Source organism: Nocardia harenae NBRC 108248, from assembly GCF_001612885.1.
Taxonomy (GTDB): domain Bacteria; phylum Actinomycetota; class Actinomycetes; order Mycobacteriales; family Mycobacteriaceae; genus Nocardia; species Nocardia harenae.
Genome location: NZ_BDBH01000011.1, coordinates 1 through 391,298, shown reverse-complemented (window position 1 = coordinate 391,298; position 391,298 = coordinate 1). Strand labels below are relative to the sequence as shown.

The 391,298-nt window shown below is 71.6% G+C and carries 369 protein-coding genes, 2 tRNA genes and 6 pseudogenes; 216 read left to right on the top strand and 161 right to left on the bottom strand.

Annotated elements, in window-relative coordinates:
* Positions 1 to 342 precede the first annotated feature (342 nt).
* The 4 genes from NH2_RS23080 to NH2_RS23065 are packed head-to-tail and all read left to right on the top strand — an operon-like array spanning position 343 to position 5,360.
* On the top strand, positions 343 to 1,014 hold the full coding sequence (locus NH2_RS23080) for a vWA domain-containing protein (protein WP_067658147.1): 672 nt from the start codon (positions 343 to 345) through the stop codon (positions 1,012 to 1,014).
* Positions 1,011 to 2,012 carry a protein phosphatase 2C domain-containing protein gene (locus NH2_RS23075; RefSeq protein WP_084505795.1) on the top strand — a complete coding sequence of 334 codons (1,002 nt, stop codon included), beginning with the start codon at positions 1,011 to 1,013 and terminating at the stop codon, positions 2,010 to 2,012. The genes NH2_RS23080 and NH2_RS23075 overlap by 4 nt, the downstream gene beginning before the upstream one ends.
* A 4-nt stretch (positions 2,013 to 2,016) precedes the next feature.
* Complete coding sequence (locus tag NH2_RS23070) at positions 2,017 to 4,125, top strand: YVTN family beta-propeller repeat protein (protein ID WP_157103926.1); 2,109 nt, start codon at positions 2,017 to 2,019, stop codon at positions 4,123 to 4,125.
* Between the two features lie 50 nt (positions 4,126 to 4,175).
* Complete coding sequence (locus tag NH2_RS23065) at positions 4,176 to 5,360, top strand: serine hydrolase domain-containing protein (RefSeq protein WP_169811524.1); 1,185 nt, start codon at positions 4,176 to 4,178, stop codon at positions 5,358 to 5,360.
* On the opposite strand, the gene NH2_RS23060 is transcribed toward NH2_RS23065, so the two are convergent.
* Both NH2_RS23060 and NH2_RS23055 read right to left on the bottom strand, forming a co-directional pair.
* Positions 5,327 to 6,583: an acyltransferase family protein gene (locus tag NH2_RS23060; RefSeq protein ID WP_157103925.1), complete on the bottom strand. Its 1,257-nt coding sequence runs from the start codon at positions 6,581 to 6,583 to the stop codon at positions 5,327 to 5,329. The genes NH2_RS23065 and NH2_RS23060 overlap by 34 nt on opposite strands.
* Positions 6,584 to 6,591: 8 nt before the next feature.
* Complete coding sequence (locus tag NH2_RS23055; protein ID WP_169811523.1) at positions 6,592 to 7,497, bottom strand: SGNH/GDSL hydrolase family protein; 906 nt, start codon at positions 7,495 to 7,497, stop codon at positions 6,592 to 6,594.
* A 552-nt stretch (positions 7,498 to 8,049) separates the two neighbouring features.
* On the opposite strand from NH2_RS23055, the gene NH2_RS23050 reads away from it, so the two are divergent.
* Positions 8,050 to 8,475: a ChaB family protein gene (locus NH2_RS23050; protein ID WP_067658132.1), complete on the top strand. Its 426-nt coding sequence runs from the start codon at positions 8,050 to 8,052 to the stop codon at positions 8,473 to 8,475.
* 51 nt (positions 8,476 to 8,526) lie between these two features.
* On the opposite strand, the gene NH2_RS23045 is transcribed toward NH2_RS23050, so the two are convergent.
* On the bottom strand, positions 8,527 to 8,757 hold the full coding sequence (locus NH2_RS23045; protein WP_067658129.1) for a DUF6480 family protein: 231 nt from the start codon (positions 8,755 to 8,757) through the stop codon (positions 8,527 to 8,529).
* A gap of 321 nt (positions 8,758 to 9,078) precedes the next feature.
* Between NH2_RS23045 and NH2_RS23040 the strand changes: the two genes are divergently transcribed.
* The 10 genes from NH2_RS23040 (at position 9,079) to thpD (ending at position 17,142) form a co-directional block, all read left to right on the top strand.
* Complete coding sequence (locus NH2_RS23040; protein WP_169811522.1) at positions 9,079 to 9,387, top strand: STAS domain-containing protein; 309 nt, start codon at positions 9,079 to 9,081, stop codon at positions 9,385 to 9,387.
* A 38-nt stretch (positions 9,388 to 9,425) separates the two neighbouring features.
* Complete coding sequence (locus NH2_RS23035) at positions 9,426 to 10,109, top strand: PAS and ANTAR domain-containing protein (protein ID WP_084505790.1); 684 nt, start codon at positions 9,426 to 9,428, stop codon at positions 10,107 to 10,109.
* A gap of 195 nt (positions 10,110 to 10,304) precedes the next feature.
* The gene (locus NH2_RS23030) at positions 10,305 to 10,733 is read left to right on the top strand and encodes an ATP-binding protein (protein WP_067658120.1); all 429 of its coding nucleotides are present in this window, start codon (positions 10,305 to 10,307) and stop codon (positions 10,731 to 10,733) included.
* The gene (locus tag NH2_RS23025) at positions 10,723 to 11,523 is read left to right on the top strand and encodes an RNA polymerase sigma factor SigF (protein ID WP_067658117.1); all 801 of its coding nucleotides are present in this window, start codon (positions 10,723 to 10,725) and stop codon (positions 11,521 to 11,523) included. The genes NH2_RS23030 and NH2_RS23025 overlap by 11 nt, the downstream gene beginning before the upstream one ends.
* A gap of 578 nt (positions 11,524 to 12,101) precedes the next feature.
* Positions 12,102 to 12,491 (top strand): hypothetical protein, encoded by a 390-nt coding sequence (locus NH2_RS23020; RefSeq protein ID WP_067658114.1) that lies wholly within the window; start codon positions 12,102 to 12,104, stop codon positions 12,489 to 12,491.
* 683 nt (positions 12,492 to 13,174) lie between these two features.
* Positions 13,175 to 13,885, top strand: a complete 711-nt coding sequence (locus tag NH2_RS23015) for a response regulator transcription factor (RefSeq protein WP_067658111.1) — start codon at positions 13,175 to 13,177, stop codon at positions 13,883 to 13,885.
* Between the two features lie 146 nt (positions 13,886 to 14,031).
* Positions 14,032 to 14,574: a diaminobutyrate acetyltransferase gene (gene ectA, locus NH2_RS23010; protein WP_067658108.1), complete on the top strand. Its 543-nt coding sequence runs from the start codon at positions 14,032 to 14,034 to the stop codon at positions 14,572 to 14,574.
* Positions 14,571 to 15,839, top strand: coding sequence for a diaminobutyrate--2-oxoglutarate transaminase (ectB, locus tag NH2_RS23005; protein WP_067658105.1), 1,269 nt, complete (start codon positions 14,571 to 14,573; stop codon positions 15,837 to 15,839). The genes ectA and ectB overlap by 4 nt, the downstream gene beginning before the upstream one ends.
* Positions 15,836 to 16,228: an ectoine synthase gene (locus tag NH2_RS23000; RefSeq protein ID WP_067658102.1), complete on the top strand. Its 393-nt coding sequence runs from the start codon at positions 15,836 to 15,838 to the stop codon at positions 16,226 to 16,228. The genes ectB and NH2_RS23000 overlap by 4 nt, the downstream gene beginning before the upstream one ends.
* Before the next feature lie 14 nt (positions 16,229 to 16,242).
* The gene (gene thpD, locus NH2_RS22995; RefSeq protein ID WP_218021737.1) at positions 16,243 to 17,142 is read left to right on the top strand and encodes an ectoine hydroxylase; all 900 of its coding nucleotides are present in this window, start codon (positions 16,243 to 16,245) and stop codon (positions 17,140 to 17,142) included.
* On the opposite strand, the gene erm is transcribed toward thpD, so the two are convergent.
* Positions 17,129 to 17,914 carry a 23S ribosomal RNA methyltransferase Erm gene (gene erm / locus NH2_RS22990; protein WP_067658099.1) on the bottom strand — a complete coding sequence of 262 codons (786 nt, stop codon included), beginning with the start codon at positions 17,912 to 17,914 and terminating at the stop codon, positions 17,129 to 17,131. The genes thpD and erm overlap by 14 nt on opposite strands.
* A gap of 225 nt (positions 17,915 to 18,139) precedes the next feature.
* The gene (locus NH2_RS22985; RefSeq protein ID WP_067658097.1) at positions 18,140 to 21,664 is read right to left on the bottom strand and encodes a hypothetical protein; all 3,525 of its coding nucleotides are present in this window, start codon (positions 21,662 to 21,664) and stop codon (positions 18,140 to 18,142) included.
* A 122-nt stretch (positions 21,665 to 21,786) separates the two neighbouring features.
* Between NH2_RS22985 and NH2_RS22980 the strand changes: the two genes are divergently transcribed.
* A complete protein-coding gene (locus NH2_RS22980; protein ID WP_067658094.1) occupies positions 21,787 to 23,160 on the top strand; it encodes an FAD-dependent oxidoreductase in 1,374 nt (457 codons plus the stop codon).
* Between the two features lie 44 nt (positions 23,161 to 23,204).
* On the opposite strand, the gene NH2_RS22975 is transcribed toward NH2_RS22980, so the two are convergent.
* Entirely contained in the window at positions 23,205 to 23,591 is a 387-nt protein-coding gene (locus NH2_RS22975; protein ID WP_067658091.1) for an ankyrin repeat domain-containing protein, read from the bottom strand.
* 110 nt (positions 23,592 to 23,701) lie between these two features.
* Between NH2_RS22975 and NH2_RS22970 the strand changes: the two genes are divergently transcribed.
* On the top strand, positions 23,702 to 24,727 hold the full coding sequence (locus NH2_RS22970) for a DNA topoisomerase IB (RefSeq protein WP_067658089.1): 1,026 nt from the start codon (positions 23,702 to 23,704) through the stop codon (positions 24,725 to 24,727).
* Positions 24,728 to 24,751: 24 nt separating this feature from the next.
* Here the strand turns inward: NH2_RS22970 and NH2_RS22965 are convergent, their stop codons facing one another.
* Positions 24,752 to 27,304: a winged helix-turn-helix domain-containing protein gene (locus NH2_RS22965; protein ID WP_067658086.1), complete on the bottom strand. Its 2,553-nt coding sequence runs from the start codon at positions 27,302 to 27,304 to the stop codon at positions 24,752 to 24,754.
* A gap of 174 nt (positions 27,305 to 27,478) precedes the next feature.
* Here NH2_RS22965 and NH2_RS22960 point away from each other — a divergent pair, with 174 nt between their 5' ends.
* From NH2_RS22960 to NH2_RS22945, 5 genes and pseudogenes are all read left to right on the top strand, one after another.
* Positions 27,479 to 27,889 carry a DUF7144 family membrane protein gene (locus NH2_RS22960; RefSeq protein ID WP_067658083.1) on the top strand — a complete coding sequence of 137 codons (411 nt, stop codon included), beginning with the start codon at positions 27,479 to 27,481 and terminating at the stop codon, positions 27,887 to 27,889.
* A gap of 141 nt (positions 27,890 to 28,030) precedes the next feature.
* Positions 28,031 to 28,564 (top strand): annotated as a pseudogene (locus tag NH2_RS22955) (DUF6328 family protein); the annotation flags it as partial.
* A gap of 248 nt (positions 28,565 to 28,812) precedes the next feature.
* Positions 28,813 to 29,304, top strand: coding sequence for an ATP-binding protein (locus tag NH2_RS22950; RefSeq protein WP_067658080.1), 492 nt, complete (start codon positions 28,813 to 28,815; stop codon positions 29,302 to 29,304).
* Positions 29,305 to 29,390: 86 nt separating this feature from the next.
* Positions 29,391 to 29,552 carry a hypothetical protein gene (locus NH2_RS29005; protein ID WP_157103924.1) on the top strand — a complete coding sequence of 54 codons (162 nt, stop codon included), beginning with the start codon at positions 29,391 to 29,393 and terminating at the stop codon, positions 29,550 to 29,552.
* Positions 29,552 to 29,782, top strand: coding sequence for a cold-shock protein (locus NH2_RS22945; protein WP_067658078.1), 231 nt, complete (start codon positions 29,552 to 29,554; stop codon positions 29,780 to 29,782). Before NH2_RS29005 ends, NH2_RS22945 begins: the two co-directional genes overlap by 1 nt.
* Before the next feature lie 4 nt (positions 29,783 to 29,786).
* Here NH2_RS22945 and NH2_RS22940 read toward each other — a convergent pair whose 3' ends face one another.
* Complete coding sequence (locus tag NH2_RS22940; RefSeq protein ID WP_067658075.1) at positions 29,787 to 30,803, bottom strand: alpha/beta hydrolase; 1,017 nt, start codon at positions 30,801 to 30,803, stop codon at positions 29,787 to 29,789.
* A 179-nt stretch (positions 30,804 to 30,982) separates the two neighbouring features.
* Here NH2_RS22940 and NH2_RS22935 point away from each other — a divergent pair, with 179 nt between their 5' ends.
* Positions 30,983 to 31,960 carry an NAD(P)H-dependent flavin oxidoreductase gene (locus NH2_RS22935; RefSeq protein WP_439951777.1) on the top strand — a complete coding sequence of 326 codons (978 nt, stop codon included), beginning with the start codon at positions 30,983 to 30,985 and terminating at the stop codon, positions 31,958 to 31,960.
* On the opposite strand, the gene NH2_RS30240 is transcribed toward NH2_RS22935, so the two are convergent.
* Positions 31,926 to 33,152 carry a TMEM143 family protein gene (locus NH2_RS30240; RefSeq protein ID WP_067658067.1) on the bottom strand — a complete coding sequence of 409 codons (1,227 nt, stop codon included), beginning with the start codon at positions 33,150 to 33,152 and terminating at the stop codon, positions 31,926 to 31,928. The genes NH2_RS22935 and NH2_RS30240 overlap by 35 nt on opposite strands.
* 121 nt (positions 33,153 to 33,273) lie before the next feature.
* On the opposite strand from NH2_RS30240, the gene NH2_RS22925 reads away from it, so the two are divergent.
* From NH2_RS22925 to NH2_RS22895, 7 genes are all read left to right on the top strand, one after another.
* Positions 33,274 to 34,563 (top strand): purine-cytosine permease family protein, encoded by a 1,290-nt coding sequence (locus NH2_RS22925; RefSeq protein WP_084505789.1) that lies wholly within the window; start codon positions 33,274 to 33,276, stop codon positions 34,561 to 34,563.
* Entirely contained in the window at positions 34,560 to 35,243 is a 684-nt protein-coding gene (biuH, locus tag NH2_RS22920; RefSeq protein WP_067658062.1) for a biuret amidohydrolase, read from the top strand. The genes NH2_RS22925 and biuH overlap by 4 nt, the downstream gene beginning before the upstream one ends.
* A 148-nt stretch (positions 35,244 to 35,391) precedes the next feature.
* Positions 35,392 to 35,922, top strand: coding sequence for a TetR family transcriptional regulator (locus NH2_RS22915; RefSeq protein WP_067658054.1), 531 nt, complete (start codon positions 35,392 to 35,394; stop codon positions 35,920 to 35,922).
* Entirely contained in the window at positions 35,919 to 36,584 is a 666-nt protein-coding gene (locus NH2_RS22910; protein ID WP_067658051.1) for a GAP family protein, read from the top strand. The genes NH2_RS22915 and NH2_RS22910 overlap by 4 nt, the downstream gene beginning before the upstream one ends.
* Positions 36,585 to 37,084: 500 nt before the next feature.
* Positions 37,085 to 37,954, top strand: a complete 870-nt coding sequence (locus tag NH2_RS22905; protein WP_157103922.1) for a hypothetical protein — start codon at positions 37,085 to 37,087, stop codon at positions 37,952 to 37,954.
* 474 nt (positions 37,955 to 38,428) lie between these two features.
* On the top strand, positions 38,429 to 39,289 hold the full coding sequence (locus NH2_RS22900; protein WP_067658046.1) for a hypothetical protein: 861 nt from the start codon (positions 38,429 to 38,431) through the stop codon (positions 39,287 to 39,289).
* Positions 39,289 to 39,639, top strand: a complete 351-nt coding sequence (locus NH2_RS22895; protein ID WP_084505787.1) for a DoxX family protein — start codon at positions 39,289 to 39,291, stop codon at positions 39,637 to 39,639. The genes NH2_RS22900 and NH2_RS22895 overlap by 1 nt, the downstream gene beginning before the upstream one ends.
* Positions 39,640 to 40,062: 423 nt before the next feature.
* Here NH2_RS22895 and NH2_RS22890 read toward each other — a convergent pair whose 3' ends face one another.
* Complete coding sequence (locus tag NH2_RS22890) at positions 40,063 to 40,635, bottom strand: TetR/AcrR family transcriptional regulator (RefSeq protein WP_067658040.1); 573 nt, start codon at positions 40,633 to 40,635, stop codon at positions 40,063 to 40,065.
* A 73-nt stretch (positions 40,636 to 40,708) separates the two neighbouring features.
* Between NH2_RS22890 and NH2_RS22885 the strand changes: the two genes are divergently transcribed.
* Both NH2_RS22885 and nhaA read left to right on the top strand, forming a co-directional pair.
* Complete coding sequence (locus NH2_RS22885; RefSeq protein WP_067658038.1) at positions 40,709 to 41,761, top strand: alcohol dehydrogenase catalytic domain-containing protein; 1,053 nt, start codon at positions 40,709 to 40,711, stop codon at positions 41,759 to 41,761.
* A gap of 164 nt (positions 41,762 to 41,925) precedes the next feature.
* Positions 41,926 to 43,230: a Na+/H+ antiporter NhaA gene (gene nhaA / locus NH2_RS22880; RefSeq protein WP_084505786.1), complete on the top strand. Its 1,305-nt coding sequence runs from the start codon at positions 41,926 to 41,928 to the stop codon at positions 43,228 to 43,230.
* A gap of 33 nt (positions 43,231 to 43,263) precedes the next feature.
* Here nhaA and NH2_RS22875 read toward each other — a convergent pair whose 3' ends face one another.
* Positions 43,264 to 44,871, bottom strand: coding sequence for an efflux permease Rv1217c-related protein (locus NH2_RS22875; protein WP_067658034.1), 1,608 nt, complete (start codon positions 44,869 to 44,871; stop codon positions 43,264 to 43,266).
* On the bottom strand, positions 44,868 to 45,776 hold the full coding sequence (locus NH2_RS22870) for an ABC transporter ATP-binding protein (protein WP_067658031.1): 909 nt from the start codon (positions 45,774 to 45,776) through the stop codon (positions 44,868 to 44,870). Before NH2_RS22870 ends, NH2_RS22875 begins: the two co-directional genes overlap by 4 nt.
* A gap of 192 nt (positions 45,777 to 45,968) precedes the next feature.
* On the opposite strand from NH2_RS22870, the gene NH2_RS22865 reads away from it, so the two are divergent.
* Both NH2_RS22865 and NH2_RS22860 read left to right on the top strand, forming a co-directional pair.
* On the top strand, positions 45,969 to 46,511 hold the full coding sequence (locus tag NH2_RS22865; protein ID WP_067658029.1) for a TerD family protein: 543 nt from the start codon (positions 45,969 to 45,971) through the stop codon (positions 46,509 to 46,511).
* 379 nt (positions 46,512 to 46,890) lie between these two features.
* On the top strand, positions 46,891 to 48,864 hold the full coding sequence (locus tag NH2_RS22860; RefSeq protein ID WP_067658027.1) for a hypothetical protein: 1,974 nt from the start codon (positions 46,891 to 46,893) through the stop codon (positions 48,862 to 48,864).
* 396 nt (positions 48,865 to 49,260) lie between these two features.
* Here NH2_RS22860 and NH2_RS22855 read toward each other — a convergent pair.
* Both NH2_RS22855 and NH2_RS22850 read right to left on the bottom strand, forming a co-directional pair.
* Positions 49,261 to 49,344, bottom strand: a tRNA-Leu gene (locus NH2_RS22855).
* A gap of 188 nt (positions 49,345 to 49,532) precedes the next feature.
* Positions 49,533 to 50,099: a helix-turn-helix domain-containing protein gene (locus NH2_RS22850; protein WP_067658025.1), complete on the bottom strand. Its 567-nt coding sequence runs from the start codon at positions 50,097 to 50,099 to the stop codon at positions 49,533 to 49,535.
* Positions 50,100 to 50,202: 103 nt separating this feature from the next.
* Here NH2_RS22850 and NH2_RS22845 point away from each other — a divergent pair, with 103 nt between their 5' ends.
* Positions 50,203 to 51,630: an MFS transporter gene (locus tag NH2_RS22845; RefSeq protein WP_067658023.1), complete on the top strand. Its 1,428-nt coding sequence runs from the start codon at positions 50,203 to 50,205 to the stop codon at positions 51,628 to 51,630.
* A gap of 99 nt (positions 51,631 to 51,729) precedes the next feature.
* On the top strand, positions 51,730 to 52,305 hold the full coding sequence (locus NH2_RS22840; RefSeq protein WP_067658020.1) for a TerD family protein: 576 nt from the start codon (positions 51,730 to 51,732) through the stop codon (positions 52,303 to 52,305).
* On the opposite strand, the pseudogene NH2_RS29000 reads toward NH2_RS22840, so the two are convergent.
* Positions 52,295 to 52,417, bottom strand: a pseudogene (locus tag NH2_RS29000) (SAM-dependent methyltransferase); the annotation flags it as partial. The gene NH2_RS22840 and the pseudogene NH2_RS29000 sit on opposite strands and share 11 nt — an antisense overlap.
* 94 nt (positions 52,418 to 52,511) lie before the next feature.
* Between NH2_RS29000 and NH2_RS22835 the strand changes: the two are divergent.
* Positions 52,512 to 53,147 (top strand): hemerythrin domain-containing protein, encoded by a 636-nt coding sequence (locus NH2_RS22835; protein ID WP_067658241.1) that lies wholly within the window; start codon positions 52,512 to 52,514, stop codon positions 53,145 to 53,147.
* Here NH2_RS22835 and NH2_RS22830 read toward each other — a convergent pair.
* Entirely contained in the window at positions 53,086 to 56,280 is a 3,195-nt protein-coding gene (locus NH2_RS22830) for an ATP-binding protein (RefSeq protein ID WP_245650719.1), read from the bottom strand. The two genes, NH2_RS22835 and NH2_RS22830, sit on opposite strands and share 62 nt — an antisense overlap.
* A 56-nt stretch (positions 56,281 to 56,336) precedes the next feature.
* On the opposite strand from NH2_RS22830, the gene NH2_RS22825 reads away from it, so the two are divergent.
* Positions 56,337 to 56,660 (top strand): hypothetical protein, encoded by a 324-nt coding sequence (locus NH2_RS22825; RefSeq protein WP_067658014.1) that lies wholly within the window; start codon positions 56,337 to 56,339, stop codon positions 56,658 to 56,660.
* Between the two features lie 102 nt (positions 56,661 to 56,762).
* Here the strand turns inward: NH2_RS22825 and NH2_RS22820 are convergent, their stop codons facing one another.
* On the bottom strand, positions 56,763 to 57,905 hold the full coding sequence (locus NH2_RS22820; RefSeq protein WP_067658238.1) for a Glu/Leu/Phe/Val dehydrogenase dimerization domain-containing protein: 1,143 nt from the start codon (positions 57,903 to 57,905) through the stop codon (positions 56,763 to 56,765).
* A 312-nt stretch (positions 57,906 to 58,217) separates the two neighbouring features.
* Between NH2_RS22820 and NH2_RS22815 the strand changes: the two genes are divergently transcribed.
* Positions 58,218 to 59,189: a LysR family transcriptional regulator gene (locus NH2_RS22815; RefSeq protein WP_067658012.1), complete on the top strand. Its 972-nt coding sequence runs from the start codon at positions 58,218 to 58,220 to the stop codon at positions 59,187 to 59,189.
* Positions 59,190 to 59,209: 20 nt separating this feature from the next.
* On the opposite strand, the gene NH2_RS22810 is transcribed toward NH2_RS22815, so the two are convergent.
* The 3 genes from NH2_RS22810 to NH2_RS22800 all read right to left on the bottom strand — a co-directional run bounded on the left by NH2_RS22810 (position 59,210) and on the right by NH2_RS22800 (position 64,818).
* Positions 59,210 to 61,804: a LuxR C-terminal-related transcriptional regulator gene (locus NH2_RS22810; RefSeq protein ID WP_067658010.1), complete on the bottom strand. Its 2,595-nt coding sequence runs from the start codon at positions 61,802 to 61,804 to the stop codon at positions 59,210 to 59,212.
* A gap of 102 nt (positions 61,805 to 61,906) precedes the next feature.
* Positions 61,907 to 63,019, bottom strand: a complete 1,113-nt coding sequence (locus tag NH2_RS22805) for a catalase family protein (protein WP_067658008.1) — start codon at positions 63,017 to 63,019, stop codon at positions 61,907 to 61,909.
* A complete protein-coding gene (locus tag NH2_RS22800) occupies positions 63,016 to 64,818 on the bottom strand; it encodes a peroxidase family protein (protein ID WP_084505783.1) in 1,803 nt (600 codons plus the stop codon). Before NH2_RS22800 ends, NH2_RS22805 begins: the two co-directional genes overlap by 4 nt.
* A gap of 256 nt (positions 64,819 to 65,074) precedes the next feature.
* Between NH2_RS22800 and NH2_RS22795 the strand changes: the two genes are divergently transcribed.
* Positions 65,075 to 65,824 (top strand): hypothetical protein, encoded by a 750-nt coding sequence (locus NH2_RS22795; RefSeq protein WP_157103921.1) that lies wholly within the window; start codon positions 65,075 to 65,077, stop codon positions 65,822 to 65,824.
* 42 nt (positions 65,825 to 65,866) lie between these two features.
* Here the strand turns inward: NH2_RS22795 and NH2_RS22790 are convergent, their stop codons facing one another.
* From NH2_RS22790 to modA, 4 genes are all read right to left on the bottom strand, one after another.
* On the bottom strand, positions 65,867 to 66,466 hold the full coding sequence (locus NH2_RS22790; protein WP_067658004.1) for a helix-turn-helix domain-containing protein: 600 nt from the start codon (positions 66,464 to 66,466) through the stop codon (positions 65,867 to 65,869).
* Entirely contained in the window at positions 66,463 to 66,804 is a 342-nt protein-coding gene (locus tag NH2_RS22785) for a PEP-utilizing enzyme (protein ID WP_067658002.1), read from the bottom strand. Before NH2_RS22785 ends, NH2_RS22790 begins: the two co-directional genes overlap by 4 nt.
* A gap of 26 nt (positions 66,805 to 66,830) precedes the next feature.
* Positions 66,831 to 67,415 (bottom strand): TerD family protein, encoded by a 585-nt coding sequence (locus tag NH2_RS22780; RefSeq protein WP_067658000.1) that lies wholly within the window; start codon positions 67,413 to 67,415, stop codon positions 66,831 to 66,833.
* 238 nt (positions 67,416 to 67,653) lie between these two features.
* Complete coding sequence (gene modA, locus NH2_RS22775) at positions 67,654 to 68,421, bottom strand: molybdate ABC transporter substrate-binding protein (RefSeq protein WP_084505782.1); 768 nt, start codon at positions 68,419 to 68,421, stop codon at positions 67,654 to 67,656.
* 163 nt (positions 68,422 to 68,584) lie between these two features.
* On the opposite strand from modA, the gene NH2_RS22770 reads away from it, so the two are divergent.
* Complete coding sequence (locus NH2_RS22770; RefSeq protein ID WP_067657998.1) at positions 68,585 to 69,781, top strand: GNAT family N-acetyltransferase; 1,197 nt, start codon at positions 68,585 to 68,587, stop codon at positions 69,779 to 69,781.
* 94 nt (positions 69,782 to 69,875) lie between these two features.
* Complete coding sequence (locus NH2_RS22765; protein ID WP_245650718.1) at positions 69,876 to 70,526, top strand: chloramphenicol phosphotransferase CPT family protein; 651 nt, start codon at positions 69,876 to 69,878, stop codon at positions 70,524 to 70,526.
* 106 nt (positions 70,527 to 70,632) lie between these two features.
* Here NH2_RS22765 and NH2_RS22760 read toward each other — a convergent pair whose 3' ends face one another.
* A complete protein-coding gene (locus NH2_RS22760; RefSeq protein WP_067657991.1) occupies positions 70,633 to 71,298 on the bottom strand; it encodes a hypothetical protein in 666 nt (221 codons plus the stop codon).
* 18 nt (positions 71,299 to 71,316) lie between these two features.
* Between NH2_RS22760 and NH2_RS22755 the strand changes: the two genes are divergently transcribed.
* From NH2_RS22755 to NH2_RS29290, 3 genes are all read left to right on the top strand, one after another.
* Positions 71,317 to 71,547, top strand: coding sequence for a hypothetical protein (locus NH2_RS22755; RefSeq protein ID WP_067657989.1), 231 nt, complete (start codon positions 71,317 to 71,319; stop codon positions 71,545 to 71,547).
* Positions 71,548 to 71,639: 92 nt separating this feature from the next.
* Positions 71,640 to 72,944: an AAA family ATPase gene (locus tag NH2_RS22750; RefSeq protein WP_157103920.1), complete on the top strand. Its 1,305-nt coding sequence runs from the start codon at positions 71,640 to 71,642 to the stop codon at positions 72,942 to 72,944.
* A 475-nt stretch (positions 72,945 to 73,419) separates the two neighbouring features.
* Positions 73,420 to 73,653 carry a hypothetical protein gene (locus NH2_RS29290; RefSeq protein WP_169811521.1) on the top strand — a complete coding sequence of 78 codons (234 nt, stop codon included), beginning with the start codon at positions 73,420 to 73,422 and terminating at the stop codon, positions 73,651 to 73,653.
* A gap of 25 nt (positions 73,654 to 73,678) precedes the next feature.
* On the opposite strand, the gene NH2_RS30235 is transcribed toward NH2_RS29290, so the two are convergent.
* A complete protein-coding gene (locus NH2_RS30235; RefSeq protein ID WP_281202053.1) occupies positions 73,679 to 75,349 on the bottom strand; it encodes a hypothetical protein in 1,671 nt (556 codons plus the stop codon).
* A gap of 170 nt (positions 75,350 to 75,519) precedes the next feature.
* On the opposite strand from NH2_RS30235, the gene NH2_RS22740 reads away from it, so the two are divergent.
* Together NH2_RS22740 and NH2_RS22735 are read left to right on the top strand one after the other, a co-directional pair.
* On the top strand, positions 75,520 to 76,155 hold the full coding sequence (locus tag NH2_RS22740; RefSeq protein ID WP_157103918.1) for a hypothetical protein: 636 nt from the start codon (positions 75,520 to 75,522) through the stop codon (positions 76,153 to 76,155).
* Between the two features lie 56 nt (positions 76,156 to 76,211).
* The gene (locus tag NH2_RS22735) at positions 76,212 to 77,078 is read left to right on the top strand and encodes an alpha/beta fold hydrolase (protein WP_067657979.1); all 867 of its coding nucleotides are present in this window, start codon (positions 76,212 to 76,214) and stop codon (positions 77,076 to 77,078) included.
* Between the two features lie 120 nt (positions 77,079 to 77,198).
* Here the strand turns inward: NH2_RS22735 and NH2_RS22730 are convergent, their stop codons facing one another.
* The 4 genes from NH2_RS22730 to NH2_RS22715 are packed head-to-tail and all read right to left on the bottom strand — an operon-like array spanning position 77,199 to position 82,370.
* Positions 77,199 to 78,458 (bottom strand): cytochrome P450, encoded by a 1,260-nt coding sequence (locus NH2_RS22730; protein ID WP_067657978.1) that lies wholly within the window; start codon positions 78,456 to 78,458, stop codon positions 77,199 to 77,201.
* Between the two features lie 53 nt (positions 78,459 to 78,511).
* Positions 78,512 to 79,945, bottom strand: a complete 1,434-nt coding sequence (locus NH2_RS22725; protein WP_067657977.1) for an FAD-dependent oxidoreductase — start codon at positions 79,943 to 79,945, stop codon at positions 78,512 to 78,514.
* Entirely contained in the window at positions 79,942 to 81,156 is a 1,215-nt protein-coding gene (locus NH2_RS22720) for a cytochrome P450 (protein WP_067657976.1), read from the bottom strand. Before NH2_RS22720 ends, NH2_RS22725 begins: the two co-directional genes overlap by 4 nt.
* Complete coding sequence (locus tag NH2_RS22715) at positions 81,153 to 82,370, bottom strand: cytochrome P450 (protein WP_245650717.1); 1,218 nt, start codon at positions 82,368 to 82,370, stop codon at positions 81,153 to 81,155. The genes NH2_RS22720 and NH2_RS22715 overlap by 4 nt, the downstream gene beginning before the upstream one ends.
* Positions 82,371 to 82,663: 293 nt before the next feature.
* Here NH2_RS22715 and NH2_RS22710 point away from each other — a divergent pair, with 293 nt between their 5' ends.
* The 6 genes from NH2_RS22710 to NH2_RS22685 are packed head-to-tail and all read left to right on the top strand — an operon-like array spanning position 82,664 to position 87,617.
* Positions 82,664 to 84,310 (top strand): AMP-binding protein, encoded by a 1,647-nt coding sequence (locus NH2_RS22710; protein WP_067657972.1) that lies wholly within the window; start codon positions 82,664 to 82,666, stop codon positions 84,308 to 84,310.
* 23 nt (positions 84,311 to 84,333) lie between these two features.
* A complete protein-coding gene (locus NH2_RS22705) occupies positions 84,334 to 85,122 on the top strand; it encodes a ferritin-like domain-containing protein (RefSeq protein ID WP_067657969.1) in 789 nt (262 codons plus the stop codon).
* Positions 85,123 to 85,124: 2 nt separating this feature from the next.
* Positions 85,125 to 85,628, top strand: coding sequence for a PaaI family thioesterase (locus tag NH2_RS22700; RefSeq protein WP_067657968.1), 504 nt, complete (start codon positions 85,125 to 85,127; stop codon positions 85,626 to 85,628).
* Positions 85,625 to 85,882, top strand: coding sequence for an acyl carrier protein (locus tag NH2_RS22695; protein ID WP_067657966.1), 258 nt, complete (start codon positions 85,625 to 85,627; stop codon positions 85,880 to 85,882). Before NH2_RS22700 ends, NH2_RS22695 begins: the two co-directional genes overlap by 4 nt.
* On the top strand, positions 85,879 to 86,787 hold the full coding sequence (locus tag NH2_RS22690) for an SAM-dependent methyltransferase (protein WP_245650715.1): 909 nt from the start codon (positions 85,879 to 85,881) through the stop codon (positions 86,785 to 86,787). Before NH2_RS22695 ends, NH2_RS22690 begins: the two co-directional genes overlap by 4 nt.
* On the top strand, positions 86,784 to 87,617 hold the full coding sequence (locus NH2_RS22685; RefSeq protein WP_067657964.1) for an acyl-ACP desaturase: 834 nt from the start codon (positions 86,784 to 86,786) through the stop codon (positions 87,615 to 87,617). The genes NH2_RS22690 and NH2_RS22685 overlap by 4 nt, the downstream gene beginning before the upstream one ends.
* A gap of 43 nt (positions 87,618 to 87,660) precedes the next feature.
* On the opposite strand, the gene NH2_RS22680 is transcribed toward NH2_RS22685, so the two are convergent.
* Positions 87,661 to 88,122, bottom strand: a complete 462-nt coding sequence (locus NH2_RS22680) for a PaaI family thioesterase (protein WP_067657962.1) — start codon at positions 88,120 to 88,122, stop codon at positions 87,661 to 87,663.
* Between the two features lie 109 nt (positions 88,123 to 88,231).
* The gene (locus NH2_RS22675; RefSeq protein WP_067657959.1) at positions 88,232 to 88,759 is read right to left on the bottom strand and encodes a TetR/AcrR family transcriptional regulator; all 528 of its coding nucleotides are present in this window, start codon (positions 88,757 to 88,759) and stop codon (positions 88,232 to 88,234) included.
* Positions 88,760 to 88,827: 68 nt separating this feature from the next.
* Between NH2_RS22675 and NH2_RS22670 the strand changes: the two genes are divergently transcribed.
* The 3 genes from NH2_RS22670 (at position 88,828) to NH2_RS22660 (ending at position 92,835) form a co-directional block, all read left to right on the top strand.
* Positions 88,828 to 90,048 (top strand): cytochrome P450, encoded by a 1,221-nt coding sequence (locus tag NH2_RS22670; RefSeq protein WP_067657956.1) that lies wholly within the window; start codon positions 88,828 to 88,830, stop codon positions 90,046 to 90,048.
* 61 nt (positions 90,049 to 90,109) lie between these two features.
* Positions 90,110 to 90,496: a hypothetical protein gene (locus tag NH2_RS22665; RefSeq protein WP_157103917.1), complete on the top strand. Its 387-nt coding sequence runs from the start codon at positions 90,110 to 90,112 to the stop codon at positions 90,494 to 90,496.
* A 44-nt stretch (positions 90,497 to 90,540) separates the two neighbouring features.
* Positions 90,541 to 92,835, top strand: a complete 2,295-nt coding sequence (locus tag NH2_RS22660) for a molybdopterin-dependent oxidoreductase (RefSeq protein ID WP_084505779.1) — start codon at positions 90,541 to 90,543, stop codon at positions 92,833 to 92,835.
* 5 nt (positions 92,836 to 92,840) lie between these two features.
* On the opposite strand, the gene NH2_RS22655 is transcribed toward NH2_RS22660, so the two are convergent.
* Positions 92,841 to 93,296 (bottom strand): sigma factor, encoded by a 456-nt coding sequence (locus tag NH2_RS22655; protein ID WP_067657952.1) that lies wholly within the window; start codon positions 93,294 to 93,296, stop codon positions 92,841 to 92,843.
* Between the two features lie 188 nt (positions 93,297 to 93,484).
* On the opposite strand from NH2_RS22655, the gene NH2_RS22650 reads away from it, so the two are divergent.
* The 3 genes from NH2_RS22650 to NH2_RS22640 all read left to right on the top strand — a co-directional run bounded on the left by NH2_RS22650 (position 93,485) and on the right by NH2_RS22640 (position 95,149).
* Positions 93,485 to 93,898 (top strand): hypothetical protein, encoded by a 414-nt coding sequence (locus tag NH2_RS22650; RefSeq protein WP_067657950.1) that lies wholly within the window; start codon positions 93,485 to 93,487, stop codon positions 93,896 to 93,898.
* 466 nt (positions 93,899 to 94,364) lie between these two features.
* A complete protein-coding gene (locus NH2_RS22645) occupies positions 94,365 to 94,733 on the top strand; it encodes a hypothetical protein (protein ID WP_067657947.1) in 369 nt (122 codons plus the stop codon).
* The gene (locus tag NH2_RS22640; protein ID WP_067657944.1) at positions 94,730 to 95,149 is read left to right on the top strand and encodes a roadblock/LC7 domain-containing protein; all 420 of its coding nucleotides are present in this window, start codon (positions 94,730 to 94,732) and stop codon (positions 95,147 to 95,149) included. Before NH2_RS22645 ends, NH2_RS22640 begins: the two co-directional genes overlap by 4 nt.
* 67 nt (positions 95,150 to 95,216) lie before the next feature.
* Here the strand turns inward: NH2_RS22640 and NH2_RS22635 are convergent, their stop codons facing one another.
* Positions 95,217 to 95,873 (bottom strand): GntR family transcriptional regulator, encoded by a 657-nt coding sequence (locus NH2_RS22635; protein ID WP_067657941.1) that lies wholly within the window; start codon positions 95,871 to 95,873, stop codon positions 95,217 to 95,219.
* Positions 95,874 to 95,941: 68 nt separating this feature from the next.
* On the opposite strand from NH2_RS22635, the gene NH2_RS22630 reads away from it, so the two are divergent.
* From NH2_RS22630 to NH2_RS22610, 5 genes are all read left to right on the top strand, one after another.
* Entirely contained in the window at positions 95,942 to 97,309 is a 1,368-nt protein-coding gene (locus tag NH2_RS22630; protein ID WP_067657938.1) for an LLM class flavin-dependent oxidoreductase, read from the top strand.
* Positions 97,310 to 97,330: 21 nt separating this feature from the next.
* Positions 97,331 to 98,515: a CaiB/BaiF CoA transferase family protein gene (locus NH2_RS22625; RefSeq protein WP_067658221.1), complete on the top strand. Its 1,185-nt coding sequence runs from the start codon at positions 97,331 to 97,333 to the stop codon at positions 98,513 to 98,515.
* 24 nt (positions 98,516 to 98,539) lie between these two features.
* The gene (locus NH2_RS22620) at positions 98,540 to 99,460 is read left to right on the top strand and encodes an HpcH/HpaI aldolase/citrate lyase family protein (protein WP_067657935.1); all 921 of its coding nucleotides are present in this window, start codon (positions 98,540 to 98,542) and stop codon (positions 99,458 to 99,460) included.
* A 128-nt stretch (positions 99,461 to 99,588) separates the two neighbouring features.
* Complete coding sequence (locus NH2_RS22615) at positions 99,589 to 100,623, top strand: fatty acid desaturase family protein (protein WP_067657932.1); 1,035 nt, start codon at positions 99,589 to 99,591, stop codon at positions 100,621 to 100,623.
* 30 nt (positions 100,624 to 100,653) lie between these two features.
* On the top strand, positions 100,654 to 101,886 hold the full coding sequence (locus NH2_RS22610; RefSeq protein WP_067657930.1) for a cation:proton antiporter domain-containing protein: 1,233 nt from the start codon (positions 100,654 to 100,656) through the stop codon (positions 101,884 to 101,886).
* 200 nt (positions 101,887 to 102,086) lie between these two features.
* On the opposite strand, the gene NH2_RS22605 is transcribed toward NH2_RS22610, so the two are convergent.
* On the bottom strand, positions 102,087 to 102,557 hold the full coding sequence (locus tag NH2_RS22605; RefSeq protein ID WP_067657928.1) for a hypothetical protein: 471 nt from the start codon (positions 102,555 to 102,557) through the stop codon (positions 102,087 to 102,089).
* 185 nt (positions 102,558 to 102,742) lie between these two features.
* Here NH2_RS22605 and NH2_RS22600 point away from each other — a divergent pair, with 185 nt between their 5' ends.
* The 3 genes from NH2_RS22600 (at position 102,743) to NH2_RS22590 (ending at position 106,073) form a co-directional block, all read left to right on the top strand.
* Positions 102,743 to 103,189: a helix-turn-helix transcriptional regulator gene (locus NH2_RS22600; RefSeq protein WP_067657926.1), complete on the top strand. Its 447-nt coding sequence runs from the start codon at positions 102,743 to 102,745 to the stop codon at positions 103,187 to 103,189.
* A 5-nt stretch (positions 103,190 to 103,194) separates the two neighbouring features.
* Positions 103,195 to 103,605 carry a VOC family protein gene (locus tag NH2_RS22595; RefSeq protein ID WP_067658218.1) on the top strand — a complete coding sequence of 137 codons (411 nt, stop codon included), beginning with the start codon at positions 103,195 to 103,197 and terminating at the stop codon, positions 103,603 to 103,605.
* Positions 103,606 to 103,685: 80 nt separating this feature from the next.
* Positions 103,686 to 106,073, top strand: coding sequence for an ATP-binding cassette domain-containing protein (locus NH2_RS22590; protein WP_067657923.1), 2,388 nt, complete (start codon positions 103,686 to 103,688; stop codon positions 106,071 to 106,073).
* 223 nt (positions 106,074 to 106,296) lie between these two features.
* On the opposite strand, the gene NH2_RS22585 is transcribed toward NH2_RS22590, so the two are convergent.
* From NH2_RS22585 to NH2_RS22575, 3 genes are all read right to left on the bottom strand, one after another.
* Positions 106,297 to 107,124 carry a hypothetical protein gene (locus tag NH2_RS22585; protein WP_067657920.1) on the bottom strand — a complete coding sequence of 276 codons (828 nt, stop codon included), beginning with the start codon at positions 107,122 to 107,124 and terminating at the stop codon, positions 106,297 to 106,299.
* Positions 107,121 to 108,410: a hypothetical protein gene (locus NH2_RS22580; protein ID WP_157103916.1), complete on the bottom strand. Its 1,290-nt coding sequence runs from the start codon at positions 108,408 to 108,410 to the stop codon at positions 107,121 to 107,123. Before NH2_RS22580 ends, NH2_RS22585 begins: the two co-directional genes overlap by 4 nt.
* An 88-nt stretch (positions 108,411 to 108,498) precedes the next feature.
* Entirely contained in the window at positions 108,499 to 109,425 is a 927-nt protein-coding gene (locus NH2_RS22575) for an NADP-dependent oxidoreductase (protein ID WP_067657909.1), read from the bottom strand.
* A gap of 119 nt (positions 109,426 to 109,544) precedes the next feature.
* Here NH2_RS22575 and NH2_RS22570 point away from each other — a divergent pair, with 119 nt between their 5' ends.
* A complete protein-coding gene (locus tag NH2_RS22570) occupies positions 109,545 to 110,033 on the top strand; it encodes a MarR family winged helix-turn-helix transcriptional regulator (protein ID WP_067657908.1) in 489 nt (162 codons plus the stop codon).
* 77 nt (positions 110,034 to 110,110) lie between these two features.
* Here NH2_RS22570 and NH2_RS22565 read toward each other — a convergent pair whose 3' ends face one another.
* Complete coding sequence (locus NH2_RS22565) at positions 110,111 to 110,782, bottom strand: 2OG-Fe dioxygenase family protein (protein WP_067657906.1); 672 nt, start codon at positions 110,780 to 110,782, stop codon at positions 110,111 to 110,113.
* A 119-nt stretch (positions 110,783 to 110,901) separates the two neighbouring features.
* Between NH2_RS22565 and NH2_RS22560 the strand changes: the two genes are divergently transcribed.
* On the top strand, positions 110,902 to 111,270 hold the full coding sequence (locus tag NH2_RS22560) for a TetR family C-terminal domain-containing protein (RefSeq protein WP_174552864.1): 369 nt from the start codon (positions 110,902 to 110,904) through the stop codon (positions 111,268 to 111,270).
* On the opposite strand, the gene NH2_RS22555 is transcribed toward NH2_RS22560, so the two are convergent.
* The 3 genes from NH2_RS22555 to NH2_RS22545 form a co-directional block, all read right to left on the bottom strand.
* The gene (locus tag NH2_RS22555) at positions 111,267 to 113,105 is read right to left on the bottom strand and encodes an acyl-CoA dehydrogenase (RefSeq protein WP_067657903.1); all 1,839 of its coding nucleotides are present in this window, start codon (positions 113,103 to 113,105) and stop codon (positions 111,267 to 111,269) included. The genes NH2_RS22560 and NH2_RS22555 overlap by 4 nt on opposite strands.
* A 137-nt stretch (positions 113,106 to 113,242) precedes the next feature.
* A complete protein-coding gene (locus NH2_RS22550; RefSeq protein ID WP_067657901.1) occupies positions 113,243 to 114,493 on the bottom strand; it encodes a diguanylate cyclase domain-containing protein in 1,251 nt (416 codons plus the stop codon).
* Positions 114,494 to 114,613: 120 nt separating this feature from the next.
* Positions 114,614 to 115,717, bottom strand: a complete 1,104-nt coding sequence (locus tag NH2_RS22545; protein WP_245650714.1) for a terpene synthase family protein — start codon at positions 115,715 to 115,717, stop codon at positions 114,614 to 114,616.
* A 333-nt stretch (positions 115,718 to 116,050) separates the two neighbouring features.
* Here NH2_RS22545 and NH2_RS22540 point away from each other — a divergent pair, with 333 nt between their 5' ends.
* The 12 genes from NH2_RS22540 to NH2_RS22485 all read left to right on the top strand — a co-directional run bounded on the left by NH2_RS22540 (position 116,051) and on the right by NH2_RS22485 (position 136,272).
* Entirely contained in the window at positions 116,051 to 117,016 is a 966-nt protein-coding gene (locus NH2_RS22540) for an acyl-CoA desaturase (RefSeq protein ID WP_067657893.1), read from the top strand.
* A 16-nt stretch (positions 117,017 to 117,032) separates the two neighbouring features.
* Complete coding sequence (locus NH2_RS22535; protein ID WP_067657890.1) at positions 117,033 to 117,281, top strand: acyl carrier protein; 249 nt, start codon at positions 117,033 to 117,035, stop codon at positions 117,279 to 117,281.
* 70 nt (positions 117,282 to 117,351) lie between these two features.
* Complete coding sequence (locus NH2_RS22530; RefSeq protein WP_067657888.1) at positions 117,352 to 118,245, top strand: SAM-dependent methyltransferase; 894 nt, start codon at positions 117,352 to 117,354, stop codon at positions 118,243 to 118,245.
* On the top strand, positions 118,242 to 119,465 hold the full coding sequence (locus tag NH2_RS22525; protein WP_067657885.1) for a cytochrome P450: 1,224 nt from the start codon (positions 118,242 to 118,244) through the stop codon (positions 119,463 to 119,465). The genes NH2_RS22530 and NH2_RS22525 overlap by 4 nt, the downstream gene beginning before the upstream one ends.
* Positions 119,466 to 119,475: 10 nt before the next feature.
* Positions 119,476 to 121,173 (top strand): fatty acyl-AMP ligase, encoded by a 1,698-nt coding sequence (locus tag NH2_RS22520; RefSeq protein ID WP_067657882.1) that lies wholly within the window; start codon positions 119,476 to 119,478, stop codon positions 121,171 to 121,173.
* Between the two features lie 151 nt (positions 121,174 to 121,324).
* Positions 121,325 to 122,269: a LysR family transcriptional regulator gene (locus NH2_RS22515; RefSeq protein ID WP_067657879.1), complete on the top strand. Its 945-nt coding sequence runs from the start codon at positions 121,325 to 121,327 to the stop codon at positions 122,267 to 122,269.
* A 75-nt stretch (positions 122,270 to 122,344) separates the two neighbouring features.
* Positions 122,345 to 124,021, top strand: coding sequence for an AMP-dependent synthetase/ligase (locus NH2_RS22510; protein ID WP_067657876.1), 1,677 nt, complete (start codon positions 122,345 to 122,347; stop codon positions 124,019 to 124,021).
* Positions 124,022 to 124,058: 37 nt separating this feature from the next.
* Positions 124,059 to 125,309: an NAD(P)/FAD-dependent oxidoreductase gene (locus NH2_RS22505; protein ID WP_067657873.1), complete on the top strand. Its 1,251-nt coding sequence runs from the start codon at positions 124,059 to 124,061 to the stop codon at positions 125,307 to 125,309.
* Complete coding sequence (locus tag NH2_RS22500) at positions 125,306 to 125,908, top strand: SGNH/GDSL hydrolase family protein (protein WP_067657869.1); 603 nt, start codon at positions 125,306 to 125,308, stop codon at positions 125,906 to 125,908. Before NH2_RS22505 ends, NH2_RS22500 begins: the two co-directional genes overlap by 4 nt.
* Before the next feature lie 25 nt (positions 125,909 to 125,933).
* The gene (locus NH2_RS29960) at positions 125,934 to 132,722 is read left to right on the top strand and encodes a type I polyketide synthase (protein WP_067657866.1); all 6,789 of its coding nucleotides are present in this window, start codon (positions 125,934 to 125,936) and stop codon (positions 132,720 to 132,722) included.
* Complete coding sequence (locus tag NH2_RS22490) at positions 132,719 to 134,713, top strand: hotdog family protein (RefSeq protein ID WP_067657863.1); 1,995 nt, start codon at positions 132,719 to 132,721, stop codon at positions 134,711 to 134,713. The genes NH2_RS29960 and NH2_RS22490 overlap by 4 nt, the downstream gene beginning before the upstream one ends.
* Positions 134,710 to 136,272 carry a PfaD family polyunsaturated fatty acid/polyketide biosynthesis protein gene (locus NH2_RS22485; protein ID WP_067657860.1) on the top strand — a complete coding sequence of 521 codons (1,563 nt, stop codon included), beginning with the start codon at positions 134,710 to 134,712 and terminating at the stop codon, positions 136,270 to 136,272. The genes NH2_RS22490 and NH2_RS22485 overlap by 4 nt, the downstream gene beginning before the upstream one ends.
* A gap of 3 nt (positions 136,273 to 136,275) precedes the next feature.
* On the opposite strand, the gene NH2_RS22480 is transcribed toward NH2_RS22485, so the two are convergent.
* Both NH2_RS22480 and NH2_RS22475 read right to left on the bottom strand, forming a co-directional pair.
* Complete coding sequence (locus NH2_RS22480; RefSeq protein ID WP_067657857.1) at positions 136,276 to 136,737, bottom strand: VOC family protein; 462 nt, start codon at positions 136,735 to 136,737, stop codon at positions 136,276 to 136,278.
* On the bottom strand, positions 136,734 to 137,306 hold the full coding sequence (locus NH2_RS22475; protein ID WP_067657854.1) for a DinB family protein: 573 nt from the start codon (positions 137,304 to 137,306) through the stop codon (positions 136,734 to 136,736). Before NH2_RS22475 ends, NH2_RS22480 begins: the two co-directional genes overlap by 4 nt.
* Before the next feature lie 61 nt (positions 137,307 to 137,367).
* On the opposite strand from NH2_RS22475, the gene NH2_RS22470 reads away from it, so the two are divergent.
* Positions 137,368 to 138,333: a helix-turn-helix transcriptional regulator gene (locus NH2_RS22470; RefSeq protein WP_439951776.1), complete on the top strand. Its 966-nt coding sequence runs from the start codon at positions 137,368 to 137,370 to the stop codon at positions 138,331 to 138,333.
* Here the strand turns inward: NH2_RS22470 and NH2_RS22465 are convergent.
* The 6 genes from NH2_RS22465 to NH2_RS22440 all read right to left on the bottom strand — a co-directional run bounded on the left by NH2_RS22465 (position 138,330) and on the right by NH2_RS22440 (position 143,968).
* Complete coding sequence (locus NH2_RS22465; RefSeq protein ID WP_067657848.1) at positions 138,330 to 138,749, bottom strand: pyridoxamine 5'-phosphate oxidase family protein; 420 nt, start codon at positions 138,747 to 138,749, stop codon at positions 138,330 to 138,332. The two genes, NH2_RS22470 and NH2_RS22465, sit on opposite strands and share 4 nt — an antisense overlap.
* 20 nt (positions 138,750 to 138,769) lie before the next feature.
* A complete protein-coding gene (locus NH2_RS22460; RefSeq protein WP_067657845.1) occupies positions 138,770 to 139,582 on the bottom strand; it encodes a carbohydrate ABC transporter permease in 813 nt (270 codons plus the stop codon).
* Positions 139,572 to 140,522, bottom strand: a complete 951-nt coding sequence (locus NH2_RS22455; protein WP_067657842.1) for a carbohydrate ABC transporter permease — start codon at positions 140,520 to 140,522, stop codon at positions 139,572 to 139,574. The genes NH2_RS22460 and NH2_RS22455 overlap by 11 nt, the downstream gene beginning before the upstream one ends.
* Positions 140,523 to 140,524: 2 nt before the next feature.
* Positions 140,525 to 141,364, bottom strand: a complete 840-nt coding sequence (locus NH2_RS22450) for a metallophosphoesterase (protein ID WP_067657840.1) — start codon at positions 141,362 to 141,364, stop codon at positions 140,525 to 140,527.
* A gap of 74 nt (positions 141,365 to 141,438) precedes the next feature.
* Positions 141,439 to 142,809, bottom strand: coding sequence for an ABC transporter substrate-binding protein (locus tag NH2_RS22445; protein ID WP_067657830.1), 1,371 nt, complete (start codon positions 142,807 to 142,809; stop codon positions 141,439 to 141,441).
* A gap of 31 nt (positions 142,810 to 142,840) precedes the next feature.
* Positions 142,841 to 143,968: an ABC transporter ATP-binding protein gene (locus NH2_RS22440; RefSeq protein WP_067657827.1), complete on the bottom strand. Its 1,128-nt coding sequence runs from the start codon at positions 143,966 to 143,968 to the stop codon at positions 142,841 to 142,843.
* Between the two features lie 130 nt (positions 143,969 to 144,098).
* On the opposite strand from NH2_RS22440, the gene NH2_RS22435 reads away from it, so the two are divergent.
* From NH2_RS22435 to NH2_RS22415, 4 genes are all read left to right on the top strand, one after another.
* Positions 144,099 to 144,749 carry a DUF8017 domain-containing protein gene (locus tag NH2_RS22435; protein ID WP_157103915.1) on the top strand — a complete coding sequence of 217 codons (651 nt, stop codon included), beginning with the start codon at positions 144,099 to 144,101 and terminating at the stop codon, positions 144,747 to 144,749.
* A 232-nt stretch (positions 144,750 to 144,981) separates the two neighbouring features.
* Entirely contained in the window at positions 144,982 to 146,187 is a 1,206-nt protein-coding gene (locus NH2_RS22425; protein ID WP_157103914.1) for a hypothetical protein, read from the top strand.
* Complete coding sequence (locus NH2_RS22420) at positions 146,184 to 146,642, top strand: hypothetical protein (protein ID WP_157103913.1); 459 nt, start codon at positions 146,184 to 146,186, stop codon at positions 146,640 to 146,642. Before NH2_RS22425 ends, NH2_RS22420 begins: the two co-directional genes overlap by 4 nt.
* Complete coding sequence (locus NH2_RS22415) at positions 146,639 to 147,178, top strand: DUF3558 family protein (RefSeq protein ID WP_067657809.1); 540 nt, start codon at positions 146,639 to 146,641, stop codon at positions 147,176 to 147,178. The genes NH2_RS22420 and NH2_RS22415 overlap by 4 nt, the downstream gene beginning before the upstream one ends.
* A gap of 4 nt (positions 147,179 to 147,182) precedes the next feature.
* Here NH2_RS22415 and NH2_RS22410 read toward each other — a convergent pair whose 3' ends face one another.
* From NH2_RS22410 to NH2_RS22400, 3 genes are read right to left on the bottom strand one after another with little or no spacing between them, the layout of a single operon-like run.
* Entirely contained in the window at positions 147,183 to 148,055 is an 873-nt protein-coding gene (locus NH2_RS22410; RefSeq protein ID WP_067657806.1) for an alpha/beta hydrolase family protein, read from the bottom strand.
* A complete protein-coding gene (locus tag NH2_RS22405) occupies positions 148,052 to 148,576 on the bottom strand; it encodes a YiiD C-terminal domain-containing protein (protein ID WP_067657803.1) in 525 nt (174 codons plus the stop codon). Before NH2_RS22405 ends, NH2_RS22410 begins: the two co-directional genes overlap by 4 nt.
* A gap of 12 nt (positions 148,577 to 148,588) precedes the next feature.
* Positions 148,589 to 149,749, bottom strand: a complete 1,161-nt coding sequence (locus NH2_RS22400; RefSeq protein ID WP_067657801.1) for an acyl-CoA dehydrogenase family protein — start codon at positions 149,747 to 149,749, stop codon at positions 148,589 to 148,591.
* 144 nt (positions 149,750 to 149,893) lie between these two features.
* Here NH2_RS22400 and NH2_RS22395 point away from each other — a divergent pair, with 144 nt between their 5' ends.
* The 3 genes from NH2_RS22395 to NH2_RS22385 all read left to right on the top strand — a co-directional run bounded on the left by NH2_RS22395 (position 149,894) and on the right by NH2_RS22385 (position 152,013).
* Entirely contained in the window at positions 149,894 to 150,820 is a 927-nt protein-coding gene (locus NH2_RS22395) for a PDR/VanB family oxidoreductase (protein ID WP_067657799.1), read from the top strand.
* A 57-nt stretch (positions 150,821 to 150,877) separates the two neighbouring features.
* Complete coding sequence (locus NH2_RS22390) at positions 150,878 to 151,582, top strand: DUF8020 domain-containing protein (RefSeq protein ID WP_439951775.1); 705 nt, start codon at positions 150,878 to 150,880, stop codon at positions 151,580 to 151,582.
* Positions 151,583 to 151,746: 164 nt separating this feature from the next.
* Entirely contained in the window at positions 151,747 to 152,013 is a 267-nt protein-coding gene (locus NH2_RS22385) for a hypothetical protein (protein ID WP_067657797.1), read from the top strand.
* Between the two features lie 60 nt (positions 152,014 to 152,073).
* Here NH2_RS22385 and NH2_RS22380 read toward each other — a convergent pair whose 3' ends face one another.
* Positions 152,074 to 152,940 carry an SDR family NAD(P)-dependent oxidoreductase gene (locus NH2_RS22380; protein WP_157103912.1) on the bottom strand — a complete coding sequence of 289 codons (867 nt, stop codon included), beginning with the start codon at positions 152,938 to 152,940 and terminating at the stop codon, positions 152,074 to 152,076.
* 395 nt (positions 152,941 to 153,335) lie between these two features.
* Between NH2_RS22380 and NH2_RS28990 the strand changes: the two genes are divergently transcribed.
* Together NH2_RS28990 and NH2_RS22375 are read left to right on the top strand one after the other, a co-directional pair.
* The gene (locus NH2_RS28990) at positions 153,336 to 153,620 is read left to right on the top strand and encodes a hypothetical protein (RefSeq protein ID WP_157103911.1); all 285 of its coding nucleotides are present in this window, start codon (positions 153,336 to 153,338) and stop codon (positions 153,618 to 153,620) included.
* Positions 153,621 to 153,717: 97 nt separating this feature from the next.
* On the top strand, positions 153,718 to 154,599 hold the full coding sequence (locus NH2_RS22375; protein WP_067657792.1) for an alpha/beta fold hydrolase: 882 nt from the start codon (positions 153,718 to 153,720) through the stop codon (positions 154,597 to 154,599).
* A gap of 7 nt (positions 154,600 to 154,606) precedes the next feature.
* Here the strand turns inward: NH2_RS22375 and NH2_RS22370 are convergent, their stop codons facing one another.
* From NH2_RS22370 to NH2_RS28985, 3 genes and pseudogenes are all read right to left on the bottom strand, one after another.
* Positions 154,607 to 155,824 (bottom strand): MFS transporter, encoded by a 1,218-nt coding sequence (locus tag NH2_RS22370; RefSeq protein ID WP_067657789.1) that lies wholly within the window; start codon positions 155,822 to 155,824, stop codon positions 154,607 to 154,609.
* A pseudogene (locus tag NH2_RS22365) lies at positions 155,821 to 156,009 on the bottom strand (LLM class flavin-dependent oxidoreductase); the annotation flags it as partial. The gene NH2_RS22370 and the pseudogene NH2_RS22365, both read right to left, overlap by 4 nt.
* A gap of 50 nt (positions 156,010 to 156,059) precedes the next feature.
* Complete coding sequence (locus NH2_RS28985) at positions 156,060 to 156,227, bottom strand: hypothetical protein (protein WP_174552863.1); 168 nt, start codon at positions 156,225 to 156,227, stop codon at positions 156,060 to 156,062.
* Between the two features lie 346 nt (positions 156,228 to 156,573).
* On the opposite strand from NH2_RS28985, the gene NH2_RS22360 reads away from it, so the two are divergent.
* The gene (locus tag NH2_RS22360) at positions 156,574 to 156,789 is read left to right on the top strand and encodes a helix-hairpin-helix domain-containing protein (protein ID WP_067657777.1); all 216 of its coding nucleotides are present in this window, start codon (positions 156,574 to 156,576) and stop codon (positions 156,787 to 156,789) included.
* 258 nt (positions 156,790 to 157,047) lie between these two features.
* Here NH2_RS22360 and NH2_RS22355 read toward each other — a convergent pair whose 3' ends face one another.
* Both NH2_RS22355 and NH2_RS22350 read right to left on the bottom strand, forming a co-directional pair.
* Entirely contained in the window at positions 157,048 to 157,506 is a 459-nt protein-coding gene (locus NH2_RS22355; RefSeq protein WP_067657768.1) for a PPOX class F420-dependent oxidoreductase, read from the bottom strand.
* A gap of 19 nt (positions 157,507 to 157,525) precedes the next feature.
* Positions 157,526 to 157,723, bottom strand: coding sequence for a hypothetical protein (locus tag NH2_RS22350; RefSeq protein ID WP_067657765.1), 198 nt, complete (start codon positions 157,721 to 157,723; stop codon positions 157,526 to 157,528).
* A gap of 180 nt (positions 157,724 to 157,903) precedes the next feature.
* On the opposite strand from NH2_RS22350, the gene NH2_RS22345 reads away from it, so the two are divergent.
* Positions 157,904 to 158,221 (top strand): helix-turn-helix domain-containing protein, encoded by a 318-nt coding sequence (locus tag NH2_RS22345; protein WP_067657762.1) that lies wholly within the window; start codon positions 157,904 to 157,906, stop codon positions 158,219 to 158,221.
* Here NH2_RS22345 and NH2_RS22340 read toward each other — a convergent pair.
* The 3 genes from NH2_RS22340 to NH2_RS22330 form a co-directional block, all read right to left on the bottom strand.
* The gene (locus NH2_RS22340) at positions 158,218 to 158,814 is read right to left on the bottom strand and encodes a ClpP family protease (RefSeq protein ID WP_067657759.1); all 597 of its coding nucleotides are present in this window, start codon (positions 158,812 to 158,814) and stop codon (positions 158,218 to 158,220) included. The two genes, NH2_RS22345 and NH2_RS22340, sit on opposite strands and share 4 nt — an antisense overlap.
* Before the next feature lie 223 nt (positions 158,815 to 159,037).
* Positions 159,038 to 159,643, bottom strand: coding sequence for a ClpP family protease (locus NH2_RS22335; RefSeq protein ID WP_067657756.1), 606 nt, complete (start codon positions 159,641 to 159,643; stop codon positions 159,038 to 159,040).
* Between the two features lie 87 nt (positions 159,644 to 159,730).
* Positions 159,731 to 160,894 carry a phosphotransferase family protein gene (locus NH2_RS22330; protein ID WP_245650713.1) on the bottom strand — a complete coding sequence of 388 codons (1,164 nt, stop codon included), beginning with the start codon at positions 160,892 to 160,894 and terminating at the stop codon, positions 159,731 to 159,733.
* A 257-nt stretch (positions 160,895 to 161,151) separates the two neighbouring features.
* On the opposite strand from NH2_RS22330, the pseudogene NH2_RS22325 reads away from it, so the two are divergent.
* Positions 161,152 to 161,657: pseudogene (locus NH2_RS22325) on the top strand (amidohydrolase family protein).
* A gap of 256 nt (positions 161,658 to 161,913) precedes the next feature.
* Here the strand turns inward: NH2_RS22325 and NH2_RS22320 are convergent.
* The gene (locus NH2_RS22320; protein ID WP_067657753.1) at positions 161,914 to 162,576 is read right to left on the bottom strand and encodes a lysophospholipid acyltransferase family protein; all 663 of its coding nucleotides are present in this window, start codon (positions 162,574 to 162,576) and stop codon (positions 161,914 to 161,916) included.
* A gap of 39 nt (positions 162,577 to 162,615) precedes the next feature.
* Between NH2_RS22320 and NH2_RS22315 the strand changes: the two genes are divergently transcribed.
* Both NH2_RS22315 and NH2_RS22310 read left to right on the top strand, forming a co-directional pair.
* The gene (locus NH2_RS22315; RefSeq protein ID WP_067657750.1) at positions 162,616 to 163,062 is read left to right on the top strand and encodes a hypothetical protein; all 447 of its coding nucleotides are present in this window, start codon (positions 162,616 to 162,618) and stop codon (positions 163,060 to 163,062) included.
* Positions 163,059 to 163,835, top strand: coding sequence for a 2-phosphosulfolactate phosphatase (locus NH2_RS22310; protein WP_067657747.1), 777 nt, complete (start codon positions 163,059 to 163,061; stop codon positions 163,833 to 163,835). The genes NH2_RS22315 and NH2_RS22310 overlap by 4 nt, the downstream gene beginning before the upstream one ends.
* Here the strand turns inward: NH2_RS22310 and NH2_RS22305 are convergent.
* The 11 genes from NH2_RS22305 to fabG form a co-directional block, all read right to left on the bottom strand.
* A complete protein-coding gene (locus tag NH2_RS22305) occupies positions 163,777 to 167,046 on the bottom strand; it encodes a WD40 repeat domain-containing protein (protein WP_067657744.1) in 3,270 nt (1,089 codons plus the stop codon). The genes NH2_RS22310 and NH2_RS22305 overlap by 59 nt on opposite strands.
* On the bottom strand, positions 167,043 to 167,855 hold the full coding sequence (locus tag NH2_RS22300; RefSeq protein ID WP_067657741.1) for a hypothetical protein: 813 nt from the start codon (positions 167,853 to 167,855) through the stop codon (positions 167,043 to 167,045). Before NH2_RS22300 ends, NH2_RS22305 begins: the two co-directional genes overlap by 4 nt.
* Positions 167,856 to 167,861: 6 nt before the next feature.
* Positions 167,862 to 168,995, bottom strand: coding sequence for a hypothetical protein (locus tag NH2_RS22295; RefSeq protein ID WP_067657738.1), 1,134 nt, complete (start codon positions 168,993 to 168,995; stop codon positions 167,862 to 167,864).
* Between the two features lie 422 nt (positions 168,996 to 169,417).
* Positions 169,418 to 170,764, bottom strand: a complete 1,347-nt coding sequence (locus NH2_RS22290) for a permease prefix domain 1-containing protein (RefSeq protein ID WP_067657735.1) — start codon at positions 170,762 to 170,764, stop codon at positions 169,418 to 169,420.
* Positions 170,761 to 171,117 carry a PadR family transcriptional regulator gene (locus NH2_RS22285; RefSeq protein ID WP_067657731.1) on the bottom strand — a complete coding sequence of 119 codons (357 nt, stop codon included), beginning with the start codon at positions 171,115 to 171,117 and terminating at the stop codon, positions 170,761 to 170,763. Before NH2_RS22285 ends, NH2_RS22290 begins: the two co-directional genes overlap by 4 nt.
* 128 nt (positions 171,118 to 171,245) lie before the next feature.
* Complete coding sequence (locus NH2_RS22280) at positions 171,246 to 172,223, bottom strand: NAD-dependent epimerase/dehydratase family protein (RefSeq protein ID WP_067657728.1); 978 nt, start codon at positions 172,221 to 172,223, stop codon at positions 171,246 to 171,248.
* A gap of 36 nt (positions 172,224 to 172,259) precedes the next feature.
* Positions 172,260 to 172,406 carry a hypothetical protein gene (locus tag NH2_RS28980; protein ID WP_157103910.1) on the bottom strand — a complete coding sequence of 49 codons (147 nt, stop codon included), beginning with the start codon at positions 172,404 to 172,406 and terminating at the stop codon, positions 172,260 to 172,262.
* Between the two features lie 41 nt (positions 172,407 to 172,447).
* Positions 172,448 to 173,197 (bottom strand): SDR family oxidoreductase, encoded by a 750-nt coding sequence (locus tag NH2_RS22275; RefSeq protein ID WP_067657724.1) that lies wholly within the window; start codon positions 173,195 to 173,197, stop codon positions 172,448 to 172,450.
* Entirely contained in the window at positions 173,194 to 174,453 is a 1,260-nt protein-coding gene (locus NH2_RS22270) for an acyl-CoA dehydrogenase family protein (RefSeq protein ID WP_067657720.1), read from the bottom strand. The genes NH2_RS22275 and NH2_RS22270 overlap by 4 nt, the downstream gene beginning before the upstream one ends.
* A gap of 136 nt (positions 174,454 to 174,589) precedes the next feature.
* Positions 174,590 to 175,738 carry a DUF3089 domain-containing protein gene (locus NH2_RS22265; protein ID WP_067657717.1) on the bottom strand — a complete coding sequence of 383 codons (1,149 nt, stop codon included), beginning with the start codon at positions 175,736 to 175,738 and terminating at the stop codon, positions 174,590 to 174,592.
* A 60-nt stretch (positions 175,739 to 175,798) separates the two neighbouring features.
* Positions 175,799 to 176,560, bottom strand: a complete 762-nt coding sequence (gene fabG / locus NH2_RS22260) for a 3-oxoacyl-ACP reductase FabG (RefSeq protein ID WP_067657713.1) — start codon at positions 176,558 to 176,560, stop codon at positions 175,799 to 175,801.
* Positions 176,561 to 176,577: 17 nt separating this feature from the next.
* Between fabG and NH2_RS22255 the strand changes: the two genes are divergently transcribed.
* The 4 genes from NH2_RS22255 to NH2_RS22240 all read left to right on the top strand — a co-directional run bounded on the left by NH2_RS22255 (position 176,578) and on the right by NH2_RS22240 (position 179,971).
* On the top strand, positions 176,578 to 176,787 hold the full coding sequence (locus tag NH2_RS22255; protein WP_245650712.1) for a hypothetical protein: 210 nt from the start codon (positions 176,578 to 176,580) through the stop codon (positions 176,785 to 176,787).
* Positions 176,788 to 176,904: 117 nt separating this feature from the next.
* The gene (locus NH2_RS22250) at positions 176,905 to 178,239 is read left to right on the top strand and encodes a flavin-containing monooxygenase (protein WP_067657710.1); all 1,335 of its coding nucleotides are present in this window, start codon (positions 176,905 to 176,907) and stop codon (positions 178,237 to 178,239) included.
* Entirely contained in the window at positions 178,236 to 178,874 is a 639-nt protein-coding gene (locus NH2_RS22245; protein WP_067657707.1) for a TetR/AcrR family transcriptional regulator, read from the top strand. The genes NH2_RS22250 and NH2_RS22245 overlap by 4 nt, the downstream gene beginning before the upstream one ends.
* The gene (locus tag NH2_RS22240; RefSeq protein WP_067657704.1) at positions 178,871 to 179,971 is read left to right on the top strand and encodes an alpha/beta hydrolase; all 1,101 of its coding nucleotides are present in this window, start codon (positions 178,871 to 178,873) and stop codon (positions 179,969 to 179,971) included. Before NH2_RS22245 ends, NH2_RS22240 begins: the two co-directional genes overlap by 4 nt.
* Before the next feature lie 3 nt (positions 179,972 to 179,974).
* Here NH2_RS22240 and NH2_RS22235 read toward each other — a convergent pair whose 3' ends face one another.
* Together NH2_RS22235 and NH2_RS22230 are read right to left on the bottom strand one after the other, a co-directional pair.
* The gene (locus NH2_RS22235) at positions 179,975 to 180,565 is read right to left on the bottom strand and encodes a helix-turn-helix domain-containing protein (RefSeq protein WP_067657701.1); all 591 of its coding nucleotides are present in this window, start codon (positions 180,563 to 180,565) and stop codon (positions 179,975 to 179,977) included.
* Between the two features lie 15 nt (positions 180,566 to 180,580).
* The gene (locus tag NH2_RS22230; RefSeq protein WP_067657698.1) at positions 180,581 to 181,015 is read right to left on the bottom strand and encodes a VOC family protein; all 435 of its coding nucleotides are present in this window, start codon (positions 181,013 to 181,015) and stop codon (positions 180,581 to 180,583) included.
* A gap of 105 nt (positions 181,016 to 181,120) precedes the next feature.
* Here NH2_RS22230 and NH2_RS22225 point away from each other — a divergent pair, with 105 nt between their 5' ends.
* Positions 181,121 to 182,089, top strand: a complete 969-nt coding sequence (locus NH2_RS22225) for an NAD(P)/FAD-dependent oxidoreductase (RefSeq protein WP_067657695.1) — start codon at positions 181,121 to 181,123, stop codon at positions 182,087 to 182,089.
* A gap of 64 nt (positions 182,090 to 182,153) precedes the next feature.
* Here NH2_RS22225 and NH2_RS22220 read toward each other — a convergent pair whose 3' ends face one another.
* The gene (locus tag NH2_RS22220) at positions 182,154 to 182,987 is read right to left on the bottom strand and encodes an SDR family oxidoreductase (RefSeq protein WP_084505776.1); all 834 of its coding nucleotides are present in this window, start codon (positions 182,985 to 182,987) and stop codon (positions 182,154 to 182,156) included.
* A gap of 104 nt (positions 182,988 to 183,091) precedes the next feature.
* Between NH2_RS22220 and NH2_RS22215 the strand changes: the two genes are divergently transcribed.
* Positions 183,092 to 184,048 carry an LLM class F420-dependent oxidoreductase gene (locus NH2_RS22215; protein ID WP_067658209.1) on the top strand — a complete coding sequence of 319 codons (957 nt, stop codon included), beginning with the start codon at positions 183,092 to 183,094 and terminating at the stop codon, positions 184,046 to 184,048.
* Positions 184,049 to 184,102: 54 nt separating this feature from the next.
* Here NH2_RS22215 and NH2_RS22210 read toward each other — a convergent pair whose 3' ends face one another.
* A complete protein-coding gene (locus NH2_RS22210) occupies positions 184,103 to 184,405 on the bottom strand; it encodes a 2Fe-2S iron-sulfur cluster-binding protein (RefSeq protein ID WP_067657689.1) in 303 nt (100 codons plus the stop codon).
* Positions 184,406 to 184,481: 76 nt separating this feature from the next.
* On the opposite strand from NH2_RS22210, the gene NH2_RS22205 reads away from it, so the two are divergent.
* The 4 genes from NH2_RS22205 to NH2_RS22190 are packed head-to-tail and all read left to right on the top strand — an operon-like array spanning position 184,482 to position 188,742.
* Positions 184,482 to 185,882: a class I adenylate-forming enzyme family protein gene (locus NH2_RS22205; RefSeq protein ID WP_067657686.1), complete on the top strand. Its 1,401-nt coding sequence runs from the start codon at positions 184,482 to 184,484 to the stop codon at positions 185,880 to 185,882.
* Positions 185,860 to 186,900, top strand: a complete 1,041-nt coding sequence (locus NH2_RS22200; RefSeq protein WP_067657683.1) for an acyl-CoA dehydrogenase family protein — start codon at positions 185,860 to 185,862, stop codon at positions 186,898 to 186,900. The genes NH2_RS22205 and NH2_RS22200 overlap by 23 nt, the downstream gene beginning before the upstream one ends.
* Positions 186,887 to 187,975, top strand: a complete 1,089-nt coding sequence (locus NH2_RS22195; RefSeq protein ID WP_067657680.1) for an acyl-CoA dehydrogenase family protein — start codon at positions 186,887 to 186,889, stop codon at positions 187,973 to 187,975. Before NH2_RS22200 ends, NH2_RS22195 begins: the two co-directional genes overlap by 14 nt.
* Before the next feature lie 2 nt (positions 187,976 to 187,977).
* Complete coding sequence (locus tag NH2_RS22190; RefSeq protein ID WP_067657677.1) at positions 187,978 to 188,742, top strand: enoyl-CoA hydratase/isomerase family protein; 765 nt, start codon at positions 187,978 to 187,980, stop codon at positions 188,740 to 188,742.
* 4 nt (positions 188,743 to 188,746) lie between these two features.
* On the opposite strand, the gene argS is transcribed toward NH2_RS22190, so the two are convergent.
* The 6 genes from argS to NH2_RS22160 all read right to left on the bottom strand — a co-directional run bounded on the left by argS (position 188,747) and on the right by NH2_RS22160 (position 196,286).
* Complete coding sequence (argS, locus tag NH2_RS22185) at positions 188,747 to 190,501, bottom strand: arginine--tRNA ligase (RefSeq protein WP_067657674.1); 1,755 nt, start codon at positions 190,499 to 190,501, stop codon at positions 188,747 to 188,749.
* A 3-nt stretch (positions 190,502 to 190,504) separates the two neighbouring features.
* Positions 190,505 to 191,197, bottom strand: a complete 693-nt coding sequence (locus NH2_RS22180; protein WP_067657672.1) for a hypothetical protein — start codon at positions 191,195 to 191,197, stop codon at positions 190,505 to 190,507.
* Positions 191,194 to 192,111 (bottom strand): methyltransferase domain-containing protein, encoded by a 918-nt coding sequence (locus NH2_RS22175; RefSeq protein ID WP_067657669.1) that lies wholly within the window; start codon positions 192,109 to 192,111, stop codon positions 191,194 to 191,196. Before NH2_RS22175 ends, NH2_RS22180 begins: the two co-directional genes overlap by 4 nt.
* Positions 192,108 to 193,595 (bottom strand): pyridoxal phosphate-dependent decarboxylase family protein, encoded by a 1,488-nt coding sequence (locus NH2_RS22170; RefSeq protein ID WP_218021736.1) that lies wholly within the window; start codon positions 193,593 to 193,595, stop codon positions 192,108 to 192,110. The genes NH2_RS22175 and NH2_RS22170 overlap by 4 nt, the downstream gene beginning before the upstream one ends.
* 74 nt (positions 193,596 to 193,669) lie before the next feature.
* The gene (locus NH2_RS28390; RefSeq protein WP_084505775.1) at positions 193,670 to 194,776 is read right to left on the bottom strand and encodes a hypothetical protein; all 1,107 of its coding nucleotides are present in this window, start codon (positions 194,774 to 194,776) and stop codon (positions 193,670 to 193,672) included.
* A 19-nt stretch (positions 194,777 to 194,795) separates the two neighbouring features.
* Positions 194,796 to 196,286 carry a helix-turn-helix domain-containing protein gene (locus tag NH2_RS22160; protein WP_067657662.1) on the bottom strand — a complete coding sequence of 497 codons (1,491 nt, stop codon included), beginning with the start codon at positions 196,284 to 196,286 and terminating at the stop codon, positions 194,796 to 194,798.
* Between the two features lie 90 nt (positions 196,287 to 196,376).
* Between NH2_RS22160 and NH2_RS22155 the strand changes: the two genes are divergently transcribed.
* A complete protein-coding gene (locus NH2_RS22155) occupies positions 196,377 to 196,577 on the top strand; it encodes a hypothetical protein (RefSeq protein ID WP_067657660.1) in 201 nt (66 codons plus the stop codon).
* A gap of 218 nt (positions 196,578 to 196,795) precedes the next feature.
* Here the strand turns inward: NH2_RS22155 and NH2_RS22150 are convergent, their stop codons facing one another.
* Entirely contained in the window at positions 196,796 to 197,560 is a 765-nt protein-coding gene (locus tag NH2_RS22150) for an SDR family NAD(P)-dependent oxidoreductase (protein WP_067657657.1), read from the bottom strand.
* A gap of 76 nt (positions 197,561 to 197,636) precedes the next feature.
* Here NH2_RS22150 and NH2_RS22145 point away from each other — a divergent pair, with 76 nt between their 5' ends.
* Positions 197,637 to 198,782: a thiolase family protein gene (locus tag NH2_RS22145; RefSeq protein ID WP_067657654.1), complete on the top strand. Its 1,146-nt coding sequence runs from the start codon at positions 197,637 to 197,639 to the stop codon at positions 198,780 to 198,782.
* Positions 198,783 to 198,892: 110 nt separating this feature from the next.
* Here the strand turns inward: NH2_RS22145 and NH2_RS22140 are convergent, their stop codons facing one another.
* On the bottom strand, positions 198,893 to 199,546 hold the full coding sequence (locus tag NH2_RS22140; RefSeq protein WP_084505774.1) for a TetR/AcrR family transcriptional regulator: 654 nt from the start codon (positions 199,544 to 199,546) through the stop codon (positions 198,893 to 198,895).
* 169 nt (positions 199,547 to 199,715) lie between these two features.
* Here NH2_RS22140 and NH2_RS22135 point away from each other — a divergent pair, with 169 nt between their 5' ends.
* Together NH2_RS22135 and NH2_RS22130 are read left to right on the top strand one after the other, a co-directional pair.
* Positions 199,716 to 200,498, top strand: coding sequence for an enoyl-CoA hydratase (locus NH2_RS22135; protein ID WP_067657648.1), 783 nt, complete (start codon positions 199,716 to 199,718; stop codon positions 200,496 to 200,498).
* Between the two features lie 46 nt (positions 200,499 to 200,544).
* On the top strand, positions 200,545 to 201,048 hold the full coding sequence (locus NH2_RS22130; RefSeq protein ID WP_067657645.1) for an MTB12 C-terminal domain-containing protein: 504 nt from the start codon (positions 200,545 to 200,547) through the stop codon (positions 201,046 to 201,048).
* 62 nt (positions 201,049 to 201,110) lie between these two features.
* Here the strand turns inward: NH2_RS22130 and NH2_RS22125 are convergent, their stop codons facing one another.
* From NH2_RS22125 to NH2_RS22110, 4 genes are read right to left on the bottom strand one after another with little or no spacing between them, the layout of a single operon-like run.
* Positions 201,111 to 202,118: an acyl-CoA dehydrogenase family protein gene (locus NH2_RS22125; protein WP_067657642.1), complete on the bottom strand. Its 1,008-nt coding sequence runs from the start codon at positions 202,116 to 202,118 to the stop codon at positions 201,111 to 201,113.
* The gene (locus NH2_RS22120) at positions 202,115 to 203,269 is read right to left on the bottom strand and encodes an acyl-CoA dehydrogenase family protein (RefSeq protein ID WP_084505773.1); all 1,155 of its coding nucleotides are present in this window, start codon (positions 203,267 to 203,269) and stop codon (positions 202,115 to 202,117) included. Before NH2_RS22120 ends, NH2_RS22125 begins: the two co-directional genes overlap by 4 nt.
* A complete protein-coding gene (locus NH2_RS22115; protein ID WP_067657639.1) occupies positions 203,266 to 203,682 on the bottom strand; it encodes a nuclear transport factor 2 family protein in 417 nt (138 codons plus the stop codon). Before NH2_RS22115 ends, NH2_RS22120 begins: the two co-directional genes overlap by 4 nt.
* Complete coding sequence (locus NH2_RS22110) at positions 203,669 to 204,886, bottom strand: metal-dependent hydrolase family protein (RefSeq protein WP_067657637.1); 1,218 nt, start codon at positions 204,884 to 204,886, stop codon at positions 203,669 to 203,671. The genes NH2_RS22115 and NH2_RS22110 overlap by 14 nt, the downstream gene beginning before the upstream one ends.
* 215 nt (positions 204,887 to 205,101) lie before the next feature.
* On the opposite strand from NH2_RS22110, the gene NH2_RS22105 reads away from it, so the two are divergent.
* The 13 genes from NH2_RS22105 (at position 205,102) to NH2_RS22045 (ending at position 218,884) form a co-directional block, all read left to right on the top strand.
* Positions 205,102 to 206,487, top strand: coding sequence for an ABC transporter substrate-binding protein (locus NH2_RS22105; RefSeq protein ID WP_369690058.1), 1,386 nt, complete (start codon positions 205,102 to 205,104; stop codon positions 206,485 to 206,487).
* 7 nt (positions 206,488 to 206,494) lie between these two features.
* Complete coding sequence (locus NH2_RS22100) at positions 206,495 to 208,618, top strand: branched-chain amino acid ABC transporter permease (protein WP_067657631.1); 2,124 nt, start codon at positions 206,495 to 206,497, stop codon at positions 208,616 to 208,618.
* A complete protein-coding gene (locus NH2_RS22095; protein ID WP_067657628.1) occupies positions 208,596 to 209,309 on the top strand; it encodes an ABC transporter ATP-binding protein in 714 nt (237 codons plus the stop codon). The genes NH2_RS22100 and NH2_RS22095 overlap by 23 nt, the downstream gene beginning before the upstream one ends.
* On the top strand, positions 209,306 to 210,064 hold the full coding sequence (locus NH2_RS22090) for an ABC transporter ATP-binding protein (RefSeq protein ID WP_067657625.1): 759 nt from the start codon (positions 209,306 to 209,308) through the stop codon (positions 210,062 to 210,064). Before NH2_RS22095 ends, NH2_RS22090 begins: the two co-directional genes overlap by 4 nt.
* The gene (locus NH2_RS22085) at positions 210,061 to 210,444 is read left to right on the top strand and encodes a hypothetical protein (RefSeq protein ID WP_067657621.1); all 384 of its coding nucleotides are present in this window, start codon (positions 210,061 to 210,063) and stop codon (positions 210,442 to 210,444) included. Before NH2_RS22090 ends, NH2_RS22085 begins: the two co-directional genes overlap by 4 nt.
* A gap of 220 nt (positions 210,445 to 210,664) precedes the next feature.
* Positions 210,665 to 211,831, top strand: coding sequence for an acyl-CoA dehydrogenase family protein (locus tag NH2_RS22080; protein ID WP_067657617.1), 1,167 nt, complete (start codon positions 210,665 to 210,667; stop codon positions 211,829 to 211,831).
* Positions 211,831 to 212,595 carry an SDR family NAD(P)-dependent oxidoreductase gene (locus NH2_RS22075; RefSeq protein ID WP_067657614.1) on the top strand — a complete coding sequence of 255 codons (765 nt, stop codon included), beginning with the start codon at positions 211,831 to 211,833 and terminating at the stop codon, positions 212,593 to 212,595. Before NH2_RS22080 ends, NH2_RS22075 begins: the two co-directional genes overlap by 1 nt.
* Positions 212,595 to 213,809, top strand: a complete 1,215-nt coding sequence (locus NH2_RS22070) for a CaiB/BaiF CoA transferase family protein (protein WP_067657611.1) — start codon at positions 212,595 to 212,597, stop codon at positions 213,807 to 213,809. The genes NH2_RS22075 and NH2_RS22070 overlap by 1 nt, the downstream gene beginning before the upstream one ends.
* 170 nt (positions 213,810 to 213,979) lie before the next feature.
* A complete protein-coding gene (locus NH2_RS22065) occupies positions 213,980 to 214,753 on the top strand; it encodes an enoyl-CoA hydratase/isomerase family protein (RefSeq protein ID WP_245650711.1) in 774 nt (257 codons plus the stop codon).
* A 2-nt stretch (positions 214,754 to 214,755) separates the two neighbouring features.
* Positions 214,756 to 215,889, top strand: coding sequence for a thiolase family protein (locus tag NH2_RS22060; RefSeq protein WP_067657608.1), 1,134 nt, complete (start codon positions 214,756 to 214,758; stop codon positions 215,887 to 215,889).
* Positions 215,890 to 215,892: 3 nt separating this feature from the next.
* On the top strand, positions 215,893 to 217,044 hold the full coding sequence (locus NH2_RS22055) for an acyl-CoA dehydrogenase family protein (RefSeq protein WP_067657605.1): 1,152 nt from the start codon (positions 215,893 to 215,895) through the stop codon (positions 217,042 to 217,044).
* A 195-nt stretch (positions 217,045 to 217,239) separates the two neighbouring features.
* The gene (locus tag NH2_RS22050) at positions 217,240 to 218,562 is read left to right on the top strand and encodes an aromatic ring-hydroxylating oxygenase subunit alpha (protein WP_067657602.1); all 1,323 of its coding nucleotides are present in this window, start codon (positions 217,240 to 217,242) and stop codon (positions 218,560 to 218,562) included.
* On the top strand, positions 218,555 to 218,884 hold the full coding sequence (locus NH2_RS22045; protein WP_067657599.1) for a hypothetical protein: 330 nt from the start codon (positions 218,555 to 218,557) through the stop codon (positions 218,882 to 218,884). The genes NH2_RS22050 and NH2_RS22045 overlap by 8 nt, the downstream gene beginning before the upstream one ends.
* 130 nt (positions 218,885 to 219,014) lie before the next feature.
* Here NH2_RS22045 and NH2_RS22040 read toward each other — a convergent pair whose 3' ends face one another.
* From NH2_RS22040 to NH2_RS29285, 3 genes are all read right to left on the bottom strand, one after another.
* Complete coding sequence (locus tag NH2_RS22040) at positions 219,015 to 220,493, bottom strand: aldehyde dehydrogenase (RefSeq protein WP_067657596.1); 1,479 nt, start codon at positions 220,491 to 220,493, stop codon at positions 219,015 to 219,017.
* A 409-nt stretch (positions 220,494 to 220,902) separates the two neighbouring features.
* A complete protein-coding gene (locus tag NH2_RS22035) occupies positions 220,903 to 222,111 on the bottom strand; it encodes a hypothetical protein (protein ID WP_067657593.1) in 1,209 nt (402 codons plus the stop codon).
* Positions 222,078 to 222,539: a DUF4365 domain-containing protein gene (locus NH2_RS29285; protein ID WP_169811520.1), complete on the bottom strand. Its 462-nt coding sequence runs from the start codon at positions 222,537 to 222,539 to the stop codon at positions 222,078 to 222,080. Before NH2_RS29285 ends, NH2_RS22035 begins: the two co-directional genes overlap by 34 nt.
* A gap of 347 nt (positions 222,540 to 222,886) precedes the next feature.
* Between NH2_RS29285 and NH2_RS22025 the strand changes: the two genes are divergently transcribed.
* From NH2_RS22025 to NH2_RS21995, 7 genes are read left to right on the top strand one after another with little or no spacing between them, the layout of a single operon-like run.
* Positions 222,887 to 225,562, top strand: coding sequence for a phosphoenolpyruvate synthase (locus NH2_RS22025; protein ID WP_084505801.1), 2,676 nt, complete (start codon positions 222,887 to 222,889; stop codon positions 225,560 to 225,562).
* Positions 225,552 to 228,902 carry an AMP-binding protein gene (locus NH2_RS22020; protein WP_067657584.1) on the top strand — a complete coding sequence of 1,117 codons (3,351 nt, stop codon included), beginning with the start codon at positions 225,552 to 225,554 and terminating at the stop codon, positions 228,900 to 228,902. The genes NH2_RS22025 and NH2_RS22020 overlap by 11 nt, the downstream gene beginning before the upstream one ends.
* Positions 228,899 to 229,156: an acyl carrier protein gene (locus tag NH2_RS22015; RefSeq protein WP_067657581.1), complete on the top strand. Its 258-nt coding sequence runs from the start codon at positions 228,899 to 228,901 to the stop codon at positions 229,154 to 229,156. The genes NH2_RS22020 and NH2_RS22015 overlap by 4 nt, the downstream gene beginning before the upstream one ends.
* The gene (locus tag NH2_RS22010) at positions 229,153 to 230,199 is read left to right on the top strand and encodes an SDR family oxidoreductase (protein ID WP_067657577.1); all 1,047 of its coding nucleotides are present in this window, start codon (positions 229,153 to 229,155) and stop codon (positions 230,197 to 230,199) included. Before NH2_RS22015 ends, NH2_RS22010 begins: the two co-directional genes overlap by 4 nt.
* Positions 230,196 to 231,113, top strand: coding sequence for a nucleoside-diphosphate kinase (locus NH2_RS30230; protein ID WP_067657574.1), 918 nt, complete (start codon positions 230,196 to 230,198; stop codon positions 231,111 to 231,113). Before NH2_RS22010 ends, NH2_RS30230 begins: the two co-directional genes overlap by 4 nt.
* Positions 231,110 to 232,057: a ScbA/BarX family gamma-butyrolactone biosynthesis protein gene (locus NH2_RS22000; RefSeq protein WP_067657571.1), complete on the top strand. Its 948-nt coding sequence runs from the start codon at positions 231,110 to 231,112 to the stop codon at positions 232,055 to 232,057. The genes NH2_RS30230 and NH2_RS22000 overlap by 4 nt, the downstream gene beginning before the upstream one ends.
* Complete coding sequence (locus NH2_RS21995) at positions 232,054 to 232,944, top strand: UbiA prenyltransferase family protein (RefSeq protein WP_067657568.1); 891 nt, start codon at positions 232,054 to 232,056, stop codon at positions 232,942 to 232,944. The genes NH2_RS22000 and NH2_RS21995 overlap by 4 nt, the downstream gene beginning before the upstream one ends.
* On the opposite strand, the gene NH2_RS21990 is transcribed toward NH2_RS21995, so the two are convergent.
* On the bottom strand, positions 232,916 to 235,459 hold the full coding sequence (locus tag NH2_RS21990; protein ID WP_067657565.1) for a cytochrome P450: 2,544 nt from the start codon (positions 235,457 to 235,459) through the stop codon (positions 232,916 to 232,918). The genes NH2_RS21995 and NH2_RS21990 overlap by 29 nt on opposite strands.
* Before the next feature lie 26 nt (positions 235,460 to 235,485).
* On the opposite strand from NH2_RS21990, the gene NH2_RS21985 reads away from it, so the two are divergent.
* Together NH2_RS21985 and NH2_RS21980 are read left to right on the top strand one after the other, a co-directional pair.
* Positions 235,486 to 236,766 carry a glycosyltransferase gene (locus tag NH2_RS21985; protein WP_067657562.1) on the top strand — a complete coding sequence of 427 codons (1,281 nt, stop codon included), beginning with the start codon at positions 235,486 to 235,488 and terminating at the stop codon, positions 236,764 to 236,766.
* Positions 236,763 to 237,524 carry an ABC transporter permease gene (locus tag NH2_RS21980; RefSeq protein ID WP_245650710.1) on the top strand — a complete coding sequence of 254 codons (762 nt, stop codon included), beginning with the start codon at positions 236,763 to 236,765 and terminating at the stop codon, positions 237,522 to 237,524. Before NH2_RS21985 ends, NH2_RS21980 begins: the two co-directional genes overlap by 4 nt.
* A 78-nt stretch (positions 237,525 to 237,602) precedes the next feature.
* Here the strand turns inward: NH2_RS21980 and NH2_RS21975 are convergent, their stop codons facing one another.
* From NH2_RS21975 to NH2_RS21945, 7 genes are all read right to left on the bottom strand, one after another.
* On the bottom strand, positions 237,603 to 239,309 hold the full coding sequence (locus NH2_RS21975) for a thiamine pyrophosphate-binding protein (protein ID WP_067657559.1): 1,707 nt from the start codon (positions 239,307 to 239,309) through the stop codon (positions 237,603 to 237,605).
* Positions 239,299 to 240,222: an SDR family NAD(P)-dependent oxidoreductase gene (locus NH2_RS21970; RefSeq protein WP_067657556.1), complete on the bottom strand. Its 924-nt coding sequence runs from the start codon at positions 240,220 to 240,222 to the stop codon at positions 239,299 to 239,301. Before NH2_RS21970 ends, NH2_RS21975 begins: the two co-directional genes overlap by 11 nt.
* A gap of 43 nt (positions 240,223 to 240,265) precedes the next feature.
* The gene (locus tag NH2_RS21965; RefSeq protein WP_067657553.1) at positions 240,266 to 242,086 is read right to left on the bottom strand and encodes a flavin-containing monooxygenase; all 1,821 of its coding nucleotides are present in this window, start codon (positions 242,084 to 242,086) and stop codon (positions 240,266 to 240,268) included.
* 27 nt (positions 242,087 to 242,113) lie between these two features.
* Positions 242,114 to 243,475: an aromatic ring-hydroxylating oxygenase subunit alpha gene (locus NH2_RS21960; protein ID WP_067657550.1), complete on the bottom strand. Its 1,362-nt coding sequence runs from the start codon at positions 243,473 to 243,475 to the stop codon at positions 242,114 to 242,116.
* Between the two features lie 19 nt (positions 243,476 to 243,494).
* Entirely contained in the window at positions 243,495 to 244,340 is an 846-nt protein-coding gene (locus NH2_RS21955; RefSeq protein WP_067657547.1) for an SDR family NAD(P)-dependent oxidoreductase, read from the bottom strand.
* Entirely contained in the window at positions 244,337 to 245,947 is a 1,611-nt protein-coding gene (locus NH2_RS21950) for an SMP-30/gluconolactonase/LRE family protein (protein ID WP_067657544.1), read from the bottom strand. Before NH2_RS21950 ends, NH2_RS21955 begins: the two co-directional genes overlap by 4 nt.
* A gap of 242 nt (positions 245,948 to 246,189) precedes the next feature.
* Positions 246,190 to 246,996, bottom strand: a complete 807-nt coding sequence (locus NH2_RS21945; protein WP_067657541.1) for a FadR/GntR family transcriptional regulator — start codon at positions 246,994 to 246,996, stop codon at positions 246,190 to 246,192.
* 122 nt (positions 246,997 to 247,118) lie between these two features.
* Between NH2_RS21945 and NH2_RS21940 the strand changes: the two genes are divergently transcribed.
* The 5 genes from NH2_RS21940 (at position 247,119) to NH2_RS28970 (ending at position 252,555) form a co-directional block, all read left to right on the top strand.
* Entirely contained in the window at positions 247,119 to 248,288 is a 1,170-nt protein-coding gene (locus NH2_RS21940; RefSeq protein ID WP_067657538.1) for an acyl-CoA dehydrogenase family protein, read from the top strand.
* 236 nt (positions 248,289 to 248,524) lie between these two features.
* On the top strand, positions 248,525 to 249,463 hold the full coding sequence (locus NH2_RS21935; RefSeq protein WP_067657535.1) for an acyl-CoA dehydrogenase family protein: 939 nt from the start codon (positions 248,525 to 248,527) through the stop codon (positions 249,461 to 249,463).
* 4 nt (positions 249,464 to 249,467) lie between these two features.
* Positions 249,468 to 250,238: an enoyl-CoA hydratase/isomerase family protein gene (locus NH2_RS21930; RefSeq protein ID WP_067657532.1), complete on the top strand. Its 771-nt coding sequence runs from the start codon at positions 249,468 to 249,470 to the stop codon at positions 250,236 to 250,238.
* On the top strand, positions 250,235 to 251,419 hold the full coding sequence (locus tag NH2_RS28975; protein WP_067657529.1) for an acyl-CoA dehydrogenase family protein: 1,185 nt from the start codon (positions 250,235 to 250,237) through the stop codon (positions 251,417 to 251,419). Before NH2_RS21930 ends, NH2_RS28975 begins: the two co-directional genes overlap by 4 nt.
* A complete protein-coding gene (locus NH2_RS28970; RefSeq protein WP_067657526.1) occupies positions 251,416 to 252,555 on the top strand; it encodes an acyl-CoA dehydrogenase family protein in 1,140 nt (379 codons plus the stop codon). Before NH2_RS28975 ends, NH2_RS28970 begins: the two co-directional genes overlap by 4 nt.
* A 138-nt stretch (positions 252,556 to 252,693) precedes the next feature.
* On the opposite strand, the gene NH2_RS21915 is transcribed toward NH2_RS28970, so the two are convergent.
* From NH2_RS21915 to NH2_RS21895, 5 genes are all read right to left on the bottom strand, one after another.
* Positions 252,694 to 254,367: a class I adenylate-forming enzyme family protein gene (locus tag NH2_RS21915; RefSeq protein WP_067657523.1), complete on the bottom strand. Its 1,674-nt coding sequence runs from the start codon at positions 254,365 to 254,367 to the stop codon at positions 252,694 to 252,696.
* A 14-nt stretch (positions 254,368 to 254,381) separates the two neighbouring features.
* Complete coding sequence (locus NH2_RS21910) at positions 254,382 to 255,863, bottom strand: FAS1-like dehydratase domain-containing protein (RefSeq protein WP_245650709.1); 1,482 nt, start codon at positions 255,861 to 255,863, stop codon at positions 254,382 to 254,384.
* A gap of 9 nt (positions 255,864 to 255,872) precedes the next feature.
* A complete protein-coding gene (gene acuI / locus NH2_RS21905; RefSeq protein WP_067657520.1) occupies positions 255,873 to 256,856 on the bottom strand; it encodes an acrylyl-CoA reductase (NADPH) in 984 nt (327 codons plus the stop codon).
* A gap of 123 nt (positions 256,857 to 256,979) precedes the next feature.
* A complete protein-coding gene (locus NH2_RS21900; protein WP_067657517.1) occupies positions 256,980 to 257,744 on the bottom strand; it encodes an SDR family NAD(P)-dependent oxidoreductase in 765 nt (254 codons plus the stop codon).
* Positions 257,741 to 259,246, bottom strand: a complete 1,506-nt coding sequence (locus tag NH2_RS21895) for a class I adenylate-forming enzyme family protein (protein WP_067657513.1) — start codon at positions 259,244 to 259,246, stop codon at positions 257,741 to 257,743. Before NH2_RS21895 ends, NH2_RS21900 begins: the two co-directional genes overlap by 4 nt.
* A 59-nt stretch (positions 259,247 to 259,305) precedes the next feature.
* On the opposite strand from NH2_RS21895, the gene NH2_RS21890 reads away from it, so the two are divergent.
* The 4 genes from NH2_RS21890 to NH2_RS21875 all read left to right on the top strand — a co-directional run bounded on the left by NH2_RS21890 (position 259,306) and on the right by NH2_RS21875 (position 262,913).
* Positions 259,306 to 260,472, top strand: coding sequence for a CaiB/BaiF CoA transferase family protein (locus tag NH2_RS21890; RefSeq protein ID WP_067657510.1), 1,167 nt, complete (start codon positions 259,306 to 259,308; stop codon positions 260,470 to 260,472).
* Positions 260,469 to 261,740: an acetyl-CoA hydrolase/transferase family protein gene (locus tag NH2_RS21885; RefSeq protein WP_084505769.1), complete on the top strand. Its 1,272-nt coding sequence runs from the start codon at positions 260,469 to 260,471 to the stop codon at positions 261,738 to 261,740. Before NH2_RS21890 ends, NH2_RS21885 begins: the two co-directional genes overlap by 4 nt.
* Positions 261,740 to 262,507 carry an enoyl-CoA hydratase/isomerase family protein gene (locus NH2_RS21880; protein ID WP_067657507.1) on the top strand — a complete coding sequence of 256 codons (768 nt, stop codon included), beginning with the start codon at positions 261,740 to 261,742 and terminating at the stop codon, positions 262,505 to 262,507. Before NH2_RS21885 ends, NH2_RS21880 begins: the two co-directional genes overlap by 1 nt.
* 97 nt (positions 262,508 to 262,604) lie before the next feature.
* Positions 262,605 to 262,913 carry a 2Fe-2S iron-sulfur cluster-binding protein gene (locus NH2_RS21875; protein WP_067657504.1) on the top strand — a complete coding sequence of 103 codons (309 nt, stop codon included), beginning with the start codon at positions 262,605 to 262,607 and terminating at the stop codon, positions 262,911 to 262,913.
* A 1-nt stretch (position 262,914) separates the two neighbouring features.
* Here NH2_RS21875 and NH2_RS21870 read toward each other — a convergent pair whose 3' ends face one another.
* The 3 genes from NH2_RS21870 to NH2_RS21860 are packed head-to-tail and all read right to left on the bottom strand — an operon-like array spanning position 262,915 to position 265,641.
* Positions 262,915 to 263,844 (bottom strand): NADPH:quinone oxidoreductase family protein, encoded by a 930-nt coding sequence (locus NH2_RS21870; RefSeq protein WP_067657501.1) that lies wholly within the window; start codon positions 263,842 to 263,844, stop codon positions 262,915 to 262,917.
* 1 nt (position 263,845) lies between these two features.
* Positions 263,846 to 264,616 carry an enoyl-CoA hydratase-related protein gene (locus NH2_RS21865; RefSeq protein ID WP_067657498.1) on the bottom strand — a complete coding sequence of 257 codons (771 nt, stop codon included), beginning with the start codon at positions 264,614 to 264,616 and terminating at the stop codon, positions 263,846 to 263,848.
* Positions 264,613 to 265,641 (bottom strand): phosphotransferase family protein, encoded by a 1,029-nt coding sequence (locus tag NH2_RS21860; protein ID WP_067657495.1) that lies wholly within the window; start codon positions 265,639 to 265,641, stop codon positions 264,613 to 264,615. Before NH2_RS21860 ends, NH2_RS21865 begins: the two co-directional genes overlap by 4 nt.
* 70 nt (positions 265,642 to 265,711) lie before the next feature.
* On the opposite strand from NH2_RS21860, the gene NH2_RS21855 reads away from it, so the two are divergent.
* Positions 265,712 to 266,332, top strand: a complete 621-nt coding sequence (locus NH2_RS21855) for a TetR/AcrR family transcriptional regulator (RefSeq protein ID WP_245650708.1) — start codon at positions 265,712 to 265,714, stop codon at positions 266,330 to 266,332.
* A gap of 37 nt (positions 266,333 to 266,369) precedes the next feature.
* Positions 266,370 to 270,032: a tetratricopeptide repeat protein gene (locus NH2_RS21850; protein WP_169811519.1), complete on the top strand. Its 3,663-nt coding sequence runs from the start codon at positions 266,370 to 266,372 to the stop codon at positions 270,030 to 270,032.
* A gap of 98 nt (positions 270,033 to 270,130) precedes the next feature.
* Here NH2_RS21850 and NH2_RS21845 read toward each other — a convergent pair whose 3' ends face one another.
* The 4 genes from NH2_RS21845 to NH2_RS21830 are packed head-to-tail and all read right to left on the bottom strand — an operon-like array spanning position 270,131 to position 274,242.
* On the bottom strand, positions 270,131 to 270,976 hold the full coding sequence (locus tag NH2_RS21845) for an SDR family NAD(P)-dependent oxidoreductase (RefSeq protein ID WP_067657486.1): 846 nt from the start codon (positions 270,974 to 270,976) through the stop codon (positions 270,131 to 270,133).
* Positions 270,973 to 271,869: an LLM class F420-dependent oxidoreductase gene (locus tag NH2_RS21840; protein WP_067657483.1), complete on the bottom strand. Its 897-nt coding sequence runs from the start codon at positions 271,867 to 271,869 to the stop codon at positions 270,973 to 270,975. The genes NH2_RS21845 and NH2_RS21840 overlap by 4 nt, the downstream gene beginning before the upstream one ends.
* Before the next feature lie 4 nt (positions 271,870 to 271,873).
* Positions 271,874 to 273,100, bottom strand: a complete 1,227-nt coding sequence (locus tag NH2_RS21835) for an acyl-CoA dehydrogenase family protein (protein ID WP_067657480.1) — start codon at positions 273,098 to 273,100, stop codon at positions 271,874 to 271,876.
* 17 nt (positions 273,101 to 273,117) lie between these two features.
* A complete protein-coding gene (locus tag NH2_RS21830) occupies positions 273,118 to 274,242 on the bottom strand; it encodes an acyl-CoA dehydrogenase family protein (protein WP_067657477.1) in 1,125 nt (374 codons plus the stop codon).
* Between the two features lie 144 nt (positions 274,243 to 274,386).
* On the opposite strand from NH2_RS21830, the gene NH2_RS21825 reads away from it, so the two are divergent.
* Together NH2_RS21825 and NH2_RS21820 are read left to right on the top strand one after the other, a co-directional pair.
* Positions 274,387 to 275,682, top strand: a complete 1,296-nt coding sequence (locus NH2_RS21825) for a cytochrome P450 (protein WP_067657474.1) — start codon at positions 274,387 to 274,389, stop codon at positions 275,680 to 275,682.
* Positions 275,679 to 275,867 carry a ferredoxin gene (locus NH2_RS21820; RefSeq protein ID WP_067657471.1) on the top strand — a complete coding sequence of 63 codons (189 nt, stop codon included), beginning with the start codon at positions 275,679 to 275,681 and terminating at the stop codon, positions 275,865 to 275,867. The genes NH2_RS21825 and NH2_RS21820 overlap by 4 nt, the downstream gene beginning before the upstream one ends.
* A gap of 276 nt (positions 275,868 to 276,143) precedes the next feature.
* Here NH2_RS21820 and NH2_RS21815 read toward each other — a convergent pair whose 3' ends face one another.
* From NH2_RS21815 to NH2_RS21775, 9 genes are all read right to left on the bottom strand, one after another.
* Positions 276,144 to 276,917, bottom strand: coding sequence for an NAD(P)-dependent oxidoreductase (locus tag NH2_RS21815; protein ID WP_067657468.1), 774 nt, complete (start codon positions 276,915 to 276,917; stop codon positions 276,144 to 276,146).
* A 60-nt stretch (positions 276,918 to 276,977) separates the two neighbouring features.
* Positions 276,978 to 277,796, bottom strand: a complete 819-nt coding sequence (locus tag NH2_RS21810; RefSeq protein ID WP_067657464.1) for an NAD(P)-dependent oxidoreductase — start codon at positions 277,794 to 277,796, stop codon at positions 276,978 to 276,980.
* Positions 277,796 to 278,305 (bottom strand): DoxX family protein, encoded by a 510-nt coding sequence (locus tag NH2_RS21805; RefSeq protein ID WP_067657461.1) that lies wholly within the window; start codon positions 278,303 to 278,305, stop codon positions 277,796 to 277,798. Before NH2_RS21805 ends, NH2_RS21810 begins: the two co-directional genes overlap by 1 nt.
* A 5-nt stretch (positions 278,306 to 278,310) precedes the next feature.
* Positions 278,311 to 279,252, bottom strand: a complete 942-nt coding sequence (locus NH2_RS21800) for an alpha/beta fold hydrolase (protein ID WP_067657458.1) — start codon at positions 279,250 to 279,252, stop codon at positions 278,311 to 278,313.
* Complete coding sequence (locus NH2_RS21795) at positions 279,249 to 280,883, bottom strand: thiolase C-terminal domain-containing protein (RefSeq protein ID WP_067657455.1); 1,635 nt, start codon at positions 280,881 to 280,883, stop codon at positions 279,249 to 279,251. Before NH2_RS21795 ends, NH2_RS21800 begins: the two co-directional genes overlap by 4 nt.
* A 225-nt stretch (positions 280,884 to 281,108) precedes the next feature.
* Positions 281,109 to 282,461: a cytochrome P450 gene (locus tag NH2_RS21790; protein WP_067657451.1), complete on the bottom strand. Its 1,353-nt coding sequence runs from the start codon at positions 282,459 to 282,461 to the stop codon at positions 281,109 to 281,111.
* 10 nt (positions 282,462 to 282,471) lie between these two features.
* Complete coding sequence (locus tag NH2_RS21785; RefSeq protein WP_067657448.1) at positions 282,472 to 282,666, bottom strand: ferredoxin; 195 nt, start codon at positions 282,664 to 282,666, stop codon at positions 282,472 to 282,474.
* Positions 282,667 to 282,677: 11 nt separating this feature from the next.
* Positions 282,678 to 283,538, bottom strand: coding sequence for a mycofactocin-coupled SDR family oxidoreductase (locus NH2_RS21780; RefSeq protein WP_067657445.1), 861 nt, complete (start codon positions 283,536 to 283,538; stop codon positions 282,678 to 282,680).
* Between the two features lie 25 nt (positions 283,539 to 283,563).
* Positions 283,564 to 284,271 carry an SDR family NAD(P)-dependent oxidoreductase gene (locus NH2_RS21775; RefSeq protein ID WP_067657441.1) on the bottom strand — a complete coding sequence of 236 codons (708 nt, stop codon included), beginning with the start codon at positions 284,269 to 284,271 and terminating at the stop codon, positions 283,564 to 283,566.
* 186 nt (positions 284,272 to 284,457) lie between these two features.
* Here NH2_RS21775 and NH2_RS21770 point away from each other — a divergent pair, with 186 nt between their 5' ends.
* Genes NH2_RS21770 through NH2_RS21755 form a run of 4 tightly spaced genes read left to right on the top strand, consistent with a single transcriptional unit; the run spans position 284,458 to position 289,481 of the window.
* Positions 284,458 to 285,924 carry an aldehyde dehydrogenase family protein gene (locus NH2_RS21770; RefSeq protein WP_067657438.1) on the top strand — a complete coding sequence of 489 codons (1,467 nt, stop codon included), beginning with the start codon at positions 284,458 to 284,460 and terminating at the stop codon, positions 285,922 to 285,924.
* Positions 285,921 to 287,129, top strand: a complete 1,209-nt coding sequence (locus tag NH2_RS21765) for a CaiB/BaiF CoA transferase family protein (RefSeq protein ID WP_084505767.1) — start codon at positions 285,921 to 285,923, stop codon at positions 287,127 to 287,129. Before NH2_RS21770 ends, NH2_RS21765 begins: the two co-directional genes overlap by 4 nt.
* 19 nt (positions 287,130 to 287,148) lie before the next feature.
* Complete coding sequence (locus NH2_RS21760; protein WP_067657435.1) at positions 287,149 to 288,324, top strand: OB-fold domain-containing protein; 1,176 nt, start codon at positions 287,149 to 287,151, stop codon at positions 288,322 to 288,324.
* Positions 288,321 to 289,481 carry a thiolase C-terminal domain-containing protein gene (locus NH2_RS21755; RefSeq protein WP_067657432.1) on the top strand — a complete coding sequence of 387 codons (1,161 nt, stop codon included), beginning with the start codon at positions 288,321 to 288,323 and terminating at the stop codon, positions 289,479 to 289,481. The genes NH2_RS21760 and NH2_RS21755 overlap by 4 nt, the downstream gene beginning before the upstream one ends.
* An 83-nt stretch (positions 289,482 to 289,564) precedes the next feature.
* Here the strand turns inward: NH2_RS21755 and NH2_RS21750 are convergent, their stop codons facing one another.
* From NH2_RS21750 to NH2_RS21725, 6 genes are all read right to left on the bottom strand, one after another.
* Entirely contained in the window at positions 289,565 to 289,867 is a 303-nt protein-coding gene (locus NH2_RS21750) for a DUF4286 family protein (protein WP_067657429.1), read from the bottom strand.
* Between the two features lie 5 nt (positions 289,868 to 289,872).
* Complete coding sequence (locus tag NH2_RS21745) at positions 289,873 to 291,129, bottom strand: amidohydrolase family protein (RefSeq protein ID WP_157103909.1); 1,257 nt, start codon at positions 291,127 to 291,129, stop codon at positions 289,873 to 289,875.
* A gap of 290 nt (positions 291,130 to 291,419) precedes the next feature.
* Positions 291,420 to 291,872 (bottom strand): MaoC family dehydratase, encoded by a 453-nt coding sequence (locus NH2_RS21740; protein ID WP_067657426.1) that lies wholly within the window; start codon positions 291,870 to 291,872, stop codon positions 291,420 to 291,422.
* A 149-nt stretch (positions 291,873 to 292,021) separates the two neighbouring features.
* Entirely contained in the window at positions 292,022 to 293,443 is a 1,422-nt protein-coding gene (locus NH2_RS21735) for a FadD3 family acyl-CoA ligase (RefSeq protein WP_067657423.1), read from the bottom strand.
* Positions 293,440 to 294,636, bottom strand: coding sequence for an amidohydrolase family protein (locus tag NH2_RS21730; protein WP_067657420.1), 1,197 nt, complete (start codon positions 294,634 to 294,636; stop codon positions 293,440 to 293,442). The genes NH2_RS21735 and NH2_RS21730 overlap by 4 nt, the downstream gene beginning before the upstream one ends.
* Before the next feature lie 38 nt (positions 294,637 to 294,674).
* A complete protein-coding gene (locus NH2_RS21725) occupies positions 294,675 to 296,228 on the bottom strand; it encodes an AMP-binding protein (RefSeq protein WP_067657417.1) in 1,554 nt (517 codons plus the stop codon).
* Between the two features lie 197 nt (positions 296,229 to 296,425).
* Between NH2_RS21725 and NH2_RS21720 the strand changes: the two genes are divergently transcribed.
* Complete coding sequence (locus NH2_RS21720; protein ID WP_245650707.1) at positions 296,426 to 297,010, top strand: hypothetical protein; 585 nt, start codon at positions 296,426 to 296,428, stop codon at positions 297,008 to 297,010.
* Here the strand turns inward: NH2_RS21720 and NH2_RS21715 are convergent.
* A complete protein-coding gene (locus tag NH2_RS21715) occupies positions 297,007 to 297,624 on the bottom strand; it encodes a TetR/AcrR family transcriptional regulator (RefSeq protein ID WP_067657414.1) in 618 nt (205 codons plus the stop codon). The genes NH2_RS21720 and NH2_RS21715 overlap by 4 nt on opposite strands.
* A gap of 356 nt (positions 297,625 to 297,980) precedes the next feature.
* On the opposite strand from NH2_RS21715, the gene NH2_RS21710 reads away from it, so the two are divergent.
* The 14 genes from NH2_RS21710 to NH2_RS21645 all read left to right on the top strand — a co-directional run bounded on the left by NH2_RS21710 (position 297,981) and on the right by NH2_RS21645 (position 312,384).
* Complete coding sequence (locus tag NH2_RS21710; RefSeq protein WP_067657411.1) at positions 297,981 to 298,853, top strand: MlaE family ABC transporter permease; 873 nt, start codon at positions 297,981 to 297,983, stop codon at positions 298,851 to 298,853.
* The gene (locus NH2_RS21705) at positions 298,853 to 299,707 is read left to right on the top strand and encodes an ABC transporter permease (RefSeq protein ID WP_067657408.1); all 855 of its coding nucleotides are present in this window, start codon (positions 298,853 to 298,855) and stop codon (positions 299,705 to 299,707) included. Before NH2_RS21710 ends, NH2_RS21705 begins: the two co-directional genes overlap by 1 nt.
* A 6-nt stretch (positions 299,708 to 299,713) precedes the next feature.
* The gene (locus NH2_RS21700; protein ID WP_067657405.1) at positions 299,714 to 300,994 is read left to right on the top strand and encodes an MlaD family protein; all 1,281 of its coding nucleotides are present in this window, start codon (positions 299,714 to 299,716) and stop codon (positions 300,992 to 300,994) included.
* Entirely contained in the window at positions 300,991 to 302,028 is a 1,038-nt protein-coding gene (locus NH2_RS21695; RefSeq protein ID WP_067657403.1) for an MlaD family protein, read from the top strand. Before NH2_RS21700 ends, NH2_RS21695 begins: the two co-directional genes overlap by 4 nt.
* Positions 302,029 to 302,038: 10 nt before the next feature.
* Entirely contained in the window at positions 302,039 to 303,088 is a 1,050-nt protein-coding gene (locus NH2_RS21690; RefSeq protein WP_067657401.1) for an MCE family protein, read from the top strand.
* Positions 303,085 to 304,188 carry an MCE family protein gene (locus NH2_RS21685; protein WP_067657398.1) on the top strand — a complete coding sequence of 368 codons (1,104 nt, stop codon included), beginning with the start codon at positions 303,085 to 303,087 and terminating at the stop codon, positions 304,186 to 304,188. The genes NH2_RS21690 and NH2_RS21685 overlap by 4 nt, the downstream gene beginning before the upstream one ends.
* Positions 304,185 to 305,291, top strand: coding sequence for an MlaD family protein (locus NH2_RS21680; RefSeq protein WP_067657397.1), 1,107 nt, complete (start codon positions 304,185 to 304,187; stop codon positions 305,289 to 305,291). The genes NH2_RS21685 and NH2_RS21680 overlap by 4 nt, the downstream gene beginning before the upstream one ends.
* Positions 305,288 to 306,562, top strand: a complete 1,275-nt coding sequence (locus NH2_RS21675) for an MlaD family protein (RefSeq protein ID WP_067657394.1) — start codon at positions 305,288 to 305,290, stop codon at positions 306,560 to 306,562. Before NH2_RS21680 ends, NH2_RS21675 begins: the two co-directional genes overlap by 4 nt.
* Before the next feature lie 11 nt (positions 306,563 to 306,573).
* Complete coding sequence (locus NH2_RS21670; RefSeq protein WP_157103908.1) at positions 306,574 to 307,299, top strand: Rv1363c family protein; 726 nt, start codon at positions 306,574 to 306,576, stop codon at positions 307,297 to 307,299.
* A gap of 90 nt (positions 307,300 to 307,389) precedes the next feature.
* Positions 307,390 to 308,670 (top strand): cytochrome P450, encoded by a 1,281-nt coding sequence (locus tag NH2_RS21665; RefSeq protein WP_067657391.1) that lies wholly within the window; start codon positions 307,390 to 307,392, stop codon positions 308,668 to 308,670.
* A gap of 25 nt (positions 308,671 to 308,695) precedes the next feature.
* Positions 308,696 to 309,529, top strand: a complete 834-nt coding sequence (locus NH2_RS21660) for a mycofactocin-coupled SDR family oxidoreductase (RefSeq protein ID WP_067657388.1) — start codon at positions 308,696 to 308,698, stop codon at positions 309,527 to 309,529.
* 109 nt (positions 309,530 to 309,638) lie between these two features.
* Complete coding sequence (locus tag NH2_RS21655; protein WP_084505765.1) at positions 309,639 to 310,127, top strand: MarR family transcriptional regulator; 489 nt, start codon at positions 309,639 to 309,641, stop codon at positions 310,125 to 310,127.
* Between the two features lie 99 nt (positions 310,128 to 310,226).
* Positions 310,227 to 311,225, top strand: coding sequence for an acyl-CoA dehydrogenase family protein (locus tag NH2_RS21650; protein WP_067657385.1), 999 nt, complete (start codon positions 310,227 to 310,229; stop codon positions 311,223 to 311,225).
* A complete protein-coding gene (locus tag NH2_RS21645) occupies positions 311,209 to 312,384 on the top strand; it encodes an acyl-CoA dehydrogenase family protein (protein ID WP_067657383.1) in 1,176 nt (391 codons plus the stop codon). Before NH2_RS21650 ends, NH2_RS21645 begins: the two co-directional genes overlap by 17 nt.
* 49 nt (positions 312,385 to 312,433) lie before the next feature.
* Here the strand turns inward: NH2_RS21645 and NH2_RS21640 are convergent, their stop codons facing one another.
* Positions 312,434 to 312,985 (bottom strand): carboxymuconolactone decarboxylase family protein, encoded by a 552-nt coding sequence (locus NH2_RS21640; RefSeq protein WP_067657381.1) that lies wholly within the window; start codon positions 312,983 to 312,985, stop codon positions 312,434 to 312,436.
* A 178-nt stretch (positions 312,986 to 313,163) separates the two neighbouring features.
* Between NH2_RS21640 and NH2_RS21635 the strand changes: the two genes are divergently transcribed.
* The gene (locus NH2_RS21635) at positions 313,164 to 313,676 is read left to right on the top strand and encodes a hypothetical protein (RefSeq protein WP_067658180.1); all 513 of its coding nucleotides are present in this window, start codon (positions 313,164 to 313,166) and stop codon (positions 313,674 to 313,676) included.
* Positions 313,677 to 313,703: 27 nt separating this feature from the next.
* Here NH2_RS21635 and NH2_RS21630 read toward each other — a convergent pair whose 3' ends face one another.
* Positions 313,704 to 314,582 carry an acyl-CoA thioesterase gene (locus NH2_RS21630; RefSeq protein ID WP_067657378.1) on the bottom strand — a complete coding sequence of 293 codons (879 nt, stop codon included), beginning with the start codon at positions 314,580 to 314,582 and terminating at the stop codon, positions 313,704 to 313,706.
* A gap of 146 nt (positions 314,583 to 314,728) precedes the next feature.
* Here NH2_RS21630 and NH2_RS21625 point away from each other — a divergent pair, with 146 nt between their 5' ends.
* The 3 genes from NH2_RS21625 to NH2_RS21615 are packed head-to-tail and all read left to right on the top strand — an operon-like array spanning position 314,729 to position 316,926.
* The gene (locus tag NH2_RS21625) at positions 314,729 to 316,249 is read left to right on the top strand and encodes a class I adenylate-forming enzyme family protein (protein ID WP_067657375.1); all 1,521 of its coding nucleotides are present in this window, start codon (positions 314,729 to 314,731) and stop codon (positions 316,247 to 316,249) included.
* 11 nt (positions 316,250 to 316,260) lie between these two features.
* Positions 316,261 to 316,563, top strand: coding sequence for a hypothetical protein (locus NH2_RS21620; RefSeq protein ID WP_067657372.1), 303 nt, complete (start codon positions 316,261 to 316,263; stop codon positions 316,561 to 316,563).
* An 18-nt stretch (positions 316,564 to 316,581) separates the two neighbouring features.
* Positions 316,582 to 316,926: a DUF4286 family protein gene (locus NH2_RS21615; protein ID WP_067657369.1), complete on the top strand. Its 345-nt coding sequence runs from the start codon at positions 316,582 to 316,584 to the stop codon at positions 316,924 to 316,926.
* Positions 316,927 to 316,993: 67 nt separating this feature from the next.
* Here NH2_RS21615 and NH2_RS21610 read toward each other — a convergent pair whose 3' ends face one another.
* The 5 genes from NH2_RS21610 to NH2_RS21590 all read right to left on the bottom strand — a co-directional run bounded on the left by NH2_RS21610 (position 316,994) and on the right by NH2_RS21590 (position 323,408).
* Positions 316,994 to 317,791, bottom strand: coding sequence for an acyl-CoA thioesterase (locus NH2_RS21610; protein ID WP_067657366.1), 798 nt, complete (start codon positions 317,789 to 317,791; stop codon positions 316,994 to 316,996).
* A 48-nt stretch (positions 317,792 to 317,839) separates the two neighbouring features.
* Entirely contained in the window at positions 317,840 to 318,484 is a 645-nt protein-coding gene (locus NH2_RS21605) for a TetR/AcrR family transcriptional regulator (RefSeq protein ID WP_067657363.1), read from the bottom strand.
* Between the two features lie 150 nt (positions 318,485 to 318,634).
* Positions 318,635 to 320,197, bottom strand: a complete 1,563-nt coding sequence (locus NH2_RS21600) for a hypothetical protein (protein WP_067657360.1) — start codon at positions 320,195 to 320,197, stop codon at positions 318,635 to 318,637.
* Positions 320,198 to 320,328: 131 nt separating this feature from the next.
* The gene (locus NH2_RS21595) at positions 320,329 to 322,131 is read right to left on the bottom strand and encodes an ABC transporter permease family protein (protein WP_067657357.1); all 1,803 of its coding nucleotides are present in this window, start codon (positions 322,129 to 322,131) and stop codon (positions 320,329 to 320,331) included.
* Entirely contained in the window at positions 322,131 to 323,408 is a 1,278-nt protein-coding gene (locus NH2_RS21590) for an ABC transporter substrate-binding protein (protein ID WP_067657354.1), read from the bottom strand. Before NH2_RS21590 ends, NH2_RS21595 begins: the two co-directional genes overlap by 1 nt.
* Positions 323,409 to 323,650: 242 nt before the next feature.
* On the opposite strand from NH2_RS21590, the gene NH2_RS21585 reads away from it, so the two are divergent.
* Complete coding sequence (locus tag NH2_RS21585; protein WP_067657351.1) at positions 323,651 to 324,301, top strand: TetR/AcrR family transcriptional regulator; 651 nt, start codon at positions 323,651 to 323,653, stop codon at positions 324,299 to 324,301.
* A gap of 163 nt (positions 324,302 to 324,464) precedes the next feature.
* A complete protein-coding gene (locus NH2_RS21580) occupies positions 324,465 to 325,643 on the top strand; it encodes a hypothetical protein (RefSeq protein WP_067657348.1) in 1,179 nt (392 codons plus the stop codon).
* On the opposite strand, the gene NH2_RS21575 is transcribed toward NH2_RS21580, so the two are convergent.
* From NH2_RS21575 to NH2_RS28965, 3 genes are all read right to left on the bottom strand, one after another.
* Positions 325,638 to 327,164: an alpha/beta hydrolase gene (locus NH2_RS21575; protein WP_067657345.1), complete on the bottom strand. Its 1,527-nt coding sequence runs from the start codon at positions 327,162 to 327,164 to the stop codon at positions 325,638 to 325,640. The two genes, NH2_RS21580 and NH2_RS21575, sit on opposite strands and share 6 nt — an antisense overlap.
* A gap of 19 nt (positions 327,165 to 327,183) precedes the next feature.
* Positions 327,184 to 327,897, bottom strand: coding sequence for a helix-turn-helix domain-containing protein (locus NH2_RS21570; RefSeq protein ID WP_067657342.1), 714 nt, complete (start codon positions 327,895 to 327,897; stop codon positions 327,184 to 327,186).
* A 73-nt stretch (positions 327,898 to 327,970) separates the two neighbouring features.
* Positions 327,971 to 328,207: a hypothetical protein gene (locus NH2_RS28965; protein WP_157103907.1), complete on the bottom strand. Its 237-nt coding sequence runs from the start codon at positions 328,205 to 328,207 to the stop codon at positions 327,971 to 327,973.
* A 153-nt stretch (positions 328,208 to 328,360) separates the two neighbouring features.
* Between NH2_RS28965 and NH2_RS30225 the strand changes: the two genes are divergently transcribed.
* From NH2_RS30225 to NH2_RS28365, 4 genes are all read left to right on the top strand, one after another.
* Positions 328,361 to 328,483 carry a hypothetical protein gene (locus NH2_RS30225; RefSeq protein WP_281202051.1) on the top strand — a complete coding sequence of 41 codons (123 nt, stop codon included), beginning with the start codon at positions 328,361 to 328,363 and terminating at the stop codon, positions 328,481 to 328,483.
* A 121-nt stretch (positions 328,484 to 328,604) separates the two neighbouring features.
* Positions 328,605 to 329,693 (top strand): DUF4913 domain-containing protein, encoded by a 1,089-nt coding sequence (locus NH2_RS29950; RefSeq protein ID WP_245650706.1) that lies wholly within the window; start codon positions 328,605 to 328,607, stop codon positions 329,691 to 329,693.
* 14 nt (positions 329,694 to 329,707) lie between these two features.
* Complete coding sequence (locus NH2_RS30345) at positions 329,708 to 330,067, top strand: effector-associated constant component EACC1 (RefSeq protein ID WP_369690057.1); 360 nt, start codon at positions 329,708 to 329,710, stop codon at positions 330,065 to 330,067.
* A complete protein-coding gene (locus NH2_RS28365; protein ID WP_084505764.1) occupies positions 330,051 to 332,312 on the top strand; it encodes a caspase, EACC1-associated type in 2,262 nt (753 codons plus the stop codon). The genes NH2_RS30345 and NH2_RS28365 overlap by 17 nt, the downstream gene beginning before the upstream one ends.
* Positions 332,313 to 332,347: 35 nt before the next feature.
* Here the strand turns inward: NH2_RS28365 and mftC are convergent, their stop codons facing one another.
* The 3 genes from mftC to mftA are packed head-to-tail and all read right to left on the bottom strand — an operon-like array spanning position 332,348 to position 333,889.
* Positions 332,348 to 333,529, bottom strand: coding sequence for a mycofactocin radical SAM maturase (mftC, locus tag NH2_RS21560; protein WP_067657336.1), 1,182 nt, complete (start codon positions 333,527 to 333,529; stop codon positions 332,348 to 332,350).
* Positions 333,526 to 333,822 (bottom strand): mycofactocin biosynthesis chaperone MftB, encoded by a 297-nt coding sequence (gene mftB / locus NH2_RS21555; protein ID WP_067657333.1) that lies wholly within the window; start codon positions 333,820 to 333,822, stop codon positions 333,526 to 333,528. Before mftB ends, mftC begins: the two co-directional genes overlap by 4 nt.
* Positions 333,800 to 333,889: a mycofactocin precursor MftA gene (mftA, locus tag NH2_RS28960; RefSeq protein ID WP_067657330.1), complete on the bottom strand. Its 90-nt coding sequence runs from the start codon at positions 333,887 to 333,889 to the stop codon at positions 333,800 to 333,802. Before mftA ends, mftB begins: the two co-directional genes overlap by 23 nt.
* 142 nt (positions 333,890 to 334,031) lie before the next feature.
* On the opposite strand from mftA, the gene NH2_RS21545 reads away from it, so the two are divergent.
* The gene (locus tag NH2_RS21545) at positions 334,032 to 334,862 is read left to right on the top strand and encodes an acyl-CoA thioesterase (RefSeq protein WP_067658177.1); all 831 of its coding nucleotides are present in this window, start codon (positions 334,032 to 334,034) and stop codon (positions 334,860 to 334,862) included.
* A 13-nt stretch (positions 334,863 to 334,875) separates the two neighbouring features.
* Positions 334,876 to 335,271: a DUF427 domain-containing protein gene (locus tag NH2_RS21540; protein WP_067657327.1), complete on the top strand. Its 396-nt coding sequence runs from the start codon at positions 334,876 to 334,878 to the stop codon at positions 335,269 to 335,271.
* A gap of 40 nt (positions 335,272 to 335,311) precedes the next feature.
* On the opposite strand, the gene NH2_RS21535 is transcribed toward NH2_RS21540, so the two are convergent.
* Both NH2_RS21535 and NH2_RS21530 read right to left on the bottom strand, forming a co-directional pair.
* Entirely contained in the window at positions 335,312 to 337,267 is a 1,956-nt protein-coding gene (locus tag NH2_RS21535; RefSeq protein ID WP_067657324.1) for an FAD-dependent oxidoreductase, read from the bottom strand.
* Positions 337,268 to 337,385: 118 nt separating this feature from the next.
* Positions 337,386 to 338,114: a DUF1889 family protein gene (locus tag NH2_RS21530; RefSeq protein WP_067657321.1), complete on the bottom strand. Its 729-nt coding sequence runs from the start codon at positions 338,112 to 338,114 to the stop codon at positions 337,386 to 337,388.
* A gap of 114 nt (positions 338,115 to 338,228) precedes the next feature.
* Here NH2_RS21530 and NH2_RS21525 point away from each other — a divergent pair, with 114 nt between their 5' ends.
* A complete protein-coding gene (locus NH2_RS21525) occupies positions 338,229 to 338,945 on the top strand; it encodes a FadR/GntR family transcriptional regulator (RefSeq protein WP_067657318.1) in 717 nt (238 codons plus the stop codon).
* A gap of 2 nt (positions 338,946 to 338,947) precedes the next feature.
* On the top strand, positions 338,948 to 339,184 hold the full coding sequence (locus tag NH2_RS21520; protein ID WP_067657315.1) for a hypothetical protein: 237 nt from the start codon (positions 338,948 to 338,950) through the stop codon (positions 339,182 to 339,184).
* On the opposite strand, the gene NH2_RS21515 is transcribed toward NH2_RS21520, so the two are convergent.
* Positions 339,103 to 340,728, bottom strand: a complete 1,626-nt coding sequence (locus NH2_RS21515; RefSeq protein WP_067657312.1) for a S8 family peptidase — start codon at positions 340,726 to 340,728, stop codon at positions 339,103 to 339,105. The genes NH2_RS21520 and NH2_RS21515 overlap by 82 nt on opposite strands.
* 223 nt (positions 340,729 to 340,951) lie before the next feature.
* Between NH2_RS21515 and NH2_RS21510 the strand changes: the two genes are divergently transcribed.
* The 8 genes from NH2_RS21510 to NH2_RS21480 all read left to right on the top strand — a co-directional run bounded on the left by NH2_RS21510 (position 340,952) and on the right by NH2_RS21480 (position 347,811).
* Positions 340,952 to 341,536, top strand: coding sequence for a biotin transporter BioY (locus NH2_RS21510; RefSeq protein WP_174552862.1), 585 nt, complete (start codon positions 340,952 to 340,954; stop codon positions 341,534 to 341,536).
* Positions 341,537 to 341,657: 121 nt separating this feature from the next.
* The gene (locus NH2_RS21505) at positions 341,658 to 342,854 is read left to right on the top strand and encodes an AMP-binding protein (RefSeq protein WP_067658171.1); all 1,197 of its coding nucleotides are present in this window, start codon (positions 341,658 to 341,660) and stop codon (positions 342,852 to 342,854) included.
* Positions 342,851 to 343,963 (top strand): thiolase family protein, encoded by a 1,113-nt coding sequence (locus NH2_RS21500; RefSeq protein WP_067657309.1) that lies wholly within the window; start codon positions 342,851 to 342,853, stop codon positions 343,961 to 343,963. The genes NH2_RS21505 and NH2_RS21500 overlap by 4 nt, the downstream gene beginning before the upstream one ends.
* A 220-nt stretch (positions 343,964 to 344,183) precedes the next feature.
* Positions 344,184 to 344,864: an energy-coupling factor ABC transporter ATP-binding protein gene (locus NH2_RS21495; RefSeq protein WP_067657306.1), complete on the top strand. Its 681-nt coding sequence runs from the start codon at positions 344,184 to 344,186 to the stop codon at positions 344,862 to 344,864.
* Positions 344,861 to 345,463, top strand: a complete 603-nt coding sequence (locus NH2_RS21490; RefSeq protein ID WP_067657303.1) for an energy-coupling factor transporter transmembrane component T family protein — start codon at positions 344,861 to 344,863, stop codon at positions 345,461 to 345,463. The genes NH2_RS21495 and NH2_RS21490 overlap by 4 nt, the downstream gene beginning before the upstream one ends.
* Positions 345,456 to 346,931, top strand: a complete 1,476-nt coding sequence (locus NH2_RS21485) for an AMP-binding protein (RefSeq protein ID WP_067657300.1) — start codon at positions 345,456 to 345,458, stop codon at positions 346,929 to 346,931. The genes NH2_RS21490 and NH2_RS21485 overlap by 8 nt, the downstream gene beginning before the upstream one ends.
* A gap of 106 nt (positions 346,932 to 347,037) precedes the next feature.
* A complete protein-coding gene (locus tag NH2_RS28355) occupies positions 347,038 to 347,184 on the top strand; it encodes a DUF1059 domain-containing protein (protein ID WP_084505762.1) in 147 nt (48 codons plus the stop codon).
* 120 nt (positions 347,185 to 347,304) lie between these two features.
* A complete protein-coding gene (locus NH2_RS21480; protein WP_157103906.1) occupies positions 347,305 to 347,811 on the top strand; it encodes a hypothetical protein in 507 nt (168 codons plus the stop codon).
* 6 nt (positions 347,812 to 347,817) lie between these two features.
* Here NH2_RS21480 and NH2_RS21475 read toward each other — a convergent pair whose 3' ends face one another.
* The 4 genes from NH2_RS21475 to NH2_RS21460 all read right to left on the bottom strand — a co-directional run bounded on the left by NH2_RS21475 (position 347,818) and on the right by NH2_RS21460 (position 351,779).
* Positions 347,818 to 349,407 (bottom strand): GMC oxidoreductase, encoded by a 1,590-nt coding sequence (locus NH2_RS21475; RefSeq protein WP_067657295.1) that lies wholly within the window; start codon positions 349,405 to 349,407, stop codon positions 347,818 to 347,820.
* 243 nt (positions 349,408 to 349,650) lie between these two features.
* Positions 349,651 to 350,838, bottom strand: coding sequence for a phospholipase D-like domain-containing protein (locus NH2_RS21470; protein WP_067657292.1), 1,188 nt, complete (start codon positions 350,836 to 350,838; stop codon positions 349,651 to 349,653).
* A gap of 91 nt (positions 350,839 to 350,929) precedes the next feature.
* A complete protein-coding gene (locus NH2_RS21465; RefSeq protein ID WP_067657289.1) occupies positions 350,930 to 351,394 on the bottom strand; it encodes a roadblock/LC7 domain-containing protein in 465 nt (154 codons plus the stop codon).
* A 16-nt stretch (positions 351,395 to 351,410) separates the two neighbouring features.
* Positions 351,411 to 351,779, bottom strand: coding sequence for a roadblock/LC7 domain-containing protein (locus tag NH2_RS21460; RefSeq protein ID WP_067657285.1), 369 nt, complete (start codon positions 351,777 to 351,779; stop codon positions 351,411 to 351,413).
* A gap of 470 nt (positions 351,780 to 352,249) precedes the next feature.
* On the opposite strand from NH2_RS21460, the gene NH2_RS21455 reads away from it, so the two are divergent.
* Entirely contained in the window at positions 352,250 to 353,350 is a 1,101-nt protein-coding gene (locus tag NH2_RS21455) for a hypothetical protein (RefSeq protein ID WP_245650703.1), read from the top strand.
* On the opposite strand, the gene NH2_RS21450 is transcribed toward NH2_RS21455, so the two are convergent.
* The 3 genes from NH2_RS21450 to NH2_RS21440 all read right to left on the bottom strand — a co-directional run bounded on the left by NH2_RS21450 (position 353,310) and on the right by NH2_RS21440 (position 356,736).
* Positions 353,310 to 354,320, bottom strand: coding sequence for a CE1 family esterase (locus NH2_RS21450; protein WP_067657282.1), 1,011 nt, complete (start codon positions 354,318 to 354,320; stop codon positions 353,310 to 353,312). The genes NH2_RS21455 and NH2_RS21450 overlap by 41 nt on opposite strands.
* Positions 354,321 to 354,657: 337 nt before the next feature.
* On the bottom strand, positions 354,658 to 355,425 hold the full coding sequence (locus tag NH2_RS21445) for an alpha/beta fold hydrolase (RefSeq protein ID WP_067657279.1): 768 nt from the start codon (positions 355,423 to 355,425) through the stop codon (positions 354,658 to 354,660).
* A gap of 90 nt (positions 355,426 to 355,515) precedes the next feature.
* Positions 355,516 to 356,736 carry an oxygenase MpaB family protein gene (locus NH2_RS21440; RefSeq protein ID WP_067657276.1) on the bottom strand — a complete coding sequence of 407 codons (1,221 nt, stop codon included), beginning with the start codon at positions 356,734 to 356,736 and terminating at the stop codon, positions 355,516 to 355,518.
* Positions 356,737 to 357,168: 432 nt separating this feature from the next.
* Here NH2_RS21440 and NH2_RS21435 point away from each other — a divergent pair, with 432 nt between their 5' ends.
* The 8 genes and pseudogenes from NH2_RS21435 to NH2_RS21410 all read left to right on the top strand — a co-directional run bounded on the left by NH2_RS21435 (position 357,169) and on the right by NH2_RS21410 (position 365,364).
* Entirely contained in the window at positions 357,169 to 358,410 is a 1,242-nt protein-coding gene (locus NH2_RS21435; RefSeq protein ID WP_067657273.1) for an oxygenase MpaB family protein, read from the top strand.
* Between the two features lie 41 nt (positions 358,411 to 358,451).
* On the top strand, positions 358,452 to 359,375 hold the full coding sequence (locus tag NH2_RS21430) for a cutinase family protein (RefSeq protein WP_245650702.1): 924 nt from the start codon (positions 358,452 to 358,454) through the stop codon (positions 359,373 to 359,375).
* Positions 359,376 to 359,784: 409 nt separating this feature from the next.
* The gene (locus NH2_RS21425; RefSeq protein ID WP_067657270.1) at positions 359,785 to 361,254 is read left to right on the top strand and encodes an MDR family MFS transporter; all 1,470 of its coding nucleotides are present in this window, start codon (positions 359,785 to 359,787) and stop codon (positions 361,252 to 361,254) included.
* Positions 361,255 to 361,318: 64 nt separating this feature from the next.
* Positions 361,319 to 361,423: pseudogene (locus tag NH2_RS28955) on the top strand (polysaccharide deacetylase family protein); the annotation flags it as partial.
* Between the two features lie 99 nt (positions 361,424 to 361,522).
* Positions 361,523 to 361,954, top strand: coding sequence for a cupin domain-containing protein (locus tag NH2_RS21420; RefSeq protein ID WP_067657267.1), 432 nt, complete (start codon positions 361,523 to 361,525; stop codon positions 361,952 to 361,954).
* Between the two features lie 107 nt (positions 361,955 to 362,061).
* Complete coding sequence (locus NH2_RS21415) at positions 362,062 to 362,565, top strand: DUF4232 domain-containing protein (protein ID WP_157103905.1); 504 nt, start codon at positions 362,062 to 362,064, stop codon at positions 362,563 to 362,565.
* Between the two features lie 654 nt (positions 362,566 to 363,219).
* Positions 363,220 to 364,131: a hypothetical protein gene (locus tag NH2_RS28950; RefSeq protein ID WP_157103904.1), complete on the top strand. Its 912-nt coding sequence runs from the start codon at positions 363,220 to 363,222 to the stop codon at positions 364,129 to 364,131.
* Positions 364,132 to 364,821: 690 nt separating this feature from the next.
* Positions 364,822 to 365,364 carry an HD domain-containing protein gene (locus NH2_RS21410; protein ID WP_067657261.1) on the top strand — a complete coding sequence of 181 codons (543 nt, stop codon included), beginning with the start codon at positions 364,822 to 364,824 and terminating at the stop codon, positions 365,362 to 365,364.
* Here NH2_RS21410 and NH2_RS21405 read toward each other — a convergent pair.
* Complete coding sequence (locus NH2_RS21405) at positions 365,352 to 365,819, bottom strand: NUDIX hydrolase (RefSeq protein ID WP_067657258.1); 468 nt, start codon at positions 365,817 to 365,819, stop codon at positions 365,352 to 365,354. The two genes, NH2_RS21410 and NH2_RS21405, sit on opposite strands and share 13 nt — an antisense overlap.
* Complete coding sequence (locus NH2_RS21400) at positions 365,816 to 366,574, bottom strand: DUF5919 domain-containing protein (RefSeq protein ID WP_067658165.1); 759 nt, start codon at positions 366,572 to 366,574, stop codon at positions 365,816 to 365,818. Before NH2_RS21400 ends, NH2_RS21405 begins: the two co-directional genes overlap by 4 nt.
* Positions 366,575 to 366,714: 140 nt before the next feature.
* Between NH2_RS21400 and NH2_RS21395 the strand changes: the two genes are divergently transcribed.
* The 10 genes from NH2_RS21395 (at position 366,715) to NH2_RS28940 (ending at position 375,097) form a co-directional block, all read left to right on the top strand.
* Complete coding sequence (locus tag NH2_RS21395; protein WP_067657255.1) at positions 366,715 to 367,167, top strand: hypothetical protein; 453 nt, start codon at positions 366,715 to 366,717, stop codon at positions 367,165 to 367,167.
* Positions 367,167 to 367,451, top strand: a complete 285-nt coding sequence (locus NH2_RS21390; RefSeq protein ID WP_067657252.1) for a hypothetical protein — start codon at positions 367,167 to 367,169, stop codon at positions 367,449 to 367,451. The genes NH2_RS21395 and NH2_RS21390 overlap by 1 nt, the downstream gene beginning before the upstream one ends.
* A gap of 53 nt (positions 367,452 to 367,504) precedes the next feature.
* Positions 367,505 to 368,266: a DUF2637 domain-containing protein gene (locus NH2_RS21385; protein WP_245650701.1), complete on the top strand. Its 762-nt coding sequence runs from the start codon at positions 367,505 to 367,507 to the stop codon at positions 368,264 to 368,266.
* 2 nt (positions 368,267 to 368,268) lie between these two features.
* Positions 368,269 to 369,645 carry an FtsK/SpoIIIE domain-containing protein gene (locus NH2_RS21380; protein ID WP_067657245.1) on the top strand — a complete coding sequence of 459 codons (1,377 nt, stop codon included), beginning with the start codon at positions 368,269 to 368,271 and terminating at the stop codon, positions 369,643 to 369,645.
* Between the two features lie 11 nt (positions 369,646 to 369,656).
* Positions 369,657 to 369,965, top strand: a complete 309-nt coding sequence (locus NH2_RS21375) for a hypothetical protein (protein ID WP_157103903.1) — start codon at positions 369,657 to 369,659, stop codon at positions 369,963 to 369,965.
* Positions 369,965 to 370,195 (top strand): hypothetical protein, encoded by a 231-nt coding sequence (locus NH2_RS21370; protein ID WP_067657239.1) that lies wholly within the window; start codon positions 369,965 to 369,967, stop codon positions 370,193 to 370,195. The genes NH2_RS21375 and NH2_RS21370 overlap by 1 nt, the downstream gene beginning before the upstream one ends.
* Entirely contained in the window at positions 370,192 to 370,365 is a 174-nt protein-coding gene (locus NH2_RS28945) for a hypothetical protein (protein WP_157103902.1), read from the top strand. The genes NH2_RS21370 and NH2_RS28945 overlap by 4 nt, the downstream gene beginning before the upstream one ends.
* On the top strand, positions 370,362 to 371,012 hold the full coding sequence (locus NH2_RS21365) for a hypothetical protein (RefSeq protein WP_067657236.1): 651 nt from the start codon (positions 370,362 to 370,364) through the stop codon (positions 371,010 to 371,012). Before NH2_RS28945 ends, NH2_RS21365 begins: the two co-directional genes overlap by 4 nt.
* Positions 371,009 to 371,419: a deazapurine DNA modification protein DpdA family protein gene (locus tag NH2_RS21360; protein WP_067657233.1), complete on the top strand. Its 411-nt coding sequence runs from the start codon at positions 371,009 to 371,011 to the stop codon at positions 371,417 to 371,419. The genes NH2_RS21365 and NH2_RS21360 overlap by 4 nt, the downstream gene beginning before the upstream one ends.
* Positions 371,420 to 371,503: 84 nt before the next feature.
* Complete coding sequence (locus NH2_RS28940) at positions 371,504 to 375,097, top strand: hypothetical protein (protein WP_157103901.1); 3,594 nt, start codon at positions 371,504 to 371,506, stop codon at positions 375,095 to 375,097.
* Positions 375,098 to 375,219: 122 nt separating this feature from the next.
* Here the strand turns inward: NH2_RS28940 and NH2_RS21355 are convergent, their stop codons facing one another.
* The 4 genes from NH2_RS21355 to NH2_RS21340 all read right to left on the bottom strand — a co-directional run bounded on the left by NH2_RS21355 (position 375,220) and on the right by NH2_RS21340 (position 380,022).
* Positions 375,220 to 375,999: a TIR domain-containing protein gene (locus NH2_RS21355; RefSeq protein WP_067657230.1), complete on the bottom strand. Its 780-nt coding sequence runs from the start codon at positions 375,997 to 375,999 to the stop codon at positions 375,220 to 375,222.
* A gap of 267 nt (positions 376,000 to 376,266) precedes the next feature.
* Positions 376,267 to 378,558 (bottom strand): site-specific integrase, encoded by a 2,292-nt coding sequence (locus NH2_RS28935; protein ID WP_157103900.1) that lies wholly within the window; start codon positions 378,556 to 378,558, stop codon positions 376,267 to 376,269.
* Complete coding sequence (locus NH2_RS21345; RefSeq protein WP_067657224.1) at positions 378,555 to 378,899, bottom strand: helix-turn-helix domain-containing protein; 345 nt, start codon at positions 378,897 to 378,899, stop codon at positions 378,555 to 378,557. Before NH2_RS21345 ends, NH2_RS28935 begins: the two co-directional genes overlap by 4 nt.
* Before the next feature lie 10 nt (positions 378,900 to 378,909).
* A complete protein-coding gene (locus tag NH2_RS21340) occupies positions 378,910 to 380,022 on the bottom strand; it encodes a tyrosine-type recombinase/integrase (RefSeq protein WP_245650699.1) in 1,113 nt (370 codons plus the stop codon).
* Positions 380,023 to 380,220: 198 nt separating this feature from the next.
* Here NH2_RS21340 and NH2_RS21335 point away from each other — a divergent pair, with 198 nt between their 5' ends.
* The 4 genes from NH2_RS21335 to NH2_RS21320 are packed head-to-tail and all read left to right on the top strand — an operon-like array spanning position 380,221 to position 383,871.
* Positions 380,221 to 380,724: a deazapurine DNA modification protein DpdA family protein gene (locus NH2_RS21335; protein WP_067657221.1), complete on the top strand. Its 504-nt coding sequence runs from the start codon at positions 380,221 to 380,223 to the stop codon at positions 380,722 to 380,724.
* The gene (locus tag NH2_RS21330; protein WP_067657218.1) at positions 380,721 to 382,430 is read left to right on the top strand and encodes a replication initiator; all 1,710 of its coding nucleotides are present in this window, start codon (positions 380,721 to 380,723) and stop codon (positions 382,428 to 382,430) included. Before NH2_RS21335 ends, NH2_RS21330 begins: the two co-directional genes overlap by 4 nt.
* An 8-nt stretch (positions 382,431 to 382,438) precedes the next feature.
* The gene (locus NH2_RS21325) at positions 382,439 to 382,660 is read left to right on the top strand and encodes a helix-turn-helix transcriptional regulator (protein ID WP_067658159.1); all 222 of its coding nucleotides are present in this window, start codon (positions 382,439 to 382,441) and stop codon (positions 382,658 to 382,660) included.
* On the top strand, positions 382,660 to 383,871 hold the full coding sequence (locus NH2_RS21320) for a site-specific integrase (protein ID WP_067657215.1): 1,212 nt from the start codon (positions 382,660 to 382,662) through the stop codon (positions 383,869 to 383,871). The genes NH2_RS21325 and NH2_RS21320 overlap by 1 nt, the downstream gene beginning before the upstream one ends.
* A 42-nt stretch (positions 383,872 to 383,913) precedes the next feature.
* Here NH2_RS21320 and NH2_RS21315 read toward each other — a convergent pair.
* Together NH2_RS21315 and NH2_RS21310 are read right to left on the bottom strand one after the other, a co-directional pair.
* A tRNA-Pro gene (locus NH2_RS21315) sits at positions 383,914 to 383,987 on the bottom strand.
* 248 nt (positions 383,988 to 384,235) lie between these two features.
* Entirely contained in the window at positions 384,236 to 384,832 is a 597-nt protein-coding gene (locus tag NH2_RS21310; protein ID WP_084505760.1) for an MspA family porin, read from the bottom strand.
* A 239-nt stretch (positions 384,833 to 385,071) separates the two neighbouring features.
* On the opposite strand from NH2_RS21310, the gene NH2_RS21305 reads away from it, so the two are divergent.
* From NH2_RS21305 to NH2_RS21295, 3 genes are all read left to right on the top strand, one after another.
* Positions 385,072 to 385,545: a hypothetical protein gene (locus tag NH2_RS21305; RefSeq protein ID WP_245650698.1), complete on the top strand. Its 474-nt coding sequence runs from the start codon at positions 385,072 to 385,074 to the stop codon at positions 385,543 to 385,545.
* 169 nt (positions 385,546 to 385,714) lie between these two features.
* Complete coding sequence (locus tag NH2_RS21300) at positions 385,715 to 387,052, top strand: lipase family protein (protein ID WP_245650697.1); 1,338 nt, start codon at positions 385,715 to 385,717, stop codon at positions 387,050 to 387,052.
* Positions 387,053 to 387,193: 141 nt separating this feature from the next.
* Entirely contained in the window at positions 387,194 to 388,729 is a 1,536-nt protein-coding gene (locus tag NH2_RS21295) for a DHA2 family efflux MFS transporter permease subunit (RefSeq protein WP_245650696.1), read from the top strand.
* 75 nt (positions 388,730 to 388,804) lie between these two features.
* On the opposite strand, the gene NH2_RS21290 is transcribed toward NH2_RS21295, so the two are convergent.
* Positions 388,805 to 389,236, bottom strand: a complete 432-nt coding sequence (locus tag NH2_RS21290; RefSeq protein ID WP_067657209.1) for a type II toxin-antitoxin system Rv0910 family toxin — start codon at positions 389,234 to 389,236, stop codon at positions 388,805 to 388,807.
* A gap of 95 nt (positions 389,237 to 389,331) precedes the next feature.
* Here NH2_RS21290 and NH2_RS21285 point away from each other — a divergent pair, with 95 nt between their 5' ends.
* The 4 genes and pseudogenes from NH2_RS21285 to NH2_RS21275 form a co-directional block, all read left to right on the top strand.
* Complete coding sequence (locus tag NH2_RS21285; RefSeq protein WP_067657206.1) at positions 389,332 to 389,706, top strand: VOC family protein; 375 nt, start codon at positions 389,332 to 389,334, stop codon at positions 389,704 to 389,706.
* Between the two features lie 83 nt (positions 389,707 to 389,789).
* On the top strand, positions 389,790 to 389,924 hold the full coding sequence (locus NH2_RS30220; RefSeq protein ID WP_281202050.1) for a hypothetical protein: 135 nt from the start codon (positions 389,790 to 389,792) through the stop codon (positions 389,922 to 389,924).
* Between the two features lie 32 nt (positions 389,925 to 389,956).
* Positions 389,957 to 390,508 carry a YceI family protein gene (locus NH2_RS21280; protein WP_067657203.1) on the top strand — a complete coding sequence of 184 codons (552 nt, stop codon included), beginning with the start codon at positions 389,957 to 389,959 and terminating at the stop codon, positions 390,506 to 390,508.
* 429 nt (positions 390,509 to 390,937) lie between these two features.
* Positions 390,938 to 391,298 (top strand): annotated as a pseudogene (locus NH2_RS21275) (ATP-binding protein); the annotation flags it as partial.

Sequence of the window (391,298 nt, the reverse complement as noted above, 5' to 3'; positions counted from 1 at the left end):
CTTCGATCCCCCGACGCCAATTCCCGGAGTTCGCCGAGTTCGTTGCGCTTCAGTCTCTTGGTAACGGTCATGATGTTCCAGCCATCTCGCACTCTGTAGTCGGCGAATATTCGATGCAAGGAAATGGCAACGTTCCGCGCCCGGGGAATCGCTTCGTCCCGATGCCGGTCTGCCCGGCTTCATGCAACACGCGAGGGTCGAGTGGCAGCAATCGTTCGGTCGATCGACAGCTGCCACGGCCTCGAGCCGCACCGCCGCCTGTCGGTCGAACGACCTACGGCCGGGCAAACGGCGGAACCGTAGGGTTCGAGGCGGTCGGACCAGCGCGAAGGGAGTGCATCGATGAGTGAGCCGAAGGCCACGGTTCTGCCGGTCTATTTCGTTGCCGACGAATCATATTCCATGGCAGACGATGTCGCGGATTTGAATATGGGGCTGACGAGCCTGCTCGACACACTGCAGGGCGAATCAATGGCCGCGGCCAAGGTTCGTTTCTGCGTGCTCGGATTCTCCGACAGCGCCGTCTGCTACATGGAGCCGAGCGATCTGCGGCACGTCGAGATCATGCCCGAGCTGCGGGCACGGGGGTCGACCTCGTTCGCCGCCGCCTTCTCCGGGCTGGCCGATCGGATCCCGAGCGATATCCAGGCGCTCAAGGCGGACGGCTATCTCGTCAATCGCCCCGCGGTGTTTTTTCTGACCGATGGCGCCCCGAATCCGGGCGACGGCTGGGAGGCGCAGCACGCCCGGTTGAACGGGTTCCCCGCGCGGCCGAATATCCTGGCCTTCGGAATCGGCGATGCCGACGCCACGGTGATCCGCAGGGTGGCGACCCGCCCGGAGTACGCCTTCATCACCGCCGCGGGCACCGACACCGGGGTCGCTATCTCGAAGTTCATTACCGCGCTGACGCAGTCCGTGATCAATTCGGGGCAGGCGCTCGCCACCGGCCAGGCATCGCTCCAGGTGGAGAAGCCGGAGAGCTTCGTCTCGCTCGATGTGGACACGGTATGACGTGGCTTAGACGGGGGAGGCCCGGTTCCGACGGCTCCGGCTCGGGGCCGGAGGCGGCACCGCCGCCGGAAGCGGACACCTGGACCGCGGAGATGCCCGGGGCGGCGGAGTCACCATGGTGGCCGTCGAGCGAGCCCATCGTCGTCGGTGCCCCGACGCCACTCTTCGAGCCACGAGCCGTCGACGCCGAGCATCGCACGCCGTACCGCGCCGATACCTTGATCGATGGCTGGTCGTGCGGCCCGTTCACGATCCGCGCCGCGTCGCTGCGGGGCCACCTGCACCGCTACAACGGGGCGCCGCGGCAGGACGATCTGGCCGTCGCGGTGACCGAGGACCGGCAGCGTCTGGTCGTCGCGGTCGCGGACGGGGTATCGGGTGCGCCGCATTCGCACGTCGGCTCGTCCAGCGCGGTGCGGTACGCGGTGCAGTGGCTGGCTGATCCGGCGGCAGGCCGCGCGGACGAGACGAACTGGGACGCCCTGTTCAAGAACACCGCGTGGATGCTCACCGAGCGCGCCGCCGCCGTGCTCTCGCTCGAGCAGGTGGACGCCGAGGAGGCCGAGCGGGCGCTGGCCACCACGTTGACCTGTGTGGTCTGCGAGCAGGACCAGCACGGTGGCCTTCGAGCCGTGGTGTCGGGTGTCGGTGACTCGGGGGCGTGGGTGCTCGATGAGGACGGCTTCCTGCCCGTCCTCGGCGGCAAGGAGGCGTCGGCATCCGGCCTCGCATCCTCCGCGGTGAGCGGCCTGCCCCGGGTGCCGAACGAGGCGGTGAGCACCTCCGTGGTGATCCGCCCCGGCCAGGTCCTGCTCGTCGGCACCGACGGCTTCGGCGATCCGCTCGGCAGCGGAGACGGCGAGGTCGGCGGGCTGTTCACGGCGGTGCTGTCCGGGCGGGTGCCGTCGCAGATCGAGTTCGCGCACGCCCTCGACTTCTCCCGCGAGACGTTCGACGACGATCGGACCCTGGTGGCGATCTGGCCGAGGGGAAACTGACGAGGTGGCGGTGGTCCTGTCTCGGCTGAAGCGCGCGCATCTCGGATCGCTGACGAGATTGGCGGCGGGTGGGCAAGGCGTCGTGCACCGGGCGCCGGGCGTTTCGATGCAGTACGCGAAGGCAATGGTCTACAAGGAGTACAAGTCCGCCGTCCTCCCCCAGGTCGCGGTGGATGTGCTCGAGGAGATGCCCCGGTATTTGGAGTCGCTGCCGTTCGCGGAGGGGATCGACCTGCTGTCGCGGGTGGCGTGGCCGTGCAGGCTGGTCGAGGAGGACAACTCGCACCGGGTGACGGGCTTCGTGATGCCGGCGATCCCCGACGACTTCTTCGTCGACCTGATCGTGTCGTCCGGGGTGCAGCGCAGGACCGCGGAGTTCCAGCACCTACTGAATACCGACGATTTTCTGGCACGCCGGGGTATCCCGCTCTCGGACCGACAGCGCTATGAGCTGCTGTCCGATGCCGCCGAGGCACTGGCGCTGCTGCACCGCCACAACATCGCGGTCGGTGACCTGTCACCGAAGAACATGCTGTTCTCGCTGCTGCCCTCCTGCACGGTCTATTTCATCGATTGCGACGCGATGCGGCTGGCGGGCCGGTCGGTCACCGTGCAGGTCGAGACACCCGACTGGGAGGTGCGGACCGTCAACGCGGGCGAGGAGTTGGCGACGCCGCGGTCCGACGCGTACAAGTTCGGGCTCTTGGCCCTGCGGCTGCTGGCGGGCGACCAGTGCACGCGTGACCCGGCCCGGCTTCCGGCCGGCGTGCCGATGCCGGTGCGACAGCTCGTCGGCGCCGCACTGTCGAGCACGCCGGGCATGCGGCCCCTTCCCGCCGCATGGTCGCCCGCGCTGCGGGCGGCGGCGCACAGTGCCGCGACCACGGCGGCGGCGCGCCCGGCCGCGACGCGACCCGTGACGGCCGCGGCGCGAAGGCCGCCCTTCGCGGTGCCCGCGTCACCGCCCGCCGGGTGGCTGCCGGTCAGCCCGCAGCAGCCCGCATCGCCGCCACCGGTGCCGCGGGGGGCTGTCCCCCGTCACCCGCCCACGCGGCCTTTCCAGCGGGCTCGGCCCGCGGTGCTCCTTGGTGCGCTCGCAATAGCCCTGGTCGTGCTCTGTGGTGTGCTGATCGGGGTTTCGAACGGCGACGATGACAGCGCGAGTACCGTCGGCGCGACCGCGGTTCGACCCATACCAGCCTCGGTCACCGCGACGCTCGGCGCGGGCGCGGAGCCATGGGGGGTCGCCTTCGATGCCAGAACCAGCACGGTGTTCACGACCAACAGCAGGAGCAACAGCATTTCGGTCTACGACAACCGGACGCGGTCGACCGGCACCATCACCGCACCGGAACTCGCCAAGCCCGCGGCGATCGCGGTCGACTCGGCGGCCGGGGTCGCCTACATCACGAATGCGGACGGCGGCTCGGTGTCGGTGCTCAGAACAAGCGACCGGGCATTCGTCGGCAGGATCACGGTCGGCGCGGCGCCGTACGGCATCGCCCTCGATCCGAACGCCAAGCGGGCCTACGTGACGAACTTCCTGGCCGACACCGTGTCGGTGATCGACACCGGGAGCAATACCGTGGTGACAACGGTGGCGGTGGGCAGCCATCCGTACGGCATCGCCGTCGACCCGGCCACGAAGAGTGTCTTCGTGGCGAACGCGGGCACACCCCAGCTACCCGACCGCCGGGTCTCGGTGCTCAGCACCTCGTCGCTAACCATTGTGGGGACGATCGATGTCGGCAACCGGCCGTACGGCATCGCCGTCGATGCCGGGGCAGCCACCGCCTACGTCACCAACAATCAGGACAGCACGGTGTCGGTCATCGATACGCGCAGCCGCGTGGTGCGCGCGACCGTCCGGGTCGGCACCGGGCCGGTCGGGGTTGCGGTGGACGAGCCGGGGCGAGCCGTCTACGTCACCAACCACGGAACGGATGCGAACCCCGTCGGCAATACCGTCTCGGTCCTCGCGAGCCGAAGTTCGACGGTGGACACCACCGTGCAGGTCGGGCTCCGGCCGCACGGGGTAACGGTCGATCCGGCCGGACGACGGTTGTACGTCACGAATTTCGACGACGGCACCGTGTCCGTCCTCGGGAACTGATGCTCATGCGTGCACCCCCGCGCCCCGGACGCTCACCCATTCGCCTGCTCATGGTCGCCGGAATCCTGTGTACAACGGTTGCTGTCGGGGGCTCGGCCTCGCTTTCTCCCGCGCCGATCCCGCTGGCCGAGAACAATGCCCCGCGTGTAGAGAGCGCGTTCGAACCGATCGTTCGTGGGGTGCTCGAGTCGATGCAGGTTCCCGGTGCCGTTGTCTTCGTTCGCACTCCGAATATTCTCTGGCAGAGAGCTTTTGGAACACGCGTGCTCGGGCGCGACGACGCCGTCTCGGTACGGGATTCCTTCCGGGTCGGCTCCACCACCAAGACCATGGTCGGTACCGTCGCACTGCAGCTGGTCCAGGAGGGAAAGCTGAAACTCGACGATCCCGTGTCCCGATATCGGCGTGACGTCCCCAACGGCCACCGGATCACGATCGCCGACCTGTTGAGTATGCGCAGCGGGCTGTTCAGCTATAACGAGGCCCGCTCCATGGCGATCGCAATGGACGACGAGCCCGATCGTGTGTGGGAACCCGAGGAACTCCTGGAACTGGGATTCTCGTCGCCGCCGTACTCCCCGCCTGGCACCGAGTTCCGCTACTCGAACACCAATACGATCCTGCTGGCTCAGCTCCTGGAACAGATAACAGGCGAGGACATCGGAAGCCTGCTGGCGACTCGGGTCTTCCGCCCGCTGAATCTTGTCGGCACATTCTTTCCCTCGGCGGGCGATGCGCAGGTGCCATCGCCCTCCCCGCGTGGCTATCTGTACGGCACGAACGTGGCGGCGTTGTCCTCCGCGCGGCTGCCGGACGAGCAGATTCGCGCCGCTCGGAACGGGGTCCTGCAACCGGCCGATGTCACGGACCTGAACCCGTCGTGGATCGGCGCCGCGGGGGCCGCGATCTCGACGGCGGAGGACCTCGCCGCGTACGTTCGGACACTGGTCTCCGGCACCACGTTGCTCGACGTGGAGTTGCAGCGCCTCAGGTTGGACAGCGTGGCGGCGGACCGCCGCGACCCATCGGTCATCCGGTACGGCCTCGGACTGGAATCCTTCGGCCCGCTGATCGGCCACGACGGTGCCATTCCCGGGTTTCAGACGTTCATGGGTCATGATCCGGAGACTGATACCACGATCATCGTGCTGTGCACACTCCGCGATGGACCCGCGGGCGGCCGCCCTGCCAACGAGATCGCCTACGGTCTGGCGCGCAGCTTGGCCGAGGGCTGACCGGCGACCGGAGCCTCGCCGAGGTGGTGCGGCCGCCGTGCGAGCCGTGCCATGAGAGGTTGGTCCACGCCGTAGTAGATGGCGGCCGCCGCGAGAATCGAGACCACGAGGGAGAGGGCCGTCCACACCAGCCAGCCGCCGAGCGAATAGCGATGTCCACCGATGAATGTCCTGGTGACGGCCACCATCACCGGGAACTGAATCATGTAGAACGCAAACGAGATCTCACCGAGCCGGACCATCGGCCTGGTTGCGCAAATCCCGGGGAGGCCGCGCAGATCACGGACGGCCATGGTCGCGATCACGGCCGCCATGGGAGCGACCATCAGCACGGACAGCTTGTAGTTGACCGGCACGATCCAGGTTGCGCCGTAACTCACCGCGAGCGCGGTCAACGGTGCGGTGAGACGGGTCGTCCGCCACATGCCCTCGGCAACGAGGCGGGCCGCGAGCACTCCGACGTAGAACTCCGGGAGACGCGACGCGGGGAACGAGTAACTCAGCCAGTACGACATCGAGACCGGAATATCCGTTTGCTCGAACCATCGCGGAGAGACGTGAATTTCGAACTCTGGAGAGACATCCCCGGGCAGGAGCCGCGGAACGAAGAGATTGTCGGTGCCCTTCGGGCCGTCCGCCCACAGGTAGAAGCCCGTGTGCAGGCCGATGATGACGATGAACAGCACTCCCATGGCCCACCAGAGCCGTACCGACGGAATCCTGCTCACCACCGGCAGGGCGAGCGGGAAGGTGAGATAGAAGAGCAGTTCCGCGCACAGCGACCAGGACGGCACATTGAGTCCGCCGACCGTGGACCACTTCGGAATCCAGGTGTGGAGGAGCAGGAGATTGGGTGCCCAGACCACAGGGCGAACCAGGGGGACGCCCGCGATGAGCACGAGCACGACTCCGGTGACGATGTGGGTGGGGAAGATCTTGAGCAGCCGGCGCTGGTAGTAGCGCCCCACCGACCCGCGTCTCCGGTATGACCAGAAGATCACGAATCCGGAGAGGACGAAGAAGAAGGTGACTCCTCCGGCGCCCAGCTGCATCGGCACGAAGGCGTGAATGGTGCGGAACGTCTCCGACTTCTGAAAGGGATAGACCGGCAGGAAGACCAGCGCGTGCAGGACGAAGACGGCCAAGGCCGCCCACCACCGTGCGCCGGTCAGGGAAGGAAGCTTGCCGTCGTCCATCCCCTGCTGTGACAACCATGTGGTCATGGGTTACTTCAGATCGCGAAGTGCTGCCGCAGGTGCGTGGCGACCACGCTGTTGCCTGTGGCGTTGGGGTGCACCGGTGCGCCGTCGAAGGGTGAATCCGCGCCCGCCAGCCCGCTGATCCAGGGCTCAGCAGAGCAACTGCCGTGCCCGGCGGTGAGTGAACGGATGTCGATGAACTCGATTCCCAGCAGCACCGCCGCACCGCGCTGCGCGTCCTGCAGCCGAGCGAGATAGGTGATGTAGCCCTCGGCGTTCGGCTGCACGACGCGGCCGACGGCGGCGAGGTCCATGCAGGCCTCTGGCTGACCGGGTTCGAAGATCTCCGGGTAGCCGACGAGCGAGACGCGGGCGTTCGGCGCGTAGTAGCGGACGAAGGTGATGACGTCGCGCACCCGATCCGCGTAGGCGGTGTCGGTCACGGCGGCATAGTCCGGCAGGCGGTTCTGGGCGGCGGCGTCGAGCCCGCAGCCCGCTACGACATTGAGCAGGCAATCGGTCGAGGGGAAAGCGGTCCCGCTCGAGGCGCCCCACACGTCGTTCATTCCGGCTTGCAGCAGGACGACGCGGGTGTCGGTGCCGAGGGCACCACGAGCAAACGCCTTTCGTGCCTGATGCACGAGGGTCCACCCGGCACCGGTGTCGATGGTGCCGCCATTGCACGACACATCGGTGAAGTTGGCGGCTGCGAGCCCCGCCGCCGCCGCGAGCTGGTTCGGCCAGGACGATGCCGATCGGGCGCAACCGTCGTCGGCATGCGCGAGCACCGGCGCGGTCGCGGTAAACGAGTCACCGAGGACGACCAGCGGCACTCCGCCCACTGGGTCGGCTCCCGAAGTGGCGACGGAAGGAAACGCCGCCAGCCACAGCGCGCCGAGCACGGCGGTAGCGATGGACCTTGCCCGGTGAACCTTCATCGCATACCCAATCGTCAGACGACACGGAGGACAGCAGTATCCGGGCAGCTCCGAGCTTTGCGCAGTCGTTCGATCGACCGACTGCCCGATATTTGCGGACACCCCTACGCTGACGCCGTGGCACCCAGTCGACATCGTCCCCGCCGAGCCGCTGCCATGGCCGGTCTCGCCGTCATCGCGCTCGCCGGTTGTGGATCCCCTGATAGCGCGCCGCCGCAGCCCGGCAGTTCGTCGGTGGTCACGCCGTCTCCGTCGCCTTCGGTGGCCGAGCCCGCACCTGGTCCGGCCGCCGCACCGCAACCTGCCGAACTCTCGCCGGCGCCGGAGGCGCCCGTTGTTGCGGAGCCGTTCAGCCCGCCGAATCCGCCCGCCCCCGTCGTGCCGCCATTTGCCCAACCGGCACCGGTTCAGGCCCCACCGGAACCGCAGGCCGAGCCGCCCTTGCTGCCCGATCCCGGATTCGAGCCGCGGGCGGGTTACTGACACGGCGGTCGTCGGTTCGAATCAAACGCAGTCGTCCGGGTACCCGGACGGCAGCGGAAGGAGGCCACCGTGCCGAAGACGAATGCCAAGGGCGAGGTGCGCAAGTCCGAGCTGCCGAGCACCGTGCGGCGCTCCCCGGCGAAGGCGCAGCGCACCTTCGCCGAGGCGCACGACGCCGCCCTGGAGACCTACGACGGCGAGGAGTCGCGCGCGTACCGGGTCGGGTACAGCGCGCTGAAACGCGGCTACGAGAAGATCGGCGACCGCTGGGAGGCCAAGGAGCAGCGCGGGCCATCGGACGAGCGCGCGGAGCGGGGCGGGCTGAACGCCGGTGGCGAGAGCGCCGAGGGCGTGAACGCCAAGGCCACCAAGAAGCACCTGCTGGCGGTCGCGGGGCGGCTGCAGATCACCGGCCGGTGGCGGATGCGCAAGGACGAACTGGTCGCGGCGATCCAGCGGGCGAACCGCCGGGCCACCGCCGCGGCGCGGGAGTAGCCCACCGCCGCGCCGCGGGGCCGGACTGCCCGGGCTGCCGGAGTGAAACCGCTAGAACTGCAGCACCACCGTGGTCACCGCGGCGATCAGGAAGATCACGACGAGCACCACCCCGGCGACGATGGCGACGACGCCGGTGACCGGGAAGTGGTGCCTGGTCGCCGGCTCGGGGGCGGAGAGCCCGGAGGTCTGCGGAGTGTCCGGCGGGGTGTCGCCCGGGGGCACCCCGCCGCCCGGCTCCAGGTCGGGCACGCGGGCCGGGTCGGGATCCATGGAAGCCATGACCGCTCCTATTCCGGGTTGCCGGTATTGCTCGGGGTGCCGGGGCGCCTGCCGCGGCCCCTGCGGAGCAGCAGCACCGCACCGACGACCAGCGCGATCGCGAGTATCACCAGAAGTTCCATGCCACGCGGCTACCCGCGACCCGGCCCGCGAATCCGCCGGGTAACGAGCGGCTACGTTCCCCGGACAGGGCGCGGGGCACGTGCCAGACTGGCCGGAGGTTGAGATTCCCAGCCATGACCACCGCTCCCCACCGGGAGGTCGCTCATGTCCGCAGTACGTGTTCCGCCCCGGCGTCGCTGGGAACCTCGGGTGCACCGGATGGCCGACTGCGTGGTGGTGCGGGTCGAGGGCGAGCTGGACGCCGCCGGCTACCCCGAGTTCAGCTCGGTACTGGAGCGCGCGGTGCGCACCGGCGGGCGCTGCGTCGTGGTCGACCTGCGGCCCACGCTATTCCTCAGCATCCGCGCCGCGACCATGCTCGGCTCGGTCCAGCGGCGCACCTCGGGCGGCGGTTCGGAGCTGCGGCTGGTGGTGGGCCGGGCGGACGTGGAGCGGGCGCTGGAGGTCACCGGGGTGCGGCCGCTCTTCCGCTGCTACCGCTCCATGCGGGACGCGCTGGCGGGCTGAACCGCACCGGTCCGCGCCGCATTGCCGATAATCGTCGGGTGACGGATTGCAGTCCGGTACCGCCCGAGGAGGCGGCGGCGGTGGATCGGGTGATCGGCGGCGGGGCGCGGCAGCACGTCGGCAGCTTCCGGTTCTGGTTCGAGACCCAGACCTGGGAGTGGTCCGACGAGGTCGCGGTGATGCACGGCTACCCGCCAGGCACCCCGGCGCCGGACACCGAGCGGCTGCTCGCGCACAAGCACCCCGACGACCGCGACCAGGTGGCCGACCGGCTGGCGCGGTCCATCGCGCACGGCGAGCCCTTCTGCAGCAGCCACCGCATCGTCGACACCGGGGGTGAGGTGCACCACGTCATCGTGGTGGCCGACCGGGTCACCGGGGCGGACGGCGCGGTGCTCGGCACCGCCGGGTACTACGTCGACGTCACCGGCACGCTCGCCGTGCACCGCCGCGAGACGCTGGACGAGCAACTGCCCGAGCTGTACGCCGCCCGCGCGGTGATCGAGCAGGCCAAGGGCGCGCTCATGCTGGTCTACGGGGTGGGCCCGGAGCAGGCGTTCCGGGTGCTGAGCTGGCGCTCCCAGGAGACCAACGTCAAGCTGCGCGCGCTGGCGACCAGGCTGATCGCCGATTTCGGCACGCTCTCCCCGTTCACCGCGGGCGCGCGCAGCCGCTTCGACCACCTGCTGCTCACCGCGCACGAGCGCGTCGAGGAGGAGTGACGGCCGGTTTCGCCGGTTCGGCACCGGGTAAGCGGTCGATGATCACCGGGTGGCAGGGAACGGGCGGTGTGCGGGCCCGAACTGCCACCCGATTTCCCTCAGACGTGTACGCGGACCGAGGCCGGAGCGGGATGCCGGGGGCGGTCGGGTAGCGTGGCCGCTCGGTCGGCCTCGAGAACAAGGTGGTGGTGGGCAATGGGGGAAAAGACTCCCCGATCCTCGACGGACACGACGACGATCGGGGTGCGGGTCCCGGCATCGCTGGAGCAGCTGACCATGCTGCGCGCGCTCGCCGAGACCGTGGCCCTCATCGCCGATTTCGCCATCGATGAGGTCACCGACATCCGGCTCGCGCTGGACGAGGTGGCCACCTCGTTGATCATGGACGCCGTTCCCGGCTCCGACCTGGACTGCGAGTTCAGTTACGAGGCCGGGCGGATGTTCGTCCGGGTGCGGGCCACCGCGGCCGCCGAGGGCGGCATCGGCGAGTCCGGCTTCGGCTGGCACATCGTGCGCACCCTCACCGAATCCATCTCCTCCGCGCAGGCGCCGTTCGACGGCGCGCTCTCCGGCTACCCGACCGAGGTCGACTTCACCTGGGTCCGGAGCGCCGATGGCGGGTGAGCCGGGCTCCGGCCGGGGCTCCGGCGACGGCTACGAGAACACCGAGCCGCTCTTCGAACAGCTCGCGGCGCTCGGCCCGGAGGAGGAGCAGCGGCGCCAGGCGCTGCGCGCGCGGCTGATCGCCACCTGCCTGCCGCTGGCCGAGCACATCGCGAGGAAGTTCTCCGGCCGCGGCGAGAACTTCGACGACCTGCTGCAGGTGGCGCGGCTCGGGCTGGTGCAGGCGGTGGACCGGTACGACGTGAGCCGCGGCTCCTCGTTCCTCTCCTTCGCCGTGCCGACCGTCATGGGCGAGGTGCGCAGGCACTTCCGGGACAACACCTGGTCGGTGCGGGTGCCGCGGCGCACCAAGGAGATCCAGCTGACCATCGGCGGCACCGTCGAGCGGCTCTCGCACAAGCTCGGACGGATGCCGCGGGCGCGCGAGATCGCCGACGAGCTCGGGGTCGACGTGGTCGAGGTGACGCAGGCGCTGATCGCCGGCAATGCCTACCAGTCGTCGTCGCTGGATGCCGTTGCGGCCGAAGGCGATTCGGACAATGCGCCGCTGCCGCTGCTGGCCAAGCTCGGGGCCGAGGAGGCCTCGTACCACCTGATCGAGGACTTCATGGCGGTGCGGCCGCTGATCGAGAAGCTGCCGGACCGGGAGCGCAGGGTGCTGGTCATGCGGTTCTTCGAGAACCGGACGCAGTCGCAGATCGCGGCGGAGCTCGGGGTCTCGCAGATGCACGTCTCGCGGATTCTCGCCAAGACGCTGGCCGGGCTGCGGGACGAGGCGCTGAAGGACTGAGCCCAGGGCTCGAGCGGGGCGGGTCCGCCCCGCGGGTTTCGCGACGCCCCGCGCCCCGACCGCAGCTGGACGGTGCCGGTCAGATCGGGTTCGGTGGGGCCGGGGACGGCGCGGGGCCGGGGACCGGTGGGAGCGGACTCGGGCTCGGTGCGGGGCCAGGGGGCGCGGGGGACGGGATCGGGTCGGGTGCCGGGACGGGGTCCGGTGCGGGAATCGGCGGGACCGGGGCGGGGTCCGGCTCGGGGGGCGCGGGGACCGGTGCGGGGTCGGGGACCGGATCGGGGGCGGGAACGGGCGGAACGGGGTCCCGCCCGGGGCCGGGCGGCGCCGGATCGGGTGCGGGGGCCGGGGGAACCGGATCGGTATCGGTGGAGCCTTGCGGGAACGAACTCACGGCGACGTCCTCCTCACTGCCCGGGCGCGGCCCGGACTCGATGCACCCGATTGGGCTACCCGGTCCGGATCCGCCGAATCCGCCCGCGGCGGCGCAGCGCCGGTTTGCCCCGCGAGCGGCTCGGGTACCGGGAGGGGAGGGAGTTCGGTTCCGCCCGCCGGGCGCGCACAGCGAGGAGGTCGCCATGGACGATCGACGACTGCCGGGAATCCGCACCGCGGCCCCGGTCCGCAGCCAGGCCGACCGCCCGCAGCAGATCACCTCCCCCGAGCAGCGCCCGGAACGCCCCGGCCGCACCATGATCACCACCGACCATCGGGTGATCCGCTCCTGGGCCGAGCGGCGCGGCGCCCGCCCCGCCACCATGCCGGGCAGCGTCCTGAACGGCGCGCTCGGCGTGCTGCGCTTCGACTTCCCCGGCTACGGCGGCGCCGTGCTGCAATGCGTCGGCTGGGAGGAGTGGTTCGCCACCTTCGACGCCCGCAGGCTGAACTTCCTGTTCCAGGAGCAGCGCCCGGACGGCAGCATGAGCAACTTCAACCGGCTCGAGCACCCGGTCCCCGGCCTGCGGTGACGCCGCTCCGCGGGTGATCGCGCGGCGAATCACGCCGCGACCGGGATGAGCCGGTGCTCGCCGCGGCCCAGCCCGCGCACCTCCACCGTGGCGCGATCCCCGGTGACCGCGACCCGGCGCCGGCGCCGGTGCCGGTGCCGGTCCGGGCGGGGTCCACCAGCGGCGCGGTCCGCGCGCAGGGCGTGCTCCGACTGCCGTCGAGCAACTTCCCTGCCCGCCGCTCTACCCGAGGTTCCAGTCCGAAACGGAGCGGAATCGGCCCCGGACCGGGTGGCCTCCGTCACGAATTTGCTGTGGCGCCGGTCACACTTTTGCGTTCGGCTCGCCCCCCGCGCCACCCGCCACGGGCGCACGGTCGACGGGCCGCGCGCGTCGCCTGCGGGCTCGGCGTTACCCCAGTGCGCCGGGGGTTTTCGAGGGTCGGGGCGGGGCCTCGGTAATGGTCTGGCAGCCCCCTGAACGTTGATGCCCGAACCGCACATCTACTACTGCGCTCAGTAGATGTGCGCCCGTCCCAGTGTTACGAACTGTTTACTGTCGAAGGCGGCCGGGTAACCGCAATACAGCCGGGCGGGCCGATGCCCCAGCCCCGGCGGCAATGCTCGGAGCGCGGCGATGCGCCGGGGCGAGGGTGCGATTCTCCTCGTCGCGGCAGCTCCGCGCCTGTCGGCAGAGGAATGGTAGTGAGCGCGAATCTGATGATCGTCGAGGACGATACCCGGGTGCGAGGCGCACTGCGCCTGGCCATGGAGGACGAGGGCTATGCTGTCGCCGAGGCCGGTGAAGTGGGGCACGCGCTGGACCAACTGCGTACCAACGGCGTACCAGATGTCATGATCGTCGACCTCGTGATGGGCGAGGCCGATGGCTTCGACTGCATCCGCGAGATCCGCAGGGACCACGACGTCCCGATCATCGTGGTCAGCGCCCGCGACGACACCCACGACGTGGTGGCCGCGCTGGAGGCAGGCGCGGACGACTTCCTGGCGAAGCCGTTCGAGATCAAGGAGATGACGGCCCGCATGCGGGCACTGCGCCGCAGGGCGGGCTTCGCCGCCGAGCGCGCGGGCGATCGCGAACTGGTGCTCGAGGCCGACCCCGAGCGGCCGCTGGTGCTCGCGCCCGCCGCGGGCGCGGTACGCAGGGGCGACGAGGAGCTGCACCTCACGCTCACCGAGTTCCGGCTGCTCTGCGAACTCGCCGAGACTCCTGGCCGGGTGCTCAGCAGGCAGACGCTGCTGGACAACGTCTGGGAGCGCGGGTTCTTCGGCGACGAGCGGATCGTCGACGTCCACATGCGGAGACTGCGGACCAAGATCGAACGCGACCCCTCCGAGCCCAGAATCGTGGTGACCGTGCGCGGTCTCGGCTACCGCCTCGACCTCCAGCAGTGAAAAACGAAGTGTTCCATTTTCCACCGAGAAGAGACGCATGTCACGCCTTCACTGGCAATGTCACGCGACCGTAACCAACTCGACCGGTTCAGCTCAACGTTCCTTCGCAAGCCTGGACGAGTACACGAACCCGACGAGGGAGATGTATGTCAACGCCAACCCTGTCCCTGCCCGCCGAGCGCGCGACCGGCCGCGGCAGAACCGTGCTGCGCGCGCCCCGGGTGGGCGACGCCGCGCAGATCTGGCGGATCGCCAAGGACTCGCAGGTGCTCGACGCCAACTCGAGCTACGCCTACCTGCTCTGGTGCCGTGATTTCCCGGCCACCTCGGTGGTCGCCGAGGTGGACGGCGAGGTCGTCGGGTTCGTGATCGGCTTCGTCCGCCCCAAGGCGCCGGACACCGTCTTCGTCTGGCAGGTGGCGGTCGACCCCTCGCAGCGCGGCAAGGGCACCGGCACCGCGCTGCTGCACAAACTGCTGGACGACACCGCCGCCGCCGGCGTCTCGATCCTGGAGACCACGGTCTCCCCGGACAACGAGGCATCGATCGCGATGTTCGGCTCGGTCGCCCGCAAGCGCGGCGCCGACATGACCAAGCGCCCCCTTTTCGATCCCTCGGCCTTCCCGGACAACCATGAAGCCGAGGACCTCTACACCATCGCCCCGATCACCCCCGAGGAGCACCGATGATCACCGCCGAGACCACCATCTTCGAGAGCCTCGAGTCCAATGTCCGGGGCTACTGCCGCTCCTGGCCGACCGTCTTCACCACCGCCAAGGGCGCCTGGCTGAAGGACGAGGAGGGCAGGGATTTCCTCGATTTCTTCGCAGGCGCAGGCGCGCTGAACTACGGCCACAACAACGACCTGCTCAAGAAGCCGCTGCTCGATTACATCGCGAGCGACGGAATCACCCACGGCCTCGACATGTCCACCGTGGCCAAGCGGGAACTGCTGACCACCGTCCGCGACACCCTGCTCGCCCCGCGCGGGCTGGACTACAAGGTGCAGTTCCCCGGCCCGACCGGCGCCAACGCGGTCGAGGCCGCGCTCAAGCTGGCCCGCAAGATCACCGGCCGCAAGACCATCCTGAGCTTCACCAACGCCTTCCACGGCATGACGCTCGGCGCGCTCTCGGTCACCGGCAACGCCGCCAAGCGCGCGGGCGCGGGCGTGCCCCTGGTGCACGCCACCCCGATGCCCTACGACGGCTACTTCGACAACACCGTCGCCGACTTCCAGTGGATGGAGCGGGTGCTGGACGACACCTCGTCCGGCTTCGACCGCCCGGCCGCGGTGATCGTCGAGACCGTGCAGGGCGAGGGCGGCGTGAACCTGGCCCGCCCGGAGTGGCTGCGGCACCTGGCCGAGCTCTGCTCCGCGCGCGGCATCCTGCTGATCGTCGACGACGTGCAGATGGGCTGCGGCCGCACCGGCCCGTTCTTCTCCTTCGAGACCGCGGGCATCACCCCGGACATCGTGACGCTCTCCAAGTCGATCGGCGGGTACGGCCTGCCGATGGCGCTGGTGCTCTTCAAGCCGGAGCACGACCAGTGGAATCCGGGCGAGCACAACGGCACCTTCCGCGGCAACAACCCGGCCTTCGTCACCGCGACGGCCGCGCTGAAGCACTACTGGAGCGACGACAAGCTGGAGCGGGCCACGCTCGCGAACGGCGAGCAGGTCGCCGCCGAGCTGGGCAGGCTCGCGGAGAACTTCCCTGGTCTCTCCACCCGCGGCCGCGGTATGGTGCACGGCCTGGTCTTCGATGATCCGGGCCAGGCAGGCAAGGTCGGTCAGGCGGCGTTCGAGCGCGGCCTGCTGGTGGAGACCTCGGGCTCCATGGACGAGGTCGTCAAGCTGCTGCCGCCGCTGACCCTGACCGGCGACGAGCTCACCGAGGGCCTCGCCCGGCTCGGCGCGGCCGTCGACAACGTGATGGGAGGACGAGCGTGATCGTCAGAACCACTCAGGAGATCACCGGTACCGAGCGCGATGTGGCCGGCGAGGGCTGGCGCAGCAAGCGCATCGTGCTCGGCGGTGACGGCGTCGGCTTCAGTTTCCACGAGACCACCATCGAGGCAGGCTCGACCCACGTCTTCCACTACCTGAACCACGTCGAGGCGGTGTGGCTGGTGCAGGGCGAGGGCACGCTGCACGACCTCGACAACGACGTCACCTACGACCTCGGCCCCGGCTCGATGTACCTGTTGAACGGGCACGAGAAGCACCGGCTCGAGGCGCGCACCCAGCTGCGCATGCTGTGCGTGTTCAACCCGCCCGTCACCGGACAGGAGGTCCACGACGAGAACGGTGTCTACCCGCTCGTCGAGGTGACCAGCTGAAAGGACGTCACACCGTGACCCTCGTGCACGAAGGAATCGAAACCGGCACCGACCGCACCGACCGCTACCCCACCCGGCTGCCCACCAGGGCGGCGCACGTGGAGCGCCCGGATCCGACGGTTTGGGGGAAGGTCGAGACCGGGGAGCTGCGGCGCTTCGAGGACGACGGCTTCGCCGTCTTCGACGCGCTGCTCTCGCCCACGGAGGTCGCCGAGTTCGCCGGCGAGATCGAGCGTCTCGCCGCGGACCCGGCCCTCGCCGACGACGACCGCCTCATCGTGGAGAAATCGTCGCGCGAGGTGCGCTCCATCTTCGAGGTGCACCGGCTCAGCGCCGCCATCGCCGAGCTGGTGCGGCAGCCCCGGATCGTCGACCTGGCCCGCCAGGTCCTCGGCTCCGAGGTCTACCTGCACCAGACCCGGGTCAACCTGATGCCCGGATTCCGCGGCAACGGCTTCTACTGGCACTCGGACTTCGAGACCTGGCACGCCGAGGACGGCATGCCCGCGCCGCGTGCCGTGAGCCTCTCCATCGCGCTCACCGACAACTACCCGATCAACGGCAGCCTCATGGTGCTGCCCGGCTCGCACCGCACCTTCGTCCCCTGCCTCGGCAGCACCCCCGCCGAGCACTACCGGGAGTCGCTGCGCGAGCAGGAGATCGGGGTGCCGACGCGGGAGGACATCACCGCCCTGGCCGCGCGGCACGGGATCACCCAGTTCACCGGGGAGGCGGGGTCGGCGCTGCTCTTCGACTCGAACCTCATGCACGGGTCGGGGAACAACATCACGCCGTTCCCGCGGTCGAATATCTTCCTGGTGTTCAACAGTGTGGAGAACGCGCTGCGGGAGCCGTATGCGGCGCCCGCGGCGCGGCCGGACTATATCGCTGCCCGGGATTTCACCCCGGTGTGAGGGTTCGGTGGACGGTCAGCCATTGCCGGGGGTGCACCAGCCCCACCGGCGTTTCCGGTGCCAGTTGCGCTGCGCAACAGGCCTTTCGGACTGTGCTGCGCGGATATTCGCGGGCGAGTGAGGCGGCGAACGAGCCGCCTCTGCCCGTGAAACCGAGGTCGACCAGGCGGCGGTAGCCGGTGATGGCTCCGGCCGGAAGCAGCGGTTCGGTCCGGCGGCGCACGAGCAGGACCGCTGCCTCCACCGCGGGGACCGGGTGGAAGCTGTGCCTGCCCACCCGCGGGCCGAGCGCGAATTCCAGCTGCGGCCAATGCGTTACCGTCAGCCGGGACCAGCGGCCGTAGTCGCCGCTGTGTTTGCGCGCGAACTCGCGCTGGGTGAGCAGGGTGGCCGCGGTCAGCCTCGGTGCTTCGAGGCACCAGCGCAGGATGTCGGTGCTCGCCGCGAACGGGATGTTCGCGACCACCGCGAACGGTTCCGCCGGAGGTCGTACCGTGCGGAAGTCGCGGTGCTCGATGGAGATTCGCGGATTCTCCCGGTAGCGGACGCTGAGCCGCCTGGCGTGCCGCTGATCGAGTTCGTAGGCGCGTACGCGGCCCGCTTCGCGCAGGAGTGCGCGGGTGAGCGCGCCAGCCCCCGGCCCGGGTTCGAGTACGAGGTCGGAGGGGTGCAGCTGGGCGGCGCGCACGATCGTGCGCACGGCCGCCGGGTCGACGAGGAAATTCTGGGACAGCCGGGCGCGCACGCGCGCCTGGCCTCGGTGGCGAGGCATGGGGGTCCTTCGGCAGAAGGCGAATCGGGAACCGGTGAAGGCGCCTGACCCATGCCGGGCACGGCTGTGTACGGCCTGCACCGCAGGCCGGGGGAGTTCGGTGCGCCGGCGGGCCTAGGCGGCGGCGCGGCGCAAGCGGGCGGACGGCATCGAACGCGCGCTCACGACCGCGCGGAACTCACCGGGGCTACCTCCCATGCCGGGGACGCTAGCGCATCCGGCACTTCACTCGCGAGTTGTTTTTCCGCCCTCGCGCAGTTCCTTCAGGCTCGCCGCCGCCCGCGGCTCACCGTGCGCCGCCGCGGCGCGCCACCACGCCTCCGCGCCGGTGGTGTCGCCCTCGTCGCGCAGCAGGGAGCCGAGGTCGTAGGCGGCGGCCACGTGCCCCGCCTCCGCGGCCTGGGTCAGCAGGCCGCGGGCGGACCCGGTATCGCCGCGGCGGTACATGGCGAGGCCGAGGTCGTACAGGGCGCCGCGGTAGCCGGGGTCGCCGATTATGCCGCCCTGGCCGCGGGGGACCGGTGGGGGGCCGTAGACGCTGCGGCGCGGGGGGAGGGTGTCGGGGTTGTGCTGGAGGGTTGCGGCGCTCCAGCCGCCGAAGCCGGGTGGTTGCTCTCCCGGTGTGTTCGGGTCGGTGGTCCGGTCAGCCTGCGGTTGCGTGTTCCGGTCCGCGCTCGGCGGCACGTCGCGGTCCGCTTGCGGAGGTGCCTCGCGGTCCACTCGCTGTGGTGCGTCCTGATCAGCCGGGCGCGGCGTGCTCCGGTTCGCTCCTTGCTGTGCCCCGGCCTGGTCGGCTGGGCGCGGCGCGTTCCGGTCGAGTTGCTGTGGTCCGGCACGGTCAGCCGGGTCCGGGGCGCTCCGGTCGGTTGCGCGGGTCGCGCTCCGGTCGGCTGTGCGGGTCTCGATCGGAGCGGCCTGTCCCGGTGCCGGGTTCGCATCGGCCGTCTGCGGCGTCGGGCGGTCGGTCGCCTCCTGCGCGCCCGCCCCCGGCCCGGCCGCCCCGGGGCGGGGCGCGACTTTTCGTGGGGGCCGTACGGCCTGCGGGGGAGCCGCTCCGCCGTCGGCCACCTCCTGAACGGGCCGTGTGTCGACGCGCGGTGTCGGCGTGCCCGCATCGGGCGCCGCCGGGTTCGGGCGCATCCCGGCACCTCGCGCGGCGGCACCGGCGTCGGTGACGCCCGGGTTCGGCGACCCGGCCTGCGGCGCGATCGAACCCGCCTCGGATCGCACACCGCCCGGCACTGCGACCGCACTCCCCCCGGATGCGATGCCTCCCCGCCGCTCCTCGGGCCGCGCGCCAGCCGCCTCGCCCCCGCGCGCGGCCTGCTCCGGCTGCCTGTAGGCGTCCGTCCCGGCCGCAGCCCGGTCGGGAGCCGCTCCGCTCTGCGATACGGTGCTGCTCCCTGCCGTCGTCGTGTCGGGAGCCGCTCTGCCCTGCGATGCGGTATTGCTGCCTGCCGCAGCCCGGTCGGGCGTCGCTCCGCTCTGCGATGCGGTGCTACCGCCTGCCGCAGCCCGGTCGGGAGTCGCTCCGCCCTGCGATGCGGTGCTACCGCCTGCCGCCGTCGTGTCGGGAGTCGCTCCGCTCTGCGATGCGGTGCTGCTTCTTGCCGTCGTCGACTGTCGCCCCTCGGCGCGAGGCGCGGAAGTACCCGCAGGCACGCTTGTCTGCTGCCCGTCAGCGGAACGGGGTCCAGGGGTGCTTTCCCTACCCTCGCTCGGCCGCTGCCGACCCTGGGCAACCGGCGCACTCGTGCCGACGCCGGACGGGGTCTGCCCCGGCTGTCGGGCGGTCGAGCCGGAGCCGGGTGCGGCTCGGGTCGGGCGCTCACCGCCGCGCGGTGCGGGTGCGGCGGCGCCGGTCGCGGCGGCTTGCGGGCGACCGCCGACGCCCGGCGGCGCTGCGTCGGCCACCTGTCCGCTCCCGGTCTGCGGTGCGGTTGCGCCGAGCTCTTCCTTGTGCCCGCCGCGAGCTGCGGCCGTGCCCGCGGCCCGATCCCCGCGCAACGCTTGCAGGCGCGCGGCGAAACTCTCCCGGCGCTGGTCCGACTCGTCACCGCGCATGCCGTGCAGCCCGGCCGCCAGATTCGCTCCCGGCGCGCTCGGCCGGGCGCCGGTGGCGGGCGGCCGTCCCTGCCCGTGCCTGCCGGTCAGCTTCTCGCCCGCGGCGGTCGGCCGCTGGCCGTACCGCGACTCGCGGATGTCCGGGCGACGCCCGGCACGGGTCGGCAGTGCGTGCTGGCCGCCGGCCCGCTTCCGGTCATTCCGGCTCGGCTCGTCGCCCTGCCGACCGGACTTCGCCACGGCCTCCGAATCGGACTCGACCCGCCGACCGGACTCCGCCGCCGCCACCGGACCGGACTCCACTCGCCGACCGGACTCCGCCGCCGCCTCCGAACCGAACTCCGCCCGCCTACCGGATGGCGCCACGGCCTCCGTACCGGACTCCGCCCGCCGCTCACCACGGCCGCCGGGCACCGGCTCACCGGCCGCGGGCCGAGACGGCTCCCCGAGCTCGAACCCGCCGGCACCCGCTCGCCGCTGCTCCGCCTGTCTCTCGGCCTCCGGCCTCCGCTCCGCCGGCCCACGGCCGAACCCGGCCACCGGGGAATCCGCCCGCCCACCGACCGGCACCGAGGCCGCCCGCTCATCGGTTCCCGCCCCGGCCGCCGGTGCTGTCGCGGCCGCCTGTCGACCCGAGCCGGCGCCGCCCGAATCACTCTCCGGTGACCGCCGACCGAACTGAGGGGCCTCGCCCCCCGACGGCACCTGCCCGGCGCCCGCCGCATCGCCCCGCCGCACCGGCACCCGCCCGAGCCCCTGCTCAACAGACTGCCCCGCATCCCGGCCCGACCCCGCGCCCTGCGCGCCGAACCCCGGCCCACCCTTCGCGGGCGCGACGACATCCGCCCCGACCCCGGGCCCGAACGGCGACTCCTCCCCGAGCCCCTCCGGCACCGGCGGCAACTCCCCGCTCGGCCGCCGAACGGCGGACTCCGCCGGCGCCTGCCGATCCCACCGCCCCGCCGACCCGTCCGCGGGCGGCGCGTAATCCCGCCTGCTCACCCACCCGCCACCCCGCCGCGCGGCCTTCGCCTCGGGAGCATCGGGCACCTCGGCCGTGTCGACGAGCACGACCCGCCCCCCGTCCGGCCGCTCCGCCCGGTACCGGACCGGCAGCGTGACGTACTGGTCGTCGAGCAGCTGCGCCTCGTTCTCCTGCGGTGCGGCGGGCTCGGCGTCGAGCGCGCGGGTACTGATCTCGACCACGAGATTGGCGAAGTTCGGCGGCCCCTCGCCGACGCTGCACCAGAGCGTGACCCGCCCGTCGGGCAGGTGCTCGACGAGAATGCCGTAATTCCCCTCCCACGACTTCTGCACGCCGCGGTCGTCCACCCAGACGGGGGTGAGGGTGAAGAGCGCCTCGGCGGAGTTGCCGGCCAGCTCGATGCTGAGGCCGGTGGCGAGCGCGTCCCCCCAGACGTCGATGCCGCCGAGCCGCCTGCCGTCGAAGCGCAGGTGGCCGTCGAGCACCGAGAGCCCGATGCCCCAGCCGCGCAGCCCGGCGGGCGGAGCGGCGGAAAGTGCCGTCATCGCGAGCCGCGCGCCGGGGGTCCCGAACTCCTCGGAGTACATGGGGTAGACCAGGCTGCCGTTGTAGCGGATCGGATCGGCGCTGGTGTACTGCGTGGCCAGGATCTTCCCGGGCGGCGAATGGCGTTCGTACCACTGTGCATACGACTCGGTCATCTCGCCACCCTTTCCTGCTCTCGCGCCGGGCCCCGATCACGCGCGGTGGCCCGCTCCACCGTACTAGGCGCGGGGCCGGTGGTCGCGGCGTCGCGGCGCGGTCCGGCGGTAGCGTGACGCCCATGAGCGAGCGACTGGTGGTGATCGGCGGGGACGCGACCGGAATGGCCGCCGCATCGCAGGCACGGCGGCTGCGGGACGCGGGCGAGCTGGAGATCGTGGTCTTCGAGCGCGGGCGTTTCGCCTCGTACTCGGCTTGCGGCATCCCGTACTGGGTGGGCGGTGCGGTGCGCGACCGGGACGACCTGATCGCCAGGACGCCGGAGGAGCACCGGGAGCGCGGCATCGACCTGCGCCTCGGCCACGAGGCGCAGCAGCTGGACCTCGAGGGCCGCCGGGTACTGGTCCGCGACGACACCGGCACGCGATCCTGGACCGGATACGACAAACTCGTCCTCGCCACCGGCGCCGAGCCGATCCGCCCGCCGCTGCCCGGCATCGACGCCCCCGGCGTGCACGGCGTGCAGACCCTGGACGACGGACAGGCGCTCATCGACACCCTGACCGGCCAGGAGTCCGGCGACGCGGTGGTGATCGGCGCCGGGTACATCGGCGTCGAGATGGCGGAGGCGCTGATCCAGCGCGGCTACCGGGTGACCATGCTGCACCGCGGCGCCGAGCCGATGTCCACCCTCGACCCGGACATGGGCGCGCTGGTGCGCGAGGCCATGGACGGGATGGGGATCACCGTGATCAACGAGGCCAGGGTGACCGCCATCCGCACCGGTCCGGACGGCCGGGTGCGTGCGGTCGAGACCGCCGACGGCGAGTACCCGGCCGGCGTGGTGGTGCTCGGCCTCGGCGTGCGCCCGGCGACCGACCTGGCGGCAGCGGCCGGGCTGCCGCTGGGGGAGTCGGGCGGGCTCCGCACCGACCTGGCCATGCGGGTGCGCGGCCACGCCGACATCTGGGCCGGCGGCGACTGCGTCGAGGTGCTCGACCTGGTGTCGGGGCGGGAGCGGCACATCGCGCTCGGCACGCACGCCAACAAGCACGGGCAGATCATCGGCACCGGGGTGGGTGGCGGGTACGCGACCTTCCCCGGGGTGGTCGGCACCGCGGTGAGCAAGGTGTGCGCGCTGGAGGTGGCGCGGACCGGGCTGCGCGAGGCGGACGCCACCGCTGCCGGGTTGCAGTTCGTGAGCGTCACCATCGAGGCCACCAGCAGGGCCGGGTACTACCCGGACGCCGACCCGATGACGGTGAAGATGCTGGCCGAGCGGCGCACCGGCCGGTTGCTCGGCACCCAGATCGTCGGTCGGGAGGGGGCGGGCAAGCGGGTCGACATCGCCGCGGTCGCGCTCACCGCCCGGATGACGGTCGAGCAGATGACCACGCTCGACCTCGGCTATGCCCCGCCGTACTCACCGGTCTGGGATCCGGTGCTGGTCGCCGCCCGCAAGGCGGTGGCGGCGGTGCGCGCCGCGGGGTGGTGAGGTGCGCCGTCCCGGCGGTGGCCGAGACGTCCCGGCGCGGCGCCTCAGCCGAAGAGCGCGAGCAGCTCGGCCTTCCCGAACATGGCCGCGGCATCGCGCGCCGACGGGCTTCCGGCATCCGGATCCGCCCCGCCCGCGACCAGCGCCCGCACCACCTCGGCCTCGCCCTTGAACACGGCGCCCGCCAGCGGCGTCTGCCCGCGATCATTGGCCCGATCCGGATCGGCGCCGCGCTCCAGCAGCACCCGGACCGCGTCCGCGTGCCCGTGGTAGGCGGCCAGCATGACCAGCGTGTCTCCGCGCGAATTGGTGAGATCCACCGGCACCCCGGCGTCCAGGTACCCGGCGAGCGCCTCCGCCGCACCGCTCCGGGCCAGGTCGAAGAGGTGACCGGCCAGCTCCAGCACCTCGGGGTCGGGTGTCTCGCTCACCGGCTCATGGTGGCAGAGCCCGCCGGCTACCCGGCGCGGCGGGCCGGAAACCCGGGCGCTCACCACCCGGAAAGCAGGAATGAGCGGGCGCGGCGAAGGTATCCGCAGGTATGCGGTTACGGCGGAGCGACCCCGGCGGGCCCGGGCTGCGACGGGTGCGTCGCGGCAAGGGCTTCTCGTATCACACCGCCGACGGCGGCCCGGCGAGCCGGGAGGACATCGAGCGCATCCGCGCCCTGGTGATCCCGCCCGCCTGGCGGGACGTGTGGATCAGCGCGCACCCGAACGGCCACATCCAGGCCGTCGGCACCGACGCGGCCGGGCGCAAGCAGTACCTCTACCACGAGCGGTGGCGCTCGGCCAGGGACGAGGAGAAATTCGACCGGGTGCTCACGCTCGCCGCCGAGCTGCCCGCGGTGCGCGCGCAGGTGCACGCCGACCTCGGGCTGCGCGGGCTGCCGCGCCGCCGGGTCGAGGCGGTCGCGGTCGACCTGCTCGACCGCGGTGTCTTCCGAGTCGGCGGCGAGGAGTACGCGGAGGAGAACGGCACCCGCGGCGTCGCCACCCTGCTGCGCGAGCAGGTCACCGTGAGCGGTGACGCCATGCTGTTCGACTACACCGCGAAGAGCGGGCTGCGCCGCCGGGTCCGGGTCACCGACGCCGAGCTGGCGCGGGCGGTGCGCTCGCTGCGCCGCAGCCGCGCGGACTCCGACCGCCTGCTCGTCTACCGGCAGGGCGCGGCCTACCGCGAGCTGCGCTCCGACGACATCAACGCCCGCTTCAAGGAGCTCGCCTGCTGCGAGTGCAGCGCCAAGGACCTGCGCACCTGGCAGGGCACGGTGCTGGCCGCGGTCACCTTCGCCGCGCTCGGCCGCCCCGAGTCCGAGCGCGGCCGTAAGCGGGTGCGCAGGGAGGTCATGGAGACCGTCGCCGAAGCGCTCGGCAACACCCCGACCGTCGCCCGCGAGTCCTACGTCGACCCGCGGGTGGTGCGCGCCTGGGAGCACGGCGACACCATCGCCAACGCGCTGCCCCGCGCGGAGAGACAGCAGGACGAGGATGCCCGCCGCGACATCCTCGAGCGCGCCGTCATCCGCCTGCTGCGCGACCGCAACCGGGCCCGCCGCGCCGCCTGACGCCCCCGGTGCCGTGCCCTGCTGTCACAGCAGCCCGAGGTGCCGCGCCCGGTCCAGCGCCCCGGTGCGCGAGTGCGCGTGCAACTTGGCGTAGATCCCGCGCAGGTGCGTCTTCACCGTGTTGACCGAGATGCCGAGGTCGGCGGCGATCTCACCCGCCGTCCGCCCCGACGGCAGCCGCGCGAGCACCTGCATCTCGGTCTCGGTCAGCCCGTGCCCCGCCCGCCCGCGCCCGGCCGCCGCGTGCCCGCGCACCGCGGCCACGAAGGCGTCGCGGTGCCCGAACGACCCCGCCGTCTCGTCCAGCATGCCGATCACCCCCGGCACCTCCAGGAACGGCCGCACCAGGTGCTCCGGCTCGGCCAGCTCGACCGCCGCCTCCAGGCTCCCGCGGGCGCGGGCGGGCACGCCGGTGGCCCGGTGCGCGGCGGCGAGCAGCAGCAGCGCCGTCACCCCGGTCGTCCGCGGCACGGCCGACCCGGCGATCGGCTCCAGCAGCGACCGCACCGCCTTGGGCCGCCCGGCCGCGTGCGCCAGCGCGGCCGCGGCGACCACCACGTCCGGCAGCTCGCCGAGCCGCTCGCGGGCGCGGTCGAGCAGGCTGCGCGCGGCCACCGGCTCGTGCACCGCGAGCAACTCCCACACGGTGTGCCGGACCAGCCCGCTCACCACCGCGGGCCGCGGGTGCCGGTCCAGCAGTGCGAGCAGCTGCCCGCGCAGCGCGGTCACCGCCGCGTACCGGTCGGCGGCCGGCCCGCAGCGCACCAGCAACCCGACGACCAGCGCGTGCCTGCCCGCCACCGGGTCCGCCACCCCCGCCGCGTCCGGCCGCACCGCGACGACGCCGTCCAGCGCCGCCCCGCCCTGCTCCTCCGCGCGCAGGTAGCCGGAGAACATCAGCATGGCGCGGGCCTGCGCGACATCGGTGACCTCGGGGACGTCGTGCCGGGCCGCGCAGTCCAGCGCGTACCCGGCGCGCCGCCGCATGCCGCCCAGATCGTCGGCGAGCCCGGCGGCCATGGCCAGCCGGGTGGCCGCGCGCACCACCAGCCGCGGCTGCCCGGTGCTCTCGGCCAGGGTGAGCGCGCGGCGCAGCAGCTCCTCGCCGCGCACCCGGCCGCCGTCGAGCACCGCGAGCGTGGCCCACTGCACCGCCGCGTAGCCGTCGATATCCGGGTGCGCGGTGCTCGGCGGCTCGGTGCCGGGCACCCGGGCGCCCGCGGTGACCAGCGCCGCCTCCAGCCCGGCGGCGGCCGCCAGCGCGGCCACCCAGCCGGGCGGCGCGAACGACGGGGTCCCGCTCCTGGTGGCGAGGACGTCGAGGTAGGCGACGGCGTTCTCGTTCTCCCCGCGCACCAGCGCGTCCACCGCGCGCAGCGCCCAGACGAAGGGGTCGTCGGCGAGCAGCGGCCGCTCCCGGGTGAGCGCGGTCAGCAGGCCGGGGCCGTCCCCGGCGAGCACCACCGCGGGCCCGCTGGTGCGCAGGTAGCCGCGGATCGGCTCGTCGTCCGGCTGGGCGAGCAGGTGCGGCAGCGCCGCCGGGCGCAGCCCGGCCGCCTGCAGCCACTGCGCGGTCGCCAGGTGCAGCTGGGCCGCGCGCTCCGGGCCGAGCCGGTTCACCTCGGCCAGCAGGAAGGCGCGGAGCAGCGGGTGGTAGCGGTACCAGAGCGTGCCCGCCGCGCCGGTGCGGGTGAGCGGGAAGCCGAGCCGCTCCAGCCGGTCGAGCAGCTCGCCGGTCTCCGGCCCGGCCAGCAGCGCGGCCAGCGGCTCGGTGAACTGCTCCGGCACGCTGGTCAGCACCAGGAAGTCGCGCAGCCCGGCGGGCAGCGAGTCGAGCAGCTCGCCGATCAGGAAGTCGGAGACCGCCGCCGCGGGCCTGGCCAGCACCGCGAGCGCGGCGCTGCGGTCGCCGGGGTAGGCGTCCAGGTAGAGCGCGGCGATCCGGACCAGCGCGGGCCAGCCGCGGGTGAGCCGCATGATCGCCTCCAGCTCGGCGGGCTCCGGCGGGCAGCCCTGCGCCGCGCAGACCAGCGCCGCCTCGGCCTCGGTGAAGGCGAGCCGGTCGGCCCCGAAGCGCAGCATGCGCTGGTCCGGCATGGTGTGCCAGTGCAGCGGCGGGTCGAACCGCCCGGAGAGCACGGTGACCAGGGTGGGCGGCGCCAGCCGGAGGAACTGCTCGAGCCCGGCCAGCACCAGCGGGTCGTCGATCAGGTGCACGTCGTCGAGGACAAGCACGGTGTGCGGCGCGTCCGGGGGGCGGGCGGTGAGCAGCGCGGTGAGCGCGCTCGCCGGGGTGCGATGTCCGGCGGAGGGGTCGGGCAGCCCGAGCCGGGCGGCGAGCTCCCCGGCGAAGGCGGTCACCGCCGCGCGCTCCGGGGTGACGGTGAGCAGCGCGGTCGCGAACCGGCTCTGCTCGGCCCACGCGGTCAGCACCGAGGTACGGCCGCTGCCCGCCGGTGCGCTGAGCACGAGCACCCGCGCCGCGCCCGGCCGCACCGCCTCCTCGATCGCCGCCACCAGCGCCGGCCGCGCGATGGTGCGGGAGCCCGCCGTGCCGATCCGGGTCGATAGCGCCATGCCGCCTCCTCGGACGGTCGACCGAGCTACTTCAGGGCAATCTATCCTGGAAATGTGAAGATACTCCGTTTCCGCTGGTAGGAGTAGAACTCATCCGAATCGGGTGATGCGGGCGGCGATTCGGGGGAGGAGATTCGGCGACACCGAACACCCACCCGACGAGAGGGGTCTCCCATGACACACGCAGGCGAAACCGGACACCCCGTGCGCCAGGGCTTCGCGGCGGCCACGTCGATCGCGGCCGCGGTACTGCTGTTCGCGGTCGCGCTGCTCTCGGTGCTGCAGGGCATCTCGGCGGTGGCGGACGATTCGCTGTTCGTCGTCGGCCCGGATTACGTGTACTCGCTCGACACCACCACCTGGGGCTGGATCCACATCGTGCTCGGCGTGCTGCTCGGCATCGCCGCGGTCGGGCTGATGACCGGCGCGACCTGGGCCAGGGTCACCGCCATCGGGCTGGCGGCGCTCTCGATCGTCAGCAACTTCCTCTGGCTGCCCTACTACCCGGCATGGTCGCTGCTGGTCATCGCGCTGGACGTGGTGGTCATCTGGGCGGTCGCGACCTGGCGGCCCGAAGCGGGCTGACCCCGGCGGCACGGCATCGGCGGGTATCGGAGCCTCGGCTCCGGTACCCGCCGCCCGTGTGTTCCGGCGGTGCTGCCCGAATGAACACCGGGGAACCGGGTAGCACCGAGTACGAGAACACGGGCAGGAGCACTGACCATCATGGCCGGAAACCAGGATGACTCGCCACGGCCGCGCAGCGACCGGGAGGCAGCTCCGCGGGACGACGCCTGGAACTGGCAAGCCCGCGGCGAGACCGCCACCGAGCGGCTCGACCGCAACTTCGGCCAGCTGCTGCAGGAGCTGCGGGTACTGCAGACCGGCGTGCAGTTGCTCACCGGCCTGCTGCTGATCCTGCCCTTCCAGGACGGCTTCGAGGATCTCGGCGGCGCCGAGCGCGGCATCTACCTGGCCGCGGTCGCGTTCGCCATGGCGGCTACCGTCGTGTTGGTCGCGCCGGTCTCCTGGCACCGCGTGCTGTTCCGGCGCAGGCGCCTGGAGGAGATCGTGACCGCGGCGCACCACTGCGCGCTGGCCGGGCTGCTACTGCTCGGGCTCGCGCTCACCGCGGTGGTGGTGCTGATCGTCGCGGCCGTGATCGGCATGGCGGCCGCGGTGCTCACCGGCATCGTCACCGGGCTGCTGTTCCTCACCGTGTGGCTGCTGGTGCCGCTGCGCTACCGGCGCAGGCCGCTCGACCTGGACCGGCCGGAGCCGGACCCCGCCCGCACCGACCCGCGCACCGGCGACGACGCCGCGCACCGGGCCACCACCGTCGGCATCGCCGACACCGCATCGAGAAGGATCTCCCGCGCAAGGCGACGTTCGGGGCTGCTGTCCCGGCCCACCCGGCGGCCGGGCGGCCGAGCCGGCCGCACCGCCGACGGAAACGGCGGCGCCCCGGACCCGGCCTAACCCCGCGCGAGGTCCGGAACAGGCAAACCATGTCCATGCGTCCGCACTTCCCTCGCGGCCACCGGGGCACCCGCCCCGCCGCCCGGCCGCGCCCGCGCTCCCGGCCGACCGCCGCCCCGGCCCGGGTCGAACTCCGGGTGGCACCCGACCTCTCCCAGCTCATGACGCTGCGCGCGCTCGCGGAGGCGACCGGGCTGCAGGCCGGGCTGAACACCGCCGAGATCGTCGATCTCGGCCTCGCCATCGACGAGGCCGCCACCGCCCTCATGGCCGACCCGGCGCCCGGCTCGACGGTGCGCTGCGAGCTCGCCGTCGACGCCAGGCGGGTCACGGTGCGGATCAGCGGCGTCACCCGCGCGGAGTCGCCGCTGCACCCCGACCACTTCGGCTGGCACATCCTGTGCTCGCTCACCGACCGGGCGGCCACGGACCAGGAGCCCTACGATCCGTGGCGCGGCGGCTACCCCACGGTTGTCGACTTCAGCCATCCGCGGCAGCGGCTGCTCCGCGCGGTGCGGTAGCGCAGGTTTCATTTCGGGACCCCCGGGAATATCGCGAACACCACCGGGCGCCCCGGTGGCGGATCGCAGCAGAGGAGAACGCCGTCATGACACGTCAGTCCGGCACGAATCGAATCGGCTCGGAGCGCATCGACACCCCCGAGGATCCGGCTCCCGCGGTCGAATGGCCGGACCCCAGCCCGCTCTCCTCCTGGTGGCAGCAGGTGATGCGCGGGGCGGGTGCCGACGCCGCGGCGGCGGGTGCCTGATGGAGTGGCGCAGCGGCACCGTCGCCTGGTTCGACGCCGCCAAGGGCTTCGGCTTCCTGCTCGCCGACGACGGTGCCGAGGTGTTCGTCGAGTTCGGCAGTATCGACCTGCCCGGCTACCGCACCCTCACCGAGGGCCAGCAGGTCAGCTTCACCAGCGCGCGGGGCCGCACCGGCGACGAGGCCGTGCTGGTCCGCCCGCGCGCCGCCGTGCACGAGTTCGCCGCTTAGTTCCTCAGTACAACCCCGCCGAGAGCGCGGGCCAGGACCGTTTCAGATCGTCCTGCCAGTATCCCCAGGAGTGCGAGCCCTCCGGCGCGATCGCCACCGTCGCCGGGATGCCCAGCTCCGCGAGCCGGTTCGCCAGGTTGCGGGTGCAGTAGGCGGTGCCCGCCTCGATGACGCCACCGATCACGATCTGATTCGCCAGCTGCGCCGGATTGTCCGGGTCGCCCATCATGAACGGATCGCCGAGCCGGTCGTAGCGGCCGGGCAGCCCGCCGCCGCTGGAGAGGTAGAGCGTGGTGCCGCGCAGCTTCTCGGCCTGCACCAGCGGGTCGTTGGCCGCCCAGCCCGGGGCATTCGGCGGGCCCCACAGGTTCTCCACGGTGCCGCCGCCCCAGGTCTCCACCGACATCTGCACCAGCCGGTGCCCCACCGGGTCACTGGTCTGCGCGCAGCCGCTGTAGGCCCCGACGCTCTTGTACAGCCCCGGCTTGGTGATCGCGAGCAGCAGCACCGAGGTGCCCGCCATGGAGATCCCCGCGATCGCATTGCTGCCGTTGGTATTCAGCGCCGCGTCGATGATCGGCGGCAGCTCCTCGGTGAAGAAGGTCTGCCACTTGTTCACGCCGAGCACCGGATCCGGCCGCTCCCAGTCCGCGTAGTAGCTCCAGCGGCCGCCGATGGCGGTGACCACATTCACGTTCTTGTCGGCGAGGAAGCCGAGCGCGTCGGTCTTCCCGGCCCAGGTGGCGACGCCGTCCTCGCCGCCGCCGCCCCCGTTCAGCAGGTAGAGCACCGGGCGCGGCACCGAGGTGTCGGCCGGGCGCTGCACCTCCACCGGCACCGTCTTGTCCATGGCCGCGGAGTGGATGTGCAGCACGATGTTTCGCGCGTCCACCGTCTCCACCCGCTCGATCCGCGACCCGTCCGGCGCCGTCGCCGCGGTGGGCTCCGCCGACGCCGGCGGCCCGGCCCCGGCCGCCGCGATCAGCACCAGCGCCATCGCCGCCACAACCCTGCCCCGCATGTGTCCCGCTCCTCCCGGCCCGTTCGGCGACGAGCCCCGCGCACATTCGACGCCGCGCGCCCCGCCGGGGCCAGCCCCGAAAGCCTGGTCCGAAGGAAATGGGGGCACTGATGGTGACCGCGCTCTCATTGACTGAGAACGCCATCTCTCTCGATGCCGCGATGTGGTCTGATCGAACGGTGTTGAAGACCAGGTTCACCGAGGAATTCGGGATCGAGCACCCCGTCGTCTGCGGCGGCATGACCGCCATCGGCACCGCCGAGCTCATCGCCGCGGTGGCCGAGGCCGGTGCGCTCGGCTTCCTCACCGCGCTCACCCAGCCGACGCCGGAGGCGCTGGTCGCCGAGATCGCGCGGGTGCGGGAGCGCACCGACAAGCCCTTCGGCGTCAACCTGACCATCCTGCCCACCCGCAACCCGGTGCCCTACGACGAGTACCGGGACGCCATTGTGGCCGGTGGCGTGAAGATCGTGGAGACCGCGGGCGCCAACCCCGAGCCGCACCTGCCGACCTTCAAGGCCAACGGCGTGAAGGTGGTGCACAAGGCGGTCGCGGTGCGGCACGCGCTCAAGGCCGAGAAGCTCGGCGTCGACGCCATCAGCATCGACGGCTTCGAGTGCGCGGGCCACCCCGGCGAGGACGACGTCCCCGGCCTGGTGCTCATCAATGCCGCGGCCCGCAAGCTGTGCATTCCGATCATCGCCTCCGGCGGCATCGCCGACGGCGCCGGGCTGGTCGCCGCGCTCGCGCTCGGCGCCGACGCGGTGAACATGGGCACCCGCTTCGTCGCCACCACCGAGGCCCCGATCCACGAGAACGTCAAGCGGCAGATCGTCGCCAACGACGAGCGCGCCACCCAGGTGATCTTCCGCGAGTTCCGCAATACCGCGCGGGTCGCGCGCAATGCCGTCTCCGAGGAGATCGCCGAGCTCTCCCGGCGCCCCGGCGCCACCTTCGCCGACATCGCGCACCTGGCCTCCGGCGAGCGCGGCAGGCGCGAGGTGCTCGGCGCGGGCGATATGGACGGCGGGCTGTGGTGGGCCGGTCAGGCGCAGGGGCTGATCGACGAGGTGCTGTCGTGCAAGGAGGTCGTGGCGGGGATCGTCGGCGACGCCGAGCGCATCATTGCCGGGCGGCTGGCGGGAATGCGGGGGTAGTCCGCCGGAAGAGTGCGTCCCAGCGCCGGTCCAGCCGGGTCCGCGCCGCCGCCGGCGGCAGCACCCCGAGCCCGCCCCGCTCGTCCTCGGTGAGCAGCTCGAGCGCGCGCAGCCGCCGCAGCCCGTCCCGGATGCGGAAGTCGAAGGTCGCGGCCCACTGCTCCCGGAACCACGCCTCGACCCGCGCGTCCAGCTCCGCCACGGTGAGCGGCGCCGCCGCCGTGAGCAGGACGTAGTAGGCCAGCACCGCCTCCTTCACCTCGGACTCCTCCGCCGCCCCGAGCAGGTGCTGGAACACGCCCTGGTCATTGTCGAGGTTCCGGAAGTAGAGGTGCTCGGAGAGCGTCTTCATGAGCTGCAGCTTGCGGTTCTTGAACTTCGAGAACTGCCGCACCAGGTACCCGCCGAACGCCGCGAGCCCCGCCCCGAGCGTGATCAGCGCCGCCTGGTCCAGCCGCACCGGGTCGTCGCGCAGCCCCGCCCAGAACGCGAGCAGCAGCACCACCGGCCCCAGCGAGGCGATCAGCTTGGTGGCGACGACCACGATCCCCGAGACCGCCGCGGGCACCCCGATGAGCAGCTTGTCCAGCGGCCGCATCCGCACCCGGACCGTCGGGTAGAGCATCTCCAGATCGTTCTTCGGCACGTTCTGGAAGAGCTTGAGCAGCACCCCGCCCTTCGGCTCCGCGAACGCGATATACACGAGAACCTTGGCGTAGCTGGTGAATTCGAGGTCGCGGCGACGCAGCCCGAAGAGCCACGGCACCCGCTCGGTGCGCTGCGATACCCCGCGCCGGAAGAACAGCGCCGTCTCGAACTCGCTCTCGTCCACCTCCAGCCGCACCTTCACCAGCGCGTGCTCGGTGAAGGCCAGGCGCATCTCGTCGGCCGAGATGCGCGTGTAGTCGGCCGCCTCGGCCAGCGCCACCAGCTCCCGCTCCACCGTCGCCCGCGCGGCGGCCCGCTGCTCCGCCGTCGCCGGCGTGAGCACCCGCTCGTCCTCCGAGGGGTCGACCACCTGGTAGGCGTCGAGCGCGGCCTCCCCGCGCTCGTGGAACTCGTGGTGCACCAGCGCGGCCAGCAGCCGCGCGAAGTCGGTGAACGGCCCGCGCTCGGCGTCGGGCAGCGCCGCCGCGCAGAGCGCGATCACGGTGTTCTTACGGAAGGGCAGGAAGTGTTCGGCGAGCTCCACGGCCGAAAGCCTAGGGCCGAGAGGATTCGGCCACATCTCCGTAACCGGGGCCGGATCCGGACACAGACCCTTAACAGCCAGCCTCCTCCGGGGAAACATGAGGTCGCGAACGTATACAGCCATGAGTACAGAGCTGAATACGGCACCGGCCGCAGCGGTCGCCCCGAGCGACGAGTACGAAAGCGTTCCGGTGCCCGCCTCGGCGCGGCGCAGCCTCGCGTCCGTGTCGGCCGTCTGGCTCGGGTTCCCGATGATCCTCACGTGCGCCGTCTTCGGCGGGCTCATCGTGTACTCGCTCGGCTTCTGGCGCGGGATGCTCGCGATCCTGCTCGGCAACCTCGTGCTCATGGGCTATGTCGGCGCGCTGAGCTACCTGGCGGGCAAGACCGGGAAGAGCTTCGCGCTCATCGCCATCGACACCTTCGGGCGCAGCGGCTACCGCTTGGTCTCCGGCTTCCTCGCCACCGTGGTGATCGGCTGGTTCGCCTTCCAGACCGGGCTCACCGGCTCGATCCTCGCCACCAGCCTCGGCTGGGACGAGCGGCTGACCTCGCTCGGCGCCGGAATCGGCTACGTGCTGGTCACCCTGCTCGGTATTCGCGCCCTCTCCGCCATCGGCGTCGTCGCCGCCCCGCTGTACCTGGCGCTCGGCATCACCGCCGTGGTGCTCGCGCTCGGCGAGGGGAGCTGGGATTCGGCGCTCGGCTACACCGGGGCGGGCTCCGCGCTGAGCCTCGGCGCCGCCGTCACGCTGGTGATCGCCTGCTTCATCGACTCCGGGACCATGACCGCCGATTTCACCCGCTGGTCGAAGAACGGCCGCGAAGGTTTCCTCGCCGCCTTCTCGGCGTTCCCCCTCGGCAATACCGTCGCCCTGGTGATCGGCGGCCTCATCGTCGCGCTCGGCGCCGCCGCGAACCCCGCCGCCGACGGCGGCAACTTCCTCTCGATCCTGATCGACCAGGGCGGCTGGCTGGTACCGGTGGCGGTGATCTTCGTCTTCGTGAATCTCGGCTCCGTCTGCGCGCACTGCCTCTACAACGGCGCCGTCGGCTGGAGCCAGCTCACCGGCAGGCGCATGCGCGCCCTGAGCGTCGTCCTCGGCGCGATCGGCGTCCTGCTCGCGGTGGCGGGGGTGTGGTCACACTTCGAGACCTGGCTCAACCTGCTCGGCGTCATCGTTCCGCCCATCGGCATCGTGCTCATCCTGGACCAGCTGGTCCTGCGCCGCGCTGCCCGCGAAACCGCCTGGCGCCGAGAGGCATTCGCCGCCTGGGCGATCGGCGCCGCCGCCGCGCTCGCCGCCCACGAGTGGGCACCCGGCCTCTCCGACGCCATCGTCGGCATGGTCGTCGGCGCCGCCGTCTTCTCCGCCCTGTCCGTACGCAATCGAGAGGCTGTCAGCGCATGACCAAGCAAGTGGAGGCCCGTCCCTACGCCTGGCCCTACGACGGGCCCATCGACCCCGCCGTCACCGCCGTGATCTGCATCGACTGGCAGGTCGACTTCTGCGGGCCCGGTGGCTACGTCGACGCCATGGGGTACGACCTCGCCCTCACCCGCGCCGGTCTCGCCCCCACCGCCGGGCTGCTCTCCGTCGCCCGCGCCGCCGGGCTCACGGTGATCCACACCCGCGAGGGTCACCGGCCCGATCTGGCCGATCTGCCCGCCAACAAGCGGTGGCGTTCGGCGCAGATCGGGGCGGAGATCGGCAGCGCGGGGCCGCAGGGGCGGATTCTGGTGCAGGGGGAGCCGGGGTGGGAGATCGTTCCCGAGGTCGCGCCGCTGCCGGGGGAGCCGATCATCGACAAGCCGGGGAAGGGCGCCTTCTACGCCACCGACCTGGATCTGGTGTTGCGGACCAACGGGATTCGGAACATCGTGCTCACCGGGATCACCACCGATGTGTGCGTGCACACGACCATGCGGGAGGCGAACGACCGGGGATACGAGTGCTTGATCCTGTCCGACTGCACCGGTGCCACCGATCCCGGGAATCACGAGGCGGCGTTGCACATGGTGACCATGCAGGGCGGGGTGTTCGGTGCGGTGGCGGATTCGGCGGCGGTGATCGCGGCGCTGGAGGCGTGAGTTCGGCGCCTTCACCGTTCACCGAGACTCCGCTTCCACCCCGCCGTCTCGGCGAGCTTCTTGACCCGCCCGGCCAGCGTCACCATTTGTACGCTCCCCTGCCCCGGCAAAACCTCTTACTGTACCGTCTGGACGGTACAGTAGAGGCATGGGCAGTGCACGAGAGCGCATTCTGGATGCAGCCGAGGAACTGATCAACGCCGGGCAGGTACCGCCCGCGTTGGAGGCGGTAGCGGCGGCGGCGGGGGTGAGCAAGGGCGGCCTGCTCTATCACTTCGGCAAGCAGTCGCTGCTGCAGGCGTTGGTGACCCGGGCGGTGGGCCGGTTCGACGAGCGGCTGGCGGAGGCCGCGGCGCGGGGGACGATGGCCGCGGCCTGGCTGCGGTTGTCGGTGCCGACGCCGCGCGAGAGCGCGGTGTACCGGGCGATGATGTCGATGGTGCGGTTGACCGCCGCCGGGGAGTTCGACCTGCCGGGCGAGGTGGGCGAGGCCGAACAGCGCTGGCAGCAGATGCTGAGCGCCGAGCTCGGCGACCCGGTCCGGGCTCGCCTGGTGCGGCTGGTCGGCGACGGGCTGCTTCTGGCCGCCCTCACCGGTCCGCCCCCGACCGCCGAGGAGGTGGAGCTGCTGCTGCACCATCTCGGCCTGCGCACGACAGCCGCGCACACCCGGCCGTGACCGCCGCGTTGCTGGCCGGGGTCGCCGGCCTGGCCCTGCTCGACGCACTGAACCCCGCCACGATCGCCGGTGTGGCACTGCTGCTCCTCGCCCCGATGGCACACCCGGTCCGGGCGGCCGCCGGTTTCGTCGCCGGTGCCTACCTCACGGTCCTCGCCCTCGGCGCCGTGGTCTACGTCGGCGCCGATACCGCCGCCGACGCAGCCGGGAACGGCTTGATCTGGGTGCGGCGGATCGCGTTCACGGTGGCGGCGATCGCTCTGGCGGTGGCCGGGCTGCGCCGGCTGCGAGCCCGGATCCGCCCGGCGGTCACCGTGCCACGCTGGGTCAACCCACTCAGCGCCGCCGTGCTCGGACTGGTCATGACCGGCGCGGACCTGCCGAATGCCGTCCCCTACTTCATCGCCATCGAACGGATCGTCGCTGCCGACCTCGGCGCCACCCGCTCGCTGCTGATCATCGCCGGCTACGCGCTGGTCTACTGCCTGCCGTGCCTGCTGCTGCTGATGGCCGGCGCCGCCCGCGGTGATCGAGTCCGCCGTCGGCTCGGCACCCTCTACGAGCGGCTCGGTGCGGAGAGGAAACAGCCCCGCAGCGTGCCCATCGCGGCCGGATACCTGCTCGCGGCGGCCGGCGTCCTCACCGTCGCCGTCCTGGCCTGAACCGGCACTGACCACGGTGCGCACCCAGAGTCGCCGACAGACGGCTCGAGCGGCAGCGGTGGAGAGGGAATCCCGCGCCGGTCGGAACAGCGCGTGACGGACCGCGCACGGTGAAATGCATTGCTTCAGCGAGCCCTGACCGAACTTCGGCGCCGGCGCACGCTCATCGACACCGAACGGGAAGGCCAGCACGCAGCGTGCCCCGAGCTCGGCGTGCCCGAACGACCCAGCAGCCGCCACGCCACGCCGACGGGCCGCTGCGGAGTGTGACCCCGGCTACTATCGCCGGTGGCCTGCCCGCAGACCGGACCGGACGCCGGGTAAGGGCTGTAGCGATACCCTGCGATTGCTTCTCAGCTGAGCATCGGAGGAGGTCACACGGCGTCGAGGTCGAGAAGGCTGTCGTGCAGCGCGCAGGCGACAAGAGCGAGAACCCACAGCGGAGAGACCAGACAGCCCGTGTGATAGCGCATGTGGCTGTCCCGACGGAGGAGTGGACTATGACGGAGCACTCGGACGTGGCCGGCGAAGCCAAGCCCGCCGCGTCAACACTGGCCCGCGATCAGCTGCTGTACGCCATCGGCAGGGAGGCGGTATCCGCCGCCGAGGAAGAGCCGGGCGATGCCTCTACGGCCCTGGTCGAACTCGCTCGTGCTTACGCCTTCACGACCCAGGCCCGCATCGGTAACCCGCTCCGTTCCGAAGTGCGTGAGTCGTCATCCGACTTCGACAGGGAGAGGTTGGCAGAACGCACACACACCCTGACCCTCGAGTACATCGACGGACGCCCTGTGCTCCGGGCGAGCGAGGGAGGCGATGTCCCCGCGACCCTCGAGGTCCTCGACGCGGCAGGTCAGCCGCTGTCCCGCTTCGTAGCAGGCACCGACATCGGCTTCTCGGAGGACGGCAGCGATGAGCCGCCTGTCCTGTGGCAGCTGCCCGCGCCGCTGGCTTCGGGCGGCTACCCGCAAGACGACGGAAGCATGGTCTTTCCACTGCTGGTCAATCGCTTCGAGGCCCTCGATTTCGACATCCTGCCGAAGGATGACCCGATGGATTACCTCGATGTCGACGTCGACAGCTTCATGCTGGGCAAGGCGGCCGAGATCGAGCCTTCCCCCGCGACCGTAGCCCGCGATCAGTTGCTGTCGGCCATCGCGGAAGAAGCAACGCGTGTTGCCGAGTCTCAGCCGGGCAATGCGGCAGCGGCGCTGGCAGAGCTTTCCCGCGCGTACGCCTTGACCGGCAAGGTTGTCTTGGTGGGTGGCTCCTCACGCATCCCGACCTCATATGAACCCCGCCTGGCTGCCCGATCCGCGTCCAACGCAGGAGCCCAGAAGGTCGGACTGTGTCTGGAACTGGAACCCTAGAGCGAGGGCACTAGCCCTGGATACCGCACTGAGGGGCCGAAATTCTCCCGGCCCCTCAGTGCTCACCGATACCTTGGACCCGTTGCGCCGGAAGCGGTGTCGATGCTCGGGCTGCCGCATCTACTGGACAATCACCACCACGCCCTCGAGTCCTGGACACCCTGATGGGCGCTCGCGCCGAGATCTCCACTTGTCGTGACCCCGTCACCGGCGCTTTCGACTGCAGCGGCAGCGGTCTACCGCGAACACGGGCTTCGAGGGCCAGGGCCACGTACACCTTCCTCGCCTCAAATTCTTACTGAAAGTGCTTGAGAACGGCGCGTCATCAACGTCCACGCCCTCTCGCTGCCGGAGCCACCGCTGAGGGCTGCCGCAACCCTGGCCACCCCACATTCGTCGTATTTACTTGACAGCTTGTCCGCTGGAATTCACACTTTCGTCGAACACATTGTCTGATGAAAGTGAGGTGCGCTGATGAGCCACCCGACCTCCCGGCGGGCCCGCCACGCCCTGCTCGCCCTGTGGCCTGCCGGGCTCCTGCTCGCTCTGGCCAGCGCAGGCCTCGACCTGCCGCTTCCGGTGTTCGCGCTGCTCGCCGCCTGCTACGTGGTCGCGGCGGTGGCCGCGGTCCGCGCACTCGCCGCGGCAGGCGACGGCGCCGCCGCGCTGCTGGTGGCCGCCGCCATCGGGCTGTTCGCGGTGGCCGGCGGCACCGGGGCGCCGACCGCGGCCGCGCCGGCGGCCATGGCGCTGAACACCGCGGTGCTGTTCGCCGTCGCGCTGGTGCTCTTCGGCGCGGTGTGCGGGGTGGCGGTGCGGCTGCGGCGGGTCGCCGAGCTGCCGGTGCTCGCGGTCTTCGCGCTCGGCACCGGCGGTTTTCTGCTGAATTTGCTCGCCAGGGCGGCGATCCTGCTGACCGGCGCCGCCGGCGAGCAGCGCGCGGTGGAGGCGACGCACTGGTCGGCGGAGAGCTATCTGCGCGGCCTTCCCGGTCCGCCCGGCTTCTTCGGCTACACGCTGGTCTGGCTGGATCTGGTGCAGCTGGCCTACGTCTGCTCCGCCTTCGCGGCGGCGGCCGCGCTGGCCCGCGCGGCACGCCGGGCCGGGCTGCTGCCGCACCGCACCGGCCGCGCGCTGACCGCGCTCCCCGCGGCGCTCGCGCTCGGCCTGATCGCGTCGACCACCGCGGCCCTTGCCCTGCCGCGCTCCGCCGACGCCGTCCCCGCCGCGCTCGCCTTCGCCCTGAGCATTCCGTTCATGGCGACGCTCGCCCCCTTCCTCCTCGGCGCCGCCCTGCTCGGCGCGGAGCGATCCCGAAACCTTCAGGAGCAGTGATGAATACAGTGACCATCGTGGTGGCGGGGCTGCTGGCGCTCGCGGTGACCGGGTCCGGTGCGGCCATGCTGGCCCGGCAGCCGATGATCGTCGAGACCGTGGCCGCCGTCGGGTTCCCGATCGACCGCCTCCGGCTGCTCGCCGCGGTGAAAATCGGCGCTGCCGCCGGGCTGTGCCTCGGGCTGCTGTGGCCGCCGGTCGCGGTGGCGGCCGCGGGCGGGCTCGTCGCCTACTTCGCCGCCGCGCTCGCCGCGCACCTGCGGGTACGGCGGTACGACATCGCTCCGGCCGCGGTCTTCCTCGCCCTGTCCGGCGCTGCCCTGACCCTGCTGCTCGGCGAGGTGGCATGACCCGCGCGTCCCCATGCCGTGGCATGCCTACGGCTTGCGCTCGATCGCGGCCGAGAGCGAGACGGCCCGGCCCGGTGAAGACGAACAGCAGGAATATGACGCTATCGGGCGAAGAACTCCGCGATGGTGGCGGTGGCGTCCAGCGCGGCGCTGGGCGGGTCGGTGCCCAGGAGGCGTTCGCGCAGCGGGGTGCGCCGGGCGCCGGGCCACTGGTGTCCGGCGCCGTCGACGGTGACGAGGGTGATCTCGCGGCCACCGCAGCACCCGCCGCCCTCGGTGTTCCACGCCGGGCCTCAACCCCGCCGACCGGGAGACGGCGGCGAGAGCGCACGTGACCTTTCCGATCTCGGCTGACGGTTCCCGTGAGCACAGCGGAAGCCCGGTGCGGCGGTGTCGGCCGCTCTCGGTGCCTGCCGCAGGACATCATCGCCCGGTCTCCAGGAGTGAGCGGGCCGCGGTTTTCGCGTGCTGCAGCGCGCCGGGTTCGCCGGTGACCCGGGACAGCAGCAGCGCTCCCTCGATCAGCGAGATGATCGCCGAGGCGGTCTGTTGCGCCTGATCGCCGGGGCGGCCGTCGGTGCGCAACCGGTCGGCGACCGCGCCGATCCAGTCGTTGAACACTCCCGCCGCCGCCGTTCGGACGAGCGGGCTCGCGGTCACCGACTCGGTAGCGATGGGTTCGATCGGGCACCCGTCGCGCTCGTCGGCGGCCAGGCCGGCGATCAGGATGTCCACCCAGCGGTCCATGAGGTCGGCGACCGGGTCCGGGTGGGCCAGCAGGGCGCGCAGCAGTGCGCCGATCCCGGTGCCGACGGTGTCCACGACGGCTGCCGCCAATCCGGCCTTGCCGTCGGGGAAGTGGTGATACAGCGAACCGGGCCGGACGCCTGCGCCGTCGAGGATCTGGTTGATCCCGGTCGCCGCATATCCCTGGCGGCGGAACAGCAGCGCCGCGGTGTCGAGCAGGGCGGCGCGGCTGCGATCCGGGCGGGGCATGTGTCGGAGTGTACTTGCGATTCTGGAGAGATCACTCAACAATGCTCGGGAGATCGCTGAAGAAGGGCTTCCCATGCGGCACCTGGTCTACGAAGAGGTCGGACGGTACGGCTGGCAGCACACCGCCGAACCAGTGCTCGGCGATCCGCGCCAGGCGCTGGTGCGGCCGCTGGCGGTGGCCTGTTGCGACTTGGACGTCGGAGTCGTGCAGGGGCTGCTTCCGGTGCCGCCGGGGCACGCCGTCGGCCACGAGGGGGTGGCCGAGGTGGTCGCCATCGGCGAACGGGTCTCCGGGGTGCGGGTCGGGGATCGCGTGGTGGTGCCGTTCCAGATCAACTGCGGGGAATGCGCGCCGTGCAGGCGCGGCGTCACCGGCTCGTGCGCCGCGCTGCCGCTGATGGCGACCTACGGAATGGCGCCGGTGTCGGGGCTCGACGGCGGCGGCTTCCTGGCCGACCTGGTGCTCGTCCCGTTCGCCGATGCCATGCTGATCCCGCTACCGGACTCCGTCGATCCGGTGTCGGTGGCGTCGCTGTCGGACAACATCCCCGACGGGTGGCGCTGCGTGGGGCCCTACCGCGGCGAACTGGCCGCACTGGACGCGGCCGACCGGCGGGTGCTGGTGGTGGGCAGGCTCTCGATCGGGCTCTATGTCGCCGCGCTCGCCGTCGCCCTCGGTGCCCGGGTCGACTACGTCGACACCGACCCGGCCCGGCTGGCCCGCGCGGAACGGCTCGGCGCCCAGGTGCACGACCGCGCCGAGCTCGACCGCGGCTGGACGCCGTTCCCGGTCACCGTCAACACCTCGATGAACCCGGAACTGCTGGCGCAAACGCTCCGAGCGACCTGGCCCGACGGTGTGTGCACCGACACCGGCATCTACTTCCAGGGCTCGGTCGAGATGCCCCTGCTACCGATGTACACCCGCGGCGTCCGCTTCGTCACCGGACGGGTCAACGCACGCGCGGTCATCCCCGAGATCCTCGAACTGCTCGCCGGTGGCTTCGATCCCGGGATCGTGACCGAGCGTGTCGTCGCGTGGGACGACGCACCCGAAGCCTGGCCCGCCATGACCGGCAAAACCGTCTTCACCCGGCCTCCGCGGGCATCGCGGCCACCCCGATGAGCGGCGTTCCGTGCGCCGCCCGCCCCGGGCGACGCCAGGATGGCTCGGTTTGCCTTCGGTCGCTCTTTACGGCATCTTGACAGGGAGGAGTGCCGGGAAGCCTGGTCGGCGTGCCCGGTCCGGATGCGGGCCGGGGCCGTTGCCGACGAAAGGTTCCCGTGCCGATGAGTTCGCCCCCGCCGCGCCGATCGCTGTTCTCCCGCGGCTCCTGGCCGGAAGCCAGGCGGATCGCCACCATTCTGCGCACCGAGACCGCCGGTGGCGTGCTGTTGATCATCGCGGCGATGATCGGTCTGGTCTGGGCCAATACCCCCTGGGCCCACGGCTACGAGTCGCTGCGCGATTTCCGGCTCGGCCCGGCCGCGCTGCATCTGGATCTGTCGCTGCACACCTGGGCCGCCGACGGGCTGCTCGCGGTGTTCTTCTTCGTCGTCGGGCTCGAGCTCAAACGCGAGTTCATCGTCGGTGACCTGCGTGATCCGCGCCGGGCGGCGTTACCGGTGGTGGCCGCGGTCGGCGGGATGGCGGGACCGGCGCTGATCTTCCTGGCGTTCAATGCCGGGAACGGCGACGCGGTGCAGGGCTGGGCGATTCCGACCGCGACCGATATCGCTTTCGCCCTGGCGATCCTCGCGGTGGTCGGCACCCACCTGCCCACCGCGCTGCGGACGTTTCTGCTGACGCTGGCCGTGGTGGACGACCTGCTCGCGGTCACGGTGATCGCTGTCTTCTACACCGACGAGCTGCACCTGCCCTACCTGGCGCTGGCGTTGCTCCCGTTCGCCGCGTTCACCCTGGCCGTGCAGCGCCGGATCTGCTCGCCGCTGGTGCTGCTGCCGCTCGCGGCGCTGACCTGGTGGCTGGTGCACGAATCCGGGGTGCATGCGACCGTGGCCGGGGTACTGCTCGGTTTCGCCGTGCCGGTACTCGCCCGCCGATCCGCTGATGCCACGGTCGATGACCACGCGCCCGCCGAGGTGCTCGAGCATCGAGTCCGGCCGTTCTCGGCGGGGGTCGCGGTGCCGGTGTTCGCGTTCTTCGCCGCGGGCGTGCCGGTCGGCGGATTGGCCGGTGCGCTGGATTCGGTGACGGACCGGGTGACGCTCGGGATCGTGGTCGGGCTGGTGGCGGGTAAGGCGGCGGGGATCCTGCTCACCACCTTCCTGACCGCGAAGCTCACCCGCGCCGAGCTCGATTCCGACCTGAGCTGGGTCGATGTGGCCGGGGTCGCGCTGCTGGGCGGGATCGGTTTCACCGTGTCGCTGCTGATCGCGGAGCTGGCCTTCGACGAACATCCGGTGTGGACCGACCACGCCCGGGTCGGCATCCTGGTCGGCACCCTGACGGCCGCGCTGCTCGCCGCGATCGTGCTGCGGCTGCGCAACCGGGTCTATCGGCGCATCGCCGAGCTGGAGACCAGGGACGACGACCACGACGGCATCCCCGACGTCTACCAGCGGGAGCGCTGACCTGCGCTGCGCAGAGCGCACCCTCGATCAGCGTCATCCGAGGAGGTCGCGGTGCCGGTAGCCGCGCAGTCCGAGCACGGTCAGCGCGGCGGCGATGCCGGTGCAGACGAGGGTCGCTGTCCAGTTCGGCGGGGCATCGGGGACGGGGGCGAGGTGGGCGAAGGGCGATAGCTGGGCCACCCAGGCGGGGGCGCCGACGCTGCGGGCGGTGATGTCGAGCAGAAATCCGCCCGCGACGGGGACTGCGCCGATGGCGGTGACTGCGCGGGGGTACCAGCCGAGCGCGAGGACGGCGCCGCCGAGGGCGAGCAGGGCGACGGGTGCGATGTTGGCGGCGCCGGCGAGGGTGTCGGTCGGGGTCAGGGGTGCGCCGGTGAGCCGGGCGCCGACCCACATGCCGACCGCGGCGACGCCGAGCAGGGTGATCAGTCCGGCGACGGTGGCGGCGATCTCGGCGCAGGCGAGCCGGGTGCGGGTGCTCGGTCCGGCGTGCAGGGAGGTGAACCGCCGGGCTCGTTCGTGCTCGGCCATGGCCGCGATGCGGCCGGCGGCGTAGAGCCCGGCGGGCACCGCGAGGATGGCGAGCAGGGCCGCGGCGAACCCGGTCGCGGTGGAGAGCCCGCCGAAGCCTGCGGTGGCGGCCAGGTCGGCGAAGCGGGTGTTGGTGTCGAAGAACTCCAGGATGGAGGTGGTGATGGCGCCGACCAGCAGGAAGTAGGCGCCGATTCCGAGGGCCCACCCGAAGGTCGGCGCGAGGGCGCGGCGCAGCGCGAACCCACCGGGGGAGCCCAGCAGGCGGGTGCGGGGCGCCCGGCTGCGGGTGCGGGCGATCGGTGCGGCGCCGAGATCGCGGCGCGCGGCCACGGCCACCGCCGCCGCGGCGGGCGCGAGGGCGAGCGCGGCGAGCACGAGCAGCGGGGCCGGGTTGTTCTCGGCGAAGGGGGCGACCCGCCCAGCCAGCCCGAACGGTGTCAGCCACGCCGCCGACGCCAGCGCGGGCACGCCGTCGGCGACCATGCGCAGCAGCAGGCTCACCGCGAGCACCCCGGCCGCGAGCCCGCTCGCACCGGCCCGGGTCGGCGCCAGCTGCGCGGCCAGCAACCCGACCGCGGCGAAGGTGGCGATGGCGCCGAGCACGCACCCCGCGTGCAGCACCGCGCCCGCGGCACCCGTGCCCGCCGCGAGCAGCCCCGCGCCGACGCTCGCGGCGATCAGCACACCGAGTACCGCGAGGACGGCCATGGTGCGGGTGAGCAGGTCGATCGGGCGCAGCCGCCCGGCGAGCAGCAGTTCGGTCCGGCCGGTCTCCTCCTCGCCGCGGGTCAGCCGGGTCGCGGCCAGCAGCGCCCATATCCCGCACAGCACCAGCACCGGAGTGCCGGTGCGCCAGACGGTGAACCCGCCGGGGTCGTCGAGCGCCCGCGCGGGCCCGAACAGCACGCGCACGGCGGGGTTCTCGGCCAGGGCCCGGATGCTCTCGGCGCCGAGCTGATCGGCGAAGGTGGCCTGGAACTGCACGGCGACCAGTGCCGAGAGCCCGGTGGCAGCGCAGGCGATCACCAGTGCGCCGCGCCGGGTGGTGAGCGCGGTCAGCCGGGTCACCGCGCGCCCCGGGGCCGCGGGCAGGGTGGTGGCGGTCATCGCGCGGCCTGCCCGTAGTAGTCGAGGAAGATCTCCTCGAGGCTCGGCTCGCGCGCGGAGAGACCGGTGACCCCGGCCGCGGCGAGGGCAGCGAGGGCGGGCGCCGCGGTGCCGGTCAGGGTGAATCGCAGCCTGCGGCCGTCGAGGGGCTCGACCGAGGCGACACCGGTGACGCCGTCGAGGTCGGGCGGCAGATCGGGGTAGGTGATCTCGATGACGGTGCGGTGCAGCCCGCGCAGCTCCGCCAGCGTGGCGATCTGCACCAAACGCCCCGCGCGCAGGATCGCGACCCGGTCGCACAGGGCCTCCACCTCGCCGAGCTGGTGCGAGCTCAGGAAGACCGTCTGCCCGCGCTCGCGGGCCTGTGCGACGCAGACCCGAAACTGGTTCTCCATCAACGGATCCAGACCGCTGGTCGGCTCGTCGAGCACCAGCAGCGGCGCCCGGGAGGCGAAGGCGGCGATCAGCGCGACCTTCTGCCGGTTGCCGGTGGAGTAGGTCGTGGCCGGTTTGCCGGGGTCGAGGGCGAAGCGTTCGACCAGCTCGGCGCGGTAGCCGGGGTCGGCGCCGGGCCCGGTGGCCGCGATCAGGTGCAGGATCTCGGCTCCGGTCAGCGACGGCCACAGCGCGACATCGGCCGGGACGTAGGCCAGGTGGCGGTGCGCCCGGCGCACGTCGGCGGCATCGTCGTCGAAGACCCGCACCCGTCCGGTGCTCGGCCGGATCAAGCCGAGCAGGCACCGGATCGTGGTCGACTTCCCGGCGCCGTTCGGGCCGAGGAATCCGAAGACCTCGCCCCGCCGCACCTCGAGGGTGAGATCGTCGAGTGCGAGGGTGGCGCCGAAGCGCTTGGACAGGTGCTCGATCGTGACGGCGGGAGCATGCGGAGGTGGCGCGGAGGTCATGGCGAAGGCCCTTCCGGGATCAGCGGATACGACATTGCCGACCAGACTTCCCGGCGCACCTGATGAGAAAGATACTCCTCGGCGGCGCGCGCGTTCGCGGAATCGCCGTCGGCCGTGACCGGCTAGGGTGAGGGCCGGGATGTGACGGCGCGCCGCGGATTCGGGCGCGGACAGCGGGAGGGGTGAGTCCGCATGACGGTGTTGTCCGACGGCGGCGGCGCGATGCAGTACCTGAAGATGGCGGTCGGCTGGGATCCGGCGCGCCGCGCCCGCTTCGGCTCCAGAGCCCGCGATATCGACCTCAACGCCGCCGCCCTGCTCTACGCGGACGGGACACTGGTGGATGCGGTCTACCACGAGCAACTCAGCTCCGCCGACGGCGCGCTGCGCCACCACGGCGACAGCACCACCGGCGAGGGCAAGGGCGACAACGAGGTCATCACCATCGACCTGACCCGCCTCGGCGCGCACATCGACGCGATCGCCCTGCTGGTCACCTGCTACACGGGCCAGACCTTCGCCGACATCGACAATGCCTTCTGCCGACTGCTCGACGGTACCGTCGACCGCGAACTCGCCCGCTCCGACCTCGCCATCGCCGGGTCGGCCTCCGGCCTGCTCATGGGGGTGCTGCACCGGCGCCACCCCGCCTGGGAGTATCACGAGTCCGGGCTGGCGCTGCAGGCCAGGCACCCGGTCGAGGCCGTTCCGGCCATCGCGGCACACGTGCGCTGAGCCCGGGCCGCCTTCGCTCCTTCGGGGCGTGGCCTGTCGCCGTCGGCCGACGACGGTGCCGGAACCTGTTCAGCGCGTGGATCACCGGCGCCGGCGCCGGGACCGGCTCGGCCGGTTGACCCCGATCGAACACGAAGCGACCATGACGCAGGCAGCCCTGCAAACTGCCTGACCGCTGTCACCTCATCGTGCACAGCCCCGAACGCACCCCGCCAGGTTGGCAACCCCGTGTGCGTCGGAGTTGCGTCAGGTTCGGAATCCAGGTAGTCCGCTACGCATGTGTCTGGGGTCACAGTTACCTACGGTGAGGGTGCCCCGGCCGTCGATGCTGACCGAGGCTCCCACCACAGGAGACTGCACAGGCAAGAGGGAGAATCCGATGGCTGACGACTATGGCGAGGCCACTGCGGCACAGCAGGTAGGGCCGGTAGAGATCCGGGTTCACGGTATCGGCGACCACGATCCCTACAGCGCGCTGGGCTCACCGGTCTTCCAGGAACTGACCCCCGACCAAGTGACCGTCGCCGATCAGCCCAGGCCTATGCCCCACAGGCTCCGGTTGGTCAACTGGTCGCGATCGAACCGCAAGAAGACACGGACACTTCTGTGGTATCTGGCGTTTCCTTTCACTCTGATGAACGTCGCCGCCTACATGCGCCCCTACGTCGGAGGTACCGCCGCCGGCAAAGTCGGCGATCGATTGTTCCGGGGGCTGATGGTTGTGCCCGCGCTGTGTCTGACCGCGGCCACCGCAGCCTGGCTGATCGTCATATTTGAAACGATGCTGCGCTCCTCGACTCTGATGAGCAGCGACGCCGGCCTCCGAGGTGCGGTCGCCTGGGTACCGCCGTCTATTTTGGGGATGTTCATCATTGTCCGAGTCGGACGATCCAAACTGCGCGATCGTTCTGACCACCCTGCCTGGCTGATCGTGGTCTCGGTGCTGCATCTGTCGGTCCTCGCCGCCACGGCGCTGTGGGCCGCGACTCGCATGGCCGAACCGAGCACCGCAGCGGGCCCGGTTGATCTGGTGGCCGAGCCGGAGGCGATCACCCCCATGATCGCCTTGGTGGGACTAACCACCCTTGCCGTGGGGTGTTGCGCGCTCGTCCTTGCCCTGATCTCGGCGGTCTGTCGGTGGCGCACCGCGTCGAACGAGCGCGCCGGCACCCACCTCGCCGGCGCCGCGCTGCTGATCCTGCTGGCTATCACGGTGTTGCACGCCGCCGGATCGATGCTGCGAGTAACAGTCGAGGAGGTCCTGACCTTTTTGGTGAACTGGGCGAGCAGCAGAATCGGCACCGTCGCCTCGACCGTCGAACAACGGCGCGCCGCGCTCGAGGCAGCTGGTCGGGACGGTTATGTCTTGTTGCCGAGCCCTGCCGAAGACGGGCTCGAGGACGCGATCCGGCTGGACATCATTCCGGTCTTCTTCATCGCTTTCGTCCTGATCTGCGCCCTCGCGCTCGGGATCGCTCTCTATATAAGCCGACGGTTCATGTCCGCGCGAGCAGCCAAGACCCCGCCGCGGACGCCGCCCCGCAAGCCCGAAACCGCGCTCCACAGCATTCTCGGCGACCTCAACTCCTACCTGGGACCGGCGACACTGATCATCGTCGTGTGTACCGGCGCCGTGTGGTGGTGGGCGGGCGACGTCGTACTCGGCACCGGAGCCGCGACGATGAACGACGTGCTGAGATTCATCCAAGCCGGCAGCTTCGTGATCGTGGTGCTGCTGATCGTGCGCCGTCCCGAACGCCTCGGCAGCGCGCTGCGCGCGGGCTTCAGCAGCCTTGCCGACATCGCCGGGTTCTGGCTTCCCGATGCCGTCCCCCTGGCCGGGGCCTCCTACCGACCCAGCCTGATGGCGGGCCTTGGAAAAGAACTGAAGCGACCGGATTACGCCGGGCACCGAATCGCGCTGGTTGGGCACAGCCAGGGATCCATCGCGTGCGCCTGGTTCGTTAGCAAAGAACTCACCGGCACTCCGCTGTCCGACCAGTTGATGCTGGTGACCTGTGGCTCCCCGCTGGCCACCCTGTATCGCACGTTCTTCCCCCGGTACTTCGACGGCCCGTTCTTCGACAGAGCGAAGGACAACTGCTGCGGCGGGTGGCACAACTACTATCGAGTCACCGACCCGATCTCGAGCCCGGTGTGCAACGAGTCCGAGCGCTACTGCCTGGACCACGACGCCACCGAAGAAGCCGATGGCCCCCTCTACGGGCATTCGAATTACTGGATCGATCCAGCCATGACCACCCGGATCCACACGTACCTGACAGAACCCGGGCAACCAGGTCGTGAAGCGTCCCGGGGGAACACCGTGCCCGAGACGGTGGGCGCGGCGTAGCGGGTTTCCTGTCGCGGTCGGAGTGGAGCAGTCGAGCGTCTGGCGAGTGTTCCTGTGCGTCGGGTTACGGGTCGGGGCCGAGGTCGGTACCGCGTTGAGCCGGCAGCTGATCAGGCCCGGTTTCTTGACTTGTTCCACCGGCCTGAATCCGCAGGGTGTATTCGATGCGTTAATGTTCCCCGGGTTTCCTGGAGGCGATACTGGTCCCTTGATCCGAAACCCTGGTCATCGGACGTGAGCGTAGATATGCGACTGGACGGTCGTTGCGGATTCCAGGCTGCCGAGCGGCGTTTCTCAGCTGAACCCTAGTGAACACCCACGGGTATTTGCCAGGGATCACAAGTCGTATCGGTTAATGCGTAGAGCTAATAACCGCAGGTCTGAGTGTTTGCGTTGTGTCCGGAGGGGGACTTGAACCCCCACGCCCTATACGGGCACTAGCACCTCAAGCTAGCGCGTCTGCCATTCCGCCACCCGGACCGGTGTGCTCCGCAAGGTTATCGGATGTGCGGGCGCGGACCAAATCGCCCTTCGACCTGGAATGATCGCCCTGTGGCCGGAGTGACGATCAGCGATCGGGTGCGGGGATCTCTGCTGGGCACGGCGATCGGCGCCTCGATCGCGTTCTGGGATCTGGCGAAGATTCGCCATCGGTTGGGTGGGCGACCTTACGGTGTGACCCGGGGGACCGCTCGGTCGCCGTGCGGGCCGAAGAGGTGCAGGACCTCGACCGGGGTTGCGCCCGCGGGTCCGAACCAGTGCGGGGACATGGGGTCGAACTCGGCGGTCTCGCCGGGACCGAGCAGGTGTTCGTCCGGGCCGAGGAGCAGCCGCAGCGTGCCCGCGAGGACATAGAGCCAGGCGTGGCCGTCGTGCGTGACCAGGCGCGGTTCGCGCGGGCCGAGCACATGTTTGAAGACCTGGACGCGGCCGGGGTAGCCGGTGAGCGGCACGATGACGCCGCCGCTCGCGTGCCGGTGCGGTTGCAGGTGCACGCGCGGGTCGCCGGTGGCGGGGGCGGCGACCACGGCGTCCAGCGCGACCCGGTACTCCCGTGCCAGCGGGATGAGCAGGTCGAGGGTGGGCGCGCGGCGACCGGTCTCCAGCCGGGAGAGGGTGCTCACCGAGAGCCCGGTGCGGGCGGCGACGGTGGCGAGGGCGAGGCCGCGCTCCCGGCGCAGCGCGCGCAGCCGCGGGCCGATGCCGTCCAGGATCGCCGCCGTCTCCGCATCCATGCGTCCATGTTTGCAGATTCCGCAAAAGCGCTGGGGTTCGCGCCTGCGCGGCGGGCAGCATCGGCGGCGCGCGGCGCGGTGCCGGGCGGGAGGTGGTGTCGAAATGGTGGTGACGGAGGTGCCGACGGCGCGCAGGCGCTGGACGGTGCTGGCGATCTGTGCGCTGGCGCTGTTCCTGGTGGGGCTGGATACGACGATCGTGACCGTCGGGCTCGGTGCGATCGGGCGCGGGCTCGGAGTCGAGGCGGGGCGGCTGGCGTGGGTGGTGGACGCCTATACGGTGACCTTCGCGAGCCTGCTCATCACCGCCGGTGCGCTGGCGGATCGGTTCGGCAGGCGCCGGGTTTTCCAGATCGGGCTGGTGGTGTTCGCGGTGGCGTCGCTGGCCTGCGCGGTGGCGCCCGGGGTGGAGTTGCTCGTGGTGGCGCGGGTGCTGCAGGGGGTGGGGGCGTCGATGCTCCCGCCGGTGGCGCTGGCCATCGTGGTGGCGGCCATGCCGGACCCGCGGGAGCGGGCGCGGGCCATCGGGGTGTGGGGGGCCATGTTCGGGCTGAGTATGGCGGCGGGGCCGGTGACCGGGGGTGCGCTCATCGCGCTGTTCGGCTGGCGGTCGGTGTTCTGGGTGAACGTGCCGGTGGTGCTGGTGGCGATCGTGCTGGTGCGGGCGCTGGTGCCGGAGTCGCGGGGGGTTCGGGTGCGGCGGCTCGATCCGGTCGGGCAGGTGCTGTTGATCGCGGTGCTGTGGGTGGGGGTCGGGGTGCTGATCGAAGGGCCGCGGGTCGGGTGGGGTTCGCCGGCGGTGCTCGCGGGGTGCGGGGTGGTGGGGGTGCTGCTGGTGGTGTTCGTGTGGGTGGAATCGCGGCGGGGGGAGCCGTTGATCGAGCCGGGGTTGTTCCGGGTGCCGAGTTTCGCGGCGGCCGTGGTGGGGGCGGTCGCGGTGTTCGTCGCGTTCAGCATGGTGTTGCTCATGGCGACGCTCTATCTGCAGGGGCGGGGGTGGTCGCCGCTGGCCGCCGGGGTGGCGACGCTGCCGATGGCGCTGGGGGCGACGGTGTGCGCGCCGGTCTCCGGGTATCTGGTGGGGCGGGTCGGGGCGCGGGTTCCGCTGCTGATGGCGGGGGCCTGTCTGGCGCTCGGAGGCGGGGTGTTGGTCGTGTCCGGGGTGGGGCCTGCGGCGTTCGTGCTGGTCGGGGTCGGTGTGGGGTTCGCCAATGCGCCGATCACGAATACCGCGGTGAGCGGGTTGCCCGCGGATCGGGCCGGGGTGGCGGGCGGGACCGCGTCCACGGCGCGACAGATCGGGACCGCGGGCGGGGTCGCGGTGGCGGGGAGCCTGGTTGCCGGGGTCGCGGCGGAGGGCTTCGCGGAGGCCGCGCTGCCGGGGTGGTGGGTGGTCGCCGGGTGCGGGGTGCTGCTGCTCGCGGTCGCGGCGGTGAGTCCGCGCCACCCCGATCGGCCGGCCGCCTCGGCTGCTGGGGAGGCACCCCGCGAACCGTCGCCGCCGGTCGGGCGGCGCGAGCTGACCGGATGATCCGGGCAAGCCGGACCGGTTCGCGCCGGAACCGGTGCGCCCGCCGCCGCCCCGCTACTGTCGATGGAGACATTTCCGGCGATGCGAGAGGGTTCACGAATGAGTGTCAGCTTGGCCAAGGGCGGCAATGTGTCGTTGTCGAAGCAGGCGCCGAATCTGACCGCGGTCGCGGTCGGGCTCGGCTGGGACGTCCGGTCCACCACCGGCGTCGACTTCGACCTCGACGCCAGCGCACTCGCGACCGGCTCCGACCAGAAGGTGCTCTCCGACCAGCACTTCATCTTCTACAACAACCTGCGGTCGCCGGACGGGAGCATCGAGCACACCGGCGACAACCTCACCGGTGAGGGCGAGGGCGACGACGAGACCATCAATGTCGACCTGGCCGGCGCCCCGCCCACCATCACCAATATCTTCTTCCCGGTCTCCATTCACGACGCCGACGCCAGGCAGCAGTCCTTCGGCCAGGTGCGCAATGCCTTCATCCGCGTCGTCGACCGCGCCACCGGCGCCGAACTGGCCCGCTACGACCTCTCCGAAGACGCCTCCACCGAGACCGCCATGGTCTTCGGTGAGCTCTACCGGAGCGGGGCCGAGTGGAAGTTCCGGGCCATCGGGCAGGGGTATGCCTCCGGGCTGGCCGGGATCGCCAGGGACTACGGGGTCAATATCTGACCCGGATGGCGTAGCTCAGCGCCCCGAGTGGCTCGGTGGGGATGCCGGTGCCGATGTCGAGGTACTGCCGGATTCCCCGCCCGGGGAGGTACCGCGTGAATTCGCGGTCGGTGCGGGCGGTGAGCCGGACCGCCCGGACTTTCCGGCCGGGAACTCGTTAAGTACGGGTTAGGTGGCCCGCAGGTGGCCGGGCGCACGGTGTGGTCATGCACAACGAACCGAACGGCCTCCTGCTCGCCCACCGCGCCATGCTGCGCGATCTCGACCGCTGCGCCGCGCTCGCGGCGCGGCTCGCGGGGACCCCGCTGGAGCGCAGGCGCGCGGCCGCGGTCGCCGCCTACCTCACCGATTTCTGCGACAGCATCCACCACCACCACAGCGCCGAGGACGAGGTGCTCTGGCCGGTGCTGGAGCGCGCCGCCGGGGCGCACGTCGACCTCACCGAGCTCAGCGACGACCACGCCGAGCTCGACCCCAAGCTGGATCGGGTCCGGGCGGGCGCGGCGGCGCTGCGCGGCACGCGCACGGTGGCGCCCGAGCTCGCCGCCGACCTGGCCGATCTGCGCGCCACCGTGCGCGAGCACGTCGCCGACGAGGAGCGCACCATCGTCCCGCTGCTCGCGCGGTACGTCTCCGACGAGGAGTGGAACCGGGTAGAGGCGACCATCCGCAAGCGCGGCGGCAAGATGAGCTTCGAGGTGCCGCGGATCCTCGCGGTGAGCACCGGCGCCGAGCTGGACCAGGCGCGCCGCGAGGGCGGCATCCCGGTCGCGCTCATGATCAAGCTGCTCCCGGTGCCGTTCCGCCGCCGGGAGGCGCTGGTGTTCGGAGCCGCGCGGTGAGCTCGGCCGCCGAGCGGGCGTAGGCGGGGTCGCCGGAGAGCGCGTGCAGCGCCGCGTCGACCGGCCCGGCGTAGAGGGTGCCGGAGTCGAGCCCGGCGATCCGGCCCGCGAAGGGGAGCAGCTCGGCGAAGATCTCGGCGCCGGTCGCGGTGTCGCCGAGCCGGGCGGCGGCGTGGCCACGCAGCGTGGTGAAGCCGAGCCAGTAGTAGTTGCGGTCGATCGGGCCGCGCCGCGCCCAGACCCGGCGGGCCTCGGCCTCGTCCCCGGCGTCCAGCAGCGCGAGCACCAGCGCGTCGGTGATCATTCCGGGCAGCGCGGCGTCCACCGCGGTGAGTTCGGTACGCAGGTGCGCGAGGTCGCCGCGGGCCATGGCGGCGCCGACCCGGCCGACGGTGGCCATGGCGGCGCCGTTCAGCGCGCCGTGCTCGGCCAATTGCCTGCTGACCTCGGCGTAGCTGGCCAGGGCGGCCTCGATGTGCCCGGCGAGCAGCTCCAGCAGCGCGGAGAAGATGGCGACCACGGCGAGCAGGATGCCGAGCTGGCCGGTGGTCGACCTGGCCACCGCTAGCTCCATCTCGGCGCGCGCCCCGGCCAGGTCGGTGTGCGCGGCGGAGTCGAGGAAGAGCAGCCAGTGCGCCACCGCCTCGTGGTCGATCTGGCCCGCCTCGACGGCCGCCGCCAGGTACTCCTCGGCCACCGCGCGGCGCTCGGCGCGCAGGTCGGGGCCGAGCGCCGCGTAGGCCCTGACGTTCAGCGCGGCGCAGCGCAGCCTGGCGTCCGGCACGGTGCGGGCCAGTGCGAGCGCCTCGGCGCTCACCCGCTGGCTCTCGGCCTCCGCGTATCCCTCCAGCTCGCGGAAGAGCGCGAGCAGCAGCCGGACCCTGGTCGCGTCGGGGAGCTCGCCGGCGAGGTGCGCGCGGAGCGCGGCGACGGCGGTGTGCGAGGGGTCGCGGCCGTCCCGCGTGGTCCAGATGAGCGGGGCGTCCCAGGCCGCGAGCACCGCGATGTCCGGGTGGGTGGCGATGGCATCCAGGTAGATGGCCCTCGCCCGCATGGCGTCGCCCGCGCGGGCGTGCGCCCGGACCGCCGCCGCCAGCAGCTCGGTGGCCGAGCCCGTCGCCCGGCTGCCCGCGAGCTCGCGCAGCCGCAGCGCGTCCCGCCACTGGCCGGCGGCCTCGCGCCAGGACCCCGCTCGCTCGGCGGCACGGGCGGCCGCCACGGGGTAGCGGATGGCGTCCTGCGCCGTGGCCGGGCCGGCGGCGGCGGAGGCGTGCCTGGCGAGCACGGCGGCGTCGGCGTCGGCGCCGAGCACCTCCAGTGCCCTGGTGTGCAGCCGGGAGCGGCGCAGCAGCGGGGTGTCGTCGTAGAGGGTGTCGCGGACGAGGGCGTGCGTGAACCGGACCCGGCCGGGGGCGGGCTCGTCCAGCAACCCGGCGAGCACCGCCGCCTCCAGGGCGTCGAGCAGGTCGTCCGGATCGCGCCCGGCGACCTCGGCGAGCACCTCCAGGTCGGCCTCGCGGCCGAGCACCGCAACCTGGCGCAGCGTGGTCGCGACCGGGTCGGGGAGCCGGGCCACCCGGCGGCGCAGCACGTCCCTGACCCCCGCGGGCACCGCGGTGCCCGCCGCCCGCTCGCCCTCGGCGGCGATCAGCCGGGCCAGCTCCCGGACGAAGAGCGGGTTGCCGCCGGTGCGCTCGGCGACCATGGCCAGCAGCTCCGGCCCGGCCTCGGTGAGGCCGTGCTGCGCGGCCAGCGCCGCGACCGCGGCCGGGTCGAGGCCGCGCAGCACCAGGTGCGCGGCGGTGCGGCCGAGCAGCGCGCCGATGGTGGCGTCGAGCTCGTCACCGCGCTCGCCGGGGCGGTAGGTGACCAGCACCAGGACCGGCTGCTCGGCGAGCAGCGCGACGACCTGGCGGAGTAGCTGGAGCGTCAGGTCGTCGGCGCGGTGCACGTCGTCGAGCAGGACGACGGTGCGGCCGGTGCCGAGCGCCGCCGCGATGGTGCGGCCGAGCTCGAACGGGTTGGGCGCGGTGTCGCCGGTCAGGGAGTCCGCGCCGAGCGCCTCGGCCCAGGCCCAGCCGGGCGGTGCCCCCGCCACCTCGGGGCAGCGGCCGCGCCTGCCCCGCCAGCCGTCGGCGGTGAGTGCGCGCACCGCGGCCTCGGCCAGTGCGGTCTTGCCCGCCCCGGCATCGCCGCCGATCAGCACGATCCGGGCGCCGTGCGCGGCGGCGTCGCGCGCCGCCGCGGCAATGACGCCGAGCTCGGCATCGCGGCCGAGGGGAGCCGGTGTGGTAAGCCCGGTCGTCGGTTGCGCGGCGGCGGAGGGGAGCAGCGGCTCTGCGACCGCGGGGGCGGGCAGTGGTCGCGCAGGGGAGGGCGGGTCGAGCGCGGGGGCCTGCGCGAGGATGTCGGCCTCCATGCCGCGCAGCACCGGGCCCGGGTCGACGCCGAGCTCGTCGGCGAGGTGATCGCGGGCGCGGCGCAGCGCGGCGAGCGCGTCGCCCTGACGGCCGCAGCGGTAGAGCGCGAGGGCGAGCAGCCGCACGGCGCCCTCCCGGCCCGGGTAGTCGTGCAGGTGCCGCTCCAGCTCCGCCACCACGACGGCCGGCCGGCCGAGCGCCAGCTGCGCCTCGGCCCGCAGCTCGACCGCCTGCAACCGCAGCTCGGTCAGTCTGGCCACCTCGGGCACCGCCCACGGCTCGTCGGCGACCTCGGCATAGGCGCCGCCCTGCCAGCGGGCCAGCGCCTCGTCCAGCAACCACAGCTGCCCGGCCGGCTCGGCCCCGGCCGCGCGGTGCACGAGATCGTCGAAGTGCCAGGCGTCGACGGCCTCCCGCGGCAGCCGCAGCGCGTACCCGGGCGCGGCGCTGACCAGGATCGCGGCCGGGGTGCGGCGCGCCCGGCCCGGCTCCAGCGCCCGGCGCAGGTGCGAGATGTGCACCTGCAGCGTGGCCAGCGCCCTGGCGGGCACGTCGGCGCCGCCCCAGACGTCGTCGATGATCCGGTCGGTGGAGACCACCTCGCCGCCCGCGATCGCGAGGCGGGCCAGGACCGCCCGCTGGCGCGGTCCGCCGAGATCGGCGCGGGTGCCCGCGACGGTGGCGCGCAGTGGCCCGAGAACGGAGAGCAACACGATCGCTATTGTGCCGCCGACGGTGCGTCAGGGCTGCCCTGGCGACGCCGCCGGGGGTGCCGGAGCTGCGCGGGGTGCCGGGGGAGTGGGTGGGGTCGTACACCTGCGCGCAGGGCGAGACGGGGCTGACGCTCACCGTGGAGCCGGACGGGCGCACGGAGTTCGCGTTCTACCCGCTGGTGACCAATGGCGCCGCCCGGCCGGGCCGGTTCGAGATGCGCGCCACCGCGAACGGGGCGAACGTCACCTTCACCCGGGTCCGCTGGCTGGACCGGCCGCCCGGCTACGAGATGGTCGACCTGGTCGCCACCGAGCGGACGCAACGGCTCATGCGCGGCAGCGGGTGCGGCACCTTCCGGGTGGACCGCCTCCTGAGCTGAGCCCGCGGCGCGTGGACCGCGGGCCCGGCGATCAGGGTGACGGCGACCGCCCCCGGGCCGGTGCGAGCCGAGTTCGCCGACCGCCCGGCGGGATGGCCGCGATCAGGGGATGACGACCGCGGTGACCCCGGTGCCGGGCTCGTCGGCCCAGCGATGCCCGGTGTCGCGCGGCGTGACCCCCTGGTCCGCCCAGGCGGCGAGCAGCAGCGCGACCTTGCTGTGCATGATCGTGCGCAACCGGTCGAACGAGTACTCCGGGTTGTCGTCGACCAGCCCGAGCAGCAGCCACCAGGCCCAGGCCACGGCGCCTGCGTTGGCCACGAAGTCCGGCAGTACCGGGATGCCGCGGGCGGCGAGCATGGCCTCGGCCTCGGGGGTGGTGGCGGCGTTCGCGGCCTCGACCACGACCTTGGCGCGCACGTCGAAGGAGTTGTCCGGGGTGATGGCGTACGAGATGGCGGCCGGGACCAGGATGTCCACCTCGGCGGCGAGCACCGCGCCGCGGGGGAGCTGCTCGACGCCCGCGGGGAGCCGGGAGCGGTCGATCTCGCCGTAGCCGTCGCGCAGGGCGAGCAGCGCGGGCACGTCGAGGCCGTCGGCGCAGTGCAGGGTGCCCGCGGCGTCGGCGAGGGCGGTCACCCGCATGCCCGCCTCGTGCAGGTAGTGCGCGGCGGCGCCGCCCATGGTGCCGATGCCCTGGATGGCGACGGTGGTGTCGGCGGGGGAGCGGCCCCAGGAGACGGCGGCGGCGAGACAGGCGTGCGCGACGCCGTAGCCGCCGATCACGTCACCGAGCAGGAAGCCGCCGTCGACCGCGGCGTTGAGCCCGGCGCGGACCCGGGCCAGGGTGGCGGCCGGATCGGCGGCGCGCCGGATGGCGGCGTGGTAGCTCTGGCCGAGCCCGAGCTTCTCGAAGACCTGGTCGATCAGGTGCTGCGGCACGCCGAGATCCTCGGCGGTGACCCAGTGCGCGTCGATCCACGGCCGCATGGCCTCGCAGAACCGCTCCAGCACGCCGAGCGCGCGCGGATCCTTGGGGTCGAAGTCGATGCCGCCCTTGGCGCCGCCGATCGGCAGGTCGAAGGTGGCGGTCTTGTTCGCCATGCCGCGGGCCAGATCCTCGACCTCGGTGAGCGTGCAGCCCGCGCGCATGCGGGTGCCGCCGGTGGCGAGCCCCGCGCGCAGCGTGTGGACGACCAGGTAGCCGACGGCACCGGTGACCGAATCGGTCCAGTGCAGCCGCATGTACGGCTGGGGGCGCAGCGCCTTGGGGGCGACCGGCAGCGCCGTCGTCGCCGTGGCTGTTCCGGTCAGCTCCGGGGTGCCCCCGGCCGGATTCCGCATCGTGGTCACGAAGAACCACCTCCTCATCGCGCGTTTAACTCGGTCGCCACGGGGAAATCCCAGCCTGTCGTCAGTACCCCGCCCGGACGTCGTCGTCGCTGTCGATGGCGCGTGCCCGGTCCGTCCAGCGTGCGGCCGAAACGGGTCGCGCGTCTATTAACGGTTCATTCACGGCAGTGTTCACGGTTCCTGCACAAGAATTAGGCTCGGTTCATGGACCTGTCGCTGGCGCGCCTGCGCATGCTGCGCGAGCTGCATCGGCGCGGCACCATCACCGCCGCCGCGAGCGCGCTGCACTACACCGCCTCGGCGGTATCGCAGCAGCTCGCGCAGCTGGAACGGGATGTGGGGGCGCGGCTGCTGGAGCGGCGCGGGCGGCGGGTGCAGCTCACCGATCTCGGGCTGCTGCTCGCCGAGCACGCGGAGGAGATCCTGGCCTCGGTGGAGCGGGCCACCCAGGCGCTGGAGGATGCCGGCGAGTCGGTGACGGCCAAGCTCACCGCCGGGGTGTGGGCATCGGTCGCCTCCGGGCTGCTCCCGGACGCGCTGGAGTCGCTGGCCCGCACGCACCCCGGCATCCTGGTGCGCACCAGGGAGCTGCCGCCCGAGGCCACGGCGGCCGCCGTCCGGGACGGGGCGCTCGACCTCTCCTTCGTGCTCGACTACTCGAATTCGCCGGTCACCTGGGATCGCGGGCTGGAGCGGGCGGTGATCGCGGTCGAGCGGCTCTACGGCTGCGTGCCCGCGGGCATGGTCGGCGCGGCCACCGTGACGCTGCCCGAGCTCGCCGAGCACCCGTGGATCCTGGCGCCCGCGCGGTCGCACTTCGGGCACGCGGTGCGGCTGGCGTTCCAGTCGGCGGGGGTGGAGCCGCGGATCGACCACGAGGTGGAGGAGCAGGCGACCGCCATGGCGATGGTCGCGGCGGGGCTCGGGGTCACGCTCGTCTCCGACCTCGGGTTGGCGCTGCGGCCGCCGGGGGTCGATATCGTGGCGCTGGCCGATGTCTTCACCCGGACGGTGTCGCTGGCCTACCGCACCAATACCGCTCGCCGCGCCGCGCTACTCATCGTGGTCGATGCGATTCGCGCCGCGGCGGTGGAGAAGGGGCTCGGGGGCGATATGTCCCCGCAGGACGCCGTGCCTGCGGGCAATGGGGCCGAGGGGCGCGGGTCCTGGCACTGAGGTCGCGGCCGGGGCCCTGATCAGCGCCGCACGCCGGGCCAGACCACGTCGGCGAGCCGCTCCCGGTCGGCCACGTCGAGCTTGATCGAGGCACGGTAGATGTGCCCCTCCACGGTGCGCACCGAGACCACCAGCCGCTCGGCGATCTCCTTGTTGGAGAGCCCCTGCGCGATGTGCGCGGCGATCTCGCGCTCGCGCGGGGTGATCGGCAGCGGGCGGCTGGCGGCGGTGATGGCGGGGGTGGTGGCGCCGTCGCAGCGGGAGGAGAGCTCGGCGGCCCGTGCGGTGCAGCGGGCGCTCGGGCCGCGCTGCCCGGCCCGGTCGTGGATCGGCACCGCCTGGGCGGCGGCGTCGGCGGCCGAGAGCAGCAGCCCGGCCGCCTCGAATTCGGCGCTCACGGCGTCGAGTTCGGCGGCCCGGTTGGCATGGACGGCCTCGGCGTGGCGGGCGTAGAGCGCCACCACCCCGCCCTGCACCTTCGGCGCCAGCTCGGCGAGACGGGCCGCGCCGGTGCCGTCGCCGAAGCGGGCGGCGTGGTGCAGCGCCTCGGCCTCCAGCGCGAACTGCCCGGCGGAGCGGGCGATGCGGGCGGCCCGGCGGGCGAGTTCGGCGGCGGTGGCGCTGTTCTGCGGGGCGGCGGCCCAGGCGCGGGCGAGCATGCGCTGCGGTTCGTGCAGGGCCAGGTGCGCGCCGGCGTGCTCGGCGGCCTCGTCCAGGGTCTTGCCGACCTTCTCGATGTCGCCGAGCGCGGCGTAGGCGCGGACCAGCAGCAGCCGGGCGGGGAGCTGCCAGGGCAGCGAGGTCTCGGCATTGAGCGCGGCCAGCGCCTGCTCGAAGGCGGTGATGGCCTCCCGGAAGCGGCCGCGCGCGGTGGCGACCACGCCGACCGCGATCTTGGCGATGGCCCAGCCGAGGAACTGGCCGGAGGAGAAGAACTCGTTGTACTCCGCGGCCCGCTGCTCGGCCGCGTCCAGCTCGCCGACGGTGGTCAGCGCGAGTACGTCGCAGTAGCGGACCATGACCCGGATCATGCCGTCGGTCGGCTGCTGCTCGGCCCGGCTGCGCGCCGCGATCGGCCCGAAGTCGAGGCCGCGCCCGGCCACCGGCATGGCGAGCCCGGCGGCGAAGGCGGCGAAATCCACCGCCTGGCGCGGGGCCTCGGGGGACTCCAGCACCGCCTCGGCGGCGGCGATCCCCTCGGCGATCCGGTTCTCGTGCACCGCCATCGCCGCCCGCACGGCATCCACGATGAGCCGCAGCGCGGGGTGCTCGGCCTTGGCGCCCACGACATCGATGAGCGTGCGGCCGCCCGCCACGTCACCGAGCGACCAGAAGCGCAGGCTGGCCCGCGGCACCCCCCACTGCACGATCTGCAGCTGGTCGAGCTGCTCGGGGTCGTAGCCGGCCAGGATCTCGTCGGCGGCCTGTGGACGGCCCTGCCAGAGCAGCGCGCGGGAGAGCAGCTCGGCGGCGCGCAGCTCGCCGCCGCGCTGGTGCGCGGCGCGGGCCAGCCGCTCGCCGAGCGGCAGGTTGGCCAGCGCCACCGCGTCCTTGGCGGCGGTGATGAGCAGGTCGGGGTCGATGGGGCGGTCGCTGTCGACGCAGAGCCGGGCCAGCCGGATGCGGCTGGCGGCGGTGTCGAGCGGGCGGTCGCGCAGCGCGTCCACGATCCGGCCACAGCGGGCCCGTGCGGTGGCGGTGCCGATCTGCCTGCGCACCACCTCGCCGAGCAGCGGGTGGCTGAAGCGCGCGGTGGGCGGGGTGTCGGTGCTGATCCGGATGAGCCCGGCCAGCTCGGCGGCGTCCACCGCGGCCGGGTCGGCGAGCGCGGTGAGGATGTCCAGGTCCAGCGGTTCGTAGAGCGCCAGCGTCCGCAGCGCGTCGAGCACCGCGTCCCCGGCCCGCTGGAGTCGCTCGTGCAGCAGCTCCACCAGCCCCGACGGCACCGCGGTCGGGCCGCGCAGCTGCCAGACCCCCTCGACCTCGGTGAGGTTGCCCGCCTCCACCGCGCCCTCGACCATGTTCCGCAGGAACAGCGGATTGCCGCCGGAGGACTCCCAGATGACGTCGGCGCTGAGCCCCTCCAGCGTGCCCGCCAGCACCGACTCCACCAGCTGCACGCACTGGCCCTTGATCATCGGCTGCAACTCCAGCCGCTCCAGGTAGTCGTCCTTCCACAGCGAGAGCACCGCGCCCGGCACCTGCTCGCCATTGCGCACGGTGGCGACGATCCGGGCGCTGCGCTCCGCGGCGATCTGGTGCAGCAGCGTGGCCGAGAGCTGGTCGAGCAGGTGCGCGTCGTCCACGCCGATCACCGGGTCGTCGCCGGCGATCAGGTTCTTGCGCGCCTCGGTGAGCAGCGCGAGCGGGTCACGGGTTGCGGAGCCGTCGATCCACGGCGCGAAGGCTCCCAGCGGAATCGCCTGCGACGACTCGGTGCACACCGCCCAGCGAACCGGGACATCCAGCTCCGCGGTGACCATCCGGGCCAGCGTGGTCTTGCCGACCCCGGCATTGCCGACGAGGACGATGCCACCGGCATCGTCGCCCGTCAGCGCCGCGCGGACGGTACGGGATTCTTCGGGGCGATCGAGCAGTTGCCAGCGCTCCAGCATGGTGCTCGAGTGTAGATCCTGTTCTGCTGCACCGCGATGCGGTCGTCGCTGTGAAACCGCGGTGTGCACGTTCCACTCCGCCGCTATCCGCGGGCTATCCACTCAATCCGGCAGCTCGGAGACATCGCCCGGCTCCACCCGCGGCGCGTTGTTCACCTGGTGCCGGAAATTGCTCGACGCCTCGTAGACCCGCTGCTTGAGCCGGTTGATCGAGCCGAGCGGGCGGTGCGCCTCGAGCCCGCGCCAGGAGTTGAAGGAGAGCACGTCGTCGCCGTAGGCGCGGCGCTCCGGGGTGTACGGGTCCTGCGGCTCGAAGCGGACGGTGGCCACGGTGCGGTGCGGTGACTCCTCTTCCTGCCACGGAATCGTGGCGTCTTCGATCGGCATCCGGGCGGGGTCGGTGCAGAGCTGGGCGCGGAGTTCGTAGGTGGCGCCGTGCTGGGCGAAGAAATCGACGATCGAGTCCTGGTGCGCGTTCACCCCCGCCTTCGGGTCGATCGTGGTGCCCCGCAGCGCGGCGGCCTCCGGCGAGACCGCGACGTACTCCAGCTTCGCCACGTAGTCACCCCAGCGCAGCGGGGCCGAGGAGTAGAAGGGCTCGCCGAGGATGTGGGTGTTCGGCGCGACGAAGACGGCCAGGTTCTCCGGCAGCCGCTTCTTGATCCGCCCGAGCACGTGCTGGTTCACCGCGGCGAGCAGGGTGCTGCCGCGGCGCAGCAGCGGGTCGGGGATGCGGGCCAGTGCCACCGCGGTCGGCATGCCGATGGTGAGGTAGGCGTGCGCGTCGGCGAAGAGGAACTCCCGGTGCGTCACCATGATGAAGTCCTGGGTGGTGGCGGTGTCGCCGGGCAGCGCGCGCGGGCCGTGCACGCCGAGCACCTTGATGCCGAGCCCGCGCACACCGCGCAGCTGGTCGCTGCGGATCACCCCGGAGGTGCTGGAGAGCCGGGCGATCACCGGGTAGGTGCCGGGGGTGGCGAACATACCCTGCGCGAGCTCCGGCGCCAGGTCGGCGGGGACGGTCAGCTCGCCGCGCAGGATGCCGTGGCTCTTGGCGTGCGCGTCGCGCAGCCCGCGCTTGTAGATGCGGTAGGCGCGCTCGTTGTTGCCGCGTAGCGCGGCGATGATCCGGTCGATGATCTGCTCCTCGTCGGCGCGGGGGGTCTCCAGCTCCGGGGCGTAGCGGACGTAGGTGCGCTCGGCGACGTCGGTCATCGGTCGGTGTTCCTCTCCTGGCTGTCCGCGGTGCTGCGCCACGGGGCGAAGGGGTTGGCGACACCGTCGAGAGCCGGTGCCAGCGTGGGGAAGTGGCGCAGCAGCACGCTGCGCATGTCGTTCTCGCGCACCCAGGCCATGCCGGCCTCGGTGTAGACCTCGGGGCGGAAGTCGGTGGTGAAGAAGCGGTCCGCGGCGAGCCGCCGGGAGGCCATCAGCACGAAGATCCGGAATGCGGTGTCGCTGAAGCCGAAGCCGTCGGGCTTGGTCTCGGCGTAGAGCCCGACCATGAGGTCGACGTTCTCCACCTCGCCGTACACCTCGCGCAGCTCCCGCGCCCAGGCCGGGTCGTCGGTGAGTTCCTCGAAGGTCGCGGCCGGGGCGAGCCGCAGCTGCCTGCGGAATTCGTTGTAGCGCGGGACGCCGCGCTCCCGGACACGCAGGATGTCGACGGTCGCCAGGTCGAGCGCGGGGTAGCCGGGGCGCTCCAGGTTCTGCAGGTGCTTCGGGTAGTTGTGCAGGGTGAGCGCGCCGGGGTTGGCGCGGCCGAAGGAGTAGAGCAGGTCCGCCATCGGGGTCTCGGTCAGCCGCTCCCGCACGTGCGCCACGCCGAGGTCGGGGAAGTCCAGCTCGCGGCCGGGCTTGTCGTCGGCCAGGGCGCGCAGGGTGAGGGTGTCCGGGATGAGCGGGTGCATGCGGTAGACCGCGACGAATTCCTCGGTGAGCGAGTACGGCACGCCGCTGTCGTCGATCGGCGCGCCGGGGATGCCGCTCAGGATCTCGCTGTCGGCGACCCGGCCGAACCGGTTTCTGATGCCCTCGCCGAGGATGCCGAACCAGTTGGCGCGCATGGCCGCGACGGTGGTCGGGTGCGCGATCAGCGCCGGTGTCCAGTCGACGGTGTGGATCTTGGCGATCAGCGCGGCGTTCACCAGCCGCGCGGTGTCGTAGAGCTGCTGGTCGGTGAGCTCCGGGTAGCGCCGGGAGAGCCGCAGGCAGATGGCATTGTGCTCGCGGGTGAAGAGCGAGTGCAGCAGCGCGAGCCCGACCCAGAAATTGGCCGCGGTGTCGTCGCGCAGCGCCAGCGCCTCGATGTCGACCGGGGGCAGCCCGTGCTCGTCCACCGCGATCATGCCGCGGTCCTTGCTGCGGATGGAGTCGGCGAACTCCGCTGTGCTGCCGTAGATCTGGGAGGCGTCCCACCAGTGCGACTGCTCGGTGGTGTAGGTGGGCGGCTCGCCGGGGAGGGCGCTGGTGCGCGGGATCGTCATGGGGTGCTGCGGCCACGGGTCGCCCGGGTCCAGCGGGACCTCGTGCGGCCGGTCGTCGTCGGCGGCGTGGCTGAGCCAGTCGTGCACCTCGAACTGGATCCAGGCCGCGGCCAGCAGGTTCAGCGTGCTCGCCGGGCGGAAGGTGTCCCTGGTCAGCAGGGTGCGGCTGACGGTACGCGGGTTGGGGTCGAGCAGCCGCTCCGCGCTCTCCGGAAAGGTGTGCGCGGGCGGGAAGTTCCGGCCGAAGCGGCAGCCGACGGCGCCCGCGCCCGGATCGGCGAGGTCGTTCCAGGAGCCGTCGATCGTGCGGACGTGCGGGTTCGCCGGCTCGGGCGGTAGCTCGCCCGGGTGCGGGCCCGCGCTGTACAGATTCTCCGCGCGGAGCCGCTCCCGCGACCCGGCCAGCACGGCGAGGCCGAGCAGCGTCGGCCGAAGCCGGGGCCAGCCGACCCGGTGATCGATCTTCTCCGCGAAACGACCGAGCGCGCGGGCTACCGCTCGCGCTCCCGTCGGCTGTGCATCGACCATCAACGAACCTCCACACGCGGGCGCGAGCCACGGCGCGCCGATCTCGGATTGGAAGCACAGTTTCCGAGGGAAGAGCATCCCCGGTCATGAGTAGTGGACTACTCGAAGCCTAACGGCCGGTATCGCGGCCGTCGCGGGAATTACCCCGGTCGAGTAGTGCGGTACTCGTGCCCGCCCCGTGTCCGCCGGGTGACGCTTGGCCGCGATGGCGCCGCCCTCCCGCGGCGCCCCGAGTGCGGCAGTGAGAGGCGGCGCGGTGATCCCCCCGATCGAGATCAAGATAAACCTCGGTACGGATGTCGACGGTGCGCTGAGCGTGCTCGGGTGCGCGGAGAGCCCGGCGGCGCGGCGCCGGATCTGGTTCGCCGAGTCCCGCGCCGACGGCCCGGACGGCGCGCTCGCGCTGCTCGGCAGCGGCCTCGTGATCCGGCTGCGCAGCGGCGATCTCGACGATCTGACGGTCAAACTGCGGCCCTGCCGCCGCTCCCAGCTCATGGGGCGCTGGGGGAAGCCGTTCACCGACACCGAGGTCGAGTACCGGGTCGAGGACGACTGGTGCGGGCAGCGCCGCGCGCTCACCGCCTCGGTGCTCGGCGTGCGCCCGCCCGGATCGCTGGCCGAGGTGGCCCGCTCCGGCGTCGACGTGACCGGCGCGCTGAACTCCGCCCAGCGGCAGTTCCTGGTCACCTGCACCCGCCCCGGCGTCGCGCTCGACCACCTCGAGCCGGTCGGCCCGATCGCCGCCACCCGCTGGACCGGCGTCCGCCTCGGCCGCCTCGACCTCGATGTGGAGCGCTGGACCGCGGGCGGGCTCGACCTGCTCGAGCTGGCCATGCGCATCGCCCCGATCGAGGGCGAGACGCCGCTGGAGCTGATCACCCGCGCCGCGCACGCCCAGCGCGGCTTCGAGGCCGAGGTGCGGCGGGCCGGGTTCCCGGTGCTGCGCGGGCGAACCAAGACTCAGCGCATGCTCGCCGCTCTGGTGCGGCGGCCGATCGAGCGCTGAGGCGCCGCCGGCGAGCTTCGGAGGGGGTTGCTCGCCGGCGGGTCAGCGCTCGATGCCGAGGGTGGCGATGAGATCCTCGTGCAGCTCGAACCAGACCCGGTGCGCGGAGTCGCGGTCGGTGCCGGTGATCCAGGCCGGATTGGTGGCCGCGGCGGCGAGCGCGGTGCCGAAGCGGCGGTGGTAGCCGGAGAAGCGGGGGAGGTGGGCGGTGAGGCGCTGCTCCAGCTCGCCGAGCAGCCGGGCCGGTTCGTGCAGGGCGGCGACGATGGCGCCGGCGTCGGCGGGCGCCTCGCCGATGCCGAGCTCGGTGAGCTGCCAGGCGGTGCAGGTGGCGCCGACGATCTCGTTGGCGGGCAGGAAGTCCCGGTAGATCCGCTGGAAATCGGCGCGCGCGCCGACGGCGTCCAGCTCGGCGGCGAGCCGCTGTTCGCCGTGCGCCTTGCCCGCCTCGGTGAGGGTCCAGCCGCGGTCGCCCGCGAAGGCGGCCTCGGTGACCCAGCCGCGGGCGCGGCCATCCTCCAGGTGCTCCTCGACCACCGGCGCCGGCAAGCCGAGCAGGTCGGCGATGCGCACCGTGCTCGCGTAGCCGGTGGTCCGCACTGCGTGCAGGACCAGCAGGTCGGGTGGGGTCTCGTGGGTCAAGGGGCGTCCTGAGCGTTGCTGACGGTTCCGGTTCCGCCGTCCACTACTACCCGATGCCCGTCGGCGAGCCGCACGGTGGCCTCCCGCGCGGCGGTGACGGCCGGGATGCCGAACTCGCGCGCCACGATCGCGGCGTGCGCCAGGATGCCGCCGGTCTCGGTGACCACCGCCGCGGCGCGGGCCAGCAAAGGGGTCCAGGCGGGCGAGGTGGCGCGGCAGACCAGGACGTCGCCGGGGCGGAAGCGGGCGAAGTCGTCGAGGTCGCGGATCACCCGCACCGGGCCGGTGGCGATACCGGGACCGGCCGCGGTGCCGGTGAGCAGGATCGCGTCGGTCACGCCGCGATCCCAGCGCCGCCGGATGCTCAGCCCTGCATGGCGAAGCGGAGCAGCGCCTGCCGGTCACCCTGCTTGATCTTGCCCTTGCGATCGAGCACCTCGAGCTGCCAGATCGGGCCGTTCCGGAAGGCGCGGGCGATGGCATTGGCATTGTCGGCGCCGAGCAGCGAGGGCCAGATCTCGGCGACCTGCTGGCTGCTGCCGCCGGTGGCGTCGTAGATCTTGAAGGCGACATTGTTGGCCTTCTCGAACGAGCTGCCCTTCTTGAAGGCGGCGGCGACGAAGATGATGGCGTCGATGGCCGGGGGCACCTGGCCGAGCGCGACGTTCACCGTCTCGTCGTCGCCGGCGGCGGCGCCGGTCTGCTCGTCGCCGGTGTGCACGATGGAGCCGTTGCCGAGCGGGTCGAGCGAGTCCAGCCCCGCGAAGCGGACCGGCTCGGGGCCCTGCATGAGGATCGCGATGAGGTCGAGATCGACACCCTTCTTGCGGCGCGCGATCCCGAGCAGGCCGCCGCTGGCGCCCGCGCTCGGATCCCACGACACCGCGACCCGGAGATCGGTGATTCCTGCCAGATCGGCTGCGCCGTCCTCTTTGCGAAGGGTGATCATGGGACCCACCTTAGAGGGGTTCCGGCCGGAGCGTATGTCCGATTTCCCGGACCGCGGGTTCGCTCGCATTCGCCGCGTCGAGGCGGGTTTCCTCGGTCGCGACTTCGACGCGGGGCGGCCTGCGGTTTTGCCCACGGTAGCGAGCTTTTCCCAGCCCGGGCGGGCCGGCGGGATTCACCGGCCCCCGTCGTGCCCAGGCGGAGACGACGCACCCGGGGCCGGGTTCATGGCGTTCCCTTCAGGGTTGGTCGAACCCGGCCGCGGCGAAGACCGGATCGGCCTGCTCGGAGGTGACGAACTGGACGAACGCCGTGGCGGCGGCGGCGTTCGGGGCCTCGGAGAGCGGCGCGATGGGGTAATCGTTGACGGCGCTCGCGGCCTCCGGGAAGTCGATTCCCTGCACTTTGTCGCCCGCCGCCCGCACATCGGTGCGGTAGACCAGCGCGGCGTCGACCTCGCCCAGCGTCACCTTGGTGAGCGCCGCCTTGACGTCGGCCTCGCGGGTATCCGGCTGCGGGGTGATGCTCGCGGTCCGGAAGACGGTGGCCGCGGCGGCCCCGCAGGGCACCTGCTCCGCGCAGAGCGCGATCGTGAGCTCGGCCCTGCCGAAGTCGGCCAGCCCGGTGATCCTGCCTGGGTTGCCCGCCGGGACCGCGATCTCGAGGCGATTGCGGACGAAGGTCACCGGCGCGACTGTCACGTCTCCGCCGTCCTGCACCTGCTGCATGTTCCGCGGCGCCGCGGCGGCGAAGACATCGGCGGGGGCGCCCTGGCCGATCTGCTGCGCGAGCGCGGAGCTGGCGCCGAAGTTGAAGACCACCTTCGCCCCCGGGTACGCGGCCTCGAACTGCTCGCCGAGCTCGGTGAAGGTCTCGGTGAGCGAGGCGGCGGCGAAGACGGTGACGGTGCCGGAGACGGCATCCCCCGTCGCGGGCTCGGCATCGTCGGTGCCGCACCCGGCGACCATGGCAACCGCGGCGACGACGGCCCCCAGCTTGCGCATCATGTCTGACCTCATCCTGTCCGGCGGCCGAGCCGCAAATACGAAACAGATGCCATTCTATTGGCGCATTCGCCGAAGTGGATGTCCAACCGCTCCGCTGCTGCGTTCCGGCCCGCGCTCCGACGGATCGGCGGCGAACCCGGGCGGCGGTCGTAGAGTCGATGCGGTGACGATCGAGATCGAGGTGGCGTCGAGCGCGGCCGAGGTGGAGGCGGCGGCCGAGGTGTTCCGGGTCGCCATGGTCGGCATCCCGCCGCAGCGGGTCCCGGCGACCGAGGTGAACGAGCCCGGCCGCACCCTGCTGGCCAGGGTGGACGGCGTCCCGGCCGGCACCGCCACCGCCTACAGCGGCGGGCTGGTGGTGCCCGGCGGCGCGCGGGTGCCGCACGCCGGGGTCACCCGGGTCGGGGTGCTGCCGACGTACGCCAGGCGCGGCATCGTGAGCGCGCTGCTGCGGCGGCAGCTCGCCGATATCGCCGAGCGCGGCGAGGTGGTGGCCGGGCTGCGCGCCACCCAGGGCGGCATCTACGAGCGGTTCGGCTACGGCGTCGCCAGCCGCTCGGCCGCGGTGCGGGTCGAGACCGCCGCGGCCCGGCTGCGCCCGACCCTGCCGCCGTCCGGGCCGGTGCGCTACGCCGAACGCGCCACCTCCTTCGATACGCTCGCAAAAATTTACGCGCGGCTCGATCTCTCGCGGCCCGGCGAGATCGACCGTTCGCCGTACTGGTGGCGCACCCGCGAGCTCTTCGACAGCGGGGATTCGCACGTCGTGCTGCACGGGGAGCCCGGCGCCGAGGACGGCTTCGTCCGGTACCGCGCGCTCGACACCACCGACTGGCCGCGCAGCACCGGCCGCGCGGTGCGCGTCGGCGATCTGGTGGCGGGCTCACCGGCCGCGCTGCTCGGGTTGCTCCGCCACCTCTTCGCGCTCGATATCGCGCACCGCGTCGAATTCCCCATGGTGGCCGTCGATTTCCCGCTCGCGGAGCTGGTCACCGACGAGCGCGCGGTCACCGTCACCGGCATCGGGGACGAGACCTGGCTGCGCCTGGTGGACGTGCCCGCGGCTTTGTCGAGCCGCGCCTACGGCGATGGCGAGCCGGTGCTGCTCGGCGTCACCGACCCGATCCTGCCCGAGAACTCCGGCACCTACCGGGTGAGCGCAGGCGAGACCACCCGCACCGACGCGGAACCCGAGCTCACCGCCGACGTCGCGGCGCTGGCCGCCGCCTACCTCGGCGGCACCCCGTGGCGGCACCTGGTCCTCGCCGGACGCGCCGCCGAGCACCGACCCGGCACCGCGGCCGCCGCCGACGCGCTCTTCCGCACGCCCGCACCGCCGTTCAGCGGCACCTTCTTCTAGGTTCTGTCCCTCGGTCGGTGCATGGGTCCCGCTGGGCCGGGGGAAGTGCGCCATCCTCTGCTGTAGCGAGAATGGCGGTCGGTCGAGGTCGGGCGTGATCAATTGCCTGCGTCTGCGGTTCGTGTCGTGGCGCTATCATCCGGGAATGCCGGGACCGCGCGTGATCCTGCTCAATGGAACCTCCAGTGCCGGCAAGACGACCCTCGCTCGTGCTGTCCAGGACGAGGCCGATACCCCGTTCGTCTACTGGGGTATCGACACCCTGTTCGCTCTGGTCCCGCAGAAATGGGGTGGCGGGCTCGACGGACCGCTCGCGCAGGAGGGGTTCCGATACGAGCGCGGGCAGGACCCCGACGGGCATCTGCGCACCGTCATTCGGGTTGGGCCGACCGGCCTGCGCATACTGCACGCCGGGTGTGCTGCCGCCGCCGCGATACCGCGCTCCGGGCTCGATCTCGTGATCGACGAGATGCTGCTCACTCCTGATCTCCTGCGCGTGTGGTTGACCGCGCTCGCTGGATTCACTGTGCAGTTCGTCGCCGTCACCTGCCCGCCGGAGGTCGCCGAGCAGCGCGAAGCCGCGCGCGGCCAAGTGCCCGGCCTCAGTCGCGGTCACCGGCCGCTCGTCCACGCACACGAGCACACCTACGATGCCGTTGTCGACACCGCCGCCGCGAGCCCGGCCGACCTGGCCGTGGCGATTCTCCGCGGCGAACCGGGCAACGGGCGCCTCGACCCGCACTAGGTTGTTCTCCTGATTCCTTCAGTCGTTCGATGATCAGGGCTGTCGAACCGGGCTGCCACCGCTCGCGGGTGCTCGACCTTGTCGAAGGCCGATGGGGAGACCGAACCTAGGCCCCGCCTCGGTGCTGACCCGGCGGCGTCCGCACCGCGATCTCACCGCTGAGCGCGTGCCCGCCGAGCAGCTTCAACCGGTCACCGCTCCAGAACTTGCCCGGGTCGTACCAGTCCGGGCTGCGCTTCGCGCTGAGCAGCCCCATGGCCTGGTAAGTCGCCGCCACGATCTCCGCGCAGTACGCGTTCTCCACCTCGCTGGCCTTCGGCGGCCGGGAGGACCGGCGCGGCAGCCGGACCCGGCCGCGGAACCAGCGCGCGGTGAGCGTCGCGGTGGAGGGGAACGGGGTGCCGTTCAGCCGGGCGATGGCGCGCAGCGCGCCGTCCTCGCGCTCCCGGTCGGCGGGCGGCTCCAGCTGCCGCAGCCACGCCTGCTGCCCGTAGCGATTCGCCCAGACCAGCACCGCGTCGCGCAGATTGTGCAGCTGGGCGCCGCGGTGCGCGCTGCCCGACCACATGTCCGGGAGCGAGCGGCCCAGCTCGGCATGCCAGATCAGCGCGGGGAGATCGTCGATCACCACCGCCATCCCGACGTGGTTGACCGGAGCGTTGGTCAGCGTCCGGATCATCCGATCGGCCGTGGAATGACCACGGAACAGCCAGATGTCACCTGTCCTGGTGATCTCGACAGCCCGATCGAGATCGATGTCCACACCCGCCATACCCGTAGCCTAGGCGGTATGAGGTGGTGGAAGGTGTTGGGTTTGGCGGGCGCAGCGGGCGTTGTGGCCACCGGCGCGGTCGTGGTGCGCGGCGAGCGGCGCCGCCGCGCCTACACCCCGGACCAGGTCAGGGAACAGTTGCACAGCCGGTTCGCGCAGGCGGCGGCGGTGGAGGCGGCTGCGCCGCCCGCTGTCGAGTCGCGCTGGGCCAGGACGCGGGCCGCCGTGCGCAGCCGCTTCCGGCGCTGAGCGGGGTTCAGCGGGCGCCGGAGCGATAGTCCGGCCGTGCGGCGCGGCTCGTGACGGCGGAAATCGGTCTTGCGGTGAGTAGCCTGAGCGGCATGCCCGAACCCGGCGACTGGCACATCAGCAGGCTCGAAGTCGAGAATTTCCGCTGTTTCGAGCGTCTCGACATGACGTTCGATCCGCGGCTGACCGTGCTGATCGGTCCGAACGGGACCGGTAAGACGGCGGTGTTGGACGCACTTGCCGTCATGCTCTCGACCGTCCTCCAGGCATTCGAGGCGGGCAGCCGCGGCTTCGCGACGGACGATGCTCGCGAAGTTCCCCGCGATCTCGATTTTCAGGATGCCGTCGCGAGGATGGAGACGGTCTACCCGGTTCGAGCCGGGGTCGACGCGACACTCGCCGGCTGGCAGTTCGAGTGGCACCGGGAGCGGAGAAGTGCGAAGGGCCGTACCTCGTGGGGTGACAAGTTGGTCGTCAGGGATACGGTTGCCCAGCTGCTGAAGCAGGAGAGAGCGCTACTGCCGGTATTGGCGCTGTACGGCGTCGAGCGATTGATCGGAGTGCGAAAGGCCACCGGCGCGATCGCCCGCTCGCGCATCGGAGCCTACGATGCTGCGCTCGACGGCAAGTCGGACCTCACGCGGCTCTCGGGATTCATCGAGGCACTGACGCTGGCGGATTTCGTTGCGGATTCCCGCGGCGATGAGGCACGCGCCGCCCGCAATCAGCTGACCGCGATATCGCTCGCGTGCAATAGGATGCTCGGAGTCACGGGCTGGCGCGACCCCGTGTGGAATCCGATTGTGCGGGGGCTGACCCTGCGGCACTCGGCCCACGGCGAACTTCCCCTGTCCTCACTGTCGAGCGGCATAAAGATCGCCGCTGGGCTCGTGATCGACCTGGTGAGCCGAATGGCGCGGGCGAATCCGGCGCGCGGTGCGGAGGACTTGCTGGAGTCGGTGCCGGGCATCGTGCTCATCGACGAAATCGATCTGCATCTGCACCCGACGTGGCAGCAGCAGATCCTTCCGGCATTGACAGCGACCTTTCCGCGCGTGCAGTTCATCGTCACAACGCACAGCCCGCAGGTATTGTCCACCGTCGAGGGGCACAGGATCAGGGTGCTCGGCGAGACGGACGCGCGGGAAGTTCCGTTCGCCGCCGGTTTGCGCAGCGACATTGTGCTCGCCGAGGTCATGGACACGTCTCCGGCACCGCGGCTCGACATCAACAAAGAGCTGGACCGGTACCTCGACCTCGTCGATCAGGGGGCCGGGCGATCGGCGGAGGCGGTGCGGCTGCGCCTGAAGCTCGACGAGGAGCTTGGCGGTATCGCCAATGTCCCGCAATTGGCGGATGCGGACGCCAAGATCGCCTTCTTCGATATGGATGAATGATGCGTCGCATCGCGGCTGCACCTCAGCCATCCAGCTTCCACTTCGGCCGATCGAGCGGAGCCGCATTCGGTGACCTGTCGTCGGATCCGGCGATCCGGCGCGCGTTGTGGCTGGAACAGGGACGCCGGTGCGCCTACTGCGAGCGGATTCTCCAGGACCCGGTCAACTCCCTTCATCGGACGAAGATCGAGCATTTCCACCCGCAGTCGGCACGGGCCTGGACCGCGGACTGCGCGCTGTGCAGCGGAGCCGCCGACAATGCCGCTGCGTCGACGACGTGGTCCAACCTACTGCTCTGTTGCGATGGAAACGAGGCGCAGGGGCGAAGAGTCAGACCTGCGACACGTCGAAGAAAGACACCGATATCTGTGCCACGTTCCGGAATCCGAAACGCTGGGCCCAAGAGCAGGTTGCGAAAGTTGATCGCGCGGGCCGCGTGGTGCCGGGTGGCGGACTTCCCGGCGGTGCGGATGATGTGATCGACACCGTCCTGCGGCTCAACGCCGGACGCTTGGTAGCAGCGCGGAATTCGATCATCGCGGCTGAGGCTCGCAGACTCGCGAAAACCAAAGCCAAAGAGCGCGGTTTGACCCCTCGGCGCCGCGCACAGCTCGCGGCCGAGCTGCGAGCGCGCGCCGAGACGGCCGAGTACGGCTCAGCATTGCTGACCATGGCGGACCACCTGCTGGCAGGCGGCGCGGGCCGGTAGCGGGGTACGCGGCCGAATTACGAACTCAGCGGGTTGCGAATTCGACGAGCCGGGCGGAGACCGGCTCGGGAGAGCCATCCCGGCGCGAATCCGGATCGGCGGTGACCAGGTCGAGGTGGTTGTAACCGGCCAGCTCGATCCTGGTGTCCAGCGGGCTGCCCGAGTCCGGCAGCGGGATGCCGCCGCTGCCCTGCAGGGTGAGCATGGGCAGCGCGTTCACGCCCTCGGGGTGCAGGTGGTGCGCGGTGATCGAGGGGGCGGTGGTCTGCTGCAGGTCGAAGGCGATGCGGGAGGGGAAGTACCACTCGGTGAAGTCGAGCGGCGGTTCGCAGAGGGTGCGGGCCAGCTGGGCGATGGAGGTGACCTCGCTGCCGGGGTTGGTATAGGGGGAGGTGCCGGGGGTGACCTCGTCCCAGTCCAGCCAGCGGTAGACGGTGTCGGGGGCGTGGCGGGTCGGCGAGACCTTGGGGGCGTCGCCGAAGCCGCCGAAGCCGAGCGGGCCGCGGGCGACGGTGTCCGGCAGCGGGAAGTCCTTGGGGCCGATCGGGCCGCCGGTGACGAAGCCGGTGCTGGCCTGGAGGAAGCCGAGCGGCTGCGAGTTGTCGTCGAGCAGCGCGCCGAGCACCGCCTCGTTGCCCGCGGTGAGGGTGCGGGCGTCGGGGGAGCCGGTGAGGAAGGCGGCGGCGTTCTGCGAGAGCAGGGTGCGCAGGGTGAGGGTGATATTCGGGTTGTCGGGGAGGCGGCTGACCAGGTCGTTCACGCCGTCGGGGGCGAGGCGGGCGGCCAGCCCGGCGAGCGCGAGCAGGTTGGTGGTCTCCGGGTTGATCACGGCGGGGAGCCGGAGCACGGGCAGCGCGGTGTCCAGCTGCAGGGAGAGGTTCTCCACGCCGCCGGCGAGGGCGGGCGGGATCGCGGGGAGGTCGATGCCGCGCAGCCCGAGCCCGACCCGGATCACGGTGTCCAGCGCGAACCAGCCGCCGCACTGGTGGTAGCCCGCGTCGTCGGTGGTCGCCGGGTTGCCGTCGAAATCCCAGCCGGCGAAGTAGCCGGTGACGAAGCCGCCGAGGGAGTGCCCGCCGCACAGCAGTTTCCGCTGCCGCAGCCGCTGGTCGGGGAGCTCGAGGCGGAGCAGGTCGTACTGGTCGCGCAGGGTTTGCGCCAGGCCCTGGTCGCGCAGCCAGTCGGTGGCGGCGCCGTCGGCGTAGCCGGCGAAGCGGCGGCCCTCCACCTCGGCGCCGCGGAAGTAGTAGTTCGTGGCGGTGTCCAGGTCGCCTGCGGCGAGCGCGGCCCTGGTGCCGGTGTGGTCCTCCAGGCAGTTGGAGCGCCGGTCGAGGGCCCAGAACTCCAGGTGGATGCCGAAGCGCGCGGCCAGCGCGACGGTATTGCGGGCGACGCTGTCGAAAGCGCCCGCGCCCTCGAAGATCCCGGGCTGGGCGACCAGAATGCGGTCCGCGGCGGCGGACTCGCTCGGCCCGGAGGCCGAGCGCCAGCGCAGGTAGGAGAGCTGGTCGCAGGCGGGCGGGTGCGGGAGCGCGGTGGGCGGCAGCGGGATGTCGCGGGTGACCACCGTCGAGATCACCGACGTCACCGGCGAACTGGACGGATACCCGGCCTCGGTGCGCCCCGGCTCCGCCGCCGCGGGCGCCGCGCTCGCGGCCGAAACCGCCGCCAGCAGCGCGCACACCGCGCTTGCCACTCGACCCCGCATCGTCGCTGTCCCTTCGGCCGTGATCCGCACATGCAACCCCGGAAGGCGGTGGCACCGGACGGTACCGCGCAGGAATGTCCCGGATTCACAAAGGCGCCCGGCCGAGTGCTGTGAGGCGGCACAGGGGTTCGTGCGTGAAACGGCTGGGAGTCGGCCGAGTGAATCGCGAAGCGGCATGGCCGTACCGGTCGGCGCCCTTCCGGCCGGTGCGCGGGCGCGATCTGCTCACCCCGGCCTGCTTCGCACTGCTGAACCCGGTGGTGAGCGCCGTATTCGGGCTCGTGGTCGGGCGGGGCGGGTCAACCCTCGATCTCGGCGGCGAGCGGATCAGGGCGAAGAGCCACCGCCCGGACCGGGACCTGGATTTCGCGCTGCCCACCGGCGCGCGCGCCCGCGCCGCCGAGGACGACCCGGGCGCGGCCGCCGCGTTTCTCGGCACCTGGCGGTACGACCCGCCCGACCCCGCCACCCAGCGCAATATCCGCCTGGCGCGGGCGGATTCGGGGGTGGTGCCGAGCCCGGAGCAGGGCACGGTCACCTTCTCCGCCGACTACGGCGGCCGGATCAGCGCCCGCACCGAGGACGGCTGCGCGTGGACGCTGCTGGCCCGCGGCAATACCGCCAAGCTCGACCCGCCGGTGCAGACCTGCCCGCGGCCCGGGGGCACCAGCATTACCATGCGGTCCTGGACCACCGCCTCGGACGGCATGCACCAGACCGCCATCCTGCACGGCGAGACCGAGCAGAAGACCCCGTTCACCGTGTCCTTCGCCACGCTGACCGCGGACCGATGAATCCGGGACCGCAGCACCGTCGAATCCAGCGCAGCCCCCGACCCCGAGGAGTCACCGTGCCCGACACTGCCACCGTCGCCACCTCCGGCGCCACCATCACCTACGACGTGCACCACGTAACCGGTTCCGCACCCGCCCTTTTCGTGCTCGGCTCGCCCATGGAGGCGGCCGCCTTCGGCACCCTCGCCGGGTACTTCACCGATCGGACCGTGCTCACCTACGATCCGCGCGGCACCGGCCGCAGCCCGCTCGCCGAGCCCGGCGGCGAGGCCGACCCGGCCGAGCACGCCGATGACCTGCGGGCGGTGCTGGAGGCGGCGGCGCTCGGCCCGATCGACGTCTTCGCCACCAGCGGCGGTGCGGTGAACGCGCTGGCCTGGATCGGCAGGCACCGGCCCGAGTCGGTGCGCACCCTGGTCGCGCACGAACCGCCGGTCGCGCAGTTCCTGCCGGACCGGGAGACGGTGCTCGCCGTCTGCGCCGACATCTACGACACCTACCAGGCCAAGGGCGAGGGGGCGGCGATGGCGAAGTTCATCGCGCTGGTCTCGCAGCAGGGGCCGCTGCCGGCCGGGTACGCGGACGCGCCCGGCCCGGACCCGGCCGCCTTCGGGCTGCCGGACACCGACGACGGCTCCCGGACCAACCCGTTGCTCGGGCTGAACATGCGCACCTGCATGCGGTACGACCACGACCTGGACGCGCTGCGCGCGGCGCAGACCCGGATCGTGCTCGCCTCGGGCGCGGAGTCCGGCGCCTCGCTGGCCGCGCGTGGCGCCGAGACCTTCGCCGCAGCGGGCGGTTTCGAGCATGTGGTGGTGCCGGGCGGGCACACCGGGTTCCTCGGCGGGGAGTACGGGCAGCAGGGTGAGCCGGAGGCCTTCGCCGCCGCGCTGCGCGACGTGCTGGCGGCCGCTCCGTAGCGCCGGGACATGGGACTCGCCGGCGCGCGGCGGCCGACCGCGGGGGATTCACCGCGGTGGAACCGGATCGCATCGCGACCCGGTTCCACGCGGCCGGCGCCGCCGCCCGGTTCGCGACGATCAGGCGGGGGTGAAGCGGGCGGGGAGCGATTCCAGCCCGCGGATGACGACGTTGGGCTTGTAGACCGGCGCGTCGTCGCGCAATTCGATCTCCTTGACCTTGCGCAGCAGCACGTCGAGCAGCACCTCCATCTCCAGCAGCGCCAGCGGCGCGCCCAGGCAGTAGTGGATGCCGAGGCTGAAGCCGAGGTGCTTCTTGGCGGGGCGTTTCGGGTCGGAGTAGCGGGCGACGTCGAGCCGGTCGCCGTCCGGGAAGACGGCGTGGTCCCGGTTCGCCGAGTTGATCAGGATGACGACGCCCTCGCCCTGCTCGAACTCCCGGCCCGCCACGGTGATCGGCCGGGTGGCCGCGCGGGTGGTCATCTGCACCGACGGCTCCATGCGCAGCAGTTCGTCCGGCGCGGTCCGGGTGAGTTCCGGGCGGGCGCGGAGCGCGGCGATCTGGTCCTGGTTCCGCATGAGCTGGAGCATGCCGGTGCCGATGAGGTTGGCGGTGGTCTCGTGCCCGGCCACGAAGGTGGTGATGCAGGTGGCGAGCAGCTCCTGCTCGGTGAGCACGTCGCCGCGGTCCTCCACCTGGGAGAGCGCGCTGAGCAGGTCGTCCTTCGGGTTCGCCCGGCGCTCGTTCAGCAGCTCCCGGAAGTACCCCATGAAACCGCGCGACCCGGCCGAGCGCGCCGTCAGCGCCTCCGGGGGCAGCGTGTAGTCGTGGTCGAAGCCGCGCGCCAGATCCTGCGACCAGCGGTGCACCTGGTCGTAGGCCTCGTGCGGCACGCCGATCAGCTCGCAGGCGATGATCAGCGGCAGCGGGTAGGCGATCTTCTCGATCAGGTCGAACTCGCCCGCCGCGAGGCAGTCGTCGACCAGTTGCTCGGTGAGCTCGGAGATGCGCGGGCGCAGCCTGGTCACCATGCGCGGGGTGAAGCCCTTGGTCACCAGGTTGCGCAGCCGGGTGTGGTCCGGCGGCTCCATCCACAGGAACGAGGTGGGCAGCTCCTCGGGGGCGTCCTCCGGCTTGACCGTCGGGTGCATCATCCCGGCCTCCTCCGCGTGGCTCCACGCGGTGGTGGAGAGCACCGCGGCGCAGTCCACGTAGCGGGTGAGCACGTAGTGGCCGAGCGGGGTCTGGTGCATCGGCCCCGCCTCGCGCAGCACGCGCGCGGCGGCGTAGGGGTCGGGGCGCCCCTCCGGGCCGAACAGGTGGACGATGGCGTTCTCGATCGCGGAATCCTGCGCCGCGACCACCGTTGTCGAGTCCATTGGTCCCTCCGGTGTCGTTCGGTTGTGGTGCCCGGCCGCGACGCTGCGGCCGGTCACCCGGTCGGCTCGCTCGTGCCGTTCGCGCTGCGGGGCAGCAGGATCCGGCGGGCGAGGGCGGGCCGCAGCAGCGCCGCGGGCGGGTCGACGAGGTTGCCGACGCGCAGGAAGGCGCGGGCCACCACCGGGTCGGCGTGCGCGGCGCGGTGCGCCCGCGCCACATAGGCATTGGTGAGGCGGGTGCGGGCCGTGCGCTGCCCGCGCACCCCGGGGTTGGCCAGGTCGGAGCCGGCCGAGAGGCGCCAGGCGACGTCGACCACGGCGCTCGCCCCGGCGTAGAAGCGGGCGGGCAGGTCGGGGCCCGCGCCGGCGGCGAGGGCGTCGCGGAGTACCAGCGCCTGCTGCGCGGCGACCGCCATGCCCTGGGCGTACAGCGGGTTGAAGCTGCACAGGGCGTCGCCGATGACCAGGAAGCCGGCCGGGACGGTGCGCAGCCGCTCGTAGCGGCGGCGCAGCGGGGAGCGGAAGCGGTGCGGGGTGATCGCGCCGAGCGGTGCGGCGGCGGTGATCAGGGCGTGGATGTCGGGGGCCGCGATGGTGGCGGCGAAGGCGGTGAAGCCGGGGAGGTCGGTGGGCGGGTGGTCGCCGAGCATGCCTGCCAGGGTGATGTGCCAGCGGTCGCCCTGCACCCGGATGGCGCCGCCGCCGCGGCCGTCCGGGCCGGTCGAGATGATCACCGATGACTGGTTGTCCAGCTGGCCGTCGGTGCGCGGGAACAGGGCGGAGGCGTAGCCGAGGTCGACCTCGAGCCGCTCCTCGGCGGGGGCGGGGGCGCCGAGGTCGGCGAGGTACTGGGGCGCGCGGGAGCCGCGGCCGGTGGCGTCGATCACCAGGTCGGCGCTGAGGTCGGTGCCGCCGGTGACCGGGGCCGTGCCGGCGGTGGCCGTGGCCGCGCTGACCGGGACCGATTTCGCATTGCCGGGTGCCGCGCTGTCGCCGGTCGCGGCGGCGGGTGCGCCGATGCCGCAGGCGCGTGCCGAACCGTCGGCGGTCACCCGGACTCCGCGCACCGCGTGCATGTCACCGATGAGTCCGCGCACGGAACCGGTCTGTATCGAGACTCCGGGCAGCGCCAGAACCCGTTCGCGGACAATCGCTTCCAGCAGCGGCCGCGTCGCCATGACCGACGTCAGCCCGGTCGGGGTCGGCGCCATGCGGGCCCCGCCCAGGTACCAGCGGGTGCCGACCAGCGCCTCGGCGGTGGTCGCCCCGCGCGCCGCCGCCTCGGCGGTGAAGCCGGGGAAGAGCTCCTCCAGCACGGTGCGGCCGCGGTCGAGCAGCCCGTGCAGGTGCCGCGCCTGGGGTACCCCGCGCCGCCAGCCGTCGTCCAGCGAATCACGCTCGACGACAACGACTTCCGTGCAGTGATCACGGAGAACCCTGGCCGCGAGCAGCCCGGCGATCCCGGCCCCGAGCACGACCGCCCTCACAGCGTCACCGGCAGCGCGACGATCCCGCGATGGATCAGGCTGGGCCGGTACGCCACGGCGTCGGTGGCGAGCTCCAGCGTCGGCGCCCGGTCGAGCAGGGCGCCGAGCGCCGCCTCCGCCTCGATCCGGGCCAGCGGCGCGCCGACGCAGTAGTGGATGCCCAGACTGAAGCCGAGGTGCCTGCGCGCCGGGCGGTTGCCCGCGTAGCGGGTGATGTCGAAGCTGTCGGCCGCCGGGTACACCCGGTCGTCCCGGCTCGCCGAGGCGGTGAGCACCACGACCCCGTCCCCGCGCCGGAACTCGTGCCCGCCCACCACGGTGTCGCGCAACGCGACCCGGATGGTGAACTGCGTGGGCGCGTCGTAGCGCAGCATCTCGTCCAGGGCAGGCCCCATCAGCTCCCGGTTCTCCCGCAGCAGCCGCAGCTGATCGGGGTTGCGGAGCAGCGCGAGCATGCCGTTGCCGATCAGGTTGATCGAGGTCTCCATCCCGGCGACCAGGGTGAGCAGCGCGATGCCGATCACCTCCGGCCCGGCGAGCGCGCCGTCGCCGACCGCGGCGATGAGCGTGCCGAGCAGGTCGGCACCGGGGTCGCCCGCGCGCTGCTCGACGATCCGCGCGAAGTACCCCATGCACTCCAGCGCCGCCGCGCCGCGCGCCGCGACCTCCGCTTCGCCGAGCATGGAGTCCGGGTCGGTGCCCCGGGCGATGGCCAGCTGCCAGCCCCGGAAGAGCGCGCCGTCGGCCGGGTCGGCGCCGAGCAGCCGGACCGGGACCATGGCGACCGCGAGCGGTACCGCCAGGTCGTTCAGGATGTCGAGCTCGCCGCGGCGCAGCGCGGCGTCCACCAGCTCGCCGACGACCCGCCCCGCCACCGGCGCCATCTCGGCCATCACCCGCGGGGTGAAGCCCTTCGCCACCAGCTTGTGGTAGCGGCTGTGCTCGGGCGGGTCCATCCGGACGAAGGAGCCGGGAATGGCGGCGGTGGTGTCCCGGAACGGGCTGATGCCCGCGGAGTAGCCGTGCCCCCAGTCGCCCCCGGTGAGGATGGCGGCGCACTCCTCGTACCGGGTGACCAGCGTGACCGGGACGTCGCCGAAGGCGTAGGGCAGCAGCGCGGCGGCGTCCCGCGCCCGGCGGTAGGCCGGGTACGGGTCGGTGCGCGCGCCCGGGTCGAAGGCGTCGAAGGTGATCTCGTCCGCGGCGGTCACATGCCCTCCAGATTCACGAGCAGCCGCGACATTCCGCGCACGACCACATTCGGCTTGTACGGGGGTTCCTCGAGCAGCGTCACCGTGCGCACCCGCGCGGCGAGCGCGCGCAACACCAGCTCCATCTCCAGCCGGGCCAGCGGCGCGCCGAGGCAGTAGTGCAGCCCGAGCCCGAAGGACAGGTGCCGCTCGACCTTCGTGCCCCCGGTGTAGCGGGCGATGTCGAAGGCGTCCGCGCCGGGGAAGGCATCGGGGTCCCGGTTGGCGGAGCCGAGCAGCACGATCACCGCGTCGCCGGGGGCGAAGGTGCGCGCGCCGACGGTGATCTCGGCGCGCGCGGTGCGGGTGGTGAGGTGGACCGGGGCGTCGTACCGCAGCACCTCGTCCACCGCCGCCTCGGCGAGGCCGGGGGCGGCGCGCAGCCGCTCGAACTGCTCCGGGTTGCGGATCAGGGCGAGCACGCCGTTGCCGATCAGGTTGACCGTGGTCTCGTGCCCGGCGACCACCAGGATGAGCAGGGTGCCGAGCAGCTCGGTGCGGGTGAGCCGGGCGCCCGCGTCGTCGGCCCGCACCAGCGCGGTGATCAGGTCGTCGGCCGGGGCGCGCCTGCGCTGATCGGTGAGGTCGCCGAAGAACTCGCCGAAGGCGTGCACCGCGGCGCTGCGGGCGGCCAGCTCGGCGGGGGAGAGCAGCACGTCCGGGTCGAGGCCGCGGGCGATATCGGCGGAGATCCGGCGCACGTGCTCGTGCGCCTCGGCGGGCACCCCGAGCAGCTCGCAGACCAGGGTGAGCGGCAGCGGGTAGGCGAGCGCGTCGAGCAGGTCGACCTCGCCGCGCTGCAGCGCGGCGGTGATGAGCTCGCGCACCAGCCGCTCGGCCCGCTCGCGCAGCGCGTACACGGTGCGGGCGGTGAACGCCTTGCTCACCAGCCCGCGCAGCCGGGTGTGCTCCGGCGGCTCCATCCAGAGGAACGAGCCGGGCAGCTCCACATCGCTCTCGCCGTGCAGCAGCTGCGGCTCCTCGGCATGGCTCCACCGCGGGTCCTGCAGGATCGCCTGCGCCTCGCGGTGCCTGGTCACCAGGTGCGTCTCGTGCGGACCCGGCACGAAGGGGCCTGCGGCGCGGAGCACCGCGTAGCTGTCGTACGGGTTGTGCCGCAGGTGCGGGGCGATGCTGTCGATGACCGCCAGCTGCACCGGCGACAATTCTTGCACGGCGGATCGTTCCGAACTCACCGATGACTCCCGGGAGAATTCGGAAGGGCCGGAAACGGATTGTGCATGGCCTGCAGGGAATTCACCGGCTGCTCCTGGACGCGGAGAATGCTGTCGGGGTTCATCGTCGCGGGGTGCGAATGCGGGCTGCGGTGGCAATCGCCCGCTTCTATCGCGCCATAGCCGAACTGCGTTATCGCACAGCGTGATCGGGCGATCGTCCTTCTTTATCGAAGACCGTCGTTCACGGTGAATTCGCGGTGCCGTCACAATGCGCTGGTGTCGTTGCCTGCATGCATTCCGCGGATAGCGCCGAAACTCTCCCCGATCGGCTGGCCGGAATCGCGGCAGCCTTTCCGGCGGTGACCGCGACATTCTGGTCGGTGTCGGAGACCGTTCCCTACGCCGAGCTGCACCGCCGCGCGGGGGTGCTGGCCGCCGGGCTGGTCCGGCGCGGCGTCGGCCGCGGCGAGCCGATCGGCATCCTCTGCCCGAACGCGCCGGAATTCCTGGTCGCGCTCTTCGGTGCCGCGGCCGCGGGCGGCGCCGCGACCCCGCTGCCGCTGCCTGCGGGCGCGAAACAGACCGCCGCCTTCCCGCGGAAACTCGCCGCCGTCACCGCGGCCGCCGGAATGCGCACCGTCCTGGTGTCGCACCGCTTCGCCGCGCTCGTGCCCGCGCTCGCCGGTGATTCCGCCGTGCATTTCCTGGATATCGACGAACTGATGGCCGACGACTTCAGCGCGGATACGCTGCTGCCCGCCATCGGCCCCGATGATCTCGCCGTCGTGCAATTCACCTCGGGCAGCACCGCGACCCCGAAGGGCGTGCGGCTCACGCACCGGAATGTGCTGAGCGGGCTGGCCGCCATTCGCACCGGCATCGCGCTCGACCTGGACGACCGCGGCGGCTTCTGGCTGCCGCTCTTCCACGACATGGGGCTGTTCGGCACGCTCTCGGCGATCCTGCGCGGCATCCAGGCGCACGTGTGGTCGCCGCTGGCGTTCGTCAAGGACCCGGCGCGCTGGCTGGCCGAGTTCGCCGAGTCGGGCACCACCATCACCGCCATGCCGAACTTCGGCTACGAGGCGCTGCTCGCCGCGATCCCGCCCGCCGAGGTGACCCGCTACGACCTGAGCCGCTGGCGGATCGCCTGCAATGGCTCCGAGCCGATCTCCTACGAGGTGGTCGACGCCTTCCGGAAGCGCTTCGCGCCCGCGGGTTTCGCCGACACCACCATGTTCGGGGTGTACGGCATGGCGGAGGCGACGCTGGCCGTCGCCTTCCCGCCGCTCGGCCGCGCCCCGCTCTTCGAGTGGGTGGACCGCACCTGGCTCGCGGACGACGCGGTGGCGCTCCCGGTGGCGCCGGAGCTGCCGAGCGCGCGGGCGGTGGCCGGGGTCGGCGCCCCGGTCGCGGGGATGCGGCTGCGCGTGGTCGACCTGGACGGCACCGACCTGCCGGACGGCGGGGTCGGCGAGATCCTGATCCAGGGCCCGTCGGTCACCGGCGGCTACCTCACCGCCGACCCGGCGAGCGTGGCCGGGCTCTTCGCCGATGGCTGGCTGCGCACCGGCGACCTCGGCTACCTGCGCGCCGGCGAGCTCTTCGTCACCGGCCGCTGCAAGGACATGATCACCGTGCGCGGCGTCAACTACTACGCCCAGGACGTCGAGGCCGCGGTGCGCGGCCTGCCCGGGCTGTACCGGGGCCGGTGCACGGCGGCGGCCGAGCCGGATGCCGACGTCATCACGCTGATCGCCGAGACCGAGCTGACCGGCGCCGCCGCCGACGAGCTCGCCGAGCGGGTCAGGGCCGCCACCGGCGAGGAGCTCGGGCTCACCGCGGTCGAGGTGCACCTGGTCGCGCCGCGCAGCATCCCCCGGACCAGCAGCGGCAAGCTGCAGCGCCAGGCCGCCCGCCGCCTCGTCGGACAGTAACCACCAAGGGAATCGGAGTACCCGTGCACAGCTACGACGTCTTCCGCCACTACGAGCGCCTGCACTGGCGCCTCGCCGACCTGGAGCTCGGCGCCGTCGAGCTCGACCTGGTCCGGCCCGAGTACGTGACCCTGGCCAAGAGCGCGACCATGGGCGAGTCCAATGTCATCGCGGCCGTGCACGGCTTCATGAACGAGTTCGTCGACGACTACGACTTCTCCACCTTCGCCGTGGTCTGGGGCTACCAGGAGGTGCAGCACCACTACGCCTTCCGGGCCTGGCTGGACGCGGTGGGCGAGGCGGTGGACACCGCGGCGGTGGACTCCATGCGCGAGCCGTACGCGCCGGGGACCACGCCGTCGGCGACGCTGGCCACCAACATCATCTCCGAGCTCACGGTGAACCACATCTACCGCGCGGTCGCCGCCTGGGTGCGGGAGCCGGTGCTGAAGGGGCTGCTGCTCAGCGCGGGCCGGGACGAGGCCGGGCACGCCCGCGAGTTCATCCACTACACCACCGAGCGGCTGAAGAAGAAGCCGGAGGAGCTGCCGTCGGTGCTGGAGACGCTCTACGTCTACAGCTCGGAGGCGAAGATCAAGCACCCGGTGAGCACCTTCAAGGCCGGGATCAGCGAGCTCGGCGACCACGAGACCATCGACACCGGCTTCGACCTGTTCCTGGAGCAGGTGGCGGCCGAGGGCGAGCTGGACGTGCTGCACGACAAGATCCGCCGCACCTTCGGCGGTATCACCGGGCTGGATCTCTCCAGCAACGCGCGGGTGCGCCGCGCGCTCGCCGACGTGATCGCCTGACCATGACCGGAACCGTGCGGGTGCCGTGGTCGGTGATCCCGGACTACCACTGCTTCGGCTGCTCCCCGCACAACGCGGGCGGGCTGCGGCTGCGCTTCACCCCGGACCCGGCGGGGCTGCGCACCGACTTCACGCTCGGCCGCGCCTTCGAGTCGTACCCCGGCGTGGTGCACGGCGGCATGATCGGGGTGATCGCGGACGAGCTCATGGGCAACCTCATCGTGCTCGCCAGGCAGCATCCGGCCTTCACCGTCAGCCAGCGCACCCGCTTCCTCACCCCGCTGCTGATCGACCGCGACTACCACTGCGTCGCCACGCTCGCCGAGCCCGCGCCCGGCCCGATCCGGGCCTCGGCCGAGGTGCGGGACGCCGACGGCGCCGTCTGCGCCACCTCGACCGCCAGCTACCAGCCCTTCGAGCTGGCCGCCGTGCGGCACCAGCTCACCCTCGGCGACGACGAGGTCGCCCTGCTCGCCACCGCACTCGCGAACGGAGTCCAGCCATGACCAGCACCGCCGACATCCTGCGTACCGTCACCGAGATCGCCACCGCCGAGACCGGCATCCCGAGCGCCGAGCTGCGCCCCGACGCCGACCTGCGCGGCATGGAGGGCGTCGACTCGGTGCGGGTGCTGCGCATGGTCGCCAGGATCGAGCGCGCCTTCGACATCGAGATGGAGGACGAGGAGGTCTTCGGCCTCTCCAGCCTGAACGACGTCGTGACCGTGGTGGACCGCGCCCTGCGTGAGGAAGCCGCGTGAGCGAGTCAGGCCCGCAGGCGGTAGCGGAGCGCAACCACGGAGGGCCCTCGCGCACGCCGGATGGACACAGCGTGACCGTCACCGCCGATACCAACCAGCACTACGACCTCGACCCGGATATCTTCGGGCAGTTCCTCGACCCGCTGCGCAAGTACAGCTCTGCGCTGTACGAGTCGGAGGGCGACACCCTGGAGCAGGCGCAGCGCACCAAGCTGCGCTTCGTGGCGGGCCGGCTCGGGCTCACCGGCGGGGAGCGGCTGCTCGACGTCGGCTGCGGGTGGGGGTCGCTGATCCTGTTCATGGCGCAGGAGTTCGGCTGCGAGGCAACGGGGATCAGCCCGGCGCCGCGGCAGCACGGGTACATCGCGGAGCAGGCCGCCGCGCGCGGCGTCGCCGACCGGGTGCACACCCGGGTCGGCCACTTCGAGCAGCTCGACCTGCCCGCCAAGAGCTTCGACGCGGTGACCCTGCTCGGCTCGATCGTGCACATGCCGGACCTGGACGCTGTCTTCGGCCGGGCCAAGACCGTGCTGAAACGCGGCGGCGCGCTGTACGTCTCGGAGAGCTGCTTCCGGAACCGGGCCGCCCGCACCGCCTTCGACACCAGGGCGGGCACCGAGTTCGTGCGGGAGGACATCTTCGGCTGGGGCGACCTGCGCCCGCTCTCCGAGCTCGTCACCGCCGCCGAGAACGCCGGCTTCTCGATCACCGCCGTCGACGACCTCACCGCGCACTACCACCGCACCATCGAGGACTGGATCGCGAACGTGGACGCCGCCGTCAGGCGCATCGACGCGCACCGCCCCGGCCTCGCCGCCCAGCTGCGGCACTACCTGGAGATCGCCAATGCCGGGTGGGGCTACACCACCAAGCACTACGCCCTGACCTGCAGGAACTCCCGATGACGGCGCTCATCCCGGTAACCGAGGTGGCGGCCGCGGTGGACGGCTTCCTCGCCGCGTCGCCCGCCGCCCGCGCCTGGGACGTGGAGACCGCCTTCGACTGGGCCCGCGCCGACGCGGACCGGCTCACCGACGGGCAGCGCTCGGCGGTCCGCTTCGTCACCCTGATCGAGGACCACCTGCCCGGCTACTTCGACGTCTACCACCGGCATTTCCCGGTGGACGACACCGTCGACCGCGCCACCTTCACGCACAACCGCGAGCTCTACCACTTCACCGTGCGCTGGGCACTGGAGGAGGACACGCACGCCAGGGCGCTGGCCCGCTACCAGGAGGCCGCGGGCATCGCCGAGCGCGGCGCCCTGCGCGACGAACTCGCGATCGAGGGCCAGAAGCCGTTCGACCTGCCCTACGGCCACCCGGTGCAGTTCTTCGCCTACGCCCTGGTGCAGGAGAAGGCGACCCAGATGTACTACCAGCACCTGCGTGACGTGGTGGACGAGCCGGTGCTCGCCGCCGTGCTCGGCAGGCTCGCCAGGGACGAGGCGCGGCACTTCAGCTTCATGGCCGACGTGGTCGGCCGGTACCTGCGGGTGCACGGCGACGGCGTGGTCGACCCGCTGCGCGACGTCATCGCCACTTTCCGCATGCCGCTGGCGGATACGATGCGCGGCTACTGGCGCTGGGCGCTGCAGATCGCCGACGTGGCCTCCTACGACCACACCGAGGCGTACGAGCACCTGATCAAGGTGATCGACCGCGCGGTGGACGCCGAGTCGGATCGCTTCGGCGAGCTGGTGCGCTTCATCGACGAGTGCCGCACCGTGGCCTGACCCCCGGACCGCCCCCGCCCGCGCGGGCGGGGGCGGTTCCGTCTCAGGGCGCGAGCACCAGGATGGTGGTGCTGCCGTGCGCGATCAGCTTGCCCGCGGCATCGGTGATCCGGCCCTCGGCGGTCGCGGTGCGGCGGCCGACGTGCACGGCGCTCGCCTCGCAGGTCAGCCGGGAGCCGTCCAGCGTGACCGACCGGATGAAGTTCAGCTTGAGCTCGAGCGTGGTGTAGGCGACGCCGTCGCCCAGCTTGGTGAAGACCGCGCTGCCCATGGCGGTGTCCATGAGGGTGGCGAGCACGCCGCCGTGCACCGTGAACATGGCGTTGATGGTGGCCGGGTTGGGGTCCAGGTAGTAGCGGGTGTACCCCTCGCCCGCCGCCTCCAGCCGGATGCCGAGCGACGCGCCGACGCCGAGATTCTCGGTCAGCCCCCGCTCGAAGATCGTGGTCAACTCGGTCACGCGCTTCTCGACGGTCTCGCTCGCGTGGGTATCGGTGCTGGTCATGGCCTCTTCCTTGGTCGCGGACGATGCCACCCCATTCGACCAGCGGCGGGTGAACCGCGGGCGGCGCGCAGCCGCTGCATTCCCGGTTTCGATGGGGCGATAGGCGGTTTCAGGGCTCGGCGAGCCCCGCCGCCTGCCGCAGCTGGGCCAGGAACTCCGCCCGGTCGTCGCCGCCGACCAGGTAGTGCGCGACCGCCAGCCGCACCAGCGTGCCCGCGACGATCCGCGGATCGCCCCGCGTGACCAGCGGTTCGAGCAGCCGCCGCAGGATCGGGACCACCCGCTCCAGCTGGACGAGCACGTAGTCCGGCTCGATGTCGACCAGGCGGCTCAGCGAGTACTCGCCGTGGTGCTCGACCATGTAGCGCAGCACCGCGTCCAGCCGGGCGGGCCCTTCCAGCCCATCGGTGACGAGCCGGAGCCCCGCCTCGATGTTGCTCGTCTCGTACTCGCCGAACGCGGCGAGCAGCTCGGCCTTGGAGCCGAAGAAGCGGTACAGCGTCGGGCGCGAGACTCTGGCCTGCGCGGCGACCTCGGAGAGGTTCAGCTTGCCGTGGCCCTTGCGGGAGAGCACCTCGAAGGTTGCCCGGAGGATGCGGGTTCGGGTGTCGTGGTCGGAGGGGGAAATCGAGGGCACTTTACAACCTTTACGGAATCTGTAATAAGTGTAATCCTGGCGACGGCTGGACAGACAAGAGGTATGCCATGAATCACTCGCTCGTCGCCGACGACGCCATCGATTTCGATCCCTTCTCCGCCGCGTTCCACGACGACCCACAGGCCGTCTACCGCCGGCTGCGCGCCGACGCGCCGGTCTACCACAGCGCCCGCTACGGCTTCTGGGCGCTCTCCCGCTACGCCGACGTGCTGCCGGGCATGAAGGACTTCGACACCTACTCCTCGGGCCGCGGGGTCACCCTGGAGCAGGTGCTCGCCCCGGAGCCGCCGGAGCAGCGGATACCCATGATCATCATGATGGACCCGCCGGAGCACACCCGGATGCGCAAGCTGGTGAGCGCGGTCTTCACGCCGCGCGCCATCGCCGGGCTGGAACCCATGATCCGGGAGACCGTGCGCGCCTTCGCCGACGGGCTGCGCGGCGGCGCGGTGGACGTGGTCGCCGACTACTCGAACCTCTTCCCGCTCGAGGTCATCACCACCATGCTCGGGGTGCCGAAGGCGGATCGGCCGCAGCTGCGGCAGTGGCTGGCGATTCCGCTGGAGCGCGAGCCTGGGCAGATCGGGATGAGCGCGGCGGGGCGGGAGGCGTCGCAGGCCAGCACCGGGTACTACGCCGCGCTGATCGCCGAGCGCCGGGCCCGGCCGCAGGACGACATGATCAGCCGGTTGATCGAGGTCGAGGTGGATCGCGAGGAGGGCGCCGCGACCCGGCTCACCGATCGCGAGATCCTCGGGTTCATCTCGCTGCTGGCCGGGGCGGGGGCGGAGACCGTCGCCAAGCTGCTCGGCAGCGCGGCGGTGCTCTTCGGCGCGCACCCGGAGCAGTGGCGGGCGCTGCGCGCGGACCGCTCGCTGCTGGCGGGCGCCTTCGAGGAGGTGCTGCGGTACGAGGGGCCGGTGCAGTACGACGTGCGGTACACGCTGCGCGATGTCGAGCTGCACGGCCGCACGATTCCGGCGCACAGCCCGGTGCTCATGCTGCTCGCCTCGGCCACCCGCGATCCCCGCTCGATCCCGGAGGCCGAGCGCTTCGACATCACGCGGGCGTTCAGCGGCAACAACCTCGGCTTCGGCTACGGCATCCACCGCTGCCTCGGCGCCGCGCTGGCCCGGCTGGAGGGGCGAATCGGGCTGGAGGCCATGGTCGAGGCCATGCCGACGTTCAGCGTCGACCCGGCCGGGCTGCGGCGGTCGCGGGAGACCAGCGTCGCGGGGTGGACGCGGGTGCCGGTGCGGATCGGGTAACGGCGTTTCGGGCGGGGGTGCGCGCGGGCACCCTGGGGGAGAGCGCGACGGAAGGACAGCGATGCGGGCACTGTGCACGGCAGGGGTAGTGGCGGCGGCGGTACTGGCGGTGGCGGCCGCACCCGCGGGGGCCGAGATCACCGGCATCACCGTGGAACCGGGGGTCTCCAGCGGCAGCTCGACGCCGTACGGCACGGGCTGCGCCTACACCGTCACGGCGAACGCGGCGCCCGGCGAGTACGTGAGCTTCTACGACAGCCAGCAGGGCTCGTTCGATCCGCCGTGGGCCATCCCGGTCGGGCCGAGCGGGCTCGCCACCGCCATCTGGACCCCGCACGAGCGCGGCGCGCACACCCTGCACGCGGTGCAGATCGGCAGCGAGCAGTCGGTGCGGGTCCAGGTCGGCACCGGCATCGACCTGGGGATCGCCTGCTCGGTCCTGCCCTGACCGCCGGTAATCTCGTGGTTTCGCCAGCACCCGAGGGGGAGCACATGCCGGAGCCACGGCTCACCGCGACGCACTGGGGCAACTATCTGGTCGGCGCCGCGCCGGACGGCGGGATCACGGTGCGGCCCGCGGGCACCGACCCCGAGCCGTCGCCGATCGGGCGCTCGCTGGCCGGGGCACGGGATCCCGGGGTGCGCATCGCGCGCCCCGCGGTCCGGCGCGGCTACCTGCGCGACCGGGATCGCTCCGGCCGCGGCCGCGAGCCGTTCGTGGAGGTCGAGTGGGACGAGGCGCTCGACCTCGCGGCCGCCGCACTGCGCGACACCATTGCCGCGCACGGCAACAGCGCGATTTACGGCGGCTCCTACGGCTGGGCCAGCGCGGGCCGCTTCCACCACGCGCAGGGGCAGCTGCACCGCTTCCTGCGGCTGGCGGGCGGCTACACCGACTCGGTCGACACCTACTCCTTCGCCGCGGCCGAGGTGATCGTGCCGCACATCATCGGCCTGAACGCCTACTACGCGGGCAAGCAGGCGCCGACCACCGCCGAGGTGGCCGAGCACTGCCGCACCCTGGTGCTCTTCGGCGGCGCGGCGAGCCGCAATACCCAGGTGAACCCGGGCGGGCTCGGCGCGCACGACGACCGCGGCCACCTCGCCGAGCTGGCCGCGGCCGGGGTTCGGATCGTGCACGTCGGGCCGATCCGGGACGACGTGGACGCCGCGGTCGGCGCCCGCTGGCTGCCCTGCCGCCCCAATGCCGATGTGCCGGTGCTGCTCGCGCTGGTCCACACGGTGCTCGCCGACGATTTGCAGGACGACGCCTTCCTGGCCCGCTACACCACCGGCTTCGACGAGTTCGCGCGCTACGTCCGCGGCGCCGACGGGGTGCCGAAGACGCCCGAATGGGCGGCCGGGCTCTCCGGCGTGCCCGCCTCCGAGATCCGCGCACTGGCACGGCAACTCGCCGCCGGGCGCAGCCTGATCGGGCTCTCCTACGCGGTGCAGCGCGCCGGGCACGGCGAGCAGGTGTACTGGGCCGCCTGGGCGCTCGCCGCCGCGCTCGGGTACATCGGGCTGCCCGGCGGCGGCGTGCAGATGGGGTCCGGCGTCGGCAAGGGGACCACGCTGCAGCGCCGGGTGCCGCCCTTCCGGATCGGCACCATTGGGCAGGGGCCGAATCCGGTGCCGGAGACCGTCCCCGTTTCCCGCATCACCGAGCTTCTGGAGCGGCCGGGGGAGACCTACCGCTACAACGGCGCCGACCGCCTCTACCCGGCGATCGAGCTGATCTACTGGGCGGGCGGCAACCCCTTCCACCACCACCAGGACCTGAACCGGCTGCGCCGCGCCTGGACCCGCCCCGGCACCGTGATCGTCAACGAGCACAGCTGGACCGCCACCGCCAAACACGCCGACATCGTCTTCCCGGTCACCACCGCGCTGGAGCGCGAGGATTTCGCCGGCAGCAGCAGCGACCACTGGCTCACCCCCATGCACCGGGTCTTCGAGCCCTACGGCGCGGCCCGCGACGACCACGCCGTGCTCGCCGCGCTGGCCGAGCGGCTCGGCTTCGGCGCCGCCTTCACCGAGCGCCGCGGCACCGCCGAGTGGGTCGAACACGTCTGGGAGACAACCCGATCCGACGCCGCCGCGGCGGGCATCGAGCTCCCCGCCTACCGCGACTTCCGCGCCGGCCCGCCGCTCGACCTGCGCCCCCAGCTCCCCGAGCGCGAACACGACCTCGAACTCTTTCGCGCCGACCCCGAGCGGCACCCGCTGCGCACCCCCTCCGGCCGGATCGAGATCTACTCCCGCGCCATCGCCGACGCGGGCGACCTGCTCGGCCACCCCGCCTGGTACCCGGACCGCGAATGGCTCGGCGCCCCCGCCGCCGAGCGCTTCCCCCTGCACCTGCTCTCCAACCAGCCCGCCACCCGCCTGCACAGCCAGCTCGACAACGGCCCCACCAGCCGGGGCGCCAAGATCTCCGGCCGCGAACCGCTGCGGCTGCACCCCGCCGACGCCGCCGCCCGCGGCCTCCGCGACGGCGACCTCGCCCGCGTGTTCAACGACCGCGGCGCCTTCCTCGCCGGTGTCGCCACCGCCGACGCCCTGCTCCCCGGCGTCGCCCAGATCGCCACCGGCGCCTGGTTCGACCCCGACGACGCGCTCGGCCTGGAGCGGCACGGCAATCCGAATGTCGTCACCCCCGATATCGGCACCAGCCCGCTGGCCCAGGGGCCGTCGCCGAACAGCTGCCTGGTCCAGGTCGAGAAGTTCACCGGCACCCCGCCGCCGGTGCGCGCCTTCGAGCCGCCGGAGTTCGGTCCCCGCTGAGCCCCTCAGGCCGCGAGCGTGGTCCGGAGGGTGTCCAGCGCCCGGTGCTGGGTGACCCGGACCACGCCGATGGTGGTGTGCAGCGCTCTGGCGGTCTCGTCGGCGGAGAGCCCGAGCACCAGCCGCAGCACCAGCACCTCGCGCTGCGACTCCGGGAGTTCCCCCAGGGGTTCCGGGCTGCTCGCACCCCGGCGGCGCAGCACGTCGGCGACGGTGCGCGAGGCGATGCGGTAGGCGAAGGCGAGGAAGGAGCCGCCGGATTCGCGGAAGCGGGGCAGGGCGGTGAGCAGGTCGGCGCAGATGCCGGTGGCGACGGCGTCCGCGGGGCCGGTGCCGAGCCGGGCCCGGCAGTACCTGGTCACGAAGGGGCGCACCTGCTCGAGCAGCGCGCCGAGCGCGTCCCCGTCGCCGCGGGCGGCCGCGTCCACCGCCCGGTGCAGCGCCGAAGTGCCGCCGTCCATCGCCTCGAACCTCCCGTTTCGAATGCCTCGTCCGCCATGCATCGTAGGCGCAGCCACCCCCGCGGTCGTCACTCGTTCGGCGGACATCCGCGGACGGTCGCTCAGCCTCGCGGGTGACGGAGCGTAAGGGTTGCGTTCCCGCCGAACGCAACCGTGGCGTCGACCGCCTCCTGCGGGTTGCCTGGCAGGTGGCTCCTCGTATCGCGACCCTCGCCTTCCTCACCCCGGGCAACTTCGCCGACTACGACCCCTACACCGGGCTGGAGGACACGCTCCAGCTCTTCGAGTACGGCGAGCGGCTCGGCTTCGACGGCGACTGGCGCGCCTACGACCTGTCCCACACCAGGATCGAGCGGCTCGCCGAGAATCTGCGCGGCGACTACCTCGGCGGCCCGGACACCGTGATCCACTCGCCGGGCAACACCCAGCGCCCGCGGCTGCAGCCGCACAGCCCCGGGCTCGTCGACCGGCTGGCCGAGACCGCCGAGCTGCGGCTGGAGCTGCCCTACGAATTCCACCGCGCCGAGTACGAGCAGATCCTGCACGACGCGGTCGAGCTGGTCGCCCCCGCGCTGGGCTGGAATTCGCCGATTCCCGCGTAGTCGCCGGACTTCCTGGGCATTCGACCAGCTAATTTCCTGCAACAACGCAGGAATAATATGCCCTATGGGCATCTTTTGTGATCGGCATCACGTCCTAATCGCCACGTTCACCTGCTTCGCAAAATGGGAAAGTATGCTGACCTGCGCGTATGAAGCCCCTGGTAAACGGGTTGGCATAGCTGTGCCACCACCCTGCTATCGTGGGCTTCGACTCAATTAAAAGGACTATTTTCAGACCGTAAGTCAAGTTTTTGAAGTATCGACCAACCTGAAGGTCGTTGCTAAGCTGTCGCTGCTCAGGAGAACCGACCGGTTTCTGAGTTAATGCCCCCAATCATGACGCCCGCACGGAGGCGCGTTCCCAGCCATGATCGATGACGAGCGCGCCCTTCGGGCGGTACCGAGACTGTCCCACCGCAGGCGCCCGGAGATGACGCAGGCGCCGGGATTCAGGAGTGCACCAGATATGAAGCTCGACGACGCCCTCCGGGACGGCATGAGCGTGGACGGCGCCATCGGCATCGCCCTCGTCGACATGCGCAGCGGGATGCTGCTTGGCAAGCAGGGCGGCAACCAGCTGTTCGACCTGGAGATGGCGGGCGCGCTGAACACCGAGGTGCTGCGCGCCAAGCTGCGCGCGGTCGAGGCGCTACAGCTCGGTGACAGCGTGCAGGACATCCTGGTCACCCTCGGCGCGCAGTACCACCTGATCATGCCGCTGATCCGGAACGACGGCGAGGAGCTGTTCCTCTACCTGGCACTGGACAAGGCGCGCGGCAACCTGGCCCTGGCCCGCCACCAGCTGCGCCGGATCGAGCAGGCGATCCGGCTGTGAGCCGTGCGTACGACCGGCGCGAGATCGCGCTCGGCGACCCCCGTGCCGTCGGCGAGCTGCTGCAGCGCGCCTGCGAGGAGATCGCCGACGTCGAGCACGCCGTGATGACCAGCCGGGACGGGCTCGTGGTCGCGGCCGACGACGTGTCGGGGCAGATGACGCACGGCGATTCGATCGCCATGCGCAGCTCGGCCATGGCCGCCGCGGCCATCGGCATCGGTGATCACTTCACCAGCCTGGTGGCCCAGGGCAGGCTGCAGTCCGCGGTCTTCGAGGCCGACCGCGGCTGCGTCGGCGTCTTCCCGCTCAGCTCGACGCTACTGCTGGTGGTAACCAGCGCGCCGACGGTCAACCTGGGCCGGTTCAACGCCGCCGCCAAGCGGGTGCTCGGCATCCTCCAGGCCCCCGCCGCCTGACTCCGGGCCGGTGCCCTCGCGGTGCCGGGTAGCCGGCCGGGTCGAGGTCGCCTGCGGCTGACCCGGCTCAGCTGCCCGCGCCGCCGTTCTCCAGCCAGGCCGCAAGCGAGATCCCGGCCTCCAGCACGTGCCGCTCGGCGATTCGCCTGGCGGCCTCGGGATCTCGCGCCTCCAGCGCGTCGAGCAGCTCGTCGTGCTCGTGCAGCGAGTGCTTCTCGTGGTCGGGGAAGAGCCGCAGGAAATTGGTCGGCACCACCCGCGCCGCCTGCTTGATCTGGGTGAGCAGCCGGGGGGAGTGCGCGGCCCGGTGGATGGCCTGGTGGAACTTCCAGTTCGCCTCGCCGATGGCGTCGTCGCCGGAGCGCGCCGCCACCGCCGCCGCCAGCTCGCGCAGCTGCGCCAGCTCGGCCGCGGTGCTGCGCTCGGCGGCCCAGGCCGCCGCCTGCCCGGTGAGCACGCCGAGCAGGGTGAAGCTGTCGCGCACGTCGTCGGCGCCGATCCCGATCACGGTGATGCCGCTGCGCGGCGCGACCCGCACCAGCCCCTCGAAGGAGAGCTCGAGCAGCGCCTCGCGCACGGGGGTGCGGGAGGTGGCGAACTCCTCGGTGATGGCGTCCAGGTCGATCCGCGACCCCGGCGCCATGACCCCGGTGATGATGCGGTCGCGCAGCTCCCGCGCCGCCCGTTCCCGCACGGTGCCCGCGATGTCGACCGTTCCTGCCATGCGCCGGAGTGTAGCAATGAACGCATGTAGGGGTTGGCATCTGATATATCAGATGTTAAATTCCCTGCATGACAGCGAAGCGAGACGACCGGATGACGCTGGTCGCATTCATGCAGGCGGGCAGTACCTCGGTCTACTCGGGGTCGTGGCGGCACCCGGCCACCGAGCACGGGTACCTGGACGCGTCCTACTACGCGAAGGTCGGCAGGCAGCTCGAGGAGGGCTGCTTCGACCTCATGTTCTTCGACGACCGGCTGGCCATGCCGGGCATCTACGGCGGCTCGGTGGCCGAGGCGGTGCGCTACGGCGCCCGCCCGGTGAAGCTGGACCTGAGCGTGGTGCTCGGCGTGCTGGCCCAGGCCACCTCGAAGATCGGGCTCGGCGCCACCTACTCCACCACCTACTACCCGCCGTTCCACGTGGCCCGCACCTTCGCCACACTGGACCACCTCTCCGGGGGCAGGGCCGCCTGGAACGTGGTGACCTCGGTGAACGACAGCGAGGCGCAGAACTTCGGCGTCGAGGCGCACCTGGGTCACGACGAGCGCTACGACCGCGCCGACGAGTTCCTCGAGGTGGTCGCCGGGCTCTGGGACACCTGGGAGGAGGGCGCGCTGCTGCACGACCGCACCGGCGATTTCGCCGACCCCTCGAAGGTGCACGAGCTGAACCACAGCGGCCGCTTCTTCTCGTCCCGCGGCCCGCTCACCGTGCCGCGCACCCCGCAGGGGCGGCCGGTGGTGATCCAGGCGGGCTCGTCCGGGCGCGGCCGCGACTTCGCCTCGCGCTGGGCCGAGCTCATCTTCACCGGCGACCCCGGGCTGGAGGTGGCGAAGTCGCACTACGCCGACCAGAAGGCGCGGATCGACGCGGCCGGGCGGGATCCGCGCGCGGTGAAGATCTGTCCCATGGCCTACGCGGTGGTCGGCGAGACCGAGTCGCACGCGCGCGAGCGCGAGGAGATGCTGCTGCACGAGCTGGTGCACCCGATGGCCTCGCTCACGCTGCTCTCCGAGCTCATGAACTACGACTTCGCCCGGCACGGCATCGACGACCCGGTCACCGACGAGCTCATCGCCTCGGTCTCCGGCATCCGCGGCCTGGTGCAGAACCTGCGCGAGCACCTCGGCCGCACGGTCACCCTGCGCGACCTGGCCGGGCACCGGGCCACACTGCTGCAGGGGCCGCGCTTCGTCGGCACCGGCGCGCAGGTGGCCGAGCAGATGGCGGAGTGGTTCCACGGCGAGGCCTGCGACGGCTTCGTGCTCGCCGCCACGCACATGCCCGGCGCCTTCGAGGACGTCACCCGGATGGTGGTGCCGCACCTGCAGCGCGCCGGGCTCTTCCGGACGAAGTACGAGGGCAGCACGCTGCGCGAGCACCTGGGGCTGCCGATTCCGAGCGCGTCCCGCACGGTCGCCGGAACGAGCGTGTAGATGACGGCGGCGGGCCGTGCCATGCTGGACGGCATCCGGGTACTCGACATGGCCACGCTGGCCGCCGCGCCGCTGGCCGCCACCTACCTGGGCGAGTTCGGCGCCGAGGTGATCAAGGTGGAGCAGCCGAACGGCGGCGACCCGATCCGGTCATGGGGGCACCAGCGCGACGGCGTCGGGCTCATGTGGAAGTCGGTGTCGCGCAACAAGAAGTCGGTCACCCTCGACCTGCGCCAGGCGGCGGGGCAGGAGCTGCTGCGGCGGCTGGCCCGGCAGGCCGACGTCGTGGTCGCGAACACCAGGGTGCGCACGCTGGAGCGCTGGGGGCTCGACTACGAGAGCCTGCGTGCGGTGAACCCGGCGATCATCATGCTGCACATCACCGGCTTCGGGCTCACCGGCCCGAAGAGCGAGCGCCCCGGCTTCGGCACGCTCGGCGAGGCCATGAGCGGCTTCGCGCACCTCACCGGCGAGGCCGCGGGGCCGCCGACGCTGCCGCCGTTCATGCTGGCCGACGGCGTCGCCTCGCTGAACGCCGCCTACGCGGTCGCCATGGCGCTCTACCACCGCGACGTGCACGGCGGGCCGGGCCAGCTCATCGATATCAACCTGATCGACCCGCTGGCCCGGCTGCTGGAGCAGACCCTGCTCTCCTACGATCAGCTCGGGCTGGTCCCCGAGCGGGCGGGGAACCGCTGGGACATCTCGGCCCCGCGCAATACCTACCGCACCGCGGACGGGCGCTGGCTCGCCATGTCCGGCAGCTCGCCCGCGCTGGCGCTGCGGGTCTTCCGGGCCATCGGCCGCGCCGATCTGGTGGCCGACGCCGACTTCGCCGATCCGCAGCGCCGACTCGCCAGGGCCGCCGAGGTGGATGCCGCGGTGGCCGAGTGGGTCTCGGCGCACACGCTCGCCGAGGCCATGGCGGTCTTCGACGAGTTCGAGGTGGCCGCCGCCCCGGTCTACGACATCGCCGATCTGGTGACCGACGACCAGATGAAGCACCGCGAGGTCTTCGTCCCGGTCGAGGACGCCGAGCTGGGCACCGTCACGGTGCAGGCCCCGGTCGCGCGGTTCTCCGGGACCCGCGGCGAGGTGGTCCACCTCGGCCCCCGGCTCGGCGAGCACAATGCCGCCGTCTACGGCGAGCTGCTCGGGCTCGGCGCGGCCGAGCTGGCCGCGCTGCGCGCCCGCGGCGTGCTCTGAATCCCACGGAAGGAACCCTTTTCCATGACGAAGCTGCTCCGCCGCTCGGAGCTGGCGCTGCCCGCCTGCAACGACCACATGTTCGCCAAGGCCGTGACGCTCGGCGCCGACCTGGTCTTCCTCGACCTGGAGGACGCCACCCCGGTGAGCCTCAAGGAGGGGTCGCGGGAGAAGGCGATCACCGCGCTCAACGAGCTGGACTGGGGCCGCACCGCGCGCGCCATCCGGATCAACGGCCTCGACACCGAGTGGTGCCACGACGACATCATCGAGGTGGTCACCAGGGCCGGGCGCAACCTGGACACCATCGTGGTGCCCAAGGCGAAGACGGCCAGGGACGTCTGGTGGGTGGACGTGCTGCTCACCCAGCTGGAGCTGAAACTGGGGCTGGAGCGGCAGATCCGGCTCGAGGTGCTGATCGAGGAGGTCGAGGGGCTGGCCAATGCCGAGGCCATCGCCACCGCCAGCCCGCGGGTGGACGCCATCATCTTCGGCGTCGGCGACTTCTCGCTCTCGCAGGGCGCCCGGGTGGACACCAACTTCGAGCCGCTCGGCGACTACCCCGGCGACTTCTGGCACTACGCGCGGGCCAAGGTCATCGTCGCGGCGCGGATCGCCGGGATCGACGCCATCGACGCCCCCTTCCCGGACTACGGCAATACCGAGGGGTACGAGCGCGACGCCAAGCGCGCAGCGCTGCTCGGCTATACCGGCAAGTGGGCCATCCACCCGGTGCAGGTGCCGATCGCCAACGCCGTCTACTCGCCGACGCCGGAGGAGGTCGCGCTGGCCGAGCGGAACATGAAGGCGTACCGGGAGGCCGAGGCGGCGGGGCGCGGCGCGGTCGGCGTCGGCGGGGTGCTGGTGGACGCGGCGCACGTGAAGATGGCCGAACAGGTGCTGGCCAGGGTGGCGCTCATCGAGGGGGCGGAGCCAGGGCGGTGATGTGACCGGCCGCACGCTATTGTTCATGCACCGGTCGCCGGTTCGTGGCCGCGTGAGCCCCCGCCGGGCGTATCGCTGTCGTTTCCTGGCGCTGAACGGCCGAGGGACGACGGCGAGAGCGGGACGTGATGCGACCGGTGGCGGAGAAGCGGGCCGAGACGGCGCGCGGCAGTGAGTTCGCGGTGCTGCTGCGCCGGGTGCGCGAGGCCGGGCTGCTGGAACCGGCGGTGCCGCAGTACAGCACCCGCACGGCGGTGACCGTCGGGTTGCTGCTCGGCTGCTACGCGCTGCTGATCGGGCTCGGCGACAGCTGGTGGACGCTGGGGATCGCCGTCGTGCTGGCGGCGCTCTTCGCGCAGTTCGCCTTCCTCGGCCACGATGCCGGGCACAAGCAGATCTTCGCGAGCCGCAAGGCCAACTACGTCTATGGCGCGCTGGTCGGCAACCTGCTGATCGGGGTGAGCATCGGCTGGTGGACCAGCAATCACAACAAGCACCACGCGCACCCCAACACCGAGGACGCCGACCCGGACATCATGGGCATCCTGGCGCACTCCGGCGCGCGCGCCCGGATGGCCCGCGGCTACCGCCGGTTCGTGGTGCGGCACCAGGGCGTGCTGTTCTTCCCCATGCTCACGCTGGAGGGGCTGAGCCTGCGGATCTCCAGCTGGCGCGGGGTACTGCGCTGGCCCATCCCGAACAGGGGATGGGAGGCGGTGCTGCTGGCGAGCCACGCGCTCGGCTACCTGCTGCTGGTGTTCCTGGTGCTCTCGCCGGTGAAGGCGCTGGTCTTCGTCGCGCTGCACCAGGCGCTCTTCGGGCTCTACATGGGCAGCACCTTCGCCCCGAACCACAAGGGCATGGCGGTGCTCGCCGCCGACGACACCACCGGCCACCTGCGCAAGCAGGTGCTCACCTCGCGCAATGTGCTCGGCGGGCGGCTGCTCGACACCGCCTTCGGCGGACTCAACTACCAGGTCGAGCACCACCTCTTCCCCTCCATGCCGCGGCCGCACCTGCGCCGGGCGCAGCCGCTGGTCGCCGCGTACTGCGCCGAGATCGGGCTGCCCTACCGGGCCACCGGATTCGTCGCCTCCTACCGCGAGTCGATCGGCCACCTGCACGCCGTCGGCAAGGAGGCCGGGCGCGCCGAGCGCGGCTGACCCGCCGGGGCCGGGGCAGAATCAGACCCCATGGTCCTGGTGCTGGTGGTCTTCACCGGCGTCGTGGTGCTGTGGTCGCTGAGCGCCACGCTGCTGCGGCGCGGGCTGATCCACGCCCCGCTGGCCATGGTCGCCGCGGGGGCGGTGTTCGGGGCGTTCTCCTCGGCCGATGTCGCGCCCTTCCTGAACAGCGAGGTGGCGCTGCACGCCGCGGAGATCATCCTCGCGGTGTTGCTCTTCGTGGACGCCACCGAGGTGCGCGGCGGGATCTTCGGCGGCGAGCCGAGGGCGGCGGCGCGGCTGCTCTTCCTCGCGCTGCCGCTGAGCATCGGGCTCGCGGTGCTCGCAGGCTGGTTGCTGATACCCGAGCTCTCGGTGACCGTGCTGGTGCTGATCGCCTGCATCGTGGTGCCGATCGATTTCGCGCCCGCCGCCGAGATCGTCCGGGAGCGCGGGATCCCGGCCCGGGTGCGGCACCTGGTCGCGGTGGAGAGCGGGTACAACGACGGCATCGTCGCCCCGGTCTTCGCCTTCGCGCTGACGCTGGCCACCGGGGTGGGCGCGGAGGCGAACCCGCTGGTGGCGCTGCGGGACGCGATTCCGGCGTTCGGCACGGCGGTCGCCGCCGGGCTGGTGATCGGCGCGGTGACGGCATGGGCGGGGACGCGGGCGCGGCTGCGCGGGCTGACCGACCCGCAGGCGTTCCGGATCGGGCTGGTCGCGCTGCCACTGCTCGCCTACGCCGCCGCGGTGGCCTGGCACGCCAATGGCTTCGTCGCCGCCTTCGCCTGCGGGCTCGCCTACAAGGCGGTGCGCTCCAGGGACGCGGTGCGGATGCCGGCCGAGCGCGAGCTGGAGCTGATCGACGACGTGAGCCTGGTGGCCGGGCTGATCCTGTGGTTCGCCTTCGGCGCGAGCTTCGTCATCGTCTTCGGCGCGGCGCCGCTCCTGGACTGGGGCCTGGTGCTCTTCGCCCTGCTCGCCCTGACCGTGCTCCGCCTCGGCCCGGTGCTGCTCGCCCTCCTCGGCTCCCCGCTCCCGCCCCGCGAACGGCTGCTCGTCGGCGCGCTCGGCCCGCGCGGCACCGCCACCATCGTCTTCGGCCTGCTCGCCTACAACGCCCTCGACGAGGATCTGGGCGGCTACGCCCTCACCGTCACCGGGGTGACGGTCCTGATCAGCGTCGTCGTACACGGCATAGGCACGCCGCTCCTCACCCGTGCCCGCAAACGCACGGCCCCCGGTTCGCGGCCCGGCTCGTGATTCCCCACCCGCAGCGCATGCGCCGCAGGCGCGAGTCGCGGGTGGGGAATCGCGAGCCCCCGAAGGGCCGCGAACCCCGCCGCGCGGAGGCGCGGCAAATTCAACACAGCGCATGCGCCGCAGGCGCGAGTCGCGGGTGGGGAATCACGAGCCCCCGAAGGGCCGCGAACCCCGCCGCGCGGAGGCGCGGCGAATTCAACTCAAGCAGTGCCTTCGACGTCGGGGGCGCTGCGCAGCCGCGAGGTCAGAACCGGGACGGCGTTGTCGCCGTAGCGGTGCCTGGTCGAGGCATCCCCACCCTGGGAGGGGGCGAACTGGGTGACCGCCAGCTGCTCGAGCACGCAGATGAGCAGCAGGTGCCTGGTGCGCTCGACGTGGTGGTACTCGGTGCCGCCCTGTTCCCGGTTCTGTGGCAGTGCCGGGGGCACGAACTCGGTGAGGGTCCAGAAGAGTTCCGGGCCCATCATGGTCGAGTCCCCGCTGGAGCGATCGAACCACCGGCTGGAGTACTCGATGAGCACCCGCGCCAATTGCCCGGCGTGCGGGAGCGCTTCGGTGAAGTCGGCAAGGGCCTGCCGGCTGTCGGTGCTGCCCTGGATCACGACGGCAATGCGGCCGGCGACCTCGCGCAGCAGGGGGAGGTCCTGATCGGGCCACGTGGAAAGAGTCATTCGATAACGTCCTAGCTTGGAAACACCGACCTCGACGGTAACGATCCGGTTGCGTCAATACCAGTCGTGATGTGATCCCTTGGTGCATATCCGGGCACTTTCCGGCGCCTTCTGTGACTGCCCACAATTCCCGACCCTGCTTCCCGGTGCTGGGCAAGCCGCCGCCGACGTGGCACGATTCACCCGTGGGCACCCGAGGAGCGGACCAGCGGCTGCGCGATCTCGCGCTGCTGCGCCGGGTGCGCGATCGCATCGATCGGGAGTACGAGCACCCGCTGGACGTCGAGGCGCTCGCCCGCGGCGTGCACATGTCGGCCGGGCACCTGAGCCGCGCCTTCCGGCAGGCGTACGGGGAGTCGCCGTACTCGTACCTGATGACCAGGCGGATCGAGCGCGCCATGGCACTGCTGCGCCGCGGCGACCTGAGCGTCACCGAGGTCTGCTTCGCCGTCGGCTGCTCCTCGCTCGGCACCTTCAGCACCCGGTTCACCGAGCTGGTCGGGGTGCCGCCGAGCGTCTATCGCAAAGCTGCGGGGAACGCGACGGCAGGCATGCCGTCCTGCGTGGCCAAGCGGGTCACCCGACCGGTCAGGAATCGAGAAGCGCCGGTCACCGCGGCCCCTCTAGCGTGAACCGCATGACCATCACCATCCACTCGAGCTTCCTGCCGCACACCGATCCGGAGGCCTCGCTCGCCTTCTACCGGGACACGCTCGGCTTCGAGGTGCGCAACGATGTCGGCTACAACGGCAAGCGCTGGATCACGATCGGCCCGGTGGAGCACCCCGGCATCAATATCGTGCTGTACCCGCCGGAGGCCGACCCCGGCGTCACCGAGGACGAGAAGCGCACCATCGCCGAGATGATGGCGAAGGGCACCTACGCCAGCGTGCTGCTCGCCACCGAGGACCTGGACGGCGCCTTCGCGAAGGTCTCAGCCGCGGAGGTGGAGATCGTGCAGGAGCCCACCGAGCAGCCCTACGGCGTGCGCGACTGCGCCGTGCGCGACCCGGCGGGCAATATGGTCCGCATCCAGCAACTGCGCTGACCTCCGACCGCGCCACCGGTGTCGGACCCGGCGGCTATGGTCCGCACCCAGCAGCTGCGCCGACCCCCGAGGGAGAATCGATGAGTACGGCCACCACACCGGCTACGACCGCGCACGCCGCCGACACCCACGATCTGATCCGGGTCAGGGGCGCGCGGGAGAACAACCTGAAGGACGTCAGCGTCGAGATCCCGAAGCGCAGGCTGACGGTCTTCACCGGCGTCTCCGGCTCCGGCAAGAGCTCGCTGGTCTTCGGCACCATCGCCGCCGAGTCGCAGCGCATGATCAACGAGACCTACAGCGCCTTCGTGCAGGGCTTCATGCCGAACCTGGCGCGCCCGGACGTCGACGTGCTGGAGGGGCTCACCACCGCCATCATCGTGGATCAGGAGCGGATGGGCGCCAACGCGCGCTCCACCGTCGGCACCGCGACCGACGCCAATGCCATGCTGCGCATCCTGTTCAGCCGGCTGGGGCAGCCGCATATCGGCAGCTCGCAGGCGTTCTCCTTCAATGTCGCCTCGATCAGCGGGGCCGGCGCGGTGACGGTGACCAAGGCGGGCGGCCAGGAGGTGCGGGAGCGCAGGGAGTTCAGCGTCACCGGCGGCATGTGCCCGCGCTGCGAGGGCATGGGCAACGTCTCCGACTTCGACCTGACCCAGCTCTACGACGACAGCAAGTCGCTGGCCGAGGGGGCGCTCACCATCCCCGGCTACAGCATGGAGGGCTGGTACGGCCGGATCTTCATGGGCTCCGGCTTCCTCGATCCGGACAAGCCCATCCGCAAGTACACCAAGCGCGAGCTGAACGACCTGCTCTACAAGGAGCCGGTGCGGGTCAAGGTGGACGGCATCAACGTCACCTACGAGGGGCTCATCCCGAAGATCCAGAAGTCCTTCCTGTCCAAGGACCGCGAGGCCATGCAGCCGCACATCCGCGCCTTCGTGGACCGGGCGATCACCTTCAGCGCCTGCCCGGACTGCGGCGGCACCCGGCTCAGCGAGGCGGCGCGCTCGTCGAAGATCGGCGGCGTCAGCATCGCCGACGCCTGCGCCATGCAGATCAGCGACCTGGCCGAGTGGGTGCGCGGGCTGGACGACCGCTCGGTGGCCCCGCTGCTGGAGACGCTGCGCCAGACCCTGGACGGCTTCGTCGAGATCGGGCTCGGCTACCTCTCGCTCGACCGCTCCTCCGGCACGCTCTCCGGCGGCGAGGCGCAGCGCACCAAGATGATCCGGCACCTCGGCTCCGCGCTCACCGACGTCACCTACGTCTTCGACGAGCCGACCATCGGGCTGCACCCGCACGACATCCAGCGGATGAACGAGCTGCTGCTCCGGCTGCGGGACAAGGGAAACACCGTGCTCGTGGTCGAGCACAAGCCGGAGACCATCGTGATCGCCGACCACGTGGTCGACCTCGGCCCCGGCGCGGGCACCGAGGGCGGCACGGTGTGCTTCGAGGGCGATATCGCCGGGCTGCGCGCGTCGGAGACCCGCACCGGCAAGCACCTCGGCTACAAGGCCCAGCTCAAGGGGACGGTGCGGAAGCCCACCGGGGCGCTGGAGATCCGCGGCGCGACGCAGAACAACCTGCGCGGCGTCGACGTGGATGTGCCGACCGGGGTGCTCACCGTGGTCACCGGCGTGGCCGGGTCCGGCAAGAGCTCGCTCATCCACGGCAACCTGGCCCGCCGCGAGGGCGTGGTGGTGGTCGACCAGACCGCCATCAAGGGCTCGCGCCGCTCCAACCCCGCCACCTATACCGGCCTGCTCGATCCCATCCGCAAGGCGTTCTCCAAGGCCAATGGCGTGAAACCCGCGCTCTTCAGCGCCAACTCCGAGGGCGCCTGCCCCACCTGCAACGGCGCCGGGGTGATCTACACCGACCTCGCCATGATGGCGGGCGTCGCCACCACCTGCGAGACCTGCGAGGGCAAGCGCTTCATGGCCGAGGTGCTGGAGTACAAGCTCGGCGGGCGCGACATCAGCGAGGTGCTCGGCATGTCGGTCGCCGAGGCCGAGCGGTTCTTCGCCGAGGGCGATGCCCGCACCCCCGCCGCGCACAAGATCCTGGACCGCCTCTCCGACGTCGGGCTCGGGTATCTGAAACTCGGCCAGCCGCTCACCACGCTCTCCGGCGGCGAGCGGCAGCGGCTCAAGCTGGCCACGCACATGTCCGAGAAGGGCGGCGTCTACGTGCTGGACGAGCCGACCACCGGGCTGCACCTCGCCGACGTCGACCAGCTGCTCGGGCTGCTGGACCGGCTGGTCGACTCCGGGAAGACGGTCATCGTGATCGAGCACCACCAGGCGGTCATGGCGCACGCCGACTGGATCATCGACCTCGGGCCGGGTGCCGGGCACGACGGCGGGCTGGTGGTGTTCGAGGGGACGCCCGCGGAGCTGGTGGCGGCGCCGGAGCAGACGCTGACCGGCACGCACCTCGCGGAGTACGTGGGCGCCTGACGTCCGCGGGCGGTGGCCGGCAGCTCCTCGACGCTCGCGATCGGCACCCGCGGCCGCGCCGCGGGTGCGCTCGGCCCGGTCGAGGAGCGGGCCGCGCTTGGTCCAGCCGCTCACGGAGACGCCGGGGGCGACCCGGCCGCCGTCGCGGGTGCTGACATAGGCCACCGACGGCCCCTTCCGGCGTCCTGGACAGCTGTCTGGACGTTACTGCGGGAGAGGGCTGCTACCGGGACAGGCGATCGTCCGGGGCGAGGTGGGTGATGGCGAGGTCGCGCAGTGCGATGCCGGGCGGGCTCGCGACGACGGCGCGGGCCGCGCTCAGCATCTCGACCAGGGTGAGGTGCTCGGCCGGGTGCAGGCCGTCGACGGGGTGGAAGTCGACGGTGGTGGTGCCCGTCCCGGCCGCGCTGGTGCTGATCAGGCGGTAGCGCAGCGGCACCGCGCCGGTGCGGCTCCGGATCGAGCGGTAGCGCACGCGGTCGCCGAGCGTGTGCTCGGCGGTCACCCGCTCGACGCCGCCGGAGTCGCCGGTCTCGACCCGGACGGTGACGGTGGCGGCCGTCGCGTCCCCGCGCTCGCCGATGGCGCCGTCCGCCAGCGTGCGGAGCCCGTCGGCGTAGTACCCGGCGGTCGCCGCGGCCGCCGCCTCGGCGCTCCCGGCGTCGGCGCCGAGCCCGCCCGGCCAGGGGTACACCCCCGCGTCCGGCAGCACGATCTCCTCGACGAGCTCGATCCGGGTGATCCCCCTGGTCGCGGCGGCGAGCGAGCGGGTGAGCCGGGCCGCCACCGCCGACTGGTGACCGCCGGTGGCGTGCAGGGTGGCGTTGCCGGTGCCCGCGGCCGCGGCGAGTTCGGCCCGCGGCAGTTCGTGCAGGGGGAGCGCGGTGACCACATTGCGGCCCGCGGCGAGGAGCGCGGGGAGCTCGGCGGGGTCGGGGGAGAGGTGCAGCACCACCGGGGAGTGCGCGGTGACGACGAGGCCGGGGTGCGCGGCGATCCGCTCGGCCAGCGGCCCGGTGCCGAGCACCGCGACCGGGAGGGGGGAGGTCATGCCTGCTCCAGTCGGTAGCGGGGGGTCAGGTCGGGGGTGGCGACGCCGGGTGGCGCGGCGCAGAGCGCGGGGACCACGTCGAGCATGGCCTTGACCGAGATGTCGGTGACCGCCGACCAGTCGCCGCTGTAGGTCTCGTCGTCGAGCTCGTTGCGCAGCTCGATCCGGGCCGGGGTGCCGTCCAGGGTGATCACGTGGCCGCCGGCCAGGCTGCGCGGGTGGTCGGGGCCGAGGTGCGCGTTGCCCGGCCCGACGTGCCAGCACTCGGCATTGGTCATGAAGAGCCGGTCGCCGATATAGCCCCGGTAGCTCATGTGGATGGCGCCGACCGAGCCCGGCTCGAGCACGCTGCCGCCCGCCTCGATCCGCACCCGGGCCGGCACCGGGTAGACGTGCCGCTCCACCCGGACCTGCTCCGCGCTCGCCCCGAACAGCGCGTGCGCGACATTCGAGAGCACCGCGTCGAAGTAGAAGTGCTGCATGAGCGCGATGGCGTGGTCGGAGTCGACCGCGCTCAGCGGCATGCCGAAGCCGAGGCTGGCCAGCCCGCCCCACATGCCGTCCGGGGCCGATGACAGGTCGCCGACCTCGAGGAACGTCACCTCGCGCACCTCGTCGAGCAGCCCGGCCAGCCGCAGCAGCAGCTGCTCGACCATGAGCCCCGGGTGCAGCCCGGTGCCGTGCAGCGAGACCCCGCCCTTCAGGCAGGCCGCCTGGAGCCGGGCACCGGAGGCCCGGCGCGGGACGGCCCGGTCGGCGATCGGCCCGGCGAGCTTCTCCAGCACCGGCCGGACCGGCCGAACCGGGCCCGAATCCGCAACGCGCATGAGCGTTTTCAACGCCGCGAGGGCGTTCGGCAGTCGCGGCCCGAAGGCGTTCCCGGTGACCTTCATCCGGGCTACCGTGCCGAGAACATCCAGCGCGGAACGGGATTCGGTGAGCCAGGTGGGCATGGCCGGGTTGTGGTAGGCGGCCGCCGAGACCACGTTCTTCCCGGACTCCAGCAGCTCGAGCACGTCGGCGTCGGCGCCCTGCACCAGCGCGGGCGTGGTGGGGGTGTGCACCACGCAATCCGCGTCCAGGGCGAGGATCTCGGCCTTCGACGTGGTCGCGGCGACCCCCACCGAGGGCAGCCCGACCAGCTCGCCGATATCCCTGCCGTGCTTGTGCGGGCTGAACACCTTGACCCCGACGACCTCGAAATCGGGCGACCGCAGCGCGGTGCGCAGCGCCCGCCCGCCCATGTCGCCGGGGCCCCAGATGATGAGCCGATACGGACCTCTCACAACCGCCTCCTCGCCGTTCGCACGATGTCTAGCACGGCGGCAATGAGAAAGGTTGGCTTTTACTCTCTTATGTTCTCGTCGCGCCCGATCACGGCTCCAGGACGGTCTTCCCCGGCAGCTCGCCGCGCTCGAATCGGGCGTGCACGGCGGGCAGTTCGGCGAGCGGGAGCCGCTCGGCCACCTCGATGTGCAGCGTCCCGGCGTCGACCAGCTCGGCCAGCCCGGTGAGCTCGGTGGCATCGCCGAGCACGTAGACCTGGGCCACCCGGACGCCGCGGCCCGGGTTCTCCGGCCCGGGGGTGGTGGTGCTGACGAAGGTGCCGCCGTCGTCGATGAGCTCGACCAGCCGCGCCACCTCCGCCGGGTCGTTTCGCACCAGGTTCAGGACCAGGTCGAAGCGCTCGGTCAGCGCGGTGACCGGGGTCGCGGTGTGGTCGACGACGCGGTGCGCGCCGTAGCGCTCGACCCGTTCCCGGCTGCGCGGGCTCGCGGTCGCGGTGACCTCCGCCCCCGCCGCGGCCGCCAGCTGCACGGCGAAACCGCCCACCGAGCCGCCCGCGCCGTTGATCAGCACCCGCTGCCCCGCCGTCAGCCCGCCGTGCCCGAAAAGCGCCTGGTGCGCGGTGAGCCCGGTGGCCGGGAGCGCCGCCGCCACCGCGAGATCCACGGTGCGCGGCGCGGGGGCCAGCGCCTCCGCCGGAATCGCCACGTACTCGGCGGCCGGGCCGGGAATGCCCATGGGCAGCAGCGCGATCACCGCGTCGCCCACCGCGTACCCGGCGACGCCGGGGCCGAGCTCCTCGATCACCCCGGCGACGTCGAGGTTGGGGATGTGCGGCAGCGTCAGCGGGAGCGGATCCCGCATGAACCCCGCGCGAATGGCGGCGTCCACCGGGTTGAAGGAGGTGCCGGCCACCCGCACCACCACCTGCCCCGGCCCGGCCGCCGGGCGCTCGACCTCCTCGATCACCAGCACATCGCTGCCGCCGTACTCGTGGAATCGCACTGCCTTCATCACTGGCCTCCGTTGTCTGGTTGCTTCGAGTTCGAAGCGTAATCTGCTTCGATTTCGAAGCGCAATGGGGTGTGACCAGCACCACGATGCTCGGGATTCGAAGCATCTAGGATCGGGCCATGGCCGACGACTCCCTCGCCCCCGGCGAGCTGCAGACCTACTTCGCGCTCATGGAGGCCGTGAACGTGCTGCAGCACGCTGTCGAGCAGCAGCTGCGGGCCGAGGGCGACCTGAGCTCGGTGCAGTTCGGGCTGCTGGCCCGGCTCTCCGATGCCGGAAGCCTGACCATGACGCAGCTGGCCGACGGCGTCGTCTACAGCCGCAGCGGGCTCACCTACCAGGCCGGGCTGCTGGAGAAGGCCGGGCTGGTCACCCGCGCCCCCAGTCCCGACGACGAGCGCGCCACCCTGGTCACCATCACCGAGCGCGGTGCCGAGCTGGTCGGCCGGGTGCTCCCCGGCCACGTCGAGGTGGTGCGGCGCCTGCTCTTCGCCCCGCTGAGCGAGGACGATGTGCGGCGGCTCGGCGAGATCATGGCCACGGTCCGCGACCACATGCGTGCGCAGCCGCCGCGCTCCGCGGCCCCGCGCAAGCGCCGCACCACCTGACCGCTCAGGAGGCCGGCATCGCGCTCGGCAGGCTGGACGAGATCATCGCAGGCACCGCCACGCACCCCTGACCCGGGTCAGGCCGGGGCGAAGGTCACCTCGAGCAGGTCGCGCTGCGCGGGGCGGGTGGCGGCAATCGGGTGGATTCCGCTCCGCGCGTGCAGGATTCGCCGGTCGTCGGCGAGCAGGATGGTGCCCGGCTCGTCCGGCGCGGCGGTGAGCACCCGCGTCCCGTCGGCGGTGCTGAACGCGCTCGCCCCGCCCTCGGCATTGTCCCAGGTCAGCAGTAGCCACGAGAGCAGCGTGGCGCCCGCCCGGCGCGGGGGAGCGGCGGCGGTCGCCGCCCCGGTGGCGGCCAGCTCGCGCACCGGCTGCACCCGGACGTCCCAGAGCGTGGCCTCGTCGAGTTCGGCGGCGAAGCCGAGCAGCAGGCGGAGGAGCCCGGCGAGCAGCGGGTCGGCGGTGAAGGAGTCGGTGAGCGGGCCCGCCGCCGGCTCGCCCGGCGGGCGGTGCGCGAGCAGCTCGAAGGCGCCGGTGAGTGAGACCTGGAAGTGGCCGTAGCGGAGCAGCGTCCTGGTGTGCACGCCGGAGCCGGCACGGCTCACCCGCAGCTCCTCCCAGTGCCGCCGGAACCGGCCCCAGTTCTCCGGTCCCGCGCCGAGGCGGCGCGCGGTCTCGGTGGCGGGCAGCAGCTGTACGCCGTCGGCGGCGAGGGAGTGCGCGGTGCGCGGCTCGGTCACATCGGTCATTATCCCGATCGTGCTCGCGAGCGCAGGCCACATGGCATCCGCTGTAGACATGCAGTCGGAATGTAGGTAATTACGAGCAGCGGGACGCCGAGGAGGCCGGGCGCGCGCTCTTCGTCGCGGTGCTCGAACAGCTCGAGCGGGACAATACCGACGAGCTGGTGGCCGCCATCGCGGGCGCCCCGCCCTCGGCCGACCCGATGGCAGGGCTGCGCGCCGGGCTCGACGCCTTCCTGCGCATCTGCCGCAGGCCGGAGATGGTGCGGATCGCGCTCTCCGACGCGCCCGCGGTGCTCGGCTGGGACGCCTGGCGCGAGCTGGAGGCGAAGTACGGCCTCGGCCCCATCGTGGTGCAGCTGGAGGCGGCTCGACGCCCTCGTGCTGCTCATGGCCGGGCTGCTGCGCGGCGAGGCCCGCACGACCTCATCCGGCCCGGATCGCCGCGATCCGAGCCGCGGCGGCACCCGGCCGGACGCCGCGGCAGGGTCTAGAAAGCGGCCTCGTCGAGCGCCATGATCTCGGTGTCCAGCTCGGCCAGGATGCCGCGGACCGCCGAGAGCTCGGGCAGCACGTTCCGCGCGAAGAACTGCGCGACGGCCACCTTGCCCTCGTAGAAGGCGCGGTCGGCGCCCTCGGCGCCCGTGTCCAGCGCGGCGACCGCGACGGCCGCCTGGTGCAGCAGCTGCCAGCCGATGAGCAGATCGCCGACCGCGAGCAGGAACCGCACCGAGCCGAGCCCCACCTTGTACAGCTCGGCCGAATCCTCCTGCGCGCCCATGAGGTACCCGGTGAGCGTGGCGGCCGCCGCCTGCACGTCGGCCAGCGCGGTGCCGAGCAGCGCGCGCTCCCGCTTGAGCCTGCCATTGCCCGCCGCGCTGTCCAGGCTGCGCTGGATCTGCGCCACCAGGTGACCGAGCGCGGCGCCGCGATCCCGGATGATCTTGCGGAAGAAGAAGTCCTGCGCCTGGATGGCGGTGGTGCCCTCGTACAGGGAGTCGATCTTGGCGTCCCTGATGTACTGCTCGATCGGGTAGTCCTGCAGATAACCCGAGCCGCCGAAGGTCTGCAGCGCGTCGGTGAGGTACTGGTAGGCGCGCTCCGAGCCGACGCCCTTGACGATCGGCAGCAGCAGGTCGTTCACCCGGGCGGCGAGCTCCGGGTCCGCGCCGGAGACCTGCTCGGCCAGCACCGGATCCTGGTGCGCCGCCGTGTACAGGTAGATCGCGCGCAGCCCCTCGGCGTACGCCTTCTGCATCATGAGCGCCCGCCGGACGTCCGGGTGGTGCACGATCGTCACCCGTGGCGCCGACTTGTCCGCCATGGCGGTCAGATCCGCGCCCTGCACCCGCTGCCTGGCGTAGTCGAGTGCGTGCAGGTAGCCGGTGGAGAGCGTGGCGATGGCCTTGGTGCCCACCATCATCCGCGCGTGCTCGATGACGTCGAACATCTGCGCGATGCCGTTGTGCACCTCGCCGACCAGCCAGCCCTTGGCCGGGACGCCGTGCCCGCCGAAGGTCAGCTCGCAGGTGGTGGAGGCCTTGAGCCCCATCTTGTGCTCCAGCCCGGTGACGAAGACGCCGTTGCGTTCGCCGTTCTCGCCGGTTTCCGGGTCGAAGTGGAACTGGGGGACGAAGAAGAGCGAGAGCCCCTTGGTGCCGGGGCCCGCGCCCTCGGGACGGGCAAGCACCAGGTGCAGCATGTTCGGGAAGAGCACGCCGGAATCGCCGTTGCTGATGAAGCGCTTGACGCCCTCGATGTGCCAGGAGCCGTCCTCCTGCCTGATCGCCTTCGTCCGCCCCGCGCCCACGTCGGAGCCCGCGTCGGGTTCGGTGAGCACCATGGTGCCGCCCCAGTTGGCGGCGGTGGCGAGCCGCGCCCAGCCGCGCTGCTCCTCGGTGCCGTTGGCGTGCAGCACCGAGGCCATCTGCGCGCCCGCCATGCCGTAGAAGAACGCGGCGGGCTGCGCGCCGAGGATGAGCTCGGCGGCGGCCCAGAACACCGCGCGCGGCACGCCGGGCCCGCCCAGCTCGGCGGGGAGCCCGAGCTGGTGCCAGCCGCCATCGGTCATGGCGCGGAAGGAGCGGACGAACGCCTCCGGCAGCGTGACGGTGTGCGTCTCCGGGTCGAAGACCGGGGGATTGCGGTCCGCCTCGGCGAAGGAGGCGCCGAGCGGGCCCTCGGCGAGCCGCCGCACCTGCTCCAGGATCTCGGTGACGGTCTCGGCGTCCAGCTCGCCGAAGGCGCCGGTCGCCAGCGCCCGCTCCAGCCCGAGCACCTCGAAGAGGACGAACCGGAGATCGCGAACATTGCTCCTGTAGTGCGGCACGAGACCCCCATCGACACATCCGGACGCGCGAAAACCGGCGAATACCGTTCTGCGTCAGCTATATTGGCCGACTGTTGGCTTCGCCACGCCCATGATCGCACAGACCGGATGGAAATAGTGGGTCACCCGGGGCAGGATCACTCACTCTGCATGACCCATTGACCTTTGCTGTCGCGCTTGGCGCGGTGCAGGTTGGTGTCCGCGGCGCGCAGCAGCGACTCGGCGTCGGCGTGCGCGAGCGGGGTGACGACGACGCCGATGCTGGCGGAGATGTCCAGCGGGACGTCGTCCACCAGGATGGGCTCGGAGAGCGCGGTGAGCAGGCGATTCGCCACCGCCGCGACCTGTACCTCGTCCGCGGGCGGCGGGATGAGCGCGAGGAACTCGTCGCCGCCGAGCCGGCAGACGAAGCTGCCGTCGCGCTCCAGCGTCTCCGCGATCCGGTCGGCCACCGCGACCAGCACCCGGTCGCCCGCGCTGTGGCCGTAGTGATCGTTGACCTGCTTGAAGTGGTCCAGATCGGCAAAGCAGAGCCCGACCCGGTCGTCGACGCCCGCCGTGGTGATCAGGTGCTCGATGTGCTCGAGCAGGTAGCGCCGGTTCGGCAGCCCGGTGAGCGAGTCGTGCCTGGCCTGGTGGTGCAGCTCCTGCTGGAGCAGGTGCCGCTCGGTGACGTCGGCGCCGACCGCGAGCAGGTAATCCGGCCTGCCGCCGCTGCCGCGCACGAAGGTGATGGCGAAGGCCATCCAGCCCACGCTGCCGTCGGCGCGCACCAGCCGCTGGTCCAGCGTGACGGTGCCCTCGCCGGTGGGTACCAGCTGCTCGTAGAGCAGGGTGCGGATGCGGTCCCGGTCGTCGGGGTGCGCGAAGTCGTAGACCGAGATGCCGCGCAGGTCGCCGGGCGTGATGCCGATCATGTCGGCGAGCGCGCGGTTGGCCTCGAGCAGGACGCCGTCGGTGTCGCCGATGGCGATGGCGACGGCCGCGTTGTCGAACAGCACCCGGAAGCGGGTGTCCTGGTCGTCGTGTTCCTCGCCGGCCGCGGCCGAGCGGCCGCGCTGCATCTGGTGGCCCTGGCCAAGCGCGGCGAGCAGCCCCGCCAGCCTGCGGTGCGCGTCCGGGTGCGGGCTGACGTCGGCCAGCCTGTGCAGTACCTGGGCCGAGAGCACCGGGACCCCGGGGTGGGTGAGCCCGGCGCCCCAGAGCGCGGCGCCGACCCGGGAGCCGGCGCTCGCGTCGAAGGTCTCGGCCGCCAGCGCCGCCTCCAGCTGGGCGACCAGCCCGGGGAGGATCATCGGCCCGCCCGGCCCGCCACCGGGCGCGAGACCACCGGTGGCCAGTGCCTGCCACCAGATCCGAGCCAGTGCGGCGCCGCCGCTGCCGTCCACAACACCCCCGTCGAAATGTCGCGTTTCCCGGACACCGGAGTGTGCCGGGAATGCTGCTGTGATTCTCCGACAATAGTCCCCCTGAGACGAATTCCGGCAGCGCCTCGGCCCCGCGGCCGGTCAGCCCAGGCGATTCTCCTCGAAGATCGACCTGCCCTTGTACCGGTGCGTGGTGATCTGCCAGACCCAGGTGGCCTGGACCGCGCCGACCAGGTCGGCCACGTGCGCCGTCACCTGCCCGCCCGGATCGACCTCGGGCCGGGCCGCGACCGCTGCCTCGATCTCGGCGCTGACCTGCCGGAATTCGGTGAGCAGGTCGCGCACGACGGTCGCCGCGCTCGCCACCGCGCCCGCCAGCCCGCCCTCCGGCGCCTCCAGCAGGCACAGGGGGACCAGGTTGAAGTCGGCGCCGTCGGCGATGCACTCCTTCTCGAAGGAGAACACATCGTTCATCAGCGCGCCGATCTCCACCGTGAGCTGGCGCATTGTACGCAGCTTCGCGGCGAGCCCGGCCGCCTCCAGCCGCGCCCAGTCCAGGTAGGCGTCCCGGCCGAACTCGCAGAGCGCGATGGCCGGGTACATCCCGGAGACGTGCGAGCGCAGCTCGATGTACCCGGCCACCGAGAGCACGTCGCCCCGCGTCCTGGCGTTCTGGTCGCGGATGGCGGGGCGCAGGTGCCCGGCGGTGTCGGCGCGGAAGCCGCGCATCCAGGCCGGGTCCGCGAGCGCGGCGGTGCGTTCGAGGTACTCGTGCGTCGCGGCCTCCACCGGCTCCGGGTCGGCGGCGGGGCTGCCGGTTTCGAGCAGCCGGGTGAGCCTGCGCACCGTCTCGGCCGCCGCCGCCTGCTGCCCGGGGGAGAGCGCGGCGAACTTCTCCCGGCCAACGGTGTCGTTGAGCCAGAACAGGATCGCGTTGTAGATGCCGATCAGCGTCATCCGCTCCGCGGTCACCGCGTTCGGGTGCAGGTACGGCGTCATGCTGTTGTAGTGCGATCCGCCCGGCTCCAGCCAGATGCCGTGGCGGCGGCAGAACTCCTCCGCGCCCGCCAGCGCCTCGTCCCCGTATCTATTGGGCGCGAACCCCGCGCAGTAGGCGTCGATATCGCACTCGGCGGTGCTGAACAGCTCGCGCAGCGACCACCCCCGGCCCGACTCCAGCAACTCGTCGTACTCGGCTCGCATCCTCGCGAGCCGGGCCTCGACCTCCGGCGTGTAACGATCCACCACAGCACTCCTTCAACTCTCCTTACACCGTAAGAGGCCGGGGGCGAAAATGTGCACTGGATGAGGCGGCGAACACCCTGCGCGGCAACGGAATCGAGGGGGGGCGATCGCGGGCGGATCCCCGGTGTGCTTCCCTGACCCGCCCGCCGATCCGCCGCTGCGTCCCGATCCGCGCCTGCCCTGACCGCGCGATACGTGTTCCTGATCGGCCGATCAGCACTTCTTCTCGGCCCGCCCGGCAGCCGCCCGCCCGCATACGCTCGGAGCAGTTCGAGCCGAATCTCCGCTCCGGCAGGGGGATTCGGAGTTCCGACCCGTCGTGAGGGAGCCGCCATGTCCGGCGAGGACGCGCCGAGGCGCGCCGCCCCGAGGAAACTCGCGGTGGACAGCCCGTACCTGCACCGCCTGCAGCGCCGCCACTTCCTGCTCTTCGACGTGGCGCCGATCGTCGGCACGCTGGCCGCGCTGGCCTTCCTGCTGGTGCACCCGCTCGGGATCACCGAGGTGGCGCTGCTGATCGGCGGCTGGGCGGCCACCGGGCTCGCCCTCACCGTCGGCTACCACCGGCTCTTCACCCACCGCACCTTCAAGGCCAAGCCCGCGGTGCAGGTGGCGCTCGCGGTGGTCGGCTCGATGGCGGGGCAGGGTGGCGTGCTCTCCTGGGTAGCCATCCACCGCAGGCACCACGAGAACGCCGACCGCGAGGGCGACCCGCACTCGCCCAACCTCTCCGGCGGCGGCTTCCGCGGCCGGGTCCGCGGGCTGCTGCACTCGCACTTCCTGTGGATGCGCCGCCACGAGTACCCGAACATCGTGCACTACGCCCCCGACCTGCTGAAGAACCGGCTGCTGCTGCGGGTTTCGCGGTATTACCACTGGTGGGTCGCGCTCGGCATGGCGATCCCGGCGGTGATCGGCGGGCTGGTGTACCAGAGCTGGACCGGCGCGCTGAGCGGGCTGCTGTGGGGCGGGCTGGTGCGGATGTTCGTGCTGGAGCACATCATCTGGGCGATCAACTCCTTCCTGCACATGTTCGGCACCATGCCGTACCGGGCGCGCGGCAACAGCCGCAACGGCGGCGTCTTCGCGCTGCTCTCGTTCGGCGAGTCCTGGCACAACAACCACCACGCCTTCCCGGACTCGCCCTCCTTCGGCCTGCAGTGGTACCGGCTCGACCCCGGGTACTGGCTGATCTGCCTGCTCGCCGCCTTCGGGCTGGCCTGGGACGTCGAGGTGCCGTCCCGGGACCGGCTGGAAGCGCGGCGCCTCCGCCCCGCCGCCGACGCGGCCACCCCCTGAGAACGGACGGACGACCATGGACCGCACAGAGATCATCGCGTGGAGCCGCGGCTACCTGGCCGAGGCGCTCGGCGTGCCGCCGGAGACCATCGATCCCGCCGCCGATTTCGACCGCCTCGGGGTGGACTCCGTGGTGGCGGTGGCGCTGCTCATGGAGATCGAGCAGCGCTACGGCGTCGACATCCCGCCGGACGAGCTCTTCGACGAGCCGACGCTGGACGCCGTCGCCGGGTACGTCGTCGAACGGTCCGGGCAGCCCGCATGAGCGAGTCGGGCCCGCAGGCGGGAGCGGAGCGTGGCCACGGAGGGCCCTCGCTCGGGCGAACGGGCACAGCATGACGACGGTCTCCGCCGCGCGGGCGGCGTCGGCGGCGGCGGCCGTCCGGCACCACTACGACGTCGGCAACGACTTCTACGCGCTCTGGCTCGACCCCTCGCTCACCTACTCCTGCGCCATGCCGACCGGCCCCGCCGACACCCTGGCCGCCGCCCAGCAGCGCAAGCTCAGCTACCACCTGGACGCGGTCCGCGCCCACGACGCGACCGCCCTGCTCGATATCGGCTGTGGCTGGGGCGCGCTGCTCGCGGTGGCCGCGAGCGAGGGCGTCCCGCGGCTGACCGGGCTCACCCTGGCCGAGGAGCAGGCCGCCCACGTGCGCGCCCTCGACCTGCCAGGCACCGAGGTCGCGGTGCGGAACTGGCTGCACTACGAGCCGGAGCGGCGCTTCGACGGCATCGTCTCCATCGGCGCCTTCGAGCACTTCGCCACCCCCGAGGACAGCCGGGCCGCGAAGATCGGCGTCTACCGCAGCTTCTTCGAGCGCTGCCGGAGCTGGCTCAACCCCGGCCGCACGCTCTCGCTGCAGACCATCGCCTACGCCAATATGACCCGCGACCAGGCGAGCACCTTCATCCAGCGGGAGATCTTCCCGGATGCCGACCTGCCGACGCTCGCCGAGATCGCCGCCGCCGCCGACGGCCTCTTCGAGGTGCGCACCGTGCGCAACGACCGCATGGACTATGCCTGGACCTGTGAGCAGTGGGCGGCCCGGCTGAAGGCCCGCCGCGCCGAGGCGGTGGCGCTGGCCGGCCCGGAGGTGACCGAGCGGTACGAGCGCTACCTGCGGCTCTCCGCGCTCGGCTTCCGGATGGGCAAGATCGGGCTGCTGCGCATCGTGCTCGAGCCCTACCGCAGCGGCCACTTCACCGGAGGCGGGGCCCGGCGATGACCGCTGCCCCGGTGCGGTTCAACCCGTTCACCGACGAGTTCCGCACCGACCCCTACCCCGGGTACGCCGCGCTGCGCGCGCACGCGCCGGTGCACCGCACCATGGGCATGTGGGTGCTCACCGGCCACGCCGAGGTGCGCGCGGTGCTGCGTGACCGCACCTTCGGTGTCGACGTCATCCCGCTCGCCCTGCGCCGCCAGGCCGACCGGCTCGGCATCGCCGGAACCGAGCGCATCGACCGGCTCGGGCTGAAGTCGCTGGTCTTCACCGAGAACCCGGACCACGCCCGGCTGCGCGCCCTGGTCAACCGGGTCTTCACCGCCTCCGCCGCCGCGCGGCTGCGCCCCCGCGTCACCGCCATCGCCGAGCGGCTCGCCGCCGACGCCCGGCAGGACGGCGCGACCGAGCTGATGGCCGGCTTCGCCGGGAAACTGCCGGTGCTCGCGCTCTGCGACTGGCTCGGGCTGCCCGCGCGGCTGCACCCGCTGGTCGGCGGCTGGACCCACGACATCCGGTTCCTGCTGGAGCCGGGGCTCATGACCGCCGCGGACTTCGCCAGGGTGCGCACCGTGGTCGACACCTTCACCGCCGAACTGCACGCGGTGATCGAGCGCCGCCGCGCCGAACCCGGCGACGACCTGATCAGCCTGCTGCTCGCGAGCCGCACCGGCATCGGCGACCGGCTCACCGACGAGGAGCTGGCCACGATCGGCATCATGTGCTTCGTCGCCGGGGTGGAGACCACGAAGTCGCTCATCGGCAACGCCGTGCTCGCCCTCACCGCGCACCCCGACGTCCAGGACCGGCTCCGGGCCGACCCGGCGCTCATCGGCGCCGCGGTGGCCGAGACCCTGCGCTACGACAGCCCGCTGCAGCACACCAAGCGCGTCGCCCGCCGCGACACCCCGCTCGGCGACCGGCTGCTCCGCGCGGGCGACCAGGTGCTGCTGTGCCTCGGCGCCGCCAACCGCGACCCGGCCGCCTTCCCGGAGCCGGACGCCTTCGACCCCGCCCGCGCGCCCGGCGCCCACCTCGCCTTCGGCCACGGCCTGCACGGCTGCCTCGGCGCGCCGCTGGCCGAGCTCCAGGCCCGCATCGCGCTGGAGCAGCTGCTCCGGTTGCCGGGCAGGCTGGTGCGCGCGGGCGAGCCGGAGTGGCAGGACCACAGCTTCATCGTGCGCGGCCCGCGGCGGCTGCCGCTCGCCGTCGAGAGCGTCTGAGGGGAGGACAGTGCTGCTGCCCGAGGTCCTGCGCGAGCGTGCCCGCACCGCACCGGCGGCCACCGCCTACCTCTTCCTGGACGAGCACGGCGCCGAGGCAGCCGCGCTGAGCTACGCCGGGCTCGACCGGCGCGCCCGCGCCGTCGCGGCCCGGCTGGCCGCGGTGGCCGGGCCGGGCGAGCGCGCGCTGCTGGTCTTGCCGACCGGGCCGGACTTCGTCGCCGCCTTCTTCGGCTGCCTGTACGCCGGGGTGATCGCGGTGCCGGTGATCCCGCCGCGCCGCGGCCGCGCGCACCCCGCCACGCACGGCATCGTGGCCGGCTGCGCCCCCGCCGTCCTGCTCACCACCGGCTCGCTGGAACTGGACCTGCCGATCCCCGAGCGGATCGCCGTGGACGAGGTGCCCGCGCACGGCCCCGCCCTCGACCCACGGCCCTGCGCCCCCGGCGACCCCGCTTTCCTGCAGTACACCTCCGGCTCCACCGGCTCGCCGAGGGGCGTGGTGGTGACGCACGGCAATCTGCGCGCCAACCAGGAGATGATCCGCGCGGCGTTCGGCCACGACGAGCGCTCCACGTTCGTCGGCTGGGCCCCGCTCTACCACGACCAGGGGCTCATCGGGAACCTGCTGCAGCCCCTGTATCTGGGCGCGCCCTGCGTGCTCATGGCGCCGCTCACCTTCATCCGCCGCCCGCTGCTCTGGCTCACCGCCATCTCCGAGTACCGCGCGCACACCAGCGGCGGCCCCGACTTCGCCTTCGACGCCTGCGTGCGCCACGCCGAGCGGGCCGACGTCCCCGCCGGGCTCGACCTGAGCAGCTGGCGCGTCGCCTTCGACGGCGCCGAGCCGATCCGCGCCGAGACGCTGCGCCGCTTCGCCGCCACCTTCGCCCCGCACGGCTTCGACCCCGGCGCGCTGTACCCCTGCTACGGCCTCGCCGAGGCGACGCTGCTGGTGAGCGGGAGCGTCCCCGGCCGCGGCGCCAGGGAACTGCGCGCCTCCAGCGCGGCGCTCGGCGCGGGCACGCTGCGGGAGGCGGTAGCGGGGGAGCCCGCCCGGGTACTGGTCGGCTGCGGGCGGCCCGCGCCCGGCGTCGACGTCTCGATCGTGGACCCGGAGTCGGGGGAGCCATGCCCGCCGGGGCGGATCGGCGAGATCCGGCTCGCGGGGGCGAATATCGCGGCGGGGTACTGGCGCGATCCCGAGGCCACCGCGGCGGTCTTCGGCGCTCGGCGAGCCGCCGCGGACGGCGCGCGGACCGACGCCGCGGCGGGACTGCGCACCGGTGACCTCGGCCAGTTCGCCGACGGCGAGCTGTACGTCACCGGCAGGCGCAAGGACCTGATCATCGTGCGCGGCCGCAACCACTACCCGCACGACCTCGAGCACACCGCGCAGGCCGCGCACCCCGCGGCGCGCGCGGGCGGCACCGCCGCCTTCACCGCGGCCGACCGCCCGGTGCTGGTGCAGGAGATCGAGCGCGACACCGAGCCGTCGGCGGCCGCGGCGGCCGAGATCGCGGGCGCCATCCGCGCCGCCCTGCTGCGCGACCACGACCTCGCGCTCGGCGAGCTGGTGCTGACGGTGGCCGGGGCGCTCCCCAAGACGAGCAGCGGCAAGATCATGCGCAGCGCGGCGCGTGCCAACCACCTCGGTGCCGGTTTCGAGCGGTGGGGTGTCTCGCCGGTTAACCGGGCCGCCGGATGAACCTTGGGCCAATTCATCAGCACGTCCGCCTGGACTTCGTCGTGAGTTAACCTCGGCGCCATGATTCCGGCTTCCGTACGGCCGGGCAGGTTCATCTGTGGTTACCTCTCGCCGCTAGCGTTTTTCCTACGCGGAAGAAGGGGCCGGCGTCATGGAGATCCGTCATCTGGTTTCATTCATCACGATCGCCGAAGAACTGCATTTCGGTCGCGCAGCGCAGCGCTTGCATCTGACCCAGCCGAGTCTCAGCGCCCAGCTGCAGAAGCTGGAGAAATCGCTCGGGGTCCAGCTGGTGGCCCGCAACTCGCACGAGGTGAAGCTGACCCCGGCCGGGCGGGAGTTCGAGGCACAGGCCCGATTGGTCGTCGCCCAGCTGGACCGGGCCGCCGAGGCCGCCAAGGCCACCGCGGCGGGCCGCTCCGGCCGGCTCGACGTCGGGTACAACCTCCCGGCCAGCAGACACGTCCTCCCGGACGCGCTGGCCAGGATGACCGAGCGGCACCCCGACATCGAGGTCTCGCTCTGGGAGAAGCGCACCGGACCGCAGTTGCAGGCACTGGTCGACGGCGCGCTCGACATCGGGATGGTCTACGGCCACCCCAGCTCGCCGGAGTTCAGGTACCGGCGGCTGCTGCACCGGGTGCCGCTGGTGGCCGTGGTCGGCCGCAGGCACCGCTGGGCCGAGCGGCCGGGGGTGCCCTTCGCCGAGCTGGCCGGGCAGGACTGCGTGCTCTTCGCCAGGGAGCAGTGTCCGGCCATGTACGACTCGATCTTCCGGGCCGCGGCGCAGAACGAGATCTCGCTCGCGGTCACGCACACCGCCGACGACCCCGGCGCCACCGCGCACATGGTGTCGGTGCGGCCGCTGGTCGGCTTCGCCTCGCTGCCGCGCGCCATCTCGATGGGGATGGGCGGTCCCGGCAACGGCTCGGTGGCGGTGAAACTCTTCGACCCGGTTCCGACCCTGGATTTGTACGCGGTGTGGCGGGCGAACGAATCGAAGCCGGCCGTGGAGCTGTTCCTGGATTGCCTGGATTTCCCCGATCCGGTGCACATCGATACTGCCGCCGCGCTGCAGACCCGCGCGGTTGGATAGGCGATGACATTCGCGCGGTAGGAACAGCTACCGCGGTCGGATATCGGTTCGTGATTCCCCGGAGAATTCTGTGGTGTGAACACAGTTTCGGTGGCCGAGAACGGTTTCGACATAGCGGATACCGAGAGTCTGCACTCGGTGGTCGCGGGTGCCGCACAGCGGCATCCGGAGCGGCTCGCCCTCGGCGGCGCGGACGGCACCCGGCTGACGAGCGCCGAGCTCGACCGCCGGGTGCGGGCGCTCGCCTCGGCGCTGCTGAGCCGCGGCGTGGCGCCGGGTGACCGGGTCGCGATCCTGGGCCGCACCACCATGGAGTGGGCGCTGCTCGACTTCGCGGCGCTGGCGATCGGGGCGGTGGTCGTCACCGTCTACCCGACCTCCTCGCAACCCCAGATCGAGCACATCCTCGCCGACAGCGGCAGCGCGCACTTCGCCGCCGAGTCCGAGGCGGACGCCGAGCGGCTGCGCGCCGCGGGCGCCGACCGGGTGTGGCTCTTCACCGAGGTGGGGGAGTGGTCCACCGGCGCCGAGGCGCCCGGGCTGGACCGGGTGCTCGGGGCGGTGCGCGCCGCCGACCCGGCCATGATCGTCTACACCAGCGGCACCACCGGCGTGGCGAAGGGCTGCGTCATCACGCACCGCAACATGTTCGTCTCGGCCTCGAACACGGTGCGCCGCACCGGGGCGATGTTCGAGGCGGGTACCACCGTGCTTGCCCTGCCGCTGGCCCACGTCTTCGGCCAGACCATGCTCTTCGCCTGCGTCTTCGGCGGCAGCAGCACGCACCTGCTGCCCGCGATTCCGGAGCTGGTCCCCGCGCTGCCTGCCCTGCGCCCGACCTTCCTGCCGATGATCCCGTACGGCCTGGAGAAGATCCGCAAGTACTGCCGCACGCTGCTCGCCGACGGCGCCGAGGAGGCCGCCGTCGAGCGTGGCCTCGAGCTGCTGCGGGCGGGCGAGATCCCCGCGCCCGCCGAGAATCCGGTCTCCGCCGCGCTCGGCGGCAGGCTGCGCGCGGTGATCTCCGGCGGCGCCTCGCTGGACGAGTCCACCCAGGGCTTCTACGCCGGGTTCGGGGTGCAGCTGCTGAACTGCTACGGCCTCACCGAGGCCGCCACCGCGGTCACCGTGAACGCGCCGGAGAGCAATCGCTTCGGCACCGTCGGGCGGCCCATCCCGGCCACCGAGGTCGGCATCGCCCCGGACGGCGAGGTGCTGGTGCGCGGCCCGCACGTCTCGCCGGGGTACTGGGGCGCGGCGGCCGGGCAGCCGATGACCGACGCCGACGGCTGGCTGCGCACCGGCGACCTCGGCGAGCTGGACGCCGACGGCTACCTCACCATCACCGGCCGCCGCAAGGAGATCCTGGTGACCTCCGGCGGCAAGAACGTCGCGCCCACCCCGCTGGAGGACCGGGTGCGGCTGCACCCGCTGGTCAGCAACTGCATGGTGGTCGGCGACGGCCGCGACTTCGTCACCGCGCTGGTGACCCTCGACCCGGACCAGCTCGCCCGCCGCCGCACCGCCGATCCCGGGCTCGATCCGGAGGCCGAGATCGACGCCGCGGTGGCCGACGCGAATTCCCTCGTCTCCCGCGCGGAATCCATCCGCGCATTCCGCATCGTGGACGGCGATTTCACCGTCGAGGAAGGGCTGCTCACTTCCTCCCGGAAACTTCGCCGCGCCGCGATCGAAAAGGCGTACGCGGACGATATCGCCGCGCTCTACGCACCGCGCACCGTCGCGCGCTAGCCCCTTTTCATTCACCGATCGGAAAGTGATGCGAAACATGTACGACGTCATCGTTGTCGGTACCCGGGTGGCCGGTTCGCCGCTGGCCATGCTCCTCGCCCGCCAGGGATACCGCGTCCTGGCCGTCGACCGGGCCACCTTTCCCAGCGACACCCCGTCCACCCACTACGTGCACCAGGCCGGGCTCGGCTTCCTGAAGTCGTGGGGGCTGCTGGACCGGGTGATCGCGACCGGTGTCCCGGCGATCCGGAACCTGAACTTCTCCTACACCGACATCGTAATCAAGGGCTTCGCCCGCACCGCGCCGGACGGCATCGACGCGGTCTACTGCCCGCGCCGCACCGCGCTGGACACCGTGCTGGTCGAGGCCGCGGGCGAGGCAGGCGCCGAGGTGATCCAGGGCTTCACCGTGAGCGGGCTGGTCTTCGACGGCGATCGGGTGGTCGGCATCCGCGGCAGCGAGGCGGGCGGCACCGAGAAGGAGTTCCGGGCCACGCTGGTGGTCGGCGCGGACGGCGCCAATTCCACCGTCGCCAAGGCGGTCGGCGCCGAGACCTACGAGGGCTCCGCGGCCGCCTGCTTCATCTACTACTCCTACTACGACGGCGTCGACTGGGGCATGCAGCACCGCACCGGCTTCGGTGAGCAGCAGTTCGCCGGCTGGCCCACCAACGACGACCAGACCCTGATCGCGGTGATGCGCAAGCGCGACCGGTTCCGCGAGTTCCGCCAGGACCCGGACGCCGGCGTGCAGGAGATCGTGAGCCAGGTCGACCCCGACCTCGGCGAGCTGCTGCGCGACAAAGGCACCAGGGCGGAGCCGTTCCGCCCGATGCTCTACCCGGACAACTACCGCAGGAAGTCCTACGGCCCTGGCTGGGCGCTGGTCGGCGACGCCGGCTACCACAAGGACCCCTTCACCGGCTGGGGCATCACCGACGCCTTCAAGTACGCGCAGCTGCTCTCGGAGAAGATCCACCAGGGGCTCTCCGGCGAACGCCCGCTGGACGAGGCGCTGGCGGAGTACCAGACCGAGCGGGACGCGCAGAGCGCGAGCACCTTCGAGCTCACGCTGAGCATCTCCGAGCTGAGCCTCACCCCGTACTACGACTCGGTCTTCCGGGCCACCAGCATGGACGCCGAGTACATCAAGAACTTCTTCGGGCTGATCGCCGGCATCTACCCGCCGGAGAAGTACTTCGGCGAGGAGGAGCTGGCCGCGCTCTACGAGAAGGTCGACTTCCCGCTGGCGGCGCGGCACGTGACCAAGGACGGGGTGACCGCGTGAGCGCCGCCCTCGTCGCGCTCGGCGACAGCTTCGTGGAGGGGCGCGGCGACGACGCCCCCGGCGGCGGGTACCGGGGCTGGGTGCCCCGGCTCGGCGGCCAGCTCGGGCTGCGCCCGGCCACCGTGCGCAACCTCGGCGAGCACGGCGCCACCACCGCCGCCGTCGTCGAGCGCCAGCTGCCGCGCGCCTTCGCCGCGCGGGCCGGGCTCTACGGCGTGGTCTGCGGGGTGAACGACCTGGTCAGCGACTACCACCCGGCGCGGTTCGAGCGCAACCTGCGCACCCTGTTCAGCACGCTCCGGGCCGGCGGCGCCACCGTGGTCACCGCCAACTACCCGGACATCCCGGCCCGGCTCCCGGTGCCGACCGGCATGCGCGCGCTGCTGCGCGAGCGCTTCGCCTTCGCCAACGCGGTGCTCGGCGAGGTGACCGGCGACACCGGCGCGCTGCTGCTCGACCTGGCGGGCGACCCGGCCTGGGAGCGCCCGGAGATGTGGACCGCCGACGGGCTGCACCCGGCCCCGCTCGGTCACCACACCTTCGCCGTCGCCGCCGCAGGCGCCATCGCCGACCGCACCGCGACCACCGTCGCCGCCTGACCAGCCCGGTCCGAGAGGAACTTCCGTGACGGACGAACGTCGCCTCGCCCGTACCCCGATCGCCATCGTCGGCATGTCGGGGCTGCTGCCGCAGGCACGCAACCACCGCGAGTACTGGCAGAACATCATCGACGGCGTGGACTGCACCACCGAGGTGCCCGCGTCGCGCTGGAACCTGGACGACTACCACGACGCCGACCCGGCGGCGCCGGACAAGACCTACTCCCGCCGCGGCGCCTTCCTGCCCGACATCGAGTTCGACCCGCTGGAGTTCGGGCTGCCGCCGAACCAGCTCGAGGTCACGAGCACCATGCAGACGCTGAGCCTCGGCGTCGCCCGCGACCTGCTCGCCGACGCCGGTGCCACCGGCTCGGCGTGGTACGACGCGAGCCGCACCGGCGTGGTGCTCGGCACCACCGGCCCGGTGCCGCTCATGCACCCGCTGGCCGCCCGGCTCTCCACCCCGGTGCTGGAGGAGGCCGCGCGCTCGGTGGGGCTGAGCGAGGCCGATGCCAAGGCGGTCTCCGCCAAGTTCGTCGCCGCCTACGCGCCGTGGGAGGCGAACTCGTTCCCCGGGCTGCTCTCCAACATCACCGCGGGGCGGGTCGCGAACCGGCTCGGCCTCGGCGGCATGAACTGCACCGTCGACGCGGCCTGCGCCGCCTCGCTCGCCGCGCTGCGCACCGCCGTCGCCGAGCTGCAGGACGGCCGCGCCGACATGATGATCACCGGCGGCGTCGACACCGAGAACACCATCTTCATCTACCTGTGCTTCTCCAAGGTCGGGGCGCTCTCCAAGTCCGACCGGATCGCGCCGTTCGGCAGCGACGCCGACGGCACCCTGCTCGGCGAGGGCATCACCATGCTCGCGCTGCGCCGGCTGGCGGACGCGCGCCGCGACGGCAACCGGGTCTACGCGGTGCTGCGCGGCCTCGGCTCGTCCAGCGACGGCAGGGCCAAGAGCATCTACGCCCCGCGCGCGGGCGGGCAGCGGGTCGCGCTGGACCGCGCCTACGCCGACGCCGAGGTCTCGCCCGCCACCGTCGCGCTGCTCGAGGCGCACGCCACCGGCACCCCGGTGGGCGACAAGACCGAGCTGACCGCGCTGAAGGAACTGCTCACCGACGCCACCGCCGAGCCGCGGTTCGCCGCGCTCGGCAGCGTGAAGTCGCAGATCGGGCACACCAAGGGCGCGGCGGGCACCGCCAGCCTGATGAAGCTGGCCTTCGCGCTGCACCAGAAGGTGCTGCCGGGCACCATCAATGTCACCGCGCCGAACACCGAGATCGCCCCGGACGACGCGCCGTACTACGTGAACTCCCGCACCCGGCCGTGGATCCGCGACCCCGAGCGCCCGGTCCGCCGCGCCGCCGCCTCGGCCTTCGGCTTCGGCGGCACCAACTTCCATGTGGTGCTGGAGGAGGCCGACGCCGAGCGCCCGAGCGTGCTGCACCGCACCGCGCGGGCACACCTCTGGCACGCGGCCGACGTCGCCGGGCTGATCGACGCCGTGCGCGGCACCGAGCCGATCGACGGCGGCGAGATCCCGGAGGCGCACCCGCGCATCGGTTTCGTCTCGCTGGACGACGAGAACGCCGAGCACCTGCGCGGGCTCGCCGTCGACGAGCTGGTGCGCAACCCGTCGGCCAGCTCCTGGGAGCACCCCGAGGGCGTCTACTACCGCGCCTCCGCACTGCCGGACCGGAAGGTGGCCGCGCTCTTCGCGGGCCAGGGCAGCCAGTACGTGGACATGGGCGCGGACGCCGCCATCGCGCACCCCGCCGTCGGCGCCGCCTTCGACGCCGCCAACGAGGCCTTCGCCGGTGCGCCGCGGCGGCTCTCGTCCGTGGTGTTCCCGCCGCCCGCCTTCGACGAGGAGACCGCGGCCGCGCAGGAGCGGGCGCTGCGGCAGACCGAGTTCGCCCAGCCCGCCATCGGCGCGCTCGCCGCCGGGCAGTTCGCGGCGCTGCGCGAGCGCGGGTTCCGCGCCGACGGCTACCTCGGGCACAGCTTCGGCGAGCTCACCGCGCTCTGGGCCGCCGGGGCGCTGAGCGGCCCCGCCTTCCACGCCCTGGCCAGGGCCCGCGGCGTGGCGATGACGCCGCGCGACGGGGTCGAGGCGGGCACGATGGTGGCGCTGAACGCGACCGTCGAGGTGGCGCGGGAGATCGTGGACGGCATCGACGACGTCTGGATCTGCAACCACAATGCCCCCGACCAGGTCGTGATCGGCGGCGGGCCGGACGCCGTCGCCGCCGCGGTCGCGGTCTGCGCCGAGCGCGGGGTCGCCACCAGGGCGCTGCCGGTCTCCGGCGCGTTCCACACCCCGTACGTGGCGCACGCGGTCGACTCCTTCGCCGCCACGCTGGCCGAGGTGGAGATCGGCGAGCCGGACGCGCCGGTGCACGCCAACAGCGCGGGCGCGACCTACGGCGCCGACGCCGCCGCCAACCGCGCGGTGCTCACCGGGCAGCTCGGCAAGCCGGTCGAGTTCGTCGCCGCGCTCACCGCGCTGCGCGAGTCCGGCTGTACCGTCTTCGTCGAGTTCGGCCCCAAGCAGGTGCTGACCTCGCTGGTGCGGCGCACGCTCGGCGACGACGTGATCGCCGTCGCCGCGGACTCCGGGCCGATCGGCAACAGCGACCTCGCGCTGTCCCGCGCCGCCGTCCGGCTGGCCGTGCTCGGCTTCGGGCTCGCCGGCATCAACCGGCACGCGGCGCCGGTGCTGGAGCCGCAAACGCCGAGCAGGCCCATGACGGTGACCATCTCGGCGCCCGAGTACGTGCCGGAGACGCGGAAGGCGGCGTACGCCGCCGCGCTCGCGGACGGGTACCGGGTGCAGCTCGACGGTGCCGTTCCGAACGGGAACGGTGCGGTGCACGGCAATGGGGCCGGTGCCGCGAAGAGCGGTGGCGGCAATGGGGCCGGTGCCGCGAACGGCGGTGCCGGTAACGGTGCCGCGACCGGTGGTGCGGGCAATGGTGCCGGTGTCGCCGCGAACACCGCGGGCAATGGTGCCGGCTCGAACAGCGCAGACGCCGGTGCGGCCGCGCACGGTGCGGATATCGGAAACGGTGCCGGTGCGGCGGGTGGTGCCGGTAACGGTGCCACCGCGAGCGGGCCCGGCGCCGCCACCGCGGCCGGGAACGGCTCCGGCGCACCCACCCGGCCCGATTCCACCGGGCACGGTGTGCCCGCCCGCACTGCCACCGCCGTGGCCACGGCCGCCGCACCCGCCCCGGTTCCGGCGCCGACCAGGTACGCCCCCGACCCGACGGAGACCTCCGTGTACTCGACCCAGCAGGACGGCGCACTGGAAAGCGCGCTGACCCAGCACCTCCGATCCCACCACCAGTTCCTCGACGGCCAGCTCGACATGGCCCGCGCCCTGGTCGGCGCGCTCGACGCGGGCGTGCTGACCGAGTCGACGGTGCGCGCCATCGAGGCGGTCAAGGACCACGGCGTCGCCATCGCCGCCAGCCACACCCGCGCCTCCGACGTCCTGGCCCAGCTCGCCGACCTCGAGGCCGGCTTCGCCCGCCCCGCCGCCGCGCGCCCGGTCCCGGCCTACCAGCCGTCCGCCGTGCCGCAGCACCGCCCCGAAGCGCTCGCTTCGGGGTACACCAACGGTGCGCCCGAAGCCCTCTCCGCCGGCCCCGCGACTGGTGCCGCCCCCGCGACCGGTGCCGCCCCGGCAGTTGCGCCGGCCCCCACCTCGGTGCCGGTCCCGGCCGAAAATCCGGCTGCCGTAGCTACGGCAGCCACAGTCGCGCCGGAATCGGCACCGTCGGCCGCCCGGCCGTCGAGCTCGGCCCCTGCGTCCGCCCCGGCGTCGACCACCGATCCGGCGTTGAATTCGGCCGCGGCCGAAAACCCCGCTGCCGTGGCTACGGCAGCCGCCTCCGCGCCGGTACCGGCACCGTCCGGCGCGGCCAGGGACGATCTCCTGCAGGCCCTGCGCGAGGTCGTCGCGGAGAAGACCGGCTACCCGGTCGAGATGGTCGACACCGGCATGGACCTGGAGGCCGACCTCGGCGTCGACTCCATCAAGCGGGTCCAGGTCATCGGCGCCCTCCAGGAACGCTTCCCGACCCTCCCGAACCTCGGCCCCGAACAACTCGGCACCCTGCGCACCCTCGACCAGATCGCCGACCTCCTCGGCGAGACCGAGACCGAGAGCGCGACCGAGACCGCCGCCGAGACCCCGGCGGAGACCCCCGCCGCGCCGGGCGGCAACGCGGAAGAACTGCGCCAGGCCCTGCGCGAGGTCGTCGCGGAGAAGACCGGCTACCCGGTCGAGATGGTCGACACCGGTATGGACCTGGAGGCCGACCTCGGCGTCGACTCCATCAAGCGGGTCCAGGTGATCGGCGCCCTCCAGGAACGGTTCCCGGACCTACCCAACCTCGGCCCGGAACAACTGGGCACCCTGCGCACCCTCGACCAGATCGTGGCCGAGTTCGGCACCGGCGGTGATGTCCACCCAAAAGCTGATGCCGCGGCGCGCGCGCCGCGGCATGCCGTCGAACTGATCACCCTGCCCGCCGCCGACCTCGCGATCGGCGCCTACCGGGACAACCCGGTGGCCCTGCTCGTCGACCCGGCGGGCAGCGGCGAGGCCGCCGCGCTGACCTCCGCGCTCACCGCGCGCGGCTGGTCGGTGCGCACGGCCGCGGGCCTCCCCGACCAGGGGGAGCAGCCCGACCTGTGCCTGATCCTGCTCGGCACCGGCGCCGAGCGGGCGGACGCGGGACGCCTGCTGACCGACACCATCCTGACCGCGGGCCGGATCACCCCGGCCATGTCGGCGGAGCACGGCCGCGTCACCGTCGCGACCCTGATCCGGCTGGACGGCGGGCTCGGCTTCCGCACCGCAGACGACCCCGAGCGCGCCCTGCTCGGCGGCGTCGGCGGCATCATGAAGACGCTCGCCGCCGAGCGCCCCGACCTGTTCTGCCGGGCTGTCGACATCGACCCGGCGGCCACCCCGGAGCGCTGCGCCGAGCTGGTGCTCACCGAGCTGGACGACGCCGCCCGCGATGTCGTCGAGGTCGGCGTGACCGCCGACGGCGCCAGGTCCACCCTGGTGCCAGGCGGTTACGGCCCGGCCCGCACGGTCACCGGAATCCGGCCGCTGGCCGAGCAGCCGGGGGTCACGCTGACCGCCGACGACCTGCTCGTCGTCTCCGGCGGCGCCCGCGGCGTCACCGCCACCTGCGTCCGGGCGCTGGCCGAGCGGGTTCCGGTCCGGTTCGTGCTGCTCGGCCGGACCGAACCGGCGCCGCAGCCGGAGTGGGCGGCGGGCGTCGCCGACGCCGACCTGCAGCAGGCCGCGGTCCGCGCGCTGGCGGGCACCGGGGCCAAGCCGCGCGACATCGCGCGCACCCTCTCCGGGATCAAGGCCGCCAGGGAAATCGGGGAGACCCTCGACGCGCTGGCCGGCCGCGCCGACTACGTGGCGGTCGACGCCACCGACGCCGACGCGGTCCGCACGGCGCTCGCGCCATGGGCCGGGCGGATCACCGGCATCGTGCACGGCGCGGGCGTGCTCGCCGACTCCAGGCTCCCGGACAAGACCGCGGAATCCATTGCCCGCGTGCTCGATCCGAAACTCGCCGGGCTGGCGGCGCTGCTGGCCGCGGTGCCGGAGCCGAAGCACCTGATCCTGTTCACCTCGGTGGCCGGGCTCTACGGCAATACCGGCCAGGCCGACTACGCCGCCGCCAACGAGGCGCTCTCCCGCTTCGCGGTGGCCTGGCGCCGGGCGCACCCGGACCGGCACGCCACCGCCATCGACTGGGGCGCCTGGGACGGCGGCATGGTGACGCCGGCGCTGCGCGAGCACTTCCACGCGCTCGGCGTCGAGCTGCTGCCGCCGGAGACCGGGGCGGCCGCCTTCACCGAGCAGTTCACCGCCGAGCGCGAAGCGGACACCGTCGTCCTCGTCGGCCCGGCGGAATCGCTCTCCGGACCGGCTCCGGTGCCGGTCGCGCCGGTCCGGCTGCGCCGCACCCTGATCGGGCTCACCGACGAGCCGGTCATCGAGGCGCACCGGGTGGGGGAGCACGTGGTGCTGCCCGCCACCTTCGGGCTCGGCGCCATGGCGCACGCCGCGGAGCGGGCCCTGCCCGGCCGCACCGTGATCGGCGCCAGGGACTTCCAGGTCCTCAAGGGGCTGATCTTCGACCACCCGGTCGAGGCGATGGAACTCGAACTGGAGCCGGGCGCCGAGACCGGCGGCGTGCTCCCGGTGCGGGTGACGGTGCGCGACGGCGCGGTCGCGCACTTCCGGGCGACGCTGGAACTGGCCGCCGCGCCCGCGGACGCGCCGGTCCGCACCGTGCCCGAAGGGCCCGCGAGCCCGCTCGACATCTACCGCGAGGCCATCCAGTTCCACGCCCCCGCGCTGCAGGGGCTGCGCCGGGTGGTCGCCGACACCGGGGACAGCCTGGTCTTCGAATGCGCGCTGGACGCCGCCCCGGTCGCGGGCGGGGCCTACGCGAGCAGGCTGCACGATCCGGTCCGCGCGGACCTGATGCTGCAGGGCCCGCCGGTGCTCGGGCACCGGCTGCTCGGCACGGCCTGCCTTCCGCTCGGCATCGGGCGGGTGGAGTACCACCGGCCGCTGCCGGTCGGCGAGCCGTTCACGCTGGTCGTCGGCAATGGCCGCGCCGGTCGCTTCGACGCCCGCGTCGACGCCACCGCGGTCGCGGCCGACGGCGCGGTGCTGCAGCGGTTCTCGGACGTCGTGGTGGTCACGACGCCCGACCTGACGGAGAAGTTCCGAACCTCGGTGAGGCGGTGGATGGCATGACGACCCTGGAGTTCGACGGCATCGCGTTCGACCCGGACGCGGTGCGGGAGCCGGCCGCCGCGGAGCCGGAGGCGGTCCCGGCCGCCCCTGGCCCGGCGCCCGGCGCGGTCGCCCCGGCGGAGCCGGTGGGGGCGACTCACGCGGTGCCAACGACAAGCACACCCAACCCGCTCGGGCAGCTCCGCGCGGGCGTTGCGGAGGCGCATCGCGCCGCCCTCGCGGCGCAGTACGCGATCCAGCGCGCCCTCTGGGAGCGCGCCGGCCTCACACTCCCGGCCCTCTCCGGCCCGCCAGTAAGCGACACCGGACACCCGGCACCGGCGGAGATCGCGAGCCCCGGAACCCCGGCGCACGCCCCGGAATGGGCCTTCAAACCCCAAGCCCGCAGCACCCGAACCCACCTCGACGAGCCCGCCCTCCGGCAGCTCGCCGACGGCGACATCGCGGCCGTCTTCGGCCGAGCCCACCACCGCGCGGGCATCCGCCCCGCGGCCAAGCTCGCCGCCCAGCACCCCCTCGTCCTCACCGAGGTCGATTCCATCCAACTCTTCGGCGCGGGCGGCCGCGGCCGCCTCACCGCCACCTACGAGGGCGACCCGGGCACCGCCGCCACCCAGGCCGCCGAGGTCTTCGCCCTGTACGCGGGCCTGGCATTGAGCCTGACCGGCGCCACCCTGGTCTCCTCCGGCCCGGCGGGCGCCCCCGGCCCGCGGTCCGGTGCCATCGAGCTGCGCGTCACCGCCATCGACCTGGTACCGCGCCCGCACCTCACCGCCGAGGCGCACATCGACGGCGCCGCGCCGCTCTCGGTCGAGGTCACCGCCACCGAGCCCACCGGCGCGCCGGTCGGCCCCGGCCAGGCCGACGAAACCCTGCTGCTCAGCGAATTCCACATGACCCACCTGGCCCGCGGCGACCAGGCGATCGCGATGGGCCCGGAGTTCGCCGAGTACACCGGCGTCCGCGCCACCCGGCTCCCCACCGGCGGCCTGCTCCTGGTCGACCGGGTGCTCGACTTCGACGGCGCCCGCGGGCAGTTGGACAAGGCCTCGTACACCACCGAGTACGACTCGCCCGCCGACTCCTGGTACTACGGCGACACCGCCAACGAATCCATGCCGCACTTCGTGTACATGGAGACCTCGCTGCAAGCAGCGCTGCTCATGGGCTACTACGCGGGCCCCACGCTGACCCAGCCCGGCACCACCCTGAGCCTGCGCAACCTCGGCGGCACCGCCACCGTGCTGCGCCGGATCGACCTGCGGGACCGCACGATCCGGCAGGAGTCCCGGCTGCTCTCCACCACCATCCTGCCCGGCTCCTCGCTGCAGACCTTCGACTACACCCTGAGCACCGAGGGCGAGCCGTTCTACCGGGGCGAGACCATGTTCGGCTACTTCAGCGACCAGGCGCTCGCCAACCAGACCGGCCTGGACGCGGGCCGCCCGGCCCCGACCTGGCTGGCCGAGCACCCCGGCGCCGAACTCAGGACCATCGACGTGGCGGCCCGCCGCGCCGACCCGGCCGCCCGGCTCTGCGCCAGGCGCACCCTCGCGCTCATCGACCGCGTCCAGGTGGTCGACGGCGGCGGCAAGTACGAGGCGGGCTACTTGCACTCGCTGCGCGAGATCGACCCCGCCGACTGGTATTTCGAGCGGCACTTCCACCTGGACCCGGTGATCCCCGGCTCGCTCGGCGTCGAGTCGGTGATCCACGCCGTGCAGGAATGGATGCTGGACGCCGGCTACGCCGACGGCCTCGCCGACCCCACCTTCCGGATCCCCGCCGACATCGCCTTCAGCTGGCGCTACCGCGGCCAGTTCCTGCCGACCGACGGCACCGTCGAACTGGAGGCACACATCAAGGAGATCCGGCACGGCGAGCACGGCGTGATCGCGATCGTGGACGGCTCGCTCTGGAAGCCGGGGCTGCGGATCTACGAGCTCGTAGACCTGGCCGTCGAGCTCGGCGAGCGGGAGGGCCGGTCGTGACCACGCTGCACCGGCCGGTGGCCGAGACCCCGGCCGAGATCACCGCCCTGCTCCGCGACGTCGGCAGCCCGGTCTGGGTGCTGCGGCGGGACGGCCGGGTCGGGCTCACCGCCGACCGGGCCGCCACCGCGGGCGCGCAGGTGCTCGCTGCGGTCGGCCCGCTCACCCCGGACCGGCTGGGCGACAGCCGGTTCCGCGCCGCGCACGGGTTGCGCGGCGCCTACATGGCGGGCGCCATGGCGAACGGCATCGCCGCGCCCGCGCTGGTCACGGCGCTGTCCGGGGCCGGGTACCTGGGCTCCTACGGCGCGGCGGGCGTCACCCCGGACCGGGTGGACGCCGCGCTGGCCGGGCTGCGCGCCGAGCTCGGCGAGCGGCCCTACGCCTGCAACCTGATCCACAGCCCGTCCGAGCCCGCGCTGGAGCGGGCCATCGTGGACGCCTGCCTGCGGCACGGGGTGCGCTGCGTGGAGGCGTCGGCCTTCATGGGCCTCACCACCGAGGTGGTGCGGTACCGCGCGGCCGGGCTGCGCACCGACCCGCAGGGCCGGATCGTGATCGGGCACCGGCTGATCGCCAAGGTCTCCCGGGTCGAGGTGGCCGAGCACTTCCTGCGCCCGGCCCCGGCCGCGCTGCTGAACCGGCTGGTCGAGGCCGGTGACATCACCGCGGAGCAGGCCCGGCTCGCCGAGCGGGTGCCGATGGCCGACGACATCACCGCCGAGGCCGACTCCGGCGGCCACACCGACCGGCGCCCGCTGGTGGTGCTGCTGCCGGAGATCATCGCCGCGCGCGACCGCATCGCCCGCACCGTCCCCGGCGCCGCAGCGGTGCGCGTCGGCGCGGCGGGCGGCATCGGCACCCCGGCTGCGGCCGCGGCAGCCTTCGCGCTCGGCGCCGCCTACATCGTCACCGGCTCGGTGAACCAGGCGACGGTGGAGGCCGCGCAGTGCGCCGCCACCAAGCAGCTGCTGGCGGGCGCGCAGTTCGCGGACTGCGTCATGGCGCCGTCGGCCGACATGTTCGAGCTCGGCGTGCAGGTGCAGGTGCTGCGCCGCGGCACAATGTTCGCCGGCCGCGCGCAGAAGCTCTACGACACCTACCGCGCCTACGACGGGCTGGAGGCACTGCCCGCCGAACTCCGCGCGGAGCTGGAGCGGACGCTGTTCAAGCGCCCGGTCGAGCAGGTGTGGGACGAGTGCGTGCGCTTCTTCACCGAGCGCGACCCGGCCCAGCTGGCAGGCGCCGCAGAGCACCCCAAGCGCCGGATGGCCCTGGTCTTCCGCTGGTACCTGGGGCTCTCCTCGGGCTGGAGCATCCGCGGCGAGGCCGACCGGGTCGCCGACTACCAGGTGTGGTGCGGCCCCGCCATGGGCGCCTTCAACACCTGGGTCGCAGGCACCCACCTGGCGGCGCTGCCGAACCGGCAGGCCGCCGAGATCGCGGACCAGCTCCTGCTCGGCGCCGCGTACCTCACCCGGGTCGCCCAGCTGCGCACCGCCGGCGTCCGGCTGCCCGCGGGCTGCGCCGACTTCGTCCCCATCCCGCTGGAGGCGTAGGCGTCAGTCCAGGCAGAACTCGTTGCCCTCCGGATCGGCCATGACGATGAAGCCCATGCTCATCGGCGGGGCCGGCTCGGAGCGACGCAGCCGGGTGGCGCCGAGCGCGACGAGGCGGTCGCACTCGGCCTCCAGCGCCGCCATCCGCTCGTCGCCGTCCAGCCCGGGCGCGGCGCGCACGTCGAGGTGCACGCGGTTCTTGGCCACCTTGTCCTCGGGCACCCGCTGGAAGAAGACCCGGGGGCCCGCGCCCTCCGGGTCCTCCACCGCGGAGTTGCTGTTGCGCTGCTCCTCGGGCACGCCCAGCTTCGCCAGGAACTCGTCCCAGGCGGCGAGCGGGTCGGCGCCGTCGGCGAGCTCGACCCCGGGCGGGCCGGGAATGACGTAGCCGAGTACATCCCGCCAGAAAAGCGAGAGCCCGCGCGGATCGTGCGCGTCGACGGTGATCTGAACGGTCCGGCTCATGCGGTGGCTCCTCGATGGGTGTGCAGGTAGAGGTCGCGCAGCAGGCAGACCTCGGAGAGATGGTGGATCAGCTCGCGGTGGATGTGCAGCACCAGGTCGGCCATCGGCGCGTCCTGGTGCCCCGGCTCCTTCCCGCCGACCGGCGTGGCGAGCGCGGCCTCGTCCAGCCCGCGCACCCCGGTCAGCCAGGCATCGAGCTCGGTATCCAGCTGTCCAAGGGCCGCTTTCGCGGTCCCGGCGTAGGCCCAGCTCTGGTACGAGGCCGCGGGCCCGCCGAAGTGCGCGGCATTGCGCATGGCGAGCACGCCGACGATCACATGCCCGAGCCGCCAGGCGATGGTGGTGAAGGGCTCGGGCTCGGGGGTCGGGAAGGCGAAGTCGATCAGGTGCTCGCCGGTGCCGAACTGCTGCTCCGCCGTGCCCCGCGGCCGGACGTTCCAGGCGTTCGGCACCGGTGACCAGGTGTACTCGTCGTCGGTGAGGCCCGCCAGCCGGGCGCGCACCTGATGGTTCCAGTGGTCCTCCCACTGCTCGCGCAGCGCGCGGTTCCAGTCGAGTGTCGGTGTCATGGCTCCACCCTCACACCACTCGCGGACAGGATCGGTCCGCTAGTCTCGGAACGCTATGGGTGTGGCGGACGAGGAAGCGCGCGGCACGACCGAGCGGGTGCTCACCCTGCTCGGGCTGCTCCAGCAGCGCCGGGTCTGGACCGGCGACGAGCTGGCCGACCGGCTGGGCGTCACCCCGCGCACGGTGCGCCGCGACGTCGAGCGGCTGCGCGGCATCGGCTACCCGGTGCGCGCCGAGCACGGCATCGGCGGCGGCTATCAGCTCGAGCCGGGCCGGGAGCTGCCGCCGCTGCTCTTCGACGACGAGGAGGCCATCGCCACCGCCGTCGCGCTGCTCGCGGGCGCGGGCGCCGCGGTGACCGGCACCGGTGACGCCGCGCTGCGCGCGCTCAGCAAGCTCGACCGGGTGCTCCCGGTCCGGTTGCGGAGCGAGGTGCGCGCGCTCTCCGCCGCGGTCGAGTCGTTCGGCGGCGGCCGCACCCCGGTCGGCTCCGAGGTGCTCATGACGCTCGCCAGGGCCTGCCGCGACGAGGTGGAGGCCGGATTCGGCTACCCCTCCGGGGACGCCGTGCACCGCCGCCGCGTCGAGCCGTACCGCCTCGTCGCCTCGGACCGCCGCTGGTACCTGCTCGCCTACGACCTGGACCGGGCCGGCTGGCGCAGCTTCCGCGTCGACCGCATGACCGAGGTTGCCGCCCGCACCTGGCGTTACCGCCCGCGCCCCGACGCCCCCGACGCCGCCGCCTTCGTCCAGCGCGGCGTCGCCAGCGGTGTCTACCGCCACCAGGCCCGCTTCCTGGTGCACGCTCCCGCCGCGACGGTCCGCACGCAAGTCTCCGCCTCCGCCGCCATGGTCGTCGAGATCGACGCCGCCACCTGCGAAATCCACAGCGGCGCCGATAATCTCGACGTCGTCCTGATGCACGTCACCGTCCTCGGCCACGCCTTCCAGGTGCTCGAACCCCCGGAGCTCGCGGCCCGCGCCGAGGAGCTGGCCGCCCGGCTGCGGGCCGCGGCGCGGCCCTAGACCGACCCCAGATCGGCCGAGAGCCACTGCTCCGGCCGCATATAAACGGCCACCTGCTCGCCGTGCGACCGCGCGTACTCCAGGTACCCCTCCAGCTTCTCGGCGGGCAGGTACCGCGCCGCCATCTCGCGCACCAGCGCGTCACCCGGCTCGATCCGGGTGACCGGCCCCTCCGCGGTGACGTACCGGATGGTCGGCTCCAGCACCTGCGCCATGAGGCTGAAGCGCTGCGCCGCGCGCAGCAGCTCCAGCTTCTTGGAGGTGGTCCCGGTGAGCACCCAGAGCTCGCCGCCGGGGGTGTACTGGTACCAGATCGGGACGTTCAGCGGGGCCCGGCCGGGCGCACCGGCGACGGCGAGCGCCCCGATGTGCGGCTGGGCGAGGAATTCCTGTCGTTCTTCCAGGGGAAGCGCCATGCGTACAGCGTACCCGCGCGCTACTTCAGCCCGGAGCGCACGAAGGCGTTCACGATGTGCCGCTGCAGCAGCAGGTACATGATCAGCACCGGCAGGCAGGCGAGCCCGGCGAGCGCCATCATCGGCCCCCACTGGTCGCCCTCGGTGCCCATGAAGCTGCGCAGCCCCAGCTGCAGCACGCTGTTCGACTGCCGCAGTACCACCGCGGGCCAGAAGTACTCGTTCCAGGCATTGATGAAGAGCAGGATGCCGAGCGCGGCCAGCGCGGGGCGCAGGTTCGGCACCACCACGGTCCACAGGATGGACCAGGAGGAGCGGCCGTCGATCCGGGCCGCCGCCACCAGCTCCTTGGGGAAGCTCGCCATGTGCTGGCGCAGCAGCAGCACCGCGAGCGCCGAGCAGAGCGTCGGCAGCGCCACCCCGATCAGCGTGTTGATCAGCCCCAGCTGGGTGAGCAGCACATAGTTGGGCAGCATGGTCACCTGGAACGGAACCAGCCAGGTGCCGACGAACGCCAGGTAGAGCACGCGCTGGAGGGGAAACGTGTACAGCGCGAAGGCGTACGAGGCGAGCAGCGCCACCAGCAGCTGCCCGGCCGCGGAGAAGGCCGCCACGAAGAAGGTGTTGCCGATCAGCCCGAGCACGTCCACCTTGCGCGCGGCGTCGGTGTAGTTGGCGATCGAGAGCGGCCACGGGAACGGCGTCAGCGACGTCACGTCCTCGGGTCTGCGCAGCGAGGTCGCGAAGAGCCAGTAGATGGGGAAGACCGCGATCAGCGCGGTGGCGCCGAGCAGCAGGTGGCTGCCGAGCGCGCGCAACCGGTCAATCGTCATGGAAGGCAACCTTTTCCGAGATCCAGACCAGGGCGCCGGCGAGCACGCCGAAGCCGAGGAAGAGCAGCACCCCGGCCGCGGCGCTGAGCCCGGCGTCGAAGCTGTGGAAGGCGTAGTCCCACAGCAGGTAGTAGATATTCGTCGTCGCCTGCGACGGCCCGCCCTGGGTCATCGAGTCGATGAGCGGGAAGGTCAGCGCCGGGCTGAGCAGCACCGTGGTGAGCACCATGAACATGAGGGTGGGGGAGAGCAGCGGCAGCGTGATCCAGCGCCGGATCTGGCCGGGGCTTGCGCCGTCCACCCGGGCCGCCTCGTCGTAGTCGCTGCTGATCCCGGCCAGTCCGGCCCAGATCACCAGCACCGCGAAGCCGAGCAGCTGCCAGCCGGTGATCACGATGATCACCGTGTGCGCGGTCTCCACGTCGTACACCCAGTTGCGGTCGCTGCCGAGCAGTTGGCCGACGAAGCCGCCGCCCGGGTGCAGGAGCCAGCGCCACACCGCGGCGGCGGCCACCGGCGCCACCAGGAACGGCGCGAAGACGAAGGCGTGGTACAGGGTCCGGGCCCGGCCGTGCACCCGCCGCCCGGCCAGCGCGACGAGCAGCGGGAGCAGCACGGTGAAGGGCAGCAGGCCGAGGATCAGCACGCCGGTGCGGCCGAGCGAGTCCCAGAAGGCCGGAAGTTCCAGCAGCCGTTCGTAGTTGCCGGTGCCGACCGGCTTCATCGGCTGGGTCGGCAGCAGGTTCCACGAGTACGTGGAGAGCTCGAACGCCTGTACCAGCGGCCGGTACGTCCACACCACCAGCAGCACCAGCGCGGGCGCCAGGTACAGGTAGGGGACGAGGCCGCGCCCGAGCCGCCGGAGCCGGGCGGCGGACTTGTCGGTGGCCGTGGGTGCGGCGGGTGCGGCCGTCTCGCCGGGCGCGTCGAGCACGAACACGGCTACCGCGCCTCCGCCGCCAGCGCGGCGAGCTGATCCAGCGTCGCCTGCTCGTCCCGCTCGTAGAGCACCTGCACCGGCGTCGCCTCCACCGCGGTCGCCACCAGCGAGTCGCCGACCACGTCGATCCGGCTGTACCCGAAGGCCGCGTACCCGCGCTGCCTGCCCACCGGCGCGAAGGAATCCTGCCGGAACGAGGTCGCGGGGCCGACCCACACCGGGATCCCGGCCAGCGCCGACGCGGCGGTCAGGTGGCTGTGCCCGCAGACGATCAGCCGGACGTCGGTGCCGCGCAGCACCTCGGCCAGCCGCTCCGGCTGCCGCAGCCGCAGCAGCTGCGAGACCGGCAGCGCCGAGGGGATGGGCGGGTGGTGCAGCACGAGCAGGGTGCCGTGCGGGGCGGGTTCGCGCAGCGTCTCGCGCAGCCGGTCCAGCTGCTCGTCGGTCAGCTCGCCGTGGTGCAGCCCGGGAACGCTGCTGTCCAGCAGCACGATCCGCAGCCCGGCCACCTCGGCGACCTGGTCGGTCGCGGCGTCGGCGGCACCGAGCAGCTCGGCGCCGAAGGCGGCGCGCTCGTCGTGGTTGCCCGGCGTGTAGAGCACGCGCGCGCCGAGCTCGGCGGCGACCGGCTCGACCGCGTCGCGCAGCCGCCGGTACGCCTCCGGCGAGCCGTCGTCGGCGAGATCGCCGGAGAAGACGATGGCGCCGATCTCGCGGTGCGAGGCGCGCAGCTGGTGCAGCACGTGCGTGAGGTTGGCGAAGGTGTCGACGGTGCCGTGCACGCGTTCACCGGTGGCGCGGATGTGGGTGTCGGTGAGCTGGACGATGGTCACCTCGGACATGGAGCCCCCTCCGGAGCCGCGCGCCCCCGATCGGGACGCGCGGCTCGATTCGTTGGTCGGTTACGGATGGCCGGTCACTGCTGCGGCATCAGCTGGGCGCCCTGATCACGCGCCGCGCCCAGCGTGGACCTGGGGTCCTTGTTCTGGAAGACGACGGCCTCGACCGCGTCCATCATGCCGTCCCGGATCTGCAGGTAGTTGTTGCCCGGCATGGAGATCCAGGGCTCCATGCTCGCCAGCTGGGCCACGTTCGGCGCCAGCAGCGGGTTCTTCGCGGCCCAGCCCTGCAGCCCCGCCGGATCGTTCATCAGCCCGGTGCGCAGCGGCAGGTAGCCGATGCCCTGCGAGATGGTGGTGTAGGCGCCCTCGCTGGTCAGGAACTTGATCAGCTCCCACGAGGCCCGCTGCTTCGCCGGGTCGTTCGACAGGATGTGCAGCGACGCACCGGAATTCGTCGGAACCACCGGCTTGCCCGCGAAGGCGGGCATGGGCGCCGCGCGCAGATCCCACTTGTCCTTGGCGCCGGAGACGAAGGTGCCCTGCACCGCGCTGGTCTCCAGGATCATGCCGATCTCACCGCGGCCGAACGCCTCGTACCCCTGCTTCTGCTGCAGCCGGGGCATGCTGCCCGACTCCACCAGCCGCTGCCCGAGCGCCGCCACCTCCACGGCGGGGGGCTCGGCGAAGGTCAGGTTGCGCCGGTCCTCCGAGATCACCCGGCCGCCGTTGGAGCGCACCAGCGATTGGAAGCACCAGTCCTTGGCGGTCTTGGTCAGGCAGTCGATGTAGATGCCGCCCTTGCCGGTCTTGGCGATCGCGGCCGCGGCGGTGTTCACCTCGTCCCAGGTGGCGGGGGGCCTCGCCGGGTCGAGCCCGGCCTCGGTGAAGAGCGAGGCGTTGTAGTAGAGCACCGGGGTGGAGAAGACGAACGGCACGCCGTAGGTGTGGCCGTCCCAGTCCGCGAGGGTGCGGGCGCGCGGGGCGTAGGGGTGCTTGCTGCCGTCGAAGTTGGCGGCGACGGCGTCCGCGCCGACCAGCGAATCCAGCGGCTTGGCGCCGAGCTGGTTGATGGTGAAGTCCAGATCGCTGAAGCCGAGCTGGGCGACGTCCGGCGGGGTGCCCGCCACCATCTGGTTCTGGATGCTGGAGATCGTGTCGGTGGCCGGGTTGGGGCTGTTGCCCTGCGGCTTCTGCGCCGTGACCTCGATATTCGGGTGCGTGGCGCGGAACTCGCCGAGCAGCTTGTCGAAGGTGTCGGTCCACGCGCCCGCGAGGCCGTAGTTGTAGGACTCGAAGACGATCGAGACCTTCTGGTCCGGAGCCAGCTCCGGGATCTGCGAGGTCTGCGCGTCCCCGTCGGACGCGGTCGGGCCGAGGCCGCCGCACGCGCTGAGCGCGAGGACCGCCGCGAACACCAGGCCCAGTACGGGCACGGTGCGTTTCACTGTGTTCTCCTCATCGTGTGGCCTGATCGGATCAGGCGACCGCGACGCGGGCGTCGCGGTCGATCGGGGCGCCGGGCTCCGGTTCGCGCCAGCGCAGCCGCAGCCCGCTCTCGGCGTCGAAGAGGTGCAGGTCGGCCGGGTCGGCGCGGACGCCGAGCAGATCGCCGGCGGCCACCCCGGCGGGGCGCGGCACCCGCACGCCGAGGGTGTGCTCGCCGGTGTCGAGATGCAGCAGCTCCTCGCTGCCCAGGTTCTCCACCATCTGCACGCGGCCGGTGATCGCGCCTGCCGGGTCGGGGCGCAGCCGCTCCGGGCGGATGCCCGCGGTCACCGCGAGCGGCTCGGTCAGCTCGCCCGCCCGCTGCGGCAGCACGATGTCGACGCCGCCCGCGACCAGGTGCAGCCGCCCGTCGCGCGGGGTCACGGTGGCCGGGAAGAGGTTCATCGGCGGCGCGCCGAGGAAGCCGGCGACGAAGGTCGAGCGCGGCCGGTCGTACAGCTCGGCCGGGGTGCCGACCTGCTCCACCCGCCCGTCGTTGAGCAGCGCGATCCGATCCGCCATGGTCATCGCCTCGACCTGGTCGTGCGTGACGTACAGGAAGGTGGTGCGCAGCGTCCGGTGCAGCGTGATGAGCTCCGCCCTCGTCGCCGAGCGCAGCTTGGCGTCCAGGTTGGAGAGCGGCTCGTCCATCAGGAAGGCGCCGGGATCGCGCACCATGGCGCGCGCCAGCGCCACCCGCTGCCGCTGCCCGCCGGAGAGATTGGCCGGCTTGCGCTCCAGCAGCTCGCCGAGGCCGAGCACCGCCGCCACCTCCGCCACCCGCTTCGCGATCGCCGCGCGCGGGGCGCGCCGGGCACGCAGCGGGAAGCCGATGTTCTTCGCCACCGTGAGGTGCGGGTAGAGCGCGTAGCTCTGGAACACCATGGCCAGGTCGCGGCGCTGCGGCGCCTGGTGCGTGATGTCGCGGTCATCCAGCAGGATCCGCCCGGAACCGGGCTCCTCGAGCCCCGCCACCATGCGCAGCAGCGTCGACTTGCCGCAGCCGCTCGGCCCGAGCAGCACCATGAACTCGCCGTCCGCGATATCCAGCTCGACCTCGCGCACCGCCACCGACGCGCCGAACGCCTTCGACACCTTCTCGATTCGCAACCGTGCCACCGGTACTCCCTCCGCACTGTGCCGCCAGTCTCTGCGCCGCCGTCGCCGCAGGTGGCGGCGATAGTCGTTGCCGATCGTGCGAATGTCTGCCGGTGCGTGCGAGGGTGATCGGCAGGGAACCATCCGGGCCGTGCGTGCGTCCAAGAAGACGATGCGAAACTTCTTCGACCACGCCCATCGGTTCGGCTTCCTGGCCCCGCTCGGCCGGATAGTCGGGTTGCTGGTCGTGGCCGCCGCGTTCATATTCGTAATCGGCCGGGTCGGAAATCCGATCGCCCATCTCGTTCCGGGCGCCGAGGTCACCGCCGCCTGGACCGCGCCGCCGCCCCCGTCCACGGCACCGCCGGTGCCGCCACCCCCCGAGTTTCCCGTCATCGAGACAGCCCCGCCGAAGCCGGTCGTCCCGGCCGGCACCGACCAACCGGTGCCGACCCGCTACGGATTGAGCTACGTCGTTCCGTCGGCCACCGCCGGGTGGCGGGCATCGTCCACAATGGTCGCCGGCTGGACCGACCGGGACGGGTTGATCCTCGGCATCGGCTCGGCGAGCGACTACGGCTACGGTTACTGCCGCGAGTCGGACTCGGACGTGCTCGCACAGGTCGGTGTAACCGGCCGGAACGGCACCACGCTCGAGGACGCGGCGCGCACCGTGGCCGCCTCGGCGGGACGGATCTTCGCCGACGACGCCGGTGCGCAACCCGAGGTCGAACTGCGCGGTCCGATCCAGATGACGGTCCGGAGCGGAGCGGGCTCGCGGTCCGGTACACCGCGGTGGTAACGAAGATCCCGGATCCCGGCCCGTGCGCCTCCGGCACCGCTCATTTCGACGTCCTGGCGACGCGCGCGCCCGCTACCGCGGAGATCGCGATTCTCCTGGTCGAGCATCGAAGGGGGCTGGCGCAATCGGCGGCGGAGTCCGAGGTCGAGCGGATTCTCGGCTCGCTGCACCTGACGGAAGAGAAAGGATCGCCCCCGCGATGACAGAGCTGTTCAGGGCGGCGCCCGAGGAGGTGGCAGGCGCCGGCAACGCGGTGCGGACCATCGCGCAGGACGTCACCGGCATCGCCGCCTTCACGCTGCAACACTGCCCGGTCCGCCCCGAAGGGTTCGGCGGAGCCATCCTCGATCCCCTGAAGGGCCCCTTCCAGGACACCGCGGCGCTCTTCCGGGACCGCTTCCAGAGCATCGGTATGCACACCGCGAATACCGCCGACGAACTCAACCGGGCGGCCTGGATGTACGTGAATAGGGAACAGCAGAACTACGAGGCACTGAATCGGGCGACCACGAACATATTCGACGGCACACCGGTCGCAGCCGATCCGGACCGGGAGAACCTGGGGATCGTCGCCGCCTTCTCCGGTGCGGCGAACTACTCCCTGCCCCACTCCATCGCACTCGATCCGCCGGGGGCGGCTCCGCCCGAGCTCGCCGATCTGATCGCCGAGACCACCGGTGCGGTCGGGGATGTCAACGAAGCGGTCAAGAGCGTCACCAGAATGGCAGGCCGCGAGATCAATATTCTGGAGACGGTACTGTCCCCGATCAGCGCCAACTGGAATGAACTGCGGCGCATCGGGGAGTGCTACAAGCTGGCGGGCAATTCGCTCGAACAGTGCGGCGACAACCTCGACTCCGCCGTGCGGCAGGTCGGGCCGCGCTGGGACGGCCGTGCGGCCGTCGCCTTCGAGGAGTTTGCCCGCGGCCAGAGCACGGCGCTGCGGTGGGAGGGGCCGGTCGGCCGAGTGATCTCGGATTGCCTGACGGAGATCGCCGACGCGATCCGGGACGGCGTGCGGAGCGCGTGCGAGAAGCTGCGCGACTTCATCGCCTCGTTCATCGACTTCCGCAATGCGAAACAGGTCTTCAAGCAACTGGTCAAGAAGATTCCCGGGATCGGCACCGCACTGGAGATTCTCGACCTGGCGCGGAAAATCTGGGAGGTGGTCGACCTGGTTACCGATATAGTCCGCAGGATCGAGGAGATGCGTGATCGGGTGCGGGAGTTGCTGGAGTTCGTCAGTAATCCGGTGGGCAAGGGGAAGGAATGGGTCGAGCGGAAGCTGGAGCCCATCACCAGCCGGATGGACGACGCGACCGCCGCGGCCGCGCTGATCGACGACGCCCAGAAAATCGCGCAGACGGAGGACACGGTGAACCGGCCCACCACGGCGTTCGAAGTCGGTAGTGGTCGCCAACCCTGGGAGAACGCGTGAGCATCGGTGATTCCCTCGCCGATCCGAATCTAAATCCCGGCGTGGCCGCGGCCGCTCGTCGCGTCTTCGCCTCGGTGGCCGATATGCGGACGACGATCGCACAGGTCGACAGCACTGACCCGCAGGAGCTGTGGCGCGAGCCGACCGTGGTCACCGAGGAACTCCTGCGCGCACTGGCGGCGATGCCGTCCGCGTCCGAGGCGCTGCACGGCTACGCCGCGCGCGTCCAGGAGGGAACGGCGCGCTGGCCCGATATCGAATGGGCGGCATCGCCCGTGCCCACGGAGGTCACCGAGCTGAAGCTGTCTCCGTCGTACGAATGGAAGTGGGGTCGGGACGACGTGGCCGAAACCGACAGAAGTCTGCGCCGCGGTCCCGAGCCGGGAGTCGTCGGCCCCAGTGATTGGCCCGATGACCTCGACGAGTACCCGACGTCGCGATCGGGGCTCGTATGAGGCGCGCGGTGGGGGCGCTGCTGCTCGGCACCGCCCTGCTCGGCGGCACGGCGTGTGCGGATACCGGCACCGATACTCCGCCGGTCGACCGGGCGGTCGTCCGGCAGGATCCCTGCGCGGTTCCGGACGGCGTGCTCGCCGACGCGGGGCTGACCGTGCCGCCGTATCAGCGCGGCACCTTCGGCGTCGAGTTCACCGGCTGGGCGGGCTGCATCTGGCGTGACAGCACCGGCACCCGCGATCTCGCCGTGTACGTCGGCCCCCCGAGCATCGAGGAGTTCGGCACCGGCCCGCGCTACTCCGTCGACTACCGGCCGGTCGGCCCCGCGACGCTCGCGGGCCGCGCGGTGGTCGAGACGGCCGATCGCGCAGACCCGGAGCGCGCCGAACGCTGCTACTACGTGGCCGATCTCCCCGCGGGCCCGGTCCTGCTGTGGGCGCGCACGGTACCCGGCACCACCCCGCCACCTGGCGAGGATGTCTGCGGGACCGCCCGGCGCGTCGGCGAGCGGCTGCTCCCGCTGTTCACCGGCTGAGCGGCTACCGCGCGCCCCGCGCCCAGGCGGCGATCCGGGCCGCCAGCACCGGCGCATCCTTCACCCAGCTGAAGTGATCACGATGGGCGACACCCGAATCCGCGTCCACGTGCCAGCGGGTGACCCGCGCGCTCGGCATCCGCCCGACCAGGAAGTCCACATTCGACTTCGGCCCGAGCACATCCTCGTCGAGCGAGATCACCAGCACCGGCTTGGCCAGCCGCCGCAGCAGCGAGTTGTACCGCCGCGCAGAGCCCTTGGGCCGGTAGAAGCTGGTGAGCGAGTGCATGGACCAGTCCCGCATGACCCCGCCCGGCATGGGTGCCGGGATGAGGACCCCGCCCGGCCACTGCCCGGTCCGCCGGGCAACCCAGCCGATGTACTGGATCTGGCTCAGCGCCTCCCACCAGCGCCGCACCCCGAACGCGTACCAGAACACGGTGCCGGTGCCGATGATCCCGACCCCGGCCACCCGCTCCGGCTCCGCGCTCGCGAAGAGCAGCGCGAGCTGCCCGCCCAGGCTGTGCCCGAACAGGTACAGCGGTGCCCCCGGGAAGCGCTCGCCGACCGCGGCCACGATGGCGGGAAGGTCGGTCTCGATCATCTCCCGGTAGCCGAAGTCGCGGTGCTCGCCGAGCGCCGGGGTGGCCTCGCCGTGCGCGCGCAGGTCGGTGGTGGCGACCGCGAGCCCCTCGGCGTGCAGGCTCGCGGCGAGCGCCAGGTAGTGCTTGGCCTTCATGGCCATGGCGGGCAGGATCAGCACCACGGGTGCGCCGGGCTGGTCGGCGGGCAGGAAGCGCACGGTGAAGGTGACCCCGTCCGCCGTCGCGACCGTCGCGGACTCCAGCTCGGTGAACTTGGGCAGCGCGGTGGTCATCGCTCGTCCTCCCCGGGGTTGGTGTCGCAGACGTAGTCGAAGCTGAACTCGGCGACCAGCACATCGGCGTCGTCCAGCAGCGCCGCCGGGATCACGATCTCGAACCGCTCGCCCACGGTGGAGGCGAGCACGCCCGCCACCGCCTCCGGCTCGACCGAGGCGACCGCGCGGATCCGTCCCGCGGCCGGGCGCTTGTACCGCACGCTCGCACCCCGCAGCACCAGCCGCTGCACCCGGTAGAGCCTGCTCGCCGCCGCCCCGACGAAAGCCGCGGCGCCCGCGATGTCGGCGGCGGTGAAGAGCGCCCCCGCGTGCACGGTGCCCATGTGGTTGGTGGTCGGGCCGCCCGCCGGGATCTCCACCACCGCCCGCTCCGGGCCGATCTCGGTGATCTCGGTGCCGACGTGCGTGCCGAAGGGGATCAGGGTGTGCGAGGTCGAGCGCAGGTACTCGTAGTCGACGTGCTCCGGATCCAGCTCCGGGTAGCCCGCCGCGAAGCCGGTGAGTTCACGCGTGGTCATGGTGGTTCCCTTTCAGCGGTGCGCGCGCAGGGCGCGGCGGGCGATGGAGGTGCGGAGCACCTCGGACGGGCCCTCGTAGATCCGGAACGCCCGCGCCTCGATCAGGAACCGGGCGACCAGGTGGTCCTCGCAGACGCCGAGCCCGCCGTGCAGCTGCACCGCGCGGTCGAGCACCCGCCACACCGCCTCGGAGACGAAGGTCTTCGCGATCGAGGCCTCGTGCCTGGACTGCGAGGCGGTCGGGCCATGCGCGTCGATGGTCTCGGCCGCCGTGCGGATCACCCCGCGCGCCGCGACGATGTCCATCTCGCTGTCCGCGACCAGCGCCTGCGCCATCCCGTGCTCGGCGATCGGCGCGCCGAACGAGGTCCTGGCGTTGATGTGCCGCAGCGCCAGGTGGTGCCCGCGCACCGCCAGCCCCAGCCAGTTCATGGCGAAGACCAGCCGCGAGGGCGCCAGCCGCACCTGCGCCAGCGGCAGCCCGTGGCCGACCGTGCCGAGCACCGCCGAATCGGGCACCGCGCACTCCTCGAACAGCACCTCGCAGTGCCCGCCCGGCGCGCTGGTGTAATCCATGGTCGGCATGCGCCGCCCCACCGTGAACCCCGGATTGTCGGCATCGACCAGGAACATGGTGGCGCCCTCGTCGGTGTTCGCCACACAGATCACGAAGGCCGCGCCCTGCGCGCCGGTGCAGAAGTGCTTGGCGCCGTTGATCACCCAGCCGTCGCCGGTCGCCCTGGCGTAGGTCTGGAGCATGCCGGGGTCCGAGCCGGCCCCCGGCGCCGGCTCGGTCATGGCGATCGCCGAGCGCACCTCGCCGGAGGCCAGCGGGGCGAGGTAGCGCCGCTGCTGCTCGGAGTTCGCGACGTGCGCGAGCAGGTGGATATTGCCGTCGTCGGGCGCCCAGGCGTTCAGCGCGAGCGGGCCGAGCAGGCTCGCGCCCGCGGCCTCCAGCACCTGCGCCTGCTCCGCGGTCTTCAGCCCGAGCCCGCCGTAGCGGGGATCGGAGAGCGGGCCGAACACCCCGGCCTCCTTGGCCCGCTTCTGCAGCTCCAGCCGCAGCGCGTCGTCCATCACCCGACCGTCGACGACGACCTCGCGCTCCACCGGGACGACCTGCTCGTTGATGAACTGCGTGGTCCGTTCCACCAAATCCGCGACGTTGGTCATGGCGCCAGTCTCGGTCGGCGAGTCCCGGGCGTGTCGGGGCGATAGGCGTTCTCGATCGACCGAATCATCTGCCCGTTCGCGCCCTGCGGCGCGGTCGGTTTGCGGTGACGGTTACCGCATCACACCGTCCGGTGAGGAGACCAGATGAACGACATCACGGTACGGGTGCGCGCCCGCCGGGACGAGGCGGCGGGCGTCTTCGCGCTCGACCTGGCCGACGCCTCCGGCGCGCCGCTGCCGCGCTGGCGTCCGGGTGCCCACATCGACGTCGCGGCGGGCCCCACCGGGGTCAGGCAGTACTCGCTCTGCGGCGACCCCGGCGACCTCGGCGGCTGGCGCATCGCCATCCTGCACGAACCAGGCGGCCGCGGCGGCTCCGACCACCTGCGCCGCACCGCCCTCGAGGGCTCCCTGCTCCAGGTCTCGCAGCCGCGCAACAACTTCGAGCTGGTCGAGGCCGAGGAGTACCTGTTCGTGGCGGGCGGCATCGGCATCACCCCCATCCTGGCCATGACCACCACCGCCGCCGCCCCCTGGCAGCTCTACTACGGCGGCCGCAGCCGCGCCCACATGGCCTTCGCCGGAGAACTGGCCGAGCGCCACCCGGCCGCGGTGAACCTGCTGCCGCAGGACGAGCACGGCCTGCTCCCCATCACCGAGCTGCTTGACCGCCACCCCCGCGCCACCGTCTACTGCTGCGGCCCGGAGCCGCTGCTCGCCGCGACCGTCGCCGCGGGCACCGAGCGCGGCATGCCGGTGCACGTCGAGCGCTTCGCGCCGAAGCCGGTGGCCGAGGGGGCCGACACGGCGTTCGAGGTCCGGCTGGCGAGCACCGGCCAGACCTTCGCCGTGCCGCCGGGCACATCCATCGCCGACGTGCTCGAGGCAGCGGGCGTCCCGGTGATCACCTCCTGCCGCGAGGGCACCTGCGGCACCTGCGAGACAACAGTGCTCACCGGTGCGATCGAGCACCGTGATTCACTGCTCACCGAGGACGAACAGGCGGCCGGGAAGACCATGATGCTGTGCGTCTCCCGCGCCTGCCAGGGCCCTCTCGTCCTCGACCTCTGACTACCCGGAGCCCGACCGGGCTGCCGGGTGCACCGAAAACCGAGAGGAAACATCAGGATGAGGAAGATCGTCGCGGTGGCCGCGGGCCTGGTCGCCGCATGCGGAATCGCGTCCGGCACCGCCGGCGCGGCTCCGGCCGGTGACGGCACCGTCGATTTCACCGCGCACGCCACCGATACCCAGAGCATCATCAGCATCGACGAGGGCTCCCTCGTCGTCGAGGACGCCGCGCTGAAGATCAAGGCCCCGAACGGCGACCTCATCGCCGGGACGCCGCTGAGCTTCCGCATCGACGACTTCGAGTTCCCGATCGCGGCCCAGATCGCCGGCCGCACCGCGACCCTGACCCCGCAGCTCGACGTCGCGCAGGCCGTCTACAAGCCGGTCGCCCTGCCCTACGAGGACAAGGCGCCGTTCAAGAACGAGTACGACCGTGAGGTCGCCGCCTGGTCGCGTATGACCAGCACCATCAGCGCGGGTGCCACCATCGGCACGCTGGTCGGCGGGCTCGTCGGCGGTGCCGCGGGCTGCGTGCTCGGCGGCATCGCGGGCGCCACCGTCGCCTCGGCGACCATCGTCGGGCTCTTCGGCCCGTTCATCCCGGCCGCGGCCATCGGCTGCATCGGCGGGATCCTGGCCGTCGGGGCGCTCGGCACGCTCGCCGGGCAGATCCTGGTCACCGCGCCCGTCATCATCGGCGCGGCTATCCAGTACTTCTCCACCATCAACGCGCCCGCGCCGGTTCCGCCGGCGACGAAGTAGGGCGGACAGGCCCGGCGATAGGTCCGGGGGACAGGCGGCTCCATCCGGTTGGTCCGGGTGGAGCCGCTGTGGGTTCGGGTAGATGTCGACGGCGGCACACCACTCCGCCGCCCGGGCACACCGGACGGCGTTTACCCGATTCGCCAGCGGGCATCTTCGGCGATGTGCTACTTCTGCCCGCCCCCGAAACCGCCGCCGCCGACTCGGTTCTCCCCGGTACCTCCGGCCCGCCCGCGGACGATCGCGCCGCCGCGGTCATCATGCTGGTCTACGCGCTCACGCCGCGCCAAGCCGAGTATCTCCTCGACCGGTGCGCCGAGCGCTCCGGCGTCCCGCGCGATCGATTCGCCGCCGAGCTGTGCCGTGCCGCGGAGCGGGCCGACGACCCGTCCGCGGCGGTCCGCGCCCGGCTGGACCCGCTGCTCGGCTGAACTCTGCCCGCGTTCGGTCCGTTGCTGCCGCGAGTCGACGGCGAGCCCGGAAATTGAGACCTACGTTTCCGGCATCGCCAGGCGAGCGCTCTCCTCCCACAGCCCCACCCCGGCCGCCACATCCCGAGCCAGCTCGGACGGCTCCTGCCACCCCAGCTTCCCCCGCCGCACCGCGGCATAACTCTGCCCCTCGGGCGGAACCACTTCGCGGGAAGCGAGCGAAGCCAACGCTTTCCCCGCATCCGGGACACTGTTCAACGTCGGCTGGAACTGCCGCAGCGGCCACCCGACAGGCGTCCCGAGCACCTTCCACGCCACCCGCATCGGCAGCGCGAGATCGCCCGCGAGCCCGGTCCCGAACACCTGCCCCGGATCGAAGGCGATGGGAGTCACCACGTTCGAGTACTCGGTGGCGAGATACCGCACGATGAGCACCGCGCAGAGCTTGGACGCCGTGTAGGCATGCTGCCCGGCCTTCGCGGGCAGCGACTCGTCGAGCTCCGGGTGCGCGAGCAGCCGCGCGTCGGCGTGCCGGGGCGGCTCGAGCCCGGCACCGGTGGCGGGGTCGTGGGTTCCGCTGGTGGTCAGCAGAACCACGGCTCCCGGTGCGAGCCCGGGAAGCAGGAGCCGAAGCAGGAGATAGTGCGCCAGGTGGTTGACCGCGAAGGCGGTCTCGAACCCGTCCACCGTCCGCCCGTCGGCATCCGCCCGGATCACCCCCGCGTTGAGCACCAGCGCATCGATGGCCTCCGACCCCAGCCGATGCCGAATCCCGGCGGCGAACGTCCGCACCGACTTCAGCGACGCGAGATCCAGCGGCAACGACTCCACACCGGACGCGGGGCGGCGGGCCCCGAGCACCACGCGATGCTCCCCGCGCAACAGCGAGACGGCGACGGCCCCGATCCCGGAAGTCCCCCCCGTCATCACGATGGTCCCCACGCCCGTCCCCGCTCCCTCGCCGAATGCGGACGAATGTAGCAAACCTCGGCGGTCGAGGAGTTCGAATCACGATGAGCTGCCGGCCGTCACGCCAACCGCGAAATGGTCAACTTTCCACCGACAACGCCGTATCCTCGGCGCGCGATTTCTACGGGGACGCTGAACTTCTACGATCCGGTTCAGTGCACGGCGTGGCTGGCTTCGATCTGGCCGAACAGCTGGGTCACGAACAACCTGGCTGACCTGGCAGGATCCGAAGTCGGGCGAGGTGAAGCCGTGGCCGGCGACGTCCCGGGGTCAGCCAGGACAGGCTGAGCCACCCCTTCACGCTGTGCGAGGGGTGACGTTCAGCAACGGTGATCCGGTGGACGCGGCGAATCGTGAAGGCCGATAATTACCAGCACGGATTCGAGGACAAGGCGCTCGGAATTCCGCCGGATTACGTCTTCGCGAATTACACCGGGCGTGAGGTCGTGGCGCCACTCACCGTGAAGGTGAATGTCGGCAAGCCGAATGCGGGCTTCCTGCACACGACTTCTTTCTCTCGGGCGGGGCCGATTCCGGCGAAGCCGTTCCTGGAGCCTGAACGGGCGGGGGCAGCCGCAGCACTGGATCGTCTCGGGCCGTTCGTAGTGGAGCCGGTGAACGGGGCTGCGCACGGTTGACGGCGACGTGACCGTCGTCGGCATCTCCTTCCAGGTGCGACCCGACCTGTCACCTTTTGTGGTATGTTCGTATTACCAACGGGAGAGGGCGGAGAGCATGGCGAAGATCGGCAAGTTCAGCAGCGCGGCGGGCGAGGCGCGATTCCGGGCGGCCTACGACGCGGTGGCGGCGCGCTGGCCGGTGCCGTCGACGGAGCACGAGGTGCCCACCTCGTTCGGTAGCACCTACGTGCGGAAGTCGGGGCGGGGGAGCGGCGCCCCGATCGCGCTGCTGCCGGGCATCGGCGGCAACGGTCAGGTCTGGTACCCGTTCGTCGAGGAGCTGGCGCGCGACCACGTCGTCCTGACACCTGACGTCATCGGCTGGGCCGGGCGCTGCGAACAGACCGCGCCGGTGCGCGACACCGCCGATATCGCCCGCTGGTTCGCCGACACGCTCGACGGGCTCGGCGTCGAGCGGGTGCACCTGGCCGGGAACTCACTCGGCGCCTGGCTCGCCGGCGCCGTCGCGGTGCACCGCTCGGACCGGCTGGCCTCGCTGACGCTGCTGGAGCCGAGCGCGGGCGTCTTCGCCCGCCCGCGGCTGGGGCTGCTGGCGAAGTTCATCGTGAGCGGGATCAATCCGACGCCGGAGCGCATGCGTCAGTTCAATCGCTGGCTGATGCCGCGCTACGAGATGGACGACGCGGGCATCGAATTGGCCGGTGCCATCGCGAAGTTCCGGATGGCCATGCCGTGGGACCGCACCTTCACCGACGCGCAGCTCGCCGCCATCGCCGCTCCCACCCTGGTGCTCTTCGGCGCCGAGACGGTCGTCGCCGACCCGGAGTTCGGCGCGGCCCGGGCGCGGGAGGGGATCGCCCGGGCGCAGGCCGAGATCATGCCCGGCGTCGGCCACGACCTGCTCTGGGCCAACCCGGAGCAGGTGATCCCGCGCTTCCTCGCCTTCGTCGAGAGCCACGAGCAGGCCAGGGCCTGAGCGCGGGTCAGGTGGCCGGTTCGGCCGTCCGGCCCACCGGCCGCGCGACCGGCAGCAGGGCGAGCGCCGCCAGCAGGCACGCCGCGCCGAGCAGCACCAGGAAGCGCCAGTCCGCGAGCCACGCCGCGGCCAGCGGGGTCCCTGCCCTGGAGAGCGCGGTCGGCACCGCCATGAGCGCCAGGATGCTGCCGAAGCGTGCCACGCCGAAGGTGTCCGCCACGATGGAGGGTTTGGCCACCACGCTGATCCCGTAGCCGAGCCCGAAGGCGGCGATGCAGGCCAGGGTGAGCGGCAGCGAGGTGCCCGCCAGCGGCAGTGCCAGCAGCCCGGCGCCCTGGACGGCGAAGGACACCGCGGTCACCCTGGCCATGCCGAACCGGCGGGACAGTGGCGCCAGCCCCATCCGGGCGGCGATCTGCAGCACCCCGACCGCGATCGGCAGCGCCGCCGCCACCGTGGGCGAGAACCCGACATCGCGGAACCAGGACACCATCATGAGCAGGAAGGCCGCGGTCACCCCGCTCTGCGCGACGAAGGCGACGAGCAGGAACCAGAAGCCGGGGCTGCGCAGCGCCTTCCCGACCGGCACCCCGTGCCGCCCGGTCACCCGCAGGCTGTGCGCGGTGCGCCCCGGGATCGCCCAGAGATGCGCGGGCACCGCCACCACGGCCAGGATCAGCGCCAGCACCAGGAGCGCGTTCCGCCAGCCGAGCTGCCCCTCCAGCCAGCCGACCAGGAAGTAGTAGAAGCTGGTGGCGAGGCCGCAGATCATGGTCACCGCGATGATGGCGCCGTCCCGGTGCCTGGTATCGGTGACCACCACCAGCACCGCGAACGCCGCCTCGTAGGTCGACATCGCCAGCGCCAGCCCGGCCAGCGCGAAGGCCAGGTACAGCTGGGGCAGCCCGGTCGCCCGCGACCACAGCAGCACCGCGGCCACCCCGATCACCGACCCGGCGGCCATGAGCAGCCTGCCGCCGTACCGGTCCAGCAGGTTGCCGACCGGTACCGCGGCGAGCGCCCCGGCCAGCGTCGAGATGGTGGCCGCCGCCGTCACCTCCGTGCGCGAGGCCGCCAGCGCCTCCGACATGGGGATGAGCAGCACCGTGAACGCCTGGATGAACGCGCCGTAGGTGACGGTGTTGGTGAGCGCGAACACGCCGACCAGGCGTTTCCAGCGCAGGTCGGAGTGCGCCGGGGGAGCGGCGGTGGTGTCGGCGCTCATCCGCGGAGCAGCGGGAGCAGTTGATTCCCCTGCCTGCCGATCTCGCGCAGGTACGGGGTGTCGGAGAGCGCGAAGTGCGTGCTGCCGAGGTCCTGGTGGCGGCGCGGCGATTCCGCGACGTCCTCCGGGCCGACCGGCCAGGTGGCGCTCGCGCCGCCCCCGTCGGAGCGGCCGGGCGCGGTGTAGCGGTACGAGGGGAATTCGAGCGTCATCGAGCGTGGTTCCTGTTCGTGATTCAGCGGGCGAGCCGGGTGACCTGGGCGTGCCTGACATCGCCGATCTGCCCCTGCGCCAGCACGAAGAGCGCGGCGCGTGCGTACAGCCGCGCGGTGTCGTCGCTGCCGAGGCCGCGGCCGCAGCGGGCGATGAGCAGCGCGGGTGAGCGTGCCGAGCGCCTCGCCACCGGCCGCCTCGGTGGTGCGCGGCTCCTCCAGCCGGTCGCCATCGCGGTCGGTGCGCAGCGCGGCCGGGCGCAGCACCCGCTCGGCGTACTCGCGCACCCGGGCGACCAGGGGGTGCGCGTCCGCCGCCGTGACCGTCGCGCCCGGGGCCGGCTCCGTCATCGCGGTCCCTCCGTCCGAGCGCATGCCGAACGCGGGCCGCGTCCGGACTCGGAAATTATTACTCAGGCTATCGAACGGTCCCCGGCGCGCCCCCCCGCTCGGCCCGTTTCCACCAGCGGTGAACTGCGGAGACTTTGTTCAGCGGGAGATAGCTTCGCGGGATTCGCCTGCGGCTAGCATCGTGGCGTGACCGAGGATCCGAGCGAGCTCACCGCGCGCATCGGCACGGTGGCGCGGCGCGAACTGGCCGCGCACGGCTACACCCGCTATGAGCAGCTGAGCGCGGCCAGTGCGGAGGAACTGCTCGCCATTCACGGCGTCGGGCCGAAGGCGATCCGGATCCTCGGCGAGGAGCTGGCCGCGCGCGGCTGCGGCTTTGCCCGCCGTCCCGCCGGACGGTGACGTCGGCGAGTTCGAGAACGATGCCGCTTACGCTGTGCCGAACCCTCGCATGAGCGGGGGCCCTCCGTGGCTACGCTGCGCTCCCGCCTCCGGGCCTGACCCGCTCATGCTGTGCCGAATAGTCGCATGAGCGGGGCCCCTCCGTGGCTACGCTGCGCTCCCGCCTCCGGGCCTGACCCGCTCATGCTGTGCCGAATCGTCGCATGAGCGGGGGCCCTCCGTGGCTACGCTGCGCTCCCGCCTCCGGGCCTGACCCGCTCATGCGAGTTCCGGCGGGAATCCGCCCGTCGCGATCGGACCCCAGCGCTCGATGGTCACCCGGATCAGCGACTTGTTCTGCCTCGCCATGGCGGCGCGGTACTCGTCCCAGTCCGGGTGCTCGCCCGCGATGCAGCGGTAGTAGTCGACCAGCCCGTCCAGCGCCTCCGGCATGTCGAGCACCTCGGCCCGGCCGTCCACCTGCACCCAGGCGGCGTCCCAGTCGTCGGAGAGCACCAGCACCGAGACCTCGGGCGTCCGCTTGATGTTCATGGTCTTCGCGCGGCCCGGGTAGGTGGAGATCACGATCCGCCCGTCCTGATCCACCCCGCAGGTGACCGGCGAGATCTGCGGCCGCCCGTCGCCGCGGACGGTGCTCAGCAGGGCGTGGTGCCTGGGGCGGAGGAACTCCAGCAGCGCCGGGCGCTGCACGACGTCGGCGGTGGCGATACGGGGCATGGAGGGTCCTCTCCTCGGGTCAGTGATCCTCGCTGCCGGCCCTGCCGCCGATGTACGCGCGCAGCGCCGGGTCGTCCGACACCAGCCGGTCGACCTCCTCGCCGCCGGTGCACGGCAGCAGCGCGACGGTGATCGCGCCGGCGTTCCCGGCGACGACCCGCCAGGTGCCGCCGGAGCCGGTCCAGCGGCGCAGGATCGCGACGAGGTCTTCGGTCATCGCCCTCGACCTTAGCCGTTCGGCGATCCGGCCGATTTCTCGGACACTGTCCGGCACGGACGGCACCCCGATCACGAGCGGCGAGCCAGAACCTCAACTCCCAGGGCTGGAACCGAACCCGAGTTCGCTGTGCGCGAAACCGTATCCGGCACCGCCCACCCGAACACCTACCCTCGACCTATGACCGAGCAGCACGGACTCCGAGTAATCCCCGGCGGCCGGACCGAGGCCGAACCACTGTGGCGCGAGGTGCTCGGCGAACGGCTCCGCGCCCTGCGCACCGAGCGCGGGGAGCGGCTGGTGGAGACGGCGGGGCGGGCGGGAATCTCCCCGCAGTACCTGTCCGAGGTGGAGCGCGGGCGCAAGGAGCCGTCGAGCGAGATGATCGCGGCGCTGGCAGGCGCGCTCGGCACCTCGCTCGGCGAGCTGGCAGGCGCGGTGGCGGGCGAGCTGAGCCGCCCGGCCGCCGCGCCCACCGCCATGCTGCGCGCCGCTTAGCGCGAGCGGGCGGGCAGCACCCGGTCCACCAGCCCGTACTCCACCGCGGCGTTCGCGGTGAAGACCCGGTCGCGGTCGGTGTCGTGGCGCAGCCGCTCCACGGCCTGGCCGGTGTGGACGGCCAGGATCGCCTCGATATCGGTGCGCATGCGGACCAGCTCGTCGGCCTGGATGATCAGGTCCGGGATGGTGCCGCGGCCGCTGGCGGCGGGCTGGTGCAGCACCACCCTGGCGTGCGGGAGCAGGCAGCGCTCGCCCGGCGCGCCGCCTGCCAGCAGCACCGCGCCGACCGCGATGGCCTGGCCGACGCAGGTGGTGTGCACGGGCGCGTTGATGTGCTGCATGGTGTCGTAGACGGCGAGCATGGCGGAGAGATCGCCGCCCTCGCAGTTGACGTAGAGCTGGATGGGCTGCTCGTGGTTCTCCGACTCCAGATGCAGCAGCTGCGCGATGAGCGCGTTGGCGACGCCCGAGTCGATCACCGTCCCCAGGTAGACGATGCGCTCGCTGAGCAGGTGCGAGTAGATGTCGGTGATCCGCTCGCCGCCACGGGGATGCGACGCGACCACATTGGGAATCGTGTAGCTGCTCATGCCGGGTCCCTTCGTGGCATGAGCGAGGGCCCTCCGTGGCTACGCTCCGCTCCCGCCTCCGGGCCTGACTCGCTCATGCTGCATAGATTCCGCATGAGCGAGGGCCCTCCGTGGCCACGCTCCGCTCCCGCCTCCGGGCCTGACCCGCTCATGCTGCATAGATTCCGCATGAGCGAGGGCCCTCCGTGGCCACGCTCCGCTCCCGCCTCCGGGCCTGACCCGCTCATGCCGTGATCCCCACCCGCTGGCGCTCCGGCACGACCTGCCCGAACGAGTCCACGATGTGGTCGATGAAGCCGTACTCGCGCGCCTGCGTCGCGGTGAACCAGCGATCGTGCAGCGAATCCTCGTACACCCGGTCGTAGGGCTGCCCGGTGTCGGCCGCGATCAGCCCGAGCACCGTCTCCACGGTGTAGCGCAGATCCTCCGCCTGCACCTCCACCTCGACCGCGCTGCCGCCGATCCCGGCCGAGCCCTGGTGCATGAGGATCCGCGCGTGCGGCAGCGCGTACCGCCGCCCCGGCGACCCCGCCGACAGCAGGAACTGCCCCGCGCTGCAGGCCAGCCCCAGCGCCAGCGTGCTCACCTCGCACGGGACCAGCCGCAGCACGTCCCTGATGGCGAGCATGGACGGCACCGAGCCGCCGGGGGAGTGGATCCAGAGCGCGATCCCGGCCTGCGCGTCCTCCGCGGCCAGGGTGAGGATCTGGGTCATGAGCAGGGTGCCGTTGTCGTCGTCGAGCGCGCCGTCCAGCACCACGATGCGGCGGGCGAGCAGCTGCTCACGGGCCCGCCGATCGAACATCGGGGTCTTCTCGTCGTGTGCCATGGCTCCACCGTGCCGCAGCCGCAACGGTTTTCGCGGCCCGCGCTGCCCTGAGCAGATCCGCTCGCAGCAGCGCGGGCCGGGGAGTGATCAATTCTTTCGTGCGTCGATCAGCTCGGTGAGCAGCCCGAACCCGTCGTGCGCCGCGACCCCGGCGACCGCCCGCTGCACCCCGACCGCCGAGACCTCCAGCGGCTGCATCCGGTCGCTGGCCTCGGCGGTGCAGACCGCGTTGAGGTAGAACTCGGTGGTGGCGGCGCGGTAGAGGGTCCACATGCGCTCGCCGTCCACCTCGACCCCGGCCGCGTCCAGCCGCGCCGCGTACCGCTCGACCAGCCCGCGCTCGACCTTGCGCAGCAGTTCCGGCTCCATCGAGGCGGTGAGGCTGTAGGCGACGTCCCTGATGCCGGGGCCCGCGGTCGCGATCTGCCAGTCGAGGAAGCCGGGGCCCGCGTCGGTGAAGTACAGGTTGCCGAGGTGCGGGTCGCCGTGCATGAGGGTCTGCGGGACCGCGGCCCAGAAGGCGTCGATCTCGGGGGCGCGCTGGTAGAAGATCCGGCACTGGGCCTGCATCTCGGCCGGGATGAGCTCGGCGGCGTGCCCATTGATCTTCTCCAGGAACCGGCGCCGGACCATGTTCGCCAGCTGGATGGAGGCGGTGGTGCGCTCGGCCAGCGGGGCGAGGTCGGTCGCGAAGCGGTCGGTGCCCCAGAAGGCGGCGTGCAGATCGGCGAAGGCGTCCACCAGGGCCTCGGCCTCGGTGTCGCTGATCGAGTCGAGCACGGTGCGGAACCGCGCCGCCCCGGTGAGATCCTCGAGCACCAGCAGCGAGCGCTTGCGGAACCCCGACACCTGCGCCGCGTAGCAGCGCGGCACCCGCACCGGCGGCTCGTCGCCGAGCGCCCGGTAGGCGATGGTCTCCTTGATGCCCATGCCGAAGACGTTCATCATCACGTGCTGCAGGTAGTTCTGCGGCGGCAGCTTGAGGAACAGGTGCTCCGGGATGTCGGCGGTGCTCTGCACCGCGATCCGGGCCCGCGCCGCCGTGCCGGAGTGCTCGTCCAGCACCCGGATCGCGGTGATACTGCCCTCCGGCAACCCCATCGCCGCTTCCAGCCACCGCGGCTCCAGTCGCTCGGCCCGCAGCGGGATGTCGGCGCCGAGGCCGATGCTCCGGTCGAAGGCGGCGCGCAGCGCCTCGCGCACACCCATGCCGATACTCATCGCCGTCGCGACCGGGGTCGGAATCGTCACGTCAATCCTGTTCTCGTCTCCGTGCTTGCAACTCTCGAGGGATCCTAACGAGTTCCGCTCGGGATCGGCTTACCGGAATCCCGGTGTCCGGGACGGCGGCCGAGCTCCTGGAATCCGGGGCCAGGACGTCGTCGCGCAGCTCGACACCGGGCTGGTGGTGCTCGCGAGCCGGGAGCCGCCGATACACGGAGGTGATCGCCGGCGGGCACCGCGATTCGGGGCGGCCGTCCGGGCCTGGTGCGACCTAGGGTGACGGCATGCGCACCTTCGACGCCCACCTGCACATCATCGACCCGCGCCACCCGCTGATCGAGAACGACGGCTACTTGCCGCCGGAGTTCACCGCGGCGGCGTACCGGGAGCGGGTGGCGGGGCGCACGAGGTGGCGGGGTGGCACGCGGAGCTCTACATCGATGCGCGGGATCTGCCGGAGCTGGCGGCCACCGTCGCGGCGCTGCCCGCGGTGAGCATCGACCACCTGGGGCTGCACGCCGACGGGCTGCCGGAGCTGCTGCGGCTGGTGGAGCGGGGGGTGAAGGTGAAGGCGACCGGGTTCGGGCGGGTGGAGCTGGACCCGGCGGCGGCGATGCGCGCGGTTCTCGAGGTCGATCCGTCCGCGCTGCTCACTGGGACCGACCTGCCGTCGACCCGGGCCCGCAGGCCGTTCGCGGACGCCGATCTGGCGCTGGTCGCCGAGGTGGCGGGCGAGCACGCGGAGGCGGTGCTCTGCGGCAACGCTGCCGCCTTCTACCGGCTCGGCTGAACCCGCTCGACCGCGACGGAGACCGCGTTCAGCGCCGCGGTCTGGGATAGCGGGTCGACGGTGGCTTCGGCGAGCAGGTTGCGGTGGCCGCCGTGCACCTCGGGGGCGCTGCCGCCGGGCGGGTCGAAGACGCGCGGGAGCCACAGCCGTGGTCGACCGCCACGATGCCGCGCCGCGTCCGGCCCGCCGCGCTCGACCAGCCTGCCCGCGGTCCGGCTCTTGCCGCGAGGGAACCCGGTCGCCGGTCGAGCGCCGCTCAGCCGCGCAGCGCCTCGATGCGCTCGCGCAGGTGGGTCAGGAGCTCCTCCGGGGAATCGAAGCCGGCCGGGTCGATGGGGGCGCCGAAGCGGATGGTCACCGGGCGGGTGCGGTCGAAGCGGCCCCCGCCGTCCGCGCCGCGCAGCGGAAGCACGTCGTCGGTGCCGGTGGTGCCGACCGGAATGATCGGCACGCCGGTGCTGAAGGCGAGCTTGGCGACCCCCGGCTTGTACGGCTCGACCTCGCCGGGCCGCACACAGCGCCCCTCCGGGTAGATGATCAGCATGCCGCCGTGCCGCAGCACCCACTCGGCCTGGTCCAGCGCCGCGCGGCCGGATTCCGGGTCGCGGCGGATCACCGGGATATGCCCGAGCCCGCGGACCAGCACCCCGACCACCGGCCAGGTCCACAGCTCGGCCATGGCCACCGCCATGGCGCGGCGGCGCAGGGCGCCCCAGAGGAAGATCGCGTCCAGCATGGAGATGTGGTTGCTCGCCACCAGCACCGGGCCGCGCACCGGCACCACCGCGCGGTCGTGCACCGTCACCCGGACGATGCGCGTCCAGGCCAGGAAACGCAGCACCCGGCGCACCAGTTTCGTGGTGACCCAGGCCCGCAGCCCCAGCCCGACCGGCCGCCGCCGCTCCTCCTCGCCCGTCATACCCGCTCCTCCCCGCCCCGCACCGGTTAGGCTGCGGCCGTGACAATTCTGCTGCTGGTGCTCCTGATCATTGTCATCGTCGGGGTGGTCGGCGGTGTGATCGCGTTGACCATCGTTTTCGTCACCGGGCGGGTGAAGCAGTCGTCGGCGCGGGCCGTCGAGGCTACGTTCGCGCCGGGCGAGGTGCTGCGCAGCGACCCCATGGCCAATTTCTTCGGCTGGGAGTCGAAGGGCGGCAGGCAGATTCGCGGCAATGGCGCGCTGGTGCTCACCGGGCAGCGGCTGTGGTTCCGGCGCGCGGGCGCGGCCGAGCCGCTGGAGATTCCGCTCAGCGCGGTCACCGGGGTCGATATCGTGCGCTCGCACAACGGCAAGTCGGTGCGCCGGGATCTGCTGCGCGTCGCCGTCCAGGGGGACAGCGTGGCGTGGTGGGTGCGCGAGCCCGCGGCCTGGGAGGGGCACCTCCGCTCGCTGCTGCCGCGGTGAATCCCGAACACCGGCAGGGCGATTACCGGGTCCGCTTCGACTGGGGGCCGGTCGGCGCGGCGGCGGTGCGCGCCGAGGTGACCGTCGTGGTGGACGTGCTGTCCTTCACCACCACGCTATCGGTCGCCGCCGACCTCGGGATCGAGGTGTTCCCGTACCGCTGGGGGCACGACGGGGTGGGCGAGTACGCCGCCGCGCGGGGTGCCGTGGCCGCGGTCGGGCGCCGGGCGGCCGCGCCGGGGCAGGTGAGTCTCTCGCCGGGGACCCTGCGCCGGGCCGAGCCGTTCGAGCGGCTGGTGCTGCCCTCGCCCAACGGCTCGACGATCGCGCACGAGCTGGCCGCGGCGGGTTCGCTGTGCGCGGGGGCCTCGCTGCGGAACGCTGCGGCGGTGGCCGGGTGGATCGGCGCCGGTCGCAGTGTGGCCGTGGTGGCGGCGGGGGAGCGGTGGGCGGACGGGTCGCTGCGGCCCGCGGTCGAGGATCTGTGGGGCGCGGGGGCGGTGTTGGCGAATCTTCCCGACCAGGAGGGGTTCTCGCCGGAGGCGCGGATGGCGGTGCGGGCGTGGCTCGGGGTCGAGCGGGAGATCGGGGGTGCGCTGCGCGGGTGTGCGTCGGGGCGGGAGCTGATCGCGATCGGGTTCGCGGGGGATGTGGAGATCGCCGGAGAGGTCGGGGGGAGTGCGGCGGTGCCGGTGCCGGCCGGGGAGCGGTTCGTCAGCACAGCTCCCGGTAGGGGATGGCCCCCAGGTAGCGCTCCCACTCCGCGCGGGTGAGGCCGCTGGTGCCGCTCGCGCAGAGCCCGGCGATCACGGCGTCCGGGTCGGTCGCCCAGACGCGCAGCACCTTGTCCGGGCCCGCGCCGACCAGGAAGCTGCCCCCGGGGCCGTAGATGACATCGTTGACCCGGCCCACGTAGGCTCTGAGCTCGGCGAACGGCTCGGCGGGGTGGCCGAGGTCCCACACCCAGGCGCCCCCGTCGGCGCCGCCCGCGACCACCCGGTCCGAATCCGGGCTGAAGTTGACCGTGAGCAGGGCGTCGGCCGGGCCGCGCAGCACCGCGAGCCGCCGCGGGCGGTCCCGATCCGCGATATCGAACAGGTGCACGCTGTGGTCGGCGTCGCCGGCGGCGAGCAGGGCGCCGCGCGGGTCGATCGCGACCGTGAGCACGTCGCGGCCCGCGAGGTCGGCGAGCGGCGGGCGGGGGCGCGGGTGGCGCGGGTCGGTGGCGTCCCAGAGCAGGACGCGGTCGTCGGAGGTGGAGATGGCGAGCAGGTCGCCCTGCGGGGCGAAGGCGACCATGGAGGGCAGGCCGGGGCCGCAGTCGAGGTCGGCGATCCGGGTGGGGGCGGCCGGGTCGGAGACGTCCCACACGGTGGCGATGGAGTCGTCCTGGCCGGCGACCACCAGGATGGTGCCGGTCGGGTCGAAGGCCATCGAGCCGACGATCTTGCGAACGGCGGGGATCGCTGCCCGCCATCGCGGATTCTGTGGGTCGCTCACATCCCAGAGCTGGGCATTGCCCATCGTGGTGCCCGCGGCGGCCAGCGTGCCGTCCTGGGTGAGCGCGGCGGCGCCGGAAGGCAGTGCGCCGCCGGACATCAGGAGGCCGGGGAACTCGCGCGGCGCGGCGGGGTCGGAGAAGTCCCAGTGATGGGTGATCGGATCCTCCGCGTTGGAGCCGGTGAGCAGGCGGGTGCGGGTGCGGTCGAACCAGGTCTGGTAGAGCTTGCCCGTCGAACCGGGCAGTACCGGGCCGGGGCGCGGCCAGAAGCGGAGCACGCCGTCGGAGCCCGTGGTGACGAGGGTGCGGCCGTCGGGGGTGAACTCCACCCCGTTGACGATGGCGGAGGCGGGCAGCTCCTCGCCGGTGCCCTCCTCCAGCCGCCAGATGCGGGCGGTGTTGTCGGAGCTGCCTGCGGCGAGCAGGCGGCCGTCCGCGCTGAAGGTGACGTCGTTGACGTAGCTGCGGAAGCCGGTGAGCGTCCGGGTGACGCGCGAGCCGGGGCCGTCGACGCGCCACAGCGTGACCCTGGTGTCGCGGCCGGTGACGGCGAGGGTGCCGCCGTCGGGGGAGACGGCGAGCGCGTGGATCCAGGCGCTCGCCGCGGGTTCGGGGGCGTGCTCGAAGATCGGTCGCGGGTCGGGGCCCGCGTAGTCCCAGAAGCGCAGGGCGCCCTGGCCGTCACCGGCGACGAGCAGGGTGCCGCCGCTGTCGAAGGTCACGATGGTGTCGGCGCCCATGGGCAGCGGGGGCAGGGGGCGGATCGCGTTCGCGCCGACGTCCCAGCGCAGCACCCCGCCCGCGGCGGTGCCCGCGGCGAGGTGGGTGCCGCCGAAGGCCAGCGCGCGCACCACGCCGTCGATCGGAAGCTCGGCGCGGTGCCGCAGCGCGGCCCCGTCCTCCACCTCGACGAGGTGCACGGCGCCGGGGACGGCGACGGCGAGGGTCCGGCCGGTGCGGTCCACCGCGAGCGTCGCCGGGGTCGCCCGCTCGGTGAGCGGGAGCGTGGCGTGGACGGTGCCGTAGTGCGCGGTACTGGAGAGCCGGAGCTGCCCGTCCTTGCCGATCGAGGCGATCCAGCGCCCGCCGGCCGGGTCCACCGCGCTGCTCAGCTCCGAGGTGCCGGTGAGGAACCGGCCGGGGGTCGGCACCGCGGTGGAGTCGAGCAGCGCCGACCTCGCCCTCGGGGTCGGGTGGTGCCGGTAGGCGGCGACGGCCATGAACTGCGCCACGGCCGGGTCGGTCCGGCGGAACTCGGCGGTCGCGCTGGCAATCAGCCGGGACTGCGACTCCGCCTGGACGCGTTGGCTCTCCACCCGGGCCGCGTGCTCGGCATGCCTGGCCGCCGCGAGCGCCGTGCCGCCCGTGCCGAGCACCGCGACCATGAGCACCGCGAGCAGCGCGGCGCCGATGGCGCCGGCGTTGTAGCGCCGCCGGGTGTGCCGGATGGCCTCGGCGAGGGTGGCGGCGCCGTGCACCGAATCGGCGAACCCGGCGGGCGCCTTCTCCGTGGCGTCGGCCAGCCCGCTCTTGGCGACGATCACCCGCAGCGCCGCCATCTGCGCGGCCTTCAGCTTCTCGCCGTAGTGGCCGACCCGGGTGAGCGTGGCGCCATCCAGCCCGGCGGTGACGGCGCTGCGGGCGTCGAGGGTGCGCCAGCGCCAGCGGCCGGTGCGCGGCCGGGGCAGCAGGTCGTCGAGGGCGACGGCCATGGCGGCCGCCATGGACGGGCCGCGCAGCCGGGCGGCGGGCACCCCGCGGTCGTGCGTGACCGACCAGACCACGCACGCCCTACCGACACCGCGGCCCGCCCGCCACGCCTGGTCGAAACCGTGGGCGATCTCGGCGTCGGCATCGAGGAAGAGCATGCGGGCGGGGTCGGGGTGCAGTCCCACCGGCCCGTCGTCCAGGTGCCGCAGGTGCAGGGTGGCGGCGACCCCGGTGCCGCCGACCTCCAGTAGCACCGTCGTCCTGGTGCTGTGCCGGACCCGGCACCGGCGGCCGGCCAGCTCCAGCGCCAGCAGCAGCGCGAACCCGCGAACCCGTGTCAGCTCCTCGCCCTCGCCGACGAGCAGGCGGCGAACGAGCACCGCCAGCGGCCCCGGTTCGGTCACCACCGGGAGCCGGGGGTCCATGAGCTGCAGGTCGGTGGAGACCAGCCCCGCGCGCTCCGCGTGCGCGAGCACCGGCTGGAGCGCGGCCCGCGCCGCGGCGTCGGAGAGCTCGGCGGTGGTGAGCGCGACGGCGAGCGCCCTGCTCGCCTCGGCGGCCTCGAGCTGGAGCGGGTTGTCGCGCAGCGCCGCCCGGTCGTCCGGGCCGAGCAGCGCGGCGGCGGCCTCCGGCCCGGCCCGCACCGCGGCCACGCACAGCGCGACCCACTGCTGCTCGCGGCCGGTGAGCCGGACCCGGCGCTGCTGCCGCTCGGCCTGCACCGGCGGCCGGGCCGCGCCGAAGATATCGGCCGGATCGTCGTGCTCGCTCACGGCAGCCCCGCCGCGATCGCGCCGCGCATCCAGTGCCCGGCGGGCAGAGTGGCGGCGAGCCTGCGCCACACCCCCTTGACGCCCGGGTCGCAGACCGCGACCGAGCGGGTCAGGTCGGCGGCCGCGGCAGGCAGGGCGAGCGCGGGGGCAGGCTCGCCGACGGCGATGCTGCCCCAGCCGCTGCCCAGCTCGAGGAAGCTCTCGCCGACCGCGAGTGTGCCCTGCTGCTCGAGCACAACGAAGAGCACGAGCTCCCGCGGGCCGACGGTCAGCCTGGTGACGTGCAGATCCGCCGCCCGGGCGAACTCCAGCACCAGGTGCAGCCGCGCCTCCTCGGCGAGCGGGGTCCTGGTGATCCGGAAGCGGTGCTCGGCATCGATCTCGCTGTGCGGGCGCGCGGAGCGGTCCGCCGCCGCGGCGGCCATCGGCAGGTCGGTGACGGCGGGGAGCACCCGCAGCACCCGCGGGCCCCGGTCCGGCGCCGCGGCGGCGAGCAGCGCCGCGTGCAGCCGGGCGCGCTCGCCGGTGCCCGCCGCGATGCGCTCGATCCGGGGTCCGGGCGGCGCGCCGCTCCAGAGCCGCCGGAGCCGGTCGAGCAGCAGCGGATTGTGCAGGACGGCCTCGGCCTGGAACTCGGAGAAGCCGAGCGTCGCCGCCTCGGCGATCTCCAGCGGGTGCAGCCCGGGCAGCTCGGCGCTGCCGTAGGCGGCGACGACGTGGCCGAGTTGTTCGCCGAGTTCGCGCCGGGCGCCGGGGAGTGCCTCCAGGTCGCCGGGGTTCAGGTGGGTGCGGAAGTCGTCCTCGGGCATGGGTCGTCAGTGCTCCCAGGTGCGCGTGGGGTCGGGGTTGTGCGGCGGGCAGACGGTCACGCAGTTCGGGTGCGGATTGCCGAGCAGCGCGGCGAGCGCGGCCTCCGCGGCGTGCAGCCGGTCGAGGTGCGCGGCGGGCTCGCCCACGGCCTGCGCGGCCAGCAGCCCGAGGACGCGGTCGCGGCTCGCGCGGGTGCCGGTGGCCGGGTCGGTGCCCACGGCCGCGGCGCCGGTGTCGAGCAGTGCCAGAACCTGGCGTTCGGTGCCGGTGCGGAACCGGTCGTAGCCGTCGAGCGCGGCGCCGATGTCGGCGGCACGGCGCATGGTGCCTGCGGCGGCCAGCACGCCGGCCACGTACAGCGCGCGCCGCAGCACGGCGAGCAGCGCCGCATTGCCCCTGGAGACCGTCGTGACGCTGCGGCCCAGTTCGCGGGCGGTCGCGGCGATCCGACCGCGATTCGGGTCGTGCGCGTGGCCGTTCCGCTTTCGCGCGCCGCGTTCGCGCCGGTCGGAGCCCGGTGCCGGTTCCTCCGCGCCGGTCTCGGTGAAGGCGTAGATCCGGTCGATGAGTTCGATCGCCCCCGCGGTCAGCCCGCCGCGCTCGACCAGCACCCGGACCAGCCTGCGCAGCGCCGCGTGGCGGCGCGCCGAGGTGCACTCGGCGAGCACGACGACGGCGGGATCGATGTCGAACGCCTCGTACGCCTGCCGCGGATGCCGCATCCCGACGGGCTCGGCCACCGAACCGGCACCGGACAGCACCGGCACGTACTCGTCCGGCGCCGCCGCGGGAACCGGCTCGGCGACCGGAACCGGCCCGGGGGAGCGGCACTCGCTGAGGTGCCGGTTCCGCACCGCCGTGAAGAGGAGACCGCGCCCCGGCCGCGCGGTCAGCCGGGTGAGCAGCTCGCGGGCGCGCGGCCCGCCGTCCGGCAGGGTCGCCAGCTCCGCGGCGGTGTCGGCCAGCCGCTCGAGCATGCTCCGGTAGGTATTGCCGACGATATCCTCGGCATCGGCGGGCTGGACACCGCGGCGGCCGAGAAAGCCGAGCAGGTCGGGGTATTCGACGAGGAAGGTCTCGCTGAGGAGATCGCGCGCCCGGCCGAAGAGCTCCTCGGCCGTCGTCGTTGTGGTGCTCATCGTTCCGGGGCGCTACCGGTGCCGCGGTGGTGCCGGATTCCGGTGCTGTGCCGGGGTGCTCCCGGTGCCGATGGGGGTCATGCGGTGCCGTCCCTTCGATCGAGGCGCCGGTCGTGCCCCGCTCGGCGACGGTGTAGCGCCGCACTCGCCGCACCGGGCCGAATCGCGCTCCGGCGCAGACTCATCCGGCTACCAGTGTCCCCGGAAAGCGCGCCCGGCGACAGTCGATCGATCGGCCGATCCCTACTCCGGCGCCTGGATTACCGCTCTCGGCCGGACCCGGGTGCCTTCGCCTCCGCCTCAACGGGACCACGCTGCGCGACAACCTCGGCCTGCCCGACCTGCCCGACGCCGCCCGGGTCGCCGCCGACGCCTGACAGCACCGGGACGGGCGGCGCCGCACCGCCCGTTCCGGCTCGGGCTCAGGCGAAGTCGAAGAGTGGCGGCCAGAGCGCCAGCACCACGGCCGCCCAGAGGCCGAAGACCGGCAGGTAGCCGGTCTGCCAGCGCTCGATATCGGCGAAGCCGCGCCGCCGGCGCAGGAACCCGGCGGCCAGGTACGCCGCCCCGGCCAGGTTCACCAGCAGCACCAGGTTCATACCGAGCGCCGCCGTCTTGTTGGCGGTGGCGCCGAACTCCGCGATCCGGCTGGTCATGGCGGCCAGCATGAGCAGGTCGACGGCGAGCGCCAGCGCGATCAGCAGCAGCTGCAGCTGGTCGAAGAGGTCCGGCGGGCGCAGCGGGTCGCGGGCCGAGACGGCGTAGAGCACCAGCCCGAGTACCAGGATCAGAATGGCGTCCATGGTGATGAGCAGGCTGCGGTCCACCTCGGTGACGCTGCCGCTCGCGGCCAGCGCCACCAGCAGCGCCAGCAGCATGAGGATCGTCAGCGGCGTGAACACCCGCGTGAGCACCGGCGCGATGTTCTCCACCACGCTCTGCTTCGCCTCCACCAGCCAGGCCGCCACCACCAGCGCGGCGCCCGCGCCGATGGGCAGCACCCAGCCGCCGACGAACTCCTCGGCATCCAGCCCGACGGCGTGGAACGCGCCGACGGTGAGCCCGGTCAGCACGCCGCCGCCGAGCGCGAGCAGCGTCAGGTACACCACCCACTCGCCGGTGAAGCGCACGAAATCCATCCGGCGCCGATCGGAGCGGTACTCGCCGCCGATATAGGCCCAGCCCACCGCGAGCCACAGCACGATCGGCGCGTGCACGATCACGACCACCTCGACATCGCCGTCCTCGGCGAACGGGTAGACGTTCAGCAGGATCGCGGCCAGCGCGAACGGCACCGGAAGCAGCGCCGCGGCGCGGGCGGGCATACGCCGCTTCCAGGCGAAGTAGACCGCGAGGAAGGGCAGGACGAAGAGCCCGATATTGCGGGCGATCAGGCTGTCGTCCAGCTCCAGCAGCCGGGCCAGCTCCAGCACGAGCCCGGCGCCGAGCCCGAGCGCGAGCACCATCAGGAGTTCGAGATCGGGTTTGCGGCCGCCGGTGCGCTCGGGGGCGGGCGGCAGCACCAGCTGCTTCCACAGCCGCTCGGAGTGTTCGCGGGCGAACTCGCGGGAGATGTCGTCCACCCGGCCCATGCGCTTCACCGCCACCAGGAAGGCCTCGTCCGGCTCCAGCCCGGCCGCGGTGAGCTCGGTGATCACGGCGCGCAGGTGGTCTTCCATCTCGTCGGCGTCCTGGGCCGAAATGACCTGGTGCCGCACGACGTAGCCGCGCCACTGCTCGATCTGCGCCTCCAGCGCCGCGTCGCTCACGCGGGGCTGCCCGCGGTGACCGGCGGCAGCCCGCGCCAGACCTGGTCGAGGGCATCGGCCACCACCGCCCACTGGCTGCGCCGCTCGGCCAGCGCCGCGTGCCCGGCGGCGGTGATGGCGTAGTGCTTGCGGCGGCGTCCGGTGTCCGAGCTGCCCCAGCTCGCCGCGACGTAGCCGGAGCGCTCCAGCCGGTGCAGCAGCGGGTAGAGCATGCCGTCGGTCCACTGCATGCGCCCGCTGGAGAGCTCCCTGACCCGCTTGAGGATCGCGTAGCCGTAGGACTCGCCGTCCGCCAGGATCCCGAGCACCAGCGGCGTCGCCGACGCCGCCACCAGGTCCTTGTCGATATACATGGCACCCCTATGCCTTGTTCCGCTAGGTATGTGGCGACTAGCCTAGCAGCTCTAGGTATGGGCAGTGCTGCTCACCGTCGGGCCGGGCGCGGTGTCGAAACCGGCATCCGACCCGACGAACGGACGGGTCAGCGGGCGGCGGCGAGTGCGGCGAGGGTTTCGGCCGCGGTGTGCGTCGGCTGCCAGCCCAGGTCGCGCTTGGCGCGGGTGGTGTCCATGACCACGGGGGTGCGCACGATGTGCAGCCACTCCAGGGTGGCGGGGACGAAGGGGAGCCGGGCCAGCGCCGCGGAGGCGGCGGTGGCGGTCGCGGCGGGCACCCGCACCGGGCGGCCGCCGAGCGCCGTCGCCACCTCGGAGAGGGTCAGGGTGCCGTCACCGGCGATGTTGTACGGGCCGGGTGCGGCGGAGGTGGTGGCGGCGATGGCGATGGCGGCGGCGACATCGTCGTGGTGCACGAGCTGCAGCGGGTGTCCCGGGTCCGGGATGATCGGCTTGAACAGCGCTGCCGAGCGCATCAGCGCGCGCACCGGGCCGGGGACCTTGTCCCACGGAAGGTCGTGCAGCGCGGGCGCTTTCGGCCCGGCCACGATGCAGGGGCGGAGCACGAAGACCTCGAGGCCGGAGTTCGCGGTGATCTCCAGCAGCGCGCGCTCGCAGGCGGCCTTCTGCTCGGAGTAGTAGTGCTCGGGGGAGCCGTCCGGCGCCACGTCCTCGGTGATCGGGGAGGGGTTCTCCGGGTGGTAGCCGTAGGCGGCGACCGACGAGGTGTACACCAGGCGGCGCGGGCGGCCCGCGGCCACAGTCGCCTCGAAGACATTCCGGGTGCCCGCCAGGTTGACCCGCGCGCTCTCCGCGCGCGAGCCCATGATGACGAAGGCCAGGTGGATCACCACGTCGGCCTCGGCGACCAGGGCGTCGACGGCCGCGCGGTCCAGGATGTCGCCCCGCCGGTACTCGGTTCTGGTCCAGCCGTGCGCGGCGGGGTCGAAGGGGCGGCGGGCCATGCCGATGATCCGGTCGACGGCGGGGTCCTGCTCCAGTGCGGTGACGGCGGAGATGCCGATCTCACCGGTCGGGCCGGTGACGGCGACGGTGATTCCCATGACGGGGGGATGCCCGCGCCGCCACCGGCGAAACGGTCAGTCGGGGGGCTCGACGGCGCCGGCGTCCTCGTCGACGTCCTGGTTCTCCGGGATGTCGCGGTGGTCGGGTTCGTGGTCGTCGGGGTGCGTGGTGTCGGTGTGCTCGCCGAGATCGGGCGCTGTGGTGTTTCCGGGTTCGGTCACAGAACCGGGCTACCCATTCGCGGCGCGAATCATTCAGTTCGTCAGGTCAGCCTACGCACCACCGAGAGCGGCAGCCCGCGCAGCGCGTAGCCGAGCGGAATCCACGGCCACGCGGGCACGTACGCCTCGGCCCTCTCCTTCTCCACGGCGGCCACGATGGCCTTCACCCCGGTCTCGGTGTCCACCATGAACGGCGTCTTCTGGGTGACGTGCTCGTTCATCTCGGAGCGGATGTAGCCGGGGTAGATGGTGGAGACCTTCACCCCCGGAATCCGCTCGGAGCGCACCCCCTCGGCCAGGTGCGCCAGCCCGGCCTTGGTGGCGGCGTAGGTGGTGAGCGTCTTGCGCATGCCGCGCAGCCCGGAGATCGAGGAGATCACCACCAGGTGCCCGCCGCCCGCGGCCCGGAAGATCTCGAGCGCCGCCTCCATCTGCGCCAGCGCGCCGACGAAATTGGTGAGCGCGGTCTCCCGGTTGGCGTCGGCGCGGCCGGTGCCGAGCGGGGCGCCCTTGCCGAGTCCGGCGTTCACGATCACCCGGTCCAGCCGCCCGAACGCCCGCGCGATATCCGCGAAGACCCCCGGCACGGCGTCGTAGTCGGTGACGTCGAGGGTGCGCACCTCGACCCTGGTGCCGGGGTGGATGGCGGCGATCTCGCCCGCGAGTTGCTCCAGCCGCTCGGTGCGGCGCGCGGTGAGGCCGAGATCGTAACCGCGCGCGGCGAACTGGCGCGCCATCTCGGCGCCGAGCCCGGAGCTGGCGCCGGTGATCAGCACGACCCCGCGGCTCATCGCTTCGCCCCGTGCTTGCCGAGCTCCAGCCGGGCGATGACGCCCTTGTGCACCTCGTCCGGCCCGTCGGCCAGCCGCAGCGCGCGGGCGCTGGTCCACGCCGCGGCCAGCGGGAAGTCGGCGGAGAGGCCGCCGCCGCCGTGCAGCTGGATGGCGAAGTCGATCACCTGCTGCGCCATGGCAGGCGCCGCCACCTTGATCTGGCTCACCTCGCTGAGCGCGTTCAGCGGCCCGCCCTCGTCCAGCTTCCACGCGGTGTTCAGCACCAGCAGCCGGGTGGAGTCGATGGCGATCCTGGCCTCGGCGATCCGCTCCCGGTTGCCACCCAGGTTCACCAGCGGCTTGCCGAACGCGGTGCGCGAAAGCCCGCGCTCGCAGGCGAGCTCCAGCGCCTTCTCGGCGAGGCCGATGAGCCGCATGCAGTGGTGCACCCGGCCCGGCCCGAGCCTGCCCTGGGCGATCTCGAAGGCCCGCCCCGGCCCGGCGATCACATTCGCCAGCGGCACCCGGACGTCGGTGAAGGAGACCTCGCCGTGGCCGAACGGCTCGTCCTGCAACCCCATGGTGGAGAGCATCCGCTCCACCTTGACGCCAGGGGCGTCGCGCGGCACCAGCACCATGGAGTGCCTGCGGTGCCGCTCGGCCTCGGGGTCGGTGAGCCCCATGACGATGAGGATCTCGCAGTCCGGGTGGCCGACCCCGGTCGACCACCACTTGCGCCCGTTGATCACCATCTCGTCGCCGTCCACGACGGCGCTCAGCTCCATGGTGGTGGCATCCGAGGAGGCCACCTCCGGCTCGGTCATGCAGAAGGCGCTGCGGATACGGCCGTCGAGCAGCGGCTCCAGCCACTCCGCGCGCTGCGCGTCGTCGCCGTACTTGAGCAGCACCTCCATGTTCCCGGTGTCCGGGGCATTGCAGTTGAACAGGTACGGCGCCAGGAAGGAGCGGCCGGTGACCTCGGCGATCGGGGCGTAATCGACATTGCTCAGCCCGGCGCCGCCGTCGGTGCCGAACCGCGCGGCGTAGGCATCGCCCTCGCCCGCGGGCAGGAAGAGGTTCCACAACCCCTGCGCGCGCGCCTTGGCCTGCAACTCGGCCAGCAGCGGCAGCGGCTGCCAGGGGTCGCCGCCGGATGCGCGGAGGGCGGCCACCTCGTGGTGGTATCGCGCCTCCACCGGCTCGATCTCGGTGTCCAGGAACGCTCGGGCCCGAGCGGTGAGCTCGGCGGCACGGTCGGTGGGCCGGAAGTCCATGGCCCGACCCTAGCCCACTATTGATCGCTGATCGATAAGACGCCGACGAGGATCAGCTCGACCATTCCGGCGACGATCGACGAGGCCGAGGAATCGGCGGGGCCGCGCCTGCGCCATCGACGCCCTGCGGAGTTGCTCAGTGCCGCTGGTACGCGCTGATCTGCGCGGCCACCGTGTCGACGGCGTCGCCGAGCGGGAGCGTCAGGTCGGCGACGTGCAGCCCCCAGCCGGGGTCGGGGAACGGGCCGAGCGGCGGGGCGCCCGGCTCCGGCCGGGCCAGCAGCACGTGCGCGCCGCCGACGTGCGCGCACTGCGCCCGGTAGCGCTGCGTGGGCCGCAGCCAGGGCGTCGACGGAACCGGCAGCGCGGTACCGAGCGCCTGCGGCGCGGTCCCGGTGCGCACCAGCGTGTGCAGCGCGACCTCGTCGGTGCTGCCCGGCGCGGCCGGATTCACGCACGCCACCTCGTACCCCGGCCCGTACGGCTGCGGCGCGGCCTCGGGGGTGGTCGGCGTGACCCCGTAGCGAGAATCCGCCGGCGGCGCCTCGCCGAAGAGCGACCAGGCCAGCGCGCAGTGCGTCTGCGCGCGCTCCCGGCACAGCGGCACGGTGCGGAAATCCCCGCCCACGTCGGCGCCGCGCGGCACCACCACATTGCCGCCCGCCAGCACCGCCGAGACCAGCCGCGCGTTCACCGCCGGATCCGGCTCGATTCGTTCGCGGAGCAGTTGCCTGAGCATCCTCGTGCCCTGCGAATGCCCGATCAGCACCACGCCGCGGCCGCGATTGTCATCGGCCAGGTACTGCTCCCAGGCCAGCTCCACATCGGCGAAGGCCAGCTCGGCCGCGGCCCGCGCCTGCTCCGGCGAGCCGGGGGAGCGCAGCGCGAGCAGGGTGCGCTGCCGGTAGACCGGCGCGTAGACGTCGCAGACCTGGGAGAAGCGCTGGGCCTGCTGCTCGGCGATGAAGCGCAGCGGCGCCGCGATCTCCTTGCTCGCCGAGTAGGCGAGCTCGGTCGAGACCGTCGGGTAGACGTAGAAGCAGTCCACCCCGCGCTGCCCGGCCGCGGGCCGGACCACCTCCGGCGGCTGCCCGTCCCGGTAGACGGTGGTCGCGAGGTCGCCGCGGCACGGGTCGGCCGGGAGGTCGGGGCGGCAGAGCCAGCGCACCTCGTCCGGTTGCTCGGGCATCGCCACCGCGCCGGCCGCGGCGGCGACCAGGGCGAGCAGCAGGGCCAGCAGGGTCGTCACGCCGCGCCGCGGGGATGCCAGGGAGACAAGGGCCACCGGAACCTCCTTCGATCGCGAATACTGTACGGCGCGAACCCCCGCCGCTGCCCTGACCGGTCAGTTCGTCGGGCCGCCCGCCACGTAGATCACCTGGCCGGAGACGAACCCGGCCCCCTCGCTCACCAGGAACGACGCGGTGTGCGCGATGTCATCCGGCTGGCCGACCCGGCCCACCGGGATCTGCCCGACCGCCGCCTCGGTGAACTGCTCGAAGGTCACCCCGACCCGCTCGGCGGTGGCCGCGGTCATATCGGTTGCGATGAAGCCGGGCGCGATGGCGTTCACCGTGACGCCGAACTTGCCGAGCTCGATGGCGAGCGTCTTGGTGAAGCCCTGCAGCCCCGCCTTGGCCGCGGAGTAGTTGGCCTGGCCGCGATTGCCGAGCGCGGAGGTGCTGGAGAGGTTCACGATCCGGCCGAACCTGGCCTCGGTCATGAACTTCTGAGTGGCCCGGCTCATCAGGAAGGCGCCGCGCAGGTGCACGTTCATGACCGCGTCCCAATCACCCGCGGTCATCTTGAACAGCAGGTTGTCGCGGAGGATCCCGGCATTGTTGACCAGCACTGTGGGCGCGCCCAGCTCCTCGGCGACCCGGCTCACCCCGCGCTCGACGGCCCCCTCGTCGGCCACGTCGACCGCGACCCCGATGGCCTTCCCGCCCGCCGCGGTGATCTGCTCGGCCGACGCCACGCTGGCCGCCTCGTCCAGATCGAAGACGGCGACCGCGAGGCCGTCGGCGGCCAAGCGGCGCGCGGTGGCGGCGCCGATGCCGCGGGCGGCCCCGGTGACGATCGCCGTGCGGGGTGCGGTGCTGGTCATGTCGGTCCTCTCGTCGGATGTTCCTGATCGATTCATACTCGATCGGTCTCCGGCCCGGTGCGCGGCTCCGGCCGCCGGAGAAGCTGCCGCTGCTCGGCGAGGGTGCCGGGCGGGTCGCGGCGAAGCTGGGGCTGGACCCGACCAAGCCGGTGACGCTGATTCCGGTGGTCGCGCTGGCCGAGCCGGACCTGCTGGTCGAGGTGGAGGCCATCGCCGTGCTGGATTGAGCCCGCGGCCCCGGCGGCGAAACAACCGTGGATCTTTATTGACGCGCGTCGAATCCGGTCATAGAGTTCCTGTGATCGCCGTCACCCGATCGTCGACGGCGCGGTGTAGGAGGTCCGATGCCCCATCCGACGGTCGCCGTGATCGGCGCCGGGATCAGCGGTTTGACCACCGGGAAGATGCTGGGCGATTACGGAATCCCGTACACCTGCTTCGAGTCCTCGGACCGGATCGGCGGCAACTGGGCCTTCGGCAATCCGAACGGGCACAGCGCCGCCTACCGCTCGCTGCACATCGACACCTCGAAGTACCAGCTCTCCTTCCGCGACTACCCGATGCCGGAGTCGTACCCGGACTTCCCGCACCACAGCCAGATCAAGGAGTACCTGGAGGGGTACGCCGCGGCCTTCGAGCTGAAGCGCCGGATCGAGTTCGGCAATGGGGTCGTGCACGCCGAGCGGCTGCCGGACGGCGGCTGGTCGCTGGCGACCCAGCGCGGCGAGCAGCGCCGGTTCGACCTGCTGGTGGTGGCGAACGGGCACCACTGGGATCCGCGGTTCCCGGACTTCCCCGGCGAGTTCACCGGCGAGTCCATCCACTCGCACGCCTACGTCGACCCGCGCACCCCGCTGGATCTGTACGGCAAGCGCATCCTCATCGTCGGCATCGGCAACAGCGCCGCCGACATCACCGTCGAGCTCTCCTCGCGCAGCATGGACAACGAGGTCTGGCTCTCCACCCGCTCCGGCGCCTGGGTGGTGCCGAAGTACCTCGCGGGCACCCCGGCCGATCGCTACTACCGCACCGTGCCCTACGTGCCGCTGCGCTGGCAGCGCAAGCTGGCGCAGCTCTTCACCCCGATCATCTCCGGCAACCCGGTGAACTACGGGCTGCCCGCGCCGAACCACAAGTTCATGGAGGCGCACCCGACCCAGTCGGTCGAGCTGCCGCTGCGGCTGGGCAGCGGCGACGTGACCGCGGTCGGGAATGTGGCCCGGCTGGACGGGCGCACCGTGCACTTCGAGGACGGGCAGGCGCGGGACTTCGACGTCATCATCTACTGCACCGGCTACAACATCACCTTCCCGTTCTTCGACCCGGCCTTCCTCAGCGCGCCGGGCAACAAGATCCAGCTCTACAAGCGGATCTTCAAGCCGGGGCTGGACGACCTGGCCTTCGTCGGCTTCGCGCAGCCGTTCCCCACGCTCTTCCCCTTCGTGGAGTGCCAGGCCCGGCTGGTGGCGGCCTTCGCGGCCGGGCGCTACCGGCCGCCGCCGGCGCCGGAGATGGAGCGGGTGATCACCGAGGACGAGCAGAAGTTCATCGGGCACATGATGAACACCGCCAGGCACACCCAGCAGCTGGACTACTGGCTCTACGAGCACGACCTGCGGGTGCGCGAGCTGCCGTCGGGGTTCCGGCGCGCGGGGGCGCTCGCCGGGCGGGCCACGTGAACGCTCGGGCGCGCACCGACCGGCGGGCGCCGCAGCGGGGCGACCTGCGGCGCTCGGCGCTGCTCGGCGCGCTGGCCGAGCTGCTGAAGGACAGCGGCGGGAACCTGGATCCGATCACCATCGCGGAGATCTCCAAGCGCGCCGGGCTCACCCGCTCGGCCTTCTACTTCTACTTCGAGAACAAGGCCGCCGCGGTCGCCGCGACGCTGGAGGAGATGTACGACGAGGTCTTCGCGGTGACCGATGTGCTGGTCGGCCCCGGTGATCCGGCGCTGCGGATCGAGCACACCGCCCGCAGCCTGGTCGAGTTCTCCGAGCGGCACCGGCACCTGTTCCGGGCCGCGCTGGAGGCGCGCAATGCCTCGCCCGAGGTGCGCCGCATGTGGGAGGCGGATCGGCAGGCCTTCATCCCCGCCATCGCCGCCATGATCGACGGCGAGCGCGCGGCGGGCCGCGCCCCGGACGGCGCCGACGCCACCGCGCTCGCCGATGTGCTGCTGCTGCTCAACGAGCGGCTGCTGGAACGGCTCACGCTCGGCGACGGGCTGGACCGGGAGAATTACGTCGATGCCGTGGTCACCGTGTGGCTGCGCACCGTCTACGGCCGGGTGCCTGCCGATCGGGGATCGTCATGACCACAACGCTGCCGGTGGGCGCCACCGCGCACACCTTCGACTCGGCCGGGACACGCTGCGCGGCCTGGCATTTCGCCGCCACCTCGGACGAGCTCGCCCGCCCCGCCGGACGGCCGGTCGCGGTGCTCGCGCACGGATTCGGCGGCACCAAGGACTCCGGGCTCGCCCCCTTCGCCACCGCGCTCGCCGGGGCCGGGATCGATGCGCTGGCCTTCGATTTCCGTGGCTTCGGAGCGAGCGCGGGGGAGCCGCGGCAGCGGCTGCGGATGCGCGATCAGATCGCGGACTATCGCGCGGCGGTTTCGGCTGCCGCTCGGTTGCCCGGTGTCGACCCGGAACGGGTCGTGCTGTGGGGCGTTTCGATGTCCGGCGGGCATGTGCTGGCCCTGGCGGCGGAGTACAGCGCGACGCGCGACGCGACTGGTGGGTCGCGCGCGGGGGGCACCCGCGGCGTGGCAGCCCGGCTGCGGGGAGCGGGGCAAGCCGCCGCTGAGCCGCGAGAGGCAGGAGGTGTCGCGACAGGGCCGCAGGTGGCGGATACCGCTGCTGTCGGGCCTCGAGGGCAGGCAGTGGCCGCGGCGCAGCCGCGGGTGGCGGCGGTCGTCTCGCTGACCCCGCTGGTCGACGGCCCCGCCGCGGTCCGGCACGCGGTGCGGCACGGCGGCCCCCTCGCCTCGCTGCGCGGCGCGGCGGGCGGCGTGCGCGCCGGAATCGCCCGCCTGCGCGGCGAACCCGGCCTCATCCCGCTGGTCGGCGCGCCGGGCAGCGGCGCCGCGCTCTCGCTCGACGGCTACGAGCGCTCCTACCGCGCGCTCAGCGGCCCCACCTGGCAGAACGGTATCGACCCCGCTGTGCTGCTGACGCTCCCCGGCTACCGCCCGGCCCGCCGCGCCGCCGACATCACCGTCCCGGTGCTGATGCAGATCGCCGACTTCGACCGCGCCGCCCCGCCGCACGCCGCCGCCAAGGCGGCCTTCGCGGCCCGCGCCGAGGTGCGGCACTACCCGTGCGACCACTTCGACGTCTGGCCGGGCGGCGATTTCCACCCCGCCGCCGTCGAGCACCAGCTGCACTTCCTGCGCAGGCACCTGGGCTGAGCCTCAGCCCGGCTCGGCCTTGGGGCGGGCGCGCAGGTGCGCGCGCTCGCCCTGCTTGCCGAAGAGGCTGAGGAACTCCACCGACTCGGCGTCCGCCGAGCCGAACCAGTGCGGCACCCGGCAGTCGAACTCGGCCGCCTCGCCGGGGGTGAGCACCAGGTCGTGCTCGCCGAGAATGAGCCGCAGCCTGCCGTTGAGCACGTAGACCCACTCGTAGCCCTCGTGCGTCTGCTGGGTCGGCTCGCGGCGGCCGTCCCCGGCCGGGATCACCAACTTGTACGCCTGAATCCCGCCGGGCCGCCGGGTGAGCGGCAGGAAGGTCATGCCGCGGCCGTGCACCGGGCGCAGGTGTACCCGCGGGTCACCGGTCGGCGGCGCGTCCACCAGCTCGTCCAGCGTGACGCCGTGCGCCCTGGCCAGCGGGAACAGGAGCTCCAGGGTCGGTTTGCGGCTCCCCGACTCCAGCCGGGAGAGCGTGCTCACCGAGATGCCGGTGGTCGCGGCGAGCGACGCCAGCGTGGTCTCGCGCTGCTTGCGCAGCGCCCGCAGCCGGGGGCCGACCGCGTCCAGCGCGCGGTCCAGGTCGTCGTCCATCGCCCCATTCTGCGCTCAGTCCAGGCAGAACTCGTTGCCCTCGACGTCCTGCATGACGATGCACGACTCGTTGTCGGCGTCCGCGGTCATGACCCGCACCTGGACCGCACCGAGCGCGGTCAGCCGCGCGGACTCGGCCGTCAGCGCCGCGAGCCGTTCCGCGCCGACCAGCCCGGTGCCCGCCCGCACGTCGAGGTGCACCCGGTTCTTGACCACCTTGCCCTCGGGCACCCGCTGGAAGTACAGCCGCGGGCCCGCGCCGGTCGGGTCGACGCAGGAGAAGGCCGCGCCCCTGCGCTCCGGCGGGCGGGTGCGGTCGAACTCCGCCCAGGACTCGAACCCATCGGGTGGCGGCGGCACGACGTATCCCAGGACCTCGCACCAGAAGCGGGCGACCCGCTCGGGCTCGGCGCAGTCGAAGGTGATCTGGACGGTCTTGACCGGTGCCATCGGTCCACCGTAGAGCCCGGCTGCCGAACTATTTGCCGGTCCGGCAAATCTCCTTGCCGATTTCGCCGGGGCGCGGGCACCCTCGGAGCCGAGGAGGTGGTCAGGGTGACCGAAGAGCTGCGGGACGGCTACGACGTGGTGGTGATCGGTGGCGGTGCCGCCGGGCTGAACGGGGCGCTCATGCTGGCGCGCTCGCGTCGCTCGGTGCTGGTGGTGGACGCGGGCGCGCCGCGCAATGCCCCGGCGGACGGGGTGCACGGCCTGCTGGCCAGGGAGGGCATGCCGCCCGCCGAGCTGGTGGCGCGCGGGCGGGCGGAGGTGCGCGGGTACGGCGGGCAGATCGTCTCCGGCGAGGTGCGCACGGTCGCCCGCACCGGCGACGGCTTCACGGTGACGCTCGCCGACGGGCGCGCGGTGACGGCGCTGCGGCTGCTGGTCGCCACCGGGCTGGCCGACGAGCTGCCGGAGATTCCGGGGGTGCGCGAGCGCTGGGGGCGGGATGTGCTGCACTGCCCCTATTGCCACGGCTGGGAGGTGCGCGACAAGGCGATCGGGATCATCGCCACCGGGCCGAACGCGGTGCACCAGGCGCTGCTCTTCCGGCAGCTCAGCGCCGACGTCACGGTGTTCGCGCACACCGCGCCGCCCGGCCCCGAGCAGGCCGAGCAGCTCGCCGCGCGCGGGATCGCGCTGGTACCGGGCACGGTGGCGGAGGTGGTCGTCGCCGACGACCGGATCACCGGCGTCCGGCTGAGCGACGGCACCGTGCTGGCGCGCGAGGCGATCGTGGTCGGGCCGCGCATGGTCGCGCGCGGCGGGCTGCTCGCCGGGGTCGGCCTGGTGCCGCGGGAGCACCCCTCCGGCATGGGCGAGACCGTGCCCGCCGACCCCTTCGGCCGCACCGAGGTGCCGGGCGTCTGGGTGGCGGGCAATGTCACCGACCTCGCCGCCCAGGTGGGCGCCGCCGCCGCGGCCGGTGCCATGGCGGGCGCCCAGATCAACGCCGACCTGGTCACGGCGGAGACCGAGGCCGCCGTCGAGCTGCACCGCGCTGGCGCCGCCGCGGCCCGGTAGCGGCCGTCCGGCTCCGGCGGCCGCAGCGGCACCCACCGCACGACCCGCAGCGGTGCGGGGTGTCTCAGTCCAGGAAGAGATCCGGCGTCGGGTTGGCCCCGCCGCCGTAGCGGGTCAGGTCGTCGATTCCGGCGTAGACCGAGACGGCGTCGGCGTCCAGGAAGCAGTTGCCGGTGACCGACTTCGCCGGCTGGGTCACGATGGCGACCGCCGCGTCCGCCATGATCCGCGGGCTGCGCGCCGCCGCCAGCTGGTTCTCCGCGTCCGGCAGCGCGGCCACCGCCGAGGTGGCGATGAAGGTCTGCGGCCACAGGCAGTTGAAGCCGATCCCGGCGTCGGCGTACTCCGCCGCCCAGCCCTGGGAGAGCAGCGTCATGCCGTACTTGGAGAGCGTGTAGACCGGGTGCGCGCCGAGCCAGCGCGGGTTCAGGTTCACCGGCGGCGCGATGGTGAGCACGTGCGGGTTCGCCGACTCGCGCAGGTGCGGCAGGGCGGCGGCGGTGAGCAGGAAGGTACCGCGCAGGTTGATGTCCTGCATGAGGTCGAAACGCTTGGGGCTCAGCTCGTGCGTCGGCTCGGTGGCGATGGCGGAGGCATTGTTCACGACGACATCGATGCCGCCGAACCGCTCGACGGCGGTCGCGATCACCCGGGCGACGTCCTCCTCCCTGCGCACGTCGCCGACGACCGCCGCGGCCTTGCCGCCCGCCGCCTGCACCTCGGCGGCGGCGGTGTGCACGGTGCCGGGCAGCCGCGGGTGCGGCTCCGCCGTCTTGGCCAGCAGCACCACGTTCGCGCCCTGCTCGGCGGCGGCGACGGCGATGGCGAGGCCGATGCCGCGGCTGGCGCCGGAGATCACCACGGTGCGATCGAGCAGCGGACGGTCCTGGTCGGGCATGGTTCTCCTCGCGGGCGGTATTGGCATTCTCATTTTCTGGAAGTAGCATATCCGCCAATGAACAACCACGTGCAGAACTGGTCTCGGACCTGGTGGGAGGCACCGTGCGCATCGGCGTGATGATCGGTCCGGAGAAGGGCGATTCCGGCCGCAAGCTGGAGCGCATGCTGCGGGATATCGAGTGGGCCGAGTCGGCGGGGATGGACACCGCCTGGATTCCGCAGATCCCCACCGATTTCGACGCGCTCATCACCATCGCGGCCATGGGGCTGCGGACCTCGCGGATCGAGCTGGGCACGGCGGTGGTCCCGCTGCAGGCGCAGCATCCGGTCGCGCTGGCCAGGCAGGCGCTCTCGGCGCACGCGGCGGCGGGCGGGCGGCTCGCGCTCGGCGTCGGGCCCTCGCACCACTGGATCGTGCGGGACATGCTCGGGCTGCCGTACGAGAAGCCCGCCGCCTACTCCCGCGACTACCTCGACGTACTGAACGCCGCGCTGCGCGGCACCGGCTCGGTGGACGTGGAGAACGACACCTTCACCGTGCACAACCCGCTCGACCTCGGCCCGGTCGCCCCGGTCCCGGTGCTGATCGCCGCGCTCGGCCCGGTCATGCTGCGGATCGCGGGCGAGCGCACCGACGGCACCGTGCTCTGGATGGCCGACGAGCGCGCCATCGAGCACCATGTCGTGCCGAAGATCAGCAAGGCCGCCGCCGACGCGGGCAGGCCCGCGCCGCGCATCGTGGCCGGGCTCCCGGTCTGCCTCTGCGCGGCGAGCGAGGTGGCCGAGGCCAAGGCGCGGGCCAACCGGATCCTCGGCGAGGCCGAGGTCTCGCCGAACTACCAGCGGCTGCTGGAACAGGGCGATGCCCGCGATATCGGCGACCTCTGCATCGCCGGTGACGAGGAGGCGATCGCCGCCGGGTTGCGGCGCTACGCCGAGGCGGGCGCCACCGATCTCTCCATCCGATTGCTGCCCATCGGTGACGACCGGGACAGCCTCGTCGCCTCGAAGCGCCGGACCAGGGAGATGATCGCGGAGCTGGCCCGCGAACTGCGCTGACCTCGTCCCGGTGAGTCGACCCGCGCCGTTTCCGCGCGGGTTGCCTCGTTTCCGCTACTCGTAGTCGACGGTGATGTCGGCGGTGTCGGGCACCGCCTGGCAGGTGAGCACGTACCCCTCCTCGACCTCGTCGTCGGCCAGCGCGTCGTTGTTGCGCATGGTCGCGTGCCCCGCGGTGACCACGGCGATGCAGGTGGCGCAGTTGCCCGCTTCGCAGGAGAAGGGCGGGGCGAGCCCCCCGCGCCTGGCGCTCTCCAGCAGCGTCTCGCCCGCACGCCGCGGCACCGCCGTCTTCTTGCCGTTCAGGATGACGGTCACGGTGCCGTCCGCCGGACCTGACGATCTGGGACTCGCCATGAACAACCTCCTCCTGGTACGTATATTCTAGTGCAAAGAGAATTACATTCTCACCTATGTGACGGGAACTTCCAAGATGGCGGCTGACGGGACGCTCCGCTTCGAGGATCGCGCCTACACCAAGCCCGAGCTGAGCGCGCTCGCGGCGGGGCTGGCGGGCGAGCTGAGCGCCCGCGGCGTGCGCCGGGGGGACCGGGTCGCGCTCATGTCCGCCAACCGGCCCGAGTTCGTGATCGCGGTGCTGGCGGTGTGGCAGCTGCGCGGTGCCGTCGTGCTGCTCAGCCCGGCCTGGAAGGCGGGCGAGGTCGAGCACGCGCTGGCGATCACCGAGCCCGCGCACGCCGTCGGCGACCACGGGGTGCTGGCCGGGCTGCTGCCCATGCGGCACCTGGACGAGCCCATCACCCCGGCCGAGCCGATCGAGGAACCCCACCCCCCGGACGCCGACGCGGTGCTGGTCTTCAGCTCCGGCACCACCGGCCTGCCCAAGGCGGTGCGGCACACGCACGGCTCGCTCGCGGTGGCGGTGCGGCAGTGGATCGCGGTGCTCGGGCTCACCGCCGCGGACCGGCTGCAGATCGCGACGCCGCCCTCGCACATCCTCGGGCTGCTCAATATCCTCACCGTGCTCGAGGCGGGCGCGAGCATGCGGCTGCACCGCCGCTTCGACCTGGACACCGTGCTCGGCACCATTGCCGCCGAGCGGATCACGGTGGAGATGGCGGTCGCGCCGATCGCGCTCGCCATGGCCGCGCACCCGGAACTGGAGCGCTACGACCTGAGCTCGCTGCGCTACATCATGTGGGGCGCCACCCCGGTCACCGCCGATGTCGCCGAGCGGGTCACCGCCCGCACCGGCGTGCCCTGGCTGCCCGCCTACGGCGCCAGCGAGCTCCCGGTGATCGCCTGCAACCCGCTCGGCGGCGCCCGCCTCGACTCCGTCGGCCGCGCCGCGCCCGGCGTCGAGATCCGGGTGGCCGACCTGGACACCGGCGCCCCGCTGCCCCCCGGCGAACTCGGCGAGATCCAGTGCCGCGCCGCCTCGGTCATGGCCGGGTACCTGCCGGACGCCGCGACCGCGGGCGCCTTCGCCGACGGCTGGTACCGCACCGGCGATGTCGGGCGGGTGGACGCAGGCGGCTGGATCCGGCTCACCGACCGGGCCAAGGAGATGATCAAGGTGCGCGGCTTCCAGGTGGCGCCCGCCGAGATCGAGGCCGTGCTGCACGCGCACCCGCTGGTGCACGACTGCGCCGTCTTCGGCACCCCCGACGAGCGCGACGGCGAGGCGATCGTGGCCGCCGTGCACGCCGGCGCCGTCTCCGCCGACGAGCTGATCGCGCTGGTCGGCACCCACCTGGCCGGTTACAAGCGGCCCCGCCGGGTCGTTTTCGTGCCCGAGATCCCGCGCCTGCCCTCCGGCAAGGTGCTGCGCCGAGTCCTCGAGGAGCGCTATGGACGTCCGACTGACCAGTGAGCAGCGGCAGCTGCGCGATGCCGCGGCGAAACTCGCCGACGACCTCGGCCCCGGTTCGGTGGCCGAGCTGGACGACGCCGCCCGGCTCGCCCGGCTGGAGAAGGCGGTGCACACCGCGGGCTGGCGCACGCTGCGCTCCGACGGCGCCTCCGGGGTGGAGGTGGCGCTGGTCGCCGAGGAGTTCGGGCGCGGGCTGGTGGACGTGCCCTTCCTCGGGCCGGTCCTCGCCGACGACCTGCGCGGCCCGGCCGATGCCGGCGCGACCATCGGGCTCGACGGCCGCGCGATCGACGTCGCCGTGCCGGCCGGTGCCTACGGCGAGCGGCCGGGTGCGACCGGCGTCGCTGCGCCGGGTGGTGCCGGGGGTGAGCTGCTCGGCGCGACCAGCGTTGCCGCGCGGGATGGTGCCCGCGGCGAGCAGCCCGACCGCCCCGCGGCCGCCGCCGGGCAGCGGGTCCTGTTCCTCGACGACCGGCAGCTGCTCGCCGCCGAGGTCGGGGAGCGGGTGTCCGGCGCCGACCTCACCCGGCACACGGCCGAGATCACCGGCGGCTCCGAGCATCTCGGCGAGCTCTCGCCCGACCAGCTCACCCAGTGGCGGGCACTCGCCGTCACCACCACCACCGCCGACCTGCTCGGCGCGGCCCGCGGCGCCCAGGACCTGGCCGTCGAGTACGCGCGGGTGCGCGAGCAGTACGGCCACACCATCGGCTCGTACCAGGCCGTCGCGCACCTTCTCGCGGAGAGCAGGGCCCTGATCGAGGGCTCGATCAGCGTGCTCCGGCACGCCGCCTGGGCGGTGGACGAGCTGCCCCCCGCCGAGGCGCTGCGCGCCGCCCGGATCGCCAAGGTCTACACCGCCCGTGCCGCGCACACCGTCTGCGAGACCTCGATCCAGGTGCACGGCGGCATCGGCAATACCTGGGAGTGCCTGGCCCACGTATTCCTGCGCCGGGCACTGACCTCGACCGAACTGTTCGCCGTCCGTCTGGAGGAGATCGACCATGGACTTTCGTGACTCGCCCGCCGAGGCCGAGTTCCGGGATCGGCTGCGCACCTGGCTGGCCGGGGTGGCGGGCACCTTCCCGACCTCCGGCGACGCCTACTGGGCGCGCGCGGGCGAGTGGCACCGCGCGCTCTACGCGGCCGGCTTCTTCGGCCTCTCCTGGCCCGCCGAGTTCGGCGGGCACGCGCTGCCGCCGGTCTACGACGTGATCCTGGACGAGGAGCTGGCCGCCGCGGGCGCCCCCGCCCGGCCCAGCCTCGGCTACCTGGTGGTGGGGCTCGGCAGGCACGCGAGCCCCGAACTCCAGCAGCGCTTCCTGCCCGGCATGATCGACGGCTCGCAGCGCTGGTGCCAGGGCTTCAGCGAGCCCGGCGCCGGCTCCGACCTCGCCGCGCTGCGCACCACCGCGGTGCGCGACGGCGACGAGTACGTCATCCACGGCCACAAGATCTGGACCAGCTACTCCGACGTCGCCGACTGGTGCCTGCTGCTCGCCCGCACCGACCCCGACGCACCGCGGCACCGCGGCATCTCCGGCTTCATCGTCCCGATGAAGCAGCCCGGGATCGAGCAGCGCCCGCTCACCATGATCAGCGGCGTCACCAAGGAATTCGGGCAGGTGCTCTTCGACGGCGCCCGGGTGCCCGCCGCGCAGATGGTCGGCGCCCCCGGCGACGGCTGGAAACTGGCCATGACCGTGGTCGGCCACGAGCGCGAGCCCTCCACCCTCGGCTTCGCCGCCCGCTACGCGAAGACCGTGCGGCAGCTGCGATCCCGCGTCACCGGCCCGCACCCCGGCGAGCTGGCCTGGGCCGCGGTGCAGACCGAGATGCTGCGGCTGCACGTCCGCCGCAGGCTCTCCGAGCAGCTCGACGGCGTCACCCACGGCCCGGACGGCTCGCTGGACAAGCTGCTCATGACCTGGGTCGAGCAGTCCGTCGGGCACGCCGCGCTCGCCGTCGCGGGGACCGGCGACGAGGAGATGTTCGGCCACTACCTCTACAGCCGCGCCCAGAGCGTCATGGGCGGCACCTCGCAGATCCAGAAGAACATCATCGCTCAGCGCATTCTCGACCTAGGAGCCTGATCATGTACGACCTGCCCGCCGAGATCCGCGTCGAGGCCGATGGGCCGCTCCGGATCATCACGCTGAACCGCCCCGACGCGCTGAACGCTGTCGACGACGCGCTGCACACCGGCCTCGCCGAGCTCTGGCCCCAGCTCAACGACGACCCCGAGGCCAGGGCCGCCGTCCTCACCGGCGCCGGGAAGGCGTTCTCCGCAGGCGGCGACTTCGCCTACCTCGCCGAGCTGGCCCAGGACGCGAAGCTGCGCGCCAAGACCATCCGGCACGGCCGGGAGATCGTGCTCGGCATGGCCCGGCTCCGGCTTCCCCTCGTCGCCGCGGTCAACGGCCCCGCCGTCGGGCTCGGTTGCAGCCTGGTCGCGCTGAGCGACGTCGCCTACATCGCCGAGACCGCGTATCTGAAGGACCCGCACGTCCAGGTCGGCCTGGTCGCCGCCGACGGCGGCCCGCTGACCTGGCCGCTGCACACCAGCCTCCTGCTCGCCAAGGAGTACGCCCTCACCGGCGCCAAGATCACGGCTGAGCGGGCCCGCGAGATGGGGCTGGTCAATCATGTCGTCGCCGACCCGCTCGGCGCGGCGCTCGCCGCCGCCGAGCGGATTCTCCAGCTGCCGCAGCAGGCGGTCGAGAGCACCAAGCGGCTGTTGAATCTGCACCTCGAGCGGGCGGTGCTGGCCACGCTGGATTATGCCAACGCCGCTGAGGAGTTGTCTTTCCAGCACCCGGATTTCCATGCGGTGATCGCGAAGCTCACGGCGAACAAGTAGGGCCTCACATGCGGTGCGGGGCGGCGATTCCCAGCTGGTTCAGCCCGAGCTCCAGGGTTCGGGCTGTCAACCGGCACAGCGCGATTCGATTCGAGCGCGCGGGCTCCTCGGCCGTGGCGACCGGGCAGGCGTCGTAGAAGCCGGTGTAGGTGCGGGCGAGGTCGTAGAGGTAGCCCGCGAGGCGGTGCGGCTCCAGCGTCTCGGCGACCTCGCCAAGCACTGCGCCGTAGTTGTCGAGGGCGAGTGCCAGCGCTCGTTCCGCCGGTTCCAGCGGCGCGGCTGTATCGACCTCGCCCGTGGTTCCGGTGCGGCGCAGGATGGAACGCACCCGCGCGTGCGCGTATTGCAGATAGACGCCGGTATTGCCGTTGAGCGCGGTCATCCGGGTGAGGTCGAAGGCGTAGTCCTTGACCCGCGAGGTCGAGAGGTCGGCGTACTTGACCGCACCGATGCCCGACTGCCGGGCGATGGCGTCGAGTTCGTCCTGCGGCAGGTCCGGGTTCTTCTCGGCGACGATGGCGCGAACCCGGGCCTCGGCCTCGTCCAGCAGGTCGAGCAGCCGGACGGTGCCGCCCGCCCTGGTCTTGAAGGGCGTACCGTCCGGGCCCAGGATGGTGCCGTACGCGACGTGATCGACGCGAACGGCGTCGGTGAGCCAGCCCGCGCGGCGGGCGGTCTCGAAAACCAGCCGAAAATGCAGCGCCTGCCGGGAATCGGTGACGTACAGCAGCCGGTCGGCGCCGAGCGCCGCGAGGCGGTACCTGATGGTGGCCAGGTCGGTGCTGTCGTAGCCGTAGCCACCGTCGCGCTTGCGCGCCATCAGCACGGCGGGCCGGTCGTCGGGGCCGGTGACCTGCTCCGAGAGCACGACCACGGCACCGTCGCTCGGCACCGCGACCCCTTTGCCGAGGAGTTCGGCGACGGTGTCGTCGAGCTGGTCGTTGTAGAACGACTCGCCGACGTAGTCGTCCGGGGTGAGCAGCACCCCGAGCCGGTCGTAGATCGCGCCGAAGGCCCGCTCCGACTCGGCGACGATCTCGCGCCAGCGCGCGACGGTAGTGGGATCGCCCGCCTGCAGAGCGACCACGCGGGTACGTGCCCGATCCGCGAAGTCGGCGTCCGAGTCGAAGAGCGCCCGCGCGGCCTTGTACAGCCGGTCCAGCGCCGATACCGAGCTGTCACCGACACCGAGTTCGTGCGTGTGCCAGTGTGATTCGGGATGCTCGTCGATGTACTGGATGAGCATCCCGAACTGCGTGCCCCAATCGCCCAGGTGGTTCGCGCGCACGACATCGGCACCGAGGAATCCGAAGATCCGGGCGAGGCTGTCCCCGATGATCGTGGTGCGCAGATGCCCGACGTGCATCTCCTTCGCCACGTTCGGCGCGGAGTAGTCGATGACCACCCGCTGCCGCTCCTCGGTGGCGGGAACGCCCAGCCGGTCATCGGTGACCCGCACCGCGACGCTCGCCCAGACGGCCCGGTCGGCCAGGGTGATGTTCAAGAACCCCGGCCCGGAGACCTCCACCTCGGCGATCACCTCCGTATCGAGGCACCGCGCGAGTTCGCCGCCGAGTCCGACCGGCGGCACCCCGGCTCGCTTCGCCAGCGGAAGCGCGGCATTCGACTGGAAGTCGGCCCGATCGGATCGTCGCACCACCGGGTCCGCGTCCGCCATATCCGGACGGACTCGCACGATCGCCTCCGAGACAGCGGAAGTGACACGGTCGAGGAGCGGTGTGATGCCGACAGGGCTCACCGGCTATTCCTTTCGGGAGGGGTTGGTGACGTTATTGTCGCAGGCCCGGATCACCGGACGACCCAGCCGGGCCTGCCCGGCCCGAACCGTTGCGTAGAGACGCGCGTTCCGGTGGTAGCCCAGATAGTCCTTGCCCGTGGCGCCGTCGGGGCCGCAGGTGAGGGCCTGCACAGCGTCATGCACGCCGACGTTCTCGGAGCCGAGCATCGACGAAACCAGTAGGATCAGCGCGCGCTCAGCCCGCGCGGAATCGACCCGGTAGCGATGGATGTTCCCGCCGAGGAACAGATGCGTAGTGGTGAGAGCATTGAGCACCAAGCGCTGCGCGAAGTCGGGTGAGTTGAGCCAACCGGTCTCGGTGACGACCGGGCCCGGGCGAAGGCGCCCGGCGTATCTCGGAAAGCAGCGCAGTCCGACGGCACGGTCGATATCGGTGTAGGTCGCGAAGAGCTTCGTCGCGTACTCGACTTCGGTATCGACCCGTAGGCCGAAGTCCTCGTGGACGCGGGCCACGGCGGCTATGAGTCCTGCCATGGTGGCGGCGTCCGGTCGGTCTGCTCCGACCAGCACGATGTCGAGGTCGGCGTGGGATCGGCCGGGCTCGGCAGCCTGGGATCCGTAGACCAACCCGTACCCTCCCTCGGGTGTGAAGGTGTGGCATACCTTGGCGGCGGCGCGGAACAGTTCGGGCGTCATGCGAGTAGTCCGTCCGGAAGCGAGGCCACCGGGTGCGCACCCACGCAGAAATCGATCACGTGCACACCACTCGGCAGTGCGACCCCACCGTTCGGCATGGTGTATCGCTCGATGAATTCCGCTACCGAGTCGGCGATATCGGCGTCGGCGAGTAGCCGCGGGTGGTGCTTGAAGTGCACTCCGTCGAACCATTCACGGGCCGCATGCCCGGAGGACGCCCAGGCGACTCCTCCGCGCCGAGTGTGCGTCAGACTGCCCGCCCCCTGACTCTCCGCCGCGCGAAGAGCGTGTATCACGATGTCACGGGTGTAGGAACGTCCCTCGGCCGGGAAGGGGGCGACGCGTTCCCAAGCCCAGGTCACCAGCTGCTGCTCCGGGCTCTCGGCATCGAACAGCAGGACCAGAAGATGTCCGCCCGGTGCCACCAGCCGCAGCAAGCCGAGTACGAAAGCGTGCGCGCGGCCACGCGCCGCCGCCTGGTCCGAATGTGGGCGCACCCCCGCAGCGGTCAGTTCTTCGAAGAACTGACCGATGGGGTAACTGAGTGACCAGAACGCGGTTACCAGGTCGAAGCTCTGTGCGCGGCCCGCTGCCAGCAACGACGTGATCGCGTCGGTGGTGTCCGCGCAGAACGTCTGCGCATCGGGAAATTTGCGGGCCACCGCCGAAACCATCGCCTCGCTGTTGTCGGCGAGTACAAGAGTCCGGGCGAAGGGGGCCAGTGCCTCGGTCATTCGACCGGTGCCGCAGCCGAACTCGGCCACGTCGAGTGCTGAGGTCTGAGCGCCGTAGTTCTCCTTCAGCCAGCTACGGATTAGCTCCACGTCCTCGACGCCACCGAAGTAGTGCGGCAGCAACAGCCTGTCGTACATGCCTGCGGCTTCGTATACGGCCCGAAATCCGGCGTCCGTCATGCGTCGTCACCTTCTATCTCGCGGACGAGAACGGTCAGGTACGTCAGGAGTTCGTGCATATGTGTCTCGGTCGTGGCGGGATTGCCTGCCATGAATCGCAGCGGGTGGACGGTCGCGCCGCCGTACAGCCGGCCCAGGTCATCCCGCATTGTGAACTGATGGAGATGCCACCGGCCCTCGGACAGCATTCGCGCGTGGATCGCCAGGTTGAGATCGTTGATGCGATCGAGTGCCCGGCGGTCCACCTGCCCGGCCTCGATCCCGATCGGCAGATGAGCGAAGACGACGGCTGACAGATCCGGGTCATTGAGCCGGACCAAACGTGGGTGGGCATCCACCAGTTCGGCGAACCGCCGTGCCGATTCGCATCGTCGTTCGGCCAGCTGTGCCAGGCCGTCGCGACCGCGACCGCGCACCATCATCCAGAGCTTCAACGATGTCCATTCCCGGGTTCCAAGAAACGGGGTGATCTGCCCGAACGCGAAGTCCTCCTGCATGATCAGATCGGAATAGGTCGAAATGCTCCGGATGACGGCGGGGTCGCGAACCAGCAGGGCGCTCGAGCTGTAGGGCACTGCCAGGATCTTGTGCGGGTCGACGGTGATGCTGTCGAAATCGGCGATGCCGTCGATCTTCCCTCGCAGGGTCGGGGTGAACGCCGCGAGCAGCCCCCAGCACGCGTCCGCGTGCAGCCAGATCGTCGGGTCGATCGCCCGGACGAGGTCATGGATCGCCCGCAGATCATCGACGGTCTGGGTCCGGCTGTCCCCGGCATAGGCCACCACCGCCATCGCCCGATCGCGGTGGCGCCGGAGCGCTCGCGCGAGTTCGGCCCTGTCATAGCGGAATCCCGCCGTCGGCACCTCGATAATCTGCGCGCCGCAGCCGATCCAGGTCAGGGCTGCCCGGACGCTGTAGTGCCCGATCCCCTCCGGAACCACGATCGCGAAGCGTCCGGGATCGCTGACACCGGATTGCATGGTCCCTGGTGCCTTCGCCTCCCGGGCGAGCAGCATCGCCACCGTATTGCTGGTCGTCCCGCCCGGCGTGATCATGCCGCCGACATCCCACACCGTTCTGACCTCGCCGACAGCCGGGTTCCGATAACCGAGAAAGTCGCGCAGCCAACGCAGTACCGCGATATCGATGAAGGTCGCGCTCGGACTGTCGAACGACTGATTGATCAGGTTCTGCTGCGTCAGGGTGGCCAGCAGGCTGCCCGCCAGTGCGAGCGGATCGTCGCCTGTGTCGCCGAATCCCAGGAAGCGTGGCGACGCTTCGTTCTTGCACAGCGGCAGTATCCGTTCGTGAAAGTCGTCGAGTACAGCGTCCGCATCGGTCGGCGCCGTCGGAAGGTCGGTGAGTAGCAGGTCGCGGATCGCTTCGGCGGATTCGCGCCGCCCGAAGATCGCCGGGCGGGTCTTGAATTCCAGTCCGAGATCGAGAGCGCGGTGCAACAGGTTGCTTGTCTCCGAAATATTCACCTCGCCAGCGTGGCTTCGGAGATGGCTGGGACTCCAACAACCTGGTGCTGTACAACAGGTCGTTGTAGGCCGGGTCAGCGCAGGCCGGTGATGGCCAGCCCGAGGGCGGCCGCGCCGGCGGCCTGCATGGGGTGTTCGGAGCGGAGCCGGCGAACGTGCTCCACTGTGAAGGGCTGTAACTCGAGCACCCGGCCCTCGTCGTTGTCGGCCGGTATGTCGCCGAACAGCTCATCGAAGACCGGCCCGTCGATGACAACGGCCGTCAGCAGGTCGGTGGCGAAACTCGTGGGGTCCACTCCCAGCCCCAGGCAGTACGCCTCGATCGACCCCGTGCCGATTTCCCGGTCGATTCGTTTCGCGAAATCCCACGATCCGTAGTCGATGGGGGCCTTCTCGCTACCGTGGTCTTCATCGGCACCGCCCAGTTCTTCCGCGAACTCCCGAATCATGTTGTGCCACAACGAGAAATCGTTGTCAGTGTTCCAGGCCGCGTACCCGGAGGGCTGAAAGACGCCGACGGGGACGACCTGGTACAGGCCGCCTGCATGCCCGGTCTTGCGGGGATCGCGCCAGTGCAACAGGAACTCGCGCTCGCCGGTGCGGGTATCGCGACGGATGGTCAAAGTGCTGATGGCGAGATTCGCAGGACGTTGCCGCAAATCGCACGGGTCGGTGATCGCCGTGCGCACCCCGGGCTGGACGACGCCGTCACGGTGGGCTACCGCGAATTCGTGGGCAGCGGCCTCGCCTACGTCGACACTGTCGAAGTAGTGTCCGACTCCGAATTCGAGGACCGGATCACCGCCCGCCAGATCGGCGTGTGACAACCGGTAGGTGGGACGATTCTCGAACACCGTCGGTGCCGCTATTCCCCGTACCGCCGCCGAATAGGTCTCGTACGGCGAGCCGTCCTCGCGGAGCGGCATTGCGGAACTCCGGGGAAGTGGTGCGGGAATCTCAGGCTGGTCGAACCGTCCTCGCAGCGCTATGTCGTGCAGGGGAAACGGATCAGTCGGCAGCCACTCCCGCCGTGCGAGAAGTGCGGATCCCGCCACTCGCTGCAACTCCGGGAATTGATCTGCGGCGGCGCGATCGAGTTCGAGCCGATTTTCCCGCAGGTAGGAGCGGGATCGAAGCCACGCCCGCTCGCTCTCGGTCAGTGCGCGCGAGTGCGTGGGCATGGGGCCCTCCCGGTTCGTCTCAGCCGATCAAGCTGTGTCGATGTTGCCACGCCAGCGCCAGGCACGCGGCTCCCGGTGCGGCGATGGGCTCCGTGTCGAGCATTCGCGTCACCGCTTCTCGCGTGAACGGCACCCCGTCGGTGCCGCGGCCGTCGCCGATCCCGACGATCTCGCCCTCGTCGTTGAAGCGCACCGCGGAGCCGAATATGTCGTCGAAGACGTCGTTGTCGACCACGACCACGGTCAGCAGAGTGGCTGCCAGCGTCAGCGCGTCGAGCCCGAAGCCGAGCAGGTGTACGCTCATCGTCCCGCGGGTGCGAGCGGCCCCCATACTCTGGAAGAGCGGCCAGTTCGCGTAGTCGATCGGCGTACTCCGAGTGCCGTCGTGTTCCGGGTGGCCGAGCAGTTCCTCGGAGTACTCACGGACGATATTGCGCCAGAGCGAGAAGTCGTTGTGGCGGTCCCATAGCGCTACCCCGGAGGGCTGGAACTCGCCCGCCGGTATCACGTCGTAAACGCCCGCCGCCGTCGCGACCCGTTCCGGATCTCGCCAGTGCAGCAGGAACGACGGCGGCTCCGGGAATCGACGGAGCCGGATCGTCAGGGTCGTGATGGCCGGGATGATGGCGCGCCGCGCGGCGTCGAAGGGGTCACCGACGAATTCGCGGAAGGGTAGTGCGCATCGGAGGTCCGGCGTCTCGGGGTGTGCCAGGCAGGCTGCCGCGGTCTCGTGGGCGAGTGCCTCACTGACATCGAGTTTGTCGAAGTAGGCGGCGAGCCCGAAATCCAGGGACCCATCGGCAATGGTTCCGCCGAGATAGCGGTAGCTCGGTCGTGACTCGAACAGGCGTGGTGGATCGAGGTGCCGTACCGCCGCGGAGTAGGACTCGAAGGGGATGTCCCGGAGCCGCAGTGGACGGACGGGCCGGGTCTGTTGCTCGGCTCCGGTGACCTCCATGGTCCTGGCCCGCTCGTCGAGGCGGAGCCGGATCGAATCCAGTTCCATGGGAGCGGCGGGCACCCAGCCATCGCCGCTGATGAGCGATGTCCGCGGCAGGCGGCAGTCGACGTCGTAGTACAGTGTCGCCATTCGTGCCAGATCGCTGCGGTGACTGTTGAGCCAGTGCCGCTGAGCTCGCCACCGACCCCGGCTCGCGGCAACCGCGGGGTCGGTGTCGGTGAACACCGGCCCCCGTGCCGGGGGCGCGAGCCCGAGTTCCTCCGGCGGAATTCCGAGAATCCGGGCGAAGTCACGACGGTGCTCGAGCGTGGCCTTCCGGCTGCCCTTCTCGACCTGGCTCAGAAATTGCTGAGTCAGCCCCATTGCCTCGGCCACCGTGCCTTGGTTGACACCCGCCGCGAGCCGGTACTCGCGCACCACCTGCCCGATCGAGCGCATCGTCGCTATGCTCTCGTCGCGTCGCAGCCAGTCGGTTGTTTGCATCGCGTCCACGATCGGCCCCCGCCACTCGCCAAGCCACAACCGCCGGAATCTACGGTCGATCACCATTCGAGCAGACGCACTGTCGCTTGTCACGGTCTCGAACGCGCATCGGGATGCAACCGCCGGACGGCAAATGCGGACCCTACGATAGGTGGCATGGGGACGACGATGGCCTCGGTGACCGGAGTGAGCAAGGAGGCGCTTATTCGCTGCGGCGTCGCGATGCTGCTCGAAGCGTCCGACCGCCGACTCCGCGCCGCCTCACTGCCGGTGTTTCGCAGCGGGCGCTCGCGCGATGTCGGTGAGATACGTGACGACATCTGTCGGCAGATCGAGCAGAGGTCGGGTCGTCGGTGATCGTCGCCGCTGACATATCGGCGCTCCCCACCGTCTCCGACGTCGATCGAGATCGTCCGGCTCGACGCGATCTCGTTGTCGCGGGGTAGGGCCGAACTGGAGAGGCCGGGTTCGCCCGTCCGGGTGCCCCGGCCTCCGTCACGCCAGTCGCCGGTGCCGCAGCTGTCCTGGGCGAGCCCCGCGAATGCTGGGAGGCCCGGTGCGGGCGCCGATCGGCACTACCGCGGGGGGAAGCGAAGGGCTCCGTCGAGGCGGATGACCTCACCGTTCAGATAATCGTTCTCGATGATCCCCACCGCGAGCTTCGCGTACTCATCCGACCGCCCCATCCGCTTGGGGAACGGAATCTGCGGCGCCCAGTACGCCTCCAGTTTGTCCGCGTTCTGCCCGTAGGCGGGGGTGTTGATGGTGCCAGGGGCGATCGAGACGACGCGGATGCCGAGCGGCGAGAGATCGCGGGCGGCGACCAGGGTGATGGCGGCGACCCCGCCCTTGGCGGCGGCGTAGGGGAGCTGGCCGATCTGCCCCTCGTACCCGGCGATCGACGAGGTGGTGACGATGACGCCGCGGGCACCCTCCGCCAGCGGCTCGCTGCGGGCGATGCCCTCGGCGGAGAGGCGCAGCACGTTGAAGACCGCGGTCAGGTAGAACTCGATCGTGGTGCGGAAACCATCCAGCGCCAGCGCTTTTCCGTCCTTGCCGAGGAGCCGCCCGCCGGTGGCGGGGCCGCCGTGGGTGTCGACCGCGATGCGCAGCGGGCCGAGGGATTCCGCCTCCTCCACGGCGGCGCGCACCGAGTTCTCGTCGGTGGCGTCGGTGTGCACGTAGCGGATGCCGAGTTCGCTCGCGAGCTCCTTGCCCTTGTCGTCGGCCACGTCGGCGACGACGATGCGCGCGCCCGCGGCGTGCAGCCGGCGCACCGTCGCCTCGCCCAGCCCGCCGGTGCCGCCGACGACGAGCGCGGAGCCTCCATCGATCTGCATGTCGCAATCCCTTCTCGCAAGTCGTACTCTCGAATCAAAAGAATACAATTCTCACCACGAGCCGGGGAGGCCCTCCATGCCCGAAGCCGTCATCGTCTCCGCGCTGCGGACACCGATCGGTACCGCCAGGAAGGGAACGCTGCGCGACACCAATGCCTTCGACCTGGCGCACCATGTGGTGAGCGCGGCCGCCGAGGGTTTGGACACCGGCCGGATCGACGACGTGATCCTCGGTGAGGGCCGCTACGGCGGCGGTGTGCTGGCCAGGCACGCGGCGGTCACCGCCGGGCTCACCTCGGTGCCGGGGCTGGCGCAGAACCGGCACTGCGCGGCGGGAATGGCCGCGGTGCAGTCGGCGGCGGCGGGGATCAGATCCGGGATGGACGAGCTGATCATCGCGGGCGGGGTGAACAGCGACTCCACCGCGCCGCGCGCCCGCTTCAAGGTCGGCGAGGACGAGTGGATCGACCCGTGGACCTCGCCCAGCCACCCGGACCGCCCGGACGCCCCCGCGATGGACATGTCCATCACGGTCGGCTGGAACGCCGCCGTGCGCGCGGGGCTGACCCGGGAGGAGCAGGACGCCTGGGCGCTGCGCTCGCACCGCAATGCCATCGCGGCGATCGACGAAGGCCGCTTCAAGGAGGAGATCGTCCCGATCGAGACCCCGCACGGGCTCTTCGACACCGACGAGCACCCGCGCCGGGAGACCAGCCTGGAGAAGCTGGCCTCGCTGAAGGTGCTGCACCCGGAGATCGAGGGCTTCTCCATCACCGCGGGCAATGCCTCCGGCGCCAACGACGGCGCCGCGGCGCTCGCCGTCGCCAGCGAGAAGCTGGGGCTGCCCGCGCTCGGCTACATCCGGGCCTGGGCGTCGGTCGGGGTCGACCCGGCGGTCACCGGGCTGGCGCCGATCGAGGCGATCACCAAGGTGGTGCGGCGGGCCGGGATCTCGCTCGGGCAGGTGAAGCTGATCGAGATCAACGAGGCGTTCGCCTCGGTGCCGATCGCCACCATCAGGGCGCTCGATCTGAACCCGGAGATCGTGAACTACAGCGGCAGCGGCTGCTCGCTCGGCCACCCGGTGGCGGCGACCGGCGCCCGCATGGTGGTGACGCTGGTGCACGAGCTGCGCAGGCGCGGCGGCGGCTTCGGCATCGCCGCGCTCTGCGCGGGTGGCGGTATGGGCGCGGCGACCGTGATCGAGGTCCCCGCCCCCTGAAACGCCGGGAGCGAGCGGGGGGCGGTGCCCTCCGCTCGCTCGTCGCGTGCGTTCTCTCCGGCGGCCCACCGGACACCCTCACCGTGTCCGGACCCGGAAATCGTGCGGTGCTACCCGCGCGCGAAACCGTGCGCGCAGAAATTCCATACCTCGGTGGCGGTGATCGGGTGCTGCGTCTCCTCGTCCACCGCGCCGGTGGACTGGGCGGTGAACATGACCGTCTGCATCACCATGGCGGCGGCGCGGCGCGAGTTCATGTCGGGGCCGAGCTCGCCCTTCTCCTTGGCCAGGTCCATCAACTCGGTGAAGAGCGCGAGCATGGGCGCGTGCGCGACCTTGACGTGCCCCGGGTGCGAGACGAGCAGCTGCGGGGCGAAGTCGGTGAAGAGCGGGCGCTGCGCGGCCGGATCGGGGCGGCAGAGCTCGAAGAGCAGCTCGACCGCGACCTGGAGCTTGTCCATCGGGTCGGTCTGGCCGTCGGCGGCGGCGCGGAGCTGCTCGGAGGTGCGCGCCAGCGCGTCCTCGAAGAGCGCGAGCAGCAGCTCGTGTTTGCCGTCGAACTGCAGGTAGAAGCTGCGCAGCGACTGGCGGGAGCGGTCGACGACCTCCTGCACGGTGAAGTCGGTGCTTCCCTTCTCCGTGATGATGGCCTGGGCCGCGTCGAGGAAGCGCTGCACGCGCTCCTCGGCGCGCAGCTTCGCCGAGCGCAGCGACCGCTCGATCGCGCGCTGCTTCCAGGCCGGCTTCTCGCTCGGGCTGGTCACGGGCACCTCGATCCCCGGTCATAAGAAGAGAACATGAATGCACTGTACCGGAGAACGTCATGCGACAGTGCCGTCACGGTACGCATGTTCCGTCTTTATTGAGACTATTACTTCCGCAACTGAGAATGTTATTCTCGCTCCATCGCACCCCGGCGGCAAGGAGCACGTCTTGTACATCCGTTACGAAGTCGCGGACCGCATCGCCACCATCACCCTGGACCGGCCCGAGGTGGCCAATGCCCAGAACGGTGAGCTGCTGGACGAACTCGACGCCGCGTGGACCCGCGCCGCCGAGGACGCGGAGGTCGCGGTGATCGTGCTGCGGGCGGAGGGCAAACATTTCTCCTCCGGGCACGACCTCAAGGCAGGCAAGGGCTGGACGGACAAGATCACGCTGGAGCAGATCTACGGCTCCGAGTCGCAGCGGTACCTCGGGTACTCGCTGCGCTGGCGCAACGTGCCCAAGCCGTCCATCGCGGCGGTGCAGGGCCGGTGTATCGCCGGTGGGCTGCTGCTGTGCTGGCCCTGCGACCTGATCGTGGCCGCCGAGGACGCGCTGTTCTCCGATCCCGTGGTGATGATGGGGATCGGTGGCGTCGAGTACCACGGCCACACCTGGGAGCTCGGTGCCCGCAAGGCGAAGGAGATCCTGTTCACCGGCCGCCCGGTCACCGCCGAGGAGGCGCGGCAGGTCGGCATGGTGAACACCGTGGTGCCGCGGGACGAGCTCGACTCGCACACCAGGCAACTGGCCGCGCACATCGCGACCATGCCCGCCTTCGGCCTGCGCCAGGCCAAGCGGGCCGTCAACCAGACACTGGACGTGCAGGGCTTCTACGCGGCCATCCAGTCGGTGTTCGACTCCCATCAGACCGGGCACGGGAACGCGTTGAGCGTCAACGGCTTCCCGGTTCTGGTTCATCTGGACGAGATGAAGGCGAACATGAAATAGCGTCGCCGCACTCGCCCAATCCCTCCCCCTGAAACGAGGAAGTTTCATGCGCGAATCCCTCTTCCGCAAGGCGACTGCCTGTCTCGGTCTCGCGGTCGTCGCGTCCGCCGTCCTGGTCGGTTGCGGCTCGGACGACGAGTCCGACACCGCCGCCAGCAGCACCGAGGCCGCCGCCACCACGACCGCCGCGGCCCCCACCGCCGACGCGGCCACCACGCAGGCGATCACCCAGGCGTACACCGTCTTCTTCGACGCCACCCAGCCCGCCGAGAAGCGGGCGGCGCTCGTCGAGAGCGGTGACGCCTTCCTGCCCATTCTGCAGGGGCAGGCGAGCAACCCGCAGGGCCAGGGCACCTCGGTGGCTCTCGGCGCGATCGAGCTGGTAGACGCGAACAATGCCGATGTCGGGTACTCGCTGCTGATCAACGGGGCGCCGGTGCTCCCCGACCAGACCGGGCAGGCGGTGAAGGACGGCGGCACCTGGAAGGTCGCCTCGGCCACCTTCTGCGCGCTCATCGCCATCCAGGGCGGTACCTCGCCCGCCTGCTGAGCCGGGTCGAGACAGCGATCGCCCGGCCCCGGAGACTGTTCCGGGGCCGGGCGATCGGGTTCTCAGAGCTGAGCGAGCCGGGGGGCGGAGCCGGCTTTTCGGATGCAGGCACCCGCCTCTCGGATGAGTTCTCTTGTGCTGCCCAGCAATCCGTCGAGGACGAGGGTGCGGCGGACGTGCGCCTGCAGGTCGTGCTCGGCGGTGAAGCCGATACCGCCGAGCACCTGCTGGCAGTGCCCGGCCGCGGTGAGTCCCGCCTGTCCTGCGGCGGCTTTCGCCAGCAGGGCGGCGTGGACCGCGGCCGCTGCCGGATCGAGGCCGTGCACCGCCGGGGTGGTCCCGGCCGCGGCGGTGCCTGCGGGGATCGCGGCGGCGCGCGAATTCCGCGCGGCTTCGGCCGCCTCGTCGGCGACGAGCAGGGCGGCCTCGGCGCCGTCCAGGGCGACCAGGGTCTCGGCGAGGCGGTGCCGGACCGCCTGGAACGAGGCGAGCGGGCGGCCGAACTGGGTGCGCTCCAGGACATGGGTGCGCGCGAGGGTGAGCATGGCGTGGCCGGTGCCGAGCAGCCACCAGCCGAGTGCCCGGCGGCCCTCGGCGAGGGCGTGGGCGGGGAGCGTCGTCCCGGCCGCGGCCGCGCGCAGGGGCAGCGCCTCGTCCACCGAGCCGGGCCCGGTGGCCCCGGTTCGCCCGCTCGCGCCTGTCCCGTTCGCGCCGGTGCCGTCGGAGCGGTGACCCGCGCCGGCGCCGCCCGAGCCGCGCGCGGAGGCGTCGGCTCCGCCCGCCGGGAGCGGCTCGCCCCACTCCACCCAGCGCCCGCCCGCGAAGGGCAGGGCGGCGGGCTCCGCGCCCGCGTGCCGGAGTACGTCGAGCAGGAACGGCCCGTGCGACCCCGTCTCGCCGAGCAGCCGGAAGATCAGCGGCACAGCGAGTTCCGGCGCGTCGCCGAGCAGGTCGGGCCAGCCGAGCTCGCCGAGCGCGGGGACCAGCTCGGGCCCCGAGCTCCGGCCCATGGTGCGGCGCATGGCGTCGGTGAGCATTGCCAGTTCGGCGGCGTCCAGACCCACGCTCATTCCTTTCCGAGGTCGAGCAGGCGGCGCGCGATGATGTTGCGCTGGATCTCGGCGGTCCCGCCGTAGATCGTCGCCGCCCTGGAGTACAGGAACTCGGTGCGCCACACCCCGTCGTCCAGCTCGACCGCGCCGGGCAGCAGCTCCCGCGCGGTGTCGAAGAGCCGCTGTTCGGCGGTGGCGAGCAGCACCTTGTCGATCGAGGTCTCCGGGCCGAGCCGCGCGCCGTCGGCGAGCCGCCGCTGGGTGCCGCGGGAGCGGCTGCGGACCTGGTGCAGCGCCAGGTAGGCGGCGCCGAGCGCGGCGTCGTCGGGCTGCGTCGTCTGCTCCAGCAGCTGGTCGAGCCGGGTGAAGAGGTAGGCGATGCGGTGCCAGAAGCAGGTGGAGCGCTCGTGCGGGAGCAGGTCCATGGCGACCCGCCAGCCGTCGCCGGGGTTGCCGAGCATGCGGTCGGCAGGCACCGGGACGTCGTCGAAGAACACCTCGGCGAACTCGTCCACGCCGTGCATGGTGCGCAGCGGCCGGACGGTGATGCCGGGGGAGTCCATGTCCACGAAGAACGCGGTGATCCCGTCGTGGCCGGGCCCGGTGCGGGTGAGCAGCACGCAGCGCGCCGCGTACTGCGCCAGGCTGGTCCAGACCTTCTGCCCGGAGACCACCCAGTGGTCGCCGTCCGCGACGGCCCTGGTGCTCAGCGAGGCCAGGTCGCTGCCGGAGCCGGGCTCGGAGAAGCCCTGGCACCACTGCTCGCGGCCGGCGAGCAGCAGCGGCACCATCTCGGCGGCGAGCTCGGGGCGGGCGTAGGAGATCATGGTCGGGGCGAGCACCTCGATCATGGACCAGATGCCGGGCTCGGCCAGGTCGCGGGAGGCGATCTCCTCGCCGAGCACGGCGCGCAGCGCGGCCGGGCCGCCGAGCCCGCCGACCTCGGCGGGCCAGCCGTAGCGGATCCAGCCCGCGTCGAAGAGCGCGGACCTGACCCGCAGCAGCTGCTCTACCTGGCCGTCCAGCGAATGGTCCGGCCCGGGGGTGAGGTCGTTGGCGGCCAGCCAGGCCCGCAGCGCCGCGCGGAACTCCGCGATGCGACACTCCCCGGCGAACTCCGTGCCCGCACCATCGCCGGGCCCACCCGCCGACCTCGCGTCGGCGGTCATCCCTTGGAGCGCTCGAAGGCGTGCGGAATCCCGGAGTCGTGATCCCCGCTGCGCCGGATGAAGGTCATCCGCCGCGTCTTGATCCGCCACCCGTCGGCGGTGCGCACCAGCGCGTCGGTGTAGTACCCGATGCGCATGTCGTGCGTGCTCTGGTCGATGAAGCAGAGCGGCTGGGTGCCTGCGGCGGTGTCGCCGTCGATCTCCAGCACCGGGAGCCCGGTCAGGAAGAGCCCCTTGGGCGCCGCGGCCACCAGGTCGGGGAAGAGGTCGAGGGTGTAGGTGTCGCCGAAGGCGCTGTAGCTGCCGTCGGGGGTGAAGACCGCGAGCAGCCCCTCGATATCGCCCTTGGTGATGGTCACCGCGTAGCGGGCCAGCGTCTGCTGGATCTCCAGCAGGTCGTCACTTCTGGACATGGATCTTTCCGCCCTTCATCACGAAACGCACGTCCCTGGTGTGCGTGATGTCCTCGACCGGGTCGCCGGGGATGCCGATCACGTCGGCCAGCAACCCCTCGGCGAGCCGCCCGCGATCCTCGACGCCGATCAGCTCGGCGCCCCGGATGGTGGCCGCGCGCAGCACGTCCACCGTCGGCAGCCCGCGCTCCACCAGCGCCACCAGCTCGTCGGCATTGCGGCCGTGCGGGATCGCGGGCGCGTCGGTGCCGACGGCGATCTTCACCCCGGCCTTGTACGCGGCCAGCACCGAGGTGCGGGCCTTGGGGAACATGAGCGCGGCCTTGGCCAGCAGCTCCGGCTCGGCGTGCGACATGTCCATGGCGTCGGCGAGCCGGGTGGTCGGCACCAGCCAGGTGCCGTTCTCGACCATGAGGTCGATGGCCTCGTCGTCGATGAGGAAGCCGTGCTCGATGCAGTCGATCCCCGCCGCGACGGCGTGCTTGACCGCGTCCGCGCCGTGCGTGTGCGCCGCGACCCGGAGCCCGCGCCGGTGCGCCTCGTCGACGATGGCGCGCAGCTCCTCGTCCGAGTAGTGCTGCGCGCCGGGCGCCCCGGTGAGCGACATGACCCCGCCGGAGACGCAGATCTTGATCAGCTGCGCGCCGTGCTTGATCTGGTAGCGAACCGCCTTGCGCACCTCGTCCACGCCGTTGGCGAGCCCCTCCTCGACGGTCAGCCTGAGCACGTCGGGGGCGAAGGCGGCGAACATGGTCGGGTCCAGGTGCCCGCCGGTCGGGGTGATGGCGTGTCCGGCGGGCACGATCCGCGGCCCCTCGATCCAGCCCTGGTCGATGGCCTTGCCCAGCGCGACGTCGAGCAGGTAGCCACCGGTCTTGACGAAGAGCCCGAGGTTGCGCACCGTGGTGAACCCCGCGCGCAGCGTGCGCCTGGCATTGCCGACCGCGCGCAACACGCGCAGCGCCGGGTCGTCCTTCACGCTGGAGGAGAGCCCGGTCTCGCCGCGCCCGCCCATCAGCAGGTTGACCTCCATATCCATGAACCCGGGCAGCAGTATCAGGTCACCGAGGTCGACGACCGCACCCGTCACCGGCCCGCCGACCCCGGCGATCCGATCGCCCTCGATGCGCAGGATGCCCGGCCGGACGATCTCGCCGGTGTCGACATCGAGCAGCCCGGCCGCCCGCAACGTCAGCTCGGTCATCGGCGGCACCTCCCTTCCGGCTAGGAGAATTACATTCTCAAAAGTCAACTAGTAGATTTCCATGCAGGCGGGGCCATGTCAACGCCGGGTCGGGGGTCCGGCCGGCCGGGTGTGGGGATGTGCGTCCATAGTGGCACTCTCGCAAAATCAGATATTGATTATCCAAATCTGAGAAGATAGTTTCCGTTGCAGTGCAGCGGCAGAGGAGGACCACGGTGAAACCGCAGCGAACAGTCGTCGCCCTGATGGCGATCGCGCTCCTGATAGCGGGGTGCGGCCGGGAGGGCGGATCCCGCGAGGAGAGCCCGGCCGGGGGCGGCAACGCCCCCGCGGCCTCCGGTGATTTCGGCTCCCTGACCGATGTCTGCAAGCCGGGCGACCCCGGGGGCTCGTCGGCCCAGGGCGTCACCGACGGCGAGATCGAGGTCGGCGTCTTCTCCGATATCGGCTTCACCAAGAACCCCGACTTCGTCGATGCCGCCGAGGTCTTCACCTCCTGGTGCAACGCCGCGGGCGGCATCAACGGCCGCAAGATCACCGCCAACCTGCGCGACGCCAAGCTCATGGAGGTGCGCCAGCGCATGCTGGAGGCCTGTCGCGAGGACTTCTTCCTGGTCGGCGGCAGCGCCGCGCTGGACGGGCTCGGCGTCAAGGACCGGCTCAACTGCCTGCTCCCCGAGTTCCCGGCGCAGGTCACCCAGACCGCGAACACCGGCTCCGACCTGCAGCTGAACGCGGGCACCACGATGTCGGAGAGCGTGAACCCCTACACCGGCTTCCAGGACTGGCTGATCAACACCGCCTACCCGGACTCCAAGGGCGCGATCGGCATGATCAACGGCGACAACCCGATCACCAAGGTGATGGGCGACAAGCTCACCGAGTCGCTGACCGCGGCGGGCGGGAAGATGGTCTACAGCGATCTGTACCCGATCTCCGGCGTGCCGGACTGGACCCCGTACGCGCAGGCGATCAAGGCCGCGAACGTGAAGGGCCTCATCTTCCTCGGCGAGTTCCGCTACCTGGCGAAGCTGGAGGAGGTGCTGACCAGCATGAACTACAAGCTGCACTGGATCGACTCGAACTCCAACTCGTACAACCAGATCTTCCTGGACGCCGCCAAGACCTCGCTCGGCTACCAGAACAACGTGGCCGACCTGACCGACACCGCGCCGCTCTCGGCAGCCGACAAGCTGCCCGCGGTGCAGCAGCTGAAGGATCTGTACGAGCAGTACGCGCCGGACGCCGACATCACCTTCCAGGGGCTCAAGTCCTTCGGGGCCTGGCTGCTCTTCGCCAAGTCGGCCACCGCCTGCGGCGACGACCTGACCCGCGCCTGCGTCTACAACACCGCGGCGAAGGAGACGAAGTGGACCGGCGGCGGGCTGCAGGCCCCGGTGGATCTCTCCAAGCCCTTCGTGGATCAGAAGCGCTGCTTCAACGTGCAGCAGGCGACCCCGGACGGCTGGAAGGCCGCGGATTTCCAGCCGAATACCGACGGCGTCTTCAACTGCGGCTTCACCCCGTACAAGTACACCGCCGACTTCGGCAAGCCGCTGACCCTCGCCGACGTCGGCAAGAGCCTCGCCGATCTGAAGTGATGCCCTGATGGAGCAGTTCCTCGCGTTCGGGATCGTCGGTCTCAGCACGGCGGCGATCTACGCCGTGATCGGCAGCGGCCTGGTGCTCACCTACACCACGACCGGCGTGTTCAACTTCGCGCACGGCGCGGCGGGCATGGTCTCGGCGTTCGTGTACTGGCAGCTCTCGGTGGGCTGGGGCTGGCCGGTGCCGCTGGCCCTGGCCGCCGTGCTGCTGGTCTTCGCCCCCGGGTTCGGGCTGCTCTTCGGCAAGGCGCTGGCGCCGACCCAGGGGCTGGGCGACGCCGAGAAGCTGGTGATGACGATCGCGCTGCTGAGCGGGCTCATCGTGCTGGCCCGCTGGATCTGGAATCCGAACGAATCCCGCTCGCTGCCGCGGTTCTTCGCGGACAAGCCCTCGATCGACCTCGGCGTGGTGACGCTCACCTGGCACCAGGCGCTCACCATGGTCGTGGCGGTCGCGGTCGCGATCGGGCTGCGAATCCTGCTGTACCGCAGCCGGACCGGCGCCGAGATGCGGGCCACCGTCGACGATCGCGCGCTGGTCGGGCTGACCGGCGCCGACCCGCGCAAGGCCAATCGGATCGCCTGGATCCTCGGCATCGAGCTGGCCGCCATCGGCGGCATCCTGATCGCGCCGACGGTCACGCTGGACGCCGCGCAGCTCTCGCTGCTCATCGTCTCCGCCTACACCGCCGCCATCTTCGGCCGGCTGCGCAACCTGCCGATGGTCTTCCTTGGCGCGGTGGTGGTCGGGCTGCTGGAGAGCTACCTGACCGGCTACCTGCCGCAGAACGAGTACCTGCCCGGGCTCCGGCTGGCGGCGCCCGCGCTGCTGCTCTTCCTGGCACTGCTGGTGTTCCCGCACGGCCGGCTGCGCGGGCGGGACCGCAAGCTCGGCGCGGTCCCGCTGCCGAGCCTGGGCGGCTCGGCCGCCTTCGCGGCGGCGGTCGTGGTGCTCGGACTGATGCTGGCGAGCATGCTCAGCGAGCCGGACATGATCACCTACGGGGCCATGTTCGCCTGGGGCATGATCGCGCTCTCCTACGTACCGCTGCTCGGCTTCGCCGGGCAGATCTCGCTCTGCCAGCTCAGCCTGGCCGGGATCGGCGCGGTGGCCTACGGGCACCTCGGGCCGGAGGGCCAGTGGTGGGCGCTCTTCGCCGCCATGGGGATCGCCGGGGTGGTCGGGGCGGTGATCGCGATTCCGGCGCTGCGGCTCTCCGGGGTCTACATGGCGCTGGCGACCGCCGCCTTCGCGGTGATCCTGGACCGCTGGATCTTCACGCTGCCCTCGTTCGAGCTCTTCGGGATCACGATCTCGCTGTTCGATCAGGGGTCGGTCTCCATCGTCGGCCCCGACCTGTTCGGGCTGAAGGTCGAGACCACCGGCGGGATCACGGTCTTCGCCGCGGTCTGCCTCGCGGTGGTCGGCATCGGCATCGCGGTGCTGCGGCGCAGCAGATTCGGGCGCAGGCTGATCGCGCTGCGCGACAGCGAGGCCGCCTACGCCACGCTCGGCGGCAACCTGCTGGTGGCCCGGGTGCTGGTCTTCGCGCTCTCGGCGGCCATCGCCGGGCTCGGCGGCGCGCTCTACGGCATGCAGATCAGCGCGGTGGCGCCGGAGCAGTTCAACCTGGTGGCGGGGTTGCCGATCTTCCTGATCGTGACCATCGCCGGGCTGGGCGCGGTGGGTGCCGGGCTCTTCACCGGCCTGGTCTTCGCCGGGCCGCTGAACGTGATCCCGGTGCTCTGGCCGGGGCTGCTCAACCTCTCGCAGGTGCTGCCCTCGCTCGGCGGCATCCTCTTCGGCGGCGGCGTGCTCAGGGAGGGCGCCATCGCGCCGATGCGGCGCGAGTGGTTCCCCATGCTGCGCGACCGGCTGGTGGCCCCGGTGCTCATCGCCGTCGTGCTCGGGCTGTGGGGGCTGCGGCTGCTGGAGACCATCGACGGCTGGGAGTTCACCGGCGGCGTCGTGGTCGCGCTGATCGCCGCCCGGGTCTGGCACAGCGCGCGGACCAGGCCCGCCCCGGACCCCTCGGTGGTCCCGGTCGAGTGGTGGGGCGTCAAGCGGCCGTTCACGCCCGAGGACGAGGAGGTGCTCGACCGTGCCGTCACTACTGGAAGTTGACGATGTGACCGTCGTGTTCGGCGGCAACCGGGCGCTGGACGGCGCCGGGCTGCGCGCCGAGCGCGGCGCCGTCACCGGGCTCATCGGCCCGAACGGCGCGGGCAAGAGCACGTTGTTCGACGTGATCTGCGGCCTGCGCACCCCGGCCACCGGCACCGTCGCCATCGGCGGCAAGGACGTCACCCGGCTCGGCCCCGCCCGCCGCGCCAGGCACGGCCTGGCCCGCACCTTTCAGCGGCTGGAACTCTTCGGCCGGTTGAGCGTGCGGGACAACCTGCTGGTCGCCGCGGAGCTCGGCCCGGCCAAGCGCAAGGCGGCGCAGGTGGTCACCGAGATCATCGAGCGGCTGGCGCTGCACCACGTCGCCGACCACTCGGCCGACGAGCTGCCCACCGGCACCGCCCGGCTGGTCGAGGTCGGGCGGGCCATCGCGGCCCGGCCGCACCTCATCCTGCTGGACGAGCCCGCCGCCGGCCAGGACCACACCGAGACCGGCCGCTTCGCCGGGCTGCTCCGCTCGCTCGCCGACGACGGCACCGCGGTGCTGCTGGTCGAGCACGACATGGGGCTGGTCATGAATGTCTGCGACGAGCTCTACGTGCTCGACCTCGGCAAGATCATCGCCTCCGGGCCGCCGTCGGTGATCCGCTCGGACGCCTCGGTGCTCGCCGCGTACCTGGGGGAAGTATGACCAACGGGCTCTCCGCGGCGGCGGTGTCGCGCAACGGCTCCGGCCCCGCCCCGCTGCTCGGGCTGGACGGCATCAAGGCCGCCTACGACGCCATCACCGTGCTGCACGGCGTCGACCTGGAGGTGGGGGCCGGTCAGGTGGTCGCGCTGCTCGGGCCGAACGGCGCGGGCAAGACCACCGCGCTCAGCGTCATCGCAGGCACGCACCCGGCGGCCGCGGGCAGGCTGCTGCTCGGCGGCCGCGACGTCACCGGCGCCGACCCGCGCGACCTGGCCAGGGCGGGCGTCTGCCTGATCCCGGAGGGGCGCGGCGTCTTCCCGAACCTCACCGTGCGCGACAACCTGCTCATGATGACCTTCACCGGCCGCTCCCGCGCCGAGATCGAGGAGATCGCGTTCAGCCGCTTCCCGATCCTCGGCCGGCGGGCGAATCAGCTGGCGGGCACCATGTCCGGCGGCGAGCAGCAGATGCTGGCGCTGGCCCGCGGCCTGGCCACCGACCCCGCGGTGCTGCTGCTCGACGAGCTCTCCATGGGGCTGGCGCCGCTGGTGGTCGGGCGGCTCTACGAGGAGGTCGCCGAGATCGCGCGGCAGGGCGTCGCGGTGCTGGTGGTCGAGCAGTTCGCCGCCGCCGTGCTCGACCTCGCCGACCACGCCGCCGTGTTCGTCCGCGGCCGCGTGGTGCGCCAGGGCCACCCGGACGACGGAATCCGCAACGAATTGGCCGCCCTCTACCTAGGAAGTCACACCCCATGACCGAAACCCGCGCCGACCGTTTCGTCCGCGAACTGCAGGAACTCCAGATCCCCGACCCGGCCGCGGGCCGCTCCGGGCTGTGGCTGCGTACCGGCGTCGTGCTCATGGCGCTCGGCCCGGTCGCGGCGGTGATCGCCTACGTCGTCTCGCACGGCACCACCGACCCGCTGGTGCAGCGCGACGCCATCACGATCGGGCTCGCGGGCATCGCGGTCGCCGTCGTCGGCTCCGCGCTCTTCCTGCGCTACTCGATCACCAACTTCCTCCGCTTCTGGCTGGCCAGGCAGTCCTACGACCTGGACGCGCTCGGCCAGCGGGTGGCGGGGGAGCAGCGCCTCGACGACGCGGCGCCGACGCCGGTGAACTCGGCGTCGCACTGAACCCGGTGCCGATGGCACCCGGGCGACCCGCGCTCGTCCGCGCGCACCCGCCTCGGACTGGGGAGGCACAGGGGTGCCGCGCCGGATGGACGAACGCCGGTCGAAGCCGCCGGTGCGGGAGGTTGGATCGGCCTCCCGCGCCGGCGTGCGCCGACCCGCACGAACCAGAAGGAGCGACATGACAGCCTCGAATGGCCCGGCTGCCGCCGGGACCGAAGGCATGAACTTCGAACTGTCCGAGGATCAGGAGTTGATCCGGTCGTCCGTGGCCGAGCTGTGCCGCAAGTTCGACGACCAGTACTGGATGGAGAAGGACCGGGCGCACGAATTCCCGACGGAGTTCTACGAGGCCGTCGCGAGCGGCGGCTGGCTCGGCATCACCATCCCGGAGGCGTACGGCGGCCACGGCCTCGGCATCACCGAGGCGACGCTGCTGGCCGAGGAGGTCTCGCGCTCCGGCGGCGGCATGAACGCCGCCAGCTCGATCCACATGTCGATCTTCGGCATGCACCCGGTGGTCGTGCACGGCTCCGAGGAGCTCAAGCAGCGCACCCTGCCCCGGGTCGCCGCCGGTGACCTGCACGTCTGCTTCGGCGTCACCGAGCCCGGCGCCGGGCTGGACACGCCGCGGATCACCACCTCGGCCAAGCGCGACGGCGATCATTACGTGATCAACGGCCGCAAGGTGTGGATCTCCAAGGCGCTGGAGTCGGAGAAGATCCTGCTGCTCACCCGCACCACGCCGTACAGCGAGGTGGCCAAGAAGACCGACGGCATGACGCTGTTCCTCACCGACCTGAACCGCGACCACGTCGATATCCGGCCGATCGCCAAGATGGGCCGCAATGCCGTGAGCTCCAACGAGGTCTTCATCGACGACCTGCGAGTGCCGGTCGCGGACCGGGTGGGCGAGGAGGGGCAGGGCTTCAAGTACCTGCTCGACGGGCTGAACCCGGAGCGCATGCTGATCGCCGCCGAGGCGCTCGGGCTCGGCCGGGTCTCGCTGGACCGCGCCGCGCGCTACGCCAAGGAGCGGGTGGTCTTCGACCGGCCGATCGGGCAGAACCAGGGCATCCAGTTCCCGCTCGCCGACTCGCTCGCGCACCTGGACGCCGCCGAGCTCATGCTGCGCAAGGCCACCTGGCGCTACGACAACGGCAAACCCTGTGGCCGCGAGGCCAATACGGCCAAGTACCTGTGCGCGGACGCCGGCTTCACCGCGGCCGACCGCGCGCTGCAGACGCACGGCGGCATGGGGTACTCGGAGGAGTACCACGTCTCCCGCTACTTCCGGGAGGCGCGCGTCATGCGGATCGCCCCCGTGAGCCAAGAAATGATCTTGAACTACCTGGGCACGCACGGCCTGGGGCTACCGAGGAGCTACTGATGGCGCAGCGCAACCCGTTCGACCTCACCGGCCGCTCGGCCCTGGTGACCGGCGCCGCCGGCGGTATCGGCTCGGCGGTGGCCGAGGCGCTGGCCGCCGCGGGCGCCGCGGTGCTCGTCACCGACCTGGACGGCGCCGCGGCCGCCGCGGTCGCGGAGAAGATCACCGGGAACGGCGGCACGGCGGCGGGTTTCGCGCTGAACGTCGCCGACCGGGAGGCCGCGGGCGCGGCGGGGGAGCGCGCGGCCGCGCTGACCGGCGGCACGCTGCACATCGTGGTGAACAACGCGGGCGTCACCGCGCCCGCCATGTTCAAGGACACCACCGCCGACTCGGTGCGGCGGCTCTTCGAGATCCACGTGCTCGGCACGGTGAACGTCACCCAGGGGGCGCTGCCCTTCCTCGCCACCGACGGCACCGGGCGGGTCATCAACGTGACCTCCGCCGCCGGGCTGGTCGGCACGCTGGGCCAGGTGAACTACTCGGCGGCCAAGGCGGCCATCATCGGGATCACCAAGTCGCTGGCGAAGGAGTTCGCGCGCAGGCAGATCCTGGTGAACGCGCTGGCCCCGCTGGCGGCAACGCCCATGACCGAGACCATCCGCACCGACGACCGCTTCGCGCCGCAGATGCTGGACCGGATCCTGCTGCGGCGCTGGGCCGAGCCGGAGGAGGTCGCCGGGGCCTTCGTCTTCCTGGCCTCGGATGCCGCGTCGTTCATCACCGGGCAGGTGCTGCCGGTGGACGGCGGCACGGTGATCTGATGGGGCCGCTGGCTGGCATCACCGTAATCGCGCTGGAGCAGGCGGTCTCGGCGCCCATGTGCACCCGCACGCTGGCCGATTTCGGGGCGCGGGTGATCAAGGTGGAGCACCCGGCCGGTGGCGATTTCGCCAGGCACTACGACGATGTGGTGCTCGGGCAGGCCGCGCACTTCGTCTGGGTGAACCGGGGGAAGGAGTCGGTGGCGCTGGATCTCAAGTCCGAGGAGGGCGTCGCCGTGCTGCACCGGCTGCTCGCCGGGGCCGATGTGCTGGTGTCGAATCTGGCGCCGGGTGCGGCCGGGCGGCTGGGGTTGTCCGCGGCCGAGCTGGCGGTGACGCACCCGGAGCTGATCTCGGTGGAGATCGACGGGTTCGGGTCGGGTGGGCCGCTGTCGCACAAGCGGGCGTACGACCTGCTGGTGCAGGCGGAGTCCGGGGTGTGCGCGGTGACCGGGACCGCCGACGCGCCCGCCAAACCGGGGCCGCCCATGGCGGATGTGACCACCGGGCTGTACGCGGCGCTGTCGATACTCGCCGCGCTGTACCAGCGGGATCGCGGGGGCGCGGGGAACGGCGGAAGCATCGCGGTGAGTCTCTTCGACACCATGGCCGAGATGATGGGGTACCACCTGACCTACGCCAGGCACTCCGGCATCGATCAGCAGCCGCTCGGCATGAGCTCGCCCGCGGTGGCCCCCTACGGCGCGTACCCGACCCGCGACGGCCGCACCGTCGTGCTCGGCACCACCAACGACCGCGAGTGGCAGCGCCTCGCCACCGCCATCCTGGACCGCCCCGATCTCGCCGCCGACGAGCGCTACCGCACCAACCCCGGCCGCACTCGGCACCGCGCCGAACTCGACGAGGCCATCGCGGGTTGGTGCGCGCAGCACGATCTCGCCGAGATCCAGCGCATCGCCGACGCCGCCGGAATCGGCAACTCCCGGTACAACCGCCCCAGCGAGGTGCTCGACCACCCCCAGCTGGTCCAGCGCGACCGCTGGCGCGAAATAGAAACCCCCGCAGGACCGATCCCGTCCCTGCTGCCCCCGGCTATCCTCTCCGGCTACGACCCACCCATGAACCCGGTCCCGGGTCTGGGTGAGCACACCGCCGCGGTGCTCACCGAGTTCGGCTACACCGCACAGGAAATCGCCACCCTCCGGGCTTCGTCCGTAATCGGCGGCGAAGCCCCCGCCGAGGCCGTCCCATGAGCGGCCGGGAAACCCCGCCGCCCGAGGCCGCACCGGCGAGCACCCCCGCCTCCCCGCCCGATCCCGAGCCGAAAGGCGAGGGATCGGGCGGGAAAAACAAGGCCGCCGTGGCGGCCGACCGGACTTCCGGACGCGACGGCACCGTCTTACTGACAAACGACCACAACGGCGTGCGAACCCTCACCCTGAACCGCCCGCACCGCCGAAACGCCATCGACGCCGAACTCTGGCAAGCCCTGGCCGACGCCTTCCGCGCGGTAGCCGGAGACCGCACCGTGCGAGCCCTGGTAATCCAGGGCGCGGGCAAGGCGTTCTGCTCCGGCGCCGATATCTCGGTGCCGGACAACGCCCACCCCATCTACCGGATGCGCGCCCTCACGGACGTGGCAGTCCTCCTGCACGAGCTCCCACTCCCGACCATCGCCAAGGTCACCGGCCCCGCCATCGGCGCCGGCTGGAACCTCGCCCTCGGCTGCGACCTCGTGGTCGCCGCCGAATCGGCGACCTTCGCCCAGGTCTTCACCAAGCGCGGCCTCACCATGGACCTCGGCGGCTCCTGGCTCCTCCCCAGACTGGCCGGGATGCAACAGGCCAAACGCCTCACCCTGCTCGCCGAGACCATCACCGCCACCGAGGCGAGAGAGCTCGACCTCGCCACCTGGGTCGTCCCCGACGACGAGATCGACCCGTTCACCGACGATCTCGCCCGACGGCTGGCCGACGGCCCCCCGGTGGCCCTCGCCCAGACCAAGGCCCTCCTGCACGGCGGCGCCGACACCACCCTGCGCCAGGCCCTCGGTGCCGAGGCAGGCGCCCAGGGCCTCAATTTCGCCACGGCGGACGCACCGGAGGCCTTCGCCGCGTTCGCCGAACGACGAGAGCCGCGATTCACCGGCCGGTGGAGCATCCACCGACCGCCGATCCGCCCCGAGAACGGGAGCTGAACATGCCCGAGGTAGTCATCGCCGGAGCGGTCCGCACCGCCGTCGGCAAACGCAACGGCGGCCTGTCCGGGGTGCACCCGGCCGATCTCTCCGCCATCGTGCTGACCGCGCTCGCCGAGCGCACCGGGCTCGACCCGGCCCTGGTCGACGACGTGATCTGGGGCTGCGTCTCGCAGGTCGGCGACCAGTCCAGCAATATCGGCCGGTACTCGGTGCTGGCCGCGGGCTGGCCGGAGCGCATCCCCGGCACCACGGTGAACCGCGCCTGCGGCTCGTCACAGCAGGCGCTGGACTTCGCCGCGCAGGCGGTGCTCTCCGGGCAGCAGGACGTGGTGGTCGCGGGCGGCGTCGAGTCCATGAGCCGGGTGCCGCTCGGCGCGGCGAAGGCGGGCGGCGCGCCCTACGGCCCGCGCGCCCTCGCCCGCTACGACGGCTTCGAGTTCAACCAGGGCATCGGCGCCGAGCTGATCGCGCGGAAGTGGGGCTTCGACCGCACCCGGCTCGACGAGTTCTCCGTGCTCTCGCACGAGCGCGCCGCCGCCGCCCAGGACGCGGGCGCCTTCCGCGACCAGATCGTCCCGGTCGACGCCGTCACCGCCGACGAGGGCGTCCGCCGCGGCAGCACCGTCGAGAAGCTCGCCGGGCTGAAACCCGCCTTCCGCGAGGACGGCGTGATCCACGCGGGCAACTCCTCGCAGATCTCCGACGGCGCCGCCGCCCTGCTGCTCACCACCCCGGAGAAGGCCCGCGAACTCGGGCTGACCCCGCTCGCGACGTACCGGGCGGGCGCGGTGGCGGGCTCGGACCCGGTGCTCATGCTCACCGGCCCCATCCCGGCCACCGAGCGGGTGCTGCGCAAGGCGGGGCTGGTCATCGGCGATATCGGCGTCTTCGAGGTGAACGAGGCGTTCGCCCCGGTCCCGCTGGCCTGGATCGCCGAGACCGGCGCCGACCCGGCCCTGGTGAACCCGCTCGGCGGCGCCATCGCGCTCGGCCACCCGCTGGGCGGCTCCGGCGCCGTGCTCATGACCCGCATGCTGCACCACATGCGGGACAGCGGCATTCGCTACGGCCTGCAGACCATGTGCGAGGGCGGCGGCACCGCCAATGCCACCGTCGTCGAGCTGGTGGGCTGACCCGTGCGCCGCGACCTCTTCACCCCCGACCACGAAGCCTTCCGCGACCTGGTGCGGACCTTCGTGGAGAAGCAGGTGGTGCCGCACTACGCCGGCTGGGAGAAGGACGGCAAGCTGCCGCGCGAGCTCTTCGCCGAGATGGGCGAGCTCGGCATGCTCGGTATCGCGCTGCCCGAGGAACACGGGGGAGCGGGGCTGCGCGACTACCGCTACAACGTGATCCTGCAGGAGGAGGCGTACCGGGCCCAGGTCACGCTCGGCACCGTGCGCACCCAGCTGGATGTCATCCTGCCGTACTTCCTGGAGTACGCGAACGCCGAGCAGCGCGCGCGCTGGTTTCCCGGGCTGGCGAACGGCACCCTGCTCACCGCCGTCGCCATGACCGAGCCCGGCACCGGCTCCGACCTGGCAGGCATGCGCACCAGCGCAGTCCGCGACGGCGACGACTACGTGCTGAACGGCGCCAAGACCTTCATCACCGGCGGCCTCCTCGCCGACCTGGTGATCGTGGTCGCCCGCACCGCGACCGACCCGCAGAACCGCCGCGCCGGGCTCACCCTGCTCGTGGTCGAGGACGGCATGCCCGGCTTCCGACGCGGCCGCATGCTGGAGAAGATGGGCTGCAAGGTGCAGGACACCATGGAGCTCTCCTTCACCGACGTCCGCGTCCCGGCCCGCAACCGGCTCGGCGCGGAGGGCGCCGCCTTCGGCTACCTCGGCCACAACCTGCCGCAGGAGCGGCTCACCGTGGCCGTCGGCTCGGTGGCGCAGGCCCGCGCCGCTATCGCCGCCACCATCGACTACACGAGGGAGCGCACGGCCTTCGGCACCCCGGTCGCCTCGTTCCAGAACACGAAGTTCGAGCTGGCCGCCATGAGCGCCGAGGTCGAGGCGGCGCAGACCATGATCGACCGGGCCGTGCTCGACCTGGTGGACGGCGTGCTCTCCGGCGCCGACGCCGCCCGGGTCAAGCTCTTCTGCACCGAGACCCAGGCCGCGGTCGTCGACCGCTGCCTCCAGCTCTTCGGCGGCTACGGCTACATGATGGAGTACCCGATCGCCCGGCTCTACACCGATGCCCGGGTGGCCCGGATCTACGCGGGCACGAGCGAGGTCATGAAGATGATCGTGGCGCGGGATCTCGGGCTGAAGTAGCGCTCCGGGCACGAAGAAGGCCGGTCGGGCCCGCACCGGCGGGAGGGACCCCGATCGGCCCTTCGGCGTGCCCGCGGCACAGCGATTCTTCCGGACATTGACGATTTCTCCGTGGAGTGGAAGTCTGTTGTTCGGATATGAGAATGCTATTCTCATAGCGGAGACGGCCACTGCCCGTACTAGAGGAGACCGACAATGCCCTTCTTTCCGAAGCCCGAGGCGGGTACCTGGACCGAGAACTGGCCCGAGCTGGGCACCGCTCCGGTCAACTACGAGGACTCGATCGACCCCGAGCACTGGCTGCTGGAGCAGCAGGCCATCTTCAAGCGGACCTGGCTGCAGATGGGCCGCGTGGAGCTGCTGCCGAAGAAGGGCAGCTACGTCACCCGCGAACTGCCGTCGGCGGGCCCCGGCACCTCGCTGATCATCGTCAGGGACACCGACAATGTGGTGCGTGCCTTCTACAACCTGTGCAGGCACCGCGGCAACAAGCTGGTGTGGAACGACTACCCCGGCGAGGAGGTCTCGGGTGTCTGCCGCCAGTTCACCTGCAAGTACCACGCCTGGCGGTACAGCCTGAAGGGCGACCTGACCTTCGTCCAGCAGGAGGGCGAGTTCTTCGACCTGGACAAGAACCAGTACGGCCTGGTCCCGGTGCGCTGCGAGGTCTGGGAGGGGTTCATCTTCGTCAACCTCGACGACAACGCGGTGCCGCTGAAGGAGTACCTCGGTGAGTTCGGCGAGGGGCTGGAGGGCTACCCGTTCCACGAGATGACCGAGCACTACAGCTACCGCTCGGAGATCAACGCCAACTGGAAACTCTTCATCGACGCCTTCACCGAGTTCTACCACGCGCCGATCCTGCACATGAAGCAGGCGGAGCGGGAGGAGGCGGAGAAGCTCGCCAAGTTCGGCTTCGAGGCGCTGGCCTACGACATCAAGGGCGACCACTCCATGGTCTCCTCCTGGGGCGGCATGTCCCCGCCGAAGGACCTGAACATGGTGAAGCCGATCGAGCGCATCCTGCACAGCGGGCTCTTCGGGCCGTGGGACCGGCCGGACATCGCCGGCATCCTGCCCGACGAGCTGCCGCCCGCCATCAACCCCGGCCGCCACAAGTCCTGGGGCACCGACTCCTTCGAGTTCTTCCCCAACTTCACCCTGCTCTTCTGGGCGCCCGGCTGGTACCTCACCTACAACTACTGGCCCACCGCCGTGGACAAGCACATCTTCGAGGCCGATCTGTACTTCGTGCCGCCGAAGAACCTGCGCGAGCGGCTCTCCCAGGAACTCGCCGCGGTGACCTTCAAGGAGTACGCGTTCCAGGACGCGAACACCCTGGAGGCCACCCAGACGCAGATCGGCACCAGGGTCGTCACCGAATTCCCGCTCTGCGACCAGGAGATCCTGCTCCGCCACCTGCACATGACCGCCCACCGGTACGTGGACCGCTACAAGGCGGAGCGGAACGGCTCGGCCGCCGCCGCCACCAATGGAAAGGATCGTGCCAATGTCTAAGCTGCCCGGGGAATTCGCCGATCTGGAGCGGTTCAGCGACTGGTGCCTGCCCACCGAGGAGGAGCGTTACCGCAAGCGGCTGAACTCCACCATGGAGGAGATGCAGGCGCTCTACGACGCGGGCATGGCGCGGCTCGAGGAGATCATGGTCTACGTCGACGCCCGCTTCCCGCTCGCCTCCATGCCGGACGACGCCAAGGCGCTGGTGCACCTCGGGCAGTCCATCGTCATGGTGAGCTTCCCGATCGAGGTGTGGAAGCAGCCGCGGGTGCTCGACAGCGGGGCCGCCTACATTCGGCTGGTCAAGGAGCCGGTGGTCTGAGTTCGGCCGGGAGGGCCTCGAACACCGAGCCGGGCATGGCATCGAGCGGGACGGTCCGGGCGATGCCGTCGCCCGGGCGGCGATCCGCCCCCGCTCGCGGATCCCCGCGGTCCGCGGCGGTCGGGCGGCGTCAGCCGGGCAGCAGGGCGGCGCCGGCGTAGATGGTCTTGTACTCCAGGAATTCCTGGAACCCCTCCGGCCCGAGTTCACGGCCGATCCCGCTGCCCTTGACGCCGCCGAACGGCGCGTAGAAGTCGTTGAGGTAGTAGTTGACCCCGATGGTGCCGGTGCGGACCCGGCGGGCGATGTCGAGGCCGTGCTGTTCGTCGGCGGTCCACACCGACCCGGCCAGGCCGTAGTCGCTGTCGTTGGCGAGCGCGACGGCCTCGTTCTCGTCGGTGTAGGGGATGACGGCGACGATGGGGCCGAAGATGTCCTCGCGGGCGATGCGGTGGGTATTGGCGACATCGGCGAAGACGGTGGGTTCGATGAACCAGCCGCGGCTCTGCCCCTCCGGCCGCCTGCCGCCGTACACCAGGCGGGCGCCGTCGGCGGTGGCGTTGTCGATGCTGCGGCGCACCTTGTTCAGGTGGCGCTCGTTGGCCAGCGGGCCGATGGTGACCGCGGGGTCGAGCGGGTTGCCGATGGTCTGGGTGGAGGCCCACTCGGCGAGCGCGGCGACGATCTCGTCGTAGCGGGAGCGCGGGGCCAGGACGCGCCACTGGCCGGTGCAGGTCTGGCCGTTGTTCATGAACGCGGCGGTGGCCATGCCGGTGACGAAGGCGTCGATGTCGACGTCGTCGAGCACGATGGCGGCCGAGTTGCCGCCGAGCTCGAGCGTCATCCGCTTGAAGCGGCGCCCGGCTTCGGCGCCGACCCGCTCGCCGCTGGCGGTGGAGCCGGTGAAGGCGATCTTGTCGACCAGCGGGTGCCTGGTGAGCAGGCTCGCGGGCTCGCGGTCGGCGAGCACGATATTGAGCACGCCCGGCGGCAGCCCGGCCTCCTCGGCGGCCTCGCCGATGACGTAGGAGTCGAGCGCGGCGTCGGGGGAGTGCTTGAGCACCACCGAGCAGCCCGCGGCGAGCGCGGGCGCGATCGAGATGAGCGCCTTGGCCTGCGGGTAGTTCCAGGGCGTGATCACCCCGACCACGCCGACCGGCTCCCGGCGCACGATGGTGGAGCCCTGGGCGCTCGGCCGGACCTCCTCGAACTCGGTGGCCGCGGCGAGATCGGCGTACTGGCGCAGCAGGTGGGCGGGGGCCTGCCCGTTGAACGCCTGCGAAAGCCCGATCGGCATGCCGTTCTCGCGGGTGGCGAGCTCGCTGGTGGCGTCGCCGCGCGCGGCCAGCGCGTCGGCGAAGCGGTGCAGCACCTTCGCTCGCTCACCGGGGGTGGTGCCCGCCCAGTCGCCGCGCTGCCCGGCGGCGTGCGCGGCGGTGATGGCGGCCTCGATATCGGCCTCGCCGCCGAGCGCGGCGACGCCGATCGGCTCGCCGGTCGCCGCCTCGATCGCCTGCCACTCGTCGGAACTCTGTGGGGCGACCCACTTCCCGTCGATGAAGAAGGTCCGGCGGTCGAGCGCCGGGGTCGACGGATCGGCAGTAGGCATGCGCAACTCCCCGCTGAGGTGTGGGCCGGTGTCAAGATTTCAATCATTATAGGGATAGCACACGAGCGGTCGGGGTGGAATGGCTTTGCCGGGGACGCCGCCGTTGCGCGTCGGGCGGCGGCCCGCCTTCATGGCGACCATGGCCTCACACCACCGACTCGCCCGTTGGACCGTCCGCGCGCGAAATTCGACGCCCTGCTCCGCGAGCACTCGCCGACGGTGTACCGGATGAGCTATCGCGCACTGCACGGTGACGCGGGCCCGGCCGAAGACGTGGTGCAGGAGGCCCGCACGGGCAGCGCTGGGTGGTCAGCTGGCTGCCCGAGCGGGTCTGCACCCGCGCTCAGGCGCCGGCGACCATGGTGCTCGACGAGATCTCACCGATCGCGGCGATCGAGAACCGCCGCGGTTAGCGCTCCGAGCCGGGCCTCGTCTCCCCGACTCGGAATTGCAGGTAGGACCTGTCCACCTCGATCGGGTCGTTCAGACGCCATGCGTTTCCTCGCTTGACCAGTTCCCCGGTCGCCGTGAACGGCAATCGCTTCCGGTAGGCGACGATCGCCCATTCGTGGTCCGCGGCGCCGAGGGGGACGGCTATGCGGCGCAGGCGGCCGCCGACATCGGCGTGGACGACGATCTCACCGCCCTGTTCGTCCGCCGGGACGCCGTCGTCATCGGACTGCTTCAGCTCCATGACAGGCCCGACGATCGTGATCCGCCGCGGCTCGGCGTGGCGGACCAGTAGCCGCTCGATCTCGGGCAGCGCATCGATGATCCGCCGGTCCAGCGACATCTGCCGGGGAACCTGCTCCCGCTGCGGTTCGGCCGCTGCCCATTCGAACGACAGCTCCAGGGCGCGCATTCCTTCGGTGGCGCCCATTTCCTGCAGCGCCTGGACAACCTGCAATCGCAGGCCCCCGGCAACGGCTTGGTCGACTCCGGAGAATTCACTGCTGTGGTTCGCGAATCGGCGCGTGATGTCCAGGCTCCGGGCCAGTGTGGTCATCACCCGTCGGGTATAGCTCGGTGCGGATTTCCCGGCGGCGGCGTGCGGGCGTTCGCCGGTGTGATCGTCGGGCTCGATCCTGGCCGCGACTGTGATGATGAAGCTGCCTTTCTTGGTGTGCCCCATCCGGACATCCTCATTGAGGAACTCGGTGACGTACTCGGGCACCCGCCCGCGGCCGCTGGCCTGCGGATTGTGCGCGGAGACCGCGGCAACGCGAATCATCTGGTCGATGCTGTCCAGCAGTGCCGTGGCCTGGCGCAGGGGAATGGTGCCGTCGGTCATCGACTGGTCGACCCGGATGAAGAAGAGATCGGCGTGGATCGCGGCGATCTGTTCCACCAGGTCGGTGACGGTATAACCATAGGTCCGCGAGATCGAGGTAATCGCCTCGTGCAGCCGCCTGTCGTAGTCGACGAACGACGGTTCCCGCGGCAGCAGGACGGTGACCGGGCGGGCGCCGTCACCGGGCTCGAACGACCATACCTGGTCGACTGTCCGATCCCGCTGAATCGTCCAATTCCGGGTAGCGAGGAATTGAGCCACGTTGGCGGGGGTGAGAATCTCGCCGTACTCGCTCAGCGAGTCGAAGTAATCAGTTCCGGCTGCCATCTACTCGCCTCCTCCATCAATTCGAGCATGACCTGCAGTGTCAGTAGGTCCAGCCGATCGGTAATCAGCCAGTGACCGACTTCTTCCGGGACGACCAGAACACACAGCAGAGCGGGTGTGGACCTGTTTCTGCGGGACAACATGTCGTAGACGTGCGACTTCAAGGGCCAAGCGATCGAGTCGTCGCGCTGCACCGACGACTGCCCGGTGCATTTGAGCTGAACATCTACCTTCGGACCGTACATGTCCGGGTAGAAGTCGACGCTCGAACTGAGCGTGGTGTCGCGGCCGTCGTAATCCTGAGTCCAATCCCCGACGGTCAGCCCGCACGCGCTGGCGATCATGTTCAGGTAGGCGAGACTCAGATCCTCCATCGCGCTGACCGGCAGAGACCCCTCGGGCACCACGTGTGAATGCGTGACTGTCACTCCATCCTCCCCCTTGGACGTGTCGGGAGATTGAACCATGAACTTAGCCGTCGCAGGGCGTGTCGCCATGGGCCGGTCGCGGAACGAAAAGTGCTGTGGTGCAGCGGGAATGCCGGTTTGCTTCCGAACGAATGCCCCGCAATGTCGTACCCACCGTGAAACCTCGATCCGGGCCGTCGGCCACGACGGGCACCGTGGGGCGGCCCCGCGCCCCCGTGACCGATCCAGGCAATGCCCGCAACTTTGCGGGCTGACCCTCCGCCCCATTCCCCGATAAACAGGGCGGTCGTCGGGTTTACTCGAGCGAGCGAATCACGTCGGGCGGGTGGCTGGGAGGCGTCTTGGAGGTGCTCGGAGCGGGCGGCGGGAAGGCAGCGGGGCTGCAGGCCCTGGTGGCGGCGGGGGCGCGGGTGCCGGAGTGGACGGTGCTCGGGACCGAGGTGTTCGCCGGGTTCCTGGCCGCGGCCGGGCTGAGCGAGCGGTTCACCGCCTTCGCGAACGCCGCCGACCTGGATTCCGCACTGACCGCAGCCGCCGACCTGCGCCGCGGAATCGCCGAGGCGGAGCTTCCGGGCGAGATCCGGGCGGAGATCGACCGGGCGTACGACCGGGTCGGCGGCGCCGTCGCGGTGCGCTCCTCCGGGGTCGGCGAGGACGGCGGTGCGGATTCCTTTGCCGGACAGTTCGATTCCTTCCTGCACGTGACCGGCGCGGCGGCGGTGGCGGAGCGGGTGCGGCGGTGCTGGGGTTCCGGCTTCGCGGAGCGGGCGGTCCGGTACGCCTTCGCCCGCGATCGGCGGCCGATCACCGAGGTCGCGGTGGTGCTGCAGCGCTTCGTCGCGGCGCGGGCCAGCGGTGTGCTCTTCACCGTCGACCCGGTGACCGGCGATGCCGACCGGCTGGTGGTGAGCGCGGTGTACGGCCTCGGTGAGGGGCTGGTCTCCGGCGCGGTGGACGCCGATACCGCCGTCCTCGACCGGGAGGGCGCCGTGCTCGAGCTGACCGTCGGCGCCAAGGAGCAGGAGTACCTGCCCGGCCCCGGCGACGGTGTCCTGGCCACGGACGTCTCCGCCGAACGGCGGGCGGCCCGGGTGCTGGCTGCCGCCGAGCTGGCCGAGCTGGCCGGGCACGGCCGCGAGCTGGCCGCCGCGCTCGGCGGCCCGCAGGACATCGAGTGGGCCATCGACGCCGACGGCCTCTGGTTCCTGCAGGCCCGCCCGATCACCACCCTCGGCGCCGCGGCGCCCGGTCTCGACCAGGCGCTCGACCAGGGCGCGGGCGAGGACATCCCCGCCGGCGAGCTGCGCATCTGGGACAACTCCAACATCATCGAGAGCTTCAACGGCATCACCTCGCCGCTCACCTTCACCGTGGCGGCGGGCATCTACGGCCGCGTGTACCGCGGCTACGCGAAGTCGCTCGGAGTGCCGGAAGCACAGCTGCGGCAGCTGGATTCGTGGACGCCGTACCTGCTCGGCCGGTTCAACGGCCGGGTGTACTACAACCTGCTGCACTGGTACCGCATGGTCGGCATCGCGCCGGGCTACCCGCTGAACCGCAGGGTGCTGGAGGCGGCGCTCGGCGTCGCCGAGCCGCTGCCCGGCGATATCGCGAAGACCCTGCGGCCCTTCACCTTCGGCTCCCCGCTCGGCCGGGCGCGCTCCCGGCTGCGCACGGCTGTCGTCTACCGCCGCCGGCTCCGCGATATCGACGGCATGATGGCGGCGTTCTGCGCCGAGTTCTACCGGGTCTACGACCGTTACGAGGCGGTCGAGTACTCGAGCGGGGCCGAGGCGTACGCCGCGTACCGCGAGGTGGATCGCGACCTGGTCGAGCGGTGGGGGCCGATGATGGTGCTCGACGCCATCCTGCTCACCCTCACCGGCACCATGTTCCTGCTCACCAAGCTCTTCCTGCCGCGCGCGCCGGAGTCGCTGCTCTACGCCCTGCTCGGCCCCGGCGCCGACGTGGAGTCGGCGGAACCGGCCGCCGCGATGACCGACCTGGCCCAGCGCGCCCAGGCCGACCCGGCCGTGGCCGAGCTGGTGCGCACCACCGACCCCGGCGCGACCTACGCCGCGCTCGCGGACCACCCCGAATTCCGGCGCGAGGTGGACGCCTACCTCGACCGCTACGGCTACCGCAGCCTGGACGAGCTCAAGCTGGAGATCCCCGACCTGCGCGAGGACCCCGCCGGGCTCTTCGTCATGCTGCGCAGCGCCATCGGCCGGCTCGGCGCCGACGACCAGGCCGTCCCCGGCGCCATCGACCCCGACGCCTACCTGGACGCGCACCTGCACGGGATCCGCCGCCGGATCTACGACCGGGTGCGGGCCAAGACCACGCGCTGCGCCGCGCACCGGGAGCGGCTGCGGTTCTGCCGCACCCGCGCCTTCGGCATGGTCAAGCGCATGATCCGGGCCATGGGGCGCGACCTCGCCGCGCGCGGCGTGCTCGACGACTTCAGCGACGTCTTCACCCTCACCGTGGACGAGCTGTGCGCGTGCTACGACAGCGCGCCCGCCCCGGAGCTGCGCGAGCGGATCGCCGCGCGGCGGATCGCGCGCACCGCCGACGCCGGGCTGGTCGCCCCGGCCCGATTCGAGACGCGCGGAACGGATTTCACCCCGGCGGCGCTGGCCGCGCAGGGCTGGGTGCCGGTCGCCGACGTGCCGGCGGCGGCGCCGGGGGATGTGCTCGGCGGCATCCCGTCGGCGGCGGGCGTGGTCGAGGGCAGCGCGGTGGTGGTGGACGAGCCGCGCGACGTGGCGGGCGGCATTCTCGTCACCTACCGCACCGACCCGGGGTGGGTGGCGGCGCTGCCCTCGGCCGCGGCGCTGGTGATCGAGCGGGGCAGCCCGCTCACGCACGTGGCGATCGTGGCGCGCGAACTCGGGGTGCCGACGGTGGTGCAGGTGCCGGGCAGCACGCGGCGGCTGCGGACCGGCATGCGGATCCGGGTGGACGGGACAGCGGGCACGGTCACCGTGCTCGCCGACGGAGGAGCCGAGAGTGGAGCCTGACGAGCACGTCGCGACGATCCGGAACTGGCTGGCCGCCCCCGCCACCGACGCCGGGGTGTACTTCGCCGAGGAGGGCGATGGCTGGGAGTACCGCAGCTACGCCGAGCTCGCCGACCTCAGCTGGTCCATCGCCGCGCTCATGCGGGACCGCGGGCTGCCCGGCGGGGCCGGGGTCTGCGTCATCATGCCGACCGGATTTCCCTGTGCCGCCGCCTTTTACGCGGTCTGGGCGTGCGGGGGGATCTTCACCCCGGTGGCGCCGCCGCTCTTCGGCGACCTCGGGCAGTACATCGCCCACGTCGCCGCGATTCTGGCGCAGGCGCGGCCCGCGCTCGTGGTGACCTCGGTCGAGTTCGCCGACCTCGCGCGGCAGGCGCACGCCGCGGCGGGCCGCACCGACGAACCGCTGGTGGTCGACCCGGCCGCGCTGCCCGCCGGGGCGGAGCGGGAGTTCTCCGATCCGGACGAGTGCGCGCTGCTGCAGTTCACCTCCGGCTCCACCGGGACGCCGCGCGGGGTCCGGGTGAGCTGGCCGAACCTGGCCACGAATGTCGCCATGATCTCGGCGCTGGTGGATTGGCGGCCGGGCGAGGCGATGGTGTCGTGGCTGCCTCTCTACCACGACATGGGGCTGGTCGGCGCGTTCCTGACGACCGTGACCAATCAGGGCGACCTGTACCTGATGCGGCCGGATCAGTTCGTCCGCGACCCGGCGCGCTGGCTGCGGGCCATGACGAAGGCGCAGCACTCGCCGTCGCCGTCGTTCGCGCTGGGGTACGTGGCGCATCGGGTGCGGCCGGCGGAGATCGCCGGGCTCGATCTGTCCGGGTGGCGGACCCTTGCCGTCGGCTCGGAGCCGGTCGAGGTCGCCGACCTGCGCTCCTTCGCCGCGCTGACCGGACCGCGGGGGTTCTCCATGCGGGCGTACACGCTGGCCTACGGGCTGGCGGAGTCGACGCTCATGGTGACCTCGTCGGCGCGGGACCGGCCGATCACCGCGCTGCGGGTGGATACCGCCGGGCTGCGGTTCGGGGCGGCCGTTCCGGTGCTGGAAGCGGCGCCGTTGCACGACGGTGCCGGGGTCGAGGGGGCGGGGTGGATCACCGGGCTCGGCTTCTCCACGCCGGAATCAACGGTGCGCGTGGTGGATTCGGATGGCAATGAGCTGCCGGACGGCACGCTCGGGGAGATGACGGTGGTCGGCGGGTCGGTGGCGCTCGGGTACTCCGGGCCGCCGGGGCCCGCCTCGTCCACTCGGATCGAGGGCGGGGTGCTGTACTCGGGGGATGCCGGGTTCCTGTATCGCGGTGAGGTTTTCGTGCTCGGACGGATGGGGTCGAGCCTGAAGGTCCGGGGGAAGCCGGTGTTCATGGAGGACATCGAGTCGCGGGTGGCGCAGGAGGCGGGGATCACCAAGGGGAAGCTGGCGGCGGTGGCCGTCCCCGATGCCGGGAACCAGGGGATCGTGCTCTTCGCCGAGTCGTCGCCGGGGGAGTGGCTGGCGAAGGCGCACACTGTTATTCGAGGTGAGCTCGGGCCCGCGCAGACCGTGCGGATCGTCACCGGGCCGCGGGGGATCATTCAGCGGACGTCGAGCGGGAAGCCCCGGCGCAGGCACATGTGGGAGTTGTTCCGGGCGGGCGGGATTCCGGGCAGTGCGGTGTACGAGCCGGACCGGGCGGCGGCCGCCGACGGAGCCGTGCGGGGCGGGCCAGAGCCGGACGGGCCGCCGGGGCGCCGCGAGCCCGCGCTGCCGCCGGAGCGGGTGGCGGAGCTGCTGGAGGCGGCGCTGCGGCAGGTCCGGGTGCCCGAGGGGGCCGCCGTGCTGTTCGAGGGGTCGCTGGCCGAGGGGTTCGGCAATGCCGGCTCCGATGTGGATTTCCTCGTGGTGGCGGCGGGGGACGAGGAGCTGCCGACGCTGCCCACCGTGCTGTTCGTGGACGGGCGGCGGGTGGAGATCCGTACCCGCTCGGTCGCTCAGTTGCGCGGGCAGCTGGTGACCGTCGCCGAGGGGGAGGCGCTCGACGAGGACGTGCTGAACCGGTGCCAGCGGTTCCTCGGCGCCACCCTCGTCCGGGCGGGTTCCGAGGTGGATCTGGACGCGCTCCTGGCGGTGCTCCCGGCGGCGGAACTCGCCGCCCGGCTCGCCGGCTGGTGGAGCGAGCGGGCTCGGCAGGCGCTGCGGTACGCCGTGCTCTGGCGCGCGCTCGGGGCCGATTCCGAGGCGCTGGAGTGGGCGCGGGACGGGGTGAACCAGGCGCTCAAGGCGTGGGCGGCGCGGGCGGGGGAGACGTACCTGGAGACCAAGTGGCTGCCGAGGCAGTTGGCGCGGGCCGGTGGGCCGCCTGCCCCGGTGCCCGCCGAGTTCACCGGGTTGCTCGCCTTCGCGGCGGAACTCGGCGTCGATGCGGTGCCGGACGATCCGGCGCAGCTGCTCTTCGCCCGGCGGCCGGGGGTGACCACCTGGCAGATCGGTGATCGGGTGCACGTCCTGCGCGGGGACGACGTCTTCGTGCTCGCCGACCAGGCGTCCCGCGCCTGGCGCTCGGTGGTGTTCCGGCGGCCGGTGACCGCGGTGCTGGAGAAGGGCGGGGCGATCGGCGCGGAGCTGGCGGAGTTCGTTCGGCTCGGATTCGTCGCCGTCGAGTGGCGCGGAACCGGGGTCCTGACCCCCGCGCTGGCCATGTGCGACCCGGTCCGGCCGTACACGCCCGTGCCGCACGGCGCTGCCCCCGCGCTCGGTGTGCGCGGCGCGGCCGGGAGCGGTGCCCCGGTGACGCTCTCGCCGCTGCCCGCGCGCCGCTTCACCGAGTGCGCGCTGCAACTGGTGTGGTCGAATATCGTTCTGGAGAATGCCAGGGAGGATCTGGCCGGTGCGGTGAAGGACGGGCAATGGGCGGTCGCCGAGATCGCGGCGCACCGCATGCTCGCCATGGGTGTCCGGGTCCTGCTGTCCGCCTTCGGTATTCACCCGCTCCCCGCCGACGTCGCGGCCGCCGCGACGCTCGAGCGGTCGCTGCCGCCCGCCGCCGAGCACCGCTCGGAGCTGCTCGCCTCCTTGGCGGCCGCACAGCGCGTGCGGTTCGGCCTCGCGGCCGACCCGGCCTCCGCCCTTGCCCTCCTGGACGACTTCGTCACCCTGGTCCGCCGGGTGGCCGGCGGCAGCGACTTCCCCGCCTCCTTCGACTCCAGGGAGCAGTGGCGCCGCACCCTCGCCATCGGCTACGACTGGCTGCGCATCGCCGGATACCTGAACACCGATCTCCCGCTGGACGAGGCCCGCGATCTCCTCGCCTCCGGCGGACAGCAACCGCACCTGCGGGAAGGAGCCGGGGAATGAGCGACCCCACCGTGGCCACCCGGGTCCGCGCCCTGGTCGCCGCCATGGCACCGCGCCCGGCCGCCGAGCTCACCGCCGAGCACCGCCTCATCGAGGACCTCGGCTACGACTCGCTCCGGCTCATGGAGCTCACCGTCGTCCTGGAGCGCACCTTCGCGCTGCCCGGCTACAAACCGGAGCAGCTCGCGGGCGTGCTCCGCGTCGGCCAGGTGGAAGAGCTCATCGGCTCCTCGCTCGCGGAGCGCCCCGCGTGACCGGCGCCGTGCTGGTGACCGGCGCCAGCGGACTGGTCGGCGCCGAGGTGGCGGCCCGGCTCCGAGCCGCGGGGCGTCCGGTGCTGGCGCTGCTGCACGCCGCCTCCGCCGTCGTCCGCAACGACGGCACCGTGCTGGAACCGGACGAGCGGCTCGCCGGCGACATTCGCGAGCCCGGGTTCGACGGCGCCGCGGCCGCTCTCGACGGCCGGGTGGCGATGATCGTGCACTGCGCCGCCACCACCGCCTTCGACGCCACCGAGCGGCAGTACGCGGAGCTGAACGTCCGCGGCACCGAGAACGTGCTGGCGCTGGCCCGCCGCTTGGCGGTGCCGGTGGTGCACGTGAGCACCGCCTACGTCTGCGGCATGCGCGGCGGCACGATCCTCGAGGACGAGCTGGAGCACGGGCAGACCTTCGGCAATGGCTACGAGGCGAGCAAATACCGGGCCGAGCAGCTGGTGCGCGAGTCCGGGCTGGACTGGGCGGTGGTGCGGCCGGGCATCGTCACCGGCGCGAGCGGCACCGGCGCCATCCGCGACCACAAGAACCTGTACACCGTCCTCAAGCTCATGGTGGAGGGCAAGCTGCGCTCGCTGCCTGGCCGCTACGACGCCACCCTGAGCCTCGCCCCGGTCGACCACGTCGCCGACGTGATCGCCGCCGCCGCCGTCGATTTCGACCTGGCGCGCGGCCGGACCATGCACGCGCTCGGCCGCGACACCCTCTCGCTGCGCGAGGTCTCCGACGTGCTGGCCGAGTACCCGTCGTTCGCCGTGGCGACCTTCGTCCCGGAGGCCACCTTCGACGAGGCCGACCTGCCTGCCATCGAGCGCGAGTACTACCGGCGCATCGGCGCGCTCTACACCAGCTACTTCGTTCGCAAGCTGCGCTTCGACACCCGCCGTGCCGACCTGCTGCGCCCGGCGCCGGAATCCGGCACCGACTACCTGCGGCTGCTGCTCGACCACGCCCTCGAGGTCGGCTACCTCGGCGACCCGCTGCCCTCCATCGAGGACATCCTGGCCGGGGGCCGGTCGTGAGCGGCCTCGAGGAGCTGCTGGCCCGGCTCACCCCGCAGCCGGAGAAGGTCACCGCCTACCGCGGTGACACCTACGTCGCGGAGACCGTCGAACAGCTCGAACGGCTCGGTGTCGACCCGGCCGCCTTCGCCACGGGCCACTCCATGCTGCTGCTGAAACCCGACGCCATCGTCGCCCGCGCCGTGGAGCCGACCCTGAAGTGGCTGGGCGACAACGACTACCGGGTGGTGGCCGCCGACCGGGTCCCGGTGAACCGGCACCTGGCCCGTGCGCTCTGGTACTACGCCTGGAATATCGCCTCCCCGGAACGCCGCCGCCTGGCCGACCTGCTCGTCGACATCTCCGACGCCCTCGTCCTCGTCGTCACCGCCCCCGCCGACCCCCTCCCGGTCCCCGTCCGCCTGGCCCGCGCCAAGGGCCCCACCGACCCGCGCAGGCGCCGCCCCGGCGAGCTCCGCCACCTCCTCGGCCGGGACAACTACCTGCTGAACCTGGTGCACACCCCCGACGACCCCGCCGACGTCCTCCGCGAACTCGCCATCTACTTCCCGGAGCCCCGCCGCGCCCAGATCATCGGACAGACAAGCCGAGCCGCGGCGGGCGATGCCGGAGTCGCCGCGCTGGAGCATGCCTCGGCCGTGGATCGCGCCGGTGCGCTGGCCGCGGAGCTGTACGCCGTGACCCCCGAACGCTCCTTCGACCACGACGCCGCCCTGGAGCGGATACGCGACGACCTGGCTCCGGCCGATTCCGACCCCGCGACCCTGCTCAATACCGCGCTCACCCACGGCACCCCCGTCGACCCCTGGTCCGCCATCGTCCTCGGCTCCCGGGTACTGCCCATGCGCGCGGGCACCGGCGCCCAGACCCTGCGCCCGGTGACCGCCACCGACTGGACGGAGACATTCGGATGAGCCTGGAAGCGGTCGTCGCCGGCGTATCCCACCAGCAGCCCGTGCGGCGCGAGCTGACCCACCGCGCCGCCGTCGCCGAGGTCTTCGTGACCTCGCTCGCCGCGCGGGACGGCGGCGGCTACCTGGCCGGCGCCCAGCTCCCGCGCATGCACGCCTACTACGGCGACCACACCGGCACCCCGGCCCGGCTGCACGATCCGCTGCTCGTCATGGAGACCGCGCGCCAGGCGTCGATCGCGCTCACGCACGAGTTCTTCGGCGCGCCGCTGGATTCCGCGTTCCTGGTGCGCACCTTCAATGGCACCGGCGTGCCGGGCGGCGCCTGGGAGTGCACCCCCGAGCCGACGAATCTTGTTCTGGCCGTTGATGTCCCGCACGTGCACCGGCAGTCCGGCGCGGTCTGCGGGCTGGAGATGGTGCTGGAGATCTCCTGCCCCGCCGGCCCGATCATGACCGTGGACGGCTCGTTCTCCTGGACCACCCCCGACCGCTGGTCCCGCCTGCGCGGCGCCTTCCGCCGGAGCCTCGGCCTCCCGGCCGCGGTCGGCCCGACGGTCGCGGCCGAGCCGGTGTCGCCCGCGGCGGTCGGCCGCGAGAACCGGCGCAACGTGATCGTCGGCGCCGCCCGGCGGGCAGGCTCCGCCATCGCGGTCCCGCTCGCGGTCGACCCGCTGCACCCCTTCCTCTTCGACCACCGCCTCGACCACGTACCGGGCAGCGTCCTGCTGGAAGCCGCCAGGCAGTCCGCCCTCACCCTGCTGGACGCGAACCCGCAGCTGCTCTCCGTCACCAGCCGCTTCGACCGCTTCGCCGAGCTCGACCTCGGCACCGAGTGCCGCGCCGAGGTGACCGGCCGCAGCGGTGGCCGGGTCACCGTGCACTGCGTGATCGCGCAGCAGGCCACCGCCGCCGAGATCGACCTGACCTTCCTGGAACCGGTGTGACCGGCACCCTCACCCGGCTGGCCGGCTTCACCCGGGTCATGTACAAGCCGCACTACCTGCTCTACGGCATCCTGTGGGTCTTCGCGCTGGAGGCGACGCTCGCCCTGCTGGCGGAGACGCCGTGGCGACCGTCCCCGGCGACGGGGCTGCGGGTGCTCGTCGTCGCGATCGTGCTGCTCTACCTGCGCATGGTGGACGAGCAGAAGGACCTCGGGTACGACCGGGTGCACAACAAGGACCGGCCGCTGGTCACCGGCGCTGTCACCGGCACCGACCTGCGGATCGGCATGGCGGTGATCGCCGCGCTCGCCGTGGCCGGGAGCCTGCTGCTCTCGGTGGGCTCCGCGCTCGCCATCGCCGCGGTGCTGCTGTACGGGCTCGGGCTGTGGGGGCTGGAGCGGATCTCGGCGTGGGTCCGGGACGACATCCTGGTCAATCTGGTGGTCACCTACCCGGTCCAGCTCCTGGTCACCGCCTACGTGCTGATCTCGGTGCTCGACACCGAGGCTCTGCCCGCCGGGTTCTGGCAGTCGGCCCCGGCGGCGCTGATCTTCGCCGGTGCGTTCCTGCAGTTCGAGTTCGCCCGCAAGACCGCACACGGGCCGCGCCCCGGCGAGCACTACTACTCGAATGTGCTCGGCGCGCCCGGCAGCACGGCCGCCTCGTTGCTCTTCGTGGCGCTCGCGGTCGGGGCCGATCTGGCGCTGGTGCGGCCGTGGAATCACAGCATGGTCTGGCTGGGGCTGCTCCCGGTGCCGCTGGCGCTGCTGCCCGGGTACGGCGCGGTGCGGTTCCTGCGCGGCGGCGAGTACCCGGTGGGCCCGCCGGTGTTGTTCATCCTCGGCCTCTACGCCGTGCTCATCGCCCAGGGCGCGGTCGGAGCGTAACCGGCAGCCGCGACGGTGCCGCGACGAAGTCACCGCTGGACGGCCGCGCCCGGAAACCACGCTCCAGCATCGGATTCCAGTGCGAGAAGAGCGCAGCGGTGGCGAGGGTGATGGTGAGCAGCGCGAAGTTGTTTCCGGGGCAGTGCCTGGCGCCGACGCCGAAGGGGAGCACCGCCTTGCGGTCGATGCCGTCCACGCGCTCCGGGGCCCAGCGCTCGGGGTCGAAGCGCTCGGGGTCGGGGTAGTGCCTCGGGTCGTGGTGCACCTGGTAGGGGCTGTAGACGATGACCGCGCCGTCCGGCAGGGTGAGGCCGTCGAAGGTGACCGGGCCGTCGGCGTTCTGCGTGCTCACCCACGGCCCCCAGTGCCGCAGCGTCTCCAGGATCACCCGGCGCAGGTAGGGCAGCCGGTAGAGATGGTCCGGCTCGACCGGGCCCGCGCCGACCTCGGTATCCAGTTCGGCGCGAACGGCTTTCGCGATCTCCGGGGCACGCAGCGTCTCGTACCAGACCCAGGCCAGGATGGAGGCGGTGGAGCCGACGCCCGCCGCCAGCATGAGGATGAGCTCGTCCACGATCTCCTCGTCGCCGAGCGTGGCGCCGGTCTCCGGGTCCACGTGGCCGATGAGCGCGGAGAGCACGTCGCGGTGGTCGCGGCCGTCCGCGCGGTAGGCGCGCACCACCGCCCCGATCTCGCCGCGCAGCGCCGCCGCCCTGCGGGCGAACGTCCGGTCGGCGAGGAACCGGGCCCGGTTCACGGCGCCGGGCAGCGCGGCGCGCTGCACCACCCTGGCCAGCAGCCAGGGGATGGTGCGGCGCACCTCGGCCTCGGCGGCGGCGCCGAAGTCGGCGGTGAAGAGGGTGGCGGAGATGGTGTCGAGGACGAGGGCGTGCGCCGATTCCATGAGGTTCACCGAGGTGGGCAGCGCCGCGGCCCAGTCGTCGGCGAGGCGGGCGGTGATCGCGGCGTAATCCTGGAGGCGGCGCTGGCGCAGGGCCGGGGCGATCATGCGGCGGCGCAGTTCGTGCGGGGTGCCGGTGAGCACGTTGGAGGCGCCGCGGACCACCTCGTGCATGGCGGCGCGCAGGTCGTCGCGGTGGAAGTCGCCCGCGGTGCCGAAGCCGACCTGGCGGATGAGCTCGGGCGTGGTGAGGACGTAGGCGGGGCGCGGGCCGAGGTAGACGCGCACCACCGGGCCCACCGCGGCCAGCGAGCTCACGAAGGCGAGGCTGTCGCGGAGCGCCGCGATGCTGTGGCCGAGGAGCGGGAGTCTGCCGGGGGCGGTGGGGACTTCGTCGGGGGTGCTCGGCATGCGGGTGTGCGGCGGGGCGGTGATCAGGTCGGTGTAGAGGGCGGCGATCTCGGCGCTGAGCACGGATTGGCGGGCGGGGAAGGCGGTTTCGGTGCCGGCTTCGCGCAGGGTTCGCAGCTCGGCGGGGGATGCCGCGAGCGCGCGGAGGGCGGTGGCGATGGCGCCGGGGTCGGGGCCGGTCAGGATGCCGCCGCCCGCGGGCACCGATTCACTCAGCGCGGGGTCGCAGTACACCACCGGCAGCCCGGCCGCCGCGGCCTCCAGCAGGGCCATGCCCTGGGTATCGAAGCCGAGCGAGGGAAAGAGGAGGACGTCGTGCTCGCGCATGGCGCGCAGGCAGTCGCGCTGCGAGCGGGCGCCGTGGAAGCGGATTCTCGGGTCCCCGTTTGCGAGGTCGCGGGCGGGCGCCGCCTGGTCGCCGTCGCCGTAGACGTCGAGTACGGCATCGGGGACCCGGAGGACGGCCTCGATCGCGGCCAGGGGGCGTTTCTCCGCGGAGAGCCGGGCGCACCACAGCACCCGCAGCGGCCCGGACCCGTCACGCTGCGCAGCGGGCAGCTCGTCGAGCAGGTCGTCGTCGACCCCGTTCGAGATCACGTGCAGCGCCCCCCCGAACCCGTGCGCCCGCAACCGCTCGGCGAAGTGCGCGGACGGCACGATCACCGCATCCGCCGCCTGCGCCTGCGCGATCATGGTGTGCCACGCGTGCCTGGCCGCGCGCGATTCGGGATTGCGCGGCATCCGCCCGCGGTGCGGCAGCACGCTGTTGTGCAGCGCCCGCATGGCCAGCGCCGCCGGATACGGTGCGGGCGAGGTGTGCTGGATGAAGACATCGTCCCGGCTGTGGATCGTCTGCACCAGCGGGAGGCCGTGCCGCCGCGCCGCGAGCACCCCGGCGACGGCGACCCCGTAGGTGGTCTGGGTGTGCACGATGTCGACCGGTCCGCGCTCGGCGAGGACCGCGTCGATGAGCCGCGCGTTTCGCCTGGTCGGCAACACGGTGGCGAAACCGTTGACCGAGAGCGCACGCACCGGCGAAAGAACCACGAGCTCCGGGTCCGATTCGGTAGATTCCGCACCGGGCGCGGTGAATACCGTGACGCGGTGCCCGAGCCGCCGAGCACCGCGGTACTGGGCGGCGACCGAGGTCTGGATGCCGCCGACGGTTCCGGGGTGGAAATCGGTGAACAGCGCGATGTGCATACGGCCACGGTAGTGAGGGAGCTGGTGTGAAGATCGCAATTCCGTTGACCGGGACCAGAGGTGACGTGCAGCCCGCCGTCGCGCTCGGGCTGACGCTGCGCGACCGCGGCCACGACGTGATCGTCGGTGCCCCGCCCAACCTCGTCGACTTCACCGCGGGCACCGGGTTGCGGGCCCAGCCCTGCGGGCCGGACGTGCAGCAGCTCTACTCCTCCGAGGAGGGGCAGCGGGCGCTCGCCGCGGGCAGCAGCCTGCGGCTCATGCAGCTGGTCGGCAAGCAGATGGCAGAGTACGCCGAGCGGATGAACCGCGAGGTCATCGAGGTCTGCGCGGGCGCCGAGGTGATCGTCTCCACGCTGCTCACCGAGGACAGGGCGGTCTCGGTCGCCGAGGCGTCGGGCGCCGCGCTCGTGACCCTGCACGGCTTCCCCGGCCGCAAGACCGGCGCCTACCCGTTCCCCGGCGCGCTGCCGCCGCACTGGCGGCCGCCCGCCGCGGTGAACCGGGCCACCTGGTCGGTGGCGGAGAACCTGCGGCGGGTGGTGTTCCTGCGCTACCTCAACCAGCTGCGCGGCGAGCTCGGGCTGCGCAGGACCACCAGCAGCCCGGCCGCCATGTGCGCCGAGCGCGGCGTCCCCGAGGTGCAGATCTACGACCCCGCGCTGGTGCCCGGGCTGGCCGAGGACTGGGGCTCCCGGCGCCCGCTGGTCGGGTTCCTGGCGCTGCCGCGCGCGGCCCGCGAGGCGATCGGCGAGCTCGCCGACGACCACACCGAGCTGCTGAGCTGGATCGACGCCGGCGAGCCGCCGGTGTACTTCGGCTTCGGCAGCATGCCCATCCGGGACACCAGCCAGGTGCTCGCCATGGTCACCGAGGTGAGCGAGCGGCTCGGCAGGCGCGCGCTGGTGAGCGCGGGGTGGAGCGATCTGGACGCCGCCGAGGCGGAGTCCGGCGAGCGGGTGCGGGTGGTCGGGCCGCTCGCGCACGACATCGTCTTCCCGAGGTGCGCGGCGGCCGTGCACCACGGCGGGATCGGCACCACCTTCGAGAGCCTGCGCGCCGGGCTGCCGACCCTGGTCTGCTCGGTCTCCTTCGACCAGCCCATGTGGGGCGGGCAGGTGGAGCGGCTCGGGGTCGGGGTGCACCTGCCCTTCGCGAAGCTCGACGCCGACCGGCTCACCGCGGGCGTGCGCACCCTGCTCCAGCCGGAGACGGTGGCGCGCACCCGCGAGCTGGCCGGGCGGCTGGCGGAGCGCTCCGATGCCGCCGAGCGCGCCGCCGACCTGGTCGAGGCCGCCGCTCGGTGAACCGCTTCGCGGCCGGGTGCGCCGATTCGCTCGTCATGTTCCGCCGCGCGCTGCGCCGGACCGTGCGCGGGCGGGACACGCTGCTGGTCTCGGCGCTGCTGCCGATTCTGCTCATGCTGCTGTTCGTGTACGTGTTCGGCGGGGCGATCCAGGTCGGGATGCCGTACCTGGACTACGTGCTGCCCGGAATCGTGTTGCTCTGCACCGGGTTCGGTGCGTCGATCACCGCGACCGGGGTCGCCACCGACGTGCGCGGTGCCGCTGTCGACCGTTTTCGCACCCTGCCCATCTATCGGCAGGCGCTGCTCGCCGGGCATGTGCTGGAGGGGGTGGTGCGCAATCTCGGCGTGGTCGCGGTGGTCTTCGGCGTCGCCTTCGCGCTCGGATTCCGCACCACCGCCCGGCTTCCCGGCGTTGTCACCGCCGCCTGCGTCGTGCTGCTGCTCGTGCTCGCCGTCACCTGGATCGCGGTGGCGATGGGGTTGCTCGCGCGCACACCCGAGGCGGCGGGTGGGTTCACCTACGCCATCATGTTCGTGCCGTACGTGAGCAGTGCCTTCGTGCGCACCGAGAGTATGCCGCCGTGGTTGCGGGGGTTCGCCGACAATCAACCGGCCACGCCCGTCCTCGGCGCCCTCCGCGGGGCGCTGACCGGGGCGGGCGGGGCCGTGCTGCCCGCCGTGCTGTGGTGCGCGGGGCTCGCCGCCGCCGGGTACGTCGCCGCGGCGGCGCTCTTCGTCCGGCGAATTCGAGGCTGACTCCGGGCCGGTGGCGCGAACGCCGCCGGCGCGGCGGGCGGCCGAGCCCGAGCGCGAGCCTGCCCGCCGTGCGCGTGACTACTGCATCCCCTCCGCGTACCAGGTGCGGAACTCGGCGTAGCTCGGCATCTCCTCGGAGTTGGCCTTGGGGTCCACCACCACGTGGATGACGCCGGGCTTGCCGCTGGCGTAGGCGCGCTCGATCGCGGGCGCGATGTCCTCGTCGCGGTCCACGTACTCGCCGTAGCAGCCGAAGCCCTCCGCGATCTTGTCGAAGCGGGTGTCGGAGCTCCAGTGCGTCCCGGTCTCCAGCGACCCCTGGCCGAAGAGCCCCTTGTAGACGCCGACCTCGAGGCCCCACGCGTAATCCACCGCCACCACGCAGACCAGCGGCAGGTTCAGCCGGGCCGCGGTCTCCAGCTCGCCGATGTGGAACAGGAACGACGAGTCGCCGGTGACCAGCATGAGCGGGCGCTTGCGGCCCTCGGCCACCGAGGCGCCGATGGCGTAGGGGAGCCCGGTGCCGAGGTGCCCGAAGTTCTGGTTCCAGATCACGTCGCGCGGCTTGGCCTGCGAGTAGGTCCAGCCGAAGATGGTGGTGGCGCCGCCGTCGCGGACCATGATGCCGTCCGCGGGGAAGGCCTTGGTGGCCTCGACGATGAGCCGGGCGGGGTGCACCGGGCTCTGCCCGGACGGCGCGGTGGCGGCCAGCTCGGCCAGCCGCTTGGCGTCCTGCTCGATCCAGCCCGCCAGCTGCGGGGTCGGGGTGCGCGGGGTGTCCTTCAGCGCCGCCACGAGCTGCGGGACGATGGCGCGCAGATCGCCGACGAGCGGGACGTCGATCGGGCGGTTGACCCCGATGGCCTCCGGATTCTGTTCCACCAGAATCCATCTGCGGTCGGCGTCGCCCGCCTCCCAGTGCCTGCCGACGCCGTAGTGCACCGGCTCGCCGAGCTCGGTGCCGATGGCGACCACCAGATCGGACTCGCTCGCCGCCTCCAGCGCGGAGGCGGAGAAGCCGTAGGCGAAGGTGCGGTCCTCCAGCCCCTCGATGAACGAGGTGCCGCCGGAGGTCTGGATCACCGGCGCCGCGGTGACCTCGGCCAGCGCGCGCACCGATTCCCCGGCGCGAGTGGTGTGCACGCCGTGGCCGACGATCAGGACGGGCTGCTTCGCGGCACGGATGAGCGCCGCCGCCTCGTCGATCCGGTCCTGGCCGGCGGTCTGCCCGACCAGCCGGTACCGGTGCGGCGGCAACGGCTCCGGGACGTCGAGCTCCTCCTGGATGATGGCCTTCGGCCACTCGATGTAGACCGGGCCGGGGGTGCCGGTGAGCGCCCGGCGCAGCCCCTCGCGGATGATCTCGTCGGTCTGGTCGGCGTACTCGATGCTCGCGTGGTACTTCACCGACGGCGCGATCAGCTCGGCCTGCTTGACGAACTGGATCCGGCCGCGGCGCACCCGCTGCTCGGTGATCCGGGCGCGCTGCCCGCCGAGGAAGATGACCGGCGAGTTCTCCACCTTGGCGCACTGGATGGCGCCCGCCATATTGGCCATGCCGGGGCCGAGCGTGCCGATGCACAGCGCGGCTTTGCCGGTCATCCGGGAGACCGCCTCGGCCATGAAACCGGCCGTCTCCTCGTGGTGCGGCGCGATGACGTTCCAGCCCCGCTCCTCGGCGAGGTGGAACATGTGCACGAAATTGGGGTCGGGAATCCCGAATACGGTGGTGATTCCCTCGGCTTCGAAAAGCTGGATGATGCGTTCGTAGACCTTAACCGACATGCTGCGCACCCTCCGTGGCCAGCGCGAAACTTCTCGTCAGATGGTCGACGTGCCCGGTGCTGGTGGGCAGGATCCAGGAGTTCGCGGTATCCCGGATCTCGTCGATGCGTGCGCCGACCTGCTCGACCGTCCATCCGGGCTGGTACACCCCGGTGGTCTCGGCGATGTAGACCCGCGCCACCCGCCCGGCCACCGCGGCGTAGATCTCACCGCTGACCGAGCAGGATTCGTGCGCGAGCCAGCCGACGGCGGGTGCCGTCAGCTCGGGGCCCATGGGCGGGTAGGCGGAGGTGTCCAGCCCGTCCGCCAGCCTGGTGACCGCGGCGGGGACGATGACATTGCTGGTCACCCCCGCTTCGGCGCCCTCGAGGGCGATCACGTTGGAGAGGCCGATCACGCCTGCCTTGGCCGCCGCGTAGTTCGCGACGCCCCTGTTGCCGTAGATCCCGCCGATGGACGAGGTGAGCACCACCCGCCCGTAGCCGGCGTCGGCCAGCACCGGGAAGGCGGCGCGCGCGACGTGGAACGCGCCGCGCAGGTGCACGTCCAGCACCGCCTCGAAATCCTCGTAGGGCATCTCCCGCAGCGACCCGTAGCGGACATTGCCCGCGTTGTGGATCAGGATGTCGAGCCGCCCGAACCGCTCCAGCGCGGTGTCCACGATGGCCTGCCCGCCCGCGGGGGTGGCGACCGAGGCGGTGGAGGCGACGGCGGTGCCGCCAGCCGCCTCGATCTCGGCCACCACGTCGGCGGCCGGGCTGCCGAGCACTTCGTCCCCGCGCACGCTGCTGCCCAGGTCGTTGACGACGACCTGGGCACCACGGGCGGCGAGCAGCAGGGCGTACTCGCGCCCGAGCCCGCGCCCGGCCCCGGTGATCACGGCGACCCGCCCGTCGTAGCGCAGTTCGCTCATCGGCGCGCGCCCGCCGTCGGCGCGAGGTGGCGCGAACCCGCGCTCACTTCTCCACGACCAGCCCGGGCAGCTCGCCCGTGTCGCGCCAGGCCTGCAGCACGTCCTCGAAGGCGTAGAAGCCGGGCCAGTACGGCTCGCCGAGGTGCGAGCGGATGTTCTTCTCGCCCTCGTTGTTGTAGTAGCCGGGGGTGCACTCGCGCTGGAAGGTGGTGTTGTCCACCGCGGTCTCGCGGACCGTCCTCACCCACTCCGCCACCGCGTCGGCGGTCGGCTCGATCGTGGTGGCCGACTGCCCGACGGTGGACAGGATGTAGGCGATGTGCCTGGCCTGCTGGTCGAAGATCTCGGTCACCGCCGCCGTCACGCCGCCCTGGGTGAAGCCGGTGAAGAAGACGTTCGGGAATTTGTGCGAGGTGATGCCGTGCAGCGTGCTGAACCCGTCGGCCCAGTGCTCGTAGAGCGAGACGCCGTCGCGGCCGGTGAAGGGCGCGATGGCGAGCCGCCGGTCCAGGTCGGTGGTGATCTCGAAGCCGCTGGCGAAGATGATGCAGTCGACCTCGTGCTCGACGCCGTTCGCCACCACGCCCCTGGCGGTGATCCGCTCGACGCCCTTGGTCTCGGCCACGTCGACCAGGGTGACGTTGGGCCGGTTGAAGGTCGGCAGGTAGGCGTCGCTGAAGCACGGCCGCTTGCAGAGGAACCGGTAGTACGGCTTGAGCGCCTCGGCGGTCGCCGGGTCCCGCACGATCTCGTCGACCCGCCGCCGCACCCGCTCCATGGCCTTGTAGTCCTCGACCTCGCGGAGCTCCATGAACTTCTCCGGGGTCAGCGTCGCCCACGCGTCGGTGGCGGTGACGTGCGCCTCCAGATTGCGCGCCACCTCGGTCCAGCCGTCGCAGATCAGGTCCGGCTGGCCGGGGGCGAACGCCTCGAAGGCGGCGGTGTGGAAGTTGCGCTTGCGCTCCCTGGTCCACCCCGGCTGCAGCGAGGCGGCCCATTCGGGATCGGTGGGCACGTCGCCGCGGTCGTACACGTAGGACGGGGTGCGCTGGAAGACGTAGAGGTGCTCGGCGGACTGCGCGATGTGCGGAATCACCTGCACGCCGCTCGCCCCGGTGCCGATCACTGCGACCCTCTTGCCCCGCAGGCCGTCCAGCCCGCCGTGCATGGTGCCGCCGGTGTACTCGTAGTCCCAGCGGGCGCTGTGGAAGGTGTGCCCGGTGAACTCGGAGATGCCGGGGATGCCGGGGAGCTTGGGCTTGTTGAACGGTCCCTGCGCCATGATGACGTGCCTGGCGCGGATGGCGTCACCGCGGTTGGTGCCGATGTGCCAGCGCTTGTCCCGCTCGTTCCACTCCAGCGATTTCACCAGCGTGCTGAAGATGGCGCGCTCGTACAGGTTGTAGTGCTTGCCGATGCGCTGCGCGTGCTCGAAGTTCTCGTCGCCGTGCGTGTACTTCTCGGTCGGCAGGTAGCCGGTCTCCTCCAGCAGCGGCAGGTAGGAGTAGCTGTCGGTGTCGACCTGGATGCCGGGGTAGCGGTTCCAGTACCACACGCCGCCGAAATCGCCCGCCGACTCGATGATCCGGAAGTCGGTGACCCCGGCCTCCTCCAGCCGGGCGGCCGCGATCAGCCCGGCCCAGCCGCCGCCGAGCACGGCGGTGCCGATCTCGTCGGTGATCGGCTCGCGCGGGACGACCGTGGTGTAGGGGTCGCCCTCGTAGAACTCCTCGAAACCCTGCTCGGTGACGATGTACTGGTCCTGGCCGTCGGGGCGCAGCCGCTTGTCGCGTTCGGCGAGGTACTTCTCCCGCAGCGCGGGCAGGTCGATCTCGGGTGTCTGCGTGGGTGCGCAGTCGGTCATGGGTGTGGTCCTTGCTCGAAAACGATGTCAGATCAGGTCGGTGGGCTCGCCGGTGCCCATGTACGCGGCGAGATTGCGGTGCAGGTTCGCGACGCTGCGCTCGCGGTACGGGTTCGGCTTCGGCCCGGAGAAGCCGCGCGACTTCATGCCCTGCTGCACCGCGGCCATGTTGTCGAAGTCCTGCGGCAGCACGGTGCGCCAGCCGGGGTCGCCGACCGGGGTGTACTCCCACTCGGTCTCCGGCTCCTGCCCCTCGGGGAAGAGCTCGAAGACGGCGGCCTCGAAGATGCACTTGTCCGGGTCGGTGCCGTAGGGGCGGAAGCGGTAGCAGAGCATGTTGTTCACCGCGTGCCCGATCTGGAAGTTCGGGAAGATCTGCCACGCGGTGCCCGCCTGGGCGACCACCGAGGGGTCGACCTTGGGCCAGTCCACGCCGCGCGCCTGGTCCTCGGCGCGGGCGGTGTCCAGCCAGTAGCGCAGCACCTGGTCGCTCGGGGTGCCCTCGGGCAGCTCGTCGACCAGCCGGTTGGCCACGTCGACCAGGGTGCGGGTGGTGTTGGTGTTGGCGTTCTCCCAGGTGAAGTTCTGCAGCTGCGCGGTCGCGACCCTGGCGTCCGGGCCGCCGCCGACGCGCAGCTTGGCCTGGTTCTCCTCCATGCCCTTCGGCGCGTCGTACCCGATATTGGAGTGCTTGCCCTGCGGCCGCGCCCAGCCGAGGAAGCTGCCGAAATTGGCGAACTCCGGGTGCGTGTACGGCACGTGGTAGGTCTCCATGAACGCCTCGAAGGCGACCTTCCAGTTGCAGTCGAACTCCACCCAGCGGCGCCAGCGGTACCGCATCTTCTCCAGCTCGAAGTGCTCGAGCAGCGCGGCGGCCGGGTTCAGGTAGTCGCGCAGCGGCTCGGCGTCGGGGTCCATGTTGATCCAGAGCCAGCCGCCCCAGGTGTCCACCCTCACCTGGTTCAGCCCGTCGTTGCGCTCGGTGAGGGCGCAGTTCCAGTCCGCGCGCTCGGGCACGAAGGTATTGCGGCCCTCCAGGTCGTAGCGCCAGCCGTGGAAGCCGCAGACGAACTGCTTGGCGCTGCCGCGGGCGTCGTGGCCGCCGGGCGGGGTGTCCACCAGCCTGCGGCCGCGGTGCGCGCAGACATTGTGGTAGGCGCGGAAGGTGTCCGCCGCGGTGCGCACCACCAGGATCGAGTCGTCGGCGATGTCGTAGGTCAGGTAGTTGCCGACCCGCGGGATCTCCTCCACCCGGCCGACCTGCTGCCACACCTTGGCCCACAGCCTGTCGCCCTCGGCGCGGGCGTACTCGGGAGAGATGTAGGCCTCGACGCCGATTTGGACCGGCGTCGACAGCAGTTCCGTTGGATTCTCGGCGGTTTCGGTCATGACATTCTCCCGATCGGGTTCAGCGGGTGATCGCGGCGCGGAAGTCCTCGTTCTCGAGGAACAGCGACGTGTGGTCGGAGCCCAGGTGGGTCCACTTGAGGTTCAGCCCGCCGTCGACGAGCAGGGTCTGGCCGGTGATGTAGCTCGACAGGTCGGAGAGCAGGAACAGGATCGGCCCCGCCTGCTCCGCCGGGGTGCCGCGGCGGCCCATGGCGATGGCGGTGCGGTCGCGCTCCTGGTCGTCGCCGACGTAGGCGGTGGAGGCCGGGGTGGCGGTGACGCCGGGGGCGACCGCGTTCACCCGGATGCCGGTCTGCGCCAGCTCCACCGCGAGCGTCCTGGTCGCGGCGACCAGCGCGGCCTTCGCCGTGCCGTAGGCGATGTGGTACGGCGCGGTGTTCATGCCGCTGATCGAGGAGAGCGAGACGATCGAGCCGGGGCGGCTCCGTTCCCTCAGCTCGGCGGCGACCGCCTGGCTGAGGAAGAACATGGTCTCCAGGTTCTGCGCGAAGAGCGCGCGCCAGTCCGCGCGGGTGACGCGGGTGGCGGGCATCCAGGTGGCCGGCGCGGCGCCGCCCGCAATATTGACCAGGCCGTGCAGCTCGCCGTCGGCGGTGCGGGCGCGGTCGACGATGCTCTCGACGCCCTCGTCGGTGCTCGCGTCGGCGGCGTGCGGGATCACCGGAAGTCCCTCGGCGGCAAGCGGTTCCACGTGCGTGGCGAGGTTCTCCCGGCCCCGGCTGACCGCGATCACGGTGGCGCCCGCCCTGGCGATCAGCCGGGTGACGGCGGTGCCGATGCCGCCGCCGCCCGCACCGGCCACGATGACCACCCGCCCGGCCAGGCCGAGATCGATATCGCTCATGCCTGGATCCGGACCGCGAGGACGCTGCCCTCGGCGTCGGCGGAGACGTAGACGGTGCCGTCGGGGCCGGCGGTGATGCCGGCGAAGGGGCCCATCGGGCCGGAGAACGGCGGGGTGCCCTTGAGCGGCTTGGCGGTGACGCCCTCCGGCACGCCGAGCGGGAGTTCCGCGGCGAGCGTCTGCCGCGCCTTGGTCACCAGGTCGACCGCGATCAGCGCCTTGAGCCCGACGTCGACGATGAGCAGCTGGTCGCCGCGCACCAGGATGCCGTGCGGGGTCTCCAGGCCGTCCACCACGGTGTCGACCCCGCCGGTGCCCGCCGCGACGATGCGCCCGGCGCCGGACTCGGAGACCAGGACCGCGTTGTCCGGGCCGAAGGCGACACCGATCGGGCGCTGCAGCCCGGAGGCGAGCACCTCGGTCTGCCCGCCGCGGATCGAGGCCACCTTCCCGGCGCCCGCGTCGGCGGTGACGATGGTGCCGTCGGCGGCCACCGCGATCCCGTACAGCTGGTCGAAGCCGTCGGCGATGATCGTGGTCTCCGGCTCGGGGCCGTGCCGGTAGGTCACCACCTGCCCGAGCGAGGTCGAGCCGACGAACTCGGCGACGCCGGTCGCGGTCACGCCGCGCAGGTAGCCGGGGGTGTTGAGGCTGAACAGCGAGGCGACCACCGCGAGCTTGCCGTCGCGGAACTCGTAGAAGAAGGTGCCGTCGGCGACGTAGAGCGTGCCGTCGGGAGCGACGGTGAGATCCAGCGGCCACAGCAGCCCGCCCGGCAGGATCGACCTGCTCTCGCCGCCGCCGAGCACCTCGTTGATCTGGCCGTCGAAGCTGGAGACGAAGAGCCGCCCGTCCACGAAGGTGCAGTTGTCCAGGCCGGGCGCGAGCTGGGCGAGCAGCTCGCGGTTGCCGGTGCGCGGGTCGATGCGCAGCACCTGGCCGGAGCCGGCCTGGGTGGAGACGATGAAACCGGCGGCGTCGAACTTCACCGAGTCCGGGCCGGCCAGGTCGCCGACGACCCGCTCCGGGGTGCCGCCGTCCGGGTCGATGCGCCAGATGTCGTTGGTGCCCATGACCGGGTAGTAGAGGAGCCCGTCCGGGCCGACCTCCATCGCGTTCGGCATGGGCAGGTTGTCCTGCAGCACCACCGGCGCGCCGCCGTCCAGCGGCAGCTCCATGAGCCGCCCGCCGATCCGGCACTCGTTCACGAAGAGCCTGCCGTTGTGCACGGTGATGCCGTTGGCGCCGGGCAGGTCGTCGCGGAGCACCCGGCTGCTGCCGTCGGCGCCGCGCACGCTGACCCGCGCGTCCATGTACTCGGTGGCGATCAGGTTGCCCGCGGGGTCGAAGGCGATGTCGTCGGGGGCGACGATGTCGCCGCCCTTGGCGCTGATCGTCTCCAGCGCGCCGGTCCGGACATCGAGCGCGCTGATCTGGCTGCCCGCGACCTGCGCGATGTAGATGCGGTTGTCCGGGCCGGTGCGGAGACCGTTGGCGCCGAAGAGCCGGCTCGGCGGCGTGAGCCGCTCGACGCTGACGCCATCGGCGAGGGTGAACGGTGTCGTCGTGCGGTAGCGCGCCCCTGCAGTCAAGGCGGGCCCTCCCATGCGATCGGAGGATGATGTGTCGCGGGCCACGCTACGTCAATCCTCACAAGGATTGCAATACTTGCCGGATGCAACGAAAACCCCTGGCAGATAGGGGTGCTCGATGTGCTCCGATCAGGGCGCGCGGAACCGGCCGGCGCCGGGCGTCGCGTTGCCGAGGTGCCGGAATGCGGTATGAACGATTACGAGAATGATATTACCGAACCCGCGCGGAACTGGGGCTCGATCGGTGTAACCCGGTCTCAGAGCCGGGTACGGGAGACCGTCTGCACGGCGAGCCGGGCACCGGCCGATGACGCGTTCACCACGCCGCCGTCGAACTGCTCCAGCACGACCGCCTGGCTGGCGGCGAGGTGGGTCCGGTAGAGCCGCTCCGCCTCGGCGGCGCGGCCCGCCTCGATCTCCCGCGCGATCCGGCGGTGCGTGCGCACGACCGCGTTCGCCTCCTCGCTCGAGGGGTATTCGCCCTGCTCGGTGCTGGCCTCGGCCCAGGCCTCCTCCTGCGCCGACCAGAGCGCGACCAGCGTGCTGACCACGTAGCGCACGGTGAGGTTGGGGGTGTGCGCGACGATCAGGTCGTGGAATTCGCGCGCGGTGTGCGTGAAGGCGACGCCGTCGTCGAGCAGCTCCGCGGATTTCTCGATGTTCTCGGTGAGCACCGGCACCACGGTCTCCGCGCGGTCCGGGCGGCCCGCGCACTCGGCGGCGCACATCGGCTCGAGCATGCGCAGCCCGGCGGCGAGATCGCCGAGCGTCACCCGGGCGCCCTGCAGGGCGAGGCCGAGGTGGTAGGCGGCGGAGGTCTCGTCGGGGCGGTGCACCTCGGCGCCGCCGACATTGCCGCGGCGCACGGTGACCAGCCCCTCGGTCTCCAGGATGCGCAGCGCCTCGCGGATCGAGGGGTAGCTCACCCCGAAGTCCTGGACCAGCTGGTCCTGGGTGGGGAGCCGGTAGGTCTCGTCCCCGGCCAGGATGCGGGCGCGCAGCTCGGCGGCGACGGTCTCGGCGATGCGGCGCTGCGGCACCCGGCCGCGTCGGGCGTTGGTCACGCTGTCCGCCCGTCGCCGGTCTGCGCGCGGGTCACCCTTACCGTCATGGCGGCAGTGTAGTCAGCGGCCGATGACCCTACAAATATTGCTATCCTTATGAGGATTGAAGTACCGTGCGACGCATGGACTTCACGATGGGCGAGGCCGCCTCGGGTCTGCGGGGCGAGCTCCGGCGGCTGATCGCCGCGGAGGTCCCGGAGGGCTTTCTCGGGGCCTTCACCGACGATCCCGCCGATCTCGCGGTGGCGCAGCGGTTCTGCGGGGTGCTCGCCGAGCACGGCCTGCTCTGCGCGGCCTGGCCGGAGCGGTTCGGCGGGCGCGGCTCCTCGGTGTGGGAGCAGACCGTGGTGCGCGAGGAGATGTGGGCGCAGCACGAGCCGCGCGGCGCGCAGTACATGGGCGTGAACTGGGTCGGGCCGACCATCATGCGGCACGGCACCGAGCGGCAGCAGCGCGAGCACCTGCCGCCGATCGCGCGCGGCGAGGTGATCTGGTGCCAGGGCTTCAGCGAGCCGGACTCCGGCTCCGACCTGGCCTCGCTGCGCACCGCGGCGCGCCGGGACGGCGACGGCTGGCAGATCTCCGGCCAGAAGATCTGGACCTCCTACGCCACCATGGCGCAGTGGTGCTTCCTGCTCGCCCGCACCTCGGCCGGCGGCCGGAAGCAGCAGGGGCTCACCGTCTTCCTGCTGCCCATGGAGGCGCCGGGCATCGTGGTGCGGCCGATTCGCTCCATGCTCGGCCCGCATCACCTGAACGAGGTGTTCTTCGACGGGGTGCGCGCCACCGAGGCCGATGTGCTCGGCCGGGTGGACGAGGGCTGGTCGGTGGTGCAGGAGGTGCTCGCCTTCGAGCGGGTCGGGATCGCGCGCTACGCCCGCTGCGAGCGGCTGCTGCAGGCGGCGCCCGAGGTGCTCGCCGAGCGCTGGGAGACCATGCCCGCTCCGCTGCGCACCCGCTGGGCGCGGATGCTCACCCGCGCCCGCCGGGCTCGGCTGCTCGCCTACCAGGTGATCGCCGCCCAGAGCACCGGCACGGTGGCCCCCGCCGACACCGCCGCCTATCGGATCGCAGTCACCCGGCTGGATCAGGAGAGCGCGGCGCTGCTCACCGAGCTGGCCGCGCACGTGCCGGACGAGCAGGGGGCGCGCCGGCGCTTCCGGCGCGCGGTGGACGACCACTGGCGCTACGCGAATGCCGCCACGGTGGCGTCCGGGAGTATCGAGATGCAGCAGATCCTGCTGGCGCGCTCGCTGCTCGGCGGGGTCCGGCGGGCCGGGGAGGCGGCGTGAGCGCGGACGCTTCGGCCGGGAGGGTGGGCGGCGCCGCCGGTGCTGCGGCCTTGGCGGGTGCCGCGGGTGCTGCGGCCTCGATAGGTGCTGCCGGTGCTGCGGCCTCGGCGGATGCCGCGGGTAGGGCTGCCTCGGCGGGTGTTGCGGGCGAGGTTGCCTCGGCGGCCGGGGCGGGTGGGGCCGACGGGCGTGCCGACGAGCGGGCTGCCGTCGTGCGGTCCGCGGAGGGGAACGCTATGCGGATCGAACTCGCCGACGAGGCACGGGAATTCGGGGCGCAGGCGCTGCGGGCGCTGCGCGCGGCCGGTGGCGACGAGCTGGTGCGGGCGGCCGAGGCCGAGCCGGGCAGGCGGGGCGAGCTGGTCGCGCCGGTGCTCGAGCGGATCGGCGCCTGGGATCTGGCGCCACACCGGGACCCGGTGGAGCTGGAGGCGGCGGCGGCGCTCTGCCGCAGCGCGGGCTACTGGGCGACGCCGTACCCGGTGGCGGAGCGGCTCGCGCGCCCGGCCGACCTCGACGTGGACGCGCTGATCGCGGTGTCGGGCCCGGAGCCGGCCGCGGCGCTGGCCGGAGTCGAGCTTCGGGTCGCCGCGGTGGACCCGGCCGGGCGGCGCGGCGCCGTCCGGGTGCTGCCCGCCGCCGGTCCGGCGCGCGAGACCGCCTTCGTGACCCCGGTCGCGGTCGACCGGATCGACGGCACCGGTGATCCGGCGCTCGCGCTGACGCTGCCCGCCTGGACGCTGCTCGGGCTGCTCGACCGCGCCGTCGAGCTGGCCCGCGAGCACGTGCTCGTCCGCGAGCAGTTCGGCAGGCCGCTCGCCGAGTTCCAGAGCGTGCAGTTCCAGCTCACCGATGCCGAGGTGGAGCGCAAGGGGGTGGAGATGCTGGCCAGGTACGCGCTGTGGAGCATCCAGGCGGGGCGCCCGGACGCGGTCGCCGACGCGCTGGCGCTGCGGCTGGCCGCGCTGGAGGCGGCGGAGATCGTCTTCCGGGTGGCGCACCAGGTGCACGGCGCGCTCGGCTTCTGCGACGAGGCCACGCTCTCCTGGCTCTCCCGGCACAGCCTGCCGCTGCGCCGCCTCCCGTTCGGCATCACCGGCACCGAGGACGCGCTGGCGCGCCGGATCGGCACCGCCGGGCTGGCCGGGCTCTTCTCCGAGCCGCGGGGGGTGTGACGGCATGCCGCTGCCCCCGGGGCTCACCATCACGGCGGACGGGCCGGTGCGGACCGTGCTCATCGACCGCCCGGACGAGCTCAACGCCGTGAACGCCGACCTGCACCGCGCGCTCGCCGAGGTCTGGCGGTACCTGGCCGCCGACACCGGGGCCAGGGTGGTCGTCCTGACCGGCGCCGGGCGCGCCTTCAGCGCGGGCGGCGATCTGGACTGGATCACCTCGTTCCTGGACGATCCGGTGGCGCGGGACGAGAGCATCAGGGAGGGCGCGCAGATCATCGAGGAGATGCTGCGCTTCCCGCTGCCGGTGATCGCCGCGGTGAACGGCGCCGCGATGGGGCTCGGCGCGAGTATCGCGGTGCTCAGCGACGTGGTGCTGATGTCGGAGCAGGCGTATCTCGCCGATCCGCACGTGGCGGTCGGGCTGGTGGCGGGGGACGGCGGGGCCGCCTTCTGGCCGCTGCTCACCCCGATTCTGCGGACCAGGGAGTTCCTGTACACCGGGGACCGGATCGATGCCGCGACCGCCGTCCAGGTGGGGCTGGCGAGCCGCGTGGTCGCCCCGGAGGCGCTGCTGGACGAGGCGCGGACGCTGGCGCACCGGCTGGCCGCGCAGCCGGTGGAGGCGCTGCGCGGGACCAAGCGGGTGGTGAACATGTACCTGTCGCAGGCGCTCGGCGGGCCCATGCAGGCGGGGTTCGCGGCGGAGGTGGTGTCCATGCAGACGGCGGAGCACCGGGATCGCTTGCTGGCGCTGCGGAAAAGGGCGCGATGAGCGCGGCGATATGGCCCGCGGATCTCGGGGTCTTCCGGGAGCAGGTGCGGGAGTGGTGCCTGCGCGAGATTCCCGCGGACTGGCGGGCGGCGCAGACCGGCGTGACCGGCGCGGAGTTCGTCGCGTTCCAGCAGGACTGGTTCCAGCGGCTGCGGCGCGCGGGCTTCGCGGTGCCGCACTGGCCCGCCGAGTACGGCGGGGGCATGCCGGTCGCGCACCAGACGGTGCTGTACCAGGAGCTGGCCGCGCACGACGCGCCCCGGCTGGTACTCGCCTTCGTCTCGGTGCACCATGCCGCGGCCACCCTGCTCGGCGCGGGCAGCGCGGAGCAGCGGCGCAGGCACCTGCCCGCCATCCTGGACGGCGAGATCTGGGTGCAGGGCTTCTCCGAGCCCGGCGCGGGCTCGGACCTGGCCGCGCTGCGCACCGCCGCCCGCAGGGACGGCGACGACTACGTGGTGACCGGGCAGAAGGTGTGGGCCAGCGGCGCCCAGTACGCCGACTGGTGCCTGCTGCTCGCGCGCACCGACCCCGATGCGCCCAAGCGCCGGGGCATCTCGTACTTCCTGCTGGACATGCGCACCCCCGGCATCGAGGTGCGGCCCATCCGGCAGGCCACCGGCGACGCGCATTTCTGCGAGATCTTTCTGGACGAGGTGCGCATCCCGGCCGCCTGCCTCGTCGGGGCGGAGAACGAGGGCTGGCAGGTCGCGCAGCGGACGCTCGGCGCCGAGCGCGGGCTGACCATGCTCGAGCTCGCCGAGCGGCTCGGCCATGCGGGTTTCCGCTGGCTGGTCGAGGCGGCGCGGGCGCACGGCGACCCGGTGATCGACGACCGGCTGGCCGCGCTGGAGATCGAGCTCACCGGGCTGCGGGCGCTCTGCCGCGACCTGGTGGAGCGGCACGAGGCCGGGACCGCGGGGCCGGCGGATGCCTCGGTGGTGAAGCTCTGCTACAGCGAACTGCTGCAGCGGATGACCGATTTCGGCGCCGAGCTCAGCGGGGTCGGCGCCCACACCGTACTGCGCAAACCCCTGTCCGGTGGCTGGGAATCCGGCGCCTGGGTGCTGGACTTCGTCGGGTCGTGGGAGTGGACCATTCCCGGTGGGACCAGCGAGATCCAGCGCACCATCATCGGGGAGCGCGGGCTCGGGCTGCCGCGAGAGCCGGTGGTGCCGTGAACGCCTTCGCCGAATTCCACGACGAGCTGCGCTCGGTCGCGCGGGAACTGCTCGGAAAGGCCGGGGCGGGGCCGGTGCCGTGGGACGCCGTCGCCCTCGCCGGGTGGCCGGGGCTGGCGGCGCCGGAGGAGTTCGACGGGGCCGGGGCCGGGGCCGCCGAGGTGGCGCTGCTGCTGACCGAGGTCGGGCGGGCCGCCGCGCGGACCCCGCTGCCATCGGTGCTGGCGCTGAGCGTGCCCGCGCTGCTCGCGGTGGGCGCCGGACCCGTGCGGGACGAGCTGCTTCGCGCGGTGATCGCGGGGCACGGTGTGCCGGTCGTCGCGCTCGAGGCGGGGGACGGGCGGGCGCCGGGAGGCGCGTGGGCGGAGCCGGGAGGCGCGTGGCAGGAGTCGGGCGGCGCGCGGCCGGAGCTGGGAGGTGCGCGGGCAGAACCGGGAGGCGCGCGGGCGGGTTTCGCGACCGCGTTCCGGCTGGCGGATGGCGTCGTGTCCGGCGCGGCCGACGTCGTGCTCGACGCCCCCGCGGCGGATGTGCTGCTGATCCCGGCGCTGGACGCCGACGGTGCGCCGGTGCTCGCCGCGGTCGATCCCGGCGCGGTGTCCGTGGCCCCGGTGCCGCTGGTCGATGCGACCAGGACGGTCGGCTCCGTCGTCGCCGAGGGCGTGGAACCCCGCGCGGTGTTGCGCTTCGAGCGGCGGGCCGCGCTCGGGGCGCGGGCGGCGCTGGCGACGGCGTGCGATTCGCTGGGGATCGCCGAGGCCATGCTCGACGCCACCGTCGCCTACGTGCGGGTGCGGGAGCAGTTCGGGCGCCCGGTCGGCTCGTTCCAGGCGGTCAAGCACGCCTGCGCCGACATGCTGGTCCGGGTGAGCGTCGCGAAGCACCTGGTCGCCGAGGCGGTCGGTGTGCTGGAGAGCTCCGCACCGGGCGCGGAGACTGCCGCGAGCATGGCCAAGGTGTATGCCACCGAGGCCGCGGTGGCGGTCGCAGGCGCCGCCATGCAGCTGCACGGCGGCTACGGCTACACCTGGGAGAGCGGCATCCACGCCTACCTCAAGCGCGCCACCCTCAACCGCGCCCTCTTCGGCACCCCCGCCACCCACCGCCGCACCCTCGCCGCCCGCTACCGCGGCTGACCGCGTCCCGATGCGGCGGCGACGAAGCGACCGCGCTCGGCGGGAACGCGCGCGAGGGGCTCCGGGACCGACCCCGTTGTCGGCACCCGGAACCCCTCGCACGCACCTCCGGCACCACACCGTTGTGGCGCCGAAACCTCAGCCGGCCAACCGCTTCGCGGCCAGCTCCCGCAGCTCCGACGACTTGATCTTCGCGCTCCCGGTGAGCGTGAACTCCTCCTCCGCGAAGTGCAGCACGTGCCGCGGCACCTTGTAGCTGGCCAGCCGCTCGCGCAGGAACCCGCGCAGCGCCTCGCCGTCCACCTCGGCCCCCGGCTGCGGGACCACACAGGCCACCACCACCTCGCCGAGCGTCTCGTGCGGCACCCCGACGGTCCGCCCCACCTTCACCCCGGGGAAGCGGGCCAGCTCCTCGTCCACCTCGAGCGGCGAGACATTGGCCCCACCGGTCTTGATGATGTCGGTGAGCCGCCCCTCCCAGTACAGCCGATCCACATCGTCCAGGTACCCGCCGTCGCCGGTGTGGAAGTACCCGTCGGCATCGAGCGTCTCGTCCAGCGGAATCCCGAGATAGCCGAGCATGAGCGTCGGGCCCTTGACGCAGATCTCCCCGCTCTCGCCGCGCCCGAGCACCGCCCCGGTGAGCGGGTCGGCGATCTTCACCGTCACCCCGGGCAGCGGCGGCCCGCTGCTGCCCGCGTGCACCTCGTCCGGGGTGCGGGCGGGGTAGCAGGTGGTGATGGTGAAGGTCTCGGTGTTGCCGTAGGCGTGCCCGCACTCGGTCCAGTCCGTGGTCACCGTGCGGTGCGCGGCGGCCGGGGTGTGCCTGTCCACGAAGGTCAGGCTGCTCAGGTCGGCCTCGGCCCAGTTCGGCGCCCCCGCGAGCTGCGCCCACTGGTGCGGCCACGCCACCGGGAAGGTGACCCGCTCGGACTCGATGAGCGCCACCGCCTCGGCCGCGTCGAAGAGCCGCTGCAACACCAGCGTTCCGCCGGCGGCAAGGGTGGCGCCGAGCGCCTGGCCGAAGTTGCCGGACCAGAAGAAGCCGTTGGCGGTCCAGCAGCGCACGGTGTCGTCCGGGCCGAAGCCGAACATCCGCGCGAAGCGCCACATCTGCACCGCCACCCCGCGGTGCGCGCTGCGAATCCCCTTGGGCTTGCTGGTGGTTCCCGAGGAGAAGAAGAGCACGGCGGTGTCACCGGGCTGCACGGAGTCCGCCGCGGCGTGCACCAGCTCGACCGGCTCGTCCGCCCCGCGCGCGAGGAAGGTCGCCCACTCCTCGACGGCCCCGCCCCGCGCCTCCCCGACCACGGCCAGGTGCCGCAGGAACGGGTACGCGGCCGAGCGCAGCGCACCGGGGGCGGTCTCGGCGAGCGCCGGTTCGAGCTCGCCGAGCACCGCCGCGAAATCGGCCCGCGCCACGTGCCGCTCGAAGAGCAGCACCGAGACGCCGGAGACGCGTAGCAGGTGGTCCAGCTCGGCCGGGGTGGAGAAGGTGCTCAGCGCCACCGCCACCCCGCCTGCCAGCGCGGTGCCGAAGACGGCGGCCAGCCACTCCGGCCGATTGGTCATGAGCACGCCGACCCTGGAGTCCTTGCCGACCCCGGCGGCGCGCAGCGCCTGCGCGACCTCGACGGCGTGCGCGTGCAGATCCCGGTACGTCCAGCTGACGCCGCCGGGGACACGCAGCGCCTCCCGATCCCCGTAGCGCGCGGTCACCTCGCGCAGGAAACCGGGCAGGGTGAGCGGGCCGAGGCCGGGTTCGTCGGCGAGCGGCGGCCCCGCGGCGATGGCGGGGGAGACGGTGGTCATGGTTCCGGTGCCCCTCAGTGCGGGAGTTCGATCTCGGCCAGGCAGCTGACCAGGGTGCCGGAATTCTGGTCGGTGAGCTTCAGCTTCACCTGCACCAGCGGCACCCCCCACGCCGAATCCGTTATCTTGTCGACGATCTCGGCGTCGAAGTAGGTGACGTCGCCCTCGAAGGCGGGCAGCCGGAAGTCGGCCCTGGTGTGCCGCACCAGGCCGTCGTTGCCCGCCCAGTAGGCCAGGTAGTCGGTGCACCAGGCGCCCATGGTGGCGCCGTAGCCGTAGGCCCTCGCCATGCCGACCTCGCCCGCCCTGTCGCCGTCGATGTGCCCGCGCGAGGGGCCGACGTAGAGGCCGTCGCGCTTGCGCGGGTCGATCTTGGCGCCCTCCTCGTCGAACTCGAACCCCTCGGTCCAGCCCGGATCCTGGTTGATCCACGGATCCGCGATCCCGGGCGGCGCGACCCAGCCGAAGGTGCCCCAGATATTGAAGAGGAAGGCGCGGTACTCGGTGGTGAAGGTGGCGATGCTGTGCGGGCCGATCACCCGGCGCGGCAGCTTGTCGCCCACCTTCACCTCGTCGAAGTGCGGGGAGACGCCGAGCCGGTTGGAGAGGATCCACTCGTGCCGCAGCTGCTCCACCTCGGTGAGCTCGGCGGCGGTCCAGCGCTTCACCTCGCCCAGCTGGTTCTCGTACATGCCGCGCTTGTTCGCCTCCTCGGCGAGGTAGCGGATGGCGGTGGAGCGCTCCCTGGCGACCAGCGTGCCGTGCTGGTTGCGGTGCGTGGTGTCGCCGCGGGAGAACATGGTGGGCCCGGCGAACTTGGTCTCGGCCACCTTGTAGTCGTGGAAGCGGCGCTCCTGGAACAGGGTGTCGCCCGGGCGCACCGGGGCGCCGTAGAACCACCACTCCTCGCCGCCGAAGATCAGGTGCGAGCCCGGGATATGGCCGACGCACGCGGGCTGCGCGCCGTGCCCGTAATCCAGCGCCACCGCGATGGACTGCGGGGCGACGAGCCCGCCGTAGCGGGATTCCCGGGCGAACTCGTGATCCCAGTGCAGGGGGTTCGGGTAGTCCATCGCCATCACCCAGCGGCGAATGTCCGAGGTGCTGCACGGATCCCACAGCTGGCCGCCGCCGACGGGCTTGCCCACCCGGTGGTCGACATCGGAGAGATCCAGCTCGACGCCGCCCGGCGGCGTGCTCGCCGCGCGGCGCGCGGCCTTCCGCGGCGCCGCGGCCTTGCTCGGGACGGCGGCCTTGCTCGGGACGGCGGCCTTGCTCGGGACGGCGGCCTTGCTCGGGACGGCGGCCTTGCTCGGGACCGCGCCCGTTGCCACGGCTGCCTCCGCCGCCGCGCCGCTCTCGGTTGCCGCTTCAGCCCGCGCCGCCGCGGCCTTGCTCGCGGTCTTCCGCGCGGCGGCGCCGGTCCCGGCCGTCTTCCGCGCGGCGGCGCCGGTCCCGGCCGCCTTGCGCGGCGTCGCGGAGTTTCCAGTGCTCACGGTTGCTCCTCAGCGATTCACGTCGACGACGAAGCGACCGCGCACGGTGCCGTCGATGAAGCGGTCCGCGGTGGCGATGGCCTCGCTCAGCGGGATCTCGGTCGCGATCGTCTCCAGCACCGCGGGGTCCAGATCGCGGGCGAGCCGGTCCCAGGCCTCCAGCCGGCGCGCCTTCGGCGCCTGCACGCTGTCGATGCCGAGCAGCGTGACCCCGCGCAGGATGAACGGCGCGACGGTGCCGGGCAGGTCCATGCCCTGCGCCAGCCCGCAGGCCGCGACCGCGCCGCCGTAGCGGGTCTGCGCGGCGGCGTTCACCAGGGTGTGGCTGCCCGCGGTCTCGACCACGCCTGCCCAGCGCTCCTTCTGCAGCGGCTTGCCGCGCTCGGCCAGCTCGGCCCGGTCGATGACGGTGCTCGCGCCGAGCCCCTTCAGGTAGTCCGCCTCGGCGGCCTTGCCGGTCGCCGCCGCCACGGTGAATCCGGCCGCGGTGAGCAGCGCGATGGCGACGCTGCCGACGCCGCCGGTCGCCCCGGTCACCAGGATCTCGCCGGCCGCGGGCGTGACCCCGAAGCGGACGAGCGCCGCCACCGACAGCCCCGCCGTATACCCGGCGGTGCCGATCGCCATGGCCTGCCGCGCGTCGAAGGCGGCGGGCAGCGGAATCAGCCAATCGCCGTTCAGCCGGGCCCGCTGCGCGAGCCCGCCCCAGTGCGTCTCGCCGACGCCGAAGCCGTTCAGCACCACCGCGTCACCCGCCGACCAGTCCGGGTGGCTGCTCTCGGCCACGGTCCCGGCCAGGTCGATACCGGGCACCATGGGGAACGTCCGCACCACCGGCGATGTCCCGGTGATGGCGAGGGCGTCCTTGTAGTTCAGGGTCGAGTAGGCGACGTCGACGGTAACGTTCCCCTCCGGGAGCGCCGTGTCGTCCACGCTGGTCAGCGCCGTGGTGGTACCCGCGTCGCCCTTCTCGATGAGTAGTGCCGAAGACATTGCCGAGAGTGTCCTTCCTCCGGTCGGAGCCAATTCGCATCGCTGATGAGAATTAGATTCTCCTATGGGTAAAATTATGCTTTCATCCTGGTGTTCGGGTGTCAACCGGCTCGCGCCGGAAGTTCAGCGGGCGGTCCAGCCGCCATCCACGACGACGGTCTGCCCGGTGACGTAGCGCGCGGCGTCGCCCGCGAGCCAGGTGATGGCGCCGACCAGGTCCTCGGCGGTGCCCTCGGTGGGCAGCGGGGTATTGCGGCGCAGGTAGGCGGCGCCCCGCTCGTCGTCGTAGAGGCTGTCGGTGATCTCGGAGCGGAAGAAGCCGGGCGCCACCGTGTTCACCCGGATGGAGTGCTTCGCCCACTGCACCGCCAGCTCCGCGGTGAGCCCGGAGAGCCCCGCCTTGCTCGCCGCGTAGGAGGCCTGCGGAATCCCGGGCACCCCGACCCGCCCGCTGATCGAGGAGACGTTCACGATGGCGCCGCCGCCCGCGTCCCGCATGTGCGGGAACACCGCCTGGGCCAGCAGGAACGGCGCCACCAGGTTGAGCCCCAAGGTGTCGTGCACGGCGTCGAGCGGCTCGTCCTCGGCCCGCGCGGTGGTGAACCGGTTGCCCGCGGCGTTCACCAGGATGGTCGGCGGGCCCAGGTGCTCGGCGACCGCCGGGATCACGGTGGCCAGCTGCTCCGGCGCGCCGAGATCGCGGGCGACGGCGAGCCCGTCGATCCGCGCCGCCAGCTCGGCCAGCCGGTCCGCGCGCCGCGCCACCACCGCGACCCTGGCGCCGAGCCCGGCCAGCGATTCGGCGACGGCGGCGCCGAGCCCGGAGGAGGCGCCGGTGACGACGGCCACCCGGCCGGTGAGGTCGAAGAGCCGCAGCGCCGGGTTCACGGCTGCCCCGTGACCAGCGCGGCGAGCCCGGTGCGCTCGACCTTGCCCATGGCGTTGACCGGCAGCGCGTCCACCCGGCTCCAGATCTCCGGCACCTTGTAGCCGGCCAGCTCGCGCCGGCAGAGCGCCGCGAGCTCCTCGAAATCGACCGCGGCGCGGGCACTCTCGACCACGGCCGCGACCTTCTGGCCGAGCCGTTCGTCGGGCACCGGGCAGACCGCCACCTTGGTGACGTCCGGATGGGTGGCGAGCACCCGCTCCACCTCGAGGGGGTAGACGTTCGCGCCGCCGCGGATGATCACCATCTTCTTGCGGTCGAGCACGCTGAGCCTGCCCTCGGCGTCGACGGTCCCGATATCGCCGGTCGCGAAGGGCCCCGGCTCCGGTGCGCGCACGCCGCCGTCCGCCCAGTAGCCGAGCGTCGGCCGCCAGAGCCCGGCCCATGGCCCCGCGGTCGCGGCGGCGAGCCGGAGTTCGCCGAGCGCGCCTGCGGGCAGCCGGTTGCCCGCGTCGTCGTAGGCGGCCACGTCGAGGTGTGGCTGCACGATGCCGCTGCTGCCCCGGTGCCAGTCGGAGCCGGGCGGGTCGATGGCGACGACGGTCGGCGCCTCGCTGAGGCCGTAGCTGGCGCGCGGCACGATGCCGTGCGCGGCGGCGAAGGCCGCGCGGACCGAGTCGGGGGTGTCGCTGCCGCCGCTCCACGCCTCGCGCAGCGAGCCGAGGTTCGCCTCCGGGCGCCGGGCCAGGTCGTAGAGCTGGGCGGGGGCGCCGTTCCAGACCGTCACGGCGTGCCGCTCGATCCACTCGGCCACGCCCGCGGCGTCGCGACGGTCCATGATCACCGCGCAGCCCTGCGCCTGCGCGGTGGTCAGGGTGGAGAGCACCAGCATATTGAGGATGGTGAACGGAAAGCTGTCGCCGCGGCGGAGGTCGGGCCCCCAGCCGCGGGTGGCCACGGTGACCGCACCCGGCAGCAGCAGGTTGCGCTGGCTGTGCACCACCGCCTTCGGGCGGCCCGAGGTGCCGCTGGTGAAGCCGATCCCGGCCGGCGCGTCGATATCGTGCTCGAGCGCCGGGATCGGCCCGGCCGCGGCGAGCAGCGCCGCCCAGCGGTCCGGGTGCACGGCCGCGCGGGACTCCGCCTGCCAGCGCGGCCCGGCGAGCACCGCAGCCGGCTCGATCAGATCGTGCAGGTACTGCTGCTCGGCCGGGGCCAGCGCCTCGCCGATCCCGGCCCAGATCGCGCCGATCCGCTGCGCGCCGTGGAAGGCGGCGACGATGTCGAGATCGTTGGGCAGGCACGCCGCGACCCGCTGCCCCGGCCGGACGCCGAGCGCCCACAGCGCCCCGGCGGCGCGGGCGGCCCGCGCGTCGAGTTCGGCGTAGCTCCAGGTGCCCGCGGCGGCGATCACGGCGGGGGCATCGGGCCGCGCGGCGAGGGCGCCGTCGAGCACGGCCGCGATCGGGCCCGGGGTGCGGATCTCGCCGATGAAACTGTCCACCGCTCCTTGATACCACTATCCTTGCAAGGATTCATCAGATAGCGGCGGAAGAGGACGCGATGAAGCACACAGGTCCGCTCTCCGGGGTGAAGGTCATCGATCTGACGGCGATGGTGATGGGCCCCTACTGCACGCAGATCATGGCCGACATGGGAGCCGAGGTGATCAAGGTGGAGCCGCCGCGCGGCGACGACACCCGGTACATCTCGACCGGCCCCGAGCCGGGGATGAGCGGGGTCTTCGTCAACGTCAACCGGGGCAAACGCAGCGTCGTGCTCGACCTGCGCAGCGCGGACGGGGCGGCCGCGCTGCGCGAGCTGGTGGCCGGGGCCGATGTCTTCGTGCACTCCATGCGGGCCGCCGCCATCCAGCGGCTCGGCTTCGGCTACGCCGACGTGGCGGCGCTGAATCCGGGCATCGTCTACACCAACTGCTACGGCTACGGCCGCCGCGGCCCGGACGCCGACCGCCCCGCCTACGACGACACCGTGCAGGCCGAGTGCGGCATCCCGGCCGCGCAGCAGATGCTCACCGGCACACCGGGGTACATGGGCAGCATCGTCGCGGACAAGGTGGCCGGGCTGACCGCGGTCTACGCCACCACCATGGCGCTCTTCCACCGCGAGCGCACCGGGGAGGGGCAGGAGGTGGAGGTCGCCATGTTCGAGACCATGGCGGCGTTCATGCTGGTGGAGCATGCCAACGGTCGCCTCTTCGACCCGCCGCTCGGCGCGGCCGGGTATCCGCGGGCGGTGACGCCGAATCGGCGGCCGTACCGCACGGCCGACGGGTACCTGGCGGCGCTGGTCTACAACGACAAGCACTGGGCCGCGTTCGTCGGCGCGGTGCGCCCCGCCTGGGCCGGGCCGGAGTTCGCCACGCTGGCCCAGCGGGCGGCGCGCATCGACGAGGTGTACGGGCTGCTCAGCGCCACCTTCGCCGAGCGAACCACGGCCGAGTGGCTGGAGCTGCTGCGCGAGCTGCAGATCCCGGCCGCCGCGGTGAACTCGCTGGACGACCTCTTCGACAACGAGCACCTCAACGCCGCGGGCTTCTTCCAGACGGTGGACTCGCCGCACGGACCGCTGCGCTTCCCCGGCCCGCCCGCCTGGTTCTCCCGCACCCCCGGCCGAATCGCGGGCCCCGCGCCCAGGTTGGGCGCCGACACCGACGAAGTCCTCGGCGGCCTTCGGCACGGTGCGTCCGCGAACGGCTCGGCCCGGTGACGGCCACCGTCGCACTCGCCGACCTGGACCTGCGCACCATCCTCCGCCCCGGCGACCACATCGTCGCCGGCCAGGCCTGCGGCGAACCCACCGCGCTGATCGAGGCCCTGATCGAACAGGGCCCCGAGCTCCCCGACCTCTCCCTCTTCATCGCCACCAGCTTCTCCGGCCTCCTCACCCCGGCCGCCGCCAAGGCGTTCCGCCCGGTGAGCATGGGCGCCATCGGCGCGCTGCGGGCCCTCGCCAAGGCCAATGTCCTGGACGTGATCCCCTGCCACGTGAGCCGGGTCGGCCCCATGATCGAGGCGGGCGCCATCCCCTGCGACGTCGCCTTCGTCCAGGTCGCCCCGGCAGCCGAAGACGGCACCCACAGCCTCGGGCTGATCAGCGACCACGTCCTCGCCGCCGTCCGCGCGGCGCGCGTCGTGGTGGCCGAGGTCAACGACCGCGTCCCGCGCACCGCGGGCGTGCGCATCGCGGCCGCGGAGATCGACTACGCCGTCCCGGTCTCCCGGGATCCGGTGCAGGTACCGCCCGCCCCGATCACCGAGCTGGACGAGGAGATCGCCCGGCACGTCGCCGAGTTCATCGGCGACGGCTCGGTGCTCCAGGTCGGCATCGGCGCCGTGCCCGACGCCGTCCTCCGCCTGCTCGGCGACCGCCGCGACCTCGGCGTGCACTCCGGCATGCTCGGCGACGGCCTGGTCGACCTGGTCGAGGCGGGCGTGATCACCAACGCGCGCAAGCGCATCGACGCCGGCGTCTCGATCACCGGCGCCCTGATCGGCACCGACCGCCTCTACCGCTTCGCCGACGGCAACGAGCGAATCCGCATGTGCGACACCGCCTACACGCACGATCCGGCGGTGCTGGCCCGGCTGGACCGCCTGGTCACCGTCAACTCCGCGGTCGAGGTCGACCTGACCGGCCAGGTCAACGCCGAACAGAGCGGTGCCGCGTACCTGGGCGGCTCCGGCGGCCAGGTCGACTTCGTGCGCGCGGGCGCCCGCTCGCCGGGCGGCCACGCGGTGGTCGCACTGCCCGCCACCGCGCGGGGCGGCACCGTCAGCCGGATCACCGCCGCGCTCGCCGGCCCGGTCACCACCGCGCGCAGCGACGTGGACGTGATCGTCACCGAGTTCGGCGCCGCCGAGCTGGCCGGGCAGACCCTGGCCGAGCGCGCCCGGCGGCTCGTCGCCGTCGCGCACCCCGACTTCCGAGACGACCTGGAGCGCGCCGCGAGCGAGATCCAGCGGAGAGGATTCTGATGAGCGACGACGCCGTGCTCTTCGACGCCCGCCCGGACGGCATCGCCGTCCTCACCCTCAACCGCCCCGACACCCGCAACTGCCTGGCCGAAGACGTGCGCGACGGCCTCTTCACCGCCTGGGAGCGCTTCGAGCGCGACCCCGCGCTCCGGGTCGCCGTCCTCACCGGCGCGGGCCGCACCTTCTGCGCGGGCGGCGACCTGAAGGAGATGGTGGCGAGCGGCATGGGCGTGCCGCCGCGCGACATGTTCCCGCTGCCCTACGACACCATCGAGCTGACCAAGCCAACCATCGCCGCCGTGAACGGCCCGGCCTTCGCAGGCGGCTGGATGATCGCGCAGGCCTGCGACCTCTGCGTGGCGGCGAGCACCGCGACCTTCGCCGTCACCGAGGTGAAGGTGGGCCGCAGCTCGCCGTGGGCCGCGCCGCTCATCCACATGATCCCGCAGCGCGTCATGATGGAGATCCTGTTGACCGGGAAGCCCATCGACGCCCGCCGCGCCTACGAGATCGGCTTGGTCAACCGGCTCGCCGAGCCGGAGCAGCTGCTGGAGACCGCGCTCGACCTGGCCCGCGACATCCTCGCGGGCGCACCGCTCTCGGTGCGCGCCGCCAGGGAGACGGTCATGCTCGCCACCGAGATGGGCCGCTCGGCCGCGCTGCAGGCCGCCAGGCACGCCGCGACCCCGTGCTACGAGAGCGCCGACGCGCAGGAGGGCCCGCGCGCCTTCGCCGAGAAACGCCGCCCGGAGTGGACCGGGCGCTGAGCGCCAGGGTGGTTGACCGGCTCCGCGCGCCCGTGCTAAGCATGTGCTCAGCTTTCACGCTGAGCGATCGCTCAATCTCGACCAGGGGAGTACCGCCATGGCCGGAAACGCCAATGAGCCCGCCACCGTGACGGCCGTGGAGGCGACGATCCTGCTCGACGGCCGCACCGAGACGGTGCGGCTCGCGACCGACGACACCGTGCTGGAGGCCGCCCGCAGGGCCGGGCTGAACCCGCCCTTCGCCTGCGAGGCGGGGAACTGCGGCACCTGCATGGCGGTGCTGCGCGACGGCCGGGTGGAGATGCGGATCAACGACGCGCTGACCGATGAGGACCTCGCCGAGGGGTACGTCCTCACCTGCCAGTCCGAGCCGCGCACCCCCGCCATCACGATCGAGTACGAGTAGGTCACGGCTCGATCAGCACCTTGCCGACGGCGCGGCCGTCCGCGACCAGCCGGAGCGCGGCGGCGGTCTCCGCCAGCGGGTAGCGCGCCCCGATGTGCGGGCGGACCGTGCCGTCGGCGAGCAGTGCCGCCAGCTCGGCCCTGTGGGTGCGGTAGAGCTCGGGGTCGAGGTCGCCGATTCGGCAGCCGAGCAGCTGAATCCCCTTGATGAGCACCAGGTTCAGCGGGATGCGCGGGATGACGCCGGAGGCGAAGCCGATGGTCACGTAGCGTCCGCCGCGGGCCAGCGAGCGCAGGGCGGGCTCGGCGACGTCGCCGCCGACGGGGTCGAGGACGGCCTGCGCGCCGTCCGGGAGCGCGGTGCGCAGTGCCGCGCGCAGATCCCCCTTCGAGTCGACGGTGGCCGCCCCGTAGCTCCGCGCCACGGCACGCTTCTCCGGCGTGGAGGCCACCGCGGTGACCTCGGCCCCGAGTGCGGTGGCGAGCTGCACCGCCGCCAGCCCGACCCCGCCGCCCGCGCCGAGCACGATCACCCGATCGCCCGCGCCGACCCGCGCCACCGCCCGCAGCGCGTGGTAGGCCGTGCCGTGCGCGACCCCGGCCGCCGCGGCGACATCGAACGGCACCCCGTCCGGAATGCGGTGCAGCGCATTCGCGCTCACCAGCTCGGCGAAGGCGCCGGTGATCCCGGTCCCCGTCACCCGCTCCCCGGCCGCGAACCCGCCGCCCGCCACCTCCACCACCCCGGCGAACTCGCTGCCCACCACGAACGGCGGCGGCACCGTGACCTGATACCGCCCGGCGACCAGCAGCACATCCGGGAAGTTCACCGCCGCGGCGACCACCCGCACCGCGGCGGATTCCGGCTCCGGCAGCTCGCGCACCTCGACCACCTCCGGCGGCCCGTACGCCGGGCACACCGCGGCGCGCACCTCAGCGCCCCCGCCACACCGGCGGCCGCTTCGCCAGGAACGCCCGCGTCCCCTCGGCCGCGTCGTCGCTGGTGAAAACCGTTTGCTGCCAGCGCTTCCGCCGCTCCGCCGCCCGCGCGGAATCGGTGACCGTGAGCCGCACCAGCTCCTTGCAGGCGGCCAGCCCGAGCGGGGCATTGGCGGCGATCCGCTCGGCGTACTCCAGCGCGGTCGCGAACACCAGGTCCGGGGTGACGACCGCGCTGAACAGCCCGAGCTGGTACCCGCGGGCGGCGGTGATCGGCGCCCCGGTGAGCGTGAGCTCCAGCGCGATGTGCACCGGAATGCGCGCCCCGATCGCGGTGCCGCCCCCGCCGGGGAAGAGCCCGCGCCGCACTTCCGGGAAGGCGAAGGTGGCGTTCTCCGCCGCGATCAGGATGTCGCCGCCGAGCAGCAGCTCGAGCCCGCCGCCGACCGCCGAGCCGTTCGCCGCGGCGACCACCGGCACGCTCAGCTCGCCCGCGGTGAGCCGCAGGTACCCGACGGCGCCGGGCGAGGTGTCGCTGAACTCGGCGCCTGCGGCGAAGGCGCGCAGGTCCATGCCGGAGCAGAAGGCGCGGTCACCGGCGCCGGTGAGCAGCAGCACCCGGATGGCCGGGTCGGCCTCCGCCGCCAGCGCCGCCGCGCCGATCCCCTCGATCATCGGCACCGTGAGGGCATTCCGCGCCGCCGGGCGGTTCAGCCGGATGACCCCGACCGCGCCGTGCCGCTCGAACTCGAAGCCGGCGCTCATCCGCGGTACCCCGTGCTCTCGGCGAGTTCGGCGGCCGAGCGCATGAGCTCGGGCACGATCGGCCCGAAGGCGAGCAGCTTCTCGTCGCCGCCCGCGCGCTGGAACCCCTGCTCCAGCACGATCGCCAGCTTCCACTGCGCGAGCACCAGGTAGTAGTCGAGGTCGTCGACCTGCCTGCCGGAGACCGCCGCGTAGTGCGCGGCCACCTCCTCGCGGGCGGGCAGGTGTCGCATGTCCACGTAGGCGAAGGCGCCCGGCTCCGGGTCGGCGGTATTCTCCGGCCAGCCCTGCAGCATCCACGCCAGGTCCAGTTTCGGGTCGCCGACGGTGCCCATCTCCCAGTCCACGATGGCGGCCAGCCGGGCCGGGCCGCCGTGCCGGTACATGACATTGGCGAACTGGTAGTCGCCGTGCATGATGCCGGGCACGAAATCCAGCGGGCGGTGGGCCTGCAGCCAGGTCGTCGCGGCCGCCATGCCATCCAGTTCGCGGCCCCTGATCCGCTCGAAGAAGCCGGTCCAGCGCTCGACCTGGCGGTCGTGGAAGCCGTCCGGGCGGCCCAGGTCGCCGAGGCCCCGGCCCCGCCAGTCCACCCGGGAGAGCAGCGCGATGCCTTCGGCGAGCTCCAGCGCCAGCCCGCGGCGGGCCGCGATATCGCCGTCGAAGGGGTCGGGCCAGGCCTTCTGGTGGTCCATGGGCGACCAGCCGTCCACGAAGCCCATGAGGTAGAAGGTGCGGCCGAGCACCGCCGGGTCGGTGCAGACCGCCAGCGCGGGCGGGTGCGGGACATCGGTGCCGTCCAGCGCCGCGATGATCCGCCACTCCCGCAGGATGCCCCGGTCCCGGTCCGGCGGCGCCGCCGCGGGCGGAATGCGAAGGGCGGCGCGGAAATCGGCGCGCGCCACCTCGTAGATCTCGTTCTGGGTGCCGCCGGAGAGCAGCCGGGTGCGGAGCGGGGCGCCGGCGCCGGGCAGGCCCGCCCCATCCATCCAGGCGGCCAGCCGCGGGGTGTGCAGGTCGGTCATCGCACCTCCAAGTCCGCTTGAGAATAAGCCTCTCATGATTCAGAATGCAATTCTGAGAGGTGGTGGCGTGGTGGACGAACCTGGTGTGGTGGCGCGCCGGATCGCGCAGCGGTCGCTGGCCAGGCGCGGGGCCGACTACGCCGACGAGGTGCGCCGCCTGCTGGACGCCGCCCTTGTCGTCATGGCCTCCGCCGGTACCACCGCCAAGCCGCGAGTCGCCGATATCGTGGCCGCCGCCGGACTCTCCAACGAGGCCTTCTACCGCCACTTCCCCGCCAAGGACGCCCTGGTCGCGGCGCTGCTGGAGGACGGGGCCGAGCGGCTCGCGAGGTACACCGCGCACCGCATGGCGGGGGAGCGCGACCCGCGCGCCCGGCTCCGGCGCTGGGTCGGGGCGGTGCTCGCCCAGGCCGAGGCGGAGTCGGCGGCCGCCACCCTCGCGGTCCTGTGGAACGCGGCGGGGCCGGGGATCGCGCTCGAGCCCGGCCCCGGCGTCGTCGGTGAGGCGCTCGCCGCCCTGCTGCACGCCGATCTGGCCGAACTGGGCAGTGCCACCCCCGACCTCGACGCCGCCCTCATCGCGCACGCCACCATCGGCACCCTCACCGACCTGCTCCGCCGCCGCGAACTCCCCGACGCCGCCCTCACCGACCGCATCACCGCCTTCGCCCTGCGCGCCCTCACCCTTTGACCCCGGTCCCGGCCGCGGGATCCGGCAGAATGTGTCCGTGTTCGACATCTTCGTGAGCTATCGGACCGTTGACCTGCGTTTCGGCGCCGCCGAGGTGCGGCGCTACCTCCAGGGACGCTTCGGCGACCGGGTCTTCCTCGATCACGAGTCCATGCGCGGCGGAGAGGTCTACCCCGACTCCCTGCGCTCGGCCTTGGAGCAGATCCGGGTGCTCGTGGTGCTGATCGGCCCTCGCTGGTCCACCCCCGATCCGGACACCGGGCTGCGGCCGGTCGATCGCCGGGGCGACTGGGTGCGCCGCGAGATCAAGCGTGCGCTGGAGCGGGATATCGCGATCGTGCCGGTGCTGGTCGATGGCGCGGAACTCCCGGTCGAGCTGCCCGCCGACATCGAGCGGGCCATGCTTCGCCAGGCCGAGACCATCACCCACCGGCGGCTTTCCGAGTCGCTGGACCGTTTGGGTGACCGGCTGGTCGAGCTGGTCCCCGAGCTCGCGCTGCCGGATCTCTTCGACGAGACCTCGGTGCTGCCGGACGATCCGCTGCCCAGCGAGCTCCTGCGCGCCGAGTATCGCGTCGTCGAGTTCACCGCGGTCAGGGAGTCGCTCGCGGAGCTGGTCGCGTGGCTCGGCGCACCCGGCTCGCTCGGCGTCCGGCTGCTGGTCGGCCCGGGTGGGCGCGGCAAGACCCGGCTCGCCACCGAATTCGTCGCCCTTGCCAGGGAACTCGGGTTGCACGCCGGATTCGTGCGGGATGCGGCCGACGCCGAGGTGATCGACCGGCTCCGTGCGGTGCGCGGTCCGGTGGTACTCGCCGTGGATTATGCCGAGGCGAGGACCGATCAACTCGTGACGATCATCCGAGCGCTCCGGGCGCGCCCCCGTGGGTACGGCGCCGCCCGGCTGCTGCTGCTCGCGCGGGCACCGGGGCCGTGGTTGCGTACCCTGCAGCGGCACGGCGAACCGGCGATCGCCGACTGCTTCACGGACTTGGCTGCCACACCGGTCCCCGAGATCGGCCGCGGGGCGGCGCGCTGGGACCAGTTCGACCGCGCGGCCGCCGAGTTCGGCCGCAGGCTCGGGGTGCCGGGCCCGGTCGCAGCGCCCGCCGACCTCGATGCCGATCGGTTCGACCAGGTTCTCGACGTGCACGCGGCCGCGCTGGCTGCCGTGCTCGACCTGCGTGACGGACAGCCCACCGACGCGCGGTCGAACCCGGTCCTGCGGGTGCTGCACCACGAGGAGAGATACTGGGCGTCGTCGGCGGCCCCCTGCGGCCTTCGCCCCGATCCCGATACCCTGCGCGAAGTCGTCGCCGCGGCAACCCTGACCGGCGCCGAGACTCCGGCCGCCGCCTATGCGGTGCTGACCACGCTGCGGGGGCTGGATACAGGCCGCAGCGTGGTCAACGATCACTTCCGCTGGCTGACCCAGCTCTATCCGGGCCGGGCGGCGCTGAATCCGCTCCGCCCGGACCGGCTCGGCGAGGATCTGATCGCCGCCGTGCTCGCCGGTGAACCCGGACTGCCCGGCTACCCGGAGCTAGCCGCCGATATCGCGCCGGTACTCACCGACGGGCAGCTCTTTCGCGCACTCACGGTGCTGGCGAGGGCGGCCGCCCGGCATCCGATGTCGGAACCGATGGCGACCTTGCTCGCCGTCGACACTCCGAGTCGCATCGGCATCGCGATCACGGTTGCCACCCAGGTCGACAATTCCACGCTGGTCCGTGTGCTCGGCTCGGTGCGTGGGGGTGTCGATCTGACCACGGCCATCGTGGAGGCGCTGCCCGAGCGCAGCCTGGCGCTCGCCGCATTCGCGGCCCAGCACACCAAGGCACTGCTTCGGTTCGAGACCCGCAGGCCGACGGTCGATCTCGAGTTCGTCGCCGAGCTCAGGCACGATCTCGCGCTGCGGCTCGCCGCCGTCGGCGACCACGATCAAGCACTCGTCACCGCAGGCGCCGCAGTCGCGGACTATCGAAAGCTCATGGGCACACCGGCGGCGAACCGGGAGCTCGCCGAGGCGCTCACCACGCTCGCCTCCTGTTACGCGCGGCTGGGGCTGTACGAGGACGGGTTGCGTTCCGCCGAGGAGGCGGTGCGGTTGCTCGACGAGATCCCCGCCGACAGCGGCGTGCACCAGGAGGAGCTCGCGAACAGCTCGGCGGATGCCCTTATCACGCTCGCCGACCTGGCGGGCGAGGCCGGCGCCCCGGCGACGGCGCGGGCCGGCGCCGAGCGCGCGATCGACATTCTGCGCGGCTTGGATCGCGGCGACGGCAATCCGGACCAGCGAGAACGCCTGGCCGGTGCGCTGGAGAGCCTCGGCGCGATCCACGATGCCGTGGCCGAGCTGCGGCCGGCTTGGAAAGCCACCGACGAAGCCGCCCGGATCTACGGCGAACTCGACGCCGAGCTGCCGGATCGCTTCGGCGATGCCCTGGTGCGGGTCCTCGGGAACCTGGCCGGCGCCCACGCCGCACTCGGGCAGTGGCAGGAGGGGGCGGAGCTCGGTGAGCGCGCGGTGGCCAGGGCCCGCGTGCTTGTCGACCGGTTCGGCGACGTTCACCTGGAGCGGCTCGCCGACACCCTGAACAACACCGCCGCACTGCTGCGCAGGCTCGACCTGGCCGATCGCGCGCTCGACTACTTGGACGAGGCGATTCCGCTCTACCGCGGCCTTGCCGCGCGGCTTCCGGGTATCCACCTGCTCTCCCTCGCCGGTGCGCTGCACAACCTGGGAAACTGCCGGTACGACCGCCTGGAGCACGAGCGCGCCATCGACGCCTTCGAGGAGTCGGTGGAGATCTATCGCAAGGGGGAGGGCTCCGGCCGGGAGGACCTCGCCGAGTCACTGGCGGAGACGCTCGTCGGGCTCGCGCACGCCCACGTCGCGCTCGGTGACGACGAGAGCGCGCTGGAGTCGGTGGACGAGGCGCTCGAGCTGTACGCCCGGGGGAGCCACGAGCGCAGCACCACACGGCGGAAGCTGGCCCATGCCTGGCACCTGTCCTCGTCGGTGGCGTTCGATCTCGGCTCGATGGACCGTGCCCGCCGGGATGCGGAGCACGCCGCGACCCTGTTCCCCACGGTGCTGCGCGACCACGAGACCGACCTGGATCTGCGCGTCGACTACGTCTCGGTGCTGCACGGCTTCGCCCGCGCCCTCGACGCGGACGAGCAACACGACCGCGCGAGCGCGGAATTCGACAGGGCGATCGAGCAGTGCCGCTCGATCGGCTCCGACGTGGACGAGGAACTCGCCGGGATCCTGGTGAATGCCGGCGTCTGCGCGAGCGCACGCGGCGAGCTCGGGACAGCGCTGCGGCACACCGTGGAGGCGGTGCGGATACTGCGCGAACAGCCGGAGAACCGCGCCGAACTCGTGGAGGCACTGAACAACCTGGCGGACATTCATTGCGATCGGGACGAGTGGCCGGCGGCTCGCGAGCGCGCCGACGAGGCGGTCGCGCTCGCCGAGGAACTGCCGGCGGACAGCGAGTCCGGCATCGAACTCGCGGTCTACGCCCACATTACCCGTGCCCGCGCGGCCGGGCCGAAAGGGAAGCGCGAGGCGACAACAGCGCTGCGGCAAGCGGCTTCCCGCGCGGGCACGAACGAGGAGTTGCTCGCGCTCGTGGCGGAGTGGTCGGGGACGCTCGGGGTGCGTGCGCGGGATATTCGACCACCATCGCCATGAGCAGGTTGCAGGCCGTGCGCGACCAGGTGGCCGTGTCGCGAGATCCCGAATACCCTCGGCCCCGCGCACGCCGCCCGCGCGGACTGCGCCATGCTGCCCTACCTCGGCCCGGTCGACCGATCCCGGAGGTACTGCGGCGGAACGTGATTGGCCCACCCCCCACCGGGCCAGTTGAACCAGCCCGCCGAGGCGTGCGTGCCACCATCGGGGTGCAGGGTGGTGCCGGTGATGTAGGACGAGAGCCGGGACGCGAGGAACACCACGCAGTGCGAGACGTCCTCGGGCACCCCGGCCCGGCCCATGGGGATCGCCACCCGGACCCCTTCGGGGTCGTCCAGCGCGCCGTCCCCGCCGCCGATCCGGCGCAGGTTCGGAGTCGGGATGTAGTCGGGGGCCACGTTGTTCACCCGGATCCCGTCCGGCGCCACCTCCACCGCCAGCGTGCGGGCGAAGTGCTCGACCGCCGCCTTGGCCGCCGCGTACACCGCGAACCCCGGCGCCGCCCGGTGCGCCTCGACGGTCGAGATGGTGACGATGCTGCCCCCGCGCCCACCGGCCCGCATGCGCGGCACGGCGAGCGCGCAGGCGTGCAGGACGTGCGTGAGATTGCTGCGCAGCAGCGCGTCCCAGCCGCTGGGGGTGGTGTCGGTGAAGGCGGCGCGGAAGGTGCCGCCGACCACGTTCACCAGGGTGTCCAGCCGCCCCCAGCGCTCGTCCACCGCCTCGAAGAGCGCGGTGAGCTCCGCCGGGTCGCGGGCATCGCCGACCCGGGCGAGCACGCCGCCGGGCAGCGCGGCGGCCGCCTCGGGGTCGCGGTCGAGCACCGCGACCCCGGCCCCGTTCGCCAGCAGATCCGCCACGATGGCCTGCCCGAGCCCGCCCGCCCCGCCGGTGACGATCGCGACCGTCCCCGCCAGCCCGGCCCGCTCCGCGAACCAGCTCATGTCAGGTAGGTCCCGCCGAAGCCGGCCAGGAAGTCGAGGGTGGCCGCGGCGGTGGGGGTCCGGTTGGAGATGACCAGCCAGTCCACCCCCGCCGCCGCCAGCTCGGCGAAGGCGGCGCGGTGCCGCTCCGGCTCGATCGCCGGGTCGGCGGCGTCGTGGTAGGAGTACACCAGGTCGATGTGCTCGGTGCGCCCGGCCGCGGCCGCCTGGGCCCGGATCTCGCCGATCTTGCGGGCCAGCTCCGGGATGGTGCCGAGCTCCGCGGTCCGGGCCGTGGTGCTGAGCTCCGCGCCGCCGGTCATGGGAATCCAGCCCTGCGCCTTGGCCGCGACCCGCCCGCGGCTGAGCGCCGAGTTCCCGCCCACCCAGATGGGGATCGGCCGCTGCGCCGGGCGCGGCCGGGCGAGCACCTCCCTGGCGTCGAAGTGCGTGCCGGTGTAGCTGAACGGCTCGCCGCTCCAGTGCAGCGGAAGCACGTCGAGCGCCTCGTCGAAGAGCGTGTTCCGCTCCGTGAAATCGACCCCGAGCGCGTGGAATTCGCCCTTCAGGTACCCGGTGCCGAGCCCGAGGGTGAGCCGCCCGCCGGAGAGCAGGTCGAGGGTGGCGGCCGCCTTGGCCAGCAGCAGGGGGTTGCGGTACGGCGCCACCGACAGGTAGGTGAGCAGCCGCAGCCGGGTGGTCGCGGCCGCCGCGAAGGAGAGCGCGACGAACGGGTCGAGGGTCTGGTGCCCGCCCATGGCCAGCCAGCGCGCGCCGGGGGCCGGGTGCTCGCTGATCGAGAAGCCGTCGAAGCCGTGCCGCTCGGCTGCCGCGGCCACCTCGGCGAGCGGCCAGGCGTCCAGCGGGTCACCCCGGTCGCCCGCCGGCTCCGGGTAGTGGAACAGGAAGCGCACCTGGCTACCGCCGCCCGCGTTCGACCTGGTTGAACGGCACGTCCCGGTCCGCCGCGTACTCCCGCGGCATGCCGAGCACCCGCTCGCTGATCACCGTGCGCGCCATCTCGGTGCTGCCGCCGGCCAGACTCCAGGCCGCGCGGAAGAGGTAGTCCAGCCCGACGGTCTCGGTGTCGGCCTCGGCGCCCGGCGCGTGCGTCGCGCCGTCCGGCCCGGCGATCCGCAGCGCGGTATCCGTTTGCAGCCAGGCGTTCTCGGCGGAGAAGAGCCGGGTGATCGAGCCCGCCGCGGGCGGAAGCGCGCCGCTGGTGATGGCCTCGGTGATGTGGTCGATGAGCTGGTCGCGCACCACGGTCATGGCGCGCGCGGCGCCGATGTCCTCGCGCACCCTGGTGTCGCCGAGCTGCCCGGTCGCCCTCGCCAGCTGCAGCAGCGCGTCCGCCTCGCCGCCGAGGTGCGGCTTGGCCCCGCTGGTGAAGGGCGAGGTGCCGCCGAGCGCGGCGCGCTCGTGGAAGAGCAGCCGGGAGGCGGCCGCCCAGCCCGCGTCGACCTCGCCGAGCACCGCGTCGGCGGGCAGCACGACATCGTCGAAGAACTCCTGGCAGAACTCGGTCGAGCCGGTGACCTGCTTGATCCGCTGCACGGTGACGCCATCGGCGTGCACGGGCACCAGGAACAGGGTGAGGCCGCGGTGCTTCGGTACCTCCCAGTTGGTGCGGGCCAGGCAGAGCCCGTAGTCCGCGGCGTAGGCGCCGGAGCTCCAGATCTTGGAGCCGTTCAGGATCCAGTTCTCGCCGTCGCGCTCGGCGCGGGTGGTGAGCCCGGCCAGGTCGGAGCCGCCCTGCGGCTCGGAGAGGAACTGCACGAGCAGCTCGTCGCCGCGCAGCACCGCGGGCAGGTGCGCGCGCTTCTGCTCCTCGGTGCCGAGGTCGAGCAGGCTGGCCGCGCAGATGGCCAGCGTCGGCACATTGAGCAGCAGCGGCATCTCGTACGGCAGCGACTCCTCGTCGAAGGCGCGCTGGTATGCCGGGCTCAGCCCGCGCCCCCCGTACTCGGTGGGGAAGCAGATCCCGGCGAAGCCGCCGTCGTGCAGGGTGCGCTGCACCTGCCTGGCGCGGTCCCACGCCTCCTCGGAGTCGGACTTCATCTCGGTGCCGGAGGAGGGCGGCAGGTTCTCGCGCAGCCATTCGCGGGCGCGGGCGCGGAATTCCGCGACGGTCTCGGTGCTCATGCGTGCGGGCCTTTCGGTCAGGCGGCGGATTCGAGCAGGTCGGTGATGTGCCTGCGGTGCTCCTCGGGCGTGCCGTAGAGCGCGCGGCCGAGGGTGATCCGGCGCAGGTAGAGGTGCAGGTCGTGCTCCCAGGTGACGCCGATGCCGCCGTGCAGCTGCACGCAGTCCTGCGCGATCATCGGGGTGCGTTCGGCCACATAGGATTTCGCGATGCTCACGTGCTCGGTGGTGGCGGGGGAGCCGGCGTCCCAGCACGCGGCGGCAGCGAAGGCGGTGGCGCGGCACGCCTCCAGCCAGGTCTTGTTGTCCGCCATGCGGTGCTTGAGCGCCTGGTAGGAGGCGAGCGGGCGGCCGAAGGTGTAGCGGTCGAAGAGCCAGGTCAGGGTGGCGGTGAGCGCCCGGTCGGCGGCGCCGGCCGACTCGGCGGCGGTGAGCAGCGCGGCGGTATTCGCCTGTGCTTGCAGTGCTTTCACCGCCGCGTCGCCGGTGTGCACGGGAGTCCCTGCGGCGTCCTCGAAGGTGACGACGGCGGTGCGCCGGGTGAGGTCGAGGGTCCACGCCGGGCTGACCGTGACGCCGGGGTCGTCGGCCCGCACCAGGAGCTGGACGGGGCCATCGCCGTCGTCGGCGGTCACGAGGAAGACGTCGGCCTGGTCGGCGGCCTCGACCCGATCCTTGACCCCGGTGACTCGGTACCCGTCGCCCGCCGTCGTCGCGGTCGTGCCGGGCACCCGCCCGCCGAGCGCCTCGAAGCCGCGGCCCGGCTCGTACACCGCCCAGGCGGCGACGGTCTCGCCGGAGAGGATCGCGGCCACCGTCTCGCCTGCGTCCTCGGCGGTCGCCAGCCCGGTCAGCACCGCGCTGGTGGTGACGAACGGCCCCGGCGCCGCCGCCCGGCCCAGCTCCTCGGCGACCAGGGCGAGTTCGGTCATGGGCCGCCCCGAGACCGAGCCACCCCCCAGCTCCTCCGGCACCAGCATGGCGGTCCAGCCGAGCTCGGCGCCGCGGCGCCACCACCCGCGGTCGAAGCCGGTGCCGGACTCCGCGAGCGCGCGGACGGTGCCGATCGGCACCGTCCCGGCCAGGAAGTCGCGGGTGGTCGCCTGGAAAAACCGCCGGTCCGCGGTGGAATCATCGGTCATGGATCCGAGTCCTTCGGTTGACGCGCAGCTGCCGTTGTGGAAATCTCATACTCACATGTGAGAGGCTTATTCTCAATCACGGAAGTCAACCGGCAAAGTCCGCCGCGCCGCGGTGTCCGCCGGAGTGTCGAAGGGACCCGTCGCGTGGCGAACAATTTCCAGGATCTGGACTTCTTCCTCGGCCAGGAGCTGGTCGCCGATCCGTACCCGTACTTCGACGAGCTCCGCGCCCAGTGCCCGGTGACGCGCGAGAAGCACCACGACGTCATGATGGTGACCGGGTACGACGAGGCGCTCGAGGTCTACAACGACGGCGCCCGCTTCTCCTCCTGCATCGCCGTGACCGGCCCCTTCCCCGGCTTCCCGGTCGAGATCGAGGAGGGCGACGACGTCGACGCGCTGATCGCCGAGCACCGCGACAGCCTCCCCATGAGCGACCAGCTGCCCACCCTCGACCCGCCCACGCACACCGATCACCGCGCGCTGCTCATGCGGCTGATCACGCCGAAGCGGCTCAAGGAGAACGAGGAGGCGATGTGGTCCATCGCCGACCGCATGCTGGACAACTACCTCGCCACCGGCGGCGACTGCATGCGCGAGTTCGCCGGCCCCTTCACCCTGTACGTCATCGCGGACCTGCTCGGGGTGCCGAAGGACGACCAGGAGGAGTTCCTGCACGCGCTGCAGCGCGACCCGCACCGGCAGAGCGGCACCGTCGGCAGCAACTCCGGTGACGACCTGTCGCACAGCCCGCTCGAGTTCCTGTACGCGAAGTTCTCCGGCTACATCGAGGACCGCAGGCAGAACCCGCGCAACGACGTGCTCACCAGCATGGCCACCGCGACGTTCCCGGACGGCTCGCAGCCCGAGGTGCTCGACGTGTGCCGGGTGGCGGCCAATCTCTTCTCGGCCGGGCAGGAGACCACGGTCCGGCTGCTGAGCTCGGCGCTGAAGCTCATCGCCGAGCGCCCCGACATCCAGCGGTACCTGCGCGAGGATCGCAGCCGCATCCAGAACTTCATCGAGGAATCGCTGCGGATGGAGAGCCCGGTCAAGGGCGACTTCCGGCTCGCCAAGAAGACCGGGACCGTCGGCGAGACCGAGGTCCCCGTCGGCACCGTCCTCATGGTCGTGAACGGCGCCGCCAACCGCGACCCCCGCCGCTTCGAGGACCCCTCCACCTTCGACCCGGCCCGCTCCAACGCCCGCCAGCACCTCGCCTTCGGCCGCGGCGCCCACACCTGCCCCGGCGCCCCCCTGGCCCGCGCGGAAGCCCGCGTCGCCATCGAACGCCTGCTGGCCCGCACCACCGACGTGCGGATCGACGAGTCGGTGCACGGCTCCGCCGATGCCCGCCAGTACCACTACCTGCCCACCTTCATCCTGCGCGGGCTCACCTCGCTGCACCTGGACTTCGATGTGGCGGAGGATGATCGGTGAAGGTCACCGTCGACGACGATCGGTGCCGGGGGCACGGAGCCTGCCTCGGGCTGTGTCCCGAGGTGTTCACGCTGACCGATGACGGGTACGCGGAGGCGATCGCCGGGGCGGTGCCGGTGGAGTTCGAGTCGGTGGTCGAGGAGGCGGTGGCGGCCTGTCCGGAGCGGGCCATCACGGTGGAGTAGCGGTTTCGGTCCACGGTCTATCGTGTCGGTCGTGGCATCACTTGCTGACACAGTGGCGTGAGGTCGCCGACCTCACCCGGCGCCGCGGCGCACGGGCGGATGCTCGCGGTTGTGGCCGATCTGCGCCGGGGCGCATCGGTGCCGACGGTCCGTGCCGACCAGGTGCGGGCCGCGATCGCCGCCCGGCTGACCCGATAGCCGCTCGTACTCCTCCGAGCGGGCCGACGGACGTCGGGCGGTCCGATCCGGATCGGCTGACGTTCGGGACGGCGGATGTCAGGGCTGGGCGACGCCTGCGTCGAGCGGAGTGGCCAGCAGCCCGAGGTCGGCGCCGAGGGCGTCGGCGAGGGCGCGGGCCACGGTGATGTCCTTGCGGAGGAATTCGCCCACCGAGGAGCGGAATTCCGCTACCGAGCCCTTGGCGGCGATCCCCGCCAGGGCGCGGGAATTGCCGCTGGCGTGCGGAAGAGCGGCGAGCAGCGCCTCCTCGGGCAACCCGAGTTCAGAGCCGAAACGCACCGCGTCGGCGACGAGCCCGATCTGCGCCGCGAACAGGGCGTTGTTGACCAGCTTCACCCGCTGCCCGGCGCCGAGCGGACCGACGTGCAGGATCGGTGCGGCGTACGCGCTCAACACTTCCCGCGCCACGGCGGCGTCGGCTTCGGCGCCGCCGAGGAAGACGGTGAGGGAGCCGCGGGCGATATCGTGCGGGCCGCCGCTCACCGGAGCGTCGACCACCCGGACGCCGCGGGCGGCGACGGCGCCCACGGTCTCCGGGTTGCCGGTGGTGTGCACGATCACCGTTGCGCTGCCGAACGATTCGGCAGAACAGATCTCGCGCACCTGATCGTCGGTGAAGACGCAGAGCACGACGGCATCGGCACCGCTGATCGCCTCGGCGGCGGTGGAAACCGGCACCGCGCCGGTCTCCGCCACCGCGGCGCGAGCTTCGGCACTGCGGCCGAGGGCGCGCACCTCGTGCCCCGCGCGGGCAAGCCGGGCAACCATGGGCGCGCCCATCCGCCCGGCCCCGATGAATCCCACCCGCACGGTGTCCTCCTCGCTATCCCGCCGACTCGCGGCGTGCGTGAACGCCCCGAGCGCGGTAATTCAGCGCTGCCGATCCATGAGCGCCAATGTCGCATCGGCGGCATCGAGCTCGATCCCGGTGCCGACCCCTGCCTCGGCGGCCAGGTCGGCAACGAGCCCGACATCCTTGAGCAGCAGATCAGCGGCTTGCGCGGCCAGCCGATCCAGCGAACCGCCGGACGCGACGAGCCGCCCGAGGGCGAAGCTGTCGGCGGTGCCGTGCGTGATCACCTCCCCGAGCCGGTTCGGGTCGATCCCGAGATCGGCGCCGAGCCGGAGCGCACCCTGCGCGGTGGCCAGGTTGGCGGCGAAGAGCAGGTTGTTGAGCAGCTTGGCGGTCTGCCCGGAGCCGAGGTCGCCCAGGTGCACGACGGGGTCGGCGTAGGTCTCGAAGACCGGGCGCGCCCGCTCCATCGCCTCCTCCGGCCCGCCGACCATGACCAGCAGCCGCCCCGCCTCGACAGCGGGCGCGCCGCCGGAGACAGGGGCGTCGATCACCGTGATGTCCTTCGGCGCGGCCAGCTCGGCGATCTCCCGGCAGGTGTCGGGGTGCACGGTGGCGTGGATGGCCAGGATCGAGCCGGGGGCCATCCCGGCGAGTACGCCGTTCTGCCCGGCGGCGACCTCGCGCACGTCGGCGTCGCCGACCACGCAGAGGCACACCAGGTCGCTGGCCTCCGCGAGGGCGGCGGGGGAGTCGGCGGTGCGGGCCGCGGTGTCGGCATACGGCTCCAACGAGGCGGCGCGCCGAGCCCACAGAGTGGTCGGGAAGCCGCCCTCGACGATCCGGCGGGCCATGGGCCCGCCCTGGCTGCCGAGTCCGATGAATCCGACGCGCATCAGTGCGCCTCCTCTCCAGTGCCGGCGGGACGGTAGAAGACCGCGAGCAACCCGAGCGTCGCCACGACCCCGAGCCCGAGCGCGATTCCGCCCCCGGCCCAGCCGGTGATCTCGATGTCGACAACGTGGTCAAGCGAGATCCGCCCCGGCCCGAGCAACCCGAGCGCGACCACGGTGGCGGCGAGCACGAGCACGTACTCGTACCCCTCCTTGAAGACGAAGAACCCGTTCGGCCGGTGCGCGAGCAGCCCGGCCACCAGCGTCACGCCGACCACCGCCGCGGCGGCGAACGGGGTGAGCAGCCCGACGATCAGCAGCGCGCCCGCGCCGATCTCGGTGACCACGCTGAACCACGCCTGCAGCACGCCGTTGCGCAGCCCGAGGCTCTCGAACCAGCGCCCGGTGCCCGCGATCTTGCCGCCGCCGATCCAGTGGTTCACGCCGTGCGCGATCATGGTGCCGCCAACGACCACGCGCAGCAGCAGCAGCGCGATATCGGTCTCGACCATTGCCTTCACCTTCCCGACGGCGCGGTACCGCCGTCGAATTGCGGGGTGGGACCGGTGAACTCGCCGGTGACGGCCGCCACCACGCACTCCTCCAGGAAGGCGAGCACACCGAGGTGGTAGGCGGCGGCCGTGTGGCCCACGCTGATGTTGTGCCCGCTGTTGGGCTGCCTGTTGAGTACCACGCGGGGGGCCGCGCTGAACAGTCCGCCGATCTCGGCCAGCGCCTCCGGGTCGCCGCGCCAGACCCGCTCGTACTCGGCCGCGGTGAACCGCACCGGCACCCGGACCCGGGCGGCGAGCGCCGGGAAATCCCGGCCCGACCAGCTCCTCAGCGCCGTCGCCTCCATGCGGGGGCCGGGTGCGCCGATGGTGGCGCCGCCCCTGGTGTCGGGTGGGTAGATCCGGGTCGGCGTCCAGAGCAGCTCGCCGACGCCTGGCGTGTTCTCGTCGCGCAGCCTGGCCTCGAAGACCCGGGCGAAATCCGGGTGCGGGTGCCTGCCGGTACCGGAGAGCTCCAGCCCGAGCAGGTCCGCGGCGCGCGGGTCGACCGCCATCCGCACCGCCTGCTCGCACCCGGCGGAGTGCGCGAGCAGGAAGGTGCCCGCGCCGCGCGGCCGGTCGCCGAGGAAGGCGTCGACCGCGCCGAACATGAGGTCGAGCCTGCGCTCCGGCTGCACGAGGTCGTCGGCGAACGGGCCGGAGGCGCCGTAGCCGGGGCGGTCCGGCGCCACGACGGTGTAGCCGAGGCGGTGCGCGATCCGGAACAGCGAGAGCTCCGGGTGGCCGGGGCAGTCGAAGTAGCGGCCGCTGGTGGCGCCGCCGTGCAGGGCGACGAGCACCGCGCGCGGGGTGCCCGCCACCGCGCGCAGCCCGGAGACCGGGATGCCGTCCACCTCGGCGAGCACCGGTTCGGGGCCGAGGTCGAGGTCGAGGTCGGTGAGGGTCACGACGCGGTCCGCAGCAGGATGGCGCCGCCGGGGGTGAGCCCGCCGCTGGAGACCACCGCGACCCTCGCCTCCGGCACCTGCCGGTCGCCGCCAGCCCCGCGCAGCTGCGTCACGGCCTCGTGCAGCAGCCCCATGCCGTGCGTGCGGCCGTGCGAGAGCTGGCCGCCGTGCGTGTTCAGCGGCAGGATCCCGTCGCGGGCGATGTTCTTGCCGCCCTGCAGGAAGTCGCCGGCCTCGCCGATGCCGCAGAAGCCGAGCGCCTCGATCCAGGACAGGCAGTTGAAGGTGAAGCCGTCGTACAGCTCGGCCACATCCACGTCGGCGGGGCGCAGGTCGGTGCGGGTCCAGAGGTGCGCGGCCGGGCCGAGTACCTGCGGTTCGTGGGTGAGTGTGCTCTGGTCCCACTCGATCCGCTCGACGATCTGCGTGCCGACCGCCTCGACCAGCACCGGGGCGACCGGCAGGTCGTGCGCGGCCGCCACCGCGGAGACGATCACCGCCACCGCGCCGTCGCACGGGACGTCGCAGTCGTAGAGCCCGAACGGGGTGGTGACCGGGCGGGCGCTCAGGTAGTCGTCCATGGTCATCGGGTCGCGGTAGACCGCGCTCGGGTTCAGCTCGGCATTGGCGCGCTGGTTCAGCGCGATCCAGCCGAGCGTCTCCTTCGAGGTGCCGTAGTCGTGGAAGTGCCGCTGCGCCTTCTGCGCGAGGGTGTGCGCGGCGGAGGTCGCGCCGAACGGCAGGTGCCAGCTCAGGGTGCGGCCGCCGGACGGGGTGATCCGGCCCGCCTTCATCAGCTCGGCGAAGGTCGCCTCCCAGACCGTGCGGAAGCAGAGCACGTGCCTGGCCATGCCGGTGGCCACCGCGGTCATCGCCGCGATCACCGAGCCGCCGGGGCCGAAGGTCTCGATGCCGCCGTTGTGCCAGGTGGGGCGGATGCCGAGCGCGGCCTCCAGCGCGGTGACGCCGCCCTCGCCGAAGCCGCCCAGGTTGCCGCCGCCGGGGTAGGTGGCGAGGCCGTCGATATCGTCGAGGGTGAGCCCGGCGTCGGCCACCGCGCGCTCGCACGCCTGCACGGTGAGCTCCAGCGCGGGCACCATGAGCCTGCGGCCGATCCGGGACATGCCGATCCCGGTCAGCGCGACCCGGTCCTCGAACTTCTCGATGCCGAGCATGGGGCGCACGTGCTCGCCGAAGCGCTCCGGCGGGATCTCGTCGACCGGCAGCGCGGCGGGCTCGCCCTGCGCTGCGGCGGGGCGGAAGAGCGGGAGCCAGACATCGGCCTCCGGCTGGAAGGTGACCTCGAGCCGCATGCCGAGGAACAGGTCGTCCGGCTCGGCGCCGACGATATTCGTGGTCAGCCGGACCCGCGGGTCGTCGGCCAGCGCGACCGTCGCGATGACGTACGGCGGGGTCAGCCCGGGCACCGCGAAGCGCTGGTTCACCGTCCAGCTCGCCAGGACGGCCCGCCCGGAGGTCTCGCGGACCCCGAGATCGTGGCTGCGGCAGTAGCGGCAGATCGGCTGCGGCGGGTGCAGCAGCGCCGTGCAGGAGCGGCACTCCTGGATGCGGAGCACGCCGTCCGCGCCGGACGTCCAGAAGAACTCGGTGTCGAGTCCGAGCAGCGGCAACGGCCGCCCGGACGCGGCACCCGCGCTCGCTGCCCCGCCGGGCGCCTGCGCGCCGCCGCGCGGAGCTGCGTCGGGGGCGGGCGTCCCCGCACCGTCCGCGGATGCGCGGGATTCCTGCCGGGATGCCGGGCTACTGTCCGCCACGGGCGCCTCCTCGCAAACTCGTGAACTGCCGAAGCGCGGGCCGCGCACAACGCCTGTGCGCGGCCCGCGTCCGGTCCGGATTCAGATCTCGGCGGTGCTGCGGTTCACCGTGACCGGCTCGGCGAGCCGCTGCTCGTCGACGACCTTCTGCAGCTTCGCCAGCGTCTCGTCCAGGCCGGGGCCGAGCCGCGCACCCGGGGTGAAGGTGGCGGGCAGGTGCCGCATGCCCTGGATCACCGCGATGGTGTCGTAGTGCACCGTCCCCTCCGGGATGGCCGTGAAGTCCGGCATCCGGTCCAGCACCGCGACCAGCATCCGCTTGAACACCGTGCGCGCCACATTGGAGCCGATGCAGCGGTGGATGCCGAGCCCGAAGCTGTAGTGCCGGTTGCCCTTGCGATCGAGCACCACCTGCGCCGGATCCTCGAAGACCGCCGGGTCCCGGTTGGCCATGGCCCAGGAGAGCCAGAGCCGCTCGCCCTCCTTGAAGGAGGTTCCGGCCACCTCGCAGTCCGCGGCGATGGTGCGCGCGTCGCCCGGCGCCGGGGTGTAGAAGCGCAGGAACTCCTCGGTCGCCGAGTCCAGCAGCACGTCGCGCTCCCGGCTCAGCGTCTCCCGCTCGCCCGGATTCTCCGAGAGCCACTCCAGCGCGTGCGCGGTGAGCGCGGTGGTGGTGTCGAAGCCGCCGCCGATGAGCAGGCTGAGCATGCCGAGGATCTCCATGTCCGGCAGCGGCTCGCCGTTCACCTGTGCCTCGGCGACGGCGTGGATGAGCCCGGGCCGCGGGCTCTGCCGGATCTCGGCCAGGTTGGTGAGCAGGTCGATGCCCATGGTGCGGTGCATCTCCGCGATCCGCGGGTAATCCGGGGAGTCCGGCGGGGTGTAGACGGCGGCGTGCACCGGTTCGTTGTAGATGGTCCACTTGGCCAGCGGGATGCCGAGCATGCCGAGGGTGAGCACGGCGGGCACCACATTGGCCAGGTCGTCCACGAAATCGATGCGGCCGCTCTCGATGTGCTCGTCGATGGCGGCGCGCACCACCTCGTCGATGAACGGGATCCAGCGCTGCACCGCGGCGGGGGAGAGGTACGGGTTGAGCGCCGAGCGCAGCTCGCGGTGCTCCGGCTCGTCCATCTCCAGAATGCCGCCGCGAATGCCGCGGGCGCGCGGGGCGGGCGGGATGGAGATGCCGCGGTACCCCTTGCGCACGCCCTGGGTGTCGTGGTCGTTCGAGAGGTGCGGGCAGCGGGCCAGCTCGAACACCTCGCGGTTGCCCGCGGCCACCCAGTGGCCGTCGTAGGTGTCGGTCCAGGCGAGCGGGCACTCGCCCTGCATCTCCTCGGTGATCTCCTGGAACCTCTCCCGGTACTCGGGTGCGTACCGGTCGAAGTGGAAACGGGGTGTCCGGTGGCTCGTGTTCTCGCCGGTGGTCATGTGCCGCCCCCTATTCCGCGACGGAGATCGCGCGCTCGGGGCAGGAGTGCACGGCCTCGCGCACCTGCTCCGCCTGATCCCCGGGGACCTGCTCGGCCACCGGCGTGGAGTGGCCGTCGATATCACTGAGCGCGAACGACTGCGGGGCGATCATGGCGCACAGTGTGTGCCCCTGGCAGCGATCCTGATCGACCTGGACCTTCATGGTTTTCCCTCTCAGATGTGGTAGTCGTACCACTTCAGGTAGCCGCCCGCGTCCACGCGCAGCTGCGTACCGGTGATGAACCGTGCCTCCTCGGAGGCAAGGAAGAGCACGGCGTCGCTGATATCCCCCGGCTCGACGTAGGGGATCGGCATGGCCTGCTGGACGCCGAAGGCGGGCTCGGCGTCGGCGCGGGTCGGGTGCTCCAGATCGGGGCGGAACGAGCGGTACATGGGCTCGCTCTGCAGCATCGGGGTATTGCAGTTGGTCGGGTGGATGACGTTGGCGCGGATCTTCTTCGGCGCGATGTGCGTCGCCAGGTGGTGCACGTACTGCGAGAGCCCGCGCTTGGCCACCACGTAGGCGATGCCGCCCGGGTCCTTGCCGGGCTGGTCCACCTTGTTGATGTCCATCAGCGCCGCCACCGAGCCGGTGGCGATGATCGAGGCGCCCTCCTCCAGGTGCGGCAGCGCGGCCTGAATGGTGTTGATGACGCCGATCAGGTTGGTGTCGATGACATCCGACCAGGCCTGCCACTGCGGCTGCCCCTTCATGCCTGCGATCCCGGCCTGGGCCACCACGATGTCCAGCCTGCCGAACTCGGCGATGCCTGCGGCGATGACCTCGCGCAGCCGCGGCGCGTCGCGCACGTCGGCCTGCTCGGCGATGATCCGGCGGCCGGTCTTCTCCACCAGCCGCGCGGTCTCGTCCAGATCCTCGCGCGTGGCCATGGCGTAGCCGATGGTGTCGATGTCGTGGCAGATGTCGACGGCGACGATGTCGGCGCCCTCCTCCGCCAGCCGGACGGCGTGGCTGCGGCCCTGGCCGCGGGCCGCACCGGTGACGAAGGCGACCTTGCCCTCTACACGTCCCACGGGAATTCCTCTCGCTCGATACTGCTCAGGTGTTCCGGCCGCCGTTGACCCCGAGGATCTGGCCGGTGATGTAGCCCGCCTCCTCCGAGATCAGGAAGGCACAGGCCGCGGCGATATCCGCCGGGGTCCCGATGCGGCGCACCGGGGTCCGCTCGATGTGGTCTTCGACGGTGCCGCCGAGGCGGCCGCCGTCCTCGTTCTTGCGCAGCATCGGGGTGTCGATGAAGCCGGGCGGCACCGCGTTCACGGTGATCCCGTTCGGCCCGAGCTCCAGCGCGAGCGCCTTGGTGAGCCCGTTCACCGCCGACTTGGCGGCCACGTAGTGCGTCATGAACGGCTGGCCCGAGTGCGTGCTGGAGGAGGAGATATTGACGATCCGGCCCCAGCGCTCGTCCAGCATGTCCGGCAGCACCGCCTGCACGCAGTGGAAGACGCCGTGCAGGTTCACGTCGACGACGCGCTGCCACGCCTCGAACGTGAGCTTCTTGAACTTCTCGAAGCCCTCCAGCCCGGCCGAGTTCACCAGCACGGTGACCGGGCCCAGCTCGGCGCGGATCGTCTCCAGCGCCGCGGCGATCTCCGCCGGCTTCGTGACGTCGGCGCGGAAGCCGAGCTTGTCGTCCTCGGCGGGGGCGAGATCGAGGGTGGCGACCCGGTAGCCGTCGGCGCGCAGCCGCTCCGCGATACCGAGCCCGATGCCGGACGCGCCGCCGGTGACAACAGCGGTTCTCACGCGCGACCCCCGGGTGTAGTGTGCGACACAAGAATCTCCTTTTCGAATGTGAGAACGGTACTCTCGCGCTGTCCGTTTTCGCAAGGCGGGCGAGCATCTCGATTGCCGTTAGTTGCCACGGCCCGCTGCGCTGAATGTATCATTCTCGACAAGTGAGAATGTGATTTCCAGTAGCGAGGAGACGGGATGTCGACGCAGGAACAGACGGTCGCGGTAGCGCGCCGGCTGCTGATCGATGGGCAGCTGGTCGAGACCGGGCGGACACTCGCCTCGCTCGACCCGGCCACCGGCGAGATCTACGGGTACGCCCCCGAAGCCGGGGTGGCCGAGGTGGACGCGGCGGTCGCCGCCGCCCGGCGGGCCTTCGACGACACCGACTGGGCGACGAACCCGGAGTTCCGCGCGCGCTGCCTGGAGCAGCTGTACGCGGCGCTGCGCGCGAACGTCGAGGAGCTGCGCGCGCTGACCATCGCCGAGGTGGGCGCGACGAAGACGCTCACGCACGGCAACCAGCTGGAGACGCCGTTCGAGATCGTGCGCTTCTACGCCGATCTGCTGAAGGACTACGACTGGACCGAGGATCTCGGCAATGTCGAGATCCGCGGCGCGCAGCACCACCGCTGGGTGGAGAAGGAGGCGGCCGGCGTGGTGGCCGCCATCGCCGCCTACAACTACCCGCACCAGCTGGCGCTGGCCAAGCTCGCGCCCTCGCTGGCGGCGGGCTGCACGGTGGTGCTCAAGGGCGCCCCTGACACCCCGCTGGCCACGCTGGCGCTCGGCGAGATCATCGCGAACCACACCGATATCCCGGCGGGCGTGGTGAACGTCCTCTCGTCCTCGGATGTCGAGGTCGGCAAGCGGATGACCACGCACCCGGACGTGGACGTGGTCACCTTCACCGGCTCCACCCCGGTCGGAAAGCAGATCATGGCCGCCGCGAGCGGCACGCTCAAGAAGGTCTTCCTGGAGCTGGGCGGCAAGTCGGCGGCGATCGTGCTGGACGACGCCGACTACTCCCTGGCCGCCATGTTCGCGGCGTTCAGCATCGTCACGCACGCAGGCCAGGGCTGCGCGCTCACCACCAGGCTGCTGGTGCCGCGCAAGGACCACGATCAGATCGCGCAGCTGGTCGCGACGAACTTCGGGCACGTCAAGCACGGCGACCCCAACGACCCATCGACCTACATGGGCCCGCTGATCAGCGCGAAGCAGCGGGACAAGGTGGATGGCCTGGTGCAGCGCGCGGTCGCGGCGGGCGCCACCCTGGTGACCGGCGGCACGAAGCTGGATCCCGGCTTCTTCTACGCGCCGACGCTGCTGGCGAATGTCGACCCGGACAGCGAGATCGCGCAGGAGGAGGTGTTCGGCCCGGTCCTCGCGCTCATCCCGTACGACGATGACGACGACGCGGTGCGGATCGCCAACAACTCCATCTACGGCCTCTCCGGCGGCGTCTTCAGCGCCGACTCCGAGCGGGCCAAGGCGATCGCGCGGCGCATCCGCACCGGCACTTTCAGCATCAACGGCGGCAACTACTTCCACCCCGACGCGCCGTTCGGCGGGTACAAGCAGTCGGGGATCGGCCGGGAGATGGGCCGGGTCGGGCTGGAGGAGTTCCTCGAGCGCAAGACCCTCGCGGAGGTGCTCTCGTGACGGGGCCGTTGGCGGGGATCAAGGTGCTCGAGGTCGCCATGTACGGCTTCGTTCCCTCGGCCGGGGCGGTGCTCTCGGACTGGGGCGCCGACGTGGTGAAGGTGGAGCACGCGGTCTCGGGCGATCCGCAGCGCGGGCTGCGCCGGGTGGGCGCCTTCACGGTCGAGGGCGACCCGAATCCCAATGTGGAGCATGCCAATCGGGGCAAGCGCAGCGTCGGCATCGACATGTCGGTGGCCGAGGGGCGTGAGGTGATCCTGGAGCTGGCCAGGGGCGCGGACGTCTTCCTGACCAGCTTCCTGCCCTCGGCGCGCAGCAAGTTCGGCATCGACGTGGACGACATCAGGGCGGTGAACCCGGCCATCGTCTACGCCAGGGGCAGCGCGCTCGGCCCGCGCGGCACCGAATCGGTGCGCGGCGGGTACGACATGACCGCCTTCTGGTGCCGCGGCGGCGTCGCCGCCACCATCACCCCGCCGGACACCGACGGCATGATCTCGCCGCCCGGCCCCGCCTTCGGCGACACCATCTCCGGCACCAACCTGGCAGGCGGGATCGCCGCGGCGCTGCTCGAGCGGGAGCGCACCGGGCATACCTCGGTGGTGGACGTCTCGCTGCTCGGCAGCGGGCTGTGGGCGCTCGGCCACACCATCGCGCTCTCCGCGCACGGCAAGCAGCCCATGGTGGCGCCGACGCCGGGAACCCATGGCGCGCCGACCAATCCGCTCTCCGGGCTCTACGCCACCTCGGACGGCCGGTTCCTCTCCTTCGTCATGCTGCAACCGGCGAAGTTCTGGGCCGATGTGGTCCGGCACATCGACCGGCCCGAGCTGGCCGACGACCCGCGCTTCGCGGATGCCGCGACGATCGCGGAGCACACCGCCGACGGCGTCGCCATCCTGCGCGAGGCCATCGGCGCGCGCACGCTGGCCGAGTGGACCGAGCGCTTCGCCACCCTGGCCGGGCCGTGGGCGCCGGTGCAGGATTCGCAGCAACTGCTCTCGGACGGGCAGATCCGGGCCAACGAGTACGTGCTGCCCGCGGGCGAGCTGCAGCTGGTCGCCAGCCCGGTGCAGTTCGACGTGGCCGCCCCCGAGCTGCGGCCCGCCCCGGAGTTCGCCGCCCAGACCGAGGAGGTGCTGCTCGAGCTCGGCTTCGACTGGGACCGCATCATCGCGCTGAAGACCGCGGGCGCGGTCTCCTGACGCCCGAGAGGAGTTGATCATGCCGCACGTCGCGTCGATGGGGACGTACCTGCCGTGCTGGGGGGATCGACACAACCGTGTCGCGGGGGACGACGAGGACGCCGTGACGCTGGCCGTGGAGGCCGGGCGCGCCGCGCTGGCCGGCGGCGAGCCGGTGGAGCGGGTGATACTGGTCAGCCGCGAGCTGCCGCTGGTCGGCAGCAGCAATGCGGCGGTGCTGCTCGCCGGGCTCGGGCTGGACCCGGAGCTCGAGGTGATCGAGCGGCTCGGCGGCGCCCCCGCCACGCTGGACGCGCTCAGCTCGGCCCGCCCGCGCACCCTGGTGATCGGGGTCGACCTGGAACCGGCGGGCGCGGCGGCGGCCTGGCTCTCCGATCGGGACGGCGCGCAGGTGCGGACAACGGCGCGGGTCTCCCGCAGCCTGCCGGTGCGCACCCGCGACGACGCGGGCGTGCACGACTACGGCGATCCCCGGCTGCTGCGCGAGCGCGGCCTCGCCGCCTCGCTCTCCGCGGCCTGGCTGGACACCCCGGTCGCGGTGGCCGGGGTGGACCACAAGCAGGCCACCGCGCTCTGCCGGACCCCGCCGCCGCAGGTGCCGACGCTCGGCGCCTCCGCCGCGCTCTTCGCGCTCGCCACCATGGTGGAGTGGGACGCCGCCGGGCTGCTGGTCGGCGTGGAGCAGGCCAGCCTCTCCGGAGTGACCGTCGTCCCCGGGCCGGTGGCGCTGCACCGGGTGGAGCCGCCCGCCCGCGCCCCCTCCGACGGCGTCCGCGAGCCCGGCGCCGACCTGCCCATCTCGCTCGCCGCCTACGACCGCGCCTTCGAGGCCAAGGTGCGCTGGGAGGCCGGGCGGCACCGGGGCAGCACCGAGCTGGACTTCCCGCCGCGCTACCGGCTCGGCGCCGACGGCACGCTCGCCACCGACTACAGCCTGGTCCCGCTGCCGCGCACCGGGACGGTGTACGCGGAGACCACCGTGCGCATGCCGGTGCCCGGGCTGGAGAGCCCGTACTCGCTGGTCATCGTGGAACTCGACGACGTCGGGGTGCGGGCGCTGGCCAAGGTGACCGGCGCCGACGCGGGCACCGCGGCCATCGGGGTGCGCGGCCGGATGGTGCTGCGCCGGGTCGCGGAGCGCTCCGGCGTGCCGGACTACGGGTACGCCTTCGAACCCGAGACGGAGAACTCATGAGAAGGGTCGCGGTCGTCGGCGCCGGAATGACGCCGTTCGCCGAGCATTTCGCGCTCGGCGTCCAGGATCTGCTGCCCATGGCCTTCGCCGAGTGCGCCGCCTCGGTGGACAGGGGTGTGCGGATCGGCGACATCCAGGCCGCCTGGTTCGGCGCGCTGCGCACCACCGACGGCTTCCCGGCCGGGCTGCTCGCCGACGCGCTCGACGCCCCCGACCTGCCGGTCACGCACATCGAGAACTCCTGCGCCACCGGCAACGACGCGGTGCGCAACGCGCTCTACGCCATCGCCTCCGGCGCGGTCGACGTGGCGCTGGTGATCGGCGCGGACAAGCTGCGCGAGACCGCGGAGAAGGACATGCTGCGCGAGTGGGAGTCCATGACGCGGCACCGCGCCTGGGACTACCAGCTGGGGCTCTTCGCCCCCGCCGGGTTCGCGCTGCACGTCAACCGATACCTCCACGAATCGCCCGCCACCCGCGAGCACCTCGCCATGGTCGCGGTGAAGAACCACCGGCACGGCGCCACCAACCCCAAGGCGCGGTTGCGCTTCGAGATCAGCGTGGAGCAGGCGCTGGCGGCGCCGATCGTCGCCGAGCCGTTCGGCGTCTACGACTGCGTGCCGCAGAGCGACGGGGCCGCCGCGCTCATCCTCGCCGCCGAGGACGTCGTGGACCGCTACACCGACGCGCCCGTCTGGGTGCGCGGGGTCGGGCTCGGGCTGGACACCGTCATGCACCAGCACCGCGCCGACCTCACCACCTTCCAGGCCACGGTCCGCGCCGCGCGCCGCGCCTTCACCATGGCCGGGCTCGCGCCCTCCGACGTCGACGTCGCCGAGGTGCACGACTACTTCACCGGGATCGAGCTCATGAGCTACGAGGATCTGGGCTTCGCGGAGCGGTTCGAGGGGTACAAGCTGGTCGAGGCCGGGGTCACGGCCGTCGGTGGCGCGCTCCCCGTCAACCCGAGCGGTGGGCTGAAGTGCAAGGGCCACCCGCCGGGCGCCACCGGCGTCGCGCAGTGCGTGGAGCTCTTCGAGCAGTTGCGCGGGAGCGCCGTCAATCAGGTCGACGGGGCGCGAATCGGTTTGGCGCACAACCTCGGCGGTCCCACCGCGGTAGCCGCGGTGACGATCCTCGAGGGGCCGGGGCGGTAGCCGGCGGTCCGGCCGCAGGCCGGAAGTATCCCGTCACACGCGAGAAGCCCGGCACCGTCGGGTGCCGGGCTCCTCGCGATCGATCAGAGTTCCTCCCACACGGTCATCCGCGTCCGAGCGGGATCACCGGCATCGCTCAGCGCCATGCGCCCGTCCTTGGCGCGCGCGCCGAGTTCGGCGAGCACCGCGGCCGGGTCGCCCTCGAGGGTGAAGACCGAGAGGTAGCGGGCCTCGTCGGGTCCACCGCGCACGAGCCGGTGGCGTTCCGCCGCGACCACCCCGGGGATGGCGAGCATCTCCGGGATGTGCACCTCGGTGTACCAGCGGTTGTACTCCTCGTCCCGCCCCTCCTTCGGCGTGGCGAAGACCATGAGCCGAGCGGACATCGGCCTCACCCCGCCTGCGCGGCGTAGGCGGCGGCGTACGCGGCGCGCGAGGTGGTGGAGATGTCCACGTCGGTGGCGGTGGCGCGCAGCGCGCCGACGGAGGCATGCTCGCGCGGAATGTGCTGGAAGGGGTCCCAGTCGAAGTGCCTGCAGGCATTCTCCCAGGTGATCTTGTCGATATCGGCGTCCGATGCCCCCGCCGCGTCCAGCTCCTCCAGCACGAACTCCGGGGCGTTCGGCCAGATGGAGTCGGAGTGCGGGTAGTCGCACTCCCAGGCGATATTGTCGATCCCGATGTCGTGCCGGAACTTCAGCGCGGTCCGGTCGGTGACGTAGCAGGCCAGCACGTGCTCCCGGAAGACCTCGCTGGGCAGCTTGCCGCCGAAGTCCCGGCGCAGCCAGCGCTGGTTGGTGTAGTGCCGGTCGGAGCGGTCGAGGAAGAACGGGATCCAGCCGACGCCGCCCTCGGAGAGCGCCACCTTGAGCCGCGGGAACTGCCGGAAGGCGGGGCCCCAGAGCAGGTCCTGCGCGGCGATCAGCGAGATGCTCGGCGCCAGCACCATGAGGTTGTCGATCGGCGCGTCCGGCGCCAGCCGCAGCACGCCGAAGCCCTGCCCGATGTGCAGGTTCATCACGGTCTCGTTGTCCTGCAGCGCGTGGAAGACCGGCGCCCAGTAGTCGATGTCGTGGTAGCTGGGCAGGCCGTCGATGTGCGGCAGCTCGGGCATGGTCACCGAGTGGCAGCCGCGGCTCGCCAGCCGCTCGATCTCGGCCACCGCCAGCTTCGGATCCCACATGGGGAGGATGCCGATCGGGATGAAGCGGCCCGGGTAGGCGCCCGCCCAGTCGTCGATGTGCCAGTTGTTGTAGGCCTCGATCATGGCGACGGTGATCTCGTCCTGGCCGCCGCGGCTCAGGTGGCCCGCGCTGAACCCGGTGAAGGTGGGGAAGCACATGGAGGCGAGCACGCCGTTGACGTCCATGTCGCGGATGCGGGCGTGCACGTCGTAGACGGCCGGGCGCATCTCGGCGTAGCCGGCCGGGTCCCGGCCCCACTCCTCGGCGGGCCAGGTGACCACCGCGTTCAACCCCGCGACGCCGGTCGGGCGATCACGGTAGATCCACTGGTCGATGCCCTTCTCGTTGGGGACGACCTTCGGGGCGTACTCCGCCCACTTGCGCGGAACGTGGTTGTCGAACATGTCGAGCGGCTCGACCACATGGTCGTCGATGCTCACCAGAATCAGGTCGTCGGGCTTCACGGGACTCCTCGCTCTGTCGTGGACTGTGCCGAGATGGTCGATCTTCCCCAAAGAGAATGGCACTCTCACTCCTTGCTCGAGGATACCGCAGAGGAAACGCCAGGTCGATGGTCCGGGTGCGTGCGACGTCGTCGTCTGGGCGCTCGCGCCGCGTTACCCCGCTCCGGGCCGTGCCGGCTGCCGCCGGGCACTGCGGGCGAGCCCGCCGACGTCCGCGGCATCGGTCCGCTCACGCCGGTGCGCCTGGAGCGAGCAACACCCGCCCCCGACCTCGACGGCCCCGCGCCTGATCAGCTCAGGTAGCGCACCAGATGCTGAGCGACACAGGCGGGCTTCGCCGCCCCCTCGGCGGCGATCGTGACAGTCCGCGCCGCCTGCACCCCACCCGCCACGTCGGTGACATCGGTGAGCGCGACAGTTCCGCGCACCCGGCTCCCCACCGTGACCGGGCTGATGAACCGCACCCGGTCCAGCCCGTAGTTGATCGCCATGCGCGCCGACCGCACCCCCATGACCTGCTGGGAGATCGGCGCGAGCAGCGCGAGCGTGAGGAACCCGTGCGCGATGGTGCGCCCGTAGGGCCCGGCGGCGGCCCGCTCGGCATCCACGTGGATCCACTGGTGGTCACCGGTCGCCTCGGCGAACCGGTCGATCCGCGCCTGGTCGATCTCGATCCAGTCGCTGCCGCCGAGCTCGGTGCCGACGGCGGCGCGCAGCGCGTCGAAGTCCGGGAATTCGATCATGGGGAGAACCTTTCCAGGTCGGGGCGCGGGCACGGCGCGTGGCGGTGCGTGCGGGGCACCGTGCGCACCCGGGCCGCGGCTGCTCCGGTTCGGCGCACACGTGCTCGGCGCACACGTGCTCGGCGCACACGTGTTTGGCGCGTACGAGCTCAGCGCAGCTGGTCCTTCATCACCTTGCCGGTGGCGTTGAGCGGAAGCGCGTCCAGGAATCGCACCGAGCGCGGCACCTTGAAGCCGGCCATCCGCTCCCGGCTCCAGGCGATCAGCGCCTCCTCGGTGAGCGGCGCGGAGGCCACCACATACGCCCGCCCGACCTGCCCGAGCCGCTCGTCCGGCACCCCGACCACGGCGGCCTGTGCCACCGCGGGATGCTCGAGCAGGAACCCCTCGATCTCGGCCGGGTAGGCGTTGAACCCGCCGACGATGAACATGTCCTTCTTCCGCCCGATGATCCGCAGCCGCCCGTCCGGGTCCAGCTCACCGAGGTCGCCGGTGTGCAGCCAGCCCTCCGGATCGATCGCCGCGGCGGTGGCCTCCGCGTCGTCCAGGTAGCCCTGCATGACGCTGTAGCCGCGGACCAGCACCTCGCCGTCCCCGGCGATCCGGATCTCGACCCCGTCGCACGGCTGCCCGACGGTGGTCGCGATCTGCTCGAAGGTGTCGCCGGGGCGTGACGCCGTCGCGGTACCGGCCTCGGTGAGCCCGTACCCGGTCATGATCGACCGGAACGGCAGCTCCTCGCGCACCCGGCGGATGAGCTCCACCGGGATGTCGGCCGCGCCGGTGACGGCGGCGCGCAGCGAGGAGAGGTCGCGGGTGCCCTTCGCCGCGAGCAGCGAGTGGTAGAGCGTCGGCGGGCCGGGCAGCATGGTGACCCGCTCGCGCTCGACCAGGTCGAGCACGGTGTCCACGTCGAAGACCGGCACCGGCAGGATGGTCGCGCCGCGAATGAGCGAGGCCACCAGCCCGGCCTTGAGCCCGAAGGTGTGGAAGAACGGGTTGACGATCAGGTATCTGTCGCCCTCCCGCAGATCCGCCAGGTCGCACCACTCCGCGTAGAGCCGCAGCGTCTGCGCGTGGTTCATGAGCGCGCCCTTGGGGCGGCCGGTGGTGCCGGAGGTGAAGATGATGTCGGCGATATCGGTGCCCGCCACCGGGCGCTCGAACGGCTCGCCGCTGCCCAGGAACTCGGACTTCAGGTCGAGCACCGGCACGTCGGCGGTGTACTCGGTGCCCTGGAAACCCTGCTGCACCAGTACGGCCTTCGCCCCGCTGCGCCGGATCACGTCCTGCGCCTCCGCCGCCTTGAACCGGGTGTTCACCGGCACCAGCACGCCGCCCGCGGCCTGCAACCCGAAGGCGGCGACGATCCACTCGGCCGAGTTGGGCGCCCAGACCGCGGCCCGGTCGCCCCTGTCGATGCCGAACGCGGCGAAGGCGCCCGCCGCCCTGCGCACCCGCTCCGCCAGCTCGGTGAAGCTCCACCGCCGCTCCCCGTCGACGACCGCCTCGGCATGGCCGAAGCGGTCGGCGGCGGAGAGCACCATCTGCGGGATGGACTCCCAGGTCATACCTTGAGCAGCCGAGCCAGGTTGCCGCCCATGATGCCTGCCTGGTGCTCCAGCGTCATGTCCTTGATCTCGTGGATGTAGCGGGCCGGCTCGGCCAGCCCCTCCGGGTGCGGCCAGTCCGAGCCGAAGAGCACGTGGTCGGCGCCCATCACGTCGGAGAGCCGGACCAGGTCCTCCTCCCAGAAGGGGGAGACGTAGAGGCTCTGCTTGATGGCCTCGATCGGGTTGCGGAAGCCGAACCCCTCCGGCGCCTTCTTGTACACGTCGGAGAGCTGCTGCAGCAGCGGCTCCAGCCAGGCCGAGCCGTTCTCGATGACCGCGATCTTGAGGTCGGGGAAGCGGTTCAGCGCGCCGTGGCAGACCCAGGAGGCCACCGCGTCGGTGACCGGCCGCCACTGGTTGGTCATGGCAAAGGTATTGGTCTGGAAGGGCAGCATCTCCAGGCTGTTGCCCTCCCACTCGGCGTCGTAGCGCGAGTAGCCGCTGTCCGAGGAGTGCATGGTGACCAGCACGTCCAGCTCGACCACGCGCTTCCAGAACGGGTCGAACTCCGGCATGGCGAACGAGCGCATGCCCTTGAAGCCGGGCACCGGGGCCGGGCGCACCAGGATGGCCTTGGCGCCGTGCTCGACCACGGCCCAGTTCAGCTCGGCGATGGCCCGCTCCACGATGGGCAGCGTGATGACCGGGACCGTGAAGATCCGGTCGGAGTGCACGAAGCTGCCGTCCTGGCCCCAGTCGTCCAGCATCCACCGGTTCAGCGACTCGATCACCGCGTGGATCAGCTCCGGGTGGTGCCGCATCCGCTCCTCGACCAGGCTGGCCAGGGTCGGGAACATGAGCGCGCGCTGCAGCTGCAGGTCGTCCATGACCTTGAGCCGGGCCTCGGGGTTCCGGAACGCGTCGATCGCCTTCATGGACTTGCCGAAGATCTCGCGGCGGCTCTTGCCCTCGGGGTTCCCGTGCTTGAAGTACTCCTCCATGGCGCCGGGGCGGGCGACGACCTCGAAGGTGGGGTTCGGGATGTACTCGCTGATCTGGCCGAGCACCGCGATCTTGGTGCGGCCGTTGATCTCGACGTACTGGATCGCGCCCTCGTACTGCTTCGGCAGATGCCGGGTCAGCGCTTCCTTCGTCTCGTACAGGTGGTTGTCCGCGTCGAAGAGCTGATACGGCAGGTCGACCTTGGTCATGAAATCCTCCTTGTCGTCTAGTGAGAATGTTATTCTCTTCAGGTGTGAGCCGCAACGTCCTCGGCGGCGGCGAGGTCCCGGCGGACCACGTATTTCTGGATCTTGCCGCTGGGCGTGCGCGGGAAGTCCGCGACGACGTGCAGCTGCTCCGGCCACTTCTGCTTCGCCAGCCCGGCCGCCGCGAAGTGCGCGCGCAGGGCCTCCAGGTCGGGAGCCGCCCGGCCGGGCAGCAGCCGAAGCACCGCGGCCGCGCGCTCGCCCAGCCTGGCGTCGGGCACCGCGACCGCGATCGCCTCGGCCACCCCGGGCAGCGTCAGCAGCAGCTCCTCGACCTCGAGCGCGCTGATGTTCTCGCCGCCGCGAATGATGATGTCGGACTTGCGATCGGTGATGGTCAGGTAGCCGTCGGCGTCCAGCACGCCGATGTCGCCGGTGTGGTACCAGCCGTCGGCGTCGAAGGCGGCCGCGGTGAGCTCCGGGTCGACGTAGCCGAGGCAGAGGTCGGGGCCGCGGCTGATGATCTCGCCGTCCTCGGCCAGCCGCAGCTCGACGCCGGGCAGCGGGTTCCCGTCGGTGTGCAGCCGCTTGTCCTCCGGCGCGCTGTGCAGCGAGCCGGTGATCGAGGGGTGCTCGGTGCTGCCGTAGGAGCGGTAGACGGTGATGCCCGCGCCCGCCAGCCGGGTGGTGATCGCGGCGGGCACCGCGGCGCCGCCGAGCCCGGCGTAGCGCATCCGCGGCAGGTGCTCCCGCGTGTGGTCGGGGTGGTCGAGCAGGCTGGTGACGTAGTAGGGGACGCCGCCGCCGACGGTGATGTCCCGCTCGGTCATCAGGGCAAGGATGCGGCCCGGATCCCAGACATCGATGAGGTGGATCGGCGTGCGGTCGAGCACCGGGATGAGCAGCGCGTTGACCATGCCGATGAAGTGGCCGACCGGGGCGGCGGTGAGCTGGTCGCCGCGGTCGGCGGGGTACCAGGCGGCCAGCTGCCTGGTCTCGTGCACGAGGGTGTTGTGGCTGTGCACGACGCCCTTGGGGGCCCTGGTGGTGCCGGAGGTGAAGGCGATGAGCGCCGGGCCGTCCGGGTCGGTGCCGAGCACGCCGGGCATGGGCTCGGGATCGAGCAGGTCGTCGAAGTCGCGGCCGACCACGCCGGTGATCGGCACCCCGGCATAGGGCTCCGGCGGGAACTCCAGGCTGCCGAAGCGCTCCAGCGTGACGAAGACCCTGGGCCGGACCGTCTCCAGGATGTAGCCGAGCTCCCTGCGGCCGTAGAAGTGCACCACCGGCACCACGACCGCGCCGAGCAGCGCCGATGCCCAGAAGGTCGCGGCCGCCTCCATCCAGTTCGGCAGCTGGAACGCGACCACGTCGCCCGGCCCCACCCCGCGCCTGCGCAGCCCGGCCGCGAGCCGCCGCGCCACCTGCTCGACCTCGGCGAAGCTGCCCGCGAAGGGCCGCTCCGCGGAGTGCACGCAGAACTCGGCGGCCGGCGCGGCGGCGAGCCCGCCGGCGAGCAGCTCGCCGAGCGTCTCGCCGGTCCACCACCCCTGCTCCCGGTAGTGGCCGGCCAGCTCGGGAGGAATCGTGCGCATGGGAGCCCCTTCTCGACCGCATCGCGTTCTCTCCAACAGAGAATCACATTTTCGAGCGGGAGAACAGGCGTGTGCCCTAGGGTGTGGTCGGTGGTTCGTTCCGGGTAGAGCGGCAGTCCCCGTCACCCAGCCCCGACGCCGCCGGCCACGCCGGAGCGATCGCCGTGCCGACTCTCGCGATCCTCGGGATGGAAACCATGGCTCCTCGATCCGCCGCTCCCGGCGTCCACTCCGTCACCCACTGGCGGGCGCATGCCCGCAGGCACCCGCTGCGGCACCGGCTGGCGGTGGTGGCCCCGGACGCCGCCGACGTCATCCGGCACGCGGGCGGCTGGCTCTTCGACCGCTCCGCGGCGGGCTGGGAGGTGACCGTGCTGGTCGCCGACTCCGCCGATGTCGCGCCGTTGCGGATACTCGGCGCCACCGTGCTCGACCTGCGCCAGGCGATCACCGGGCCGAGCCACGACATCTGGCCGACGGCGGTGGCCGTCTCGGCCGCCAGCTACCGCGCCGAGCCGCTGGTCAGGGCCGGGGTGCTGGACTGCATCGACCGCGGTCTCACCGAGACCGCGGTCTGGGGCGACGACCTCCCGGACGAGCTGGCGGGCCGGGTCGCGCCCTCCTACCACCGGCTCAGCGTCGCGGCGCGGGCCTTCAAGTCCTGCGCGCTGGCCGCCGCGGGCTGTGCGCGGGAGCCGGTGGTGCCGACCGAGGTCTTCGGCACCGGCGAGCTGCTCCCGCCGCGGTACCGGGCCGAGATGCGGGACCTGCTGCCCGCCTAGCGGGCCCCGCCCGCGGACTCGGCGCTGCCCGCCCCGGCCCGCTCCAGCTCGGCGATCTCCCGCTCGACCAGGTCGAAGGCCTCGCTGTGCCCCCCGGACATCCCGAGCGCGCGCTCCAGCACCACCACCCGGGAGACGCTCGTCATGAGCACCGCCATGGCGGCGGGCGGGAAGCGCTCGGTGTCCAACCCGTACTCGGCGAGGATGCGGGCCAGCGCGGTGGTCTGGATCGTGCGGAAGCGCTCGGCGTACTCGGCGACCGCCGCCCTGATGGCCGGGCGGTGATTGGACAATCCGACGAACTCCATGGTGAAACGGACCGCAGCGGGATCGATGCTGAATTCCCAGAGCGCGCGCAGCGGGGTCGGCGATTTCATCATGTCGTTCTGCATTTCCAGGCCCTCGTCCGCGCGCCGCCGGAAAATTTCCAGCAGGAGGTCGTCCATCGAGCGGAAGTAGTAATGCACGAGCTGCGGTTTGAGCCCGGCGCGCTCGGCGACGCGGCGTGAGGTCACCGCCGCCCAGCCCTCTTCGAGCAGCAGCTGCTCGGCGGCCTCGAGCAGAACGCCGCGATTCTTGGCGTCGGGGGCGCCGATGCGGCGGGGCGATGGCATCCGCCTGCCTCCTTCCGGAGTCCTGATCGTGGGATCAATTCGTATCGTAGTAGCGGACGGCTGTCACTATTGACGCCCGTTCGAGAACCATGCTATGCATGTGCACAGCATCCGCTCCCGAGGGGCGGCCCTGCGATTCTTCCGGGTTGACGGGAAATGTCCCGTCGCCGCTCTTTCGCATTTTCCGGCCCATTGATGTGAAACACCCGTGGTGCGAGGAGAATCAAATTCTCTGATTTGTGCATTCCACTCTTGACGTTGTTGAGAGAGAGCGCTCACAATGGAACGGCTGGTTCTCGCAGAGCGCCACATGAGATTCTCAGCGACACTCCGCCGCCGACCCGAAGGTTCTCTCGATGACGATCAGCCGTGGTCCCGCAGGCGGTGAGTTCTCCGCCGCGAAGCCGGCGACCCGGGAGATCACCGACTGGGGACGGGGCTACCTGAAGCGGCACCCGATCGCCGCGCTGGAGACCGTCGGCGGGCAGTTCGTGCTCGGCGTCAGGGCCATCCAGTACCTGATCGTCGATATCGTCACCGGGCGCTTCGCCTTCGCCGAGTTCGTCCGGCAGTCGGCCTTCATGGCCTCGGCCGCGGCGCTGCCGACCATCTTCGTCTCGCTGCCGATCGGCGTGACGCTCTCCATCCAGTTCGGGCTGCTGGCCGGGCAGGTCGGCGCGACCTCGCTGGCCGGCGCGGCGAGCGGGCTCGCGGTGATCCGGCAGGGCGCCCCCATGGTGGCGGCGCTGCTCATGGCCTCGGCCGTCGGCTCGGCGATCTGCGCCGACCTGGGCAGCCGCAAGATCAGGGACGAGCTGGACGCCATGGAGGTCATGGGGGTCTCGGTGGTGCGGCGGCTGGTGGTGCCGCGGGTTGCGGCGGCGGTGCTGGTCGGGGTCTCGCTCACCGGGGTGGTCTGCTTCGTCGGCTTCCTGGCCGGGTACCTGTTCAACGTCTTCGTGCAGGGCGGCGCGCCCGGCAGCTTCGTCGCCACCTTCGCCTCCTTCGCCACCGTGGGCGACCTGTGGCTCACGCTGGTCAAGGCGGTGGTGTACGGCGCCATCGTCGCGGTGGTCGCCTGCGAGAAGGGGCTCGGTACCAAGGGCGGCCCGGCCGGCGTCGCCAACTCGGTGAACTCGACGGTGGTCTCCTCGATCCTGCTGCTCATGGTGGTGAACGTGGTGTTCACGCAGATGTTCATGATCCTGTTCCCGCGGTCGGGGCTGTGATGGCCGCGCCCTACCGCCCGCTCGGCACCCGCACCCTGATCCGCGCCTCGCGACAGTTCGGCACCTCGTTCATGCGGCTCGGCCACATGATCACCTTCCTGGTGCGCGCGCTCGGCTCGATCCCGGTGATGCTGCGGCACTACCGCGGCGAGTTCCTGCGCATCCTCTCCGACATCACCTGGGGCAACGGCTCCATCGTTGTCGGCGGCGGCACCGCGGGCGTGATCATCGTGCTCGGCGCGGCGGGCGGCGCCATCGTCGGGCTGGAGGGGTACAACGCGCTGCACCTGCTCGGCATGGAGCCGACCATCGGGCTCATCGCCTCCACCGCGTCGACCAGGGAGCTGGCGCCGATCATGGCCTCGCTGGCCTTCGCCGCGCAGGCGGGCTGCCGCTTCACCGCGCAGCTCGGCGCCATGGGGATCGCCGAGGAGATCGAGGCCATGGAGTCCATGGGCATCCGCGCGATCCCGTACCTGGTGAGCACCAGGCTGCTCGCCTCCATCGTGGCCATGATCCCGCTCTACGTGGTCTGCCTCGCGGTCAACTACATCGCGGTCGAGGTGGTGGTCGGGCTCTCCGGCGGCCTCTCCCGCGGCACCTACGAGCACTACTTCCAGCTCGTGCTGAACGGCCCCGACATCGTCTACTCGCTGCTCAAGGCCATTGTCTTCGTGATCATCACGACTACCGTGCAGTGCTACTACGGCTTCTACGCCGCGGGTGGCCCGCAGGGCGTCGGCATCGCGGCGGGCCGCGCCATGCGCGCCGCCATCTCGCTGATGATCATCGTCAACCTGCTACTCACGGTCGCGCTGTGGGGCATCGGCGCCAGCGCCCGGCTCGGAGGCTGAGCCCCTATGTCGGTGCTGTTCGAGAAGGACGGGCGCGGGCCGTCGGGGCCCGCGCTGCTGCTGCGCGGGCTGGCGCTGGTGCTGGCGAGCGCGCTGGTGGTGACGGTGCTGCTGGTGAAATCCACCGGGCGCTTCGACGAGAAGCTGGAGGTGACGGCCGTGCTCGAGCAGCTCGGCGACGGCCTCCCCACCCGCTCGGACGTCAAGTTCCGCGGCATGCTGGTCGGCATCGTCGCCGGGGTCACCCCGGCCACCGGCGGTGCCGGGAACACCGTGCTGCTGCAGCTCGATCCCGCGGCGGCACAGGGGATTCCGCGCACGGTGACGGCCAGGGTGGTGCCGAGCAACGTCTTCGCCGTCTCCTCGGTGCAGCTGGTCGACAACGGCCCCGGCCCCGCGCTCACCGCCGACACCCGGATCCGCCAGGACACCAGCCTCTCCACCGTGCAGCTGCAGACCGCGCTGACCAAGCTGCGCGAGATCATCGCGAGCACCGCGCGGATCGGCACCGGCGGCACCGTCGGCGTGCTCGCCGCGGTGGCCGAGGCCACCGACCGGCGCGGCGCCGACCTGGTCGCGGCGGGCGCCCGATTGGAGCGCATCACCACCGAATTCGACGCGCTGCTCACCCCGGACGGCGGCCCGCCCACGCTCACCATGGTGGCCGAGGCGGTCCGCGGGCTGAACGCCTCGGCGCCGGAGCTGCTGGACGCGCTGCACCACGCGGTGCTGCCCATGCGCACCCTGGCCGAGCAGGACGCGCAGCTCGCCGCGTTGCTCGGCGCGGGCGACACCACCTTCGGCACGGTCGCCGACGCGCTGGACCGGCGCACCGATCAGATCGTGGATGTGACGACGAAGATGGGGCCGGTGCTCGACGTGTTCGCGGCGGGCTCACCGGCTTTCGGCCCGATCGTGGTGCGCATCAAGAAGCTCTCGGAGCTGTGGTACTCGGAGTTCTGGAACTCCGAGAGCCCGCGTGGCCGCGGCAAGTTCCAGTTCCGGCTCACCCCGCACACGCCGTACACCCGCGCGGACTGTCCGCGGTACGGGAATCTCGCAGGCCCGAGTTGCAGCACCGCGCCCGCCGACATTCCGATCGAGCCGCTGCCGCCCGTGCTCGACCCGGCCACCTTCCCGGCCCCGGCCCCTGAGCTCGCCGCCGACCTGCCACCCGAGATCCGGGATCTGATCGAACGGGCGCTGCAGGGCAACCCCACCGGCGCCGAGTCGCTGCTGGCCCCGCTGATCGCCGACGGTCCGTTCCCGGGCGGGGGCGACCGATGAGCTACCGCCGCCCGCTGATCGGGGTCAGCCTGTTCGTCGCCGTCGCGATGGCGCTCATCTGGGTCACCTTCGTCACCCTCGACCGCGGCATCAACGGCGACACCAGGGACTACTCGGCGGTCTTCAGCGACGTCAGCGGGTTGCGGGTCGGCGACGACGTGCGCATGGCGGGGGTCAGGGTGGGCCGGGTGGACGGCATCGAACTGGACGGCGTGCTCGCCCGGGTGCGGTTCCAGGTGCAGGACGACCAGACGCTCTATGGCAACACCAAGGCCTCGATCACCTACCAGAACGTCATCGGGCAGCGCTACCTCGGGCTGGCGCTCGCCGAGTTCGGGGATTCCTCGACGCTGGCGCCCGGCACGGAGATCCCGCTCGCGCGCACCGAGCCGTCCTTCGACATCTCCGGGCTGCTGAACGGTTTCGAGCCGCTCTTCGGCGGGCTCGACCCGGCGCAGGTCGACAATGTCACCGGCGCGCTGATCAAGGCGCTGCAGGGCGACCGGACCTCGCTGGTTCTGCTGGTGGAGCAGGTCTCGGCGCTGGCGGATTCGCTGGCCGGGCCCGACCAGGTGCTCGGCGCGGTGATCGGCAACCTGAACAGGGTGGTCGGCAACCTGGCGCTGCAGACCGGCGAGGTGAGCACGCTCATCGGCTCGTCGAGGGCGATCATGGACGGCCTGACCCGGCACCGGGACGAACTGCTCGGCGCGCTCGACCAGGCGGCCGTCACCACCGCCGGGCTCGCCGACACCATGGACGGCATCCAGCCCGACCTGGCGGCGATGCTCTACCGCGAGCCCGGGTTCACCCGGCACTTCGAGGAGAACAAGGAGAACTTCGCCTACCTCGGATTCAATATGCCCGCGCTGCTCAAGGGGCTGGCCCGGGTCAGCCAAGAGGGGCCGTACCTGAACACCTACCTGTGCAACTTCGGCGTGACCGTGCTGCCCTCGCTCTCGACGCTGGTGCCGACCGTGGTCGATCTGGCCACCCCGGGCGGCCAGGCCAAATATTCCCCGATCTGCAGGTGAGGCGGTGCGAATGAGGAAGATCCTGGAGCGCGGAGCGCGGACCGTCCGGCGGCCGATCGAGGAGCACCGGAAGGGCAGGCTCGGGCTGGTCGCCGTCGTCGTGCTGCTGGTGGTGCTGGCCAGCGCGGTGGGGTACACCCGGATCGGCATCGGGACCACGAGTTACGAGGCGGAGTTCGCGCAGGCGGCCGGGATCAGGACCGGCGATCAGGTGACCCTGGCCGGGGTGCCGGTCGGCACCGTCGCCGCCACCGAGCTGACCGGGGACCGGGTGCTGGTCACCTTCGCGGTGAACTCCGATGTGCCGCTCGGCAATTCGACCGGCGCGGCGATCAAGCTCACCACGCTGCTCGGCGCCAGGTACGTAGAACTGCGCCCTGCGGGCGACGGGGTGCTGGCCGACGACCGCATCCCGTTGGAGCGCACCGAGGTGCCGTACGACCTGCAGACCGCGCTGGACAACGCCACGGTGACCTTCGATCGGATCGATGCCGGGCAGATCGGCGACTCGCTGAACACCCTGGCGGCCCAGTTGCAGGGGGTTCCGTCGGTGCTGCCCGCCATGCTGGCGAACATCCGTGCGCTGGCCACCATCATCGGTGACCGGCGCGGCGAGATGAGCGCGCTGCTCGCCGCGAGCAGGCAGCTCACCGGCCTGATGACCGACCAGCAGGCGAATCTGGCCGCCATCATGACCCAGGGCCGCGACCTGCTCACCGAGATCGTGGCCCGCCGGGACGCGGTGGTCCGGCTGATGGACGCCACCCGCAGGCTGGCCGACCAGGTCGGCACCCTGGTGACGCAGGATCGGCCCGCCGTCGACACCCTGCTGGCCGGGCTGGACGGCCTGCTCGGCAGCCTGGCCCGCAACGACGCGCTGCTGCGGAATCTGCTGGAGATCCTGCCCATCCCGATCCGCAATTTCGCCAATGCCTCCGGCACCGCCAACGAGGTCGACTTCACCGCTCCGGCCGGTCCGCTGATCGACTCCTGGATGTGCGCGCTCAGCGGGCGCGCCGGGCAGGCCGGGCTCGCGCCCTACTACCAGGACTGCCGATGAGAGCGAAACGAGTTCTGGTCCGCGGCTGCGCGGTCCTGGCGATCGGCGCGCTGGCCGGCTGCGCGGGCAGCGCGGTGGTGCCGGACGACACCACCACCGTGGTCGCGCAGTTCGACAACGGCGCCGGGCTCTACCCCGGCAACGCGGTCGCCGTGCTGGGGATGCCGGTCGGCGAGGTGACCGCGGTCGAGCCGCACGGATCGCGGGTCGAGGTGACCATGGAGATCGACGGTGACGTACAGATTCCCGCCGATGCCAGGGCGGTGACGCTGTCCACCTCGGTGCTCACCGACCGGCACGTCGAGTTCACCCCGGCCTACCGGGGCGGCCCCACGCTGGCCGACGGGGCCAGGCTCGGGCCGGAGCGCACCCGGACCCCGGTCGAGTTCGACCGGCTGCTCGGCGCCGCCGACCGGATGGCCGGTGAGCTGCAGGGCGGTGCGCCGGGCGACGGGCCGGTGGCGCAGCTGCTCGCGGTCTCCTCGGAGATCGCCACCGGCAGCGGCCCCGAGCTGCGGCAGACCCTCGACCAGCTGGCCACCGCGCTGAAGCTCGGCGCCGACGGCGGCGAGCGCACCCGCGACGACCTGACCCAGCTGGTGGATCAGCTCGCGCAGCTGCTCCGCGCGGCCGCGGCCAACGAGGACACGATCCGCCGGTTCGGCGCCGCCACCGGGCAGCTCGGCGACGTGGTGGCCGACCTGAACATCGGCACCGGCAGCACCGGCGCGCAGATCATCGACATCATGCGGCAGACCGACGCGCTGCTCACCGCGAACGCGGGCGCGCTGCAGTCGACCCTGGCAAACGGCGCGCAGGTGACGACGGCGCTGGCCGACTACCGCGGTGAGCTCGCCGAGTTCATCGACGTCACCCCGCTGCTGCTGAACAACGCCTACAACGCGGTGGACTTCGAGTACCGCGGCGTCCGGGTGCACGCCCTGCTGGACAAGGTCTTCTTCGACGGGCAGCTGGTCAAGGAGGTCTGCAATATCCTCGGGCTGCGCCAATTGGGCTGCGCCACCGGCACCCTGCAGGACTTCGGCCCCGACTTCGGGATCACCGACATGCTCGACGCCATGTCCAGGATGCCGCGATGAGCGCCGGGCGGGCCACCCGCGCCGCCGTGCTCGCGGTGGCGGCGCTGGCGGCGAGCACCGGCTGCGCGGTCGGGCTCGGCGACCTGCCGCTGCCCGCGCCTGGCTCCGGCGGCGACAACTACACCGTGCGCGCGAGCTTCGCGAACGCGCTGAACCTGCCCGCCAAGGCCAAGGTCCGGCTCTCCGGCGCGGATGTGGGGGAGGTGTCCGACATGGCGGTGCGCGACTACACCGCCGTTGTCACCCTGACCATCCAGCGCGGGGTGCGGCTGCCCCTGGGCACCAGGGCCGAGCTGCGCACCGCCACCCCGCTCGGCGACGTCTTCGTCTCGCTCACCCCGCCCGCCGAGGCCACCACCGCCACCCCGGCGCTGGCCGACGGCGACAGCATCGCGCTGGACCACACCTCGGCGGCGACCACCATCGAGGAGCTGCTCACCACCGCCTCGCTGCTGGTGAACGGCGGCGCCATCCGCAACCTCACCACCATCGTCAACGGCCTCGGCAATGCCGTCGGCGACCGCGGCGACCGGATGGCCGAGCTCATCGACCGCTCCACCCGGGTGGTGCAGGCGCTCGCCGCCCGCTCCGACGACATCCGGAGCACGCTGGCCGAGGTGGACCAGCTGGCCCGGCGGATCGACGAGCAGCGCGGCACCGTCGACGACGTGATCTCGGCGGCCGGTCCGGCGCTGGACACCCTGCGCGCCAATGCCGACCAGGCGCTGCGCCTGGTGAACGAGGTCGATCGGATCACCGCTCAGATCGGCCGGTTCCCCGGCGTGAACGGCGAGCAGAGCACCGGCATGGTGGCCGACATCAACCGGATCGCCGAGCAGCTGAACGCAGCCGCCACCGACCCGAACGCCAGCGTGGCGGCGATGAACGCGATGCTCGGCCCGGTCATCGCGGTCACCACGAGCACCTCGGCCAGCACCGACGCCGACTGGCAGGATCTGGCGCTCGGCGCGCTGCCCGACATCAACCACCCGGGCGACCCGGAGAGCAGGGTGCCGGACCAGCGGGACTGGCAGAACTTCATCGGCACGCTGACCTACACGCTGCTGAAGCTGCAGGGCCGGATCGCGGGAGCGGGACGATGAGCGCCGTGGAGGCACCGGCTCGGCTGCTGGTGAACACGGTGCGGGGGGCGCGCGCCCGGCGCTCGGCGGTATCGGCGGTGGCGCTGGTCCTGACGCTGGTGATCGGCGTCGGCTACCTGGTGTTCGGCTCGATGGGGGTGAACCCGGCGGCCGAGACCATGCGGGTGCGGGTGCACCTCGCCGACTCCGGCGGGCTGCTCGCCGGACAGAACGTGACGCTGCGCGGCGTGCCGATCGGGACGGTGGAGTCGGTGCGGCTCAGCGGCTCCGGGCTGGTCGCCACCGCGGTGATCGACGCGGATACCGCGGTGCCCGCCGACGGCGAGGTGCGGGTGGCGAGCCTGTCGCTGGCGGGGGAGCAGTACCTGGACTTCCGGCCGGACCGGGACGGCGGGCCGTACCTGGCCGACGGCGCGGAGATCGCGGTCGAGCGCACCAGCACCCCGACGCCGCTGTGGAAGACGCTGTCGCAGCTGGACACCACGCTGGCCCAGATCGATCCGGCGCAGCTGGCCGCGGTGGTGAACGAACTCGGCGTGGGGCCGGAGGGCCCGGACAAGCTCGCGGCCATCCTTGACAGCGGGATCTTCCTCGCGTCCACCCTGGATTCGGTGCTGCCGCAGACGGTTTCGCTGATCAGGGACAGCAGGCAGGTGCTCGGCACCGTCGCCGAGCTGAGCCAGGGGCTCGGGGATTTCGCGGCGGACGCGAACGCCGTCCTGACCGGTGCCGAGGCCAAGTCCGGCGGGTACGCGGAGCTGCTCGGAGCCGCTCCGGGCACGCTGCGCGCGCTGGACGCGATGCTCGCGCAGAATTCCGGCACCGCCGCCCAGCTGCTCGGCAACCTGGGCGTGGTCGCGGACACCACCGGACCGCGGGTGCCCGCGCTGCAGGAGTTCTTCTTCCCGACCGAGCGGGACGGGTCCACCCTGGACGCCATCGCGGTGGCGTTCCACGACGGCGGGGTGTGGGGGCTGGTGAACCTGTACCCGCGCTACGCCTGCGATTACGACCTGCCGCGCAGGCCGCCCTCGCTGCCCGACTTCCCCGAGCCGTACCTGTACACCTACTGCAAGGACACCGACCCGTCGGTCATGATCCGGGGCGCGCGCAACGCGCCGCGGCCGCCCGGCGCCGATATCCCCGGCGCCCCGCCGCCGGGGCAGCCCGCCGACCGGCAGACCATGCCGACCCCCATCGGCCCGCTCTCGCTCCCGCTCACCTTCGCGGGTCCCCCGCTCCCGCCCCCGCCGCCGGCCCCGCAACGCTGAGAGGAACCATCATGAGTGACACCGACACCGCCGTTGACGCCCGGCCGGGCGCCGAGGACGAAAGTCCTGCCGCCGCCGCGAAACCCGCGCTCGACAAGGGCGCCACCCAGAAGGGTGACGCTGCCGAGCAGCCCGCGCAGTCGGAGGCCGCGAAGCCGGCGGGCTCCACCGCGGCGAAACCGGCCGACCCCGCCGGTGGCACCCCGGCCGAGAATGCCACCGCAGGTGGCGGCGAGACCCGCGGCGCGGTACTGCTGCGCATCGCCCGCAAGGCCATCCTGCCGGTGACGGCACTGATCGCCGTCGCCGCGATCACCGCAGCCATCGTCCTCGGCCTCCAGCTCCGCGACGAGCGCAAGGTCGACGCGGCAGGTGACGCCGCCCTGGCGGCGGCGAAGAGCTACGCCGTCACCCTGACCAGCGTCGACTCCAACAACCTCGACGCGGGCTTCACCGCGGTACTCGACGGCTCCACCGGCGAGTTCCGCGACATGTACACGCGCTCCAGCGGCCAGCTCCGCCAGCTCCTCCTGGAGAACAAGGCGACCGGGAAGGGCACGGTCCTCGACGCCGCCGTCAAGTCGGCGACCGAGACCGAGGTCGAGGTCCTGCTCTTCATCGACCAGACCGTCACCAATGCCGCCTCCGCGGACCCGAGGGTCGACCGCAGCCGGGTCGAGATGACCATGCGCCTGGTCGACGGCCGCTGGCTCGCCAGCCGCGTCTACCTGCCCTGACGCACCCCTCCGGGCGATCCGGGGACCCCTCGCACCGGCGCGAGAATATAATTCTCCAACTGAGATATCATTGTTTCCGAGGAGCTTTCCATGACCGACTTCGACACCATCGACTACTTCACTGATCCGAGCCTGGTGCCGGATCCGCATCCCTACTTCGACCACCTGCGCGCCCAGTGCCCGGTCAAGCAGGAGCCCACCTTCGGCGTCTACGCCGTCACCGGATACGAGGAAGCCACCGAGGTCCTGCGCGACACCGAGCAGACCTTCTCCTCGGCCATCGCCGTCGGCGGCCCGTTCCCGCCGCTGCCCTTCCGGATCGAGGGCGAGGACATCACCGAGCTGATCGAGCGGCACCGCTCGCAGCTCCCGATGTTCGAGCACATGGTCACCATGGACGCGCCGCAGCACACCTACGCCCGCTCGGTGCTGAACCGCCTGCTCACCCCGGCCCGCCTCAAGGAGAACGAGGCGTTCATGTGGCGGCTGGCCGACCAGCAGCTGGACGAGTTCCTGGCCGAGGGGAAGTCCGAGTTCCTCGCCGAGTACGCCAAGCCGTTCTCGCTGCTGGTCGTCGCCGACATGCTCGGCGTGCCGGAGGAGGACCACCAGCAGTTCCGGGTGGTGCTCGGCGCCGAGCGCCCCGGCTCCCAGGTGGGCTCGCTGAAGAGCGAGATCGTCGCCTCGAACCCGCTGGAGTGGCTGGACGACAAGTTCGTGCAGTACATCACCGATCGCAGGGAGAACCCGCGCGACGACGTCCTCACCTCGCTGGCCCAGGCCAAGTACCCGGACGGCTCCACGCCCGAGGTGATCGATGTGGTGCGCTCGGCCACCTTCCTCTTCGCCGCGGGCCAGGAGACCACCGCCAAGCTGCTGAGCGCCGCCATGCGGGTGCTCGGCGACCACCCCGAGGTGCAGCAGGCGCTGCGCGACGACCGCAGCCTGATCCCGAACTTCATCGAGGAGACGCTGCGCATGGACTCGCCCGTCAAGTCCGGCTTCCGGCTGGCCAAGCGCGCCACCCGGATCGGCGAGGTGGAGATCCCGGTCGGCTCGACCGTCATGTTCTGCCCCGGCGCCGCCAACCGCGACCCGCGCCGCTTCGAGAACCCGCACGAATTCCGGCTGGACCGCAAGAACTTCCGCGAGCACATGGCGTTCGGCCGCGGCGTGCACTCCTGCCCCGGCGGCCCGCTGGCGCGGGTCGAGGGCCGGGTCTCGATCGAGCGGATCCTGGATCGGATGCTCGACATCAAGATCGACGAGGAGCGCCACGGCCCGGCCGGCGAGCGCCGCTACGACTACGAGCCCACCTTCATCCTGCGCGGGCTGAGCAACCTGCACATCACCTTCACCCCCCATCCCTGAACGACACAACGGAGAGAGGTTCACGATGACCGGACGGGTCGACGGCAAGGTCGCCTTCATCACCGGCGCGGCGCGCGGCCAGGGTCGCAGCCACGCGGTCCGGCTGGCCCAGGAGGGCGCCGACATCATCGCGCTCGATGTCTGCAAGCAGCTGGACAACGTGCCCTTCCCCATGCCGACCGCGGAGGATCTGGCGGAGACCGCCGACCTGGTCAAGGCGGCGGGCGGCCGGGTCGTCACCATCGAGGCGGACGTCCGCGACTTCGACGCGGTCAAGGCCGGGCTGGACGGCGCGGTCGAGCAGCTGGGCAAGCTGGACATCGTCATCGCCAACGCCGGGCTCGCCAACGAGGGCGGCGCGCTGGTGGAGATGCGCGAGGACCTCTGGGACGACATGATCGGGGTCAACCTGACCGGCGTCTGGAAGAGCGTCAAGGCCGCCATTCCGCACCTGCAGGCGAACGGCAGCGGCTCCATCGTGCTGACCAGCTCGGTGGGCGGGCTCAAGGCGTACCCGAACGTCGGGCACTACGTCGCCGCCAAGCACGGCATCGTCGGGCTCATGCGCACCTTCGCGGTGGAGCTGGGGCACCAGAACATCCGCTGCAACTCGGTGCACCCGACGCACGTCAGCACCGACATGCTGCTCAACGAGGGCACCTACAAGCTGTTCCGCCCGGACCTGGAGAACCCGGGCCCGGACGACCTGAAGCCGATCTGCCAGATGTTCCACACCCTGCCCACCCCGTGGGTGGACGCGGTGGACGTCAGCAACGCGGTGCTCTACCTGGTCTCCGACGAGGCGCGGTTCATCACCGGTGTTCCGCTGCCGGTCGACGCGGGCTCGATGCTCAAGTAGCGCAGTGGAGTACGGGGTGTGCCCGCCGCGGGGCGCACCCCGTGAAGCCCGCGCTACTCTCGGATCGAGAGTCTCTCTATCTCGGAGAGAACGGCGGAAGGACGCGACCATGCCCGCGGCGAAGGACACCCGATCGGACGCCCGCGCCCTGCGCGGATCGGACACCGCGCGCGCCCTGCGCGACGCGCTGCGCGCCCAGGCCACCGCGACGGTGGTTTTCCACTCCGCCGTCGCGGCCCGGCTCGGCATCACCGTCACCGACCTGAGCGCGCTGAACATGCTCAGCATGGCGGGCCCGCTCACCCCCGGCCAGCTCGCCGACCGCCTCGGCATCACCAGGGGCGGCGCCGTCACCACCGTGGTCGACCGGCTGGAGAAGGCCGGGTACGTGCGGCGCAGCCGGGACGCCGAGGACCGCCGCCGGGTCCGGGTGGAGCTGGTCGCGGTGCGCGCCGAGGTCGCCGTCGCCCCGCTCTTCGGCGCCATCGGCCAGAGCATCCCGGACGACGAGGAAACGCTCACGACTCTGCTCGCCTTCGTCGAGACCCTGAACGCCGCCCTGGAGCGCGGCACCGAGCGCGCCGCAGGCCGCGGCTGACCACACCGCCCCTGCCTGGCGTTCCGCGCCGTGAAATGGTAACTCTTGAATATGAGAATATAGTTCTCATGACGAGGTACGGCGAGGAGGCAGGCCGAGATGCTGTTCGAGTTCGACTCCGACCAGCGGCTGTTGCGCGAGACGGTGCGTGACGTCGCGGCGAAGGAGTGCCCGCCCGCACTCATCAGGGACATCGTCGACCGGGGTGCGGACCCCGGCCCGCTCTGGCAGACCTACGTCGGCCTCGGCTGGACCGAGCTGACCGAGCCGGGCGAGACGGTGGAGCTCGGCATTCTCTTCGAGGAGCTGGGCCGGGCCACCGACCCCACCCCGTTCCTCGCCACCATGTCGCAGTTCGCGCCGCTGGTGCCGGGCATCGGCAAGGTGGAGCGGCCGGGCGCCGCCGTCTACGACGGCATCACCGCCGCCCCGGACGGCACCGGCTGGCTGCTCACCGGCACCGCGCACCACGTGCTCGACGGCGACCGGGCCGAGCGGCTCGCGGTCGTCACCGGCGCGGGCGTCTTCGTGGTCCCGGCCGACGCGGTGAGTGCCCGCCGCACCTCGGTTTTCGACCCGGTGCTGCACCTGGCCGAGGTCACCTTCGACGGGGTCCGGCTCACCGACGCCGACCGCAGCGCCGCGGACGTGGTGCGGGCCAGGCAGCACGCACTCACCGGGCTCGCGCTGCACACCGTCGGCGCCTGCCGCCGCATCCTGGACCTGGTGCTGGAGCATGTGCGCACGCGCAGGCAGTTCGACACCGTCATCGGGTCGTTCCAGGCGGTGCAGCACAAGGCCGCCGATATGCACATCGCCATCGAGCGGGCCAAGGCGCTCGGCTTCTTCGCCGCGCTCTGCCTGGCCGAGGACGACCCGCGGCGCGGGCTCGCGGCCTCGATGGCGAAGGCGGCGGCGGGGGAGTGCCAGTCGGTGGTGTTCCGGCACGGCCTCCAGCTCTTCGGCGCCATGGGCTTCACCTGGGAGAACGATCTGCAATTCGCGCTCAAGCGGGCCAAGACCGGCGAGCTGCTGCTCGGCGGCGCGGCCGAGCACCGGGCGCACGTGGCCGAGGAGTACCGTGCAACTCTCGTTTGATCCCGAGGTCGAGGCGTTCCGCGCCGAGTTCGTCGAGTTCCTGAACAAGAACCAGCCGAGCGCGGCCGAGGCCACCGAGCGCTCCACATCCAGTGCGCACGTGCCGGAGTGGGCGCGGCGCTGGCAGCGGCTGCTCTTCGACAGTGGCTGGTTGCTGCCGGCCAACCCGCCCGAGTTCGGCGGGCGCAATGCCAGTGTGTTGCAGCAGTACGTGCACCTGGCGGAGCTGTCCAAGCGGCGGATCTACCACTCGTTCAATCCGCAGGGCGTCGGCATCATCGCGGCCTCGCTGCTGTCGTTCGGCACCGAGGAGCAGAAGCGCGCGTGGGCGGTGCCGATCCTGCGCGCGCAGATCACCGCCGCGCTCGGCATGAGCGAGCCCGGCGCGGGCTCGGACCTGGCGGGGTTGCGCACCAGGGCCGTCCGCGAGGGCGACCACTACGTGGTGGACGGACAGAAGGTCTGGACCTCCGGCGCCCACGATGCCGACGTGCTGCTCACCTTCGTCCGCACCGACCCGGCCGCGCCCAAGCACAAGGGCATCAGCGTGCTGCTGATCCCCACCGACACCCCCGGCGTCACCCGCCGCCCGTTCCCCTCCGCCTGCGAACCGGACGACCTGGACTTCAACGAGGTCTACTTCGAGGGCGTGCGGGTGCCGGTCGCGAACCTGGTCGGCCCGGAGAACGGCGGCTGGACGGTGGCCAACGGCTCGCTCGGCCACGAGCGCACCCTGCTCTGGCTCGGCTACGCCGACCGCATGCAGGAGCTGCTCGCCGACTTCCGCCCGCAGACCGTCTTCGACCGGGACGCCTACGCCGGGCTGGTCATGGACAGCCACGCGCTCCGGCTGCTCGGCTCGGCCGCGCTGGCCAGGGCGGCCCGCGGCGAGCAGGACGTCCCCGCGCTCTCGGTGCTCAAGGTGCTCGGCTCGGAGGCGGTGCAGACCGCCACCGAGCACGCGCTCACGGCGGTCGGCACCGGCGGTCTCGCCTCCCCGGCCATCAGCTCGCCGCCGAGCCCGCTGAACCTGGAGAACTTCTGGTGCGGCTGGTTCGAGCGCTACCTGCGCAGCTTCGCGGGCACCATCGCGGGCGGCACCTCGGAGATCCAGCGCAATATCATCGCGCAGCGGGTGCTCGGGTTGCCCCGCGCCTGATTCGCGCGCACGCGGCGCGGGCCCGGATGCCGGGTCCGCGCCGCTGTCGTCAGCGCTTGCCCTCGTACCCCGCGGTGGGGTCGGGGGAGATGCCGAAGGTGTTGAAGGCCAGCGCCAGCGTGGTGTAGCAGCCGACGGTGAAGACGAAGTCCATGCGCTGGCGGTCGTCGAAGCGCTCGCCGAGCGCGTCCCAGGTCTGCGCGGAGAGCACCGACTTGTCGTCCAGCTCGTCCACGGCCTCGAGCAGCAGCCGGTCGAAGGGGTCGGGGGCGTCGCCGGTGCGCTCGGCCGCCGCCACCTCGGCATCGGTCAGCCCGGCCTCCTTCCCCATGGCCACGTGGTGCAGCCACTCGTAGGTGCACTCCCGACGGTGCGCCACCCGGAGGATGATCAGCTCGCGCTCCCGCGGCGCGATCGTGGAGTTGAAGAGCAGGTGCACATTGAAGCCGAGAAAGGCGCGGGTCAGGTCGGGATGCCGGACCAGGACCGAGAGCGCGTTGCCCGCGCCATCGGGGTTGCGGCGTTCCTTCGGCAGCATGCGGGAGAGGGCCTTGTCGACCTCCTCGTCCCACTGATCGCCCGGAAGGGGGGTCAGAGCCATGACGGGTCTCCTGTCGGATTCGAGGATCGGCAACGGATTGTGCCGATTCCGCATATGGATTCTCCCAGGATGAGAATATACTTTCCACAAAAGAGAGCGACGCGCAGAACGGACCATCATGGCTGCTCACACCTCCGATCCCGCCACCGGCAGGCGGGCCCACTCGCGCAAGCATCTGCTGCGGTACCGCCTCGCCGTGGTCGCGCCGACCGCCGCCGATGTGGTGCGGTACGCGGGCGGCTGGCTGTGCGATCGCACCATGGCGGGCTGGGAGGTGACCGTCGTACTGGCCGACACCTCCGACGCGCGGTCGCTGGAGATCCTCGGCGCCACCGTGCTGGATCTGGAGACCTCGCTGCAGAGCGCCGTGCACGACACCTGGCCGCACGCGGTCGCGGTGGCGCCCGAGCTCTTCGACGCCGACCCGCGGGTGCGCCGGGGCGTGCTGGACTGCCTGGACAACGGGCTGATCGAGGTCGCGGTCTGGGGCGAGGAGCTCCCGGCCGAGCTGGATGTCCGGCTGGGCACGGTGCATCACACGCTCAGCGTCGCGGCGCGCGCCTTCAAGGGCTGCGCGCTCGCGGCGGCGGGGCTGCGGGGTGCCGATATCGAGAACTCCGAGGTCTTCCGCAGCGGCGAACTGCTGCTCACCGGCGCGTGGGGCGGCACCGACCTGGTGCCGGTGGGCTGAGGCGTCAGGACGCCAGCTCGGCGCCGGTCACCGTGCTGCGCGGCTCGCCCACCCAGCCACAGGGCAGCAGTCGGGCCGGAAGCGGAGCAGCCCCTCCTGCGCGAAGGAGGCGACCAGCGCGCCGTCGCCGGTGAAGACGTCGCCGCGGCCGTAGCAGCGGCCGTGCGCCACCAGCGGGCTGTGGTGCAGCAGCAGCAGCCAGTCGTCGGCGCGCAGCGCGCGGTGGAACCAGAGCGAGTGCGTGATCGGCGCCGAGGTGAAGTCGGTGCCGTTGCCCGCCTGGCTCACCCCGCCGAGCGGGCGCAGCGCGGTGCCGATGGGGAAGAGGTCGGTGGCGTAGGCGGCCAGCGCCGCGTGCAGCTCCGGCGGCGCCTCGGGGGTGCGCATCCAGAGGTCGAAGTCGGGCGGCTCGGCGCCGGGGTCGTCCAGGTCGGCGGTGGCCCTGGTCTCCCAGGGCAGCAGCGGCACGGTGACGGCGTGGCCGGGGCCGGGCAGCGCGGGGAGCTCGGGGGCGGTCTGGTGCGCCGGGCCGTCTTCCGGCAGGTGCAGCGAGACCATGGCGGTGGCGACGACGTCGCGCTTCTGCCGCGCGGTGACGGTGAGCGCGGCGAAGGAGCGGCCCTCCTGCTGGCGCTGCACGATGTAGTAGACCGGGGCGTCGCCCTTGCCCTCGTGCGCGAAGAGCGTGTGCAGCGACTTCACCGCCTTGGCCGGGCAGGCGAGCTGGGCCGCGCGCACGATCTGCGCGAGCACCTGGCCGCCGTAGAGCCAGCCGTGGTCGAGCGGCAGGCTCGGGCCCTCGTAGACGGTCAGGGTCTCGCGGCGCCTGCCGCGGTCACCGGGTGGCGTGGTCGGCCGCTGGCGCAGGTCGAGGCACTCGAGCAGATCTCCCCACAGGTCGGGCATACCTGATTGTAAACGAACTACCGCTCTAGGAGAATGTTGTTCTCCTGATTGGCCGGGTCGAAGGGGCGGGTCACGGAGCGAGCGACGTGATTATGTTATTCTCGCTGGCGAGAATGGCTGTATCAAAACGCGGAGAGGGTGCGGGGATGAGCGTTTCGCTGCTGCTGGACATGGCGGCATCGAGCAACCCGGACCGCGAGGCCCTGGTGTGCGACGAGGTGCGCTGGAGCGTGACCGACCTGCACACCGCGGTGCAGGGCGGCTCGGGCGTGATCGCGGCCTCGGGGGCGCGCAGCGTCGGCTACGTCGGCACCGGCGGCCACCTGCTGCCACTGCTGATCTTCGCCTCGGCGGGCGCGGCGGTGCCCTTCACCCCGCTGAACTACCGCCTCGGCGCCGACGGCCTCGGCGCGCTGATCGCCCGCCTCGACACCCCGCTGCTGATCGCCGACGACGAGTACCACGACGTCGTCTCCCTGGTCGCGGGCCCCGGCGCCACGGTGCTCCGCTCGGCCGAGTTCCTGGAGCGGGCCGCGGCCGCCGACCCGGTCACCGATTTCCCCGACCCCGAGCAGGTCGCGGTGGTGCTCTTCACCTCCGGCACCACCTCGACCCCCAAGGCGGTCGAGCTCTCACACCACAATCTGGTCAGCTACATCACCGGCACCGTCGACTTCGGCTCCGCCGACCCGGACGACGCCGCGCTGGTCTGCGTTCCGCCGTACCACATCGCCGGAGTCGGCGCCGCGCTCTCCAACCTCTACGCGGGCCGCAGGGTGGTGTACCTGCGCAACTTCGACGCCGCCCGCTGGATCGCGTTGGCCGCGGCCGAGCAGGTCACCTCCGCCACCGTGGTCCCGACCATGCTGGCCAGGATCGTCGCCGAGCTGGAGCGCACCGGCGCCACCCTGCCCGCGCTGCGCACCCTCGCCTACGGCGGCTCCAAGGTGGCGCTCCCGCTGCTGCGCACCGCGCTGAAGCTGCTCCCCGAGGTCGGCTTCGTCAATGCCTACGGCCTCACCGAGACCAGCTCCACCATCGCGGTGCTCGGCCCGGAGGAGCATCGCGCCGCGCTCGCCTCGGCGGATCCGGCCGTCGTCCGCAGGCTCGGCTCGGTGGGCACCCCGGTGCCGGGGATCGAGGTGCAGGTCAGGGATGAGAACGGCACCGTGCTTCCGCCCGGCGAGACCGGCGAGCTGTATGTGCGCGGCGCCCAGGTCTCCGGCAGGTACACCGGCATCGGCTCGGTGCTGGACGCCGACGGCTGGTTCCCGACCAAGGACGTCGCGACGCTGGACGCCGACGGCTACCTGTTCCTCGGCGGCCGCTCCGACGACACCATCATCCGCGGCGGCGAGAACATCGCGCCCGCCGAGATCGAGGACGTGCTGGTCGAGCACGCCCAGGTGCGCGAGGTCGCGGTGATCGGCGTGGACGACGTGCAGTGGGGGCAGATCATCGTCGCCGTCGTCGTCCCCGCCGACGGCGCCGAGCCGGACCCCGAGGAGCTGCGCGCCTTCGTGCGGGCGGGGCTGCGCGGCTCGCGCACCCCGGACCGGGTGGTCTTCCGCGATTCGCTGCCCGCCACCCCGACCGGCAAGGTGCTGCGCCGCGACCTGGTCACCGAGTACGGGCCGGAGCAGGCGGCAGACGCCGTCACCACGTAGAGAGGACGACAATGGTCAAGAACGGAACCCGACTGCGCAGCCAGGTCTGCGACACCGAGGTCATCGTGGTGCGCGCCGCGGAGAGCCTGGACGATCTGCGCGCGGGCGGCGTCCCCATGGTCCCGCTCGGCGGCGACGCGGCCCCCGGCGGCACGCTGGAGCCCGCCTTCGCCGACGGCAACCTGATGGGCAAGCGCTACGTCGACGATTCCGGCGCGGAAGTGCTCGTCACCAAGGCCGGAGCGGGCACACTCAGCGTTGGCGCCACACCGCTGGCGCTCAAAGAGGCGAAGCCGCTCCCCGCGAGCGACTGAGGGAAGGAAGGGTCCGCCGTGACCGAAGCGAAGATGCTCGTGTTCTCCAATGCCGTGGAAGGCCAGGACGACGCGTTCAACGAGTGGTACGACACCACCCACCTGGCCGACGTGGTGAAGGTGCCCGGCATCAGCGCGGGCCGGCGCTACGACCTGGTGCCCGGCGCGCTGCCCGGCCGGGCCGCCGCCGCGCCCGCGCACCGTTACCTCGCGGTCTACGACCTCACGGCGGAGCCCGCCGAGGTGGTCGCGGAGTTCACCAAGCGGGCCGGCTCCGGGGAGATCCCGCTCAGCCCCACGCTGGATGTCGCGAGCCTCAGTGTCGCGGTCTGGAAGCCGCGCGGCGAGGCCGTCACCGGCTGACCGCCCGAACCCGACGAGGCCGCCCGCGCTCTCGTGCGGGCGGCCTCTCTCGTCCCGCGCGGGCGGGTCAGGAGCGCGGGCGGAAGAGGGCTTCCTGGGCGTAGGAGGCCACCAGGTCGCCGGACTCGGTGATCACGTCACCGCGGCCGAAGATCCGCCCGCCCGCCCGGATCGGCGAGTGCTGACGCAGCACCTGCCAGGTGTCGCTGCGCACCGGCCGGTGGAACCACAGCGTGTGCGAGGTGACCGCCGACAGGAACCGCGTCCCGTTGCCCACGTGGCTGATCCCCTCCTCGGGGCGCAGCGCGGTGCCGATCAGGGTCAGGTCGGTGGCGTAGGCGGTGAGCGGGGCGCCCAGCTCCGGCTCCACCTCGGGGGTGCGCAGCCACAGCTCGTAGGCGGGCGGCCCGGCCTCGGTGCCGTCCAGGTCGTCGACGGCCCTGGTCTCCCACGGAATGAGCCCGAACTCCCTGCGGTGCTCCGGCCCCGGTAGCCCGCCGACCTCCGGCAGCGTCTGCCGCTCGGTGCCCTCCTCGGGGGCGTGCAGCGAGACCACCGCGCTCGCCACCACCTGCTCGCCCTGCCGCGCGGTGATCGCGGCGGTGGCGAACGAGCGCCCCTCGTGCTGCGGCCGCACCTCGTACCGGATCGGGGTCTCCGACTTCCCCTCCCGCGGGAACACCGTGTGCAGCGACTTCACCGACTTCTCCGGGAACGCCAGCCCGGCCGCCACCAGCAGCTGACCCAGGATCTGGCCACCGAAGACCCGGTGGTACTCCAGCGTCTGGTTCGGTCCCTCGTACGCGGCGGTGTCGACCGGTTTCAGGTCGAAGGTGGCGAGCAGGTCGTTCCACATGTCGGGCATACCCGGATTGTAATGCACACTCTACCGAAACGAGAGTGGCATTCTCATTCAGCTCACCGCTATCCCGTGCGCGCAGAAATTCCAGACCTCCTCGGCGGTGATCGGCCGCACCTCGCCCTCGGTACCGCCCGGCTGCGCGATGAACATGACGGTGTGCAGCGTCATCGCCGCCATCCGGCGCGGGGGCAGGTCGGCGCGGAGCCGCGACGTTTCGCTCGCCTCGATCATGAGCTCGGTGAACATGGCGAAGAGCACCGCGTGCGCGCTGCGCACCTCGGCCGGGTGCGAGCTGAGCAGCTGCGGCGCGAACTCGGTGAAGAGCGGGCGGCGCGCGTCCGGCTCCGGGCGGCAGAGCTGGAAGAGCAGCTCGACCGCGGTGCGCAGCTTGGCCAGCGGGTCGGCGTGGCTCGCGGTGGCGGCGCGAATCTGCTCGGCGGTCTTGCTCAGCGCGTCCTCGTAGAGCGCGAGCAGCAGCTCGTGCTTGCCGTCGAACTGCAGGTAGAAGCTGCGCAGCGACTGCTGCGAGCGGTCGACCACCTCCTGCACCGTGAAGTCGGTGCTTCCCTTCTCGGTGATGATGGCCTGCGCGGCGTCGAGGAAGCGCTGGACCCGCCGGCCCGCCCGCTGGGTCGCGGTGCGCAGCGAGCGCTCCACCGCGCGCTGCTTCCACGCGGGTTGCTCCTCGCTGTTCACGGGCCCGCCGAGGGGCGGGGATGTGACGGAAGCGGCATGGTCCAGCTCCGTTCAGCTCTGGCCGTTTGGAGAATCCACCCTACCGCATTTGAAGAATATAATTCTCATGCGTTGTCAACGGAAGTGCGGGCGGTGCCGAGGGGCTGCGGGTCAGGCGCTGTCCGGGCGCCGGGCGATGCGGAGGTGCTGGTCGGGAAGTTCCAGTGGCGGGCGGTCCATCGGGGGCCAGGGCGGTCCCATCCGGGACGGCGGTGCCGCCGAGTTACCGGGATCGAGGAAATCGGCCGCTGCCAGCCAGCCGTCCGCCTGGCGCAGCACCAGGGCGTGGTGCAGGGGCTGCCCGGGCTCCGGCGCGACGGCGACGCCGCCGAGGGCCGGGTTGGCGCGGAGCGCCGAGCCGAGGTGGCGCAGGCAGCGGCCCTGGCCGCGCTCGTCGGCCAGGGCCAGGTAGCCGGTCCAGGCGGTGCGCCAATAACGCAGGGCCGCAGCGAGATCACCGAGCTTCCAGTGCAGGATGCCGAGGATCTCGGTGGCGTGCACGCGGCCTCCGGGGTCACGGCCGTTCTCGGTGCGGGCGAGGGCCAGTTCGAGGCGATCACCCGCGGCCTCCAGTCTGTCGCGGCGGATCTCCACCACCGCGAGGTTGATCAGGACACAGACCTCGGCGGTCAGATCCGCGCGGGGGAGCAGCCGCCAGACCCGCTCGAGCCGGCGAGCGACCTTGTCCGGGTCACCGTCGCTGTGGAAGCGGTGGAGGGCCCGGCCGTGCCGGCGCCGCGCGGCGACGGCGGTGGACCATGCCAGCGGGCGCTGGTTCTCCTGCACGTCGGCCGCCGGATTCGCGCGCAACGTCAGGAGAGCTCGGTGCAGCGGGTAGTTCTCCGTCTCGGAGCGCCCGTTGATGAGCGTGCGCAGGAGAGCGGTCCGGGAATCGTGTCCGTAGTACACGTCGAGGGCATCGATGATTCGGATCAGCTCGGGAAGCACCGCGCTGGGCAGGCGCGCGCTCGAGCACGCCCCGGTGACCAGTTCGCGTAGTTCGGACTCGGCGCCGACGAACCAGGCTCGGGCCGCCGCTCCGTGATCCGGGTGTCCGAGCGCGAGCGCCCGGGTGCTCGCGCGCTCGGCGTGCTCGCGCACGAGCGTGTGGAGCGCGGCCGCCCAGGCTGTTGTCGTGAGCACCTCGTCGCTCTCCGAGCGCGGCCGCGGGACGGTGGGGTGGTAGTGGGCGCCGCACACCGCCAGGATCCGGTCGTGCAGCAGCTGGTCCAACAGTTCGGTTGCGGTGCCGAAGGCTGGTTCCGGCGTACCGGGTGCGCGGAGCGATGTCTCTGCGTCGGCGAGTGCCGCTGTGACCGCGAGCAGCATCGCGCCGTCGTACCGCCCGACCGGCAGCCGCTGCAGAACCGCTGCCTGGTCGGGATTGCGCGCCGAGTCGATCGGCGGCGCGAGGTGGGGGGTGTGCGGCGCCAGGCCGTCCAGTTCCGCTTCCGGCTCGTCGAGGGAGTCGAGCAGGGCGCGGATTCGATCGAGCTGCTCTCCGTCGTGCCGCCGCGCGTACCACCGGTACCCGGCAACGAACACCCCGCCGACGACGAGCAGAATCCAGATCGCCCGCAGCGAGCTCGCCAGCGTCTCGACCACGTCGGTCTCCCCGAGGGAGTCGACCACCAGGGTCCGGCCGAACTCCAGGGTGAGTGCCGTGGCGACCACCGGTGTGGTGCCGACCGCGAGGCGAAACAGCGTCGAGCGTGGCTCCCCGCCCCGGCGCGGGGACGATCTCGGCGCCGCGTCCGGCTGGGCTCGGTTCGATGGATTCGGCTGCGGAGCAGCGGGTTCCGTGCTCATCGCACCGCACCCCCGGTCAGCCCGGGGACCAGCCAGCGGCGCCAGGTCAGTACCAGGACGAGCACCGGAACGGCCGCGGAGAGCAGCGACCCCGCGGCGAGCCGGGCCGAGTTCTCCTCGAACTGCCGCGCCTCACCCCAGAGCAGCAGCGACCACGGGCTCCCGCCCGCGCCACCGAGCAGGAAGCCGATGGTGAAGTCGTTCCACACCTGCACCGACTGCAGCACCGCGACGGCACCGAGCGCGGGCCATGCCGTCCTCAGCACCCGCCGTACGGCGGTGGCCTGGGTGGCGAGGCCGTGCAGGGCGGCGGCGCCCTCGGGGGCGGCGAGCAGCGCGGCGCGCAGGACGAGCACGGCGATCGGCACGCCCGCGGCGGCGTGCACCAGGATCAGCGGCGTGCGGGTGCCCGCGAGTCCGCCGTGCTCGACGACCCAGGCGATGGGACCGAGGTACGTCTGCACCGGCAGTACCGCGAGCACCACCAGCCCCGACACCGTGATCGTGGTCGGCGCCCGATCGGGGTCGGCGGCGGCGAGCCGGAGCGCGGCGGGGACGGCGGCGGTCACCACCAGTGCCGTGCTGGCCAGCGCTACCCACCCGGTGCTGCCGAGCGAGCCGAGCAGTACTCGGTCCCGGAGCAGCCCCGTCACCGCGTCGAGCTGGAAACCGTAGGGCCCCCAGAATGTCGCGGCGACCAGTACTGAGATCGGGAAGGAGCAGACGAGGAAGACCGCGGTCGCGAGGAGGCTTCGCCGTAGCGAAGGCCGGGCCCGGATCCGCTGGATCTGCGGCGCGGCGGCAGCGGTGCGCCCGCGGGTCTCGTTCTGAACGAGCCAGGCCGCCACCCCGACCAGCGCGGCGAGCGGAACCGCGTACACCGACTCCGGCCCGACGCCGGAGTCCGGATCGCTGGCCAGCCGCCACCAGAACACCGTCGCGCCCTGGTTCCACTCCTGCAGCGGCCACGGCACCCCGATGAGCACCGCGTCGAACATGCGCGCCGCCGCCACTCCGATGCCGGTGGCCAGCACGAGGATCACCGGTCGCAGCTGGTGCAGCGTGCGCGGGAGCCGGACCGACCACATGCCACCGTCGACATGCGCGGCCCGCGCCGGGGCGGCGTCGATGGCCCGGACGCCGTCGTGCAGCAGCGCGGTGGCGAAGCCGAACCAGGTCCAGACGAAGGCGACCGGGGGCAGCAGGCAGAACCACCAGAACACAGCGAGCTGCGAATCCAGGCCGAACGCGTCGGCCAGCCGCTGGAAGATCAAGCGGAAGGCGACCCCGGAGACCAGCGCCGCTACTGCGCACGGCGCCACCAGCGGCAGCCACATGTCCCACCGGCCCCGCAGCCACACCGCGAGCGTCAGCGCGACCGCGACCATCACCGCGGCGAGCAGCACCATGCACCCCGTGAACAGGTAGGCCCGCGCCCCGGCCGGGCTCAGCTCGCGCCCGACCCGGTAGCAGGCCCACGCGACCACCCCCGGTGTGGCCACCGCCGGCACGAGCCGCCAGTGTGTGTGTCGCCAGAGCCGGGCCGAAACCGCCGCCCCCGTCACCGCCGCGACAGCCACCGCACACCAGAGCGGGACAGCGGGCGTGGTCGCCACCGCGAAACCGACGGTGACCAGGGCGGGGACGATGAGCCCCGCGGTGACCAGCACAGCTGCGGGCGCGGCCCAGAGCAGGGTGAGCCGACGCAGCCGCGGCACCCCCGGCACCGGCGCGCCACGCAGGGGCCGGGTGGTCAGCACCAACCGGACACCGTGCGCATCGATGAAGGAGTTCGACATCACCGCGGCCGCCGTTCCCGCTCGTCCAGTGCCGCGACGGCCCGCTCCACGGCGGACTCCACCGGCTTCGCGCCGTCCCCGACCTCGGTGAGGAACCCGGTCAGCACCGGCCACAACCCGTGCCGCCCGCCCATGGCGCCGATCCGCTCGGACAGCTCGAAGACCGGCTCCGCGGCCGGTTCCCCGGCCAGCTCCCCGGCCACCGGCGCGAGCATCCGCGAGTAAGCCCCCTCGGTGTCCCGATGCGGCCCGATGAACCCGCCGTACCCCTCGATCCACGGCTTCGCCGCCTTGTTCCCGGCGAGCGCCGCGACCACCTCCGTCGCCGTATCGCTCGCCCGCGCGGTCACCACCGCGACATCACCCCCGACGATGTGCGGCCGGACCCCGCCGGGAGCAGGCGGGAACCAGGTGGTTCCCACGACCTCGTCGGCGCGTCTCGCGTGCCGCAGGCAGCGCCGCACGATGGGCTCGGCGAAGTCGGGCATCACCACCATGAGCGCGGTGCGGCGGTCGAACACCTCCCGGACCGCATCGGGGAACTGCCTGGTCAGCGCGTAACCGATCCCGCGCTCCGCACGAACACCCCACAGCGCGCCGAGGTTCGACAGTGCGGCCCGCACCCCGCGTCGATCCCAGCGTCGCGGCGATGTGCTCTCGGCCAGCTCGGCATAGTCGCCGGGTGCCTCGGCGAGCAGCATGTTCTCGAAACTGTCCGTCAAGGACCACCCATCGGCACCCGCGGGCGCGAGAAAGCGCACCGGCCCACCGGAGAGCTCCCCGGCCGCCGCCACCCAGTCCCGCACGCTCCACCCGGCCGGATCGCCGAGCCCGTACGTCGCCATCCCCTCCCGGTCGAACCACACCAGCGACTTGGCCGTCACCTTGAACGGCGCGCCGTAGGGCTTGCCATCGTGGAAGAGCAGCCGCTCCCAGTACTTCTCGTAGGGCGCTCCCTGCCACACCTGATCGGACGACTCCCGCAACCTCCCGCGCGCGGCGAGCGTCTGCACCTGCCCGATCTGCGGCATCATCACGATGTCCGGCGCCTCGCGCCCCGACGACCCGAACGCGGTGTCGATATCGTCGCCCAGCGGCACCACCTCGACGGTGTTCAGCTCCAAAGCGTCGAGCACGGAACGGAAAGCGGCCAGCTCACCCCCGCTCCACGCCACCGCGATCCGCACCGCCCCCGGCCCGCCGAACGGACCCGTCCCGCACCCCGCCGCCAGCGGGAGCAGCGCACCCGCCCGCAACACCGCCCTGCGTGAAACCATGCTCCCCCGATGCCGTTGCCCGACAGCCGGTCCCGATTATGCCGCGCGGGTCAGCGGCGTGGGATGGAATCCGATTCCGGGCTGGATCAGCCGGTCGCGTTCTTCGCCGGTGACCGGGATGCGGCGTGTCATCAGGCCGCCGCCTTCGGGGTCTCCATGCTCCGCCTGGTGGCGGCGCACACGTGTTGTGCGCCACTGCGCGCCGCCGTACAATGCGCTACCGCGCCGAGTAGGATGCCCTGATGCACACCAGCGAGGAGCAGCAGCCCGCCTGGAAGCAGCGTGCCGTGGAGCGGTCGCTGCGTACCGCGACGCGGCGGGCGGGCGACCGGGTGCAGAAGTTCCTGGACGCCGCGCAGGCCATCATCACCGAGAAGGGGAGCACCGATTTCACGGTGCAGGAGGTGGTCGACCGCTCTCGGCAGTCGCTGCGCAGCTTCTACCTGCAGTTCGACGGCAAGCACGAGCTGCTGCTCGCGCTCTACGAGGACGCGGTCGGCCGCACCGCCGCGCAGATCAGGGCCGCCACCGGCGCCGCCGACGACCCGGTGGCGAAGCTGCGCACCGCGGTCGAGCTGCTCTTCCAGCTCTGCCGCCCCGACCCGGAGGCGCGGCGCCCGCTCTTCACCGAGTTCGCGCCGCAGCTCATCGGCTCGCACCCGCAGGCGGTGCGCTCGGCGCACACAGCGCTCTTCACGCTCTTCTCCGACCTGCTCGTCGAGGTGCAGGAGGCGGGTGCGCTGGTGCCCGACGGCAACCCGCGCCGGCTGGCCGCGCTGACCATGCAGACGGTCATGTTCATCGCCCAGCCCTCGGATACCGACGGCGATCCCGACCCGATCACCGCCGACGAGGTCTGGCGCTTCTGCGCGCACGGTATCGCCGCGCGCTGAGCTCCCCGCTCCCGAGGCCCTGGCTCGCCGGGGCCTCGCGTTCTCGCCGAGTCACGAGAGAATCCCGCTGTGCGGGTGGGAGACGTTGCCCACCTTCACCGCTGACTCGCGTAGGCTTCGGAGCCCGGCCGTAGCCGGGGTGCGAACGAAGTGGGGGCGGCGCATGGCGGTCGAAGTGGGCGGGGTGAAGGCGGCTCCGGTGCTGATCTTCGCCCCGGGATTGGGTGCGGGGAGCGCGAATACGGCGGAGGCGCTGGCCGCGGTGCTCGCCGAGGAGATGACGCAGGCCGACGCCTGCCGCGTCTTCACGGCGGTCTCGGCGGCGGAGGTGCCCGCCCCGCCCGCGCTCACGGTCGCGCCGACCGTCGTCGACGGCGAGAACCGGCCGATACTCCAGGTTTTCGAGTACGACTACCGGAACGCGCTCGATCCCTCGACCGCGCCGGCGACGCCGTCGGTGGTCGGCGGGATGGTGAAGTCGGTGGTGCTGGCGGTTCGCGGCCTGGTTCACCTGGCGCGGGCGTGGCGCCGCCCGGCGAAGGGGCTGCGCACGAAGGTGCAACTGGCCGCGGGGATGGCCGCCGTCGGCAGCCTCGGCTTCGGCGTGCTGATCGCCGGGTACGCGCTGCTCGCCACGCTCGGCCTCGACCTGCCGCTCTGGATGTGGCTCGGCACCGAGGAGCAGAACGCCACCGCGACCTTCGGGGTGGCGACCACCGCCTCGGCGCTCACCTGGGCGGGTGTCCGGCGCCGGATTCTCGCGCTGGCCGCCGTCGCCGACCGCTTCATCCGCTACGCGCACAACGACGACAGCGTGGCGAGCACCATCACCCAGCGCCTCGACTCGGCCGTCGTCCAGCTCCGCCGCAATGGCTGGACCGGGCCGGTGCACCTGCTCGGCTACTGTTTCGGCAGCCTCGTCGTGCTGGACGCGGTGCTGCCGAGAGCGACCGACCTGCACGGCCACGCGGCCATGGACTCGGTCCAGCAGATCTGGACCGTCGGCAGCCCGCTGGACATCGTGCGGCTGTACGCGCCGTCCTTCCTCGCGGGCCGGACCGCGAGGAAACCGGATGTCTCCTGGTGCAATATCTTCAACGAGGCCGACATCCTCGCCTCCAATCTGCGGGACGCCGACGACGCGGGCGCGGGGGCCGGATCGTTCGAGCTGAACGGCGTTCGCGCCGAGTCCATCCGGTACACCGGGGAGGCGGTGGGGCCCGCGCGGCTGCTGGTCACCGCGCGGGCGCACTCCGCGTACTGGTCGACGCCGGACCGCGCGAACTGCCTGCACCCGGTGGCGCGGGCATTCCTGGCCGCCGCGGCGCGCCCGGCGTCATAGCGCGCAGCGGGCGCCGGGCTCCGGGGTCTCGAGGTCGATCAGGTAGCGGGCCACCGCGTCGTTGACGCAGGGGCTGGTGCCGCCGAGCGCGACCGTGTGCTGCTCGCCGTCGACGGTGAGCAGGGCGCCGCCGAGGGTCTCGGCCAGGCCGACGCTGCCCGGGTAGGGGGTGGAGGGGTCGCCGGTGACGCCGATGGTGAGGGTGGGCGGGAGGCCGTCGATGCCGGTGGCGTACGGGTAGCCGAGAGTGGGCTCGGCGGGCCAGGATTCGCACGGGTCGCGGGCGCCGTCGGGGCCGAGACCGGTGTCCAGGAAGGGAGCTACCTGCTGGATCCGCCCCTTCAGCTCGACCTCCTGCTCGGGGGTGTGGCGCTGCTCGTCCAGGCAGTTGATGGCGAAGAGCGCCTCGGTGAAGTTGCCGTAGCGGCCGTCGGCGCCGCGGCCGCCGAAGGCGTCGCCGATGGCGGCCAGCGTGTCGCCGCGGCCCTCGCGGAGTTCGGCGATGCCCTTCCAGATCACCGGCCACGCCCTGGCGTCGTAGAGTCCGGCGATCACGCTGCCGGTGGCGCCGTCGTACTCCAGCGGCCTGCCGTCGGCGATGGTGACCGGTCGGTCGAGCAGCGGGCGGGTCAGCTCCTGGAAGACGGTGGTGGCGCGGGCGGGGTCGGGGCCGAGCGGGCAGTCCGGGGTGGCGGCGCAGGCGGCGGCCATGGCCTCGAAGGAGCGCTGGAAGCCGGTGTACTGGGTGATCCGGCGCTCGTCGGTGCCGAGCCGCGGGTCGATGGCGCTGTCCAGGACGACCGCGCGCACCCGCTCCGGGAAGGTCTCGGCGTAGACCGCGCCGAGCCGGGTGCCGTAGCTCTGGCCGAGGAAGCTCAGCTTCTCGTCGCCGAGCGCCGCGCGCAGGATGTCCATGTCGCGCACCGCATCCCTGGTCCCGACGTGCGCCAGGACCTCCATCCCGCCGGAGCCTTCGGCGCAGCGCTCGACCAGGCGGCGGGTGTCGTCGGCGGTGAGCTTCTTCGGGCCGATGAGGACCGAGGTGGTCGCCTGGCCCGCGTCGATCTCGGCGTCGGTGAAGCAGTCCACCGCGGGGGTGGAGGCACCGACGCCGCGCGGGTCGAAGCCGATGAGGTCGAAGCGCTCGGTGACCGGGCTCTGCGCCAGGGTCTGCGCGCCGACCGCGGCCATGCTCATGCCGGGGCCGCCGGGGCCGCCGGGGTTGAGCAGCAGTGAACCGATTCGCTCGCCGCGGGCGGGGGCCTTCAGCACCGCGATGCTCAGGGTGCGGCCGTCCGGGTCGGCGTGGTCGAGCGGGACCTCGAGGCGGGCGCACCGGAGTGCGGGATTGCCGGTGATGGCCTGGTCGTCGGCGGCGGTGGTGGCGTAGCCGGTGCACGGGCCGAAGGTGAGGTCCTGGTCGTAGAAGCGGCCGAGGTCCGGCTCGCCGCCGCAACCGGCGAGGCCGAGTGCCAGCGGGATCGCCGCGGCCAGTGCCGCGATCCGGGCGAAGCTGCGCATGGGTGTCCCCTCGTTGGATTCAGTCGCTCTGCAGGCCGAGGCCGATGTGCCGCATGACCTGGAGCTGGGCCGGGTTGTAGAGATCGCGCAGCGCGACGCCGATGGTCTGCGCGGCGCGCTGCGGGGGCAGATCGAGATCGCGGAGGTCCGGGTGCTCGGCGAGCACCTCGCGAATCCGCGGGAGCATGCGTTCGGCCAGGTCCCGCGTGGTCTCGGCGTCGGCGTCGGCGGGCAGGTCGTCGAACTCGCGGTCGACCTCGGTGGAGTCGCCCGCCCGGAGCAGCTCGGCGTAGGAGTCGAGCTGGTCGCCGGTGAGCAGCCTGCTCATCACCGTCACCAGGCCCCGGTCGGCGCCGGAGAGGTTGGCGTCGGCGGCGGCCAGCGCCAGCTCCGGCGGCAGGTCGGTGGGCGGGGCGTGCCGGAGCAGCAGGCCGAGCTCCACCCTGGCCCGCTGCAACCTCTCGATGGTCGCCTCCAGCTCCTTGTCCAGTGCGCGCAGCGCCGCCTCGGGATGGTCGTCGGCATCGCCCATCTCGGCGATCTGCGGCAGCGAGAAGCCCAGGTCGGTGAGGCGCTTGATCTGCAGCAGCCGCACCAGGTGCCGCACGCCGTAGTGCTTGTAGTTGTTGCTGCCGCGCTCGGGCTCGGGCAGCAGCCCGACGTCGTGGTAGTGCCGCACCGTGCGCAGGCTGGTGCCGGCGAGCTCGGCGAGCTGCCTGGTGCTCCACCCCATGCTGTCCTCCTCGGGTCGGTCGGTGCGGCCAGTCTCGGGTGTGCCGTAGCGGCACAGTCAAGGGTGATCCGGATCATGCCCGGAATGTCCTGAGTATGCCGTTGCGGGCGGGGGTGTCATCGGTGCCGTGCGATCGATGGACCGCCTCACCCCGCTCGCCGACGGCGATATCGAGATGCTCCTGCGGCACACCGGAGCCGATGTGGCGCACCTGCGAGCCCTGAGTGGCCCCCACTGCAGCTCGGCACGCAGGTGCACCGACCACTACACGCAGCTCGTGCGAGCCGAGCTGCACCTGAGCCTTGAGCACGGCACCCCGATGGATGACTGCGCGCGAGCGCGCCCAGACCGCCGCGCTCTGCCACAGCGAAGAGGGATTCGTCCCGCTCGCCAACGAGCAGCCGCTGCTCGGCTCCTACCCCCGGGACCCCAACCCGGAGGCGCAGGGCATCCAGCCGGACTCGTGCTACGGCCCGCGCCCGGGTCGTTCGGGACGGCACAGTACGACCCGCACACCGGGAACTACCTCGGGCTGGACGGAAAGCAGTACCAGCAGATGGATCTCGCCGGCACGGCCGCGGTGTGAACGGAGATGCTCCCGCACTGAGTTGACTGTGCGGGATTTAGATCAACGTCGTGCTGAGACAGGCCCAGGGTGGTATCGTCACAGTCTGCTCGGTTTCGTAGCTCGCCGGTTGGGGGATGACGTGCTTCAAGAGCCGACGGTCTATCCAACGGTTGTGGAATTTGTTGAAAACTATTTCACCATTGTTTATCGACGCCAGGTCACCGATTTGAACGACACGGTATGGTGTCCCGAATGGTATAAGCACGCAGAAGCATTTGCGCGGCTTGATGCCCTCTGGCGGGCATGGGAGCACTATCGCCTGAACAGTGAGACCGGGATGGGTGTCTGGCTTCTCGATCACGCAGCACCTCATATGGCAATCCTGACCGACCAGGAAGGCCCATTTCGCTACTGCAGTGTTCGGAGCGGTCACCAGTACACGCTGACCCCCTTGCCGGTCACCTTGCCGCCGGCAGGGTATCGCAGTGAGAGTGGCGAAACGGCCGGATCGCCGTGCTTCTATTCGAGCGTTTCGGAATTTGTAGCGGAATATTTCTCGATTGTTTATCAGCGACAAGTATTCGACAGAAGTGATGCTGTTTGGTGTCCGGAATGGTGGAGACACCAAGAAGCTACGTTGCGTCTGGAGTCGGCATGGCGTGCATGGGAGCACTTTCGGTTAGATAGTGCTACCGGAATGTCGGTATGGTTACTGGACCATGCGGATCCCCACTTGAATAGGTTGATCGACCAGCGAGGTCCATTTCGGTACTGCAGTGTAAGAAAGGGGCACGAGGAGAAGCTTCAGCCGCTTCCGATGGATGACTACCGCGAGGTTTTTCAGTCAACTCCCGATCTGGCTCGCGAACCGCACAATGAAGAACTCGAATATCCAAAAGCTCTTGACTTCTTCGAACAATATTTCGCTCCGATGTATCGAAGGCAAGTGTATGGATTGAACGACACAGTTTGGTGCCCGCGCTGGTGGATGCACGCCGAAGCCTACGTTCGGGTCGACTCTTTGTGGCGCTCGTGGGAGTACTACCGGAAGACAGGCTCCGCCGGAATGAGTACGTGGTTGCTCGATTTTGTCGATCCAAATATGAGAGAGCTGCTCGACCGGCGGGGTCCTTTCAAATACTGTAGCGTGACGAAGGGGCACAGCGATCAACTGAGCCCGCTGCCGGTCAAAACGCCGAATTTTGACCTTTCGTTTTTGACAGAATAATTGAAATTAGCTTTATGACTGAAAGGGACACTGTGGCTTGTCGCATCTTGATCTCAGAGCCGAGCGAGCTGTTATCTCTCAAGAAATACGTTCAGTCAGTGGGGAATGTGTCCGTCGATAGGGTGCATGGCGACGTCGGCGCGGGTCACCTCGGAGCCGTAGATCATATCGAAATTGCTGCCGGAACTGTCGCTGTAATTGGTGTCGCACTGAGGGCCCTGCCTGAGTTCATCAGGTCCCGCCGTTCGGATGTCTCTTTGACTATTCGATTAGACTCGAATGTCGACGAGCACCGTCAACTTACCTTAAATGTAAAGAATCTGGCGGGCGCAGACGATTTAATCGAGAAATTTCTAGATGGCCGACGCGATTGACGGCGATTTTTCGCGGTCGCAAGCGATTCTAATCGGCGCCTCTGACTATCGGCAACTCGCGCCGGTCCCTGCTGCAAGAAACAGTTTGGAGCGAATGCGAAGCGTGCTGACTGGGCCGCTGTGCGGTTGGCCGGCCGACCGCGTTCAGGTCTCGTTCAATCATCGTGTCGCCGGGGATCTTCCAGATCTCCTGGTTGAAAAGTTCGAGGCCGCTACCGACGTAGCACTCTTCTACTTCGTTGGTCATGGGCAGTTGGATCCCGATGATAATCTTTGTCTGGCCCTGTGCGATACGAGTACCAAGCCGGCAAGACGAAGAACAACAAGCCTGACTTTTGAAGACGTCAGAAATGCCTTCCGTATGAGTAAAGCCGTCATTAAAATAGCAATTGTCGATTGCTGCTTTGCGGGAATGGCAGTTGACAGTGCGAGCCGGCTCTCGGGGGTGCTGGAAATTGCTAGCCCTCCGCCGGGGACCCACTTGATGATGGCTAGTGGTCCGTACTCCACTGCTTGGTATCAGGTCGCAGGGGATAATCTGCAGCCGCAGACCTACTTCACTAAGTACCTCATCGATGTAGTGGAGCGTGGGGCACCCAATAGATCTCCCGGGTTGACTCTCGGTCATATTTTCGAGCGTACTGCAGATCTCCTAGTCAGGGACGGAAAACCTGCCCCGGCGTGTCAGGTCTTCGACCGAGCGGCTCAGTTTGTTTTCTCGCGTAACACCGCTACGAGAGCATCCGCGGGGTGGTTGCCGATTGATGCCAAAGCGGATGCGCTGGCGACCAGTGGTGAACTTGCGCCGCTGACGGAAGCCACAGCGATCACCAGGGCAAACGAACTTGGTCTGAATTTGACCAAGGACTGTGAGCCGGGAGTGCGAATCGGAATCTCCGTTTCCGGTGGAATGTTGATGTATGGCTCTTACGAGCAAACTCATCTGGACATTTGGGGTTTGCGTCATGGCAAGACTTCTGCTCGTGTAATACCCACGGTTCTCGACGCCCCTGGCGCCGTGTTTGTTGCCTCCAGTCAGGCAGACGTGGTTGAGGCTACTCGAGAGTTCAGGCAAGAGGCAGGAAGTCCGGTCTTCGTCTTCGATCCGCAAGGCGTGGTCGGTGAGATCCCTTCGTGGTATTGGAGTCCGATCAGTTGGGTACGCGGTGAGGAGCCGCTCTCGTTGGCTACTGCGGAACTCCGCGCGGCCAAATTGGCGGCACACTTCGCCAATAGTGTGGATGGTCGTGACGAGGCAGCGGATGGATCTTTCAACGCTGAGGGAGAGGACCTGCTGGCGGGGCTGATCCTCGCTGCCGCGTTGTCCGATTATTCAATTCGGGCGGTATGGGAGTGGCTTGCGGATTCACTGGACGATAGCCCTGTACAGGTATTTCCATCCATGCACCACGGAGGATTGCCTGCTGCATCGGGGCTGCGAGCTATCTATAACACGGATGTACGGACCCGAAACCGAATTTTCGGGGCTGCGAAGCGAATGGCTCGTTGTCTCCAGTTATCAAGTATCTATGACTGGGTGGAGGTTCGGTCGGATCGTGTAGCACTGGACTTGGATTCGTTGATCGCATACAACGGCACGTTGTATGCGCTGTCGCTAGAAGGCCGAGGAAGTGCGGCACCACTGGTCAGTGCTTTGGCGGAGGCTGTGGTGGACGCTGCATTGGCGCGCGCCGCCGGGACAAATCGAGGGCGTCTGCGGGTTCCGGTGATTGCGGTGTTCGACGAGGCGGCCCATGTCGTCCGCTGGCGCGACCTGCCGCAGGTATATCGCAGAGTCGGTTTACGCGGCGTAGTGGTGATCACCTTGCTCGATTCGTGGGAGCAAGGGAAGCTCTGCTGGGGCGAGAATGGGATGACCGCTCTCTGGGCGGCGGCGGACCTTCGTGTGGTTGGCGGCGGTCTCGATAATGTGGAGTTCTTGCGCGAGCGGTTGCGTGCAACCACTGACGATTCCGGTCGCGACGAGGTTCCTACCTCGAACGGCGAACTCGGGCCGGACCTCGGTATGCGAAGCCGTTTCACTCTGGCGGATTTCATGGGGCTTCCTCGTGGGCGAGTGGTGATCTTCCCGTCCGGTAGCAAGCCCGTACTGGTGCGAACCGTCCCTTGGTGGGAGACGCGGCACGCCCCGATAATCCCGGAGCGGTACGCGTTGCAAGCTGTCCGCAGCGGTACACCGCCACTCCGCGCCGCTGATGCCGACGACGCCGATGGGGAGGAATGACCTTTGCAAGGTCACTCCTCTCTCCTCGGTAGCCTTTAACGTCCGAGATCGGCCAGGGGGCTGGTATCGCAGGCCCTACCGGCAGTGGTCGCCGCGGGCCGCTGAACGGTCGGCAACCCGAGCCCGACCGTCGCCTTGCGCCCGCGCCGCGAGTGATCCTTGTCCGGCTTCGGCGCGGCCCCCACCGTCACCAGCTCCGCATTCCCGCGCACGCACTCCGGATCCGGCCCGTCCAGCGGCATTCCGGTGAAGAACTTCGCCGCCATGCACCCGCCCTTGCACGAGTCGTATGCCGAGCAGGAGACGCAGGCCCCGCCGGTCTGCGGCTCGCGCAGCCGGGTGAAGAGCTCGGAGCGGCGCCAGACGGACTCGAACCCGCCCGGATCGCGAACATTGCCCGCGAGGAATTCGTCGTGGATGGCGAAGGGGCAGGCGTACACGTCGCCGACCGGGTCGATGAGGCACACCACGCGCCCCGCGCCGCACAGGTTCAACCCGGGCAGCGGGGTGGAGCCGAGCGCGTTCAGGTGGAAGAACGAATCACCGGTGAGCACCTTCTCGCCATTGGCGACCAGCCAGTCGTAGATGGCCAGCTGCTGATCGGTGGTCGGATGCAGCTCCGGCCACACGTCGGCACCGCGCCCGGACGGCCGCAGCCGGGTGATCCGCAACTGCGCCCCGAAGCGGTCGGCGATCGCCTTGAACTCGTCCAGCTGCGCGACATTGTGCCTGGTCATCACCACGGAGATCTTGAAGTTCTCGAACCCGGCATCGGCGAGATTTCCCATCGCCCGGTACGCCATGTCGAACGACCCCGGCCCGCGCACCGCGTCGTTGACCTCGGCGGTGGCACCGTCCATGGAGATCTGCACGTCGACGTAGTCGGTCGCCGCGAGCTGCTTGGCCCGCGCCGCGTTCAGCCGCACCCCGTTGGTGGAGAACTTCACCCCGACGCCGTGATCGACGGAGTAGTCGAGCAGCTCCCAGAAATCGGGCCGCACGGTGGGCTCGCCGCCGCCCATATTGACGTAGAAGACCTGCATGCGCTGCAACTCGTCGATCACCGCCTTGCACTCGGCGGTGCTCAGCTCGCGCGGATCGCGCCTGCCGGAGGAGGAGAGGCAGTGCTCGCAGGCGAGGTTGCAGGCGTAGGTGAGCTCCCAGGTGAGGCAGATGGGGGCGTCCAGGCCGTGTTCGAAGTGCTCGACGAGTTTCATGGTCGCTCCTGGATGGTCCCGGCGTCGGCGAGGCCCGCGAGCGCTCGCAGATAGTGGTCGTGCGAAGGGGCGGGCACCCCCGCCGCGGTGAGCGCGCTGGCCGCGTCGGGCTGCTCCGCGAGCGCGCGGACCACCGCCACCAGCAGCGGCGTCTTCAGGAACGAGAGCCTGCGGGTGCCGTAGTCGTAGAGCAGCGCGCCGAACGGCTCGGGCCGCACCGACACCGACGGTGCCAGTGCGTAGGCCCGGGCCGGGTCGAACGGCGGTCGATCAGTAGACACCGCACATGCCATCGATCGAGACCTCCTCGACCAGCACGTCCTCCTCGACCAGGGCTTCGGTCTTCGGGTCCTCGGTCATCTGCGTCTCCTTCCGGGGTCGGTGTGGCTCCGAGCATAATGTCAGTTGGTGTCGAAAAGGAAGAGAATCTGATTTCCGAAACTGAACTACACTGTTGCCGGAGTGGAGGAGGTGCGGAGTGACGGAGTCGTCGGTCCGGCGCATGCTGGAGATCTTCGACGTCGAGCCCGTGGGCGCCCGCCGCTTCTCCGGGGGCAGCGACGGCGGCTCGCGCCGGGTGGTCGACGGCACCCAGTTGCTGGCCCAGGCGCTGGTCGCGGCAGCGAAGACGTTCGGGGACAAGGTGATCCGCTCCGGGCACGCCACCTTCTCGCGCGCGGTGGATCCTGAGCGGCCGGTGGAGTTCGTGGTGGAGGAGACGCACCGCGGCCGCTCCATGGCGAGCGCGGTGGTCGGGGTGGAGCAGGGCGGGCGGCGCTGCGCCACCGTCTCGGTGCTCGCCGACACCCCGACGGCCGACGTCGTGCGGCACCACGTGCCGCGCCCCGAGGTGCCCGGTCCGGCGGAGGCCGTCTCCGCCGATATGCCGCTGACCGGCCGTGACCTGCGCATCGTCGGTGTGGCGGATGTGAACGACCCGGACGAGGTCGGCCCGCCGGAGCTGCACGCCTGGCTGCGCTACGACCCGATCCCGGACCGTGACGACCTGGCCAAGGCGCTGCTCGCGCACTTCACCGGCCACCTCTCGGTCGCCGCCACGCTGCGCGCGCACGCAGGGGTCGGCACCGCGCAGGCGCACCACACCCTCTCCACCGCGCCGATGACGGTGGCGGTGCGCTTCCACGAGCCCGCCGGGTGGGACGGGTGGTTACTGTATTCACACGAGAGCATCCAGGTCGGTGCGGGCATGTCCTGTGTGCGCGGGCTGGTGCACACCGAGGACGGGCGGCTCGTCGCCTCCTTCACCCAGGAGGCCATGATCCGCCCGCTGCGCGGGGACGACACCGCCATCCCGGCGGAAGCCCGGCTGTGAGAAGGGAATAGCGATGACCGATCACCCCGGCTTCCTGACCCGCCCCGACTACCGGGTCGACATCCACGCCCGCCGCAACCTGATCACCGTGCACCACGACGAGCGGCTGGTCGCGGAGAGCATCCGCGCGCTGCTGGTGGACGAGCAGGACCACGGGCTGGTCTTCTACCTGCCGCGCGCCGACGTCCGGGTGCAGCTGGTCGCCGACGAGTCGCGCGCGAGCACCTGCCCCTTCAAGGGCGCCGCCACCTACTGGCGCTTCGACGGCGACGGCGGCGAGGCGATCGTGTGGAGCTACGAGGACCCGGCGCCGCAGGTGGCGCGGCTGCGCGGGCACGTCGCCTTCTTCCAGGACCGGGTGCACCTGCGGGTCGGGGTGGCGACCCCGGCGGTGAGCGGCCGGGACTGAGCCGGCGGGGGTCGAGCCCCGGCGGCACCTCGGCCGGGGCCTAGCCGAGCGTGGCCGCCAGCCTGCCTGCGTTCATCCACCCGATCGCCTCGATCGAGACCATCGGGTTCACCCCGGACGCGGTGGGGAAGCAGGAGGCATCGGCCACCACCAGGTTCGGCACCTCCCAGGTGGCGCCGTCCGGATTCAGCGCGGAGTGCTCGGCGCTGCCGCCCATCCGCGCCGAGCCCATGATGTGCAGCGCCGCCATGGCGCACTGGCCGGGGCCGTACCCGGCGCTCGCGCAGCGGGCCGCGAAGCCGGCGTGGTCGCCGCGCCGCCCCGGCTCGTAGGAGGCGCCGGACTGGTGCCCGGAGTTGATCGCCCGCGCGCCCGCCGCCTCCAGGATCTCGGCGGCGCCGATGATGCCGCGGTGCAGGTGCGCGCGGTCCCTGGCGGAGAGCGTGTAGTGCACGATCGCCTCGCCCGCTCTGTCGACGGTCACCCGCCCGTGGTCGCGGTCCCTGGTGATCACGCCGATGGCGGCGGTGCCGGCGAGATTCAGCATGGCGTCCCGGTGCGCGTCGGCGCCGAGCCAGTTCATGAAGCCGACCAGCATGCCCGGGTGCATCGGGCCGGTCTCGTAGATGACGCCGTACCCGGCGCCGTCCAGATCCGCGTGCTGCCTGCAGATCCGGGTCTGCAGCCCGCCCTCCCACGGCCTGATCTCCTCGTCGAAGGCGCCGAAGACCGCCGAGGCCGGGTGCAGCCGCAGGTAGTCGCCGATGTTCTTGTTCCGCAGCCCGGAGCGGCGCAGCAGCGCGGGGGTCTGGACGGCGCCCGCGGCGACCACCACCGCCCTGGCCCGCACGGTGAACTCGGCGCCCGCCGCGGTGCGCGCGGTGACGCCGGTGGCCCGGCCCGCGCGCACCTCCACCCGGCGCACGTCGGCGCCGACCACCAGCCGGGCGCCGCGCTCGGCGGCATCGCGCAGCCAGGTCTTGGTCGCCGACTGCTTGGCGCCGATCCGGCAGCCGTAGCCGCAGCGGCCGCACTCGGTGCCCGCGTCGCAGGCATCGGTGACATTGCGCGGCAGCGTGTCCAGCTCCCAGCCGAGCGCGGTGACGCCGCGCGCTAGCACGCCGTCCCGGGCCGAGAGCGGAGAGCGCTCCGCGGTGACGGCGATCCGGCGCACCACCTCGTCCATGGCGGCGCCGTACTCCTCGCCGGCGAATTGCTCCGCGCCGAGCGCCGCCCACTCCGCGCGCACCGGGTCGGGGGTGCGCAGCGCGGTGCTCCAGTTCACGACGGTGCCACCGCCGAGGCAGCTCCCGGCCACCAGGGTCAGCTGGCCCTCGGTGGTGGCCTGCGGGCCGGGGGAGTAGAGCCGGGTCAGCGCGTCGAGCTCGCCGGTGCCGAAATCGGCGTCGTCGTAGTACTCGCCGCGCTCCAGCACCACCACGTCCAGCCCGGCGGCGGCCAGCCTGGCCGCGGCCGCGCCGCCACCCGCGCCGGAGCCGACCACGACCACATCGCACTCGAGCGCCTCGGAACCGCTCGGCCGCAGTGGTTTCAGCGCGGGCCGCGGCGCCGTCTCCAGCGGGCCCGGCGCGGCCGGATACCCCATCGCCTTCCACAGCGGGTTGTCGCCGTGCGGGCCGGGGGTGGTGTAGTACGAGAGCAGCGCGGCCTGCTTGAGCGCCTGGAAGATCGCGCGCTTGGGGGCGAGCCGGGAGTTGCCGAGCCCGAGCAGCAGCCGCTCCCGCTCGGCCCGCGTGCGCGCCGAGAAGCGGCCGGGCGCGCCGCCGGTGAGCAGCGCCAGCAGCGGGGAGTCCCAGATCCCGAGCAGGGCGGCGAGCTGCCTGCCCTCCGCGGCGCGCGGATTGCGGGCGAGCAGCCGCAGGACGACGTCGGGCACGCCGAGCTCGGAGGCGGAGGGCAGGGCGCTGCCGTCCCCCGGTGCGAACGTGTCGCAGATCAGCGTGAGGGCTGCGCGCTGACGTGCGGTGAGATCCATGCGAACTCCCGGCAGTATGTGAATCATGACTCACATCAATAGGCTGGGGCGAACCCTACTCTCGTTGAAGCTGGAGAGTAAAGCGGCATAGACCAGGATGTACGGGCAGAATACCGAATTACTTCCGTGGCTCGGCGGGGGTCGCGCGCTGGCGCCAGACGTCCAGGATGTCGGTGGCGAAGGTGCTGGTCGGCAGCGGCGGGTGCTGGCCGGTGGCGACGTGCGCGGCGAGCGCGGCCAGCCGGGTCGCGGCGCGCGCGGGCCAGCCGTTGGCCAGGGTCCAGGCGTAGACGTCCTCGCCGGTGAAGCAGTGGCCGTTCGCGTGCGCGATGCTCAGCACCGCGGCGGCGTCCCTGCGATCCTGCGGCGCAGTGAGATTCGAGGCCGGGTCGACCAGTCCGGAGAGCGTGGTCAGCGCCTCGGCCACCACCGGGTCGAGCCGGGCGGCGCCCGGCGGCGGCACCGCGGGGCCGAGCAGCCGCGGCTGCGCGGCCTGCGCCCAGGCCGCGACCTCGTCCAGGCTGTTCGGCACCACGCAGAGCGCGGTGGTGCGGCGGTCGTCGGCGATCCGGGTCAGCTCCTCCGGGGTGGGCCAGGCCGCGAGCACCGGCCCGCCGCGCCAGGTCGTCGCCGGCCTGCGCCAGGTCGCCACCAGCGCCCTGACCTCGTCGACGAACTCGCGCAGCCAGGGGTTGTCGTCCACATTCGACCGGCCGGGTGCGTAGACCAGCGGCGTGCCGCCGAAGCGGGATCTGCGGGCGACCCAAGCGATTCCGTCGGACAGCCCGGGGTCGTCACCGACAGCGGTGAGTGCGGTCGGATAACGCCATCGGCCCGCGGCAGACATGCGGACATCCTCGCATTCCTGCGAGCGCCGGGTGGCGAGTGTCCGGTTGGAGTGCCACCCGCGACAACTGGTCCAACCAGTTGACCAGGTGGCGGGAACGCGGGAGCGTGGGGCATGGACATCACCCCGATCACCCGCGCCTCGGTCTCCGACGAGGTCTTCGGGCAGCTCGTCACCGAGATCCTGGCCGGGCGGCCGGCGCCGGGCGATGCGCTGCCCGGCGAGCGGGAGCTGGCCGAGCGGTTCGGGGTGAATCGGCACGCGGTGCGCGAGGCGCTCAAGGGGGTGCGGCAGGCCGGACTGGTGCGGATCGCGCAGGGCGGCAGGACCAGGGTGCTGGACTGGCGGGCGAGCGCCGGGCTGGACGCGCTCTCCGCGCTGGCCGAGACCGGCGCGGTGCCGCCGGTGCGGATGCTGCGCGATATCGCCGAGCTGCGCCGCAGCGTCGCGGCCGACGCCGCCCGGCGCTGTGCCGAGCGCGCCACCGCGGCGCAGCGCGCCGCCGTGACCGTGGCCGCCGAGCGCTACCCCGCCGCCACCGACCGCCCGGTCGACGTCACCGCGGCCGATCTGGACTTCTGGACCGCCGTGATCGTCGGCTCCGGCAATATCGCCTACCGGCTCGGGCTGAACACCCTGATCGCGGCGTTCGGCGCGATCGGCCGGCCGGTCATCGACCAGCTCGGGCTCTTCGCGGAGTCCGTGGACCGGGACGCGCACGCCGAGCTGGCCCGCCGGATCGCCGCGGCCGACGGCGACGGCGCGCACGCGCTCGCCACCGAGCTGCTCGGCCGCATGGTGGCGCTGCTGGCGGGCGGGGTCGAGGAGTAGCGATGGTCGACCTGATCCCGCACGCCGTCCCGGCCTTCGTGCGCTGCTTCGTGCTGGAGGCGGCCTCGTTCCGCTTCCGCCCCGACGAGGCGGCGTTCGGCTACGAATTCCCCGACGCCGGAACCGGTATCGGCATGGGGCCGGGCGGGAGCGGGATTCAGCCGCGGGCCGCGTCGACGGCGGCGCGGGCGTTCACCCGGCCGTGGCCGTACCAGGGGCTGTGGCCGGTGGCGTCGTAGTTGCCGTTCGCCTCGTCGATGCGATCGGCGGTGCGCTGCAGTATCTCCCGCACCTGGACGCGGGTCAGCGCCGGGTTCACGGCCAGGACCAGGGCGGCGGTGCCCGCGACGCCTGGTGCGGCGCTGGAGGTGCCGCCGAACTCGGCCGTGTAGTCGCCGTTCGCGTCGCCGAGCGCCGGGTCGCCCGGGTTGTAGCCGCTGCGGCCGCGCCGGTCGACGGTCCAGATGCCCGGGGTGAGCGGTGCCGGGTGCCGGAAGGGGGCGTGCTCGAAGTCGTTGCTGGGGAACGCGACCGCCACCGCGGCGCCGGTGTCGCTGTAGACGCTCCGGGTGCCGGTGTCGTTGCAGGCGGCCACCGCGAGCACGGCGGGATGGCTGGCGTAGCCGTCGTTGTCGGCGGGCTCGTTGCCATTGCCCGCGGCGAAGACGATCACGCAGCCGCGGCCGTTCCGGCCGCTGTTCGCCGCGTACTCCAGTGCGAGTCTGGTGCTCGCCGGGATCGGGACGACGCGCTGGTGGGCCGGGTCGGCGGGGCGGTACCAGGCGCCGTCCGCCGGGCCCCAGCTGCACGAGATGACGTCGGCGCCGTGGTCGGCGGCCCACTGGAAGGCGCGGGCCTCCGCCTGCGAGCCGAGTCCGGAGGCGAGCCGGATCGGCAGCAGGGCGGCCTCCGGCGCCACCCCCGAGGCGCCCGCGCTGCCAGTGGCGACGGCGACCCCGGCGCAGGCGGTGCCGTGGTTGTCGCCGTAGTCCGGGCCGGTGCCGTTCTGGTCCTTGGGGCGCGGGTCGCCGGTGCCCGCGGTGACGTCGCGCGGGGCGACCACCTTGCCCGGCCCGGCGAACTCCGGGTGGTCGATATCGATGCCGTCGTCGATCACCGCGACGGTGCTGCCCCTGCCGCGGGTGATCGCATGCGCCGCTTCGACATTCGCGTGCGCGTTCACCGGCCTGCCGCCGACCGTGGTGGCACGCAGGTGCCACTGCTGCGGGGCGATGGTCTTGCGGGCCCGGCGGCGGATCAGCTCCGGGTGGCTGTACTCGACGTCCGCGCGGGCGAGGAGTTCGGCGGCGATGGTGAAGACGCGCTGCCCGGTGCGCTCCGGGGCGGCGGTGAAGTAGGCGTTGGCGGCGTAGCCGACCTGCTCCTTGATGGTCAGCCCGGCCTCGGTGAGCACGGCGCGACACCGGGCCGGGTCGGCGTCGTCGGCGAACTTGACGAAGAGGTTCTCGGTGTAGAGCACCGGTTCGTTCGTGGCCGGCTCGACGAGCACGTGTCCGGCGAACCGGATCTCCGGCGCGGCATCCAGCGCCCGGATCCGCTCGGCGATCGGCTGCCCCGGTGGCACCCGGTACACCTCGACGCCCACCTCCGGATGGGTCTGCACCAGGACCGCGCCCGCGAGCACGTCACGTAGGGGCAGCGGGACCGAACCGCGCTGCCGGGGCACCCCCGGACCGGACGCGGCGCGCACCACCAGCAGATCCGCGCTCGGCTCGAATAAGCTGCCCGGCTCGTCGGCGCGGCCGAAATAGGCTGTGGGCACCGTCTTCTCCTTCGTTCCGAGAACAGGATGTCGACGTTAGCGCCCGCGTCGCAGTTGCTGTGGACCGGCTCGGTCGGCATCGGCGGCCCGGCGCCGGGTGGCTGTGCCGTTGCTGCGATGCGCCCGCCGCGCCGGGGTCGCGGGCGGCCCGGCACTACGCCCGCCGCAGCTGAGCTGCTACCTTGAACGTCGTTCAAGTCAGGGTGTGAAGGGTGTGTGCGCCGTGGAGGGTGTCGAGGATTCCCGCAGGCCGAGGCTTCGGGTGCCCGCGCGGGACATGGCGCGGATCGCGGTGTTCGCGGCGCTCATCGCCGCGCTCGGGCTGCCGGGGGCGATCACGGTCGGGTTCAGCGGGGTGCCGATCACGCTGCAGACGCTCGGAGTGATGCTGGCGGGGGCGGTGCTCGGGTGGCGCAATGGCACCGCCGCGGTGCTGGTGTTCCTGGCGCTGACCATGATCGGGCTGCCGCTGCTCTCCGGCGGGCGCACCGGGCTCACCGCGCTGGCCGGGCCGAGCGCGGGGTATCTCATCGGGTGGGTGCCGGGGGTGTTCGTGATCGGGCTGCTCACCGCGCGGATCCTGCCGAAGTATCCGATCGCGCTCGGGTTGCTGATCAACGCGCTCGGGGGGATCGGGGTCATCTACCTGTTCGGGACGCTCGGGTTGCTGGTGCGGACCGATCTCGGGGTGTGGGCGGCGATCACCAGCAACGGGCCGTTGCTGCCGGGGGATATCGCCAAGGTCGTGGTGGCGGCGGTGGTGGCGAAGGGTGTGCATCGGGCGTATCCCGGGTTGATTCGTGGGTGAGGGCGCCGGGCGGCGGGTCTCCGGCGTGGCGGGCGGGGCGGTATCGGACGTCGCCGGTGTGGTGCTGGACGGCGTGCGGCCGGGTGCCGGGGTGGTTCGAGCCGACTCGGGCACGGGGGGCGTGCTCGGAGGCGCCCCGAACGATGCGGCGCTACACGCGGCAGGGCGGCGGTGGACTTACCGCGATCTGGAGCACGCCATCGGCGAGTGGAATTCGCGGCACCGCGACCTCGACTGCTACGACGCCTCGGAACTCGGGTTGGCCGAGGCACTGGTTGCCGTCTGCGCGGCCGCACGGCGCGGGATTCCGGTCCGGGTCGAGAACCCGGAGGCGCGGCCGGAGCGGGCCGGGATCCCGGCGGAGGCGTTCCTGCTGGTCGCGACCTCGGGGTCGACCGGACGCCCGCGGGCCCTGGCCCGCACCGCCGCCTCCTGGTACGACAGCTTCCCCGCATTCTCCGCCCGCACCGGCATCACCGCGGCCGACCGGGTGCTGATCACCGGCCCGCTGCACGCCACCATGCACCTCTTCGGGGCGCTGCACGCGCTGTGGGCGGGCGCCTGCGTCACCGACGAGCCGGAGCGCGCGACCGCGGTGCACGCGGTGCCCGCCGTCCTGCGCGAGGTCGTGCGCGCGGCACCGCGGCTGCGCACCGCGGTGCTCGCGGGGATCGCGCCGGACCCCGGCGCGCTGGCGGTGGCCGCCCACCTCACGGTGATCGAGTACTACGGCTCCGCCGAGGTCTCGCTGGTCGCAGCGCGCCGGGTCGGCGGTGAACTCGATGCTGCCGAGGTGCAGGGCGCAGGCGAAGCCGCGGCTGGGAAATCGCGGGTCGCGGTGCGAGGGGACGTCTCGGTGGAACCTTTGCGATTGTTCGCGGGCGTGCAAGCGCAGACCAGGAACGGGCTGCTGTTCGTCCGGACCCCGTACGCGGTGCTCGGCGCGCCGGAGTGGTCCGGCGTCGGCGACCTGGCCGAGCTGGGAGCGGACGGCTCGCTCCGGGTGCGTGGCCGCGGGGACTGCGCGATCAATGTGGGCGGCACCCTCGTGGTCGCCGAGGACGTCGAGCGGACGCTGGCCGCGGTGCCCGGCGTGCGCGCGGTGGCGGTACTCGGCGCGCCGCACACGGTATTCGGCGCCGTCGTGACGGCGGCCGTCGAGCTCGATCCGGATGCCGAGCTGACCGCGGTCCGGGCCCGCGCCCGCACGATGCTGAGCCGCGAGGCGATCCCGCGCCGCTGGATACCGATGCGGCGCCTCCCGCGCACGGCCGCGGGCAAGGTGGCGCGCGGCGCGCTGAGAGACTTGCTGGTATGAGCGCTGTCCTGGTCGCCCCCCGGCGCACCCCGATCGGCAATGCCGGGCACGGGTTCGCCACGAGCACCGTCACCGAGCTGGCCGCGCCGGTGCTGCGCGAGATCGCGGCGACGGTGCGCGCGGCCGGGATCACCGCCGAGATCGACGACGTGGTGCTCGGCAACTGCCTCGGCCCCGGCGGCGACCCGGCGCGCATCGCGGCGCTCGCGGCCGGGCTCGGCACCGCCGTCCCCGGCGTCACCGTCGACCGGCAGTGCGGCTCCGGGCTGGACGCCGTCGCGCAGGCCGCGCTGCGCGTGGAATCCGGCGTCGACACCCTGATCCTGGCGGGCGGCGTCGAGTCGGCGAGCACCGCGCCGCTGCGGTTCTGGCCGGGTGCCGAGCCGGTCCGCTACACCCGCGCCCCGTTCGCCCCGCCCGGCTTCCCCGACCCGGACATGGGCCCGGCCGCCGACGCGCTCGCCGCGGCCCGCGGCATCTCCCGGGAGCGGCAGGACGCCTACGCCCTGCGCTCGCACACCCGCGCCGCCGCCGCCGACTTCGGCGCCGAGATCGTCCCGGTCGCCGGGGTCGAGCGGGACGAGCGCATTCGCGCCGGGCTGACCGCGGCGCGGCTGGCCAGGTTGCGCCCCAGCTTCGGCCCCGAGGGCACCGCCACCGCGGGCAATTCCTGCGGCATCTCCGACGGCGCCGCCGCACTCGCCGTGCTCGACGAGAAGCACGCCGCCGGGCTGCCCGCGCTGCGGGTGCGCGGCGCCGCTGTCGCGGGCTCGGACCCGGCGCTGCCCGGGCTCGGCCCGGTCCCCGCCATCCGGAAGCTGCTGCGCCGCACCGGCGTCGGCGTCGAACGGATCGGCGTCGTGGAGATCACCGAGGCCTTCGCGTCGGTGGTGCTCGCGGTCGCCGACGAACTCGGGCTGGACGAGGAGCGGATCTGCCCGGAGGGCGGCGCCATCGCCATGGGCCACCCGTGGGGCGCCTCCGGCGCCGTGCTGCTGGTGCGGCTCGCGAGCCGCATGCTGCGCCCGAACGGCCCCGACCTCGGCCTCGCCGCCTGTGCCATCGGCGGCGGGCAGGGGATCGCACTGCTGGTGGAGCGGGTGGCATGAGCGAGTCAGGCCCGGAGGCGGTAGCGGAGCGTCACCACGCAGGGCCTTCGCTCATGCCGAATGGGCACAGCATGAGCGGATCAGGCCCGGAGGTGGTAGCGGAGCGTCACCACGCAGGGCCTTCGCTCATGCCGAATGGGCACAGCATGAGCGGATCAGGCCCGGAGGTGGTAGCGGAGCGTCACCGCGCAGGGCCTTCGCTCATGCTGGGGGACACTGCATGAGCGAGATCGTTTTCACCGGGGTGCGCCACGGCTTCGGCGAGCGCACCGTGCTGCGCGGGATCGATCTGCGGCTCACCGAGCGGCGGATCGGGGTGATCGGGGCGAACGGGTCGGGCAAGTCCACGCTGGCCAGGATGATCAACGGGCTGCTCACCCCGGACGCGGGCACCGTCACGGTGGACGGGCTGGACGTGGCGCGCAAGGGCGGGCAGGTGCGGCGCCGGGTCGGCTTCGTCTTCACCGATCCCGACACCCAGATCGTCATGCCGACGGTCGCCGAGGACCTCGCCTTCTCGCTGCGCCGCAGCGGCCTCGGCAAGGCCGAGATCGCTGCCAGGGTGCGCGAGATCCTGGCGCGCTTCGGGCTGCACGAGCACGGCGACCACCCCTCGCACCTGCTCTCCGGCGGGCAGAAGCAGTTGCTCGCGCTGGGCGCGGTGCTCATCCGCCGCCCCGAGGTGATCGTCGCCGACGAGCCCACCACCCTGCTCGACCTGCGCAACACCAAGACCGTGGCCGCCGCGCTGGACGCGGTGGACCAGCAGGTCATCGTGGTCACCCACCAGCTCTCGCTGCTCACCGGCTTCGACCGGGTGGTGGTGATCGACGAGGGCGCGGTCGCCTTCGACGGCCCGCCGGAGACCGCGCTCCCTGCCTACCGGGACCTGATCGGATGATCGGGCTCTACCGCCCTGGCACCTCCCCGCTGCACCGGCTGCCCGCCGGGATGAAGCTGGTGCTGCTGCTGGTGAGCATCGTCGCGGCCGCCGTCCTGGTGCGCACGCCGGTGCAGGTGGCGGTCGCAGGCGCGGTGGTGGCGGTGCTCTACGCGGTGGCCCGGATTCCGGTGCGGGTGGCGCTGGCCCAGCTGCGGCCGGTCTTCTGGGTGCTGCTGCTCATCGCGGTGTTCCAGGTGATCATCACCTCGCCCGCGCGGGCCGTCGTGGTCTGCGGGGTGCTGCTGATCTCGGTGGCGCTGGCCGCGCTGGTCACGCTGACCACGCGGGTGTGCGCCGTGCTGGACGCGGTCACCCGCGGGCTCGCGCCGCTGGGCCGGATCGGGGTGGACACCGAGCGGCTCGGGCTGCTGCTCGCGCTCGCCATCCGGTGCGTGCCGCTGCTCGCCGGGATCGTGCACGACGTCGCCGAGGCGCGGCGGGCGCGCGGCGTGCAGTGGTCGATGACCGCGCTGGTGACCCCGGTGCTGGTGCGCGCCCTGCGCACCGCCGACGCCATGGGGGAGGCGCTGGTGGCGCGCGGGGTCGACGATGACTGAGCCGCTCGCCGCGCGCATTCTGCGGGAGGGGGCGGCGCGCCCGGCGGCCGTCGCGGTGCGGGCCGCGGGGGAGGAGGTGGTGTTCGGTGAATTCCTGCACCGGGTGCGGAGATTTTCCGGCGCGCTCGCCGGGATGCGGCGGGTGGCGGTGCTGCCCACCTCGGACGTCGAATCGCTGGTCGCCGTCGTCGGCGCCATGCACGCGGGCGTGAGCGTCGTCCTCCTGCACCGCCACCTCACCCCCGCCCACCTCTCCCACGCCCTCACCTTGGCCCGCCCCGGCGCCCTGATAGCCGCGCCGTCCCAGCACCGCCGCCTCCGCCGCATGGGCTACGCAGGCGAGATCCACACCGCAGCGTCCCTGCCGAGCCGCATCCCCCCGCTCGCCGCACCACTCGGCCGCACAGTGCCCGCCCGCACCACGTTCCCCAGCGGGCCGGAGCCCCCGCCCCCGCGATCCGCTCGACCCGAGCCCCGGGTCACCCCGCAGACCGAACTCCTGATCGGCCTGACCTCCGGCACCACCGGCACCCCCAAACTCTTCGTCCGCGACCAGGCATCCTGGTCCACCACCCTCGACCGCTCCGACCGCACCTTCCACATCACCCCGGGCGACATCGTCGCCACCCCGGGCACCCAGGACCACACCCACTTCCTCTACGGCGCCCTGCACGCCCTCACCCGCGGCGCCACCGCCGACCTCCGCCCCGCGCTCACCGCACTGGAGGCGGGCGCGACGCACCTCTACACCGTCCCCGCCATCGCCTGGGACGTGGTCCGCGCGAACACCGGCCCCTTCCCGCAGGTCCGCGAAGTCCTCTCCTCGGCCGCCCGCTGGCCCCGATCCGGCCGCGCCGCCCTGCGGGAGGTCCTCCCGAACGCCGAGATCACCCACTTCTACGGCGCCTCCGAACTCAGCTTCGTCGCCAGGGACAGTGGCCTCGGCGCCGACGACGACACCGCCGCCGGCGAACTCTTCGACGGCGTCGACGCCGAGATCCGCGACGGCCTCGTCTACATCCGCAGCGACATGCTCTTCACCGGCTACCTCACCGAGCACGGCATCAGCGGCGGCCCGGAGCACGGCTGGTGCACGGTCGGCGACCGCGGCGCCCTGCACGGCCGCACCCTGCACCTGCACGGGCGGGTGGGCGAGACCCTCATCCGCGGCGGCCTGAATGTCGAACCGGCCGAGGTGGAATCGGCGCTCACCGCGCTGCCCGGCGTGCTGGAGGCCGCCTGCGTCGCCCTGCCAGACCCGCGAATGGGCGAGGTCCCCGCCGCCGCCGTCGTGGTCACCGCGAACGCCCCCGCCGCGGCCGAGCTCCGCGCCCGCCTCCGCGACATCCTCCCCGCCCCCGCCGTCCCGGTGCACATCCTGCGCCTCGACGCCCTCCCGCGCACCCCGCGCGGCAAGATCGACCGCGGAGCACTCCGCACCCTGCTGGCCGAGCACCGAACAGGTTGACCTACCCCGCCGCCGGCCCCGACCCGCTACCTGCTGACCGGCGCTGGAATGATCTCGCCGACCCGGTAGTTTCGTTCTCGGGAACCGTTACGAGAAGGAGACGAACGTGAAAACCAGACTCAACTGCCCCTGCGGCGAGACCATCGCGGGTTCGGACGAGGACGATCTGGTGACCAAGACCCAGGTGCACCTGAAGGAGAACCACCCCGGCCACGAGTACTCCAGGGAAGAGATCCTCTTCATCGCGTACTGATCCGGGCCGCCGCGTGCCCCGCTCCGCCGCGCATTCCGCCGCCCGGCAAGGTGGTACCGCCGTACTATGACGCGGCGCCCGCCCGCTGTCCGGCGGGTGCGTGGCGGAGAGGGGATGGGCGTGCGGGCGAGACTCTGGGCGATCGCGGCGGGCGCGGCGATCCTGCTGACCGGCTGCGGCGCCTCCGCCTCCGACCCGGCGCTGGTGAACTCGCCGACCCCGGCGCTCGGCGGCGGCTTCGGCGGGCTCCCGGCCGCCGGCACGCACGACCCCGGCGCGGTCGTCACCGACCCGGCCTCCGGGCTGCGCATCGCCATCAGCAGCGTGGAGGCGGTGCCGAGCATCGCCGGCACCGTCACCGTGCTGCACTTCCGCTTCGAGAATCCGGGGCGCGACCCGCTGCCCGCGCGCGGCTGGACCGCCCCTGTCCTCACCTACGGCCCGTCGGACATGCCCGCCGCGCACGTGGTCTCGGTCTCCGAGGGGTACGGCGCGGACGTGCCCGGCGCGCTGGCGCCGGGCGCGAGCCAGGAGTTGAAGCACGCCTACCGGGTGAACCGCGCCGAGCTCACCTCGGCGCGGGTGAGCGCCGGTTCGGTGATCTGGGAGGGCGACTTCACCCGCTGAGCCCGCTCAGATGACGCGGCCGACGTCCTGGGCGACCAGGTTGTCCAGCGCCCGCTCGGCGACCGCCGCGATGGTCATGGAGGGGTTGCAGGCGGCGGTGCTGCCCGGCATGAGCGCGCCGTCGAGCACATAGAGCCCGCGCTGGCCGAGCACCCGGCCGTCCAGGTCGCAGACGGTGCCCATGCTCGCGCCGCCCAGCGGGTGCCAGGTCGATGGGAAGACGGTGTTGGTGTCGAGCAGGAAGCCGTCCGGCCCGGCGATCTGCTGCGCGGCCGGGCCGATGAAGCCGGTCTGCAGCGCGCTGTCGCCCTCGTAGGGCCAGCGCAGCACCGCGTCGTCCTTGGCGCTGTCGTAGACGAAGTGGCCGCGGCCCGCGCTCGCGCCGTAGCCGACCATCACGGTGCTCTGCGGGTTCAGCGAGAGCGGTGGGATGGAGGCCTGGATGAGGGTGTGCGCGTTCCTCGGGTCGTCCCAGTTCTTGCTGCCGAAGACCACCGGCCCGCCCTGCGGCGCACCGAATTCCGCGGACGGGTCGGTCCACAGGTAGATCCGGTCGGCATTGCTGCCCCAGTTGGCGCCGAGCTCGTCGGGCAGGTCGGGGATGAGCCCCTTGGCCCCGGCCCGCATGAGCAGCCGGGTGGTGTTCATGGTGCCCGCCGCCATGATCAGCGTGGTCGTGGTCAGAACCTTGTGCTCGAGCACCGCGCCGGTGGTGTCGAGCCGCTGGACGTGCACCACCCAGCGCCCGTCGCCGGCCCGCTCGACCTCGGTGACCTCGTGCAGCGTCCGGACGTCCACCAGCCCGGTGGCCTCGGCGGCGGCGATGTAGGTGACGTCGACGGTGTGCTTGCCGCCGTTGTTCACGCCCATGGCGCCGTCGCCGTTGGTGTACGAGGCCTTCATCTCGCCGCGCAGCTCGGCCATGGCGAAGTCCCAGTCGATCGGCATCGGGATCTTCGAGACCGGCAGCCCGGCGCGCCGGGCCCGGTCCGCGAAGACCCGCGCCGCGCGATAGGTCTCGGTGCCGATGAGCTCGTCCGGCGCCTCGGCCAGGCCGAGCATCTTCTCCACCCGGCGGTAGTGCACCCGGTCCATCCGGGCCCAGTCCAGCTCCTGCGGGAACCAGGTGTTGAAGACCGCCTCGTCCGGCTGCAGCGACATGCCCTGGTAGACCAGCGAGCCGCCGCCGAGCCCGGCCGCGCAGAGCGCGGTCATGTTCTCGCCCGGCACCGCCTCGACCAGCCCGGTGTAGGGCTCGAAGATCAGCGGGGTGCCGAACAGGTTCGGGCTTGACCGGTACCAGAGCACCCGCTTGTCCAGGTTGGAGGCGCGCGGGAAGGTCTCCGAGTTCGGCCCGGTCGGCCAGCGCAGCCCGCGCTCGAGCACGGTGACCGGCACCCCGGCCTGCGCGAGCCGCAGCGCGCTCACCCCGCCGCCGAAGCCGGAGCCGACCACGACCACCCGGTGCTCCTCGCGGGTGAGCGGCACGGCGTTGACGCGGGCGGCGATCGGCGCGGCGATGGACCCGGCGCCGGCGAGCACGGCGCCCGCGGCGACGGCCCCGGTCAACAGCGACCGGCGCGAGATTCCTGACATGTCCCACCTTCGGGATGCGGAGGTAAACCGGACACTGTTGTCCGGTTGCCAGAGTGTGGGCGAGCGGCCGCCGCCGCGTCAATCGGAGCGGCCGGGCGCCGGTCCGCCGCACCCCGCGCCGCCGTCGCCCGCCGCGGTCACCGGCGATGCGTCCATGCAGGGCGGAACCCTCCAGGAAGCGTGCACGAAGGAATGATAACCCGGTTATCGAGAGGTTGACCGAAAACGTGCAGAAATTTCTCGCTACAGGAAGCGGCGAATCGGCTGCACCGCGAACTCCCGTGCGCGCTGCACCGCGGAGCGCCGCTTCCAGCGCCCCTCGCGGATCCGCGCCGACTTCGCCACGTCCTCGTCGAAGTGCCCGTCCAGGGTGGCGCAGAACTCCGGGTCGAGCACCGCGAGCATGACCTCTTCGTCGTGGTCGAGCGAGCGCCGGTTGAAGTTGGTGGAGCCGACCAGGCTGGCGATCCCGTCCACCGTGATGATCTTGGCGTGCATCATGGTCGGCTGGTATTCGTGGATCACCACGCCGCAGGCCAGCAGGTCCTCGTAGAAGTGCTGCCCGGCCAGCTGGCACACCCGCTTGTCGGTGTGCGGCCCGGGCAGCAGGATCTCCACCTCGACCCCGCGCCGGGCGGCGGCGCAGAGCAGGCCGATGAAGTAGGCGTCGGGGGCGAAGTAGGCGGTGGCCAGCCGGAAGCGGATCTCTGCGGATTCGATCATCACCCGGAGCAGCGTCTGCATGTCCTGCCAGCCGACGCTGGCCGAGCCGCGCACCACCTGGACCACGGCGCTGCCCTGGGGCCCGATGTCGACGAAGCGGTCGCGGTGGTCGAAGAGCTCGTCGTGGCACTCGGCCCAGCCCTGGGCGAAGGCGGCGGCCATGCCGTCCACGGCGGGGCCGCGCACCTCGACGTGGGTGTCCCGCCACTCGTGCTCGGTGCGGGCGTCGCCGCACCACTCCTCGGCGATCCCGACGCCGCCGGTGAAGCCGATCTCCTCGTCCACCACCAGCACCTTGCGGTGACAGCGGTGGTTCTGCTTGAACGGCGAGATGTAGACCGGCTTGCGGAACCACGCCACCCTCACCCCGGCGTCCTCCATGAGCTCGAGCAGGTCCTTCTCGATCAACCTGCTGCCGAAGCCGTCGAGCAGCAGCCGCACCCGCACGCCCTCGCGCGCCCGCTCGGCCAGCGCGTGCGCGAACTGGCTCGCGATATCGCCCTTCCAGTACACGAAGGTCATCAGGTCGACGGTGTGCTCGGCGGCGCCGATGCTCGCCAGCATGGCCGGGAAGATCTCGTCGCCGTTGCGCAGCGCGGTCAGCGCGTTCCCCTCGGAGGCGGCGATGCCGATCAGCCGCTCCAGCCTGCGGCGCAACGCGACGGCGCGCTCGGTGGTGGCTGCGGGGTTGCGGGTGGCCTCGGACATGTTCGCTCCTTCACCGGCACACGCACGATCGGTACCCGCCCTCTCCGGCTCGGGCGGGTACCGATCGGTAACTGTAGTAGCCCCGCTCCGGTCAGGCGTCGGGAGTCTGCAGTAGCGCGAGGACCCGCTTGGCCGCGGCATTGAACCGGCCCATCGTCACCGCGGGCCCACCCGCCACCACCAGCAGCAGCGTTGCGGAGACCGGGAACACCCCGACGCAGCCGCGCTCGGCCTCGAAGACCGAGGCGTGCAGCCGGCCCTGCCGAACCAGGGTGGTGAAGTGGTCGCCGATCCCGGAGGCGGCGGCCGCCATGGCCGAGCCGCGCATAGCGAGGGTGTCGGCGCCCGGCGGCCCGTCCGCCTCCCGGTTCGCCGCGACGACGAGGCCGTCCCGCGTCGTCATGATGGCGTGCGCGACATCGTCGATCTCGTCCACCGCGCGCTGCAGCAGCGTGCCGACCACCGCCGGGTCGCGGAGCGCGACCTCGAGCCGTTCGGCGGGCCTGCTCATGCCGCGCCCGCTCTCGGTCTGCGCGCGGGCACGCCGCGGTGCCACTCCGCTTCCGCCTCGCTCACACCCGGACCGCTTGCTCGATGCGCCGGAGCTGGTGCCGCGCCAGCGCCAGATTCGCGCGGCCGCGATCGAGCGCCAGGTAGAGGAAAAGCTCCTCGCCGTCCGCATCGCGCAGCGGCATGATGATATGGAACTGCTGGCCGAGCGTGACCAGGATGTCCTCGACCTCGTCGCCGAGCTGCAGCGCCTCGACGGCCCGCAGTTTGGCCCGCAGCACCTCGGTGTTCAGCGCGCCCGCCATTTCGAGGTCGAACATATTGTGGCCGCCCTGCTTGGCCAGCAGCATGCCGCTGCGGAGATCCACCAGCGCGATACCGATCGCGCCCTCCATGCTCATTCCGTCGCGCAGCGCTTCTTCCAGTTTCATGTCGAACTTTCCCGCCCCGCGACAACCCCGCCCGATGGCGGGTGCGCACATCTCGAATCGAATACACCACCGCGCCGACAGCGCATCCCCGTCGGCAGCGACAGTCTAGCAACGTGATTCGGGCACAACCACCATCTCGGTCACCGGGGCAGCGAGGTTGCGAATCCGCCCCGCCGAGCCCGGGTGGGGCCGCGCGGCGGCGGGCGATTCTGCCAGTGCGGCGGGTATGCGACGAGTCCCAGTTCCGGGCATCCGGTACCTTTCGGTGGACCCTGGCGAATTCGGGCAACATTCCGCAGGCCCCCACGCAAGAATGCGAATGCGAATTGGCGATCGCACGGGGTGCGTATATTCACCGCGCTGCGAATCCGGCAATTCCGGGCGGCGGTGGGCACCCCGGGCGGTGTGTCCGCCCGAATTCCGGCGGCGCCTGCGGGAGGCTGGGGGCGGGACAGGCGGAAGGAGTGCCGATGGCGACGAGTTCCCGGGTGCTGCGCAGCGCGTGGGGCAATGCCAGCGCCGAGGCGTTCCTCATCGTGGCGATCGCGACCATCCTGATCACCAGGCTCTACCTGGAGCTGACCGGGTATCCGCAGGTCGGCGGTGGCAGCCTGCACATCGCGCACGCGCTCTACGGCGGCGCGGCGATGGCGGTGGCGCTGCTGCTCGGCTGGCTCTTCCTCGGCTCCGGGGTGCGCGGCTTCGCGGTGCTGCTCGGCGGCATCGGCTTCGGGCTCTTCCTGGACGAGGTCGGCAAGTTCGTCACCAAGGACAACGACTACTTCTACGGCCCGGCCGCCGAGATCATGTACGTCTCGGTGGTCGTGCTGCTGGTGGCGAGCAGGCTCACCAGGGAGCTGCGCACCCCGACCAGGGACGAGTACCTCGGCAATGCCGCCGCGGTCGCCGCCGACGGCCTGGTGCGCGGGCTGCCCCCGCACCGCCGCACCACCGCGCTGCTCATGCTGGACAGCGCCGCCGAGCTCGGCGCCGACCCGGCCGACATCGCCGGGATCCGCGCGTTGCTCGAGCGCGCCGCGCACCGCGACGACCGGCTGCGCGCGCTGCGGCTGCGCGCCGCCGCGCTGATCCCCGGCTGGGCGGGCGGGCCGTGGCCGGTGTGGATTCTCGGCTGGCTGCTGGTCCTCTCCGCCTTCGTCACGGTCGGCTTCGGCATCGCGCAGCTGGCCACCGGCGGGCTGCAGATCGAGGACCGGCAGTACGAGCTGGAGCTGGACCGGATGACCGTCTCCGGCGGCATCCTCTTCGTCAGCGCGCTGCTCACGCTGGCGCTCGCGCTCCCCGCCATGCTGCGGGTCCGCCGCGACGGCCCGCTCTGGCCGCTCCGGCTGCTGCGGATCGCGGCGCTGGTCTCCACCATGCTGAACGCCCTGGTGGATTTCGCCACCGAGGGGTTCGGGGCGCTCACCAGTGTCGCGCTCGGGCTGCTCACCATGGCTTTCATCTCGCATCGGATCGCGGTGCGGTACGCCGAGATCGTCCGGGCCGCGGACGATCTCGGCGAGCCGGTCACGCGGGCAGTGGATGCGCGCGGAAGAACTCCCAGATGATCGGGGTCGCCGCGATGGACGGGGTGTCCCTGCCGACGAACGGCTCCGGGAAGGGCACCTTGCTGCCCGGCCACACGTGCCCGCCGCCGGTGATCGACCAGAACTCCACCGCGCCGTCGGCCGGGCAGCGGTACCGGTAGCGCACCACGTCCGGCGCGACCTGCTCGGCGGCGGGGCCGGCGGCGCAGCCGTTGCGCGCCGCCCATGCCGCGGCATTGTCCGGGATGCTCTGCGGCCCCGGGCCGTTCGGGCCGCGGTCCAGGCTCTGCGGGTCGGCCGAGCCGGTGTCGTCGGTGCGCGGCAGCAGCCTGGCATTCGGGCCGGGACCGCCCTGGTAGGAGACGATCGGGTCGTCGGTGCCGTGGAAGGCGATCACCGGCACCGGGCGCGCGGTCTCGCACCACTCGAAGTCCTGCAGCCCGGCCACCGGCGCCACCGCGGCGATCCGCCCGGAGAGCCGGCACGCCAGCGCGGAGGTGGTGAAGGCGCCCATGGAGAGCCCGGTGACGTAGACCCGCCCGGTATCGACGCAGAGCGCCGCCTCGGCGTCGTCGATCACGCCGGTGAGCCAGTCGATATCGGCACCGCCCGGCTGGAAGTTCCAGCGCGGCGGCCCCGGCTCGTCGATCTGCGGGGTCACCGTGGCGTACCCCTGCTGCAGCCCGTACTCGCCGACCCCGCTGCTGCGGGTCTGGATCTCGGCGGGCTCCAGGTAGCCGTGCAGGTCGACGACGAGCGGGTACGGCCCCGGCGCCGCGGGGACGTCGCGCAGGTAGAAGCCGGAGCGGCCGGCGCCGGTGTAGGTCTGGGTGGTGTGGCCCGCGGCGGCGGGCGGAGCCGCGCACCCGGCGGACGGCACGGCGCCGGGCTCGGCACCGGCGGCGGCGGGAACGGCGGCCGGTGCGGCGAGCAGCGCCGCCGCGGCGGCGACGGCGCCGAGCGCCCGGCCCCGAATCACATTCTCGAACACGCGGCCATGCTCTCACCCCGACCGTCATTTCCCGGATCGAAACGGATATTCTCGCCGTAGGGATAATGACATTATCGGTCACGGGGTGGGAGCGGCCGTGACGGTCGACGGCGCGCTGGAGGAGCGCGGGCGGATCCTGCGCGAGCCGGGTTTCGCCACCCGCCCCACCCCTGTCGAACGCGCCTGCACCGAAACGATTGCCGGTCAACACGTTTGATACCCGGTATCCGAGCAAGTCCGGAGGTGACGCCGGGGCGACCCTGTCCGCTCGCGCGGGCCCCGCCGTCGAAATCGGCTCCGGCCGGGCGCCCGCGACCGGCTGCCCGGCCGGGGTCCCCTACCGCCCGGCGCGCCGGATGGGCTGGCGGGTGGGCTCCGGATCGGTGCCGAGGAACGCGCCGACCAGCCCGTAGACCAGCTCCGGCTTCTCCACCACCAGCAGGTGCGAGGTGCCCGGCACGATCGCCAGCTCGGCATCGGGGATCGCGCGGTACTGCTCGAGCGTGTGCTCCATGGCGATGGCATCGTCGTCGCCCGCCATCACGAGGGTGCGGGCGGCCACGTTCTTCAGGTCCTCGGCGGCGTAGTCCGGTTCGGCGCGCCCCAGCTCGATCACCTTGCGCGCCAGCTCCGGGAAGTGCTCCTCGCCGTCCGGCGAGACCTCGCCGTGCCGCGCGGCCAGGTGCGCCATGGCCGCCTCGTCCTCGAAGCCGTCCAGCACGCCGGGCAGGAGGCCGCCTGCGTGATGATTGCCGCTGATCAGTACCAGCTTGCGCACCAGATCCGGCCGGTCGAGCGCGACCCGAAGCGCCAGGTTCGCCCCGTCGCTGTGCCCCACCAGGTGTGCCGGGCCGCCCACCACCCGCTCCAGGAAGGCGGCCAGATCCGCCGCCAGCGCGGCATAGCTCAGCGGACCCGGCACGTCCGGCGTGTGCCCGTGCCCGCGCCGGTCCACCCGGTACACCTGGAACCGGCTGATCAGCAGCGGCAGCGCGGGCGCGAAGGTGCGCGAGTCGACGAAGCCGCCGTGCAGCAGCACCACCGGTTCGCCGTCGCCGCGCACGTCGAACCAGGTGGGCACGGTGCCGAGCTCGATATTCGCCATGCGCCCATCATCCGGCATGCGCGCGGCGGCTCCGCTGTTCCCGCTCCGGACCCGACCCGTGCGCTCCGGCGGCGCAGCTCGTGCGATCGCTCAGGCGATCCGCGCGTGCGGCGGCGCGGACCCGCCGATGGTCGCCTCGGTCTCGCCGGTGAGCAGCCGCAGGAAGTCCTCCTGCTCGCTCCGCCCCCGCTCCGCGGCGCGCCCGGTGCCACCCGGCAGCACGCGCACCACCGCACTGCGCGCCAGATTCACCGGGATGCGCAGCGCCGGGTACCACGGCAGGTGCGCGGGCAGCCCCAGGGTCCGCATGGCCTTCGGTCCGAGGAAGGCGCTGGTGACCGAGAGGTGCTGGGAGCGGGCGATTTTCCCGCGCAGCGCGGGCAGATTGCGGTAGTGCCAGCTCAGCGGGTCGTCGGCCATGGGGAGGGCGAGCTGCCTGCTGGTCTCGTCGGGGTTCGTGATGGCGCTCAGGCAGTGGTAGAGGATGCCGACGCCGTCCCGGAACCCGGTCGGCAGCCACGCCTCCTCGACGCCGATGAGCCAGCCGACGTAGCGGGTCAGGTGCGCCGCCGCCGCGGTGTCCGCCCGGCTCGGGACGATGCCGAGCGCCATGCCGCCGACGAACGGCGCCAGCAGCGCGCCGACCAGGGTCGCCGCCATATCGGTCTGGTTGATCGGCACCCCCCACTCGTCGCCGCGCCAGTCCGGCATGGCCGCCACGTGCCTGCGCACCAGCGCGTGGATCAGCCGCACGTGCAGCGTGGAGCGGTACCCCTGCCCGTACAGCGCCATGCCGTTCTCGGTGGAGACGTCCATGGCCCACTGCAGCGTCTCGGCGAAGCGCTGGGCCGGCCCCTTCTCCAGCGCGCCGGTGCGCAGCAGCGTCTTGTTGAAGCCGGAGGCCAGGTAGCCGCCGAGGAAGGAGACGTCGCGGGCGAAGTAGAGCCCGTCGGTGCCGCCGGAGCGGAACACCCGCTCGCCGTGGCGCAGCAGGTCGGGGTCGACCCAGTCCGGGGTCGCCTCGACGGCGGTGGAGAAGGCGCGCAACGGCTCCGGCGCCTCCGGCACGCTGTCGATCCCGGTGCGCAGCGCCCGCTCGAAGAGCGGGCGGGTGGTGCGCATCCCCTCGGCGGCCATCCAGTCGACCAGCCGGTCCATCGGCTCGTCGCCGACGAGCAGCGACTCGCCGAGTCGCTGCCAGCGCTCGGCGCTCGGCCGCCCGATGCCGAGCAGCAGGGCGAACGGGCCGAGCCCCGGGGCCTTCCGTGGCCTTTCCGGATGCCGGGTGGGAACGGGCGCGGTCGTCGTCATCGGTGACTTCCTCGGTGGTGGTGGCGATGCCGTGCTTCACGAGCGGCACGCGGGATCCGGTCCAGCGCGGCGTCCATGATCGACTCGTCCACGCTGTAACGAGTATCCAAAAGTTGTTTCATTGCGTCAATCAGGGCGAATCCGGCAGCTTCGGCTGCGCGGCCGGTTCACGACCGCGAGGTACGTTACCGCCTATTCGAGGGTAGATTTCGATAGGCCAACCGGCAGGCTGGCACCATCGACCACAACATGTTCCTGACCGAATCGACTGTTCAGAGCGGTAAATTGGTCAACTGGAGGTGCGCCCTACCCAAAATCCGGGAAAGTCTGTCGCCCACAACCGAACCCTGCTAAGTTACTGACTATTCCGTTGCATGAGGCACGAGGTTCCCGGCGGTCGGGGCGTGCAGGAACTCGACGAGGAGTAGCGACATGGATGGATTCAGCAGGCGTAACGCGCTGAAGGTCGGTGGGGCGCTCGGCGCGGTCGGCGCGCTGGCGACCGTTGCCCCGGCCCGCGCGGAGCCCTGGACGTGGTCGCCGCAGGGCTCGGTGGCGGGCGGCGGCGCGGGCGCGGACCCGATGACGGTCTGGGATCCGGAGGCCGACCAGCTGGTGGCCTCGCTGATCGACCGCGGCGAGGTCCCGGCGATCAACGCGCTGCTGCGCACCTGGACCCGCAATGCCCAGCCGCTGCCCGAGGGGCTGCCCGGCGACCTGCGCGACTTCATGGAGTACAACCGGCAGCTGCCCGCCTGGGCGGACCAGGGCAAGCTCGCCACCGCGATCGACTTCAACAAGAAGCGCGGCCTCTACCTCGGCGTCCTCTACGGCCTGGCCTCCGGCATGATGTCCACGGTCATCCCGAAGGAGGCCAAGGCGGTCTACTACTCCAAGGGCGGCCAGGATCTCAAGGACCGCATCTCCAAGACCGCCAAGCTCGGCTACGACATCGGCACCGCCAATGCCTACGCCCCCGACGGGGAGATGGTGGTGACCTGCCTGAAGACCCGGCTCGCGCACGCGGGCGTGCGGCACCTGCTGCCACAGTCCCCGCACTGGGTGAGCTCGGCGCAGGAGGAGATCCCGATCAGCCAGCAGGACATGATGGTGACCTGGCACAGCCTGCCCACCACCGTCATGCGGCACCTCACCGCCTGGCGGGTGCCGATCCCGGTGCACGAGTCCGAGGCGTTCCTGCACTCCTGGCAGGTCTGCGCGCACATGCTCGGCATCCGCGACGAGTACATCCCGAACTCCTGGGACGAGGCCAACGCGCAGGCCGCCCAGACCCTCGACCCGGTGGTGGCCGCCACCCCCGAGGGCATCAAGCTCGCCGACCGGCTGCTGCACCTGGGCAACAACCTGGACCTGGCCATCCTGTCCAAGGGCGTGCTCGGCGCCTTCACCCGCTTCATCCTCGGCGACAAGCTCGCCGACGACCTGCAGATCGCGCGCGAGCCGATCTGGGAGCCGCTGCTCGACGTCTCCTGGGGCCCGTTCGTCGCCGTCCGCGAGGGGCTGCTGCCGATCGTGCCGCTCGCCCCCGACGCCTACTGGCTCTTCGACGAGTTCCTCCGCCAGTTCGCTCTGGTCTACCTCTCCGAACTCAGGATGCCGTTGAACATCGAAATCCCTACGATGAACCGTGACATGAACGTGCCGCCGAAGTAGTCGGGGACTCGGGGCACTCGAGGGATGCTTCTTGTGACGACATGGAGACCATGATGCTTGCACGGTGGAAATCGGTGGCCGCCCTCTGCGCGGCCACCGCGGTGTCGAGTGCGCTGCTCGCCCAGGGCCCGGTCGCCTCGGCCGCGCCCGGCGATTGCCCCGACCTCTACGTGGTGGCGGTGCCCGGCACCTGGGAGACGTCGAACGAGGATCCCGGCCGCGGGATCCTCGCCCAGGCGGCGGAGGGGCTGCCAGGCGATGTCCGGGTGGACTACATCCACTACGCCGCGACCGCCTTCCCCTGGGAGGGCGAGGTTTACGGCCGGTCCAAGGCCGAGGCGGTGGACGGCGCCCGCGGTGCGGTCCAGGCCATGGCGCTGGCCTGCGGCAATACCCAGATCGCGCTGCTCGGCTACAGCCAGGGCGCGGACGCGGCCGGTGACGTGGCGGCCGAGATCGGCACCGGCCTCACCGTCGTGCCCGCCAACCGGGTGGCGCTGGTCGGGCTGGTCTCCGACCCGCGCCGCTCGCCCGCCGACGCGCTGATCGGCGCGCCGGTCTCCGGCGCGGGCGCGGTCGGGCCCCGGGTGAACGGCTTCGGCTGGCTCAGCCCGGTGACCTACACCTTCTGCATCGAGGGCGATCTCTACTGCGCCATGCCGGATGGTGACTTCGCGGGCCGGCTCGCCGGCTTCGCCGTGCAGCTCTCCAACCCGGATCCGTCCAAGATCGGCAGCTACCAGTACCAGGCCGGCGAGCTGCTCAGCGACGCCTTCGCCGCGGGCGGCTGGGGCCTGCTCGCCGACCAGCTCAATTCCAACGCCTACGACGAGCGCAGGCAGCAGGTGGACGACTTCCTGAAGTCCGGCATCCACCAGTCGTACGCCGGCTACGCCGTGGCGCCCGGCGGGGTGACCGCGCTCGGCTGGCTGCGGCAGCGGCTCATCCAGGCGCTGCGCGGCTGATCTCTCCCGTGCGGTCCCCGCGCGCCGGTACCCCGAGCCGGTGCGCGGGGACCGCGTCGTAGTGCGCCTTCCGGATGTGCCGAAGTCCGGCGCCGACCCGGCGTCCTCACGCTGCCGCAGGGCGCGCGGCGATGCATCCCGACCGACGCACGCGGTGCTCGGCGTCGCCCGACCGGACGAGCCGCCACCGACGGCGTGAGTACCGTCACTTTCCGCGGTCAGCGCAGCTTACCGCCCTTTTCGCCCGATAAATCGGATGCGTGCGGTCAGTGCCGCGCGGGATACTCACCGCCACCCGATGAGTTCGACCGGTGCACACCGTCAGAACCACCGTGGCGCCGGCGGAGACCGGTGCCGTGGTCACGGGGTCAGCCCAGACCTTGCCGACGTTCCAGCCCCGGAGGTGCCCATGCCCGTCGAACCCGCAGTGCCCATACGAGCGGGACGGACGCCGCTCGTCATCCGGGTCCTGGTGCTCGCCACCTTCGTGGTGATCCTGAACGAGACCATCATGATCAACGCCATCCCGCGGCTGATGGCGGACCTGCACGTCGACGACCGCGCCGCCCAGTGGGTCTCCACCGTCTTCATGCTCACCATGGCCGCGGTCATCCCGGCCACCGGCTGGTTCCTGCAGCGCGTCACCACCAGGCATGCCTACGCCACCGCCATGGCCGTGTTCCTCGTCGGCACCGCGCTCTCCGCGCTCGCCCCCTCCTTCGCGGTGCTGCTGATCGGCCGGGTCATCCAAGCGGGCGGCACCGCCGTGATGATGCCGCTGCTCATGACCACCCTGATGACCGTCGTCCCGGAGCAGGACCGCGGCCGGGTGATGGGCAACGTCACGCTCGCCATCTCGGTCGCGCCCGCCATGGGCCCGGTCATCTCCGGGCTGGTGCTGCAGGTCGGCTCCTGGCGCTGGCTCTTCGTGCTGGTGCTGCCGATCGCAGGCGTGGTCACCTGGCTCGGGCTGCGGCAACTGCAGAACGTCGGCGAGCCGGAGACCGGCTCCATCGACGTGCTCAGCGTGGTGCTGGCGGCGCTCGGCTTCGGCGGCCTGGTCTTCGGCCTGAGCCGGTTCGAGAGCGGCGACTACACCGTCCCCACGCTCATCGTGGCCGCAGGCATCGCCCTGATCGCCGTCTTCGCGCTGCGCCAGATTCGCCTGCAGCGCACCGGAACCCCCCTGCTCGATCTGCGGGTCCTGCTGGCAGGCACCTACACCAAGGCGCTGATCCTGATGTCGGTGGCGTTCCTGGCCATGATGGGCTCGATGATCCTGCTCCCGCTCTACCTGCAGAACCTGCGCGGCCTGAGCCCGCTCGCCACCGGGCTGCTCGTCATGCCGGGCGGGCTCGCCATGGGGCTGCTCGGCCCGACCATCGGCCGGCTCTTCGACCGCTTCGGCGGCCGCTGGCTGGTGATCCCCGGTGCCGTCGGCATCGCCGTCGCCCTCGCCGGCTTCAGCCGCATCACCCTGACCATGCCGTACTGGCAGCTCCTCGGGCTGCACATCCTGCTGATGGTCTCGCTGGCGGCGGCTTTCACCCCGGTCTTCACCCTCGGGCTCGGCGCGCTCTCACACCACCTGTACTCGCACGGCAGCTCCATGCTGGGCACCCTGCAGCAGGTCGCGGCGGCCTTCGGCACCGCGCTGGTGGTGACGGTGATGTCGTCGCGCAGCGGCGCGCTGGTCGAGGAGGGCGTCGACGCGGTCGCCGCGCACCTCGACGGCACCCGCCTCGCCTTCCTGGTCTCGGCCGCCCTCGCCCTGATCGTGGTGGTGGCGGCGATCCTGCTGCCCAGCCGGGCCGCGGTGGAGGAGGACGTCGAGGGCGAGTTCGCCGCGGCCAACCCGCCCGAGCTGGTCAAGGGCTGATTTCCCGGGTGCCCCCGGCTGCTTCCACAGCCGGGGGCGCCCTCAGTCCACCGGCCGGGGAATCGACGGCACCAATCTCGCCCTGACCGTGGACGACGGCGCCGCCCCCGATGTCGTCGCCGCCTACATCCGCTTCGCCCGCGACACCGGCGCCCGCTTCACCTTCTATGGCAGCTGATCGACATCATCCGCGAACGCGGGCTACCCCTCGTCACGCTGACCGACGTATTCCGCACCTAGCCGTGTTCATGCTGGCTAGACTGCCGGAATGAGGCCCATGATCAGCGCTCTCGTCGCCGGATCGGTCGTTCTCCTCGGCACCGGCAATGCATCCGCAACCCCCGGCGTCGATATCACCGCCGTCACGCTGGGGCAGGTCACCGTCCCCGCCGGAATCTTCCCCGTCGCCACCGACCTGGTGGCGCGCCGGATCACCATCGCCCCCGGCGGGTCCACCGGATGGCACTTCCACGACGGCCCGGTCTTCGGGGTGATCGCCGCGGGCGAGCTCACCCACCCCGGCCCGGACTGCGCGGGCCCCGTGTACCGCGCGGGCTCGTTCATCAACGAGCCCGCGGGGGAGTGGAACACCCATGTCGGGCAGAACCTCGGCTCCGAGCCGGTGGTGCTCTACGTGGTCTACGCCCCGCCCGCCGGCGACCCGCTCTTCCGCGACGCCCCCGCGCCGGAGTGCGCCTGAGCCGTTAACACCCGTTGCGGTCGTTGGCGATTCGGTGGTCGACGGGCTCGTCCCTACGGGGGGATGGATGCGTCGACAGATTCCGACTCTGCCACGAGGTGTTGTCCATGAAACGAATCGCTTTCGCCGGTGCGCTGCTCGCAGCGTGTGCTCTCACCGGGTGCACCGGAGCCGTTGCTTCGGAAGAGGCCCCGGTACAGGGTGCGCCTCCCGCCCCGGCGCCCGCCTGCGCGGACGGGCAGCTGAACTTCGATGCCGAGCCCATGATGAATGCGGCGGGGACGACGGTCGGGTTCACGATCAGTTATTGGGTGGTGGGGGCTAGCGGGGCTTGCAGTCTGACGGGGTTCCCGGGGGTCACCGCCACAGATGGCGGGCCGCAGGTGGACGCGGTGCGGGGGGACGAGGTACCGACGACCGTCGTGCTCGATCGGGAGCACGGGGCGCAGGCGGTGGTCGAGACGACGGTGATCGCGCACCAGAGTTCCGCGTGCCCGACGTACACGGAGTTTCTGACGACGCCGCCGAATACGACCGATACCCGGTCGGTGTCGGTCACGGTGCCGGGGTGTGAGTTCGCCGTCTACCCGGTGTACGCCTGGTCCCGCTGATGGCGGGGCGGCCGTCCCCGACGGGGTGATGGCCTATAGGAATTCATGCACCCGGGGCAGAGTTCTTTCTGGGATTGCGCGATTCCGGCTCGCCGAAACAGAAACCCTTCCGGCGAAGGACGGAAGGGTTTCGATGTCGGGCTGACAGGATTTGAACCTGCGACCACTTGACCCCCAGGTCGGCTGGAGAGGGGTATTCGCAGTTCAGAGCGATATCCGGTTGGTTCTTCGAGGTGTTACATGTGCTGGTCGATGCGTGGGCGCTCGGATCGTGTGGTCCCGTTCTGGTCCCGCAGCCGACTGCGTTCGTGGAGGCGATTTCCGACAGCAAGGGTGACACGCGATGGCCCTGATGGGAGGTGGGTTGCGCCGAACGGCGGGCTGGCCGCCGCCTGCCCCATAGGGCCTGCCCTTCTCGCGTAGAGGCTCCGGGGTCAAGAGAGGGCGGAAGCCCTTCCCGCAGGGACGCGGAGCGCTCTTGACGCTGGAGGGACGCGGGAAAACAATGCAGGCCACCGCCCAGCAGGGCCAAGCGGCCGGTAGGCCGCTCAGTGGGCTGACCCGATGTCGAAGTAACGAGACGTGTAGCGATAGCCGATGCCTCCGGTGTAGCCGCTCGTACGTCAGGCAGGAGGCCGAAAAGAATTGGTAGACATGTCAGACGCGGAGGAACGAGGTATCCGCGACTACGTCAATGGGCAGTCCCAGGAGGACGAGGTTGCACTGGTACAGAAGGTGGGTGCTCGGCGGATCTTGGGGCGTAGTCACGATCTATATGACGTACATTGCAAAGAATCGCGTTGGTGGGTGATCACAGATCCGACCAATCTGTATTCACAAAAAGATTTCCCCGAAATAGAGCAGGCGCTAATTTTTCATTTGGGTCTCGGACTCTTTCTGGCTGAACGTTCTCGGGCAGAGCTGAATGAAACTGAAGAAGAGCACGTTTCTCCACCCTGGCGGCGATTTCGCCAGGCGCTCGAAGCAATGGATTCCGCTTCGGAATCCGAAGATTTCCAGTCAGTCGGTATTAAGTGTAGAGATGCATTGATTGCCCTCGCGAGGTTGCATGCAGGCTCGGACTGGCTCGGAGAGATTGTCGACGCACCCAAAGCCGCTGATTTCAAGGGGTGGGCTAACATCTTCGCCGAGCGTCTAACCAGTGAGAGCAGGGTTCGGTCGTACGTGAAAACGCTTGCGGACAAAACCTGGGATCTTGCTGTCTGGCTTCAGCACTACAGCAACGCAACACCCAACGATGCCGATCTGGTCCTGAACTCCACCTCTCACCTCATATCTACGTTCGGAACGCTGATTCATCGACGGACCGCTGGGGAGCCGGAGCGTTGCCCGAGGTGCGAGTCCTACCGGCTTGAAGAAGATATCGTGACCGATATGGAGAAGGGCGGATTTTTCGAGTCGACGGTCTGCGCAATGTGCGACTGGAGATCGGAGTCGGAATTCGTGTCTTTCGCAGAGCACTTCAAGGATGCCGATATCGAGGGCTACCTGTCCGGACCCACTACCGGCATCTCCGACCGTTTGGGTAGAGAGTCCAAAGACTGACATAGCACCGAGTCGAAGTCGTCCGCTCATGACGCGACCGGAAAGCGCGCAGTTCGATCAGGGCCAGAGCCATCACACCGAAGCAACGGAAGCCTTTTTGAACAGCGGTAGTGGGGCCGGAGCCCCGGGACTGGGTCAGATCTCGTAGTCGATGTCGGTGCGCTGGTAGGCGTCCCAGTAGGTGGCGAGGCAGTCGGCGCAGACGTGGTCGTTCTCGTCGCCGGGTACATGGTAGGGCAGGACGGTGCTGCCCGGACCCGCTGGTGACCCACCGATCTACCTGGCGGCGAATCGGGACCACAGCCGGTGGACCGGGCTGGATGCTGGCCGGTTCGGGCTCGGTCGCGGGAGGCCAAGCCGGGGACGGCTCACCGCGTGCCCAGCACTGCCTCGGTCGTAGAAAAAGGCGCCCAGATCGGGGAAGGTGGCGTTCTGCCACGTCGCCAAAGCGGTGCCGACGCGCCCAACGCGCCTCGGCCTGCCGGAGCTTGCGGAGGCCGGCCGAGCTGCGCGGTGCCGCGTGGCGGCACCGCCGGGCGGCGCGCAGCGCCGCCCCTTGACTCTATATAGCGAATTTCAGCAACTGCTCATCACGGCCTGGGTGCTCACCATCGGCCCCCAGCCCTGGCGATGTCCGCGTCCAATGCTGGCCATACCGGTCGGGTCACCTCGGCCCGATACCTTGGTTCCATGAGCACGGACCTCGTCACTTGGGCTGCGAACCTCGCACGGGAGCACCTTGCCGGGCTACCGCGAAGGCTGGCACACGTCGAGGGTGTCGCTCGCCGGGCTGGCTCTGCCTCAGAGGTCGTCGATGATCCGGCATTGCTGGTCGCGGCGGGATGGCTGCACGATATTGGCTACGCACCCCATCTGGTCCGCACTGGCTTCCACCCGATCGACGGAGCGGAGTACTTGACGGGCATCGGCGCCTCCGACCGGCTATGCGCCCTTGTGGCACATCACTCCTGTGCCTGCGTAGAAGCGCGCAACCGCGGACTCTCGACAGCCCAATGGTCGGATGAGAAGACGGCGCTTCGCGATGCGCTGTGGTGGGCTGACATGACGACCACACCTACTGGCGATGACGTGGAGTTTCCGGACCGAATAGCCGACATCTACCACCGCTATGGCCCGGAGCACGTCGTCGCTCGATCGATTAGGGAGGCGGAGCCCCTGCTGCGTCAGGCGGTCGAGAACACGGCCGATCGTCTCGCGGCTCAGGTGAAGTAGGGGCCGGTCTCGTCGCTCAATCCCCGGCGAATGCGTTCATGAATTGACGGATGGATGTCCAGGGAGTGCAGTTCGCCCGGCGGGACCCACCGGACCGTTTTCGATTCCGAGCTCGTACGGGGACTTCCGCCGGTGGGGTCGGCACTGAAGCAGATTGAGAACTCCTGGCGGACTTCGCCGTCGTCGTAGGCGATGACGTGGTGAGGATCGGAGAAGATGCCGAGCAAGCGCCCAGGGCGGACGGTGATTCCGGTTTCCTCCTCGACCTCGCGGATGACAGCCTCGGCGACGGTCTCTCCGACTTCCATCCCTCCGCCCGGGATCGAGTACCGGTCATTGTCTGTCCTGTGGATCATCAGGATGCGTCCCTGATCGTCTCTCACCACGGCAGATACGGCGACCTTGAGGCTGTTGGCCTGAGGTGCCTCAGGGTCGTTGTAGTGGTCGGTTCTCACGCCGCTCCCTGTCCTCGGTCCTTGGCTCCCGCTTCGTTCCAGACCTGCTCGAAACTTGTTGTGTACGTGTCGAAAAGGTCGCCGCCGGACAAGCGGCGCAGGTGCATGGCAGGCGCGTAGGCGCCGGGCTGGCCGTACACGTGCATGTTCACGACCATCTCGTTGTCGAAGCGGAAGATGGAGTTGTACAGCGTGGTCTCGTGGTACCGCAGCTCAACGCCGTCGATGCTTTCGAGCGGGCGAATCAGTGCGAGTGCGTTCTGGATTCGGGCTGACACCGTGCCCTCTGCGAGGCGTTCCTCGCTCGACCGCTTCTTGGCTTCCGCCGCTCCCGGCTCGCCGAACAGCATTCGGACCGACGTGCCCTGCCGCGCCTTTCGCTGAATCGTCCGCGTGAAGGTGGGGTCCTCCGCGAGGAACAGACCTGCCAGCACGAGGATGTCGACCCGTTCGGTGGCAGCCGCAAGGAGCTTGCCCCAGAGGTCCGACGGCACCGAGTTGCGGTGCGGGTAGACCTTCACGACCTCGGAGCCCGCGATCGCGTTCACCCGCTCGGGAGCGATTGCATCGGGCCAGAGATAGCCTTCCGCCTCCTTGACCAGGGAGGCGACCTTATGACGATGCCGGGGGTAGGGAGTTCGGGCCTTCGTGATCCAACGTTCGACGGTCTTCTCGTCCACGCCAGTCGCTTCGGCGACGTCGGTGATGTCGATTCCGCTCCGAAGCAGGGCCTCGCGTAAGCGCTCGTTCGGCACTGTCGCCTCCAAGATTTTTAGGGACGTCTTCATTCTACCAAGACGTCTCTAGAAGTCCAGCTATGCGGTCATTGCGTCCTCGATTTTCGCGGAAAGTGCAGGTCATCAGGTTTTCCGCTACGGACAATGAGGAGACGTAAATGGCGATCAAGAGGGGTTTCCGGTTCCCGATCGAGTCGGGTGCGGCGTTCCCGGGGAAGCTGCTGTTGATGGGGGAGATCGGCCCGGCGATCAAGTACAACCCGGACCGCAGTGCGTTGGCCGAGCAGGAGCGGGACTACAACCCGAAGACCGGTGAGGGGTCGGGGCTGCCGCTGTGGAGCGCGACGGTGTCGGACCCGGACGAGGAGAAGGCCAAGCGGGCGTCGTTCGAGGTCAAGTTCATCTCCGAGCATCGGCCGGTTCCGGCGGGGCAGGAGCTGGCGCCGGGGATCTGGCTGATCGAGCTGGAGGGGCTGACGGCCGAGGCGCGGGTGATGGGTCAGGGCGATTTCAAGTACCTGGGCTACGTGTACCGGGCGACGGGGATCAGGGGCGACAACAACACCCCGAAGGCCACCGCCAACGGTGCGGGCGCGAAGGCCGGTGCGTGATGAGCTACATCAGCACCGATGTGGACGGCCACGACGGCTTGGAGGTCCAGTACCGCCCGGAGCGGCTGCACGCTCACCACGGCGATTTCGGTTCGTCGCTGATCCCGGCCTCGGTGGTGGTCGATCTGGTCGGGGTCGGGGTGCGCTCGTATGTGTCGCTGTCGATCACCGATGCCCGGTTCCTGCTCGGTGAGCTGGCGAAGGTGCTGGCCGAGCACGATGCCGCCGAGTCCGCGCAGACCGACACCACCGTTGACGCGGTGGACGCCGGGAAGGCGGCGTAGTCGTGTCCGAGCGTTCCACGGCGATGCGGGTGGCCCGGTGGGTCGCGGTCCTGGTGATCGTGACCATCGGCGTCGCCGCCTTCGCTTTGTCCTTCGCCGCTCTCAAGGAGCTGGCGATCATGGCCCGCACCCCGCGCGAGCTGGCGTGGCTGTGGCCGGTGATCGTGGACGGCACGATCATCCAGGCGACCATCTCGATGCTGGTCCTCGCTCGCGGGCCGGAGCGGCGCTGGTTCCTCGGGGTGCTGGTGTGCGGTGCCTTGGTCTCGGTCGTCGGCAACTCCGTCCATGCGGCGATGGCCGGACAGCACCTGCCGTGGTGGGCCGCTGCCCTCGTCGCCGCGGTGGCGCCGGTGTCGCTGCTGGTGGATACCCACGGTCTCGGGATGCTGTTCCGGGCCTCCAACCGCGAGCCGGAGACAGTGGCCGAGCTGGAGACGCCTGCGGTCGTGATCTCCGAACCGGTCCCGGCCGATCCTCCTCGCCCGGCTCCGGCGCCGGTGCGTGGTCGCAAGCCTGCTGCTCGGCGTGATCCGGCCAAGGTCGCTCGGGCGATCGAGATGCATGCCGATGGCGTGAAGTTCCCGGAAATTGCTGCGGCGCTCGGGGTCTCGCCCTCGACCGCCCGCAACTACGTCGGCAAGACCCGGCCCGCCGACACCCCGGCCCCGGCACCCGCCGCCGCGCCGGTCTCCGCTCCCGAGCCTGCCCCGGTGCCTACTGCGCCGTTCACGGCTCCCATTCGTCCCGTGATCCCTGTTCGCCCGCGTCCGGTGGTGCAGCCGATGCTGCCGATCGCGGTGGGAGGTGCCTGACCATGAACCTCGAAACCCTTCTCGTCGCTACCGGTGCGGTGACCGGTACCGGTGTGCTGGCCTGGTGGCGCTACCTCGACACCACAGTCATCCGCTCGGCCACCACCGCCGAGCAGATCACCGCCGCTGCCCCGCCTGCCCTTCGTCCGGCCGCGTTCATCCTCGCTGACCCCGGTCAGTCGAACCTGATGTTCGAGGCGCTCGACCTCGGGCACCGCGACCGCGGCTTCCCCCACATCGTGCGCTGGGACTACACCCCGCACGGAATCGACGTGGAGGTGCAGATGCTCGGCGGGCAGAAGCTGGGCGATTGGACCAGCGAGGACACCTGCGACCAGCTCGCCACCTACTTCGCCGTCCCCACCGTGACCGCGATCGGGACCGACCCGAGCCACGTCCGGCTGCAACTGCGGGTCTTCGACACCCTCACCGATTCCATCCCCACCGACGCGGTGGGCTCCGGCGCCGAGCAGGAGGCGGCACCGGAGCAGCAGGTCACCCCGGAATCGGTCGGAGTCGACCTGGAGGCGGTGCCGGTCGGAGTGGCCGAGGACGGCTCGCCGTGGCTGCTGCGGGTGCTGGGCTCGCAGATCCTCGTGGCCGGTGCCACGGGTTCGGGGAAGGGCTCGGTGCTGCACTCGATCATCGGCGGTCTCGGCCCCGCGATCCGGGCCGGGCTGGTCGACGTGTGGATGTGCGACCCCAAGGGCGGTGCGGAGTTCGGCAGCGGCGCCGACCGTCTGTTCGTCCGCTTCGGCGTGGACACCGGATCGATCCTCGGAATGCTCTCCGAGGCAGTCGAACTCATGGATGAGCGGCTGGTCCGGATGCGCCGGTCCGGCACTCGCAAGCTGTACCCGAGCGTCGATGAGCCGCTGATGCTCGTCGTGATCGATGAGGCAGCGGCGCTGTCGTCCTACGCCAGCCGGGAAGAGCAGAACGAGTTCCGGCGCCTGTCGGGGCTGCTGCTGTCCAAGGGCCGTGCCGCCGCAGTGGTCGTGGTCGCTGCTCTGCAGGACCCGTCGAAGGAGACCATGCCCAACCGGCAGCTCTTCTCCGTGCGGATCGGGCTCCGGCTGGATGAGCCGACGCAGACCGCGATGGTCCACGGCCAAGGCGCCCGGGATCGTGGCGCTCGCTGCGATCAGATCAGCGAACTCACCCCCGGTGTCGGCTACGTCGGGGAGGACGGCACGACCGGGTTCAAGCGGGTCCGCGCGTTCTGGGTCTCCGACGATGCGGTCGACGCCATCGTGGACGCCTTCTCCCCGGCCCAGCCCGACACCGCCCCGGTTGTCGACTACTCCGGGTTCGATCCGGACTTCATCCCGGGCGCCGACGACAACCCGCCGGGCTCGGGTTCGGGGGTGGCGGCGTGAGGCGCGGGTTCGTGACCGAGGTCCACGTTGTCGTCTACTGCGATTCCTGCGGGGAGCTGTTCACCGATGCCGATGGGGAGTCGGTCTGCTTCGACACCAGGTATCAGGCGATCGCTTTCCTGACTTTCCTTCCCGGGCGTGCTCGGTGGGTCTACGACGGCGACAAGATCGTCTGCAATGGCTGCCGGGTTCCCGATCAGTGCGAGCAGACCGGCCACGCCTTCACCGACTCCCACGGGACCACCGCCCGGTCCCACGGCACCACGTCCTGCTCCCGCCTCTGCCTCGTGTGCGGCACCTCCGAAAGCGAGCCCCGCTGATGTCCACTATCCGAAACCTGTTCTCCGACAACCCCAACCACGACCGCGACCGGGACGCCGAGCTGGTGGCCGACACCCGCGCCGAGCGTCGCTGCCGCTGGGAACGCTCCGGCGCCGACCCCCTTGCCGTGGTGGTGCACCTGCTGGCCGAGACCGGCGACGCCCCCGGCTGGCACCTCGACCTCGCCCACGGCGACGACGGGGACGACGACTGGCCGGAGGCGGCATGAGCACCACCCGCAAGCGCGCGGCCGACGAGGTGAACCCGATCGTCGCCAAGGCTGCTGCCGGGGTCCGCAAGCGCCGGACCCGCACCACCGCCCCGATCTCCTTCGCTCCGACACCCGGGCAACTCGAACTCGAACTCTTCACCCCCACCGAGCTGGAGGATCAGCCGTGAAGACCACCACGACCACCGAGACCGGCACCGACCCGTTCGACGCGATCCTGACCGGTGCTGGCCTCGGCCTGCTCTACACCGGCTACGCCGCCGCCCTGGCGATCAAGTGGGCGGTCCTGTTCCCGGTCATCTCCGCCCCGCTCGCCTTCGCGGTGCTGGCCGGGGTCCAGTTCGGCTGGCCCGTCGGCCTCGGGCTCGGGCTCGTGGCCCTCGCGGGGATCATGCTCTGGCGACACCGTCGTCCGGAGATGTTCGAGCGGTGGGTCACCGCCCGCGCCCGCACCCGGTTCCTGACCTGGTGGCGCTACACCCGCCGCTGGGCTCGCCTGCTCACCGCCTGCAACCTCACCATCCGCGAGGGCGAGCGGGTGTTCTGCCCGCGGCTGCTCTCGGTCGCCGTCGGCGCCTCCACCGATGTGGTGCGGCTGGGGATGCTGGCCGGCCAGTCCCCGGCCGACTTCGAGAACCGCGCCGAGCACCTGGCACACGCCTTCGGCGCCGACGCCACCCGCGTCACCATCACCGGCCCCGCAGTGGTGGAGCTGTCGTTGCGCTACGGCGACTCCCTGGCCGAGGTCATCGACCTCCCGGCCCACAGCCCTCTGCCGGGCGAATTGGGCTCGACCGAGAAGGGCGAGGCGGCGTGAGGTTCTACCTGGGCAGCCACCACCCCGGCTGGCTGACCCGCACCCCGGTCCCGCTGTTCATCTCCGACGTCCGCCTCTCCCGCTACAAGACCCTCCCGCGCGCGATCGGCCGGTGGGCACTGGACTCCGGCGGCTTCTCCATGCTCAGCGTGCACGGCACCTGGGACGCCGGACCCACCCCGGCCGAATACGCCGCACGGGTGCGCCGCTACCGCGACGAGGTCGGCGGCCTGGACTGGGCGGCACCGCAGGACTGGATGTGCGAACCGTTCATCACCGACCGCACCGGCCTGGGCGTCGCCGAGCACCAGCAGCGGACAACCGGCAACACCGGAATATTCGAACTCCTCGAATTCCTGCCGCTCATTCGGCTTGCCGGCTGCGCCGGTGAGATCCGACTTCTATGAGGCCGTGCGCGGCATGTGGACCTGTCGGTCGCCGGGCGTAGGGTCCCCTCGCGGAGTGCACGACAACGACGCGAAGGGAGTTCGATGGCTAGACGGAAGGCCAAGAAGACTGCTGGCGATCGTGAGAGGATTCAGCAGCTGCACGACGGCGATCGCGCGATGCTGGCGGCGTTGGCGACTTTTGGTGATCCGTTAGCGGTAGCGCACGCGATCGTGTCGTCACCAACGGGGATGCATCGTTATTTGAGCCTGGCGCCAGCAGTGCGTGTCGCACTCCGAGCAGCAGCGCAACAGCGTCGACGGCCCAAACCTTGCGGTGGGATGACGGAATTAGTCGATCTCGCACGTTCGCGCGCAGGTGCTCTAGCTGCTATGGAAGACGCCGTGCCTATCGATCCGAGAATCGATGCGGTGGCTGTGTTCAAGGGTCGACCATATCGTGTGTTCCCCGGACTGCTAGAGCGTCCGATAGCTTCGCTCCGGACGGCCGAGCTGGTGAGCGATGCTATAGATTCCGTTCTCCGGTCGGACCTCGGATTTGGTGTCGGTGACTACGTCGAGCTGTGTCTGAGCCATACCAGCCGGGTCGTAGCAGGTCTGGTGGCGGCGTGGCCTGACGACCCGCTTCCCCAGGTGGGTGATCCCCCGTCGGTCACGACCGCCGAAATCACCGCGGCAGCGGCGGCAGCGGAGTTCTGGCGTCTGTCCGAGGACTCCAACGACTACCATCGCACCGCACTGGTCTGGGCAACGAAAGCTCCGGGCCAGCTCCGAGTGGACACCGGTCAGGGTATGGCAGGCACGTGCTTCGGCACCACACTGGCGGTCGAGGGCGCGGGCAACACTGTTTTGGCGCTTCCGCTGCCGTATATCGCCGAGAGCTGGGATTACGCAGTGGGGGTGCTGGCTCAGCGCGCAGCTGGGCGGCCAGAGTGTGAACGCGAGTGGCTGGCAGTCGCACGCAACGAGGCGACCAGGTTACTTCTGGCCATGCCAGATGCCCCGATGACCCGGATCGTTCACGGCGAAGCGGGACCGGCATTGCTAATGATGTTCGGCGATCGCCATATCCTCGCCTTCGCCGTCGCCGCTGGAATCACCTCGTGCGACCTTAGGCCGGCTGAGGAGGCTTTGGCCGCCGTCACGGCAGGCACCAGCGTGCGATCGCACTCCGGTTTGTTCGACATACACGCTGACGCAGAAATCGTTCGAGTTGTGATTGCTGCGCCGGTCGGCGCCGCCATGCTAATGACCGACCAGAACACCGCGCTGGTGACACTGTCCGCGTTGCAGTGGATGACCTCGACAAGTACCAACGCCGACCAGCTGTGGGCATATTTTCACGAGGATTTGGTCGGCAACAGGTCACTACCTATCTTCGGGTGGGATGCTGCGGATAGTTGGCAGTTCTGGAAGGCGAACGGCCAGGCGGTGCACCGAGCGGGCATACCGCCGACGGCTGTTGCTATGGCACCGCACCAAGTAGGAACCGAGGAATGTTTAGCCGCCGCGAAGCGCGGCCCGCTTGAGATGGCCCTGTTGCGGCTTGGCCTGCCCTCGAGTCGCGACCTCGCCGGTTACGACGATGGAAAACCGGCGAGGTTCTTGACTCCAGACCACACCCTGTGGGCGATGGCGACGTTGGAGCCGTTACAACCACACACGGGCACCATCCTCGCCGAACTTCTCGATGGCGACATACCGCTAGAGCTTGAGGAATTCGCTTTCCACCTTCTGGGCACGGTCTGTCGCGTAGCGCTACACAACCCAGCAGCGGTGTCTGCGGCCCTGCGCGAATGCGACTTAAACGAATGTGTCGTCAGGTTACGGTTCGATGCCGATATCAATGAGCCTCTCGTGCTCGGCGATGCAGAAGAAGTCATCGAGTTGCTATGGAATGCCGATCTTCCTCAAGCCGGCGTCGAGGAGCCTGATTTCATTCAGGAGAGACTCGGACAACTATTTACCAAACGCCTCAATCAGAAATCCGAGGCCGGTCAGGCTGTTAGCGTGCTGAACGATGTATGGTCGACTGTTCCTAGGATGCTGATGATCTCTGCGGCTGCCCCGCCTCAGCGGGCCCAAAACCTGCCGCAACCCCCCTCGATACCCGAGTGGTCGATATCGCAGGCAAATCGAAGCCTGGGTGCGCACTTGAGCAATTCCGGCTGCACGGTCGGCGACAGAAATCGCGCCGAGTCCCGGATTCTTGAGCTTGAGGTCGTGGTGCCCTGGATCAAACGTCAAATTTCCGCTCAGTTCGACCGTTTCGACCCTGCCGCAGTCGTTCGCCGGGCCGCAGTCGAACTCGAAGCGATCTCGTCGGCTCGACACAAAGAGCGGCATCAACGCAAGAACCACCAATACCTTCCGACCTCGGTTGCATCTGTCGGAAATCTGGACGTCGCTAACGACACCGATACACGATTGGGGCGCCACTGGGCGGTCTGTGCGGCCTTGCTCGAATTAGGTTTGGCTGCAAGCCCGGGAGGAACTCAGGATCCCGACGACATCGAGTGGTCTCATCTGATGGCCGCTGCTGGCTTATTCGTGGACTCCACCGTTCGCTGTGACGCATTACTTCACGAATTGAGCAACGATCGCACCAGGATTTCGGACAGCTACGAGATCACTATTGAATCGGACTCAGAAACATCAAGCGCGGTCGATACTAAGGCCTTCAACAATGCGCGTCTGCGTCATGCTCGCAGGCAACTCGGCGACGACGTGGCTCATGACAGTGGACCGGACCCTGAGCAAATCCTCGCCCGCATCGATCCTGCGATGCTGCGGGAGATCGGATGTACGGCCACGGCCCTATTAAGCGTGTGCTCAGCACTGGCGAGTTGGCCGGTCACCGATGCTATGCCCGTTGCAGAGGCTTCGCTAGCAGAGATCTGCGACCATGTGGCGACGCTCTATGATCTCGATGATGACGCACAGGTCCGGGCGGCGGTTAAAGAGCTGACACTGACCAGAGAAGGCCTTGCGGCCGAGACTGTTCAGCCATGGAAGGGCCGATCGCGCGATCAGCGGTTGATGACACGACCGATCGTAGCCCTCAACGAGGGCACCCTGTTGATACTTCCCTGGAACGCGGGGACAAGCGGACTCATCTTGGCTGGCTACCTATCTGACGGACTGCTACCTTGGCCACCTAGTCGACTCGACCGATATCGCGAGCTGCGGAAGGCGCTCGACCAAGTGCGTTTGCTGCGTACAAGGGTGCTGGAAGACCAAGTCGACGCCGAACTGAGACGTCTTGGCTTGGTCGTGCGCAGCCGAATCAAGCCTCAACATGCCGGGACGATCGGTATGAGCAGCCTGCCCGGAGAGGTGGACCACATCGCCGTCAACACGGAGACAGGCGAATTGTGGGTGATCGATGACAAAGATCTGGCTGAGGCATATACGCCGGCTGAGATAGCCCGTGTGGTTGATCAGTTCTTCCGCCGCGACAAGGGGGAAATTCCGAAGCTACAGGCCAAAGCCGAGGCAATACAGGCAAATCTAGTCGCTGTCGCTGCTGCGCTTGGGGTGCCTACTCCGCGATCGGTGTGTCCGTTGTTCGTGTCTCGCACCCCATTGGCTGCCGCATACACCCCGTCGCCCACAGTGGAGTTTACGACGTTAGGAGATCTGCAGCATGTTGTTGCCGCGTCCCGATTCACAAACTGAGGATTCCAAAACTTAGGACTAAAGCCACGATGAGCTCCTTCCAGGCCCACCACTCTGCAGGCGAGATCGATGCAACCCCTCCGTGAACCAGCTCCAGCCTCATGGTACGCAACAGCTAGTGCTCAATCGAGCAATGCGCGAATATCCGTCGCAACGCCCGCCCGATTCAGTTCCTTCGCAAGTGGCAGTTTCCATGCACCGTTCGGGTCCAGCGGGATGTAGACGATGCCGTCGGTGTCCGATGGCCGCTCAATGCCGGACTCCACGAGCAGCGCTACCCGTGATCGTCCAAGCTTGCCGATGAAGAAACCGAGCTCAAAGATTACGTTTTGCCTGGGACGAGGCGCCAGCTCATCGGGGGTACTCTTGGCGGTGCCGAGGTCGTCGCTGCTAGCAATGATGATTGCGAACGCGGCCTCTGCGGCCGCACGCTCGAATTTTTCGATGATCGTGTCGCCCTGGTTGGGGTACTCGCTCAGAATTGTTGGCTTGACACCGGCGAGATCGCGGACCAGCGTGGCGACCTCTAGCTTCCGAACATCGTCGTGCCCATGAACTATAAATACGCGAGTACCGCCGGGTGCAGCGGTCTCACCCTGAGCAGTTTCGGCCGGTGCCAGCAACTCTATCTCGCCAATAGCGGCCTTCATTAGCGCAACGGTTTGTTTTATTCCGCTCCGGCGAGCGCTGTCGAAGACACTGTCGGGTGAGTCACTGAAGAAAGCGAGAGGGGTGAAGCTTACATCGGCCAACTTCTTGTAAGTAGGATTATCGACCCCGAGCGTCGTGCGCAGCGCAACATCGTTCTGCGCTCGCCAGTACTCAAGATCGGCTATGTCACCGTCGCTGTCCACCGCATCGATCTGCTTTTGAATGGTGGCGATCTTGCGCTTGTGGTCCATGAGCCAATCATATCCTGTAAGCCACGACGGTACCGTCTCTCGCCTACGCGTGTCAATGACTATTCATAAGTGCAGCCGCTCGGATGCATTCCGATGCCAGCTTTTATTGGTGACCGAACCCGCACAACACCGCAATGCTGCGTGGTGCGCTGACTAGCAGAAATGGCCCAATGACAGATTCCACCGAAACAGCTCCGCAATACTTCCGGGTGCCGTCAACATCCAGAGATCAACTATGGCGTGATTTGCCGGTGTAGCCAGGGGGTATCAGGATTGGCGGTCGCTGACGTAGTTCGTCCAGTTGCCTCCCGCTTCCCCTGCCCATCTGACGGCCGTCGATGGTCGAAGCCCGAGCACGCTGGCGACGATGGCGGGCGGCAGTTCCGTGGACAGTTGACGCAGGGCCGATGCCCGCATCGGGCGGGGCTGAATGTCGAGGGCGACGAGTCGATTCGCGAGCGGAATCGGCCCCATCGGGCGACCCGGACGTGCTCCCGGGAACAGCCATCGACCGGGGAACTGCATGGATGGCCCGTCGCGGAGGGGGCACGGCAGCTGGACGATGAGCGAGGCGAACGGTTCGGGGAGTTCCAGCTCGTCCTTGCCGAGCCTGAGCATGATCGCTTGGCCGTCTTTGCGGATGTGGTCGAGGGTCAGCGCCGTCACCCGCGCCAAGGGCTGAGCGTAGAGCACGACTAGCGCGGCGGCGATGCGGTCGGCGGGGTGGATTGAGTCGTCGTCGACGAGTCGGCGGGCTGTGGTCCAGCGCGATTCAGGGTCTGTTGGTGTCGTGGGTGTTCCGCGATATTTCGGTGGCATCGACAGGGTTCGCGGAAGGTGGCGGCGACGTTTGGCCCAGCTCAGGAACGGCCGGATTCGATATCGCTGCGCGGTTCGTTCTCCGAACCAGTTGTCCAAGTCGTCTTGGCGGCAGGTGGCGAGGGATCGTCCGGTCGCGGCGAGACCGGAGAGGAAGGCCACCACCTCGCGCAGGTCCTGCCGAGCGTTGCCCAGACTAGAGCCCATGTGCTGTCCGGCTTCGGCGCGGCGACGCAGTCGTGGCAGCACCTTCCAGTTCAGCCACGATCGCACTGTTCGGCTGTCCGCCTGGTCGAGAACGACCAGGATCTGCGGCAGTTGTGCTGCCCAGTCGTTGACTCGGCGAAGTGGGTCCGGCGGCAGGGCACCGGCTCCGACGAGCAGGTGACGGAGGTGTTCTACGTCGCGGCCGGCGGGGAGCTGGTCGAGCGCGGTGTGAGTGAGAGCTATCTGTCCGTCTCGCAGTGCCGAGATGCGTTCTGCGACATGCGGGAATGCCAGCCACATCCTGGTCGTCTTCGGCTTGGCCGCGAGGATCGGTTCCCGCAATGCGGCCAGCGGTCCGCCGTCGTCGGGAAGCAGCTTGTCGACATCTCGCCGCAGTGCGCAGCGTTGGCATACCCACGCGTCGTCGGATCGGGTCCGATGAGCCGGTTCGCCGCAGTCGTCGCACGATTTCAGGACCAGACTTCGACATCGACGGCAGGTTCCAGCGTCGCCGAGTCGTTGATCGCAAGTGCCGCAGCCCGCGCAGGTGCCGCGGACGCGCGGTCGAGCCCGGTCGGTGCGGCATCGCCCGCAGATGTTCTCACCGGGCAATCTCGATGACCGGCCGCAGGCTGGGCAGTTTCTTGTGCAGGCGTCGCAGCGCACTACTCCGGGACTGATGGTTACGGGGTTCAGGCTGATGTGCGGGTTCGGTCCCGCGTGCTGCAGGCAGTCGTGGCAGATCAGAGCGGGAACGTTTGCGGCGGCACCGGTCGACACCAGAGCGGCGATGAGGTTGGCCGTGGCGCCGGGAGGCCAACCCGGCGGCTGGCGCTTCTCCTGGCCGAGCTCGGCTGCGACTCGACGGAGGTATTCCAGGTTCGGAGCGACAGCGTCGATGACGGCGATGATCGCCGCGCGGTCTGTGTCGGGGTTTCGGGCCAGAACCCAGTCCGCGATGCGGTCGGTCAGTTCGGCCGCCTCGCTCTGCCGTCGGCGACCACGAATGCACATCTGACACAGGGTGCGGCCGTCCGCATCGAGAGCGTATGGTCTGCGGACTTTGCCGCAGGCCGGGCATGGCCGCTTTTCCTGCGACCGGCAGTTCGCGCATGTGCCACCATCGGCGCGCTTGTGCCTGCGTTCGTGGCGGCCGCATCGCGCGCAGACCGGGTGCCGGGGTGCGATGCGTCGAGCTCCGGCCTCTGCCAGCAGCCCGGCGAGACGATGCAGTGGGGCAATGTCGCTGGTGGGGCCGTTGGACAGCGCGTCCGGGTGTTCTGCCAGGTATGCGGCGAGCATGCTCGCGTGGCGCTTGAGCGGAGCCGCCGTGCGAACCGCAGCATTGATGACGTCCATCGGTATCTCCGGTTCGACAGCCACGGCCGCGGCGATGATGCGATCCCGCTTCCGCTGTAGGTCCGCTGCGGCGACGTGGCGTTTCTTGCAGCGGCCGCACCAGCGTCCGCCCTGCGGTGTGATGCCGATGAGTTCGCGCTTCTCACCGCAGACCGAGCACGTCCCGGGGATCACTGCCGCCGGATCTCGGCACGGCGGGGCTTGCGGTCCACGGTCACCGTGTCGGCTTTCGCCAGCACGCCGCCGGTCCCGGTGGCCTTGGATCGCTTGGTCTCGACTACCGGCTCGATGAGGTCGTTCGGCGTGCAGTCGAGGATGTCGCACAACGCCATCAGGATCGGCAGGCTCAACCGTTCCGGTGTTTGGGTCACCAGCCGGTATACCTGCGCCGACGACAGGGTGACGCCGCGCTCAGCGAGCAGGGGCACCAGGTCTGTGGTGGCGAACATGCCCTTGCCTGCCATCAGCGTCCGCAGGTGCCAGCGGTATCCGAGCTTCCGACTCCGGCTCGTCATCGGTTCCTCTTCATCGTGGTGCTGGGGCGAACGCCCGGTCGAGGGCGCGGCGCAACGCCTTGTTCTTGTAGTCAGAGCCGACCGATGTGTAGAGCGCCGTGGTGGAGCCCCAGGCATGGCCGACCTGCTGCTGAACGAAGAGGTGGTCGAATCCGTCCTCGAGCAGGTGGGAGATGTAGGAGTGCCGCAGGCAATGCGGCCCGAGCTCGACCGGCAGGCCGAGCGCGTCTCGGCACGCCGCGAACCGCGTATTCAGGTAGTCGGTGGTGATTCGGCCACCCCGCTCGGTCGGCCACATGACCGTGCCGGTGACTCCGTACATCGGCCGGATGTCCTCCACCCACTCGGTGACCGCCTCCACGGCCCAACCCATCGTCGCCAGCACCGACCGTCGTTTGGGCGGGCTGCCGCGCATCGCCTTGCCGTAGCGCACCGACAACGCCGCGTATCGCCCGAACTCGGGTGTGGCCGCGTTCGACGACCAGTCGATCGTGTCCAGCATCGTGGCTTCTCGGCGGCGGAGGCCCCAGCCGTAGATCGTCTTGAACATGGCCGCGTCGCGAAACGCCGCGAGCCAACCCTTCCGGCCCGATTTGCGGACCACCTCCACGCGATCGTCGCAGTAGTCGAAGAGGTCCTGGACCTCGTCGCGGCTCATGGGGCGGTTGCCGGGACGCGCTTCTACGTCAGCACGGTGCACCGCCGTGTTCCATTCGTGGAAAACCTGGATCGGATGCGTCCCGAAATGCTTCTCGCACAACATGTCCCATCCATAGCGGGTGTCGGTCAGGTATTCCAGGAACAGCGTTACCTGCCCCTGGTAGTGCCGGATCGTGGAGTGAGCCAATCCGCGATCGACCATCGCGGCAGTCCAGTCCTCGACATCCACCGGTCCCCAGTTCCACGGGTAGTCGTTGGTGAACGCCACCAGCCGCCGCACATTCTGCTCCCGCTGCTCCAGCGTGCCCGGCGCCACCAATCGCGCCGCCTGCTGCTTCGCCCAGCCGGCCAGCATGGCCTGCAACACCGTTTCCTCCGGCTGCAACAGCGCGACATCAGATGCGAGCACCGTCTCGGCCGTGCCCGCAACCGCCCGCAACTCACCTCGACGTTCCGAGACCACTTCACCCGCTCCTACTCGCCCAACACCCTGATGATCGATTCAATCATCAGATGCAATCACCTATGCGAAGGCAGACGCTACAGGACCACGGAAAGCTAGGCAGGGGAAGCGATCCGATAAGTTCGCACGCTTCGTTCCACCAGCATCAACGCCAATACTCAATTCCTCGAATACACCATCCGATGCAATACCCCGGACTTGGTCACCAACTACCTCACCCTGCGTGACCTCGCCCCGGATCTGCCGTTCGTGCCGGTTTTGCAGGGCTTCGACCTGCCCGACTACCTGCACTGCGCCGACCTCTACCAGCGGGCCGGGATCGAATTGGGCGGGGTGCAGGTGGTCGGGGTCGGGTCGGTGTGCCGCCGCCAAGGAACCCGCGACGCCGCGGCCATCATGACCGCCCTGTGCCAGCAGCTGCCGGGGGTGCGGCTGCACGGGTTCGGGATCAAGACCAGCGGCCTGCACCAGTACGGCGCCCTGCTCGCCTCCGCGGACTCGATGGCCTGGTCCTACGGCGCCCGCCGCACCGACCCGCTGCCCGAGTGCACCGGGCACAAGAACTGCGCCAACTGCCTGACCTACGCACTTGGCTGGCGCACCAAGGTCCTCGACGCGATGACCACCCACCACCACACCATCAGCACCCGCCGCCGTGACCGCGGGCAGTTGGCGCTGTTCGACCTGGAGGACGCCGCATGACCCACACTGCCGCCGCGGTGGTGAACGATGATCCGTCACAGCCTGCCCCCACCCGGCAGACTGCGGCGGACCGTCGTGCGCTCCCGAACCTCAACGAGATCGCCGAATCCGCCGCCGAGCACGAAGTCGTCTGCGCCCGCATGATCCCCATGCGCGCCTTCGACAACGACACCGGCCGCATCTCCTACATCGGCGTTCCCTGCAAATCCACCCTCACCTCCGTCTGCCCCGCCTGCGCCAAGACCGCCCGCTACACGCGCATGGTCCAGTGCAAGGAAGGGTGGACCCTCGCCGCCGAGCCGGTCCGTGATCAGCCGGAAGTCACTGCGGCACAGCGTGATCTGCTCGGCGCCCGTGCGCACCTGGCGACCGAGTACCACAACGCCCGCCAGTCCGGTGACGACGAAGCAGCCGATGCCATCCGCGAACTCGTCGGTGAGCTGGACACCGAACTGAAGGAGTCCGGGGCGCGTGGCCCGTTCCCGCCGCTGGACCCCAAGCCCAAGCGCAAGGCCAAGTCCACCCGGCGCCGCGACGACGTACCGGACCTGCCCCGCAAGAAGGTCGGCAAGACCACGGTGGGCCGGGAGTACGCGGGCAAGTACCGGCCCTCGACCTTCTTCACCCTGACCCTGCCGTCCTACGGCCGGATCAACGAGGTTCCCGGCCCGGACGGGGAGATGGTCTCCGACGGCTCCCCGGTCCACCCGGACTCCTACGACTACACCCGCGCCGCCCGCGACACCATCCACCTCAAGGCCCTGTTCACCAGGTGGGTGCAGAACCTGCGCCGCGCGGTCGGCTGGAACGTGCAGTACTTCGCCACCGTGGAACCGCAGAAGCGCGGCGCCCCGCATTTGCACATCGCTATGCGCGGCACCGTGCCGAACGAGATCCTGCGGGCGGTGACCGCGGCGACCTACCGCAACATCTGGTGGCCGCACCACGACCGCGAGGTCTACACCGAGGGCCGGATGCCGGTCTGGGACTTCCAGGCGAACGCCTTCGTGGATCCGGACACCGGGGCGCCGCTGACCTCGTGGGATGAAGCGCTGGCGGTGATGGACACCGTGGACGAGCTGGAACCGGCCCACTCGCTGCGCTTCGGCGCGCAGTCCAAGACGGTGCAGATCCTCGCCGGATCCGATGAGGAGGACCGCAAGGTCCGGTACCTGACGAAGTACCTCACCAAGTCGGTGGCCGAGATTCTCGAGCCCGACAGCACGCGGGTGGCGGTGCATTACGACCGGTTGCAGGAAGAGCTGAAGCGCACCCCGTGCTCGAAAACCTGCGCGGTGTGGCTGCGCTTCGGCATCGTGCCCCACGGTGCGACCGCCAAGACCATCCCGGGCCGGTGCAAGGGCAAGGCGCACCGCCGTGAATGCCTCGGACTGCCCGGCCAGCGGGTCATCAGCTCGGGGCTGTGGACCGGCAAGTCGGTGGAGGACCACCGCGCCGACCGGACCGAGTTCGTCCGCCAGTACCTCGCCGCCGCCGGAATCACCCTGCCCGAGCGGCCGAACCTGCGCATCACCCCGATCCGCCCCGGCGACAAAGACGCACCACCACGCGCGCACCTGATCATGGCCGCTGTCGCTGACCGGATCAGGAAACGCGCCGAGTACGACGCCGCCCGCCTGGCCCTCGCCGGTGACGGGCCACCGGGGGCCGGAAGTCTTTCCGCAATTCAGCGAACAGCAGCGTAGGAGGGGTGATGGATCGACGGTTGGTCGATGGTGGATGGTTCACCACGAGGGAGTTGGCGGCGCTGCTGGGGGTCGATGCGTCGAGTCTGCGGCGGTGGCGGACGGCGAACCCGCCCTACGGGCCTGCCTACGTGCGGGTGTCGGCTCGTGTGGTGAAGTACAGCGCGGAGGACATCGAGGTGTGGTTGCAGGGCAAGCGGTTCGATCCGTCCTCCGCTGAGGCGGCGTGATGGCAAATCAGGTGAATTTGCCTGTCGGAGTGCGTCTTTCGTCCGACATCGAGGAGCGATCCGACTACGGTCGTCGGCCGTTCAAGGCGCGGGTCCGGTGGGTCGATCCCGCGACCAAGAAGCGGCCTTCGGTGTCGCAGCCGTTCGACACCCGGGAAGCGGCTGAGGCGTGGATCGAGCAGCTCAAGCTCAAGGCGCGCCAGGGCGTGGACCCGAAGACGGCCACGATGACGCTCGCGGAGTACGGCACGGCGAACATGGAGCTGGCCATGCGCGGGCTGGAGAAGAAGACCACCGACCCGTACGGCGCTGGCTGGCGGTTGCGGGTCGTTCCGGCTCTCGGGCATTTGCCGGTCTCGATGCTGACCAACGGCGCGGTGGACCGGGCGGTGGTGGGCTGGATCGGTGACGGCGCGAAGAAGTCGACGGTGAAGAACAGTCTCGCGGTGCTGGTTCGCGTGCTCGAACAGGCGGTGCGGGACAACATCATCGACCGGAATCCGGCGCACGTGCGCGGGTGGCAGCGGCTGTACGCCCAGGTTCAGGATGAGCTGGACGACCCGCGGTCGCTGGCTCTGCCGGACTGGTCGGCGCTGACCACGCTGGCGAACGCTCTGGTCGCTCGATCCGCCGACAACTACCAGGGTTGGGGCGACGTGGTGATCTTCGCGGCCTGCACCGCCGCCCGCATCGGTGAGGTCTCCGGGTGCCGGGTCGGTGATATCGACACCACCACTTGGACGTGGCGTCTCCGTCGGCAGACCACACCGGGACCGGGCGGGATGGAGGACAAGGGCACGAAGGGCAACCGCGCCCGACCGGTACCGCTGATCGAAGAGGTGCGGCAACTCGTGGCCGGCCGAATCGCCGCGGCGGGAGCCGACAAGCCCGATGCCCGGCTGTTCCTCGGACCTCGCGGCGGACGGATCGCAACGGGCGTTCTGCGGGATGCCACGCACTGGGACGAGGTGGTGACCAGCTTCGGTTACGAGCATCTGCGACGCCACGATCTGCGGCACACCGGGCTGACGTGGATGGCTGATGCCGGGGTGCCGCTGCACGTGCTCCAGAAGATCGCCGGGCATGCCGACAGCCGGACGACCGAGAAGTACTTGCACCCGGACAACGCGGAGATCACGGGCGCCGGTGACAAGCTGTCGAAGCATCTGCGGTCCCGTTCTGGTCCCGCTCTGCGGGTGGTCGGTGAATGACAAAACCCCTTCCCATGCTGGTGGGAAGGGGTTTTACGTAAGTCGGGCTGACAGGATTTGAACCTGCGACCACTTGACCCCCAGTCAAGTGCGCTACCAAGCTGCGCCACAGCCCGTTGCACCCCGCGTTCAGGTGCCCGTTGAGATTACCGCAGGTTCGGCTCGGGACACTAATCCGCTGGTCAGAGCGATGAGCAGCCAGGTGTTGCCGAACTGGCGGGCGTCGCGCTCGAGATGCCCGCCGCCCGGTGGCCTCGAGGGCCATGGCGTGGCTCGGCGACAGGACGCCCGCGGTGACCATCCACTCCGCGACCCGGTTGAGCAAGTGCGCCGCCCGGCCCGGTCGACCTGCCGCTACCGGACGTCAGATCCAGAGCGGATCTCCGTACACCACGCCCATGTCGCTGATCTCGTCGGTGTAGACCTGCATCGACGTGTACTGACGGATGACCGCGGGCCCGACGCAGCCATTGATGACCAGGTGGATATCGCGCATGTTGATGCGCGCGGAGGCGCCGGGGACCACGTCCTTCTCGGCGAGCGGCACCTCGGCGACCTTGCCGGGGGTCACCGAGACCGAGGCGTTGAAGCCGAGGTCGGTCAGGTCGGGGCTGCCGTCGTCGTCGGGGCCGATGCCGAAGCCCATGCCCTGCAGGTCCACCGCGCACCCGACGTGGTACCCGACTCGCAGCGTCCCGGACACCGGCGACCGCGTGTACGACGACCCGCTGATGTACACCTCGCGCACCGTGCCCGCGGCATTGAGCGGCGGCACCTTGTCGATGCTCTCGCCGGTCGAGCCGACCACGAAGGTGGGTCCGTCCGGCGACTCGAAGGTGCGCTCGTGCGGCGCCAGGTTCACCACCTCGGCGGCGGCCGACGGCGCGAACGCGGTAGCGAGCCCGGCGGCCACGACGGGTACCGAGCACGACAGGACAAGCTTGGCGAGGAGGGATGGCATGGCGGCGATCGTAGTGGGGAGCGGGGTCGGCAAACGGGAACGCGACCGGCGGGTCGGGTTATAAAACCGCTAGTCGAGCGGTGTTTTCCGAGTACATGGCGGGTGTCCGGAAAGAGCCGGGCAAACGTGACTCTGCCCTCTGCCCGCGTAATGAATCCCGAGCACCGCCCGATCAGGAAAATATGACTATCGCACGAGGATTGGTTTCCACGACGGCCGCCGGACTCCTGGGCGCGGCGATGGCTCTGACGGCCCCCGGCGTCGCGAATGCCGAACCCTGCCGGCTCGGGGCGTCGAATGTCGGCCCGAGGAGCTGCGCCACCACGGAGCTGCGAACGGCTCCGGCGTGGACGCTCGGCACCGGGTTCTGCGTCGGCATGCTCACCGCCGCGGGCGTCGCCTACGACGGGCCGCTGGCCGAGTACCACGTCTTCCCCGGGACCGCGCACTCCATCGAACTGCGGATCACGCAGGGCTTCTCCCCGCTCGGCGACTACGCGCCGACCGTGCTGGCCTGCGATGTCACCGCCATTGTCGACTGGCGCAACCTCGATACCGGGGACAGCGGCTCGGTGAGCCGGTTCGTCCCGGCGGGCAGCACGGGGGCGCGGCCGCTCTTCGTGCACGTGGACTCGGGGCCGGGGCGGGTGGCGCTGACCCTGCGCACGGACCGGCCGGGTATTCCGGCGAGCACCGAGGTGTTCGTTCCCTGAGCCGCATCGCTTGCGAGCGCCGGGTGCTGTCGGCGTGATTCATTGGCAGATGTCACAGCCCCTGCCGTGATCATGGTGAGCTGCCAACACCGTCGCGATTAAGCTCGAAACCTGGAGCGGCAGAACCCTATTCTCGGCCGGAATCGGTTCGAGTCGAAGGTGAGGGTCTGTGAAAGCGTCGCTGTCGGTTGTGGTTACCGTGCTCGTCGGGTGCGCCCTGATGGGCGCCCCGGCCTCCGCCGAACCGCCCTACCCGGTGGAGCCATCGATTCCCGCGGCCCCGCCCGCCCCGCTGCAGGAGTGGATCGACAACACGCTCCCGGCGCCCGCGGTGGCGGCCGACGAGGAGACGCTGTGGCGCGCGGTGCTGCCGAGCCCGACCGGCGACCCGATCTTCGACACCTGGCCCGACAACCTGCCTGCGCTCGCGCCGGGCGCGATCATCGAGACCAGGGATGTGACGGCGACGACCGCGCTGCGGTCGACGGTGCCGATCGCGCGGGCCACGCTGCTCAAGTTCCGCTCCACCTCGGCCACGGGGGCGCCGTCGTTCGGCACCGCCACGCTGATCGAGCCGACGGCGCCGTGGTCGGGGCCTGGCACCAGGCCGGTCGAGGTCAATGCGCTGCCGATCAATTCGCTCGGCACGCACTGCGCCCCGAGCTACCAGATGTCGCACGGCCTGCTGGAGAAGCCGAACGGCAGCCTTCCGGTCTTCCTGCCCGCTGTCTGGACGGCGCTCGGCAAGGGCCATGCGGTGCTGCTCCCGGACCACGAGGGCCCGTTCATGGCCTACGCCGAGCCGAATGTCGCGGCGCACGTCGTGCTCGACTCCATCCGCGCGGCCCGCGGCTTCCTGCCGGTCGAGCTGGGGGACAGCCGGTACGTGGCGGTCGGCTACTCCGGCGGCGCCATCGCCGCCTACGCGGCAGCCATGAAGCAGGACGAGTACGCGCCGGAGCTGGCCGGGGTGCTGGTCGGCGCGGCGCCCGGCGGCGTCGTCACCGACTACGTGAATGTCGCGCACCAGTTCAACGGCAAGATCTCCTCGGGCATCCTGCTCACCGTGACGCTGGCGATCGCCCGCGAGCACCCGGAGATCCTGCGGCACACCAACAGCCTCGCCCAGTGGGTGGCGACCTCCCCGCTGCGCGATATCTGCGGCGAGACCTCCGGCCCGCTCGGCATCGTCGGCATCCCGGTCGACGTCGGCGCCGACACCCCCGCCCCGCTGGACAGCGAGTTCGCGCGGGCGCTCTTCGCCCAATTCGATCTGACCGACCGCACCTCCACGGTGCCGCTGTACATCTACCACGGCCTGCACGACCCGTGGATCCCGCTCGACGACGCCGAGCGGGTCTTTCGCCAGCAGTGTGCGCGCGGCGTGCCGAGTGTGTTCCGGGTCGTCGCCGGTGAGCACCTGATCGGCTACGTCACCGGCGCGTCGGAGCTGGAGGGGTGGATCGACGGCAGGCTGCGCGGGGTCGCGGCGCCCAGCGAGTGCTAGCGCAGCCCGAGAGCGCGTAGGTGCGCCAGTTCCGCGGTGCGGTGCGGGATGTCGGGGTCGGGCCGGCGTCGCGAGCCAACGGCCCCGGGAAACCATAGTGTCCGTTTGGTGTTCGAACGATCGGGGTGGCAGGCTCAAGCGGTGACGCAACCTCCGGATATCCAGTCGACCGGGACCGGCCCGGCCGACGACAGATTGGACGGCGCGGTCTTCCGCGTCGCGGGCGTGGTGGTGCTCGGCGCCATCATGTCCATCCTCGACATCACCGTTGTGACGGTGGCGCTGCCGACCTTCCAGCTCGAGTTCGGTACCAGCTACGCCGTCGCGGCCTGGACCATGACCGGCTACACGCTGGCCCTGGCCACGGTGATCCCGCTGACCGGCTGGGCCGCCGACCGCTTCGGCACCAAGCGGCTCTACCTCGCCGCGCTCGCCTTCTTCGTGCTCGGCTCGGCGCTGTGCAGCCTGGCCTGGAATATCGAGACGCTCATCGCGTTCCGGGTGCTCCAGGGCATCGGCGGCGGCATGTTGATGCCGCTCGGCATGACGATCATGACGCACGCCGCGGGCCCGCATCGGGTCGGGCGGCTGATGGCGGTGCTCGGCGTGCCCATGCTGCTCGGCCCGATCGGCGGCCCGATCCTCGGCGGCTGGCTGATCGAGAGCCTGAGCTGGCACTGGATCTTCCTGATCAACGTGCCGATCGGCGTGGTCGCGCTGATCGCGGCCTTCGTGGTGCTGCCCGCCGACGACCCGCAGCCGTCGGAGTCCTTCGATTTCCTCGGCATGTTGCTCGCCTCGCCGGGGCTCGCGCTCTTCCTCTACGGCGTCTCGACCATTCCGGAGGCGGGCACCGCGCTCACCCCGAAGGTGCTGATCCCGGCGCTGCTCGGGCTCGCGCTGCTCGGGCTCTTCGTCCGGCACGCGCTGCGCACCGAGCATCCGCTGATCGACCTGCGCCTGTTCCGCAACCGCGCGCTCACCCTCGCGGTGCTGACCATGGTGCTCTTCGCCATCGCCTTCTTCGGCGCCGGGCTGCTGCTGCCCTCGTACCTGCAGCAGGTGCGCGGTGAGACGGCGCTGTGGGCGGGGCTGCTGATCGCCCCGCAGGGGCTCGGCGCCATGCTGAGCATGCCGATCGCGGGCCGCATCGTGGACCGCTCGGGGCCGGGCCGGGTGGTGCTGGTCGGGCTGGTGCTGATCACGCTCGGGACGGTGTACTTCACCCAGCTCGAGGCGGATTCGCCGTACTGGATCCTGCTCGGTTCGCTCTTCGTCATGGGGCTCGGCATGGGCTGCACCATGATGCCGGTGATGACCGCCGCCCTCCAGACGCTGAACCACCAGCAGGTGGCGCGCGGCTCGACGCTGATGAACATCGTGAACCAGACCGCGGGCTCCATCGGCACCGCGCTCATGTCGGTGGTGCTCACCGGGCTGATCAACGATCGGGCGCTGGCCGGGCCCGCCATCGCCGCGCAGTTCGACCCGCGGGTCGCCGCCGAGCTGCCGCCCGCGGCGGTGCAGGAGGGGCTCGGCCAGGCCGCGCAGGCGTTCGGCCACACCTATGTGGTGGCGCTGGTCCTGATCGTGCTGACCTTCATTCCTGCGTTCTTCCTGCCGCGCACCAAGCCGAAGGCGCCGGAGGGGGCGGAAGCGCAGATCCTGGTGCACTGAGCCGCGACGCGCGGTGCGCCGCGCCGAGCGGGCCGACGAGGGGCCGGTCGCGGCGGCGATCGGCCCCTCGGCGGCTCAGGAGTACTTGGCGACGAAGGAATCCAGCGAGCGCTCGAAATCGCCCTTGACCGCCCGCGCCACCCCGGAACCGATCGGCCCGAAGAGCGGCGCCCCGCCGAGCTCCACATCGATGCTGACCGAGGAGCCCGCGCCCTTCGGCTCGACGGTGAAGCGCAGCCCCACCTTGGTGCCGCCCTTGCCCGCGCCCCGCAGCGCCAGCGTGCGCGGCGGCGTCGCCTCGGTGACCGTCCAGGTCACCCGGTTGCGCATGCCCTTCACGGTGACCACCCCGACCAGCGTGGTGCCGGCGGCCAGGTGCTCGGGCACCGGCCCGCGCCAGGCCTCGTGCATGGTCAGCCAGGTGCCGAGCTCGGCCAGGTCGGAGGCGTGCGACCACGCCTGGTCCGGGGTGAGCGGCACATCGGCGGAGACCTTCAGCTTTGCCATGCGCGCATGGTATCCCCGCCGCCGCGGCTCGTTTCGCCGCGCGCGGGCCCGGGTACGCCGCCCCGGACCGCGAAAGCATCGAAGAGGGGAGCCCGATGAGCACCGACCCGGTGGCGACGCTGCGCACCGTCGTCCTGGATTGTCCGGAACCGGCCACCCTGGCCCGGTTCTACGCCGGTCTGCTCGGCGGCGAGATCCTGGACGAGGACGACGACCCGACCTGGCGGGTGCTGGTCGCACCGGGCGGGCGGCGGATCGCCTTCCAGCACGCCCCGGAGTACACCCCGCCGGTGTTCCCCGACCCGAAGGCGTCCCAGCAGCTGCACCTGGATCTGCTGGTCGACGATGTCGAGGCGGCCGAGGTGGTGGCGGTCGAGCTGGGCGCGGTGCTCATCGAGCCGCACGACGACGAGCGCTTCCGGGTCTACCGCGACCCGGTCGGGCACACCTTCTGCTTCGTCTGGTTGTGAGCCCGGCGACTCTGGAATAGCCGCGGCCCTCCCCGTGTTCAACTGGTTGCCATATCAACCAATGCGCCCGCGAGGAGGGTCTCGTGCAGTTCGGAATCTTCACCGTCGGCGGCCCGCAGCGGGTGATCGAGAAGACGTTGAGCGTCCGCGAGTCGTTCGGCGACTACCGGATGATCGCCCGAACCCCCGGACGACGTGACGCCGTCACGCCCGCTTGACCGATTCATCTCGCACGCCAAGGAGTAATCCCATGACCAAGTCACTCGCCGACCTCGGCCTCACCGCGGGCACCTGGGCCATCGACCCGGTGCACTCGACCGTCGCCTTCGCCGTTCGCCACCTCATGGTGAGCAAGGTGCGCGGCCGCTTCACCGACTTCTCCGGCGCGCTGGTGATCGCCGAGGACGGCACCGCCACCGCGAACGCAGAGATCCGGGTGGACTCGGTGACCACCGACAACCCGCAGCGCGACGCGCACCTGCGCACCGCCGACTTCTTCTCCGCCGAGGAGTTCCCGCTGGCCACCTTCACCGCCACCGGATTCCGCCCGTCGGGCGACGATTTCGTGGTCGACGGGGAATTCACGCTGCGCGGCGTCACCAAGCCGGTGACGCTGCAGGTGGAATTCCTCGGCGTGCATCCCGGCATGGGCAACGGCCCGGTAGCCGGGTTCGAGGCCGAGACGGTGGTAAGCCGCCGCGATTTCGGGCTGGACCTCGACATGCCGCTGCCCGACGGCGGCGCGGTGATCGGCGACAAGATCACCCTGACGCTGGAGATCGAGGCCGGGCTGCAAAGCTGACCCGACCCCGGATCCGCGATCGGCCGGGCCCCGCACGGGGCCCGGCCGATCGGCGTTTTCCAGGGATTCGCGGAAACCGTACCGTAGATGCCGAAATTGTTCTGCACTTACCGATCGAGACTTCTTCGTGATGCTGCTACTGTGTGCCACATCGTCGGGTTCCGTGTGGCCGGACAGCCCCGTCTCGGCTGGTCGTCATAGGTGAAAAAGACCTGACGGCAAGGGCATTGCACGGTGTGCCCGCTGAGTGTGTTGAAGGCGTTGCTGGCTCGGTGGCAGAAGGCGGTGATCGTGAGACGAGGTAGCCCCTCGCACGTCGGCCGCACCCATGGCGTGCCGCCGCTACCGCCGCCCGCCCCCGGGTAGCTCGCCCGGGAGCCGTGCGCGTCCGATCCCTCGATCCTCGAGTCCCTCAACACGAGAGAACTGATGAATCCAGATTTCGCCCTGGTGCTTCCATGGATCGTCGCCGTCGTCCTGGTCGCGGTGGTGACGATCTACGCGGTGCTGGTGGTCCGCCGCAGACAGGCCCGTATCGACGCGCTGATCGCCGAGCAGCGCCTGCACGAGGAGACCCTGGAGCGGCTCGCCGCCACCACGCTGCCCACCATCGCCGAGTCCGTCCGCCGCTTCGAGCAGTCCCCGCCGCCCGCCGTCGAGGTGCCGCCCGCGCTGGAGAACACCCGCTTCGCCCAGTGCCTGCGCTGGGCCGCGGAGCGCTACGCCGACGAGCTCCGGCTGGTGCAGTCCGAGACCCGCGAGCAGGCCGCCCGCGACGGCGAGGAGAAGG

Coding starts and splice junctions, on each gene's coding strand:
- NH2_RS23080 (WP_067658147.1), top strand. CDS start 343: ATGAGTGAGCCGAAGGCCACGGTTCTGCCGGTCTATTTCGTTGCCGAC.
- NH2_RS23075 (WP_084505795.1), top strand. CDS start 1,011: ATGACGTGGCTTAGACGGGGGAGGCCCGGTTCCGACGGCTCCGGCTCG.
- NH2_RS23065 (WP_169811524.1), top strand. CDS start 4,176: ATGGTCGCCGGAATCCTGTGTACAACGGTTGCTGTCGGGGGCTCGGCC.
- NH2_RS23060 (WP_157103925.1), bottom strand. CDS start 6,583: ATGACCACATGGTTGTCACAGCAGGGGATGGACGACGGCAAGCTTCCT.
- NH2_RS23055 (WP_169811523.1), bottom strand. CDS start 7,497: ATGAAGGTTCACCGGGCAAGGTCCATCGCTACCGCCGTGCTCGGCGCG.
- NH2_RS23045 (WP_067658129.1), bottom strand. CDS start 8,757: ATGGCTTCCATGGATCCCGACCCGGCCCGCGTGCCCGACCTGGAGCCG.
- NH2_RS23040 (WP_169811522.1), top strand. CDS start 9,079: ATGGCCGACTGCGTGGTGGTGCGGGTCGAGGGCGAGCTGGACGCCGCC.
- NH2_RS23030 (WP_067658120.1), top strand. CDS start 10,305: ATGGGGGAAAAGACTCCCCGATCCTCGACGGACACGACGACGATCGGG.
- NH2_RS23025 (WP_067658117.1), top strand. CDS start 10,723: ATGGCGGGTGAGCCGGGCTCCGGCCGGGGCTCCGGCGACGGCTACGAG.
- NH2_RS23020 (WP_067658114.1), top strand. CDS start 12,102: ATGGACGATCGACGACTGCCGGGAATCCGCACCGCGGCCCCGGTCCGC.
- ectA (WP_067658108.1), top strand. CDS start 14,032: ATGTCAACGCCAACCCTGTCCCTGCCCGCCGAGCGCGCGACCGGCCGC.
- ectB (WP_067658105.1), top strand. CDS start 14,571: ATGATCACCGCCGAGACCACCATCTTCGAGAGCCTCGAGTCCAATGTC.
- erm (WP_067658099.1), bottom strand. CDS start 17,914: ATGCCTCGCCACCGAGGCCAGGCGCGCGTGCGCGCCCGGCTGTCCCAG.
- NH2_RS22985 (WP_067658097.1), bottom strand. CDS start 21,664: ATGACCGAGTCGTATGCACAGTGGTACGAACGCCATTCGCCGCCCGGG.
- NH2_RS22980 (WP_067658094.1), top strand. CDS start 21,787: ATGAGCGAGCGACTGGTGGTGATCGGCGGGGACGCGACCGGAATGGCC.
- NH2_RS22970 (WP_067658089.1), top strand. CDS start 23,702: ATGCGGTTACGGCGGAGCGACCCCGGCGGGCCCGGGCTGCGACGGGTG.
- NH2_RS22965 (WP_067658086.1), bottom strand. CDS start 27,304: ATGGCGCTATCGACCCGGATCGGCACGGCGGGCTCCCGCACCATCGCG.
- NH2_RS22960 (WP_067658083.1), top strand. CDS start 27,479: ATGACACACGCAGGCGAAACCGGACACCCCGTGCGCCAGGGCTTCGCG.
- NH2_RS22950 (WP_067658080.1), top strand. CDS start 28,813: ATGTCCATGCGTCCGCACTTCCCTCGCGGCCACCGGGGCACCCGCCCC.
- NH2_RS29005 (WP_157103924.1), top strand. CDS start 29,391: ATGACACGTCAGTCCGGCACGAATCGAATCGGCTCGGAGCGCATCGAC.
- NH2_RS22945 (WP_067658078.1), top strand. CDS start 29,552: ATGGAGTGGCGCAGCGGCACCGTCGCCTGGTTCGACGCCGCCAAGGGC.
- NH2_RS22940 (WP_067658075.1), bottom strand. CDS start 30,803: ATGCGGGGCAGGGTTGTGGCGGCGATGGCGCTGGTGCTGATCGCGGCG.
- NH2_RS22925 (WP_084505789.1), top strand. CDS start 33,274: ATGAGTACAGAGCTGAATACGGCACCGGCCGCAGCGGTCGCCCCGAGC.
- biuH (WP_067658062.1), top strand. CDS start 34,560: ATGACCAAGCAAGTGGAGGCCCGTCCCTACGCCTGGCCCTACGACGGG.
- NH2_RS22915 (WP_067658054.1), top strand. CDS start 35,392: ATGGGCAGTGCACGAGAGCGCATTCTGGATGCAGCCGAGGAACTGATC.
- NH2_RS22905 (WP_157103922.1), top strand. CDS start 37,085: ATGACGGAGCACTCGGACGTGGCCGGCGAAGCCAAGCCCGCCGCGTCA.
- NH2_RS22900 (WP_067658046.1), top strand. CDS start 38,429: ATGAGCCACCCGACCTCCCGGCGGGCCCGCCACGCCCTGCTCGCCCTG.
- NH2_RS22895 (WP_084505787.1), top strand. CDS start 39,289: ATGAATACAGTGACCATCGTGGTGGCGGGGCTGCTGGCGCTCGCGGTG.
- NH2_RS22890 (WP_067658040.1), bottom strand. CDS start 40,635: ATGCCCCGCCCGGATCGCAGCCGCGCCGCCCTGCTCGACACCGCGGCG.
- NH2_RS22885 (WP_067658038.1), top strand. CDS start 40,709: ATGCGGCACCTGGTCTACGAAGAGGTCGGACGGTACGGCTGGCAGCAC.
- nhaA (WP_084505786.1), top strand. CDS start 41,926: ATGAGTTCGCCCCCGCCGCGCCGATCGCTGTTCTCCCGCGGCTCCTGG.
- NH2_RS22875 (WP_067658034.1), bottom strand. CDS start 44,871: ATGACCGCCACCACCCTGCCCGCGGCCCCGGGGCGCGCGGTGACCCGG.
- NH2_RS22870 (WP_067658031.1), bottom strand. CDS start 45,776: ATGACCTCCGCGCCACCTCCGCATGCTCCCGCCGTCACGATCGAGCAC.
- NH2_RS22865 (WP_067658029.1), top strand. CDS start 45,969: ATGACGGTGTTGTCCGACGGCGGCGGCGCGATGCAGTACCTGAAGATG.
- NH2_RS22860 (WP_067658027.1), top strand. CDS start 46,891: ATGGCTGACGACTATGGCGAGGCCACTGCGGCACAGCAGGTAGGGCCG.
- NH2_RS22850 (WP_067658025.1), bottom strand. CDS start 50,099: ATGGATGCGGAGACGGCGGCGATCCTGGACGGCATCGGCCCGCGGCTG.
- NH2_RS22845 (WP_067658023.1), top strand. CDS start 50,203: ATGGTGGTGACGGAGGTGCCGACGGCGCGCAGGCGCTGGACGGTGCTG.
- NH2_RS22840 (WP_067658020.1), top strand. CDS start 51,730: ATGAGTGTCAGCTTGGCCAAGGGCGGCAATGTGTCGTTGTCGAAGCAG.
- NH2_RS22835 (WP_067658241.1), top strand. CDS start 52,512: ATGCACAACGAACCGAACGGCCTCCTGCTCGCCCACCGCGCCATGCTG.
- NH2_RS22820 (WP_067658238.1), bottom strand. CDS start 57,905: ATGCGGCTGCACTGGACCGATTCGGTCACCGGTGCCGTCGGCTACCTG.
- NH2_RS22815 (WP_067658012.1), top strand. CDS start 58,218: ATGGACCTGTCGCTGGCGCGCCTGCGCATGCTGCGCGAGCTGCATCGG.
- NH2_RS22810 (WP_067658010.1), bottom strand. CDS start 61,804: ATGCTGGAGCGCTGGCAACTGCTCGATCGCCCCGAAGAATCCCGTACC.
- NH2_RS22805 (WP_067658008.1), bottom strand. CDS start 63,019: ATGACCGACGTCGCCGAGCGCACCTACGTCCGCTACGCCCCGGAGCTG.
- NH2_RS22800 (WP_084505783.1), bottom strand. CDS start 64,818: ATGGTCGATGCACAGCCGACGGGAGCGCGAGCGGTAGCCCGCGCGCTC.
- NH2_RS22780 (WP_067658000.1), bottom strand. CDS start 67,415: ATGATCACCCTTCGCAAAGAGGACGGCGCAGCCGATCTGGCAGGAATC.
- modA (WP_084505782.1), bottom strand. CDS start 68,421: ATGATGCGCAAGCTGGGGGCCGTCGTCGCCGCGGTTGCCATGGTCGCC.
- NH2_RS22760 (WP_067657991.1), bottom strand. CDS start 71,298: ATGGCGGGTGTGGACATCGATCTCGATCGGGCTGTCGAGATCACCAGG.
- NH2_RS22755 (WP_067657989.1), top strand. CDS start 71,317: ATGAGGTGGTGGAAGGTGTTGGGTTTGGCGGGCGCAGCGGGCGTTGTG.
- NH2_RS22750 (WP_157103920.1), top strand. CDS start 71,640: ATGCCCGAACCCGGCGACTGGCACATCAGCAGGCTCGAAGTCGAGAAT.
- NH2_RS22730 (WP_067657978.1), bottom strand. CDS start 78,458: ATGGACTCGACAACGGTGGTCGCGGCGCAGGATTCCGCGATCGAGAAC.
- NH2_RS22710 (WP_067657972.1), top strand. CDS start 82,664: ATGCATTCCGCGGATAGCGCCGAAACTCTCCCCGATCGGCTGGCCGGA.
- NH2_RS22700 (WP_067657968.1), top strand. CDS start 85,125: ATGACCGGAACCGTGCGGGTGCCGTGGTCGGTGATCCCGGACTACCAC.
- NH2_RS22695 (WP_067657966.1), top strand. CDS start 85,625: ATGACCAGCACCGCCGACATCCTGCGTACCGTCACCGAGATCGCCACC.
- NH2_RS22685 (WP_067657964.1), top strand. CDS start 86,784: ATGACGGCGCTCATCCCGGTAACCGAGGTGGCGGCCGCGGTGGACGGC.
- NH2_RS22680 (WP_067657962.1), bottom strand. CDS start 88,122: ATGACCAGCACCGATACCCACGCGAGCGAGACCGTCGAGAAGCGCGTG.
- NH2_RS22670 (WP_067657956.1), top strand. CDS start 88,828: ATGAATCACTCGCTCGTCGCCGACGACGCCATCGATTTCGATCCCTTC.
- NH2_RS22665 (WP_157103917.1), top strand. CDS start 90,110: ATGCGGGCACTGTGCACGGCAGGGGTAGTGGCGGCGGCGGTACTGGCG.
- NH2_RS22660 (WP_084505779.1), top strand. CDS start 90,541: ATGCCGGAGCCACGGCTCACCGCGACGCACTGGGGCAACTATCTGGTC.
- NH2_RS22655 (WP_067657952.1), bottom strand. CDS start 93,296: ATGGACGGCGGCACTTCGGCGCTGCACCGGGCGGTGGACGCGGCCGCC.
- NH2_RS22645 (WP_067657947.1), top strand. CDS start 94,365: ATGAAGCTCGACGACGCCCTCCGGGACGGCATGAGCGTGGACGGCGCC.
- NH2_RS22635 (WP_067657941.1), bottom strand. CDS start 95,873: ATGGCAGGAACGGTCGACATCGCGGGCACCGTGCGGGAACGGGCGGCG.
- NH2_RS22630 (WP_067657938.1), top strand. CDS start 95,942: ATGACAGCGAAGCGAGACGACCGGATGACGCTGGTCGCATTCATGCAG.
- NH2_RS22625 (WP_067658221.1), top strand. CDS start 97,331: ATGCTGGACGGCATCCGGGTACTCGACATGGCCACGCTGGCCGCCGCG.
- NH2_RS22620 (WP_067657935.1), top strand. CDS start 98,540: ATGACGAAGCTGCTCCGCCGCTCGGAGCTGGCGCTGCCCGCCTGCAAC.
- NH2_RS22615 (WP_067657932.1), top strand. CDS start 99,589: ATGCGACCGGTGGCGGAGAAGCGGGCCGAGACGGCGCGCGGCAGTGAG.
- NH2_RS22610 (WP_067657930.1), top strand. CDS start 100,654: ATGGTCCTGGTGCTGGTGGTCTTCACCGGCGTCGTGGTGCTGTGGTCG.
- NH2_RS22605 (WP_067657928.1), bottom strand. CDS start 102,557: ATGACTCTTTCCACGTGGCCCGATCAGGACCTCCCCCTGCTGCGCGAG.
- NH2_RS22595 (WP_067658218.1), top strand. CDS start 103,195: ATGACCATCACCATCCACTCGAGCTTCCTGCCGCACACCGATCCGGAG.
- NH2_RS22590 (WP_067657923.1), top strand. CDS start 103,686: ATGAGTACGGCCACCACACCGGCTACGACCGCGCACGCCGCCGACACC.
- NH2_RS22585 (WP_067657920.1), bottom strand. CDS start 107,124: ATGACCTCCCCCCTCCCGGTCGCGGTGCTCGGCACCGGGCCGCTGGCC.
- NH2_RS22575 (WP_067657909.1), bottom strand. CDS start 109,425: ATGAAGGCAGTGCGATTCCACGAGTACGGCGGCAGCGATGTGCTGGTG.
- NH2_RS22570 (WP_067657908.1), top strand. CDS start 109,545: ATGGCCGACGACTCCCTCGCCCCCGGCGAGCTGCAGACCTACTTCGCG.
- NH2_RS22565 (WP_067657906.1), bottom strand. CDS start 110,782: ATGACCGATGTGACCGAGCCGCGCACCGCGCACTCCCTCGCCGCCGAC.
- NH2_RS22540 (WP_067657893.1), top strand. CDS start 116,051: ATGTCCGGCGAGGACGCGCCGAGGCGCGCCGCCCCGAGGAAACTCGCG.
- NH2_RS22535 (WP_067657890.1), top strand. CDS start 117,033: ATGGACCGCACAGAGATCATCGCGTGGAGCCGCGGCTACCTGGCCGAG.
- NH2_RS22530 (WP_067657888.1), top strand. CDS start 117,352: ATGACGACGGTCTCCGCCGCGCGGGCGGCGTCGGCGGCGGCGGCCGTC.
- NH2_RS22525 (WP_067657885.1), top strand. CDS start 118,242: ATGACCGCTGCCCCGGTGCGGTTCAACCCGTTCACCGACGAGTTCCGC.
- NH2_RS22515 (WP_067657879.1), top strand. CDS start 121,325: ATGGAGATCCGTCATCTGGTTTCATTCATCACGATCGCCGAAGAACTG.
- NH2_RS22505 (WP_067657873.1), top strand. CDS start 124,059: ATGTACGACGTCATCGTTGTCGGTACCCGGGTGGCCGGTTCGCCGCTG.
- NH2_RS22490 (WP_067657863.1), top strand. CDS start 132,719: ATGACGACCCTGGAGTTCGACGGCATCGCGTTCGACCCGGACGCGGTG.
- NH2_RS22480 (WP_067657857.1), bottom strand. CDS start 136,737: ATGAGCCGGACCGTTCAGATCACCGTCGACGCGCACGATCCGCGCGGG.
- NH2_RS22475 (WP_067657854.1), bottom strand. CDS start 137,306: ATGACACCGACACTCGACTGGAACCGCGCGCTGCGCGAGCAGTGGGAG.
- NH2_RS22465 (WP_067657848.1), bottom strand. CDS start 138,749: ATGGCGCTTCCCCTGGAAGAACGACAGGAATTCCTCGCCCAGCCGCAC.
- NH2_RS22460 (WP_067657845.1), bottom strand. CDS start 139,582: ATGACGATTGACCGGTTGCGCGCGCTCGGCAGCCACCTGCTGCTCGGC.
- NH2_RS22450 (WP_067657840.1), bottom strand. CDS start 141,364: ATGTCCGAGGTGACCATCGTCCAGCTCACCGACACCCACATCCGCGCC.
- NH2_RS22415 (WP_067657809.1), top strand. CDS start 146,639: ATGAGGCGCGCGGTGGGGGCGCTGCTGCTCGGCACCGCCCTGCTCGGC.
- NH2_RS22410 (WP_067657806.1), bottom strand. CDS start 148,055: ATGACCACCGCGCTGCCCAAGTTCACCGAGCTGGAGTCCGCGACGGTC.
- NH2_RS22405 (WP_067657803.1), bottom strand. CDS start 148,576: ATGACCACGCGTGAACTCACCGGCTTCGCGGCGGGCTACCCGGAGCTG.
- NH2_RS22400 (WP_067657801.1), bottom strand. CDS start 149,749: ATGACCAACGTCGCGGATTTGGTGGAACGGACCACGCAGTTCATCAAC.
- NH2_RS22395 (WP_067657799.1), top strand. CDS start 149,894: ATGAACGACATCACGGTACGGGTGCGCGCCCGCCGGGACGAGGCGGCG.
- NH2_RS22390 (WP_439951775.1), top strand. CDS start 150,878: ATGAGGAAGATCGTCGCGGTGGCCGCGGGCCTGGTCGCCGCATGCGGA.
- NH2_RS22380 (WP_157103912.1), bottom strand. CDS start 152,940: ATGACGGGGGGGACTTCCGGGATCGGGGCCGTCGCCGTCTCGCTGTTG.
- NH2_RS22375 (WP_067657792.1), top strand. CDS start 153,718: ATGGCGAAGATCGGCAAGTTCAGCAGCGCGGCGGGCGAGGCGCGATTC.
- NH2_RS22370 (WP_067657789.1), bottom strand. CDS start 155,824: ATGAGCGCCGACACCACCGCCGCTCCCCCGGCGCACTCCGACCTGCGC.
- NH2_RS22355 (WP_067657768.1), bottom strand. CDS start 157,506: ATGCCCCGTATCGCCACCGCCGACGTCGTGCAGCGCCCGGCGCTGCTG.
- NH2_RS22350 (WP_067657765.1), bottom strand. CDS start 157,723: ATGACCGAAGACCTCGTCGCGATCCTGCGCCGCTGGACCGGCTCCGGC.
- NH2_RS22345 (WP_067657762.1), top strand. CDS start 157,904: ATGACCGAGCAGCACGGACTCCGAGTAATCCCCGGCGGCCGGACCGAG.
- NH2_RS22340 (WP_067657759.1), bottom strand. CDS start 158,814: ATGAGCAGCTACACGATTCCCAATGTGGTCGCGTCGCATCCCCGTGGC.
- NH2_RS22335 (WP_067657756.1), bottom strand. CDS start 159,643: ATGGCACACGACGAGAAGACCCCGATGTTCGATCGGCGGGCCCGTGAG.
- NH2_RS22320 (WP_067657753.1), bottom strand. CDS start 162,576: ATGACGGGCGAGGAGGAGCGGCGGCGGCCGGTCGGGCTGGGGCTGCGG.
- NH2_RS22300 (WP_067657741.1), bottom strand. CDS start 167,855: ATGCCCGAGGACGACTTCCGCACCCACCTGAACCCCGGCGACCTGGAG.
- NH2_RS22295 (WP_067657738.1), bottom strand. CDS start 168,995: ATGAGCACCACAACGACGACGGCCGAGGAGCTCTTCGGCCGGGCGCGC.
- NH2_RS22285 (WP_067657731.1), bottom strand. CDS start 171,117: ATGTATATCGACAAGGACCTGGTGGCGGCGTCGGCGACGCCGCTGGTG.
- NH2_RS22280 (WP_067657728.1), bottom strand. CDS start 172,223: ATGGGAATCACCGTCGCCGTCACCGGCCCGACCGGTGAGATCGGCATC.
- NH2_RS22275 (WP_067657724.1), bottom strand. CDS start 173,197: ATGAGCCGCGGGGTCGTGCTGATCACCGGCGCCAGCTCCGGGCTCGGC.
- NH2_RS22270 (WP_067657720.1), bottom strand. CDS start 174,453: ATGGACTTCCGGCCCACCGACCGTGCCGCCGAGCTCACCGCTCGGGCC.
- fabG (WP_067657713.1), bottom strand. CDS start 176,560: ATGACCAGCACCGCACCCCGCACGGCGATCGTCACCGGGGCCGCCCGC.
- NH2_RS22255 (WP_245650712.1), top strand. CDS start 176,578: ATGTTCCTGATCGATTCATACTCGATCGGTCTCCGGCCCGGTGCGCGG.
- NH2_RS22250 (WP_067657710.1), top strand. CDS start 176,905: ATGCCCCATCCGACGGTCGCCGTGATCGGCGCCGGGATCAGCGGTTTG.
- NH2_RS22240 (WP_067657704.1), top strand. CDS start 178,871: ATGACCACAACGCTGCCGGTGGGCGCCACCGCGCACACCTTCGACTCG.
- NH2_RS22235 (WP_067657701.1), bottom strand. CDS start 180,565: ATGGACGACGACCTGGACCGCGCGCTGGACGCGGTCGGCCCCCGGCTG.
- NH2_RS22230 (WP_067657698.1), bottom strand. CDS start 181,015: ATGGCACCGGTCAAGACCGTCCAGATCACCTTCGACTGCGCCGAGCCC.
- NH2_RS22220 (WP_084505776.1), bottom strand. CDS start 182,987: ATGCCCGACCAGGACCGTCCGCTGCTCGATCGCACCGTGGTGATCTCC.
- NH2_RS22210 (WP_067657689.1), bottom strand. CDS start 184,405: ATGGCGAGTCCCAGATCGTCAGGTCCGGCGGACGGCACCGTGACCGTC.
- NH2_RS22205 (WP_067657686.1), top strand. CDS start 184,482: ATGGCGGCTGACGGGACGCTCCGCTTCGAGGATCGCGCCTACACCAAG.
- NH2_RS22200 (WP_067657683.1), top strand. CDS start 185,860: ATGGACGTCCGACTGACCAGTGAGCAGCGGCAGCTGCGCGATGCCGCG.
- NH2_RS22195 (WP_067657680.1), top strand. CDS start 186,887: ATGGACTTTCGTGACTCGCCCGCCGAGGCCGAGTTCCGGGATCGGCTG.
- NH2_RS22190 (WP_067657677.1), top strand. CDS start 187,978: ATGTACGACCTGCCCGCCGAGATCCGCGTCGAGGCCGATGGGCCGCTC.
- NH2_RS22180 (WP_067657672.1), bottom strand. CDS start 191,197: ATGACGCCCGAACTGTTCCGCGCCGCCGCCAAGGTATGCCACACCTTC.
- NH2_RS22175 (WP_067657669.1), bottom strand. CDS start 192,111: ATGACGGACGCCGGATTTCGGGCCGTATACGAAGCCGCAGGCATGTAC.
- NH2_RS28390 (WP_084505775.1), bottom strand. CDS start 194,776: ATGCCCACGCACTCGCGCGCACTGACCGAGAGCGAGCGGGCGTGGCTT.
- NH2_RS22160 (WP_067657662.1), bottom strand. CDS start 196,286: ATGGTGATCGACCGTAGATTCCGGCGGTTGTGGCTTGGCGAGTGGCGG.
- NH2_RS22155 (WP_067657660.1), top strand. CDS start 196,377: ATGGGGACGACGATGGCCTCGGTGACCGGAGTGAGCAAGGAGGCGCTT.
- NH2_RS22150 (WP_067657657.1), bottom strand. CDS start 197,560: ATGCAGATCGATGGAGGCTCCGCGCTCGTCGTCGGCGGCACCGGCGGG.
- NH2_RS22145 (WP_067657654.1), top strand. CDS start 197,637: ATGCCCGAAGCCGTCATCGTCTCCGCGCTGCGGACACCGATCGGTACC.
- NH2_RS22130 (WP_067657645.1), top strand. CDS start 200,545: ATGCGCGAATCCCTCTTCCGCAAGGCGACTGCCTGTCTCGGTCTCGCG.
- NH2_RS22125 (WP_067657642.1), bottom strand. CDS start 202,118: ATGAGCGTGGGTCTGGACGCCGCCGAACTGGCAATGCTCACCGACGCC.
- NH2_RS22120 (WP_084505773.1), bottom strand. CDS start 203,269: ATGACCGCCGACGCGAGGTCGGCGGGTGGGCCCGGCGATGGTGCGGGC.
- NH2_RS22115 (WP_067657639.1), bottom strand. CDS start 203,682: ATGTCCAGAAGTGACGACCTGCTGGAGATCCAGCAGACGCTGGCCCGC.
- NH2_RS22110 (WP_067657637.1), bottom strand. CDS start 204,886: ATGACCGAGCTGACGTTGCGGGCGGCCGGGCTGCTCGATGTCGACACC.
- NH2_RS22100 (WP_067657631.1), top strand. CDS start 206,495: ATGGAGCAGTTCCTCGCGTTCGGGATCGTCGGTCTCAGCACGGCGGCG.
- NH2_RS22090 (WP_067657625.1), top strand. CDS start 209,306: ATGACCAACGGGCTCTCCGCGGCGGCGGTGTCGCGCAACGGCTCCGGC.
- NH2_RS22085 (WP_067657621.1), top strand. CDS start 210,061: ATGACCGAAACCCGCGCCGACCGTTTCGTCCGCGAACTGCAGGAACTC.
- NH2_RS22080 (WP_067657617.1), top strand. CDS start 210,665: ATGAACTTCGAACTGTCCGAGGATCAGGAGTTGATCCGGTCGTCCGTG.
- NH2_RS22075 (WP_067657614.1), top strand. CDS start 211,831: ATGGCGCAGCGCAACCCGTTCGACCTCACCGGCCGCTCGGCCCTGGTG.
- NH2_RS22070 (WP_067657611.1), top strand. CDS start 212,595: ATGGGGCCGCTGGCTGGCATCACCGTAATCGCGCTGGAGCAGGCGGTC.
- NH2_RS22060 (WP_067657608.1), top strand. CDS start 214,756: ATGCCCGAGGTAGTCATCGCCGGAGCGGTCCGCACCGCCGTCGGCAAA.
- NH2_RS22050 (WP_067657602.1), top strand. CDS start 217,240: ATGCCCTTCTTTCCGAAGCCCGAGGCGGGTACCTGGACCGAGAACTGG.
- NH2_RS22045 (WP_067657599.1), top strand. CDS start 218,555: ATGTCTAAGCTGCCCGGGGAATTCGCCGATCTGGAGCGGTTCAGCGAC.
- NH2_RS22040 (WP_067657596.1), bottom strand. CDS start 220,493: ATGCCTACTGCCGATCCGTCGACCCCGGCGCTCGACCGCCGGACCTTC.
- NH2_RS22035 (WP_067657593.1), bottom strand. CDS start 222,111: ATGGCAGCCGGAACTGATTACTTCGACTCGCTGAGCGAGTACGGCGAG.
- NH2_RS22015 (WP_067657581.1), top strand. CDS start 228,899: ATGAGCGACCCCACCGTGGCCACCCGGGTCCGCGCCCTGGTCGCCGCC.
- NH2_RS22000 (WP_067657571.1), top strand. CDS start 231,110: ATGAGCCTGGAAGCGGTCGTCGCCGGCGTATCCCACCAGCAGCCCGTG.
- NH2_RS21990 (WP_067657565.1), bottom strand. CDS start 235,459: ATGCACATCGCGCTGTTCACCGATTTCCACCCCGGAACCGTCGGCGGC.
- NH2_RS21975 (WP_067657559.1), bottom strand. CDS start 239,309: ATGTCGGTTAAGGTCTACGAACGCATCATCCAGCTTTTCGAAGCCGAG.
- NH2_RS21970 (WP_067657556.1), bottom strand. CDS start 240,222: ATGAGCGAACTGCGCTACGACGGGCGGGTCGCCGTGATCACCGGGGCC.
- NH2_RS21965 (WP_067657553.1), bottom strand. CDS start 242,086: ATGACCGACTGCGCACCCACGCAGACACCCGAGATCGACCTGCCCGCG.
- NH2_RS21960 (WP_067657550.1), bottom strand. CDS start 243,475: ATGACCGAAACCGCCGAGAATCCAACGGAACTGCTGTCGACGCCGGTC.
- NH2_RS21955 (WP_067657547.1), bottom strand. CDS start 244,340: ATGAGCGATATCGATCTCGGCCTGGCCGGGCGGGTGGTCATCGTGGCC.
- NH2_RS21950 (WP_067657544.1), bottom strand. CDS start 245,947: ATGGGAGGGCCCGCCTTGACTGCAGGGGCGCGCTACCGCACGACGACA.
- NH2_RS21940 (WP_067657538.1), top strand. CDS start 247,119: ATGGACTTCACGATGGGCGAGGCCGCCTCGGGTCTGCGGGGCGAGCTC.
- NH2_RS21935 (WP_067657535.1), top strand. CDS start 248,525: ATGCGGATCGAACTCGCCGACGAGGCACGGGAATTCGGGGCGCAGGCG.
- NH2_RS21930 (WP_067657532.1), top strand. CDS start 249,468: ATGCCGCTGCCCCCGGGGCTCACCATCACGGCGGACGGGCCGGTGCGG.
- NH2_RS28975 (WP_067657529.1), top strand. CDS start 250,235: ATGAGCGCGGCGATATGGCCCGCGGATCTCGGGGTCTTCCGGGAGCAG.
- NH2_RS21915 (WP_067657523.1), bottom strand. CDS start 254,367: ATGACCACCGTCTCCCCCGCCATCGCCGCGGGGCCGCCGCTCGCCGAC.
- acuI (WP_067657520.1), bottom strand. CDS start 256,856: ATGTCTTCGGCACTACTCATCGAGAAGGGCGACGCGGGTACCACCACG.
- NH2_RS21890 (WP_067657510.1), top strand. CDS start 259,306: ATGAAGCACACAGGTCCGCTCTCCGGGGTGAAGGTCATCGATCTGACG.
- NH2_RS21880 (WP_067657507.1), top strand. CDS start 261,740: ATGAGCGACGACGCCGTGCTCTTCGACGCCCGCCCGGACGGCATCGCC.
- NH2_RS21875 (WP_067657504.1), top strand. CDS start 262,605: ATGGCCGGAAACGCCAATGAGCCCGCCACCGTGACGGCCGTGGAGGCG.
- NH2_RS21865 (WP_067657498.1), bottom strand. CDS start 264,616: ATGAGCGCCGGCTTCGAGTTCGAGCGGCACGGCGCGGTCGGGGTCATC.
- NH2_RS21860 (WP_067657495.1), bottom strand. CDS start 265,641: ATGACCGACCTGCACACCCCGCGGCTGGCCGCCTGGATGGATGGGGCG.
- NH2_RS21845 (WP_067657486.1), bottom strand. CDS start 270,976: ATGAGCTGGTTCGCGGAGCGGGCCGGGCTGGCGGGGACGGTCGCGATC.
- NH2_RS21835 (WP_067657480.1), bottom strand. CDS start 273,100: ATGAGCACCGAGACCGTCGCGGAATTCCGCGCCCGCGCCCGCGAATGG.
- NH2_RS21830 (WP_067657477.1), bottom strand. CDS start 274,242: ATGACCGATGATTCCACCGCGGACCGGCGGTTTTTCCAGGCGACCACC.
- NH2_RS21810 (WP_067657464.1), bottom strand. CDS start 277,796: ATGCGCGTCGGATTCATCGGACTCGGCAGCCAGGGCGGGCCCATGGCC.
- NH2_RS21805 (WP_067657461.1), bottom strand. CDS start 278,305: ATGGTCGAGACCGATATCGCGCTGCTGCTGCTGCGCGTGGTCGTTGGC.
- NH2_RS21790 (WP_067657451.1), bottom strand. CDS start 282,461: ATGACCACCGGCGAGAACACGAGCCACCGGACACCCCGTTTCCACTTC.
- NH2_RS21785 (WP_067657448.1), bottom strand. CDS start 282,666: ATGAAGGTCCAGGTCGATCAGGATCGCTGCCAGGGGCACACACTGTGC.
- NH2_RS21770 (WP_067657438.1), top strand. CDS start 284,458: ATGTCGACGCAGGAACAGACGGTCGCGGTAGCGCGCCGGCTGCTGATC.
- NH2_RS21760 (WP_067657435.1), top strand. CDS start 287,149: ATGCCGCACGTCGCGTCGATGGGGACGTACCTGCCGTGCTGGGGGGAT.
- NH2_RS21755 (WP_067657432.1), top strand. CDS start 288,321: ATGAGAAGGGTCGCGGTCGTCGGCGCCGGAATGACGCCGTTCGCCGAG.
- NH2_RS21750 (WP_067657429.1), bottom strand. CDS start 289,867: ATGTCCGCTCGGCTCATGGTCTTCGCCACGCCGAAGGAGGGGCGGGAC.
- NH2_RS21740 (WP_067657426.1), bottom strand. CDS start 291,872: ATGATCGAATTCCCGGACTTCGACGCGCTGCGCGCCGCCGTCGGCACC.
- NH2_RS21735 (WP_067657423.1), bottom strand. CDS start 293,443: ATGACCTGGGAGTCCATCCCGCAGATGGTGCTCTCCGCCGCCGACCGC.
- NH2_RS21730 (WP_067657420.1), bottom strand. CDS start 294,636: ATGACCAAGGTCGACCTGCCGTATCAGCTCTTCGACGCGGACAACCAC.
- NH2_RS21725 (WP_067657417.1), bottom strand. CDS start 296,228: ATGCGCACGATTCCTCCCGAGCTGGCCGGCCACTACCGGGAGCAGGGG.
- NH2_RS21720 (WP_245650707.1), top strand. CDS start 296,426: ATGGCTCCTCGATCCGCCGCTCCCGGCGTCCACTCCGTCACCCACTGG.
- NH2_RS21715 (WP_067657414.1), bottom strand. CDS start 297,624: ATGCCATCGCCCCGCCGCATCGGCGCCCCCGACGCCAAGAATCGCGGC.
- NH2_RS21710 (WP_067657411.1), top strand. CDS start 297,981: ATGACGATCAGCCGTGGTCCCGCAGGCGGTGAGTTCTCCGCCGCGAAG.
- NH2_RS21705 (WP_067657408.1), top strand. CDS start 298,853: ATGGCCGCGCCCTACCGCCCGCTCGGCACCCGCACCCTGATCCGCGCC.
- NH2_RS21700 (WP_067657405.1), top strand. CDS start 299,714: ATGTCGGTGCTGTTCGAGAAGGACGGGCGCGGGCCGTCGGGGCCCGCG.
- NH2_RS21695 (WP_067657403.1), top strand. CDS start 300,991: ATGAGCTACCGCCGCCCGCTGATCGGGGTCAGCCTGTTCGTCGCCGTC.
- NH2_RS21690 (WP_067657401.1), top strand. CDS start 302,039: ATGAGGAAGATCCTGGAGCGCGGAGCGCGGACCGTCCGGCGGCCGATC.
- NH2_RS21685 (WP_067657398.1), top strand. CDS start 303,085: ATGAGAGCGAAACGAGTTCTGGTCCGCGGCTGCGCGGTCCTGGCGATC.
- NH2_RS21680 (WP_067657397.1), top strand. CDS start 304,185: ATGAGCGCCGGGCGGGCCACCCGCGCCGCCGTGCTCGCGGTGGCGGCG.
- NH2_RS21675 (WP_067657394.1), top strand. CDS start 305,288: ATGAGCGCCGTGGAGGCACCGGCTCGGCTGCTGGTGAACACGGTGCGG.
- NH2_RS21670 (WP_157103908.1), top strand. CDS start 306,574: ATGAGTGACACCGACACCGCCGTTGACGCCCGGCCGGGCGCCGAGGAC.
- NH2_RS21665 (WP_067657391.1), top strand. CDS start 307,390: ATGACCGACTTCGACACCATCGACTACTTCACTGATCCGAGCCTGGTG.
- NH2_RS21660 (WP_067657388.1), top strand. CDS start 308,696: ATGACCGGACGGGTCGACGGCAAGGTCGCCTTCATCACCGGCGCGGCG.
- NH2_RS21655 (WP_084505765.1), top strand. CDS start 309,639: ATGCCCGCGGCGAAGGACACCCGATCGGACGCCCGCGCCCTGCGCGGA.
- NH2_RS21650 (WP_067657385.1), top strand. CDS start 310,227: ATGCTGTTCGAGTTCGACTCCGACCAGCGGCTGTTGCGCGAGACGGTG.
- NH2_RS21640 (WP_067657381.1), bottom strand. CDS start 312,985: ATGGCTCTGACCCCCCTTCCGGGCGATCAGTGGGACGAGGAGGTCGAC.
- NH2_RS21630 (WP_067657378.1), bottom strand. CDS start 314,582: ATGCCCGACCTGTGGGGAGATCTGCTCGAGTGCCTCGACCTGCGCCAG.
- NH2_RS21625 (WP_067657375.1), top strand. CDS start 314,729: ATGAGCGTTTCGCTGCTGCTGGACATGGCGGCATCGAGCAACCCGGAC.
- NH2_RS21620 (WP_067657372.1), top strand. CDS start 316,261: ATGGTCAAGAACGGAACCCGACTGCGCAGCCAGGTCTGCGACACCGAG.
- NH2_RS21610 (WP_067657366.1), bottom strand. CDS start 317,791: ATGCCCGACATGTGGAACGACCTGCTCGCCACCTTCGACCTGAAACCG.
- NH2_RS21595 (WP_067657357.1), bottom strand. CDS start 322,131: ATGTCGAACTCCTTCATCGATGCGCACGGTGTCCGGTTGGTGCTGACC.
- NH2_RS21590 (WP_067657354.1), bottom strand. CDS start 323,408: ATGGTTTCACGCAGGGCGGTGTTGCGGGCGGGTGCGCTGCTCCCGCTG.
- NH2_RS21585 (WP_067657351.1), top strand. CDS start 323,651: ATGCACACCAGCGAGGAGCAGCAGCCCGCCTGGAAGCAGCGTGCCGTG.
- NH2_RS21580 (WP_067657348.1), top strand. CDS start 324,465: ATGGCGGTCGAAGTGGGCGGGGTGAAGGCGGCTCCGGTGCTGATCTTC.
- NH2_RS21575 (WP_067657345.1), bottom strand. CDS start 327,164: ATGCGCAGCTTCGCCCGGATCGCGGCACTGGCCGCGGCGATCCCGCTG.
- NH2_RS21570 (WP_067657342.1), bottom strand. CDS start 327,897: ATGGGGTGGAGCACCAGGCAGCTCGCCGAGCTCGCCGGCACCAGCCTG.
- NH2_RS30345 (WP_369690057.1), top strand. CDS start 329,708: ATGACTGAAAGGGACACTGTGGCTTGTCGCATCTTGATCTCAGAGCCG.
- NH2_RS28365 (WP_084505764.1), top strand. CDS start 330,051: ATGGCCGACGCGATTGACGGCGATTTTTCGCGGTCGCAAGCGATTCTA.
- mftC (WP_067657336.1), bottom strand. CDS start 333,529: ATGAAACTCGTCGAGCACTTCGAACACGGCCTGGACGCCCCCATCTGC.
- mftB (WP_067657333.1), bottom strand. CDS start 333,822: ATGGCATGTGCGGTGTCTACTGATCGACCGCCGTTCGACCCGGCCCGG.
- mftA (WP_067657330.1), bottom strand. CDS start 333,889: ATGACCGAGGACCCGAAGACCGAAGCCCTGGTCGAGGAGGACGTGCTG.
- NH2_RS21545 (WP_067658177.1), top strand. CDS start 334,032: ATGCTGGAGATCTTCGACGTCGAGCCCGTGGGCGCCCGCCGCTTCTCC.
- NH2_RS21540 (WP_067657327.1), top strand. CDS start 334,876: ATGACCGATCACCCCGGCTTCCTGACCCGCCCCGACTACCGGGTCGAC.
- NH2_RS21535 (WP_067657324.1), bottom strand. CDS start 337,267: ATGGATCTCACCGCACGTCAGCGCGCAGCCCTCACGCTGATCTGCGAC.
- NH2_RS21530 (WP_067657321.1), bottom strand. CDS start 338,114: ATGTCTGCCGCGGGCCGATGGCGTTATCCGACCGCACTCACCGCTGTC.
- NH2_RS21525 (WP_067657318.1), top strand. CDS start 338,229: ATGGACATCACCCCGATCACCCGCGCCTCGGTCTCCGACGAGGTCTTC.
- NH2_RS21520 (WP_067657315.1), top strand. CDS start 338,948: ATGGTCGACCTGATCCCGCACGCCGTCCCGGCCTTCGTGCGCTGCTTC.
- NH2_RS21500 (WP_067657309.1), top strand. CDS start 342,851: ATGAGCGCTGTCCTGGTCGCCCCCCGGCGCACCCCGATCGGCAATGCC.
- NH2_RS21495 (WP_067657306.1), top strand. CDS start 344,184: ATGAGCGAGATCGTTTTCACCGGGGTGCGCCACGGCTTCGGCGAGCGC.
- NH2_RS21490 (WP_067657303.1), top strand. CDS start 344,861: ATGATCGGGCTCTACCGCCCTGGCACCTCCCCGCTGCACCGGCTGCCC.
- NH2_RS21485 (WP_067657300.1), top strand. CDS start 345,456: ATGACTGAGCCGCTCGCCGCGCGCATTCTGCGGGAGGGGGCGGCGCGC.
- NH2_RS21475 (WP_067657295.1), bottom strand. CDS start 349,407: ATGTCAGGAATCTCGCGCCGGTCGCTGTTGACCGGGGCCGTCGCCGCG.
- NH2_RS21470 (WP_067657292.1), bottom strand. CDS start 350,838: ATGTCCGAGGCCACCCGCAACCCCGCAGCCACCACCGAGCGCGCCGTC.
- NH2_RS21460 (WP_067657285.1), bottom strand. CDS start 351,779: ATGAAACTGGAAGAAGCGCTGCGCGACGGAATGAGCATGGAGGGCGCG.
- NH2_RS21455 (WP_245650703.1), top strand. CDS start 352,250: ATGGCGACGAGTTCCCGGGTGCTGCGCAGCGCGTGGGGCAATGCCAGC.
- NH2_RS21445 (WP_067657279.1), bottom strand. CDS start 355,425: ATGGCGAATATCGAGCTCGGCACCGTGCCCACCTGGTTCGACGTGCGC.
- NH2_RS21440 (WP_067657276.1), bottom strand. CDS start 356,736: ATGACGACGACCGCGCCCGTTCCCACCCGGCATCCGGAAAGGCCACGG.
- NH2_RS21435 (WP_067657273.1), top strand. CDS start 357,169: ATGGATGGATTCAGCAGGCGTAACGCGCTGAAGGTCGGTGGGGCGCTC.
- NH2_RS21430 (WP_245650702.1), top strand. CDS start 358,452: ATGGAGACCATGATGCTTGCACGGTGGAAATCGGTGGCCGCCCTCTGC.
- NH2_RS21425 (WP_067657270.1), top strand. CDS start 359,785: ATGCCCGTCGAACCCGCAGTGCCCATACGAGCGGGACGGACGCCGCTC.
- NH2_RS21420 (WP_067657267.1), top strand. CDS start 361,523: ATGAGGCCCATGATCAGCGCTCTCGTCGCCGGATCGGTCGTTCTCCTC.
- NH2_RS21415 (WP_157103905.1), top strand. CDS start 362,062: ATGAAACGAATCGCTTTCGCCGGTGCGCTGCTCGCAGCGTGTGCTCTC.
- NH2_RS28950 (WP_157103904.1), top strand. CDS start 363,220: ATGTCAGACGCGGAGGAACGAGGTATCCGCGACTACGTCAATGGGCAG.
- NH2_RS21410 (WP_067657261.1), top strand. CDS start 364,822: ATGAGCACGGACCTCGTCACTTGGGCTGCGAACCTCGCACGGGAGCAC.
- NH2_RS21395 (WP_067657255.1), top strand. CDS start 366,715: ATGGCGATCAAGAGGGGTTTCCGGTTCCCGATCGAGTCGGGTGCGGCG.
- NH2_RS21390 (WP_067657252.1), top strand. CDS start 367,167: ATGAGCTACATCAGCACCGATGTGGACGGCCACGACGGCTTGGAGGTC.
- NH2_RS21380 (WP_067657245.1), top strand. CDS start 368,269: ATGAACCTCGAAACCCTTCTCGTCGCTACCGGTGCGGTGACCGGTACC.
- NH2_RS21370 (WP_067657239.1), top strand. CDS start 369,965: ATGTCCACTATCCGAAACCTGTTCTCCGACAACCCCAACCACGACCGC.
- NH2_RS28945 (WP_157103902.1), top strand. CDS start 370,192: ATGAGCACCACCCGCAAGCGCGCGGCCGACGAGGTGAACCCGATCGTC.
- NH2_RS28940 (WP_157103901.1), top strand. CDS start 371,504: ATGGCTAGACGGAAGGCCAAGAAGACTGCTGGCGATCGTGAGAGGATT.
- NH2_RS21355 (WP_067657230.1), bottom strand. CDS start 375,999: ATGGACCACAAGCGCAAGATCGCCACCATTCAAAAGCAGATCGATGCG.
- NH2_RS21345 (WP_067657224.1), bottom strand. CDS start 378,899: ATGACGAGCCGGAGTCGGAAGCTCGGATACCGCTGGCACCTGCGGACG.
- NH2_RS21330 (WP_067657218.1), top strand. CDS start 380,721: ATGACCCACACTGCCGCCGCGGTGGTGAACGATGATCCGTCACAGCCT.
- NH2_RS21325 (WP_067658159.1), top strand. CDS start 382,439: ATGGATCGACGGTTGGTCGATGGTGGATGGTTCACCACGAGGGAGTTG.
- NH2_RS21320 (WP_067657215.1), top strand. CDS start 382,660: ATGGCAAATCAGGTGAATTTGCCTGTCGGAGTGCGTCTTTCGTCCGAC.
- NH2_RS21310 (WP_084505760.1), bottom strand. CDS start 384,832: ATGCCATCCCTCCTCGCCAAGCTTGTCCTGTCGTGCTCGGTACCCGTC.
- NH2_RS21305 (WP_245650698.1), top strand. CDS start 385,072: ATGGCTCTGACGGCCCCCGGCGTCGCGAATGCCGAACCCTGCCGGCTC.
- NH2_RS21290 (WP_067657209.1), bottom strand. CDS start 389,236: ATGGCAAAGCTGAAGGTCTCCGCCGATGTGCCGCTCACCCCGGACCAG.
- NH2_RS21285 (WP_067657206.1), top strand. CDS start 389,332: ATGAGCACCGACCCGGTGGCGACGCTGCGCACCGTCGTCCTGGATTGT.
- NH2_RS21280 (WP_067657203.1), top strand. CDS start 389,957: ATGACCAAGTCACTCGCCGACCTCGGCCTCACCGCGGGCACCTGGGCC.